Raw genomic sequence first — 449,281 nt, 5'->3', positions numbered from 1 at the left:
TCCAGCGCCGCCTCGTCAAGACCGGCCGTGATCAGGTAATCATCCAGGGCCTTTTCGTCCTTCAGGTACTGGGCGGACTTTCCGCGCGAGACCTTGTAGAGCGGCGGCTGGGCGATATAGAGGTGGCCGCGTTCGATCAGGTCGGGCATCTGGCGGAAGAAGAAGGTCAACAGCAACGTGCGGATATGCGCACCGTCGACGTCGGCGTCCGTCATGATGATGATCTTGTGGTAGCGCAGTTTGTCGGCGTTGAACTCGTCCTTGCCGATGGACGTGCCCAGCGCTGTGATCAGCGTGCCGATTTCCTGGCTCGACAGCATCTTGTCGAACCGCGCCCGCTCGACGTTCAGGATCTTGCCGCGTAGCGGCAGGATCGCCTGGTTCTCGCGCGAGCGGCCCTGCTTGGCCGAACCGCCGGCGGAATCGCCCTCCACCAGGAAGAGCTCCGACTTCGCCGGATCGCGCTCAGAGCAGTCGGCGAGCTTGCCCGGCAGCGAGGAGATGTCGAGGGCACCCTTGCGGCGCGTCAGTTCGCGCGCCTTGCGGGCCGCTTCGCGCGCCGCTGCCGCCTCGACCACCTTGCCGACCAGCACCTTTGCGTCGCTGGGGTGTTCCTCCAGCCAGTGGCTGAGCGCTTCGTTGACGAGGCTTTCCACGACCGGGCGTACCTCCGACGACACGAGCTTGTCCTTCGTCTGCGAGGAGAACTTGGGATCCGGCACCTTCACCGACAGAACGGCGGTCAGACCCTCGCGGCAGTCGTCACCGGTCAGCGAGACCTTCTCCTTCTTCAGGATGCCGGAGGTCTCGGCATAGGAGACGACCTGGCGCGTCAGAGCGCCGCGGAACCCGGCGAGATGGGTGCCGCCGTCGCGCTGCGGGATGTTGTTGGTGAAGCACAGCACGTTCTCGTGGTAGCTGTCATTCCACCACATCGCCACCTCGACGGTAATGCCGTCGCGCTCGCCGCGGATGGACACGGGCTTGGCGACCAGCGGCTTCTTGGCGCGGTCGAGATAGGAGACGAAGGCCTCGAGGCCGCCGTCATACATCATCTCGTCGAACTTGATGTCGGAGTGACGGCGGTCGGTCAGAAGGATGCGCACGCCCGAATTGAGGAAGGCGAGTTCGCGCAGCCGATGCTCGAGCGTCGAATAGTCGAATTCGGTGTTGGAGAAGGTCTGCTCGCTGGGAAGGAAGGTCACTTCCGTGCCGGTGTCGCTGCCGCAGTCCCCGGTAACGGTCAGCGGACCATCGGCAACGCCATGGGTAAAGCTCATTTCATGAATCTTGCCGCCACGGCGGATCTTCAGCCTCAGCGACACCGACAGCGCGTTCACCACCGAAACGCCGACACCGTGCAGTCCGCCCGAAACCTTGTAGGAGTTCTGGTCGAACTTACCGCCGGCATGCAACTGGGTCATGATGACCTCGGCCGCCGACACCCCCTCCTCCTTGTGGATGTCGGTGGGAATCCCGCGACCGTTGTCGGTCACCGTGACCGAGCCGTCGGCGTTCAGCGTCACCGTGACGATGTCGGCATGCCCGGCCAGCGCCTCGTCGATCGCGTTGTCGACCACCTCGTAGACCATGTGATGCAGGCCGGAGCCGTCGTCCGTGTCGCCGATATACATGCCGGGCCGCTTGCGCACGGCATCAAGGCCCTTCAGCACCTTGATGGAATCTGCGCCATACTCTGCCGGGCCGCCGGTTTCGGTCTCGGGTGTATCAGTCATGCGGGGTGTCTTTCCAGGGTTCCTGAGGAGGCCGGAAACGGCGAATCACCGCTCTTCCAACCTCGCGAATATAGGGATTTTGGCCCGGTTTTCCAAACCATGTCGCCGCCAATAGCGGCAGAATTCGGGGGATCACGTCGATTTGCCGGGTGAATTGCAGGCCTTTTCGAGAATGCCGGCCAGCCGCCTGATCGTTTCCGGCGGCAGATTGCGGATTTCGGCCGAGAGACGGTTGGCAAAGGCGGTGTATTCCGGTGGCAGGCCGGCCGTGTCGACGGTGATCCGCGGGTCGGAAATGCCGGCGATCCGGAACAGTTCCTCGGCCTCGTCCCAGATGATGTTGAAATACCCGGCGACACGCTGGAGAAAATCGAAGCTCGGCGTGCCGCGGCGGCCATGCTCCAGCGCGGACAGATAGGCCGGCGACACGTTCAGCGCCTTGGCCATCTCCTTCTGCGACACGCCCTTCCTGGCCCGCAGGTGCCGGACCGCCATGCCGAACGGGGTCGTCATCCGCGCTCCCCCTTCGCCCGGGCCAGCCTCACGTAAAGCGCGCCTTCGCCGCCGTGGTTGCGGGCCGCAGGCTCGTAGGAGGAGATCAACGGCCGGAACTCGGGCAGCGCGAACCAGAGCGGCACGGCCCGCTTCAGTGCACCGTCGCTGCCGAGCGAGGTGCCCTTGCCGGTAATGACGAGTACGTGCCGCAGGCCGCGGGCGTGAGCGTGCATCAGAAAACTCAGGAGGAAGCCGTGCGCTTCGCTCTGGATCATGCCGTGCAGGTCGATGCGCGCCTCCAGCGCCAGCCGCCCCTTCGCGATCTTGCGCTTGACGGGGCGCTCCAGCGGATGGTGTCGACCCTCGGCCGGCTCGGCCTTCGTTATCCGGATTCCTCCGCCATCGGACGAATGTTCGGCACGCCCGACCTGCTGCGAAGCCGGCGAAGCGATACTCACGTCCGGCATCAGGTCGGCCTCCTGCAGCTCCAGTTCTTGGAGGCGACCCGGCAACGCCCGCGCGCTGCGCGCGACCTTGCCCCACAGAATCCGGTCCTCGGCGCTGAGCGGCTTATCCCTGGCCATGCTGCATTCTCCGCGCCGCCGTCTTCGGCACGAAGACATGGAAGTCGGCCGCGTGGCGCACGTGGCCGGCCAGCGCGCCGGCGGCATCGCCCGATCCGGTGAAGATGTCGCCGCGGTTCGGACCGACGATCGCCGAGCCGGTGTCCAGCGCCAGCATCGTTCGGGCGAAGGGCCTGCCGCCGTCCAGATGCGTCAGGCGCTCGCCGCGGATGAAGAACGGCGTTGCGAAAGTGTGGATCAACCGGTCGACAGCCAGCGATCGCCCGGCGAGGATCGGCACCTTCGCGGCGGCGACCGGACCCAGGCGCACATCGTCGACCGGGCCGTCACGGAAGAAGATGTAGGACCGGTTGTGCCACAAGACCTCATCGACCTGGTCGTGGTGGCGCGCCAGCCAGTCCCGGATCGCCGCCATCGAGATCGCCGCCGCATCGATCTCGCCGCGCTCGATCAAAAGCCGGCCGATCGGCGAGAACCGGTGCCCGGTCTTGGCGGCGTAGGTGATGCGCCGGACGCTGCCGTCGGGATAGCGCAGGCGCGCGGCGCCCTGGACGTGGACAAAGAAGACATCCACCTTGGAGCGGGCATAGGCAATCTCGAGCCCGCGCCCGGTGAGCAGCCCTCCGTCGATTGCCGCGCGGTCGGGATACGCCTCGATCGTGCCGCCGCGCAGGCGGCCGAAGGCGAAATAGGGGTCGAAGCCGGACGGCCGGTTCGAATCGTCGACGTCGACCAGATCATCCGGCCTCCGGTAGAACGGAAAGCGGTAGGCCGCATCCGGCACGGCGCGCACCTCGACTTCCGGTTCGTAGTAGGCCGTGACAAACCCCTGCTCGTCGTCCGGCCTTTCGATCAGAAACGGCTGGAACCAGTGTTCGAAAAACTCCCGCGCCTGTGCGGCCGTGCCCGGCGACCAGCCCGCCGCCGCGGTAAGCGCCGGCAGGAGTTCGTTTGCCGTGATGCCCAGAGAACCGGTGCGATAGGGCTTCACCGCCTGGATTTGGTCGCGGCAGCGCCCCATCGCCTCAAACAGGGGTGTTGGATCGTCCTCGGTCCATCCGGGCAGGTTCGCGAAGGCAACCGGTTTCAGACGGACATCCATGGCGATCCGGGTCAGCCTTCCGACTCGGTGGCGATCAGCTTCCAGTTGGGGTCGCGGGAGCGCGCGTCGCGGGCGAAGGTCCACAGGTCGTTGACCTCGGCTACCGTTTCGGCATCGCCGTCGATGAGCTGGCCCGCCTTGTCGTAGGTCGCCGAAATCAGCTGGCTGATAATGCGGACAGTGATGTTGATCTCTTGATTCTTGACCTCGGCCGAGACGATGTCGGCCTTCTCGATGCCGACGAAGTTCGACTTCACCACCTCACCCTTGGTCTCCCGCTCGGCGATCGCGGCGTCGAAGCCCTCATAGACCTCGCGAGAGAGCAAGTTCTTCAGGGCCTTGCGGTCGCCGTCGGCAAAAGCCACGACGATCATCTCATAGGCGAGCCGGGCGCCGTTGACGAATTCCTTCGGATTGAACGACGGGTCGACATCGACGACGCGGCGAAGGGAGGCATTGAGGGCGCCGGCCGGAGCGAAGGCATCGACCTCGCTGTAGGGGCCCTCTTCGCCATCCGCCCCATCCCGCCGCGGCAAGGTCACGACCTTGCCGCGATCGGCGCCTGGAATTTCGGTCGATTCGCGCCGGGAGTACGGATCGAAGGGCGGCTTCTCGTTCCCCGTCCGGCGGCCAAGCACGTTGCGGAGCTGCAGAAAAATCACCACCGCCGCCACGAGGAATAAAATCGTCACAAAGTCGAATGAGCCCATATCGATCAGGAACCACCGTTCATCGCCTACTCTCTTGCTCCCCATATAGTCCGCAAAAGCGCATACTTCAAATGTCGTTGGGCCCGTTCACTCGATTGTGCCATGGGAACGGCTTGACCCACCAGCGCGAACGCAGGACAAGGACCACCAAATCCGGATCGCAACAGGTCTGCAATCGATATGACGAGACTGATCATCGCCCTCTTCGTCCTGACGCTTCCGCTGCTCGAGATCGCCGGCTTCATCGTGGTCGGGCGCTGGATCGGGGTCTGGCCGACGCTCCTGCTGGTGATGGCATCCGTCGTCGTCGGCCTTGCCATTCTGCGTCGGCAGGGAATGCAGACCGTGTCACGCCTCAGGCAAAGACGCCTTCCGCAGGACATGCCTGCGGAACGCTTTCTCAGCGCCGCGATGGTCCTGCTGGCCGGCCTTCTCCTGATCGTTCCCGGATTTGTCTCCGATGTTGTCGCGCTCGTGCTGCTGGCGCCGTTCGTGCGTAGTATACTGGCGCGCCACCTCGCCAGCCGCCTGGTCGTGGTCAACTTCGAAACCGGTGTGGATCCGGCCGCCAGCAGACCCGCCGCGCCGCGTACGATCGACCTCGAGAAGGACGACTTCAGCCGCGAAGACCGCCCCTGACGGGCGGCGGCGGCCCGGCCGGCAGGGTTGTAAGCCCACCGGTGAAGTGCTAGATCGCAGGCCAACTGAATACGTCCTGAGGAAAGACCAATGGCAACAGACAACGCATCCGCCAACACCGCGGCCAGCCCTTCCATAAGCATCCTGGCCCAGTATGTAAAAGACCTTTCCTTTGAGAACCCGGGCGCCCCGCGCTCGCTGCAGGCACGCGAGAAGGCCCCGTCGATCAACATCAACGTCAACGTCAACGCTAACCCGCTGTCGGAAAGCGAGTTCGACGTCGTGCTGTCGCTCAACGCCGAAGCCAAGGACGACACCAAGGTGCTGTTCAATGCGGAGCTGACCTATGGCGGCGTTTTCCGTGTCTCGGGCTTTCCGCAGGAGCACATGCTGCCGGTTCTCTTCATCGAGTGCCCGCGCCTGCTGTTCCCCTTTGCCCGCCAGATCATCGCCGACGCCACCCGCAACGGCGGCTTCCCGCCGCTGATGATCGATCCGATCGATTTCGCCCACATGTTCCAGCAGCGCATGGCCGAGGAACAGCTGAAGGCAAAGGTCGCCACCCCGACCAACTGATCGGCCTGATCGATACGTCCTGGAAAACGCCCGGCGCCGCCGGGCGTTTCGCATTTCTAGCCTTGGTCTTGCCGCTGGTATTTCAGCCAGATGGCCTTGGCGCCGATCCTCTCGACCATCGCCGCGTGCGCGGCGATCTCTGCAGCGTCGATGCGCGGCGGCAGCGGGCTTGCGCGTTCCGCGATCGGCAAGACGATCTCCTCGCCATCGGCCGCCTCGAAGGTATCGCGGCGTTCGGCGACGCCCAGGCCTAGCGCGGCCTGGCGCCCGCCGGTCATCTCGATATAGACCTCGGCCAGCAGTTCAGAGTCGAGCAACGCGCCATGCTTGGTGCGGTGGGAGTTGTCGATGCCGTAACGGCGGCAGAGGGCATCGAGCGAATTCGGCCCCATCGGATGCTTTCGCCGCGCCAGCGCCAGCGTGTCCGTGACCCGCTCGGCCGGCACCGGCGCTTGGCCGAGGCGTTCGAACTCGGCATTGATGAAGCCCATGTCGAAGGTGGCGTTGTGCGCGACCCAGCGGGCGTCGCCGAAGAAGGCCAGGAGGTCCTCGACGACATCGGCAAAGACCGGCTTGTCCTTGAGGAAGTCGTCGGAAATGCCGTGCACCGCCAGCGCGTCCGGATGGACCTTGCGGTCGCCCGGATTGATATAGACGTGGAAGGTGCGCCCGGTCGGAAAATGATTGTCGAGCTCTATGCCGCCGATCTCGATGATGCGGTCGAGTCGGTTGTCGAGGCCGGTCGTTTCCGTGTCGAAGATGATTTCACGCATCCGCGCCGCTTTCCTCTCTCAGGCTCTTGATCACTTGTTCCACCTGTTTGCGCGCCTCTTCAAGCCCGTTGTCGGTGTTGACCACAAAATCCGCGCGGACCCGCTTCTCGGCGTCCGGCACTTGCCGCGACAGGAGCAGCGCAAACTTCTCCTCCGTCATCCCGGGCCGGGCCAGCACGCGCTGGCGCTGCGTCTGCGGCGTACAGGTCACGACGACGGTCTTGTCGACCCGGGTCTCGCCTCCGGTCTCGAACAGCAGCGGGATGTCCAGCACCACGATCGCCGCGCCGGCCGCGCGCTGGGCATCGAGGAATTCGGCTTCCTTGCCCCGGACCAGAGGATGAATGATGGATTCGAGCCGCTTGAAACCCTCGGGGTGCAGCGCCAGCTCGGCCGCCAGCGCCTTGCGGTCGATCACGCCGGAAACGACCGCGCCCGGAAACGCCTTTCCGACCGGACCGACGGCCTCGTGCCGGTAGAGTTCGTGCACGGTGGCATCGGCGTCGTGCACCGGGATCCCGAGGTCGCGAAACATGCCGGCGGTGGTCGACTTGCCGGTGCCGATCGAGCCAGTGAGACCGACAACGATCATCCATGCTGCTCCATGTCATCGATGACGCGCTGGCGCAACTCGGCATCTACGACCGGCCGCCGGCCGAACCAATGCTCAAAGCCAGGCACGGCCTGGTGCAGCAGCATGCCGAGCCCGTCCACTGTCCGGACGCCCTGCCGCCCGGCCTGGCGCAGGAACGGCGTCGTCAGCGGCACATAGACGATGTCGGTCACGAGCGCGCCGCCGGCAAGCCCGCCGAAATCGATCTCCGGGGCCGGTTCGCCGTCCATGCCGAGCGAGGTCGTATTGACGAAAAGGCCTGCACCCTTGGTCACCTCCACAAGCGCCGCAAGCGGATGGGCATGGAGCTTCGGCCCGAACCGATCGGCCAATTCCTGCGCCCGGGCCAGCGTCCGGTTCACCACATGGATCTCCCCGACGCCGCGATCCCGCAGCGCCTGCACGACCGAACGACTGGCACCGCCGGCGCCGAGCACGACGGCGCTGTCGATGCGATCCCAGCCAGGTGCCTGTTCATCGAGATTGGCGAGAAACCCACGACCGTCGGTGTTCGTCGCATGTACCTTGCCGTCCTCGACCCAGATCGTGTTGGCTGCCCCGAGTTCCTCGCTGAGAACATCCGGGCGATCGGCCAGAGCAAAGGCCGCCTCCTTGTGAGGAATGGTGACGTTGCCGCCGACGAAACGGGCATCCTTTTCCTTCAAACCCGCGATGAAGGCGGGAAAGGCCTCCGGGGCCACATCCTGACGGGTGTAGCTGCCCGAAATGCCGAGGCGCTCGAGCCAGTAGCCGTGAATCAGCGGCGAGCGCGAGTGCCTGATCGGGTGCCCGACCACGAAGGCATGGTTAACAAATGTTTCACGTGAATCACGCATCGATCGCCTCCATCGCTCTCAGCTGGGCCAGCAACGGCAGCAGCGGCAAGCCGATGATGGTGAAATAGTCGCCCTCGATCTTGTCGAACAGTTGGATGCCTTCGCCCTCGAGCTGGTAGGCGCCGACGCTGCCGAGTGCCCGTTCGCCGACGCGAGCGAGGTGGCGATCGATGAAGGCATCGGACAGCGGCCGCATCGTCAACCGCGCCGTCGAGACGTGGCGCCACCGGGTAACGCCGTAGTGACAGATGGCAATCGCGCTGTTGAGCGCGTGCGTCCGTCCGGAAAGGGCGCGCAGGTGCTGCCTCGCGTCGCCAAGGTCACGCGGCTTGTGAAACACCCGCTCTTCGAGCGAGAGCGTCTGATCGGAGCCGATGACGAGATGACCGGGGTAACGGCTCGCCACGTCACGCGCCTTGGCCTCGGCCAGATGCAGCGCCACCTCCGCCGGCGACGGCGCCTGCCGCTCCAGTTCCGCCTCGATGGCGCGCTCGTCGATTGCAGCGGCAACCGCCTGGAAGGACAAGCCGGCATTTTCCATCAGCATGCGCCGGAACGGGCTTTGGGAGGCAAGGATCAGGGGCAGGGACAAAGTCATGGGGCGCTCGCGAAAATCCGTTGGCCCGGCTTAGCGAAGCTTTGGCCGCAGGGCAACAATTGCCGCCGCCGTCTCCTCGATCGAACGCCGCGTGACGTCGATCACCGGCCAGTTGTGGCGGGCGCAGATGGTTCGCGCATATTTCAGCTCTTCGGCAATCTGGGCCCGGTCGGTATAGTCCTCGCCCTTGAAGTCTCGGGCCAAACCGAGCACGCGGTTCTGGCGGATTTGCGCAATCCGGTCGGTGGTGGCGATCAGGCCCACGACCAGCGGACGCGTCGCCTGCGAGAGGCGCTCGGGCATCGGCACGCCGAGCACGATCGGAATGTTGGCGGTCTTGATGCCGCGATTGGCGAGATAGATGCTGGTCGGGGTCTTGGAGGTGCGGCTGATGCCGACCAGAATGACATCCGCTTCCTCGAGGTCCGTTGGCAGTTGCCCGTCGTCATGCTCCATGGTGAAGTTGAGCGCGTCGATGCGGGCAAAATACTCGGCGTCCATCACGTGCTGGGCACCGACGCGACGCCGCGACGCCGCGCCGAGATAGGACTGAAACACGTCGAGGATCGGCTCCAGCACCGACACGCAGGGAAGACCCATCTCGCGGCAGCGCCGATCGATGATCGCCGATAGTTCACGGTCAACGATCGTATAGAGCACGATCCCCGGCGCCCCGTCGATGGCATCCAGCACGGGGGCGAGCTGCTTGCGATTGCGGATGAGCGGATAGACGTGCTCCAGCGCGTGCGAAGCCTGAAACTGCGCGGCGGCGGCGCGGCCGGCGGCGATCAGCGTCTCTCCGGTCGAGTCCGATATCAGATGCAGGTGGAAGTAGTTTTTCGGGTTCTCCACACTATCCTCCGCGCACTGTTGACAACCCGGGACAGCACGGGCGCGTTTCTCCCCCCGTGGCAGACCCTTTGGGAAAACTGCCGACTTGTCCACAAATCGGATTTCGCTGGACGAGCGTTCGGATCGATTGTGGAAAACCGGAGGCCAGCGACATTGTGTCACGCAAATTCGACTGCTGTCCACAGGCACGACAGGGCATCGGCATCAGTAACTGAATGATTCTCCATCGATATTTTACTTATCCCCACTGCTGTAATTTTGGCGGTCCAAGTTTTGCTCCGTCGCTGCCTCTGTGAAAGGTAGCCCGCATCGTGTGGACGGAATTTAATCCTTGATAGTCACCGACTCTAAGAAATAGAAACCTCTTCAATATAGATTTTCTTTGTTAGAGGGAGCACCGCCAAGGTGGCCATCGAAACGCGAAAGATCGTCGAAGTCCTGGAAGGCAAGACCGTCTCCCCTCCCCCGATCTGGCTCATGCGGCAGGCCGGGCGCTATCTGCCGGAGTACCGGGAAACCCGGTCCAGGGCCGGTAGCTTTCTCGACCTCTGCTATTCCCCCGAGCTTGCCGTGGAGGTGACGCTGCAGCCGATCCGGCGTTACGGCTTCGACGCGGCGATCCTCTTTTCCGACATTCTCGTGATCCCCGATGCGCTGAACCGGCAGGTTCGCTTCGACGAAGGCCACGGGCCCCGACTCGCGCCGCTGGCGCTGGAGGAAATTGCCGGTCTCGCGAAGTTGCCGGTGCTCGATCACCTCCGACCGGTCATCGAAACCGTCCGGCGATTGCGGAAGGCGCTGCCGTCGGACACGGCACTGCTCGGCTTCTGCGGCGCGCCCTGGACCGTTGCCACCTACATGATCGCCGGCCACGGCACGCCGGACCAGGCGCCGACCCGGCTCTTTGCCTACAAGGAACCGAAAGCCTTCGCCGTCCTGCTCGACATACTCGCGGAAAAGTCGGCCGACTACCTTGTGGCGCAGCTCGATGCGGGTGCTGACGCGGTGCAGATCTTCGATTCCTGGGCCGGGGTGCTCGGCGAAACCGAGTTTCTCGACTATGCCGTCAAGCCGGTTCGACGCATCGTTGACCTCGTCCGGGCCCAGCGACCGCGGGCGAAGATCATCGCGTTTGCCAAAGGTGCCGGGTATTTCCTGAAGGACTATCGCCAGAAGACCCTGGCCGACGCGATCGGTCTCGACTGGACCGTGCCGCTGTCGCTGGCGGCGGAACTGCAGAAGGACGGCCCGATCCAGGGCAACCTCGACCCGCAACGCGTCGTCGCCGGTGGCGCGGCGCTGCGCGACGGCGTGGACGCGATCCTGCAGGCGCTCGGCCATGGCCCATTGATCTTCAATCTCGGCCACGGGATCACGCCGCAGGCGGATCCGGACCATGTCGCCGAATTGGTGACCCGTGTCCGGGGTCACGCATCGTGAACGAGCGGCAGGCCGGGCGGGCGGCCGGGCGGCGCGCGGCAAGGCGCGCGGCTGCCGCGCTGATGCTGTTTTCCGGGGTCCTCGCCGTTTTTCTCGCCTATGCGCCGGCCGAACTCTATCTTTGGATCAAGGCGCTGCACATCATCGCGGTGATCTCGTGGATGGCGGGGTTGCTCTACCTGCCGCGCCTGTTCATCTATCACACCGACGCCGCCACCGGATCGGCGCAGTCGGAGACCTTCAAGACGATGGAGCGGCGGCTCTATCGCCTAATCATGAACCCGGCGATGATGCTGAGCTGGGCGCTAGGGCTTTATCTTGCCTGGCAGGCCTACGGATTCCGGGGTGGATGGCTGCATGGCAAGCTCGTCTTGGTCGTGGTGCTGACGGCCACGCATGTCTTCTATGGGCGAGCGGTCGAGGCGTTCGCCCGGGACGACAACCGCATCTCGGCGCGCCATTGGCGCCTTCTCAACGAGGTACCGGCCGTGTTGATGGTGGCGATCGTCGTCCTGGTCGTGGTCAAGCCGTTCTGACGGCACTTGACGCCCCTCGCCGTCCGTGTACGGAAATTTCGCAAGGCCCTTGCGGGGCCTGCCGTGAATCGCTATTTTCCGTCCATCTCATCTTCGTGGCATGCGTCTCCGCTTCGTGAACTGCACTCCCCCCGCAGTCCTGTCTTGAACCGCACGCCAGTTTTCCATCCAGAAATCATGCATGGTCCCCCTTCATGGCTGAAATGAAGCTACAAGAACTCAAGAACAAGACGCCAACCGATCTGCTCGCCTTTGCCGAATCGCTGGAAGTCGAGAATGCCAGCACGATGCGCAAGCAGGAACTGATGTTTGCGATCCTGAAGATGCTGGCCACGCAGGACACGGAAATCATCGGCGAGGGCGTCGTCGAGGTGCTGCAGGATGGCTTCGGCTTCCTGCGCTCGGCAAACGCCAACTATCTGCCGGGACCGGACGACATCTACATTTCTCCCTCGCAGATCCGGCGCTTCTCGCTGAAGACCGGCGACACCGTCGAGGGGCCGATCCGCGGGCCGAAGGAAGGCGAGCGCTACTTCGCGCTGCTCAAGGTCAACACCATCAATTTCGACGACCCGGAGAAGATCCGCCACAAGGTCCACTTCGATAACCTGACACCGCTCTATCCGAACGAGCGGTTCAAGATGGAGCTCGAGGTCCCGACGTCGAAGGATCTGTCCCCGCGCGTCATCGACCTGGTGGCCCCGCTCGGCAAGGGTCAGCGTGGCCTGATCGTGGCGCCACCGCGAACCGGCAAGACCGTCCTGCTGCAGAACATTGCCCATTCGATCACCGCCAACCATCCGGAATGCTACCTGATCGTCCTGCTGATCGACGAGCGCCCCGAGGAAGTCACCGACATGCAGCGTTCGGTGAAGGGCGAAGTGGTTTCCTCCACCTTCGACGAGCCGGCGACCCGGCACGTACAGGTGGCGGAGATGGTGATCGAGAAAGCCAAGCGCCTCGTCGAGCATGGTCGCGACGTCGTCATCCTGCTCGACTCCATCACCCGTCTCGGACGCGCCTACAACACCGTCGTTCCGTCCTCGGGCAAGGTCCTGACCGGCGGCGTCGACGCCAATGCGCTGCAGCGGCCGAAGCGCTTCTTCGGCGCGGCGCGCAATATCGAGGAAGGCGGCTCGCTGACGATCATCGCCACCGCACTGATCGACACCGGCAGCCGCATGGACGAGGTCATCTTCGAGGAGTTCAAGGGAACCGGCAACTCGGAGATCGTGCTGGACCGCAAGGTCGCCGACAAGCGCATCTTCCCGGCGATGGATATCCTTAAGTCCGGGACCCGCAAGGAGGACCTGCTGGTGCCGCGCCAGGACCTGCAGAAGATCTTCGTGCTGCGGCGTATCCTTGCGCCGATGGGCACCACCGACGCGATCGAGTTCCTGATCGACAAGCTGAAGCAGACGAAGAACAACGGCGATTTCTTCGATTCCATGAATACATAAGCCGGATTCATAGCCGGATTCCTTGTAGCGGCGGGTCGTCCATTGACGGCCCGCCGTCGCTACTTCCAAAACGGGCGAACCGAGCCCGGCACCGGCAGGCTGGACCTTTGCCGCCGTCTGTTGTATCGAAGCCGCTCGAAGACGGCGCCAGGTGCGGCATCTGGCGGCCGCGGTGCGCAAAGCAAACTCTTCCGGCACTTCCGATGACACTGGCTGGCAACGACACCATATTCGCGCTTTCAAGTGGCGCGCTTCCCTCCGGCGTGGCGATCATTCGCATCAGCGGGTCGGCGTGCGTCGGCGCGCTCAACATTCTGAGTGGTCAGGCGCCGGAGCCACGTCGCGCAGTGCTGCGGTCGATCCGTAACCGAAACGGCGATCTACTCGATCAGGGCTTGGTGCTGTTCTTTCCTGGACCGGCTTCCTTTACCGGCGACGATTGCGCCGAACTGCACATCCATGGAGGGCGAGCCACGGTGCGGGCGGTTCTCGACGCGTTGTCGGAGATTTCGGGCCTGCGTCCGGCGGAGGCCGGCGAGTTCAGTCGCCGGGCCTTTCACAACGGCCGCCTCGACCTCGTCGAGATCGAGGGGCTGGCCGACATCGTCGCGGCCCAGACGGAGATGCAGCGCCGGCTGGCGCTGGAGCACGCCAAGGGCGGTGTCTCGCGGCTCTATGACGACTGGACCCGGCGCCTGACCCACGCCCGCGCGATGATCGAGGCCGAACTCGACTTTGCCGACGAAGAGGACGTTCCCGGCGCTGTCGGTCAGACGGTGCGGAGCGATCTGGCCGCGATGGTGGAGGAACTGCGCGAGCATCTGCAGGCGGCCCGTGCCGGCGAGATCATCCGGGACGGGCTGACGGTCGTCATCACCGGTCCGCCCAACGTCGGAAAATCCAGCCTGATCAACTATTTGGCCCGTAGAGACGTGGCGATCGTCACCGATGTTCCCGGCACCACGCGCGACATCGTCGCGGTCGACCTGGACCTTTCCGGCTTTGCCGTGCGGCTGATCGATACCGCCGGGATTCGCGACACCACCGAGATCGTCGAGCAGGAGGGGATCCGGAGGGCGAAATCTGCGGTGGCCGAGGCCGACCTGGTGTTGCGGCTGCTGGATGAGCACGAATCGGCCGGCGACGTCTCTTCCGACTACGGCAAGCCAACGCTCTATCTGGCCAGCAAGAGCGACGTGCGCTCCCGGACGAAATCGGACGCGGGCGAGATTGCCATCTCGACCCGCACCGGCGCGGGTATCGGCACGCTGCTCGACTGCATCGGTCGGCACCTGCCGCAACTTTCCGGCAGTTCGGCGTTGGCGATCCCGTCTCGGGCGCGACACAATGATGCTCTGCGGCAGGCGTTGCGCGCGATCGAGGCCGCGCTTGCATTGGAGCGACAGCAACTCGAGCTGCAGGCCGAGGCTCTGCGGCAGGCCGGCCTGGCGATCGGGCGCATAACGGGCCGGGTCGACGTCGAGGACCTGCTCGACGTGATCTTCTCGGAATTCTGCATCGGAAAATGATTCACGTGAAACAGCCGATGCAACGCAGGCGAGTCTCCTGTAGTGTTTCACGTGAAACGATTCCCGCCGACGCACGGCGAGAAAGGAAAGACGCATGACTTACGACGTTGTTGTCATTGGCGGCGGCCATGCCGGCTGCGAGGCGGCGGCGGCGGCGGCACGGGCCGGCGCGCGCACGGCACTGCTGACGCACGCACGGCGGACGATCGGCGTCATGTCCTGCAACCCGGCGATCGGCGGGCTGGGCAAGGGCCATCTCGTGCGTGAGGTGGACGCGCTCGGAGGACTGATGGGAATTGTCGCCGACCGGGCCGGCATCCAGTTTCGCTTGCTCAACCGGCGCAAGGGCCCGGCCGTGCGCGGACCTCGCACCCAGGCCGACCGACGTCTTTACCGCGAGGCCATGCAGGCCGAGATCGCGGCCACCGGCGGGCTGGACGTGATCGAGGGCGACGCGTTCGACCTCGAAAGTGACGGCGGCGCGATCCAGGCGGTGCTGACCGGCGATGGCCGCCGTCTCCCGTGCCGCGCCGTCGTGCTGACCACCGGCACCTTCCTGCGTGGGCTGATCCATATCGGCGCTGAGACGACGCCGGCGGGGCGGGTCGGCGAAAAGCCGTCGCTCGGGCTCTCTGACACGCTCGCCCGGCTTGGCCTGCGACTCGGTCGGCTCAAGACCGGCACGCCGGCACGCCTCGCGGGCAGGACGATCGCTTGGGATCGGATCGGCAGCCAGGCTGCGGATGAGGATCCGGTGCCGTTCTCGTTCATGACCGACCGCATCACCAATTTACAGATCGCCTGCGGCGTCACCCGGACCACCGCTGCGACCCATCGGATCATCGAGGAGAACATCGGCCATTCGGCGATGTATTCCGGGCAGATCCAGGGGGTCGGCCCGCGCTATTGCCCGTCGATCGAGGACAAGATCGTCCGCTTCGGCGAGCGCGACGGCCACCAGATCTTTCTCGAGCCGGAGGGGCTCGACGACGACACCGTCTATCCCAACGGCATCTCGACGTCGCTGCCGGCTGCGGTGCAGGCGGCGTTCATTCGTACGATCCCGGGACTCGAGCGGGTGGAAATCCTGCAGCCGGGCTACGCCATCGAATATGATCATGTTGATCCGCGCGAGCTTTCCCCGGCGCTGGAGGTCCGCAAGATGCCGGGCCTGTTCCTGGCCGGCCAGATCAACGGCACGACCGGCTACGAGGAGGCGGCGGCGCAGGGGCTGGTCGCTGGCCTGAACGCGGCGCGGCTGGCCGGTGGAGAAGCCCCCTGCCATTTCAGCCGCACCCAGAGCTATATCGGCGTGATGATCGATGACCTGACCAGCCGCGGCGTCAGCGAGCCCTATCGAATGTTCACCTCGCGGGCGGAATATCGCCTGTCGCTGCGGGCGGACAATGCCGACCTGCGGCTGACGCCGATGGCGATCGACCTCGGGATCGCCGGCCGGGATCGCCGGGAGCGGTTCGAGCGCTGGCAGTCGGAACTTGAGCGCTACCGCGACCTCGCCCGGGTGCTGTCCATCACCCCGGGGCAGGCGACGCAGTACGGGCTTAAGCTGAACCAGGACGGGCAACGCCGCAGCGCCTATGAGCTGTTGTCCTATGCCGAGCACACGGTGGATTCGCTCACGCGGATCTGGCCGGAACTGGGCGCGGCGTCGGCGCGAACGCGTCAGGCGCTGGAGATCGAGGCAAGTTACGCGGTCTATATGGAGCGGCAGGCGGCCGACATCGCCGACGTGCGCCGCGAGGAGGAGCGAAGCATCCCGGCCGATTTCGACTTTGCCGGCCTGCCGGGTCTGTCGATCGAGCTGCGGCAGAAGTTGACGCGCGACCGGCCGGTCAATGTGGCGCAGGCCGCCCGCATCGACGGCATGACGCCGGCAGCGATCTCGTTGCTGCTGACGGCGCTGCGACGGAGCGAACCGGCAGCAGACAGAATTGCTGCCGGGAGCGTGGCCGGATGAGTGTCTCGAGCCTCTCGTTCGACTACCTTGCTGTTTCACGTGAAACGAAGGACCGCCTGCGCGCCTTCGTGGTGCTGTTCGACAAGTGGGCACGGGCGATCAACCTAGTGGCGCCGTCGACGCTGAGCGATTTCGGAGACCGCCATATTCGCGACAGCGCCCAGATTTTCCAGTTGCACCCCCTTCCCGTCCGTTGGGTGGACCTTGGCAGCGGCGGCGGCTTTCCCGGCGTGATCACCGCGATCCTGCTGCACGAGACGCCCGGTGGCTGGGTGCACCTGATCGAGAGCAACAACAAGAAGGCCGCATTCCTGCGGACGGCGATTGCCGAAACCGGTGCCCGCGCCAGTGTCCATCCGATCCGGATCGAGACGGCGGCGATGACCGTGCCGGCCTGCGACGCGATCTCGGCCCGCGCCCTGGCCGACCTGCCGCAACTGCTCGAATTCAGCGAACCGTGGATGAGAAGCAATCCCGACTGCCGCGCCTTCTTTCACAAAGGCCGGGATTATCAGGTGGAAGTGGACAAAGCATTTGGCCGTTGGACTCTGGATCTGGTAAAACACCAGAGCGTTGTCGAGCGCGACTCTGTCGTGCTGGAGGTGACGAATCTTTCGCGGCTCATTCAGTGACGGCGGAGCACATGGCAAGCTTGTCGAACCGGATCATTACCATAGCGAACCAAAAGGGCGGCGTCGGCAAGACGACGACGGCCATCAACCTGGCAACAGCGCTGGCGGCGATCGGAGAGCGGGTGCTGATCGTCGACCTCGATCCGCAGGGCAACGCCAGCACCGGACTCGGGATCGACCGGCGCGACCGCAAGCTTTCCTCCTATGACCTGTTGGTCGGAACCCACGGCATCGCCGAGATCGCCCAGCAGACGGCCGTGCCGAACCTCTCCATTCTGCCGTCGACCATGGATCTGCTCGGGATCGAGATGGAGATTGCTGGCGAGAGCGATCGCGTGTTCCGCCTGCGCCGCGCCTTGTTCGGCGATGATGCGGCGGAGTATTCCTACATCCTCGTGGACTGCCCGCCGTCGTTCAATCTTCTGACGATGAATGCGATGACCGCGGCCCACTCCGTTCTGGTGCCGCTGCAATGCGAGTTTTTCGCCCTGGAGGGTCTGAGCCAGTTGCTGGAAACGGTCGACCAGATCCGCCGCACGGTGAACCCGTCGCTGGACATCCAGGGCATCGTTCTGACGATGTACGATTCGCGCAACAACCTGGCCCTGCAGGTCGTCAACGACGTGCGAACGCATCTGGGCGAGAAGGTCTATCACACGTTGATCCCGCGCAATGTGCGCGTGTCGGAGGCGCCGTCCTACGGCAAGCCGGCGATCCTCTACGACCTGAAATGCGCGGGTAGTCAGGCCTATCTGCAACTTGCCTCGGAAGTGATCCAGCGCGAGCGGCAGCGCAAGGCCGCCTAGCATCAATCGAGAGTGGATTTCATGACGGACGACAACTCAAAGAGGCGACTGGGTCGGGGACTGGCGGCCCTGATCGGCGAGATGGATCAGCCGGTGGCGATGGGTACGCCGCAACCGGCGACGGTTAATCCCGACCGCATGGTGCCGATCGAGTTCGTCGGTCGCAACCCGCGCAACCCGCGCCGCTATTTTGACGAGGCGGAATTGCAGGATTTGGCCGCCTCGATCCGCCAGCACGGCATCGTCCAGCCGGTTGTTGTGCGGACGATCGCGCCGGAGCGTTTCGAGATCATCGCTGGTGAGCGCCGCTGGCGCGCCGCCCAGCTGGCCGGTTTCACCGACATCCCGGTGATCGTTCGCGATGTCGACGATCGTACGGCGCTGGAGATCGCGATCGTCGAGAATGTTCAGCGCTCAGATCTCAATCCGCTCGAAGAGGCGCTCGGCTACGATCAGCTGATCGCCGAGCACGGCTACACCCAGAACGATCTTGGCGAGATCATCGGCAAGAGCCGGAGCCACGTCGCCAACAGCCTGCGGCTGCTGAAGCTGCCGGATCCGGTGCGTGAGATGCTGGCGTCGGGCGCGCTTTCGGCCGGGCATGCGCGCGCCCTGGTGCCGACGTCCGATCCCGTTTCGCTTGCCAAGACGATCGTTGCCAAGGGGATGTCGGTGCGCGACGCCGAACGCCTGGCCCAGAACGACATCAAGGCGCAGGCCGATCCCGAACACGGGCGCAAGCCGGCTCAGCGTGACGAGAAGGATGCCGATACGCTGGCGCTGGAGCGCACCCTGTCGGATAGCCTCGGCCTCGACGTGACGGTGAGCCACAAGGCCGGCGGCGGCTATCTCCGCATCAATTACAAGACGCTCGAGCAACTGGAAGAGATCTGCCGGCTGCTGGAACGGCGCTAGGCTTCGAATTTGGCCGCCTCAGCCGCGAGCGGACTTGAGTACGGTCGCGAGCAGCGTCTGCAGGGCGATGCTGCCCTCCAACGTCGCGCGCTGCCGTCCTTGCAGAATGGCGGCCTGAAGCCGCGCCATCTCCCGTTGCAGCGACTGCAGATCCCATTTCCGCAAAGCCTGCTCGACGGCGGGCTTGCGGCGGAAATGAAGGTGACGACCGAACGTCGCCATCACCTGCGCGGCGTTGGTGCGCCGTTCATCTATTTCTGCCCGCATCAACTCAAGCAACTGGAACTGCCGCAGGGTCGCCTGCAGAACGAGAAAGACCGGGGTCTTGGAGGCCATGATCTTCTGCATGGCAGCGACAAAGCCGGCCTGGTCGCCCTTCAGGATCGAGTCGACCGCGTCGTCCACGGAGATGGCGCTGGCGTCGCCGATGGCCGCGAGCACGTCCTCCTCCTCGACCATCGCACGGCCGTGACAATAAAGGGCGAGCTTGCGGATCTCGTTGCGCGAGGCGATGCGGTCACCGCCAATGGCCTCCAGCAGGCGCTGGCGGGCAGCCGGGACAATACGCAAGCCCGCCGCTTCCAGTTCGCTGTCGACCAGGGCACCGAGCGCACGGGCGTCGTCGGCGTAGCAAGGAATGGCGACGGCCGTGCGCGCGCCCTCGACGGCCTTGCGCAGCGCGGCGCCCTTCTTCAGGTCACCCGCCTCGATGATGAGCGAGCAGCCCTGCGGCGGATCTTTGTCGAGCACCGCCACCGCATCCGGGAGTGCACGCTCGTTGCCGGCATCCTTGACCCAGACCAGACGATCACCGCCAAAAAGCCCGATCGCGTTGACCTCGTCGAGCAGGCGTCCAGGTTGGCCCGCGAGCTCGCCGGCCGGGATGCGGAAGGTGGAAAAGGCGTCGTCCAGCGGCACGCCGGTCATATGCGCCAACGCCGCCGCCCGTTCCGACACCAGGCCACGATCGGGACCATAGACCAGGAAGATGCCGCCCGAGCGCGGTGCCCTTTTCAGGAACCCGTCAAACTCGTGTGACTTGATCTCGGTCATATCCGGCTAATTTTTTGCCAGTGTGGCGGCCAGATCAGCGCGGATGAGTTCGGCGAGCTCGCGTGCTGCGCGGTTCTCGGCGTCGCGGATCGCACGGATCTTGGCAAACTCCTGAACAGGGAAGTCAACAAGGGCAACGACCTGGCGCTGTCCCGACCGAATCGTTTCGCCGGATTCCGCCTTGGCAAGGTTGTAGTCGGCGGTCATGACGATGCGTCCTGCCCGGGCGACGTCGTCGGAAGACGACACGAGGACGTCGAAATCGCGCGCCTTGACCACGAGTTGGAGGTTGTACAGCGACTGGACCGGCTCGCCCTTGCCGCCGCCAAAGAGGAACACCAGCTCGTTGCGCACCCGCTGCTCGACGCGGTCCTCGGCCGGCGAAATCGAGATCGATGCGGTCTCTCGGGCGACCGACGACCCCGTTGCGTAGAGCGGCTGCACCTGGCAGCCGGTGACAAGGGCAAGTGCGGCGAGCAGGCAGGCCGAAGCCGCCAGCCTCTTCATGCGCGAACCGTCAGACAACAACATTCACGATCCTCTGCGGAACGACGATGATCTTCTTCGGCGTCTTGCCTGCCAGGGCGGCCTGGACCGCCTCCAGCGCCAGAACCGCCGATTCGACGGTCATCTGATCCGCATCGCGGGCGATTGTCAAATCGCCGCGCTTCTTGCCGTTGACCTGCACCGGCAGGGTTATTTCGTTGTCGGCTACCAGCGCTTCGTCATAGTGTGGCCAGCCGGCAGTGGCGACGAGACCACGCCCGCCGATGGCGGCCCAGCATTCCTCGGCCAGATGCGGCATCATCGGCGCAATGATCGCGACCAGAATCTCGACAGCGTTCCGGCTGGCCGACACCAGCTCCGCGCTCGCCTTGCCGCCTGACACCGCCGTCAGCGGCGCAACCAGCGCATTCACCAGTTCGTAGATGCGGGCGACGGCCTTGTTGAAGGCGAGTTTGTCGAAGTCGGCCTGGACCGCCTTCAGGGTGCGGTGGGCGGCACGCGACACGGCCAGCGCTTCGCCGTCGCTGCCGAGCGCCGGCTGGGCCGATCTCAGCACGTCGGCAGCCTCGGAAACGAGCCGCCAGACTCGCTGGACGAAGCGGTGCGCACCCTCCACGCCGGCCTCGGACCAGATCACGTCGCGGTCGGGCGGCGAATCGGACAGCACGAAGAAGCGGGCCGTGTCGGCGCCGTAGGAGGCGATGATGTCATCCGGGTCGACGACGTTCTTCTTCGACTTCGACATTTTCTCGATCGAACCGATGGCGACTTCTTCGCCGGATTCGACGTGGACGGCACGGCGTTTGCCATCGACCTCCTCGATATGGACTTCAGCCGGCGTCACCCACTCGCGCTTGCCGCCCTCGCTGCGGCTGTAGGTCTCATGCACCACCATGCCCTGGGTGAACAGGCCCTTGAACGGTTCCTTCAGGTCGAGGTGCCCGGCGACCTGCATGGCCCGGGTAAAGAAGCGGGAATAGAGCAGGTGCAGGATCGCATGCTCGATGCCGCCGATGTATTGGTCAACCGGGAGCCAGCCATTGGCTGCGGAGGGATCGGTCGGCCGGTTCTCCCATGGCGCCGTGAAGCGGGCGAAGTACCACGACGAATCGACAAAGGTGTCCATCGTATCGGTCTCGCGCCGGGCATCCCTGCCGCATTGCGGGCAGCCGACGTGGCGCCAGGTCGGATGGCGGTCGAGCGGGTTGCCGGGGCTGTCGAAGGAAACGTCGTCCGGCAGCTTGACCGGCAGGTCCTTCTTCGGCACCGGGACGACGCCGCAGGCCTCGCAATGGATGATCGGGATCGGGCAGCCCCAGTAACGCTGGCGGGAAATGCCCCAGTCGCGCAGGCGGAAATTGACCTTGCGCTCGCCCTGCGGCCCGCCCTCGAGCAGGGTCTGTTCCAACCGGGTCGCCACCGCGTCGAAGGCAGCCTGTGTCGTCAGGCCGTCGAGAAAGCGCGAGTTGATCATCACGCCGTCGCCAACATAGGCCTCGTCGGCGATCGCGAAGGTGGCTGGATCGCCGCCTTCGGGCATGACCACCGGCACCACCGGCAGGTCGTACTTGCGGGCGAAGTCGAGGTCGCGCTGATCGCCGGAGGGGCAGCCGAAGATGGCGCCGGTGCCATAGTCCATCAGCACGAAGTTGGCGACGTAGACCGGCAGCTCCCAGTCGGGATCAAGCGGATGACGAACGCGGACGCCGGTGTCGATGCCCCTCTTCTCGGCCGTCTCCAGCGCTGCCAGCGACGTGCCGGCGCGGCGGCACTCCTCGCAGAACGCCTCGATGGCGGCGTTGTTGCCGGCCGCGTCCCTGGCCAGCGGATGGTCGGCGGAGATCGCCAGGAACGAGGCGCCGAACAGGGTGTCGGGGCGCGTCGTGTAGACGCTGACCTCGGGCGCTTCGGTCAGGCCGGCGCCGTCGGCGATCTCCCAGCGGATCAGCATCCCTTCCGACCGCCCGATCCAGTTCTTCTGCATCAGCCGCACCTTCTCGGGCCACTGGTCGAGCGTATCCAGCGACTGCAGTAGCTCGTCGGAGAAGTCGGTGATCTTGAAGAACCACTGCGTCAGCTCGCGCTGTTCGACCAGCGCACCGGAGCGCCAGCCGCGTCCGTCGATCACCTGCTCGTTGGCAAGCACGGTGTTGTCGACCGGGTCCCAGTTCACCTTGGACTGCTTGCGATAGACCAGGCCTTTCTCCAGAAAATCGAGGAACAGGTGCTGCTGGTGCTGGTAGTACTCCACATCACAGGTCGCGAACTCGCGCGACCAGTCGAGCGAGAGGCCCATGGCCTTCAACTGCGCCTTCATCGAGCCGATATTCTGGTAGGTCCAGGACGCCGGGTGCACACCGCGCTCCATCGCCGCGTTCTCGGCGGGCATGCCGAAGGCGTCCCAGCCCATCGGATGGAGCACGTTGTAGCCGCGTGCGCGCTTGTAGCGGGCGACGACGTCACCCATGGCGTAATTGCGCACATGGCCCATGTGGATGCGCCCGGAAGGATAGGGGAACATCTCGAGGACGTAGTACTTTTCCCGCGGGTCGTCGTTTCTGGTCAGGAAGACATTGTCTTCGTTCCATTTTGCCTGCCAGCGGGGCTCGGCATCGCGCGGGTTGTAACGTTCGGTGGCCATGTCGTCGATGTTTCCGGAAAAGCTGGAGGGGCAAGGCCCCAAGTCAATACGTGGCGAGACCTTCACCATGAAACCGCGGTAGCGTCAAGGTTTTGACGGTGTTCCGGGACGCGAGCCGGCCTTGGCAAGCCGGCGCGTTTTCGCTAGTGCGGGCGTGATGGAGCGATCGGAGGCCGGCATGGAACTGGAAGACCGTCTGAACGAGGTTCGCGCGCGCATGCGCAAGGCCGCCCTGGCCGCCGGCCGTGCGGGCGACGCGGCCACGCTCGTCGCCGTGTCGAAAACATTCGATGCGGATGCGATCCGTCCGGCCATCGCGGCCGGCCATCGCGCCTTCGGCGAGAACCGCGTGCAAGAGGCGCAGGGCAAGTGGCCCGGGCTTCGCGGCGATTGTCCGGGTCTCGAACTGCACCTGATCGGCCCATTGCAGTCCAACAAGGCGGCGGATGCGGTCGCGCTGTTCGATGTCATCGAGACCATTGACCGCGAGAAGATTGCACGCGCCATCGCGGCGGAGATGGCGCAGCAAGGGCGCCGGCCGCGGCTCTATGTTCAGGTCAACACCGGCCTCGAGCCGCAAAAGGCGGGAATCGCTCCGGACGACACGGCCGCCTTCGTCACACTTTGCCGCGACGAGCTCGGGCTGGTGATCGAGGGGCTGATGTGCATTCCGCCGGCGGAGGAAAATCCCGGTCCGCATTTTGCGCTGCTGGCGAAACTCGCCAAGGCATCCGGTCTCGATCGCCTTTCGATGGGCATGTCCGGCGACTACGAGACCGCCATCGCCTTCGGCGCCACCAGCGTCCGGGTGGGATCGGCCATCTTCGGCAGCCGCTGAACGCGAGCGGCCGCCCCTTCCCGCCGGTCCTTGCGGTTTGGCAATTGCGGCGTGCCCAGATCTAGCCCTTTGGTCTGGCTTCCGGCGACGACGGCCGTCTCTTATTCTCGATCCCGGAGGTCGCCGTCACCGACGGCCGTGTGCATACGGGAGGAGAACGATATGGCGAGCAGCTATGCAGCCACCTACGCCGAGTGGCGGTCAGACCCGTCAGGATTTTGGGCGCAAGCGGCGCAAGCGATCGACTGGATGAAGGCGCCGACGACTGCCTTCGACGGCGGGCGCGGGGTCTACGGACACTGGTTTCCCGACGGCGAGACCAACACCTGCTACAATTGCCTCGACCGTCACGTTGAGGCCGGCCGTGGCGAGCAGACGGCGCTGATCTACGACAGTCCGGTCACCGGCCGGCAGGACCGCTTTTCTTATCGCGACATGCTGGTCGAGGTCGAAGCCGTCGCCGCAGTATTGTCCGGGCTGGGCGTCGGGAGGGGCGATCGCGTCGTCATCTATATGCCGATGGTCCCTGAAGCCGTCTTCACCATGCTGGCCTGCGCCCGGCTCGGCGCTATCCACTCCGTGGTGTTCGGCGGTTTCGCTGCGAGCGAACTGGCGAGCCGCATCGACGATTGCGGGGCGAAGCTGGTGGTCTCCGCCAGCTGCGGCATCGAGCCCGGGCGGCTGGTGGCCTACAAGCCGCTGCTCGACGCGGCGATCGACGCGGCCGCCTGCAAGCCCGAGCGCTGCCTTGTGCTGCAGCGGCCGGAACTGGCAGCCGGGATGGTCGAGGGCCGCGACGTCGATTTCGCCACTGCGGTGGCTGCGGCACGCCGTGCCGGCACGCGCGTGCCATGCGCACGGCTGGCCGCGACCGATCCACTCTATATTCTTTACACATCGGGCACGACCGGCCAGCCCAAGGGCGTGCTGCGCGACAACGGCGGGTACATGGTGGCGCTGGCCTGGAGCATGCGCCACTTCTTCGGTGTCGCGCCGGGGGAGGTATTCTGGGCCGCCTCGGACATTGGCTGGGTGGTCGGCCATTCCTACATCGTCTACGGGCCGCTGCTGAATGGCAATGCCACGGTGCTTTACGAGGGCAAGCCGGTGGGAACGCCGGACGCCGGTGCCTACTGGCGCGTGGTCCAGGAACACCGCGTCTGTACCCTTTTCACCGCGCCGACGGCATTCCGGGCGATCCGCAAGGAAGATCCCTCCGGGGCGCTCGTTCCGGGCTACGACCTGTCCGCGCTGCGGGCGCTGTTTCTGGCCGGCGAGCGCGCCGACCCCGACACGCTGCAGTGGGCCGAGCAGGTCCTGGGCGTCCCGGTGATCGACCACTGGTGGCAGACGGAGACGGGCTGGCCGATGGCCGGCAATCCGGTCGGGCTCGGCCTGCTGCCGGTGAAGCACGGCTCGCCCACGGTCCCCCTGCCCGGCTACGAGATCCATGTGCTGGACGACGGCGGACACCCGGTCGCGCCCGGCACGCTCGGCAACATCGCCGTCAAGCTGCCGCTGCCGCCGGGATGCCTGTCGACGTTCTGGAACGCTGACGACCGGTTCCGCAAGGCGTGCCTGGCCGAGTTCCCCGGCTACTACAAGACGGCCGATGCCGGTTACGTCGATGCGGACGGCTATGTCTTCATCATGGCGCGCACCGACGATATCATCAACGTCGCCGGCCATCGGCTTTCGACCGGGGCAATGGAGGAGGTCTGCGCCAGCCATCCGGACGTGGCGGAATGCGCCGTCATCGGCATCGCCGACGCGTTGAAGGGGCAGATCCCCGCCGGTTTCCTCGTGCTCAACAGCGGTGTTTCACGTGAATCATCGGTGATCGAAAGGGAAGTGGTGGCGCTGGTGCGCGAGCGGATCGGCCCGGTCGCGGCCTTCAAGACCGCCGTCTGCGTCAAGCGGCTGCCGAAGACGCGCTCCGGCAAGATCCTGCGGGGAACGATGCAGAAGATTGCCGACCGGCAGGAATGGAAGATGCCGGCCACTATCGACGATCCGGTCATCCTCGACGAAATTCGCGATGCGCTACAGGCGCGCGGGATCGGGCTCTGAGCGCCGACCGGTAGATAGGAGCGCGAAACAAAAAAGCCCGGCCAGCTGGCCGGGCTTTTCCCGCAATGGCAAGGGATGCTTAGAGATCGTCCTCGTCGTCGGTGTGCGTGGATTTCAGCGACTTCAGCTTGGCGAACACGGCCTCGGCGTCGATTTCCTTCTCCTCCTCGCGCTCGTTGCCATAGGGCAACCGTTCCGTCTCCTGCGCGGATTCGAGCGTGGCTCCGAGTTCGGCGGCGGTCGGCAGAGGCCGGCCCTTCGAGGCGCGTTCGACCTCAAGGTCGAGGTCGATCTGCGAGCAGAGGCCGAGCGTGACCGGGTCCATCGGCGTCAGATTGGCCGAGTTCCAGTGGGTGCGCTCGCGGATCTGCTCGATCGTCGCCTTGGTCGTGCCGACCAGGCGCGAGATCTGCGCATCCTTCAGCTCGGGATGGTTGCGCACCAGCCAGAGAATGGCGTTCGGACGGTCCTGGCGCTTGGAGACCGGCGTGTAACGCGGCCCCTTGCGCTTGGACTCGGGCACGCGCACCTTCGGCTCGGAAAGCTTCAGCTTGTGATTCGGGTTGGCCTCGGCGCGGGCGATCTCCTCGCGCGAGAGCTGGCCGGTAGCGATCGGGTCGAGACCCTTGATGCCCTGGGCCGATTCGCCATCGGCGATCGCCTTGACCTCAAGCGGATGCAGCTTGCAGAACTGCGCGATCTGGTCGAACGACAGCGCCGTGTTGTCGACCAGCCAGACCGCCGTCGCCTTGGGCATGAGCAATTGTTGAGCCATGGATACAATCCTTCTGTCCGTCCGCGCCGGTGTCGCGGGCCGTGGGTGCAAACCACTGATTTCCGGGAATTGGGCACCTCTATAGCGCTACTGTCGCGGAAATGCAATTCTACAAGCGACAAATGACCTTTGTCTAATTGCCGTAAGGCTTTGACCTGATATGAATGGCGAAGATCGAGCGGGCCGGAGGAGCAAGGCCCGGCCAAGCGCATGAGGAGGAGTTCATGTCTGCCAAGACCTATCCGGTCCTGAAATCCGCGAAAAACCGCGCCCTGATCGACAACGATACCTATCAGAAGTGGTATCGCGAGAGCGTGGAGGACCCGGAGCGCTTCTGGGACAAGCACGGCATGCGGATCGACTGGTTCAAGCCCTATACGAAGGTCAAGAATACGTCGTTTTCCGGCAAGGTCTCGATCCGCTGGTTCGAGGACGGCATCACCAATGTCTCCTACAACTGCATCGACCGGCACCTGAAGGCGCATGGCGACCAGGTGGCCATCATCTGGGAGGGTGACAACCCCTATCTCGACAAGAAGATCACCTACAACGAGCTGCACGAGCATGTCTGCCGGCTCGCGAACGTGATGAAGAAGCACGGCGTGAAGAAGGGCAACCGCGTCACCATCTACATGCCGATGATCCCGGAGGCCGCCTATGCAATGCTGGCCTGCGCGCGCATCGGCGCGATCCATTCGGTCGTGTTCGGCGGGTTTTCGCCGGACGCGCTGGCGGGGCGCATCGTCGACTGCCAGTCGACCTTCGTCATCACCTGCGACGAAGGTGTGCGCGGCGGCAAGCCGGTCCCGCTCAAGGAGAACACCGACACGGCGATCGACATCGCCGCCAAGCAGCATGTCCTGGTCAACAAGGTTCTGGTGGTGCGGCGCACCGGCGGCAAGATTGCCTGGGCTCCCGGCCGCGACCTCTGGTACCACGCCGAGGTGGCGAGCGTGCCGCGCGATTGTCCGCCGGCCAAGATGAAGGCCGAGGACCCACTGTTCATCCTCTACACCTCGGGCTCGACCGGCAAGCCGAAGGGCGTGCTGCACACCACGGGCGGCTATCTCGTCTACGCGTCGATGACGCACAAGTACGTCTTCGACTACCATGACGGTGATGTCTACTGGTGCACCGCGGATGTGGGCTGGGTCACCGGACACTCCTACATCGTCTACGGCCCGCTTGCCAACCGCGCCACGACGCTGATGTTCGAGGGCGTGCCGAACTTTCCGGATCCGGGCCGGTTCTGGGAGGTGGTGGACAAGCACAAGGTCAATATCTTCTACACCGCGCCGACGGCGATCCGGGCGCTGATGGGCGCCGGCGACGGCTTCGTCAAGCGCTCGTCGCGCTCGTCGTTGCGGCTGCTCGGCTCGGTCGGCGAGCCGATCAACCCCGAGGCCTGGGAGTGGTACTACCACACCGTCGGCGAAGACCGGTGCCCGATCGTCGACACGTGGTGGCAGACCGAGACCGGCGGCATCCTGATCACCCCCCTGCCCGGCGCGACGGATCTGAAGCCCGGTTCGGCGACGCGGCCGTTCTTCGGCGTGCAACCGCAACTGGTCGATAACGAGGGCAAGGTGATCGAGGGCGCGGCCGACGGTAATCTCTGCATCACCGACAGCTGGCCGGGGCAGATGCGCACGGTCTACGGCGACCACGAGCGTTTCGTCCAGACCTATTTCTCCACCTACAAGGGCAAGTACTTCACCGGCGATGGCTGCCGGCGCGACGAGGACGGCTATTTCTGGATTACCGGCCGGGTCGACGACGTGCTGAACGTTTCCGGCCACCGGCTCGGTACGGCCGAGGTCGAATCGGCGCTGGTGTCGCACCACATGGTCTCAGAAGCTGCGGTCGTCGGCTATCCGCACAACCTGAAGGGACAGGGCATCTACTGCTACGTCTCGCTGATGGCCGGCCAGGAGGGCACGGACGAGCTGCGGCAGGACCTGATCAAGCACGTGCGCAAGGAAATCGGACCGATCGCCACGCCCGACAAGATCCAGTTCGCGCCGGGGCTGCCGAAGACCCGCTCCGGCAAGATCATGCGCCGGATTCTGCGCAAAATCGCCGAGGATGATTTCGGCGCGCTGGGCGATACCTCGACGCTGGCCGATCCGGCGGTGGTCGACGACCTGATCGAGAACCGGCAAAACCGCGCCGCCGGCTAGGGCGTGGGAGCCAAAGAATCGTGGCGGCCGGGCGGCCGCCACCGGATGTGCGTGCCTGGCGACCGCTGGAATACCTGCCGAGCGAGGCAACGCGCTCCGTTGAGACGGTCGTCCGACAGTCTTGCCGAATTTCTTACTTAGCCGGATTCCCCGCGAGGATGCCTACCAGGTGCCTGCGGCTCCGCGGTGGCACAACGCAGCCACAGCTTGCGCTGCAGGCAATCGGACCTAGAAGTCGATCGCCCGGCCGTTGATCTCCCAGTCTCCGAACCGCGACGGGTCGAGACCGCCGCGGCCGCCGATCTCGCGCGGCTGCTCCTCCGGCACTTTCGCGGCACGCCGCTCCTCGGCCTCCTTAAGGGCGCGAAGAGCCGCCGGGGGAAGAATGCGACCACTGCCGCTGCTGTTGTCGTTGTCGCCTTGCATTGCCAGTCCGGTTCCGAGCCGTATTGAAGAAATCACCGCCGCTCCCAACATATAGGCGCAACGACAACGGCGGCAAAGCGTTGATTCACGTGAAACATCGCATTGTCGCCCCTGACCCTGGAGACGCCCGATGAATCTCGTCCGAACGGCAATGCTGCTGGCCTTCCTGACGGCGCTGTTCATGGCCGTCGGCTTTCTGATCGGCGGTCGCGGCGGCATGATGATCGCGCTTCTGGTCGCGGCGGCCACGAACCTGTTCTCCTACTGGAACGCCGACAAGATGGTGCTGTCGATGTATGGCGCCAAGGAGGTCGACGAGCGCAGCGCCCCGGAATATTACGGCATCGTCCGTGACCTCGCCGCCCGGGCCGGCCTGCCGATGCCGCGCGTCTACGTCATCAACAACGCCCAGCCAAATGCCTTTGCCACCGGCCGTAATCCCGAGAACGCGGCGGTCGCCGCCTCGACCGGCCTGCTGCAGGCGCTTTCCTACGAGGAGGTGGCGGGCGTGATGGCGCACGAACTCGCCCATGTGCAGAATCGTGACACGCTGACGATGACGATCACGGCGACCATCGCCGGCGCGATCTCGATGCTGGCGAATTTCGCCCTGTTCTTCGGCGGCAACCGCGACAACAACAACAATCCGCTCGGTTTCGTCGGCATCCTGATCGCGATGATCGTCGCCCCCTTCGCCGCGATGCTGGTGCAGATGGCGATCAGCCGCACGCGCGAATACTCAGCCGACCGGCGCGGCGCCGAGATCGCCGGCAATCCGCTGTGGCTGGCGTCGGCGCTGCGGAAGATCGCGGTGGCGGCCGGGCGAATCCCGAACGACGAGGCCGAGCACAACCCGGCCACGGCGCACATGTTCATTATCAATCCCCTGTCCGGCGCGCGCATGGACAACCTGTTCTCCACCCATCCCGACACCGGCAACCGCATCGCCGCGCTGGAGCGGATGGCGGCGGAAATGGGGCAGGCCTCGACGCGGCCGACGCAGGCTGATAAGCCCGGGCGCAAATCGCGTTCCGTTCCGCCGACCGGCTGGGGGCGCGGTGGTTCCGAGCCACCCAAGGGTCCCTGGTCGTGACATCCGATCGCAGAAACGAAACGCATCCGAAACAAACGCAACGACACGCCGGCAAGGGTCCGTCGCTGCCCGATAAGCCCGGCCTCGCCGCGCGCCAGGTCGCCGCCAGGCTGCTGGCGGCGGTGATCGACCGTCAGACGTCGCTGGACGGCATGCTTGACGCGGAGAACGGCAACCCCGGTTATCGCGCGCTGAACGAGGCGGATCGCGCATTGGTCCGCGCCATCCTCCATACGGCACTTCGGCACCTGCCGCGCATCCAGGCCATCCTCGATTCGCTCGTGGAAACGCCGCTGCCGCAGGGCGCCCGCGCGCTCTATCATGTGCTGACGGTGGCATCGGCGCAGATACTCTATCTGGATGTGCCCGACCACGCCGTCGTCGACCTCGCCGTCGAGCAGGCGCGTTCGGATCCCCGCAGCCGCCGCTTTGCCAGCCTGGTCAACGCCGTGCTCCGCCGCCTCGCTCGCGAAAAGGGACCGCATCTCGCGGCGACGCAGTCGCTGCCGGTCCTTTCGCCCTGGCTCTTCGACCGGCTGGAACAGGCCTACGGGGCGGATACGGCGCGGCGCATTGCGGAATCGACGCTTCAGCCCGCCGCCCTCGACCTTACCGTCAAAGGCGATCCGGCGACCTGGGCGGCGCGGCTCGGCGGCCATCTCCTGCCGACCGGTTCGGTGCGTCTTTCCGGCTATTCCGGCCGGATTCCCGATCTCGAGGGGTTCGACGAGGGCGAATGGTGGGTGCAGGACGCTGCCGCGGCGATTCCGGCGCGGCTCTTCCCTGCCCTCGCCGGGCTGAAGGTCGCCGACCTTTGTGCTGCGCCGGGCGGCAAGACGGCGCAACTGGCGCAGGCCGGTGCCGCGGTGACGGCGCTGGACCAGTCGGCGAACCGGCTGAAGCGGCTCAGGGCCAACCTCGACCGTCTGGGTCTGACGGCCGACACTGTCGGGACCAACCTGTTGGATTTCCGGCCGCAAACGCTCTTCGACGCGGTGTTGCTCGACGCGCCGTGCTCCTCGACCGGGACGATCCGGCGCCATCCCGACGTCCCCTTTACCAAGGGGCCGAAGGATATCGAGAAACTTGCGCTGTTGCAGGAACGCCTGCTGCGCCACGCGCTCGGCCTGGTCAGGCTCGGCGGTCATCTGGTGTTCTCGAACTGCTCGCTCGATCCGCTGGAGGGCGAGGACGTGACCGCCCGCGTTCTGGGCGACACACCCGAGTGGTCGCGGGTGCCGATCGATCCGGCCGCCTGGCCCGGGCTGGAGGCCGCCATCACGCCGCTCGGCGAGGTGCGGACGACGCCGGACATGCTGTCGGGCGCCGTCGGTCCGGGCGGCGGGCTCGACGGCTTCTATGCTGTGTTGCTGCGGCGCGACGGGTGACCGCCGCCGCGGTGCGGCGTCGGCGGCTGCATCGACAACCCTCATCAACAGTCGGGTCGCCGCCGCGAATTGACGTAACGGAGTCCGGCGCCTACCAATGGGGCGCAGGAAAGAGTTTGTTAAGTATGCGGCTTTCGGACCGGCAGAGGCTCATCTACCTCTACGCGCATGAGACCTGGCGCCGCTTCTCGCGGCGGCTGGCGGTCGGACGCGTGTCCGCGCTCAGATTCACCGGCCGCACGCCGGACCGTCTTCTGGTTGCGCCGACGGACCTGCGCCCGACCGATTCCTTTACCGCGGAAGAAATCGTTGCCGGCCGTTTTCCGCTGGCCGGGCGAATGCTCGAATGCGAGGGCGAATCCCCTTTCGATCTCGATCTGCCCTCGGAAGAATTCGCGTGCCGGTTGCATGCCTTCGGCTGGCTCCGGCACATGCGCGCCGCGGACAAGGATACCGCAGCCCCCGTCGTGCGCACGGTGATCGGCGATTGGATCGAGACGCACGGGCGGGTCATTGCCGGCATCGCCTGGCGCCCGGACGTGATGGCGCAGCGGATCATGGCCTGGCTCTCGCACTCGCCGGTCGTGTTGCGCGACGCCGACTATCATTTTTACCGCAGGTTTCTGAAGAGCCTCGCCTTCCAGGTCCGCTACCTTCGCCACATTGCCGATACGACCCGCGACGGCGAGACCCGCCTGCGCGCGCGGATCGCGCTCGCCGCCGCCTCGATCTCCATGCCGAATTCGGCCACGGCCATCCGCCGCGCCGCCAAGCACCTGGACCGCGAACTGGACCGGCAGATCCTCGCCGACGGCGGCCACGTCTCGCGCAATCCCCGGGTCGGCCTGGACCTGCTGTTCGACCTGCTGCCGCTACGGCAGACCTACGTCAATCTCGGTCATGACGTGCCGCAGCGGCTGATTCCCTGCATCGACCGGATCTACCCGGCGCTGCGCTTCTTCCGCCACCAGGGCGGCGAACTCGCACTGTTCAACGGCGCCACCTATACGCTTGCCAACGAGCTCCTGTCGGTGCTGCGCTACGACGAGACCTCCGGCGAGCCGTTTCGCGCCCTGCCGCAGACGGGCTACGACCGGATTTCGACGGGCGAGACCACCCTGATCGTCGACACTGGCAAGCCTCTTGCGGTGGCTCTGTCGGCAACGGCGACGGCCGGCTGTCTGTCGCTGGAGATGTCGTCGGGCCGGCACCGCTACTTCGTCAATTCCGGCCTGCCCCGATTCGCCGGCGAGGCGATCCGGCAGATGTCGCGGGCGACGGCCGCCCATTCCGTCGCCACCCTCAACGATACCTCGTCGGCCCGGATCTCCAACTCGCGCTATCTCGGCCCGATTGTCTTCGGCGGCGTGGCCAATGTGGATGTCGTCCGCTACGACCGGCAGGACGGATGCGACGGGCTGACCGCGAGCCACGACGGCTATCTCGACAACTTCGGACTGATCTACGAGCGCGACCTCTACATCAATGCGGCCGGTACCGAGATCCGCGGGCGCGAACGGTTCAGCAAAGCCGATGGGACCGCGCCCGACGCCGGCAAGGATGTGGCCGTCGTGCGCTTCCATATCCACCCGGCGATCCGCATTGCCGCGGCCGGCGAGAACGAGATCCAACTGATCGCGCACGACGGCGAGCGCTGGGCCTTCTCGTGCCTGGACGTGGCGGTGGTCGAGGAGGATGACGTCTTCTTTGCCGATCCGTCCGGCATTCGCCCGGCCCGCCAACTGACGCTGACCATGCCGCTGGGGAGCCTGCCCGAGGTGCAGTGGCTGATGCGCCGGCACGGTCGCTAGCCGACAGCGCCAATGAGGCGGAAATTGCCGGTTTCCTCGCCACCGCTCGTGTGTTAACGGGGCGCATGTTTCCACCGGCGGCTGCTCGGGCGCCGGCCCCACCTCCCGGAGATCCGCCATGGCCGTTGCGTCCAAGAAAATTCCCACCCCCGACCGCGTTCCGGTCCGAACCGCGCTGCTGTCGGTATCCGACAAGTCCGGTATCGTCGAGCTTGCCGCCGCGCTGGTGCAAAAGGGGGTCAGGCTCCTGTCCACCGGCGGCACCCACAAGGCACTCAGCGACGCCGGCCTTCCCGTCACCGACGTCTCCGAGATCACCGGATTTCCCGAGATCATGGACGGCCGCGTCAAGACGCTGCATCCGAACGTCCACGGCGGCCTGCTCGCGATCCGCGACGACGCCGACCATGTCGCGGCGATGACGGCGCACGGCATCGAGGCCATCGACCTCGCCGTGATCAACCTCTACCCGTTCGAGGAGGTGCGCGCCAAGGGAGGCGACTACCCGACGACGGTCGAGAACATCGACATCGGCGGGCCGGCGATGATCCGGGCATCGGCCAAGAACCACGCCTATGTGGCGATCGTCACCGACCCGTCGGACTACCCCGCCCTCGTCGAGGAGCTGTCCGAGGGCAACACCACCTACGCCTTCCGCCAGAAGCTGGCGGCGAAGGCGTTTGCACGCACCGCCGCCTACGACACGGCGATCTCCAACTGGTTCGCCGAGGCGCTCGACATCGCAACGCCCGCCTTCCGCACCATCGGCGGCGTGTTGAAGGAAGCGATGCGCTACGGCGAGAACCCGCACCAGGGGGCGGCGTTCTACGTCACCGGTGAAACCCGGCCCGGCGTCGCCACGGCGACGCTGCTGCAGGGCAAGCAACTGTCCTACAACAACATCAACGACACCGATGCCGCGTTCGAACTGGTGGCGGAATTTCTGCCGGAGAACGGTCCGGCTTGCGCGATCATTAAGCACGCCAATCCGTGCGGCGTGGCCACCGGTCCGACGCTGAAGACGGCCTACCAGCGGGCGCTCGCCTGCGACCCGGTCTCCGCCTTCGGCGGCATCATTGCCCTCAACAGCGTGCTGGACGCCGAGACGGCGGAAGAGATCGTCAAGCTCTTCACCGAGGTCATCATCGCGCCGGACGCCGACGCTTCGGCGCGCGCGGTCATTGCCGGCAAGCCGAACCTGCGCCTGCTGGTGACCGGCGGGCTGCCGGACCCGCGCACGCCCGGCCTCGCCGCCAAGACCGTTTCGGGCGGTCTGCTCGTGCAAAGCCGCGACAACGGCGTGGTCGAGGACCTGGAACTGAAGGTCGTCACCAAACGGGCGCCGACGGTGCAGGAACTCGCGGACATGAAGTTCGCGTTCAAGGTCGCCAAGCACGTCAAGTCGAACGCCGTCGTCTATGCCAAGGACGGGCAGACCGCGGGCATCGGCGCGGGCCAGATGAGCCGCGTCGACTCGGCCCGGATCGCCGCTCTCAAGGCCGAGGAGGCGGCCAAGGCGATGGGGCTTTCCGAGCCGCTGACGCGCGGCTCCGCGGTCGCCTCCGAGGCGTTCCTGCCATTCGCCGACGGGCTCTTGTCGGCGATCGCGGCCGGCGCCACCGCGGTGATCCAGCCGGGCGGGTCGATGCGCGACGCCGAGGTGATAGCGGCCGCGGACGAGGCCGGTGTCGCCATGGTGTTCACCGGCATGCGCCATTTCCGCCACTAGCGGACTGACGTCAGAGGGCACCGCGCCGTCCTGCACGACGCGGCGCCGGTGGGCCAAAAGCGCCGCTACCGCCCGGTAACGGCAATCCCGGTGGCGGTCGCGCCGCGGTTGTGGCATGAACCATGGTGATGGCAACTGGCACAATGCGCGCAAGAAGCGACCCATGGACATCCACCAGGTCCGGTACTTCCTCAATCTGGCCGAGACGCTGAACTTCACCGAAGCGGCGCGGCGAAGTGGCGTGTCACAACCGAGCCTGACGCGGGCGATCCAGCGCCTCGAGGAGGAGCTCGGCAGCCCGCTGATCTATCGCGACGGCAAGAACAGCCGCATGACGGCGCTCGGCCGTGCGGTCGAGGCCGAGTTCATGCGCATCGAGGCGGCGCTGCGGAACGTGCGCCAGCAGTCCGAGAGCACGATGCTCGGCCGGCGCCGTGTTCTCGACATCGCCGTCGCCCCGACCATCGGGCCGGCCGCCTTTGCGGCCTTCCTCGACGTCGCGCTTGGCCAGCTTCCGTCGGTGACCATCAACCTGCACCAACTGCTGAGCGGCGAAGGCGCGGATGAAGTGCTGGCCGGCAAGTACCACGCCTGCATCCTGCCGCGGGCGCCGCGCCCCAATCCCAAGCTCGAGATCGTGCCGCTGTTTCGCGAGCGCTTCCTGCTCGCCTGCGCGAGCGCCCATCCGTTGGCGAACCGGGACGTCGTGGGCGCCGACGCGATCGCGGCCTACCCCTACGTCGACCGGCTGGCCTGCGAATTCCACTCGGAGATCACCGCGCATCTGATGGACCGGGATGCGGTGATGCAGCCGCGCTTCAGCTCGGAGCGCGAGGACTGGGTCCAGCAGATGGTCGCCGAAGGTCGGGCGATCTGCATCATGCCCGAGCGCTCGGCCGTGGTGGGAGGCATCGTGACCCGCCAGATCCAGGGCGTGTCGCTGGAACGCGAGGTGGTGCTGGTGACAATTTCCGGCTCTGGCACCCCGCCCGAGGTCCGCAAGATCGCGCAACTCGCCGCCCGGCACGACTGGGGCTGACCGTCGGGCACGTACGGCTATGAAAACTATGCACGGCCTTTATTGGGAAATCCGAACGTCCAGAGCCATATACAGACGGCAATCCAAGAACGGAGACAGGGCAATGACCTATGCCAAGACCGAGGAAGCGGTCAGCAAGCTGTCACCCGAGCAGTATCGGGTAACCCAGCAAAACGGTACCGAGCGCCCCTTCACGGGCGAGCATTACGACAACAAGCAGCCGGGGATCTACGTCGACATCGTGTCCGGCGAACCGCTGTTCGCCTCGTCGGACAAGTACGATTCCGGCTGCGGCTGGCCGAGCTTTACCAAGCCGATCATACCGGCCCACATCAAGGAGCTGCGGGATACGACCCATGGCATGATCCGCACCGAGGTGCGCTCCACCCACGGCGACAGCCACCTTGGGCACGTGTTTCCCGACGGACCACGCGACCGGGGCGGCCTGCGCTATTGCATCAATTCCGCCTCGCTGCGCTTCATTCCGCGCGAGGAGATGGAGGCTGCCGGCTATGGCGCGTTCATCAGCCAGGTGGAGGACATCTGAATGACCGACAGAGCCGTACTGGCCGGTGGCTGCTTCTGGGGGATGCAGGACTTGATCCGCAAGCTTCCCGGCGTCATCGATACGCGGGTGGGCTACACCGGTGGCGACGTCCCGAACGCGACCTACCGCAATCACGGCACCCATGCCGAGGGCATCGAGATCGTCTTCGATCCGGAAAAGACCAGCTACCGGCGTCTGCTGGAGTTCTTTTTTCAGATCCACGATCCCACCACGAAGAACCGGCAGGGCAACGACATCGGCCTGTCCTACCGCTCGGCGATCTACTATGTCGACGATGAGCAGAGGCGCGTCGCAGAGGACACCATCGCCGACGTCGAGGCCTCGGGCCTATGGCCCGGCAAGGTGGTGACCGCGGTCGAGCCGGTGGGCGACTTCTGGGAGGCGGAGCCGGAGCATCAGGACTACCTGGAGCGTTATCCGAACGGCTATACCTGCCATTTCGCGCGCCCCGGCTGGGTGCTGCCGCGCAGGGCCGGATAGCCGGCTGCATTTTCGCTTCAAGGCGCTCGGCGAACCCGCCGGGCGCCTGTCGCTCGTGCCAGGGGATATGATCGTAGGTTCGGCTCGACTGCCCGGATGGTCAAACATGCTCCTGCGCCAGAATGTACACATCCTGCCAGCGAAGGAGCGTCACCATGGCTTTCCAAACCCAACGGCTCCAGTTTGCCGGTCATTCCGGCGCGACCCTGTCGGCCCGCCTCGACCTGCCGAACGGGCCGCTACGCGCCTATGCCCTGTTTGCCCATTGCTTCACCTGTTCCAAGGACCTTGCGGGTGCGCGCCGGCTGGCGGCGGAGCTTGCACGCGAGGGCATAGCGGTGCTGCGCTTCGACTTCACTGGCCTGGGCTCGAGCGAGGGCGAATTCGCCTCGACCAACTTCTCCTCCAACGTCGCCGACTTGCTGTCGGCGGCGGATTATCTGCGCCGCCACCATCGGGCTCCGAGCCTGTTGATCGGCCACTCGCTCGGCGGGGCGGCCGTGCTGGCCGTGGCGGCGGATATTGCCGAGGTGCGCGCCGTTGCCACGATCGGTGCGCCGGCCGATGTGGGCCATGTACTGAAGAATTTTGGTGCGCATCTCGAGGAGATCGAAAGCCGCGGTGCCGCCGAGGTCGAACTCGCCGGGCGCAAGTTTCGCATCGAGAAGCAGTTCGTCGAGGATGCGCGTACCCAGCGCATCAAGGACGCGGTGGCCCGCCTGAAAAAGCCGCTGCTCGTGCTTCACGCCCCGCTCGACCAGACGGTCGGCATAGAGAACGCCACTGAGATCTTCGCCGCGGCCAAGCATCCAAAGAGCTTCGTGTCGCTCGACCAGGCCGACCACCTGCTCACGAATCCCGAGGACGCCGCCTTCGCCGGCCGGATCATATCCGGGTGGCTTTCGCGCTATGTTGCCGCCGACGTGCCGCAGGGCGCCGGACCGGTCGACCACGTCCGCGTCACGGAGACCGGCGAGGGCAAGTTCCAGACCATGGTGCAGGCCGGTCGCCATCGCTTGTTCGCCGACGAGCCGGAAGGCGTGGGCGGTCTCGACTCCGGTCCGTCACCCTATGACTTCCTGTCGATCGCGCTCGGCGCCTGCACCGCGATGACGCTGCGCCTCTATGCCGACCACAAGAAGCTGGCGCTCGGGCGCATCGGCGTCGACGTCCACCATGCCAAGATCCATGCCCGGGATTGCGAGGAGTGCAGTGAAGACGAGCGCGGCAGCGATGGCAGGATCGACCGATTCGAGCGCATCATTTCCGTGGAGGGCACGCTGTCGCCGGAGTTGCGCGCCAAGATCGCCGAGATTGCCGGCAAGTGCCCGGTCCATCGCACGCTGGAGGCGGCGGCGAAGGTCCGAACCGTCGTGAAATGAGGTTGCCGAGACCCGGGCGCACGCGTTGACGGCGACCTCTGGTCGACGCTCGCATTTCCCGGCGATTTCCACCACGGACAGGGCTGCCCCGCGATCTCGGCGGGCGCGGGATCATCCGTCCTGCCGCGGGGTCCGGATCGCCCGGCCGCCTGCAGCTCAAGCCGCCATCCAACCGCTCGATGGCGTGACAGGAATCCGCCGAAGATGGCACTAGCAAAGAGAGCGATCTGCATGGCGGCTTCCGCTTCCATGCAGGGCCGAAGGTCGCCATGATAGAGGTCGGCGACCTTGAATGACGGCAGCCGAACAGAACGCAACATTGCATTCGCTCGCGGAGGGCATATGAGCATCGAACTCTTCGACCTGACGGGCAGGCGCGCCCTGGTCACCGGTTCTTCACAGGGCATCGGTTTCGCGCTGGCCGCGGGTCTGGCCGGCGCCGGCGCGGACGTCGTCCTGAACGGCCGCGACCCGGACCGGCTTTCCGATGCCGCCAAACGCCTCGGCGCCAGGCATACCCTTGCCTTCGACGCCACCGAACACGAGGCCGTACGGACGGCGGTCGATGCCTTCGAGGCGGAAATCGGCGCCATCGACATCCTTGTCAACAATGCCGGCATGCAGCACCGTACGCCGCTGGAGGATTTTCCGGCCGATGCCTTCGAACGGCTGTTGAAGACCAACATATCCAGCGTCTTCAATGTCGGCCAAGCCGTCGCGCGGCACATGATCGCGCGCGGCGCCGGCAAGATCATCAACATCGCCAGCGTGCAGACTGCCCTTGCCCGCCCCGGCATCGCGCCCTACACCGCCACCAAGGGCGCCGTCGGTAACCTCACCAAGGGTATGGCCACCGACTGGGCCAGGTACGGCCTGCAATGCAATGCCATCGCACCGGGCTATTTCGACACGCCGCTGAACGCCGCGCTCGTCGCCGATCCGGCGTTCTCCGCCTGGCTCGAAAAGCGCACGCCAGCCGGCCGCTGGGGCACGGTCGAGGAACTGGTCGGCGCCTGCATCTTCCTCTCCTCCGCGGCCTCCACCTTCGTCAACGGGCACGTGCTCTATGTCGACGGCGGCATCACGGCCTCGCTCTGACGGCCTGCTGGCATTCTCCGCACCGACAGGCGCGGCGCGCCGCCGCCCGCCGTTCCAGGACCACAGCCGCCGCCATCCCGCGCTTTGCCGGGCAGCCTCTCGGTAGGGACCTCGGATAGGTCTGGGCGCGTCGGCCGGACAGGCGAAGGCGACCGCATGCGGCGGTCGGCCTCGACCGACCTGGTAGCAGCCGCGGGACCTACTTTGCGTCGGCCGGGCCCTCGCCCTTTCCGTCCAGCAACCAGCCGATGCTGACTTGAAGGATGCGCGCCAGCATGTCGAGCCGGTTGGCGCGCGGTTCGGCCCGGTCGTTCTCCCAGCTGGTCCAGGTCTCCGTCGTCACGCCGGCGACGGCGGAAATCTGCTCGACCGAGAGGCCGACCGCGTCGCGCGCGAGCGAGATGCGTCCGCCGATGGTATCGGAGTCGACCGCAGGGTGGGCTGCAAGGGCTGTGTCTTGGTTCATGGCAAGGGTTCCTTTTCTGGTCTGTCTGAAGGGCGGCGCCTGCCCCGCGCCCATGTCGCGGGGCAGGCATGTGGTTTCGGGCGCTATCAGCCCTCTTCCTTGGCGAGCCAGGCCTTGATCTGGTCGGGATGGTCCGCGATGTACCTGTCGATGGCTTCCGCGTAGGAGGTCTCCTGGGCGTTGAACATCGCCGCCTCGAGGTCGCCGATCGGCAGCTTCATGCGCGACAGGAAGCCGGCAACCTCCGGATTGTCCTTCTCGAAGCCCTTACGGGCAAGCACGTCGACGTGCTCGGCCTTGCCGAGTGAACCCTTCGGGTCGTCGACGTAGCGCAGCTCATACTTGCCGAACATCCAGTGCGGGCTCCAGGCGGTGGCGACGAACCACTCCTTCTTGCGGATCGCGCGATCGACCGACGTGAGCATGCCGGCCTCGCTGGAGATCTGCAGCTTGTAGCCGTCGAGCCGATAGTCCTTGATCGCCTGTTCGGACAGGCGCGTAAGGCCGGCACCCGGGTCGATGCCTTCGACACGGCCGTTGAGCTTGTCCTTCACCTCGTCCTTCTTCAGGTCGTCGATCGAGGCAATCGCGTCGTCGGGCACGTACCGGGGCACGACCCAGCCAAGCCTGGCGCCGTCATAGACCGTGCCGAGCGTCGTCACCTTGTCCTTGACCTTGGCGAAGTAGTCGGCGTGGGTCTGCGGCAGCCAGGCCATCATCATCGCGTCGAGATCGCCGCGGCTCACGCCCTGATAAAGCGGTGCGACGTCGGTCTGTACCAGCTCCACCTCCTGGCCGAGCTCGTCCTTGATGAGCTTCGCCGCCAGCTTGGTGACGAACTCGGCGTCGGACCAGGCAGCCCAGCCGATCTTCACAGGTGCCTTGTCCTCGGCCAGTGCCGGGCCGCAGGCGCCGGCAAGCACGCCGGCCGCGAGGCTCATGGTAACGAGTGTCTTGATCATTGTTGCTCCTTTGCAAAGGTTCGCATGCGGCGTCACGGATGCCGCCGTTACAGGGCGTCAGGCGGCGGCCTGGGAGGCCGTCGGCCGTTGCGCCCGGGGCCGGAGAAGGGCGCGCCACAGACCGGGGCGTTCCTTTCCGAGGCTCTGGGTGATCCGGTCGAGGATCACCGCGAGGATGACGACGGCGATGCCGCCCTCGAAGCCGGTGCCGACATCGAGTCGCTGGATTCCGGTCAGCACCGTGTTGCCGATACCGCCGGCGCCGATCATCGAGGCGATGACCACCATCGACAGCGACAGCATGATCGTCTGGTTGATGCCGGCCATGATCGAGGGCATGGCGTTCGGAAGCTGGACCTTGAAAAGCAGTTGCGCGGCGGTGCAGCCGAAGGCGTTGCCGGCCTCGACGAACTCGGCATGGACCTGCCGGATGCCGAGATTGGTCAGGCGCACGACCGGCGGCATGGAGAAGATAACGGTCGCGATCGTGCCGGGCACGGCGCCGAGCCCGAAGAACATCGCCGCCGGGATCAGGTAGACGAACGCCGGCATGGTTTGCATCAGGTCGAGCACCGGCCGCAGGAGCGCTGCCGCCCGGTCGCTGCGCGCCATGCCGATGCCGAGCGGCAGGCCGATGATCATGGCGATCAGCGTCGAGGCGAGCACCAGCGACAGCGTCTCCATCATGGCGGACCACAGGCCCATGTGCTCGACCAGCCAGAGCGAAAGGGCGGAGAACGCGGCGAAGCCGACGCCGACGCGCCAGAGCGACAGCAGGACGAGGACCGCAAGGCCGAACGGCATCGGCGTGGCCAGCAGCAGCGCCTGAATGCTGTCCGTCACCGTGCCGATCGCGGCCGCAATCAGGTCCAGCAGCGGGGCAAAGTTGTCGAGGACGTAGTTCACGGCGCTGTCGACGCCGTTTCCGATATCGAAGGTCATGTGGTTCTCCGGACGGGTCGTTCAGGCGGTACGGTCGAGGGTCTCGAGCAGCGCGGATTTGCTGATGGAGCCGAGGTAGCGGTTGGCCTCGTCCACCACCGGTACCGGGAAGGCGCTGGCTGCCACCCTGCCGAGGACGTTTGCCAGGCTTTCGGAGGCGGAAATCGGCTCGATGTCCGGCAGGATGGCCCGCCGGTAGGGGGTGCCCGCGCCGTCGCCGCAGGTCGCGCTCAGCGAGCCGCGGCTGACCACGCCTTGATAGGTGCTGTCGCGGCCGAGGACGATGGCGACGTCTTGATCGAGATGCTGCATCCGATCGAGCGCCGCGGCGGCGGAGACGCCCGGCCGTTCGACAACCGTCAGCTGGGTGTCGCGCGCCACATCGCCGGCGCGGAACACCTGCGAGACGTCGACATTGCGGAAGAACGACCGAACATAATCGTTGGCCGGCTTGAGCACGATCTCGTCCGGAGTGCCGACCTGAACCACCTCACCGTTCTGCATGATGCAGATGCGGTCGCCGATGCGCATGGCCTCGTCGAGGTCGTGGCTGACGAAAACAATGGTGCGGCTGTGCTCGGCCTGAAGGCGCAGCAATTCGTCCTGCATCTCCGTGCGGATGAGCGGGTCGAGCGCAGAAAAGGCCTCGTCCATCAACAGCACCGTCGGCTCGCTGGCCAATGCCCGGGCGAGGCCGACGCGCTGCTTCATGCCGCCGGACAGTTGATCGGTCCGGCTGCCGTCGTAGCCCTCCAGGCCGACGGCGCGAAGCGCGTCGTGCGCGCGCCGCTTGCGCTCGGCCTCGCCAATGCCGGCAACCTCCAGGCCGAAGGCGGCGTTGTCGAGGACGGTGCGGTTCGGCAGAAGCGCGAAGGATTGAAACACCATGCTGACCTCGCGGCGGCGGAGTGCGATCAGGTCGCCGCGCGACATGCGCGCCACGTCGCGCCCCCCGATCTCGATCGCGCCGGAGGTCGGTTCGATCAGCCGGTTGATGAGGCGCAGCATGGTCGACTTGCCGGAGCCCGAAAGGCCCATGATGACGAAGATCTCGCCGGCGCGGATGTCGAAGCTGGCATCGTTGACGCCGATCGTACAGCCGGTCGCGGCGTGGATCTCGGCCTTGCTCCGGCCGGTTGCGAGAAGGTCGAGGGCCCGCTCCGGGCGCCTGCCGAAAACCTTGAAGACGTTCCTGATACTGATCTTGACCGGCCCGTCGCTGGCCGGAAGGTCGCTCTCAGTTGCAAATGCCATGGCATGTCGGACCCGGCTCCGGAAGCGGGGCACTCTCCTTTGTCAGTTCTGGCTGATCAACAGCAGGGGTGAAAGACGCGCAAGCGGGGACATGCGCAAAGACGATAGCGTGTCGCAATGCGAACATTGTTTGGCACGTTCGTGCTGCAATGTCCATCCCTCAAGAAAAAAATTCTACAACACGCAGGGCATAATCGCTTTAATTGGAATGGTTTGGCGAACGATGTCGCCGGCAGGTTTCGCCATGGCCGCGCAGGGAACGCTTGCCACCGTCGCCAATCGCGGGGCGTTCGCGGCCTGCATTGTGGCGCACGCGGAACGAGCCGACGGCCGGCGGGTCGTCGGCTGCTGCCGAATATGTCGCTTACTGAGGGCTGAGGGGCGCCCGCGAAAGGGCAGATCTCGGCTGGATTGCCGGCAGGGGCGACCGGTCAGGCCGGATGAAAAGCTCGCAGCGGCGATCGTCAGCCGCGCAGGCCCGGCGCCTCCTTGCCGGTGCGCTCGACGTATTCGCCGTACCCGCCGCCGTACTGATGGATGCCCTCCGGCGTGAGCTCCAGCACGCGATTGGAAAGGGCCGACAGGAAACGACGATCGTGAGAGACGAACAGCATGGTGCCCTCGTAGGCCGACAGCGCCCTGATCAGCATTTCCTTGGTGTCGAGATCGAGGTGGTTGGTGGGCTCGTCGAGGACGAGGAAGTTCGGCGGGTCGAACAGCATTGCCGCCATCACCAGCCGTGCCTTCTCGCCGCCGGAAAGCACCCGGCACCGCTTCTCCACGTCATCGCCGGAAAAGCCGAAGCATCCGGCCAGTGCGCGAAGCGGCGCCTGCCCGGCCTTGGGAAAGCGCTGCTCCAGCCATTGCAGGATCGTGGCCTCGCCGTCGAGCAGATCCATCGAGTGCTGGGCGAAGTAGCCGAGCCTGACGCTGGCGCCGAGCGAAACGCTGCCCTGATCCGGCGCGGCGGTGCCGGTGACCAGCTTGAGCAGGGTCGACTTGCCGGCGCCGTTGATGCCCATGATGCACCAGCGCTCGCGTCGGCGTACCATGAAGTCGAGACCGGCATAAATCGTCCGGCTGCCATAGGCCTTGTGGACGCTCTTCAGACTGACGACGTCTTCCCCGGAGCGCGGCGCCGGCGCGAAATCGAAGGCGACGGTCTGGCGCCGGCGCGGCGGCTCGACGCGGTCGATCTTTTCGAGCTTCTTCACCCGGCTTTGCACCTGCGAGGCGTGCGAGGCGCGCGCCTTGAAGCGTTCGATGAACTTGATCTCCTTGGCGAGCATCGCCTGCTGGCGCTCGAACTGGGCCTGCTGTTGACGCTCGTTCTGGGCCCGCTGCTGCTCGTAGAAGCCGTAGTCGCCTGAATAGGTGGTCAGCGCCCCCGCGTCGATCTCGATGATCTTGCCGACGATCCTGTTCATGAACTCGCGGTCGTGCGACGTCATCAGCAGCGCGCCGTCATAGCCCTTCAGGAACTGCTCCAGCCAGATCAGGCTTTCGAGATCGAGATGGTTGCTCGGCTCGTCGAGCAGCATCACGTCGGGGCGCATCAGCAGGATGCGGGCGAGCGCCACTCGCATCTTCCAGCCGCCCGACAGCTTGGCGACATCGCCGTCCATCATCTCCTGGCTGAAGCTCAGCCCGGCGAGAACCTCGCGGGCGCGGCCCTCCAGGGCATAGCCGTCGAGTTCCTCGTAACGGGCCTGCGCCTCGCCATAGCGCTCGATGATTGCGTCCATCTCGTCCATGCGGCCGGGATCGGACATCGCCGCCTCGAGCCTGCGCAACTCCGCCGCCACGGCGCTGACCGGCCCTGCCCCCTCCATTACCTCGGCGACGGCCGAACGCCCGGCCATCTCGCCGACGTCCTGGTCGAAATAGCCGATCGTCACGCCCTTCTCGACCGAGACCTGTCCCTCGTCCGGCAGGTCCGCGCCGGTGATCAGCCGGAAGAGCGTCGTCTTTCCCGCCCCGTTCGGACCGACGAGACCGATCTTCTCGCCGCGATTCAGCGCGGCGGAGGCCTCGATATAGAGGATGCGATGACTGTTGGACTTGCTGACGTTGTCGATGCGGATCATGGAAGCACGGCCTGATTGATTGCGGCCCCCTATGCCACGGCCCGGAGCAACTGTCACGCCGCCGTCTTCGGCTCCGGCTGCCATAACGGCCGGGCCGGCCGCTGCGCCGACGCCCATGCCGCAAGGCCGCAGACATCGTTGCTGTTCGCGGTGGCGTCGACCTTGGGGCCCTGATTCCGCAGTTTCAGGCCGGGTATGGCGGCAATATCAGCCCTGCATATGAGCCCGGCGATCGGGAAGTCAGCGGGGCTGATCCGTTCGACGGTCGACTGTGTTGGAGGTCGCCGGTCTAGCGCGATAGGGCAGACAAGGGGAACCTGCTGGCGGAGAGGGGGGATTCGAACCCCCGATAGAGTTGCCCCTATGCCGCATTTCGAGTGCGGTGCATTCAACCGCTCTGCCACCTCTCCGCATCCGGTTGGCGCTGGTTCAGCGCGGGGGGTTCATAGCGGCTGTCGGGCGGCTGCTGGAACGGTTCGCCGGCGCAGAGGGTGTGGCCAGAATGTGCCGCCGTGCCGGTCAGAGACAGCTTTTGATAAAAACCCTAGCTTCCCAGTGGCCAAGCCTTCCGCGTCCGCAAAAAGTTGTCATCCACGAGAAAGGTATCGAAGAATTCCCAGCTTCCGAAGAAGGCATCGTGGCCCTTTTCGTAAACCGCCTTATGGGCCATTTCTTTGTAAACATCAGAGAGCCAACGAATGAGCGTCAGAGTGTAATAGCGCGCCCATTTTTGGACGATCGCGGTCTGTCCGGTTCTCCTTGATGCCGTTTCAACGTCCGTCATCATCTCTCGAGTCTCACTGGTATGGTAGACTAGCGTAAAGTCGCCGATTAGCTGATCAATCAGTTGCGCGTTTGATTCCACACGAGCTTGGGTTTTTGTTCCCTGGTAATGCTGATCAAGTATCGGCTCAGCCACCTCCTTCCACCACTTGCTGATCGGCTCGTGCGACGTCAAGTTGGGGTCTCCCAGAGCTTCGAAATTCGCGTATCTCCCCCTTCGGGCATCAGCAAACGCGTCAAGATTGGCAACGATTGCCGATACGATTGCGTCGACGGGACGATGGTGGTCTTGACCAATTGACTGACGAGTGGCTGCAGCAGCTACCGCGTCGGTAAGCATTTCCAACTGATGCCCGTATCGTCGCACAATGTTTTGAGATGGCATCTGTCCGCCGTTCTCCAGCGCGTAGTCGATAACCAGGATGAGTTTGCACAGGCGCTCAAGACCCACAGACAAGGCGAAGAATGCCGTATAATACTCCCCCTTCTTGTCAGCGTAATTCGCTCGGCCAAGCGCAGTTGCACCCGACCCCAACAAGTGGCGCACCAGTTGTGCTTCCTGCTTTACAAAATGCCATTCGGGGATGTCCCAGGGATTATTCCTCGTCATTCAAACTCCGGTTTAGTCTGGAGGGCCGCTAGGTGGAGAAAGCCGCGAAAACGGCACCACTAAGAGGGGAAATTGAAAGTTCTATTCGCCTGTGCGGCGTTGTCCAGATAAATTGCCAGCGCGCGCCGATCTGTTAGGATCGGCCGCAAATCAAAACGGGGATTGCATAAAGTGACGAAACTGACCTTGTCGCAGCTGGAGACCCATCTCTGGTGGGCGGCGGATACCTTATCTGCCTAAACCAGCAGTCGATTACGTATTCACATGCTACCAACGTCCTTTACGTAGTTTTTCCAGGTCAAAGCCAGCGATTTATATGACCAACTTTGAAGAAATAAAGCCAGGTTCGCGTATTAAAGGATTAGCATCCGAAGGCATTGCCGAGATCGTCTCGGTCTCACGCTTCGGTCAGGACGCGATGAACCTGGTTTTTCGGGTCGGCGGCAAAGTCGGCGAAAGACTCCTCTACAGAGGCGAAGAATCAGGATTCGAGTTCGTAGATGCCGGCCGATTATATGCCTTTGATGCTGATGGAGCGCTGCTCCGCTTGGCGTCAGAAGCATATCGAATACGGCTAGCTCATCTCTTCGATCCCTATCTTGCTGTGAGCGCCTTGCAGATCGAGGCCCTCCCGCATCAGATCACCGCCGTCTATGGCGAGATGTTGCCCTTTGACCACTTTTGGTGGACGTTCTTCCATGAGGCCTCACACATCACATTGCACAAGGGACGCGCGTTCGCGGACGATAAGGGCGGCGAAGGGGATTGGCCGGAACACGAAGCGGACGCTTGGGCGGAAGAGCTACTTGTAGGGCGAAATAGGTTTTCAGCCTTCAAGCTAACTCGGCCAAGATCGGAGTTGGCTGTTAAGGCCTTCGCCACGCAAGTAGATTTACATCCCGGCATCGTCGTTGGAATGCTTCAACATAGCGGCGTTGTCCCTTTTCGTAACCTTAACGGCTTGAATGAACGTTTTGAATGGGCTGATTAATGGGGAGGGCTCTCCTGCAAGGTTGAATGACCGAACAAACTCATCGTTTTGCAACGGGGCAGCAGAATGGCGAAAACGAAGATAAGTAAATCACGCGCACAACTTCTCGCGACGCTTGAACATATAGTTGGTAACAATTGCTACAATGGCAACATACAGAATTACGGCCCAGGTGGCTTCTATGAAGGTCCGGTCGAGATTTTCGCTATCCGCTAACAATGATTGGTAAGAACGGCGAGAAGACTAAGAGCTATTCAGCTGCGACGGACATTTCACCGCAAATTCTATCATCCGGATATTATGCGTTCGGCGCCAACCGTCTTCATATTATTCATGCATTGAATGAAGTCATCGAGTATTTGGAAGAACACAAAGGGCTAAAGCTTTAACTGCGGAAGAACACTGATGGCTTTTTCAGAGTTACAGCATCTCATTCTCGAAAAGGAGCCTCCGGAAAAGAGACTGTCCAAAGCCGACGGCGGCATTGAGCGGCATATGAGCGAAGCCGCCGTTATGCTTGCCTTTGCTATGCACTTATTCTCGCGCGGCGCTCAGGAGGTAGCCGTTCACCCAGACGGTGAGCACGGCAAGCGGTTCGAGATCCAGGCTTGGCTGGCAGCGCACGGCTTCACCTGGCAGCAAGGGTGGGGCACGACAAGCTATGCCGGCCGTTATATGAACGGGGGCTTGATTCTTGAGGTTCATGTAAAGCCCGGACGGGGTGACGTCGTTGCAACGATCAGAGGATGTCAGGTTGTTGCAGAATGCAAGGGCGGCATCATCAACAGTCGGCACGCAGGGCAGATCTCTCGTCTACGGAAAGGACTGCACGAGGCGGCCGGTCAGCTTCTCACACGGTCAAGAGAGGGTGAGATCAACGTTGCCGTGGTTCCAAGCACGACTACGACGCGCGATCTCGGAAACAAGATGACACTACGAGCGAATCAGGCAGGCATCGCAATTGCGCTCGTCTCGGCGACCGGAGCCGTAGAATATTGCGGCGCGGATCCGTTCAGTGCCTAGAACGTGGCCCTGCGATAGAAAAGCCTGGGGAGTCACAGTGCGTCAGATCAGCCGAGGCCGGCTTATGCCCAGGAAGGCATTGATCTGAAAGGATTAACTGGCGGAGAGGGGGGGACACTCTCTTCCATAACCATAGACCACCTGAAGCTCTTGACATTGCGCCGTTCTACCCTCCAGTTTGGGGGAGCATCGTGGGGGATCGGCGTGGCAAATCCGCAGCAATATCTTGAATGGCACGGCCAGCAATGGCGGGTGGTGGTCACCATCCCCCGCAAACTCCAGGACGTTCTTGGCCGTACGCGCTTCAAGCACTCCCTAAACACTGCCGACCTCAAGGCCGCGAATGAACTCAAGTGGCCGGTGGTTGCCCGCTTCAAGTCTCTCATCGCTCAAGCTCGACATGCCGCCGCGTCTAACAATCCCGACGAGGCCGACGCCCTTAAGGCCCGTCTCCATGCTGATAACGAGGGCGTCAAATACTGGATACATCATCGGGCACAGCGTATCGAAGCGGAAGAAGGATACGACGCGGCTAAGAGCTTCTATGATTTGGCCAGTGGTGAAACCACGCCGCTAACGCTCCACCAAGAAGCATTCCTGGCGTTCAAGGCAGACTACCGCCTTAAGACTCAAGGGGACTTCAAGCGCGTCTTGTCGTGGCTAGAAACGTGGCTCCAGCAGGCGCGGCAGACAGCAACCATAGAGGCCGTGACGCGGAAAGCCGCAGGGCAGTTCATAGAGCAACACCTTTGTATAGGGCGCAGCCGCGACAAGGCCTCCGCGTATTTGGGTTTCCTCCGAGAGTACTGGAAATGGCTAGTTCGGCGGGGGTACTGCGAAGACAACCCTTGGGCAGGCCAGCCAGTTCCGGCAGCGCCGCGAGCACCCCGCAATGCAGAGCCGGACGCCGGTAAGCGGCCCTACAGGGACGATGAGGTTGCTACCCTCCTGTATGGTCCGGTGACCGACCTAATGCGCCCTCCTCCAAGTCTCTACCTAGGCGACCTTATGCGCATCGCAGCGCTCAGTGGTATGCGACTTGAGGAAATCTGCCAGCTACGCGTGGCGGACTGCGCTGACGGCAGCTTCTCTGTGCGAGACGGCAAGACGGAGAACGCCCGCCGCCTCGTGCCGGTTCACAATGGGCTCAAGGAGATCGTGAATCGCCTATCGGACAGCCGCCCTCAAGATGCTTACCTTTTGACCGGCCTACCAGACATTCCGACTTCCAGGGACAGCCGCTCAGACCCCGCGTCGAAGGCCTTCTCTCGATACCGGCGCAAGCTGAAAATTGATGAAAGGCCGAACGGAAAGGCGAAGTCGAACATCGATTTCCACTCATTCCGCCGCTGGTTCATCCGGAAGGCAAGAGATGCCATGCAGGAACCCAACGCGGGCTTCGACGCTTGGACCATCGCGGATGTAGTCGGCCATGACGATGAAGGAATCAAAGACCTTCTGAAGCTGACCATGCGCCACTACCCAGGACCATCCGGGGACAAGGCCAAGAGAGCCTTGGTGGACGCCGTAATACTCCCCCCTCAACCATAACAGAGCAAACTAGGAGACCTATCCATGACCAATGCCGACCACGCATTCGCCACCGTTGCAGCAGCACAGACCGATGCCGAACTCCTGGAAATGTTCAATAACCTGGAGCTTGCCGTTGGGTGGGCACTGGAGCACCTCGACCCACTAGAAGGACATGCCTTCCTCAAGGCCTGGAAAGATGGCGACGACCTTATGCCCTTCATCAAGGCATACCGCCAGGACGTAGACCTTGCCGCAGCCATGACCGCACACTGACCCATGAAGGGGGAGCGGCTGGACCGGCCCTCCTCCACCCCTCCTCCCACGGAGTACTGCGCATGAGAGACACCAGGATACTACAGGCGTACCTTGAGGCCTGCCTCCTGATGGACAAACAGTCAGACACGCTAGAATTGCCGGTCAGGGTATTGGTGACGTTCCTCGCCATAGCCATCCACGGGACACACAACGCCCGCCCCGGAGACCACTACATGTCTCTTGAAGAACTCGCCGACCTTGTGGGGCGCCACCCAAGCTCCATTAGCCAGCACACTAGGTACTTAGGAAGCCGATACCGGGAAGGCAAAGCGGGGATGGGGCTGGTCTTCACCAGTGAGCATCCAGACAACGGTCGGAAGAAGATTTTTAGTCTCACTCACAAAGGCCGTGCCGTGTCGGATCAACTTGAAGCGATTCTGAAACAAGGAATATGATGGTATGCCGCAATAACCTACCACTAGATAAGGCTGGAGCGGACTGATGCAGGATCCGGCTACCAAGGAAGACTTGAAGAAGGCCCTGGATGCCTTCACCCTCAACGTCACCATTATCGCGGGCATCCAAATGTCCGCATTCGTGCTTGCGGCATTGTTCATTTTGAACTGGCACTGAGGCCGCGAAGCTGTCTGAAGTTCGGGGGCGAAATTTATAGCCACCCATTAGATAAGCGAGGCAGCGCCGGGATCGAAATTCCTGCCGCCAGAAGGCAAACCAACCGCCCCGCGAAATTAATAGCCGTCTACTAGATAAACGGCAGCCCACCACCGTCCGAAAACAATAGGCTATCTAATAGATAGAGGGTGGTCGAGTTTGGCAGCGCCAGGACCCAGTTTCCAGCCACTACAAGGCAAACCATCCGCGCCGCGAAATTAATAGCCACCTACTAGATAAGCGCATCCGTTCCGGGGCTCGATACCTCGTCAGAACAATAGCCGCCCACTAGATAAGGCCAGCCCGCCCACTCCAGCTTTTTAAAGCCTGTACTTGATAGAACAGGCGCAGGACAGCCCACTGGGGCAGAGTCAGCCCAACCGAACCGCTTTTTGAGCCGCTATAGCTAAGGCGGGCTCCCTGCTCATCGCACCGCAACACCGACCCGTCGCGCCGCCTCACCACCGGCACCGCGAACGGCATTCCCGTGTCAAATCAAAGGAGACCAAGCGCATGACCGAAGAAGAACTTATTCAAAGGGCGATGGCTGAACTGCTAGCCGAGACCCCGGCAGAGCCGCAGCAGCAACAGCAGCAGACCTCCCAGGCCCCCCAGAAGTCGCTCCTGGAGAAGGGCGTCGATGTCTGGAAGTCGGTCGGAGCGGGTGTCGCCAAGGCAGGCCTGGAGACCAAGGACTTCATCTTCGGGGAGCCCGCCGAGGCCGACAAGTCGGGCCTCCGTAGGGACCTGGAGGCCCGCTCCAAGGAACTCCAGGGCGAGAGCGCCGTCAACTCCGCAGCCATGGGCATCTCCCAGATGGTCACCGGCCTCGTGGGCGCTGGCAAGCTCATGGCCCCCTTCAAGGTATTCCAGAAGCTCCGCGCCGGGGGCAAGGCAGCACGGGCCACCTACGAGGTCACCAAGGCCGCGACCGCCTCCACCATCGTTCTCGATCCCCACGAGGAGCGCCTATCGAACCTCATCGAGGAGTTCCCCGCCCTCCAGAACCCCGTCACGGACTACCTCGCCGCCGATCCGGATGACAGCACCGCCGAGGGTCGCTTCAAGAACGCCCTGGAGTCCATCGGCGTGGACTTCGCCCTCCTGGGGGCCGTCAAGGTGGTGAAGCTCCTCAAGGCGGGCAAGCAGGCCGAGGCCGTCAAAGAGATCAAGAAGCTGGAGAAAGCCAAGGATGCTGACGAAGCTCTACAGTCACCAGCAGTGGCGGATGGTGGACCACGCCCTGCACTGGAAGAAGGCGATGCGGCGGCACATCCGGGGGGCGCGGTTCCAGCCGCTGATAACCCTCCGGGGGCGGCTCAAGGATCGGCCTCCGGGGTCGAACCCCAAGCTATCGCCAAGGATACTGGCCGGAAAGCCACCAGTGCCCAAGGCGCGGCTGAAGAAGTACCGACTCCCAAGGAGGACGTGACCGAGCAGATCGGCGTCTCTCAGCCCATCGGCAAGGACGGCCAGCGTGAACTCCCGACCGCCGTCAAGGAGCCGGGGGTCTTCCGCACCCAGGAGGTCACCGACAAGGAACTGGACGACATCCTCCGGGGCAGCGCAGCGGACACCAGAGCCATCAAGAAGTACGGCTCCTACGAGGACGCCGTGGCGGCTGGCTACAAGTTCGGGGCCAACACAAGGCTCCCGTGGCAGAAGCTCCGGGGCACCACCGAGACCATGCACTTCATCCGGCAGACCGCGAAGGTACTCAAGGGTCGATACGACATGGCCAAGGGTGGAGCCCGCATGGGAGACGCCCGCGTCCGCGACATCACCAAGGAACTGGCCGATGCCTTCAACGAGGACCCGGCGGTACTCCTGGGGCAGATCACGGAGATGGGCGAGAAGGCTACCCAGGTGGTGCCCTTCATGGAAGCCTCGCTCCGGATCGGCAACAAGATGTTCCATGACGCCGACCGCCTCGCCAACGACATCCGCATGGGCAACCTCGACGCCTTCGCTGGCAACGCGGACGCCGCCAACGCAGAACTGAAGGCCAGACTTGCCGCAGCCGTGGACGTGATGGCCTCCGCGAACTCCCTCCTGGCCAACTCCGGTCGGGCGCTTCGCCGTGCCCGTAAGCAGTTTCGCATCCGGGATGCTGACCTCCAGTCCATCAAGAACCTGGACCCAGCGAAGCTCGCCATCATCATGGAGAAGGCCGGGGGGGACCCCAAGAAGATAATGATGCTGGCCAACCGTACCTGGGCCGACAGGGTGATGGATGAGGCAACCTTCCATCTCACCAACGGCCTCCTGTGGATGTGGCCCACCCATCTGGTCAACACCACCACGAACGCCCTCATGCTCTTTGGCCGTCCGACCGAGAAACTATTCGGCTCCGCCTCCCTGAAGCTCCTGGCCAAGGACCCAGCGCGGCGGGCGGAACTCTCAACGGTCTCCCGACAGGCGCTCCGGGAGTACGCCTACACGGTGTCCTCCCTGACAGACGGGTGGTTCGCAGCCGTGGAGGCCTTCCGCCGTGGGGACTCCATCCTGTCTCCGCACAATACGGAGTACTTCCAGGGTGGCACCCAGACGCTTGGACCCGAGGCTCTTCAGTGGAAGCCGGTCAAGAGCGTGTGGGACCTCGCCCAGAACGCATGGGTCTCTGCCAACTACCGCACCATCGTCGGCCTCCCGACGCGCACCCTTGGAGCCGTGGACGAAATGTTCAAGACCCTGAGGTACCGCGCCGTGGTCCAGTCGAAGGCGGCTGTGGAGGCGGCAGACCGTGGCCTCAACGCAGCAGACACGAAGGCGTACATCCAGCGGGCACTCAACGAGGCACTCGACCCGGATACCGGGAGGGCGCTCGACGCGAAGGCCCTGAGGGAGGCACAGATGGTGGGCTTCCAGCAAGACCTGGACTACGAGACCACCATCGGCGGCAGCTTCGGGAGGGCCTTGGTGTCCGCCCGCCGCACGGCCCCGGCACTGTCCATCGTGCTCCCCTTCGTGAAGACCCCCGTCAACGTCATCCGGTATGGCATGAAGCTGACTCCGGGCCTCAACGTGGCCCAGAAAGAGTTCCGAGACGCGATGAGGGGGCTTGCCGGTCCCGAGGCCCAGGCACACGCCTACGGCCAGTTCATCATGGGCTCCATGTTCGCAGGCATCGCCGCGTCCCTTGTCCTGGGTGGGCGCTTTACGGGCTCCGGGCCGTCCGACTTCAAGTACAAGCAGGAGCTTATGGCGACGGGCTGGAAGCCTTACGCCTTTGTCTGGGAGGACGAGGACGGAAAGAAGAAGTACTTCCAGGTGGGACGCTTCGACCCTGTGGCTATGCCTATGGGACTGGTGGCCGATGTGGTTCACCAGATGCAGGTCAACCCGGAGCGTGATTACACGGAAGTCGTGGGTGCCATTGTCGTGGCGCTCGCCAAGAACCTTGGGGAGAAGACGTTTCTCCTCAACCTCAACAGCGCCATCCAGGCGGCACTGGAGCCAGACGAGCAGCTTTCCAAGTGGGTGGGCCGCACGGCGGGCTCTATGCTCCCGGCCAGTTCGCTCATGCGAGGCCACAATCCGGACCCCTACCTCCGGGAGGCCCGTGGCTTCGTGGACAACTTCATCCGTGGAGTTCCCGGCCTGAGTGAGACCCTGCCCAAGAGCTATGACGTGTTCGGTGACCCCATCGAGCGCACCGTGGGCCTGGCAGGCACCCAGGACGAGGACATCGTGGAGGCCGAGCACAACCGCATCATGCTCCAGACCGACAAGGGACTCGGAAAGCCCGACCCGAAGTTTGAGGGCGTGGACCTCCGGGACATCACCCTGAAGGACGGGCGCAATGCCTACGAGGCGTTCCAGGAACTCAGCGGACACCTCCCCGGCAAGAAGTCGCTCCGAGAGGTGCTCGCACGGGAGATCAAGAAGCCCGGATACCAGGACCTCCCCGATGGTGAGGCCGGGGTGAAGGGGACGCGGCTCAACGTCATCGGCTCGATCACTCAGCAGTACCGTCAGGCCGCTCGCAAGGAGTTGGTACGCAGGTACCCCGAACTCAAGCCGTACATCAAGCAGCGCCAGAAGGAGGCTCGTGGAGCCTTCATCCAGAACCGCCAGAAGCGGCTTGAAGGGCAACCAGGAGCAGCAGAGCTTCTGAAGGCGTTGGGGCACTAGGACCACAAATCGCAACATCAGCAATGAGAAGGGCGAGGATCGTTCCTCGCCTTTTCGTATCTACCCAGGAGAACAGCATGGACATCGAGCGTCTAAAGGAGACGATTTCCTACGATCCCAGCACTGGCGACCTGACGTGGAGGGAACGCCCGCGAGGCCATTTCACTTCCGATGCAGGCTGGAAACGGTGGAACTCCCAGAATGCAGGCAAGAAGGCAGGTAGCCTGAATTCCAGCGGCTACGTCCAAATCTGGATAACCCTTGATGGGACCACATATCGCCCAACGGGACAACAGGTCGCTTGGGCTATCCAGACGGGAATGTTGCCCGCCAACGAAATCGACCACCTCGACCATGACCGCGCTAATAACAGTTGGGCCAATCTTCGAGAGGCCAGCAAAGAACAAAACATGAGAAATCTTGGAAGGCGGTCGAACAATAAGTCTGGCGCGTCAGGCGTGTACCTCGACAAGCGCAGCGGAAAATGGCGGGCTCAGATAAGGGAGGATGGCCGTGTCCGCGATCTGGGACTGTTCGCCTCGAAAGAGGACGCAATCCGTAGAAGGAAGGCCGCAGAAATCGCGCTTGGTTACCACCGCAACCACGGCACTGATACCGCAAATGGTGAAGAGCCGATGTTCGGCAACGTAATCTCGGTGGACAGCGATGACCTCTCGTAACCGCCGCATCACCTCCGCACGTTCCGTCAAGGAGAGGGCCAAGGCACCTCCCCCGCATCAACGGCAGCACTGCATCGTCTTTGGTTGTGCCAAATACACCCAGAGGTCTGCCGGGAAGGGATTCTCCGAGACCTATTGCAGTAGCCACATTGAGCACCTTCGCCGCCATGGACATCCTTCGAGGCGAAGCTACCGGGGCTGGGAGTTGGCACCGTACCGAGCCGCCACCAAGGTATGGATGAAGCAGAACCATGACCATCCAGGCGTTAGGCTTGCCGTCGCTCACCTGGAGGCCTTGATGTGGGCTCAAGGACGAGCCAAGGGGGCATACCACCAACGAAACATGGTGCCGAAGGACAAAGCTCGGAATGTGCTGGCAAGACTGCGAGACGCACAGAAGTCCGGGGAGCAACTCCTAGAAATTGTCATCGTCATTGGGGCGGCGCATCTCGATCTAGGTCCCCAAGGATTCCCCGACTGGGGGGCGGTCCAGATAGGGAAACTGGCGAAGAGACTGAATGGAGCAAGTGGGACCATCATGAGGGACCGAGATGGGAGACGTATGGCCGATGTCTATCCCCATGCGACATCCTCTTGGAGGCGCGGATGGGAGAAGTGGCCGAGGTCGGAGGGGCGCTACATCCGCATCTTGGGGGAAATGATCAGAGACAAGGTGCCCGAGGACCTTGTTCTGAGGGCCGTTGAGGAGGTCACAAGACAGATGAGGGAGGGAGGGGTGGCATGACCCATACCATCGAGCGATCCAGCAGGGGGGACTTCGCCAGAGAGGACCAGCAATCCTCTCCGCCAGCCATCTTCCTAGACCCGTGGTTGACGGCGAAAGGTGACGCCCTGAAGTCCCTCTCCGAGACCATCGTGGAGGAGGTGGAGCGGAAGATTTCCACAGCCACGACTCGGCAAGTCAGGCGAGACGCCATCGCCAGGAGGAGGCTTGTCGTTGAAAACATCGCCGCAAACAGTGTGGCCTTGGCTTTGAGCCCGCACCTCGAAGCGACGCCTCATCTGGCGATTGCTACAGCCAAGAGTAAGCCGACCCGATACGACCGGCAGGATTACCCCAGAAATCTCCTTTCAGCCGTCCTTCAGACGATGGAGGCTTCGGGCCTCATCACTCGTCATCCTTATGTCTTCAAGCAGCGGACTACCACTGTCGGGCTTGCGGCGGGCCTCGTGTCCTCGATAAGCCACCATGGGGTCCGACTTGCCGATATTGGCCGGGTCTACGGGGCAGAGACCATCTGGCTCAATGCGAGAACTGGGGAGCTGGACTTCAAGGGCCATACACCCCTGAAGTGTCGCATCCACTACACGGACACCCTGGAGACCGCCGCTCTAAGGGCCGACATGGAGCGAATAAACAGCGCCATCAATCAGGCCGACTTTCGCCTTGGCGGAGAACCGCAGGTTCCAGTCTCCCTGCGCCGAATGTTCCTCCTCCGATCCCAAGCCGATCCGCATAGATTTAATCTGAGTGGCCGACTGTTCGGAGCGTGGTGGCAGAGCCTGAAGTCCGATCAGCGGCACCGCATCACCATCGACGGCCAACCCATCGCGGACCTGGACTACTCCGCCGCTTTCATTCAGCTTCTCTATGTCCGTCAGACTGGGAAGCTCTTCGCGGGGGACCCTTACGCGATACCCGGACTAGAGGAGCATAGGGATGGCGCAAAGGGGGCAATGCTTTCCCTCCTGTCTCGATCAGACCAGATGAAGCGTTTGACGCCCGAACTCCGAGAGTTGCTGCCTGAAGGGTGGAACGCACGGCGGCTTGTCGAGAGTTTCTCTATGCATCACCCGACCATCGCGGAGCACTTCGCCACAGACATCGGCGTGGAACTCATGGCCATGGAAAGCAAGCTCCTAGTGGCGTTGCTCCTGAAGCTTGAGAGCCTAGGCATTCCGTCCCAGTGTCTCCATGATGGGATACAGGTGGCCGTCTCCGACAGGGACAGAGCGATGGAGGCCATGGAGGAGGTGGCGGAGGGGCTGCTAGGCGTGGCTCTTCCCGTTAGAGAGAAGCCGATTAGAAGGTCGGCTGAAGCGCTGGCAGCGGCGGCTTAGCGTTAGACCCAAATAACTTGCCACTAATAGGGGGGGACTCCTGGGGTCTCCTCTAAGCTTTGTATTCGGCCTCTCTTCTCATCACCGGCCTCTAGGCCTTGGGGAGGGCTTAGCATTGGTGCTTAAAGTGACCGGCATCATGCCGTATAATCTTCAGGGATAAGGGAGGGGGATGAGGGAACCTTCATCTCCCAAGATGTCCAGCCACCTTAAGCACCCCCTCCACGACATGAACTGCACCCCATTTCGACCGGACAGTCGGCATAAGCAGAGAGGCTCAAGCACAGGCTTGAGGACAGGCTTATGTCTAACGAGTATCGACATGTTGAATTGCTGACGGGAGATGTCCGCCGCAGGCGGTGGACAACCGAGCAGAAGCTGACGATCATTGAGCAGAGTTTCGAACCAGGCGAGACGGTATCTTCGACCGCTCGCCGCCATGGCGTTGCGCCCAATCTGCTTTACCGGTGGCGCAGGCTCTTGAGTGAGGGAGGCGCTGCCGCCGTGGATTCAGACGAGCCGGTTGTCGGCAATTCGGAAGTGAAGAAGCTTGAAGACCGCGTCCGCGAGCTGGAGCGCATGCTCGGCCGCAAGACGATGGAGGTCGAGATACTCCGCGAAGCACTTTCGAAAGCAGACTCAAAAAAACGGATATCGCGGCCGATCTTGTTGCCGAAGGACGGTTCCCGATGAAAGCCGTCGCAGAGACGCTGGGCGTCTCCCGTTCCAACCTCGTGGAGCGGTTGAAAGGAAGATCAAAGCCGCGCGGGCCCTATCGGAAGGCCGAGGATGCAGAGCTTTTGCCCGCCATTCGCAGACTGGTGGATCAGAGGCCAACCTATGGCTATCGGCGGATCGCCGCGCTCCTTAATCGCGAAAGGCGAGCCGCCGATAAGCCTGTCGTCAACGCCAAGCGGGTTCACCGCATCATGGGCAACCACGCCATGTTGCTGGAGAAGCATACGGCCGTTCGCAAGGGCCGCATCCATGACGGCAAGGTCATGGTCATGCGCTCCAATCTGCGCTGGTGCTCCGACGGTCTGGAGTTCACCTGCTGGAACGGCGAGGTCATCCGTCTCGCCTTCATCATCGACGCATTCGACCGCGAGATCATCGCATGGACGGCTGTTGCCAATGCAGGCATCTCCGGCTCGGACGTGCGCGACATGATGCTGGAGGCAGTCGAGAAGCGGTTCGCAGCAACCAGAGCCCCACATGCTATCGAGCATCTCTCGGACAATGGCTCGGCTTATACGGCAAGGGAGACCAGACTGTTTGCCCAGGCGCTCAATCTGACACCCTGCTTCACCCCAGTCGCCAGCCCCCAGTCGAACGGCATGTCCGAGGCATTCGTGAAAACTCTGAAACGGGATTACATCCGCATCTCCGCCCTACCGGACGTCGCAACGGTGCTCCGACTTATCGACGGATGGATCGAGGATTACAACGAAATCCATCCCCATTCCGCCCTCAAGATGGCTTCCCCTCGGCAGTTCATCAGGGCTAAATCAAACTAGCCGATCTGTCCGCTGAAACGGGGAGCACTCCACGACACCGCGAAGCCCTGACGAGCCCTCCAGGTACCCCACGCCTCCCCTCCACGGATGCCTCTATGCCGTCCATACCGTAACTCCTTTGGGTTCCCCCAGGGTGGCGGAGAAGATGGTCTAGCGAGAGATGTGGGGAAGCTACTTCTTGCTGATGAGGTCCAACAGTCCCGAGGGCGGCCCGTCATCCTGGGGACTCGTCGGGGAGGGACGGAAGAGGGCGTTGAGGATGAGAGCTCGATCCTGCTCGGAAATGCCTACGGCCTTCCTCTTGGCGAGACCCAAGAACGTGATTGCCATTACCCTCCGGTGCTCCGCATCGGCGTTCACCATCAAGTTCTGGGTAAAGATGCGGCTGATGTGCTTTAGCAGCCACCCATAAGCCAACACAGGCACAGTGAACACCACAAGCGAGGCCAGCGAGAGGCTGCCTTTAGTCACATCCAGGGTGTGATCGATGTATGCAGAGACGGCTGACCAGTTACACCAGATGACCACAGTAGGAAGGACTAGCATCGCTATGAATGCGCACAGGGACCAAGACGCATACTTGAAGGCGGTCTTTGAAACCTTCCCCCAGTGGCGGGAAGGTCCCTGGAGGATCAAGTGTCTTTCATACATCTCATGCAGATGCTTTAGCTCATCCCCCGTCTGCTGAACGTAGGCATTGAGGTTATCCTCAAGCTGTTTCAACGCTTTGATTTGTTCGGCATGGGCGGCTTCCATCTCGGTGGCGGTTTGGTTCGCCTCCTTGAGGGCATCTGAGGCCGAGATTATGTCAGCCGTCGTGATCTGGTATGGGTTAAATTTTAAGGCGACTTTAAGTGGCGCAACATCGGCTTTAATCTCTACCCTGGGGTTCAGATTGTCCGAAAATGTCAGAATGAGCCGCTGGGCCGTAACTGCATCACCAGCAATAATAAGCTTTCTTATCTCAGTACCAATCGTTCCATGAGCGAGAACGACCCGCAACTCTTCGGCCAGCTTCAGAAAATTCTCGATACCGCTGTAGTCGCCGCGCTCAAGAAGATTTCGAATGTTTCGAAACTGCCCCTTGTACCCGTTGACGATGCCGGGAGAGCCGTAGTTTTGGTTTGCGACCATATAATGGCGGTCAATGTCCGGAAGTTCATTCCAGAAGTTCTCTTCCTCCTGGAGCCACGTCATTAGCTCCTTATGGCTGAGCTTTTCTTTGCGGATTCCTTGACTCCGGCACTCAATGTTCACTGCTTTCTCGGCCATAATCTTGTCCCACTAGCCAACGGGGCCCCAGAAGTAGCGTTGCTTGCGGGGGGCTTCAATCTGGGAGCTGTGCGCAATAGTTGCTATCCCCAACAAAGCCCGGAGCGCTGTAGGGGGCCGCTCACGCGACATCTCAAATCTACGCGACAACGCGTCAACTTCCCCCCTGATAGGGGCAGGCACCCAGCCAAACCTCTTCCTGCAGGGCGGCCTAGCCTGAAGGCGATACCGGGAGGTGCCTCCAGGCTCACCTCCACTCCCCTCCCCTCGTGCGCAACGCGGTCCGCCAAGCTCCGCCATCACCACTTCGAAAAAGGTACACCTGAAGCGAATCCCTCCTGGCCCCATCAAATCGCACTTCGATAAATCAACTTGACAACCTATAGCGAAGCATTATTATCGAAGCTATCCAAAGCGAAGCATGGAGCTATTCCGCATGTTTGTCCGCGCCTACCTCCGCGCCTCCACCAAGGAGCAAGACGCCAACCGCGCCAAAGCAGACCTTAAGCGCTTCGTTGATGAGCGAGGATTGAGGATTGCCGCCTCGTACGTTGAGAACGAAAGCGGGGCGTCCCTTCAGCGGCCAGAACTCTTCCGCCTCCTTTCCGACTGCCAGCCGGGGGACGTGCTCCTAGTGGAGCAGGTGGACCGCCTAAGCCGCCTCAATGCCGCTGACTGGGAGAAGCTCAAAGCGGAGATCGCCGCCAAGAGGGTTCGCGTGGTGGCCCTGGACCTGCCGACCTCTCACCAATTGATCCAGGAAGGAGGCGACGAGTTCGCTGCCCGGATGCTGGACGCAATCAACGGCATGATGCTGGACATGTTGGCCGCTATCGCCCGCAAAGACTACGAGGACCGCCGCAGAAGGCAGACCCAGGGCATTGAAAAAGCCAAGGCGGCAGGGACCTACAAGGGCAGGCCTGAGGACACCGAGCGCAATGCCGCGCTTATGGATATGCTGAGGAAGGGGCAGACCTGGGCCAGCATCGTGGCCGCTACCGGGGTCTCTACCTCCACGCTGGCAAGGCTGGCCAAGAGGATCAAGGAGAGGGCTTAGTGTGCCCACTTGTGCCGTGCGTCCCAGAGACACGAAGGCAGCCAGAGCCTCAGCCAGCCAGATCAGTCTTTGCAGCCTTTTCCGGTGAAGGACTGTCCGTCTTCACTCTCGTCACCAAGTTTGATGCAACGCTGGTGATGTTCTTGATGAATGACGATTCGGCAAACTCATGGGCCGGACTACCGTGCGTCGTCATTTCAACCAATCTCAGCGGAGCCTCATCAAGTCGCTTAAGTGCCGATGCAAAGAGCGCCCTCTCAAACGCTGGATCGATATTTTTCGCTTCACGTCGGTAGCCCTCATAGGCCTTTGATACCGCCCCTTTGAAGGCGTAGTCCTCGGCTAGTCGGAAGCGCTGGCTAATCTGCTTTGTGGCCAACCATGCAAACCACAACGGCGCCCCCACGCTAAGGACCGAAAGAAGAATTTGGATCCAGACGCGAGATGGCTCAAAAGGGGTAATGGCAAGCGTGTCTTTTAGCGCAGTTAGTCTAAAGTGACCGACGACCATCAGGGCGCCGAGTGCTCCGGCCAGCCCAAGTACCCAGAAGGCCATGCTACGCCGCAGCTTTGTTGCCTGAGCTTCAAAAGCGGAGGCGAGACCTACCGTCGTAGTAATTCGATGGGCTTCAGCTGCAAGATGTGCAAGGTTTTCTGCTTCGGCCGTTCTCGCTTTGATGTCACTGAGCCTGCCTTCGGCCTGCTCGGTGTTGGCTGTAATTTTGCCAATCATCTCAGAGGCGGTTTCAGATATCCTGGTTATGGTTCGTTGGGTGTCCTTAAGCTCCTGCATTGTGGTGGGCAAGGCACTCGCCGCCTCGTGCGCCTCCCGTATCGTCTGAATTCGTTCCTCCATTTCGGCCTTGTCAGGCATTAGATTGGATAGGTCCCGTTCAGTCTTGTTGAGCTTGCGGACAAGCGCTCCGGGCAAGGCGTTGTTATTTGGCGTGACCCACCCCATCAACGGCGCGAGAGTGCAGGAAACGTAAGACATCGTACTGAGATAGGCTATGATGCCATGCGGGTGGTTGGAGTACATTTGGGGCATCAAGGAGCTCTGCATCGCCTTCAAGACTCCTAGAGCTTCTTCTGCATTCCATTCTTGATTCTCAGTGAGATCACTCAAGTTCGCCTCAGTTAGGGCGGACTTCATATCTATGGGTAGCATTGCAAGCCCGTGTGGAGTGATAGGTGGGATCTGCCAACTACCCCAAATATCGTTCGCGCGTTGTGCGTCACTGTTCTGCAAAGCGAGCATTTTCTCGCTGACGCCGTCCAGTTCCTTGCAAACATCCGAGAGTAACTTATGCAAACTCGCCCCCAATTCTTATCGCGACAGTACTGATTCAATTTGACGAGTTGACCTTGTAAGGCGCTCCCAGCCAATCCGAAAGAGCTAATTTTACCCCCAGCCTCAGGCGCATTCTCTATTTGTACGAAATGCTTGAGGACTGGCGAAGAGCAGGCTTGGACCGGGCTGTTCAACTTTCGTCCCTGGAGGAGAGGCCGCCGGGCGAGGTCCTTTGAACTCCTGCTTAATGCCTGTCGCCCTCTCGAGCCGCGACTTCCAATAATCGGGCTGAGGAAACACCGGGTTTGCACAATGTCATACCACTAGAGCTGTGGCTACATAACGCCACGGACCCGGTCCAGCGATCGTGGACTAATAGGGGCCAGCGCTCCACCCCCGTTGACTGAACATCATATCGGAAAGTCGCAGCGCCGATCAGGGCGGCACCGACAATTGCCCCAGGCACCAAAAGCCTCTCAATCAGCATTGCGCACCTCGTAATCAACACCGCCACAAAGTTGCAAATTTACCGACACGTTGTCTACGGTCTGCCGCACCCACCCTTCATGTCGAACGGCCCGCTAGACACGGCTCCTTGCAGGATGCTGATTCGGCTGACATGCCGTTCGTCTCTGATTAATGGCCCAGGTTTCCGCGCCCACCAACAGCGCCAGGGTCTCATCGATCAGCATTGCTCAACCTCTGGTGCTCAGTCATGAGGAAAACAACGTAGCTCCGAATGAGGTTGCAGTATAGGCGGGCCTCTTCGGCGCTAACGACCACCCCACTCTGTAGATCTACGCCATGACGAATGCCGCCGCCAGTTGGTGACGATAGATATCCATGCAACCTTTCAATCCAGGACAACACTTGCTCTAAGGTGGTACCCTTTAGGTGCCTCTTAAGCTCGCCAGCAATTTTGTTGAAGTACTTCTCTTCGATCTTTACGCCTCCAGTCGACAGACCCCGGAAGGCCGTTATTGCAGTTTCGAGCATCCACAAAATCTCTTGCACTGCCTGGCGCGGCTGCCCCTCGCGTAGCAACCTCTCCGCAATCTCAAGCGAGCCACTTATTATTGACTGGCCTTGCTCATCAAGTGAAGGAAGCCGCCCAGGTACAGGAATAGGCTGATGGTCGCCTACAGCTACCAAACGAGGCGGGTCGATCTTGTAGCCCGCCCCGTGTTCAGAGAGTATGCGATTGAGATGCTTAACATCAGGGACCTGCAATCCCCGGCGGCCCAGTTCCTGAGAACCTTCGTAGAAGGCCTCAATAAAAAGCGCTGCGTTCGTTCCGGACGCCGACATGCGTGCTCGTAAGTCACTCTCTGCCCAACGCTCGCTTGAACTCTCGCTCTGGGGCCATCCTGCCGCGCTCGCAAAATAGCGCTTGAAGTGTTCAAGAATTGCCCAACTGTTCCCCTGGCCAGAAATTCTGCTTATCAATGTTAGAAATTCGTCCTGGACTTCATCTGGGATCGATCCTGGTGATTCAAATCGCCAATTGCCTCCGAACTCCACCTCGACCTCCGTTTAGTCAACATGCTTTATCAACGTACGGGTTCGCATCATTGCATTTCAACATTTTTCGCGGACGAGTCTGTCGAAGTGGTTGGGTGCAACAGGACTGAGGTTGTAGGCTTGCCGCGCTGTAAGGCATCTCCTCTTCTGAGCACGCAATTGTCGAACAATACGAGCCTGATATCATGCAGGTATGAGCAAATGAAAGTAGAGGCCAAATGAATAAGAATGTATTCCGCGCATCGGCAGGCCAGCTGGCGCAGTACTCTGTGGGCCTCTCAAAAGCCTTGGACGGCATCCAGCATCAAGGTGTTAAAGGGCAATTGCGCGAGGCGATAATGAATCAACTATTCGCGCCGTTCTTGCCGCCCGACATACAAACGGTGACGGGTAATTTAATCGCCGTGAACGGCTCCCAGTCGCCCCAAGTTGACGCCATTCTGCATGCGCCGTCAATTCTCCCGGCATTCCTACTGGAGAGGAGTGGTCTGGTACCCATCGAAGCCTGCCTATATGCGATCGAGATTAAATCAAAACTGACCGCTGCCGAGCTAAGAAAATCGATTAGAAGTGCAGAGTTGATCGGGAAAATGCCTCTGCTGCCACCGTGGCATTTCACACCAAGTCCAAACAAGCGAAACGCAGTCGCGTCGTCTGCTGGTCCGGCATACCCTCCTATTCGAGCAATATTTGCATTTGGCAGCGACCTCAAAGGTGATCCAGATGACGAAATTGCCCGGTACCGAAAATATGACCCGATGAAGGGTACCCTCCCGGCGATCCAAGCAATATGTATTATCGGTCGCGGCTATTGGACGGCGGATGGTGATGGAAAATGGAGTCGCGTGCATACCGACGACGAGGCGCTCGGCTTTCTTGGTGGCGTGGTTAACACGATACCGCATCTGCGCGTCGCCAAAGGCCATCCGCAGTTCGGTCATTATTTGCTGGATAACATTCCACTAGGCGCTCCATTTTAGGCCCACACTGATGGCTGTCGCCACCAACATAGAGCGAAGCTGCAACTGCGGACAGAAGACTGCCGCTGATCATCGACCAGCCACGGGCAATACGAGAGTTGAACTCCAAGGGGAGCAAGTATTCAAACTGCGTAGGCATCAGCCCAATCAAATTGGGGGAGCGCTGTGGGGGAGCATCGCTTGGCGGTGATAGTGCTAACCCATTGTTCTTAAAACATTTTGGGGGAGCGTAATTCCGCTGGCGGAGAGGGGGGGATTCGAACCCCCGATAGAGTTGCCCCTATGCCGCATTTCGAGTGCGGTGCATTCAACCGCTCTGCCACCTCTCCGCATCCGGTTGGCGCTGGTTCAGCGCGGGGGGTTCATAGCGGCTGTCGGGCGGGGTTGCAAGCGCAGAATGACGGCCGGGATAACTAATTCGGCGCGGTGCGGCGAAACGGCCTTGACAGTTTCCCGAGCCTCGCCTATTGCGCACGGTGCGTGGCAATGGGGCAATCCCGTCGCCCGACATTGCTCTCTTGTGCCTGGACCGGGCGGGGGGCGATATTCACCGGCGGGCGCGGCTGCGCCCGACCCAAGCCGACTGACAAAAAGACGGCCTCGCCGCTTAGGCGAAGAGCCGGACCGAACATGAAAGGACAACAAATGTTCGCAGTCATCAAGACCGGCGGTAAGCAGTACCGCGTGGCGGCCAACGATGTCGTGACGGTTGAAAAGCTGACCGGCGCCGCTGGCGACAAGATCGAATTCACCGAAGTGCTGATGGTCGGCGAAGGCGCCGACGCCACGATCGGCGCCCCCTTCGTCGACGGCGCGGTGGTCACCGCCGAAGTCGTCGATCAGGGCCGCGCCAAGAAGGTCATCGCCTTCAAGAAGCGTCGCCGCCAGAACTCCAAGCGTTCGCGCGGCCATCGCCAGCACCAGACGACAGTCCGCATCGTCGAGATCGCGGCAGCCGGCGGCAAGGCTAAAAAGGCCAGCAAGAAGGCCGAGGCCGCTGCCGAAGCCGCAGCGAACTGACGACAACGGACAGGTAAAGGAGAACTCCAATGGCACACAAGAAAGCTGGCGGTTCCTCGCGCAACGGTCGCGATTCCGAGTCCAAGCGTCTCGGCGTGAAGAAGTTCGGCGGCGAAGCCGTGCTCGCGGGCAACATCATCGTGCGTCAGCGCGGCACGAAGTGGCATCCGGGCGCCAATGTCGGCCTCGGCAAGGATCACACCATTTTTGCGCTTACGGCCGGCAACGTGGACTTCCGTACGAAGGCCAATGGCCGCGTGTACGTGTCTGTAATGCCGAAAGCCGAAGCAGCGGAATAGCCGGTAGCGCTCTAAAACAGCCGGCGTCTCATCGACCCGGCTGATGCTACAGGTTTCAAGCCTGCAGAGAAAAAGGGGAGATGGGGCGATCCATCTCCCCTTTGCTCATCTGGAGGATTGAAGCATGGTCAGCGAAATGTTGCGGGAGGACCAACCCCGGTCCCCCGAAGAACGGCCAAGGCCGGAACGGTCAAGGACCGATTGTCCCATCTTGCTGTCGCAGCGGCTCGTTCTCAGAGCCCCGCACGAAGACGACATCGACGCCCTTGCCCATCTCGCCAACAACGCCAACATCGCCAACATGGTCGCCCGCATGCCGCATCCCTACACGATCGCGGACGCGGCCGACTTCGTGCGACGCACAAAAGCCGGCGCGATTGGCAAGTGCGTCTATGCGATCACGACGGCGGACACGGGCGCGTTCCTCGGTTGCTGCGGCATCGAGCCGACCGAGGACGAAAGGACGGTCGAACTGGGCTACTGGCTGGGCGAGCCTCACTGGAACAAGGGATACGCCACCGAGGCGGCGCAGAGCCTGACCGACATGGTGTTCCGCACCCGCGACGTCGAGCAGATCGACGCGCGCTGCCGGGTCATGAACATCGCCTCGCGCCGGGTCATCCAGAAGTGCGGGTTTCAGTTCCAGGCCACCGGCATGGTGCGCAGCCTCGCCGTCGGCGGCATGGTGCCGGTCGAGTGGTACCGGCTCGACCGCAAGACCTGGATGTCGCTGAAGAGCTGGGGGAACCTCGGATGAGCGCGCTGCGGCAGGAACGGGCAGCGGCCGTCCAAGCAAACCCCGGCCGCTGCCCGGTCGTCGAGACCGGGCGGCTGGTGCTGCGCCCGCACCGGCCGGGCGACGCGGCGGCGATCGCCCAGTCGCTCGGCGATTTCCGCGTGGCGCGCATGCTGGCGCGGGTGCCGGCGCCCTATGACCGCCAGGACGCCGAGGAGTGGCTGTCGGCCGTCACCAGCGGCCTGCTGCCCGGCTGGACGCTGGCGATCACCACCGGCGACGACGTGCACATCGGCGTCGTCGCGTTCGAGTGGCGGGGCGGGCAGTGGCATCTCGGCTACTGGCTGAACCGGTTCTATTGGGGCCGGGGCTACATGAGCGAGGCGGTGCATGCCGCGATCGCGCGCTGGCTGATGCGCATGCCGGGAGTCGAAATCCGCTCCGGCGTCTTCGCCGACAACCCCGCCTCGCTCCGGGTGCAGGACAAGCTCGGCTTTCGCATCCGGGGCCTGAGCGAGGTCTATTCGGCCGGCCGTAACGCCATGGTGCCGCATGTCGAAACCAGCCTTTCGCCGGGCGACTTCCGCGCCGCGCCGCCACGGCGATGAACGGGAAGGCGGCCTCTGCCGCCTTCCGTGCCTGCCAAAAACAGGGCTCTAGTAGCAGGTGGTGACCGCCTGGCCGTAGGCGTTGTAGTAGGTGCGGCAGGCGGTTCCGGCCGCGGCCGCGCCATAGGCGACGCTGCGGCGGGTCGTGCGCCGGGCGACTCCGGCATAGCTCAACGGCGTCGCGGGACGGCCGATCCGGGCCTCGGCGGCGGCGATCCACGTCCCCGCGACCGGCCACGGCAGGTGATCGCTGACGATCAACGCGGCAGCGCCGATCACGGCCGCGGCAAGCGCGGTGGCGTATCTCATGGTTTCGTCCCTCCCTCGGTGGCGGGCTCCGGCAGCTCGTCCAGGCCCGACAGTTCCTTCGGCTCAACCTTCTTCGGGTCGCCCTCGGCGACGAAGGCGAAGGTCGCGTCATCGATCGCCGCGCCCGCCGTCCAGTCGCGGACCTCGAGCGTGTATTGTGGCGCACCGGTCACCATCTTGCTGGTGATCACCAGCTTGCAGGGAACGGGGTCGGTGCCGGTCCTGACCCATAGCTGCCAGTCGGTCTCGGCATTGCGAAAGGCGAGATGCTCGCATTCGTGGCCGTCGATCACGCCCTGGCCGATATACTTGGCCTCAACCACGTCCGCGCTGAGTGCCGCATGGACGTCCGACAGCAGCAGGTCGGCGCCGGGTGCAATGATGCCGAGATCCCGGTGCATGTGGCTGACCAGTTCGTCGATCGAGCCGCTGATGCCGATTTGCGCATAGCGCTTGCGGTCGAGATCCTCGATCGTCAGCTGACTGCCGTCGAACAGGAGCCGGACGGCGGCGTAGCCGCCGGTGCGCTCGGCGCGGAGCTTGTCAGGCCGTTTCAACTGCAAGGTGGTGAAGCTGCCGAACTGGATCTTCTCCAAGTCCGGCGTGACGATCTCGATGCTGGAGTTGAGCGTGGCAGCGATCGTCGGCTGTCGGGCGAGATAGTCCGACATGGCCTTGAGCACGGCCTTCGGGTCTGTTTCGGCGGCGCCGGCCGTCGCCGGCATGCCGCAGGCGACAAGAAACGCGACGGGCAGGAGGCGGCGCGCCCCACCTCGCTGGCACTTGCGCTTTCGCTGATGCGCTCCATTGTCCATGCGATCTCTCCCCGGCGCGGTTGAAAGGCGGGCGGCCTTGGCCGTTCACGAGGGGGCGACGTCCAAGCCACGAAACAAATCTATGTCGGCCGGCCGACAAATCAATTCGTCGCGGTTCGCTGCGATCGGGCTGCCGCGCTCAGCCGAGCTCGAACCAGACCGGCAGATGGTCGGAGCCGCAGGCGGTGTCGTCGACCCAGCCATCCTTCAGCCGCCCGACCAGGCCGTGGCTGACGAAGCAGTAGTCGAGATACATTCGATTGCCGTGGTCTTTGGGATCGATCCAGCTGTAGCTGTCGGCCGACCGCTTGCCGAGGCCGGCATGCACGTCGAGCGGATTGGTGGCGCGGATCTGGCGACCGTACAGGGCGTCGACCTCGCCGGCGAGCGCACAGTATTCCGGTGATTCCGGCGTCATGTTGAAATCGCCCATCAGCACGTAGTCGTCGGGGACGGGCGGCTCGCGCAGGCCGAATTCCTCGGCGCCGGAGATCGCCCCGCCCTCCAGCGCAAAGGTCTGCACGCGCTCCTTCAGATGGCGGACCTGGGCGATGCGCTCGCCGCCCGAGAGATGGTCGAGGTGCACGGAGTAGACGCGCAGGGCGCCGCCGGGCGCGTCGATCACCGCCTCGGCCGCCCCGCGCTGCAGGTTCAGCTTGTCGAGCGTGCGGCTGCGCGGCAGCGGAATCAGGCGCGAGGCAAGGATCGGGTAGCGCGACAGCACCATGTTGCCGAACTGGAAGCGGCGGTTGACGGCGCGGCCGTTCCGGATCGCCGAGCCGGCGTCGACATCGCTGGCCGGCCAGAAGACGGAAAAGTGCGCCGGCAGCAAGGTCTGCAATTCGGCCACCATGTCGATGGCGCCGTTGCGGTGGAAGCCGCGGGTGACCTCCTGCAGGGCGATGACGTCGGCATTGTGGATCTCCGAGACGATTCGGGGCAGGTCCAGCCGGCCGTCAAGGCCGATGCCGTACTGGATGTTGTAGCTGACGAATTTCACGATAGTCTTTGACCTCCGCGGGAACCGGCGATATCGATGGCGGCGACTGGGCGTTCAGCCCGAAATCCAGGAATGGCGATCCGATGAAATTTCTCGACGAAGCAAAAGTCTATATCCGCTCCGGGGACGGCGGGGCAGGGGCTGTCTCGTTTCGTCGCGAGAAATTCATCGAATTTGGCGGCCCGGACGGCGGCGATGGCGGCCGCGGCGGCGACGTCTGGGTCGAGGCGGTCAACGGGCTGAACACGCTGATCGATTTCCGCTACCAGCAGCACTTCAAGGGCGCGACCGGCACGCACGGCATGGGGCGCAACCGCACCGGCCCCGGCGGCGCGTCGGTGACGCTGAAGGTCCCGGTCGGCACGCAGATTTTCGAAGAGGACAACGAGACGATGATCGTCGACCTGACGCAGGAGGGTCAGCGCTTCCGGCTGGCCGCCGGCGGCAACGGCGGCTTCGGCAACGCCCACTTCAAGTCCTCGACCAACCAGGCGCCGAATTGGGCCAATCCCGGGCTCGAGGGCGAGGAAAAGACGATCTGGCTGCGGCTGAAGCTGATCGCCGACGCCGGCCTGGTCGGCCTGCCGAACGCCGGCAAGTCCACCTTCCTCGCCGCCTGCACCCGCGCCAGGCCGAAGATCGCCAACTACCCCTTCACCACGCTCCATCCCAATCTCGGCGTGGCAACCGTCGACGGCCGCGAATTCGTCATCGCCGACATTCCCGGCCTGATCGAGGGCGCGCACGAGGGCACCGGGCTCGGCGACCGCTTCCTCGGCCATGTCGAGCGTACGCGCGTGCTGCTGCACCTCGTTTCGGCGCAGGAAGAAAAGGTCGGCGAGGCCTACCGCACCGTCAAGCACGAGCTCGAGGCCTATGGCGGCGGGCTGCTGGACAAGCCGGAGATCGTTGCGCTGTCGCAGGTCGACATCCTCGACGAGGACGAGCGGAAGAAGAAGGCGCGCGAGCTGGAGAAGGCTTCCGGCCAGGCGCCGCTGCTCCTGTCGGCGGCTACCGGGGCGGGCATGGTGGAGGCGCTGCGCGCGCTGCGCGACGAGATCGGGCGCTTCGGCACAGCGGAAGATGATGAGGGCTAGCATGGCGAAGACCCGCAAGCCGCTGTCGAAATACCGGCGGATCGTCGTCAAGATCGGCTCCGCCCTGCTCGTCGATCGCGCCAGCGGCCTGAAAAAGGCCTGGCTGGACGCGATCTGCGCCGACATTGCCGGCTTGCGCTCTGGCGGCACCGAGGTGCTCGTCGTTTCTTCCGGGGCGATCGCGCTCGGCCGCACCGTGCTCAACCTGCCCAAGGGGGCGTTGCGGCTGGAGGAGAGCCAGGCCGCCGCGGCTGTCGGCCAGATCGCGCTGGCGCGGGCCTGGTCGCAGAGCCTGTCAACCGGCGGCATCGTCGCCGGACAGGTGCTTTTGACGCTCGGCGACACCGAGGTGCGCCGCCGCTACCTCAACGCCCGGGCGACGCTGAACCAGTTGCTGAAGCTCGACGCCGTGCCGATCATCAACGAGAACGACACGGTGGCGACGACCGAGATCCGCTATGGCGACAACGACCGGCTTGCCGCGCGCGTCGCCACCATGGCCGGCGCCGACCTGCTCGTGCTCCTGTCCGACATCGACGGGCTGTACACCGCCCCGCCGCACCTCGACCCGCAGGCGCAGTTCCTCGAGACCGTCGCCGAAATCACCCCGGAGATCGAGGCGATGGCGGGTGGGGCGGCCTCCGAGCTTTCGCGCGGCGGCATGCGGACAAAGATCGACGCCGGCAAGATTGCCACCGGCGCCGGCTGCGCCATGATCATCGCCTCCGGGACGGCGGACCATCCGCTGCGCGCCATCGACGAAGGCGCGCGCTCGTCCTGGTTCGCTCCGTCAGGTTCGCCGGTGACGGCGCGCAAAACCTGGATCGCCGGGCAGTTGCAGCCCGCGGGGACGCTGGCGATCGACGCCGGCGCGGAGACGGCGCTGCGCTCGGGCAAGAGCCTGCTTCCCGCCGGCGTGCGCGCGGTCGCTGGTGCGTTTTCGCGCGGCGACACGATCGCCATCATCGGTACGGGCGGGCGGGAGATCGCCCGCGGGCTGGCCGGCTACGACGCCGACGAGGCGCGCCAGATCGCCGGCAAGAAATCGGCGGAAATCGCCGGGATCCTCGGCTATGCGGGACGGGCGGCGATGGTCCATCGCGACGACCTCGTCATGACCGGCGCCATCAGGGCCGAGGACGGAACGACCGCGGAAAAGGATGCCGCCCATGCTTGACCAGAGAAGCGCCAGCAGCGAGGTGGCCGAATTGATGGCCGCCATCGGCCGCAACGCCCGCGTCGCGTCCCGGCCGCTAGCGGTGGCTTCGGCGGCGGCGAAGAACACGGCGCTCGAAGCGATGGCGCGGGCGATCCTCGATGACCGCGACTCCATCCTGGCGGCCAATGCGACCGACCTTGCCGCCGCGCGCGCGAGCGGCCTGGCCGGCTCCTTCATCGACCGGCTGACGCTGACGCCGGAGCGAATCTCCGCGGTCGCCGCAGGTATCCGCGACATCGCCACGCTTACCGATCCGGTGGGCGCGGTGATGGCCGAATGGGACCGGCCGAACGGGCTGCACATCGAACGCGTCCGCACGCCGCTCGGAGTGATCGGCGTGATCTACGAAAGCCGGCCGAACGTGACGGCGGATGCGGGCGCGCTCTGCCTCAAGGCCGGCAATGCCGTGATCCTGCGCGGCGGCTCGGACAGCCTGCATTCGTCGCGGGCGATCCACGCCTGCCTCGTGCGCGGCCTGAAGGAAGCCGGCTTGCCGGAACATGCGATCCAGATGGTTCCGACCGCCGACCGCGCCGCCGTCGGGGCGATGCTGTCCGGCCTCGACGGCTGCATCGACGTGATCGTGCCGCGCGGCGGCAAGAGCCTTGTCGCCCGTGTCCAGAACGAGGCGCGGGTGCCGGTCTTCGCCCATCTCGAGGGCCTCTGCCATGTCTATGTCGACCGGTCGGCCGACCTCGACATGGCGCGCACGATCGTCGTCAACTCGAAGATGCGGCGTACCGGCATCTGCGGCGCTGCGGAGACGCTGCTGATCGATCGCGCGGCCGCGTCCACCCACCTCGTTCCGCTCGTTTCGGCGTTGCGGGAGGCGGGCTGCGAGGTCCGCGCCACCGACGAAATCCGGACCTTGGCGCCAGGGCTGGAGCCGGCGACGGAGAAGGACTGGTCGACCGAGTATCTCGACGCGATCATCGCGGTGGCGCTGGTGGACGGGGTCTCGGGGGCGATCGCGCACATCAACCGGTGGTCCTCGGCGCACACCGAGGCAGTGATCGCCGACGATCAGGCGGTGGCCGACCGCTTCTTCTCCGAGATCGATTCGGCAATCCTTTTGCACAACGCCTCGACCCAGTTCGCCGACGGCGGCGAATTCGGCATGGGCGGCGAGATCGGCATCGCCACCGGCAAGATGCATGCGCGCGGGCCGGTCGGCGTCGAGCAGCTCACCTCGTTCAAGTACAGGGTGCGCGGCACCGGACAGGTGCGGGCCTAGGTGCATCCGGACAAGATCGACCAGCGCTACCTTCGGATGCCGCATGTCGAGCGCGGGATGGTCGTCGGCCTGTTCGGCGGCTCGTTCAACCCGCCGCACGAGGGCCACGTGCTCGTGGCCGAGATCGCGCTGCGACGCCTGCGCCTCGACCAGCTCTGGTGGATGGTGACGCCGGGCAACCCGCTCAAGGACCACAGTCACCTGGCGCCGCTGCAGCAGCGGCTGCGGCAGTCGGAGGCGATCACGCCGGACCCGCGCGTCAAGGTCACCGCCTTCGAGAAGACGATTGGCCAGAACTACACCGCGCGCACGCTTGCGATCGTCCGCGCGCGCAATCCGGCTGTTCGCTTCGTATGGGTGATGGGCGCGGATAACCTGAAGGGCTTCCATCACTGGCAGAACTGGCGGCAAATCGCCCGCACCTTCCCGATCGCGGTCATCGACCGGCCGGGATCGACGCTGGCCTACCTGTCGTCGAAATTGGCGCGAACCTTCGACTTTGCGCGGGTCGACGAGGAGGACGCCGGGGCGCTCGCCTTCCACCGGCCGCCGGCCTGGACCTTCATCCACGGTCCACGCTCGCCGCTCAGTTCCAGTGCGCTCAGGCACCGCGCCGAGCTGGAGAACGGGCACCAGACGCACGTGACGTCTTGAAACCGATGCATATTGATGCCTAAATCTAGTGGTGCTTCGTCCCAGGGGGACGAATCGCCACCGTGCTCGTTAAATGGAAAGGATTTACTCTGACAACAGTGCACGCGAAGGGAAGCGCCTACGGCGTCCTTCCCACCAGCGCCGAACGCGGCGACGAAGCCGCCGAACGCGCTCTTCAAGCGGTCCTCGCGAGCCTCGAGGACTCGAAGGCAGAAGATATCGTCACGATCGACATCGTCGGGAAGTCTGCGCTGGGTGACTACATGGTGGTCGCGTCCGGGCGCTCGAACCGTCATGTCACGGCGATCTGCGACCACCTGATCAGCGACCTCAAGGACGAGGGCTTGGGTACCGCCCGCGTCGAAGGGCTGGAGGCCGGCGATTGGGTGCTGATCGATACGGGCGACATCATCGTCCACGTGTTCCGTCCCGAAGTCCGGGAGTTCTACAACCTCGAGAGGATGTGGGCGGCTCCGGACATGGAAGACGGCACGCTGCACTAGTCGCACCGCCCGGATCGCTCGGGCGCCGCATGCGGCCATGATTGTGTTGGCACCCCCCGCGGGTGTGCGTAGCCGCTGTGTGCGTTGGAGGAAGCGGGGTAATGCGGATCGGGCTTTTTGCGGTCGGACGGCTGAAGGCCGGGCCTGAGAAGGACCTTGCCGCGCGCTATTTCGACCGCTTTGCCAAGGCCGGCCCGGCGAACGGGCTTGAACTCGGCAAGCTTGTCGAGGTTGCCGAAAGCCGGGCCTCGAACGCCGACACGCGCAAGCGCGAGGAAGCCGCGCTCCTCGACAGGGCGCTGCCGCCCGACGCGGTGCTGGTCTTGCTGGACGAGCGCGGCAAGGCGCTGGGGTCGGAGGAATTCGCCGCGCTGCTCGGCCGCTGGCGGGATTCGGGCAAGCGCGAGGTGATGGTGGCGATCGGCGGTGCCGACGGGCTCGATCCTGCTCTGCATGCACGCGCCGACGCCGTGCTCTGCCTCGGCAAGATGACCTGGCCGCACCAGCTCGTCCGCATCCTGGTGGCAGAGCAGCTCTACCGCGCCACGACGATCCTTGCCGGCCACCCCTACCATCGCGCGTGACATCCCCGCGCAAGCCTGACGGCGCAGCCTGCAAGACACCCGTGCGCTGGCCGTAATTTTGGCGTTGTTTCTTGGCGAATTTCGCAAATCGGCTTAGACGGGCAGGAAACGGCAACAAACGAGCATGACGACGGCGGCACCCACCAGCATCCACAGACGCAAGGCAGTCGCCGCTGCCGCGCTTGCGCTTTGCCTGGCCGGACCGGCGGCGCCGGTTTCGGCCGAGCCGGTCCCCCCGCCCGCGACCGTGGATGCGACCACGGGACGGGTCGCGCCGCCGCAGGCCGAGCCGGTCGACCCGGCGGCGGCGATCGCGCTCCGGCGCGACGAGACGCGCCGCGAGCTGGAAGAGCTGTCGAAGTCGATCACGCTGTCGCAGGACAAGGCTGACGAGCTCCGGGCCAGCATCGAGAGGCTGGAGAAGGACCGGGCCACGCTGCGCGAGGCCATCGTCGGCTCCGCCACCGCCCGCCGCGAGATGGAGACCAAGATCCTGGCCGGCGAGAAGCGGCTGGCCGCCTTGCGCGGCGAGGAGGACGCCGCCCGCGGTGCCCTGTACGAGCGTCGCGGGCTGCTTGCCGAGGTGCTGGCCGCGCTGCAGCGCATGGGCCGCAACCCGCCGCCCGCCATTCTCGTCACCCCGGACGATGCGCTGGCCTCGGTCAGAAGCGCGATCCTGCTCGGCGCCGTCGTTCCCGGCATTCGCGCCGAGACCGACCGGCTGGTGGCCGACCTGCAGCGGCTGGCGAGGGTTCGCGCCGACATCGACCGCGAGAGGGCCGAGCTTGCCACGGCGATGGCGAGCCGGCTCGAGGAGGAGCGACGCTCCGAACTGCTGATCCGCCAGAACGAAACCCTCACCGCCGAGAACACCCGCACGCTCGAAGCCGAGCGGCGCCGTGCGGCGGAGCTCGCCGGCCGCTCGGGCAGCCTCGAGGCCCTGATCGGCAGCATGGAGCGCGAGATCGCCTCGGTGCGCGAGGCGGCGGCGCTGGCGCGGCTGCAGGAGGCGGAACGGGCGAAGCAGACCGAGGCCGAGCGGCAGCGTGCCCGCGACGAGGCACTGTCCCGCCCGCCCGACAAAAACCGCATTGCTCCGGCATATGCCTTCTCCGAACTGCACAGGCGGGTCGACTATCCGGTTGCCGGCGATCCGCTGCGGCAGTTCGGCGAAACGGATGGCACCGGCCATCCCTCGCAGGGGCTGGTTCTCGCGACAAACCCGGGCGCGCTGGTGACGGCGCCGGCGGACGGATGGGTCGTCTTTGCCGGCTCGTTCAGGAGCTACGGGCGCATGGTCATCCTCAACGCCGGCGACGACTACCACCTCGTGCTTTCCGGCATGGACCGGGTCAATGTCCGCGAGGGACAATTCGTCGTGGCGGGGGAACCTCTGGCCGTGATGGGCGAGAAAAGAGTCGCAAGTGTGAACGCATTGGCGCTGGAAACCGACAGGCCGACGCTTTACATTGAATTCCGAAAGAACGGCAAACCGGTCGATTCCCGACCGTGGTGGTCGGCTACTGTCTCTGGAAAGGCAAGCAATGATTCGTAGGGCTTCCCTTGTCATCGTTGGCGCACTGATGGGTGCGACGGCCATGAGCGCTATCTACTCGGTGACGATGCCCGCCGAAGCGGCGGGCGCGTCGACCTACCGCGAACTGTCGATTTTCGGCGACGTGTTCGAGCGCGTCCGCGCGCAGTATGTGACGCCGCCGAAGGAAGACCAGCTGATCGAGAACGCCATCAACGGCATGCTGACTTCGCTCGATCCGCACTCGTCCTACATGAATGCCAAGGACGCCGAAGACATGCGCACGCAGACGCGCGGGGAATTCGGCGGTCTCGGCATCGAAGTGACGATGGAGGACGAACTCGTCAAGGTCATCACCCCGATCGACGACACCCCGGCGGCGCGCGCGGGTGTGCTCGCCGGCGACCTGATCTCAAAGATCGATGGCCAGGAGGTTCGCGGCCTGAAGCTGGAGGAAGCCGTCGAGAAGATGCGCGGCAAGGTCAACACGCCGATCAAGCTGACCATCCTGCGCCAGGGCGCCGACAAGCCGATCGAGCTGACGATCATGCGCGACATCATCGCCGTGAAGGCGGTGAAGTTCCGCGTCGAGGGAGACGTCGGCTACCTGCGCGTCATCTCCTTCACCGAAAAGACCTTCGACGACCTGGAAAAGGGCATCGAGAAGATCAAGGCGGACGTGCCGGCCGACAAGCTGAAGGGCTTTGTGCTCGACCTGCGGCTCAATCCGGGCGGCTTGCTCGACCAGGCGATCAATGTCTCCGACGCCTTCCTCGAGCGCGGCGAGGTGGTGTCCACCCGCGGCCGCAACGAGGACGAGACCCGCCGCTTCAATGCCTCACCCGGCGACCTCACCGACGGCAAGCCGGTCATCGTGCTGATCAATGGCGGCTCGGCTTCGGCCTCCGAAATCGTCGCCGGGGCGCTGCAGGACCTGCGCCGGGCCACCGTGGTCGGGACGCGCTCCTTCGGCAAGGGCTCGGTGCAGACCATCATTCCGCTCGGCGACGCGGGCGCGCTGCGGCTGACGACGGCGCTCTATTACACCCCGTCCGGCAAGTCGATCCAGGGCACCGGCATCTCCCCGGACATCACGGTGGAGCAACCGCTGCCGCCCGAATTGCAGGGCAAGGTGGAGGCGGCGGGCGAATCCAGCCTGCGTGGCCATATCAAGGGTCAGAGCGAGAACGAGGAGGGCTCCGGTTCGTCGGCCTACGTGCCCCCGGAGGCCAAGGACGACATCCAGTTGCAGCATGCGCTCCAGCTTCTGCGCGGCGAGAAAAGCGACCCGTCCTTCCCCGCCAGTCCGGAAAAGGCCGAGCTGAAGCAATGATGGAACGGCCCGGGGCGCGGCGAGACCGCGCCCCGGGCCGCATCCTTTTCGGCCGCGACGGGGACCTGCCAGTTGGAAACGGACATCAACGCACCGCTTGGCCAGAACCGAAAGGCTGGGCGCGGTCGTTCGAAGGCGCCGCGCCTTGGCGCGGCGCGGCTCGCCGCCGCCGTCGGCGTGACGGCGGTGCTCGGCCTGTCGCTGTGGGCGGCGCTTGCCCCGAACGACAAGATGAAGGCGCCCGAACCTTCTGAAGCGGCTTCGGCTCCGCCGGGCGGGGAAACGGTCGCCAGCGGCGCGCCGGCGCCAACGGCGTTGCCGGAGCAGGCGGGCGTGCGGCGCGACAAGGGCCTGTCGGGCGCAAGCGTCGAAGTCACCCGCACCGACGACGGCGGCATCGTCCGCAAGTTCACCCCGAGGGACCGCGGCGACAGCGGACCGCTGATCATCGAGGCCGACCGCATCGGCCAGGATCCGCGCTTCGCCGACCGCCCCAATGAGGATCTGGTCGAGGACACCGCCTTCGGAAAGCTGCCCGTCATCGGCTCCGACGGCCTTCGTCCCGTCGATCAGTATGCGCGGCCCTGGTCGGGGGCCCGCGGAACCCGGGTTGCGATCGTCGTCGGTGGACTGGGCTTGAGCCAGACCGGAACGCAGCGGGCGATCCACGACCTGCCGGGCGGTGTAACGCTGGCCTTCGCCTCGGCCGGAAACAGCCTGTCGCGCTGGATGCAGGAGGCGCGTCGCGACGGCCATGAGATCCTGCTGCAGGTGCCGCTCGAGCCGTTCGACGATCTCGCGGACGATCCCGGCCCGCACACGCTGCGCACCGGAACCGACGCGAAGAAGAACCTCGACCTACTCCACCGCGCCATGGGACAGATCACCAACTACACCGGCATCATGAACTACATGGGTGGCCGCTTTCTGGCCGATGCGGACGCGCTTGAGCCGGTAATGCGCGATATCGGCGGGCGCGGGCTGCTGTTCCTCGACGATGGCTCGTCGGCACAGTCGCTGTCGGGCACCGTGGCCGGCGCACTGGAAATGCCGCACGCCTTTGCCGACCTGCAGCTCGACACCACGCTGTCGCGCGAGGCGATCCTGCGCAAGCTCGACGAGCTCGAGCGTGTCGCCCGCCGCAACGGCACGGCGATCGGGGTGGCCTCGGCCTTCGACGAAAGCGTGCAGGCAATCGCGCAGTGGTGCGACGAGGCCAGCCAGCGCGGCATCGAGATCGTCGGCGTCGCCGCGCTCGCCGGCCAACCCCAGCAGCAGGAACAGCGATGAGCAAGGAACAGAAGCGGGCCGTCCGGGCCGAGGACCTGCCCTACCGGCCCTGCGTCGGCATCATGGTGCTGAACCGCGACGGCCTTGTCTGGGCCGGGCGCCGCATCGCCGTCGGCAATTCGGAGTATGACGGTTCGCCGCAGCTGTGGCAGATGCCGCAGGGTGGTATCGATCGCGACGAGGATCCGCTCGCAGCGGCGCGCCGGGAACTTTTCGAGGAGACCGGCATGCGTTCGGTGTCGCTCGTGGCCGATGCCGGGCGCTGGATCAACTACGACCTGCCGCCGCACCTGATCGGCGTCGGCCTCAAGGGCAAGTATCGCGGCCAGACCCAGCGCTGGTTCGCCTTCCGCTTCGAGGGCGAGGAGAGCGAGATCGCGATCAACCCGCCGCCCGGCAACCACGCACCGGAGTTCGACGCCTGGGCGTGGAAACCGATGCGCAGCCTGCCAGACCTGATCGTGCCATTCAAGCGCAAGGTCTACGAGGAGGTGGTGGCGGCCTTCGCCCACCTCACTCCCTGAGCCCCCCTCTCTTTGGATCCCTGCGGCGATCGCCCCATCGGCAGCGGCGGTCTTGCGTCCGACATGACACGTTGCGGCGGCCGCTGAACTCCGACATGGTTTCGCGACCGGGCGATGGGGCCGCGTTGCCGCGTTGTGGTGTATCTGACGCTTTGGCGTCGAGTGCCTCGTGCGCAGCGTCGGCGCCTGCTCATTCTGGACGGATGTTTCCTAATGGCCATCTTGCAGACGAGGCGTCTGACCCTTAGCCCTTGCCGCCCGAAGGATCGCGCGGATTTCATCGCGCTTGAACGCGATCCGGAGGTCATGCGCTTTCTCAACGGCGGACACCCCGTTGACCACGGCCGGCCCGATCCGAACGCGACGTTCCTGATGCCCAGGGGAACAGAGCCCCATGTCTGGACGGCGCGCCGCACAAGCAATGGCGGCTTCGTGGGTTGGTTCTGCCTGTGGCCCGAGCGCGGGGGCTCGGCCGAACTCGGCTATCGCCTGCGCCGGGCGGCATGGGGGCAGGGGCTGGCCACGGAGGGGGCGTCGGCTTTGATCGATTGGGGTTTCGAGCGCGCGGGTTACGACAAGATCGTGGCGACCACGATGGCTCTGAACCAGGCCTCGCGCCGCGTGATGGCAAAGATCGGCATGGTCTACGACCGCACCGTGGCCGCCGATCTTCCCAATGCCATTGCGGGTAGCGAACACGGCGATGTTTGGTACGAGCTGTTGAGTCCCCACTGGCGCGGCCGATAGGCGCGACGGCTTCTCCTTGCGCGGCGCTCCCGGTTGCATTCGCCCGTCGCCCTTGCGCCGCCCTAGCACCCGCGGCGCTAGGGCGGCGGGCGCCGTGCGCCGGATGGCGCGTCTAGTCGGCCTCGTTGGCCGGGGCAGCGTTGAGCTGGCCGTATTTCGCGGCGCCGAGTTCTTTCAGCAGGTCGAGTTGCGTCTCGAGGAAGTCGATATGGCCTTCCTCGTCCGCCAGCAGTTCCTCGAACAGCTTCATGCTGACATAGTCGCCGGCGTCGTGACAGATGTCGCGGGACTTCTTGTAGGCGGCGCGCGCGTCCAGTTCGCCGGCGAGATCGGCCTCCAGCACTTCCTTGACGTTCTGGCCGATTCGCAGGGGAGCGACCGTCTGCAGGTTCGGATGGCCCTCGAGGAAGATGATGCGCGCGATGATCTTGTCGGCGTGGTGCATCTCCTCGATCGATTCCTCACGCTCCTTCTTGGCCAGCAGCGTGTAGCCCCAGTCTTCGCAGAGACGGTAGTGCAGCCAGTACTGGTTGACGGCGCCGAGTTCGAGAAAGAGCGCTTCGTTAAGCTGCTCGATGACCTTTTTGTCGCCTTTCAAGATCCGCCCTCCGGTTGTCCTCATGGAACTGTCTGAGGCGGATCATGAAATCAAATATCTCGGCATCCGTCGAGTCGCGCCGGGCATGATATTCCTCGGTGGTGCGGACGATGATGTCGACGACATTGGGGAAACAGCCGCAGCAGCGGCCGCGCTTTTCCAGGGCATGGTAGACCTTGGCCGGCACGATCAGCTGCCAGCAGTCTTGATCGAGAAGCTCGTTGATGACGTCGACGATCTCTTTGTCGCTAATGAAGTTGCAGCTGCAAACCAGCATTCCATCCTGCCTGCCATGTGCAATGCCCTGATTGGCGGGGATTAAGCAAAAGGCGATATTTGTTGTCAAGATAAAACGGGTCAGTATTGTTGCCCCTTTGTTTAGACGGGTTCTAAAGCTGACAAAACGCCTCGTCTTTTCAGAATGTTGCCTGCCCGCGCGGGCGGTGGCTAGCCACCGGCGGAGGTTTTCGGCGGCGATCACATTTTGTTGCGCTGGTGCCTGGAAGCGGGGCGGACCGGGACGCGGCCGGTTTCATGGGGCTGGCCGCGCCGACCGGTGGGCACGGACCGTCGCTTCACTGGAAGTTGCGGCCCTTCGGCATGACCTCGGCATCGCGACGCAGGTCGGCGCACCTGTCCCGCACCCGGGTCGCGTCGCTGCCGGCCAGCCGCAGGTGCCGGAGGGCACGCTTCTCCCGCCCCTCCTCGTTCACCGGATGCAGCACCTCGTCGGCCCGGCTCGTCGCCGCGAAGCTGGTCAGTTCGCTCCTGAGCAGGCCGAGCGCCGGTGTCATGTCCTCCATGTGCTCGGCGATGACGTGGATGACGCCGCTTTCCCGCTGCAGCCGCCCGTACACCTTGACCAGGCGGGCACCCATCACCACGCGGCGGAAGCGCTCCATCGTGCTCTTCCAGACGATGATGTTGGCGACCCCGGTCTCGTCCTCGATCGTCATGAAGACGACCCCCTTGGCCGAGCCCGGTTGCTGGCGGACGAGCACGAGCCCGGCGACGGCGACGCGGCGCCCCCCGACGGCCGTCTCCAGCCCGGCATTCGGCGTGATCTGCTGCCGGTCGAAGTCGGCGCGCATGAACGAGACCGGGTGGGCCTTCAGCGACAGGGTCAGGTAGCGATAGTCGTTGATCACCTGCTCGCCGTCCGGCATCGCCGGAAGCGCCACCGCCGGCTCCGGCCGCAACTCCGCCGTCCCGTCCCGGTCGAACAGCGGCAGCGTGTCGGCGCCGCGCCGGTCGTCGAGCGCCTTGACGGCCCAGAGGGCGGCGCGCCGGTCGAGCCTCATCGAGCGGAAGGCGTCGGCATCGGCCAGCCGCTCCAGCGTGCTGCGCGACAGGCCCGAGCGCAGCCACAGATCGCGCACCGAGCGATAGCCGTCCCCCCGGCTGGCGACGAGCGCCGCCATCTCCTTCTCGGCCAGGCCCTTGACCAGGCGAAAGCCGAGCCGGACCGCCTTCTGCGCGCGGATGACGGTGCGCATGGCCCGGTGCCGCGCGGCGATCGCGCCGCGGTCGAAGGCGTCCTCGCCCTCAAGCGTGCAATCCCAGCCGGAGTGGTTGACGTCGACGGGGAGCACGCGGACGCCGTGTTCGCGCGCGTCGCGCACCAGCTGCGCGGGGGCGTAGAAGCCCATCGGCTGGGAGTTGAGGATCGCCGCACAGAAGACGTCGGGGTAATAGGCCTTGAGCCAGGAGGAGGCGTAGACGAGCAGGGCGAAGGAGGCGGCGTGACTTTCGGGAAAGCCGTATTCGCCGAACCCCTCGATCTGGCGGAAGCAGCGCTCGGCGAAGCCGCGCTCGTAGCCGTTGCCGACCATGCCCTCGACCATCTTGTCGCGAAAGCTGCCGATCGTGCCGGTGCGCTTGAAGGTCGCCATCGCCCGCCGCAGCCGGTCGGCCTCGCTCGGGGAGAAGCCGGCGGCGGTGATGGCGATCTGCATCGCCTGCTCCTGGAACAGCGGCACGCCAAGGGTGCGCTCGAGCACCTGCTCCAGCGCCCTGCTCGGATAGCGGATCGTCCGACCCGCCCTCACGGCCTCGCGCCGCTTCAGATAGGGATGGACCATGTCGCCCTGGATCGGCCCGGGACGGACGATCGCCACCTCGATCACGAGGTCGTAGAACGCGCGCGGCTGCAGGCGCGGCAGCATGCTCATCTGCGCCCGGCTTTCGATCTGGAAGACGCCGAGCGTGTCGGCGCGGCAGATCATGTCATAGACCGCCTCGGTCTGGTCCGGATAGATTGCCGCCAGCGTCTTGCGCGTGCCGTAGTGGGTTTCCAATAGCGTGAAGGCCTTGGCGATGCAGGTCAGCATGCCGAGCGCGAGCACGTCGACCTTGAGCAGCTTGAGCGTGTCGAGGTCGTCCTTGTCCCATTCCACCATGTAGCGGCCGGGCATGGCCGTCGGCATGATCGGCACGACCTCGTCGAGCCGGTCGCGGGTGATGAGAAAGCCGCCGACATGCTGCGACAGGTGGCGGGGGAAGTCCATCAGCTGGCCGGCACAGGACAACACCTTCGCCGTCGTCGGGTCGCGCAGGTCGAGCCCGGCGGCGGCGACCTGCTCCTGGCTGAACGTCGACCGCCCCCAGCCCCAGATCGAGCCGGACAGGGCGGACTGGACGTCGTCCGACAGGCCGAAGGCCTTGGCGACCTCGCGGCCGGCCGAGCGGCCGCGATAGCTGATGACGGCGGCGGCGAGCCCGGCATGCTCCTTGCCATAGGTGGCGTAGATGTAGTCGATCACCTCCTGCCGCCGCGCGTGCTCGAAATCGACGTCGATGTCGGGCGGCTCGTCGCGGTCCTCGGAGATGAAGCGGTCGAACAGGAGCGTGAACCGGTTCGGGTCAACCTCGGTGATCCCGAGGCAGTAGCAGACCGAGGAATTGGCGGCCGAGCCGCGCCCCTGGCACAGGATGCCGCGGCTGCGGGCGAAGGTGACCAGCCTGTGGACGGTCAGGAAATAGGGCTCGTACTGCTTGCGCGCGATCAGCGCCAGCTCATAGGCGAGCCGCTCCTCGACCCCGGCGGGAATGCCGTCGGGATAGCGTCGGGCGCCGCCTTCGCGCACGAGCCGGCGGAGCGTCTCGGCCGGGGTCGCGCCGGCGTCGGACTCGTCCGGGTACTGGTGGCTCAGCTCCCCCAAGTCGAAGGCGAGGCCATGGAAGAAACGCGCGGTGTTGGCGACCGCCTCGGGATGGTCGCGCAGCAGCCGTGCCATCTCGGCCGGGCCCTTCAGCTGCCGCTCGGCATTGGCCTGGCGCTGAAAGCCAAGGTCCTGGATCGGCGTCTTGCGGCGGATCGCGGTGACGACGTCGGCGAGCGGCCGCTGCGCGCTCTCGGCATAGAGCGCGTCGCTGGAGGCGATCGGCCGGACGCGGGCACGCGCGGCAAGCTGCGCCAGCACGGCCAGGTCGTGCCGGTCGAAGCCGTCGCGGCGCGGCACCATCGCCAGAAACAGCCGGTCGCCGGCATGCTCCTGCAAACATGCCAGCAGCGGGCGCAGACGTTCCGGTGCGGGCCGGCCCGGCGCCGGCATGACGATGAGCTGCAGTTCCGCCTGCCAGTGCAGCAGGTCCGCCAGGAACAGGGTGCAGGCACCCTTCTTCGCGCGCAGGTTCCCGGTGCTGAGCAGGCGGCAGAGATGGGCCCAGCCGCGGCGGTTCCTGGGATAGGCGAGGATGTCGGGGGTATCGTCGGCAAAGACGAGCCGGGCGCCAGGCCGGAACGCGCCGTAGCCGTCGAACCGCGCCTTGTTGTGGGCGCGCACTACGCCGGCGACGGTGTTGCGGTCGGCGATGCCGAGCCCGCTCAGGCCGATCCGCCGGGCCGTCGCCACCATGTCCTCGGCCGAGGCGGCCCCCTCCAGGAAGGAGAAATTGGTGCGCGCGCCGAATTCGTGGAAGGCGGGGGCGGCGCTCACGCGAACACCCCGTGGATGAACCAGCGGGGCAGTGCGGCGTCGGCGCCGTAGGCGCCCTCGCGAAAGAGCCAGTAGCGCCGGCCGGCATCATCCTCGACGCGGAAATAGTCGCGGGCCGGCTGGTCCTCGCCGTCGATCCACCATTCGCCGGCGATGCGCTCGGGCCCTTCGGTGCGGGTGATCCGGTGGAAGCTGCGCCGCCAGCGGAAGGTCTTCGGCGCGTCCTCCGGCACGCCGGCGACGGTCTCGACCGGCTCGGGCGGGGCCAGGAGCCGCAAGGGGCGGTCGGACAGGGGCGGCGGCGGTGCGTCCCGGGCGGCGGCGCGCTCGTGCGCGCGGACCGCGGCGAAGGGCGCAAGGATCGCGGCGCGCTCGGGCACATGGCTTTCGGGCAGGGCGACGGCCAGCAGGCCGTCCGGGCCGAAGCGCGCCACCAGCCGGTCGGCGAAGGCAGCGAGCGAGCCGCCTTCGCCGACATCCCCGGAAAAGTCGGCCTGCGCCGCGTCGAAGGCCTCGCTGGCGAGCACGCAGAGCCGGACGATCTCGAAGCCATAGCCGGCATCGAGATCGTCATGCAGCGCCGCGAGGCGCTCGCGAAACAGCCCGGCGATGCGCTCGGGCGCGCGCAGCGGCGTCGATGCCGCAGCGTGGATGCGCAAGACCCGGCCGTCGACCCGGAACAGCAGGAGCGCAAACAGCCGCCCGCCCTCGCCGCGCCGCTCGAGCCCGTCCTTCAGCGTGCCGGCGAGATGATCGGCGAGCGCCAGGATATCGTCCTGCGCCTGCACGGGGTCGAACAGCCGGCGCTCCGCCGACAGCATCGGCACCGGCAGGCGCGGCGACACCGGTTCGTCCTCCAGCCCGAGCGCCTGGTCGAGCCGCAGCAGCGGCAGCTTGCCGAAGCGGCGGGCGAGCGTCGCGCGCGGCAGCGGCAGGAGGTCGCCGACCGTCTTCAGCCCGACCCGGCCGAGCGGCCCGAGCACTGTCTCCGGCAGACGCAGGGCGGCGACCGGCAGGGCGGCGAGCGCCGCCGGCGCCGCCTGCGGTGCGATCACGCCGCCGTCGCCGAAATGGGCGACCGCCCAGGACAGGCCAGGCGAGGACGCAATCGCCCCGCGCGCCTCGATGCCGAGCGCAAACAGCGCCGCGAGCACGCCGTCGAGCAGCGCCTTTTCGCCGCCATGCAGGTGGGCGCAGCCGGTGATGTCGAGATAGAGCCCGTCGTCGCCGTCCAGCGCCACCAGCGGCGTATAGCGGTCGCACCAGTCGGCCAGCGCCTCGAGCAGCGCCCGGTCCGCCGCCGGGTCTGCGCGCAGAACCTCGAGCGCCGGGCAGATGGCGCGCGCCTCCGTCACCCCCTGGCCCTTGCGCAGGCCGAGGCGTTCGGCTTCCCGGTCGAGAAAGGCAAGCCGCATGGCATTGCCGCTGCGGCCGGCGAAGACGACCGGCGGATGGTCAGGACGTTCCCGTGAAAGCCACGACCGCCCCCAGCGCCGTCGCGCCACGCGGTCGGCGGGAAGATAGGGAAACCAGAGGCAGAGGATCCGCTGCGCGCCGCTCGTCTTCGACAGCGGCAGGGCGGGATTGGAGGCGGCGAAAGCGGCGGTCATCGGGGTTCCACTCCAAAAAGACGGCGAGGGGGGCGGCGGTCTTGCTCTTCTCCGGCGTGACGCGGAAGACGACAGCGCCGATGCTGCCGGCCAGCGTCGTCGCGTCCGGCAGCGGGCGCTCGAGCGCCGGGGCCGGATCGACGCGCAGGCGGTGGAGCGCGCTGCTCGCTTCTTCCGCGCCGGCCTGGCGCAGCAGCAGCAGCAGGATGCCGCTGGCACGCGCCCGCACCTGCAGCCGGCGGCTCTCGGTCAGGGCGAATCCGGCGGGGTTGCCGCGGATTTCCAGGATCACGGTGGAAAGGGCCGGCACCGTGAGCGCCGCCTCCGCCGTCCAGAGCGCATCGGCTAGGGTACGCGGCCGGGCGAGCAGGAAACGGGCCGGGTCGAGGCCGTGCTGGCGCAGCCCCGGGCCATAGGGCGTGCCGGCCTCCGCAAGCGCCATCGCCTGGCCGATCCAGAGCGTCGCCCCGCCCCCTTCGGCCTGCGCCTGCCGCAGCGCGGCGAGGGCCAGCGCAAAGCCGCTGGCGGCGCCCATGTCCCGGGTCTGCGCATTGCGGATCTCGACGAGCCCACCCGCGGGAAGCCCGCCGTCAAAGACGGCCTCAAGGCCGGTCGACCCGGCCGGGGTGGCGGCCGGGGGCGGCGGGTCCTTCGGCGGCTCTTGCGCGTCCCATTGCCAGCGGCGCTTGCTGCGGGCGAGGCTGGGGCCGTCGCCGTCCTCGATGCGGGCGATGGCCTCGCGCAGGGCAAAAAGCCGCTCACGCGCCAGGGCAGGCGTTGCCATGACGTTCGTTCCTTTATTTGTTCCTGTTATGTTCTTATGAATTCCAGAACGCCGGAAAAGAGTCAACGGCAATCTGCTCAGGTCCGGTCACAAAGACGCGCGTCCGTGCAACCCTAGCCCTGCCCGCCTGCCCGCCCCGTTTCCGCTGGCCGCTTCTGCCGGATCGAACGGTTTGCGGGGCAGGATGTCCGCTGCCATTCCCGCCGGGAAGGGCGGCCGCGCGGCGGCTAGACCGGCAGCGCCGTCGTGTATTTCACGCTCTTCAGCGCGAAATGCGAGGACGAATTCGCGACCGCCTCGTGGGTGAGGATGCCATGCATGAGCAGACGCTCGTAGTCGCGCACGTCCGCCGCCACGACCCGCAGCAGATAGTCCCATTCGCCGGACATGGAGTAGCATTCGAGCACCTCGTCGTGGCTCTCGACGAAGCGTTCGAAGTCGCGTCGGGCGACGGGGTCGTGGCTCTTCATCCGCACCTGGCAGAAGACGTTCAGCCCGCGGCCGATCGCCTCCGGCTCCACCAGCCGCACGGTCCGGCCGAGCACGCCGGCCGCCTCCAGCGCCTTGATCCTGCGCCAGCACGAGGCGCTCGAGGCGCCGACCTTCTCCGCCAGCGCCGCGTGGCTGAGATCGGCCTGACGCTGCAGCACCTGCAGGATCTGCCGGTCGACGGCGTCAAGCTCGATATCCTTCATTCGCATATCCCCGATATTTGAACCACATGTTTCAATCATAAGGCCTTAAGCCGCCATTCTGAAACGAAATCACACTGTTTCTGTATTATCATTTCGCTTGCAATGCGAGGAGGGCGGCAGATGGCACAGGCAGCGCTGAAACGATTGGTCCGCAACGCGCCGGACGAGACGGTCGACTGGAAGCGCGTCGCCTATCTGGTGCAGCTGTCGCGCGCGCTCGACGAGATGGAAGAGACGCGGCTGGTGCCGGAGAAGAAGGTGCTCTACCAGTTCTCCGCCCGCGGCCACGACATGGCGCAGGTGCTGCTCGGCTGCAGGCTGACGGACCGGCATGACGCCGCCTGCGGCTATTACCGCTCCCGCCCGCTGCTGCTGGCGCTCGGGGTCGACCCGGCCGAGGCGCTGGGCTCGGCGATGGCCCGGGCCGGCGGCTATTCGGACGGGCGCGACATCGGCGTCGTGTTCAACTTCCCCAACCGCAACGGCGCCTCGGCGCTGCCGATGTGCGGCGGCGTCGGAACGCAGTACACGCCCACGGCCGGCTGGGCGCAGGCGATCGAATACCACCGCACGGTGTTGAAGGAGCCGGCCTACGACCGCGCCATCGGCGTCGTGCTCGGCGGTGACGGCTCGGTCGCCTCCAACGGCTTCTGGTCGGCCCTGACGATCGCCACCACGCAGACCCTGCCGATGCTGTTCTACGTCGAGGACAACGGCTACGGCATCTCGGTGCCGTCGACGGCGCAGACGCCGGGCGGCAACATTGCCGCCAACCTTTCGAGCTGGGGCAATCTTGCCGTGTTCGACGGCGACGGCACCGACCCGGCCGAGGCGGCGCGGCTGACGGCGGAGGCGGTCGAGTTCGTGCGCGAGAACCGCGCGCCGGCGCTCCTGCGCCTCACCGTCCCGCGGCTGGAAGGCCACAGCTTCCAGGACACCCAGGCCTACAAGAGCGAGACCGTCGTGCGGGCCGAATGGGCGCGCGACCCGCTGCCGCGGCTGAAGGACTATCTAGTCCCGGCCGTCATGAGCGCGGCCGAATGGCAGGCCTGCGCCGCCGAGGCGGCGTCCGCCGCCGAAACCGCCCGCGCGGCCGCCGAGGCGCGGCCGGTCGCCGATCCCGGCACCGTCGCGCGCCACGTCTTCTTCGACGGCGAGATGCAGGTGATGGGCGGGCAGCACAGCCTCGGCTATGCCGCGCCGGACACGACCGACACGCCCGGCGGCGACGGCCAGCGCATCAACATGGTCACGGCGATCCGCCGCACGCTCGACCACGAACTGTCCGTCAACGAACGCGTCGTCCTGTTTGGCGAGGACATCGGCCCGAAGGGCGGCGTGCATGCGGTCACGCTCGGCCTGCAGGAGAAGTTCGGCAGCGACCGCGTGTTCGACACCTCGCTGTCGGAGGAGGGCATCGTCGGCCGCGCCGTCGGCATGGCGCTGGCCGGCCTCGTGCCGGTGCCGGAGATCCAATTCCGCAAGTATGCCGAGCCGGCCAGCGAGCAGATCAACGACTGCGGCACCATCCGCTGGCGCACCAACAACCGCTTCGCCGCCCCGATCGTGCTGCGCATGCCCGGCGGCTTCTTCAAGTGCGGCGACCCCTGGCACAGCCAGACCAACGAGGTCGCGTTCGTCCACCAGCCGGGCTGGCGCGTGGCCGTGCCGTCCAATGCCGAGGACGCGGTCGGGCTGTTGCGCACCGCGCTGCGCGGCAACGACCCGGTGATCTTCTTCGAGCACCGCGCCATGCTCGACCACCCCTGGGCGCGCCGGGCCTATCCCGGCGACGGCTTCGCCCTGCCGTTCGGCAAGGCCCGCACCACCCGCAGCGGCGATGCCATCACCATCGTCACCTGGGGGGCGATGGTGCCGCGCTGCGAGGCGGCGGCCGAAGGCCTGTCCGCCGACGTGATCGACCTGCGCACGCTCGTGCCATGGGACCGGGCGGCGGTGCTGTCGTCGGTGCGGCGCACCCGCCGCTGCCTGATCGTGCACGAGGACCTCGGCACCGCCGGCTTCGGTGCGGAGATCGCGGCGGTCGTTGCCGACGAGGCCTTCATCGACCTCGACGCACCGGTCTCGCGGCTGACGATGCCGGACATCCCCAGCCCGCACAATCCGGTGCTGCTCGACTGGGCCGTGCCCTCGGTCGAGCGCATCCGCGACAAGATCGTCTCGCTGGTGGAGTTCTGAGCATGGCCGTGCTGATGGATGTTCTCGCCCCGCTCGAGCAGGAAGGAACGAAGGCGGTCGTGCGCGCCTGGCTGAAGAAGCCGGGCGAGGCGGTCGCCGCCGACGACCCGCTGGTGGAGCTGGAAACGGACAAGGTGACGCAGGAGGTGCCGGCGCCGGGCGCCGGCGTGCTGGCGGAGATTTTACTCGAGAGCGGCGAGAACGCCGGTCCCGGCGCGGTGCTGGGGCGCATCCGCACCGAGGCGAAGGTCCGTGACGCACCGCCGGCCGCACGTCCGGCCGCCGCGGTGACGCCGGCGGTGCCGGACATCATGCGCTATTCGCCGGCGGTGCGCCATGCCGCGCTGCAATACGGCATCGATCCGGCCACCGTTACCGGCTCCGGCAAGAACGGGCGGGTGACGCGCAGCGATATCGAGGCGGCGTTCGCCGACCGCGCGAAGACCGAGAAAGCCGAGGCCGCGACCAGCGCGACAGGGATCGCCGAGGCAGTGGCCGGACGGACCGAGGTCCCGTCCGCACCGTCCCGCCCGCTCCCCTTGACGCCGCCGGATCGGCCGGGCGAAGGCGGCAGCCGCGCGGTGCCGCACACGCCGATGCGGCTTGCAATCGCCGAGAACATGCTGAATTCGGTCACGGTCGCCCCGCATGTGACGGCGGTGTTCGAGGCCGACTTCAGCGCGATCATGCGACACCGCGAGCAGAACAGGGCCAGGCTCGCGGGCGAGGGCATCAGCCTTTCCTACACCGCCTACGTCGTTGCCGCCGCCGTTGCCGCCATGCGCGCCGTGCCGGAGATCAACAGCCGCTGGCATGCCGATCACCTGGAGATGTTCGGCGATGTCAACATCGGCGTCGGCACCGCGCTCGGCGACAAGGGGCTGGTCGTACCGGTCATCCGCCGCGTGCAGGACCTGTCGCTTGCCGGTATCGCCGCACGGCTGCAGGACATCACCGGCCGCGCCCGCAGCGGTGCGCTGAAGCCCGAGGACATGCGCGGCGGCACCTTCACCATCTCCAATCATGGCGTGTCGGGCTCGCTGTTCGCCTCGCCGATCATCATCAGCCAGCCGCAGACCGCCATCCTCGGCGTCGGCAAGCTCGAAAAGCGCGTCGTCGTGCGCGAGGTCGACGGCGCCGACGCGATCCAGGTGCGGCCGATGGCCTATGTGTCGCTGACGATCGACCACCGAGCGGTCGACGGCCACCAGACCAACCTGTGGCTGTCCCACTTCGTCGAGGCGCTGGAAACCTGGCCGGCGTGAGCGCTCCGGCGGCGAGCCGGCCGTCAACAAGGCATGGATTGCCTGCAGGACGCCAACTTGGCCGGAAATGCCAAACCGCGCCGCTTTCGCCTCGCTAGACTTGTGGCGTGCCCGGGCCGGTGTTCCCGAGCGTACCAACAAGTCCAGAGGGAAATCACCATGCCGAAATTGTTCAAGCATTGCGCGGGCCGGCTGCTGGCGGCCGCCGTGACCACCGCCGCGGGCAGCGGCGCGGCCCTGTCGCATCCGCTCGACGGTCTCTCCCCCGCCGAGATCACCGCCGTCGTCCAGATCCTCAAGGAGGACGGCAAGACCGACGCCGACAGCCGCTTTCCGCTGATCGAACTGAAGGAGCCGGCCAAGGAGGCCGTGCTGGCCTGGAAGGACGGCGATCCGGAGGACCGGCGCGCCGTGGTCAACGTCAAGACGGCCAAGGGCGTGTTCAAGGGCGAGGTCGATATCACCGGCAAGACGGTGGTCGCGTGGGAGCCGGTGACCGGCGAGCCGATGCTGCTTCTGGAAGAATTCCTCGGCGCGATGAACCTGGCGCTGGAGAACCCGGATTTCATCGCGGCGCTGGCCAAGCGCGAGCTGAAGCCGGAGCAGGTGTTCTGCCTGCCGCTGACGGCCGGAGCCTTCGGCACGCCGGAGGAAGCCGGCAAACGGCTGATGAAGGTTCCCTGCTACGTCAACCCGGACCAGAGCAACTTCTATGCAAGGCCGGTCGAAGGCCTGTTCGCCACCGTCGACCTTGCCGGCCAGAAGGTCGTCGAGGTGGTCGACACCGGCGTCGTGCCGGTGCCGAAAGACGGATGGGGTTACGTTCAGGACGAAATCAACGGGCGCACGGACATGAAACTTGCCGAGCCGATCAAGGCGGCATCGCTTTCCCAGCCTGACGGCGCGAACTTTTCCGTCACGGGCAGCCTGGTCAACTGGGACATGTGGAGCTTCCGCTGGCGCGTCGACAAGCGGCCGGGCGTCGTGCTTTCGCAAGTCACCGCCAACGACGGCAAGGGACCGCGTTCGGTGCTCTACCAGGCCCATCTTTCCGAGGTGTTCGTGCCCTACATGGATCCGACCGAGGGCTGGTACTGGCGTACCTACATGGACAGCGGGGAATACGGCTTCGGCATCTTCCTCAGCCCGCTGACGGCCGGCGTCGACTGCCCGGCCTATGCGACGTTCCTGCCGGCCACGGTCCACGCCGACGACGGCTCGCCGGTCGAGATCCCGAACGCGCTGTGCGTGTTCGAGCGCAACATCGGCGATCCGGCCTGGCGCCACTACGAGATCTTCGCGCAGACGCCCGAGGCGCCGGTGCCGGCCGAGGGACGCCCGGCGACAGAGCTGGTCGTGCGGTCGGTCTCGGAGGTCGGCAACTACGACTACCTGCTCGACTACGTGTTCCAGCAGAACGGCACGATCCGGGTGATGATCGGCGCGACCGGCCTCGACGCGGTCAAGGGCGTCGCCTCGACCTCGATGAAGGACGCGACGGCGGCCGAGGACACGAGATACGGCACGCTGATCGCGCCGAACCTCGTGGCGCCGAACCACGACCACTTCTTCAACTTCCGCTTCGACTTCGACATCGACGGGCAGCAGAACATGTTTGCCCGCACCGCACTCGTCGCCGCCACGGCGCCGGAAGGCACGCCGCGCCGGACCTTCTGGGAAACGAAGGACGAAATGCCGATGACGGAGCTGCAGGGGCGCTACAAGGTCAACCCGGCGACGCCTGCCATGTACCATGTGATGAACATGGGCAAGGAGGCCAAGCTCGGCCATCATCCGGGCTATATGATCATGCCGGAAAACAGCGTCGCCTATTCACCGCTCGACGTCGTCAACGACCCGCCGGCGCGCCGCAATGCCTATATCGAGTATACGTTGTGGAACACGCCCTATGATCCAGACCAGCGCTACGCTGGCGGCGAGTACGCCTTCCAGAGCGACGGCAAGGACAGCCTGCCGGAATGGGTGAAGCAGGACCGCAGCATCCACGACACCGACATCGTCACCTGGTACACGATGGGCTTCCACCATGTCCCGCACATGGAGGACTGGCCGGTGATGTCGACGATGTGGAGGGGCATCACGCTGATGCCGTACAACTTCTTCGACCATAATCCCGCGATCACGATCCGCAACCCTTCGTGACCGCTCAAGGCGGTTCCGGGCCGGGCGAACGCGCCGGCCCGGCCCGCTCGGCGATCGGGCAGGGCGGCCGAGACAGGTCGCGCCGGTCTCCCTGTTTACGCGCCTAGCGCTGTCGCAAGACGCTCGGTGGCACCCCCTCGGCCCGGCGAAATGCGCGGGTGAAGTCGGATTGCTGGCGATAGCCGAGCCGGCTTGCCAGTTCCATGAACGATAGGTTCGTCTGCACAATCATTTCGCGGGCGTATTCCATCCTGAGCCGCTCGATCTCGCCGCGGAACGACAGGCCCTGCTCCAGCAACCGTCGCCGCAGGGTGCGCGACGACAGCCCCACCATCGTCGCGATCGTCGCCTGGTCGATCTCGCCTTCGCCGATGCGCGACAGCACGGCGAGCCGCAACCGGCCGGCAAGGCACTCGGCCTGCTCCGGCGGCCCGACCGGTTCGTTCGCTTCCGTTCCGGCCGGCCAGTCCGCCCGCAACGGCAGCGACAGCATGGCGGCGGGAAAGGCAAGGATGTTGCTGGCATAGCCGTAGACGCAGGCCAGGCCGAAGGCCGCGTCGAAAGCGTGGCGGCGGCCGCCCGGCTCGTGCTCGAAGACGAGGCTTTCGGGCCGGAAGTCGGGCTCGAAGTAACGGCGGATGACGCCGTCGAAGAATCCGAAGGTGAACTCGACGTCAAAAACGCGCGGCCAGATCGACGGGTCGAGGATGCGGTACTCGATCAGCGCGAGCGAGTCGACGACCGAGAGGCGGATGAGGCTGCCGGACTGTACCTCGTTCATCGTCGCCACGAGCGCCGACAGCACCGTCCCCAGCCGGCTGCCGCGCTCGAAGTGCGGGAACAGCGCCGGCAGCCCCGACGGCACGAAGGCCCGGCCGCACCGCCAGATCCCGGTGGCGTCCGGCAGCGCCCGTCCGGCTTCCTCGAGAAAGCCGACGAACTGGCCCAGGCTGACGGTGGACCCACTGGGCTCGCCGTCGCTTACCGGGCAGCCGGCGCGCCGGCCGATCGGCTCGGGATCGACGCCCCGATGGCGCAGTTGTGCGCCGACGCCGGCAAGGACCCGGCGGTCGATGCGTCCGCTTGCTGCCGCATGCTCCATCGCCATTCCTCCACGCGGATCATGACACGATCTTTGGCATCTGGCGGCAAAGCCCGGATGGCGGGCATCGCCGGTCTCGCCCGAACATGGCGCGGGTTGCCCCGTTCACGCAAGGGCAAAGGCCCGCGCCCATGGCGGCGGTGCCGGCCCCTGCCGCCGTCAGGCGGCGTTGCGCGCGCTCATGGTCAGGAGATCGTAGCGCGCGACCGTTTCGTCGTCCTGGTTGAACACTTCGACGTCCCAGCGGATCTCGCCGTAGTCCGGGCTGCGCGCCGCCTTCTTGTCCTTCACCGTCAGCCGCACCCGGATCGCATCGCCGGGTGAGACCGGCTTGAGGAAGCGCAGGTTGTCGAGGCCGTAGTTGGCCAGCAGCGGGCCCGGCGCCGGATCGACGAACAGGCCGGCGGCAAATGACAGGATCAGGTAGCCGTGCGCCACGCGGCCGGGGAAGAACGGGTTGGCCGCCGCCGCCTGCTCGTCCATGTGAGCGTAGAACTCGTCGCCGGTGAAGCGGGCGAAGTGCTCGATGTCATCGAGGCCGATCGTGCGGGCGGGGGTGGCCACCGTCTCGCCGATCTTCAGGCTTTCGAAGTTCCGCCTGAACGGATGCTCGGGCGTCACCTCCTCGGCGGCGCCCTTGGTCCAGCGTCGGGTGAGCGCGGCGATGCGCTCGGGCGAGCCCTGCAGCGCGGTGCGCTGCATGTAGTGGTACACGCCGCGCAGGCCGCCCATCTCCTCGCCGCCGCCGGCGCGGCCGGGACCGCCATGGACGAGCCCGGGCAGCGGCGAGCCGTGGCCGGTCGATTCCTTGGCGCAGTCGCGGTCGAGCACCAGCACGCGGCCATGATAGGGGGCGATGCCGAAGATCAGCGCCTCGGCGATATCGGCGTCATAGGTGTAGGCGGAGGCGACCAGGCTGCCCTCGCCCTTGCTCACCAGCGTGACCGCCTCGTCCAGCGTGTCGTAGGGCATCAGCGTCGCCACCGGGCCGAAGGCCTCGACCGTGTGGACCGCCTTGGCCGCGAGCGGCTGGTCGCAGTGCAGGAGTACCGGGGCGAAGAAGGCGCCCTCGCCGTCCGGCACCTCGACCTGGCCAAAGGCGATCTCCGCCTCGCCGCGCAACTGGGCGATCGCCGCGACCACCGAGGCGCGCTGCTGCTTGGAGGCGAGCGCGCCCATACGCGTCTCGTCACGGCGCGGGTCGCCGGGAACGGCCTTGGCGAGCGCTTCCGCCAGCGCTTCGGTCACGGCCGTCGCCTGCGCCCGCGGCACCAGCACCCGTCGGATCGCGGTGCACTTCTGCCCCGCCTTGACCGTCATCTCGCGCGCCACCTCCTTGACGAAGATGTCGAACTCGGGGGTGCCGGTCACGGCATCCGGACCGAGGACGGCGGCATTCAGCGAATCCCGCTCGGCGATGAAGCGCACCGCGTTGCGGGAGATCGCCGGGTGGTTGCGCAGCTTCTCCGACGTGTCGGCCGAACCGGTGAAGGAGACGACGTCCTGGCCGGTCAGGTGGTCGAGCAGGTCTCCGGTGGAGCCGGCGATGAACTGCAGTGCTCCCTTCGGCAGGATGCCGCTGTCGACGATCATGCGCACGCAGGCCGCGGCCACATAGGCGGTTGCGGTGGCCGGCTTGGTGATGACCGGAACGCCGGCGAGGATGGTCGGCGCCAGCTTTTCCAGCATGCCCCAGCAGGGGAAGTTGAAGGCGTTGATGTGCACGGCGACGCCGGTCAGGGGCGTCAGGATGTGGCGGGCGACGAAGGTGCCGCCCTTGGACAGGCCCTCGGTCTCTCCCTCGATGACGAAGCGCTCGCTGGGCAGCTCCTTCCTGCCGCGCGAGGCATAGGCGAACAGCGTGCCGATGCCGCCGTCGATGTCGATCCAGTTGTCGCGGCGGGTGGCGCCGGTGTCGAAGGCAAGCTGGTAGAGCTCTTCCTTGTGCTCGTTCAAATGGAGCGCGATCGCCTTGAGCAGGCCGGCGCGCTCGTGGAAGGTGAGCGCGCGCAGCGCCGGGCCGCCAACCGTGCGGGCGTGGCACAGGGCGGCGGCAAAGTCGAGGCCCTCGGTCGAGGCGCGGGCGACGATGCGGCCGTCGATCGCGCTCGGGATGTCGACAAGGCCGCGCTCGGCGGCAAGCCAGCGGTCCTCGACGTAGCTGTTCAGGATGGTGGGCATGGCATGGTCTCCTGTTTGCGCCGCGCCTCAGCGGCGCCACGCGGCAAAGGTTCCGCCCGTGCGGGCCAGTTCGACGAGGAGCGGGGCCGGTTCCGAGCCGACTCCGCCGGCCCTGTGCGCCGCCTCGACCTCCGCGAGGAGGCGCGACAGCCCGGCCTGGTCGGCGGCCCACATCGGCCCGCCCTTGAGGCGCGGGAAGCCGTAGCCGTTGACGAAGGCGAGATCGATGTCCGAGGCGCGCTGTGCAATCCCCTCGGCCAGCACCTTGGCGCCCTCGTTGGCCAGCACGGCGAGGAGCCGGCGCTGGATCTCGTGCGGCGTGAAACGCCGTGCCGGCAGGCCCTTGGCGGCGCGGGCGGCCTCGATCGCCCGCGTGGTGGCGGGATCGACCGATCTCTTGCCTGCGGCGTCATAGGCGTACCAGCCCGCGCCGGTCTTGCGGCCGAGCCGGCCGGCTTCCACCAGCGTGTCGGCGATGGCGACGTAGCGCTCGTCCGGATCGCGCGTGGCGGCGCGGCGCTTCCGCATCGCATGGGCGATGTCGAGGCCGGACATGTCGGAGACGGCAAAGATGCCCATGGCAAAACCATAGGCCTCGAGCGCCGCATCCACCTGTTCCGGCAGGGCCCCGTCCTCGACCAGGTATTCGGCGTGGCGGCGATAGGCCGCGTAGATGCGGTTGCCGACGAAGCCGTCGCAATTGCCGGCAACGACCGGGATCTTGCGGATCGCCTTCGCCAGCGCCAGCGCGGTCGCCAGCGCCTCGGCGCTGGTCCTTTCGCCGCGCACGATCTCCAGCAGCTTCATGACGTTGGCCGGCGAGAAGAAGTGCAGGCCGACCACGTCCTGCGGCCGTTTCGTCACGGCGGCGATCGCGTCGAGGTCGAGATAGGAGGTGTTGGTGGCGAGGATCGTCCCCGCACGGCACAGCGCGTCCAGCCGCCGGAAGATGCCGGCCTTGACCGCCATGTCCTCGAACGCGGCCTCGATGACGAGGTCCTGCTGCGCAAGGACGGCCCAGTCGCAGCCGACCGCCAGCTGCTCAAGTCGCCCGGCCATCGTCTCGGCGCTGATGCGGCCGGCCTTGACCTGGCGGGCATAGAGGCCGCCGATGCGCTCCTGCCCGGCGGCCGCGGCCGCCTCGTCGCGCTCGAGCACGGTGACCGTCAGTCCGGCGTCGGCAAGCGCCACGGCGATGCCGGCGCCCATGGTGCCGGCGCCGATGACGGCGACCCTTGCATGCGGGCGGGCGGCCACGCCGTGCAGGCCCGGCACCTTCCAGGCCTCTCGCTCGGCAAGGAAGAGATGGCGCAGCGCCTTCGCCTCGGCGCTTTCGCGCAGTTGCAGGAAGGCCGCGCGTTCGGCGGCGAGACCTTCGGCAAAGGACGGGTCGCGGGCCGTGCGGATGATCGCGATCACCTCCGCCACCGCCGGCACGCCCTTGGCGCGGGCGATTGCCGCCGCGGTCGCCGCCTCCTCTTCGGCCGGGTCGCCCTCGGGCACCGGCCGTTCGCGCAGGGGCCGCTTTTCCGCCGCCTGCGCCAGCGTGATCGCCGCCGTCAGCAGGTCGCCGTCGACGACGCGGTCGACGATGCCGTGACCCTCGGCCTCGGCCGCCTTCAGGATCCTGCCCTCGCCGATCAGGGTGATCGCCGCCGCCATGCCGGTCAGGCGCGGCAGGCGCTGGGTGCCGCCGGCGCCGGGGATGATGCCGAGCCGCGTTTCCGTCAGGCCGACCATCGCCTCGGGGCTGGCAAGGCGGTGGTCGCAGGCGAGGGCGATCTCCAGCCCGCCGCCCAGCGCCGCCCCGCCGATCGCCGCGACCACGGGCTTGGCAAGCGCGTCGATCGCCGCCACCACGTCGGGCAGGTAGGGCTCGTCCGGCGGCAGCGCCATTTCCTTGAGATCCGCGCCGGCGATGAACCGGCCCGGGCCGCCGGTGATGACGGCGGCGGTGACGCTGTCGTCCGAGGCGATCTCGGTTGCGGCGAAGATCAGCCCTTCGCGCACCGCCTTGGACAGCGCGTTGACGGGTGGATGGTCGATGGCGACGACGGCGACAGCGCCGTGGCGGGTGATGGAAACGGGATGGGCGGGGCTGGTCATGTCACACCCTTTCGATCAGCCCGGCGATCCCCTGGCCGACGCCGATGCACATGGTCGCGATCGCGCGCCTTTGTCCGCGCACTTCCAGGGCGCTGACGGCGGTCATGGCGAGGCGCGCGCCCGACATGCCGAGCGGGTGACCGAGCGCGATCGCGCCGCCGTGCGGGTTGACGTGCTCGGCGTCATCGGCCAGGCCGAGCTGTCGCAGCACGGCGAGCGCCTGCGCGGCGAAGGCCTCGTTCAGCTCGATCACGTCGATGTCGGCAAGCGACAGCCCGGTCTTTTCCAGGAGTTTCCTCGTTGCCGGCACCGGGCCGACGCCCATGATGCGCGGGGCGACGCCGGCACAGACGACAGAGACGATGCGGGCGCGCGGCGTGAGACCGTAGCGCTTGACGGCGGCCTCGGAAGCGATGATCAGGGCGCCGGCGCCGTCATTGACGCCGGAGGCATTGCCGGCGGTGACCGAACCGCCGTCCTTGCGGAATGGGGCCTTCAGCTTGGCCAGTTGCTCGATCGTGGTGTCGGGGCGCGGATGTTCGTCGGCGCTGACGGTGGTGACCGCGCCCTTCCTGCCGGCGACCTCGATCGGTGCGATCTCGCGGTCGAAGAAGCCGGTCTCCTGCGCGACCTTGGTGCGCTGCTGCGAACGGTAGGCGAAGCGGTCCTGGTCCTCGCGCGGGATCGAAAAGTCGGCTGCGACGTTCTCGGCGGTTTCCGGCATCGAGTCGACGCCATACTGCGCCTTCAGCAGCGGGTTGACGAAACGCCAGCCGATGGTGGTGTCGAAGATCTCCGCCTGGCGCGAAAAGGCCGCGGTCGCCTTGCCCATGACGAAGGGCGCGCGTGTCATGCTCTCGACGCCGCCGGTGATCACCAGCTCGGCGTCGCCGGTCCTGACAGCGCGTGCCGCCATGCCGACGGCGTCGAGCCCCGAGCCGCACAGCCGGTTGATGGTGGTGCCCGGCACGGTTGCCGGCAGGCCGGCGAGCAGCACGGCCATGCGCGCCACGTCGCGGTTGTCTTCACCCGCCTGGTTGGCGCAGCCGAAGATGACGTCGTCCACCGCCTCCCAGTCGACTCGCGGGTTGCGCTCCTTCAGCACGCGCAGCGGATGGGCGGCGAGGTCGTCGGCGCGAACGTCCTTCAGCGCGCCGCCATAGCGGCCGATCGGCGTGCGGGTGAAATCGCAGATAAAGGCTTCCGGCATGAAATCCTCCTTGAAAATGCGGTTCAGTCCGCCGCCGGCCGGCGGACGCAGACGACACGGAAGCGCTCGGCGACATAGGCCGTGTCGGTCAGGCAGGCGCTGCCGGCGGGGTTGGCGCCGGTGACGTGGAAGTCGCTGAAGGCGGCACTCTGGTTGACATAGATGCCGCCGGTCAGGTTGACCGAGAGCGGAACGCCGGCCCGCGCATAGAGCCCGGCCGCCCGGTCGATCAGCGCGCCGTCGCGGCTGTAGAGGGCGGCGGTAATGCCGCCCCTGGTGCGGGCCGCGTGCGTGGCGCGGTCGATTGCGTCATGCGTGTCGCTGCAGGATACCACGAAGCTGATCGGCCCGAACTGCTCCTGAAGGTAGGCCGCCTCGCTGGCCGCCGCGACAGCAAGCAGCAGCGGCGTCGCCGTGCGCGCGCCCGGCAGTCCGGCGACCGGGTTGCTCGGGCGCACGACCCGGCCGAGGCCGGCGGCCCTCGCGACCCGCTCGAGCGTCTCCGGGTTCTGGATCGCGCCGCAGACGGCGGCGGCGCGCTGCGGATCGGCCAAAAGGGCGTCGATGGCTGCGCCGATGGCGGTGGCGACCTCGTCGAAGCTCTTGTGTCCCTCGTCGGTGTCGATCCCGCCTTGCGGAACGAAGATGCTCTGCGGCGTCGTGCACATCTGGCCGCTGTAGAGCGACAGCGAGAAGGCGATGTTCTCGCACATGGCCGAGAATTCGTCGGTGCCGTCGATGACGATGGTGTTGACGCCGGTCTCTTCGGTGAAGACCGGCTTGCGCTCGACATGCTCGCGCAGCCAGCGGCCGAACGTGGCCGAACCGGTGAAATCGACGAGCCCCACCGCCGGATGCACGGCGAGCGTCGGCGCAGCCGGCGCGTCGGCCGTGTCGACCGCGAGCTGGACGACGTCGGCGTCGAAGCCCGCCTCGGCCAGCACCTCGCGGGCGATCTTCACGGTGATGGCCAGCGGCAGGATCACCGCCGGATGCGGCTTTACGATCACCGGATTGCCGGTGACGAGGTCGGCAAACAGCGCCGGATAGCTGTTCCAGGTCGGGAAGGTGGCGCAGGCGATGACGAGGCCGATGCCGCGCGGGACGAGGCGGAACTCCTTCTGCAGCCGGATGACGCTGCGCCCGACCGGCTTGTCCCAGGCGACGGACCCTTGCGGGATCTTCGTCATTTCCCTGTACGCGTACGCGACCGCCTCCAGCGCCCGGTCCTGCGCATGCGGGCCGCCGGCCTGGAACGCCATGGCGAAGGTCTGGCCGGTCGTGTGCTCGACCGCGTGCGCGATCAAGAAGGAGGCGCGGTTGAGGCGGGTGATGATTTCCAGGGCCACGCCGCAACGGGCCTCGACGCCCGCCTGCGCCCAGCCGGCTGCGGCGCCGGAGCCGCGCGCGACCAGCCGGTCTATACCGGTGCGGGGATAGGTGATGCCGAGTGCGCGACCGAAGGGCGAGGTCTCGCCGCCGACCCAGCCGTCGTCGGCGTCCTGGCCGAGCGCGAACGGTTTGCCGCACAGCGCCTCGAACGCTGCCGTGCCCGCGGCCGGCGGGCCCTCGCCATAGCTGCGCGGGACCTCAGAGAACGCGCTCCAGAAGCCGCGCGCGTCGATGGCCTTTTCCGCATCGGCCAGGAGGCCGTGATGCTTCTCGAACAGTCCGGTCATGCTATCCTCCACCTTCGGCCCCGGCACTGTTCCGGCCAGTTGACACGGGGTCGAATTCGGCTAATTATTAACCGAACGATCGGTCAATTCAAGTGAAACTTGCCGGCCGGGCGAAGGGAGGAGAACGTGACGTCGACGATCAAGGTGGACCGGCGCGAGGGCTGGACCGCGATCGCGCTGAACCGGCCGGACCGGCTCAACGCCTTCAACGAGGACATGCACCGCGCGCTCGCCGCCGCGCTGGAGGAGACGGCCGACGCGCGCTGCCGCGCCGTGCTGCTCACCGGCGAGGGACGCGGCTTCTGCGCCGGGCAGGACCTGTCCGACCGCGTCGGCACCGACGGTCCGCCCGACCTCGGCCATACGATCGAGACCTTCTACAATCCGCTGGTGCGGCGGTTGCGCAGCCTGCGCAAACCGGTCGTCTGTGCCGTCAACGGCGTTGCCGCCGGCGCCGGCGCCAACATCGCCCTTGCCTGCGACATCGTGCTTGCCGCCCGCTCGGCCCGCTTCATCCAGTCCTTTGCCCGGATCGGTCTCGTGCCGGATTCGGGCGGGACCTTCTTCCTGCCGCGGCTGATCGGCGAGGCGCGCGCCAAGGCGATGGCGCTGACGGCCGAGCCGCTCTCGGCCGAACAGGCGGAAGCCTGGGGCCTGATCTGGAAGGTGTATGACGACGACCGGCTGATGGCGGAGGCCGAGGCGCTCGTCGCCCACCTCGCCAAGCAGCCGACCCAGGGGCTGGCCCTCATCAAGGAGGCGATGCAGGCTTCCAGCGCCAACGACCTCGACACCCAGCTCGACCTCGAGCGTGACCTCCAGCGTCGCGCCGGCCGCACGCCGGACTATGCCGAGGGCGTCAGGGCCTTCATGGAAAAGCGCCCGGCCGTTTTCACGGGGCAAGCGGAATGACCGGCGCCGAGCTTGCCCGGCTATCGGCGCAGACGATGTGGGAGAGCGACCGCGCCAGTCAGGGACTGGGCATGGAGGTCGTTTCGGTCGGGCCAGGTAAGGCCACGCTGACGATGACGGTTGGGGAGGCGATGACCAACGGCCACGGCACCGCCCATGGCGGCTTCATCTTCGCGCTCGCCGACAGCGCCTTCGCCTTTGCCTGCAACTCCTACGGCGAGACGACGGTCGCCGCCCATTGCAGCATCAGCTACATCCGCCCGGGGAAGTTGGGAGATTGCCTGGTGGCGGAGGCGCGGGAGGTGTCGCGGGCGGGACGGTCCGGGATCTACGACGTGCGCGTCAGCGCCGGCGGCGTGACGATTGCCGAATTCCGCGGCCACTCGCGCAGCCTCGGGCGCGCGTTTGTCGCAACGGACGGAGCGTAAGCCGGCGGGGACGCATGATCAGCCTGGAGGACAGGCCCGAGACGGAGGAGAACGTGACCATGAGATTCCCCAACATCCAGTCGAGCCCGGAACTGGCCGCCGGCCTGGACGAGAACGAGCGCGCCTCGCGCGACCGCATCCAGTCGCTGCAGCGCGAGCGCCTTGCCTGGTCGCTGCGCCACGCCTACGAGAACGTGCCGTTCTACAGGCAGAAGTTCGACGCCGCCGGCGTGCATCCCTCCGACTTTCGCGACCTCTCCGACCTCGCCCGCTTTCCCTTTACCGTCAAGCAGGATCTGCGCGACAACTATCCCTACGGCCTGTTCGCCGTGCCGAAGGAAAAGCTCGCCCGCGTCCACGGGTCTTCCGGCACCACCGGCAAGCCGATCGTCGTCGGCTATACCCGGTCCGACATCGACATGTGGGCGGACGTCATGGCCCGCTCGATCCGCGCCGCCGGCGCACGCCCGGGCATGATGGTGCATGTCGCCTATGGCTATGGCCTGTTCACCGGCGGCCTCGGCGCCCATTACGGCGCCGAGCGGCTCGGCTGCACCGTCGTGCCGATGTCGGGCGGCATGACCGAACGACAGGTACAACTGATCACCGACTTCAAGCCGGACGTGATCATGGTCACGCCGAGCTACATGCTGGCGCTGCTCGACGGCTTCCGCAAGGCCGGCATCGACCCGCGCGCCAGCTCGCTGAAATTCGGCATCTTCGGCGCCGAGCCCTGGACCAACGCCATGCGGCAGGAGATCGAACTGGCCTTCGACATGCAGGCCACCGACATTTACGGCCTGTCCGAGGTGATCGGCCCCGGCGTCGCCCAGGAATGCGTCGAGACCAAGGACGGGCTGCATGTCTGGGAGGATCATTTCCTGCCGGAGATCATCGACCCGGAGACCGGCGTGCCGGTTGCAGACGGCGAATATGGCGAGCTGGTATTCACCTCGCTCACCAAGGAGGCCTTCCCGATCATCCGCTACCGCACCCGCGACCTGACCCGCCTGCTGCCGGGCACCGCCCGCCCCGGCATGCGCCGCATGGAGAAGGTCACGGGCCGCTGCGACGACATGATCATCCTGCGCGGCGTCAATGTCTTTCCGAGCCAGATCGAGGAGGCGCTGCTCGCCACCGACTGGTGCGCCGGCCACTTCCAGATCGAGCTGTCTCGCGACGGCCGCATGGACAAGATGACGGTGCTGGCCGAGGCGCGGCAGGAGCACTGGGACGGCGAGGGCCTGCAGCAGCACGCGCAAAGGCTGGTCGAGCGCATCAAGGAGACCATCGGCATCTCGACCGCGGTGCTGATATCGGCGCCCAACACGGTCGCCCGTTCCGAGGGCAAGGCCAAGCGCGTCATCGACAAGCGTCCGAGGGAGTGACCGCCCGTCGGTCGAAGCCAACAAGGCCGGCTGGATCAGCCGGCCTTTTCGTTTGATGCCGGTTCGGTCCAGCTCATCCCCCTCGACCTGACCGGGTGGGCTGGCGCTCGCGCGGCGTATGATCGCTCTTTCCGCAAAGCGATGCGCGGGCTGGACGCCGGATCAAACCGGGTCGGGAGGCCTGGCAGCGGGTCCATGCGAAGGAGCGGTTCGCGGAAATAACGCCAATCCCGCGCATGGGCGCAGGGCGAAGGACAGGGCCGGTCGTCGACCGGCGCTACTCACATCTGGTCGAAATCGACGACGACGCGGGCGCTCTTCGGGTGAGCCTGGCAGGTCAGCACGAAGCCGGCCTCCAGTTCCCAGGGCTCGAGCGAATAGTTGACCTCCATCGGCGCCTCGCCCTCGACCAGCTTGGCGCGGCAGGTCGAGCACATGCCGCCCTTGCAGGCGAACGGCAGGTCCATGCCGGCGCGCAGCGCCGCATCGAGCACCGATTCGCCCTCGGCGACCGGCACCTCGCGCCGCTTGCCGTCGACCGTCAGCACCGCGGTATGAGCCGGCGGCGCGTCGGGCGCGACCTTGACCGGCGCGCGCGGCCGGCCGTTGAAGACGGAGACGAAGCGCTCGGTGTGGATCCGGTCTGCGGCGATGCCGACGTCCTTCACCGTCGCCTCGAGCTCGTCGATCATGCCGGTCGGGCCGCAGATGAAGACATGGTCGACCATCGCCGCCGGCACCATCGCCGACAGCAGCACCCGCGCCTTGGCGCCGTCGAGCCGGCCGTTGAGCACCGAGATGTCCTGCTCCTCCTTGCTCAGCACGTGGAACACCGCGAGCCGGTCGAGGAAGCGGTCTTTCAGCTCCTCCAGCGCGCCGCGGAACAGCATGTCGCCGGTCGAGCGGTTGCCGTAAAACAAGAAGAAGCGGCTGTCGGGCTCGGTCTCCAGCACGCCGCGCATGATCGACAGGATCGGCGTGATGCCGGAGCCGGCGGCAAAGCCGACATGGACTCGGCCGTTGCCGGGCGCATTGGCGAGACCGAAACGGCCGGTCGGGGTCATCACCTCCAGCTCGTCGCCGGCCTTGAGCGTGTCGTTGATCCAGTTGGAAAAGACGCCGTCGTCGAGCCGTTTGATCGCCACCCGCAACTCGCCGTCCCGCGGTCCGGAACAGATCGAGTAGGAGCGGCGCAGGTCCTCGCCGTCGACGCTGCCGCGCAGGGTCAGGTACTGGCCGGGCGCGAAGCGGTAATCGCCGGACAGGGCCGGCGGCACGTCGAAGGCGACGGAGACGGCGTGGTCGGTCTCGCGCGCCACGTCGGCGACGCGCAGTCGGTGGAAGCGCGGGGCGTGCTGCGGGGCCGAGGTGGGCGCGTGCGCCTGCGCGGCGGTGGTGGCTTGCTGGGAAACGGGCATCCGGATCACCTCGTCAGTGGCATTTGAAGTAGTCGAACGGCTCGCGGCAGTCCTCGCAGCGCCACAGCGCCTTGCAGGAGGTCGACCCGAACTCGGCGAGCCGCGCGGTATTCTTCGAGCCGCAAAGAGGACATTCGACCTCGTCGGTACCGAACAGGGCGCCGCGGCCGGCGCGCCTGTCCGCCGGCGGCGCGATGCCGTAGGCCTTCAGCTTGCGCCGGCCCGCAGCCGTCATCCAGTCCGTCGTCCAGGCCGGCGACAGCACCGTCGCCACCCGCACCCGGTCGAAGCCGGCGCGGGCCAGGGCCAGCTCCAGTTCCACCGCGATCATGTTCATCGCCGGGCAGCCGGAATAGGTCGGCGTGATCACCACCTCGAGCGCGCCGTCCGCGGCGATCCTGACGTCACGCAGCACGCCGAGGTCGTCGATCGACAGCACCGGGATCTCCGGGTCGGACACGGTCGCAGCCGCCGCGCGGGCACGGGCCAACAGCGCGTCCCGGCCCGCCGGCGAATGAGCCGCCGGCCGCGGCGAAGCCCCGCGCCCGGCCATCACCACACGGCCCCCGGGATGGTGTGCTGGATGTGCTGCAACTCGGTCAGAAGATGGCCGAGGTGCTCGCTGTGGCGACCGCTGCGGCCGCCCCGCTGCATCCAGCCGTCGTCGGGAATGGAAAGCGTGGCCGCGTCAAGCACCGCCTTGACGTCGGTGCGCCACTGGTCGCGCAGGCGCGAAAGATCGACGGCAATGCCCGCCTGCACCAGTTCCATCTCGGCGGCGTCCATCTCGAACAGTTCGCCGGTATAGGGCCAGAGTTCGTCGAGCGCGGCGGCGATGCGGGCATGGCTCTCTGCCGTGCCGTCACCGAGCCGGATCACCCACTCGGCACTGTGACGCACGTGATAGGCCATCTCCTTCTCGCTCTTGGCGGCGATCGCCGCCAGCGTCTCGTCCGTCGAGCCCATCATCGCCCGCCAGTAGAGATCGGCGAAGCTGGCATAGAGGAACTGGCGCAGGATGGTACGGGCGAAGTCGCCGTTCTCCTGTTCCACCAGCAGCAGGTTGCGATAGCCGCGCTCGTCGCGCCAGTAGGCGAAATCGTCCTCGCCGTGGCCCGCGCCCTCCGTCTCACCGGCGTAACCGTAGAGCGAGCGGGCCTGGCCGATCAGGTCCAGCGCCATGTTGGCGAGCGCCATATCTTCCTCCATCATCGGCGCGTGGCCGCACCATTCCGACAGGCGGTGGCCGAGGATGAGGGCGTCGTCTGCGCGGCGCAGCGTGTAGAGTACGAGCGGCGTCTCGTTGACGTGGATGGTCTTCGCCATGGGGTCCTCCAAGGGCGTGCGCACGGCGTCTTCCTCCGACGCAGCCGGATCGTCACATGCAGATGCGGTTCAGGTAAGCCCAGGCCTACATGTGTCCCACTTCGTCCGGCACGTCGTAGAACGTCGGATGGCGGTAGATCTTCGACGCCGTCGGCTCGAACATCATGCCCTTGTCAGCCGGGTCGGAGGCGGTGATCGCGTTCGATGGCACCACCCAGATCGACAGGCCCTCGCCGCGGCGGGTGTAGACGTCGCGCGCCGCCTGCAGCGCGAGCGTCGCGTCGGCCGCGTGCAGCGAGCCGACATGCTTGTGCGCCAGCCCGTTGCGTGAGCGGATGAAGACCTCCCAGAGCGGAAATACGTCCTTCATGTGCAAGTTCCTCCTCAAGCCGCCGCCTTGCGGGCGCGGCGTTTCTCGGCATGGGCAAGGGCGGCCTCGCGCACCCAGGCGCCCTCGGCATGGGCCTTGTTGCGGGCCGCCAACCGGTCGCGGTTGCAGGGGCCGTTGCCGGCGATCACCTGCTTGAACTCGTCCCAGTCGATCTCGCCGTATTCCCAGTGCCCGGATTCGTCGTTGAACCTCAGCGCCGGGTCGGGCAGCGTCAGTCCGAGGTACTGCGCCTGCGGAACGGTGGCGTCGACGAACTTCTGGCGCAGTTCGTCATTGGAGAAGCGCTTGATCTTCCAGCGGGTGGACTGGTCGGAGTGCTGGCTGGCCGCGTCTGGCGGGCCGAACATCATCAAGCACGGCCACCACCAGCGGTTCAGCGCGTCCTGCGCCATCTGCTTCTGCTCTGAATTGCCCTGGGCCAGCGTCACCATGATCTCGTATCCCTGGCGCTGGTGGAAGGACTCCTCCTTGCAGACGCGGATCATCGCCCGGGCATAGGGCCCGTAGGAGCAGCGACAGAGCGGGATCTGGTTCATGATCGCCGCACCGTCGACCAGCCAGCCGATCGCGCCGATGTCGGCCCATGTCAGCGTCGGGTAGTTGAAGATGGAGGAATACTTCGCCCGGCCGGTCAGGAGCTGGTCGACCAGTTCCTCGCGCGAGGTGCCAAGCGTCTCGGCGGCGGCGTAGAGATAGAGGCCGTGGCCGCACTCGTCCTGAACCTTGGCCAACAGCGCGGCCTTGCGCCGCAGGGAGGGGGCGCGGGTGATCCAGTTGCCCTCGGGCAACATGCCGACGATCTCGGAATGGGCGTGCTGGGAGATCTGCCGGGTCAGCGTCTTGCGATAGGCCGCCGGCATCCAGTCGTTCGGCTCGATCCGGTCCTCGGCATCGACGCGCGCCTGAAACGTTTCCATGCGGGCCGCGTCCTCGGCCTCGCGATCGCTGTCCGGATTGGCGTTGAGAGCTTGGGTGTACATCGCGTCCTCCCTCGATGAGAGGCATTATATGTAACAAAAAAGGAGTCATCAATCATTTTTTGTAACATGTTTTCGTTCGGGCGCGCGGCTGGAAATTTTGCGTTGAAATGAAAGGCTTTAGATGAAGCGGTCGGCGATCGAGATGCGGGGCGGCTTCAGTGGGCCATCCTCGTCCATGCCGTTCTGGTCCAGCCAGCGCTCGGAGGCCGGGGCGAGATGGCGGTAGAGCGCGGCGCAGAGCTGCCGCGCCGCCGCCCCCGGCCAGTCTTCCGGCAGGATCGCCGCCGGCAGGCCGGGGTCGCGCAGCACGATGCGGCGGTATTCGTAGATCATCAGCACGCGGGCCGTGATCGCGCCGAGGTCGGTCGGGTGCAGGCCCCGGTCGAGAACGGCCAGCAGCGGGCCGAAGTCGGCGATGAAGTGACGGTACTGCGCCGCGAGCGTCTCGAGCGGCCAGGCGCGGCTGGCGAGCGCGCGCATGTCGGCGGCGCTCCCCTGTGCCAGCAGCCGCGGCTCCTCGCCGGCGATCGCCGGCACCGGCCAGGTCGACGGCGCGATCCAGGTGCCCTGCGCCGGAGCGCCGTAGCCGGCCGCCTCCAGCGCCTTGCGCAACAGGTCGCGGTCGGGGCCGGGGCCGGGCGTCGGCATCAACACCGTGAACTGTCCGTCCCAGGCGGCAGCCTTCGGATTGTAGATGCGGTTGGCGGCCTCGAAGAAGGTGTCGCGGCCCTTGGCCCCGAGCCGGTAGAAGCTGTTGCGGCCGACCTTGCTGCGTTCGAGCCAGCCGTCGGCGGCCAGTCGCGACATCGCCGTGCGCACCACGCCGTCGCCGATGTCGAGGCCCTTGAAGAAGGCGTTGAGCGTGCCGAGCCAGACCGAATCGCCGCGCGGCAGCAGCGCATCACCATAAAAGGTGATGATGATCGACCAGGTGCGCGAGGGTTGCGACTGCAGCCGGTCCAGGACCTGCGACAGTGCCTGCCGCAGGGCCGAGGCATCGGCCGGTCGCTCCTCGGGGTGCGTCGTCATCGCGGCGCAGTCCGGCCGGCCTGGCCTTGCCCGGCCGTCGCCGCGGCGACCTGCGGCGCGCCGGCAAGGATCAGCGTCGTCACCATGTCGGCATACTGGTCGCGCGTCAGCCCCTTGCCCTCGCGGAACCAGAGATAGTGCCAGTTGAGCATGCCGAACATCGACATCGTCAGCGGCTTCAGCAAGGGCCCCTTGCCGATCTCCGGCAGGGCCTCGGCGAGCGCGTCGGACACGAACACCACCAGCTGCCGCTCCATCGCCAGAAGGAGCTCGCGCCGCTCGTCCGGCAACAGCTTGAGGTTGGCGATCTGCACCTGGTGCTCCGCGTCGGCGTCGCGATAGGCGTCCATCAGGGCCGCCGCGATCGCCTTCACCCGCGCCTTCGGCTCCCCGGTCGAGCCATAGGCCTGGCCGACCACCTCGACCAGTTCCTGCAGATGGTCGTTGAGGATGTCGAAGAGCAGCGCTTCCTTGTCCGGGTAGTAGTGATAGAGCAGCGCCTTCGACACGCCGCAGGCCTCGGCGATCATGTTGATCGAGGTGCCGGGAAAGCCGTAGCGGGCAAAGAGCTCGGCGGAGCGATGCAGGATCGCCAGCCGCTTGGTGTCGTAGTCCTGGGCGCGGGTGCGGGCCATGTGCACTCCCATTCGCTTGCGATCACCGTCGCCGGAGGCCGGCGCGGCGAATGATTGTCCGATCGCTCTATCAATCGTGCCCGCCCGCGTAAAGCCGCCGTCTCCTGCGTCGCGAACCGCGAGGGTCCCGGGCGTATTTATAGATTGACCAATCGGTCGGTTAATTATATCGTGCCTTCCGCAAATTGCAAACAGGCCCCGCCGCGTCCGCCTGGATGCCCGCCGATCACTGGATACTTTGGGAGGAGTACCGCCATGACCATCACGCCGACCCGCCGTGCGATTTTCGGCACCGCCGCCGCCGCCGCCCTTCTTGCCGCCGGCGTTACTCCCGTTGCCGCCGCCGACCCGATCAGGATCGGTTCGGTCGTCTCGGCCACCGGCTCCACCGCCTTCCTCGGCGACCCCGAGGCCAAGACGCTGAAGCTGGTCGCCGAGCAGATCAACGCCAGGGGCGGCCTGCTCGGCCGGCCGGTCGAGCTGATCCTCTACGACGACGGTGGCGACGCCAACAAGGCGCGCACCTTCGCCACCCGCCTGGTCGAGGATGACGGCGTCGTCGCCATGGTCGGCGGCACCTCGACCGGTGCGACGATGGCGATGGTCCCGGTGTTCGAAGACGCGGAGATCCCGTTCATCTCGCTCGCGGGCGCCATCGAGATCGTCGATCCGGTCAATCCGTGGGTGTTCAAGACGCCGCACACCGACAAGACCGCCTGCATGAAGATCTTCGAGGACATGAAGGCGCGCGGCCTGACGAAGATCGGCCTGATTTCCGGCACCGACGGCTTCGGCAAGTCGATGCGCAACCAGTGCATGAACGTCGTCGGCGACTACGGCATCGAGGTGGTGGCGGACGAGAGCTACGGCCCGACCGACGCCGACATGACCCCGCAGCTGAATACGATCAAGAACACCGAGGGCGTGCAGGCCGTCGTCAATCCCGGCTTCGGTCAGGGTCCGGCGATCGTCACGCGCAACTACGCCCAGCTCGGCATCGCGCTGCCGCTCTACCAGTCGCACGGCGTCGCCTCGAAGAGCTTCATCGAGCTCGCCGGCAAGGCGGCCGAGGGCGTGCGCCTGCCCGCGCCGGCGCTGTTGATCGCCGACAAGCTCGCCGACGACGACAAACAGAAGCCGGTCGTCGCCGCCTACAAGCAGGCCTACGAGGCCGCCACCGGCCAGCCGGTCTCGACCTTCGGCGGCTACGCCTATGACGGCCTGTCGCTCCTGGCGGCCGCCATCGAAAAGGCCGGCTCAGACGATCCAGCGGCGATCCGCGACGCGATCGAGGCGACCAGCGGCCATGTCGGCGTCACCGGCATCTACACCATGTCGGCCGAGGACCATCTCGGCCTCGGCACCGAATCGTTCCACCTGCTGCGGATCGAGAACGGGGACTGGGTGCCGGAGACGGCCGCGAACTGAACCGCGGCTGCAACCGCCCCTTCTGCCTTTCTGACGAGCGGGTGACCGAGCGATGAGCGAATTCCTGCAGCTTCTGATATCCGGGCTGACCGTCGGCGCCGTCTACGCGCTCGTCGCCCTCGGCTTCACGCTGATCTACAATGCCTCCGACGTGATCAACTTCGCCCAGGGCGACTTCGTCATGATCGGCGGCATGGGCACGGTGTTCCTGATGGCCGCAGGCCTGTCGCTGCCGGTCGCGGCCCTGATCGCCGTGGTCGGCGCCGTGCTCGTCGGCCTGCTGCTGCACCGACTCGCGATCGAGCCGGCGCGCGGTGCCTCGCCGGTCACGCTGATCATGATCACCATCGGGGCCTCGATCTTCATCAAGGGCGTGGCGCAGATGGTCTTCGACAAGCAGTTCCACACGCTGCCGGCCTTTTCCGGCGCCGACCCGATCCGCATCGGCGGGGCCGCGATCCTGCCGCAGAGTCTGTGGGTGCTGGCCGGCGCGGTGGTGCTGTTCTTCGGCCTCTATGTCTTCCTCACCCGCACGCTGACCGGCAAGGCGCTGATCGCCACCGCCGCCAACCGGCTCGCCGCCCGCCTTGTCGGCATTAATGTCCGGGTCATGCTCGGGCTTGCCTTCGGCCTGTCGGCGGCCATGGGCGCGCTCGCCGGCATCCTCGTCGCGCCGATCACGCTGACCCGCTACGACATCGGCACGATCTTCGCGCTGAAGGGCTTCGCCGCAGCCATGGTCGGCGGCATGGGCTCGCCCCAGGGCGCGCTCGTCGGTGGTCTTTTGATCGGCATCCTCGAGGCCTTCAGCGCCGGCTATATCAGCTCCGCCTACAAGGATGCGGTCGCCTTCCTCGCCATCCTCGTCGTGCTGTTCTTTATGCCGCGCGGCCTGTTCGGCTCGAAAAGCGTGGAGCGCGTCTGATGGCCAAGTCGTTTCTACCCAGCCGATTCCTACCGCTCCTGGTATTGGCAATCATCGTCGCGGTCGTGCCGCTAGTCGCTCCTTCCGGCTTCTATCTGCGCGTCGCCGCGCTGGTGTGGACCTTCTCGCTGGCCGCCATGGGGCTGACGATCCTGATGGGCTACGCCGGCCAGGTCAGCCTCGGCCATGCCGGCTTCCTCGGCATCGGCGCCTATTCGGTGGCGCTCGGCCCGGAATATTTCGGCCTGCATCCGCTCGCAGCCCTCGGCCTCGGTGCCGTCCTGTCCGGTCTGATCGCCTGGCTCGTCGGCCGGCCGATCCTGAAGCTGAAGGGCTACTACCTGGCGATCGCCACGCTCGGCTTCGGCATGATCGTCTCGCTCGTGATCACCGGCGAGAGCGACATCACCGGCGGCCCGGACGGCATGCAGGTCGCCCGCGCCACGGTCTTCGGCTTCCGCCTGTCGGGCTCGGCGACCTGGTACTGGGTTACCGCCGGCGTGATGCTGGTCGGTGCCGCGGTCGCGCTCAACATCGGCGCCAGCCCGACCGGCCGGGCGCTGCGGGCGCTGCACGACAGCGAGGTCGCCGCCGCCGCCACCGGCATCGACGTCGCGCAGAAGAAGCTCAACGCCTTCGTGCTCGCTGCCGTCTACGGCGCGGTCGCCGGCGGTCTGATCGCGCTGATGAACGGCCTGGTGACGCCCGACGTCGCCGGCTTCATGAACTCGATCGAGCTCGTCGCCATGGTCATCATCGGCGGGCTCGGCTCGGTGTTCGGCGCGGTCGTGGGGGCGGCCTTCCTCGTCGTGCTGCCGCAGGCGCTGACGGCGCTGCACGACTACGAGCAGATGGTGCTCGGGCTGCTGATCATGGTGTTCATGATCTTCCTGCCGGCCGGCATCGTTCCGGCGCTGCAGCGGATGTGGACGGAGCGCGCGGCATGACCCTGCTTCAGGTCGAAAATACCGGCATCTCGTTCGGCGGCCTGGTCGCGGTCGACGCCGTCTCCTTCTCCGTCGACCCCGGCGAGATCTTCGCCATCATCGGCCCGAACGGTGCCGGCAAGACGACGCTTTTCAACATCGTCACCGGCGTTTACCGCACCGACCGCGGCAGCGTCGTCCTCGACGGCGAGACCGTCGGCGGCATCGCCCCGCACCTGCTCGTCCGGCGCGGCATGGTGCGCACCTTCCAGAACCTGCAGGTCTTCTTCCGCATGACGGCGCTGGAAAACGTCATGGTCGGCTTCCACCTGACCGAGAAGACCTCGTTCCTGTCCGACCTGCTGGGCCTGCCCTCGGTCGCCCGGCAGGACCGGGCGACGCGCACGGCCGCGCGCGTGCTGCTCGACCGGGTCGGGCTGGCTCGCTACGCCGACATGCCGGCCGGCTCGCTGCCCTATGGCGCGCTGAAGCGGCTGGAGATCGCCCGCGCGCTCGCCGCCGCGCCGAAGGTGCTGCTGCTCGACGAGCCGGCCGCCGGCTGCAACGCGGTCGAGAGCGAGGCGATCGACAGGCTGATCAGCGAAATCGCCGCCGATGGCATCGCCGTCGTCCTGATCGAGCACGACATGAAGCTGGTGATGCGCATCTCGCACCGCATCCTCGTGCTCGCCGAGGGCCGGCGACTCGCCGAGGGCACGCCGGAGGCGGTGCGCAACGACCCGGCGGTGATCGCCGCCTATCTCGGCGAACACGGGGCGAGGGAGGCGGACCGTGCTCAAGGTTGAGAAACTCAATTCCGCCTACGGGCGCATCCAGGTGCTGCACGACGTCTCGCTGGAGATCGGCGAGCGCGAGGTGGTGGCGATCGTCGGCTCGAACGGCGCCGGCAAGACGACGCTGCTGCGGGCGCTATCCGGTGCGCAGCCGGTCCTGTCCGGCCGCATCTGGCTTGCGGGCACGGAGATCCAGAAGTTGCCGGCATTCGCCCGCGTCGCCCGCGGGCTGGTGCAGTCGCCGGAAGGGCGGCAGATCTTCGGGCCGCTCAGCGTCGAGGACAACCTGCGCCTCGGCGCTTATCGGCGCGGCCGCGACCGCACCGAGGAGAGCCTGGCGGACGTTTATGCCATGTTCCCGATTCTTGCCGAGAAGCGCGCGCTGCTGGCCTCGGGCCTGTCCGGCGGTCAGCAGCAGATGCTGGCGATCGGCCGGGCGCTGATGGCCGAACCGGCGCTGCTCCTGCTCGACGAGCCCTCGCTCGGCCTGTCGCCGCTGCTGATCGATCAGATTCTGGCGGCCGTCACCAGCCTCAAGGCGCGCGGCATGGCGATCCTGCTGGTCGAGCAGAACGCCTCGGCGGCGCTGGCGATCGCCGATCGCGGCTACGTGCTGGAAACCGGCGAGGTCGTCCATTCCGGCGCGGCGGGCGCGCTCCTGGCCGACCCGAAGGTCAAGGAAGCCTATCTCGGGCTGTAGGCGAGGGTACGGAGGCGGTGGCGCCGTCAGGACCGGCCGACGGCCTTCCGCTCCTGCGGCGTGTCCTCCTCGAGCAGGCCCGTGGCGCCGGGGGCGGCGACGAACTGCTCGAGGGTCATGGTGTCGAGGATGGCGGCGATGGCGTCGCGCACCTCGGTCATCGCGCGGCGAACCTGACAGTTCTCGGGGTCGGTGCAGTCCTCGCAGGCCTCGTAGGCGGTGCGGCTGGCGCAGCGGATCGGCGCCAGCGGCCCGTCGAGCACGCGGATGGCGTGGCCGATCCGGATGGCCGCCGCGGGCTGCGACAGCGCGTAGCCGCCGCCCGGCCCCTTCTTCGAGCGCAGGATGCCGGCGTTGCGCAGCTCCAGCAGGATGGTGTCGAGGAACTTTTTCGGGATGTTGTTGCGCAGCGCGATCTCGCTGACGAAGGCGGTCTCGCCGGGGGCGAGCCGCGCCAGGTCGAGCAGCGCCTTCAGCCCGTATTTGCCCTTCTTCGTCAGCATCTGCCTTCCACCATGTCGGCACCGGTCGGGAACACCCGCGGCGCGCCCGTCTCACGACTATTACCCGTCTGCTCGAATGCCGGCTAGCCATACGGATGATTCCGACGCATTTTGGGCGCGGAGTGCTAAAAACACATAAAAAATGTCTATTTTTCGTGAACGCGACGCGGTGCAATCATCGCCGCTGGAACCGAATCGGGGCGGCTCAGCTCCGCCCGGCCCCGCCGCTGGCCGGTTCGGCCAGGTGGCGGCGGCGTAGTTCGGCCTGAACCTCGTCCTGGAAGTCCAGCACCTGCAGGCGCATTTCCGCCTCGTCACAGCCGAGCGCCAGCAGTTCCGCGGCGAGCTTGCGGCATTCGGCGCGCCAGTAGCGCAGCGCCGGCTCGCCGTGCAGCGCCTCCAGTTCGGCGGCGCATCGCCGCACGATTCCCCGGCGCCTGGCCATCGGGAACGGAATTGCCGCCCCGTTCGTTGCCTGACCGTTGCCTGCCGTTGCCGTACCCATGAACGCTGCCCCCTCGTATGCTTCGGCCCTGCATACGGGGCGCATGGTTAACGCGAGGTTTCCGGACGGGCAGCGCCGTCCCGCGCCGGACCACCACGTGGGCGCTAGAGGAAGGCGGCAGTGATGCCGCTGGCGCTGGTGTCCTTGACCGCCTGCATCACCACGAAGGTCGAAGTGTTGGCAACGTTCGGCAGGCTGGAAATTTTTTCACCCAGCACCTCGCGGTACTTGTGGATGTCGGAGGTCCGCACCTTGAGGAGGTAGTCGAAGGAGCCGGCGATCATGTGGCATTCCTCGACCTCGGGGATCCGGCGTACGGCGTTGTTGAACGCCTGCAGCGCCCGCTCACGGGTATCCGACAGCTTCACCTCGGCAAAGGCGATATGGTCAAGGCCGAGCTTGTGCAGGTTGATCTCGGCGTGGAAGCCGAGGATGTACTCCTCTTCCAGCAACCGCTTCAGCCGCGCCTGGCAGGGAGTCTTTGACAATCCCACGCGCTTGGACAACTCTGTGACGGAGATCCGGCCATCCTGGCTAAGCACGTCGAGGATGCGAATGTCGAACTGATCCAATTCTTCGGTGTTTTGCGTCTTTGCCATTCGCTTTGCCTTTCGATTGGATCAAAAATAGATCATTCCGCCTGAGCATCGCAAGAATCAAGTCAACATGATTTTCGGGTGAATGGTAGGATTCGAGCCGCTGCCGGAGCCGGTGCAGGCGCCGGACCGCAGCCAGGCCGTAGGACGGCTGGAAACGCCCTTTCATTTTGCGAGCGCCCATCATGACACCGACCGCTTCCCCCCTGCCGAATGCCGGCGCCGCCGGCGATCCTCGCCCCTTCGCCGATTTCGCCCCGCCGGTCCGGCCGCAGGGGCCGCTGCGCCAGGCAATCACCGCGGCCTATCGATTGCCCGAGGCCGAGGCGCTGGCGCCGCTGCTGGCGGCGGCGACGGTCTCGCCCGAGCAGCGCCAGGCGATCGCCGCCACCGCGCGCAAACTGATCACGGCGCTGCGGGCCAAGCACAAGGGCACCGGCGTCGAGGGACTGGTGCATGAGTACTCGCTGTCGAGCCAGGAGGGCGTGGCGCTGATGTGCCTGGCGGAGGCGCTGCTGCGCATCCCCGACACCGCCACGCGCGACGCGCTGATCCGCGACAAGATCGCCGCCGGCGACTGGAAGTCGCATATCGGCGGCGGCCGATCGCTGTTCGTCAATGCTGCGACCTGGGGCCTGGTCGTCACCGGGCGGCTGACCGGAACCGTCAACGACCGCAGCCTCTCGGCCGCCCTTACCCGGCTCATTGCCCGCTGCGGCGAGCCGGTCATCCGCCGCGGCGTCGACATGGCGATGCGGATGATGGGCGAGCAGTTCGTCACCGGGGAGACGATCGACGAGGCGCTTACCCGCTCGCGCGCGCTGGAACAGAAGGGCTTCCGCTATTCCTACGACATGCTGGGCGAGGCGGCCACCACAGCCGCCGACGCCGAGCGCTACTACCGCGACTACGAGAACGCCATCCACGCCATCGGCAAGGCCGCCGCCGGCCGCGGCATCTACGAGGGTCCGGGCATCTCGATCAAGCTGTCGGCGCTGCACCCGCGCTATGTCCGCGCCCAGGCCGGGCGCGTCATGACGGAACTGCTGCCGAAGGTGGCCGCGCTGGCACTGCTGGCCAAGCGGTACGACATCGGCCTCAACATCGACGCCGAGGAGGCGGACCGGCTGGAGCTGTCGCTCGACCTGCTCGAAAGCCTGTGCACCGATCCCGACCTGGCCGGCTGGAACGGCATGGGCTTCGTGGTGCAGGCCTACGGCAAGCGGTGCCCGTTCGTGCTCGACTACATCATCGACCTCGCCCGCCGCTCCGGCCGGCGCATCATGGTGCGGCTCGTCAAGGGTGCCTATTGGGACGCCGAGATCAAGCGGGCCCAGGTCGATGGGCTCGAGGACTTCCCGGTCTACACCCGCAAGATCCACACCGATGTCTCGTACATCGCCTGCGCGCGCAGGCTGCTGGAGGCGACCGACGCGGTGTTCCCGCAGTTTGCCACCCACAATGCCCAGACGCTGGCGGCGATCTACCAACTCGCCGGCCCCGACTTCGCCGTCGGCAAGTACGAGTTCCAGTGCCTGCACGGCATGGGCGAACCGCTCTATGACGAGGTCGTCGGACGCGGCAAGCTCGACCGGCCGTGCCGCATCTACGCCCCGGTCGGCACGCACGAGACGCTCCTGGCCTATCTCGTCCGTCGCTTGCTCGAAAACGGCGCCAACTCCTCCTTCGTCAACCGCATCGCCGATCCTGCGGTGTCGATCGACGCGCTGGTCGCCGACCCGGCCGAGGTGGTCCGCGCGATGTCCGTCGTCGGCGCCCGCCACGACCAGATCGCCCTGCCGGCCAACCTCTACGGCGCGCGGCCGAACTCGACCGGTCTCGATCTTTCCAACGAAACCACGTTGGCCGCGGTCGCCACCGCGCTTGCGGACAGCGCCGCCATCGCCTGGACGGCCGAGCCGCGGCTCGCCACCGGCGTCGGCGACGGCGTCAGCCGCCCCGTGCTCAACCCCGGCGACCATCGCGACGTCGTCGGCCAGGTGACCGAGGCCTCCGGCGACACCGCGCGCCAGGCTGCCGCGCTGGCGGCCGATGCCGCCCCGCGCTGGGCCTCGGTCGCCCCGGCCGAGCGCGCCGCCTGCCTCGTGCGCGCCGCCGACGCCATGCAGGCGCGCATGCCGACCCTGCTCGGCTTGATCATGCGCGAGGCCGGCAAGTCGCTGCCCAATGCCATCGCCGAGGTACGCGAGGCGATCGACTTCCTGCGCTACTATGCCGACCAGGCGTGCCGCACCCTCGGCCCCGGCCATGCGCCGCTCGGCCCGGTGGTCTGCATCAGCCCGTGGAACTTCCCGCTGGCGATCTTCACCGGCCAGATCGCTGCGGCGCTGGTCACCGGCAATCCGGTGCTGGCCAAGCCCGCCGAGGAAACGCCGCTGATCGCCGCCGAAGGCGTGCGGCTGCTGCATGAGGCCGGCGTCCCGGCCGAGGTGCTGCAATTGCTGCCGGGCGACGGCCGCGTCGGTGCCGCGCTGGTCGCCGCGCGCGAGACAGAGGGCGTCATGTTCACCGGCTCGACCGAGGTCGCGCGGCTGATCCAGGCGCAACTGGCGCAGCGGCTTTCCGCCGACGGCCGGCCGATCCCGCTGATCGCCGAGACCGGCGGCCAGAATGCGATGATCGTCGATTCCTCGGCGCTGGCCGAGCAGGTCGTGTTCGACGTGATCGCCTCGGCCTTCGACAGCGCCGGCCAGCGCTGCTCGGCACTGCGCGTGCTCTGCCTACAGGAGGACGTCGCCGAAAGGACGCTCGCCATGCTCAAGGGGGCGCTGCACGAGCTGAAGATCGGCCGCACCGACAAGCTTGCGGTCGACATCGGCCCGGTCATCACCGCCGAGGCCAAGGGCATTATCGATGGCCATATCGATGCCATGCGCGCCAGGGGCCGCAAGGTCGAGCAACTGGAGCTGGACGGCGGGACGGCGCAGGGTACCTTCGTCGCGCCGACGATCGTCGAGCTCGCCAGCCTGTCGGATCTGACGCGCGAGGTGTTCGGTCCGGTGCTGCACGTCATCCGCTTCCGCCGCGACGAGCTCGACCGGCTGATCGACGACATCAACGCCACCGGCTACGGGCTGACCTTCGGCCTGCACACCCGCCTCGACGAGACGATCGCGCACGTGACCAGCCGGGTGAAGGCCGGCAACCTCTACATCAACCGCAACATCATCGGCGCCGTCGTCGGCGTGCAGCCCTTCGGCGGCCGCGGCCTGTCCGGCACCGGGCCGAAGGCCGGCGGCCCGCTGTATCTCGGCCGCCTGGTCAGGACCGCGCCGATCCCGCCGCAGCACAGCTCGGTTCACTCCGACCCGGCGCTGACCGACCTTGCCAGGTGGCTGGGCCTGCGCGGCATGAACGCGCAGGCCCAGGCGGCGCGCGAGACCGGCAGCAACGCGGCGCTCGGCCTCGACATCGAGCTGCCGGGCCCGGTCGGCGAGCGGAATCTTTACGCGCTGCATCCGCGCGGCCAGATCCTGCTCGTCCCGCAGACCGAGACCGGACTCTACGCCCAGCTCGTCGCCGCCATCGCCACCGGCAACCGCGCCGTGATCGACGCCGGCGCCGGGCTGCAGGCGGCGATGAAGGATCTGCCGCCGAGCGTCGCCGCGCGGATCGCCTGGACCAATGACTGGGAGGCCAGCGGCCCTTATGCCGGCGCGCTGGTGGAAGGCGACGGCGAGCGGATCCGCGCCGTCAACGCCAGGATCGCCGCCCTGCCCGGGCCGCTGGTGCTGGTCCAGGCCGCCTCGCTGGAGACGATCGCGGCCGGCTTTGCCGACGCCTACTGCCTCAACTGGCTGCTGGAAGAGGTCTCGACCTCGATCAACACCACCGCCGCCGGCGGCAATGCCAGCCTGATGGCGATCGGCTGAGGCCACACGGGACCGGGCGGCCGGCTTCGTCCGGCCTCCGCGCCATCCTGTTTCGCGGCGGCGACGGCGTCTTCCCGACGGCGTGGCCGCTGCGGTCCTTCCTTGTCGTCGGGAAATGGTGGAAGGAAGGCGAGGCGTCTCTCGCGCCGTCCATTTTGACCACCCAGGCCAAGAGCCGGCATTCACTCCCAAGTCTGCCGGAGACTGGGACGCGGTGGGCGGCGCGACCTAGCCCGCCGTCGCCTCGGCGCTGGCCTCGATCCGCTCCATGTCGTCGTCGGACAGGCCGAAGTGGTGGCCGATCTCGTGGATCAGCACGTGGGTGACGATGTCGCCTAGCGTCTCCTCGTTCTCGGCCCAGTAGTCGAGAATCGGCCGGCGGTAGAGGGTGATGCGGTTCGGCATCTCCCCGGTCTCCATCGTGAAGCGCTCGGAAATTCCGCGTCCCTCGAACAGCCCGAGCAGGTCGAACGGCGTCTCGAGCGCCATGTCCTCGAACACGTCGTCGCTGGGGAAGTCGGCGATCTCGATGATCAGGTTGCCGGTGAGCGCACGGAATTCCTCCGGCAGGTGGCCATAGGCTTCCAACGCGAGCGACTCGAACGTGCTGATCGTCGGGGCGTGGCGGTTGCGCCAATCTTCTGTCTGGTCGATACGGGCCATTTGCGCTCCTTATGTCTGTCATATAGCACTTCGCACCGGCTTTTCGAGTGACGAATTCGTCAGATCCGGATTGCGGCCCCAGACGGCAGGGTGGGGGAGACGCCAGCGGCAAGGGTCCGTCGTGGCGCCCACACCGGCCAATTGCCCGCAGCCCCTTGCTGTGGCCGGTAACGCATTGATTTTGGCGATGGTTCCGGCCGTCGACGCAACTCTTGCCTTGGCGACGGCAAGGTGCCGGTACATGTCTTCGATTGGGCCGCATTTCCGAAACGCGCAATCTCGACCTGGGCTTGCCGCGCGTGGGCGGGACGGTGCAGGAGGGGCCGCTCAGCGTTGGCGCAGCGCCGTGACCTCGACCTCTATCAGCATTTCGGGCCTGATCAGGCCGCAGACGACCATGGTGGCGGCCGGCCGGATCTCGCCGAAGACCCCGCCGAGGATCGGAAACACGCGGTCGGCAAAGGAGGCGTCAGTGATGTAGTAGTGGCAGCGCACGACGTCGGCGAGCGAGAAGCCGGCCTCCGTCAGCGCGGCGCGGATTGTCGCAAGGCAGTTGCGCGTCTGCGCTTCGACGCCCTCGGGCATCGTCATCGTGGCGTAGTCGTAGCCGGTCGTGCCCGCGACGAAACACCAGTCGCCCTGCACCACCGCCCGCGAATAGCCGGCGGTGCGCTCGAAGGGCGAGCCGGAGGAGATCAGCTGGCGCATGTCCCGGCGCTCCAGATGCGGCCCTTGATCAGGCCCAGGGACGGGTGGTGGCCTTGGCCTGCTCGTAGCTGTCGATCGAGGTCGACTTCTCCAGCGTCAAGCCGATGTCGTCGAGGCCATTCAGCAGGCAGTGGCGGCGGAAGGCGTCGACCTCGAAGCCGATGCGACCGCCGTCGGGACCGCTGATCTCCTGCGCCTCGAGGTCGACGGTCAGCACAGCGTTGGCGCCGCGGCTGGCGTCGTCCATCAGCTTCTCGAGGTCCTCGGGGCTGACGACGATCGGCAGGATGCCGTTCTTGAAACAGTTGTTGTAGAAGATGTCGGCGAATGAGGTCGAGATGACGCAACGGATGCCGAAATCGAGCAGCGCCCATGGCGCGTGCTCGCGCGAGGAGCCGCAGCCGAAGTTGTCGCCGGCAACGAGGATGGACGCGCCCTGGTAGGCCGCCTTGTTGAGCACGAAATCGGGGTTCGGCGTGCCGTCCTCGAGATAGCGAGCTTCCGCGAACAGACCCTTGCCGAGACCGGTGCGCTTGATGGTCTTCAGGTAGTCCTTCGGGATGATCATGTCCGTGTCGATGTTGACGACGGGCAGGGGCGCGGCGACGCCGGTCAGCTTGACGAACTTGTCCATGACGGAAACCTCGATTGCGATGCTTATCGTTCCGGGTCTGCGTTTAGATCAGTTTCGCCGGGAATTGAAGGAGAATCTTGCCCGTCCGCCGAAGACGCCAGAGGCGGCCAGTCGCCATGGCCGGCGGCCGGGCAAAGTCGCTCACAGGTCGATGATCGTTCCGCGGCCGTCGTTCCAGACGCGCGGCTCGCGCTGACCCGGCCTGCCGGTGCCGGCATGGACCTTGGCGCGCAGCGGCGTCGGCTGCAGCTTCGTGGAAATCCAGCTGCCGAGCATGACGACCGAAGCGATGCCAGCCAGCGCCAGTCCGATGGACGCGGCGAACACAAACACGGCACCGGCGACGACGACGGCAGCGGTGGCGACCAAGATGGAGCGAATGCTTTGCATGTTAAGCCCTTTCCTTGCGGGAAATGTGGGCAGCGAATGTGGTCATTGCAAGGCTCGCAAGGCCGCCGGTCGCATCCGCGCGTCGGCGGACCGCGCTTGCCCAATTTCGCGAAGCGAGGCAGAAAGGGACCATGACCGCGCCGTGCGACCACCACCCGCTCCGCCTGCGCCGCTCGCTGCTCAGCGTGCCGGCCTCCAATGCCCGCGCGCTCGAAAAGTCCGCAGCGCTCGCCTGCGACGGGGTGATCTTCGACCTTGAAGACTCGGTTGCGCCGGACAAGAAGGCGGAGGCGCGGGAGGCGCTGGTGCGCCATTTCGCCGCGCTCGACAGGACGCGCCCGCAGGAGCGCATCATCCGCATCAACGCGGTCTCGGATGGCGAGGGCGCGGCCGACCTGGAGGCGGCGCTGGCGTGCACGCCGGACGCGGTTCTGCTGCCGAAGGTATCGGAGCCGGACGACGTCCGCGCCGTCGCCGACTGGCTCGCCGATCAGGGAGCCGACGACGGCCCGCGGCTGTGGGCGATGGTCGAGACCCCGGCGGCGATCCTCAACCTCGCCGCGATCGCCGAGGTCGGCCGCACCCGTGGCGGCAGGCTCGACTGCCTGGTGCTCGGGCTCAACGACCTGCGCCTTGCGACCGGCATCGCCGACCTTGCCGGCCGGCCGTACCTCGTGCCGCTGCTGACGCAGGCAGTCGTCGCCGCGCGCGCCGGCGGCCTCGACGTGATCGACAGCGTCCACAACGGCTTCACCGAGCTCGACGCCTTCGCCGCCGAATGCGCGCAGGGTCGGCAGATGGGCTTCGACGGCAAGATGCTGATCCACCCCGCCCAGATCGCCCCGGCGAATGCGGCCTTCGGCGTCGCTGCGGCGGACGTGGCAGACGCCCGCGCCATCGTTGACGCCTTCGCCCTGCCGGAAAGCGCGGGCAAGGGCGCGATCAATCTCGGCGGACGCATGGTCGAGCGACTGCATCTCGACCAGGCGCGGCGGCTGCTCGCCAGGGCCGAACTCATCGCCAGCAGAGAGAATTCCGCATGAAGGTCTACCGCTTCCTTACCGGCTCCGACGATGCCGCCTTCTGCCACAAGGTGACGCAGGCCCTGAACAAGGGCTGGTCGCTGCACGGCTCACCGACCTATGCCTACAACCCCGAAACCGCGCAGATGCAGTGCGGTCAGGCGGTGGTGAAGGAGGTCGAGGGCAAGGACTATCACCCGGAAACGAAACTGTCCGAACAGTGACGGGCGCGGCCGCGGTGCCGCCGGCGGGGAGGAGGGATGCCATGTTCGATGTGCTGATCAGGAACGCCAATCTCCCTGACGGCCGCGAGGGCGTCGATATCGGCATCAAGGGCGCGCACATCGTCGAAGTCGCGCCGCATGTCGCCGCACAGGCGGGCGAGGTGATCGACGCGACCGGGCGGCTGGTGACGCCGCCCTTCGTCGATCCGCACTTTCACCTCGATGCCACGCTCTCGCTCGGCCTGCCACGGATGAACGTCTCCGGCACGCTGCTGGAAGGGATCGCGCTCTGGGGCGAACTGCGCCCGACGCTGACGCGCGAGGCCCTGGTCGAGCGGGCGCTGCGCTATTGCGATCTCGCCGTCAGCCAGGGCCTGCTCGCCATCCGCAGCCACGTCGACACCAGCGACCCGGCGCTGGTCACGGCCGAGGCGCTGATCGAGGTGCGCGAGCGTGTGGCGCCCTATCTCGACCTGCAGCTCGTCGCCTTTCCGCAGGACGGCTACTATCGCGCCAGGGGCGGCGTCGAAGCGCTCGAGCGGGCGCTCGACATGGGCCTCGACGTTGTCGGCGGCATCCCGCATTTCGAGCGCACCATGGCCGACGGCGCCGCCTCGGTGGCGGCGCTGTGCCGGATCGCGGCGGAGCGCGGCCTGCCGGTCGACATGCACTGCGACGAGACCGACGATCCGCTGTCGCGCCACGTCGAGACGCTGGCCGCCGAGGCGGTGCGCTTCGGGCTGCAGGGACGCGCCACCGGCTCGCACCTGACCTCGATGCACTCGATGGACGACTACTACGTCTCGAAGCTGATCCCGCTGATGGCGGAGGCCGAGATCAACGTCATTGCCAACCCGCTGATCAACATCATGCTGCAGGGCCGGCACGACGGCTATCCGCGCCGCCGCGGCATGACGCGGGTGCGCGAACTGATGGATGCCGGCCTCAACGTTTCCTTCGGCCACGACTGCGTGATGGATCCCTGGTACTCGCTGGGCTCCGGCGACATGCTCGAGGTCGGCCACATGGCGATCCATGTGGCGCAGATGGCGGGCATCGCGGACAGGAAAAGGGTGTTCGACGCACTTACCGTCAATTCTGCGAGGACGATGGGGCTGCAGGGCTACGGCATTGCGAAGGGCTGTCATGCCGACCTCGTCATCCTGCAGGCGCGCGACCCGCTCGAAGCGCTGCGGCTGAAGGCGAACCGGCTCCTCGTCATGCGACGCGGCAGGGTCGTCGCCCGCTCGGAACCGCGCGTCAGCGCGCTGATGCTCGCCGGCCGGCCGGCGGAAATCGACGCCGCCGCCTACGCGCCGCTGCGGCCAAAATCAGGCTGAGAGGCCGACTGCGGCCGCGGTCAGTTCTGGCCGGCATACTGCCCGTCGGAGACGTGCTCGAGCCAATCGACCGCCTTGCCGTCCAGCGCTTCCTGCAAAGCGATATGGGTCATGCCCGCCTCGGGGGCGGCGCCGTGCCAGTGCTTCTCGCCGGGCTCGAACCAGACCACGTCGCCGGCGCGGATCACCCGCAGCGGATACCCCCAGCTCTGCGCCAGCCCGCGTCCGGCAGTGACGATCAGGGTCTGACCGAGCGGATGGGTGTGCCAGGCGGTGCGGGCGCCCGGCTCGAAGGTGACGCTGACAGCCCGCAGCCGCGCCGGCGCCGGCGCCTCGATGATCGGGTCCTGCCGGACGCGGCCGGTGAAGTAGTCCGGCGAGGGGGTGACGGAGGGGCGGCTGCTGCAGGGTTCAATCATCATGGCGGCTGTCCTTCGCTTTCCGGAAACGGCGGGTCCATCCTGCACCGGAAAACGCGGGGCGGGAAGCTTTGCGCCCCTCGAAAAAAGGACCCGGATGCGGCGGCATCCGGGTCCGGCGAAGGGCAGGGGAAGAGGGGATGTCAACCCCAGCTCGGCGGCGGAGGGCGCCGGAAGAAAAGCGTATCGATCGCCGATCGGATCGCGGCAAGGACGGCGTGGATATGGTGACGCATTCGTGGTCCTCCAATCTGCTGGCGCCGCAGGAACCGCGGTGCCATGCCGCATTGATGGCACGCGACAACGGTCGGCCGTGTTCCTGCGGTGACAGGAAACTCCGGGCCGCGGCGCAAAAATCTTTCGTTGCGGCGATTTTCCTTGAATGGAAGTTGCGCTAAGAACCGCGCAAACCCGCATCCGACCCTTTGACAAGGACAGTTTCATGACAGTGCGCAACCTCCTCCTCCTGCCCGGCGACGGCATCGGCCCGGAAGCCATGGCGGAAGTCCGCAAGATCATCGCCTACATGAATGCCGAGGCGGGGGCGGGTTTCGTCACCGACGAGGGCCTGGTCGGCGGCTCGGCCTATGACGCCCATGGCGTGGCGATCTCGGAAGGCGACATGGAGAAGGCGCTCAACGCCGACGCGGTGCTGTTCGGTGCCGTCGGCGGCCCGAAATGGGACGCCGTTCCCTACGAGGTCCGCCCCGAGGCCGGGCTCTTGCGCCTGCGCAAGGATCTCCAGCTGTTTGCCAACCTGCGCCCGGCGATCTGCTATCCGGCGCTTGCCAATGCCTCCTCGCTCAAGCCGGAGCTGGTCGAGGGCCTGGATATCCTGATCGTGCGCGAACTGACCGGCGGCGTCTACTTCGGCGAGCCGAAAGAGATCATCGACCTCGGCAACGGCCAGAAGCGCGGCATCGACACGCAGGTCTACGACACCTACGAGATCGAGCGCATCGCCGGCGTCGCCTTCGAGCTGGCTCGCACCCGCAGGAACCACGTCTGCTCGATGGAAAAGCGCAACGTCATGAAGTCCGGCGTGCTGTGGAACCAGGTCGTGACCCAGACCCACAAGGATCGCTATTCCGACGTCGAGCTCGAGCACATGCTGGCGGATGCCGGCGGCATGCAGCTGGTGCGCGCGCCCAAGCAGTTCGACGTGATCGTTACCGACAACCTGTTCGGCGACATGCTCTCGGACGTCGCCGCGATGCTGACCGGCTCGCTCGGCATGCTGCCCTCGGCCTCGCTCGGCGCGCCCGATCCGAAATCCGGCAAGCGCAAGGCGCTCTACGAGCCGGTGCACGGCTCGGCCCCCGATATCGCCGGCAAGGGCATCGCCAACCCGATCGCCATGATCGCCTCGTTCGCCATGTGCCTGCGCTACTCCTTCAACATGGTGCAGGAGGCCGACAGCCTGGAGAAGGCGATCGCCAACGTGCTCGACCGCGGCACTCGCACCGGCGACATCATGGCCGAAGGCTGCACCAAGGTTGGCACCGCCGAAATGGGCGATGCGATCCTAGCCGAGTTCAAAGCGCTCTCGGCCTGAAACCATCCCGGGAGGGGCGCCGAGCCCTTCCCGCTCACCTTCCGCCGGATGAAGGCGGACGCCGGGCGGGGATCTTGAACCGTATCCGCCGGCAACCCAAGGTGATGGTTGTCGAAGCGGGGTCTCAATGAACCGTCCGGTTACCTCCTCCCTCTGGATTTTCGCGACCGCGGCCGTTCTCGTCGCGGGGCTCATCCCGTTCGACCCGTCGCTGTCGGCGCGCGCGCAGGGACTCCCGTCGGCGTTGGTCGAGCTCAACCGGCGGATCACCGACTTCGGCCGGTTCGGCTGGATGATCTACGGCTCCGCCCTGTTCGCAGCGATCGCCTACGTCGCCGTCAGGGTCAGCCAGAGCGGCGGTGCCGCCGGGCGCGCCCGCACGGCGATGCGGCTGTCCAGCTATTTCCTGGTGACGATCGCCAGCGCCAGCGCGCTCGTGCATCTGCTGAAGACGCTCATCGGACGGGCGCGACCGGAGCTTCTGGCCGAGGTCGGCGCCTACAGCCTGACGCCACTGACAGGGAGCACCGTGTTCGAGAGCTTTCCCTCCGGCCATTCGGCCGCGGTCGGATCGTTCTTCGGGGCCTTTGCCCTGCTTCTGCCGCGGTTGCGGCCGCTGTTCCTCGCCGGCGCGCTCCTGATCGGGGCGTCCCGGGTGATCGTGGGGGCGCACTATCCGAGCGACGTCGCCGCCGGGCTGCTGGTCGGTCTGTGGTGCGCGATGATGACCGCCTTCGTGTTCGCGCGCTGGAACGTCCTGTTCCGCCTCGACCCGGAAGGATGGCCGCGCCCCAAGACCTTGCTCGGCAGACCAACGCCGGGCTGAGGTGGCGCAATCGTGATCGGCCGTGGAAAGGTTGTTGCCCGGGCGTCCTTGACTCCGGTCGAAAATCGCTTAATAGCAGCCCCGGATAAAGGGACAGCGTCCATGCCTTGCCACGACTTCCACATTGCTGAAGGTCAGCCAGCGGTCAACGCCGGGCAGGGCTGGCGCATGCCCGCATCCTCCAAGTTCACGGCCAAAACGACGACGAAAACCGTCTGACGTCTCTGGCCCGCCGCTCTCTCCCCGGCAAGGCCGGGGACCAGAAGCCCGCGCCGTGGCCGCCGGGCTTCCCCTCAAGGAACCGTGGAGAGGCAGAGAAAGAGAGCAAGACAAATGGGTTTCAAGATTGCAGTCGCCGGCGCAACCGGCAATGTCGGGCGCGAGATGCTCAACATCCTCTCCGAACGCGGTTTCCCCGCGGACGAGGTTGTGGCGCTGGCCTCCAGCCGCTCGGTCGGCACGGAAGTGTCCTACGGCGACAAGACGCTGAAGGTACACAATCTCGAAACCTATGACTTCTCCGACACCGATATCTGCCTGATGTCGGCCGGCGGCGCCGTCTCGCTGAAGTATTCGCCGAAGATCGGTGCGCAGGGTTGCGTCGTCATCGACAACTCCTCGGCCTGGCGCTACGACGCCGAGGTGCCGCTGATCGTGCCGGAAGTGAATCCGGACGCGATCGCCGGCTTTACCAAGAAGAACATCATCGCCAACCCGAACTGCTCGACCGCGCAGCTCGTCGTCGCGCTGAAGCCGCTGCACGACCGCGCCACGATCAAGCGCGTGGTCGTCTCGACCTACCAGTCGGTCTCGGGCGCCGGCAAGGACGGCATGGACGAGCTGTTCAACCAGACCCGCGCGGTGTTCGTCGCCGATCCGATCGAAAGCAAGAAGTTCACCAAGCGCATCGCCTTCAACGTCATTCCGCACATCGACGTGTTCATGGAGGACGGCTACACCAAGGAAGAGTGGAAGGTGCTGGCCGAGACCAAGAAGATGCTCGACCCGAAGATCAAGCTGACCTGCACGGCCGTGCGCGTCCCGGTGTTCATCGGCCACTCGGAGTCGGTCAACATCGAGTTCGAGAACGAGATCACGGCCGACGAGGCGCGCGAGATCCTGCGCGAGGCCCCCGGTTGCCAGGTGATCGACAAGCGCGAGAACGGCGGCTACATCACCCCCTACGAGAGCGCCGGCGAGGATGCGACCTATATCTCGCGCATCCGCGAGGACGCCACGGTCGAAAACGGCCTCAACATGTGGGTGGTGTCGGACAACCTGCGCAAGGGCGCGGCGCTGAACGCAATCCAGATTGCCGAACTGCTCGTCAACCGCGGGCTGATCAAGGCAAAGAAGCAGGCCGCCTGAGCGGTCTGGCGAAATTCATCAAGATCATCGTCCCACACCCGCCGACAGGCGGGGTGGGACACCTGCCTTGACCGGGGACCGGTCAGCCGCCGGGAACAGGCAGGCATTGGCGCAACAAGGCATTTTGAAAGGAACGGGGTAGTTTCCATGAGCTTGACGAAGCGGATGTTCCAGGGGCTGGCCGTGCTTGTGCTGGCGGGTGCTCCCGCGGTCGCGACGGCCGCCCAGTGCGGCAACACCGCCGCCGGCTTTCCGGCCTGGACCGAACAGTTCAAGCGTGAGGCGGCTGCCAACGGCATCAGCCCGCGCACGCTCGACCGGGCCTTTGCCAATGTCGGTTACAGCAGGGCGACGATTCGCGCCGACCGCGGCCAGAAGAGCTTCAAGCTGTCGCTGGACCAGTTCATGCGCAAGCGCGGCGGCCAGACGATCATCAATCGCGGCAAGAGCCTGAAGCGCCAGAACGCGGCGCTGTTTGCCAGCCTCGAGAGCCGCTATGGCGTCCCGGCAGGGCCGCTGATCGCGATCTGGGGCATGGAGACCGGCTTCGGCGGCTTCCTCGGCAAGGAGCACACGCTCTCGGCCGTGGCCACGCTTGCCTATGACTGCCGCCGCCCCGACTACTTCACCAACCAGCTCTATGCGGCGTTGACCCTGGTGCAGAACGGCACGCTGAGCGTCAATGCGCGCGGGGCGGCCCATGGCGAGATCGGCCAGACGCAGTTCCTGCCGGCCAACGTGCTGCGCTACGGCGTGGACGGCGACGGCAACGGCCGCATCGACCTTGTCGGCTCGAAGTCGGACGCGCTGGCCTCGACCGCGAACTTCCTGCGCGGTCACGGCTGGCGCCCCGGTGCCGGCTACCAGCCTGGTCAGCCCAACTACGTTGCGATCCAGGGCTGGAACGCCGCCAGCGTCTACCAGCAGGCGATCGCCATCATCGCCGCCGAGATCGACGGCGACTGACAAAGGCCATCATGGCTGGAGATCGGAACCCGGTGCGGCAACGCGCCGGGTTCCTACGTTCCGGGCCGCAGAAAGTCGCCAGTCTTGGCGTCCATGATCCACAGCTCGCCGGTGGAGATGTCGAACCAGGCGCCGTGCAGGTTGAGCTTACCGCGCTGCTCCAGCACCTCGACGCAGGGGAAAGTCCTGAGATTGGCAATCGAATTGCGGATGGACACGCGCTCGAGCGCCCGCTGGCGTTCTGCGGCGGTCATGACGGCGTTGCTCTGGATCTGTTCGGCGGCCGGTTTCAGGAGATGCATCCAGCGGCCGATGAAGTCGCCCGGCGACAGTGGCTCGGCATCCAGATCCAGCGCCGCCTTGATGCCGCCGCAGCGACCGTGGCCCATCACGACGATGTCGCTGACCCGCAGCGACTGGACGGCGAATTCGAGGGCGGCGGAGGTAGAGTGGTAGTGGCTGTCCGGCTCGTAGGGCGGCATCAGGTTGGCGACGTTGCGCACGACGAACAACTCGCCGGGGCCGCAGTCGAATATCGTCTCCGGTGCCGCGCGCGAATCGCAGCAGGCAATTACCATGGTTCGCGGCTTCTGGCCGCTTTCGGCAAGCGCCTTGTAGCGCTGTTGCTGCTCGCTGAAGCGACCCTCCATGAAGTTCTTGTAACCGGCCAGGAGATGATCAGGAAAGCGATGCATGTGGTCGGGACCCCCGTGCAATGACGAACGAGCAGAAAGCGCCGGCACTGCTGTAACCGGCGCGGGGCGGGAGCGCAAGCCCGGGTCCCGGGCGCCGTGCGTGGCCACGGCGGCCCGGGAAAGGCCTCGCCGCCACGGTCACCGGTTGCGTTTCGCGCCGCCGGGGTGGACGAGACGGCGCACCTGCACCATGGCCATCGGTGTCGACAGGCTGGCCGCGTCCTGCTCGATGGTGAGTTCGTCCGCCCCGCGCTTGGCGCTGCGGGCCACGATCTCGAAGACGCTGGCAGTGGCGAGGTGAAGCGCCCGTTCCTCGGTCAGCCCCTCCAGCAGGCGCGACAGGAAGACGGCGGCGACGAGGTCGCCCGTCCCGTTCGGTGGATCGGGCACCTGGCGATGCTCGGCGAGCAGCGCGGTGCGGCCGGAAAGGTAGAGATTGCCGGTGCTCCCGGCCATCATCGGCACAGCCGAGGTGACCAGCACCCGCGGTGGCCCGAGCGCCAGGGCGGCGTCCATTACCGCAGCGTTGGTCTCCAGCGGCGCACCGGCGAGCCAGGCCAGCTCGAAGCGGTTCGGCGTCGCGATCGAGGCGAGCGGCAGCAGCCGGTCGCGAATGGCCTCGGCCGTCGAGATCGGCACGTAGAGGCCGCCGTCGTCGCCGCACACCGGGTCGCAGAGATAGACCAGCTCCGGGTTTTCCGCCCTAAGCGCGCCGATGAAGCGGGCAATGGACGCGGCCTGGGCGGCATCGCCGATGTAGCCGGTGATCACCGCCCTGATCTCGCCGCGCCAGGGCGCCCGCGACAGGTCGTCCATCAGGGCGTCGAAGTCGGCGATGGCGATGGCTATCCGGGTGGCCGGGCCGTGCCCCGGATGCCACGGCAGGACGACGGTGGGAACGGCCCAGACCGGATGGCCGAGCGTTTCCAGCGCGAAGACGACGGCGCGGTTGCCGACCGTGCCCCTGACCACGTGGCTCGAGATCACAAGGACCGCGCCCTTTTCGGTTTCACTCATCGATGCCTTCCCAGGTTGCCCCGATTGTCCATGAACCACCGTTCCGATGCCCGCAAGTATATGTTGCAACGCCGTCCGGGCGGGGGCAATTTGCCACAGGCTCGCCGCATTGTGGATCACGGGCACGGCGTCGCAATGCCCGCGGCGGAGTTCGCTGGCGTTTTTCGCGGTTTTTTTGCGGAAAGCTCGGCAAAATCGCGCGCGACAGCGTGATTTGTCGCCGGTTTTGGGGAGATTCGGACAAAATCGATTGAAATCGGCCGGACTTTTACAAAACCGTCGCGAAGAAAATTTCTTCTGGTAGGTTCCTGACATCCAGTTCGGGGGAGCATTTTTCATGGCAGGACGCAGCAACACAAAGCGCGACAAGCAGATCGAGGCGGCGACGGCTGCGGCGACGAAGGCGGGGGAGGCGTTCATCGATCCGGCGCTCCTATTCCGCCGGGCCAGCAGCGACGATCTCGACAACTACAGCGCCGAGATGCTGGCGGCGACCGCCGCGCACGCCCAGGCCGAGCTGTTCGCCTGGGACGGATGCGAGCCGCGGGTGACAGTGACGGAAGTGCCGGGCGTCGCGCCCCAGGGCACGCGGGTTTCGGTCCTGTCGGTGACAGACCGCAACCAGCCGTTCCTCTATGATTCCGTCATGGGCGAGGTGACGAGCACCCACCGCGACATCCAGCTCGCGATCCACCCGATCCTAGTGGTCGAGGCCGGCAAGGATCCGAAGCTGTTCTCCCCCGACGTCGAGAGCGATCCGGCCCAGCGCGTCAGCCATATCGAGATCCATCTCGCCGAACTCGGCCCCTCGGAAGCGGCCAACCTGATCGAGCGCATCCGCCAGGTCCTGGTCCAGGTGCACCTTGCGGTCGGCGACTGGAAGCCGATGATGGACACGCTGTCGCAGGCGGTGGCGGAGATGGCGGCGCACGGCCCGTCTCGCCGGCAGGGCGACAAGGACGAGGCGATTGCCTTCCTGGAATGGCTGCGCGACAACAATTTCACCTTCCTCGGAATGCGCGAGTACACCTATAGCGGCAAAGGCGGCAACGCTCTGGTCGAGCGCGGCACCAGCCAGGGCCTCGGCATTCTCTCCGACCCGGATGTGCGCGTATTGCGGCTCGGCAAGGACGCCGTGACGACGACGCCGGAAATCCTGGCCTTCCTCGAGGGCCCGGACTTCCTGATCGTCACCAAGGCAAACGTGCGCTCCGTGGTCCATCGCCGCGCCTATATGGACTATGTCGGGGTGAAGCGCTTCGATGCCGAGGGCAATGTCACCGGCGAGCTGCGGATCGTCGGCCTGTTCACCTCAACCGCCTACACCCATGCCGCTTCCGAGATCCCGTTGCTGCGCTCGAAGGTCGAGACGGTCGTCGACCATTTCGGCTACGATCCGCAGAGCCACTCCGGCAAGATGCTGATCAATACGCTCGAATCCTACCCGCGCGACGACCTGTTCCAGATCGACACCGGGCTGCTCGCCTCTTTCTGCGAGCAGATCAACGAACTGGCCGACCGACCGCGTATCCGCGTGCTGCCGCGCATCGATCATTTCGACCGTTTCGTTTCCGTTATCGTCTACGTCCCCCGCGAGCAGTACGACTCCGAGGTGCGCGAGAAGATTGGCAGCTACCTCAAAGGCGTCTATGACGGCCGCGTCTCGGCCTACTACCCCGCGTTCCCGGAAGGCGGTCTGGCACGGGTGCACTTCATCATCGGCCGCTCCGGCGGCAAGACGCCGCGCATCGCCCAGAAAAAGCTCGAGGGCGCGATCCGCGACATCGCCACCCGCTGGACCGACCGCTTCGAGGCCCTGGCCGGGCCGGACGCGACCAGGCTGATCGCGCCGCAGGGCTACCAACACGCCTTCACCCCGGCCGAGGCGCATGCCGACCTCGCCATGTTCGAAGCCGCCACCGCGGGCGACCCGATCCATATCGCCTTCTATCGCAAGCTGGGCAACACCGACGCGAAGACGGTCGAGCTGAAGATCTTCCACGCCGGCGACGCCGTCTCGCTCTCCAGCCGCGTGCCGCTGCTGGAGAACCTCGGCTTCAACGTGGTAAGCGAGCAGACCCACGATATCACCGTGGTGGCGGAGGACGGCGGCGAGCGCCTCGTCGTGCTGCACGACATGGAACTGCGTCACCACGATGGGCTCGACATCGACCTCGCCGGGCTCGCCGGGGTGTTGAAGGATGCATTCCTGTCGGCCTGGCACGGCCGCACCGACGACGACGCCTTCAACCGGTTGATCATGAGCGCCGGCCTCAACGTGCGTGAAACTATGGCGCTGCGCGCCTATGCCCGCTATCTGCGCCAGACCGGGATCGCCTATTCGCAGGACTATATCGCCGATACGCTGAACAAGTACCCGGCGATTGCCGCCGACCTGTTCCAGCTGTTTTCCGCCCGCTTCGACCCGGCGCTCGGCGAGCGCAAGCGGATCAAGCGCGGCGATGAACTGGCCGCAAGGATCGAGGAGGCGCTCACCGGCGTGCCGAGCCTCGACGAGGACCGGATCCTGCGGCGCTACGTCAACGCGATCGCCTCGACGCTGCGCACCAACTACTTCCGGCGCGACGCCGACGGCCGGCCGCTCGACACGCTCGCCTTCAAGCTCGACCCGCAGGCGCTGGAAGGCCTGCCGGAGCCGCGTCCGTTCCGCGAGATCTTCGTCTACGGCGCCGAGGTGGAAGGCGTGCACCTGCGCTTCGGCCGGGTCGCCCGCGGCGGGCTGCGCTGGTCCGACCGCGCCCAGGACTATCGCACCGAGGTGCTGGGGCTGGTGAAGGCGCAGCAGGTGAAGAACGCGGTGATCGTGCCGGTCGGCGCCAAGGGCGGTTTCTATCCGAAGCGGTTGCCGACGGGCGGCAGTCGCGATGCCGTCTTCAGCGCCGGCAAGGAGGCCTACAAGACCTTCATCCGCACCCTGCTCTCGGTGACCGATAACATCGAGGGACAGGAGGTCGTGCCGCCGCGCGACACCGTGCGGCTCGATGGCGACGACCCCTATTTCGTCGTTGCCGCCGACAAGGGCACGGCAACCTTCTCCGACACCGCCAACGCGCTGGCGCAGGAAGCCGGCTTCTGGCTCGACGACGCGTTTGCCTCGGGCGGATCGGCCGGCTACGACCACAAGAAGATGGGAATCACCGCGCGCGGCGCCTGGGAGACGGTGAGGCGGCACTTCCGCGAGATGGACACGGACATCCAGAAGACGCCGTTCACGGTCGTCGGCGTCGGCGACATGTCGGGAGACGTGTTCGGCAACGGCATGCTGCTGTCGCGCAAGATCCGGCTGGTGGCGGCCTTCGATCACCGCGATATCTTCATCGATCCGGCCCCGGATACCGAGCAGTCCTTCGCCGAGCGCAAGCGCATGTTCGCGCTGGCGCGCTCGAGCTGGCAGGATTACGACCGCGCCGCGCTGTCCAAGGGCGGGATGATCATCGCGCGCAGCGAGAAATCGGTGACGCTGACCAGCGAGGCGATGGCGGCGATCGGCATCGACAAGCCGAAGGCGACGCCGTTCGAGATCATGTCGGCGATCCTCAGGGCGCCGGTCGACCTGCTCTGGTTCGGCGGCATCGGCACCTATGTCCGCGCCGCGAGCGAGACGGATGCGGAGGTCGGCGACCGCGCCAACGACGCCATCCGCGTCACCGCCGAGGAACTGCGGGCGAAGGTGATCGGCGAGGGCGCCAACCTCGGCGTCACCCAGCGCGGCCGCATCGCCTTCGGCCTGAAGGGCGGCCGCTGCAACTCCGATGCGATCGACAACTCGGCCGGCGTCAACTCTTCCGACGTCGAGGTCAACATCAAGATCGCGCTGGCCTCGGCCATGCGCGATGAGCGGCTGACCCGCGAGAAGCGCAACAAGCTGCTCGCCTCGATGACCGACGAGGTCGCCCACCTCGTGCTGCGCAACAACTACCTACAGTCGCTGGCTATCTCGCTGTGCGAACGCCAGGGGCAGGCCAATCGCGCCGGACTGTCGCGGCTGATGACGCGGCTGGAGGCGGGCGGGCAGCTGAACTGCAAGGTCGAGATGCTGCCGAACGAGCAGGTGATGGATGAGCGCTATCGCGCCGGCAAGCCGTTGACGCGGGCCGAGATCGGCGTGCTGCTGTCCTATGCCAAGCTGGTGCTGTTCGACGAGATCCTCCAGAGCGAACTGCCGGATGACCCCTATTTCGAGCCGACCCTGGTCGGTTACTTCCCGGCGAAGATGCAGCGCGCCTATGCCGGCGACATCAGGTCGCACCGGCTGCGCCGCGAGATCATCGCGACGATCCTGGCCAACGGCGTGATCAACCGGGGCGGGCCGTCCTTCGTCAGCCAGCTGACCGACGGCACCGGCTATGCCAGCGCCGACGTGGTCAAGGCGGCGATGCTGGCTTTCGAGGGCTACGAGCTGTTCCCGCTCTATGCCGCCGCCGACGGGCTCGACAACCTGGTCAGCGGCGCGGCGCAGAACGAGGTCTACGAGGATCTTGGCCGGGTGTTCTCCAACGCCACGGCGCTGTTGCTGGCGACCGGAGCGATCAATGCGCCGATGGACGCGGCGGTGCACAAGCTGAAGCAGGCGCTGAAGCAGCTGCGGCCGCATCTCGCCGACCTGCTGCCGGAAACGGCCCGCGAGGAGCTGCGCCGCAAGTCGCTGTACTTCGAGGACAAGGGCGTCCCCGAGAGCCTGGCGCGCGAGATCACCGATCTTCTGGCAATGAGCTTCGTGCCGGAGATCATGCTGATTGCGATCGAGACCGGCGACAACCTCGTGCGCACCGCGCAGACCTTTGCCGGCGTCAGCGAGACGCTGAACATCGGCGGGCTGCTGGCCGCGGCCGGGCGCGTTCCGGCAACCGATCTCTACGAGTCGCTGGCGCTGGCGCGCAACCTGACGGACATCGCCAACGCGCGGCGCGAACTGACCAAGGCGGTGCTGGCCAGGCACAAGGGCGACAAGCAGCCGGTGTTCGCCTGGCGGCAGGCCGACTCCGAACGGCTCGGCATGGTCACCGGCCGCCTGAGCGCGCTGACCGAGGCGGGCGAGGCGACGCTCGCCAAGATCTCGGTCGCCGCCGGCGTGCTCAGCGATCTTGCGCACGGCCGGACAAGGTGACACAGTCGCCCGGCCGGACACGCGAACAGATAGCCGGCTAAGCTTAGCCGGCCCCATGTGCGGTGCGCCGGGTCGGCCGCGGCGGACAGGCCGCGGCGGTCGGAGGGAAAATGACGGATAGGCCGAAAGCTGCCGCCGGACGCCGGGCCGGCCGGCTCGGGATCTGGGGCTGGATGCTGTTCGACTGGGCGGCCCAGCCCTTTTTCACGGTGATCACCACCTTCATCTTCGGCCCCTACCTGGTCTCGCGCCTCGCCGTCGATCCGGTTTCCGGGCAGGCCGCCTGGAGCTACACGCTGACGATCTCCGGCGTTGTCATCGCGCTGCTGTCGCCGGTGCTCGGGGCCATCGCGGATGCGTCGGGGCGGCGCAAGCCGTGGATCGGCGTGTTTGCCATCATCCAGGTCGTGTCGCTGTGGATGCTCTGGCACGCGGCCCCGGGAACGGGCCTGCTGATGCCGCTGGCGATGATGGTTCTGGCGACGGTGGCCGCCGAATTCTCGATCGTCTTCAACGATTCAATGATGCCGAACCTCGTGTCACCGCAGGAGGCTGGGCGGATCTCCAATCTCGCCTGGGGGCTGGGCTACCTCGGCGGGATGGTCGTGCTGGTCGCGATCGTGCTGTTCCTCGCCGCCAATCCCGAGACCGGACTGACCGCGCTCGGCATCGCGCCGCTGTTCGGGCTGGACCCGGCCTTGGGCGAGGACGCGCGGATCACCGGGCCGGTCTCGGCCATCTGGTACGCCGTGTTCATCCTGCCGATGTTCCTGTTCACGCCGGACCTCGGCCGGGGGCAGCCGATCGCGCGGGCGGTCCGCTCAGGGCTCGCCTCGATCGGGGACACGCTCGGCGAGTTGAGGGTGCGGCGCGGCATCCTGCGCTTCCTCGTGGCGCGAATGATCTATCAGGACGGGGTCAACGGGCTGCTGGCGCTCGGCGGCACCTTCGCTGCCGGCATGTTCGCCTGGCAGACGATGGAACTCGGCGTCTACGGCATCATCCTCAACGTCGTCGCGATCGGCGGCTGCCTCTGGGCCAGCCGGCTCGACGGTCGCTTCGGCTCGAAGGCCGTCGTCCTCGCCAGCCTCGGCTGCCTGACGGTTGCGACCCTCGGCATTGTCTCCACCGCGCCGGGGCATACGCTGTTCGGGCTGCTGCCGCTGTCGACCGCCGATTCGGGCGGCCTGTTCGGCACCGCGGCGGAGAAGGCCTACATCGCCTTCGGCCTGCTGGTGGGGATCGCCTTCGGTCCGGTACAGGCCTCGGCCCGCTCCTACCTGGCGCGCAGCGTGGCGACCGACGAGGCCGGCCGCTACTTCGGACTCTACGCGCTGACCGGCCGGGCGACCTCCTTCGCGGCCCCGCTGTCCGTCGGCCTCGTCACCACCGCCACCGGATCGGCCGCGCTGGGGATGGGCGCACTCGTCGTGTTCCTGCTCGTCGGCCTAGTGCTGTTGCTGCCTACGCCCTATCCGGCGGACATGCCGCGGCTCCGCGCGGCAGGGGGCGCCTGAGCCTGGCGCAGCGGCCCTTCCGCAGCGTCGATGCGGCCGTCCGGCATGGCCGCCCTGTCGACCGATACGCGCCTTCCGGCGGCATCGATGCGACCTGCTTCACCGCCACGTGCCGCCGATGGACAATGCTGCAACCGTGCCATGCCGGCTTGACGAAAACGCCTTGACGTATTACGACTGACGAAAATGAAAAACCGTCAGTCGTAATACGGAGTGATCGAATGCCGGAACTGATCGATGCCGCCACCGATCCTGCGAGGCAGGAAAGCGTCACCCGCATCCTTGATGCGGCGGAGCGGCTGTTCCGGCACTACGGCTACGCCAAGACCAACGTCGCCGACATCGCCCGCGAACTCGGCATGTCGCCGGCCAACATCTACCGCTTCTTCGCCTCGAAGACCGAAATCCACCAGGCGATCTGCGGGCGCATGCTGGCGGCCAGCTACCAGCAGGCCAGGGATGTCGCGCGGCTGCCGCTGAGCGCGGAGGAACGGCTGCGTCGCTACGCCGAGGGCCAACACAAGATGACGGTCGAGGCCATGCTCGACGAGGAGAAGGTGCACGAGATGGTCATCGTCGCGATCGAGCGCGACTGGCACGTGATCGAGAAGCACATCGACCGCATGCACGACGTTGTCGCCGACATCATCCGCGACGGCATCGCCGTGGGCGAATTTGCCGAACAGGATGCCGTCATTGCCGCCCGCTGCTTCGGCGCGGCGACCGTCATCCTCTGCCACCCGCAGATGGTGGCGCAGTGTCTCGCGAAGGACAACCGCGCGACACCGTCCGAACTGATCGACTTCGCGATCAGGGCGTTGAAGCGATGAGCGTCCGGACCCGTGCCGCGGCCGGCTGAACACAACCAGGAGCGAACAATGTCTGCGCAGTTGAAGAGGTCCGGCAGGACCTTCCGGTCCCTTGCGGGCCTTGCAATGCTGGCGACCGTCGGCCTCGCCCTGTCCGGATGTTCGCAAGAGCAGGCCGAGACGACGGACGTCGTCCGCCCGGTCAAGGTCGTGGAAATCGTCCGGGCCGAGGAGACCCGCAAGCTGGACTACTCCGGCTCGGTCAAGGCGCGCACCGAAATGAACCTCGGCTTCCGCGTCGCCGGCAAGATCACCGAGCGGCTCGTCAACGTCGGCGACCGCGTTCGGCCGGGCGATGTTCTCGCCCGCATCGACCCCACCGACTACCAACTCGCGGTGAAGGCGGCGGAGGCCAATCTGGCCGCCGCCGAAAAGCAGGTCGAGACGGCCGCACTCGCCAGGACGCGCGCCGAGCGGCTGTTCGCCAAGAACGTCACCTCGCAGTCCCGGCTCGAGGAGGCGACGCTTGCCCATGACCAGTCGGTCTCGGCCCGGGACGCCGCCCGCTCCGCGCTGGACCAGGCGCGCAACCAGGTCGCCTATGGCGACCTCAAGTCCGATCAGGACGGCATCGTCACGGCGGTCAACGCCGACATCGGCCAGGTGATCGGAGCCGGTGCTCCGGTGTTGTCGGTGGCCGTGGCCGGCGAAAAGGAAGCCGAGATCGCGGTGCCGGAAATGGACATCGCCAAGTTCCGGCCGGGCAAGGCGGTCAAGGCGCGGTTCTGGTCCGACGACGGTCTGGTGCTGGATGGCCGCGTGCGCGAGGTCGCCGGCAGCGCCGATCGCCTGTCCAGGACCTTCACCGTGCGCGTCAGCCTGCCGAACGACCCGCGCGTGCTGCTCGGCATGACCGCGACGATCGAAACCGCCGACGGTAGCGCGCCCGCGGCCGTGTCGGTTCCCTTGAGCGCGCTGTCCGAGCGGGACGGCCGGAAGGTGGTCTGGCTGGTCGCACGCGACACCTCGACCGTGCATGCGCGCGACATCGCCGTCGGCGGCTTCGGCGCCGACGCCGTCACCGTCACGGACGGGTTGCAGCCCGGCGACCTCGTCGTCGCCGCCGGCACCCAGTTCATGCAGGAGAACCTGAAGGTGAAGCTGCCGGCGGACGAGGAATTGTCCGCCTTGGCGGAAACCGACCAACTCGTTCGCTGACCGCGACATCGACAGAACGGAACGACGCCATGAGTGCCGCGAACTCCGACCGCAAGCCGTTCAACCTCTCGCGCTGGGCGATCGCCCACCCGAGCATCGCCAGGTTCCTGTTCGGCCTGATCATCATCACCGGCGTGCTCGGACTGATGCGGATGGGCCAGAAGGAGGACCCCGACTTCACCTTCCGCGTGATGGTGGTGCAGGCCGTCTGGCCGGGCGCGTCGATCGAGGAGATGCAGGACCAGGTGGTCAACAAGATCGAGCGCAAGCTGCAGGAGACGCCGCATCTCGACTGGGTCAAGTCCTACACGCGAGCCGGCAGCGCCATCATCACCCTGCAGGTCCAGGGCGATACCGACGCCGGCGACGTCGCCGACGCCTTCTATCAGGTGCGCAAGAAGGTCGGCGACATCGCCGACGAACTGCCGGACGGCGTGCTTGGCCCCTATTTCAACGACGAGTTCGGCGACACCTTCATCACCCTGCACTCGCTCAGCGGCGAGGGCTACAGCTATCCCGAGCTGAAGCGGTTCGCGATCGCCGCCCGCGACATGCTTCTGACCACGCCCGGCGTCGAAAAGGCCGTCATCATCGGCGACCAGCCGGAGAAGGTCTATGTCGACGTCTCCTCCAAGGCGCTGGCCGAGCGCGGCCTGAGCATCCTCGATCTGCAGAGCGCCATCAAGGGCCAGAACAATGTCGATCCGGCGGGAACCGTCGATACCGGCACGCGTTCGGTGCGCATCTCGGTCGAGGGCGGCGTCGACCGGCTGGCCGATATCCGCGAGCTGCGCCTGCGCGCCGGCGGCCAGGTCATCAGACTCGGCGACATCGCCACGGTCAGCGCCGGCCTCGAGGATCCCTACCAGCGCAAGTACCGCTTCAACGGCCAGGAGAGCGTCCAGGTCGGCGTGGTGATGGCCAAGGGTTTCAACGTGACCGACGTCGGCAAGGCCGTAGCGGAAACCTATGCGCGGTTCCAGAGCGCGCTACCCTATGGCGTCGCCGTCGACCAGATCGCCGACCAGCCTGCGGTCGTCACCGAGGCGATCGGCGAGTTCATGAAGGCGCTGGGCGAGGCCCTCGTCATCGTGCTGGTGGTGTCGTTCCTGTCGATCGGCTGGCGCTCCGGCCTGGTGATCGCCATCGCCATCCCGCTGGTGCTCGCCGCGACCTTCGCCATCATGTACGAACTCGGCATCGACCTGCAGCGGATCTCGCTCGGCGCGCTGATCATCGCCCTCGGCCTGCTCGTCGACGATGCCATGATCGTGGTCGAGATGATGGAGCGCAAGCTCGAGGAGGGGCTGGAGAAGGTCGAGGCGGCGAGCTTCGCCTATTCCTCGACCGCCTTCCCGATGCTGACCGGCACGCTGATCACCACCGCCGGCTTCATCCCCGTCGGCTTCGCGGAATCGACGGCCGGCGAGTATGTCCGCTCGCTGTTCTTCGTGGTCGGCATCGCGCTGGTGGTCTCCTGGTTCGTCGCCGTCTACTTCACCCCGTGGCTCGGCCACATGATCCTGAAACAACGGGTGCATGCGGGCGCGCACCACGACGTGTTCGATACCCGCTTCTACCGCCGGCTGCGCGGCGCGGTCGGCTGGGCCGTGCGCCACCGCGCCGCCGTGCTGCTGCTGACGCTCGCCACCTTCGCCGGCAGCCTCTGGGCGTTCCAGTTCATCCCGAAAAACTTCTTCCCGCAGTCCTCGCGCCCGGAAATCCTGGTCGACCTGTGGCTGCCCGAGGGTACCAGCATCAATGAAGTCGAGCGCCAGGCCAAGGCGCTGGAGGCGCGGATGATGGACGATCCGGACAAGCGCTTCATCGCCACCTATATCGGCGAGGGCGCGCCACGCTTCTTCCTGCCGCTCGACCAGCAGCTGCGCAACCCGAACTTCGCCCAGCTGCTCGTCATGGCCAAGGACGAACCGGCGCGCGAGCGGCTGATCGACAGGCTCAGGACCATCCTGGCCGAGGACTTCCCCTCGGTCCGCGCCAAGGTCGACCGGCTGTTCCTCGGCCCGCCGACCGGCTGGCCGGTGCAGCTGCGGGTGGTGGGGCCCGATCGCGCGGAGGTGCGGCGCATCGCCGACGCGGTGAAGGCGAGGTTTGCGGAAAACCCGCTGCTTGGCGCCGTCCATGACGACTGGCTGGAGCCGGTGCCGGCGATGAAGCTGGTCATCGACCAGGATCGCGCCCGCGCGCTCGGCGTCACCTCGCAGCGGATTCGCCAGATGCTGCAGGCGGCCATGTCCGGCGTGCCGCTCGACGATTTCCGCGACGGCGAGGAGACCGTGGCGATCGTCGCCCGCGAGCCGGAGGGCACCCGCCACCTGCTGTCGGCCGTCAATTCGATCTACCTGCCGACCGATTTCGGCGGCTTCGTGCCGGTATCGCAGGTCGCCAAGGTCGTGCCGGTGCTGGAGCAGGGGATCGAATGGCGTCGCGACCGGTTGCCGACGATTACCGTGCGCGCCACCCTGCCCGACGGCGTGCAGTCCAACGACGTCACGCTGAAGATGTCCGAGGCGGTGCAGAGCCTGCGCGACGGACTTGCCCCGGGCTACAAGATCGAGATCCAGGGCGGGGCCGAAGACAGCGCCACAAGCCAGGCCTCGATCGCCGCCAAGGCACCGGTGATGCTGCTCGTCATCGTCGTGCTGCTGATGATCCAGCTGCAGCACTTCGGCAAAGCGATGCTGGTGCTCGCCACCGGTCCGCTCGGGATCATCGGCGCGGCGGCGGCGCTTCTGATCAGCGGCGCGCCGTTCGGCTTCGTCGCCATCCTCGGCGTCATCGCCCTGCTCGGCATCATCATCCGCAACTCGATCATCCTCATCGACCAGATCGACCAGGACATCGCCGCCGGCATGGAGCGCACCGAGGCGATCGTGGGCGCGGCCGTGCGCCGCTTCCGGCCGATCGTACTGACCGCCCTGACGGCGGTGCTGGCGCTGATCCCGATCTCGCAGGGCGTGTTCTGGGGTCCGCTGGCCTATGCGATGATGGGCGGGATCCTCGTCGCCACCGTCCTGACGATCCTCGTGCTTCCGGCCGCCTATGCGCTGTTCTTCGGCCGCGGGAAGCCGGCCGAGGTTGCGTCCGGGGCCACGGCGGACGGCGACCGGGAGGCCTATCCCGGTCCGTTGGCGATCGCCGCCGAATAGCCTGACGCGCTCCCGGAGGCGTGACGCCGGGCGGCGGATCGCGCCGCCCGAACCGCACCGGCAAGGCCAGCGCAAGCCACGCGCCCTACCACGTCCCGATCAGCGATTTGCATTGCGGGGACGAAGACATGATGTCGATGGATGGTCGCCATGAGGGCGAGGTGAGCAACGAGGTCATTGCCATGCTGCTGGATGGCGGCGGTGGCGAGGCCCTGACCGATCTGCTGGTCAAGGCGCTGCAGGAGGCCTTCGGCTTTCTCGCCGACGACCTGCCGATCGATACCCGCCACTGACGACCGGCACCGCGGAACGAGCCATGCCGGGTCGGGGCCGCCGCGATGGCGGCGATGCGGGCGCCTCTGAGCCGCCGTGCTATTGGCCGCGGAAGACCGGCGGGCGCTTCTCGACAAAGGCGGCCATGCCTTCCTTCTGGTCGGCGGTGGCGAAGAGCGAGTGGAACAGGCGACGCTCGAACAGGATGCCCTCGCGCACGCCGACCTCCTGCGCGCGCTCCACCGCCTCACGCGCGGCCGTCGTCGCAGCCTTCCCATAGCCGGCGATCGTTTCGGCGGCCTTGAGCGTCTCTGCCATCAGCTGGTCGGCGGGGAAGACGCGCGCGACGAGACCGCTGCGCTCGGCCTCGGCCGCGTCCATCATCCGGCCGGTCAGGATCAGGTCCATCGCCTTGGCCTTGCCGACCAGCCTGGTCAGCCGCTGCGAACCCCCCATGCCGGGAATGACGCCCAGCTTGATCTCGGGCTGGCCGAACATCGCCGTATCGGCGGCGTAGATGATGTCGCACATCATCGCCATCTCGCAGCCGCCGCCGAGCGCATAGCCGGACACGGCGGCGATCTTCGGCGTGCGCAGCGCGGCAAAGCGATCCCAGCCGGCGAAGAAGTCGTCATTGTACATCTCCGCAAACGAGCGGTCGGCCATCTCCTTGATGTCGGCGCCGGCGGCGAAGGCCTTCTCCGAGCCGCGGATGACGAAGCAGCCGACACCCGGATCGCGGTCGAGCGGCGCCAGCTCGCGGCCCATCGCAAGCATGATCTCCGAGTTCAGCGCATTGCGCGCCGCCGGCCGGTTCAGCGTGACGATGACGACGCGGTCCTGACGTTCGACAATGATCGGCTTTTCCAATGGAACTCTCCCTGATTGCTGCTGCGGTTATTCGACGCCCGCGTCCGACTTATCGCGCAACATGTTGATGATGCCAGAGAAATCCTTCTCGCCGAAGCCTTCGTCGGCGAACATCTGGTAGAGGCGGGTCGCCTCCGCACCGAGCGGGGTGGTGGCGCCGGCCTCATCCGCCGCCGCCTGCGACAACTTCAGGTCCTTCAGCATCAGCGCGCCGGCGAAGCCGGGCTCGTAGCCGCGATTGGCCGGCGAGGCGGGAACCGGTCCGGGCACCGGGCAATAGGTCGTCAGCGACCAGCACTGGCCGGAAGAGACCGAGGCGACGTCGAACAACGCCTCGTGCGTCAGCCCCAGCCGCTCGCCGAGTACGAACGCCTCGCCGACGGCGATCATGCTGATGCCGAGGATCATGTTGTTGCAGATCTTGGCCGCCTGGCCGGCGGCGGCGCCGCCGCAATGGATGACCTTCTTGCCCATTGCCTCGAACAGCGGCCGTGCTTCTGCAAAATCCGATGCCTCGCCGCCGACCATGAAGGTCAGGGTGCCGGCCGCCGCCCCGCCGGTGCCGCCGGAAACGGGCGCGTCGAGCGCCGGGCAGCCATGTTGCCGGGCCAGCGCGTGCGCCTTGCGGGCACTGTCGATGTCGATCGTCGAGCAGTCGATCAGGCGCGTGCCGGACGGCACGGCGTCCACCAGGTCCCGCCAGACCGCCTGCACGTGCTGGCCGGCCGGCAGCATGGTGACAACGGTGCCCGCGCCTGCAACCGCCTCGGCGAGCGAGGTGCAGGCGACGACGCCGGCGTCCCTTGCGGCTTGCATCGATGATTCGGAGAGGTCGAAGCCCTGGACGCGGTGGCCGGCCTTGACCAGGTTGGCCGCCATCGGGCCGCCCATGTGGCCGAGGCCAACGAAAGCGATCGAGGTCATCTGCGTTCTCCTTTCCTGCCGGTGTCGGCAAAGAGGGGTTCGGCCGCCGGTGCGAAGAAGGGTTCGAGTTCGGCGGCGCCGATGTCGGCGAGGTGCGCCGGGCGCCATTGCGGATTGCGGTCCTTGTCGATAACGGCGGCCCGCACGCCCTCGTAGAAGTCGTGGCTGCGCAGCACGCCGGCCGTGGCGGCGAACTCCCGCTCCAGGCAGGCCTCGAGCGAGCGGCTGCTGCGCCCGAGCCGCAGCAGCCGCAGCGTGACCTTCAGGCTGAGCGGCGACTTGCTGCCCAGGATCGCGAGGGTCTTATCCGCAAATGGCGTGCCTTCACGCGAAAGCGCCTCGATAATCGCTTCGACCGTGTCGTAGGCAAAGAGGCGGTCGATGGCGTCGCGATGCGCAGCGACGCCCGCCGGCGGCGGAGCGCCGGCAAGGGCCGTGACAGCCGCCGTGACGTCACCGCCGGTGGCGGTGGCCGGCAGGGCGGAAAGCGCCGCGACGAGCGCCGGCAGGCGATCCGAGGGAACGCAGGCGTCGGCCAGGCCGAAGGCGATCGCGTCGCCGGCGGAAAGCTGCTCGCCGGTCAGGGCAGCATAGGTGCCGAGTTCGCCGTGCTGCCGGGTCAGGAACCACGAAGCGCCGATGTCGGGGAAGAAACCGATGCCGGTTTCCGGCATGGCGAGCCGGGTGCGCTCGGTGACGATGCGGTGGCTGCCATAGACCGAAACGCCGACCCCGCCGCCCATGACGATGCCGTCCATGAAGGCGACAAAGGGCTTTGCAGGTCGACCGAGCCGCGCATTCAGGCGATACTCCTCGCGCCAGAACGTCGTCGGCTCGTCCGAGCCGGCCCTGCCGCCCTCGTAGATCATGCGGATGTCGCCGCCGGCGCAAAGCCCGCGGTCGCCCTCGCCAGTGACGAGCACCGCGGCGACCTGCGGATCGGCCTCGAACGCATCCAGCGCAGCCTCGATGTCGCGTACCATGGTCAGCGTCAGGCTGTTCAGCGCCTTCGGCCGGTTGAGCCGGATCCGGCCAAGCGCGCCGCTGCGCCCGGCCAGCACCTGCGGCTCGGGCGCGGTGTCCTGCGGCGATGCGGGTTCAGATGTGGAGGGCATGGCCAAGCGCCTTCAATGCGGCCTCCTGCAGGCCTTCGCTGCGGGTCGGATGGGCATGGATGGTGCCGGCGATGTCTTCCAGCCGCGCGCCCATCTCCAGCGCCAGCGAGAAGGCGCTGGACAGCTCCGAGACGCCGGCGCCGACCGCCTGCAGGCCGAGCACCAGATTGGTGTCCGCCCGCGCCACGGCACGCACGAAGCCGTCCTCAGACTGGGTGGTCATGGCGCGGCCGTTGGCGGTGAAGGGAAACAGCCCGACGCGCACCTCGTAGCCCTGCGCGCGCGCCTCGTCGGGCGACAGTCCGGCCGTGACGATTTCCGGATCGGTGAAGCAGACGGCTGGGATCGAGCGCTTGTCCCAGGCGCGCGGGCGCCCGGCGACGATTTCCGCCACCATCTCGCCCTGCGCCATGGCGCGGTGGGCCAGCATCGGCTCGCCGGTCACGTCGCCGATCGCATAGACGCCGCGCATGGAGGTGCGGCAACGCTCGTCGATGCGGATGAAGCGCCCGGTGCGGTCGAGGTCGAGCTCCTCGAGGCCCCATCCTTCCATCCGCGGCCGGCGGCCGACTGTGACGAGCACCTTGTCCGCGGCCAGGCGCTTTTCTTCGCCGGACGCGGTTTCGACCGTCAGCGCGTCGCTGGCGTAGCCCTTGGCCTTGGCGCCCGTGAGCACGCGCACGCCAAGATCGTTCAGTCTCTTGGCGACCGGCTTGACCAGTTCGGCATCGTATTGCGAAAGAATCTGCGGCATCGCCTCGACCACAGTTACCTCGGCGCCCATCTTGGCAAAGGCGGTGCCGAGCTCGAGGCCGATATAGCCGCCGCCGACGACGACCAGCATCCGGGGAACGCTCGCCAGCGACAGCGCCTCGGTCGAGGAAATGATCGGCCCGCCGAAGGGCAGGGCGGGCAGCTCCACCGGCTCGGAGCCGGTGGCAATGACCACGGTTTCGGCCCGGATCACCTGGGCGCCGGTTTCCGTCTCGACCTCGACGGTCTTGCCGTCACGGAAACGCGCCGAACCGTGCACGATCTTGACCTTGGCCTTGCGCAACAGCCCGAGCACGCCGCTGTTGAGGCGGCCGACGATGCCGTCCTTCCAGCGCACTGTCTGGGCGAGGTCGAGCTTCGGCGCCTCGACGGTGATGCCGAGGGCGGGCGACGCGCCGCTCATGTGGCGGACCTTGTCGAACTCGTCGGCGGCGTGGATCAGCGCCTTGGAAGGCACGCAGCCGATGTTGAGGCAGGTGCCGCCGGCCTTGCCGGCCTCGACGATAACGGTATCGACGCCGAGCTGGCCGGCGCGGATGGCGCAGACATAGCCAGCCGGACCGGCGCCGATGACGAGGAGCTTGCAGACGATCTCTTTCATGTCATCAGCCTTCGATGAAGATCAGCGCGGGGGTCTCGAGCAGGGTCTTGATCCGCTGCACGAAGACGGCGGCATCCCAACCGTCGACGACGCGGTGGTCGAAACTCGAGGACAGGTTCATGATCTTGCGCGGCACGAATTGGGTCCCGTCCCAGACCGGCCGCGTCATGATCTTGTTGACGCCGATGATCGCCACTTCCGGGTGGTTGATGATCGGCGTCGTGACGATGCCGCCGAGCGCCCCGAGCGAGGTGATGGTGATGGTCGAGCCGGACAGTTCCTCGCGCGCGGCGGTGCCGTTGCGGGCGGCCTCCGCCAGCCGGTTGAGCTCGGCGGCGCTGTCCCAGATCGACCGCGCCTCGGCGTGGCGGACGACCGGGACGGTCAGCCCGGAGGGCGTCTGGGTGGCGATGCCGATATGGACGGCGCCGTGGCGGGTAATGATGCCGGCGTCGTCGTCGAAGGTGACGTTGATGCCTGGCTGCTCGCCGAGTGTCCTGACCATCGCCCGCATCAAAAACGGCAGCACCGTCAGCTTCGGCTGGTCGGGCTTGCGCCCGGCGTTCATGGTCGCGCGCAGCTCCTCGAGATCGGTGACGTCGACCTCCTCGACATAGGTGATGTGCGGGATGCGGGAGGCGGCGATCCGCATCTTCTCGGCGATGCGGCGACGCAGGCCGGTGACCTTGATCTCCTCGGTCGCCGTCTTGCGGGCAAGGCCGGCCGGTGCGATGGCCGGCTGGGCGCCGCGGGCGACGAACTGGTCAAGATCCTCGTGGGTGATCCGCCCGGCAGGACCGGTGCCCTGGACCTGGCGCAGGTCGACGCCGGCCTCCTGGGCGCGTAGCCGCACCGCCGGCGAGGCGAGCGGCTTTTCCGCCGGCTCGCGCATCGCGGTGCGCTGCGCCGGCTTGGGCTGCTCCGGCTTGCGCTGCTCGGCCACGGCCGGTGCCACGGCGGGCGGCGGCGCTGCCGGCCTTGCTGCGGCCGGCGGCTCGGATGGCGGTTCGACCGGGTGTTTCTCCGCGACCGCGGGCGGCGGCGCCTCGATCGTCGCCTCGCCCGCGCCGTCGACCTGGATACGCAGCAGCGGGGCCTTGACGGCGATGGTGTCGCCGACATCGGCGCCGAGCCAGAGCACGGTGCCGTCGACGGGAGAGGGGATCTCCACGGTCGCCTTGTCGGTCATCACCGCGGCGAGCACCATGTCCTCGCGCACCGGGTCGCCCGGCTTGACGTGCCATTCCACCAGTTCCGCCTCGGCGACGCCTTCGCCCACGTCTGGCATCTTGATGACGAGTTCGCCCATTGCTCAGGCCTCCATCACTTCTTGCAGGGCCCGGCCGACGCGGGCGGGTCCGGGGAAATAGTCCCATTCCTGCGCATGCGGGTAGGGCGTGTCCCAGCCGGTCACGCGCACCACGGGCGCCTCGAGATTGAAGAAACAATGCTCCTGCACCAGCGCCACCACCTCGCCGCCGAAGCCGGAGGTCAGCGTCGCCTCGTGCACGACGACGCAGCGGCCGGTCTTCTTGACCGACTGGACGATGGTGTCGAGGTCGAGCGGCAGCAGGCTGCGCAGGTCGATCACCTCGGCGTCGATCCCGGTCTCCTCGGCAGCGGCGAGCGCCACGTGTACCATGGTACCATAGGCGATCACGGTCACGGCCGCGCCGGGCCGGCGAATTTCGGCCTTGCCGATCGGGATCGTGTAGTGGCCGTCCGGCACCTCGCCGAGCTCGTGCTTAGACCAGGGGGTGACGGGGCGTTCGTGGTGACCGTCGAACGGGCCGTTGTAGAGCCGCTTCGGCTCCAGGAACATCACCGGGTCGGGATCCTCGATCGCGGCGATCAGAAGACCCTTGGCGTCGTAGGGATTGGACGGGACGATCACCTTCAGGCCGCAGACGTGGGTGAACAGCGCCTCGGGGCTCTGGCTGTGGGTCTGGCCGCCGAAGATGCCGCCGCCGGTCGGCATGCGCACGACGATCGGGCAGGTGAAATCGCCATTGGAGCGGTAGCGGATGCGGGCCGCCTCCTGGGTGATCTGGTCATAGGCCGGATACATGTAGTCGGCGAACTGGATCTCCACGCAGGGCTTCAGGCCGTAGGCCGCCATGCCGATGGCGGTGCCGAGGATGCCCGATTCGTTGATCGGGGTGTCGAAGCACCGGGTCTTGCCGTACTTGGCCTGCAGGCCCTGGGTGGCGCGGAAGACGCCGCCGAAATAGCCGACGTCCTCGCCGAACACGACGACGTCGTCGTCGCGTCCCATGGCCACGTCCATCGCGCTGCGCACGGCTTCGATCATTGTCATTCTTGCCATGTCAGTACCCTGCCTTCTGCCGCTGGCGGCGGATGTGGGCGGGCATTTCCGCATAGACGCCCTCGAAAATGTCACGCACCGAGGGCCGGCCGCCGGCGTGCAGCGTGCCGTGGCTCTCGGCCTCCTTCTGGGCCTGGATCACCTCGTCGAGGATCTCGGCCTCGGCCTGGGCGTGGCGCTCCTCCGACCATACGCCGCGCACGATCAGATGCTTCTTCAGCCGCAGCACCGGGTCGCCGAGCGGCCAGGCCTCGGATTCCGCCTTGGGCCGGTAGGCGCTGGGGTCGTCCGAGGTCGAGTGGGCGCCGACGCGATAGGTGACGTATTCGACCAGGGTCGGGCCGAGATTGCGACGTGCCCGTTCGGCCGCCCATTTGGCTACCGCGAAGACGGCGAGATAGTCGTTGCCGTCGACGCGCAGCGCCGGGATGCCGAAACCGAGTCCGCGCGCGGCGAAGGTGCCGGAGCCGCCGCGGGCAATCCCCTGGAAGGTGGAGATGGCCCACTGGTTGTTGACGATGTTGAGGATCACCGGCGCCTTGTAGGTGGAGGCGAAGACGAGCGCGGAATGGAAATCGGACTCGGCGGTCGAACCGTCGCCGATCCAGGCGGCGGCGATCCTGGTGTCGTTCTTCAGCGCCGAGGCCATCGCCCAGCCGACCGCCTGCACATATTGCGTGGCGAGGTTGCCGGAGATGGTGAAGAAGCCGTGCTCCTTCGACGAGTACATGATCGGCAGCTGCCGGCCGCGCAGAGGATCCGCCTCGTTCGAGTAGATTTGGTTCATCATCTCGACCATCGGGTAGTCGTCGGCGATCAGCAGCCCAGCCTGCCGATAGGTCGGGAAGTTCATGTCGCCGTTGTTCAGCGCCTTGCGGAAGGCGCAGCTGACGGCCTCCTCGCCGAGATGCTGCATGTAGAACGAGGTCTTGCCCTGCCGCTGTGCCATCAGCATGCGCGCGTCGAAGGCGCGCAGCTTCATCATGTCGCGCAGGCCGGTCAGCAGTTCCTCGTCCGACAGCAGCCCGCCCCAGGGGCCGACCGCCTCGCCGTCGCGGTTGAGCACGCGGATGATCGAGTAGGCGAGATCGCGGATCTCCTCCGGCGCCACGTCCACCGGCGGGCGCGGCACCGACCCCGCCTTGGCGATGTTGACGGTGGAAAAGTCCGGCAGGTCGCCGGGCCGGACGGCGGGCTCCGGCACATGCAGGCTCAGATGATGCGGGACATCGGTCATGCCGTGTCGTTCCTCCCTTGCTGGCCGCCCCTCCTGCTCCTCGGGGAAGGGCCGGCCCGGCTACTATCCTATAAATTGCGGGCGATGACGATGCGCTGCACGTCGCTGGTGCCCTCGTAGATCTGGCAGATGCGGACGTCGCGGTAGATCCGCTCGACCGGGTAGTCGGCCATATAGCCGTAGCCGCCATGGATCTGGATCGCGTCGGAACAGACCTTCTCGGCCATTTCGGAGGCGAACAGCTTCGCCATCGAGGCTTCGGTCAGGCAGGGCTGGCCCTGCTCCTTCAGTTCGGCCGCATGCAGCACCATCTGGCGGGCGACCTCGATCTGCGTCGCCATGTCGGCGAGCCGGAAGGCGACGGCCTGGTGCTCGATGATCGGCGTGCCGAAGGCGGAGCGCTCGCGGGCGTAGTCGCGGGCGGCCTCGAAGGCCGCGCGGGCCATACCGACCGACTGGGCGGCGATGCCGATGCGTCCGCCCTCAAGGTTCGACAAGGCGATCCGGTAGCCCTCGCCCTCCGCGCCGAGCCGAAGATCGGCGGGTATGCGCATGTCGGAAAAGGCGATCTGGCAGGTGTCCGACGAATGAAGCCCGAGCTTGTGCTCGACGCGCACGACCTCGTAGCCGGGGGTGTCGGTCGGGACGATGAAGGCGGAGATGCCCTTCTTGCCGGCGTCGGGGTCGGTGACGGCGAAGACGATGATGACGTTGCCGTTCTTGCCGGAGGTGATGAACTGCTTGGCGCCGTCGATGACGTAGTGGTCACCGTCGCGGCGGGCGCGGGTCTTGAGGTTCGAGGCGTCGGAGCCGGCCTGCGGCTCGGTGAGCGCAAACCCGCCGATCCATTCGCCGGTCGCGAGCTTCGGCAGGAAGCGCTGCTTTTGCTCCTCGGTGCCGTATTTCAGGATCGGCACGCAGCCGACGGAGCTGTGCACGCTCATGATGGTCGAGCAGGGGCCGTCGCCGGCGGCGATCTCCTCGAGCGCGACGGCATAGGCAACTGTGCCGGTCTCCGAGCCGCCATGGGCCTCCGGCACGAGCATGCCGAGGAAGCCGAGTTCCCCCATCTCCTGCAGTTCGGCGCGCGGGAAAAGGCTCTTGGCGTCGCGCTCCGCCGCACCCGGCGCCAGCCGTTCACGGGCGAAGTCGCGGGCGACATCGCGAATCTGGGTCTGCGATTCCGTCAGGATCATCGTTCGGCCTCCTTCCCGAAGCCCGTCAGTGCAACTCTACAGCGAGCGCGGTGGCTTCGCCGCCGCCGATGCAAAGGCTCGCCATGCCGCGCTTCATTCCGTAGCGCTCCAGCGCCGACAGCAGCGTCACCAGCACGCGGGCGCCGGAGGCGCCGATCGGATGGCCGAGCGCACAGGCGCCGCCATGGACATTGACCTTGTCGTGCGGCAGGTCGAGGTCGCGCATCGCCGCCATGGCGACGACGGCGAAGGCCTCGTTGATCTCGAACAGGTCGACCTCCTTGAGGTTCCAGCCGGTGCGCTCGCCCAGCTTGCGCAGCGCACCGATTGGCGCGGTGGCAAACAGATTGGGGGCCTGCGAATGGGTGGCGTGGCCGACGATGGTCGCGAGCGGATCGATGCCTTCGCGCTCGGCCTGCGACCGCCGCATCAGCACGAGCGCCGCCGCCCCGTCCGAGATCGAGGAGGAATTGGCGGCCGTCACGGTGCCGTTCTCGCGGAACGCCGGCTTCAGGGTCGGGATCTTGTCGAGCTTGGCCTTGCCGGGCTGTTCGTCGAGGCTGACCACGGCCTCGGCCCTGGCGCTACGGACCGTGACCGGGGCGATTTCCGCGGTAAAGGCGCCCGAGGCGATCGCCTTCTGTGCGCGCGTCAGCGAGGTGACCGCGTAGTCGTCCTGGGCCGGCCGGGTGAACTGGTAGGCCTCGGCGCAATCCTCGGCGAAGGTGCCCATCAGCCGCCCTCTATCATAGGCGTCCTCCAGCCCGTCGAGGAACATGTGGTCGATCGTCCGGCCGTGGCCGAGACGATAGCCACCACGGGCGCGGTCGAGCAGGTAGGGCGCGTTGGTCATGCTCTCCATGCCGCCGGCGACGGCGATGCCGGCGCTGCCGGCGGCGATCAGGTCATGGGCGAGCATCACCGCCTTCATGCCGGATCCGCACATCTTGTTCACGGTGGTGGCACCGGTGGAAAAGGGCAGGTCGGCGCCGATCGCCGCCTGCCGCGCCGGGGCCTGGCCCTGGCCGGCCGGCAGCACGCAGCCGAACACGACCTCGTCGACGAGGTCCGCGCGGACGCCGCTGCGGTCGAGCGCGGCGCGGATGGCGGCGGCGCCGAGCTGCGGCGCGGCAGCCTCCTTCAGGTCGCCCTGGAAGCCCCCTATCGGGGTGCGGGCCGAGCCGACGATGACGATCGGGTCCTGCTGCGTCATATCCATTCTCCCGAAATGATGGTTGTCAGCGTGCCGCCATGCGCAAGGCGCCGTCGAGGCGGATGGTCTCGCCGTTCAGCATGACGTTTTCGCAGATGTGGCGCACCAGTGCCGCGTATTCGGCCGGCTTGCCGAGGCGCGAGGGGAAGGGCACGCTCTTGCCGAGCGAATCCTGCACCTCCTGCGGCATGCCGGCCATCATCGGCGTCTCGAAGATGCCGGGCGCGATGGTGGCGACGCGGATGCCGTGGCGGGCGAGTTCGCGCGCGAGCGGCAGCGTCATCGCGGCGACGCCGCCCTTGGAGGCGGCATAGGCGGCCTGGCCGATCTGGCCGTCGAAGGCGGCGACCGAGGCGGTGTTGACGATCACCCCGCGCTCGCCGTCGGCGCCGGGCTCCTCCCTGGCGATCGCCACGGCCGCAAGCCGGGTCATGTTGAAGGTGCCGACCAGATTGATGCCGACCGTGCGGGCGAAGGTGTCGAGCCGGTGCGGCCCGTCGCGTCCGAGCACCTTCTCGCCAGGCGCGACGCCGGCGCAGTTGACCAGCCCGTGCAGGTGGCCGAAGCGCTCGAGCGCGGTGTCGACGGCGGCCTGGCCGTCCTTCTCCTGGGTGACGTCGGTGCGCATGAAGACGGCGCGGTCGCCGAGCTCGGCGACCATGGCCGCGCCCGCCTCGGCATTGACGTCGGCGATGGTGACGTTGCCGCCTTCGCCGACCAGCATACGTGCGACCGCGGCGCCGAGACCCGACCCGCCGCCGGTGACAAGAAAGCTCCGCTCCCGGATCAGCATCAGAACCCTCCCCCCGCGCACCCGCGCTCCGCCGGGTGAAGTCGATGCGTCATGCCGTCCTCCCGGTGCCGCCATCCCTTCGGCGGAACCGATCCGTCCCGCCCGTCTTGCCGGAGTCTATGCCGATGCGATATTGCAAGCGATGACCGAAGCGGCTCGATTTTTCGGCCAGTTTTACCATATCGCGCGAGGCATGACGATGACGGAAACCGGGCGGCGAATGATATCGCCCTCCTTTGTCGAGGAAGCCCTGGACTGCCTGCGGCGGCACGGCCGGCCGGTCGAGCCGGTGCTCGCGGCGGTGGGGCTGCCCGCCGTCATCGACGCGGCGATTTCGGCCGAGAGCTACGGCGCGCTGTGGCTGGCGATCGCCCGCGAGGTGGACGACGAATTCTTCGGCATGGGCGGGCGTCCGATGCGGAGGGGCAGCTTCACGCTGCTCTGTCACTGCGTGTTGCACGCCCGGACGCTGGATCAGGCGCTTCGCCGCGCACTCCGGTTTCTCGACGTGGTGCTGGAGGACCCCAGCGGCCGGCTGGAGATCGCCGACGGGCTGGTGCAGATCGTGCTGTCGGACCGCGGCGCGGCGCGGTCCGCCTTTGCCTATCGCATGTACTGGATCCTATTGCACGGCATCACCTGCTGGCTGGTCGGCCGCCGTATTCCGATCCGCAGCGTCGACTTCCGCTGCGCCGAGCCGGCCCAGGGCGCCGATTACCGCCTGTTCTTCGGGGCGCCGGTGCGCTTTTCCCAGCCGGTGAGCCGGCTCGCTTTCGACGCGGCCGTGCTGAAGCTGCCGGTCGCGCGCGGCGAGCAGGCGCTGAAGCAGTTCCTGCGCGGCGCCCCGGCCAACATCCTCGTGCGCTACCGCTACGACGCCGGGCTGGCGGCCAGCGTCCGCACGCGGCTGCGGCAGGGGCCTCCGCCGTCCTGGTGCGGTTTCGAGGAGCTGGCGACGCAGATGCGCATGTCGCCCTCGACCCTGCGCCACCGGTTGCAAGCCGAGGGCCAGAGCTATGCCGCGATCAAGGACGAGATCCGCCGCGACCTCGCCATCGAGATGCTGCAGACGAGCGACCTCGGGGTCGGCGAGATCGCGGTGCGGCTCGGCTTTTCCGAGCCGAGCGCCTTCCACCGCGCCTTTCGCAAGTGGACGGCCAAGAGTCCGGCGGCGTTCCGGCGCGAGACGGCGACGGCGGCGCAAGGCGCCAGCCGGCGACCGGCAAGGCGCTGAGGGCGCCGCGTCAGCTCGGAAACGCGATCGTCGCGCGCCCTGCGGTCAGGTCGACGACCATCCGGCCGATTGCCTCGGCCTCGGCCTCCGGAACGGCGACGACGAGTTCGGCCCCGGTCGGAAGGAAGGTCTCCTCCTCGATGCGGACGCCGTCGAGGGCCGCGAGCCGCGCCTTGACCAGCGCCAGGTCGGCGAACACGCAGGTCATGCGCACGGGAAGGCGGGCGACCAGTTCCACCCGCTCCATCGCCCGCAGGCACGCGGCCGCGGTGCCGCCATAGGCGCGGATCAGTCCGCCGCTGCCGAGCAGGACGCCGCCGAACCAGCGGGTGACGACAACCGCGACCCCGTCCAGCGCCTGGCCGTCGATCGCCTGCAGGATCGGCTTGCCGCCGGTGCCGCCCGGTTCGCCGTCGTCGCTGAAGCGGTAGATCTGGCCGAGACGCCAAGCGTAGCAGTTGTGGCTGGCGCCGGCCACGGCCTGCTCGGCGACAAAGTCCCTGGCGGCCTGCTCGCTGGCGACCGGGCCGGCGGCGGCGCGGAAGCGGCTCTTCTTGATGTCCTGTTCGAAGGTGCCGATGGAGTGCAGGGTGAACATGGCTCAATGATTGGTGGCGGCGCTGGGCCGGTCGCGACGGGAGTTGACGGCGCGGGGGCGCCGCCAGCCCCCGGTTTGTCGCAGAAGATCGCCGTTGCCGCCAGCCCTTGCCTTTTTCCTGTCATTGGATGTCGCGAACGAATGCGCCCATTTGCGCCGCTCGGCATAGCTTTCGCTCATTCGCGGTGGCTTGCAACGGCGGCGGACGGATGGGATATCCACCCTCCGCCAACGCGCGGGCCCCCGGTGCCGGACCGGGCGAGGGCCACGGCCGTTGCACAACACAATCGACAGCGAGAGTGGAACCGATGAAGAGCTATGTACTGACCGTCACCTGCAAGTCGACCCGCGGCATCGTCGCGGCGATCACCGGCTACCTCGCCGACAAGGAATGCAACATCATCGACAGCTCGCAGTTCGACGACCTGGAGACCGGCCTGTTCTTCATGCGCCTGACCTTCAACAGCGAGGGCGGCGTCAAGGAACAGGAGCTGAAGGACGATTTCGCCGCCGTGGCGAAACCCTTCGACATGGCCTTTGAGTTCCACGGCAGCGAGGCGCGCATGAAGGTGCTGCTGATGGTCTCGCGTTTCGGCCACTGCCTCAACGACCTGCTCTACCGCTGGAAGATCGGCGCGCTGCCGATCGACATCGTCGGCGTCGTCTCCAACCACTTCGACTACCAGAAGGTGATCGTCAACCACGACATCCCCTTCCACCACATCAAGGTGACGAAGGAGAACAAGCCGCAGGCCGAGGCGCGGCTGATGGAGATCGTCGAGCAGTCCGAGGCCGACCTGATCGTCCTCGCCCGCTACATGCAGGTGCTGTCCGACGCGGTCTGCAAGAAGATGTCGGGCCGGATCATCAATATCCACCACTCGTTCCTGCCCTCGTTCAAGGGCGCCAACCCCTACAAGCAGGCCTACGAGCGCGGCGTGAAGCTGATCGGCGCCACCGCCCACTACGTCACCGAGGACCTCGACGAGGGCCCGATCATCGAGCAGGACGTCGCTCGCATCACCCACAATCAGAGCGCGGAGGACTATGTCTCGATCGGCCGCGACGTCGAAAGCCAGGTGCTGGCGCGCGCCGTGCACGCGCACATCCACCACCGTGTGTTCATGAACGGCAACAAGACAATCGTCTTCCCGGCCAGCCCCGGCTCCTACAAGTCCGAGCGGATGGGCTGAGCCCCACAAGACTTCTCCCAAGAAAAAAGGGCCGGCGGAAAGTCCGCCGGCCCCCTTTTTGATGCTTTCGGCGTCAGAGGCCGAATGCGTCCTTGAACTGGTACCACCAGGAGCCGATGGTCGAGTACTGGGCGCGGAACATGCGCCCCCCGGGGAAGGGGATCCAGGGCAGCTTCTCGAACTGGCCGAAGCGGCTGGCGTCGCCGTGGATCGCCTCGCTCAGGATCTTGCCGAACAGATGCGAGCCGGTGACGCCGTGGCCGCTGTAGCCGTGGGCGAAATAGGTGTTCTTGCCGATCTTGCCCATTTGCGGCACGCGCGAGAACGAGAGGGCGAAGTTGCCGCTCCAGGCGTAGTCGATCTTGACCCCCCGCAGCGAGGGGAACACCTTTTCCAGGTTCGGCTTCAGCTTGGCGCGGACGTCGGCCGGGTCGGTGCCGCCATAGACCGTGCCGCCGCCGAAGATCATGCGCTTGTCGGCCGAGAGCCGGAAGTAGTCGAGGATGTAGCGTACGTCCTCGACGCACATGTCGCTCGGGACCAGTGCGTCGGCGCGCTCCCCGAGCGGCTCGGTGGCGATCATCTGGGTCGAGACCGGCATGACACGCGAGACCAGTCTCGGCACGACATGGCCGAGATAGGCATTGCCGCACAGCACGGCGATGTCGGCCGTCACGCGCCCCCGTGCCGTGTGCAGCACGGGCCGGTCGGCCTCGTGCTCGACCTTCGTCACCGGCGACTGCTCGTAGATCACGCCGCCGAGCGACTCCAGCGCCTTGGCCTCGCCGAGGACAAGGTTGAGCGGGTGCATGTGGCCGCCGGTGGTGTCGAGCATGCCGCCGACATAGGCCTCGGTGTTGACCAGCTTGCGGATGGCCTCCCTGTCGAGGAGCTGGTGGTCATCCATGCCGTAGCTCTTCCACAGCTCCTTCTTGTGCTCGAGCTCGCGCATGTGGGCCGGCGTGTAGGCGGCGTAGATGTTGCCCTGCTTGAGGTCGCAGGCGATGCCGTACTGGTCGACGATGCGGCGGATGATGCGGCCACCCTCCTGGACGAGCGAGCCGACGAAGGCGCCGGCGGCCTCGCCGTAGCGCTTCCTGATGGTGTCGAGGCTGGCGTTGAGACCGTTGACGATCTGGCCGCCATTGCGGCCCGAGGCGCCCCAGCCGACGCCGGCGCCCTCGACGACGACCACCTTGTAGCCCTTCTCGGCCAGGTGGATCGCCGTCGACAGGCCGGAATAGCCGGCCCCGAGCACCGCCACGTCGGCCTGTACTTCGCCCTCGAGGATCCTCGGCGTGCGGATGATGTTGCGCGAGGCGGCATAGTAGCTGCCGGGATAGCCGCCGTCGCCGGCATAGGAGGTTGTGCTGCTTGCCATCAGACGATTTCCAGATAGGCGCTGAACTCGAAGTCGGTGACCTGCTCGGCGAAGCCGGCGATCTCCTGCCGCTTGCAGGCGATCAGCATGGAGCGCAGGTCGGGATCGAAGATCTCCGACACGATCGGGCCGTTCTCGAAGGCGGTGACGGCCGAGCCCCATTCGCTGGGAATGCGCGGCGCCTTGGTCTGGTAGGCGCGGCCGGCGACGGGCGGCGGCGGCTCCCACCGGTTGCGGATGCCCATCAGCGCGGCGCCGAGGATGCCCGCCATGACCAGATACGGGTTGGCGTCGGCGCCGGCGACGCGGTGCTCGATGCGCCGCGCCGAGGGTTTGCCGCCGGGGATGCGGATCGCCGCGGTGCGGTTCTCGTAGCCCCAGGTGACGGCGGTCGGCGCGTGGGTGTCGGGACGCAGGCGGCGGTAGGAGTTGAAATGCGGGGCGAACAACAGCGTCGTCTCGGCCATGCCGCGGGTCAGCCCGGCGACCGCGTGGCGCATGACGTCGGAGCCCTGCTCGGTGCCGTCGTCGAAGACGTTGCGGCCGTCCTCGTCGATCACGCTGAAGTGGACGTGCATGCCGCTGCCCGAGCGCAGGCCGTAGGGCTTGGCCATGAAGGTGGCGGCAAAACCGTGCTTGCGGGCGACACCCTTGATGATGCGCTTGAAGAACAGCGCGTCGTCGGCCGCCTTCAGCGGATCGTCGGAATGCACGAGGTTGATCTCGAACTGGCCGATGCCGTTCTCGGCGACGGCGGAGTCGGCCGGCACGTTCTGGCGCTCGCACTCGGCATAGACGTCGGAGAAGAACTGGCCGAAGTCGTCGAGCTCGTCGATCGACAGGATCGCGTCGGAGTCGAGCCGCTTGCCGGTATAGGGCGAGATCGGCGGCTCGGCGTGGTCCGGCTCGGAATCGATCAGGTAGAACTCCATCTCGGAGGCGACGACGGGCCTGAGGCCCAATTCATGATACTGGCGCAGGATATGGGCCAGCGCCTGGCGCGGATCGGCCAAGAACGGCTCGCCGGTCTCCTTGAACAGCCACAGCGGCGCGACGGCGCTCGGCTTCAGTGTCCAGTTGACCGGCAGCGTGCCGCGCCCGGTCGGGCTGCAGATGCCGTCCGTGTCGCCGCTGGCGAAGACGTGCGAGGAGCCGACGATGTCCTCGCCCCAGACGTCGACGCCGACGATCGACAGTGGCATGCGGATGCCGCCCTCCAGCACCTTTTCTGCCTGGCTGACCGGCACGCGCTTGCCGCGCAGGATGCCGTTCAGGTCGCAGACGACCGCCTGTATGCTCTCAACCGACTCCGATCTGGTGAGCCAGTCGTTCCCCTTCGATTTAGACATTGATTTTTCCATATCACATATTTATTTTTGTGATCACATTTTGAAAATATGCACAGTTTCTTGCCGACGGTCAAGCTGGTAAGAGCGAAGCGGGGCGCCAACCGGCCGCGCCCCTTTGGGTCAGGAGGGGAATGGTGGCAGCATTGAAACTGGAGCCGATGGCGCGGCCGGACGGGATGACGACCCATGAATACGCCCATCGCCGGCTGCGCCAGGCGATTATGGTCGGGTCGATCCGGCCCGGCGAATCGCTGACCATCCGCGGCATCGCCGAAGCGATGGAAAGCAGCCCCACGCCGGTGCGCGAGGCATTGCGCCGGCTTTCCTCCGAAGGGGCGCTGAAGGTGCTCGACAACCGGCGCATCATGGTGCCGAAGATGACCGCCGACCGCTTCGGCGAGTTGATCGCGCTGCGCGCCGTGCTGGAGCAGCACGCCGCCCGCCGCGCCGTCGACCACATTACCGAACGACAGATCGACCGGCTGGTGGAGATCGACAAGGCGCAGGACGAGGCGATCGCGCGCAAGGACAATGCCACCGCGCTGCTGCTCAACCAGGAATTCCATCGCACGCTATATACCGCCAATCCCGACCAGATCATCATGCCGATGGTGGAGAGCGTCTGGCTGCAGCTCGGCCCGTTCCTCGGCATCGCCATGGAGCACGTCGCCCAGCTCTATTTCGTCGACCGGCACCAGGAGGCGATCGCGGCACTGCGCAAGCGCGACACCGACGCCGTCGCCGCTGCGATCGATGCTGACATCCGCGAGGGAATCGGCGGCTTCGGGCGCGCGGCGCTCGAGAACCTGTTGCGGCTGGCGGGGCAGTAGGTCCGGATGGAACAAGCGCGGGGGCCATCGCAAAGTGCGGGCGAGGGGTTTAATTTCCCGCTCCGATCGTGCTCCGCTGTGCCGTGCCGGCTTGCCTCCGCCCCGCGAGCGGTGCATTGATCGAAGCAACGATATCGGGATCTTGAGGCGGTTTGCATGAAAACGGATGTCATCGTTCTGGGCGCGGGCGTCGTCGGCATTTCGACGGCGATTCATCTGGCACGCCGGGGAAAATCCGTGGTGCTGGTTGACCGGCGCGGTCCGGCCGAAGAGACTTCCTACGGCAATGCCGGGCTGATCCAGCGCGAGGGTGTCTACCCCTACGGCTTTCCGCACGACTTCGGTTCACTGTTCCGCTACGCGCTGAACAACACCATCGACGCCCACTACCATCTCTCCGCGCTGCCCGGCCTGGTGCCGTTCCTGGCGCGCTACTGGTGGCACTCCGGCTTCCGCCAGCACCAGAGCATCGCGCATATGTACGCGCCCCTGATCGAGCACTCGATCAGCGAACACGCCGACCTGATCGCCGCCTCGGGGGCGGGCGATCTGATCCGCAAGGACGGATGGATGAAGGTGTTCCGCAGCGAAAAGGCGCGCGATGCGGCCTATGCCGAGGCCGAGCAGCTGTCGGCCAAGTTCGGCGTCCGCCACCAGAAGCTCACCGCCGGCGAAATGAAGCAGATCGAGCCCGACATCCGGGCCGACCTGACCGGCGGCCTGCGCTGGACGGACCCGTGGTCGATCCTCGATCCCGGCGCCCTGCTCAAGGCTTATGTCACGTACTTCCAGTCGCTGGGGGGGAGGCTCGCCGCCGGCGACGCGGCGACCATCGAGCACGTGCTGGAGGGCGAGGGCTGGCGGGTGGCAACGCCGGAGGGGCCGCTGGAGGCGCGCGACGTCGTCGTCGCGCTCGGTCCATGGGCCGACACCGTCACGCGCAAGTTCGGCTACCATTTCCCGCTCGCGGTCAAGCGCGGCTACCACATGCACTACGGCGCGGCCGACGGCGCCAAGCTCAACAACTGGGTGCTCGATGCCGAGCGCGGCTATTTCCTCGCGCCGATGAACCGCGGTATCCGGCTGACGACCGGCGCGGAGTTCGCCCGGCGCGACACGCGCAAGACGCCGGTGCAGGTTCGCCGCGCCGAGAAGGTCGCGCGCGAGTTCTTCCCGCTGGCCGAGCGCCGCGACGAGGAGCCGTGGATGGGCGCGCGTCCCTGCACTCCGGACATGATGCCGATCATCGGCAAGGCGCCGCGCCACGCCGGGCTGTGGTTTGCCTTCGGCCACGCCCACCACGGCATGACGCTCGGGCCGATCACCGGCCGCGTGCTGGCGGAGAAGATGCTGGGTGAGCGCACCGTGCTGAATATCGGTCCCTACCGGCCCGAGCGCTTCCTGGCCTGATGCCCTAGCGGCTTATCCGGGTCGACAGGATGATCGAGGACAGCGTGCGCTCGACGCCCTCGATCTGACCGATCCGGTCGATCAGATGGTCGAGTTCGGCGATCGAGGCGGCGGCGACAATGGCGATCAGGTCGAAGGTGCCGGAGACCGAGTGCAGGGCCCGCACCTCGGTGATGGCGTGCAGCTCGGTGGTGATTCGCGCCAGCGTTTTCGGCGCGATCGTGATCAGCACGTGCGCCTTGACCATGCCGCCCTCGTAGGCGTCCGACAGCCTGACGCCATAGCCGGTGATCACCCCCTCGCGTTCCAGCCTCTCGATCTTGGCCTGCACCGTGGTGCGCGACAGGCCGAGCCTGCGGGCGATCGTCGCCGTCTGCTCGCGGGCGTTCTCGCTGAGGATGGCGAGGAGCTCGCGATCCTTTGCATTCAATGTCGTTGTGCTCATTGCGACCGTCGTTTCGCCGATGGGATAGGGCAATATGCCAGATCTGCAGCTGTGAATCGACAGGTTTCGGCGGCATAATTGTCATATTGATTTGTCGCCTTCAGGGGAAACATATGAAAGACATCGTCGTCATCGGCGCAGGCAAGATCGGCTCCACCATCGCGCGGCTGCTCGCGCACAGCGGGGACTACCGGGTCACCGTCGCTGACCGCTCGGACGAGCAACTTGCGGCCGTCGAACAGCACAAGGCCGTCACCACGGCCGTCGTCGACATTGCCGACGGCAAGGCCCTGGTCGAACTGCTGAAGGGCAAGTTCGCCGTGCTCAGCGCCGCCCCCTACCACCTCACCGTGGCGATCGCGGAGGCGGCTGCCGCCGCCGGCATCCACTATCTCGACCTGACCGAGGACGTCGAATCCACCCGCCAGGTCAAGCAGATCGCCGAAATGGCCGAGACCGCCTTCATCCCGCAGTGCGGCCTGGCGCCGGGCTTCATCTCGATCGTCGCCCATGACCTTGCCAGCCGCTTTGACACGCTCGAAAGCGTGCGCATGCGCGTGGGCGCCTTGCCGCAGTACCCGTCGAATGCGCTGAACTACAACCTTACCTGGAGCACGGACGGCGTCATCAATGAATACATCGAGCCATGCGAGGCGATCGTCGAGGGAGAGCTGATCGAGGTTCCGGCGCTGGAAGAGCGCGAGGAGTTTTCGCTCGACGGCGTCACCTACGAAGCCTTCAACACCTCCGGCGGGCTCGGCACGCTGTGCGAGACGCTGGAAGGCAAGGTACGCACGCTGAACTACAAGACGATCCGCTATCCCGGCCACGCGGCGATCATGAAGGCGCTCCTGAACGACCTCGGCCTGCGCCATCGCCGCGAGGTGCTGAAGGACATCTTCGAGAACGCGTTGCCGACCACGACCCAGGACGTCGTCATCATTTTCGTCACCGTCTCGGGCCGCAAGGACGGCCGGCTGATCCAGGAAACTTACGCCAACAAGGTCTACAGCGCCGTCATCGCCGGCCGCATGCATTCGGCGATCCAGATCACCACGGCCGGCTCGATCTGCGCCGTTCTCGACATGCTCGCCGACGGCACGCTGCGGGCCAAGGGCTTCGTCAAGCAGGAGGAGATCGACCTTGGCGCCTTCCTCGCCAACCGTTTCGGTCACTACTATGCGCAGGAACACCACGGCCACCGCGCCGCCTGAACCCTGCCAAGTCCTTGGCGTCCCGGCCAGCCCGGGGCGCCTTCGCATCTGTGGCGCAGCCGCGGGGACGAGAGAACGCCGGAAAGGCGCGGACGATAAAAATGGGGCCTCGAAAGAGGCCCCTTTCTTTGTTCCAACAGCCGTGGGGCCTCAGACCAGTCCGGCGCAGACCGCGGCGATGCGCTTCAAGGCTTCGGTCAGTTCCGCTTCCGAGGTGGCGTAGGAAATGCGGAAATAGGGCGACAGGCCGAAGGCCGAGCCGGGCACCACGGCGACGTGGCCCGTCTCCAGCAGGTGGTCGGTGAAGTCGGCGTCGGTCGCGATCACCTTGCCGTCCGGCGTCTTTCTGCCGATCAGGCCGGCACAGCCGGCGAAGGTGTAGAAGGCGCCCTCGGGGGTGCGGCAGACGATGCCGGGGATGTCGTTCAGGGCCGCGACGACGAGGTCGCGACGGCGCCTGAAGCTCGCCTGGCGCTCCTGCAGGAAGTCCTGGGGCCCGTTCAACGCCTCGACCGCGGCCGCCTGGCTGATGGATGAGGGGCAGGAGGTGGCCTGGCTCTGGATCACCGCCATCGCCTTGATCAGCGCCTTCGGTCCGCCGGCATAGCCGATGCGCCATCCCGTCATCGCATAGGCCTTGGACACGCCGTTGATGGTCAGCGCCCGCGCCTTCAGCTGCGGCTCCAGCGCAACCGGGGTCACGAACCGGAAGCCGTCATAGACGATGTGCTCGTACATGTCATCGACCATCAGCCAGACCTGCGGATGCTTCAGCAGCACGTCGAGCAGGGGACGGTAGTCGGCCTCGCCATAGGCGGCGCCGGAGGGGTTCGACGGCGAGTTCAGCAGCACCCAGCGGGTTCTTGGCGTGATCGCCTGTTCGAGCTGCTCGGCCTTGAGGCGAAAGCCGGCTTCCGCCTCGCACGGGATCAGCACCGGCACGCCGCCGCAGATCTCGACGATGTCGGAATAGGAGGTCCAGTAGGGCGTCGGGATGATCACCTCGTCGCCCGGGTTCACGCTCGCCATGAAGGCGTTGAACAGGATCTGCTTGGCGCCGGTCGCGACCGTGATCTCGTCGAGGGCGTAGTCGAGGCCGTTCTCGCGGCGGAACTTCGCCGCGATCGCCTTTTTCAGTTCAGGAGTGCCGTCAAGCGCGGTGTACTTGGTCTCGCCGCGATCGATCGCCGCCTTGGCCGCGGCCTTGACGTTGTCGGGGGTGTCGAAGTCCGGCTCGCCGGCGCCGAGGACGATCACCGGCAGGCCCTCCTTCTTCATCGCCGCGGCCCGCGCGCCGATCTGCAGGATCCTGGAGACGCCGATCGCGGCGATCCGCGAGGCGGGCACGAAGCCCGCCTCCTCGATTTTGCTCGGAGCGTTCATGTCGGCCTACTCGATGTCGAAGGACACGCCCTGGGCGAGCGGCAGCGCCTTGGAGTAGTTCACCGTGTTGGTGGCGCGGCGCATGTAGGCCTTCCAGGCGTCGGAACCGGATTCGCGGCCGCCGCCGGTCTCCTTCTCGCCGCCGAACGCGCCGCCGATCTCCGCACCCGAGGTGCCGATGTTGACATTGGCGATGCCGCAGTCGGAGCCGTCGGCGGCGAGGAAGCGCTCGGCCTCCTGCATGTTCAGCGTGAAGATCGAAGACGACAGGCCGGCGGCGACCGCATTGTGGTCCTCCAGCGCCCGGTCGAAGTCGGAATACCTCATGACGTAGAGGATCGGCGCGAAGGTTTCTTCGAGCACCGGGCCGGCCTGCTTCGGCATTTCGACGATCGCCGGCTTGACGTAGTAGGCGCTGTCCTTGCCGGCGTCGACGACGCGGTTGCCACCGACGACCTTGCCGCCCTCGGCCCTGGCCGCGTCCAGCGCCTTCTGCATGGCGTCAAAGGACTGCTTGTCGACCAGCGGGCCGACAAGGGCGGACGTCTCCAGCGGGTTGCCGACCGAGACGCTTTCGTAGGCCTTCTTCAGGCGCGGCACCAACTGGTCATAGACGCTCTCGTGCACGAACAGACGGCGCAGCGTCGTGCAACGCTGGCCGGCCGTGCCCATGGCGCCGAAGGCGATGGCCCGCAGCGCCATGTCGAGATCGGCCGAGGGGCAGACGATGCCGGCGTTGTTGCCGCCGAGCTCCAGGATCGAGCGCGCGAAGCGCTTGGCAAGGCGCGGCCCGACTTCGCGGCCCATGCGGGTGGAGCCGGTGGCCGAGACGAGCGCGACCTTCGGGTGATCGACGAGAGCCTCGCCGATGGCGCGGTCGCCGATCAGCACCTGCGACAGGTTCTTCGGCGCCTCGCCGAAGCGGGCGAGGGCGCGCTCGAGGATCGCCTGGCAGGCGAGCGCGGTGAGCGGGGTCTTTTCCGACGGCTTCCAGACGACCGCGTTGCCGCAGACGAGCGCCAGCGCCGCGTTCCACGACCAGACGGCGACAGGGAAGTTGAAGGCGGAGATGATGCCGACAACGCCGAGCGGGTGCCAGGTCTCCATCATGCGGTGGCCGGGACGTTCGGTGGCGATCGTCAGGCCGTAGAGCTGGCGCGACAGGCCGACGGCGAAGTCGCAGATGTCGATCATCTCCTGGACCTCGCCCAGACCCTCGGAGGTGATCTTGCCGGCCTCGATCGAGACCAGCCGGCCGAGGTCGGCCTTGGCCGCGCGCAGTTCCTCGCCGAGCAGGCGGACCAGCTCGCCGCGCTTCGGCGCCGGCACCAGGCGCCAGGCCCCGAAGGCCTCGTGGGCGGCCTCGATCGCCTTTCCGGCGTCGGCGGCCGAAACCGTCTTCAGCCGAGCGACTTCCTCGCCGCTGACCGGGCTGAACGAGGCCATGTCTCCGCCCTGCCAGGCGGCGGCCGGGACGCCGAGCTTGTCGAGCAGCTTGGCGGTTTCCTGTTTCACATCGACGTTGGTCATGATCCTGTTCTCCATGCTGACTTTGATATTCTCCGGGCGGCCCTTCGCCGCCGCATTTTTCAAAAGGCCACGCTGCCGAGCGGGCCGGGCGAGGTGGCCGCCTTCAGATCACCCGCAAGCCTGCGGACCGCCTCGGGCGTATAGCGATCGTAGAACGCCTGGTTCTTGCGGCCGATCGCGTGCTCGGCGCTGAAGCTGCCGCCGAACGCCTCCACCGCCACCGCGAACACCCACTCGCGCAAGGCCGGCTCGAAGGCGGCATCGGCGAGGCGCGGGTCGTCCGCAGCCACCACCAGATTGAAATGCACGCCGCCGTCGCCGATGTGGCCGAAGTCGCAGATCGTCACATCGGCAAAGTGTCTCGGCATCTCCGCCTTCATATGGGCGAGGAAGCGCATGATGTCACCGCGGCGGAAGGAAAGATCGAAGGCGATCAGTCGTCCGCTATGCTTTACCCCCTCCGACAGTCCGTGGCGCAGCGCCCACATCTCGTGAGCCGGGCCGACAAAGGCGTCGGCGAGCGGCGCGTCGTCGTGCTCCCAGATCGCGGCCAGCACGTCCGTCAGCACGGCGTCGAGCGGCTGCTCGCCCTCGCGCGGCGGCGAGGTGCGCGAGACCTCCGCGAGAATGACGTAATCCGGCACGCCGCCGCCCTGGAACGGGTTGCGCAGCGCGGGGATGTGGGACAGTGCGGCGGCCACCGCGTTCTTCGACATGCCCTCGAAGGCCGAAAGGTAGCTGCCGAGCGCCTCTTCCATCGCCACCAAAAGGTCCGGCACGCGCTCCGGCGCGGACGGGACGAGAAAGGCGGTCGCCGTCTGGCGCGGCAGCGGCTCGAGGCTGAGGACGCATTCGGTGACGATGCCGAAGGCGCCGGACGTGCCGATGAAGAGCTGCTTCCAGTCGACGCCGGTGTTGTTCTTGCGCAGGCCCGAGCCGAGATCCAGCACCGTTCCCTGCGCGTCGGCAAGGACCACCTTCAGTGCGAGCGTGTTGCGGCGCACGTCGCCGTAACGCAGGAAGCGCGAGCCGCCGGTGTTGGTGGCGACCATGCCGCCGAGCCGCGGGTCGGCGCCGAGATCGATGGGGAAGAACAGGCCGGCTGGCTCCAGCCGCTGGTTGAGGTCGGAAAGCCTGAGCCCGGCGCCGGCCGCCACCGTCCGGTTGATCCGGTCGAGTTCGAAGGGCGCGGTGAGGCGGTCGAGGCTGAGGACGCCCTGTGTGCCCGAGCCGTCCGGCGTCGAGCCGGAAACGAGGCCGGTGTTGCCGGACTGCGGAATCAGGGCGATCGCGTTGTTCACGCAGTAGGCGACCACGGCGGAGACCTCTTCGGTCGAGGCCGGGCGCGCGACGAAGGCGGCGCGGCCACGGTCGTAGCGCGCGCCGGTCTCGTAGGACGCCAGGTCGGCCGGGGCGGTGAGCAGTCCCTTGTCGCCGAGCAGCGAGCCGAGCGCCTCGATGTGAGTCCGGTCGATCATGGCCCGTCCGTCATTCCGCGGCAGCGGCCATGCCGGCCGCGCCCAAGCATAGCTCAATAGAGGCCTTTTCGATGCCGGCATAGTGGGCGAATTCGTCCAGCACGCTGGCGCCGAGGTCGTGCTCGAACATCAGCTGGTTCGGGCTGGCGACAAACTCCTGGGTCGCCTCGTCGCCGAGGTTGGACTGGAAGATGCCGGCGGCGGAGACGGGCAGGAAATCCTCGTAGACGATCGGGTCGAAGCGGACGAGTCCGCTCTCGACCAGCGCCTCGATGTCGGCGTCGGGCGAAATCGCTGCGCTTTGGCCCTTTTCGGTCAGCGAATAGGCGAAGTAGCCGAGGCCCTGGCGCCGGATCTCCTGCCAGTCGTCGGGGAAGGCCTCGAACACCCCGGCGAGGGCGGCCTCGTATTCGACGGCGTTGGAGCCGTCGGCGGCGGGGCGGACGATCGCGCGCGTGTCGGCGAGAAGCTTGTCGTAGAGCGCGCGGCCCTTCGGCGTCAGGGCGACGCCGCGCTGCTCGATCTCGCCGAAGCGGGCAGTGTGCGAGCCGGCCTTCCAGGCGCCGTTTCCGCCGGCGAAGGACACCGGCTCCTCCAGCGCCTTGAACGAGGTCTGGCGCAGCAGGATCGGGCATTGGCGGGTCGGCGGGCCCTCGACGACGGCCTTGGGGGCAATGCCCGCGGCCGGCATGCGCGCCTGCACCTTGTCGATGTCGAGCGTGCGCGGGGTCAGGTGGTTGATGTGCGGCCCCTTGAAGGAGACGACGTCGGCAATCAGGCGATGGGCCTCGTGCAGGCGCTCGTACATGTCGGCGCTGACGATCGCCCGATCGTGCCATCGGAACGTCTCGAGCACCTCGCGCACGAATGCGGCGGCGTCGGCGGCGGCTAGCCCACCCTCGGCCTCCGCCTTTTCGACCAGGGCGACGGCCCGGTCGGTGAAGATGCGGCGCGCGGCGAGCACGGCGGCCGCCTCGTTGCGCAGGGTCTCGTCGGCGATCAGGTCAAGGCGCAGCAGCGAGGTGAAGACGCGGAAGGGATTGCGCTTCAGCGCCGTCTCGCCAACCGGGCGGAAGGCGGTGGAATGGACCGGCACGCCGGCGGTCGAAAGGTCGTAGTAGCCGACCGGATACATGCCCATCACCGCGAAGACGCGGCGCATCATCGCCAGTTCCGCCGGCGTGCCGAGGCGAATCGCGCCGTGGCGCTCCTCGGAGATGCGCTCCAGCGAGTCGGTCGCCTCCAGGCGCTCCCTGAGCTGCGGCTCGGCGGCCAGGGTCTCCCTGTTCGCCTTTGCGACGAGCGCCATCAGCGTGCCGTAGGCCGGCACCTCGTCGCGATACATGGCCGACATGGCGGCGGAGAAGTCGGCGCGAATCGTGTCCGGGGAAACGTGCGAATGTTCGTTCATGGCGGTCGGTCTCGTCTCGCTGGCGCAATCGGGCGGAAAACAGCTTCACAGTTCTCGCGAAATTGCTCTAGAAGGGGTGGGAGTGCCCCGTTCATTCTGAAAACAGATCATAACGGATCAGGCCGGCGAGTGATCGCGCATGTTTTGACTAGGTTGATGCGAGAGCCGAATGAAGTTGACCCGCAGGCTGATACCCGACGTGACCACCCTGCAGGCCTTCGAATGCGCCGCGCGCCACGGCAGCTTCACCCAGGCCGCCAATGAGCTGAACCTTACCCAGAGCGCCGTCAGTCGCCAGATCAAGGATCTCGAGGAGCAACTGGGCGTGCTGCTGTTCGAGCGGGTGCGCCAGCGCGTCGTGCTGTCGGAGGACGGCCGCCGCTTCCTGCCGGAGGTGCGCAAGCTGCTGCACCAGACGGAAGAGACAATGCTGCGGGCGATGTCGGCCGCGCGCTCCGAGCACAGCCTTGCCATCGCGACGCTGCCGACCTTCGGCAGCCGCTGGCTGACGCCGCGCCTTCCGGCCTTCCTGAAGCAGTTCCCCGGGACGATCCTCAACATCGCCTCGCGCTCGGCGCCGTTCGATTTCGACGAGGAGAGCTTCGATCTTGCGATCCACTACGGCCAGCCGGTGTGGGCGCGCGCCACCTGCTCCTATCTCTGCAGCGAGGTGATCCTGCCCGCGGCGAGCCCGGAATTGCTGCGGCGATGGGAGCCGGCCGAGCCGAAGGATCTGGAGGCCGCGCCGCTGCTGCATCTCGCCACCCGGCCGAAGCTCTGGGCGCAATGGTTCGAGATCAACGGCGGCGTGGCGGAGACCGCCTATCGCGGCCACCGCTTCGACCAGTTCTCGATGGTGATCGAGGCGGCGGTGGCGGGCCTCGGCTTCGCGCTGCTGCCACGCTATCTGATCGAGCAGGAGCTGGCCGGCGGGCGGCTGGCGGTGGTGTTCGACCGGCCGATGCAGACCGACAACAGCTACTATCTTGTGGTGCCGGAGGGCAAGCTGGAGAATTCGCTGAGCCAGGCCTTCCGCGCCTGGATTGCCACCCAGGTCAGCTGACGCTCGCGGTCGATTCATTCGCGCGCTGAATGATCCGGTGCCGAAACAGCACTTTCCTCCTTGCCGGGGATCGGGGAATGTGGCGCCATCGCAGAGCCGCCAACCCACTCGAGAAGATACGACCATGCAGAACGACCCCCGTTCCCACGGCCTTTGGGAGATGACCGCCCCGCCTGTCCCCGAAACGCAGACCCTTTCCGGCATCGTCGCGGCCGACGTGGTGATCGTCGGCGGCGGCTTCACCGGCTTCTCCGCCGCGCTTCATCTCGCTGAACAGGGATCAAGGGTGGTGCTGCTCGAGGGCAAGGAGATCGGCTTCGGCGGCTCGGGGCGCAATGTCGGCCTCGTCAATGCCGGCATGTGGGTGATGCCGGACGACCTGCCCGGCGTGCTCGGTCCGCTGTATGGCGACCGGCTGCTCGAGCTTCTCGGCAATGCGCCGAAGCTGGTCTTCGACCTGGTGAAGACGCACGCGATCGACTGCGAGATCAATCCGGTCGGCACGCTGCACTGCGCCCTCGGCGCCGCGGGGCTTGCGGAATTGCAGGCACGGGCGGAGCAATGGGCCCGGCGCGGGGCGCCGGTAACGCTGCTCGACGCGACCGAGACGGCGCGGCGGGTCGGCACCTCCGCCTATGCCGGCGCGCTGCTCGACCGGCGCGCCGGCACGATCCAGCCGCTCGCCTATGTGCGCGGGCTGGCGAGGGCGGCGATGGCGGCCGGCGCGATCGTCCATACCGGCAGCCCGGTGATTGGCGCCGAACGCGCGGGCGCGCGCTGGACGGTAAAGACGGACCGCGGCGCGGTCACGGCCGACTGGGTGATCGTCGCCACCAATGCCTACACGGTCGCGCCCTGGCGCGAGGTGCGAAGCGAACTCGTCCACCTCCCCTATTTCAACTTCGCCACAGGGCCGCTGTCGCCGGAGCTGCAGAAAAGGATCCTGCCCGGGCGCGAGGGCGTGTGGGACACGGCGGAAATCCTCTCCTCCTACCGCTACGACCGGCAGGGTCGTCTCGTCTTCGGCAGCGTCGGGGCGCTGCGCGGCACAGGCACGGGGATCCACAAGGCCTGGGCGCGGCGCGCACTCAGAAAGCTCTTTCCCGAGATCGGCGAGATCGCGTTCGAGGCCGAGTGGTACGGCCAGATCGGCATGACCGTCGACGCCCTGCCGCGCTTCCACCGGCTGGCCGACAACGTCATCGGCTTTTCCGGCTACAATGGCCGCGGCATCGCGCCCGGCACGGTGTTCGGCAAGGTGCTGGCACGACATGTCGCCGGTGAGATCGGCGAGCGCGACCTGCCGCTGCCGGTGACCGAGCCGGTGGCGCAGTCGTTCCGGCCGGTGCGCGAGGGCTACTACGAGGTCGGCGCCCAGCTGGCGCATCTGGTGCAGGCGCGGATCTGAGCGCTCGCACCCGACCGCGCCTTTCCCGCCGCGGGTTTGGGCGTTCGCGGCAAAGTCAGAGGCCGACCGGCGTGAAGCCGCTGAATCTGCCGGCGGCGTCGTAGTCGACCCTGTAGAGGCCGCGGCAGGCCGGCGCGGCTTGCGCCGTCGCCGGGCGGGCGAGCGCTGCCCTGGCGTCAAACCCGGTCTTGAGCAGGGTCGCCAGGGCCGTCAGGTTGTCGGCCGTCTTGCTGTCGGCTTCGGCGTCCAGGCTCGTCAGGTTCCAGCCGTCATCGAGGGTCGGGGTCGCCTTGACCGAGCCGAGGCCGGCATTGATCGTGATGGCGTACTCCTCGGTCTTGTCGGGCAGCATGAACGGCTTGGCTTCGCAGATCACAGCCTTGTCCGTGCGCGTTTCGACGAGCGCCAGATAGGGTGCCGGGCGCCAGTAGCGAATTCCCGGCTGGTTGGGCGAGGTGACGCGCTGGACCTGCACGCCGGCGCAGGATGCCACAAAGCCCGATAGCAGAACGGCAACGACTTGCAGCCGCATGGCAAGACTCCTGAAGTTGTTGTGACGCAATCGCTGCCATTAAAGGTAGCATGATTTACGTAAAATACAACCCAAGGTTTGAAGTTGCCGAGACTGCAGCCGAAGCCGGAGAGATCCGAGCAACGGTCAGGCCCTTCCGGACCGGATCGTCAGCGCGCAGGCAGGCGCGGCAGGAAAATGGTGAGAATGCCGAGCAGCGGCAGGTACGAGCAGACGCGGTAGACGAAGTCGATGCCATGACTGTCGGCCAGAACGCCGAGGGCGGCCGCACCGAGCCCGCCGGCGCCGAAGGCGAAGCCGAAAAAGACGCCGGCGATCAGGCCAACGCGGCCGGGCACCAGTTCCTGGGCAAAGACGACGATGGCCGAGAAGGCGGAGGAAAAGATCAGGCCGATCAGGATGCTGAGCACGCCGGTCCAGAACAGATTAGCATAAGGCAGTAGTAGGGCGAACGGGACGACGCCGAGGATCGAGAACCAGATGACGAAGCGCGCGCCGAAGCGGTCGCCGATCGGCCCGCCAAGGAACACGCCGGCGGCGGATGCGCCGAGAAAGAGGAACAGCATCAGCTGCGCGTCCTGCACCGACAGGCCGAAGCGGCCGATGGTGTAGAAGGTGAAGTAGCTGCCGATCGACGACATGTAGACATTCTTCGTTGCGGTCAACAGCACCAGCACGGCAATGGCCCAGGCGACGCGGCCGCGCGGCAACGGCAGTGCGCGGCTGACCACGGGGCGGCTTGCCATCCGGATTCGTTCGCCGGCATACCAGCGGCTGACCCAGGTCAGGATCATCATGCCGAGCAGGGCGACGGCGGAGAACCAGGCGACACTGGTTTGGCCGAAGGGCAGGACGATGAAGGCCGCGAGCAGCGGCCCGATCGCCGTGCCGGCGTTGCCGCCGACCTGGAACATCGACTGCGCGAGGCCGTAGCGGCCGCCCGAGGCGGCACGCGCGACGCGCGAGGATTCTGGATGGAACACGGCCGAACCGAAGCCGATCAGGCAGGCGCCGAGCACGAGCACCGGGAAGGAATGGGCATAGGCGAGGAAGAACAGGCCGAAGAAGGTGCTGCCCATGCCGAGCGGCAGCGAGAAGCGCACCGGCCAGCGATCGGTCACCAGGCCGACCAGCGGCTGCAGCAGCGAGGCGGTGACCTGGAAGGCCATGGTCAGCAGGCCGATCTGCACGAAGTCGAGCGCGTAATTCGCTTTGAGCAGCGGATAGAGCGAGGTCAGCAGCGACTGCATGATGTCGTTCAGCATGTGGCAGAGGCTGACCGCGAGGATGATGGAGAAGCTGGTTCGCGCGGCATGAGCCGGCGCGACGGAAACGGCCGTCGACATTGAGAACCTCGAAATGCATCCTGGCCCGCACGGGCACTGACGTCCCGCTCAATAGCGCGTTTGCTTTCGGCCTGCCTTTGTGCTGAGGTCCACTTCTTTCTAGAGTGGGCCAAAATGCAGAAGCTCGATCCGTCCCTGCTGTCGACGCTGAACCACGACCACGTCCGCAGCCTCTCCTGGATGGAGCAGTCGAACGCGGACGTGCTCGTGCACAGCAACGAGATCCCGCAGGGCTATATCGTGCCGCCGCACAGCCACCGGCGCGCCCAGGTGCTCTGCGTCTTTGCCGGCGTCGTGCTGGTGGCGACGGCGCGCGGGCGCTGGATGATCCCGCCGGGTCACGGCCTTCTGATCCCGCGCGGGCTGGAGCATTCGGTGGAGATGTGCAGCGACGTCAGCATGCGCTCGGTCTACATGCTCGCGCCAACCGGGCGTGCGGCGGCAGAGGCTCCGATGGTGCTGGAGGTCACCGACCTTGCCCATCACCTTCTGGCGGAAGCGGTTCGGCTGCAGGGGGCGGACGAGGAGCATCGCCGCGCCGAACTGGTGATGGCGCTGCTTCTCGACGAAATCGAACGCCTCGTCGAGCAGCCGCTCGGCCTGCCGTTCCCGACGAACGCCCGGCTCGCCGCACTGTGCCGAGCCTTCCTCGACCGGCCGTTGCCGGGCGCCAAGATCGACGACTGGGCCGACAGCCTGAACATGAGCCGGCGGTCTTTCACCCGCCTCTTCCGCGAGGAAACCGGCGTCAGCTTCGCCACGTGGCGCCAGCAGGCCTGCATCTTCGCCTGCCTGCCGCGGCTTGCGGGCGGGGCGCCTGTGACGACGGTGGCGCTGGAGGCCGGTTACGAGAGCGTCCCGGCCTTCACCACCATGTTCAAGCGCATGCTCGGCACGGCGCCGCGCCACTACCTGCGGGCGCGGCAGGCGATCGCCTGAGGCCGGCGTCTCAAAAAGACCGGCGGACGCCGCTAATCGGGCACTGTTCCTCGGCCGACTTTGGGATTAGGAAGAGATCGCGGGACCCAATCCGGGCCGCATCCGGGAGCGCTGGCCGCACGGGGGAGTGGGCGTGAGAACGATACTGATCATCGGGATAGGTGCCGGCAATCCCGAGCACATGACCATCCAGGCGATCAATGCCCTGAACCGCTGCGACCTGTTGCTGATCCCGACCAAGGGCGAGGAGAAGGCCTTTCTCGCCGACATGCGCCGCGACATCTGCGAGCGCTACCTCACCAATCCGGGCACCCGCATCCGCGACTATGCCGTGCCGAAGCGCCGCAGCGACGGCGGCTATGACGGCGGCGTGCAGGAATGGCACCAGGCGATCGCGAAGGTCTACGAGGACCTGCTGGTCGAAAGCTCCGGCAACGACGACACGATCGGTCTGCTCGTCTGGGGCGACCCAATGCTCTACGACAGCACCATCCGCATCGTCGAGCATGTGCGCGCCAACGGGCGCATCGCCTTCGCGCTCGAGGTCGTTCCCGGCATCACCAGCATCCAGGCGCTGTGCGCCAGCCAGCAGGTCGCGCTGAACCGGATCGGCCTGCCGGTGGAGATCACCACCGGACGCCGGCTTGCCGAGGGCTGGCCGCAGGGGGTGGACGACATCGTCGTCATGCTCGACGGCGTCGAGGCCTTCCGCACGGTCGAGGACCGCGATGCGCAGATCCACTGGGGCGCCTATCTCGGCACCGAGCTGGAGATCACGCTCTCCGGCCGTCTCGGCGACATCGCCGAGACGATCTCGCAGACACGCGACCGCGCGCGCAAGGAGAACGGCTGGATCATGGATACCTACCTGATCCGCCGCGCACCGAACCGTGGTGACGGAGGCGCAACGTGACGGCGGTCCACCCTTCGCCCGCGGACGGCCACGGGGCCGGCGTCTCTGTCCAGGCGGCGCCGACGGCGCGGCGCGGCGCCTGCCCGTCACTGGCGGCGCCGATGCTGACCGGCGACGGGCTGCTGGTCCGGCTGCGGCCGGTGCGGGCCGGCCTGACACCGCTCGACTGTCTCGCGCTGGCGGAGCTCGCGGAGACCTGCGGCAACGGTCTCGTGGAGGTCACCGCGCGCGGCAACCTGCAGCTGCGGGGCCTGCGCGAGGAGACCGTGCCCCTGCTCGCGGCCGGCCTGGCCCGGGCCGGAATCGACAGCCACACCGGCGTGGCGGTGGAGACGCCGCCGCTTGCCGGCCTTGATCCGGACGAGGTCGCCGATGCCGGCCCGCTGGCCTTGGCAATCCGCAGCGCCATCGCCGGCCACCGGCCTTCGCTCCGGCTTGCGCCGAAGCTGTCGATCGTGGTCGACGGCGGCGGCCGGCTGGATCTTGCCGCCATGATCGCCGACATCCGGCTCGACGCAGCCGGCGGTGCGAACGGGCGGCGCTGGCGCCTCTCGGTCGGGGGCGATGCGCATTCGGCGCAGCCGGTGGCGGAGATGGCCGATGGCACTGCCGCCGCCGCCGTGCTTTCGATCCTGCGCGTCCTGCACGGGCGCGGCCCGGCGGCGCGCGGGCGCGACCTCGACCCGGCTGAACTGCGAGCACGGCTCGGCATCGCCGAGGGGGCCGGAGAAACGTCAACCGCGCGATCGCCCCGGACGCCGCCCTCGCCGGTCGGCCGGCATCGGATCGGCACCGGCAGGGTGCTTGGCCTCGGCCTTGCCTATGGCCAGACGCCGGCGGCGGCGCTGCGCAGGCTGATGCTAGAGCTGGACGTGCTGGGCGCGACCGAGGTGCGGCTGGCGCCACATCGGGCGCTGCTGGTGCTCGGCCTTGGAGAGGAGGCCGTCGAGGCGGCGAGCGCGCTGGCGCAGCGCGAAGGATTCTGGACCAGGGCCGACGAACCCGGCAACGCCGTTGCCGTCTGCGCCGGCAGGGCCGGCTGCGCGTCGGGCCGGCTCGACACGAAGGCGGCGGCCGATGCGCTGGTGGCGCGGGCGGCGGAGCTGCTCGACGGCTCGATGACGGTGCACGTGTCCGGCTGCGCCAAGGGCTGCGCCCATCCGCGGGCCGCCCCGCTTTCGCTGTGCGGCCGCACGGACGGCGTGGCGCTCGTCGTCGACGGAAGGGCCGGTGACGCGGCCACCGCAATCATCCCGGCGGACGGGGTCGACCCCGCACTTGCGCGCGTTGCCGCGCTGCTTCGCCGACAAAGACAACCGGGGGAGACCCCGCAGCATGCGCTCGAACGGATCGGGCCGGCCGCCCTGGCCGCGGCATTTCAGCAGGACCCGCAATGACAGACTATGACTACATCAAGGATGGCAACGCCATCTACGAGAAATCCTTCGCGATCATCCGCGCCGAGGCCGACCTGTCCGGCTTTTCGCAGGACGAGGCCGATGTCGCCGTCCGCATGATTCATGCCTGCGGACTGGTCGAAGCCGCAGGCGAGATCGCGTTTTCGCCGGGCTTCGTCGCCGCCGGCCGGACGGCGCTGCGGAACGGCGCGCCGATCTTCTGCGACGCCGAGATGGTCGCGCGCGGCGTGACCGCGGCGCGGCTGCCGGCGCAGAACGAGGTGATCTGCACGCTGCGCGACCCGCGCACGCCGGACCTTGCCGCCACGATCGGCAATTCGCGCTCGGCCGCGGCGATCCGGCTCTGGCTCGAGCGGCTGGGCGGCTCCGTCGTCGCCATCGGCAATGCGCCGACGGCGCTGTTCTACCTGCTCGAGCTCCTGCGCGACGGCGCGCCGAAGCCCGCGGCGATCCTCGGCATGCCGGTCGGCTTCGTCGGTGCGGCGGAATCGAAGGAGGCGCTGGCCGAAAACTCCTACGGCGTGCCGTTTGCCACCGTCCGCGGCCGCATGGGCGGCAGCGCGATGACGGCGGCAGCGCTGAACTCGCTGGCGAGGGCGGGCCTGTGAGCGCGGCGGGACGCCTCTACGGCGTGGGCACCGGGCCGGGCGATCCGGAACTGCTGACGCTCAAGGCGGTGCGCAGGATCGAAGAGGCCGACGTGCTCGCCTTCTTCGCCAAGGCCGGGCGCTCCGGCAACGGCCGGGCGATCGTCGAGGGCCTGCTGAAGCCCGGCATGGTCGAGCTGCCGCTCTACTATCCGGTCACGACCGAGATCGACAAGGAACACGCCGAGTACAAGCGCCAGATCACCGCCTTCTACGACGACTCGGCGGCGGCGATCGCCGAGCATCTGGCCGCGGGCCGCACCGTCGCGATCCTGTCCGAGGGCGATCCGATGTTCTACGGCTCCTACATGCACCTGCACGTGCGGCTCGCGCATCGCTTCCCCACCGAGGTCGTCCCCGGCATCACCGCCATGTCCGGCTGCTGGTCGCTGTCCGGCCTGCCGATCGTGCAGGGCGACGACGTGCTGTCGGTGCTGCCCGGCACGATGATGGAGGAAGAGCTGTCGCGCCGGCTCGGCGACACCGAAGCGGCCGTGATCATGAAGGTCGGGCGCAACCTGCCGAAGATCCGCCGGGCGCTGTCGGCCGCTGGCCGGCTTGCCGAGGCAATCTATGTCGAGCGCGGCACGATGGCCGAGAGCCGGTCGATCCGCCTGTCCGAGAAGCTGGACGACAAGGCGCCCTATTTCTCGCTCGTGCTCGTGCCCGGCTGGAGTGGCAGGCCATGAGCGACACGCGCCCTGGTACGCTGTACGTGATCGGCACCGGGCCGGGCAGCCCGGACCAGATGACGCCCGAGGCCCTGCGGGCGGTCGAGGCGGCGACCGAGTTCTTCGGCTACTTCCCCTATGTCGACCGGCTGGCGCTGCGAGCGGACCAGATCAAGGTCGCGTCCGACAACCGCGAGGAACTGAGCCGGGCGCAGGCGGCCCTGACGCGGGCGGCCGCCGGCGTCCATGTCTGCGTCGTCTCCGGCGGCGATCCGGGGGTCTTCGCCATGGCGGCCGCGGTCTGCGAGGCGATCGATGCCGGTCCCGCCGCATGGCGCGGCATCGACCTCGTCGTCGTGCCCGGCGTCACCGCCATGCTGGCCGTGGCTGCCCGGATCGGCGCGCCGCTCGGCCATGACTTCTGCGCGATCTCGCTCTCCGACAACCTCAAGCCCTGGCCGGTGATCGAGAGGCGGCTGCGGATGGTGGCCGAGGCCGGGCTGGTGATCGCGCTCTACAATCCGATCAGCAAGGCACGACCGTGGCAGCTCGGCCAGGCGTTCGAGATCCTGCGCGGCGTCCTTCCGGTCGAGACGCCGGTGATCTTCGGACGCGCCGCGGGACGCCCGGACGAGCGCATGCTGGTGATGCCGCTCGGCGAGGCGGATGCGGCGCGCGCCGACATGGCCACCTGCGTCATCATTGGCTCGCCGCAGACGCGCGTGATCGCGCGCGCCGACCGGCCGGACCTCGTCTATACGCCGCGCTTCCTGCCGCCGGAGGCGACATGATCGATCAGCCGCAGCGCCTCGTCCACGGTCTCGGCGACGACGGCCCGGCCGCCGGTGCCGCGGTCGACCATGATCACCGGCAGCTGCAACGCGCGGGCCGCGGCGATCTTGCCGTAGGTCGCCGTGCCGCCGCTGTTCTTCGCCACCACCAGGTCGATACGGTGGTCGCGGAGCAGCGCCATCTCGTCTTCGACGGCAAAGGGGCCGCGGGCCAGAACATAGTCGACCGAGGGCACGCGCAGCGGCGGGTCGAGCGGATCGACGCTGCGCACGAGATAGTGGTGCTGCGGCGCTGCGTTGAAATGGAAGGCCTCCTGCCGCCCGATCGCGAGGAAGACGCGGCGCGGCGGGCCGCCAAGCGCAGCCACGGCCTTCTGCAGGGTGGCCACGCGTGTCCAGCGGTCGCCGACCTCTGCCTGCCAGCCGGCGCGCTCGAGGCGGATGAGCGGCGTGGCCGCAAGTTCGCACGCCCGCTCGGCATTGGCGCTGATCCGCCGGGCGAACGGATGGGTGGCGTCGACCAGAAGGTCGATTTGGTTGTCGGCGAGGTAGGCGGCAAGTCCGTCCGCGCCGCCGAAGCCACCCGTGCGTACCGGAACCGGCTGCGGCGCGGGATCGACGGTGCGGCCGGCAAGCGACAGCGTCGCCTCGACGCCGCCGCGCGGCGCCAGCCGGCCGGCCAGCGCGCGCGCCTCGGCCGTGCCGCCCAGAATGAGGATTCGTTTCTTGTCCACGCGTGATCCGTCCATCTCTTCCGTCGCCGCGCCCTGGCTGACGATCGTCGGCATCGGCGAGGACGGTTTAGCCGGTCTCGGCGACGCGGCCAAGGCGGCGATCGCGCGCGCCGAGGCCGTTTTCGGCGGAGCGCGGCACCTGGAACTGGCGGCGGCGGCGATGACCGGCGAGCGCCGGACGTGGCTGAGCCCGTTCGAGCGGTCCGTGGCCGCGGTGCTGGCGGAGCGCGGCCGGCCGGTGGTGGTGCTTGCCTCCGGTGACCCGTTCTACCATGGCGTCGGCGTCACGCTGTCGCGGCATGTGCCGCGGGCGGAAATGACGGTGCTGCCGTCGCCGTCCGCCTTCAGCCTCGCCGCCTCGCGGCTGGGCTGGGCGCTGCAGGACACGGCCTGCGTCTCGCTGCACGGTCGTCCGCTCGACCTGGTCCGGCCGCACCTGCATCCCCGTAGCCGGATTCTCGCACTCACCTCCGACAGCGACGGGCCGGACAAGCTCGCCGCGCTGCTCACCGAAGCCGGCTTCGGCGCGTCGATGCTGACGGTGCTGGAGGCGCTCGGCGGGCCGCGCGAGCGCGTCGGCACGCAGCGGGCGGACCGGTTTTCGATGGACGCCGTCGACATGCTGAACGTCTGCGCGGTCGAGGTCGCTGCCGGCGTCGCGGCGCGGGTGCTGCCCTGCGCGCCGGGGCTCGACGACGCGCTGTTCGAACACGACGGCCAGATCACCAAGCGCGAGGTGCGGGCGCTGACGCTGTCGGCGCTGGCGCCGCGGCGGGGCGAGTTGCTGTGGGACATCGGCGCCGGCTCCGGCTCGATCGGAATCGAGTGGATGCTGGCCGATCCCTCGCTGCGGGCGATCGCGGTCGAGGCGAACGGTGAGCGGGCGGCGCGGATCCGGCGCAACGCCCCCCGGTTCGGCGTGCCGGGGCTTGCCGTCGTCGAGGGCGAGGCGCCGGCGGCGCTGGCCGGACTGCCGGTGCCCGATGCCATCTTCATCGGTGGCGGCGGCAGCGAGGCGGGCGTGTTCGACGCGGCACTTGCCGCGCTGGTACCCGGCGGCCGGCTGGTTGCCAATGCGGTGACGACCGAGATGGAAGCGGTGCTGCTTGCCGCGCAGGCGCGGCTCGGCGGAGCGCTGACCCGCATCGACATCGCCCGCGCGGCGCCCGTCGGACGGATGACGGGCTGGCGACCGGCAATGCCGGTGACGCAATGGAGCTGGACGAAGCCGGCCGACAATCGCAAGGAGACAGCATGACCGTCCACTTCATCGGCGCCGGACCGGGCGCCGCCGACCTGATCACCGTGCGCGGCCGCGACCTGATCGGCCGCTGCCCCGTCTGCCTCTATGCCGGCTCGATCGTGTCGCCGGAGCTGTTGCAGTACTGCCCGCCCGGCGCCCGCATCATCGACACCGCGCCGATGTCGCTCGACGAGATCGAGGCGGAGTTCCTGCGCGCGGCCGCGGCGGGCGAGGAGGTGGCGCGGCTGCACTCCGGCGACCTGTCGGTCTGGAGCGCTGTCGCCGAGCAGATCCGCCGGCTGGAGCGGCACGGCATCGCCTATACGCTGACGCCGGGCGTGCCCTCCTTTGCCGCGGCCGCGGCGGCGCTGAAGCGCGAGCTGACGATCCCGGCGGTGGCGCAGAGCCTCGTGCTGACCCGCGTCTCCGGGCGCGCCTCGCCGATGCCGAGCCGGGAAACGCTCAAGGGTTTCGGCGAGACCGGCGCGACGCTGGCGATCCATCTCGCCATCCACGCGCTCGGACAGGTCGTGGCCGAGCTGACACCGCTTTACGGTGCCGACTGCCCGGTCGCGATCGTCGTCAAGGCGTCCTGGCCGGACGAGCGGGTCGTGCGCGGCACGCTCGCCGACATCGCCGCCAAGGTGGCGGCCGAACCGATCGAACGCACCGCGCTGATCTTCGTCGGGCCGACGCTGACGGCCGGCGACTTTCGCGAGAGCTCGCTTTACGATCCGGCCTATCAGCGACGGTTCCGCGGGCGCGGCGCGTAGCGCCGTACCGCGGGGGCCGATTGGCCTGCGTTCCGGAGGCTGCTATTCGGCGGCGGTCGCCGCCGGTCCGGGCACGTAGTTGAGGATCGGGCCGAGCCAGCGCTCGACCGCGGCGAGCGGCATGGCCTTGCGTCGCGCGTAGTCCTCGACCTGGTCGCGCTCGACCTTGGCGACGCCGAAATAGTAGCTCTCGGGCGAGGCGATGTAGAGGCCGGAGACCGACGAACCTGGCCACATCGCCATGCTCTCGGTCAGGCTGACGCCGATCTGGCGTTCGGCGTCGAGAAGCCGGAACAGCGTCGTCTTCTCGGAGTGGTCCGGCTGGGCGGGATAGCCGGGAGCGGGCCGGATGCCGGCATAGGGCTCGCCGATCAGGTCCTGCGGGGAGAAGCGCTCGTCCGGCGCGTAGCCCCAGAGCTCCTTGCGCACATGCTCGTGCATGCGCTCGGCGAAGGCCTCGGCGAAACGGTCGGCCAACGCCTTCACCAGAATGGAGGAATAGTCATCGTTGGCGCGCTCGAAGCGTTCGGCGATGGCGATCTCGCCGATGCCGGCGGTGACGACGAACCCGCCGACATAGTCGGAAATGCCTGTTGCCTGCGGCGCGACGAAATCCGACAGGGCGACGTTCGGGCGGCCGTCGCGCTTGGACAATTGCTGGCGCAGGGTGAAAAACGTGGCAAGCTCGTCCGTGCGGCTGTCGTCGGCGTACAGCCGGATGTCGTCGCCGACCGCATTGGCCGGCCAGAAGCCGACGACCGCCTGCGGCGTGAACCAGCGCTCGGTGATGATCTTGTCCAGCATCGCCTGCGCGTCGGCGAAGAGCTGGCGGGCGGCGGCCCCCTGCTTCTCGTCGTCGAGGATCCTGGGATAGACGCCCTTCAGCTCCCAGGTCTGGAAGAACGGCGTCCAGTCGATGTAGCGGGCCAGTTCGGCCAGGTCCCAGTCCTGCCAGACGCGGGTGCCGAGGAAGGACGGCGTCTTCGGCCGGTAGGCCGGCCAGTCCGGCCTGAAGGCGTTCGCGCGCGCCCGTGCCAGCGGCAGGCGCTGCTTTTCGGCCTCCGCCCGCAGATGGGCGTCGGCGACCTTGCGGTACTCGGCCCGCAGGGTCTCGACGTAGCCCGCCCTGGCCTCGGGCGACAGCAGGCTGGAGACCACGCCGACGGCGCGGCTGGCGTCGGTGACGTAGACGGTCTGGCCGCGGTCGTAGCGGGGATGGATCTTCACGGCGGTGTGGACGCGGCTGGTCGTCGCCCCGCCGATGAGGAGGGGGATGTCGAGGCCCTCGCGCTCCATCTCGCCGGCCACGTGCACCATCTCGTCGAGCGAGGGGGTGATGAGGCCGGAAAGACCGATGATATCGACGTTCTCCGATTTGGCCGTCTCGAGAATTTTCGCCGCCGGCACCATCACGCCGAGGTCGATGATCTCGTAGTTGTTGCAGGCGAGCACGACGCCGACGATGTTCTTGCCGATGTCGTGCACGTCGCCCTTGACGGTGGCCATCAGGATCTTGCCGGCGCTCTCGCGGGCCGCACCGCCGTTCGCCTGCTTCTCCGCCTCCATAAAGGGCAGCAGCACGGCGACCGCCTGCTTCATCACGCGGGCGGACTTGACCACCTGCGGCAGGAACATCTTGCCCGCACCGAAGAGGTCACCGACGACGTTCATGCCGGCCATCAACGGCCCCTCGATGACGTGCAGAGGCCGCTCGGCGGCGCGGCGGGCCTCCTCGGTGTCGGCCTCGATGAACTCGGTGATGCCGTTGACAAGCGCGTGCTCCAACCGCTTTTCCACCGGCCAGTCGCGCCAGGCGAGGTCCTTTTCCCGGGCCTCCATCCCGCCGACGCCCTTGAAGCGCTCGGCGATCTCCAGCAGCCGTTCGGTCGCGGTGCCGCCGGCTTTCGGCGCGCGGTTGAGGACGACGTCCTCGCAGGCTTCGCGCAGCCCGGCCTCGATCGTGTCGTAGACGGCGAGCTGGCCGGCATTGACGATGCCCATGTCCATGCCGGCCTGGATCGCATGATAGAGAAAGACGGCGTGCATCGCCTCGCGCACCGGCTCGTTGCCGCGAAAGGAGAAGGAGAGGTTGGAGACGCCGCCGGAGACGTGCACGTGCGGCAGTGTCGCGACGATCGCGCGGGTCGCCTCGACGAAGTCGACGCCGTAGTTGTCGTGCTCCTCGATGCCGGTGGCCACGGCAAAGATGTTGGGATCGAAGATGACATCCTCGGGCGGCAGGCCGGCCACGTCCGTCAGCAGCCGGTAGGCGCGGGTGCAGATCTCGACCTTGCGGGCCCGGGTGTCGGCCTGGCCCTTCTCGTCGAAGGCCATGACGACGACGGCGGCGCCGTAGGCGCGTACGAGTTTCGCATGGTGCAGGAAGGCTTCCTCGCCCTCCTTCAGCGAGATCGAGTTGACCAGCGGCTTGCCCTGCACGCATTTCAGGCCGGCCTCGATCACCTCCCACTTGGACGAGTCGATCATCACCGGCACGCGGGCGATGTCGGGCTCGGCGGCGACGAGGTTGAGGAACTCCGTCATCGCCTTCTGCGAATCGATCAGGCCCTCGTCCATGTTGACGTCGATCACCTGGGCGCCGTTGGCCACCTGGTCGCGCGCGACCTCGAGCGCGGCCGCATAGTCGCCGGCGGTAATCAGCTTGCGGAACTTCGCCGAGCCGGTGACGTTGGTGCGCTCGCCGACGTTGACGAAGGGAATGTCGCCGGTCAGCGTGAACGGCTCGAGCCCGGCCAGGCGCATGTGGCGGGGAATGTCCGGGATCGGCCGAGGCTTGTGGCGGGCGGCGGCCGCGGCGATCGCGGCGATATGGGCCGGCGTCGAGCCGCAACAGCCGCCGACGATGTTGACGAGACCGTCGCGCATGAAGCCTTCGATCTGCCCGGCCATCTGTTCGGGCGTCTCGTCGTAGGCGCCGAAGGCGTTCGGCAGCCCGGCGTTCGGATAGGCGCAGACGAACGTGTCGGCGACCGTCGCGAGTTCGTCGAGATGCGCGCGCATGGCGTTGGCGCCGAGCGCACAGTTCAGGCCGATCGAAAAGGGCGCGGCATGGCGGACCGAGTTCCAGAACGCCTCCGGCGTCTGGCCCGACAGCGTGCGGCCGGACAGGTCGGTGATCGTGCCGGAGATCATGATCGGCAGTTCGATGCCCTTCTCGGCGAACACCTCCCGGGCTGCGAAGATCGCCGCCTTGGCGTTCAGCGTGTCGAAGACGGTCTCGATCAGGATGATGTCGGCGCCGCCGTCGAGAAGGCCGCGCACCTGCTCGGCATAGGCGATGCGCAGGTCGTCGAAGGTGACGGCGCGATAGCCGGGATTATTGACGTCGGGCGAGATCGAGGCGGTGCGGTTGGTCGGGCCGAGCGCGCCGGCAACGAAGCGATGCCGACCGTCCTTCTGTTGCGCGCGCAGGCCGGCGCGGCGCGCCAGCCTCGCCCCGTCGCGGTTCAGCTCGTAGACCATGTCCTCCATGCCGTAGTCGGCCTGCGCGATCGTGGTCGAGGAGAAGGTGTTGGTCTCGAGGATGTCCGCACCGGCGAGGGCGTAGCGATAGTGGATGTCCTCGATCGCAGCCGGCTGGGTGAGCGTCAGAAGATCGTTGTTGCCCTGCTGGTGGCAGGCGCAGTCGCCGAAGCGGGCGCCGCGGAAGTCGGCCTCGACCAGACCCAACGCCTGGATCTCGGTGCCCATCGCGCCGTCGAGCACGAGAATCCGCTCGCTGGCGGCGGCTTTCAATGCGGCGGCGATGTCCTTGCCGTTGCGGGGTGGAAGTTCGGGACCGAACAGGTCCGCTAGGTCGGCCGATGCCATGGCAAAGCCCCTCCGATGCAGAATTTCTGCATCGGAGATCACATAAAGGCATCTTTATGTCAATATGTCTTTATGTCGTTGGCGCTCAATGCGGCCTGCCGGAGCGGCCGGCCAGGGCCGCAAACAGATCGCGCAGCCGGACGATGTCGGGGTCGCGATCGGCGAAGCGCGCGAGCTTGCCCAGTTCCTTCATGGCCTCGCGCTGCAGGTCGGCCCCGCGGGGCTGCCAGAGCAGCCAGGATATGAAGACGGATTCCGGCCGCCCGGACGGCGATGGCGCGGTTTCGATGGTGGCAAACATTGACTTCCCCAATCTGCAATTGGGGGATGACCGGACGCACGCGAGCTGGAGTCCCGCGATTGACGCGGAGCAAGCGCACCCTTGGGACACCCCGCCCATGGACGTTACGAGTTCATCAGGGCAGGTCTCCTGGCTCGCGGGTCGTTGCGGCTGTCCGGCCTTCCCGGCACCTTGTCGTGCCAGTGGCATGGGCGACAGCCACTCGTCGCTTACAGTTGCGGGGGCAGCGCCGGCCTGGATGCCCGTCGGGGCATTGCACCGGCTTCCCTCTTAGCCTCCGGGTCGGAACCGACTCGGAAGAACCCTGATGGCGTCACCTGAGCCGATGGCCGCGGTCCTGTCAACGCCGGCGACGCCCTCCTCGACAGAAATCGCGCGGTTGCGGGAACCGGCGCGCGCCGATTGCGTTCAGCCTCCGTTCACCGCCGGTCGCCTAGTGCTGGCCGGATGTCCGCCGACCGGTCCGTTCTTGCCCCTGTTCCTGCCATGGAGCCGTCCCATCGCCCTGCCGCCTTGTTGCAACTGCTTTCCAGAGCGGCTAAAACGTGCCGTTTTCATGCACCACGCGGCCACGATGCACATTTGCGTGTCGCCTGAGCCATTGCGCGCCTCCGTCGGAGTGCGCGGCCTTAGCGATGCCCGGCCGGAGGAGCGGCGGCGGCACCAGAGGAGACGCGTGAAGTCGTCATGGCCTGCAGCGGCACACGGGTGACGCTCGCCCGCTGAATGCGTTCCGCAGTCCGAGGATTGCCGGATATCCCAATATTGCTCGAAACCAGAAAAACAAGCTGATGCTGCACAACAGACCACAGTCGTCGCCGCGCGAGGCGGAACCCAGGCAGGTCGACTACAACGATTCGATCCGGGGTACCTATTTCACCCTGGAGGAGCTTAGCGCCTGCGGCGAGGATCTGGCGCGCAACGGTGCCGGCGCCCTGCCGGCCTTCGTGCCCTTCGACTTCCGCGCCCGGCATCGGGAGAACGAGCGGGAGATCTTCCGCGTCTACCGCACCGTCGCGCGCGATGTCGAAGCGGGAGCGACCATCACGCCGGCCGCCGAGTGGCTGCTCGACAACTACTACGTGGTCGAGGAGGCGGTCCAGGAAGTGCGCCGCGATTTCCCGCGCCGCTTCTACCGCCAGCTGCCGACAATGCAGGTCGGCGCGGCCGAGATTCCGCGGACGATGGCGCTCGGATGGCTCTACGTGGCCCACACCCACAGCAGCGTTTCGCGCGAGAGCCTGACGGCCATCGTCGAGGGCTTCCAGAAGGTGGAGGCGCTGAAGATCGGCGAACTGTGGGCGCTGCCGTCGATCATCCGCTTCATCCTGATCGAGAACCTGCGTCGCATCTCGATTCGCGTCGAACGGTCGCGCGGCATGCGCCGCAAGGCGAACGAGATCGCCGACGAACTGATCCGGCTGAACGATCCCGAGCGCAGCGTGGTGATCCTGCGCGAGATCGAGGAACTGGTCGCCGACAACACGTTCGTCGCCCAGCTGCTCTATCGCCTGCGCGACGGACTGCAGGCTTCCGGCGCGGCGATCCAGTGGCTCGAGCAACAGATCGAGGCGCGCGGCAGCGATCTGGAAGAAGTGCTCGTCGCCGAGCAGAACCGGCTGTCGCATGGCAACGCCACGATGAGCAATCTCATCAAGGGCCTGCGCGCCATCGACGACACGGAATGGCCGGTCTGGGTGGAAAGCGTCAGCCGGCTGGACGCGGCGCTGCGCGAAGGGTCGGATTACAACGACCTCGACTTCGGCTCGCGAAACGCCTATCGCGACACGATCGAAAAGCTCGCCCGCCGGTCCGGCCGGAGCGAACTCGAGGTAACCCGGACGGCGCTCGAAATGACGGCCGAGGACATGGCCGCGGGCCACGTCGCCGGCGCGGGCGAGGCCAATGTCGGCACCTATCTGGTTGGCGCGAAGCGCCGGCTGCTGGAAGAGCGCATCGGCTACCGCCCGTCGCTGCTGCAGCACCTCATCCGCATTACCCGCGCCCTCAACTGGTTCGCGATCGCCGGCCCGGTGACGGTCCTGACACTGCTGGCGATGATCGGCGTCTATTTCTTCCTCGACCAGATGGACATCCCCGACGGCGCCTGGCTGATCATGCTGGTGCTGTTCGCCTTGCCGGCCTCGGAGGGCGCGGTCGGGCTGTTCAACACACTCGTGACCCTCGTGGTGAAGCCGTCGCGGCTGGTGGGCTACGAGTTCCGCGAGGGCATCCCCGAGGAGGCCCGCACGCTGGTGGCGGTGCCGTGCCTGATTGCCAAGCGCGACCATGTCGACGAACTGGTGCGCAACCTGGAGGTCCACTACCTCGCCAATCCGCGCGGGGAGATCTACTTCGCGCTGGTCAGCGACTGGACCGACAGCAAGGTCGAGGAGACGCCGGAAGACCTCGACGTGCTGGAATATGCCAAGCGCGAGATCGCGCTGCTGTCGGCGCGCTATGCCTATGACGGCCGCACCCGCTTCTACCTGCTGCACCGCCGGCGGCTGTTCAATCCGCAGGAAGGGGTGTGGATGGGCTGGGAGCGCAAGCGCGGCAAGCTGCACGAGCTCAACCTGCTCCTGCGCGGTGACGGCGACACCAGCTTCCTGCCGGGCGCCAACGTCGTGCCGGGGAACGTCCAGTACGTGCTCACGCTCGATTCCGACACGCGGCTGATGCGTGACGCGGCGACCAAGCTCGTCGGCAAGCTGTTCCACCCCATCAACCGCCCGCAGATCGACCCTCAGACGCAACAGGTCGTCGCCGGCTACAGCATCCTGCAGCCGCGCGTCACGCCGTCGCTGACGACCGGCGACGAGGCCTCGACCTTCCAGCGCATCTTTTCCGCCAACCGCGGCGTCGACCCTTACGTGTTCACCGTGTCCGACGTCTATCAGGACCTCGCCGGCGAGGGGACCTTCACCGGCAAGGGCCTCTATCACGTCGATGCCTTCGAGGCGGCCCTGAAGGGCCGGATCGAGGAGAACACCGTCCTTTCGCACGATTTGCTCGAGGGGTCCTACGCCCGCTGCGCGCTGGTGACGGACGTCGAGTTCATCGAGGACTTCCCGATCCGCTACGAGGTCGAGACCTCGCGCCAGCACCGTTGGGCGCGCGGCGACTGGCAGCTGCTGAGCTACATCTTCCGGCCGTCGAGTGCGGTGTCGATGCTCGGGCGCTGGAAGATGTACGACAACCTGCGTCGCTGCCTGATCCCGGTCGGCTGGCTGGTGGCCTCGGTGATGGGCTGGTACTACATGGAGCCGCGCCAGGCGCTGATCTGGCAGCTGGTGCTGATCTTCCTGCTGTTCGTGGCGCCGACGCTCTCGCTGATCACCGGCGCGATCCCGCGCCGCAGCGACATCGTCGCGCGCGCCCACGTGCAGACCATCCTGTCCGATATCCGGGCGGCGAACGCCCAGGTCGCCCTTCGCATCGTCTTCATCGCCCACCAGGCCGCGCTGATGGCCGATGCCACGGTGCGCTCGCTGTATCGCATGGCGGTCAGCCGCAGGCACATGCTGGAGTGGCGCACGGCGGCCCAGGTGCACAGCGCGTCCGGCGGCGGCATCGGGTCCTACTACCAGGATATGTGGCAGGCGCCGCTGCTGGCGGCGATCTCGGTCGCGCTCGCTCTGTTTTCCGACACCGGCCTGCCCCTGATCGCAATCCCCTTCGCCGCCATCTGGGCGCTGTCGCCGGCGATTGCCTGGTATGTCAGCCAGACCGCGGAAACCGAGGACCAGTTGCTGGTATCGGACGACGTCGTTGGCGAACTGCGCAAGATCGCCCGGCGGACGTGGCGCTATTTCGAGGAGTTCGTCACCGCCGAACAGCATTTCCTGCCGCCGGACAACTTCCAGGAAACGCCGCAGCCGGTGCTGGCGGAGCGCACCTCGCCGACCAACATCGGCGTCTACCTGCTGTCGGTGATCGCGGCGCGCGACTTCGGCTGGATCGGCTTCGAGGAGACCGTCCGCCGCCTGGAGGAGACCGTTTCGACGATCGACAGCATGCCGAAGTTCCGCGGCCATCTCTACAACTGGTACCGTACCAACACCCTGGAAACCCTCGGGCCGCGCTACGTTTCCGCCGTCGACAGCGGCAATCTCGCCGGCCATCTGATCGCCGTCTCCTCACTTTGCCGGGAATGGGCGGAGGCGCCGTCGGCGCACCTCCACGGCAGTCTCGACGGCATCGGCGATACCGCCTCGATCCTGTCGGAGACGTTCGCCGAGCTGCCGGACGATCGCAAGACGGTGCGACCGCTGCGCCGGCTGATCGCGGAGCGCATCTCCGGTTTCCACAATGCGCTGGCTGCGGTGAAGCGCGAGCACGAGTTCGCCTCGATCCGCATCATCAATCTCGCGGTGCTGGCGCGGGACGTCAACAAGCTGATCGCCAACCTCGACCACGAGATCAAGAACACCAAGAGCGAGGCGGTGGTGAAATGGGCCAATGCCCTGGTCGCCACCTGCGAGGCGCATATCGCCGACAGCGTCTTCGACCTCGGCAGCATCGAGGCCTTGCGCCAACGCCTGATTGTTCTGCGTGACCGTACCCGCGACATCGCCTTCTCGATGGATTTCGGCTTCCTGTTCCGACCCGAGCGCCGGCTGCTGTCGATCGGCTATCGCGTCGAGACGAACGAGCTCGACGAGGCCTGCTACGACCTGCTCGCGTCGGAAGCGCGCCTGACCAGCCTGTTCGCGATCGCCAAGGGGGACCTGCCGACCGAACACTGGTACAAGCTCGGCCGGCCGATCGTGCCGGTCGGCGCGCGCGGCGCGTTGGTGTCGTGGTCGGGATCGATGTTCGAGTACCTGATGCCGCCGCTGGTGATGCGCGAGCCGCAGGGCGGCATCCTCGACCAGACGAACAACCTCATCGTCAGGGAACAGCAGAACCACGGCAAGCGGCTCGGTACCCCCTGGGGCATCTCGGAAGCTGCCTTCAATGCCCGCGACCACGAGTTGAACTACCAGTACACCAACTTCGGCGTGCCGACCCTCGGGCTGAAGCGGGGCCTGGGCCAGAACGCGGTGATCGCACCCTACGCCTCGCTGCTGGCCGCCCAGTACGCGCCGAAGGCGGCGCTCGACAACCTCGACGCGCTGCGACGGCTCGGTGCGCTCGGCGTCTACGGTTACCACGACGCCGTCGATTTCACCCCGACGCGCGTGCCGGAGGGCAAGCGTTGCGCCGTCGTTCACAACTATTACGCGCACCACCACGGCATGTCGATTGCCGCGGTGGCCAATGTCGCCTTCAATGGCCGCCTGCGCGCGCTCTTCCACTCCGATCCCGTTGTCGAGGCGGCGGAGCTTCTGTTGCAGGAGAAGGCGCCGCGCGACATCCCGATCATCAACACCAAGCGCGAACCGGAAACGGTCGGCAGCACCCAGGCCGATCTGCTTCGTCCAGAGGTGCGCGTGATCGAGGACCCGGCACGTGAGGACCGCGAGGCGGCGTTCCTCTCCAACGGCCATTACTCGGTGATGGTGACGGCGACCGGTTCGGGCTATTCGCACTGGAACGGCCAGTCGGTCACCCGCTTCCGGCCGGACCCGGTCGAGGATCGCTGGGGCACGTTCCTCTTCCTGCGCGACACGGCCACGAACGAGTGGTGGTCGGCCACCGCCGAGCCCAAGCGGGCGGACGGCGAGGTTGCGAAGGCCCAGTTCAGCGACGACAAGGCGGAGTTCTTCAAGACGGTCGGGACGCTCACGAGCGAAGTGGAGTGCATCGTCGCCACCGAGCACGACGCGGAGGGTCGCCGGCTGACGCTGCTCAACACCGGGCCCGAAGACCGCTTCATCGAGGTCACCTCCTATCTCGAACCGGTGGTCACGACCGACGACACCGACAGTGCTCACCCGCTGTTTGCGCGCATGTTCCTCAAGACCGAGATCGGCCGCCGCGGCGACCTCGTCCGCGTCCAGCGCAACAAGCGCGATCCGAACGAGCCCGACATGTGCATGGCGCACCTGATCGTCGACAGTGCCGGCTCGCGCCGCACCGAGATCGAGACCGACCGCCGCAACTTCATCGGCCGCGGCCGCAGCCTCGCCACCGCGGCCGCCTTCGACCCGGGTGCGCAGCTTTCCGGCCGCGACGGCTTCACCCTCGATCCGGTCGTGGCGCTGCGCCGCGTGGTGCGGGTCCCGGCCGGCAAGAAGGTCAAGGTCATCTTCTGGACCGTCGCCGCGCCCAATCGCGGCGACCTCGACACGGCGATCGACCGCTATCGCCACCCCGATGCGTTCGAACACGAGCTCATCCACGCCTGGACGCGCTCGCAGGTGCATCTGCGCCATATCGGCGTCACCTCGCAGGAGGCGGCATCCTTCCAGGCGCTCGGCCGCTATCTCGTCTATCCTGACATGCACTTGCGCGCGGATGCCGCCACCGTGCAGGCGGGGCTCACCGCGCAGTCGGCGCTCTGGCCGCTGGCGATCTCCGGGGACTTCCCGATCTATGTGCTGCGCATCAACGACGAAGCCGACCTCGGAATTGCCCGCGAAGCCCTGCGGGCGCAGGAGTACCTGCGCCACCGCGGCGTGCCGGCCGACCTCGTCATCCTGAACGAGAAGGCGTCCTCCTACGCCCAGGACATGCAGCACACGCTCGAGCAGATGTGCGAGAACCTGCGCATGCGCGGTCAGCACGATGCCATGCGCCAGCACGTTTTCGCGGTGCGGCGGGACCTGATGGAGGCTTCGACCTGGCAGGCGCTGCTGGCGACGGCGCGAGCGGTCTTCCATGCCCGCAACGGCACGCTGTCCGACCAGATCGAGCGCGCGGTCTCGCTGTTTGCGACGCCGCTTTCCGCCGAACCCCCACAACCGCGGCATGCCGCCCCGGTTCCGGCGACGCGTCCCCCGGAGCCGGTGGAGATCGAAGGTGGCGATCTGGCCTTCTGGAACGGCTACGGCGGCTTCAACGTCGAACGGCGCGAATATGCCATCCGGCTGAGGGGCGGCGAGGGAACGCCGCACCCCTGGATCAACGTCATCGCCAACGAAGGCTTCGGCTTCCATGTCGCCGCCGAGGGCGGGGCCTATAGCTGGAGCCGCAACTCGCGCGACTACCAGCTCACGCACTGGACCAACGATCCAGTGGTCAACCGGCCAGGCGAGGCTTTCTATGTCAAGGACCGCGACAGCGGCGCCGTGGTCGTGCCCTTTGCCGGCCTGTCGCGCGATCCGTCGGTGCTGTTCGAGGCCTGGCACGGCCTCGGCTACTCCGCCTTCCGCAGCAAGGCCGGCGGGCTCGAACTCGACCTTGTGCAGACGGTGGACAGCAAGGAACCAGTCAAGTACTCGCGGCTGATTGTCCGCAACACCGGCAGCTCGGCCCGCCGCCTGTCGGCCTACGGCTATGTCGAATGGGTGCTCGGCAACAACCCGGCCCGGACCGCGCCGTTCGTGCTGTGCAGCCAGGACGAGGCGACCGGGGCCATTTTCGCCACCAATCCCTACAGCCTGGACTATTCCGGCCGCGTTGCCTTCTTTGCGACCGATGCGGCTCTCGCCGGCGCGACCGCAAGCCGCCGCGAGTTCATTGGCGGCACGGGCGACATCGTGCTGCCCGCGGCGCTGGCGAGCGGCGCCGTCTTGTCGGGCACGATGGAAAGCCTGGGGGCGCCCTGCGCCGCGCTGATGGCCGATTTCGAGCTGGCGCCCGGTGCCCAGCGCGAGATCCTGTTCGTGCTCGGCGACGGCGATGACGCCGCGGCTGCCGCCGAACGTGCCGGTCGAGCTGTCGCCGCACGGTTCGACGGCGTGCTCGAGCAGGTCCGCAGCTTCTGGGGCGATTTCACCGGTGCCCTGCAGGTCGAAACGCCCGACCCGGCGCTGAACCTGATGGTCAACACCTGGCTGCCGTACCAGAGCCTCGGTTGCCGGGTGATGGCGCGTGCTGCCTTCTACCAGGCCAGCGGGGCCTACGGATTCCGCGACCAGTTGCAGGATACGCTGGCCTTTCTGGCGCACCGCCCCGACCTTGCCCGCAGCCAGATCCTGAACGCGGCCGCCCGGCAGTTCCACGAGGGCGACGTTCAGCACTGGTGGCTGCCGCAGAGCGGGGCCGGGGTGCGCACGATCATCTCCGACGACGTCGTCTGGCTCGCCTATGCGGTGACGCAGTACATCCGCTCGACCGGGCGCCGGGACATCCTGGACGAAAGGCTGTCCTTCATCGAAGGGCCGGCGCTTGCCGAGGGCCAGCACGACGCCTTCTTCAGGCCAGAGCGGTCGACTGAAACGGCGGATCTCTTCGAGCATTGCGCCCGGGCGCTCGACCTTGCGATCCGGAGGACCGGCGAAAACGGTCTGCCGTTGATTCTCGGCGGCGACTGGAACGACGGCATGAACCGGGTCGGCCAGCAGGGCAGCGGCACAAGTGTCTGGCTCGGCTGGTTCCTCGCCGGCGCGTTGCGCGCCTTCGCCCCGATCGCGCGGGAGCGTGGCGATGCGACCCGCGCCCGGCAGTGGCTGGCCCATCTCGAGCCGTTGAAGGCGGCATTGGAGACGGCCGGCTGGGACGGGGAGTACTATCGGCGCGGCTATTTCGACGACGGCACGCCGCTTGGCGCGAGCGACAGCGAGGAGTGCCGGATCGATTCGATCGCCCAGTCCTGGAGCGTCCTGTCCGGCGAAGGCAGCCCGGAGCGCACCGGACCGGCAATGGACGCCGTGCTGGCGGAGCTGGTGGACGAGCAGGCCGGCATCATCAAGCTGTTCACGCCGCCCTTCGCGGGTGGTTCGACCGATCCCGGCTATATCAAGGCCTACCCGCCGGGGGTCCGCGAGAACGGCGGGCAATACACCCACGCCGCCGCCTGGGTGGTGATGGCGCTGGCCGTGCAGGGCCGGGCCGACGACGCCTGGAACTGCCTCTCCATGCTGATGCCAACCAGCCGTTCCTCCTCACGCACGGCCATCGAGACCTATCGCGTGGAGCCCTATGTCGTCGCTGCCGACGTGTATGGTGAAGGCGACCGCAAGGGCAGAGGCGGCTGGACCTGGTACACCGGTTCGGCCGGCTGGCTCTACCGCTCCGCCGTCGAAGGCATCCTCGGCATCCGCCGGGAGGAGGGCCGCCTGGTCGTCAACCCGGCGCTGCCGTCCGGCTGGCCGGGCTATTCTGCCGTGGTCCGGTCCGATGACGGCGAGACCCGTATCCAGGTGGAGCGCGCCGCGGACGGTAAGGTGGAGGTCAGGATCGACGCGCTGCCGCTGGCCGACACGGAGGTCGAGGTCACGGCCTGACGGATGAGCAAACCTGTCGGCGCGCCGGCTCCAGTCGGCGCCCCGGTCAAGCAACGCCGCCCGCAGACGGACCCTTGCGGGCGGATCTTGCGGCAGGTGACGCGGCGTGTGTGGTTCCTCGTCGCCGGACCGCTGTGATGAAATCACCGTGAAGTCGGCAAACTGTCACAAAAACCTCCGAACAACCCAGATATTCGATTTCGCTTGGGTATTGGGGCATGTCGGCTTCAGCTTGGCGCTGGCGCCGTCGTGCTCCTTTTCGCGTCTGGCGTAGGAAAGGCATGGACTGGTGACTGGTAACGCGGAAGGGGCTGGCGTCACGGCCACGACGTCGGCGAAGCCGAGCCGGGATACCCGGATCGACGTGTTCCGTGCGCTGGCGTTGCTCACCATCTTCGTCAACCATGTCCCGGGCCAGTTCCTCGAGCACCTGACCCACAAGAACTTCGGATTCTCCGACTCGGCCGAAGCGTTCGTGCTGATCTCGGGACTGTCCGTGGGGCTTGCCTATGGGCGGCAGTTCTCCGGCCCGCACCGGCTCGCCGTCACCGTCCGGATCCTGCGGCGTGCCTTCAGCCTGTATGTCGCTCACATCATGACGAGCGTCGTCACCTTCGCGATCTTTGCGGGCGGCGCGCTTTGGTTTGCGCGACCGGACCTGCTGTCGGAGATCAACCTCCGCGCGGTCGTCGACCATACCGAACAGGGCTTGCTCGGGATGGTGCTGCTCGGTCACCAGTTCGGCTACAACAACATCCTGTCCATGTATGCCGTCCTGTTCCTCATGCTACCCGCCCTGCTCTGGGTGCATGCGCTGAGCCCTCGGCTGCTATTGTTGCTTTCGGGCCTGCTCTGGCTCGTCGCCGGCCTCTGGCGCCTTGCGCCGTCCAACTTCCTGGACGACGGCTACTGGTTCCTCAATCCGTTGTCCTGGCAGTTCCTGTTTGCCATCGGGATTGTCGTCGCGCTTCAGAGCAACCGCGACCGCCGCCTGCCGCGGAAGGCCGCCTTGATGGCCCTATGCCTTGCCTACGTCGTGCTCTCCTTCCTGTGGGTGGTACTCTCCTGGTGGGCGTTTGACGTCTCGTTCGGGCTCGCACCGGTCCTGACGGGCTTCGACAAGACGTTCCTGTCTGCGTTCAGGCTGCTGCACGCGCTGGCGCTCGCCTATCTGATCGCCACGGTTTCCGTGTTTTCTCGCTGGAGCAGCCTGTCGCTGTCCCACCCGCTGACGGCTATCGGGCGCCATTCGATGGCAATGTTCATCTTCGGAACCATCCTGGCGATGATCGGCCAGGTGCTGATGGTCGCCACCGGCAGGAACCCCTGGTTCGGTACGCTCTATGTGGCCGCCGGGCTGTGGCTGCATGTCGCCTATGCGCGCTATCTGGATTGGCTTGCCGCCCTCGGCCGGAGCGAGGGCGCGAAGCCCGCGCATCGGGCCGGTTGATGCGACCGCGCCGCGGCCGATGCAGGCCAATCGCCGCGCTCCGGATCCGAAGCGCGGCCTTCAGCACGATCGAAAGAACGCGTGCGCTCAGGCGGCGGTGTGGCTCCGGCGGACATCCTCGTCGGTAAGGATGCCGCTGGCCCGCAGCAGGGCGGCGAAGCGGCCGTTGCTCTGGCTCAGGTCGTTGAAGCTTCCCATCTCGGCGATACGGCCGTGATCGAGGAAGAGCACGATGTCGGCCTCGCGGACCGTGGAGAGCCGGTGCGCGATGATGAAGGTGGTGCGGTTCTGGCGCAGATTGTCGATCGCCGCCTTGACGCGCGCCTCGGTCTCGACGTCGAGCGCGCTGGTGGCCTCGTCGAGCACGAGGATCGGCGCGTCCTTGAGAATCGCGCGGGCGATGGCGATGCGCTGGCGCTCGCCGCCCGACAGCCGGTTGCCGCGCTCGCCGACATGGGTGTCGAATCCGTTCTGGCGCGTGCGGATGAAGTCGCCGGCGGCGGCGGCCTCGGCCGCCTCCATGACCTCCTCCAGCGTCGCGCCTTCGCGGCCGAGGCGGATGTTCTCGGAAATCGAGCGGTTGAGCAGCCCGGCGTCCTGGAAGACCGTCGCGATCGAGCGGCGCAGGGACCGCCGCGTCACCTGCGCGATGTCGACGCCGTCGATCAGGATCTGGCCCTGCTGCGGGTCGTAGACGCGCTGCAGCAGATTGACGAGCGTGGTCTTGCCGGCGCCGGTCGGGCCGACGATTGCCACCGTCTGCCCGGCTTCGGCGGTGAAGGAGACATCACGCACGCCCTGGGTGGCGTTGGCGAAGTCGAAGCTGACGTTGCGGAACTCGACGCGACCGCGGACCTCGGCCAGCTCGGTGGCGTCGTCCGGCTCCTCGCGTTCCTTGACCGCGTCCTCGAGCTTGAAGAAGTCCTCGAGCTTGGCGCGCGCCTCGAAGATCTGCGTGGCAAAGGCCTTCATCTGGTCGAGACGTCCGATCAGCAGGCCGGCAAAGCCGATGAAGGCGATCACGTCGCCGACGCGCAACTCGCCGCGCTGCACGAGGATGGTGCCGATCACGAGAATCGTCATCATCGAGATGGTCGAGGCGATGCGGTTGAGCGCGCTGGCGAGCGCCCACCAGTCGAGCACCGGATACTGCGCGTTGATCAGCTGTTGGGCGAACTGCTTCAGCTGCCGGGTCTCGGCCTCGATGCGGTTGTAGCTGTGCACGACCGAAACGTTGCTGATCGCATCGGACACGTGGGAGAATACGGTGTGATAGTGCCCTTCCACCGAGGCCTGGCCGTCGCGGGTACGGTGCATCACGACCTTGCCGATGATCACATAGGCGATGCCCAGCACCAGCAGAACCAGCGACAGGCGATAGTCCATGGCAAAGGCGGTCGGGACCAGCAGTGCGAGCGCCACCGCGGTCGCCAGATGCGTGCGCATGAATTCGAGCCATAGGCCGAACAGCGTCTCGCAGGCGCGCAGCAGCGTGTGCAAGGCGTTGGAAGTGCCACGCTGGCTGTGCCAGGACAGCGGCATGGAGATGATCCGACCGAAGGCTTCGGTGATGAGGCTGGCGCGGCGGCCATGCGCCAGGCGGTCCGCCTCGCGCGCCACCAGCACGAAGGCAACGGTGTTGAACACGCCGAAGCCGGCCCACATCAGCAGCATCGGCGTGACGGCATCCTTGTCCGAGATGGCGTCGATGATCTTGCCGAACAGGATCGGCTCGGCGATGGCAATGACCGCCAGCACGACGTTTGCGACGACGATAGAGGACACGCGGACCTTATAGACGGACAGGTAGCTGAGCGCCCGCGCGTAGACCTGGAACAACGACACTTCGAAACCCTTTCGTGGTCCTTCATTCTGTGCCGCGCCATTCCGACATCAGGCGCGGGCAACCCGGTAAAGCCCCGGACCCCCGTTTGGTTGCATGCCGCAAGCTTTTCCGGCGATGTGAGATGCTATCTGCCCGCCGATGAATGGACGCTGAACGATCCGTTGCCAATTCGGATCAACTTGCTAAACGATTAGCTGCGGATGTTTTTGTTTGCCGCAGTTTGCCATAACGGCGCCGATATTGTGACGAAATACGTATTGGAGGGGCCGCATGCGCGGCCAACCTGGGAATGAATATAAATCTGCTTTTGCAGTTTGTCGGATTGCTCGATGAACTCTCGCACCGTCAAGAAATCGTGTCCGAATTCGAACGGCTGATCGATCTCTACGGCTTCGACTACTACGGCGTGATCCTGCAGCCGCGACCGCACGACAACCCGATGTCGCTTGTACTTTGCGGACGCTGGCCGGACCGGTGGCCGGAGATCTATCTCCGCAAGAAATACCTCGTCGTCGATCCGACCATCCGCTACCTCGGCCAGGCCCAGACCGGCTTTCGCTGGCGCGACACCGTCGCCGCCTTCCGCTCCAGCCCGCTGCGCAAGCGGATGGAGCGGATGATGGTCGACGCGCGCAACAACGGGCTGGAGGACGGCTACATCTTTCCGGTGCACGGGCGGCGCGGACTGCTCGGCAACATCACGCTCGGCGGCAAGGCGGTGGACCTGCATCCGGCCGAGATGGCCGTTTTCGACAGCGTGGCGCGCAAGTTGTTCTGGAAGCTGCTCGATGCTTCCGATCCGGGCAAACATGCCGAATTCTCCGCCGACGCCGACCTCAAGCTGACGCGGCGGGAAATGGAAGTGCTGAGCTACCTCGCCGACGGCCTCACCTCGAACGAGATCGCACGCGCGCTTTCGATCTCCAACCATACTGTCGACTGGTACATGGGGGGCATCCAGGAGAAGCTGAAGGCGAAGAACCGGCACCACGCGGTCGCGCTGTCGTTCCGCCTGGGCCTGATCTCCTGAGGTCGCAAATCGTCGGCTGCGCGGCGACTGTGAAATTGTGCTTCCGTTTCCCGCGGGATAATGTTTTCTTCGCGGGTGCAGCATTCACGTTTTCAAGTCCATGAGGAGTCCGACTTGTCCATTTCGAAGATCCTTGTCGCCAACCGGTCCGAGATTGCCATCCGCGTGTTTCGCGCGGCCAACGAACTGGGGCTCAAAACGGTGGCGATATGGGCGGAGGAGGACAAGCTGGCGCTGCACCGCTTCAAAGCGGACGAGAGCTATCAGGTCGGGCGCGGGCCGCACCTGTCCCGCGACCTCGGGCCGATCGAGAGCTACCTTTCGATCGACGAGGTGATCCGGGTGGCAAAGCTGTCCGGCGCGGATGCGATCCATCCGGGCTACGGGCTTCTGTCCGAGAGTCCGGAATTCGCCGAGGCCTGCGCTTCGAACGGCATCACCTTCATCGGGCCGACGCCGGAGACGATGCGCCAGCTCGGCAACAAGGTCGCCGCCCGCAACCTGGCGATCTCGATCGGCGTTCCGGTGGTGCCGGCCACCGACCCGTTGCCGGACGACATGGCGGAAGTCGAACGCATGGCCGAGGAGATCGGCTATCCGGTGATGCTGAAGGCCTCCTGGGGCGGCGGCGGGCGCGGCATGCGCGCGATCCGCAGTGCGAAGGACCTCGCGCGCGAGGTGACTGAGGCCAAGCGCGAGGCAAAGGCCGCCTTCGGCAAAGACGAGGTCTATCTCGAGAAGCTGGTGGAACGGGCCCGGCACGTCGAAAGCCAGGTTCTCGGCGACACCCACGGCAACGTCGTGCACCTGTTCGAGCGTGACTGCTCGATCCAGCGGCGCAACCAGAAGGTCGTCGAACGGGCGCCGGCCCCCTATCTGACCGTGGCCCAGCGGCAGGAACTTGCCGACTATTCGTTGAAGATCGCCAAGGCAACCAGCTACGTCGGCGCCGGCACGGTCGAGTACCTGATGGATGCCGACACCGGCAAGTTCTACTTCATCGAGGTCAATCCGCGCATCCAGGTCGAGCACACCGTGACCGAGGAGGTCACCGGCATCGACATCGTCAAGGCGCAGATCCATATCCTCGACGGCTTTGCGATCGGCACGCCGGACTCGGGCGTTCCGGCCCAGGCCGACATCCGCCTGAACGGCCACGCGCTACAGTGCCGGATCACGACCGAAGACCCGGAGCAGAACTTCATCCCGGACTATGGCCGCATCACCGCCTATCGCGGCGCCACCGGCTTCGGCATCCGCCTCGACGGCGGCACGGCCTATTCGGGCGCGGTGATCACCCGCTACTACGACCCGCTGCTGGAAAAGGTGACCGCCTGGGCGCCGACGCCGGAAGAAGCCATCCGCCGCATGGACCGGGCGCTGCGCGAGTTCCGCATCCGCGGCGTCGCCACGAACCTCACCTTCCTCGAGGCGATCATCGGCCACGAGCGCTTCCGCGACAACAGCTACACCACCCGCTTCATCGACACGACGCCCGAACTCTTTGCCCAGGTCAAGCGCCAGGACCGTGCGACGAAGCTCCTGACCTACCTCGCCGACGTCACCGTCAACGGTCATCCCGAGGCCAAGGGGCGACCGAAGCCGTCGGACGAGGTCGCCCGTCCCGTCGTACCTTATTCGGAGGGGCCGATCGCCCCGGGCACCAAGCAGCGGCTGGACGAACTCGGGCCGCAGAAGTTCGCCGAATGGGTGCGCGCGCAGCCGCAGGTGCTGATGACCGACACGACCATGCGTGACGCGCACCAGTCGCTGCTGGCGACGCGCATGCGCACCTACGACATCGCCCGAATCGCCGAGACCTATTCCCGCACGCTGCCGCAGCTGTTCTCGCTGGAGTGCTGGGGCGGGGCCACCTTCGACGTCGCCATGCGGTTCCTGACCGAGGATCCCTGGGAGCGCCTCGCCATGGTCCGCGAGGGCGCGCCGAACCTTCTCCTGCAGATGCTGCTGCGCGGCGCCAACGGCGTCGGCTATACCAACTACCCGGACAACGTGGTGAAGTACTTCGTGCGCCAGGCCGCCAGGGGCGGTATCGACGTCTTCCGTGTCTTCGACTGCCTGAACTGGGTCGAGAACATGCGCGTGTCGATGGACGCGGTGGTCGAGGAGAACAAGATCTGCGAGGCCGCGATCTGCTACACCGGCGATATCCTCAATTCGGCCCGGCCGAAATACGACCTGAAGTACTACACTGCGCTTGCCGCCGATCTGGAGAAGGCCGGCGCGCACATGATCGCGGTGAAGGACATGGCGGGGCTGCTGAAGCCGGCCGCGGCGCGCGTGTTGTTCAAGGCGCTGCGGGAGGCCACCGACCTGCCGATCCATTTCCACACCCATGACACGTCCGGCATCGCCGCGGCGACCGTTCTGGCGGCCGTGGAAGCCGGCGTCGACGTCGTCGACGCGGCGATGGACGCCTTCTCCGGCAATACCTCGCAGCCCTGCCTCGGCTCGATCGTCGAGGCGCTGTCCGGCTCCGAGCGCAATCCGGGCCTCGATCCGGAGTGGATCCGGCGGATCTCGTTCTACTGGGAGGCGGTGCGCCACCAGTATGCGGCCTTCGAGAGCGACCTGAAGGGACCGGCGTCGGAGGTGTACCTGCACGAGATGCCGGGCGGGCAGTTCACCAACCTCAAGGAGCAGGCGCGCTCGCTGGGGCTCGAGACCCGCTGGCACGAGGTGGCGCAGGCCTATGCCGACGCCAACCGCATGTTCGGCGACATCGTCAAGGTGACGCCGTCGTCCAAGGTCGTGGGCGACATGGCGCTGATGATGGTCAGCCAGGACCTGACGGTGGCCGACGTCGAGGACCCGGCCAAGGACGTCTCGTTCCCGGAGTCGGTCGTGTCGATGCTCAAGGGCGACCTCGGCCAACCGCCGGGCGGCTGGCCGCAAGCGCTGCAGAAGAAGGTGCTGAAGGGTGAGGCGGCCTACAGCGTGCGCCCGGGCTCGCTGCTGCCGGATGCCGACCTGGACGCCGAGCGCAAGGCAATCGAGAGCAAGCTTGAGCGAGAAGTCAGCGATTTCGAGTTCGCCTCTTACCTGATGTACCCGAAGGTGTTCACCGACTACGCACAGGCGCAGGAGACCTACGGACCGGTCAGCGTGCTGCCGACGCCGGCCTATTTCTACGGCATGGCCACGGGCGAGGAACTGTTCGCCGACATCGAGAAGGGCAAGACGCTGGTGATCCTCAACCAGGCGCAGGCCGACGTCGACGAGAAGGGCATGGTCAAGGTGTTCTTCGAACTGAACGGTCAGCCACGCCCGATCAAGGTTCCCGACCGCAATCGCGGCACCTCGGCGGCGGTGCGCCGCAAGGCCGAGGCGGGCAACCCTGCGCAGTTGGGCGCGCCGATGCCCGGGGTCGTCTCGACCGTGGCGGTTACGGCCAACCAACCGGTCAAGGCCGGCGACGTGCTCCTGTCGATTGAGGCGATGAAAATGGAGACGGCGCTGCACGCCGAAAAGGACGGCGTCGTTGCCGAAGTGCTCGTGCGTGCCGGCGACCAGATCGACGCGAAAGACCTGCTGATCGTTTTCAGCTAGGCCGCGCTTTGCGCAGCTGATCGAAACGGGGTGGGGGACGTTGCCCGCACCCCCTTGGATCCATCGGTGCCGACCCGCCATGAACCCTTTCTCCATCCGGACCGCCGGTCATGACGATGTTCCCGCCATTGCCGAGATCTATGGCGACGCCGTGTTGAATGGCGTCGCTTCGTACGAGATCGAGCCGCCGTCACCGGAGGAGATGCGCGCGCGCTTCGCCGCGATCACGGCGGCCAGTTATCCCTACATTGTCGCCGCGGACGGGGCGGGCCGGGTGCTCGGCTATGCCTATGCTGCCGCGTTCCGGACGCGCCCGGCCTACAGATGGCTGGTCGAGGACTCGATCTATCTTGCGCCGGACGCGCGCGGGAAAGGTGTCGGACGGGCACTGCTGGCCGAGCTGGTCGAGCGTTGCACGGCGCTCGGCTTCCGGCAGATGGTTGCGGTGATCGGCGGCGCGCATCCGGCCTCGGTCGCCGTGCACCGGGCGGCAGGCTTCGAGCATGGCGGGCTGATGAAGGCGACTGGCTTCAAGCACGGGCGCTGGCTCGACACGGTGATCATGCAGCTTGCGCTCGGTGAGGGCGCCACCACGGTCCCGGCGGGTTTTGAAGCTCCGCCGCAAGGCTGACCGAGGGCGGCTAGGTCTTGATGAGCTTCAGGGCCTTGTCGAACACCCTCAGCACCTGCGCCAGATCGTGGCCGCGTTTCAGGATCGTCCCGTGCGTGTTGAGCACGCTGTAGGCGCCTTGTCTGGCGGCCAGCCTTGGGTTTTTCTCCACCCGATAGAGCGGCATCTCGCCAGAGCGCTTGAAGATGGAAAAGACCGCCTTTTCGCGCATGTGATCGATCGCATAGTCGCGCCACTCGCCTTCTCCGACCATGCGGCCGTAGATCTTGAGGATCAAGTCGAGTTCCTTGCGGTGGAAGGTTACCGGCGGCGGGTCTTTGCTGTTGCGGTACTCCCGGAGGTCGACGACCACGCGCGACCCCTGGGTTTCGTCCTCTCCCGGCGACAAATCCGGCTGATCAGTCATCGAGTCTCCGCTTCTGACTGTGACAGGGCCGTGACAGTGTGCCCTACCTGCGCGGAATTGCAAGGGCAGGCCGGGCTGGGGGTGGGCGCCGGGTGTGGCAATGACGAGCAAGGGGTGGCTGCGAATCGCGATCGTGGCGCTGATTCCGGGCCGAACGCATCCACGACCGCGGCCGACGGCCGCCACACGGCTCCGGCCGCGGATTTTGCGATCCTGGATCGAAGCCTCTTTGCAAATGCAATCACGCCGCGAAAGAGGTGCGCGCCATTAACCACTAGGGCAAAGCAAAATTGCAGCTTGCCGCATTTCAGACAAAACCGCGCCCAATTTTTCGTTGAAAGTCACCACGCTGCCCAAACAGCCGAACCGCTTTGCATGTGCGGGAAATCGGTCGGCCACCAGGGCGCGCCGAAGCTGATCCTGTATTCCGTTGCCGGAAGCTTCGTCAAGGTCCGGTCCGGCGTATCTTCGAACCCTCAAGCCCCAGCCCCTCGAAGAGCCCGGTCCGGACCACACTCCCCATCAAGACAAGCGGCGGTCCTCAGGACGAGCAGCGGTCAGTTTCGCCTCGCGGTTTGCGGCGGCGCCTCGTCCGCGGTCACGACGGTGGCGCCGATGATCGCGCCCGGCGTGTCCGGCGCCTTCATCCGTTGCAGCAGCACGGCGCAACCGCCGTCGCCCTTCTGCTTCAGCATGCCGGCCGGCAGCACGAGGCTCGTTTCTTTGCCTTCCCAGACGCCGATCGTCTCGAGGTCGGTCACGGCATGCCAGTAGGCGATCCGGCGGCCGCTATTCTCGCCATCCGTGATGTCTACCGCCTGCTCGCCGTCGAAGTAGGCCACGACGACGTTGGCCTTGCCCTGGCCGCGGCCGATGTTGATCCGGATCTCGTCCTGGATGATTTCGGCCGAGACGTCGACCGACAGCCCGCGTCCCTGGTCCTCCAGGGTCGACAACTGGCTGCGGATCTTGGCGATGTCGCCGCCGTTGACGTGCTCGCGGCCGTTTATGACCGCCTGCGGCGTGTAGACGCTGCCGCGACCGAACATGCGGGCGTAGCCATATTGCCGCTCGGTGTTCTCCTTGGATGACAGGGTGTCGGCCCAGCCGAGATAGTTCCAGTAGTCGACATGATAGGCCAGTGCCACCACCTCGCCCTCACGGATCAGCGTCTCCAGCGCCCTGTCGGCCTTCGGGCAGGAGGAACAGCCCTGGCTGGTGAACAGCTCCACCACGCCCTTGTGCGGCTTGCCGTCGTCGGCGCTGGCGTCAAGGGCTCCCGCGGTTGCCGCGAGGACGCTCAGGAGACCACCAAGTACGAGCAGTTTGGGCATGATTTCGTCCGGTGAATGCCGGTAAGGCTTTTCGTCTGGCACTTCTCATACGCGCTCCCCACCTCAACAGGAAGTCACGATGGAGTGAAGCCCGCATGATCGGCCGATCATGCCCGAAAAGAAATGCCGGGGTCGAAGCCCCGGCACATATTGATTGAACATTCAACAGAAATCAGGCGGCGAGGTCGCGCAGAACCGTCTGCAGGATGCCGCCATTGTTCATGTAGGTGACCTCGTCGAGCGTGTCGATGCGGCACAGGAGCGGCACCTCCTTCACCGTTCCGTCGGCGTAGGTGATCTTGGCGATCTTCTTCTCGCGCGGCTTGATCTCGCCCTCGAGGCCGTCGATCTCGACGAGTTCGTCGCCCTTGAGGTCGAGGCTCTGCCAGGTCGTGCCTTCCTCGAAGACGAAGGGGACGACGCCCATGCCGACGAGGTTGGAGCGGTGGATGCGCTCGAAGGACTGTGCGACCACGGCCTTGACGCCGAGCAGGTTGGTGCCCTTCGCCGCCCAGTCGCGCGACGAGCCGTTGCCGTATTCGACGCCGGCGAAGATGACGAGCGGGACGCCCTCTTCCTTGTATCGCATGGCGGCGTCGTAGATCGACATCTCTTCCTTGGACGGATAGTGGACGGTGTAGCCGCCTTCCTTGCCGTTCGGGCCGAGCATGTGGTTGCGGATGCGGATGTTGGCGAAGGTGCCGCGCATCATCACTTCGTGGTTGCCGCGGCGGGTGCCGTACTGATTGAAGTCGGCGACGCCGACGCCATGGCCGATCAGGTAGGCGCCCGCGGGCGAGGCGGCCTTGATCGAGCCGGCCGGCGAGATGTGGTCGGTGGTGATCTTGTCGCCGAACAGACCGAGCACGCGCGCGCTCCGGATGTTCTTCAGGCCGGCGCCCTTCTTGCCCATGCCGACGAAGTAGGGCGGGTTCTGCACGTAGGTCGACTGGTCGTCCCAGGCATAGGTCTGGCCGGCCGGAATCTGAACCGCCTGCCAGTTGGTGTCGCCCTTGAACACATCGGCGTACTTCGTCGCATAGAGCTCGCGGGTGACGTACTTCATGATGAAGTCCTGGATCTCCTTCGAGGACGGCCAGATGTCCTTCAGGTAGACCGGCTTGCCGTCCTTGTCCTCGCCGATCGGCTCCTTGGTCAGGTCCTTCTGGACCGTACCGGCGAGCGCATAGGCGACGACCAGCGGCGGCGAAGCCAGGTAGTTGGCCTGGACGTCCGGCGAGATGCGGCCCTCGAAGTTGCGGTTGCCCGAGAGCACACCGGCGGCGATCAGGCCCTTGTCGTTGATCGTCTTGGAGATCGGGCCCGGCAGCGGGCCGGAATTGCCGATGCAGGTGGTGCAGCCAAAGCCGACGAGGTTGAAGCCGAGCTTGTCCAAATCAGCCTGCAGCCCGGACTTGGCGAGGTACTCGCCGACGACCTGCGACCCGGGCGCCAGCGAGGTCTTCACCCACGGCTTCGTCTTCAGCCCCTTGGCGACCGCGTTGCGGGCCAGCAGGCCGGCGGCGATCAGCACCGACGGGTTGGAGGTGTTGGTGCACGACGTGATGGCGGCGATTGCCACGTCGCCATGGCCAAGATCGAAATCGGTGCCTTCAACCGGGTAGCGGTTGGCGAGTTGGCCGGGCTTCTTGTAGTCGGCATCCATCGAGCTTGCGAAGCCCGAGGCGATGTTTTCCAGCGCGATGCGGCCTTCCGGACGCTTCGGGCCGGCCATCGAGGGGACGACGTCGCCGAGGTCAAGTTCCAGCGTGTCGGTGAAGACAAGGTCGGAGCCGTCGCCCTCTCGCCACATGCCCTGCGCCTTGGAATAGGCCTCGACAAGGGCGATGCGCTGCGTCTCGCGGCCCGACATCGTCAGATAGTTGATCGTTTCGGCGTCAACCGGGAAGAAGCCGCAGGTCGCACCGTATTCGGGGCCCATGTTGCCGATGGTGGCGCGGTCGGCGAGCGTCATGTTGTCGAGGCCGGGACCGAAGAACTCGACGAACTTGGAAACTACGCCCTTCTTGCGCAGCATCTGCACCACGGTCAGCACCAGATCGGTGGCGGTCACGCCTTCCTTGAGCCTGCCGGTCAGCTTGAAGCCGACGACTTCCGGCAGCAGCATGGAGACCGGCTGGCCGAGCATGGCGGCTTCGGCCTCGATGCCGCCCACGCCCCAGCCGAGAACGCCGAGACCGTTGATCATGGTCGTGTGGCTGTCGGTGCCGACACAGGTATCCGGATAGGCGATCGTCTCGCCGTCCTCTTCCTTGGTCCAGACGGTCTGGCCGAGATATTCGAGGTTGACCTGGTGACAGATGCCGGTGCCAGGCGGAACGACCCGGAAATTCTTGAACGCCTGCTGACCCCACTTCAGGAAGCGGTAGCGCTCGCCGTTGCGCTCGTATTCCAGCTCGACGTTGCGGGCGAAGGCGGTGGCGGTGCCGAACTCGTCGACGATAACGGAATGGTCGATGACGAGGTCGACCGGTACCAGCGGGTTGATCTTCTCCGGATCGCCGCCGAGCGCCTTGATGCCGTCGCGCATGGCCGCGAGGTCGACGACCGCGGGAACGCCGGTGAAGTCCTGCATCAGCACGCGGGCCGGACGATAGGCGATCTCGCTCTCGACCAGGCCCTTGTTGGACAGCCAGGCGGCGACGCTTTCAATGTCCTTCTTGGTGACCGAGCGGCCGTCCTCGTTGCGCAGCAGGTTTTCCAGCAGCACCTTCATCGAGAAGGGAAGCTTGGAAACGCCGGCAAGGCCGTTGGCCTCGGCCTTCGGCAGGCTGTAGTAAACATAGTCGACGCCGTCGACTGTGAGGGTCGAGCGACAGTTGAAGCTGTCTAGGGATTTGGACACTGGATACCCCGTTCCGTCTGATCGCCAAAAGCTGACGTACGAACGCCCGTGCGCCTTGGAGGCGCGTAGTGGGATGCGGGTGCGGCCATTTCCGCTGTCCGTACGCGGAAGTCATTCCGGGTTCGGCGCTAGGATGAAAATCACGCCGACCGCTGGCGTGTTGCCGGCCTTATAGATAATTTCTAAGAGACGTTCCAGAGTGCCGATCCCCGGATCGGGAGATTTTTTTGCAGTGCGACCAAAGTCGTAGAGGGAAAGTGATTGCGATGCGCCTCGTTGCCGAGGGCCTGAGCGCGAAGCGGGGCGAAGATCTGATCTTTCGGGATATTGCCTTCGAGATCGAGGGTGGGACGGCGCTGGTGATAAAGGGGCCGAACGGTTCCGGCAAGTCGACGCTGCTGCGCGTCGTCGCCGGCCTGCTGCCGCGCGAGTCGGGCAAGGTCCGTCTCACCGGCGAGGGCGCGCAGGCACACGAGACGGTGCCCGGCGCCTGCCACTATCTCGGCCACCGCAACGCCATGAAGCGCGAACTGACGGTCGCGGAAAACCTTGGCTTCTGGAAGGCGCTGCTTGGCGATGGCCCCGGTCACTCCGGCATGGGGATCGAGGCGGCCGCCGAGGCGGTCGGCCTCGGCGGCCTTACCCACCTGCCGTTCGGCTATCTCTCGGCGGGCCAGCAGCGCCGGATGGCGATGGCGAAGCTGCTGGTCGCCTGGCGGCCGGTCTGGCTCCTCGACGAGCCGACCGCAGCGCTCGACACGGGCGCGGAGATGATGTTCGCCGACCTGGTGAGGGAACACCTGAGGCTCGGCGGGCTCGCGCTGGCGGCAACGCACCAGCCGCTCGGCCTGGCCGGTGCCGGAGAACTGCTGATGACAGGCTTTGCCGGAGTGGCCGGGGGGATGGACGCATGAGTGCGCTGCTGCTTCGCGACCTCAGGCTGTCGGTGCGCGCCGGCGGCGGCGCGATGATTGGCGTGCTGTTCTTCATGACGGTCGTTGCCGTCATTCCCTTCGGCGTCGGGCCGGACCTGAGCCTTCTGTCGCGCATCGGCCCGGCCATCCTCTGGATCGGCGCGCTGCTGGCCTCGCTGCTCGGTCTCGACCGGCTGTTCCAGGCCGAGCGTGACGACGGCTCGCTCGATCTGCTGCTAATGCAGGACACCCCCCTGGTGCTGGCGGTGCTGGTCAAATGCGTGGCCCACTGGATCGCGACCGGGCTGCCGCTCGTGCTGGCCTCGCCGCTGCTGGCACTGTTCATGAACATGGACGTGGCGGCGATCGGGGCGACGATGCTGACATTGCTGGTCGGCACGCCGGCGATCACCTTCATCGGCGCAGCCGGAGCGGCGATCGCGGTCGCCCTGCCGCGCGGCGGCCTGCTTGTGTCGATCCTGGTGCTGCCGCTCGCCATCCCGGTGCTGATCTTCGGCGTCAGTGCCGTTTATGCCGCCGTGCAGGACCCGGCGCCGTTCCTGCCGCCGTTCCTGCTCCTGGCGGCGCTGACGCTCGCCTTTGCGGTCATCGGCCCGGTCGCGGCCGCCGCGGCACTTCGCGCCTCGACGGATTGACGCAAATGTGATTGAAGCCGCTCAATTGAAGCTGAGGGGCGAAAGCGCTAAACAGTCGGCATGAGCGATGACAGCCTGGCCATCCGGAAATTTTCCGACCTTGCCAACCCGACCCGGTTCCTGGCGCTGAGCGACCGGCTGTGGCCGTGGATGGCGGCTGCGACCGCGCTGCTGCTGGCCGCCGGCCTGTACCTGGCGTTCGCGACGGTGGGCGACTACCAGCAGGGCGAGACGGTGCGGATCATGTATGTTCACGTGCCGGCCGCATGGCTCAGCATGATGTGCTACACCGTGATGGCGCTCGCGGCGCTCGGCACACTGGTCTGGCGCCACCCGCTGGCCGATGTCTCTGCCAGGACCGCAGCGCCGATCGGCGCCTGTTTCACCTTCATCGCGCTCGTCACCGGCTCGCTCTGGGGCAAGCCGATGTGGGGCACGTGGTGGGTGTGGGATGCGCGGCTGACCTCGGTGTTCGTCTTGTTTCTGATGTATCTCGGCCTGATCGCGCTGAACCGCGCCATGGACGACCCGGCGCGGGCGGCCCGGGTCAGTGCCATCCTGATCCTGGTCGGCTTCGTCAACATCCCGATCATCAAGTTTTCGGTCGAGTGGTGGAACACCCTGCACCAGCCGGCCAGCGTCGTCCGGCTCGACGGTCCGACGATCGACCCGGAATTTTTGCGTCCGCTGCTGGTGATGGCGATCGCATTCACGCTGCTGTTCTTCACGCTGCATGTCCTTGCGATGCGCAACGAGATCCTGCGGCGGCGGGTGGCGACGTTGCGGCGGCTGGCGGCCCGAACGGCCGGGGAGGGCCGATGACCCATCTCGGCTATGTCGCCGCGGCCTATGCCGCCGCTTTCGCGACGATTTCCGGCCTGGTGCTGTGGGTCTGGCTCGACGGCCGTGCCCGCCGGCGCGAACTGGCGGCGCTCGAGGCGGCCGGCGTCCGCCGCCGCTCCGCAGGGGAGGGGCAATGACGCAGCGGACGGACGAAACGGCCGGCGGATCGCGGACGCGAATCCTGCTCGCGGCGCTGCCGCTGGTGATCTTCGCCACGCTCGCGGCGATCTTATTCTTCCAGTTGCGCTCCGGGCGCAATGTCGCGGAGATCCCCTCCGCCCTGATCGGCACCAGCGCGCCGTATCGCGACCTCGCCCCGCTCGAAGGGGCGATGCGCGACGGCGTCGCCGTGCCGGCGCTGACGGCGGAGACGGCAAGGGGCAGGCTGACCCTGGTCAATTTCTGGGCCTCGTGGTGCGTCCCCTGCCGGCAGGAGCACCCGATCATCATGGACCTGGCCCGCGACCCACGCCTGACCGTCGTCGGGGTGAACTACAAGGACGGCAACGAGAACGCGCTGCGATTCCTCGGCGAACTCGGCAACCCGTTTACCGCGATTGGTCTCGACCCGGACGGCAAGATGGCGATCGACTGGGGTGTCTACGGCATCCCCGAATCCTACCTCGTCGGTCCGGACGGAACGATCGTCTACAAGAAGGTCGGGCCATTCGACGCCGACAGTGTGCGCAACGGGCTGATGCCCGCGATCGAGAGGGCGCTGGCCGCGCCCGCCGGCTGAGCCTTCCCGGTCAGGGCGAGGCGCCGCCCTCCGGCTCGCTCGAATACCTCATGATCAGCGGCATCTGGGCGAGCGTGAAGAGGATGGTGATCGGCATCGTCCCCCAAACCTTGAAGGCGACCCAGAAATCGGTCGAGAAGTGGCGCCAGATCACTTCGTTGAGGACGGCCAGGACCAGAAAGAACAGGCCCCAGCGCAGCGTCAGCTTGCGCCAGCCCTCCTCCGTCAGCTTGAAGGCGGCGTTGAAGACGTAGCCCAGCAGCGGCTTGCCGAAAGCAAGTCCGCCGAGCAGGATCGCCCCGAACAGCGTATTGACGATCGTCGGCTTCATCTTGATGAAGGTGTCGTTCTGCAGATACAGCGTGAGCGCGCCGAAGACGAAGACGACGATGCCCGAGACGAGCGGCATCATCGGCAGCGTCCGCGTCAGCACCCAGGACACGGCGAGCGCGATCGCGGTTGCGGCCATGAACAGGCCGGTGGCGATGAAGATCGGGCCGCCGAGATCGGCCAGCGCCGGAAACCGCTCCGCCAGCCATTCGCCGCGCGAATTGGCGAAGAAGAACACGACGAGCGGACCGAGTTCCAATGTCAGCTTCAGCAGCGGGCTGATCTTGGGCTTGCCCGCGTCTTCCAGCGTCTCGATGATCCTGTCGTTCATTCTGCAACCCCTGCGATCGCTTGCGCGAAATCCTTGGCTTCGAAGGGCTCGAGGTCGTCGACGCCCTCGCCCACGCCGATGAAATAGACCGGCAGCTTGTGCTTGGCGGCGATCGCCACCAGGATGCCGCCGCGAGCGGTACCGTCCAATTTTGTCATGATCAGGCCGCTGACGCCGGCGACGTTGCGAAAGATCTCCACCTGGCTCATCGCGTTCTGACCGGTGGTGGCGTCGAGCGTCTGCAGCACCGTGTGCGGCGCGTCCGGATCGAGCTTGCCGAGCACGCGCACGATCTTCTCCAGTTCGGCCATCAGCTCGGCCTTGTTCTGCAGCCGGCCGGCCGTGTCGATGATCAGCACGTCGCTCTGCCTGGCCCTGGCCTGCTCGTAGGCCTCATAGGCGAGACCGGCGGCGTCGGCGCCAAGTTTGGAGGAGACGATGTCGGCCCCGGTCCGCTCGGCCCAGATGTGGAGCTGCTCGATCGCGGCGGCGCGGAAGGTGTCGCCGGCCGCCATCATCACCTTCAGCCCGGCGCCGGAGAGTTTCGCGGCGAGCTTGCCGATCGTGGTGGTCTTGCCGGTGCCGTTGACGCCGACGACGAGAATGACGTGCGGCTTGTGCGACAGGTCGAGTTCGAGCGGCCGCGCCACCGGCTCGAGCACCTTGGTGATCTCGCCGGCCATGATGCGCGAGACGTCCTCGCCGGTCACGTCCTTGCCGTAGCGCTCGGACGACAGCGTGTCGGTGATGCGCAGCGCCGTCTCGACGCCGAGGTCGGCCTGGATCAAGAGGTCCTCGAGATCCTGCAGGGTTTCGTCATCGAGCTTGCGCTTGGTGAACAGGCTGGTGATCTGGCCGCTGAGATGGGCGGAGGTGCGCGCCAGGCCAGCGCGCAGGCGCTGGAACCAGTTCTGCCGCGGCGCGACCTTCACCGCCGGCTGCTCCTCCGGCACCGGGCCGGCGGACGAGAAGCCCTTCGGCAGCGCCGGCGCGAGGCCGGGCTCTTTCGTCTCCTCCGGCTCCGCAGCCTTCGCCTTGGCCTTCTTCTTCTTCTTGGGTTTCGCCTGCGGTGCGGCCTCGCCGTCGGCTGACGGCGTTTCCGCTACCTCGTCGGGAAACGAAGGGGCCGCGGCGTCCGGGGCCAAGGCGGCGGCTTGTTCCTCGACATGCGCCGCCTCGTTGGCGATGATCTCCTCGTGGGCGTGCTCGACCGCCCCCATGCCGATGTTGATCAGTTCTGCCGCGCGCGTCGTCTCGGCTTCCGGCGACAGCACGGCGTCGCGATTGCCGGACAGATCCGCGGCGGGGCCGGCTGGATGGTCGACCGGAGGCAGCGGATAAATGTCGGCCGGCGGCTCGGTGCGGTGCAGGTCCGCCTCGGGATTGGCGGCCTCGGCCTCCTCCAGTAGCAGGTCGCGTTCGGGGGGCGGTTCCTCCGCGGCAGGCGGAACCTCGTGGAGCCTGGCGGGTACGTCTGTCGCCGCCGCCTTGGGTGTCGCTTCGGGCCCGGGAACGGTGTCCTTGCCGAATGAGAAGATCTTCTTGATGAAGCCCAGCGCCATGAATGAGTTCCGCTAGTTGCGACGCGCCGCGGGATTCTCCCGCGCGGTCAGGTACTTGCCATTGTGGCCGGTGACGGTCACCGACACAAGATCGCGCGGGGCGAGACCGGCCGCATCGACCAGCGTGAAGTCCTCGGTGTGCGCGAGCCCGTTATTTTCGACCAGGATCGTCTGCCGGCTGCCCGCCATGGAGTCGAGATGGGCGAGGCGAAGGCGCTCGCCGGTCGCGCGCAGCCGCGCGGCGCGCTCCTTGACGAGCACCCGGTCAAGCTGCGGCATGCGCGCCGCCGGCGTACCGGGACGCGGGCTGTAGGGAAACACATGCAGGTTCGCAATGGCGCATTCCTCGGCCAGCCTGGCGCTGCGTTCGGCCATGGCCTCGGTCTCGGTGGGGAAGCCGGCGATCAGGTCGGCGCCGAAGCTGATCTGTGGTCGCAACTCGCGTGCCCTGCGACAGAAGCCGATGGCATCGTCGCGGCTGTGCCGGCGCTTCATCCGCTTCAGGATCAGGTCGTCGCCATGCTGCAGCGACAGGTGCAGGTGCGGCATGAAGCGCGGCTCGTCGGCTATCAGGTCCCACAGATGCCGGTCGGCCTCGATGCCGTCGATCGAGGACAATCGAAGCCGCAGGATGTCCGGCACCTGTTTCAGAAGGGTCTTTGCCAGAGCCCCGAGGCTCGGCCGGCCGGGCAGATCCCCGCCGTAGCTGGTCGCGTCGACGCCGGTCAGCACGACCTCCCGATAGCCGCTTTCGACGAGGCGGCGCGCCTGGTCGACGATCGCGCCCATCGGCACCGAGCGGGAGTTGCCGCGGCCGAAGGGGATGATGCAGAAGGTGCAGCGGTGGTCGCACCCGTTCTGCACCTGGATGAAGGCGCGCACATGACCCTCGATCGCCTTGACCATCTGCGGTGCGGTCCGCCTGACGCTCATGATGTCGTTGACCCGGACCTTCTCTTCCGCGGATACGCCGAAATCCGGCAGAGAGCGGTAGGAACCGGTGTCAAGCTTCTCCTCGTTGCCGAGCACGGCATCCACCTCCGGCATGTCGGCAAAGGTGTCCGCCTCGGTCTGCGCTGCGCAACCGGTTACGATGATCCGCGCCTGAGGATTGGCGCGACGGGCGCGACGGATCGCCTGGCGTGCCTGGCGCACCGCCTCGCCGGTCACCGCGCAGGTGTTGACGAGTACGGCGTTGTTCAGCCCCGCCTTCTCCGCCGCGCTGCGCATGACTTCCGATTCATAGGTGTTGAGGCGGCAGCCGAAGGTTATGACCTCGACGCCGCTCAAAGTGCCGCTCCGTCGGTCTGCGTGCCCGGGTCGCGCGCCCAGGCCCCGGTGGCCGGGTCGAGCCGGCCGGACCACTCCCACGCCGCCGGACCCGTCATGACGACGTGGTCGTCGCTCTCGCGCCATTCGATGTCGAGCGTGCCGCGATCCGGGCTGCTGGCCACGGTCACCGCGACCTTGCGGCCGGTGCGGCCGGTGCGGGCGGCGCTGACGGCGGCGGCACAGGCGGCCGAACCGCAGGCGAGCGTCAACCCCGCGCCGCGCTCCCAGGTGCGCGTCGTCATGGCGGTGCGTGCAGTGACCTGCGCCAGCGTGATGTTGGCGCGTTCGGGAAAGATCGGGTGGTTCTCGAGCAACGGGCCGAAGCGCTCGAGATCGAAGGACATGACGTCGCGGTCGACCCAGAAGATCGCGTGCGGATTGCCCATCGACATGGCCGACGGCGAATGCAGGACCGGATCGTCGATCGGGCCGATCTGCAGCTCGATGCGGCGGGTGTCGTGGAATTCTTCGGCGAGCGGGATCCGGTCCCAGGCGAATTGCGGGCGGCCCATGTCGACGGAAATGCTCCCGTCCGCGTGCTCGACGGCGTTGAGGATGCCGGCGACCGTCTGGAAGGTGAAGGCCTTCTGGCCCGTTTCGGCGGCGAGCGCCTGGACGACGCAGCGCGTGCCGTTGCCGCAGGCCTGCGCCTTGGAGCCGTCGCAGTTGAGAATGTCGATGTAGGCGTCGGTGCCATGCGTTTTGGGATCGTGGATCGCCATGATCTGGTCGTAGGCGGTTGCCGGGTCGGCCGCGAGCGCGATCGCCGCCGTTGCGGCCACACGGTCTGCGCGGCCGCGCATGTCGACGACGAGAATCTTGTTTCCCAGCCCGTTCATGCGGGCGAATGGAGCGTTGGCGGTCATGTCGGGCTTCCGGCCAAGCCCGGGCCGGCCCGGGCATTGCGTCAATTTCGCTGTATATGGCGGAAAAGCCGCACGATTACCAGTGGCGCGCCCGGGCGGCGCCACGCCGCCGGCCTGCCTCATCGGCCATAGGCGCGCTCCAGGGCGGCGATGTCGATCTTGACCATCCCCAGCATCGCCTCGTAGACCCGCCCCGCCCGCGCCCGGTCGGGATCGGCGATCATCGCGGTCAGCGTCTGCGGCAGGATCTGCCATGACAGGCCCCAGCGATCCTTCAGCCAGCCGCATTGCTCGGGAACGCCGCCTTGGGCCAGAAATCCGTCCCAGATCCGGTCAAGCTCCTCCTGGCTGCCGCACCCGACCTGAATGGAGAAGGAATGATTGAAGGAGTCGAGCGGGCGGGCCTGCAACGCCGTGAATCTCTGGCCGCCGAGCTCGAACACGATGATTCTGACGCTGCCGGGCGGGCCGCTCGGGGTCTCGGCCGGCAGGTCCGTCTCGGCGACGATCCTGGAATTGGGAATGAGCGATACATAGAACGCCACCGGATCGCCTGCGTCCGTGGCAAACCAGAGGTGGGAAGTGACGCCGGACATCGGGTTCCTCCTTTGTGATGTTGCGTCTTATCATCGAAGGACGTTTCGGCCGGGCCGGGGCCGACATGGCCCCGACGCGGCCGGGAGCATGCGGCATGGCGCAGCGCAAAATCGCCGCGGGCCGCCTCGTTCCTTGACTTTCCGCCGGCTTTGCTATTAAAGCCACGCCATCTGCGACAAGTCACGACACTTGAAGCCGCCGACCGGGACCCGAAATGGTGTAAACAGATCCCGGAGGTCAACACCCGACAGCGCGATGCGCCCTCGGGTGGTTTTTGGCTTTGCGTCTTGTTTTTGCCCGCCGATGCACCGACGTTTCCGTCCCGGACGGAAACCAGAAGGACGAAACGATGTTTGAAACACTCCAGGACCGCCTTGGCGCCATCTTGAATGGGCTGACAGGCCGCGGCGCGCTCTCCGAGGCCGACGTCTCGGCGGCGCTGCGCGAGGTTCGCCGCGCGCTGCTGGAAGCGGACGTGGCACTGGAAGTGGTGCGCTCGTTCACCGATGCGGTGCGCGAAAAGGCGGTCGGCGCGGAGATCCTGAAGTCGATCAAGCCCGGCCAGATGGTCGTCAAGATCGTCCATGACGAGCTCATCGCCATGCTCGGATCCGAGGGCGTTGCGATCGACCTCAACGCCCCCGCCCCGGTCGTCATCATGATGGTCGGCCTGCAGGGCTCGGGCAAGACGACCACCTCCGGCAAGATCGCCAACCGGCTGAAGACGCGCGACAAGAAGAAGGTCCTGATGGCCTCGCTCGACACGCGCCGCCCGGCCGCCCAGGAGCAGTTGCGCCAGCTCGGGGTCCAGGCCGGAATCGACACGCTGCCGATCATCGCCGGCCAGTCGCCCACCGACATCGCCGCCCGCGCCGTGCAGGCGGCCAGGCTCGGCGGCCATGACGTCGTCATCCTCGACACGGCCGGCCGCACTCACATCGACGAGCCGCTGATGATCGAGATGGCGGAGATCAAGCGGAAGTCCGATCCGCACGAGATCCTGCTCGTCGCCGACGCGCTCACCGGCCAGGACGCTGTCAACCTGGCCCGCAACTTCGACGACCGCGTCGGCATCACCGGTCTCGTGCTGACCCGCATGGACGGCGACGGCCGCGGTGGCGCGGCCCTGTCGATGCGCGCCGTGACCGGCAAGCCGATCAAGCTGATCGGCGTCGGCGAGAAGATGGGCGAGCTCGAGGAGTTCCATCCGCGCCGCGTCGCCGACCGCATCCTCGGCATGGGCGACATCGTTTCGCTCGTCGAGAAAGCGGCCGAGAACATCGACGCCGAAAAGGCGGCCGCGATGGCCGCCAAGATGGCGAAGGGCAAATTCGACCTGAACGACCTTGCCGACCAGCTGCGCCAGATGCAGAAGATGGGCGGCATGGGCGGCATCATGGGGCTGATGCCCGGCATGGCCGGCATGAAGGACAAGATGGCGGCCGCAGGCCTCGACGACAAAATGTTCGGGCGCCAGATCGCCATCATCTCGTCGATGACCAAAGCCGAGCGCGCCAATCCGGATCTCCTCAAGCATTCGCGCAAGAAGCGCATCGCCGCCGGCTCCGGCACCGATGCCGCCGACATCAACAAGCTTCTGAAGATGCATCGCCAGATGGCGGACATGATGAAGATGATGGGCGGCAAGAAGGGCGGCGGCCTGATGAAGCAGATGATGGGCGGTCTTGCCGGCAAGATGGGCCTCGGCGGCGGTATGGGCATGCCCGACCTGTCGAAGATGGATCCCCAGCAGCTCGAGGCGCTGGCCAAGCAGGCCGAGGCCGCCGGCATCAAGCCGGGCGGCCTGCCCGGGCTCGGCGGCGGCCTGCCCGGCCTGCCCGGCAAGCTGCCCGGCCTTGGCGGCGGTTTTCCGGGTCTTCCCGGCCTGCCGAAGAAGAAGTGAGGTGGACCGGACGATGATCGATCCGAACGTCAAGCAGCAGCTGGCCGAATACCGCCAGTCGATCGACAATATCGATGCGGCCCTCGTCCACATCCTCGCCGAGCGCTTCCGCTGCACGAAGGCGGTCGGCGTGCTGAAGGCCACCCACGATTTGCCGCCGGCCGACCCGGCGCGCGAGGAATACCAGATCGAACGCCTTCGCCGGCTGGCGAAGGACGCCAATCTGGATCCGGATTTCGCGGAGAAGTTCCTGAACTTCATCATCCGCGAGGTGATCCGGCACCATGAAGCCATCGCCGCCGACTATGGCGGCACCAGCAACCAGCATACCGCTTGAACGAAGCGGCCCGTCATACCCCGAAGGAGAAATGAAATGTCCCTGAAGATCCGTCTCGCCCGTGGTGGCTCCAAGAAGCGCCCGTATTACCAGATCGTCGTTGCCGACGCCCGCTCGCCGCGCGACGGCCGCTTCCTCGAGAAGGTCGGCGCCTGGAACCCGATGCTCGCCAAGGACGACGCCAAGCGTATCGAACTGAACGAAGAGCGCATCAAGGAATGGCTCGGCAAGGGCGCCCAGCCGACCGACCGCGTTCTGCGCTTCCTGAACGAGGCCGGCATTGCCAAGCGCGACGCCCGCAACAACCCGGAGAAGGCCAAGCCGGGCAAGAAGGCGCTCGAGCGCATCGCCGAGAAGAAGCAGAAGGCCGAAGACGCCGCTGCTGCCGCTGCCGCCGAGTAATTCCGGCCGGATCGGTCTACCGCGGGCGGCGTGCCTCATGCCGCCCGTTTTCGTTTGAAGCCCCGCGGCGTGGCGGCTAGGTTCGCGACGCCGAGGGCACCTGTTGTACCTGCGGGCGATCCCGCGGGATCGTCCACCACTGGACCGGACCGATGAGCAAACTGCAAAACCCCGTGCTGATGGGCACGATCGGCGCAGCCCAGGGCCTGCGCGGAGAGGTCCGCGTCAAGGCCTTCACGCTCGACCCGACCGCGCTCGGCGACTACGGCAACCTTCACAGCGAGGACGGCCGAGTGTTCGAGGTGCTGGAGATCCGGGAAGCCAAGAATGTGGTCGTGGTCCGCTTCCGCGGCGTCAACGACCGCAACGCGGCCGAGGCGCTGAAGGGGCTGGACCTCTATATCGAGCGCGACCGGCTGCCGGACGAGGAGCTCGACGACGACGAATTCTTCTACGCCGACCTCGAGGGGCTGGAGGCATTCGACGAGAACGGCCGCAGCCACGGCACGGTCACCGGCATCTTCGACTTCGGAGCGGGGGACCTGCTGGAGCTGAAAGGGCCCGGCAAGCGGCCCGTGCTGATACCCTTTTCCGAGGCGGCCGTGATCGAGGTCGACTTTGAGAATGGCCGGCTGCTGATCGATCCGGTCGCCGCCGGAATCGAGGGCGACGATGATGGTCCCGGCAGCCGGCGCCGCCGGCCGCCGCAGGAGGGGAACTGACGTGGCTTTCCGCGCCACCATTCTCACGCTCTATCCGGAGATGTTCCCGGGCTTTCTCGGCCAATCGCTGTCGGGCAAGGCGCTGGCGCGCGGCGACTGGTCGCTCGAGGCCGTGCAGATCCGCGACTTTGCCACCGATCGCCACCGCACGGTCGACGACACGCCGGCCGGTGGTGGCGCCGGGATGGTGCTGAAGCCCGACGTGCTCGCTGCGGCGATCGATCATGCGGCCCCGGCCGGGGACGTGCGGCCGCGGCTGCTGATGAGCCCGCGCGGCCGGCCGCTGCAGCAGCAGCGGGTGCGCGAACTGGCGCAAGGCGAGGGCGCGGTCATCGTCTGCGGCCGCTTCGAGGGGGTGGACCAACGCGTCATCGATGGCCGCGGCCTCGAGGAGGTCTCGATCGGCGACTACATCCTGTCGGGCGGGGAGCCGGCGGCAATGGTGCTGCTCGACGCGATCGTGCGCGTCTTGCCGGGGGTGATGGGGAACGTGCTGTCGGGGGTCCACGAGAGCTTCGAGGACGGCCTGCTCGAGCATCCGCACTATACAAGACCGCAGGTCTGGGAGGGGCGCGAGATCCCGGCCGTGCTGAGTTCCGGCCATCACGGCGAGATCGAGAAGTGGCGGCTGGCCGAAGCGCGCCGGCTGACCGCGGCGCGGCGCCCGGACCTGCTCGCGGCTCAGCCGGTGACGAAGTAGTAGAGCGTCAGCAGGCCGCCGACGGAGACGACCAGCGCGCGGATCACCTGTTGCGGCACGCGGCGGGCGACCCAGACACCGGAATAGCCGCCGATCGCGCCTGCGGGCACCATGACGGCGGCCTGCGGCCAGCCGACCACGTCGCCCCCGGTGAAGATGATGATGGCCACCGCGGCGATCAGCATCGCCAGGAAGTTCTTCAGCGCGTTGAGCTTGTGATAGTCCCCGCCCTTGGAAAGACCGAGCACCGCAAGCGTCATGATGCCCATGCCCGCGCCGAAGAACCCGCCGTAGATCGAGGTGACGAACTGCCCGAGCAGGCCGATCGGGCCGATCGGCTGCTCGGCGTGCAGGTGCTTGGGGCGCAAGAGCGGCCCGGCCGCGAAAATCGCGGTCGCCGCCAGCAGCAGCCATGGCACCAGCGCGCGGAAGCCCGGATTCGACATCGACAGCAGCAGCAGCGCGCCGCCGAGGCCGCCGATGGTGGAGAGCACGCCGACCTTCACCGCTTCCCTCCAGTCGGCGCGAATCTCGCGCCAGTAGGCGAGCGCCGAGGTGACGTAGCCGGGGAACTGGGTGATCGAGGAGGTCGCGTTGGCGACGATCGGCGGAACGCCGGTCAGCGTCATGGCGCCGAAGGTGAGGAAGGTGCCGCCGCCGGCGATCGCGTTGACGACCCCGGACAGGAGCCCGGCGACAAACAGCAGCGCGGCATCGGCGATCGACATGGCTTCCCTCCGGCAGCGCGTGGCGGCCACCTGCTTCTCCTGGAATGCCGCTGATATCGTCCGCCAATTCGGCCGGCAATCCCAAAAAACCGCGATGCCGGTCGATTTATCGGCGCCAAGGGATGACAACCGGTGCCGGATGGTGTATTGGCCCGCACGGTTTTGGGATCGTCCCGAAAGCCGCAAGCAAAGAATGGCGTACCCGCTCCTGTCCGGCACGGACATATCCCCGAGGCCCCGCCCACGGGACAAGGTCGAGCGCTCTGGCTGTTTCAGAAGAACGCAAAGGTTAGACCGATGAACATCATCCAGCAGCTCGAGGCCGAACAGGCCGCCAAGATCGCCGCCAAGCGCACCCTCCCCGAGTTTTCCCCGGGCGACACCGTTCGCGTCAACGTCCGCGTGACGGAAGGCAGCCGTACCCGTGTGCAGGCCTATGAGGGCGTCTGCATCGCCCGTTCCGGCGGCGGCCTCAACGAGAGCTTCACCGTCCGCAAGATTTCCTACGGTGAAGGCGTCGAGCGCGTATTCCCCGTCTACTCGCCGCTGGTCGAGGGCGTCGAAGTCGTCCGCCGCGGCAAGGTGCGCCGCGCCAAGCTCTACTACCTGCGCGACCGTCGCGGCAAGTCGGCTCGTATCGTCGAGAACACCGGCACGCGCGCCCGCAAGCTGAACGACGCCGAGCGCGCAGCCATCGCCGAGGAAAAGGCACGTCTGGAAGCCGAAAAGATCGCCGCCGCCCAGGCTCTGGCCGCCGAGAAGGCAGCCGCCGAAGCCGCCGAGGCAGCTAAGGCCGCGGAAACCGCAGCCGAATAAGTTACAGCACATGCAGCATTGAGCGGCCGCCGGGAGCGATCCCGGCGGCCGTCGTGTTTTCGGGGCTTTGGCGCGGCCCGGTATCGCTGGCGCGATTCTGGCGTGCCCCTGCTTGCCAGCGGCGATTGATCTGTGACAGGTTTGCTCGCCACAATTCAGGAGATGTCCGATGCCTTGCCGCCGCACCGTCCTTGCCGGACTCGCAGCCCTCGCCCTCATGCCGCTCGCCGCCGCTGCCGCCGACCTGCCCGATCTCGGCGGCCGTACGGTCGTGGTCGTCACGGAGAACGCCTACCCCCCGCTGCAGTTCGTCGATCCGAAGAGCGGCGAGCAGATCGGCTGGGAATATGACGCGATGAACGAGATCGCCAAGCGGCTGAACTTCCAGGTCGAGTACCAGAACACCAGCTGGGACGCGATGATCCAGGCGGTCCATGACGGCCAGTACCAGATCGGCATGACCGGCATCACCATCAAGGACGACCGCAAGGAGAAGGTGGATTTCTCCGACCCCTACATGCGCTCGCAACAGTTCATGCTGGTGCGCGCCGACGAGGACCGCTTCACCGACGCCAAGAGTTTCGGGGCCCTTGCCGACGGGCTGGTCGGCGCGCAGCCGGGCACCTCGCCGTTCTACACCGCCGTCTACGAGATCCTCGACGGCGATGAGCAGAATCCGCGCGTCAAGCTGTTCGAAACCTTCGGGGCCACGGTGCAGGCGCTGAAGGCCGGCGACGTCGATCTCGTGCTGACCGACAGCGTCGCCGCCAAGGGCTATGTCGACGCGTCCGAGGGCCAGTTGAAGGTGATCGGCGAGCCGCTCGGCACCGAGGACTTCGGCTTCATCTTCCCGAAGGGATCGGACCTCGTCGCTCCCGTCAACGCGGCGATCGCCGCGCTGCAGGCGGACGGCACGCTGGACGCGCTCAACAAGAAGTGGTTCCTCGACTACAAGATGGGCCAGTAAGCCCTTCATGGTCCCCGCATCCCCAAGCCCGGCGTCGGTCCGCGGCGACTATCCCTGGTGGCTGGTCGCCCTCGCCGCCGCCGGCCTTGCCATCGCCGTCGTGATCGCCGCGAACGACGTCTATGCCCAGGTCTTCGGCGTCATCCTGAAGGGGCTGTGGGTCACGGTCTTCGTCACGATCGTCGGCTTCGCGCTGGCCACACTGCTCGGCCTCGGCGTGGCCCTGCTCGGCCTTTCCGACCATGCCGCGCTGCGCCAGGTCGCCCGCTTTTACACCGAGGTGATCCGTGGCGTGCCGATCCTGGTGCTGCTGTTCTACATCGCCTTCGTCGGTGCGCCGGCGCTCGTCGCCGCGGCGAATTTCGCCATCGCGCCGCTGGTGGCGGCCGGCTACGCCGAGCCGCTGCTCGTCCGTGACGTCTCCTTGATGTGGCGCGCCATCATCGCCCTGACGATTGGCTATTCCGCCTTCATCGCCGAGGTGTTCCGCGCCGGCATCCAGTCGGTGGACAAGGGCCAGATCGAGGCGGCCAAGGCGCTCGGGCTGTCGCGCTACCAGCGCTTCCGGCTGGTCGTGTTCCCGCAGGCGATCCGGGTGATCCTGCCGCCGCTCGGCAACGACTTCGTGGCGATGGTGAAGGACTCCTCGCTGGTGTCGGTGCTGGGCGTCTCCGACATCACCCAGATGGCGAAGATCTATGCCTCCGGCTCGTTCCGCTTCTTCGAGACCTATTCGATCGTGGCCTATGTGTACCTGATCCTGACGATCGGGCTATCCTTGGCGCTTCGCGGCCTGGAGCGCAGGCTGCGCCGCGGGAGCGAACGATGAGCGACAGGGAAAGTGACGGGCTGGGCCGGGTCTACGCCGCCCGTACCGACGACGAACTGGCGGCCGCCTATTCCGACTGGTCGGGCGCCTACGACCGCGAAACCGCCACCGCCGGCTACTGCCTGCCCTTCATCATCGCCGGCTGGGTGGCGCGCTACGTATCCGTCGATGCCGGGCCGGTGCTCGACGCCGGCTGCGGCACCGGCCTGTCCGGCCCGTACCTGCGGGCGCTGGGCTATCGGGTTGTCGAGGGCCTCGACATGTCCGAGCAGATGCTCGCCCTTGCCGACGGCCGCCGCGCCTATGCCCGGCTGAAGAGCGGCCGGCTCGGCGAGCCCTTGCCCTGGCCGGACGCCCACTTCGCCGCGTTCTTCTCGACGGGCGTGTTCACCGCGGGTCACGCGCCGGCGTCCGGCCTGCACGAACTGGTGCGGATCACCCGCGCCGGCGGGCACGCGATCTTCACCGTTCGCGATGCCGTGCTCGAGACCGGCGGCTTCCGCGCCACGTTCGAAGAGCTGGCGCGCGATGGCCGCTGGCGCCCGGTGGAGGAGAGCCCGCCGTTTCGCGCCTTCGCTGTGACCGAGCCCGATGTGCTCGTGCAGGCGTTCGTGTTCGAGGTGCTGTGAGCGCCATGGCAGGCGAATCTGGCCGATTGCCGCGCGGGCAAAAAATTGGTATGTGCGGCCCCATGGAATCCAAGTTCGCATGCATTGGCGCGCATATCGTCGTACTGCAGGACCGCAAGCGTCTGCCGGTGCGCTTCTTCGCGCGTGTATGCGGGGCGCCGAGCAGTCGCCCAGCCTGATCCGTCGCGGATCCTCGCGGCCCGGCGCCGCACACATCTCCATGTCCAATCGCACTGCCACGGATGAAGAGCCATGAGCGCACCCCGTACCCTCTACGACAAGATCTGGGACGACCACGTCGTCAGCACCCAGGACGACGGCACCTGTCTTCTCTACATCGACCGCCACCTCGTGCATGAGGTGACGAGCCCGCAGGCCTTCGAGGGGCTGCGCATGACCGGCCGCACGGTCCGCCATCCGCAAAAGACCCTCGCCGTGGTCGACCACAACGTGCCGACCTCGCCGGACCGCAAGCACGGCATCAAGAACGAGGAAAGCCGCATCCAGGTCGAGGCGCTGGCGAAGAATGCGGCCGACTTCGGCGTCGAATACTACTCGGAAAACGACGTCCGCCAGGGCATCGTCCATATCGTCGGGCCCGAGCAGGGCTTCACGCTGCCGGGCATGACCATCGTCTGCGGTGACAGCCACACCTCGACGCATGGCGCCTTCGGCGCGCTGGCGCACGGCATCGGTACGTCCGAGGTCGAGCACGTGCTCGCCACCCAGACCCTGATCCAGAAGAAGGCGAAGAACATGCTGGTGCGGGTCGACGGCCAGTTGCCGCCGGGCGTCACCGCCAAGGACATCATTCTCGCCATCATCGGCGAGATCGGGACCGCCGGCGGCACCGGCTACGTCATCGAGTTTGCCGGCGAGGCGATCCGCTCGCTGTCGATGGAAGGCCGCATGACGGTCTGCAACATGACGATCGAAGGCGGCGCCCGCGCCGGCCTGATCGCGCCGGACGAGACGACGTTTGCCTATGTCAAGGACAAGCCGCGTGCGCCCAAGGGCAAGGCCTGGGACATGGCGCTCGAGCACTGGAAGTCGCTGCACACCGACGAGGGCGCGCACTACGACCGCGTCGTCGTGCTCGACGCCGCCAACCTGCCGCCGATCGTTTCCTGGGGCTCATCGCCCGAGGACGTCGTTTCGGTCCAGGGCGTCGTGCCGAACCCGGACGATATCAAGGACGAGGTCAAGCGCGCCTCCAAGTGGCGCGCGCTCGACTACATGGGCCTGAAGCCGGGAACGAAGATCACCGACATCGCCGTCGACCGCGTCTTCATCGGCTCCTGCACCAACGGACGGATCGAGGACCTGCGGGCCGTCGCAAAGGTGGTCGAGGGCAAGAAGGTGGCACCGACCGTCAACGCGATGATCGTGCCGGGTTCCGGCCTGGTGAAGGAGCAGGCCGAGGCCGAGGGCCTCGACAAGATCTTCAAGGCGGCCGGCTTCGACTGGCGCGAGCCCGGCTGTTCGATGTGCCTTGCGATGAACGACGACCGGCTGAAGCCCGGGGAGCGCTGTGCCTCCACCTCGAATCGCAACTTCGAGGGCCGCCAGGGCTTCAAGGGGCGGACCCACCTCGTTTCGCCGGCCATGGCCGCCGCCGCCGCGGTGGCGGGCCACTTCGTCGATATCCGCGAGTACAACTGACGCTGGCCGGTCAAAAGCCAGGGTCTGTCGAACATGACCTGACAACAAAGGGCCGCCCGTCGAGGCGGCCCTTGCTTTTGGGCCGTTATGAATGTCGAATCCGACGGGTGGGAGGAACCGTAATGATCAGTCGCCGTCTCATCCTGTTCCGTCACGCCAAGTCCGCCTGGCCGGATGGTGTCGCCGATGAGAAGCGTCCGCTCGCCCCGCGCGGGCAGAAGGCGGCGCCGCGCATGGGCGTCTATCTGGCGGACTGCGGATTGATCCCCGATCTTGCGCTCGTCTCCAAGGCGCACCGGACGCAGGAGACCTGGGACCTCATTGTCCCGAGCCTGCCCAAGGGCGTCGTCAAGCGAAACAGCGCCGCGATCTACGAGGCACCACCAAACCAGTTGCTGGAGGCCGTGCGCGCCGCCAGCACCGACGTCCGCTGTCTGATGCTGGTCGGTCACAACCCCGGACTGCAACAACTCGCCCTGGCGCTGATCGGCGCAGGCGACCCGGAGGCGATCCATCGGATCGGCGAGAAGTTCCCGACCGCGGCCGTGGCGGTGATCGACTTCTCACTGGAACGCTGGCCCGACCTGCATGCGGGAACGGGCACGCTGGAGCGCTTTGTTACCCCCAAGTCGCTGGCATGAGACAGATGGCCGGAGCATTGAACGCCCCGGCCGCGCCCGTCGCCTGCCGGTCGATCAGAAGTCGGCTGTCTCCGGATTCGGGCCGATGCGGCCGTCCGGGTTGTCGAGCGCCCCGATCGCTTCGAGGTCCGCGGCGTCGAGCCGAAAATCGAACACGTCGAAGTTCTCCTCGATGCGCGACGGTGTCACCGACTTCGGAATGACGACCAGGCCATTGTCGACATGCCAGCGCACGATCGTCTGCGCCGGCGTGCGCCCGTGCTTGCGGGCAATGGCGCCGAGAACCGGATCGCCAAGCAGCCCGCCCTGACCGAGCGGGCTCCACGACTGGGTGGCGATCCCCAGCTTTGCATGCACGGCGCGCAGGGTGCGCTGCTGGAAGTCCGGGTGCAGTTCGATCTGGTTCAAGGCGGGCGTCACGCCGGTCTCGCCAATGATCCGCTCGAGGTGGTCGGCGTTGAAGTTGGAAACGCCGATCGAGCGTGCGCGGCCCTCCTCCTTTAGCCGGATAAGGGCCCTCCAGGTGTCGAGATAGCGGTTGCGGGCGGGGGCCGGCCAGTGGATCAGGTAGAGATCGACATAGTCGGTGCCGAGGCGTTCCAGGCTCTCGTCGAACGCCCTCAGGGTCGCATCGAAGCCCTGACGGTCATTCCACAGCTTGGTGGTCAGGAAGATATCGGCACGGTCGACGTCGGAGGTGCGGATGCCGTCGCCGACGCCGGCCTCGTTCTCGTAAATGGCCGCGGTGTCGATATGGCGATAGCCGGCGGCAAGGGCCGCGCGCACGGTTGGCGCTGCGACGTTGTCGGGCGTGCGCCAGACGCCGAGCCCGACCTGGGGAATGCTGTTGCCGTCGTTGAGGGTGATGGCCGTGCTGTGGGTCACGAAGCGCCTCCTGAGAAATCCATGTCGTTTCCATCGCGGTTTCGGGCCCGATGCGCCGAAGCGGCGACCGGCTGGATATAGGCGCTCAGTACTACGATTCCACCACCGCCGGACGACCCGGCCGTCTCACACCACCCGCAGCGTCGTCCCGCGCCTGAGAAAGGGTAGCAGCCGTCGCATGTCAGGCGGGCGAATCGCCACGCATCCCGCGGTCGGCTCGAAACCGGGCCTGATGAGGTGGAAGAAGATCGCCGAGCCGCAACCCCGACGCCGGGCGGTGACGTTCCAGTCGAGCACCAGGCAAACGTCATAGAGCCCGTCGGCACGGTGCAGGTCCTCATGGCTCGCCTTGAAAGGGGCGCGCACCAGCCGATTGTAGGACGGGTCGCCGGGCGCATCGCACCAGAGCATGTCGGCGCGGATCCGCCGCATCGGCAGTGTCGTCGACAGTCCGCGCATGCGGTCCCCGCGGGAAAAGCCCCCGAGGATGCGCACCGGGCCGAGCGGTGTGGCACCGTCACCCTCACGCTTGAAGGCCGTCACGCCGGTGCGACCGATTGCCGCCGGCAGGCGCAATGGCCCGAATTGCAGGATGGCGCGGCTCTTTTTCGCAGGCGCGCGCCGGATCACGATTGTGCCGTGTTTTTCTGCTGCTGTCTCTGCTATCCGTCTCATGCCCGGTGCCCGTGGATGCTCACGCCGTCTTGCCTTTCGTCAAATCCAGGACAAGCAAGAAGTGCGGCGGCAGGTCCTCCGGTCCTGCTTACAGCCTATGTGGGGTTGTCAAAAGTGCAATTTTGCCTAGGTTCAACTCAGTTGACGGAAGGAAACCGATGACATCGCGAACGATCCTCATTGTCGATGACGATAGCGACCTGCGCGAGACGCTGGCGGAGCAGCTTGCGCTCTACGAGGAGTTCACGATTCTCGAGGAGGCCACGGCCGCCAAGGGCATGCAGGCGGCGCGCGCCAGCCAGGTTGACCTGCTGATCATGGATGTCGGCCTGCCGGACATGGACGGCCGCGAGGCGGTCAAGCTGTTGCGCAAGGGCGGCTTCAAGGCGCCGATCATCATGCTGACCGGCCACGACACCGATTCCGACACCATTCTCGGGCTCGAGGCCGGCGCCAACGACTATGTCACCAAGCCGTTCCGCTTCGCCGTGCTGCTCGCGCGCATCCGCGCGCAACTGCGCCAGCACGAGAGCAGCGAGGACGCCACCTTCACCGTCGGCCCCTACACCTTCAAGCCGGGCCAGAAGCTGCTGACGATGGACAACGGGCAGAAGATCCGCCTGACCGAAAAGGAGGCCGCGATCATCCGCTACCTCTACCGGGCCGACCAGAAGGTGGTGACGCGCGACGTGCTGCTCGAGGAGGTCTGGGGCTACAATTCCGGCGTCACCACCCACACGCTCGAGACCCACGTCTACCGGCTGCGCCAGAAGATCGAGCGGGATCCGTCCAATGCCGAGATCCTCGTGACCGAGAACGGCGGCTACAAGATCGTTCCGTGATGGGCGGGGTGCCGCTGGACGGCGCCTGCCCTTGTCGGCTATTGGAAATCGCCAGTGAGTACGACGTCGAGCGCCCCCGGTCCGCGGGGCTCGACAGCATGCCGGAGGCGCCGATTGGCTCTCAGTGACGACATCAAGCTGTTTGCGCAGGTTGCGCTGTTTTCCGGCCTGTCGGAGGATAAACTGCGGTTGATCGCCTTCGGGGCCGAACGGCGGCGCATCGTCGAGGGCCAAACCCTGTTTCGCGAGGGGACTTCCGCCGACTGCGGCTTCGTCGTCGCTTCCGGCGGCTTTCGCTTGTTTTCCACGATGCGCGACGGTTCCGTGCGCGACGAGGGCACCGCCGGCCCCGGCGTGCTTTTGTCGGAACTGGCGATGATCTCGGTGGTGGAGCGCAAGTTCACCGCCACGGCGACCGAGGACAGCGAGGTGATCCGCATCAACCGGCCGCTGTTTCGCCGGATGCTGGAGGAATATCCGGACGTGGCGATGCTGGTGCAGGACCGCATCCGCGCCAACCTGGAGGCGATGATTGCCGGCGCCGCCGGCATGGCCGGCCGTTTCGCCTAGCGCATCGCTGCACTTGTCCTAGAGATCGAAGGTCGCAATCACCGGGACGTGGTCGGACGGACGCTCCCAGCCGCGCGCTTCCCTGAGCACGGTGATGTCGGCGAGATGGGCGTCAAGGTCCGCGGAGGACCAGATGTGGTCCAGCCGGCGGCCGCGGTCGGCGGCGCTCCAGTCCTGGGCGCGATAGCTCCACCACGTATAGAGCTTCTGGTCGGCCGGGACCTTGCGGCGCATTAGGTCGACCCAGGCGCCCTTCGTCATGACTTCGGTCAGGCCCTCGACCTCGACCGGGGTGTGGCTGACGATCCTCAGCAGCTGTTTGTGCGACCACACGTCATGTTCGAGCGGGGCGATGTTCAGGTCGCCGACGAGAATCGAGGAAACGCCGGCCTCCGCCTCGGCGTGCAGCAGCTTCATCTCCTCGATGAAGTCGAGCTTGTGGCCGAACTTCGGATTGATCGCGCGGTCCGGTTCGTCGCCTCCGGCCGGGACATAGAAATTGTGCAGCCGGATCGACTTGCCACCATGGCGGAAGACGACGGAGACATGGCGGGCGTCGCCGACGCCGCAGTAATCTCGCCGCTCGACCAGTTCGGCCAGCGGGATCCGCGAGACCGTCGCCACGCCGTGATAGCCTTTCTGGCCGTGCATGGCGATGTGCTCGTAGCCGAGCGCCCGCAGCGGCTTCGAGGGGAACTGATCGTTGGGGCACTTGGTCTCCTGCAGGCACAGGATGTCGGGGGCATGCGTCTTGAGGAACTGTTCGACAAGCCCGATGCGCAGCCGGACGGAGTTGATGTTCCAGGTCGCGATCGAAAGGGCCATGCGTCAACGTCCTCGTAGCTCTCGGGTTTGCGAGCTACTTAGACCGGGCCGGTGCGGAAGAAAACTGCCGCGGCAAAGAATCTGCCGCGGTCTGTCGGCCGATGGCTAGCGGCGGATCTCGTCATAGGGAACGGCGAAGATCTTCGGGTCGAGCTTCACGCCCGTGCGCACGTTGAAGATCATCACGGAAGTGTCCTTGCCCTGGGCGTCCCGGATCGTCCACTGACGCAGGTCGAAGGTCTTCGGGTCGAACATCATGGTGATGGTCGAACTGCCGAAGACGCTCTGGTCCCCGAGCACGATGGTCGTGAGGTCCGGATCCTCCCGCACACCACGCACCATCCGGGCCGAGAGGTCGATCCGGTTGCCCAGAAGCAGCTTCAGCGGCGTCTTGGAGAGCGGGTAGACGCTCCAGGTCTTGAGCTTGCGGTTGCCGACGACGACCGTGTTGCCGTCGGAAATGACGCGCATCGGCGAGGGTTCCTCGTAATTGAACCGGATCTTGCCCGGCCGGCTGATGAAGAACTTGCCGCCGGTCTGCTCGCCGCGCGGTCCGAACTGGACGAACTCGCCTGTCATCGTCCGCACCGAGGAAAAGTGGTTGGCGATCCTCTGGGCGGCGGCGGAGGCCTGGGCCGCCGCCGGTCGCGCGGCGAGGATCGACGGTCCCGCGACCAGTCCCAGCGCCACCAGGCCGACGAAGCCGCGCCGGGTGATGTCCGTTTCGAACGAGGTCGTTTCCTTGGTGTTCATCGTCTTCTCCTTCATGCCGCTCTCTTGGGAGCCAAGTGCGGCGCCTTCAAGGCGCCCCTCCGGCCACCGGGCGCAGATGCGCGGCGGTCACCGGCTCGTGATGTCGTCTTCCGTTGGAACGAGGATCTCGCGCTTGCCGGCATGGTTGGCCGGCCCGATGATCCCTTCCTGTTCCATGCGCTCGATCAGCGAGGCGGCGCGATTATAACCGATCCCGAGCCTGCGTTGGATATAGGACGTCGAGGCCTTGCCGTCACGCAGGACGACCGCCAAAGCCTGGTCGTAGGGATCCTCGGAATCATCGAGGTTCGAGGTCCCGGCCGGGCCGCCGCCCTCCGCGTCCTCCTCGTCGTCCTCGGTGACGGCGTCGAGATATTGCGGGGCGCCCTGCGTCTTGAGGTGGGCGACCACCGCCTCGACCTCGTTGTCGGAGACAAACGGGCCGTGGACGCGCTGGATACGCCCGCCGCCGGCCATGTACAGCATGTCGCCCATGCCGAGCAGTTGTTCCGCCCCCTGCTCGCCGAGGATCGTGCGGCTGTCGATCTTGGAGGTGACCTGGAACGAGATACGGGTCGGGAAGTTCGCCTTGATCGTGCCGGTGATGACGTCGACCGACGGGCGCTGGGTCGCCATGATAACGTGGATGCCGGCGGCGCGGGCCATCTGCGCCAGGCGTTGGACGGCGCCTTCGATGTCCTTGCCGGCGACCATCATCAGGTCGGCCATCTCATCGATGATGACGACGATATAGGGCATCGGCTGGAGGTCGAACTCTTCCGTCTCGTAAATCGCCTCGCCGGTCTGGCGGTCGAAGCCGGTCTGCACGGTGCGGGTGATCGCCTCGCCCTTGGCTAGCGCCTGCTCGACGCGGCTGTTGAAGCCGTCGATGTTGCGCACGCCGATCTTCGACATCTTCTTGTAGCGCTCCTCCATCTCGCGGACGGTCCACTTGAGCGCCACCACCGCCTTTTTCGGGTCGGTGACGACCGGCGACAGGAGGTGCGGGATGCCGTCATAGACCGACAGCTCGAGCATCTTCGGGTCGATCATGATCAGCCGGCACTGTTCCGGCTTCAGGCGGTAGAGCAGCGACAGGATCATGGTGTTGATCGCCACCGACTTGCCCGAGCCGGTGGTGCCGGCGACGAGCAGATGCGGCATCTTGGCGATGTCGGAGATGACCGGCTCGCCGCCGATGGTCTTGCCAAGCGCCATGGCGAGCTTGGCCTTGCTCGTCTCGAAGTCGCGGCTGGCCAACAGCTCGCGCAGGTAGACGGTCTCGCGGCTCTGGTTCGGCAGCTCTATGCCGATGGCGTTGCGGCCCGGAACGACGGCGACGCGGGCGGCAATTGCGCTCATCGAGCGGGCGATGTCGTCGGCAAGACCGATTACGCGCGACGACTTGATGCCCGGCGCCGGTTCGAGCTCGTAAAGGGTCACGACCGGCCCGGGGCGCACGTGGATAATCTCGCCCTTGACGCCGAAGTCCTCCAGCACGCCCTCGAGCATGCGCGCGTTCTGTTCCAGCGCGTCGGCGGAAAGCGACGCGTCACGGGCGACGTTCCGCGGTTCGGCGAGCAGGTGCAGGGACGGCAGCTGGAACCCGCCGGTGGCGACGAAGGAGGATTGCGCCTCGCGCTCGATGCGTTGTCCGGCCTTCGGCTTCGGTGCGGCGGCGGCAATGCGCGAGCGCAGGCCCGCAGGCGCGGCCGGCGCCGGGCGCGGCGCCCAATCGTCGTCGTCGGGAAGAATCCCGGCGGGGCGGGGAAGGTCGTCGTCGCCGTCGAGGTCCAGGTCTTCGGCGGGGCGTGGCGCCGCGGGCCGACGGGCGCCCCCGTCCAGCGATGGCTCGACGCGCTCCGCCGCCCGCGGCGCCGACTTGGCGCGGCTGGGCTCGTTCAGCGTCCCGAACTCGTCGTCGTTGAAGTCGTAGGGCTGCTCGACGGCACGCGCGCGGGTCTTGCCGCGCCCGGACAGGCCGATCAGGCGCCGGATGCGGGCCTGGCTGGTGTACCATGCGTGGGTCAGGGCCCCGGCCACGAGCATCAACGGCCCTTCCGCCTCGTCCTCCTCCTCGGCGTCGCTGATCGTGCGTGTCCGCTCGACCGGCACCGGAGCGTTGTCCTCTTCCACGGGGTCGTTGGCGATCAGCCCCGCGCTGAACACGAGCAGCCAGCCGGACGGCAGTGCCAGGATGGCGCCGAGAATGCTGGCGAGCGGGCCGGCGGGGTAGGCGCCGGTGAACAGCGCCGGAAACCGCAGGATCATGTCGCCGAACACGCCGCCCAGCCCGTTCGGCAGCGGCCAGGTGATCGGGGCGGGAATGCAGGCGAGTGCCGCGGAGGCCAGCACCGCCCCGCCGAACCAGGCGCCGATGCGCTTGAGCAAGCGGGTGATCCGGCGGTTCTTGATGAGCGCCAGTGACCAGGCGACCACGGGAAGCAGGGCGATGACGCTGGCAAGGCCGAAGAACTGCATGAAGATGTCGGCGAAGGCGGCGCCGCCATAGCCCAACGCATTGGTCGGTTCGCCGCCGGAGGCATAGGAGAAGCTCGGGTCGGACACGTTCCAGGTCGAAAGCGCGGCGACGGCGAGCGCCAGCGCTATGAATAGGCCGAAGCCCGCCAGGGCCCGTAGCTGTCGCCAGAGAAAGGCGGACAGGACAAACCGCTCGGGGCGGTCGTCCAGCGTTGCCGATGTGCTTCTCGCCATGTGTTTCAGCCTGTCGCGCGGGTCGGTCCGGCCCCGGCGGGTCGGGGTCGATGATTTACGACCCTAACGGGTCAAGCCTTAATGGCGTGTTAACCATGGTGCACCGGCGCGTCGTTAGATGGCGGATGGAGCCCGCCGGGACGAAAAAAGCCCGGGCCGGGGCCCGGGCAGATGCGGCACGGGCGATGCCCTGCCGCAACGGGAGGAAGGACGGCGGCAGGACCGCCGCCGCAAGCCGTCAGGCGTGGTACGCGGCCTCGCCGTGAGCGGAGAGGTCGAGCCCTTCGCGCTCGCTCTCGACCGTGACGCGCAGGCCGATGAGCACGTCCACCACCTTGTAGAGGATGATCGAGACGATGCCGCACCAGGCGATGGTGATGACGACGGCGGTCAACTGCGTCATGAACTGCGAGGCGATCGAGAAGTCCTCGCCGCCCGCGCCACCAAGCCCCGGCGCGGTGAAGATGCCGGTGCCGAGCGCGCCGATGATGCCGCCCACGCCATGGACGCCGAAGACGTCGGCCGTGTCGTCGTAGCCGAACTTGTTCTTCACCACCGAGACGAAGAAGAAGCAGACCGGGGAGACGATCAGGCCGAGCACGATCGCGCCCATCGGCCCGACCGAGCCGGCCGCCGGGGTGACAGCGACGAGGCCGGCGATCATGCCCGACGCGGCGCCAAGCAGCGAGGCCTTGCCGCGGACAAAGGTCTCCGCGAGCGACCACGCGAGGATGGCGGCGGCCGTTGCGACAAAGGTGTTGACGGTGGCAAGCACGGCACCGGACGAGGCCTCGAGGTTGGAGCCGGCGTTGAAGCCGAACCAGCCGAACCACAGCATGGCGGCACCGACGAGCGTCAGCGTCATGGAGTGCGGTGCCATCATGTCCTTGCCGAAGCCGGTGCGCTTGCCGACCATGATGGCGCCGATGAGGCCCGCCACGCCGGCGTTGATGTGAACGACGGTGCCGCCGGCGAAGTCAAGCGCGCCCATGTTGAAGATCAGGCCGTTGGCGTCCCAGACCATGTGGGCGACCGGGAAGTAGACGAAGGTGGCCCAGAGCAGCGTGAAGAGGACGACGGCGGCGAACTTGATGCGCTCGGCGAAGGCGCCGATGATCAGGGCCGGGGTGAGGGCGGCGAAAGTCATCTGGAACAGCATGAACAGGTATTCCGGGATGACCACGCCCTCGGAGAATGTATCCGACATGCTCTCCAGCGACACGCCGGCCAGCATGACCTTGCCGAAGCCACCGAAATAAGGGCTGGTCGAACCGCCAAAGGCGAACGAGTAGCCGTAGAACACCCAGACGATCATCATCATGGCGCCGATGACGGTGCACTGCATCAGCACCGACAGCATGTTCTTGGCGCGGACAAGGCCGCCGTAAAACAAGGCGAGGCCGGGGATCAGCATGAAGAAGACGAGCAAGGTGGAGAGGAACATGAAAACGGTGTCGGCCTTGTCCGGCACAGGGGCTGCTGCTGCGGCCTCCGCTGCCGCCGGCGCGGCCTCCTGCGCAAAGGCCACGACGGGGGCAAGAATGGCTGCCGTGGCAGCGCCCGCGCGGGCAAACATGTTGGAAATGCTGAGTGATGACATAGGTTATGCTCCCTGGTCTGCCGTTTCTTAAAGCGCTTCGGAATCGGTTTCGCCGGTACGGATGCGCACGGCATGGTCAATCGAGTAGACGAAGATCTTGCCGTCGCCGATCTGCCCGGTCTTCGCAGCGACCGCGATTGCCTCGACGGCCTTGTCGACCGTCTCGGTCGGTACGGCGATTTCGATCTTCAGTTTCGGCAGGAAACTCACGGCATATTCGGTGCCGCGGTAGATTTCCGTGTGCCCCTTCTGGCGCCCATAACCCTTGACTTCGGTCACGGTCAGGCCCTGGATTCCCACTGCGGTGAGGGCTTCCCGCACCTCATCGAGCTTGAACGGCTTGATTATGGCCATCACTATTTTCATCTGGTTCCCATCCTTCGTGCTTGTCCACGCTGCCGCAGACAAACAGGCTGCAGCCGCCGGACCCTACACATTCAAGGGGCGTGCCAGATTCGAGGTCTCGTCATAACTTGTTGTAATAAAAGGACGTTATTCGCTTCGCACGGTGGGCTCAGTGCGGGCGCCACTGAAAATGAACAAAAAATAAGCTGAAAAAGATTTTTGCACTAATTTTAATCAGTTGCCTTTTTACGGATCAACCCTTCCTGCGCCACGGAGGCGACAAGCTCGCCCGTGCGGCTGAAGAGGCTGCCGCGGGTCAGCCCGCGCGCGCCCGAGGCGGACGGGCTGTCCTGGGCATAGAGCAGCCAGTCGTCCATGCGCACGGGGCGGTGGAACCACATGGCGTGATCGAGACTGGCCACCTGCAGCGCGCGGTCGAAGACGGAGGTGCCGTGGGCGAACAGCGCGGTATCGAGCGGCGTCATGTCGGAGACGTAGGCGAGGATGGCTGCCTGTAGATGGCGGTCGTCGGGAACCGGAGCGATCGTGCGTACCCAGATGTTCTGGCGCGGCAACAGCTTTTCCGGCGACAGATAGTGGGTCAGTTCCACCGGGCGCAGTTCGATCGGCCGCGGCCGCTCCCAGTAGTCGCGGACGACCTTGGGCGCTCCGGCCAGAAGCCGTTCGCGAATCGCCTCGACGGCCAGTTGTTCGGGCGGCGGCACGTCCGGCATCGGGATCTGGTGGTCGAAGCCGTCCTCGTCGAAGTGGAACGACGCGGTCATGAAAAAGATCGGCTTGCCGTGCTGGATGGCGATGACGCGCCGGGTGGTGAAGGAGGCGCCGTCGCGGACGCGGTCGACGTCGTAGAGGATCGGTATGGCCGGGTCGCCCGGCCGGACGAAATAGGCATGGAGCGAATGGGCGAAGCGGTCTTGGCCGACCGTACGGCTCGCCGCCACCAGCGCCTGCGCGATCACCTGGCCGCCGAACACCCGCTGCCAGCCGACCTGCGGGCTGCGGCCGCGGAAAAGGTTGATCTCGAGCGGCTCGAGGTCGAGCGTCGACAACAGTGCGTCCATGGGCGTGGGTGTCTCGGCCGGTCGCGACATTTGGACATTCTCCCGCGGTAGGAAACTTGTTTGCTGTCATCTATATAGACTGACTGTGTAGCTCAAGGTGCGGGAGAAGCGCGATGACCGACATGCTTGTGGCCGGCGGCGGATACGTCGGGTTGTCGCTGGCCGTGGCGGTGAAGAAGGCGGCGCCGCACCTTCGCGTCGAGCTGGTGGACGGCGCGCCCGCCGAGGCGTGGAGGCGCGATGAGCGGGCGTCGGCCCTCGTCGCGGCCGCCCGCAACCTTCTCGACGTGCTCGGCGTCTGGGACCAGATCGCGCCGGAAGCGGAGCCGATAAGGCGGATGGTGATCACCGATTCGCGTGCCGCCGACCCCGTGCGTCCCGTCTTCCTGACCTTCGAGGGCGCCGGCGCGGCCGACGCCGGCACCCCATTCGCGCACATGGTGCCGAACCGGGCCGTGACCGGCAGCCTGCTGGCGGCGGCCGAACGGCTCGGTATTCCCATCCACTGGCAAACCGCGGCGGAGGGGTTCTCGACCGACCAGTTCGCCACCGAGGTCAAGCTGTCGAACGGCGAGAGCCGCCGGGCGCGCCTGCTCGTCGCCTGCGACGGCGTGCGCTCGAGATTGCGCGACGCCGCCAATATCAAGACCGTGCGCTTCGACTACGGCCAGTCCGGCATCGTGGCGACCGTCGAGCACGAACGCCCGCATGAGGGGACGGCCGAGGAGCATTTCCTGCCCGCCGGCCCGTTCGCCACGCTGCCGATGAAGGGCAACCGCTCCTCGCTGGTCTGGACCGAGCGGACCGAGGACGCAAACCGCCTGCTCGAGGCCGACGATCTGGTGTTCGAAGAGGAGCTGGAACGGCGCTTCGGGCACAAGCTCGGCGCGCTGAAAGTGGTCGGCGGCCGCAAGGCGTTCCCGCTCGGCCTGACGCTTGCCCGCGCCTTCGTCGCGCCGCGTTTCGCGCTGGCGGGCGATGCCGCGCACGGCATCCACCCGATTTCCGGCCAGGGCCTCAATCTCGGCTTCAAGGATGTCGCCGCGCTGGCGGAGACCATTGTCGAGGCCGATCGCCTCGGCCAGGACATCGGTTCGCTGGCGGTGCTGGAGCGCTACGAGACGTGGCGGCGGTTCGACACGTTCCGCATGGGGGTGACGACGGACGTCCTCAACCGGCTGTTCTCGAACGACATCACGCCGGTCCGCGTCGTCCGCGACCTGGGGCTCGGCATCGTCGATCGGCTGCCGGCGCTGAAATCCTTCTTCATCCGCCAGGCCGAGGGGCTGGCGGGCCGCGATCAGCCGCGCATGCTGGTCGGCGAGCCGATCTGAAGCCGGGCGGTCAGTCCTGCAGTTCGCGCGCTTCCGACACCAGCATGATCGGTATGCCGTCGCGGACCGGATAGGCGAGCTTGGCGCGCTCGGACACCAGTTCCTGGGTGTCCGCCTTCCAGCTCAGCCTGCCCTTGGTCAGCGGACAGACCAGCAATTCGAGCAGTTTCGGGTCGACCTTGTGCATCTCCTTGTCCATGGGCGTCCTATTGCAGCCGGCTGTCGACGTCGCCGAAGTCGCGCGCCAGCACGATCTCTGTGATCGCGATCAGCGTTTCGGCGCGGGTCTTCAGGTCCGGGGCCTCGAGCAGCGCCTGCTTCTCGGCAGGACCGTAGGGCGACATCATCGACATGGAGTTGACAAGGGTGGTGTTGCTGGCGCGTTCGACGCTGTCCCAGTCGGCCTCCAGCTTGTTGGCGTCGAGATAGGCGCGGAACGCCGACAGCAGCGCCTCACGGTCGACGCCGCGCTCGTCGTCGGCGCCGGACAGGTCGCTGATGAAGGGCGCGATCTTGAAGGAGCGGTAGGCGTCGCCGGTGCGGACCTCGTGGATCAGCCGATAGCGGCAGACCCCGGTGAGCGAGGTGATGTAGCGCCCGTCACCGGTCTCCGCGAAGGAGGTGATGCGGCCGAGGCAGCCGACCTGGCACAGCGCCGGCGCCTCCGAGCACGGATCGGATACGACATGGTCGCCGAAGACCGGCTGGACCATGCCGATCAGCCGGCCGCCGGCGAGCGCGTCGTCGAACATGGCCAGATATCGTGGCTCGAAGATGTTGAGCGGAAGCTGTCCCCCCGGCAGGAGCAGGGCGCCCGTGAGCGGAAACACCGGAATGACCCCAGGCAGGTCCTCCGGCTTCAGATAACGCGCATTCCCGACATGCATTTCATCGCCTTCCCCGTTTTGTCCAGCGGCGCCCGGGTGCTGGCGCGCGGCGCCGCAATCCACCTTCAAATGGGGTTTGGCGCACGATTCTCAAGATGCGCCGGCGAGGTGATCAGGAAAACAGGATCGACGAAAGCTTGCGCCGCGCCTCGACCGTGGCGGGATCCTTGGGGCCCCAGACCTCGAAGAACTGCACCAGTTCCCGCCGCGCCGCATCGTCCTCGAAACCACGGTCGCGCCGCATGATCGTGAGCAGGTGGTCGGCGGCCGCCTGACGATCGCCTTCGACGTTGCGGATCTTGGCGAGCTTGAGGCGGGCGGCGTGGTCGTCGGGATCGGCGGCGAGCGCCTGCTCCAGCGCCGTCGGATCGCCGAGCTTGCGGGCTTCCGCGATCTGGTCGAGCTGCTTCCGGACCGCCATGATCGCAGGATCCTTGGCCAGCTCCTCGCCGATCGAGGCGAGCGCCTGACGGGCGCGGTCTTCCTCGCCGGCGGCGATCATGCACTGGGCCATGCCGGCCAGCGCCGCGGCATTTTCCGGATCCGCCTGCAGGATCGCGCCAAAGAGATCGGCCGCGCCGGCGATGTCCTTCTGCTCCAGCATCGCCTTCGCCTCGGCGAGGGCGGCCTCGATCTCGGCCTTGCGGTCGGCGCCGGCCGGGCCGGCGATCTTGTCGATGAATGCGCGCACCTGGCTTTCGGGCAGCGCCCCCATGAAGCCGTCGGCGGGCCGGCCGTCGACGAAGGCGACCACGGCCGGGATCGACTGGATGCCGAGCTGGCCGGCGATCGAGGGATGGTCGTCGATGTTCATCTTGACGAGCTTCACCCGGCCGGCGGCTTCCTTCACCACCTTCTCGATCACCGGGGTGAGCTGCTTGCAGGGGCCGCACCAGGGCGCCCAGAAATCGACGAGCACCGGCTGCTGGCGCGACGCCTCGATCACGTCCTTGGAAAAGCCCGCCGTCGTGGTGTCCTTGACCAGGTTGGCCTCCGGCGTGTCCCCAAAGTTGATGGAGGCGTTCATCTGCCCGCCAAACGAGGTCGCATAGGGATTGTCGCTCATCGTCGTCTCCAGCGGGCCCGGCCCGGCATCAGTGGATTTCGCCAGAAGATCGTATGTCAGGAGGTTACTTTCAAGACAAGCGGTTCGTGCCCGGTTGCCTCGATGAAGCGCAGCAGGTCCTTGGCGGCGATCGACGTGGTGGCGTCGTTGCGCAGCGGATGGGCGTTGACGATGTCGTGGCGCATCAGGTCCGCGTCGAGGATCACCCTGACGTTCAGCCCGGTGTCGTTGATGGCGCCGAAGGCGGTGACCGCGCCGGGAATGACGCCGAGATATTCCATCAGCTTCTCCGGCTTGCCGAAGGAGACCCGGCCGGCCGCACCGATCACGCCGTGCACCATCTTCAGGTCGACGGTGGCGTTTTCCTCGACGGTCAGCAGGAAGTATTTGTCCTTCTTGTCCTTCACGAACAGGTTCTTCGTGTGGCCGCCTGGGATCTCGTCGCGCAGCGCCACCGATTCGGCGACGGTGAAGACGGGCTGGTGGTCCTTCGTCTGGTGCCTGATGCCGAGGCTGTCGAGGAAGGCGAAGAGTTCCGTGTCGGTCTTCGGCTGCTGTTGATCCTGCTGCATGTCCATGTCCGTTCCCGCTTCTTGAAGTGCACCCCGTCCGCCGTCGCGGATCGCTGCAGGGTTGCTTAAGGCCTGTCGGGCCGGGAGGCAACCGGCGACATGCCGAGGTCAGGACGCGCCATCGCCCGGCTTTTCAGGCTTTCCCCGACGGCGGGGAAAATTTCTCGACAAACTCGTCATTTCCCTGTTGCATTTGAAAATCGCTTAGGCCATATAGCGCCCGTCGCCGCGACGCAGCGACCTTCGGCCACCGACTACCCCAGGCCGTCGACGATGAGCGGGTGTAGCTCAGGGGTAGAGCACAACCTTGCCAAGGTTGGGGTCGAGCGTTCGAATCGCTTCACCCGCTCCATTCTTCCTTAGATGCCGCAAGCCTCGGTTCGCCGGGGCTTTTGTGTTTCTGGCGCGGTTACCGCATGGCTGCAGGCTCGCTTGGGCGATGTGAGGTCGTGGCGCCATGGTAACGTTCAGCTCTCGGACCGTTTTTGGCTCTGCATAGCCGGTAGTTTTTCGAAGCCAGAATAAAGCACTGTCGGCCCGTTATCCGATGCTTAACGTGATTATTCTATCAAAAATGGATGGCCGTTACCTTCGATCAACCAGGAACACCGCAGAAATCCATTAACTGGACCGCGATCTTCTCGGAGGTCAACTCTTGGCGCGGTGCCTGCCTGCACCATTTCTCCACGGTCGAAGCGGCCGTGACAGAAACACTGCTTACGTTGAGCGCCACGACACCGGGCGAACCCTCTATCCGCCTGTGTCATCTCATAGGGCAACGATTCGAAGACTTGGCTGTGGCGATCGGTCTTGACGGCCCGTTTGAGGACGCTGGCAGACATGCCCTCCCGGAACTTTCACAGTACCGCGAAAATTATGAGGCGTTTCGAACCTTGTTATGCCACGGGATCGTCAAGGTAACGGTCGAGCAGAACGGGCAATGGATTCTGCTCATTCGAACATTGTCTATCCGTTCGCGCCAGGCCGACCGAACCATGCTGGCGCTCGAGCAATCCGAGGCCGAAACCAAGTTGGCGGCGCTGAAACGCGACGGGAACAAGCTGGTGTCGATCCTTGGCCAGCTTCGCAAGATGGTGACCACGGCTTAGGTCGCTTCAACCCGAAACGGGGTTGAGCGATTGATCGCTGCACCCGTTCCATTCTTCCAAGATGTCGCAAGCCTTGGCTTCTGTGTTTCGGCAAGGAAATGGTCGTATTCGCCCGGTGCGGAACAGGAGGCAAGGCACCGCAAGGTCACCGTCATTCAGCCACCGCAGCGAACCCTGCTAGACTTGACCTGGCTGTCCTGGCTCACCCTCGAGAAAATGGACGCCCGCATGACTGTAATGGCGGACGGCTCAAGCTTGAGCGAAGCCACCTTTCAAGGGGCACCCCCAGCAATGCCAAGCCGGATCAGCGGACCAGACCGTCTACGGGAAGGATCGATGAGGATTTTCCGCCGAGACGTCGGGGCCCGTCGCCCTACTTGAGCCCATTCGCCTCCGCCACGAAATCTGACAACATCGGCACGTAGTCCTCGCCGCGACCGGCGCCGACCGCGAGCGCGAAACTGTTGCGCACGGCCGCGCCCATCAGGTTCGCCGCGCCTTCCGCATTGGCGAAGGCCGACAGGTAGCTCATGTCCTTGAAGCCGTTGCGGATCGCGAACTTGTGGGCGTTCGGATCGCGCTCCAGCACCCAGCGGAAGAAGGTCTGGTAGAAGCCGCAATCCATCCGACCGCCGCGGATCACGCTGTCGAAGGTCTGCGGCGTCAGCCCCGCCTTGCGGCCGAGCATCAGGGCTTCCGAATAGAGCGCCGCATAACCCATCGACAGGAAATTGTTGAGCAGCTTCATCGTGTGCCCGGTGCCGGTCGGACCGGTGTGGATCACGCGGCCGGCAAAGCAGTCGAGGATCGGGCGGATGCGTTCGACGTCAGCGTCGGCGCCACCGACCATGACGTCGAGGGTGCCGGCGGCGGCGTCGGCCGGCGTGCGCCCGAGCGGCGCGTCGAGCAGGGTGATGCCCTTCTCCGCCAGTCGCCCCGCCAGCGCGGTCGTGACGGAGGGGTCGGAGGTCGAGCAGTCGATGATGGTCAGCGGCCGACCCGCGGAGGCGATGCCGTCACCGCCCTCGACGACGTCGAGCACCTGGGGCGAGCCGGTGACGCACAGCACGATCACGTCACAGCCCGCCGCCATCGCGCGCGGCGACTTCGCCTCGGTCGCACCCCTGGAAAGCAGTGCTTCGAGCGGGGCGCGGTTACGATGCGCCATGCCGACCAGCGGGTAGTCCTTGGCCAAGATGTTCGCCGCCATGCCCTGGCCCATGAGGCCGAGGCCGATGAAACCCACTGTCTGCTTGGTCATGATCGTCTCCCTTCGATGCGTTGGCGGCAGCCGGCGATGCCGCTCAGTCCCTGCTGAACACGTAGTCGGTCTCCTGCCGCAGCGTTTCGCCCGGGCGCAGCACGGCCGCGGGGAACTGCGGGTGGTTGACCGCGTCCGGCCATGCCTGGGTCTCCAGGCAGAAGCCGGAATAGGGGCGGTACCGTCGCCCCTCGAGCCCGGGTACTGGCACGGCGATCTTGGCGCCGGTATAGAGCTGGACCCCCGGCTCGGTCGTGCGCACCTCCATCGAAAGGCCGGAGGCGGCGCTACGGGCACGGGCAACCGCCGTCTTGCCGCGGCGCGCGGCGGACAGGCAGAAATTGTGGTCGAAGGGAACCCCCGTTGGCTCGGTCTGCCTGCGCATCGGCGTGAACTTGCGCAGGTCGAAGGGCGTGCCATCGACGGCGCGGACCTCGCCGGTCGGGATCAGGTCCTCGTCCACCGGCAGGTAGTGGTCGGCGGCGACCATGATGTCGTGCCCGAGCGCGTCGCCGGTGCCGTCGAGGTTGAAATAGCTGTGCTGGCAGACATTGGCGATCGTCGGCGCATCGGTGATCGTCTCATAGACCACCGACAGGGTGCCGTCGTCGCAAAGCCGGTAGCAGCAGGTGATGGTGCAGGTGCCGGGATAGCCGGCGCGACCGGCCGGATCGACGATGCGCAGCATCACGCGGTCGAAAGACTGTTCGACGACCTCCCAGTTGCGCCGGCCCGTGCCGTCGCTGCCGCCGTGGAGATGGGTCCGGTCGCGCTCGTTCCGTTCGAGCTGGTAGGTCGTGCCATCGAGGGCGAAGCGCCCGCCGCCGATGCGGTTGGCGTTGCGGCCGGGCGTGGCGCCGAAATAGGGCGAGTGGGCGAGGTAGTCCGCCAGTTGCTCGAAGCCCAGCACGAGCGGCGGCCGATGACCGTCGAGGCGCAGGTCCTGGATCACGGCGCCCCAGGTAATGACCCTGGCCGTCAGCCCGCCGCCCGAAAGCGCGACCCGATAGACCGGCTCTCCCGTTGCAAGCCGGCCGAACAGTTCATTTTCCGCATTCACCGATTGACCCTCCCGGCCTCCCTGCGGCCGCTCCGCAACCTGCGGCAAAACCCGGCCCGGGGCAATCCGAAAGATCATACTTTTTCAGGGCGGCGTCCCGGCGCCTTCAGCGTGACAGTTCCCTGGTCGCCGCCTGCAGGCCCGACAGCGTCAGCGGGAACATGCGCCCGTCCATCAGCCGGTGGATCAGCGCGATCGACTGGGTGTGGCGCCAATGGCCCTGGCTGACCGGATTGAGCCACGCCGCGCGGGGAAAATGCGTGGTGAGGCGGGACAGCCAGACGGCGCCGGCCTCCCTGTTCCAGTGCTCGACGGAGCCGCCGGCATGGGTGATCTCATAGGGGCTCATGGCCGCGTCGCCGACGAAGATCACGCGGTAGTCGCTGCCGTAGGTGCGGATCAGCTCCGGCGTCGGCGTGACGTCGGCGCGCCGGCGGCGATTGTCCCGCCACACGCCCTCGTAGATGCAGTTGTGGAAGTAGAAGTGCTCCATCAGGCCGAATTCGGCGCGGGCCGCCGAGAACAGTTCCTCGACCGTACGGACATGGGATTCCATCGAGCCGCCGGCATCGAAGAACATCAGGAGCTTGACGGCGTTGCGGCGCTCGGGCCGGGTCACGACGTCGATATAGCCGTGCTGCGCGGTAGAGCGGACGGTGCCGGGCAGGTCGACCTCCTCGGCCGCGCCCTCGCGGACCCAGCGCCGCAACCGCTTCAGCGCGACCTTGATGTTGCGGGTGCCGAGTTCGACGTTGTCGTCGTAGTCGCTGAATTCGCGCCGGTCCCAGACCTTGGCGGCGCGTCGGTGGCGGGAAACGTCCTGGCCGATGCGCACCCCTTCAGGATTGTAGCCGAAGGCGCCGAACGGCGACGTTCCTGCGGTGCCGATCCATTTGGACCCGCCCTGGTGCCGGCCGTTCTGCTCGGCCAGGCGCTGGCGTAGCGTCTCCATCAGCCGGTCGAAGCCACCAAGGTCTTCCACCAGCCGCTTTTCTTCGTCCGTCAGGTATCTTTCCGCAAGCTTCTCCAGCCATTCGGCCGGGATCCGGCCCTCGATCGCGGCGGTCCCGGTCCCGGACACGGCCTCGACGCCCCCGAAGCTTTGCGCGAAGACACGGTCGAAGCGGTCGATGAAGCGCTCGTCCTTCACCAGCGTGCTGCGGGCGAGGTAGTAGAAGGCCTCGACGTCGAAACCGGCGCCTCCCGCCTCCAGGCCGGCAAGCAGCATCAGGAACTCCCGGAGCGTCACGGGAACCTGCGCCGCCCGGAGCGCGAGGAAGAAGGAAACGAACATGGGGTCAGACGTTCTTCTGGTAGACGATGAAGGGCGTCTTGACGGCGATCCGGTCATAGAGCCGGCGAGCGGTGGCGTTGAACTCCTGCGTCATCCAGTAGACCTCCGGCGCGCCGGCCGCCGCGGCCCTGGTATAGACCGCCTCGATCAAAGCCCGGCCGACGCCCGTGCCGCGCACCGCAGGATCGGCATAGAGATCCTGCAGGTAGCAGACATTGCCGATCGTCCAGCAGGACCGGTGGGAACAGGTAGTGGGCGAGGCCGACCGGCCTTCCGTCGAGGACGGCGAGGAGGCCCGCACTCTCATTGCTGCCCTCGCCGGTGAGGCGGGCGAAGGTGGAGCGGAAGATCGCCTCGGGCAGGACGGTCTCGTAGAAGGCGAGATAGGCGGTCCACAGCCGGCGCCAATCGTCCGCGTCGTCCGACGCCAGCGGTCTGACTACGAGGCCGTGCATCCGCTCATCCCTCCGAACCGATCCTCTCCAGGTCGTATGGCGTCGTCTGGTACATTTCGTTGATCCAGTTGCCGAACAGAAGATGGGCATGGCTGCGCCAGCGGTTCAAGGGGGCGATCGACGGATCGTTGTGGGGGAAGTAGTTGCTCGGCATCTTGATCGGGACACCGGCATCGACATCGCGGAAGTATTCCTCGGCCAGCGAGGTCGAGTCGTATTCGACATGATTGAAGACATAGAGCCGCTTTCCCGCCTTCTCCTGCACGAAGCAGACGCCGGTCTCGTCCGATTCCATCAGGATCTCCAGGCCGGGGCGCTTGCGGATGTCCTCGGCCCGCACTTCCGTCCAGCGCGAGACCGGAATCTGGAAATCGTCGGAGAAGCCGCTGAGGAAGACCGACGACGGATTGCGGTTGTGGTGGCGGAAGACGCCGAACGCCTTCTCGTCAAGGGTGTACTTGGGAACGCCGTGGAAGTGGTAGATCGCGGCCATCGCGCCCCAGCAGACGTTCAGCGTCGAATGGACGTGGGTATCGGTCCAGTCGAAGATCCGCTTCATCTCGTCCCAGTAGGTGACGTCCTCGTAGGCAAGCGTCTCGATCGGGGCGCCGGTGATGATGAAGCCGTCGAACTTGCGGTGGCTGATCTCCTCCCAGGTGTCGTAGAAGGCGAGCAGATGGTCCTCCGAGGTGTTCTTTGCCCGGTGGGCGCCGATGCGCACCAGAGACAGCTCCACCTGCAGCGGCGAGGCGCCGACGAGGCGGGCCATCTGGATTTCGGTCCTGATCTTGTTCGGCATGAGATTGAGCAGCCCGATCTGCAACGGGCGGATGTCCTGCCGGACCGCCACCGTCTCGGTCATCACCCGCACGCCCTCGTGCACGAGGGTCTCGAAGGCGGGCAGCGTATCTGGGATCTTGATGGGCATGGCTCACTCGACAAAAACAAAAGACCGGCGGCGACTTTGTCGCGACCGGTCCACGGAAGGTTCTTCTCGCGGCCCTTTAGCGACTTGTTTTACGTGGCTGCAAGCCGGCCGGCCAAATCACCACGAAGGCATCCTAGATAGCGCCTGCGCGCGCGAAAATCAATTCCGGCGCGCCGTCGCCGCCTCATCCCTCGCGCCGCGCCATGAACGCCAGCCGCTCGAACAGGTGCACGTCCTGTTCGTTCTTCAGAAGGGCGCCGTGGAGCCTGGGCAGCATGGTCTTCGGATCGCTGCGCAGGTCGGCCGGCTCGACCTCGTCGGCAACGAGCAGCCGGATCCAGTCGAGGGCTTCGGAGGTCGACGGCCGCTTTTTCAGACCCGGGGTCTCGCGAAGGTCGAAGAACACGGACAGGGCGGCCGACAGCAGCGCCTTGCGGATGCCCGGATAGTGCACCTCGACGATGCGCGACAGAGTCTCGGCGTCGGGGAAGCGGATGTAGTGGAAGAAGCAGCGGCGGAGGAAGGCGTCCGGCAGTTCCTTCTCGTTGTTGGAGGTGATGATGACGATCGGCCGGTTGACCGCCGAAACCGTCTCGCCCGTCTCGTAGACGTGGAACTCCATCCGGTCGAGTTCCTGCAGCAGGTCGTTCGGGAACTCGATGTCGGCCTTGTCGATCTCGTCGATGAGCAGCACCGTCTTTCGCGGCGCGGCGAAGGCCTGCCAGAGCTTGCCCCTGCGGATGTAGTTGCGAACGTCGTTGACCTTCCCGTCGCCGAGCTGGCTGTCACGCAGGCGCGAGACGACGTCGTATTCGTAGAGGCCCTGCTGGGCCTTGGTGGTCGACTTGACGCTCCACTCGATTAGATCGAGGCCGAGGGCGGCCGCGACCTGCCGCGCCAGTTCGGTCTTGCCGGTGCCGGGCTCGCCCTTCACCAGCAGCGGGCGCTCGAGCCGGATCGCCGCGTTTACGGCAACCATCAGGTCCTTGTCGGCGACGTAGTCGGCTGTTCCGGAAAACTGCATGCTCTTGCCCTGCGCTGGCGTTGCGGAGCCCCATATAGGATGGCCAGGCCTTCCGTAAAGGGCACGGCCGCGATCAACCGATCGCGGCCGTGCCGATGATTTCGCCTCGACGCGTGGCGCGGTCAGGCGAAGAACTGGCCACCGTTGGCCGAGATGGTCGAGCCGGTGACGAAACCGGCGTCGTCGGCCGCGAGGAACACGACGCAGCGGGCGATTTCCTCCGGTTCGCCAAGGCGGCCGACCGGGATCTGCGGGATGATGCGCTCGTTCAGCACCTTTTCCGGGACGGCACGCACCATTTCGGTTCCGATATAGCCCGGGCAGATCGCGTTGACGGTGATCCCCTTGGCGGCGCCCTCCTGGGCAAGCGCCTTGGTGAAGCCGAGGTCGCCGGCCTTGGCGGCGGAATAGTTCGCCTGGCCCATCTGCCCCTTCTGGCCGTTGATCGAGGAGATGTTGATCACCCGTCCGAAGCTGCGGTCACGCATGCCGCCCCAGACCGAATGGGTCATGTTGAACAGGCCGGTGAGGTTGGTACCGATCACTTCGCCCCACTGCTGCGGTGTCATCTTGTGAAACATGGCATCGCGCGTGATGCCGGCATTGTTGACGAGCACCTCAACCGGCCCGAGATCGGCCTCAACCTTCGCGACACCCTCGACGCAGGCCTCGTAGTTGGAGACGTCCCACTTGTAGACGGCGATGCCGGTCTCTGCCTTGAAGGCACTGGCGGCCTCGTCGTTGCCGGCGTAGTTGGCGGCGACCTTGTAGCCCTTCTGCTTGAGCGCGATCGAAATGGCCGCGCCGATGCCGCGCGTGCCGCCCGTGACCAATGCTACCCTGCTCATGTGTGCACCTCCCCTTGGACAATCTTTTCTTTGGGTCGGGGGCCGCGCGAACGCGGCGCTCCCGGAATGCGCGTGCCGGCAGGAGCCGGCCCTGTAAGTGGAGGCCTACAGGCGCTCGACGCACATGGCCACGCCCATACCGCCGCCGATGCAAAGCGTCGCCAGACCCTTGGATACGCCGCGGCGCTTCATCTCGAACAGGAGCGTGTTGAGCACGCGCGCGCCGGAGGCGCCGATGGGATGGCCGATCGCGATCGCGCCGCCGTTGACGTTGACGATGGCCGGGTCCCAGCCGAGGTCCTTGTTGACGGCGCAGGCCTGCGCCGCGAAGGCTTCGTTCGCCTCGACGAGGTCGATGTCGGCGATCTTCCAGCCGGCCTTGTCCAGCGCCTTGCGCGAGGCCGGGATCGGGCCGGTACCCATGACCTGCGGGTCGACGCCGGCGGTGGCCCAGGAGACGATGCGGGCGAGCGGCTGGATGCCGCGGCGGGCCGCTTCCGCCTCGCTCATCAGCAGGGCGGCGGCGGCGCCGTCATTGAGGCCGGATGCGTTCGCGGCGGTCACCGTGCCGTCCTTGTCGAAGGCGGGCCGCAGTTTGGTCATGGCGTCAAGGGTGGCGCCGTGGCGGATGTACTCGTCGTTGTCGACGACGATGTCGCCCTTGCGGGTCTTGACGGTGAAGGGAACGATCTCGTCCCTGAACCGGCCCTCCTTCTGCGCAGCCTCGGCCTTGTTCTGCGAGGCGACGGCAAAGACGTCCTGCTCCTCGCGCGACAGCTGCCACTTCCTGGCGATGTTCTCGGCGGTGACGCCCATGTGATAGCCGTAGAAGGCGTCGGTCAGGCCATCCTTGATCATCGTGTCGATCATCTTCATGTCGCCCATCTTCACGCCACCGCGCAGGTGGGCGCAATGGGGCGCCATCGACATCGACTCCATGCCGCCGGCGACGATGATATTGGCATCGCCGGTGGCGATCTGCTGCATGCCGAGCGCCACGGCGCGCAGGCCCGAGCCGCAGAGCTGGTTCATGCCCCAGGCGGTCTTCTCCTGCGGGACGCCGGCCTTCATCGCCGCCTGGCGGGCCGGGTTCTGGCCCTCGCCGGCCGGCAGCACCTGGCCGAGGATCACCTCGTCCACCTCGGCGGCGGACACGCCGGACCGCTCGAGGACGCCGGCGATCGCCGCCGCGCCGAGCTCGTGCGCCGGGGTGTTGGCAAAGGCGCCGTTGAAGGAGCCGACGGCGGTGCGGGCCGCGCTGGCGATGACGATCGACGGGGTGCTCATGGGATGTTCCTCGCTCCTCTGTTCCCGGAGGAGCGCTGCCGGCCCGTCCAGGATCCCGATGGGGGGTGCCGCAGGCGACCGGGGCGGTCCTGCGACAACCGTCTCAAGGCCAAACTGGCAAAGCTTCGGGGGAGAGTCAAACGCCTTGTCGCTCCGCCCAGAGGCGCCTGCCCCGGGTGGTCGCGGTGCGGCGGATTTATTGCGCAGCAATTTCCGCCGCAATGCACAATTCATTTGAAACGGCAGCGTTTTTGCGGATACTCGCTTCACCAGGGAGCGGTTGGAAATGAGGGGATGAGGAGACCCAGATGGCCAAGAACGACGGTCAGATCACGATCAAGAAGTACGCCAATCGGCGGCTCTACAATACCGGGACCAGCACCTATGTAACTCTCGACGATCTTGCGGTGATGGTGAAGAAGGGGGAGAACTTCGTCGTCCAGGACGCCAAGACCGGCGAGGATATCACCCACTCGGTGCTGACGCAGATCATCTTCGAGCAGGAGTCGAAGACGGGCAACACGCTGCTGCCGATTTCGTTCCTGCGACAGCTGATCAGCTTCTACGGCGACCAGATGCAGATGGTCGTTCCAAGCTATCTCGAGCACTCGATGCAGGCCTTCACCGACCAGCAGGCGCAGATGCGCGAGCAGATCAACAAGGCCTTCGGCGACACGCCGCTTGGCAAGAACCTGCAGGTGCCGATGCAGATGGTGGAGGAGCAGGTGCGGCGCAACACCGAGATGTTCCACAAGGCGATGCAGATGTTCTCGCCGTTCATGAGCGCGCCGCAGCCGAAAGAGACGAAGAAGGCCGAGGCAAAGGACATCGACGATCTGAAGGAGCAGCTTCGCGCGCTGCAGTCGAAGCTCGACAATCTGGGCTGAGGGCCGGCAAAGGGTCCAGGCGCAGAAGCGTCAAAAGAAATGGGCCGGTCGATGCCGGCCCATTCTCAATTCGCGCGCACCGAAAGAGGTTATGCGCCTTCCTTTGGCGTCAGCACCTGGCGACCGCGGTACATGCCGGTCTTCAGGTCGACATGGTGCGGGCGGCGCAGCTCGCCGGAGTTTTTGTCTTCGATGTAGGTCGGAGCCTTCAGGGCGTCGGCGGAGCGGCGCATGCCGCGCTTGGACGGGCTCGTTTTTCTTTTCGGTACAGCCATTTCACTACTCCACTGAACGGGCAAACACATCCATGGCCAGTGACAGTGGCCGAAAGAGACGTGTATCTATCTCGGAAATTTCGCGGGCTTATACATGGCAACGCCCCGCTTGACCAGTCCCCCGCCGCATTTTTTCCGCGGCAGCGATGGAGGCGGTCCGCCGGCGGGAACTGGTCCGCCCAGACCTTCAGCCATCCGGCCCCGCGGTGCCGTCGAGCGCGTTCTCCATGAAAAGCATGTAGGGCATCAGCGGCTCGGGATAAAGGTGGTAGGGCGGGCAGGGGCGGAAGCCCAGCGCGCGGTACAGCGCGATCGCCTCTGCCATCCGGTTCGCCGTATCGAGGCGCATGATCTTGTAGCCCTCACCGCGTGCCGCCGCCATGGCGGCCTGCGCCAGTCTCCGTCCGAGGCCCTGTCCCTGGAAACGGACCCGGACGAACAGGCGCTTCATCTCGCAGGCATCCTCGGACAGCCGCCGAAAGGCGCAGGCGCCGCAGATCGCCTCGCCGGACGTTGCCAGCAGCGTCCGGCCGTTCGGCGGACCGTAGATGGCGGGAAGCATCTCGAGCTCGGCACCCAGCGACTGATGGCCGAAGGCGGCCTCGACGAACCAGCCGTCCGCCGCATAGCGGCTACGGCACCAGTCGGTGTACTCGCCGATCAGTTCGAGGAAGGCCCGGTAGTCGGCCTCGGACTGCGCCAGGCGGATCGTCGTCTCGGCCATCATCGGTCCTCCTCTGGCGGACTATAACGGCTTGCGAACTGGGCTGCGAGCCCGCCTCAGGCCTCGTCTTCCGGCACGATCCAGGGCTCGGCCAGCGCCGCCGCCTCCCACTTCTTCCAGGCCGGGTGGGCCATGACGCGGTCCATGTAGGCAAGCGAGCCATGATCGAAGGTGAGCCGGTAGGTGTGGAACCGGTTGACGACCGGCGCAAACATCGCGTCCGCGGCGGAGAAGGCGCCGAAGAGGAAGGGGCCGCCCCAGCGCCGCAGCGCTTCTCGCCAGATCGTCTCGATGCGCGCGACGTCGGCCATCACGCCCTCCGGCAGGTCGATGGCGCGCTGCGGCCGGCGGATGTTCATCGGGCAGGCGTTGCGCAGCGCCCGGAAGCCGGAAAGCATCTCCATGGATACAGAGCGGGCCTCGGCGCGCGCCGCGCGGTCGCCCGGCCAGATGCCGGCCTCGGGACGAAGCTCGGCGACATACTCGATGATGGCGAGCGATTCCCACACCCGCACCGCTCCGTGGTGCAGCACCGGCACGCGCCCGGTCGGCGAAAGCTCCCTGAAGGTGGGATTGCCCGCGGCGAAGTCGAAGGGAATGACCCGGTCGGTGAAGGGGATCCCGGCTGCCTCCATGGCGATCCAGGGGCGGAAGGACCATGACGAATAGTTCTTGTTGCCGATGTAGAGGACGAGGTCGGACATGGAGGTTCCCTTGAGGCCGGAAGCGGCGGCGACCCTATCGGCCCGCCCGCCCGTCGCCAAATGAAAAGGCCTGAACTCAATCATAAAGGCATTTGATGTATTCGCCGGAGCGGCTGGCGCGTCGCTCGATCACGCCGGCGAGGCGCTTCAGGCCGCGCCCGGGCTTGCCGGCGTTGCGCTCGATCGGATTGGGCAGGGAGACGGCGAGCAGCGCCGACTGCCGACGGGACAGCTTCTTGGCGGGCACGCCGAAATGATGCCGGGCTGCGGCCTCGATGCCGTAGATCCCGGGGCCCCATTCGGCGACGTTGAGATAGATCTCCATCAGCCGCTTCTTGCTCCAGACAAAGTCGGCGGTGACGGCCAGAGGCAGCTCGAGCGCCTTGCGGACGAAGGAGCGCCCGTTCCAGAGATAGAGGTTCTTGACGGTCTGCATCGGGATGGTGCTGGCGCCGCGCGTGGGCTCGCCCTCGAGCGCGTCGTTGACCACGCCGCGCATCTCGCCCCAGTCGACGCCGCCGTGCCGGCAGAACTGGCCGTCTTCCGACATCATCACGGACTGCACGAGAACGGGGGCGATGTCGTCGAAGGAAACCCACTGCCGGTCGTAGCCCTTCAGCAGGGCGAGATCGCGCAGCATCAGCGTGGAGACCGGATGGACGGAGCCGACGGCATAGACCGGGATGAGCAGGTAGGGGGCCGCCAGCAGCGTGAGCACTGCGATCGCCGCGTTGCGCCAGCCGCGCCGCAGACGCCCGATCACGCCGCCGTCCCCGCCGGCTTTCCCTGGCGTGGCATCCATATGGCTGGCATCGGGTCTTGCCTCAACGCGTGTTTCCGGTGCTATTTCCAAGGGGCCGGTGTCCTGGTGTCGCCGTTCCGCGCCTTCTTACCGTCCTGAAGCCCGGTTTGCCAATGGTTGCGTCGAACTTTGCCGGCGTTTGATGGTCCGAAGACCTGCTTCGCCGTTGCCTATCGCCACGGCGCGTGCCAAAGAGCGGGCATGACGACCCTGTCTGATCCCTTTTTGCAGCGTCTGAAGACGAATGCGCTCATGGTCGAGGCGGCACTTGCTGAGCTTCTGTCTGCGGACGCGGGCGACGGTGAGATTGCGCGGCCCGAGCGCCTGCTGGCGGCCATGCGCCATGGGGTGTTGAACGGTGGCAAGCGGTTGCGCCCCTTTTTGGTGATCGAAGCGGCCGCGTTGTTCGGCGACGGATTTGCTCCCGCGGCCCTGCGCGTCGGGGCGGCGCTTGAATGCGTGCATTGCTATTCGCTGGTGCACGACGACCTGCCCGCGATGGACGACGACGCGCTGCGGCGCGGCCAGCCGACGGTGCACGTGGCCTATGACGAGGCGACGGCGATCCTGGCCGGCGACAGCCTGCTGACACTCGCCTTCGACATCCTTGCCGCGCCGGATACCGCGCTTGCCGACCGAACCAAGACGGAGCTGGTGCTGGCGCTGGCGCGCGCTGCCGGGCTGGGTGGCATGGCCGGCGGCCAGGCGCTGGATCTGGCGGCGGAGAAGACCGCCCCGGGCGAGGCGGCCATTGTGACGCTGCAGGCGATGAAGACCGGTGCCCTCATCCGCTTCGCCTGCGAAGCCGGGGCGATCATCGCCGGTGCCGACCAGCCGGAACGCGGCCTGCTGCGCCGCTACGGCGAGACCATCGGCCTGGCGTTTCAACTGGCCGACGACCTTCTCGACCTGACCGCGGACGCGCAGACGCTGGGCAAGGCCACCGGCAAGGACGCGGCGCGCGGCAAGGGAACCCTGGTCGCGCGCAGGGGGCAGGCCTGGGCCGAAACCCGGCTGAACGAGCTGGTCGGCCAGGCCGAGGACCTGCTGGCGCCCTTCGGCGAGCGGGCCGGCATCCTGGTCGAAGCCGCGCGCTTCGTCGCCAACCGCAGGAACTGATCGATGAGCAAATACTGGTCGCCCGTCGTCTCGACGCTGAAACCCTATGTCGCCGGCGAGCAGCCGCGCATCTCCAATCTCGTCAAGCTCAACACCAATGAAAACCCCTACGGCCCATCGCCAAAGGCGGTCGCCGCGATGCAGGCGGCAGTGGCGGAAAGCCTTCGGCTCTATCCCGACCCGAGCGCGCTTGTGCTGCGCCAGGCAATTGCCACAGCCCATGGCGTCACCGCGGACGAGGTGTTTGTTGGCAACGGATCGGACGAGGTGCTGGCGCATGTCTTTTGCGCACTGCTCAAGCACGACCAGCCGCTGCTCTACCCCGACATCACCTACAGCTTCTACCCGACCTATTGCGGGCTCTACGGCGTCGATGCGGTCGAGGTGCCGCTGAAGGACGACTTCACCATCGACGTCGCCGACTATCGCCGCCCCTGCGGCGCGATCATCCTGCCGAACCCGAACGCCCCGACCGGTATCGGCCTGTCGTTGGCGCAGATCGAGCAACTGGTGTCGGAGCACCCGGACCAACCGGTGGTGATCGACGAGGCCTATGTCGATTTCGGCGGCGAAAGTGCGCTGCCGCTCACCCGCAGGTATGAGAACGTCCTCGTCGTCCATACGCTGTCGAAGTCGCGGTCGCTCGCGGGGCTGCGCGTCGGCTACGCGATCGGCCAGCGGCCACTGGTAGAGGCGCTGGAGCGGGTAAAGGACAGCTTCAACTCCTATCCGCTCGACCGCATCGCCCAGGCCGGTGCCACGGCCGCGATCGAGGATGTCGACTGGTTCGATGCGACGCGGCAGAAGGTGATGGATTCGCGCGCCCGCGTCACCGGCGCGCTGCGCCAGCGCGGGTTCGAGGTGCTGCCGTCGCAGGCGAACTTCGTCTTCGCCCGCCATCCGGGCCACAGCGGTGCGGACCTCGCCCGGGGACTGCGCGATCGCGCCGTGCTCGTGCGCCACTTCGCCAGGCCGCGGATCTCGGACTTCCTGCGGATCACCATCGGCACGCCGGAAGAATGCGACCGGCTGATCGCGGCGCTGGAAGAGATCCTCTGAGGCGCCCGGGACGGGTGACATCGCCGGCTGCGGGAGGGCCTTCCCTGTTGCCGGCCCGTTGTTCTATGGTGTCGACGCGTACTTGCAGCCGCGCACTCAGCCCGGGACCGCCCCATGCATGACATCCTGCCCTATCTGCCACAGCTTGCCGTCGGCTGGACGGCCTACCTGATCGCAACCGCCTCGCCGGGGCCGGCGATCCTGGCCATCATCGGCACGTCGGTCAGCCAGGGGCGCAAGGCCGGCCTGTCGCTGGCGCTCGGCGTCCTCACCGGCTCGTATTTCTGGGCGCTGATGACAACCTCGGGCCTGACGGCGCTGATCCGCGCCTACGGGCACGCCATCGTCGTGCTGAAGATCGCCGGCGGCCTCTATCTGCTTTGGCTGGCCTGGAATGCGCTGCGCTCGGCAATGCGCAAGGGCGAGAGCTACGCGGCCGGCCAGCCGCAGCCGGTGCTTTCTCCGCGGCGGCAGTATCTCAAGGGCGTCGGCATCCACCTGACCAATCCGAAGGCGATCTTCGCCTGGATGATGATGACGTCGCTCGGCATGCCGGCCGGCGCACCCACAGGTACGATGGCGGTCTTCATTGCGGGCTGCATGGCGATCGGGCTTACGACCTTCGTCGGCTTCGCGCTGGTATTCTCGCTCGCCCCGGTTCACCGGGCATACCTGCGCTCCCGGCGCATCATCGAGGGGGCGATGGCGGTTTTCTTCTCTCTGGCCGGTTTCAAACTGCTGACGGCGCGGATCTGACTGTTCGCCCGGAACATGTTGCTGGGGCCGTCCGCGCGACGAGGTCGCGCGGACGGCTCTGCTCTCACCGGCGGCGGCGCTCTGGTTGCCGCCGTCAACCGTAAGTGGCCAGCGACGAATAGTGTCGGACGCCGTCCTCGGGGTTCCCCGTGTCCATGTCCATGACGGAGAAATAGGCCGCGCATTCCGGCGAGCGGGAGGCCTTCGCCATCATCGCATCGGCGTCTGCTCTGGAGCGCCAGTGCACGACATCCAGATATTCGCTTTCGTTCAGCCGCAGCAGTTCCCTGCGCAGGAATCCGTCTACGTTCTTCAGGAAGCCTTCCTGAAAGGTGTCGGAAGCCGCGATGAGCGCCGTCTGGTCGACGCCCGGCTTCAGCTTGATGGCGGCCATTTCGATGATCGTGTGGGCCATGGTGTGCTCCTTATGTCGCATGGGTTGCGGCCACATTGATAGGGTTTAATAAGTCATTTTGTGTCATATTAAACGCATGACACGTGCCTCGACCTATCGTCGCCTCGACCGTCTTGACCTGCTCGCCAGCCGCCTCACCGCCGGGGAGGCGATGACCGTCGGCGCACTGGCGGCCGAGTTCGCCGTGAGCGCGCGGACGCTGGCGCGCGACATCGCACTGTTGCGCGACCGCGGCCTGATGGTCGAGGCCGACAGGGGACGCGGCGGCGGAATCCGACTGCAGCGGAACTGGGGCGTTGGCCGGCTCAACCTCAACTACCGCGAGGCGGTGGACCTTCTGGTCAGCCTCGCCATCGCCGAGCAGCTTCGCTCGCCCTGGCTGATCGCCAACCTCTCGTCGATCCGGCGCAAGCTCGCGGCTTCTTTCTCCGTCGCGCTTCGAGACCGGATCGACGGCTTGCGCAGCCGAATCCTGGTGGGCCGGCATGCCTCGGCCGCCGTGCTGCAGGGATTCGAGACGCGGGTGGAGGGGGACGGCATTGACGGCCTGTTCGAGGCGTTCCTCGAACTGCGGTGTCTGCAGATCGACTATATGGATGGCGAAGGCAGGCGCTCCGCGCGCACGATCGAGCCACAATTGCTGCTGCTGAACTATCCGATCTGGTACGTGATCGGCTGGGACCATGCGCGGGACGCGGTCCGGAGCTTTCGCTGCGACCGCATTGTTGCGGCGAGAGTTGAAGATGCGCCCTTCCGGCTGCGCCCGTTCCGCGAGTTCGAGCACGCCATCGAGGGCGCCGACGCGCTGCGTCCTTAGGTTTCGCCAGGCGATCGCGGCCGTGGCTACTCCGCCGCCGCCTGGCCCTGGCCGAAGCGCTGCTCGATATAGTCGGCGACGAGCGCCTCGAACTCGCCGGCAATATTGCTGCCGCGCAGGGTCATCGCCTTCTTGCCGTCGATATAAACGGGGGCGGCGGGAAGTTCGCCGGTGCCGGGCAGCGAAATGCCAATGTCGGCGTGCTTGCTCTCACCCGGTCCGTTGACGATGCAGCCCATCACGGCGACCTTCAGCGCCTCCACGCCCGGATACTTCTCGCGCCAGGCCGGCATGTTCTTGCGGATGTCGTCCTGGATCTTCTGCGCCAGTTCCTGGAACACCGTCGAGGTGGTGCGGCCGCAGCCGGGGCAGGCGGCAACGACCGGCACGAACTGGCGGAAGCCCATGACCTGCAGCAGTTCCTGCGCCACCTGCACCTCGCGGGTGCGGTCGCCGCCGGGCTCTGGCGTCAGCGAGATGCGGATCGTGTCGCCGATCCCCTGCTGCATCAGGATGCCGAGCGAGGCGGACGAGGCGACAATGCCCTTGGTGCCCATGCCCGCCTCGGTGAGGCCGAGGTGCAGGGCGTGGTCGGAGCGTGCGGACAGCATCGCGTAGACGGCGATCAGATCCTGCACGTTGCTGACCTTGGCCGAGAGGATGATCTTGTTGCGCGGCAGGCCGATCTCCTCGGCCAGTTCCGCCGAAAGCAGCGCCGACTGGCAGATTGCCTCGCGCATGACCTGCTGGGCCGCGAGCGGAAAGCCCTTCTCCTGGTTCTCGTCCATCAACCGTGTCAGCAGCTCCTGGTCGAGCGAGCCCCAGTTGACGCCGATCCGCACCGGCTTGTCGTGGCGGATCGCCGTCTCGATGATGGCGCCGAACTGCCTGTCCTTCTTGGCCTTGAAGCCGACATTGCCCGGGTTGATGCGGTACTTCGCCAGTGCCTCGGCGCAGGCCGGATGGTCGGCGAGCAGCTTGTGGCCGATATAGTGAAAGTCGCCGACGAGCGGCACGTCCATCCCGAGCCGCAGCAGCCGCTCGCGGATCCTCGGCACGGCTGCGGCGCTCTCGTCGCGGTCGACGGTGATGCGGACGATCTCGGAGCCGGCGCGGAAGAGCGCGGCCACCTGCGCCACCGTGGCGTCGACGTCGGCCGTGTCGGTGTTGGTCATCGATTGCACCACCACGGGCGCGCCGCCGCCAACGATGACGCCGCCGACGTCGACGCCGACGGACTGGCGGCGCGGCTTGGGTTCGAAATCGAAGGAGAAGGACATGGTAGCCTCTTTGGCCCGATCTGCAGGCGGCGTCTTACCGGCAGATTGTGACAGTTCTACCGGGATGTTCCGCCCTTCAGGTGGAGCAGGACGCGCGGCTTGTCAACTGCCGTACCGACCGAGAAGCCGCCTGCGCTCCCCGGCGGCTATCGACCGACGGCGGCCGCGACCAGCCGGACGAGGTTCTCGACCGAACGCTCGGCTGCGTCGAGCGAAGTCATGCGCATCTTGATGCCTTCCATCGCCTCGATCACGAGTGCGGCGAGGCCGGCCGGATCGAGGCCGCTGCCGGAGAAATCGAGGCGGCCCGCTTCCTGCTCGGCGTTAAAGACCGCCCGGAACGCCGTTTCCGCGCCGTCCATCCAGTCGAGGAACAGATCGCCGGCGATCTCGTTGTTGACGCCCAGCAGTTCTTCGCCGTGCGGCGAGGCGCTGATCAGCCGGTGCGGGGCAAGGAAGGCGCCGTCGAGGGCTGACGCGAGCTTTTCCGGGAAGGCATCGTCGCGGGCGAAGGCTGCGTCGATGGCCTTCAGGGTCGAGCCCTTCATCAGCGCCACATAGGCGCGGAAGATGTCGGCCTTGTTGCGGAAATGCTGGTAGAGTGCGGGACGCGAAAGGCCGGCAGCGTTCGCGATGTCGCTCATGGTGGCGCGGCGAAAGCCGTAGCTGGCGAAGACCGTGTAGGCGGCTTGCAGGATGATGTCGCGGCGCGTGTCTTCGCTGTTCCTGTCCATGTTTTGACATTATGACATTTCTCGTTATTTTGTCAAAATGCGACATTGCCGGCCCGACTTGGCCTCCGGCGAGGCCGGGAAGCGGTGCCGAGACGGCTGCAGGATCGACGGGCACCCAGGGAGGCTGGCATGAAGCTCATCGTCAACGGCAGGGAGCACGAGCTCGCGGTCGAGCCGGAAATGCCGCTCCTGTGGGCGCTGCGCGACGAACTCGACATTCTCGGCCCGAAGTTCGGCTGCGGCATTGCCCAGTGCGGCGCCTGCACCGTCTTCGTCGACGGCGAGCCGGTGCGCTCCTGTTCTTTGGCAGTCGGCGAGGTTGCCGACGCGGTGACCACCATCGAAGGACTTGCGCCCGAGGGCGAACTGCATCCGGTGCAGCAGGCCTGGATCGACGAGCAGGTCGCTCAGTGCGGCTACTGTCAGGCCGGGCAGATCATGACCGCGGTCGCCCTGCTCCGGGCTATCCCCAACCCCACGGACGATGACATCGACAACGCCATGGCCGGCAACCTCTGCCGCTGCGGCACCTATCCGCGCATCCGGGCGGCGATCAAGCGCGCCGCCAGCGCGATCACGGGGGCTTGAGCATGGGCACCGCCGGAAAGATCGCACGCCGCACCTTGCTGATCGGCACCGGGCTCGTCGCCGGCGGCCTCGCCGTCGGCTACTACGCCTACCGCAAGCCCTATCCGAACCCGCTCGAGGCCGACCTCGCGGAGGGCGAGGCAACGTTCAATCCCTACGTCAAGATCGCGCCGGACAACTCGATCACGCTGATCGCGCCTCGCGCCGAGATGGGGCAGGGCGTGGCGACGACGCTCGCCGCCCTCATCGCCGAGGAACTCGATGTCCGGCTTGACCAGGTGATCGTCGAGCACGGGCCGGCGGCCCATGCCTACGCCAACACGACATTGCTGAAGGAGGGTGCGCCCTTCCCCCACTTCGACGAATCGATGCTGGCCGAGCTGACGCGGTCCGGCATGGGCGTGATCGGCAAGTTGCTCGGCCTTCAGGGAACCGGCGGGTCGACCTCCGTCGTCGACGGCTTCCATCCGATGCGTCAGGCGGGGGCGGCGGCCCGCGAGGTGCTGAAGCGCGCCGCCGCCACGCGGCTCGGTGTCGAGCCCGCCTCGCTTCGGACCTCGGACGGGATGATCACCGACCCGGTCTCCGGTCAGACCTTCAGCTACGGCGAACTGGCGCGCGAGGCCGCGGCCCTGTCGCCGCCCTCCGACATCAGGCTGCGCGACAAATCCGAGTGGCGGATCCTCGGCAAGCCGCAGCAGCGCATCGACATGCGCGCCAAGGCCACCGGCGCGCCGATCTTCGGCATCGACGTGCGGCTGCCGGACATGCTGTTCGCGACGCTGCGCATGAACCCCTACCGCGGCGGCGCACTCACCGCGCTCGACGCGAGCGCGGCCGACCAGATGCGCGGCGTCGTAAAGATCGTCAGGCTGCAGACCGGTATCGCCAACGGCTTTGCCGTGATCGCCGACAACAGCTGGCGGGCCTTCCAGGCCGCCGATGCCGTCAAGGCGGAATGGGGTGCGGGCAGCTACCCGCCGGACGACGCCGGCATCCGTGAAGCGCTGGAACGGGCCCTGGACGGCGGCGATGCCAGCCGCGACCGGGATGACGGCGACGTCGAGACCGCCTTTGCCGACGCGCCGCGCGAGCGCATCCTCGCAGTGGACTACGCCGTGCCCTACCTTGCGCATGCGACGATGGAGCCGATGAATGCCACGGCACAGCTGAAGGACGGCCGGCTCGACATCTGGGCGCCGAACCAGATGCCGACGCTGGTTCGCCAGCTGGCCGCCGCCGCGGTGGGGATCGAGAGCGAGCGCTGCTTCATCCACACCACCTATCTCGGCGGCGGCTTCGGCCGGCGCGGCGACATCGACTATGCGATCTATGCGGCCCTCGTGGCCAAGGAGGCCGGCGGCCGGCCGGTGCAGCTTCTATGGACACGCGAGGAAGACCTGCGGCAGGACATGTATCGTCCCGCCGCGCGCGGGCGCTTCCGCGCCCGGCTCGGCGACGACGGCCTTCCGGTGGCCGTCGACATGCGTGTTGCCGCCCCGTCGATCATGGCGAGCATCCTGCCGCGCTACTTCCCCAGCCTGTCGCCGATCGGGCCGGACAAGACGATCACCGAGGGCGCAGCGAACCAGCCCTATGCGATCGCGAACTACCGCGTCGGCGGCATCAAGGCGCCGGTCTCGGTGCCGGTCGGCTTCTGGCGCTCGGTCGGCAATTCCTTCAACGGCTTCTTCCACGAGAGCTTCATGGACGAGATCGCCGTCGCCGGCGGGCTCGATCCGCTGGAGTTGCGACGCAGGCTGATGGTCGCGCACCCGACCGCGGTCAATGTCGTCGACAAGGTAGGGGCGATGTCGCGCTGGGGTGAGACGCTGCCGCCAGGCAGGGCGAAAGGCTTCGCCTTCACGCTGTCGTTCGGCACCTGGGTGGCGCAGGTGATCCAGATCGCCGACGTCGGCGGCCGGATCCGTATCGAGAAGGTCTGGTGTGCGGCCGACCCCGGGCAGGTCATCGACCCGGCGATCTTCGCGGCGCAGATGATGTCGGGCATCGTCTACGGCCTGTCCTCGGCGATCGGCGAGGAGATCACCTTTGCCGACGGCGCGGTGCAGCAGGCGAACTTCCACGACTATGGGCCGATGCGCATGCACCAGTGTCCGCAGATCGAGGTCAGCCTGCTCGAGACCGCAAGCCGCATGGGCGGCGCCGGCGAGCCCGGCACGCCGCCGGCAATTCCGGCGCTGGCCAACGCGGTCCATGCGCTGACGGGCAAGCGCATCCGCGCCCTTCCGCTGTCGAAGGAAGTGGAGTTCGCCTGATGGCATTGCGGACGGTTGGAAAGGGTCTTGCCGGGCTTGCAGCAGCGACGCTCGTGGCTTTCGCCCTGCCCGTGCGGGGGCAGGATCCCGGCCTTGCCGCCTGGGAGCGTATCTACCTCGTGTTCTCCCATCCGCGCTGCGCCAACTGCCATGTCGAGGACGAGCGACCGCGCTGGTCCGGGCCGCACTACGGCGCGGCGCGGGTGCACGGCATGAACGTCCAGCGCGGCAGCGACGGATTCGGCCAGCCCGGCCTGCGCTGCGCGACCTGCCACCAGGCCCACAACGCGCCGCAGCCGCATGGCCCGCCCGGGGCGCCTGCCTGGCACCTCGCGCCGGCCGGGATGGCGTGGTGGCGGAGGTCGTCGAAGGCCGTCTGCGAGCAGGTGAAGGATCCGGCGCGCAACGGCGGCCGCACGCTCGACGAGGTCGCCCGGCATGTGCGCGACGACGGCCTCGTCGCCTGGGGCTGGGCGCCCGGGGCAGGGCGCGAGCCGGCACCGGGATCGGCGGAGCAGACCTACGACCTGCTGCGGCAGTGGAGTGCCGCCGGCGCGCCCTGCCCGGAGGCGTAGCCCGCCTCGCGGCAAGCCGATCTCAGTGCCGGCTTCCCACGTCCGCGTGCACCGCGTGCTTCGACAGCAGCAGCACGACCAGAAGCAGGATCGGCAGGACCGAGAACACCCAGGCAAAGCCGGTGTGCTCGGCGATGAAGCCGATCGAGGAGGGGGCGAACAAGGCGCCGGAATAGCCCATGACCGTCGTCACCGACAGCGCCACGCCGGGCGCGAAGCCCGGCAGGTTGCCGGCCGCGGAGAAGGCGATCGGCACCATGTTGGAAATGCCGACACCGCAGATGGCGAAACCGACCATGGCAACAAGCGCATTCGGGGCGAACCCGGCGAGCACCATGCCGACAATCGCAAGAAGGGTGGAGACGCGCAGCGTCCTCACCGCGCCGAAGCGGTCGCGGACATGGTCGCCGGCAAAACGCATCACCGCCATGGTCGCCGAGAAGGCGCCGAAGGCGAACCCGGACAACGCCAGCGATGCGCCCAGTTCGTCGCGCATGTAGAGCGCGCTCCAGTCGAGGATCGCCCCTTCCGGGATCATCGTGAACAGCGCCATGATGCCGATCAGCCACGGCAACGGCGATAGCGGCAGGCGCACCTTGTGGCGCACCTCGGCCGGGTGCTTCCTGTCGGGCAGCACCAGGGTCCAGAGGGCGGCAAGGCCGGCCAGCGCAAGGCCCGTCAGAAGCGCGGCATGGCCGACGACGCCGATCGTCGCGATCAGGTAGCCACCGGTGGTGGCTCCAAGGAAGGCGCCGAGGCTCCAGAAGGCGTGGCAGGAGGACATGATCGCCCTGCGCATGGATTTCTCCACCTCCACCGCGTTGGCGTTCATGGCGATGTCCATTGCCCCGGTCAGTCCGCCGAACAGGAAAATGGCGACCGCGCCGGACCAGACATTCGGGGCGAGCGACAGCAGAAGCATGGTCGGAATGAAGGCAAGCGTTGCCGACTTGGCCGTGCGCGCCGTTCCGAAATGGGCGACGAGGACGCCGGCAATGGGCATCAGCACGAGCGAGCCGATGCCGAAACAGACGATCATCAGGCCGAGCTGCGATTCGCTCAACGCCAGGCGGCTGGCAAACTCCGGGATCTTCGGCGCCCAGGCGCCCATGAAGGTGCCGTTCAGCAGGAACAGGCCGGACACGGCCAGCCGAGCGGGAGGGAACAAGGGCGATCGGATGGGGGCGGCGGTCGCTGCGCCGTCTTGCGTGCTCATCGGGGGTCCTGTCCGGTTGCATGTTTGGGCCGCCCGGCCGGGGGTGAGGACTGCCCGGCGCGCGTGACGCGGACACCGCTGGCGGCGCATTCGGCGACGTCCTGCTCGTCTGCGTCCGCCTCGAAGACGGCATGGTCCAGCCGGGCGAGCGGCATGATGGCGTAAGGGGCCGCCAGCGACAGCTTGTCGTTCGTGACGGCGGCCAGAACGGTGCGGCTGCGTTCGGCCAGCAGGCGCTTGAACTCCGCCTCTTCGAAATTGAAGGCGGTGACGCCGGCATCCGGATGAAGTCCGCAGACGCCGAGGATGCACAGGTCGGGCCGCAGTGCCTCGGCGTCGCGCAGCGCCTTCGCGCCGATGGCGGCGCCGGTCTTCTTGTCGACCTGGCCGCCAATGAGGATGATCTCGATCCCGGGGCGATCGATCAGCGCCGCCGCAATCGCTGGCGCATTGGTGGCAACGGTGAGATCCTTGCCGCCCGGCAGAGCACGGGCAATCGCAAGGTTGGTGCTGCCGGCGTCGAGAAAGACGACGGCACCGGATTCGATCAGGGGAACGATCGCGCGCGCCAGCGCCTCCTTGCGGTCGATATCGACGCCGACGCGGTCGCTGAACGAGGGGATGGGGGTGGCGCTCAGCGCGCCGCCATAGACGCGCCGGCACAGCCCGGCGGCCGCCATCTCACGCAGGTCGCGGCGGATCGTGTCCTCGGACACGCCGAGTTCTTCGGCCAGTTCCGCGGCGATGACGCGCCCGTGGCGGTCGATACGGTCCTGAATGAGGCTCTGGCGCTCGCCGAGGAGCAGTTCGCTGGTCGACATTACGAATTCCAAAATGTGCAATAACGTGCGTAAATACGCACAACCAGGCATGAAATGCAAGAGCCACGTTGTGCCGGCGGGACGGATCGGTGCGCGCAAACAAAAACCCCGCCGTTTGCGGCGGGGTTCTTTTGGCGTTACAGCCGGCCCATGCTACTCGTTGCGGTTCCCGAGGAAGCGCAGCAGGAACAGGAACAGGTTGATGAAGTCGAGATAGAGGGTCAGCGCACCCATGATCGCCTTGCGGCCGGCCACGGCGGCCTCGTCGGCCTCGAAGTACATCTCCTTGATCTTCTGCGTGTCCCATGCAGTCAGTCCCGCAAAGACCAGAACGCCGATCGCGGAAATCGCGAAGTCGAGCGCGGAAGACTGCAGGAACAGATTCACGAGCATGGCGATGATCAGGCCGAACAGACCCATGACCATGAACGAGCCCATGGCGGAAAGATCACGCTTGGTCGTGTAGCCGTAGAGCGACAGGGCGCCGAAGGCCGCAGCCGACACGAAAAAGGTCTGCGTGATGCTCGCGCCGGTGTAGATCAGGAAGATCGACGACAGCGACAGGCCCATCAGTCCGGCATAGATCCAGAAGGTCGTCTGCGCCGCGGCGACGCTCATCGTATGGATGCGGAAGCTCAGGAAGAACACCAGCGCCAACGGAGCGAGGATCACCACCCACTTCAGGGGGCTGACGTAGATCGCCTGACCGAAGGCGGTCAACTGCCCGCCCGAGAAGGCCGCCTGCGAGGCGAAGAACGCGACAAGACCGGTAATCGCCAGACCCATCGCCATCAGGTTGTAAACCTTCAGCATATAGGCGCGAAGGCCCTCGTCGACGACGGCGCCGGCCTGTGCGCCGGTCGTCGCCCGGGTCTGATAGTTGCGGAAATCAGCCATTTTATCCTCTCAAAGCCCCGTATGTTTCTACGGTGTCGGGTATTCGGACCGAGGTGTCTTTCGGACCCTCCCGGATTGTTTCCAAACCGGTTTTGGCCCGACAACCCAGGCGCCGCTGCGGGGCTCCAGCATGCCTGACGCAAATATGATGACGAAGCGGCCCGAGCACAAGTGCCGCAGCCGATTCACCGATCAACTTCGCGCGAGACTTTGCCCGCCAGGCGTGCAGGCCGGACCGATTCCGCGGGTCACAGCTCGCGGAGGACGGGTGCCGCCTTCTGCCCCAGCACGCGCCAGGTCCCGGCAAGCCCGATGCCGACGGTCATGACCAGCGCGACCACCACGGTCATGACGGCGACATCCGGCAGGAAGCTCGACGGCAGCGTCATGATGCGGCTGACCACGAACCAGGCCGCGACCCCGCCCGACAACAGCGCAAACACCGCCGTCGCCAGGCCGAGCATCATGTATTCGTAGCTGAAGGCGCGGATCAGCGTGCGGCGGGTGGCGCCCAGCGTCTTCAGGACCACGGCGTCGTGCGTGCGGGCACGATTGCCGGCGGCGAGCGCGCCGGCGAGCACCAGGACGGAGGCGATCAGGGCGACCGCGGCAGCGGCGCGCACGGCCGTCGCCAGTTGGCCGAGCAGTTCGTTGACAATGTCGAGCGCGTCCTTGACGCGCACGCTGGTGATGGTCGGATAGGCGTTGGTGATGGCCCTCAGTGTCTGGGCTTCCTGCGCCGTGGTCGCGTCGGGGTCGATCATCGTCGCGAGCCAGGCATGCGGCGCGCCGGCAAACGTGTTGGGCGAGAACACCATGACGAAGTTGATCGACAGGGATTCCCATTCGACGTTGCGCAGGTTGGCGATCCGGGCGGTGATGTTGCGCCCGAGCACGTTGACGGTCACGGTGTCGCCGATCTTCAGTCCGAGCTCGCTTGCCTCCTCCGCCGAGAAGGAGACGAGCGGCTCGCCGGCATAGTCGGCCGGCCACCACTCGCCCCCGGCCAGCGTCGAGTTTTCCGGCGCGTTCCTGGCATAGGTGATCCCGCGGTCGCCCTGCAGCACCCACCGGCCCGAAGGCGGGACGTTGCGGCGCGAAACATCCTCGCCGTTGAAGGCGATGATGCGGCCGCGCAGCATCGGCACCTCGACGATCTTTGCGGCCGGCATGTTCTCCTTCAGAACGGCGCGAAAGCCGTCCAGGTCGGCGCGCTGGATGTCGACGAAGAAGAAGTTGGGCGCACGTCCCGGCATGCTGCCGGTCAGTTCGCGGCGGAGATTGCCGTCGATCAGCGCCAGCGTGACGAGCAGCGCCAGGCCGAGCCCGAGCGAAAGCACGACCGACGGCGTGAGCGCGCCGGGGCGGTGGATGTTGCCGATCGCAAGGCGCAGCGCCGGTGAGTGCACGCGCGGCGCCCGCCGCGCCAGCGCGGTGACGGCATAGGCCACAAGCCGAAGCACGATGAAGGCCGAGGCGATCGAGCCGAGGAAAACGAAGGCGATGTAGCGGTCGTAGGCGGTCCAGATCGCAAGCCCGGCAAGGGCGGCGAGGAAGAGCCCCGCGCCGGCGATGTAGGGCCAGGCTGGCAGGCGGCTGCGCTCGAAGCCCTGTTCGCGGAAAAGGGCCGTCGCCGGTACCTCGCGGGCATGGCCGAGCGGGATCACGGCGAAGGCCAGCGCGGTGATCAGCCCGAAGCCGGCCGCCAGCGCCAGCGCGCCGGGATATAGCGCGATCGCGGAGGGAACCGGCAGTACGCCTTCGAGATAGCGCACGGCGATGACGGGTATCAGCGCCCCGAGCAGGAGGCCGGCGAGGATTCCGATCGCGGCGATCAGCGCGATCTGGGACAGGTAGATCGCCGAAACCAGCCGCGCCGGGGCGCCGAGGCACTTGAAGGTGGCGATCACCCCGCGCTTGGAATCGAGGTAGGCGCGCACCGCGTTGGCCACGCCGACACCGCCGACGATCAGCGCCGTGAGTCCGACCAGCGTCAGGAACTGCGAGAAACGGGTGATGTTGGCGGTCAGTGCCGGCGTGGCGTTGCTGCTCGTGCGCACGGACCAGCCGGCCGACGGGAAGGTCTTCTCCGATTGCCGGCGGATGCTGGCAAGCGCCTGTTCGGTCGGATCGGCAAGGCGGATCTTGTATTCGTGCTCGACCAGGCTGCCGGTCCGCACCAGGCCGGTCGCCGCCAGCGCCGCGTCGGACAGCATCAGCCTCGGGGCAAGGCCGAATCCGTCCGACAGCGCATCCGGCTCGCGGTCGAGCGTTGCCGCGATCCGGATCCTGGCATTGCCGAGCAGGAGCTCGTCTCCGAGCTCGAGGTCGAGCCGCTCGAGCAGGAGCGGCGCCGCGATCGCGCCGAAGGCCTCGCCCTGCCTTGCAAACAGCGCGGCAAGCGGGCGCGGCGGCGTCGTCTCCACCGCACCGTAGAGCGGATAGGCGCCGTCGACGGCCTTCAGTTCCACGAGTGCCTGGTTGGAGCCATCGGGCAGGCGCGCCATCGAGCGCAGCCCGGAGGAGACGGCCACCTGCCCCAGCCGGTCGAAGAAGGCGCGCTCGTCGTCGTTGGCGATGCGGTTTCTCAGCCGGAAGCGCAGGTCTCCGGCCAGCAGCGACTGGCCCTGCGTAGCGATGGAGGAGCTGATGGCGCTCGAAACCGAATTGACGCCGGCGATCGCCGCCGTGCCCAGCGCGATACAGGCGAGGAAGATGTAGAAACCGCGCAGGCCTCCGCGCATCTCGCGCAAGGCCAGCCGGAAGGCCAGCGGAAGCCAGCTTGCGGCGCCGGCTGCGCCGGTCATGCCGTCACCCGCTTGCCGGCGGCTGCCGCCGGCTCGCCTTCGCCGACGATCTCGCCGGAGCGCATGCGCACCTGGCGCCGGCAACGGCTGGCGAGCGCCAGGTCGTGGGTGACGAGCAGCAGCGTCATGCCGCGGCGGTCGTGTTCGGCAAACAGAAGGTCGGAGATCTGCCGGCCGGTTTCGGCGTCGAGGTTGCCGGTCGGCTCGTCGGCAATCAGCAGGCGTGGCTGGGGCGCCAGCGCTCGGGCAATGGCGACGCGCTGCTGCTCGCCGCCGGAGAGCTGGCCAGGGTAATGCGACAGGCGCGCGCCAAGGCCGACGGCCTCCAGCTCGCGCCGGGCGATGGCGAAGGCGTCCGCGACATTCGCCAGCTCCAGCGGCACGGCCACATTCTCGAGCGCCGTCATGTTGGGAATGAGGTGGAAGGACTGGAAGACGATGCCGATGTTGCGGCCGCGGAAATCGGCGAGTTGGTCCTCGTTCATCGTGTGCAGGGCCGCGCCGCCGATATGCAGTTCGCCCCGGTCGAGCCGCTCCAGCCCGGCCAGCACCATCAGCAGCGTCGACTTGCCGGAACCGGAGGGGCCGACGATGCCGATCGATTCGCCCGCCCCGATCGAGAGGTCGATCTGCTTCAGCACATGCACCGCCGCCGCGTCCTGCCCGAGCGTCAGGTCGGCCTTTTTGAGATCGATGATGGTTTCGCTCACGAAATTCCGTCCTATATCTTCTCTATTGCAGTCTTGCAGGAAGCGGGCCGACCGTAGCGCAGGCCAATGCCTTGAAAACGAATACGTCCCGCCGATGGACCCGCGCGCCGTCGGGATCGTGCAGCAACTTAGGATCGCCGTCATGCCGTTTAAAGCCGCTCACGGAATTTTCATCGCTTTGGCGCTGTTGGTCGCACGGCCGGCCGTTGCGGATCCGATCCAGCTGGTCGGCTTCGGCGACAGCCTGATGGCGGGCTACGAGCTGCCGCCCGAAGAGGCCTTCCCGGCGCAACTGGAGAAGGCGCTGCGGACCAAGGGGCTGGATGTCGCGATCGTCAATGCCGGCGTGTCGGGCGACACGACGTCGGCTGGGCTGGCGCGGATGGACTGGTCGGTGCCGGAGGGGACACAGGGCGTGATCCTCGAACTCGGCGCCAACGACGCGCTCCGCGGGATCGCGCCGGAAGAAACGGAGCGGAACCTCGACCGGATGGTCGCGGGGCTCAAGGACCGCGGCATCGCGGTGCTGCTCGCCGGCATGCTGGCACCGCCGAACATGGGCGAGGACTACGGCACCCGATTCAACGGCATCTATGAGCGGATCGCGACCAAGCACGGCGTGCCTCTTTATCCGTTCTTCCTCGACGGGGTGGTAGCCAACGCCAACCTCCAGCTGAACGACGGTATGCACCCCAACGGCAGGGGTGTCGCGGTCATGGTCGAGCGGATACTGCCGACGGCGGAGGCTTTCGTCAAAAGGCTGGGGGTAAGCGACTGAGCCTTTTCGCGTCTGCGAAATTAAGGTTGCACGGGAAGGCAAGGCGTGATTCGCTGCTGTAACGATCACAGATTCGGGGAGCTCGCCATGCCGAGACTATTTGTTGCCCTCGAAGTGCCGCGTAATGCCGCAATGAGCCTGTCACTGCTCCGTGGCGGTCTCCCGGGAGCGCGTTGGATCGACGTCGAGAACTTCCACATCACCCTGCGCTTCATCGGCGACGTCGACGGCCGCACCGCCGACGAGGTGGTGGACAAGCTCGATCGGATCGAACGGCCGGAGTTTCAGCTCTCGCTCTCCGGCGTCGGCTCGTTCGGCTCGAAGAAGCCGCACTCGATCTACGCCGCCGTTTCGCCCGCGCCTGAAATGTACGCGCTGCAGGCCGAGATCGAGCGGATCTGCCAGCGTCTCGGGCTGCCGGCGGATCCGCGCAAGTTTACCCCGCATGTGACGCTCGCCCGACTGCGCAATGCGCGCCTGGACGACGTGGTCGCCTATCTCTCGGGCCGCGGCAATTTCGTCTCCACACCCTTCATGGTCAATCGCTTCGTGCTGATGTCCTCGAAGGAATCGGTCGGCGGCGGGCCCTACGTTACCGAAGAGGTGTTCCCCTTGTTCGAGGCCGGCCCTTCGATCGGGGCGTCGAGGATCGACGTGCACCCGCGGTAGAGCAGATCGAAGACCGCTTCGAAGTCGTCTCCGTCCCCGAAATAGGGGTCGGGAACATCGGCGGCGGCGCCGAACGCCCGGGTCGCGAACAGTTCGATGCGGGCGCGGCAGCCATGCGGTGCGGCACCCTCCAGGCTCCGCAGGTTGCTGCGATCCAGTGCCAGAATCAGGTCGAAGCGGTCAAAGTCGGCGGCCGAGACCTGGCGCGCCCGCAAATGCGCAATGTCGATGCCGCGCCCGGCGGCGGTCGCGATCGCGCGGGCGTCCGGCGGATCGCCGACATGCCAATTGCCGGTTCCGGCGGAATCGATGAAAATTTCCGCCTTGCACCCATCCCTTGAGGCGAGGTCGCGCAGAATTCCCTCCGCCAGCGGTGAGCGACAGATGTTGCCGAGGCAGACGAACAGGACCGACAGCGCAGCCATGCGGTTCTCCTTGACGATCAAGGATGGCAAACTATCTGCTAAGGCATTGGCCCGCAACGGAGGATACGGTCGATGAAGCACGAGAGACTCGGCAAGGAGGTGATCACCTCCAGCCTTGCCATGCTCGAGGGCTGGAATCTCGAGGAAGACGGCCTGGCGATCGCGAAGTCGTTCAAGTTCAAGACGTTTGCCGGCGCCTTCGGCTTCATGACGGACGTGGCGCAGGCGGCGGAGCGGCTCAATCATCACCCGGAGTGGTTCAACGTCTACAATCGCGTCGATGTCCGCCTGACCACCCATTCGGCCGGCGGCGTGACGGCGCTCGACTTGCGGTTGGCCGAAGCGATGGAGAAGGCGGCGCGCGAGCACTGATCTGTCTTGCTCCCGGGCTTGCGGCTTCCCATATTCGACCTTGGGCCGATGGGTCCGAAGGGCGAGGAGTGTGGTGGAATGGATGAAGTGAAGATCGGCGAAATCCTGCTGCCAGGTGACGAGGATGAGCAGGAGGGCCAGAGCGAGCGCGTCCGCAGCCGGTTCTGGCCGGTGCTGAGGCGAGCCCTCCGGCAGATCCCGTTCAGCCGCGAACTCGTCGCCGCCTATTTCTGCGCCTTCGATCCGAGTACCCCGGCGCGTGTGCGCGGAATCCTGCTCGCCGCGCTGGCCTATTTCGTGCTGCCGCTCGACGGCATACCCGACATTCTCGCGGTGATCGGCTTTTCCGACGACGTCGCGGTCCTGACGGTCGCCTTTGCCGCCATCCGCGGCCATATCCGCGAGGATCACTACCGCCAGGCCGACCGGGCCATGGCGGACGGCGCGCCGGAGGCTGGTTGACATAATTTCCGGCGTGCGGTGGAGGGGTCCCTCCGTGCGAACCGCAGGGCAATGGTCGCTTCGGGTCTCGCCGCGAGCGTCAAATTCTTGCCCAAATCATTGCCGACTAAGGCACGCTGACGGGATGGGCTTCTTCTTGGTCCGCCAGCGGCCATGCCATGAGTTTCGGCGCGCAATTTGCATTGCGGTGTAATTCATAGTAACCGCCGCATTTCGATGAAATGAGCGTCTGTTGACGATTTGGTAACCAGAATTAAGTCAAATTAAATCAAATCGTGACCATGCGTGCCGTCACGTCCGCGTCCGGGCGGGGCAGCAAGACAACCGGCAGGGAATCATGTTTGTAAAAAGACTCGCAACCGCACTCACCCTCGTTCTCGCAACGGCCGGCGTTGCCTCGGCACAGTCTCCGAGCCGGATCCAGCAGTTCAACGCCTGGGGTGCCTACTCCTACCAGTCGAGCGGCGGCAAGGTCTGCTACGTTCTGTCGGTTCCTAAGGAAAAGGCGCCGGCGGGCGTCGACCACGGCGACATCTTCTTCCTGGTGTCGCAGCGTCCGGGCCAGAACATCTCCTACGAACCGCAGGCGATGATGGGCTACCCGCTGAAGGAGAACTCCAAGGTCAACGTCACCATCGACGGCCGCACCTTCGTCATGTTCACCAAGGGCAATTCCGCCTGGGTCGAGAACGCCGCCGAGGAACCGGCGATGGTCGCCGCCATGAAATCAGGCCGGGACATGTCGGTCCAGGCGACCTCGCGCCGCGGCACGGGCACGTCCTACAACTATTCTCTGTCCGGCATATCGGCGGCATTGAAGCAGATCGAGTCCTGCCAGTAGGGCCCGGCGCAAGAGGCTATGGATCAGGCCGGTCGATCGACCGGCCTTTTTTGCATTCGGGTCCTGCGGCGGCTGCACGTGACTCTTCGGCGAGAGAATGCTAAAGGCGCGGCAAACAAGGAGCCGCGCGCTGGCGCAAGCGCCGCCGGGCTCCGAAGACTTCACATTCGAGAAGCGGCAGACCTGGCGGAGTTCGGACCGGCGGGCGACGGACCGTAACGGGATTGCACAGATGGCGACCTTGGACTTCCTGAACGGGGCGGAGCCTGCGGCCGCCAAACCCATGCGCAAGGCGATGCCGGCCGAGAAGCCCTCGCTGATCGGCCTTTCGCGCGCGCAGCTGGGCGAGGCCCTGGTCGACAAGGGCGTGCCGGAGCGGCAGGTGAAAATGCGCGTCAGCCAGCTCTGGCACTGGTTCTATGTGCGCGGCGTCTCCGATTTCGACCACATGCTGAACGTGTCGAAGGACATGCGCGAGATGCTGAAGCAGCATTTCACCATCGCCCGGCCGGAAATCGTCGAGGAACAGGTCTCTAACGACGGCACGCGCAAGTGGCTGCTGCGCTTCCCGCCGCGCGGCGCCGGCCGTCCGGTCGAGGTGGAGACCGTCTACATTCCGGAGGAGGGGCGGGGCACGCTCTGCATTTCCAGCCAGGTCGGCTGCACGCTCACCTGTTCCTTCTGTCACACTGGCACGCAGAAGCTGGTGCGCAACCTGACGGCCGAGGAGATCCTGGCGCAATTGCTGCTGGCGCGTGACCGGCTCGGCGACTTTCCCGACCGCGAGACGCCGGCCGGTGCGATCGTGCCGGGCGAGGGACGCAAGGTCTCCAACATCGTGATGATGGGGATGGGCGAGCCGCTCTACAATTTCGACAATGTCAAGCAGGCGCTGTTGATCGCCACCGACGGCGATGGCCTGTCGCTGTCCAAGCGCCGCGTGACGCTGTCGACCTCCGGCGTCGTGCCGGAAATCTACCGCACCGGCGAGGAGATCGGCGTGATGCTGGCGATCTCGCTGCACGCCGTGCGCGACGAACTGCGCGACATGCTGGTGCCGATCAACAAGAAGTATCCGCTGAAGGACCTGCTCGAGGCCTGCCGCGCCTATCCGAGCCTGTCGAACGCCCGCCGCATCACCTTCGAATACGTGATGTTGAAGGACGTCAACGACAGTCTCGAGGACGCCAAGCTGCTGGTGCAGCTCCTGAAGGGCATCCCGGCCAAGATCAACCTGATCCCGTTCAATCCCTGGCCGGGCACGAACTACCAGTGTTCGGACTGGGAGCAGATCGAAAAGTTCGCCGACTTCATCAACCAGGCGGGCTATGCCTCACCGATCCGCACCCCGCGCGGCCGCGACATCCTTGCCGCTTGCGGCCAGCTGAAGTCTGAGTCGGAGCGGATGCGCAAGGTCGACCGCATGGCCTACGAGGCGATGATGATCGCCGGTCACGGCGAGGACGACTGAGGCAGAGGCCAGCGCCTCAGCGCGCCTGCGTCATGATGATCTTGGCGGCAAAGACCGAGAACACCCCGGCGAAGGTGTAGTCGAGCCCGCGCAGCACCTTCTTGTTGGCACGCAGCCAGTTCGACAGCCTGTCGGCGGCGAGCACGACGATGGCGTTGACCGGCATGCCGATCGTGATGAACAGCAGCCCGAGCACGATCAGCTTGCCGGTGACGTTCGGGTCGCCGGCGGAGACGAACTGCGGCAGGAAGGTCATGAAGAAGATGATGACCTTCGGGTTCAAAAGATTGACCCAGAAGCCGGTCGAGACGTTTGCCAGCGCGGACGCCTTCGGCAGGGCAGCGGCGTCGGGGCTGCCGGAGAAGCTGGAGCCGACGCGGACGGCCTGGATCGCCAGCCAGAGCAGGTAGCCGGCGCCGCCGGTCTTCAGGATCGTGAAGGCCGTGGGCGAGGCGGTGATCAGCGCCGAGATGCCGAAAGCGACGAGCATGGTGTGCATGACGATGCCCATGCTGGTGCCCAGTACCACCCACAGCGCCGGTCCGCGCCCCTGCGACAGCGCCCGGCTGATCGACAGCGTCATGTCCGGGCCGGGGGTTGCGGCCAGAAGCAGGCTCGCGGCGGTGAAGGCGAGAAGTGTGGGCAACGACGGCAGGTATTCCATGGCGAGAGGTCCTGTTTTCCGGTTAGCGCCACTCGATACTCCGCTGCCCGCCGCTTGAAAAGTCAAATTGTCATGCACCGCCGCCGTGGCGCTTGTATCCTTGCTGTTTCTGGCTAAAAGTGCCGCGAACTCGTGCGGCCCGGCCGCTTTCCCGACACCAGACGGATGGACAACCATGGCATCTCCGAAGCAAGTCAAGAAGGTCGTTCTCGCCTATTCGGGCGGGCTCGACACGTCGATCATCCTGAAGTGGCTGCAGACCGAACTCGGGGCGGAGGTCGTCACCTTCACCGCCGACCTCGGCCAGGGCGAGGAACTGGAGCCGGCGCGCAAGAAGGCCGAGATGCTCGGCATCAAGGAGATCTTCATCGAGGACGTGCGCGAGGAATTCGTCCGCGACTTCGTCTTCCCGATGTTCCGTGCCAATGCCGTCTACGAGGGCGTCTACCTGCTCGGCACCTCGATCGCGCGTCCGCTGATTTCCAAGCACCTGATCGAGATCGCCCGCAAGACCGGCGCCGACGCGATCGCGCACGGCGCCACCGGCAAGGGCAACGACCAGGTCCGCTTCGAGCTGTCGGCCTATGCGCTGAACCCCGACATCAAGATCATCGCCCCGTGGCGCGACTGGTCGTTCAAGAGCCGCACGCAATTGCTCGAGTTCGCCGAGCAGCACCAGATCCCGGTCGCCAAGGACAAGAAGGGCGAGGCGCCGTTCTCGGTCGACGCCAACCTGCTGCACTCCTCCTCGGAGGGCAAGGTTCTGGAGGATCCGGCGGTCGAGGCGCCGGAATACGTGCACATGCGCACGATCTCCCCGGAAACCGCGCCGGACAAGCCGACCACCATCACCGTCGGCTTCGAGCGCGGCGATGCGGTGTCGGTCAACGGCGTGCGCATGTCGCCCGCGACCCTGTTGTCGACGCTCAACACCTACGGCCGCGACAATGGCATCGGTCGCCTCGATCTCGTCGAGAACCGCTTTGTCGGCATGAAGTCGCGCGGCGTCTACGAGACCCCCGGCGGCACGATCCTGCTCGCCGCCCACCGAGCCATCGAGAGCATCACGCTCGACCGCGGCGCCGCCCATCTCAAGGACGAGCTGATGCCGCGCTATGCCGAGCTGATCTATTACGGCTTCTGGTTCTCGCCGGAGCGCGAGATGCTGCAGGCGGCGATCGACAAGAGCCAGGAGCATGTCGAGGGCGAAGTGACGCTCAAGCTCTACAAGGGCAATGTCATGGTCGTCGGCCGCAAGAGCGACAAGTCGCTCTATTCCGACAAGCTGGTCACCTTCGAGGACGACCAGGGCGCCTACGACCAGAAGGATGCTGCCGGCTTCATCAAGCTGAACGCGCTGCGCCTGCGCACGCTCGCCGCCCGCGACCGTCGCGGCTGAACCGCCTCGCATCATCAGCCATGAGCCCGCCGGAACGGTTCCGGTGGGCTTTTTCCTGCCTGGCAGCGCGCCGCCACCCGACTTGACGAATGCGCGATTGCGCGTTCGGATGGCGCTTCGATTGCGCGAGGTTCCCCTATGACCGGTTCGATGTTGCTCGGCGCGTTTCTGGCGGCGCTCTTCTACGTTCTCATTCCAGGGCCGGCGTTCCTGGCACTGCTCGGCATCGGCGCGGGCCAGGGGCGCAGGGCGGGCGCCCTGTTCATGGGCGGCCATCTGGCGGGCGACCTCGTCTGGTCGACGTTGGCGCTGGTCGCCATTGTCGGCGCCAAGACGGTCGGCACGCTCGTTTTCGACGTGCTCGGGTTGCTGTGCGGCGGCTACCTAGCCTGGATCGGCTGGACTGCGCTTCGCGCCCGGCCACGCGGAGCCGATCAGCCGCTGCTTGCGGTCGAACGTCCGTTGCGGCGCGGCCTGATCTTCGGGCTCACCAATCCCAAGGGCTACCCGGTCGCGCTCGCCACCTTCACCGCGCTTCTGGCGGGCTCTTCGAACGCGCTCGATTTCGCGGCGCTGCCGATGCTGCTTGCCGTCTCATTGCTCGGCTTCTTGATCGCCGACCTGATCCTGATCGCGGTCATCGGTGCCTCGTTCGTGCGCCGCTTCTATCGCCGGCACGAACTCGCGATCGTACGCATGTCTGGGCTGCTGTTCCTGGGCTTCGCGGTTCAGGCGGTCTGGCATGCGGCGCCCGGCCTTGCGACCTGGCGCCGGGCCTGAACCGCGTCAGGCCGAGCCGGTCGTCCGCGGGAAGCGGATGACGGCGCGCAGTCCCCTGCCGCCCGTGCCGTCTTCGAGGCTGAGCGCCGCGCCGAACAGGCCGGCGATGTCTTCGACGATCGGCAGTCCCAGGCCCATGCCCGGGGCGCTGCCGTGCCCGCCGCGGGCGAAGCGTTGCCGCACGTCGGCGCGCCGGTTGCTTGGTATGCCCGGGCCGTTGTCCTCGACGACGAGCCGGATCGCGCCGCCCTCGCGGCGGACGGCGACGGTAACCTCGGCGCCCGATCCCGCATAGGCGATGGCGTTTTCGATCAGGTTGCGCAGCATCTCGCCGAAGAGCAGCCGTTCGGCGCGCACGAGGGCCGGGCCGTCGCCCTCGTAGCCGAGATCGATCCCGGCCTGCGCCGCGACCGGAACGTAATCGGCCGTCATCGCCTGGGCGAGGGCGGCGATGTCGATCTCGGCTGCCGGGTGCGGCTCGGCCGACCCGGCCGCGTCGATTTTCGCCATCAACAGCAGTTGCGCCAGAATGCGCTCGGCATGGGCGACCGCGTCGTCGCCCCTGCGCGCGGCCTGCTGTGCCGCCGCGAGCGAGCCCGCCCGCCCGGCCAGTGCCAGCTGGGTCCGGATGATGGCGAGCGGCGTGCGCAACTGGTGGCTGGCATTGCCGGAGAAATGGCGCAGCGAGTTCAGCGCCGACTGCAGCCGAACCATGAAAGAATTGACGGTGTCGACAAGACCCTGCACCTCGCTCGGCACGGCCTGGTCGATCGGGTGCAGGTCGCTGGGGTTTCGCTCGGCGATCGCCTCGCTCAGCCGGTAGAGCGGCCGCAGCGCCACCGTCACGGCAATCCAGACGATCGTGGCGGCGCCGGCAATCATCAGCCCGAGACGGAAGGCGGAGCGCAGCAGGATCGCCTGCGCCAGCTGGCGCCGCGCGATGGTCGTCTCCGCCACCGTGACCACGAACGGGACCGAATTGACGCCGGTCGAGGCGGAGCGCCGCAGCACGGCGAGCCGGATGGGCTCGCCGCGGAAGGTGGCGTCGGCATAGGCAGTCGGCTGGCCGCTCGTGCCGCTGATCGTCGGCAGGGCCTGGTAGCCGGTGATGAACCGGCCCGGTGGCCCCTCGACGCGGTAGAACACGCGATCCTGGGCGGCGGAGGTCAGCATCTCGAGTGCGACATAGGGAATGTCGACCTCAAGCGCGCCGTTCTCGTTGACGACCACCCGTTCGGCAATCGCAAGGGCGGAGCCGGCGAGCACGCGGTCGGACACGGCATCCGCCGTCTTGACCGCCTCGCGGTAGGTGTCGATCAGGGCCAGGATGCCGAACACGGCGGTCGCGACGAGCAGCCACACAAGCAATTGGCGGCGGACCGAGGAAGCCGGGTGGCGGGTCAAGCGGGCGCCGCCTTGTCGAGGTAGTAGCCGATGCCGCGGGCGGTTCGCACGGTCAGCCCATGCGGAGCGATCCGCTTCCGCAAGCGGCTGACATACTGCTCGATCGCGTTGGCGCTGAGGTCGTCGTCAAAGGCGGCGAGCGACTGCATGATCGCCTCCTTGGACACCACCTTGCCGGCGCGCATGAACAGGATTTCGAGCAGCCCGAGCTCGCGCGCCGGGATGTCGAGCGGCGCACCGTTGGCGGAGAAGGTGCGGGAGGTCAGGTCGAGTTCGACGCCGCCGAAGCTCATGGCGGAGGAGCGCAGTCCTGCCTGGCGCCGCAGCAGCATGCGCACCCGCGCCTCGAACTCGGATATGTCGAAGGGCTTGCTCATGTAGTCGTCGGCGCCGAGGTCGAGCCCCTTGACCTTGTCCTCCGCCGCCCCGCGCGCCGTCAGGATCAGCACGGCGGCCCGGTTCTGCCGCGCCCGCATTGCCCGCAGCACCTCAAGACCGTCCATTTCGGGCAGGGTCAGGTCGAGGACCACCAAGTCGAAGGCCTCCGCCGATATCGCGGCGTCGGCCGAGGCGCCATCGCTGACCGCATCGACCGCATGCCCGGTGCCGCGCAGGATCGCGCAAAGGCCGTCCGACAGGGCCTGGTTGTCTTCGACGAGAAGTATGCGCACGTTCGTCCTCCCAGACAAGCTTAGCCGGCGCCCGGCCGCTTGTGAACGGCTTCCGTGTAGGGCAAATTCGCCTGCATGTGCATTCCTCTTTTCTGCCTGTGTCTGCTTGCTGCTTCCTTGTCGGCGGTGCCGCCGGCCGGAGCCGCCGAGACCTTTTATCCGGCGCCGGACGGGCGTGGGAACGCCAGGGTGCTTGTCGTCTATTCCTCGCTCGACGAACCGCTGGCGCGGCCGATGATCAAGGGCTTCCAGCAGGCCAATCCGGACGTGGCGGTACGCTACGACGAGATGCTGACCGGAGAGGTCTACGACCGCGTCATCCGCGAGACTGATGCCGGCGAGAAAACGGCCGACTTCGCCTTTTCCTCGGCCATGGACCTGCAGGTGAAGCTCAGCAACGACGGCTACGCGCAACGCAGCGACCTGCCGATGAGCGACCGCTGGCCGCGCTGGGCCAACTGGCGCAACACCGCCTATGCGCTGACCTTCGAGCCGGCTGTCTTCGTCTATCACAAGCCAAGCTTCGCCGACGAGAAACCGCCGGCCTCGCGGGCCGAGTTCCTGGCCTACCTCGAGCGCCACGGCGACGGCATCTATGGCCGGATCGGCACCTACGACATCGAGCGCTCCGGCGTCGGCTTCCTGTTCATGGCCCGCGATCAGGAGCAGTTCGGCGATATCTGGACCCTGATCCGGGCGATGGGGGCGGCGGGCGTGAAGCTTTACTCGACGAGCTCGGCGATCCTCGAGCGCGTCGCCGACGGACGGTTCGCCATCGGCTACAACATTCTCGGGTCCTATGCGGCGGACTGGGCGGCGAAACACCCGGACCTCGGCCTCGTGCTGCCGAAGGACTATACCGTCGTGATGTCTCGCATCGGCCTGGTGCCGCAGGCCGCGGCCTCGCCCGAGCTCGGACGGCGCTACCTGTCGTTCTTCATGTCGCAGGAGGGGCAGACGATCATGGCCCGCGAGCTCCACATCGCCGCCGTTTCGCCGGAGGTGGCGGGCGACAACACCGCAACCACCTTGCAGCAGCTGCTCGGCGCGCAACTGAAGCCGGTGCCGGTCAGCCCCGGGCTGATGGTCTATCTCGACCAGGTCAAGCGCGCGCGGCTGATCGCGCGCTGGAACGAAGTGCTGAGGGCGCAATAGCCGTCGCCAGGATCATTGTGGCGGCAATGTGCTATCATGTCAGTTGGATGTCAGGTTTCTGTGATGCTCTGGGGGTCTCAATCGTCCGTGGAGGCGGGCATTGGGGTGATGTGGGAGGAGACGATCAGGTGAGCGCGCCACAGGCGTCGGCTTCGCCAAGGCCTCTTCTCCCGCAAGAATCGTGCAACGACGCGCTGCCGAAGAAGCCGCGCCTGACGGAGGATCCGCCTTGAAACAGTTTTTCCTTGCTTCCATTCTCGCCGGCGCGATGGCGCTGCCGGCCCTGGCTGCCGACTACAAGATCATCGCGCCGGCCAATCCCGGCGGCGGCTGGGACCAGACGGCCCGCACGCTGCAGTCCGTGATGCAGTCCGAAGGCATTTCCGGCAACGTCCAGGTCGTCAACGTCCCGGGTGCCGGCGGCACCATCGGCCTTGCCCAGTTTGCGAGCCAGGACAAGGGCAACCCCGGCAGCCTGATCGTCGGCGGCTACGTGATGGTGGGCGCGATCCTGACCAACAAGGCGCCGGTCACGCTCAAGGACGTCACCCCGATCGCACGCCTCACCGGCGAGTACGAGGCGATCGTCGTGCCGGCCTCCTCGCCGTTCCAGACCTTTGGCGACCTCGTCGAGGCGCTGAAGAAGGATCCCGGCGCGGTTTCCTGGGCCGGCGGCTCGGCCGGCGGCACCGATCACATCACGGTCGGGCTGATCGCCAAGGCGGCTGGCGTCGATCCGAAGAAGATCAACTATATCGCCTACTCGGGCGGCGGCGAGGCACTGGCGGCGATCCTCGGCGCACAGGTCAGCGCCGGCATTTCCGGCTATGGCGAGTTCGAATCCCAGATCAAGTCCGGCACGCTGCGCCTGCTTGCCATGTCCAGCGACGAGCGGATCGAGGGCATCGACGCCCCGACGATCAAGGAGAACGGGCTCGACGTGGTGGTGCAGAACTGGCGCATGATCGCTGCCGCACCGGGCCTGAGCGAGGAGCAGAAGGCCGCGGTGACCGCCGACATCGAAAAGGTCGCGCAGTCGGCAGCCTGGCAGGAACAGCTGAAGACCAAGGGCTGGCAGGACACCTACCTTGCCGGCGGTGCCTTCGACGAGCAGCTGACGAAGGACATCGCCTCGACCGAGAGCATCCTCAAGGAAATCGGGCTGGTCGAATGACGGACGGGACCGAACCCGCAAAGGCAACGCGTCGCCCCGATGGGGCGGCGCTCGCCATCGCGGTCGTGCTGGCCGCCATCGCCGCCCTGATCTTCTGGGACGTATCGCGTCTCGCCGGCACCGCGGGCTATTCGCAGGTCGGGCCGACATCGGTGCCCTATGCCATCGCCTGCTGTCTGATCGGGCTTGCGCTCTGGACGGCGATCGAGGCTTGGCGCGGCGATTTCCCCGAACGCGCGCCGCAGAAGGTCGGCCCGGTCGTCTGGATCGTCGGCGGGCTTGCGGCGCAGATGCTGCTCTTGAACGTCGCCGGTTTCTCGGTCGCCACCGGTCTTCTCTTCGCCCTGACCGCCGCCGGATTCGGCAGGCGCAAGCTCTGGGCGACGATCCCCGTCGGAATTGTCTTCGCCTTCGCCGTCTGGGTGGTCTTTGCCAAGCTGCTGCAGCTCTCGCTGCCTGCCGGGCCGCTCGAGCGCCTGTTGTTCTAAAGGGGGCGGCAAACCATGAACACGTTCGAATTCCTTATGCAGGGCCTGCTGGTCGCGGCCCAGCCGATCAACCTGCTCTACGCGCTGATCGGCGTGACGCTCGGAACCGCCGTCGGCGTGCTGCCGGGCATCGGCCCCGCGCTCACGGTGGCGCTGCTTCTGCCGGTCACCTACAAGCTCGACCCGGCCGGCTCGCTGATCATGTTCGCCGGCATCTATTACGGCGGCATGTACGGCGGTTCGACCACGTCGATCCTGCTCAACACCCCAGGCGAAAGCGCGTCGATCGTCACGGCGCTCGAGGGCAACAAGATGGCGCGCGCCGGCCGGGGCGGGCCGGCGCTCGCGACGGCGGCCATCGGTTCGTTCGTGGCGGGCCTGATCGCCACGCTTGCGCTCGCCTTTGTCGCTCCCTTCATCGTCAAGGTTGCGCTGGTCTTCGGACCGCGCGAGTACTTCGCGCTGATGGTGCTGGCCTTCGTCACCGTCTCGTCGGCTTTCGGCGATTCCACGCTGCGCGGGCTGACGTCGCTGTTCGTCGGGCTGACGCTCGCGATCGTCGGCATCGACCAGCTCACCGGCCAGACCCGTCTGTCCTTCGGCGTCCCCGACCTGCTCGACGGCATCGAGGTGACGACGCTCGCGGTTGCGATGTTCGCCATCGGCGAATCGCTCTTCATCGCCGCCCAGGGCGACAAGGGGCCGGACACGGTGGAGGCGGTGAAGGGATCTGTCTGGATGAACGCCGCCGACTGGGCGCGGTCGTGGAAGCCCTGGCTCCGGGGGACGGCGATCGGCTTTCCGATCGGCGCCATGCCGGCCGGCGGCGCGGAAATAGGCACCTTCCTGTCCTATGCGGCCGAAAAGCGCCTGAGCACGCATCCCGAGGAGTTCGGCAACGGCGCCATCGAGGGGGTCGCCGGACCGGAGGCCGCCAACAATGCCTCGGCCGCCGGCACGCTTGTACCGCTTCTGACGCTCGGACTGCCGACAACGGCGACGGCGGCGATCATGCTGGCCGGCTTCCAGCAGTACGGGCTGCAACCCGGCCCGCTGCTGTTCGCGACCAATCCGCAGCTCGTCTGGGGCCTGATCGCCAGCCTGCTGATTGCCAACCTGATGCTGCTGGTGCTGAACCTGCCGATGATCGGCCTGTGGGTGAAGCTGCTGACCATCCCCAAGCCGTGGCTCTATGCGGGCATCCTTCTGTTCGCCACGCTCGGCACGATCGGCGCCAACCCGTCGGTGTTCGAGCTCGGCATGCTGCTCGCGTTCGGCCTGCTCGGTTACGCCATGCGCGTGTTCGGCTATCCGATCGCGCCGGTGGTGGTCGGCCTGATCCTGGGGCCGCTGGCCGAACAGCAACTGCGCCGGGCGCTGTCGATCAGCCAGGGCGACCTGACGACGCTGGTGGCTTCGCCGGTGTCGGTCGCGTTGTTGCTGATCGCCGCGGCGGCGTTGATCATCCCGCTCATCCTGCGCGCCCGCGGACGCGGCCAGATGCTCTCGCAACTCGCCGCCAACGAGGACTGAGCGCGGCTTGTACCGGGCCGGAACCTGCAGCCCGCGCAGCAATGCGCGGGCTGCGTCATTTGCATGGCAGCCCTGCCGTTGCCTTCCTTGTCCTGAGGCCACGCCGGCATCATCTTTGTTCCCGTAACGAGAAGAAGAGAGCAAGACGATGAGCCAGATCCGCAACGCAATCCGCCACGGCTTTTTGGGCCGCGCCTTCGCGGTGCTGGGCGCCGCGAGTGCGGCCGCCGCCGCAGTCGAAGGCGGCCGCCGCCCGAAAGATCGCGACCTTAAGGTCCTCGGCATCGACCCGGCGTCGTTCCCGAACTAGGCCGCCGCAGTTTTAGGAATGAAGAAGGGCCCGCCGACCGATGGTCGGCGGGCCCTTTCGCTTGGGCGGCGCGTCCGCGCCGCCGCCTTCGATGTCAGACGTGCTCGACCACCCGTGCGCCGTGCTCTTCTTCCTGTTCTCGGCGGTTGTAGCGGATCGACGACCAGAGCGAGATGCCGATCAGGCCGGCGCCGCCGAGGCCGGTAAGCACTTCGGGGATGTGCACCAGCGTCTGGCAATACATGATCACCGACAGGATCAGGATGGCGTAGAAGGCGCCGTGCTCGAGGTAGCGATATTCGGCGAGCGTGCCCTTGTCGACCAGCATGATCGTCATCGAGCGCACGTACATGGCACCGATGCCGAGGCCGATGGCGATGATGAAGAGGTTCTGGGTCAGCGCGAAGGCGCCGATCACGCCGTCGAACGAGAAGCTGGCGTCCAGCACCTCCAGGTACAGGAAGGCACCGAGCCCGCCCTTCGCGGCGGCGCTCATGGTCTGCTGCGACGCGTCGAGAAGGCCGCCGATCACCTCGACCGCGAGGAAGGTCAGGAGCCCGTAGATCGCCGAATAGACGAAGGTGTCGGCGTTTTCGCCCTCGAGCAGATTGGAGAACAGCAGCACCAGGATCAGCACGAAGGCAATCTCGATGCCCTTGATGGTGGCGTAGCGCGCCATGTACTTCTCGATGACGCCGATCCAGTGCACGTCCTTCTCGTGGTCGAAGAAGTAGGTCAGCCCGACCATCATCAGGAACGTGCCACCAAAGGCGGCGATCGGCAGATGCGCCTCATTCATGATGCGCGCATATTCCTGCGGCTGCTTGGCCGCCAGGATGATCGCCTCGATCGGGCCGATATTGGCGGCGATCACGACGATCAGGAGCGGGAACACGATGCGCATGCCGAAAACGGCGATGACGATGCCCCAGGTCAGGAACCGGTGCTGCCAGACCGGCGTCATGTCCTTGAGCTTGTTGGCGTTGACGATGGCGTTGTCGAAGGACAGCGAAATCTCCAGCACCGCAAGAACGGTGCAGATGAAGAAGACGGTGGCCATCCCCCCGAGCGTGCCGGTCGACTGCCAGCCAAGCCAGGCGCCGAGGAGAAGCCCGAGGGCGGTGAAGGCGAACGCCCACTTGAAGTAGCCGAGGGCGCTTTGCGGTTGGGTATAGGATTTCATGCCCGCACCTCGCTTTCGCGCGCGGTCATGACGTCTTGGAAACGGATCAGGGAATCGCGCGTGCCGGAACGGGCATGCGCAAAAGGCATGGTCAGGATTTTCATGGTTCTTGAATCCGCCGGCTCAATTGCTGGCGGTACCGACATCACGAGAGCGCCGTAAAACTCTCGCCAGAGGGGCCCGGCACCAAAGTTCTCGCTGCGACGGGATGACCGGGATCGCAGCACCTTCGTTTTCTCCGAAGTCGCCCGGTTCGTCAAGGAATTTCAGCCTCCGCGGGTGCCGGTCGCAGCGAAAAGAAATCGCATGGGCGCGTACACAAGCCGGTCTTCTCCTCCTATATTCCGGTCGAACAGTTCGCGATTTGGCCGTACGAGGAAAAAATCCAGCATGAGCGAGACGAAGAGTATCAGCCCCGCCCTGATCGAATGGAGCGGGCCCAACGGCCTGCCGCGCTTCGACCTGGTGTCCGACGACAGCTTTGCCGCTGCCTTCGACGCGGCACTGGCCCTGCACGAGACGGAAATCGACGTGATCGCCGGCAACCCGAGCGGCCCCACCTTCGACAACACCGTTGTTGCGCTCGAGCTGGCGGGCGACGAGCTGTCGCGCGTGTCGGCGCTGTTCTGGAGCCGTGCGGGCGCCAACACCAACGATACCATCCAGGCGCTGGAGCGCGCGATCGCGCCCAAGATGGCGCGCCACTACTCGAAGATCGGCAACAACGAAAGGCTGTTTGCGCGCATCGACGCGCTGTGGGAGGGACGCGAGGGGCACGGCCTGACGCTCGAGCAGACCCGGGTGCTGGAGCGCCACTGGAAGGGCTTCGTCAAGTCCGGCGCCCGGCTCGCAAAACCGCAGCAGGACCGGCTTGCCGCGATCAACGAGCGGCTGGCCGCGCTCGGGGCGCAGTTCGGCCAGAATGTGCTGGCGGACGAGAAGGAATGGTCGCTCCTGCTTGCGGACGACGACGCTCTCGAAGGCGTGCCGGACTTCCTCAGGGATGCGATGGCTGCCGCCGCACGCGAGCGCGGCACGGACGGCGGCCACGCGGTAACGCTGTCGCGTTCGATCATCGAGCCGTTTTTGACCTTCTCCCGCCGCCGTGACCTGCGCGAGCAGGCGTTCCGCGCCTGGACCGCACGCGGCCTCGGCGGCGGGACGACGGACAACCGCGAGATCGTGCGCGAGACGCTGGCGCTGCGGGCGGAAAAGGCCGCGCTTCTCGGTTACGAAAATTATGCCGAACTCAAGCTCGACAACACGATGGCCAAGACGCCGGCGGCGGTGAGCGGCCTGCTGATGCAGGTCTGGGACAAGGCGGTCACCCGCGCCGCGGAGGAGGAGCGGGAATTGTCGCGCCTGATCGCGGCGGAAGGGCGCAACCACCCGGTCCTGCCCTGGGACTGGCGCTACTACGCCGAAAAGCTGCGCGCGGAGAAATTCGCCTTCTCGGAGGCGGAGCTGAAGCCCTACCTGCAACTGGAGAACATCATCGACGCCTGCTTCGACGTGGCGCAGCGGCTGTTCGGCATCCGCGCCGTGCCGCTCGAGGGCGTGCCGGTCTACCATCCGGACGTGCGCGTGTTCGAGATCCGCGATGCCAGCGACAGGCTCGTGGCGATGTTTCTCGGCGACTATTTCGCGCGCGCCTCGAAGCGTTCCGGTGCCTGGATGAGCGCCTACCAGAGCCAGCACAAGCTGCCGCTGAAGAACGGCTCGCACGGCGAGATCCCGATCATCTACAATGTCTGCAACTTCGCCAAGCCGGCCGAAGGCCGGCCGGCCTTGCTGTCGCTTGATGACGCGCGTACGCTGTTCCACGAGTTCGGCCACGCGCTGCACGGCATGCTCTCCGACGTGACCTACCCGTCGGTTTCGGGCACCGGCGTAGCGCGGGATTTCGTCGAACTGCCCTCGCAACTCTACGAGCACTGGCTAACCGTGCCCGAGATCCTGCGGACCTATGCCGTGCATTACCAGACCGGCGAACCGATGCCGCAGGCGCTTGTCGACAAGGTGCTGGCGGCGCGCACCTTCAATGCCGGCTTTTCGACGGTGGAGTTCACCGCTTCGGCGCTGGTCGACATGGCGTTCCACACGCAGGGCCCGGTCGAGGACCCGATCGCAATGCAGGACGCGGTGCTGGAGCGGATCGGCATGCCGGTGTCGATCGTCATGCGCCATGCCACACCGCACTTCCAGCACGTGTTCTCCGGCGACGGCTACTCCGCCGGCTACTACTCCTACATGTGGTCGGAAGTTCTGGATGCCGATGCCTTTGCCGCCTTCACCGAGACCGGCGACGCCTTCGACCCCGGCACGGCGGCAAAGCTGAAGGACCATATCTATTCCGTCGGCGGCGCCATCGATCCCGAGGACGCCTACAAGGCCTTCCGCGGCAAGCTGCCGACAATCGACGCCATGCTGGAAAAGAAGGGCCTTGCCGCCTGAGAGGCCGGGGCCGGCAACCGTCCGGCCCCGGCAGTCGGATGCCGCCGTCATCGGGCCGTCACCGAACTGTCTCTGCCACGTCATCGTTCCTTTACCGCGCTGACACGTGATCCCCCGATGGTCGGCGACGCGGATCGGACGGCGATTCGCGATGTTTCGACGGGGGATCCATGGCAATGGCAGCCGATGTCCTGAAACGGCGCTCGTTCCTGCTGACGGCCGGCGCGGCGGGGCTGGCGGCGTCCTCGGCGCTTGCGGTCCCCCACTATGCGCGCCGGCACGGCAGCCCGGTCTTCACCCATGGGGTCCAGTCCGGCGATGTCGACACCGCCTCGGGCGTGATCTGGGCGCGAGCGGACCGGCCGGTCGAGGTTTCCGTCGAGTATTCCACGACCGAGAGCTTCATCAACGCCACACGCGGCCCGCTGCTGAAGGCCGGGCGCCAGAGCGACTTCGCCGCCAAGCACCTGCTGACCGGGTTGCTGCCGGACCAGGACATCTTCTATCGTCTGACGGCCACCGATCCCTATTCCAGCCACCTGGTTTCAGAGCCGGTGGTCGGAAGGTTCCGGACCGCGCCGCTGCGGCGGCGGTCGGTACGCTTCGCCTGGTCGGGCGACACCGCCGGGCAGGGCTGGGGCATCGACGACGTCGGCATGAAGACCTATTCGACCATGCTGCTGCACGAGCCGGACTTCCTGATCCATTCCGGCGACACCATCTACGCCGACGGTCCGATCCCCGACGAGATCAGGCTTCGCGACGGGTCCGTGTGGAAGAACCGCATCGTCACCGATGAAAAACGCCACGTGGCGCGGACGCTGGACGAGTATCGCGGCCAGTGGAAGTACAACATGCTCGATCGGCATGTGCTGGGCTTCAACGCGCAGGTGCCGACCTTCTTCCAGTGGGACGACCACGAGGTGCTGAACAACTGGTCGGCCTCGACCGACCTGCGCGACGACCCGCGCTATCCCGAGAAGGACATCGCCGTCTATGCCGACCGCGCCAGACGCGCCTTCCTGGAAATGACGCCGATCCGCTACATCCCGACCGAGCCGGGCCGGATCTTCCGCAAGATCGGCTACGGCCCGTTGCTCGACGTCTTCTTCGTCGACCTGCGCTCCTATCGCACGGCGAACCGTGGCAGCACTGACAATGGCCTGTTCGGATGGCGCCAGGCAGACTGGCTCAGGCGCGAGCTGCTGGCCTCGCGGGCCACGTGGAAGGTGATCGCCTGCGACATGCCGCTCGGCGTCGTCGTTTGGGACGATTATGGCAGGAAGCTCGGCTATGAGGGCGTTGCCGACGGGCTGAACGGACCTCCGGCGGCACGCGAGCGCGAGATCGCCGAGTTGCTCAGCTTCATGCGCGACAACGCCATCCGCAACGTCGTCTGGCTGACCGCCGACGTTCACTACACCGCCGCCCATCACTACGATCCGGGACGCGCCAGGTTCCAGGAATTCGAGCCGTTCTGGGAGTTCGTCTCCGGTCCGCTGCATTCGGGGACCTACGGGCCGCATCCGCTCGACATGACCTTCGGGCCGGAGGTGCGCTTCATCAAGGCCTCCGGCGGCGGTGCCGACAGCAACCTGCCGCCATCGGCGGGGCTGCAGTTCTTCGGCCTCGTCGACATCGACGGCGCGAGCGAGCAGATGACCGTGCGGCTGATGGACCGCGACGACCGCGAACTCTGGAGCGTTACGATCGATCCGGCGGTGACGGCATGAGCCCGCCTGCCGGCGCCCGCGCCGCCCGGTACAAACAGAGTTTCTGCCTGCCTCTTTCGCGTTTGCGTAAAACCATGTATGGAGCGCGCCAATTGCAGATGGCGCCGCCTGTGCCGTGCGCGCCCCGAACCTCAGAGATCGAAACATGTCCATTCGCAATATCGCGATCATCGCGCACGTCGACCATGGCAAGACCACGCTCGTCGACGAACTCCTGAAGCAGTCCGGCTCGTTCCGCGAGAACCAGCGCGTCGCCGAGCGCGTGATGGACTCCAACGACCTGGAAAAGGAACGCGGCATCACCATCCTCGCCAAGGCCACCTCGGTCGAGTGGAAGGGCCACCGCATCAACATCGTCGACACGCCCGGCCACGCCGACTTCGGCGGCGAAGTCGAACGTATCCTGTCGATGGTGGATGGTGCCATCGTTCTCGTCGATTCCTCGGAAGGACCGATGCCGCAGACGAAGTTCGTTGTCGGCAAGGCGCTGAAGGTTGGCCTGAAGCCGATCGTCGCGATCAACAAGATCGACCGACCGGACGGCCGGCATGAGGAAGTGCTGAACGAGGTGTTCGACCTGTTCGCCAATCTCGACGCCACCGACGAGCAGCTCGACTTCCCGATCCTCTACGGTTCGGGCCGCAATGGCTGGATGAACGTCAATCCCGAAGGTCCGCAGGACGAGGGCATGGCGCCGCTGCTCGATCTCGTGCTGAAGCACGTGCCGGAGCCGACGGTTGCCGATGGTCCGTTCCGCATGATCGGTACGATCCTCGAAGCCAACCCCTTCCTCGGCCGTATCATCACCGGCCGCATCCATTCCGGCTCGATCAAGCCGAACCAGACGGTCAAGGTTCTCGGCCAGGACGGCCAGTTGATCGAAAACGGCCGTATCTCGAAGATCCTCGCTTTCCGTGGCATCGAGCGCCAGCCGATCGAAGAAGCGCAGGCAGGCGACATTGTCGCGATCGCCGGCCTCACCAAGGGCACGGTTGCCGACACGTTCTGCGACCCGGCGGTCACGGAAGCGCTGAAGGCGCAGCCGATCGATCCGCCGACCGTCACCATGTCCTTCATCGTCAACGACAGCCCGCTCGCCGGCACCGAGGGCGACAAGGTCACGAGCCGCGTCATCCGCGACCGCCTGTTCAAGGAAGCCGAAGGCAACGTCGCGCTGAAGATCGAAGAGTCGGGCGACAAGGACTCGTTCTTCGTGTCCGGTCGCGGCGAACTGCAACTCGCCGTCCTGATCGAAACCATGCGTCGCGAGGGCTTCGAGCTCGCCGTGTCGCGCCCGCGCGTCGTCATGCACAAGGACGAGGCGACCGGCCAGATGCTCGAGCCGATCGAGGAGGTGGTCATCGACGTCGACGAGGAGCATTCCGGCGTCGTCGTGCAGAAGATGTCCGAACGCAAGGCCGAGATGGTCGAGCTGCGCCCCTCGGGCGGCAACCGCGTCCGCCTCGTGTTCTTCGCCCCGACCCGCGGCCTGATCGGCTACCAGTCGGAACTCCTGACGGACACCCGCGGCACGGCGATCATGAACCGCCTGTTCCACGACTACCAGCCCTACAAGGGCGAGATCGGTGGCCGCGTCAACGGCGTGCTGCTGGCCAACGAGGCGGGCGAGGCCGTCGCCTATGCGCTGTTCAACCTGGAGGACCGCGGTCCGATGGTGATCGACGCGGGCGAGAAGGTCTACATGGGCATGATCGTCGGCATCCACTCGCGCGACAATGACCTCGAGGTCAACGTGCTCAAGGGCAAGAAGCTCACCAACATCCGCGCGGCCGGCAAGGACGAGGCGGTCCGCCTGACGCCGCCGATCAAGATGACGCTGGAACGGGCGCTGTCGTGGATCCAGGACGACGAACTCGTCGAGGTGACGCCCAAGTCGATCCGCCTCCGCAAGCTCCATCTCGACCCGAACGACCGCAAGCGGTTCGAAAAGCAGCGGGCGGCCGGTGCTGCCTGATTCGCGTCGAAAGTAGGCGCAAACATCACAAAACGTTGAAGGGCCCCGGCAGAAATGTCGGGGCTTTTTCATGTGTGCGCCGGCGCGATACGCCTTGTGGGCAATCTTAAAAAAGCGTTAACCTTGCGGGACGCCGTGAATGAAACTTGCCTGTGGGCAAGGAGAGCCGCGCGGGCGGCTCGGGATTCCGGTGGAGTCAGTGCCGGTTTAGAGTCATTTCGATGAAAACAATATCGATTGATGTGCGGCGCGCCGAGCCGCAGGATGCTCGGGCCATCTCCGAGACCCACCGGGCGTCCTGGCTGCAGGCCTATGGCGGCCTCATTCCGCACACGCCGCTGGTGCAGATGGTCCAGCGCCGCGACGAGACCTGGTGGCGCAAGGCGACGCGCGGTCCGGCAACCTTGCTCGTGCTCGATGTCGCCGGCGTGATCGCCGGCTACGCCACGCTCGGTCTGAACAGGGCGCGGGCGCTGCCCCAGGACGGCGAGATCTACGAGATCTACCTGCGCCCGGAGTACCAGGGGGTCGGGCTCGGACGGCTGCTGTTCGGCGAGGCGCGGCGCCTGCTCAAGTCGCTCGGCTGCAACGGCTTCGTCACATGGTGCCTTGAGGACAGCGAACTGGCGGAGCGTTTCTTCCGCTCGGCCGGCGGGATCGACATCGCCGAGGGCATGGAGGATTTCGGCGGCAAGGAGTTGAAGAAGATCGGCTTCATCTTCCGATAACGGCGCGCTTTTCTCGAACCGGCGCAGATTGACTTCTGGCGCCCCAGGCATACCTTTTCCTGATCGGGGACGCGGCATTCCATTTTGAGGGTGGCGGGTGAACCGATCCGGCGCCGCCGGATCGCTCGACGCTCTTTCGGCCGACGTCACTGACACCTTGTTGGAGAGGGAGTGCCATGCGAATCTGTGAACCATTGATCGGCCTGTGTCTGGGATTGGCGTTCGCCGGCGCCGCCTTTGCCCAGGAGGGCGATGCGGCGGCCGGTGAGACCGTCTTCAAGAAATGCGCCATCTGCCATGTGATCGACAGCGATACGAACAAGGTCGGTCCGTCCCTCCAGGGGGTCTTCGGCCGGACCGCCGGCACGCTCGAGGGGTTCAAGTTTTCGAATGCGATGGTGGAGGCTGGCGCGGCCGGACTGGTGTGGGACGACGCGTCGATGCGCGACTATCTGCATAGCCCGAAGGCCAAGGTTAAGGGCACCAAGATGGTCTTTCCCGGCCTGAAGGACGAGCAGGACATTACCAACCTGCTGGCCTACATGAAGCAGTACTCATCCCAGTGATACACGCCCAGGCGGTGGAGATCTGCGCCCTCTGTCGGGTTGCTGCGCATGTCTTTGCTGTAATTGCTTGTCTTTTTCGTTCGTGAGATAATCCGGCGCGCGACACTACTGATTGCATGTTCAACCCATGGCCGATCACGGCGGGAGGGGCGGAAATGGCAGTCGTGCTGATACTGGTTGCGATCGCGGTGGGCTCGGTCCTGTTCCACGTCTTCAGTCCCTGGTGGTGGACGCCGATCGCCTCGAACTGGAGCTACATCGACCACACGCTCGTGATCACCTTCTGGATCACCGGTGTCGTCTTTGTCGCCGTGGTCCTGTTCATGGCCTATTGCGTCTGGCGGTTCCGCCATGACCCCGGCCGGCGGGCGCACTACGAGCCGGAGAACAGCCGGCTGGAAAGCGGGCTTGCGATCGGTACGGCGATCGGCGTGTTCGCGATGCTGGCGCCGGGCCTGTTCGTCTGGCACCAGTTTGTCACCGTGCCCGACGACGCGACCGAGATAGAGGTCGTCGGCCAGCAATGGCTCTGGAGCTATCGGCTTCCGGGCGCGGACGGCAAGCTCGGGCGGGCGGAGACCCGCGATGTCGCCCCCGACAACACGCTGGGCATCGACACGTCCGATGCCAGCGGGCTCGACGACGTCGTCATCGAGGGCGGGGAGCTCCACATCCCGGTCGGAAAGCCGGTGCGGGTGCTGCTGCGCTCGGTCGACGTGCTGCACGACTTCTACGTGCCGGAATTCCGCGCCAAGATGGACATGATCCCCGGCATGGTCACCTATTTCTGGCTGACGCCGACCCGCACCGGTACCTTCGACATTCTCTGCGCCGAACTTTGCGGCGTCGGACATTCGGTCATGCGCGGGACGGTCGTGGTCGACAGCGAGGAGGACTACCAGGCCTGGCTGGCCGAGCAGCCGACATTCTCGCAATTGCAGGCATCGGTGGGGCAGGCGCCGGCGGAAACGGCGGAGGCGACCGTCGGCAAGTAACACGGCCTCGGAGGAGGCCGACGAGGAGGAGTGACGATGGTAGATGCAAGCCACGGGGCAAGCGACGTTGCCCCGCCCGCGGCCGTAGAGGACGTCGAACTCTACCACCCCCACAGCTGGTGGACGCGCTACGTCTTCAGCCAGGACGCCAAGATCATCGCCATCCAGTACGCCTCGACGGCGCTAGCGATCGGGTTGGTGGCGCTGGTGCTGTCGTGGCTGATGCGCATCCAGCTCGCCTATCCCGGCGCGCTGCCGTTCATCGACACCGACCGCTACTACCAGTACATCACCATGCACGGGATGATCATGGTGATCTACCTGCTCACCGCGCTGTTCCTCGGCGGCTTCGGCAACTACCTGATCCCGCTGATGGTCGGCGCCCGGGACATGGTCTTTCCCTATGCCAACATGCTGAGCTACTGGCTCTATCTCGTGGCCGTGCTGGTGCTCGTCGCCGGCTTCTTCGTGCCGGGCGGACCGACGGGGGCCGGCTGGACGCTCTACCCGCCCCAGGCGATCATGGCCAACACGCCCGGCGGTCAGGACTGGGGCATCCTGCTGATGCTTCTCTCCCTGGTCCTGTTCATCATCGGCTTTACGATGGGCGGGCTCAACTACGTCGTCACCGTGCTGCAAGGGCGCACGCGCGGCATGACGCTGATGCGCATGCCGCTGACGGTCTGGGGCATCTTCACCGCCACCGTGATGGCGCTGCTGGCCTTCCCCGCGCTGTTCGTCGCCTGCGTGATGATGCTGTTCGACCGACTGCTGGGAACGAGCTTCTTCATGCCGGCGATCGTCGAGATGGGCGAGCAGCTCCAGCATGGCGGCGGCAGCCCGATCCTGTTCCAGCACCTGTTCTGGTTCTTCGGGCACCCGGAGGTCTATATCGTCGCGCTTCCCGCCTTCGGCATCGTCTCCGACCTGATCAGCACGCACGCGCGCAAGAACATCTTCGGCTACCGGATGATGGTCTGGGCGATCGTCATCATCGGCGCGCTCTCCTTCGTCGTCTGGGCGCACCACATGTATGTCAGCGGCATGAACCCGTATTTCGGTTTCTTCTTCGCCACCACCACGCTGATCATCGCGGTACCGACCGCGATCAAGGTCTACAACTGGGTGCTGACGCTCTGGCGCGGCAACATTCACCTGACGCTGCCGATGCTGTTCTCGCTGGCCTTCATCGTCACCTTCGTCAATGGCGGCCTGACCGGGCTGTTCCTCGGCAACGTCGTGGTCGACGTGCCGCTGTCGGACACGATGTTCGTCGTCGCGCACTTCCACATGGTCATGGGCGTCGCACCGATCCTCGTGATCTTCGGGGCGATCTACCACTGGTATCCGAAGATCACCGGCCGGATGCTGAACGAGGCGATGGGACAGATCCACTTCTGGGTGACATTCATCGGTGCCTACCTGATCTTCTTTCCGATGCACTATGTCGGCCTCGTCGGCGTCCCGCGGCGCTACTACGAGATCGGCGAGACCAGCTTCGTCCCGCCCTCCGTGCATGACCTGAACGTGTTCATCACGATCATGGCGCTCGTCGTCGGCGCGGCGCAGATGCTGTTCTTGTTCAATCTCGTCTGGAGCCTCCGGCATGGGCGCGAGGCCGGCGGCAATCCGTGGCGGGCCACCACCCTCGAATGGCAGACGCCGCAGACGCCGCCGGCGCACGGCAACTGGGGCAAGGAGCTGCCGGTCGTCTATCGCTGGGCCTATGACTACAGCGTCCCCGGCGCGCCCGAGGACTTCATCCCGCAGAACCAGCCCGGGTCGCCGGGTCCGGCGCGGGAGGTTCGCGCATGAGCGTCGTCCTCCTCTTCCTCGCCGTCCTCGCCGTCATCATCGGCTGGTGGCTGTCCGGGCAGGGACTGATGTCCAAGCCTTGGCTGGAGGTGGGCACGGCGACGGGCGGCCATGGACGCCCCCTGCCGGAGGAGGACAGGACGCCGATCAAGAAGGTCGGCCTCGCCGTCTTTCTCGCCGTGGTCGGCGCGCTGTTCGCCCTGTTCGTCAGCGCCTATCTGATGCGGGTCGAGGCGCGGGACTGGTGGGCGATGCCGGTGCCGAAGCTGCTTTTCCTCAACACGGCCGTGCTCCTCGCCAGTAGCCTGTCGCTGCATTGGGCAAAGGTGGAGGCCGACCGCGGACGGCGGGAGGCGCTGCGCACGGCCTTGCTGGCGGCGCTCGCGACCGCGCTCGCCTTCGTCACCGGGCAGGTGTTCGCCTGGCGGCTCCTGGTGGCGACCGGCTACACGCTGACCGACGATGCGGCCAGCAGCTTCTTCTATCTGATCACCGGCATGCATGGGCTGCACGTTCTCGGCGGCATGGTCGCCCTCGGCCTCACCGTGCGCCTGGCCCGTGAGGAGGGGGCGGTGACCGCAAGGCTGCGCCTCAACGTCGAACTCTGCGCCATCTACTGGCATTTCATGCTGGCCGTCTGGCTCGTGCTGCTTGCCCTCTTCGCCGGCTGGGCAAGCAACGTCTTCGATCTTTGCCGGCAGTTGCTCACCTAGGGGGACCCCGATGGCCGAGACCGTGCAGACGCATTCCCCGCAGTCATCGCCATCGCCGGACGGCATGCGCGGCTTCGTGTCCGACTGGGCCTCCGATCAGCAGGCGTTCAAGCACGTCTCCTGGGGCAAGGCGATGATGTGGATCTTCCTGCTGAGCGACACGTTCATCTTCGGCTGCTTCCTGCTCGCCTACATGACCGCGCGCATGTCCACGGTGGTGCCGTGGCCCAACCCGAGCGAGGTCTTCGCGCTGACGATCGGCGGGCAGGAGATCCCGCTGATCCTGATCGCGATCATGACCTTCGTCCTGATCACCAGCAGCGGCACGATGGCGATGGCGGTCAACTGCGGCTACCGCCGCGATCGCCGCAAGACGGCGCTCCTGCTTCTGCTGACCGCGGTCCTGGGCGCCACCTTCGTCGGGATGCAGGCCTTCGAGTGGAGCAAGCTGATCCACGAGGGGGTCCGGCCCTGGGGCAACCCCTGGGGGGCCGCCCAGTTCGGTGCGTCCTTCTTCATGATCACCGGCTTCCACGGAACCCATGTCACCATCGGCGTCATCTTTCTGCTGATCGTGGCGCGCAAGGTCTGGCGCGGCGACTACGACACCGGCCGGCGCGGCTTTTTCACCAGCCGCAGCGGCCGCTACGAGCTGGTCGAGATCACCGGTCTCTACTGGCACTTCGTCGACCTCGTCTGGGTGTTCATTTTTGCGTTCTTCTATTTGTGGTGAGGCAAGGCCATGGCGCAGGCAAGCGTAGAATCATCCGTCAAAACCTCTGCTCCGGCAGCGGCGCAGGCCGAACATCAACAGCACCCGATCAAGCTCTATCTGCTGGTCTGGGGATTGCTGTTCGTGCTCAGCGTCTGTTCCTACCTCGTCGACTATTACCAGGTGCAGGGTTTGCTGCGCTGGTCGCTGATCCTGATCTTCATGGCGCTGAAGGCCGGGCTGATCGTCGCCGTGTTCATGCACATGATGTGGGAACGACTCGCGCTCGTCTATGCCATCCTGCTGCCACCGGTGGCCGTGCTCGTCTTCGTCGCGCTGATGATCCCGGAGGCGCATTACACCCTCTTGACGCGGCTGACCTTCTTCGGCACCGGCCCCGGCAACTGAGCGCGGCGGCCGGAGGCGGCTGCAACCCGGCGCTGCGCGGCGGCTACCAATGGCTTGTTGCGTTGCAGCGGAATTCGCATTACGAAACCGGCGAATTTCCACGGCACATCAGGGAGCCCCCATGCGCATCGATGCAATCTCCATTGGCGAGAATCCGCCGAACGACGTCAACGTCATCGTCGAGGTTCCCGTCGGCGGTCATCCGATCAAGTACGAGATGGACAAGGCAGCAGGCACGCTCGTCGTCGACCGCTTCCTCTACACGCCGATGACCTATCCGGGGAACTACGGCTTCGTGCCGCATACGCTGTCGGAAGACGGTGACCCGATCGACGTTCTGATCGCCTCGACCCGTCCCCTCGTGCCCGGCTGCGTCATCAACGTCCGCCCGATCGGCGTGCTGATGATGGAAGACAATTCCGGCAAGGACGAAAAGATCATCGCCGTTCCGTCGCCGCACCTGACGCTGCGCTATGAAAAGGTGATGGAGTACACCGATCTGCCGGAGATCACCCTGAAGCAGATCGAGCACTTCTTCGAGCACTACAAGGACCTGGAACCCGGCAAGTGGGTCAAGATCTTCGGCTGGAAGGACGCGGCCGCCGCACGGACGCTGATCGAAGAGGCGGTCGAGCGCGCCAAGGCGACCAAGTAGACTCCGGCCACCGGGCTGGCCGTCAGAGGCCGAGCCTGTTGATGATGTCCTCCGGGTCGCCGTCGATCCGGAGGATTTTCTTTCTCTGCGTGTCGCCAGCGACCAGCGTGACGGCGGACTTCGGCACCGCCGCCGTCTTTGCGATCAGCGCAATCAATGCCTTGTTCGCCAGACCCTTTTCCGGCACCGCGCGGACACGGACCTTCAGGTGACGCAGGCCGTCGGACCCGATCTCGACGCCGTCAATGGCGTCGCGTCTGCCGTTCGGGATCAGGCGCACGGCGAGTCTGAGATGGCCCTCTCGCCGCTGGAACGGCACGTCGCGTCACATGCCGAGGAGCGCCGGCGCCAGAATGCTGCGAATGACCTGCTCGATGAAGAAGAGAATGACCAACACGACGATCGGTGACAGGTCGATGCCGCCGAAGTCCGGCAGGATACGGCGGATCGGCCGATAGAGCGGCTCGGTCAGGTTGTAGAGGGCGCGACCGATCGATGCGATCACCTGGTTGTTGGTGTTGATCACGTTGAAGGCGTAGAGCCAGGAAAATATGGCCGAAGCGATGATGATGAACCACGCAATGCTGATGATGAACAGCAGTGTGTTGATGATCGCGATCATGATTGTTCCGTTGTCTTGAGTTACTCGCGCCCACATGTAGCCATTGACTGGCCTGCCAGCAAGTATCCAGCGTCGATGCAGCCGCATTCATGCTTAATGCGCACGGCCGGATCACCGGCTCGACTGCCCACCCGCTCGCGGCGCTCAGTTTTCGTGGAAGACGCGGTCGAGGAAGCCCGTCATCCACTGGCGCAGCGCGGCATCGTGCACGAGCCTGCCGTCGAGATGGGCGCGGCCGATCTGTGCGCCGGGCAGCTCGAACCGATGTGCCCCGTGTACGACCCAGCGATGCATCATCGCAAGCGTCAGCTCGCCATGGAACTGGATGCCCCAGGCGTTGTCGCCGTAGCGAAAGGCCTGGTTCTCATAGTGCTCGCCGGTGGCCAGCAAGGTGGCGCCCGGCGGCAGGGCGAACCCCTCGCGATGGAACTGGTAGACCATGGATGGCCAGGTCATCAGTTCGCGCCCCTCTTCCGTCGGCCGCAGCGAGTACCAGCCGATTTCGGTCAGGCCGTCGACGTGGGGACCGACTTCGCCGCCGAGATTGCGCACCAGCATCTGCGCGCCGAGGCAGATGCCGAGATAGGGGCGATTTTCCCGCAATGGCACCGACAACCAGTCGATCTCGCGGCGGACGAAGTCGAGATCGTCGTTCGCGCTCATGGGGCCGCCGAAGACGACGGCGCCGGCGTGGCCGTCGAGCGTCTCCGGCAGCGGCTCGTCCATCGCCGGCCGGCGAATGTCGAGGTCATAGCCCATCTGCAGCAGCAGCTGGCCGACGCGGCCGGGACTGGAGCGTTCCTGATGCAGGACAATGAGGATGGGGCGCTTCGGGCCGGGCTTGCGGGGTGTCTGGAGCATGTTCTCGGCTATCCTGACGCCTTGCCTTTCCCGCGGTCCACCAGGTTCCGGCCGCTGCGTCTTGCAATCCAAAATGTCAGAGCCGGTCGCTTCTGTCCACCCGATTGCAGGACGCCGCCGGACGGCCGCTCATTCATCGTCGCCAGCTGGTTCGCGCCGTCCGGCCACTTCCTGGCGCTTCATGATCCGTTCGCGGCCGGAGACGCCGAGCAGGTCGGCGATGCGCCAGATCGCGTGGTCTTCCAGTTCGCTGCGTTCGCCGTCGGCATAGACGATCTCCCAGAGCAGGCCGATGAGATCGACCTTCTGCTCGTCGGACAGCTGCCGTTTCAGTTCCGAGGTGAATTGGAAGAAGTCGATCGCCTCGCTTGCCGATTGTGTCCCGGTCGCGATCAGGGCGTCGAGTTCCGCCTGGTCGAGACCATAGAGCGCGCGAAAGCGCTCGCGCAGGGTCGAGCGCTCCGCGGCAAGGACCTTGCCGTCGGCCTCCATCACCTGGACGCAGAGCGCCATCACGGCCACGCGCGGATCGCCGGCCTCGAAAGTCTGCCGGTCGTTTGGCGACAGGCCGGAAAGAAATCGCTGCAAACGTTCAAACATCGTGCTTCCCGGTCGGCATCGGTTCAGAACAGGCGAAAGCCGCCGTCGTGGCTTCCGGCGCTTTGGGCTTCCTTCTTGACACCCGGATCATCCGGCCGGCCGCCGAAGAACGGCCTGTCTTCATCGTCGACGTCCGTTGCCGTCGGTGCCGGTGCCGGTGCCGGTGGCGGTGGCGGTGCGCTGACCTTGGCCGGACTTTCCGGTACCGGTGCCGTTGCCTTTGCTGCTGAAGGCTGCCTGAGCTCGATCGTCTCGGGCGCGGCGTCCTGCTGTGGCGGCGGTGCGGCCGCGGCCGGCGGACGCGCGTGCGTGATGGCAACCGGAGGCAGGGTGCGGATGGCTTCCTCGGCGCTGTTGGCCGAGCCCTCCTCGACCGGCCCCTGCCATTCGCTGACCGGCGTCTTCCATTCGAACGCGTCGAGCTTGCCGGTCACCGGCGAGACCGGCAGCCATTCCACCGAGGTCACCCCGTCGGCCGTCCAGGCCGGGTCGCGGGCGGCCTTCAGCGCCTGGTTCATCCAGTGGCGGATGCGCCCCTGGTCGCCGGTGTCGGCGTCCTCGATGTCGGCCAGAAGCAGGAACATGCGCTCGCTCGGGGCGAGCCGAGCCGCAGCCTCGGCCTTTCCGCGGGCGAGGCTGAAGTCGCGGGCATCGAGCGCGGCCTGAGCAAGGGCGAACAGCGCCTCGGCATTGTTGGGCCGCAGTGTTTCCAGCTTTTCGGCGCGCTTCAGCCGGTCGAGCGGGGAGTCGCCGGCGCGCGCATGGATGAAGACGCGGGCGACATCCGGATGCGGATTGGCTTTCCACAGGCGCTCGAGGATGGCCGCTGCCTTGCGCAGGTTGCCCTCGCGCAGGTAGGCCTTCGCCGCGATCAGGCCGGCGGGAATGAAGCCGTCCTCGATCTTCAGCGCCGCAAGCGCGTCGTCGCGCGCGCCCTTGGGGTCGGTCTCGCTGTCCAGCTTCGCTTGGGCGCGGGCCGTCAACAGCACGGCCTTGCGGCGGTCTGCCTGCTTGCGCTCGTCGGCCGAGGACGGCCTGCCCTGCTCGAGCAGGCGCAGCGCGTGGTCCCATTCCCCGGTCTGGGCGCGTTCCTCCAGCACCGCGTCGGCTGCCCACGGAAGCTGGGGTGCACTCTCGGCCGCCCGCTCGGCATATTGGCGCGCGGCTTCCGAGGCTCCAAGGCGACGGGCCTCGAGATAGAGTCCGCGCAGACCCAGCGCCCGGGTCTCCGGGTCGTCCGCCATCTGCTCGAACTTGCGGCGGGCCTCGTCGTGCTGGCCCTCGATCAGGGCGGCCTGGGCGTCGAGCAGGTGGACGAGGGGCTCCTGATCCGCGCTGAGCAGTCCCCTGGTGCGCGCCAGCATCCGCCGGGCGCCCGCCGCATCGCCGGCGCCGGCGGCGATCAGCCCGGTCGACAGCGCCTGATAGCCGCGATCGCGCTTGCGGGCCCTGAAATGACGGCGCAGCGCGTGGGGCGAGCCCAGCACGGCATGGACCAGCCACCAAGCAAAGATCACGATCGCCATCGTCGCGACCGCAATCGTGGCGGCGACCATCAAGCTCATTGCGATGCGCTGACCCTGCCAGATGATCGAGAGTTCGCCGGGTCGGTCGGCGAGCCAGGCAAAGCCGACGCCGAGCGCGAGAACGAGGAGGACGAAGAATAACAGTCGCGTCATGTCCGTTCCGCCCCTCAGCCCTGGTTGCCCATTGGTGCCATGGCGCCGGAAACGATGGCGTTGACACCGTCCTCAACCGCGATGCGGTCGTCCAGCTTGCCCTTGAAGCCTGCGCCTGCGCTGCGGGCGGGCTCCGGCAACGACTGCCACTCGATCTGTGCGCCCCTCAGGTCGCCGTTCTGCAGCTTGTTTTCGATGCGCGCGACGATGGCTTCAGGCGTATCCCCCTCGACACTGCCGACCGGCCGGATCTTGATGGCCGACGTGGCGCTGGAGAGCAGCCGGTCGACGATGCCCTGGTCGCCCGTCGGCTGGTATACGGCGTCGATCATGTCGTCGGCGACCGGCTCGAACGCACGCACCAGATCCGAGCGCGACGGCACCCCGGCCGCCGCATGCGGCCTGAGCGCCGCAAGCGCTGGGTCGTCCGGCGAAAGGCTGGCGAAGGCCTCGAGTTCGGCAAGGTATGGTCCGCCGCGATCGATCGTCGTCTTCAACGCGGTCGCGGCCACCGCGCGCGCCATGGTCACGTCGTTCTGCGGCTCGGCAAGCTTCACCTCGGCGGCATCGAGACGCTCGGTCAGCCTCGCCGCCTGGTCCGCGGCGCCGCGCGCCGCGCTGGCTGCCTGCTCGCGCAGTTCGGCGATCTCGGCGGTCAGCTGGGCGAGGCCGGCCTCCAGCGCGGACACCGACTGCTCCACCTGCCCGCCGAGCGCGGCTGCCTCGGGGGGGGCGGCAACGCTGTTTTCAAGCGCGGCCAGGCGAGTCTCGATCGGCTCCAGATCGACCGCCTCGGCGGGAGCCGCATTCTGCAGCGTAGCCAGTTGGGACTTGAGGGCGTCGATGTCCGCGGTGACGGGCGCGAGGTCGACTGCGGCGTCGCGCCCGGGGCCCAGCGCGGGCAGGTACCCGCCGTACTGCAGCGCCCCGGCGCCGGCAAGCGCAACGAGGCCGCCGAGGATGGCGGCGGCGAGGGCGCCGGACTTGCTGGCAGCGGGTTGCGGCCGGGGCTCGAAGGTCTGCTCGGGCGCGGCGGAGGTCGTCTTTGCCGGCTCGTCGGCCTGCGGGTCCGTTACGATCGGCTCCTGTAGCGTTACGGCGTCAGCCGCCGGCGCATCGCCCGCTTCTGCGCCCGGCGCGCCTGTCTCGCTTGCGCCTGTCGCCGCCGTCGCCTCGACGTCCGACTTCAACACCTTGTCGTCTGCGGCGGCTGGTGCCGGCTCGTGTTCGATCGTCACGGGCGTCTCGCCGGATTTCTTGCGGTGGGGCGGTTTTTCCGGATCCATGACGCTCTCCTTGTATCCCTTTGCTTTGTAACAAGCCTAGTCAGGGAAGCAGGGCAGGGAAAGCCCCCAGTTCGATTTAAGCGGCGACGGCCGAAGCAGCGAGGCGGATGCGGCTACAGCAGGTCCAGCAGCCCGTCTTCCGTCGGCGCGATCGATACGACGGCGTTGGCCGCGTAGCGCGCCGGCACGGCCGCGGCGACCTGGCGGCTGATGCAGAGGAACAGTGCGTGGTCGAGACATTCGGGCTGCTCGGTCACCAGCGGCAGCTCGAAGAAGCGGACCGCGGACTCGCGCGAATAGAGCAGGACGACGTCCGGCGGCGTCTCGACGATGACAGGGCGTTGCTGGGCGCGTTTTGGCAGGGTCGGCTTCATCCGATAACACTCGACGGTGTCATAGGCGATGCCGGCCGCATCGAGCCCGGCCTCGAGCTGGTTCGATCGCGGCTGGCCGGCGAGATAGAGCAGGGGGTCGGGGGGGATTCCGTAGTCGAGTCGATGGGCCGCGATCAACTCGGCCAGGCTGGCGCCGTCGCCGCCTTCGGGCACGAGCACGGTACGGAAGCCGGCGCCCGTCGCCGAACGGGCGGTTCCGCGACCGACCGCGAACACGGTGGTCAGCAGGTGGCGGTCCAGTGCATCGCCGATCGAGCGAAGCGCCCTGACCGCTTCGCCGCTCGTGATCGCGAGCGCCGAATGGGGTCGCGACAGGGCCGATACCGTCGCGCCAGGGTCATGCACCGCCACGGCCAGCGGCAGCAGGACGGGGGTGTGGCCGAGTTCGGAAAGCCGCGCCGAGGTGCGCTGCGCCGAGGCTTGCGGCCGGGTGACGAGCACGCGCATCAGGCCCATCCGTCGAAAAAGCTGGTCCCTGCCGCCTCCCGCACGACTTGACCCGCGCGCGCGCCGAGCGCCGCCGCTTCCGACGCCGCGCCCTCGATCTCGGTCTCGTGGACCCTGGCGCCGTCCGGCGTCAGGATCATGCCGCGGAAGCGGATCCGGCCGGCCTGCGTGATCGCATAGCCGGCGATCGGCGTTCGGCAGGAGCCGTCGAGCACGGCGAGGAAGCCGCGCTCGCACGCCACTGCTTCGTGCGTGGCCTGGTCGTCGATCGCCGCAAGCAGATCGGCGATACGTCGGTCGCCGATGCGGGCCTCGACGCAGATGGCGCCCTGCGCCGGTGCCGGCAGGAACACCTCGGGATCGAGCACCTGCGTTGCCACCTGTTGCTTGGCGATGCGCTTCAGCCCGGCATAGGCGAGCAGCGTGGCATCGGCCTGGCCCTCGGCGAGCTTGCGCAGACGGGTGTCGACCTGGCCGCGAAAGGTGATCACGTTGATGTCCGGGCGCAGCCTGCGGATCAGCGCCTGGCGCCGCAGCGAGGCGGAACCGACCGTGGCGCCGTGGGGCAACCCGTCGAGCGTCGGCGCGGTGCGGCCGACGACGGCGTCGCGGGGATCCTCGCGCGGCAGGAAGGCGGCCAGCTCGAGACCGTCCGGCAGGCGGGTCGGCATGTCCTTCGACGAATGCACGGCGAGGTCAAGATCGCCCGAAAACAGCTGCGCCTCGATCTCCTCGGTGAACAGGCCCTTGCCGCCGATCTCGGACAGCGGGCGGTCGGTCACGCGGTCGCCCTTGGTGGAGAGCACGACGATTTCGAACATCTCCTCGGGCAGGCCGTGGGCGGCCATCAGCCGCACCCTGGTTTCGTGCGCCTGCGCCAGCGCCAGTGGGCTGCCGCGCGTCCCGATCCTGAAAGGTTTTGTTTGCATCCGCCTTGATCCGTTGTTACCGGGAGTTCTCGTAACCGGCTTTTTGGGCCATCGCAATCGAACAGCGTGCTTCATGTCGTCCCAACTGACCATCCTCGGCATCGAGACGAGCTGCGACGAGACCGCAGCGGCGGTCGTGACGCGTGACGGCGACGGTCAGGGCGCCATTCTCGGCGACGTCGTGCTGAGTCAGCTCGAGGAACATAGCGCTTATGGCGGCGTGGTGCCGGAAATTGCGGCGCGCGCCCATGTCGAGGCGCTCGACGCCCTGATCGAGCAGGCGCTGGCGCGGGCCGGCAAGCGCCTGTCTGACATCGACGCCATCGCCGCGACCAGCGGTCCGGGGCTGATCGGCGGCCTGATCGTCGGGCTGATGACCGGAAAGGCGATCGCCCGGGCGACCGGCAAGCCGCTTTATGCCGTCAACCATCTGGAGGGGCACGCGCTGACGGCGCGGCTGACGGACGGGTTGGCGTTTCCCTACCTGATGCTGCTCGTTTCCGGCGGGCACACCCAACTGGTGCTGGTGCGCGGGGTCGGCGAGTACGAGCGCTGGGGCACGACCATCGATGACGCGCTCGGCGAGGCGTTCGACAAGACGGCGAAGCTGCTCGGCCTGCCCTATCCGGGCGGTCCGGCGGTGGAGAAGGCGGCACAGACAGGCGACCCGGACCGGTTCGCCTTCCCCCGGCCGCTGGTCGGCGAGAAGCGGCTCGACTTCTCCTTTTCCGGCCTCAAGACGGCCGTCCGGCAGGCGGCCCAGTCGATCGAGCCGGTGACCGATCAGGACATTTGCGACATCTGCGCCTCCTTCCAGACGGCCGTCGCACGCACCTTGAAGGACCGCATCGGCCGCGGCCTCGAGCGCTTCCGGCAGGTCTTTCCCTCGGTCGCGGACCCGGCGCTGGTGGTCGCCGGCGGCGTCGCGGCAAACAGGGTGCTGCGCTCGACCCTGCAGGCGCTGTGCGACCGCGACGGTTTCCGCTTTGTCGCGCCGCCGCTGGCGCTGTGCACCGACAATGCGGCGATGATCGCCTGGGCCGGCCTGGAGCGCATGGCGGCCGGTCTGTCCCCGGATGAGCTGTCGGTGGCGCCGCGCTCGCGCTGGCCGTTGGACGGCGAGGCGGCCGCGGTCCTCGGCTCGGGGAAGCGGGGAGCCAAGGCATGAGCACGCGCCCGCATGTCGTCGTCGTCGGTGCCGGGGCTTTCGGCACCGCGCTCGCCACGGTGATCGCCGAGACCGGCGACAACCGCGTTTCTCTGCTGGCCCGCCGCGCCGAGGCCGCGGCCGAGATCGTCGCCACGCGCCAGAACGCCGCCGCGCTGCCGGGCATCACGCTCTCGAGCGTGCTTGAGGTCTCAGCGGAGCACGCGGTCCTCCAGGATGCGGGGATCGTGCTGTTTGCGATGCCCTCGCAGGCGCAGCGCGTGGCCGCGCGCGACCTGGCGTCCCATCTGGCGGACCGGGCGGCGGTGATCGTCTGCGCCAAGGGCATGGAGAAGGCAAGCGGTCGGTTGCTGACCGACGTGCTGGAGGAGGAGTTGCCGCGGCAGGCCGTTGCGGTCCTTTCCGGCCCCGGCTTTGCCGCCGACATCGCGCGCGGGCTGCCGACGGCCATGGTGATCGCGGCGGGAACTGCGGACCGGGCGTCCGACCTGGCGCGGAGCCTGTCCGGGCCGACCTTCCGGCTCTATCCGTCGGCGGATCGCATCGGCGTGCAGCTCGGCGGGGCGCTGAAGAACGTGCTGGCAATCGCCTGCGGCATGGTCGAAGGCGCGGGCCTCGGGGATTCCGCCCGCGCGGCGCTGATCTCGCGCGGCCTTGCGGAAATGTCGCGCTTCGTCGCCGCGCATGGCGGTGCGGCGGCAACGGTCACGGGGCTTTCCGGCCTCGGCGACCTGGTGTTGACCGGCACCAGCCATCAGTCGCGCAATCTGCGCTTCGGCATCGAACTCGGCCGGCACGGCAATGCGCAGGGATGGCCTGGCGAACTCGTCGAGGGGGCGTTCGCCGCCGGCGTCGCCGCAAGGGTCGCCGCCGAGCGCGGTATCGACATGCCGATCACCGATGCGGTCGCCGCGATCGTCGACGGCACGCTCGACCTCGGCACGGCGATCGGCCGGCTGATGACCCGACCGATTACGCAGGAATTCTGACAAAGGAGAGATCATGCTTTTCGCCCTTTTGTGCACCGACAAGCCCGACGCCCTGCAGATCCGGCTCGACACCCGCCCCGACCACGTCGCCTATCTCAACCGGCTGAATGACGAGGGGCGGCTCGCCTTCGCCGGTCCGTTTGTCGGTCAGGACGGCAAGCCGACCGGCAGCCTTGTTGTCGTGAAGGCGGAAACCATCGAGGCGGCTCGGGCGCTTGCCGAGGCCGACCCCTATGCCAAGGCCGGCCTGTTCTCCAATGTCGAGATCAAGGCCTGGAACTGGGTCTTCAACAACCCGGAGGCCTGAGGCAATGGCGTACTGGCTGTACAAGTCCGAACCGTTCAAATGGTCCTGGCAGATGCAGAAGGACGCGGGCGCGCAGGGCACCGAGTGGAACGGGGTGCGCAATTATCTGGCCCGCAACAACATGCGGGCGATGAAGGTCGGCGAGAAGGGCTTCTTCTACCACTCCAACGAGGGACTGGAGATCGTCGGCATCACCGAGGTCTGTGCGCTGTCCCATCCCGATTCGACCGCCGGCGACGATCCGCGCTGGGACTGTGTCGACATCCGCGCCGTCTGCGACATGCCCCGGCCGGTGTCGCTGAAGGAGATCAAGGCAAACCCGAAGCTCGAGACCATGGCACTCGTCACCTCCATGCGCCTGTCCGTACAGCCGGTGACGGAAGACGAGTGGCTCGAGGTCTGCCGCATGGGCGGTCTCGACCATCCGCCACGCTGATCCGGCCGTGAAGACCGACCCCGAGCACTTCATTCTCGCCAACACTGCGGTGCTGACGCCGCCGCACGTGCCCGAGATCAGGCTGCGGCTCGCCTCGGAGGCACACGATCTCTGGCAGAAGACGGAAGAGGAGCTCGAGGCGATCGGCCTGCCGCCGCCGTTCTGGGCGTTTGCCTGGGCGGGCGGGCAGGGCTTGGCCCGGCATGTGCTCGATCATCCCGAAACGGTGCGCGGTCGCACCGTTCTGGATTTTGCCAGCGGATCCGGTCTGGTTGCGATCGCGGCGATGCGCGCAGGCGCCGAGGGCGTGCTGGCGGCCGACATCGACCCCTGGAGCGAAACCGCGATCCGGCTGAACGCGGCGCTGAACGGCGTCGCGATTGCGCATTGCGGCGCGGACGTTGTCGGTCATGATGGCGGCTGGGACGTCGTGCTCGCCGGCGACGTGTTTTATGACAAGGCCTTTGCCGCGGCGCTCGTTCCGTGGTTCTCGGACCTCGCCCGAAGGGGGGCGCTCGTTCTCGTCGGCGATCCCGGCCGGTCCTATTGCCCGAGGGAACAGATGGACCCGGTTGCAGTCTACGAGGTCCCCGTCACCCGAGTGCTGGAGGACAGCGAGGTCAAGCGCACGACGGTTTGGCGGTTCGCGTCCGGCACCTGCCCCGCGGTGCCTGCAACAGGCGGCTGAGCGGCGGATCTCCGCCTCCGAGGTGCGATTTCTTATCACCTATCGAAGAAAGGGCTTTACAGGCCTTTCCGGGTCCGGTTGTGCGCCAGGGCGCCGACTCGTCCTGCTGGCGGCCGGGATTCAACATGTCGTGGGCCAGGGTGCCGCGATGCCAACATGTTGTGGAGAACAAACCCGGAATCGACGGGAGTCTTCGTTTCGTCGCCGATTCGTTCGCACGGCGTTCCGATTCGGCGCTCAAGCGTCTGGGGAACCGGCAATTCGCGGCCGGTAGATGCCGGAAAAATGCGGGAGAAGCGCCGTCCGGCCGGGCATCACCCTTGTCTTTGCCGGCCGTGATGGGCATTTGTGTTGCCGGCGTTCGGCACAACCGGCGCCGGATGATTGATGCTCTCCGAGGCAAGCCTTGACTGCTGCACCGATGATATTGAGCGGCCGCGGTGTGACCGCGGTGCTCGGGCCGACCAACACCGGCAAGACCCATTACGCAATCGAACGCATGGTGGCGCATGAAACCGGCGTGATCGGCCTGCCGCTCCGGCTGCTTGCGCGCGAGGTCTATACCCGGCTGGTGGAGAGGGTCGGCCACCACAACGTGGCCCTGATCACCGGCGAGGAAAAGATCACCCCGCACATGGCGCGCTACTCGGTCTGCACGGTCGAGGCGATGCCGCGCGAAACCCGGGCCGCCTTCGTCGCGATCGACGAGGTCCAGCTTGCCGGCGATCTCGAGCGCGGCCACATCTTTACCGACCGGATCCTGCACCTGCGCGGTCGCGACGAGACGCTGCTTCTCGGTGCCGCCACCATGAAGCCGATCCTCGAGCACCTTTTGCCCGGCATCACCGTGGTCGAGCGACCACGCCTGTCGCAGCTGTTCTATGCGGGCTCGAAGAAGATCACCCGCCTGCCGCAGCGGGCCGCGATCGTCGCCTTCTCGGCCGACGAGGTCTACGCGATCGCCGAGCTGATCCGCCGCCAGCGCGGCGGCGCGGCGGTCGTGCTCGGGGCGCTGTCGCCGCGCACGCGCAATGCCCAGGTCGGCCTCTACCAGGCGGGCGACGTCGAGTACCTCGTCGCGACCGACGCCATCGGCATGGGGCTCAACCTGGACGTCGACCACGTCGCCTTTGCGCAGAACCGCAAGTTCGACGGATACCAGTTCCGCAATCTCAATCCGGCCGAGATCGGCCAGATCGCCGGTCGCGCGGGGCGGCACCTGCGCGATGGCACCTTCGGGGTCACGGGCCGTGTCGACCCGTTCGACGACGAGCTGGTCGAGCGCATCGAGGCGCACGTGTTCGACCCCGTCCGCGTGCTGCAGTGGCGTTCCAAGCGGCTGGACTTTACGTCGATCGCCAACCTCAAGGCGAGCCTGGACGTGCCGCCGGCCATTGCCGGCCTCACCCGGGCGCTGCCGGCGGTCGACCAGCAGGCGCTGGAGCATCTGTCGCGCTACCCAGACGTCAGGGACATGGCGACGACGCCGGAGCGGGTCGAGATGCTCTGGGAGGCCTGCGCGCTGCCGGACTATCGCCGCATCGCGCCAGCGCAACATGCGGACTTGATATCTACCCTCTATGCCGATCTGGTCAGGCAGGGTACGGTGAACGAGGACTTCCTGGCCGAGCAGGTGCGTCGAGCCGATCGCACCGATGGCGAGATCGACACGCTTTCGGCACGAATCGCTCAGATAAGGACATGGACCTATGTGTCGAATCGTCCGGACTGGCTTGCCGATCCGACACACTGGCAGGAAAAGACGCGGGAAATCGAGGACCGACTGTCTGACGCGTTACATGAAAGGTTGACGAAACGCTTTGTTGATCGCAGGACATCTGTGCTCATGAAGCGCCTGAGAGAGAATGCGATGCTGGAAGCCGAGATCAGTGTAAATGGCGATGTCTTCGTCGAAGGACATCATGTGGGGCAGTTGGCCGGTTTCCGGTTCGCCCTCGCGGCGGGCACCGAGGGCCCGGATGCGAAGGCCGTGCAGGGTGCCGCGCAGAAGGCGCTTGCGCTCGAGTTCGAGGCACGGGCGGCCCGTCTTCACGCCGCCGGCAACAGCGATCTCGCGGTCGGCTCCGACGGGACCGTGCGCTGGCTCGGCGAGCCGGTCGCGCGTCTGGCCGCGAGCGACCACATCATGCGCCCGCGCGTCATCCTGCTCGCCGACGAGCAGCTCACCGGCAACGCGCGCGACCACGTCGCCGCCCGCGTCGAGCGCTTCGTCAACCATCACATCGCCACCGTGCTGAAGCCGCTGGACGACCTGTCGCGGGCGGAAGACCTGCAGGGTCTCGCCAAGGGGCTCGCCTTCCAGGTGGTGGAGAGCCTCGGCGTGCTGTTTCGGCGCGACGTGGCCGAGGAGGTGAAGTCGCTCGATCAGGAGGCGCGCGCCTCGATCCGCAAGCATGGCATCCGCTTCGGCGCCTACCACATCTTCATGCCTGCGCTGCTCAAGCCTGCGCCGGCGGAGCTCATTACCCTGCTCTGGGCGCTGAAGAACGACGGACTGGACAAGCCCGGCTACGGTGAATTGATCCCGGCGCTGGCCGCCGGCCGCACCTCGGTCGTGGCCGATCCGAGCTTCGAGCGCACCTTCTACAAGCTCGCCGGTTTCCGCTTTCTCGGCAAGCGCGCCGTGCGCATCGACATCCTCGAGCGCCTGGCAGACCTGATCCGCCCGCTCCTGCAGTGGAAGCCCGGCTCAGCGCCGCGTCCAGACGGCGCTTATGACGGGCGCCGCTTCACCGCCACCACCTCCATGTTGTCGATCCTCGGGGCCACCCCCGACGACATGGAGGAAATCCTGAAGGGCCTCGGCTATCGCGCCGAAGCGGTCAAGGCGGAGGAAGCCGCCGCGTTCCTCGCCGCTGAGGATGCCAAGACGGCGCCCGTCAAGGGCGAAGCCGATGCCGCAACCGCGGCGTCCGAGGATACGGTCGCGCAGGACGATCCGGATGCGAAGGCGGTCGGCGAAGCGACCACCGCCAACGGCGACGTGGGCGACGAGGCGAGCACCGAAGCGAACGGGACGACCGAGCCGGTCACCGAGACGGCCGAGCAGGTCGCCGAGACCGTTGGCACGGTCGAGATCGCGAAAGCTGCGGCAAATGATGACGGCGCGATCGCTGCCGCGGAGTCGGACGCGCCGGTCGAGGTCCGTCCAGTGCTGCTGTGGCGACCGGGAGGCCGAAACGACAACCAGCGCCAGGGCCAGCGAGGCCACGGGGAGGGGCAGGGCGACCGCCGCGGCGACCGCGGACAGAAGCCGGGCGGACGTCGGGACCGTGACCGGCGCGACGGCCGGCCACAGGGCGGGCGCCCGGACCTTGCCAAGGACCGCGACGGAAAGCCGCAGGGCGGCCGCCCGGATTTTGGTGATCGCAACGGCCGTCCGCAGCGCGACGAGAGGTCGGGCAAGCCGAGCAAATTCGAGGCGCGCCCGCCGCGCAAGGAAAAGCCGGTCGACCCGGATTCGCCCTTTGCCAAGCTGGCTGCTCTCAAGGAGCAGATGAAGAAGTAACGACATGGCGGACGATGGGGAACAGTCACAGGGTCAGGCGCGCCAGCGCATCGACAAGTGGCTGTTCTTCGCTCGGCTGCGCAAGTCACGCTCGCTGGCGGCGAAGTCGGTCGAGCAGGGCGACGTTGCGGTCAACGGTCAGCCGGTGCGCCAGCCTGCCTTTGCCGTCAAGCCCGGCGACACGGTCGTTCTGTCGCTCGATCGCCACGACCTTGTCGTCAAGGTGGTTTCTCCCGGCAGTCGCCGAGGCCCCTACGAAGAAGCCCGTACACTCTATCAGGACCTCACCCCGCCGCTGCCGCCTCGGTCGGAGCGAAGCCTGTTCGAGCAGGCCACGCGCGAGCGCGGGGCGGGGCGCCCCACCAAACGCGAGCGGCGGGAAACCGACGCGCTGCATGGCCGCTTCGATCCGCCCGAAGAATAGAAATCCGTGCCTCTTGGCCCTGATTTTGCGCAAGGTTTTGTCCTTGCAATGGCAGGGCAAAGCCTTTACCTCCAGACCCTGGATGAGGTGCGCCGGCATGCGCATGACCGGCGCTGCAAGGCGCCGATCGATCTGGCCGAAGGCCGGCATGCAGGCCATGGAATGGATTTTCGCTGGAGTTCATCATGACGTATGTCGTGACCGACAACTGCATTCGCTGCAAGTATACGGACTGCGTTGAAGTCTGCCCGGTGGACTGCTTCTACGAGGGCGAGAACTTCCTGGTTATCCACCCGGACGAATGCATCGACTGCGGCGTCTGCGAGCCCGAATGTCCTGCCGAGGCGATCAAGCCCGATACCGAGCCGGGGCTCGACAAGTGGCTGAAGATCAACACCGAGTTCGCGCAGATCTGGCCGAACATCACGGTCAAGAAGGAGCCTTTGCCCGATGCCAAGGCCTTCGACGGCGAAGAGGGGAAGTACGAGAAGTATTTCTCGGCCGAGCCCGGGCAGGGCGACTGATCCGGCCCAGGCTGCGTGCCGGACAGCGTCTGAATTGGGGAAAACCGGGCAGGCCTGCGCGCAAGCGGATAGGGCAGGCTTGATGACCCATGCGAAGCAAATTATTGATTTCGGCACTTTTTTGTGATAGGGTCATCAAACTGATCCAATCGAGGCACTTGGTGTGCCCGAACACCATCACGAAAGCAAACGATCCCTACGGCGCCGCTCACCTCCCATAAGCAACGTCAGCGTTGCTGTTTTGTGATCGTGCTGTCTTATCCGTTTGTGCCTTGTTGGACGGACCAGGAGTGGTGTCACCCGACGGTGTCCCCGTCTTTCCCGGGCCATCTTGACCCGGCCCCGGCCCATGCGCCGGGAGCGTACCAGGGAGTATTTGAATAGAATGACGACCCAGCAGAAGAAATCTTCCACGCGTCAGGGCTTCAAGACCGGTGAATCCATCGTCTATCCCGCTCACGGCGTTGGCCAGATTGTCGCCATCGAAGAGCAGGAAGTCGCGGGCATGAAGCTCGAGCTCTTTGTCATCGATTTCGAGAAGGACAAGATGCGCCTCAAGGTTCCGGTCGCAAAGGCCGTATCCATCGGCATGCGCAAACTGTCCGAAACCGATTTCGTCGAGCGCGCGCTGAAGGTTGTCCAGGGCAAGGCCCGCGTCAAGCGCACCATGTGGTCGCGTCGGGCACAGGAATACGATGCCAAGATCAATTCCGGCGACCTGATCTCGATCGCCGAGGTGGTTCGCGATCTCTATCGCGCCGAAAACCAGCCGGAGCAGTCCTACTCCGAGCGCCAGCTTTACGAGGCCGCTCTCGACCGGATGGCGCGCGAAATCGCCGCCGTCAACAAGATGTCGGAAACCGAGGCGGTGCGCCTTGTCGAGACCAATCTCAACAAGGGCCCGAAGCGTGGCAAGGTCATCGAGGAAGACGACGCCCAAGACGAAGCAGCCTGATCGACGCTGCCCGTCCCGATCTGTTCGACCCGGCTGGACCTCCAGCCGGGTTTTTCTTTGGAACCTTTTGCCGCTGCCGGGATTTGGGGTGGATGGGCGCGACCTTGCGTCTCATTTTCGTTGCCCACCCTGACGACCGCCGCGGTGGACCCGCAAAGCGGCGACGGTCGCCGCAAGTGGGCACAGCTCGAGCGACGGCAGTTTGGAAGTAGCGACAGAGCCGTCGAACCGCTTGATGCGGACCGACAAGAAATAGGCACTCGCTCAATGGCTCCGAGCAGTATAGCATGGCCCCTGCAGTGACGGCCTGGGGCGCCGTTGCAGGGCCAAAGTCTTCGCAGCCGCAATTGTGGCCGGCCACCGCGAAGGTCTCGCAGACGCATGCATTGTCAGGTGAATACCTTGGCCACGTTGGTCTCGGATCCTTTCAATCCCGGCTCAGGGAGATGCCAATGGCTACCAGCACCGCAGACCGACGCATGATCAAGATTGCGATGTCCGCGCCCTATCTCGAGCGGGACGAGGAGCAGGCTCTTGCCCTCGCCTGGCGTCGGGATCACGATCAGGAAGCGCGCAACCGGATCGCGATGGCGCATATGCGCCTTGTGATCGCGCTCGCTTCGCGCTTCCGAAACTTCGGATTGCCGTTCAACGATCTGCTCCAGGAAGGCTATATCGGCCTGCTGGAAGCGGCGGCGCGGTTCGAGCCTGAACGGGAGGTCCGTTTCTCCACCTATGCCACCTGGTGGATCCGGGCCTCGGTCCAGGACTACGTGCTGCGGAACTGGTCGATCGTCCGCGGCGGCACCAGTTCGGCCCAGAAGGCGCTGTTCTTCAACCTGCGCCGGCTGCGCGCACGCATCGCCCGCGACGATGCGCACCTGACCTCGGAGACGGTCTACCGCGAGATCGCCAGCGCCTTGAAGGTCAGCACGGCCGACGTGCGCAACATGGATGCGCGGCTGGCGTCGTCCGACGTCTCGCTGCAGGCGCCGGTTTCCGGCGGGGGCGAGTCCGGCGCCAGCCATATCGACTTTCTCGCCAGCGACGCCCCGCTTCCGGATGAACAGGTGACGGAGATGATCGACGGCGAGCGGCGACGCGAGTGGCTGCGGCGGGCGCTTGCGGGACTCAACGAGCGGGAAATGAAGATCATCCGCGCCCGGCGGCTGGCCGACAGCAGCTCGACGCTCGAGGAACTCGGCACCGATCTCGGAATATCCAAGGAGCGAGTCCGCCAGATTGAGAATAGGGCGATGGAGAAACTGAGAATCGCGCTCTGCCAGGCCTCGCCGGCGCTGGCCTGAGCCCGAGAGCGCTCAAGGCGTCGCCTTGGCGCGCCGCGATTCCAGACGAAGTTGGTCACCCGCTATCTGGCGCAGCATGCTGCGTCCGGCCAGTGCCATCTCGAACAGGAACGCCAAGAACGACCCCACCAGGGTGGCCACGGCGAGGCCGAAGAAAACCAGAAGGATCAGCTCGCGGAAGTCCTGCCTGATCGCCCCGACCATGAAGCCCAGCGTCGCGAGGCAGGTGCTGACCCCCGATGCGGTGGCGAGAACGACTGCGGTCTCGAGTGCGAGCGTCCGCTTGCGCAGGAACAGCATGTGCAGCAGCCGCTCCTCATCGGGGTCGGAGTCGGCGGTGCCGGATTCGAACAGCGCGTTGACTCGGTCGGAAATCCTCGCAAGCCGTGCCGCGAAGACGTTCAGGCACCCGGCCGTGGCGGTGAGAAGGAAGACTGGCGTCAGCGCCGTCTGGATGATGATCGCCGCTTCCGAGGCCAGAACTTCATTCACGGTCGATCTCCTGCGGCGCTTGGGCCGGCTTGCGGGTTCATTGACAAGACTCCGAACTGCAGGAGGCGGTCGCCCGCGGTGCCCCGGGCTAGCCCTCCTTCCCGCCGGCCGCCGCCTGTTGCGCGGCGAGGTCGGTCTGCCGCTTGTACATCGCCGCGGCGGCGGCTGCCTCCTTTTCCTCGCCCCCCACCTGGAACGTTGGCTGGGCGAAGGCGATGTCGTTCTCCGCAAAGGCCTGGGTGATCATCGTGTATGCGCGCCGCCGGATTGCGGCCTGCTCGCCGGTCGGCCGGGCGGTGAAGCCGAAGCTGACCTCGATGCCGAACTCGCCGATCTGCTCCACGCCCTTCATCTTCAGCGGCTTGATGAAGTTCGGGCCGAGTTCCGGATCCTCCAGCAATTGCTTGCCGATTTCCTTGGCGATCTTGCCGACCTTGCTGATGTCGGTCTTGAACGGCACGCGGATCCTGAACTTGTCGACCGTCCAGTCGCGGCTGCCGTTGCGGATTGCGCCGAGCGAGCCGAAGGGAACGGTGAAGACGGCGCCGCGGTGATGGCGTAAGCGAATGGAGCGCAGGCTGAAGGACTCGACCACGCCGTTATAGCTGCCGCTTTCGATCCATTCCCCCACGCGGAAGGCGTCGTCCATCAGGTAGAAGATGCCGCTGACGATGTCCTTGACCAGTGTCTGCGAGCCGAAGCCGATCGCCACGCCGAAGATGCCGGCGCCGGCGATCAGCGGGCCGACCTGTACGCCCATTTCGGCGAGGATCATCATCACCACGACGCAAAGAACCACCACCGCAAGCGCATTGCGGAAGATCGGCAGCAGCGTGCGCATGCGGGCGCGCCTCGCCTTCTCGTCCGGCGTCTGCGCCGCCTCGCCTTCCGCGGGCGCCAGCTTGCCGTCGATATAGGTCTTGGCCAGCTGCCAGGCGAGATCGGCCAGAAGCAGGATGATCACACTCTTGAACAGGCCATTAACGATAAACTGGATGACAGCGTTCTCCCGCGTCACAATGTTAGGATTGTAGTTCCAGACCAGCGCCAGCCAGCCGACCGCGAGCAGGATGACGATTGCACGCACACCCCGGACGAGCAGGACCATTCGCAGCGTGCTGGTGTTCTCCTCGCTCCAGCGAGCAAGCGCGAAGGCCTTGGTCAGCCGGTCCGTCGCTGCGAGGATCTTCGGCAGGACGATCGCGTAGATGCCAAGCCACAGTAGTCCGGCAAGGTTCATGCACCACAGCAGCCATAGTCCGGTCAGATACGCGGTTGCCAAGGCATTCGTCGCCCGGCTCGGCGGATTGCCCGACCGGTCCAAGGGCCGGTGCCAGACGGTCTCGACGGCAATGAGCAAGAGCAGCAAGGAAAAGGCGTAGGTGATCGCCGCGCGCACGTCGGCATCGACGCCGAGCGGCCGGGCCATGGCCCAGATGGCGAAGCCGAAGGCGAGCACCGCCCCGAAGATGCGGATGCGGTTGTAGTGGAAATGGGTTGTCCCGCCTACGTCCATCGCCAGGCGGCAGAGCCCGAGTGCCAGGCGATAGCCGATCACGGCCAGCAGGGAGTAGAGCACCACGGCGCGCAACAGCGGCGGCCAATGAAAGATCAGGAAAACCAGTCCCGACACCGCCGTGAACACCAGAAGAGGGCCGAACTCGGCGTAGGCGCGCGTCAGGATGGGGCTCTCGAATTCGGCCTTGCGCACCTTCGTCCGGAAGAGCCATTCGGCAGCAACGCCGACGGCGATGATGCCGAGCAGAATCACGATGGCGGGTGCAAATCCGTTAGACCGCACCTCGGCCTTCGCTCGGCCTGCCGCCGCCGCGATTTCGGATGGAACCTTCGGAATGGCCGCGCCGATCGCCTGGACGCGCCGGCGGGCCTGCGCCTCGATGTCCTCCACGGCGAGGGTCGCCTCCTTCTCGACTTCCGCGGGGGCAATAGAACGGCTCTGGAGCCAGGTCCTGATCTCCGGGTCGTCGAGCAGTTTCATCAACTCGGCGAGCTTGTCGGGGGGAGGCGCCGCCGTCGTGACCGGGGGCGATGCGGCCCCGGCCGGAGACTGGGCCATTGCCGCCGGCGCAGCGAAAGTCGACAGGGCGCCGACGAACAGCAGAAAAAGGAATGCGGGAAATTTCGACATCTTACCCCAGCGTGTATGTCTTGCGGAACCCACGGAATGTCATCCCGCCTGCAGATGCATGCTAACGGTAGTGTTTAACTAGCATTTTCGCGCGCGCGCCGGAAGATGGCCCGCACGGCTCGTGGCGGGCGGGCGGGCGCCGCGGTCTTCGCCGCGCCGTCTGCTACTCGGTAATGATCTTGACCTTGTCGCCGGCCTTGATCGTGCTGGTCGGTGTCAGCGCATTGATCAGGCGGAAGAGGTCGAGCTTGCGATCGGTGCCCATCATGCGCCCGGCGAGCGAAGCCACGGTGTCGCCGGCGCGCGCCGTCACGACACGCACACGCAGCGGCTTGAGCGAGGCGACTTCCTGCGACGTCAGCTGCCGGAACGAGGCCTTGAGCGTGTCGGCGGTCGGTTCCAGGGCCGCCGAGCCCTGCGGCACGGCAGTCAGGAAGCGATAGATCTGGTCGCCGTTGCGCACGACGGTGACATCGAACTCCCAGCGGTCGGCGGCGGCCCGGGCCGTCGCGGCCTCGAGCCCGTTGACCGTGATCGGACGGATCGTTTCCGTCTTCAGGCCGGTGACCCAGCCGCTCGAGATATAGTTGACCAGGCTCTGGCGCTGCTTGTCGGCGACGCCATCGAACCGGATGGCGATGTCGCCGGGGCCGGTCGCGAGAACGGCATCCGCCTTGTTGTCGATCTGGAAGCCTGCTGGCACGTCGAAGCGGATGCCGAGCTTGCCGTGCAGGAAGGTCTGGCCGCGGACATAGCCCTCCTCCGGGCTGTCGCCGTAGAGCAGACCGTCGATGCCGGCGAGATAGTAGCTGCGACCGCGATCGCCGACCGTGCCCTCGGCGCCGAAGGCGCGGGCGTGGCGCCGGGCCAGTTCGACGCGCTGCGGCGCGTTCGGGTGGCTCGACAGAAAGTCGAGGCTCTGGTCTGCTTCCGGATCGACCGCGCTGAACTGACCGTAGGCGGCCATGGAGTCGAGGAAGCGCGCCGCGGCATAGGGGTCGTAGCCGGCCTCGCCGAGCATCCGCACGCCGATCACGTCGGCCTGCAGTTCCTGGTTGCGCGAGAAGGCGGCGAGCCGCAGCTTGCCGCGGGCGAGCGCCTGCTTGCCGGCGATGTTGCTGGACAGCACCTCGGCGACGACGCGGCTGGCAATCACCTCCGCCTCTTCCTTCTTCTGGCGCTCGATGCCGTGGTTCGCCGTGACGTGCGCCATCTCATGCGACAGGACGGCGGCAACCTCGGAGGCGTCGTTGGCAAGGGCCAGCAGGCCGCGGGTGACATACAGATAGCCGCCGGGCAGGGCGAAGGCGTTGATCGCCGGCGAGTTGAGGATGGTGATCCGGTAGGACTGGTTCGGGTTCTCCGACACGGCCGTCAGGGCGCCGGCGATGCGCGCAACCAGACGCTCGGTCTTGGCGTCCTTGTATTCGCCGCCGTAGCTGGCGACGATGCGCGGATGCTCGCGCGCACCGACGGCGGCACGCGGATCGTTCTTCTGGACCTCGGCGACGATCTGCGGATTGGAGGAGGGAGCTACGGTCGGCTCGTAGGTCTGCTCCAGAGCCTGGCAGGAGACCAGCAAGCCGGCGAGCGCGAGCGTCGCTGCGATGCGCGCGCCAACCGACTCACGTTTCCTGCCGCCATCCGCATGCCGACCCTTGCCCAGCATTCGCAACATGCCCTTCGCAGTCCCCATACACCCGCCCGGAATTGACCCGAAGCGTCGACGTTCGAACGGTGATCGATCGACGACGACGAGCCCCCATTTGTTCCGATTGCGCGTGCGGCCATTCGATACATCGCGCCTAACCCGATCAGTTCGGCCCGGCCACTTTGCCGAGAGATAGACGCACCGCCCCCTGCCGACAACTCCCGATTCCAGAATCGGTTTTAGATGTGGCTCCGGTGACACAGCGTAACGTCCAAAATATGGCAGTGCGGGATAAATGCCATTATCTATCAATGCCAAGGAAGTCGTCCAGCGCGGGGATGCCGCGTTGGTCGAGAAAATCCCTGAGCGGCGCCATCACGGCGATCCTGCCCTCGTCGAGGAACATCGCCTGGTCGGCGAGCCGACGCACGTCTTCGAGCTGGTGGCTGATGAAAAGCAGGGTGATGCCCGTGTCGGCGCGCAGGCCCGCCAGCAGGTCCGCCATCTCGGCGCGCATGGCCGGATCGAGTGCGGCGAAGGGCTCATCGAGCAAAAGGATCGGCCGCCGGCGAACAAGCGCGCGGGCCAGGGCTACCCTCTGGCGTTCCCCGCCCGAAAGGGGCGCGGGCATGCGCGGCCCGTAGCCGCCGAGACCGACGCGGTCTAGTGCCTGGTCGACTTGCCGATGCTGGGCCGGGCCGAGCCGGAGCGACGGGTCGATCCCGAGACCCACGTTCTGCGCCACGGTCAGGTGGACAAAGAGATTGTTCTCCTGGAACACGATCGAGACCGGGCGCGCCGCCGGCTCGCGCCCCTGCATGTCCTTTCCGAAGATCTCCACCGTTCCGGAGCGAACCGGCTGGAAGCCGGCGATGACGTTGAACAGGGTCGACTTTCCCGCCCCTGACGGCCCGGTCACGGCGAGGCTTGCGCCCTGCGGGATGCGGCAGTCGAAGACGATCCGCTTTTGCGCGAACTGCACGGTGGCCGCGACGAGGCGAATGGCCGCAACATCCGCGCTCGGGCCGGACGGCTCAGACATGGTCTTCCCTTGCGTTCTTCTCCGCTGCGGTTGCGGGCAGCGTCAGCAACAGGCAGACGAGACCCAGCAGCAGCGCGATACCGGCCGCATCGGCGGTGCGATAGCTTCCCATGCGGCTGAACAGCAGCCAGGGCAGTGTAACAAATCCTTCCGCGCCGAAGATGGCGATGGCGCTGAGATCGCCGAGCGAGAGCGCCATGGCGAAGGCGAAGCCCGTCAGCAGCGGTCGTTTCAATGCCGGCCCGTCGACCCACCGCAGCCGGCGCCATCCGGTGACGCCGAGGCTGACCGAGAGCCGGCCGGTTCGGGCGAGATGCGTTCGATAGGCCGGCGCCAGCACGCGCACGACGAAGGGCAGTGCCATCAGGGCATTGATGACGACGACGACATAGGGGGCGAGACGTCCGGTGGCCCCGATCGGGCGCAGCATCAAGAACCAGCCGGTCGCGACCACGACCGGCGGGACAAGCAGGATCAGCGAACTGGCCGCCTGCAGGCCGGTCGCCAGGTATCGGGTCGGCGCCCCCGTTGCTCCGGACTGCACCAGTCTCGGCACGGCAATGGCCGGCATCGCCACTGCAAGGCAGAGCATGGCCGAGCTTGCGGCGATCGCAAGGCTGGTCAAAAGGGCCCGGTGCAGCAGCGGGTCGCCGGCGAGACGGACGAGATCGGCGGATAGTCCCGCGGTCAGGACGGCGGCAAGCGGCGCGGCCGTGAACAGCGTGAAGGCGGCGATCACCAGCGTGTCTGCCACCCGCCCCTGCCGTGTGTCGAAGCGTCGGACGGCGCGACCGGTCGTCGGGGCCTCGTCGGCGGGCGTTCCCAGCATCTGCAACAACGCCAGCAGCGTGCCGGTGACGATGATCTGCAGCGCCGACAGGATGACGGCGCGCGCCGGGTCGAAGTCGAAGCGGAGCGCCTGGTAGATCGCGACCTCGATCGTCGAGGCGCCGGGTCCGCCCCCCAGCGTGAGCACGACGGTGAAGCTGGTGGCACAAAGCATGAAGACGAGGCCGGCGATCCCCGGCAGGATGCCGCGGATGGCCGGCCATTCGAGCAGGCGGAACACCGCGCGCGGACGCATGCCGAGATTGGCGGCGGTGAGCCAGTACTCGGCCGGGATGCGCTCCAGGCCGGCAAGCAGCAGACGCGCGGCGAGCGGCAGGTTGAAGAAGACATGGGCGATGAGAATGCCTGCAAGCCCATACACGCTGACCGGATTGTCGAGTCCGGTCAGGGCCAACATCTCGTTGACAATGCCACGCCGGCCCCAGACCTCGATGATGCCGAGCGCGGCCACCAGCGCCGGCAGCCCGAGGGGCAGCACCGACAGTCGGATGATCCAGGCCCGGCCGGGAAACTCTCGGCGGCGGGCCAGTGCCCGGGCGACCGGGACCGCGAGCGCCACTGCCAGCAGCGTCGACAGGCCCGCCTGCAGCAGCGTGAACCTGGCGACCCGGAACAGATAGGCGTCGAACAGGGCGCCGCCGGCGCCGGCCTCGGCGTTCAGCAGCAGCACAGCGGTCGCAAGTCCGGCGAACAGCACGATGAAGCCGAAGGCCAGAGCTCCGGCGCCCCTGATCGCTGTGCTTTCGCTCGCGGTGTACATGCCGGGAGCCGCCTCCGTTGTTGCGCTTCCCGCCGCTCCGGAGCCGGGGGTCAGGCCCCGACCTGCGCAGGCGGGGACAATGCCTAGTTGGCGCTCATCGCCGCCAGCCACTCGTCGATCCAGGCCTTGCGCTTGGCCGCCACCTCGCCCGAGGGGAGCAGGAACGTGTTCCCGGGCTTGACCAGCCTGTCGAAGGCGGCCGGCAGCGGTTCTTTGGTGGCGCCGACCGGCATCATCCAGTTGGTCTCCGGAATGATCGACTGGAAGTCGGGTCCGGTCATGAAGGTGAGGAACCGCCGGGCCAGTTCCGGATCATCCGACGTTTTGGTCATGCCGGCGACCTCGATCTGGACGTAGTGCCCCTCGGAGAACGCTGCCGCCTGGTAGCGATCGGTGTCCTCCGCCACCATGTGGTAGGCCGGCGAGGTCGTGTAGGAGAGCACCATCGGCGCCTCGCCCTTGGTGAAGAGACCGTAGGCCTCGGACCAGCCGGGGGTAACGGTGAGCACGCGGTCCTTCAGCTTCGCCCAGGCCTCGCCGGCCTTGTCGCCGTAGACGGCCTTGACCCAGAGCAGGAGGCCGAGGCCCGGCGTCGAGGTGCGGGGATCCTGGACAACGATCTTCTCGTCGGGATCGCCCTCGACCAGATCCTTCAGGCTGCCCGGCGGAACCTTCAGCGCCGCTGTGTCGTAGACCACGGCGAAGTGGCCGTAGTCGTAAGGCAGGAAGGTGTCGTCGGAAAAGCCGCCGGGAACGGTGAGCCCCTGCGGCGAAAGCTGATGCGGCACGAACAGACCGGTCGCCTTGGCCTCGGCGACGAGATTGGTGTCGAGGCCGAGGACGACATCGGCGCTGGTGCCTTCGCCTTCCAGCTTCAGCCGGGTCAGCAACTCGACGCCGTCGGCGACGCCGATCCATTCGACCTTGCAGCCGCAGGTCTCCTCGAAGGCGGCCGCCACCTTGGCGCCGGGCCCCCATTCGGTGACGAAGCTCTCGTAGGTGTAGACGGTCAGCGTCTTGTCCGCAGCAGCCGCGGGGGTGGCGATGAACGCCGCGGCGAGCAGCGACAGGGTGGAAAGCCTTGTGTTGCGCATCTGCGCCTCCTTAATCGATCCATGAAGGGGAATAGGGCGCTGGATGTGCCGTCTAATCCCTCCGCCGGTACAAACCGGATCAGGTTCCGCGGGTTGGCATAGCCTCTCAGCCTTCGGCGGATCGCGCGATCCAAGGCACCCCGTTAGAGCAGGGCAAGCATTAATCCGGCAGCGCGATGCTTGCAAGCGTCTTGCGCCACCGGCCGTTCGCAGCGAAAGCCGTTTCCATTCCCCCAAGACATGCGTTAGACGGTGCACCCATGACCAACACCGGCGCCGACCATTCCTTTCTTGTCCTGCTCGGGGGAACCCTCGAACCGACGCCACGGTTCCTGGCGGCGATCGCCGGTGCCCGCTGCATCGCCGCCGACGGCGGAATACGCCACGCGGCGATGCTCGGCCTGACGCCCGAGGTCTGGGTCGGCGACTTCGACTCCAGTTCGGCGGAAGAGTTCGAGACCTGGGCGCATGTCCCGCGCGAACCCTATCCGGCCGCCAAGAACGCCACCGATGGCGAGATCGCCGTTTCGGCCGCTCTGCAACGTGGTGCGCGCAGGCTCATCCTCGCCGGGGGGCTGGGCGGCGAGCGCAGCGACCACGCGCTCATGCACCTGTTGCATGCCATGGCGCTGAAGGAGAACGGCCTGGACGTCGTCCTCACCTCGGGAGCGGAGGAGGCCTGGCCGCTGCAGGCCGGGAGCGCCACCATCGACCTGCCGCCGGGCAGTCTCTTTTCCGTCCTCGGGCTGACCGCACTTTCCGGCCTGTCGATCGCGAATGTGCGCTATCCGCTTGAAGGGTTCGAGGTGCCGTTCGGCTCCTCGCGCACCGTCTCCAACGTGGCCCTCGGCCCCGTCACCCTCACCCTCGCCTCCGGCCGCGCCGTCATGCTGGCCCGGCCCTATGATCATTCAGGAGCCTGACCGTTGGCACCGCCCATCCTCAAACTCGACGACACGTTCCTGAGCTTCGGCGGCACGCCGCTGCTCGCCGGCGCGAACCTCCAGGTGGAGCCGGGCGACCGCATCTGCCTTGTCGGCCGCAACGGCTCGGGCAAGTCGACGCTGCTCAAGATCGCTGCCGGCATGGTCGAGCCGCAGTCCGGGGCGATTTTCCGCCATCCGTCCGCCACCATCCGCTATCTCGAGCAGGCGCCCGACTTCGAGGGCTATGCCACGGTGTCCGCCTATACCGAAGCCGGGCTCGGCCCGGGTGACGACCCCTATCGCGTCGCCTACCTTCTTTCCCATCTCGGGCTGACCGGCGAAGAGGATCCGACGACGCTGTCGGGGGGCGAGGCTCGCCGCGCGGCGCTCGCCCGCGTGCTGGCGCCGGAGCCCGACATCCTGCTTCTCGACGAGCCGACCAACCATCTCGACCTGCCGACGATCGAATGGCTGGAGGAGGAACTGGTCAAGAGCCGATCGGCGCTGGTCGTCATCTCGCACGACCGCCGCTTCCTCGAGAAGGTCTCCAATGCCACCGTCTGGCTCGACCGCGGCGCTTCGCGTCGGCTCGACCGCGGATTTGCCCATTTCGAGGCCTGGCGCGACCAGGTGCTGGAAGCGGAGGAACTGGAGCAGCACAAGCTCGGCAAGGCGATCGAGCGCGAGGAACACTGGCTGCGCTATGGCGTGACGGCCCGGCGCAAGCGCAACATGCGCCGGCTCGGCGAGTTGCAGGACATGCGGGCGCGCCATCGCGGTCACAAGGGGCCGCAGGGCACGGTGCAAGCGACGGCATCCGATGCCCAGGAATCGGGCAAGCTGGTGATCGAAGCCGACAAGGTCAGCAAGCGCTATGGCGAGCGCACCATCGTCGCTCCGTTCTCGCTGCGGGTCCATCGCGGCGACTGCATCGGCCTTGTCGGGCCGAACGGCGCGGGCAAGACGACGCTGCTGAAGATCCTGACCGGCCAGCTCGCGCCCGACGCCGGCGCCGTCCGGCTCGGCACGAACCTTGAAATCGCCACCCTCGACCAGCGCCGCGAGGACCTCAACCCGGACGACACGCTGGCGCATTACCTCACCGACGGCCGCGGCGAGACCCTGCTCGTCAACGGCGAGCAGCGCCATGTCACCGGCTACATGAAGGAGTTCCTGTTCCAGCCCGAGCAGGCGCGCACGCCGATCCGCAATCTCTCGGGCGGCGAGCGGGCGCGGCTGATGCTGGCACGCATCCTCTCGCGTCCGACCAACCTGCTGATCCTCGACGAGCCGACCAACGACCTCGACATCGAGACGCTCGACCTGCTGCAGGAGATCGTCGCCGGCTTTCCCGGCACGGTGATCCTCGTCAGCCACGACCGCGACTTCCTCGACCGCACGGTCACCTCGACGATCGCCCCCGCCGACCCCGCGGCGCCGGACGGCCGCTGGATCGAATATGCCGGCGGCTATACCGACATGATGGCGCAGCGTCGCGGCGCGGCCGAAGAGCGCCGCCGCGTGGAGAAGGCGGAACGGACGAAGGCGGCCGACAGCGCGCCCGCCGAGAAGCCGGCCGACAAGGGCCGGGGCAAGCTCTCCTACAAGCAGAAGTTCGCGCTCGAGACCTTGCCCGGGGAGATCGACAAGGTTCAGGCCGAACTCGCCAAACGCGAGGAAAGGATGGCCGACCCGACGCTGTTTGCCAAGGATCCGGCCAGCTTCAACCGGCTGGCGGGAGAACTGGAAGCGCTTCGCGCCGACCTTCACCGCATGGAGGAGGAGTGGCTCGAACTGGAAATGCTGCGCGAGGAGTTCGAACGGTAGCCGCGACCGCGACCGCCCGGACTTTCCTGCTCAGGAACGGTCCGGGCGTGCCATGCCGGTTGCGCGCGTCACGCTAGGGTCGGATGACGCAGACGCCCTGCTCCCAACTGCAGGCGGCGTTTTCGGTCTGTGGCGATATGGAGATCACCTTGGCCTGGGGCGCCGGCTGCGCGGCGAAGGACGGGGACCGTCCGCCGCCGTCGCCGTATTCGTCGTAGTAGAAGTAGACGCCGTTGCCGGGATCGTCATAGGCGGAGATGGCACCGCCGTAGAAGTTGTTGTAGATGTTGTCGCGCGCCTCGGACTGGCCGCGATAGTAGGGATAGGCCGGTCCGGCATAGTAGGGGCGCGAAGGCCCGGCGTAGTACGGGCGCCCGCGATAGTTCCAGTCCGGTCCCAGCGAGTTCGCGCCCCAGTTGCGCACGGGCCCGTTCCAGTCGCGCCCCCAGTCGTTGCGGTCGGCGCGCCAGTTCCTGTCGAACCGCCAGTCGTTGCGCCAGCCATTGTTGCGCCGCCAGCGGCGGTCGTTGATGTTGCCGCCGGTGATGTCGCCACTGGTGAAGTTGAAGTCGTTGCCGCGCTGACCGCCGCGGTTGCGATCACGGTCGCCGTCGTGGCGCGCGGAGTTGTGCTGGCCTCGGCGCAAGTTGGTCCGCCAGGGCATGTTGCCGCCGGTGATGTCGCTCCTGGTGGAATTGAAGTTGCGGTCGCGGTTGCGGCTGCCGCCCTCATGGCGGTCACGCGCTTCCACTTGCGGCGCCGATGCAAGCGGCAGGGCGATGGCGGCGAGCGCGATTGCGATCATGCAGGCTCTGGAAAACAGACTCATTCTGTTTCGCCTCCGGGTTACGCTTAACGAGTCCTTACAATCTCGCTCATTCCGGCGGCGGAGTCACGGATTTGGTTAACGATTCGGTAACATTCGTTAAGATTGGTTAACGGCTGCGGAGGGGCCTCAGTATCGTCCTTTCGGATTAATCGATTAAATCGATTTTGAGACTTAAGGATACTTGTGGTTCCGCATTTCGGTGATTAAACGTCGCAATCATTGCATTGCGCAGCAACAAAGTGCAATTCCGGAGTAAAATCGTCCAGTTATCGGGGCCGTTCTCCGGGATTTCCGTGAGGGTTCTGATGACGAATGTCACAAAAAGCCGGCCACTCTCGCCGCATCTCCAAATCTACAAGCCGATCCCGACGATGGTGATGTCGATTGTACACCGCATCACGGGCGGCGCGCTTTATTTCGGCACGGTGCTCGTCGCATGGTGGCTGATTGCCGCGGCCACCGGCGAGGCCCAGTTCAACTGGGCCAGCTGGTTTTTCGGGACCTGGATCGGCACGCTGATCCTGCTCGGCTACACCTGGGCGCTGTTCCATCACATGCTCGGCGGGCTTCGTCACTTCATGTGGGACCTGGGTCACGGCTATGAGAAGCATTTCGCCACCAAGATCGCCAAGGCCACCCTGGTCGCGTCGCTGACGCTGACGGTGCTGGTCTGGGCCATCGCCCTGCTCGTGCGCTGAGGGAGACAGACAATGGACATGCGTACACCCCTCGGCCGCGTCCGCGGTCTCGGTTCGGCCCGCGACGGGACGGAGCACTTCTGGCGCCAGCGGCTGACGGCGGTCGCCAACGTGCCGCTGCTGCTGTTCTTCGTCGGATTCCTGCTCTGCTACGCCGGCGCCCCCTATGCCGAAGTCCGGGCCGCGCTGTCGCACCCGGTGGTGGCGGTGGTGATGGGGCTGGTGGTGGTCTCCGGCATCTTCCACATGAAGCTCGGCATGCAGGTCATCATCGAGGACTACGTCCACGCCGAGGGCATCAAGATCGTCCTTCTGATCCTCAATACCTTCTTTGCGGCTCTTGTCGGCGGCCTCTGTCTGTTCGCCGTCCTGAAGATCGCTTTCGCGGGATAATTCACCATGGCACCGAACTCCTCGCCGGCGATGAACGGCAAAGCGTACCAGTATGTCGATCATGCCTTTGACGTGGTCGTCGTTGGCGCCGGTGGCGCCGGTCTGCGCGCAACCCTCGGAATGGCCGAACAGGGCCTGAAGACCGCGTGCATCACCAAGGTCTTCCCGACGCGCTCGCATACGGTGGCCGCCCAGGGCGGCATCGCCGCTTCGCTGCAGAACATGACGCCCGATAGCTGGCAGTGGCATCTCTACGACACGGTCAAGGGCTCGGACTGGCTCGGCGACGTCGACGCCATGCAGTACCTGGCGATGGAGGCGCCGAAGGCGGTCTACGAGCTGGAGCATTACGGCGTGCCGTTCTCGCGCAACGAGGAAGGCAAGATCTACCAGCGCCCGTTCGGGGGACACATGCAGAACTACGGCGAGGGGCCGCCGGTGCAGCGTACCTGTGCGGTTGCCGACCGCACCGGTCACGCCATCCTGCACACGCTCTATGGCCAGTCACTGCGCAACAACGCCGAGTTCTTCGTCGAATACTTCGCCATCGACCTGATCATGTCGGCCGACGGCCGCTGCACCGGCGTCGTCGCCTGGAACCTCGACGACGGCACGATCCACCGCTTCTCCGCCAAAATGGTGGTGCTGGCAACCGGCGGCTACGGCCGCGCCTACTTCTCCGCGACCTCGGCCCACACCTGCACCGGCGACGGCGGCGGCATGATCGCCCGCGCCGGCCTGCCGCTGCAGGACATGGAGTTCGTCCAGTTCCATCCGACCGGCATCTACGGCTCGGGCTGCCTGATCACCGAAGGGGCGCGTGGCGAGGGCGGTTATCTCGTCAATTCCCAGGGCGAGCGCTTCATGGAGCGCTATGCGCCGTCGGCCAAGGATCTCGCCTCGCGCGACGTGGTGTCGCGCTGCATGACGCTGGAAATCCGCGAGGGGCGCGGCGTCGGCAAGAACGGCGACCACATCTACCTGCATCTCGACCATCTTGATCCGGCCGTGCTGCAGGAGCGCCTGCCGGGCATCTCCGAGAGCGCCAAGATCTTTGCCGGCGTCGACGTCACGCGCGAGCCGATCCCGGTCCTGCCGACCGTGCACTACAACATGGGTGGCATTCCGACCAACTACTGGGGTGAGGTGCTCAATGCCGACGCTGCCAATCCGGAGCGGCTTGCGCCCGGCCTCATGGCCGTCGGCGAAGCCGGTTGCGCCTCCGTCCACGGCGCCAACCGCCTCGGCTCCAACTCGCTGATCGACCTCGTGGTGTTCGGCCGGGCCGCTGCGATCCGCGCGGGCGAGGTGATCGATCGCGCCGAGCCGATCCCGGCACTCGACACGGCGGCCTGCGACCGGATCATGGCGCGCTTCGACAAGCTGCGCCACGCCAATGGCGGCACGCCGACGGCGGTCCTGCGCGACCGGATGCAGCGCACCATGCAGGAGGACGCGGCCGTGTTCCGCACGCAGGAATCGCTGGAAAGCGGTTGCGCCCGCATGAAGCAGATCTGGGGCGAGATGGCCGACATCAAGGTCACCGACCGCTCGTTGATCTGGAATTCGGATCTGGTCGAGACGCTGGAACTGGAAAACCTGATGGCCAACGCCATCACCACGGTCGTCGGGGCCGAGGCCCGCAAGGAAAGCCGTGGTGCCCATGCCCGCGAGGACTACAAGGACGGGCCGCTCGGCGGCCGCGACGACGTCAACTGGCGCAAGCACACGCTTGCCTGGGTGAACGACGCCGGCGACGTGAAGCTCGACTATCGCCCGGTCCATACCGACCTCATCGCCGACGGCATCGATCCCAAGAAGATCGCGCCGAAGGCCCGCGTCTACTGATCCCGAGGAACGCTGGACATGGTTGAACTCGCTCTCCCCAAGAACTCGCAGGTTACCGAAGGCAAGGTCTGGCCGAAGCCGGACGGCGCCACCAATACCCGCGAGTTCCGCGTCTACCGCTGGAGCCCGGACGACGGCAGGAACCCGTCGATCGACACCTTCTACATCGACGTCGACGACTGCGGCCCGATGGTGCTCGATGCACTGCTCTACATCAAGAACAAGATCGACCCGACCCTGACGCTCCGGCGCTCCTGCCGCGAGGGCATCTGCGGCTCGTGCGCGATGAACATCGACGGCACCAATACCCTCGCCTGCACCAAGGGCATGGACGAGGTGAGCGGCACGATCAAGGTCTATCCGCTGCCGCACATGCCGGTGGTCAAGGACCTGGTGCCGGACCTGACGCATTTCTACGCCCAGCACCGCTCGATCGAGCCGTGGCTGAAGACGGTTTCGCCGACGCCGGCGAAGGAATGGCTGCAGAGCCATGAGGACCGCCAGAAGCTCGACGGGCTCTACGAGTGCATCCTGTGCGCCTGCTGCTCGACCTCCTGTCCGAGCTACTGGTGGAACGGCGACCGCTATCTCGGCCCGGCCGTGCTGCTGCAGGCCTACCGCTGGCTGATCGACAGCCGCGATGAGGCGACCGGCGAACGGTTGGACAACCTGGAGGATCCGTTCCGCCTCTATCGTTGCCATACGATCATGAACTGCGCCCAGGCCTGCCCGAAGGGACTCAACCCGGCCAAGGCGATCGGCGAGATCAAGAAGATGCTGGTCGAGCGGCGAGTCTGAGGGCAGCAACCGCGCGACCACCGATGCCGGGCCGAGGCCTGGCGTCGTCATGTCCGGCAAAGGCCGCAGCGCTCGCGAGACGGCGCGCGGGCGGGCATGGCGGGCGGCGGATCCGGTCGAACCGCTGCGGCAACTCTTGATTTGGATTGGCGTTTCACGCTAATGCGGCCATGATTGCTACGTATTCATGGCATCCGGCGAACGGCAGGAGTTACGACATGCGGACTATTCATGTGGCTGGCGGATTGATGATGGCGCTCGCGCTGGCCGGGTGCCAGCGGACCTCGATGAGCGGCGTCGACACGCGGCCCGTCCTGGCGCCGCTGCAGGCCCAGCCGGTCGGTACGGTCCAGGCCGGCCAACTGCCGGACCCGACGACCAGCACCTCGCAGTTTCCCGCCGCTCCGACCACCGACACGGCAATGGCAATGCCCGATGCCGGCGCGGGCGCGGGCGCCCCTGCGACCGGCGGCCTCGAGGTGAAGAAGGAGGCCATGGTCGGCAACTGGAAGGTCTCCAACGGCCCGACCTCCTGCGACATGTTCCTGACGCTGACCAATCTGGGCTCCGGCTCGCGCGGCGGCACGCGCGGCTGCGCCGGCGAGTTGACGCAGATGGGCTCCTGGGAAGTGGCCGGGAACCAGGTGATCCTGAAGGACCGCAGCGGCAATGCGATCGCCCGGCTCAACCGGACCGGCGATTCCCGCTTCGACGGCTCGACCTCCGGTGGTCAACCGCTCAGCCTGTCGCGCTGACGCTCAACGCAAAATTCACCACGGAGAACGGTTGCGGTGCCCATGAAGCAGGATTGGGACAACGTTTCCGCCTACCCCGAGCACGGCGTCACCGACAGGCTGAAGGCAATGGTGGCGGCGGGCGAACTGCAGCCCGATCCATTGCAAGCGGCGATGGCGCTGCGCTTCGACGCCCTACTGGAAGCAATCCAGGTGCAGCGGCCGGCGCGCAAGTCCAGTGCGCTCGGATGGCTGTTTGCGGCGCGCAAGCCGGAGATGTCCGCCGTGCCGCGCGGGCTCTACATCCATGGCGGCGTCGGGCGTGGCAAGACCATGCTGATGGACCTGTTTTTCTCCCTGGTCCCGATCAAGCGCAAGCGCAGGGCGCATTTCCATGAATTCATGGCCGATGTGCACGACCGCATCCACAAGCACCGCCAGAAACTGAAGAACGGAGAAACGAAGCAGGCCGATCCGGTGCCGCCGGTGGCCGAAAGCCTGATCGAGGAGGCGCGGCTGCTCTGCTTCGACGAGTTCTCGGTGACCGACATCGCCGATGCGATGATCCTGTCGCGGCTGTTCGGCGAGCTGTTCGCGCGCGGCTGCATTCTGGTGGCGACCTCGAACGTCGAGCCGGACAACCTCTACATGGACGGGCTGAACCGGGGGCTGTTCCTGCCCTTCGTCTCGCTCCTGAAGCGTCACGTCGACGTCGTCGCGCTGGAATCGGAGACCGACTATCGGCTGGAAAAGGACGAGGGGCTGCCGGTCTTCCGCTTTCCCTTCGGCGCGGAGGCGGATGAGGCGATGGACCGCGCCTGGCAGCGCGAGACCGCAGGTCGCATGACTGGGCCCGACACGATCGGTTTTCGCGGCCGCGAGATCGTCGTTCCGGCGGCGGCGGGCCGGGCGGCGCGCTTCAGCTTCGCGGACCTGTGCGAACGGCCGCTTGGCGCCGCCGACTTTCTGGCAATCCTCGAACGCTACGACACGATTTTCGTCGACCACATCCCGCAACTCGGCCCGGACAAGCGCAACGAGACCAAGCGCTTCATCAACCTTGTCGACACGATCTACGACCACGGTGCGCGCCTGTTCGCCTCCGCCGCGGCCGCGCCCGAACGGTTGCTGGTCGCGCGCAAGGGCACGGAAGGCTTCGAGTTCGACCGCACGGTTTCGCGCCTGATCGAGATCCGAAGCAAGGAATATGCCGAGAACCACCGTGTGCGGACCGCCGGATTGTGACGGTTTCACAACGATAATTCTTACCTTTACGTAAGATATTTTTGATCTAACCGATTGAAATACCTCGCACCAAAAGTATGGGTTGATATTTCAGCGATTGGGCGTTAATGCCTTTCGCCGGACGGTTGGGCGTAGTGGCGCCAGCCTTTCTAAGTTGGATCGCAAAGGAAGCACTTTCATGGCGCGCAAGAAGATCGCACTTATTGGTTCTGGGATGATCGGTGGCACGCTGGCGCATCTCGCCGGCCTGAAGGAACTGGGCGACATCGTTCTGTTCGACATTGCCGACGGCATTCCGCAGGGCAAGGGTCTCGACATCGCCCAGTCCTCGCCGGTCGAAGGCTTCAACGCCTCGCTCACCGGCGCCAGCGACTATGCGGCGATCGAGGGCGCCGACGTCTGCATCGTGACGGCCGGCGTCGCCCGCAAGCCGGGCATGAGCCGCGACGATCTTCTCGGCATCAACCTGAAGGTGATGGAGCAGGTCGGCGCCGGTATCAAGAAATATGCGCCCAACGCCTTCGTCATCTGCATCACCAATCCGCTCGACGCGATGGTCTGGGCGCTGCAGAAGTTCTCCGGTCTGCCGAAGAACATGGTCGTCGGCATGGCCGGCGTCCTCGACAGCGCCCGCTTCCGCCTGTTCCTGTCCGAGGAGTTCAGCGTTTCGGTCCAGGACGTCACCGCCTTCGTGCTCGGCGGCCACGGCGACACGATGGTGCCGCTCGCCCGCTACTCCACCATTGCCGGCATCCCGCTGACCGACCTCGTCAAGATGGGCTGGTGCACGCAGGAGCGCCTCGAACAGATCATCCAGCGCACCCGCGATGGCGGCGCGGAGATCGTCAGCCTGCTCAAGACCGGCTCGGCCTACTATGCCCCGGCGGCCTCGGCGATCGAAATGGCCGAGTCCTACCTCAAGGACAAGAAGCGCGTCCTGCCCTGCGCCTCCTATCTTTCGGGCCAGTACGGCGTGAAGGACATGTATGTCGGCGTGCCGGTCGTCATCGGCGCCGGCGGCGTCGAGCGCGTCATCGAGATCGACCTGAACAAGAGCGAGAAGGAAGCCTTCGATAAGTCGGTCGGCGCGGTCGCCGGCCTTTGCGAGGCCTGCATCAACATCGCTCCGGCGCTGAAGTAATCCACTTGCGCCATCTGAGAGGAACTTTCCATGAATATTCATGAGTATCAGGCCAAGGCCCTGCTGAAGAGCTATGGCGCGCCGGTCGCCGAGGGTGTGGCCATCTTCTCCGCCGACGAGGCGGAGGCCGCCGCCAAGCAGCTGCCGGGCCCGCTCTACGTGGTCAAGAGCCAGATCCATGCGGGCGGCCGCGGCAAGGGCAAGTTCAAGGAACTCGGCCCCGACGCCAAGGGCGGCGTGCGGCTGGCCAGGTCGATCGACGAGGTTGTCGCCAACGCCAGGGAAATGCTCGGCAACACGCTGGTGACGAAGCAGACCGGCGAGGGCGGCAAGCAGGTCAACCGGCTCTACATCGAGGACGGCGCCGACATCGACCGCGAACTCTATCTGTCGATCCTCGTCGACCGCACGGTCGGCCAGGTGGCCTTCGTCGTCTCGACCGAGGGCGGCATGGACATCGAGACCGTCGCCCACGACACGCCGGAAAAGATCGTCACCGTCGCGATCGACCCGGAGACGGGCGTCACCGCCGACAACATTGCTACGCTCGCCGCGGCGCTGAAGCTCGAGGGCGAGGCCAAGGCCGACGCCGAGAAGCTGTTCCCGGTCCTCTTCACGGCCTTTGTCGAGAAGGACATGAGCCTGCTCGAGGTCAACCCGCTGATCGTCATGACGAATGGCCGCATGCGCGTCCTCGACGCCAAGGTCTCCTTTGACGGCAACGCTTTGTTCCGCCACGAGGACGTCGTCGCCCTGCGCGACACGACCGAGGAGGACGAGAAGGAAATCGAGGCCTCCAAGTACGACCTCGCCTATGTCGCGCTCGACGGCAACATCGGCTGCATGGTCAACGGCGCCGGCCTGGCCATGGCGACGATGGATATCATCAAGCTCTACGGCGCCGAGCCCGCCAACTTCCTCGACGTCGGCGGCGGCGCCTCGAAGGAGAAGGTGACGCACGCCTTCAAGATCATCACCGCCGACCCGGCCGTGAAGGGTATTTTGGTCAACATCTTCGGCGGCATCATGAAGTGCGACGTCATCGCCGAAGGCGTTATTGCGGCCGTCAAGGAAGTCGGCCTGAAGGTTCCGCTGGTCGTCCGCCTCGAGGGCACCAATGTCGAGCTCGGCAAGAAGATCATTAATGAATCGGGCCTCAACGTCATCTCCGCCGATGATCTGGACGATGCCGCCCAGAAAATCGTTGCAGCCGTGAAGGGAGCCTGAGATCCATGTCGATCCTCGTCAACAAGAACACCAAGGTTCTGGTCCAGGGCCTGACCGGCAAGACCGGCACCTTCCACACCGAGCAGGCGCTCGCCTACTACGGCACGCAGATGGTCGGCGGCATTCATCCGAAGAAGGGCGGCGAGACCTGGACCGGCGCCAAGGGCGAGAGTCTGCCGATCTTCGCGACGGTGGCCGAGGGCAAGGAAGTGACCGGCGCCGATGCCTCGGTCATCTACGTCCCGCCGGCGGGCGCCGCGGCGGCGATCATCGAGGCGATCGACGCCGAGATCCCGCTGATCGTCTGCATCACCGAAGGCATCCCGGTCGAGGACATGGTCAAGGTCAAGGCCCGGCTGATCAAGTCCAAGTCGCGCCTGATCGGCCCCAACTGCCCGGGCGTGCTGACGCCGGAAGAATGCAAGATCGGCATCATGCCGGGCAACATCTTCAAGAAGGGCTCGGTCGGCGTCCTGTCGCGCTCCGGCACGCTCACCTATGAAGCCGTGTTCCAGACCACGAACGAGGGCCTCGGCCAGACCACCGCCGTCGGCATCGGCGGCGACCCGGTCAAGGGCACCGAGTTCATTGACGTGCTCGAGCTGTTCCTGGCCGACGAGGCCACCAAGTCGATCATCATGATCGGCGAGATCGGCGGTTCGGCCGAGGAGGACGCCGCCCAGTTCCTCAAGGACGAGGCCAAGCGCGGCCGCAAGAAGCCGATGGTAGGCTTCATCGCCGGACGTACCGCACCTCCCGGCCGCACCATGGGGCATGCCGGCGCCGTCATTTCCGGCGGCAAGGGCGGGGCGGAAGACAAGATCGCCGCGATGGAATCGGCCGGCATCCGCGTCTCGCCGTCGCCGGCACGTCTCGGCAAGACGCTCGTCGAGGTCCTGAAGGGCTGAGGCGGCACACGACGTGCGGCCGGTCGCGGACCGGCCGCACCACCGTCTTCGCCCGGACCGCGTCCCGCGGGTACCGGGCGGGCGTTTCTCCCGAACGCTTCATCGGGGGACGGATTCTAAGTCAGGAGGCGGGCGCCGCCCGCGAGCGACCATGGCAAGACAAGAGGCCAACGAACAGTTTCTGGTGACGTCGTTCCTCGACGGCGCCAACGCCAGCTACATCGAGCAGCTCTACGCCCGTTTCGAGCAGGACCCCTCGTCGGTGTCGCCGGAATGGCAGGGCTTCTTCAAGGAGTTGGGCGACAAGCCCGCGGACATCCAGAAGGCTGCCAAGGGCGCCTCGTGGAAAAAGCCGAACTGGCCGATCGCCGCCAACGGCGAGCTTGTCTCGGCGCTCGACGGCGACTGGAGCACGGTCGAGAAGGTCGTCGAAAAGAAGATCAAGGCCAAGGCCGAGGCGGCCGCGGCACAGACCGGCGCGGCTGTCAGCGCCAGCGAGGTCGAGCAGGCGACGCGCGATTCCGTCCGCGCTATCATGATGATCCGCGCCTACCGCATGCGCGGCCATCTGCACGCCACGCTCGATCCGCTGGGCCTTGCCGATCCGGTCGAGGACTACGACGAGCTGTCGCCGAAATCCTACGGCTTCGAGGAGACGGACTACGATCGCCGGATCTTCCTCGACAACGTGCTGGGGCTGGAATACGCGACCATCCCCGAGATGCTCGAGATCCTCAAGCGCACCTATTGCTCGACCCTCGGCGTCGAGTTCATGCACATCTCCGATCCCGAGGTGAAGGCCTGGATCCAGGCGCGCATCGAAGGGCCGGACAAGGGCGTCGAGTTCACGCCGGAGGGCAAGCGGGCGATCCTGCAGAAGCTCATCGAGTCGGAAGGCTTCGAGCAGTTCATCGACGTCAAATACAAGGGCACGAAGCGTTTTGGCATCGACGGCGGTGAATCGCTGATCCCGGCGCTGGAGCAGATCATCAAGCGCGGCGGCCAGCTCGGCCTGAAGGAAATCGTCCTTGGCATGGCTCACCGCGGCCGCCTGAACGTGCTGTCGCAGGTGATGGCCAAGCCGCACCGGGCGATCTTCCACGAGTTCAAGGGCGGCTCCTACGCTCCGGACGACGTCGAAGGCTCGGGCGACGTGAAGTACCACCTCGGCGCGTCCTCGGACCGCGAATTCGACAACAACAAGGTGCACCTGTCGCTGACGGCGAACCCCTCGCATCTCGAGATCGTCAATCCGGTGGTGATGGGCAAGGCCCGCGCCAAGCAGGACCAGATCGCGGCGGTGCACGAGGGCGACATCGTGCCGCTGCGCGAACGCGTCAAGGTCATGCCGCTGCTGATCCACGGCGACGCCGCGTTCGCGGGTCAGGGCGTGGTGGCCGAGATCCTCGGACTGTCCGGCCTGCGCGGCTACCGCGTCGGCGGCACCGTCCACTTTATCATCAACAACCAGATCGGCTTCACCACCAACCCGGCCTTCTCGCGCTCGTCGCCCTATCCGTCCGACGTGGCCAAGATGATCGAGGCGCCGATCTTCCACGTCAACGGCGACGACCCGGAGGCGGTCGTCTACGCCGCCAAGATCGCGACCGAATACCGGATGAAGTTCCACAAGCCGGTCGTGATCGACATGTTCTGCTACCGCCGCTTCGGCCACAACGAAGGCGACGAGCCGGCGTTCACGCAGCCGAAGATGTACAAGGCGATCCGCACCCACAAGACGGTCGTGCAGCTCTATTCGGAGCGGCTGATCGCCGAGGGCCTGATGACCGAGGGCGAAGTCGAGAAGCTGCGGGCCGATTGGCGCGCCAACCTCGAGCAGGAGTTCGAGGCGGGGCACTCCTACAAACCCAACAAGGCGGACTGGCTCGACGGCGTCTGGTCGGGGCTGCGGACGGCGGACAATGCCGACGAGCAGCGCCGCGGCCGCACCTCGGTGCCGATGAAGCAGCTGAAGGAGATCGGGCGCAAGCTGTCCACGGTTCCGGAAGGCTTCCACGCGCACCGTACCATCCAGCGCTTCATGGATAACCGCGCCCAGATGATCGAGAGCGGCGAGGGGCTCGACTGGGCCATGGGCGAGGCGCTCGCGTTCGGCACGCTCTGCGTCGAGGGAACGAAGGTCCGCCTGTCCGGTCAGGACAGCGAGCGCGGCACCTTCTCCCAGCGCCATTCGGTGCTCTACGACCAGGAGACCGAGGCTCGCTACATCCCGCTCACCAACCTGTCGCCGAACCAGGGCCGCTACGAGGTGATCAACTCCATGCTGTCGGAAGAGGCTGTGCTCGGCTTCGAATACGGCTACTCGTTGGCGCGGCCGAACGCTCTGACGCTGTGGGAGGCGCAGTTCGGCGACTTCGCCAACGGCGCCCAGGTGGTGTTCGACCAGTTCGTCTCGTCGGGCGAGCGCAAATGGCTGCGCATGTCCGGCCTCGTCTGCCTGTTGCCGCACGGCTACGAGGGACAGGGGCCGGAGCACTCCTCCGCTAGACTGGAGCGCTTCCTGCAGCTGTGCGCCGAAGACAACATGCAGGTCGCCAACGTCACCACGCCGGCGAACTACTTCCATATCCTGCGCCGCCAGATCAAGCGCGACTTCCGCAAGCCGCTGATCCTGATGACGCCGAAGTCGCTGCTGCGCCACAAGCGGGCCGTCTCGAGCCTGTCGGAACTCGCCGGCGAGAGCTCGTTCCACCGCTTGCTGTGGGACGACGCCGAGGTCATCAAGGACGGTCCGATCAAGCTGCAGAAGGATGCGAAGATCCGCCGCGTCGTCATGTGCTCGGGCAAGGTCTACTACGACCTGCTCGAGGAGCGCGAGAAGCGCGGCATCGACGACGTCTATCTGCTGCGCCTCGAACAGCTCTATCCGTTCCCGGCCAAGGCGCTGATCAACGAGCTGTCGCGATTCCGTAACGCGGAGATGGTCTGGTGTCAGGAAGAGCCGAAGAACATGGGCGCCTGGTCCTTCATCGACCCGTATCTGGAGTGGGTGCTGGCCCATATCGACGCCAAGCACCAGCGGGTGCGCTACACCGGCCGCCCGGCTGCGGCCTCGCCGGCCACGGGCCTGATGTCCAAGCATCTTGCGCAACTGGCCGCGTTCCTCGAGGATGCGCTCGGCGGTTGAGGGAGGAGGGCGCGATGGCATATTTCCACATGAGGCTAGTGCCGCCGCGCCCGAGCTTTCCGCATGATGCGACGCCGTCGGAAATGGAGGCCATGAACCGCCATGCCGACTACTGGCGCAGCCTGGCCGCGGCCGGAACGGCAATCGCCGCCGGTCCGGTCTTCGAAGGCGAGGGCGCCTGGGGCATGGCCGTGGTCGAGGTCGAGGACGAGCAAAGCGCCGTGGCCATCACCGCGGCGGATCCGGTCATCCTCGCCGACATCGGCTTCCTGTTCCAGGTCGCGCCGATGCCATCCCTGATCCTCCGGCCGTGACGGCCGGAGACCGCAAGAATTCAACCTTTCAACATTTCAGGACTAGAACAATGGCTACTGAAATCCGCGTCCCGACCCTCGGCGAATCCGTCAGCGAAGCCACCGTCGGCACCTGGTTCAAGAAGGTCGGCGACGCCGTCAAGGCCGATGAACCGATCGTCGAGCTCGAAACGGACAAGGTCACGGTCGAGGTGCCGGCGCCGGCATCCGGCGTCCTTTCGGAGATCGTCGCCCCCAACGGCGAGACCGTCGGCCTCGGCGCGCTGCTCGGCCAGATTTCCGAAGGTGCGGCGGCTGCCGCTGCGGCACCCGCGGCCAAGGCCGCCGAGCCGGTGGCCGCTGCTGCCGCGGCACCGGCCACAGCCGCCTCGTCCATGCCGCCGGCTCCGGCCGCCGCCAAGATGCTCGCCGAGAACAACCTCTCGGCCGCCCAGGTCGACGGCTCCGGCAAGCGCGGGCAGGTGCTGAAGGGCGATGTCATTGCCGCCGTCGCCAAGAGCAGCGCACCGGCCGCCTCGGCGGAGGTGATCAACATCCAGACCCGCGCGCCGTCGTCGGATGCCGACGCGCCGCGCGAGGAGCGGGTGAAGATGACGCGCCTGCGCCAGACGATCGCCAAGCGCCTGAAGGACGCGCAGAACACCGCCGCCATGCTGACCACCTACAACGAGGTGGACATGAAGTCGGTGATGGACCTGCGCGCCCGCTACAAGGACCTGTTCGAGAAGAAGCACGGCGTGAAGCTCGGCTTCATGGGCTTCTTCACCAAGGCGGTCACCCACGCGCTGAAGGAGCTTCCGGCGGTCAACGCCGAAATCGACGGCACCGACATCATCTACAAGAACTACTGCCACATCGGCGTTGCCGTCGGCACCGACAAGGGCCTGGTCGTGCCGGTGGTACGGGACGCCGACCGCATGTCGATCGCCGAGATCGAGAAGGAAATCGGCCGGCTCGGCAAGGCGGCGCGTGACGGCGAACTGTCGATGGCCGACATGCAGGGTGGCACTTTCACCATCTCCAACGGTGGCGTCTACGGTTCGCTGATGTCCTCGCCGATCCTGAACGCGCCGCAGTCGGGCATCCTTGGCATGCACAAGATCCAGGAGCGCCCGGTCGTGGTCGGCGGCCAGATCGTCATCCGCCCGATGATGTACCTGGCGCTGTCCTACGACCACCGTATTGTCGACGGCAAGGAAGCCGTGACCTTCCTGGTGCGGGTCAAGGAAGCGCTGGAAGATCCGGAGCGTCTGGTTCTCGACCTTTAAGGAGCGGCGCAATGGAGGCAGCTGTCCCCGCATCGTCCCTCGTCCACCTCGTGGCGTGGAGCGCGGCGCTGCTCGCCTTCCAAATCGCCCTCCAGGGCTTGCTGTCCACGCGGGACGTCGGTGCCGCGTGGAATGCCGGGCCGCGCGACGGCACGCGCAAGCCGGTCGGTATCGTCACCGGCCGGGCCGAGCGTGCGCTTGCCAATCTGCTTGAAACCTACCCCGCCTTCGTCGGCCTGGCGCTCGGCCTCGCCATCGCCGGCGACCCGACCGGTTGGGGATATCGCGGCGCGCTGCTCTGGCTCGGCTGCCGCATCGTCTATCTTCCACTCTATCTCGCGGGCATCGCCTACGTCCGGTCGCTGGTATGGCTGGGCGCGCTCGCGGGGCTCTTCTTCATGTTCGCCGCCCTCGTGCTATAACCGACGCGCCCTGCTCGTTCGACGCGCACCGGAGACCTGAGATGCATACCTATCTGATCGAGCTTGCCTCCCTGATGGCGATCTTTTCCTTCGCCATCGTCTCTCCGGGCGCGGACCTTGCCATGGTCATGCGCCAGTCGATCGTGCATGGCCGCCGCGCGGCGATCATCACCGCACTCGGCATCGGCACCTCGCTGACGTTCCACGTCAGCTATACCACCCTGGGGCTCGGACTGATCATTTCCCAGTCGATCTATCTCTTCAACATCGTCAAGTGGTGCGGCGTCGCCTATCTCGTCTATATCGGCGTCAAGGCGCTGCGGGCCAGCCCGACGGAGATCGGCGCCGTGACCGCCACGGCCGGAACGAAGCGCCAGACGGCCTTTCGCGCCTTCGGCCTCGGCTTCATGGCGAACGCGCTCAACCCCAAGGCGGTGTTCTTCTTCCTGTCGATCTTCTCGACCGTCGTCGACGCTCATACGCCGATGCTGGTCAAGTTCGGCTACGGCCTTGTCATGGCGACCTGCCTCATCGCCTGGTTCGTCGGGGTGTCGCTGTTCATGACGACGCCGAGGATGCGGGCGGCCTTCTCGCGCGCCAGCCAGTGGATCGACCGCGCCAGCGGGGTGGTGTTCATTGCCCTCGGCATCAGGCTGGCGACGGAGCGGGCCGGCTGATCCCATGAACCTCCGCGCCCTCCCGACAGCCTCGGTCCTTTCGGCCCTTGCGGCGAACCCCGTGCCTGCCGCGGTCTGCACGCAGGAGCACGCGATCTATGCCGACCGGGATGGCGCCTATGAACTTGCCTTCTCGCCCGTCGGTTCCGAAGCGGCGGCGGTCACCCACCGCTTCCGCATGCGGGCGGTCAAGGGCGATCTCGTGCTCGACGGTCACATCATGATGGGCGAGGAGGTCACCCGCTCGATCGGCATGGTCATGCACAACTGCCCCGAGGGCGATGTGACCGGCGCCGAGATCGCCGCCTGCACCGTCTGGCAGGGCGTGGCCTATCCGATCGACGCAACCGGCACGCCGGGTGAGGTGATCCCGGCCGAAGGGGACGCCGCCGCAGACCGGCTGCTTTTCGCGGGCATCGGCCCGAGCTTGCGCTTTTCCAGCGCCTGGGAAGCAGGAAAGCTTTCCGTCGCCCCGTGGGACGTGCTGGACTTCAAGGAGTGTGGCCAATGACGGAACATCCGGTCCTTCTGGTGACGGGGGGCAGCCGCGGCATCGGCGCCAGCGTCTGCCGGCTGGCTGCCCGATCGGGCTGGCAGGTCGCGGTGAACTACGCGTCGAACGGTGACGCCGCCCAGGCGGTCGTGGACGACATCCGAGCCGCCGGCGGCTCGGCGGTGGCCATCGAGGGCGACGTCGGCACCGAGCTCGGCCTCGCCTCGATCTTTTCCGCACTGGATGCGACCTATTCGCGCCTGGACGGGCTCGTCAACAATGCCGGCATCATTGGCCAGCCCGCGCGCCTCGACGAGGTCAGTACCGAACGTCTCGACCGCATGTTCGCCGTCAACGTGATCGGGTCGATCCGCTGCGCGCAGGAGGCGGTGCGGCGCATGTCGACGCGCCACGGCGGCCGCGGCGGGGCGATCGTCAACCTCTCCTCGATGGCCGCCCTGATCGGCGCCGCCGGCCAATATGTCGACTATGCCGCCACCAAGGGCGCGATCGAGAGCTTCACGACCGGACTGGCCCGCGAGGTCGCGGCCGAGGGCATCCGCGTCAACCTGGTGCGGCCGGGCATCATTGACACCGACATCCACGCCTCCGGCGGATTGCCGGACCGGGCGCGCGAGATGGCGCCGTATATCCCGATGCAGCGGCCCGGAACGCCCGACGAGGTGGCGCAATCGATTCTCTATCTACTCTCCGACGCGGCCTCCTATGTGACCGGGGCCGCCCTCAACGTAAGCGGCGGCAGATAGCCCCGCGCCCAGGAAGGACAATCATGGCTTACGATCTCGTTGTTATCGGTTCCGGACCCGGCGGCTACGTCTGCGCCGTCAAGGCGGCGCAACTCGGCCTGAAGGTCGCGGTCGTCGAGAAGCGCGCGACCTACGGCGGCACCTGCCTCAACATCGGCTGCATCCCGTCCAAGGCGCTGCTGCACGCCTCCGAGATGTACCACCACGCCGCCCATGGCATGGACGCGCTCGGGATCGAGGGGGTGGCGCCGAAACTCAACCTTGAAAAGATGATGGGCCACAAGGACGCGACCGTTAAGTCGAATGTCGACGGCGTCGCCTTCCTGTTCAAGAAGAACAAGATCGACGCCTTCCAGGGCAGCGGTACGGTGCTCGGAGAGGGCAAGGTCGCCGTCATCGGCGACAAGGGCGAGGAACAGACCCTCGAGGCGAAGGCGATCGTCATCGCCACCGGATCGGACGTCGCCGGCATTCCGGGCGTATCGGTCGACATCGACGAGAAGGTGATCGTTTCCTCGACCGGCGCGCTCGCGCTCGACAAGGTGCCGCAGAGCCTCGTCGTTGTCGGCGGCGGCGTGATCGGGCTCGAGCTTGGTTCGGTGTGGCTGCGGCTCGGCGCGAAGGTCACGGTGGTCGAGTATCTCGACACGATCCTCGGCGGCATGGACGGCGATGTCTCCAAGCAGTTCCAGCGCATGCTCGCCAAGCAGGGCATGGACATCAAGGTCGGCGCCAAGGTTACCGGCGTGGAGAAGACCGGCAAGGGGGCAAAGGTTACGTTCGAACCGGTGAATGGCGGCGACGCGGAAACGATCGAGGCCGACGTGGTGCTGATCGCCACCGGCCGCAGGCCCTATACCGAAGGCCTCGGTCTGGCCAAGGCGGGCGTGGTTATGGACAAGCGCGGGTTCATCGAGATCGACGGCCATTTCCAGACCAGCATCACCGGCGTCTATGCCATCGGCGACGTCGTGCGCGGCCCGATGCTGGCGCACAAGGCCGAGGACGAAGGCGTGGCCGTGGCCGAAATCATCGCCGGCCAGGCCGGGCACGTGAACTACGAGGTGATCCCCAGCGTGGTCTACACCCAGCCGGAGGTCGCCTCCGTCGGCCGGACCGAGGAGGAACTGAAGGCCGCCGGCGTTGCCTACAAGGTTGGCAAGTTCCCGTTTACGGCAAACGGCCGCGCCCGCGCGATGCTGGCGACCGACGGGTTTGTGAAGATCCTGTCGGACAAGGAGACGGACCGCGTGCTCGGCGGCCACATCGTCGGCTTCGGCGCCGGGGAAATGATCCACGAGATCGCGGTGCTGATGGAGTTCGGCGGCTCCGCGGAAGATCTCGGCCGCACCTGCCACGCGCACCCGACGATGTCCGAAGCCGTCAAGGAAGCGGCGCTGGCGACCTTCTTCAAGCCGATCCACATGTGAGCGGCCGGCGCGCGCCTGGACGGTCGAGAGGCGCGACAGAGCAAGGGTGGCTTTTCAGCTGGCCCGGGTGCCTGGCTCGAAGGTGACGGGAACGGCCGCGCTGCTGCGCGGCCTTCAGTGGACGCGGCTCACCGCGTAGCCGGCGTTGCGCAGCAGTTCGACGAGACCCTCTCGGCCGGGCAGGTGAAGCGCGCCGACGGCGACGAAGGCATTGCCGCCGTCCAGGATCGGTGCGACGCGCTCGGCCATGCGATGGTTGCGGTCGGTGATGATCCGCCGTTCGAAGTCGGCATAGCCGTCGTCGCCCTCCCCTTCGGGCACGGCCGCCCGCATCATGGGCATGATCATGCCGGTCTCGCCGGCGAGATACAGCTGGCTCATCGTCTCGATCACGTCCTCGATGGCATCGCCGAGCTGGACCGTCTGAATGAGACCCGCCAGTTGCGGCTCGATCGGCAGAGCGTCCATCGCCGTGATTTGTTCGAGCAGCGTTTCCAGCCCCTTGAGGGCCTTGCCGTCGGCGAGCGCGTCCTTGGCCAGGCGCTGGTCGAGGAAGGCGGCGCCGGCCTGCTTGCGCGCCATCTCGCACGCCGGCAGCGCGACGAAGCTTGCAATCATCCACGGCTTCATGCGTGAAACCGCCGACAGCGACAGGCCGCGCGCCTTCAGACCCTCGGCAAGGATGGCAGCGTCCTCGTCCCCAAGCAGCCCGGGGATGGTGCGGCCGTCGGTGAACATGGTCAGGTCCGGGCGCGCGAGCAGGGCGGCGCTGGCCTTGCGCTCGTCGGCGATCTCGTCGGATTCGACCACCACGGTGCCAGCATGCGCGTAGGCGGCGCGCGCGCCAACGGGCATGGCCAGCACGCGCGGGTCGGTGACGTGCATGGTGCCGAGCAGGAAGGACGGCGGCACGCCCGCCTTCTCGATCCTCCAGAAGATACCCTCGCCATTCGGCGTCGCCCGTGCGGTCTCTACCAGCCGATCGAAGGCGTCCGGGTCGCTCGCCTGCATCTGCAACAGCAGGTTTTCGCCGCCGCAGACAGGCTCCCGGGCTGCGGCCGGTGACAGCGCCAGCAGGACGAGGAGGAACGTGACGGCGGCGATCGCGTGGACGGCGGCCGCGACCCACAGCGCCGAGTCCGCGATGCGGTCGGCAAGGCTGATCCGGTCTTGGTAGGGCAAATGGTCCATGGCGCTTACATCCTCGAGTTTGCCTGACCCTAACGGGCGGCCTCCTCACAATCCTTTAACGCGCAGCGACAAGCCTGGAATGCGCAGCGGCGAGGGCTCGGCACGATCACCTTGCCTCCTCCTGCCACGACGGGGCGGCAAATGCGTGGCGGCGTCAGGCGCGCGGGTGGGCCCGGTCGTAGATTTCCAGGAGCCGCGCCGCATCGACGCCGGTATAGACCTGGGTGGTCGAGAGGCTGGCGTGCCCCAAAAGTTCCTGGATCGTGCGCAGGTCGCCGCCGCCGGCCAGCAGATGGGTGGCGAAGGAATGACGCAGCGCATGCGGCGTGGCGCTGTCCGGCAGGCCAAGCGCGCCGCGCAGCTTTTGCATCTCGCGCTGGATGATCGCCGGCTGGAGCGGGCCGCCGCGGGCACCGCGAAAGAGCGGTTTGTCGCTGGCGAGCGGGTAGGGGCAGAGGCCGATATAGTCGGCGACACCCTGCCGGGCGGCGTCGAGCAGCGGCACGATCCTGGTCTTCCCGCCCTTGCCGGTGATCCGCAATGCAGGCGCGCCATCGGCGAAATCGCCGGGCGTCAGCGACAGCGCCTCGGAGATGCGCAGGCCGCAGCCGTAGAGCAGCGTCAGCACCGCGGCGTTGCGAAGGCTGACCCATGGCTCCTCGGCGAGCTGTGCGCCGGCGTCGACGACGGAGAGGGCCTGCTGGTCGCTCAGCGGCTTCGGCAGCGATTTCGGCTGCTTCGGCGAGCGGATCGCCGCCGCGCCGGCGGCATTGGCCAGGCCCTTGCGCTCGAGGTGGCGCAAAAAGGATCGCAGGCCGGCGAGGCCGCGCCCGAGCGTGCGGGCGCCGGCGCCGTCGCGTCGGCGCGCGGCCAAGAAGCCGCGCAGGTCGGCAGGGCGCAGATTGTCGATGTCCTTGAGCCGGGCCGGGCTGGCGAGATGGCCGGTCAGAAAGGCGAGGAACTGACGGGTGTCGCGCTCATAGGCCTCCAGCGTGTTGGTGGAAAGACGGCGTTCCCCGTCGAGGGCGGCAAGCCAGGCCGCGCGCTCGTCGAGCAGCTCCTGGTCGGCGATGATAAGCAATTGGTCCATCGTCGTTCCGAACTGGTGTCGCGCCATCCTTGCGCCATCGCGGTTAGGGATTCGCTAACATTGACTTCGCAACTGTCACGCTTAGATCATAAGGAACTGCGATACGGGGCTGAACTCGACAGGCGGACCCATGACCAGGCGTGATTCGGCAACGACACTCGCACACTTCGCTGAGACTCTGGCGCTCGTCTCGCAAGGACAGCCGGGACACATCGTCGATACGCTGATTGCCGAGCGCGGCACCCGTATCGTCCGCCACCCGCTCTGGCCGGCGCTGCGGCCTGTGCTCTACACCCTGCTCAACTACCGGCGCGCGATCGAATTCGCCGATGCCGTGGCCAACATGCCTGGTTTTCAGGCGTTCGAGTTCCTGAGCGATGTGCTGAAGCTGGACGTGGCCGTGCGCAAGCCCGAGCGCATACCGGGTGGCGGCGGGTTCCTGCTGGTCAGCAATCATCCGACCGGCATTGCCGACGGCGTCGCCGTCTTCGACCTGCTGAAGCATCGCCGGCCGGACATGATGTTCTTTGCCAATCGCGACGCCATCCGCGTCAACCCGCGCCTGGTCGAGATGGTCATCCCGGTGGAGTGGCGCGAGGAGCACAAGAGCAAGCTCAAGACGCGCGAGACGCTGCAGATCACCAATCGCGCGATTGCCGAGGGCAAGGCCGCGATCCTGTTTCCCTCCGGCCGCATCGCCTACTGGGCGGACGGCCGGTTGAACGAACGGCCATGGAAGATCTCGGCGGTGTCGCTCGCGCGCAAGTACGACCTGCCGGTCCTGCCGGTACACATGAAGGCGCGCAACTCGGGCCTGTTCTATTGGCTGGCCAGGTGGTCGACGGAACTGCGCGACATGACCGTGTTCCACGAGCTGCTGAACAAGCGGACCAACCGGTTCGAATTCACCATCGGCAAGCTGATACAACCGGACAAGCTGGCGGGCGATCCGGTCGAGGTCACCAGGGCGCTGGAGCATCACTGCGTGACGGCGCTTGCCGACGATCCGGACGCGCCATTCCTGCACCACTGAGCGCAAGGCGCATTTCCCCTTTTCTCCGACCGGCGGAATCGCTTAGGTGAAGCGATGATGCTGCGCTCCATGCTTGCCGAAAACTATCGTTCGCTGCGGTCGATCCGCATGGATCTCGGCCGGGTGAACCTGTTCGTCGGCGAGAACGGCACCGGCAAGTCCAACCTATACCGCTCGCTTCAGCTCGTGCAGGCCGCGGCGAACGGATCGCTGGCGCAGGAGATCGCGGCCGAGGGCGGGATGGCCTCGGCGCTGTGGACCGGCCGCCGCCGCCCAAGCGAGCCCGTGCGCATCCGGCTCGCGGCGGAACTGCTCGACGAGCAACGCGCCATCACCTTCCGCTACGCCATCGAGGCCGGGCTGCGGCCGCCGGCCGCGGCCGGCTTTGCCTTCGAGCCCCAGGTCAAGGCGGAGGAACTGACGGTCGAGACCGGGCGGCGGCCGGTGACGATGCTGAAACGGGCCGGCCCGGCGATCATGGTGCGCAACGAAGCCGGGCGCATGGAGGACCATCCGGACCAAGCTTTGGCCTCCGAAACTGCGCTCGCCCTTCTCGGGGACGCCGGCCACTATCCGGAGATCGGCACCTTTCGCCGCGCGCTCCTGCAGTGGCGGTTCTTCCACGGCTTTCGCACCGACCGCCAGTCGCCGCTGCGCCAGCCCTGCCTCGCCGTGACCGCGCCGCTGCTGGACGAGGACGGCGGCAACCTTGCCGCGGTGTTCGCAACGCTTGCCCACATTCGCCAGGACACCACCGAACTCGACCGGGCGATCGCCGATGCCTTCGAGGGCGCCGTCCTGTCGGTGCCGGCGCCGGGGGAGGTTGCCTGCTTCGGTCTGCGCTTCCCGCAGTTCCCGCAGCGCCTGTTCCAGCCGTGCGAACTGTCGGACGGGCAGATCCGCTTCCTGGCGCTGGCGGCGGCGCTGCTCTCCTACCGCAGTCCGCCGCTGGTCGCGCTCAACGAGCCGGAGGCGAGCCTGCATCCCTCCATGCTGCCCTCGCTGGCCGCCATGATTGCACGTGCGGCCGGTGACAGCCAGGTCTGGCTCGTGACCCACTCGGAGCTTCTGGCGCGCGAAGTGGAGCAGCGCTGCGGCGTGCGGGCGCGGCGGGTGATCCGCAGTGACGGCGCCACCTGGATCGACGGCATGCGGCTGACCGGCGAGATCGCGGAGGCGGACGATTGAGCCCGCGGCCTGGGGAGGCGATCCGTCCGCTGCGGTGCGGGGCCGGTGCGCGATGAACCGATTGTCCGATGATCTCTTCGGCGGGCCGCCGAAGCCGCGCACGGTGCCGGTGCTGGTGCCGATGCCCGCGCCGCGGCCCTATTCCTATTCCGTGCCGGACGGGATCAGCGTGGAACCGGGCTCGATCGTCCAGGTGCCGCTCGGATCGCGCCTCGTCGCCGGCGTCGTCTGGGACCGCCACGGCGCGGACGATGTCGACCCGAAGAAGCTGCGGCCGATCGAGAAGGTGTTCGACTGCCCGCCGCTGACGCGGGAAATGCGTGCCTTCGTCGACTGGGTCGCGGCCTATACGCTGACGCCGCCGGGCCTGGTGGCGCGGATGGCGTTGCGCGCGCCGGCCGCGTTCGACCCCGAGCCGATGGTGGAGGCCCTGCGTTTCACCGGCATTTTCCCGGAGCGCATGACGCCCGCGCGCGAGCGCGTGCTGGCGCTGGCCGGGGAAGGGGCGGCCTGGACACGATCCGGCCTCGCCCATGCGGCCGGCGCGTCCTCGAGCGTCATCGACGGCCTCGCCGCGCAGGGCAGTTTCGAGACGGTGTTCCTGCCGCCGCCGCCGGTGGTGGCGCGGCCCGACCCGGACTACGCCGCGCCGCGGCTCGAAGGGCCGCAGACCGATGCCGCCGCGGATCTGGTCGAGCAGCTGCGCGCCGGCGGCTTCGGCGTGGCGCTGATCGACGGCATCACCGGTTCGGGCAAGACCGAGGTCTATTTCGAGGCGATCGCGGAAACGCTGCGGCGGGGGCAGCAGGTGCTGATCCTGCTGCCCGAGATCGCCTTGACGGCGAGCTTTCTCGAGCGCTTCCAGGATCGCTTCGGCGCCAAGCCCGCGGAGTGGCATTCGGACCTGCCGCCGCGCATGCGCGAACGGGTCTGGCGGCAGGTGGCGACCGGCGAGGTGCGTGTCGTCGCCGGTGCACGCTCGGCGCTGTTCCTGCCGTTCGAGGACCTGGGTCTCGCCGTCGTCGACGAGGAGCACGATCCCGCCTACAAGCAGGAAGACCGGGTGTTCTACAACGCGCGCGACATGGCGGTGGTGCGCGCCCGCATCGGCGACTTTCCGACCGTGCTGGTGTCGGCGACGCCATCGGTGGAAAGCCGGGTCAATGCCGACAGCGGACGCTACCGGCCGCTGCACCTGCCGGTGCGCTTCGGCGCGGCGGCGCTGCCGGACCTGCATCTCGTCGACCTGCGCCGGCATCCGCCCCAGCGCGGCGGCTTTCTCTCGCCGGTCATGCTTCGGGCAATCGGCAAGACGGTCGAGCGCGGCGAACAGGCGCTGCTGTTCCTGAACCGCCGCGGCTATGCGCCGTTGACGCTCTGCCGCGTCTGCGGCCACCGCTTCCAGTGCCCGCAATGCTCGAGCTGGCTGGTCGAGCACCGCTTCCGCGGCCAGATCCAGTGCCATCATTGCGGCCATGCGGAACGCACGCCGGAGGCCTGCCCCGAGTGCGGAACTTTCGATCACCTGGCCGCCTGCGGTCCCGGCGTAGAGCGCATCGCCGAGGAGGTGGAGAAGCACTTCCCCGACGCGCGCACGATCGTGCTGTCCTCGGATCTGATGGGGGTCAAGCGGCTGCGCCTGGAGCTGGAGGCGATCGCCAGGGGCGAGGCCGACATCGTCATCGGCACCCAGCTGGTGGCGAAGGGCCACAATTTCCCGCTGATGACGCTGGTCGGCATCGTCGACGCCGACCTCGGGCTGTCGAACGGCGACCCGCGCGCAGCCGAACGCACGTTCCAGCTGCTGTCGCAGGTCACCGGCCGCGCCGGACGCACCGGGCTGAAGAGCCACGGCCTGATCCAGACTTACCAGCCGCTGCATCCGGTCATGCAGGCGATCGTCTCGGGCGACGCCCGCGACTTCTACGCACGCGAGATCGGCGAGCGGGAGAAGGCGCTGCTGCCGCCGTTCGGCCGGCTCGCCTCCGTGATCGTCTCGGCCGACGGCCGGGCCGAGGCGGAGGGCCACGCCCGCGGCCTGCGCCAGGCCGCGCCCGGGGTTTCCGGCATCGCCATTCTCGGCCCCGCCGAGGCGCCGCTGGCGCTGATCCGCGGCCGGCACCGCTTCCGTCTGCTCGTCCACGGCCAGCGCACCAGCGACATGCAGGCCTACCTGCGGGCGATGCTGGCGAACGGACCGAAGGAACGAGGGTCGATCCTTGTGCAGGTCGACATCGATCCGCAGAGCTTTCTCTAGGAGTCCGACAAGGGCCGGTGGCACGGTGTCACATTGTCGCATGCCGGCCCGCTTCTGGTGCGCGCCGCGCCGCCAAACTCGTGCAAAACCGCCACCAGCCGATTCCGTGCGACGTATGATTGTGCGATAAGGCCAGCGGATCAGGGCTGCACCGGGGAGCGCTCATGGAATTCTACATCCCGACCGATACGGGGGAACTCCTTGCCTTCTGCGGGGCAATCGCGGCGCTGCTGTTAGGCCTGGTCGGGCTGTTCGCCCCGCGCACGTCCCTGCGGCTCAACGGCCTGCAACTGCGTGACGGCAGCGCCGAGGGGTATGCTGCGGCACGCTCGCTCGGCGGGTTCCACGCGGGTCTGGCGCTGTGCGCCGTCATGGTGGCGCAGGACTGGACCTACCTTGCGGTCGGGTCCGCCTTCGCGCTGGCCGCCTTCGGGCGCATCCTGTCCATGATGTCGGACGCTTCTTTCAGCGCCAAGAGCCTTGTCCTTCTCGCGGTGCAGCTGGTGCTGTCGGGGCTGCCGCTCGCCCATGTTTTCGGGCTCGTGTGAACGGATCCGTCTCGCGCGGGGCCATTTTCGCCAGGGCGGATTCATTTTCGCCAGAATTCGCGTCAAGGCTGTTCGACTTATCACGGATTCCTGTGCCTGCGCGTGTTGCGAGTCCGAAGTTCCTATGCTAGACGAACCGCGAATTTCAGAAATAGCGGGCGTCCAGCCTTGCGAGAACTGAAAATAATCGCAACGAATTCAGGGTGTTGGGTTTCCGGTCCGGCCGCAAGCTGCCGCTCTGAATGAAAATAAGAGAAGCTTGTGCCCGTGGCAGACACATCCCAGCTTATTTCCGGTGTTGCAGAAAGGTATGCGTCCTCGCTGTTAGAGCTCGCGCTCGAGGCCGGCAACGTCGATGTGGTGGGTTCGGACCTGAGCCGCTTCCAGGCGATGATCGATGACAGCGACGACCTGAAGCGGCTGATCCGGAGCCCGGTGTTTTCCGCCGAGGATCAGACGAAGGCCATCGCGGCGATCGTCGAAAAGGCCGCCGTCCTGCCGCTGGTTGCAAACTTTCTGAAGGTTGTGGCATCCAATCGCCGGCTGTTCGCCGTGCCGGGCATGATCAAGGCCTATCGCGCCCTGGTGGCGCGCCATCGCGGTGAAATCGCCGCTGAAGTAACCTCCGCGCATGCCCTCACGAGCGCGCAGGAGACCGAATTGAAGGCGGCGCTGAAGAGCGTCACCGGCAAAGACGTGGCGATCGCCGTCACCGTCGACCCGTCTATCCTCGGTGGTCTGATCGTCAAGGTCGGGTCCCGTCAGATCGACACTTCCCTTCGCACCAAACTCTCTACCCTTAAGCTTGCACTGAAAGAGGTCGGCTGATGGATATCCGCGCCGCGGAAATTTCCGCAATTCTCAAAGATCAGATCAAAAACTTCGGCAAAGAGGCGGAAGTCTCGGAAGTCGGCCAGGTGCTTTCCGTCGGTGACGGTATCGCCCGCGTCTATGGCCTCGACAACGTGCAGGCCGGCGAAATGGTCGAATTCCCGGGCGGAATTCGCGGCATGGCGCTGAACCTCGAAAGCGACAATGTCGGTGTCGTTATCTTCGGCTCGGACCGTGACATCAAGGAAGGCGACACCGTCAAGCGGACCGGCGCCATCGTTGACGTTCCGGTCGGTCCGGAACTGCTCGGCCGCGTCGTCGACGCGCTCGGCAACCCGATCGACGGCAAGGGTCCGATCAACGCCAAGAAGCGCGCCCGCGTCGACGTCAAGGCGCCCGGCATCATTCCGCGCAAGTCGGTGCATGAGCCGATGTCGACGGGCCTGAAGGCCATCGACGCGCTGATCCCGGTCGGCCGCGGCCAGCGCGAGCTCGTCATCGGCGACCGCCAGACCGGCAAGACCGCGATCATCCTCGACACCTTCCTCAACCAGAAGCCGATCCACGACAACGGCCCCGACCAGGACAAGCTCTACTGCGTCTACGTCGCCATCGGCCAGAAGCGCTCGACCGTGGCCCAGTTCGTCAAGGTGCTCGAAGAACGCGGCGCGCTGCCGTACTCGATCATCATCGCGGCAACGGCGTCCGACCCGGCGCCGATGCAGTACCTGGCGCCGTTCGCCGGCTGCGCGATGGGCGAATACTTCCGCGACAACGGCCAGCACGCCCTGATCGGCTACGACGACCTGTCGAAGCAGGCCGTCGCCTACCGCCAGATGTCGCTGCTGCTGCGCCGTCCGCCGGGCCGCGAAGCCTATCCGGGCGACGTCTTCTACCTGCACTCCCGCCTGCTGGAGCGCGCGGCAAAGCTGAACGACGACAACGGCGCCGGCTCGCTCACCGCACTGCCGGTCATCGAGACCCAGGGCAACGACGTTTCGGCGTTCATTCCGACCAACGTGATCTCGATCACCGACGGCCAGATCTTCCTTGAGACCGACCTGTTCTACCAGGGTATCCGCCCGGCCGTGAACGTCGGCCTGTCGGTGTCCCGCGTCGGCTCGTCCGCGCAGATCAAGGCGATGAAGCAGGTTGCCGGCTCGATCAAGGGCGAGCTTGCGCAGTACCGCGAGATGGCGGCCTTCGCCCAGTTCGGCTCGGACCTCGACGCTGCGACGCAGCGCCTGCTGAACCGCGGCGCCCGCCTGACCGAACTCCTGAAGCAGCCGCAGTTCTCGCCGCTGAAGACGGAAGAGCAGGTCGTGGTGATCTTCGCCGGCGTCAACGGCTACCTCGACAAGCTGCCGGTCAGCCAGGTCGGCAAGTTCGAGCAGGGCCTGCTGGCCTACATGCGTACCGAGGGCAAGGCGATCCTCGACACGATCCGTACGGAGAAGGCCATCAGCGACGACACCAAGGGCAAGCTCAAGGCTGCTCTTGAAGCCTTCGCCAAATCCTTCGCCTGATCGGCTCCATTCGAGGACGGACAACGGATGCCTTCACTTAAGGATCTGAAAAACCGGATCGCCTCCGTCAAGGCGACGCAGAAGATCACCAAGGCGATGAAAATGGTCGCCGCGGCGAAGCTTCGGCGTGCGCAGGAGGCGGCCGAGGCCGCGCGGCCCTATTCACAGCGCATGAGCGCAGTTCTGGCCAATATCGCCCAGGCGGTCGGCCAGGACGAGAGCGCGCCGCGCCTGATGACGGGCACCGGCCGCGACGACGTGCACCTGCTCGTCGTCTGCACGGCCGAGCGCGGCCTGTGCGGCGGTTTCAACTCGCAGATCGCCCGTCTCGCCCGCGATCACACGCGCAAGCTTCTCGCCAACGGGAAGACCGTCAAGATCATCTGCGTCGGCAAGAAGGGCTTCGATATCCTTCGCCGCGAGTACGCCTCGCTGATTGTCGACCGTGTCGATCTTCGCGAGGTCAAGCGCATCGGTTTTGCCAATGCCGACGAGATCGGCCGCAAGGTGATCGGACTGTTCGACAAGGGCGAGTTCGACGTCTGCACGCTGTTCTACTCCGAGTTCAAGTCGGTTATCGCGCAGATCCCGACCGCCCAGCAGCTGATCCCGGCCACCGCCGGCGAGGCGGCGGAGCAGTCCGACGCGATCTACGACTACGAGCCCGATGCGGCTGCGATCCTCGGTGATCTCATCCCGCGCAACATTTCCGTCCAGATCTTCCGGGCCCTGCTCGAGAACGTCGCCGGCGAAATGGGCGCCAAGATGAGCGCCATGGACAATGCGACGCGCAACGCCGGTGAGATGATCAACAAGCTGACGCTGAACTACAACCGCCAGCGCCAGGCTCAGATCACCAAGGAACTCATCGAAATCATCTCGGGCGCTGAAGCGCTCTAAGGACCAGGACCAAGAGGGTAAGAATCATGGCTAAGGCAGCTACCCCGAAAGAAACCGCAGCGGAAAAGAAGCCCGCTGCCCCGCGCAAGACGGCAACTGCTAAGGCCGCATCGACGTCCGTTTCAACCGCTGGCGCAAAAGGTCGGGTGACCCAGGTCATCGGTGCTGTCGTCGACGTCGCCTTCGACGGCGATCTTCCGCTCATCCTGAACGCGCTGGAAACCGACAACAACGGCAACCGCCTCGTTCTCGAGGTCGCGCAGCACCTCGGTGAAAACACCGTGCGCACGATCGCCATGGATGCGACCGAGGGTCTCGTTCGCGGCCAGCCGGTCGTCGACACGGGCGGCCCGATTTCGGTACCGGTCGGCGACGAGACGCTCGGCCGCATCATGAACGTCATCGGCGAACCGGTCGACGAAGCCGGCCCGCTGAAGACCAAGGCCAAGCGCGCGATCCACCAGGAGGCGCCGGCCTATGTCGAACAGTCGACCGAAGCCCAGATCCTCGTCACCGGCATCAAGGTCGTCGACCTGCTCGCGCCTTACGCCAAGGGCGGCAAGATCGGCCTGTTCGGCGGCGCCGGCGTCGGCAAGACCGTTCTGATCATGGAACTGATCAACAACGTCGCCAAGGCGCATGGTGGCTACTCGGTGTTCGCCGGTGTCGGCGAGCGCACCCGCGAGGGCAACGACCTCTATCACGAGATGATCGAGTCGGGCGTGAACAAGCTCGGCGGTGGCGAAGGCTCCAAGGCAGCGCTCGTCTATGGGCAGATGAACGAGCCGCCGGGTGCACGCGCACGCGTCGCCCTGACCGGCCTGACGATTGCGGAAGACTTCCGCGACAAGGGCCAGGACGTGCTGTTCTTCGTCGACAACATCTTCCGCTTCACCCAGGCCGGCTCGGAAGTGTCGGCGCTGCTCGGCCGCATCCCGTCGGCCGTGGGCTACCAGCCGACACTGGCGACCGACATGGGCCAGATGCAGGAGCGCATCACCACCACGACCAAGGGCTCGATCACGTCGGTCCAGGCCATCTACGTTCCGGCCGACGACTTGACCGACCCGGCACCGGCAACCTCGTTCGCCCACCTCGACGCCACGACCGTTCTGTCGCGTTCGATCGCGGAAAAGGGCATCTACCCGGCCGTGGATCCGCTCGACTCGACCTCGCGCATGCTCGACCCGATGATCGTCGGCGAAGAGCACTACGAAGTCGCCCGCAAGGTGCAGGGTACGCTGCAGCGCTACAAGGCCCTGCAGGACATCATCGCCATCCTGGGCATGGACGAACTGTCGGAGGACGACAAGCTGGCCGTTGCGCGGGCGCGCAAGATCGAGCGCTTCCTGTCGCAGCCGTTCTTCGTCGCTGAAGTCTTCACCGGCTCGCCGGGCAAGCTCGTTCCGCTCGAGGACACGATCAAGGGCTTCAAGGGCCTCGTCGAGGGTGAGTTCGACCACCTGCCGGAAGCCGCCTTCTACATGGTTGGCTCCATCGAGGAAGCCGTCGAGAAGGCCAAGAAGCTGGCCGCCGAGGCTGCCTGATAACGCAAGCTTCGGGCGCCCGTATGCGGGCGCCCGGCTTGACCTTGAAATCTGAAGAAGTGAATGGTCATGGCCGAATTCAACTTTGAACTCGTTTCTCCCGAGCGCCTGTTGCTTTCCGGACGGGTGAACGCTGTCGTCATCCCGGCGACGGAGGGCGAGATGACCGTCATGGCCAATCACGCGCCGACCATGACGACCATCCAGCCGGGCGTCGTGACGGTGAAGTTTGCCGACGGCAAGACGGACCGTTTCGTCGTCTTCGGCGGTTTCGCCGACATCCTGCCGTCCGGCTGCACGCTTCTGGCAGAGTCCGCAGTTCACGTGGACGAAATCAGCCGCGACGATATCCTGAAGCGTGTTGAGGTTGCCCGGGCGGAGCTCGAGGCGGCATTGAACGACGAGCACCGCGCCTCGATCGAACGCTACATCGCCCAGCTCGGCACCGTGCAGGGGACGATCCTGCCGGCCTGATGGCGGGTGGACAGCTCTGCGAACCAGCCCCGCTTCGGCGGGGCTTTTTTGTTCGCAGCTGTCGACGTGGCGGCGGCAAGCCGCTTAACTACATCCCCAGTTCGGCACTACGCGGCGGACTAATTGCTTTGAAACCGGTCGGAATGCTGCTTCTATGCGCCGACCGCGGCCGGCGTGGCGGTCACGACATGCAACGTGGGACCGAGGATCGATGTCCGAGAAAATCATTCCGATCATCATGGCAGGCGGCAAGGGGACACGGCTCTGGCCGCTGTCGCGGGCGGCGGCGCCGAAGCAGTTTCTCGAGCTTCTGGGCGGCAAGACGCTGTTCCAGCGTACCCTCGAGCGGGTCGCGGACGGTGAGCGCTACGAGACGCCGATCGTCCTGACCAACGCCGAATTCCGCTTCGTGGTGGCCGAACAGGCGCGTGCGATTGACAGCACGCTGGCGCGGATCCTGCTGGAGCCGGTCGCCCGCAACACCGCACCGGCGCTGGCGGTGGCGGCGATCGTGGTCGCGCGCGAGCATGGCGAGGACGCGGTCATGCAGGTGCTGGCCTCCGACCACGAGATCAAGGCCGACGAAACCTACTTCGGCTGTGTCGACCGTGCCACGGCGGCCGCGAAGGCGGGCCGGCTGGTGACCTTCGGCATCACGCCGACCGAGCCGGCCACCGGCTACGGCTATATCGAGACCGGTGAGGCGCTGGACGGCGGCGCCTTCGCGGTCAAGCGGTTCATCGAGAAGCCGAGCCAGGACCGGGCGGCAGAACTGCTTGCCGCCGGCAACCATCTCTGGAACTCGGGCATGTTCATGCTGCCGGTGGGGCCGTTCCTGCGCGAACTGCAGCGGCTTGCGCCCGAGGTGTTCGAAGCCGCATCCAAGGCGGTTGCCGCGGCCCAGCATGACCTCGACTTCGAACGGCTCGACCCGGAAGCCTTTGCCGAGGCCCCGGACATCTCCATCGACTATGCCGTCTTCGAGAAAACGCCGATCGCGGCGGTCATTCCTTCGCCGATCGAATGGTCCGACCTCGGCAGCTGGGACTCGGTCTGGAAACTCGGGCCGCGCGACGAGCATGGAAACCTCGCCGAGGGCAGCACGACGCTGCTCGATACGCGCAACTCGCTCGTGCTGTCCAAGGAAATTCACGTGGCGGTCCAGGGCCTCTCGGACGTGGCGGTCATCGCCAGCGAGGATGCGATCTATGTCGGCCGCATGGAGGACAGCCAGAGTGTCGGCAAGCTGGTCAAGCAACTGGCCGCCACGGCCAGGACCGAACCGCTGACGAAGTCCCACCGCACCTCGTACCGCCCTTGGGGCGGCTACACGTCGGTGCTCAACGGCGACCGCTTCCAGGTCAAGCGGCTGTTTGTCACGCCTGGCAAGCGGCTGTCGCTGCAAAAGCACCATCATCGTTCCGAGCACTGGGTCGTCGTGCGCGGTACTGCCGAGGTCACGCTCGGCGAGCGGACCTTTCCGCTGCGCGAGAACGAGTCGGTCTATATCCCACAGGGCGAGGTGCATCGGCTGGCGAATCCCGGGAAGATCCTGCTGGAGCTGATCGAGGTCCAGACCGGGTCCTATCTCGGCGAGGATGACATCATCCGCATCGAAGACGAGTTCGGCCGCAACTAACCGGGAGCGGCCTCACAGCACGCGGGCGCCGGCCGCATCCACCTTCAGCACCGTCAGTCGACCGGTGAAGACGCAACCGGTGTCGATGCCGATGCGGCCCGGCGCGAATTCCGGCAGGGTGCACGGCGTGTGGCCATGCACGACGATCAGCGGCAGGCCCGGCCCGGCGCTGAGGAAGGGCTCGCGGATCCACAGAAGGTCTTCGTCCTCCTGATCCTCCAGCGCGATCCCGGGCCGCAGACCGGCATGGACGAAGACATAGTGCCCGGCCCGCAGCAGGATCGGCAGGCCGTCAAGGAAGGCGACATGCGGGGCGGGGATCGCCCGTTGCACGCGGGAAAGCAGACCCGCGTCGGCGCCGCCCGGTGTGTCGGCGACGTCGATCCCGTAGGAGGCGAGCGTCGGCGCGCCGCCAAAGTTCGGTCCGAGCCAGTACATCCACTCGGCCGGCTCGCGCAGGAAGCGCAGGAATGTGTCGTCGTGGTTGCCGCACAGCGCGATCCGGTCCAGCCCGTCGTCGTGTTCGCGGCTGAGATGGTCGAGCACCGCCGCAGCATCGGTGCCGCGGTCGACGTAGTCGCCGAGATAGACGACGAGTGCCTCGTGGCCGGAACGGGCGATGTCCTGCCTTATGCGGGCCTCGATCTCCTGCATGGCGCGGAAGCAGCCGTGGATGTCGCCGACCGCGTAGATCGCCGGCAGCGGCCCCCGAAGCGCCAGCCGCCTCCTGCCCTGGCGCCGTCCGGGCGACGGCTTCAGTTCGACCAGCCGGTCGCTAAGCTTACCCATGTCTCAGTCTAGCGCAGGACTCCTGCCGGGCAAATGTGCAGCCGGGGTTTCAATGCGGTGGCATCGGCGGGTCGGGCAGCGGCAGCCACTGGTCCCGCTTGAAATAGTCGGGCAGGTAGGTGTGCTCGGGTGGACTGCGGTCGGGCGTGACGAGGAAATTGTAGCGCGGCGTTTCGCCGAATTCACGCTTCAGCTGGATCCGGTTGCCGAACACGACGCGGTCGAACTCCCGCAGGTTGCGGATGTTGTCCACCACCTCCGGCGCCTCCTTCCAGCGCACTTCGTCGAGGAAGACCTCCACCGCGGCAATCGCCGCTTCGGTCAACTCATGGGCGTTGCCACCATCCTCGAGGTTCAGCTTGATGCGAAACGAGGTGAGGCGGCTTTCTTCCGTGCCGCGGATGGAAAGGTAGGCGGAGGAGGCAGGGCCGTTGCCGTCCGTCCCGGAGGAAAACTCCCGGAAGGAGGTACACTCCCAGCCGCCCTTCGTAAGCCCCTCGTTCCAGCCGGCATTGACGAAACCGGCCGCGGCCAGAGCGGCGCACAAGGCCTTCGGGTCGCGGCGGATCGGCCGGGTGAACTTCGTCTCCATCGGGACGATGGGCGTGACGAGGCGGTCGGGGATCTCCACCTCCGGGCGCGGGATGCGGTTGCCGCGGATCTCGTGGGAGCGGGGCTCGCGGATTTCGCGCCGGGCCTGGACCGGCGGGTAGCCGAATTGCGCCAGCAGACGGTTCAGGTTTCGGTAGTCGTTGGCGACAAGAACGGTGGCAGTCATGGCGCCGAGAATGCACAGCGTCAGCAGTGCAAACAGGATCTTGCCGGATCTACCTTTCCGCTGGTCCGCCATGCCGTATCGATGCTGCCGCTGCCCCGAACACTGCGAAACCCATCAGGCCGGCTCGGGCGCACCGGCCGGTGGCTCCGATCCGCCGGTCGTTTCGGTGATAGGGCACAAACCGGGCGGCGGCAAGGGAGAGGAGCGGTGACGGAAGGGCGTCGGAGAAAGCGGCAGGGCAAGAACACGGCCGCCCGGGGGTTCCCCCCGGGCGGCGTGCTGGAGGCCCAGGCCCGGTTGGACCTGGGGTGACCCGATCAGTTCGTCTGCCAGCTCTTGACGAGCTCGTCGTAGTTGATGGTGATCGGCTGTTCCTTTTCGTTCTCGACCTTGAGCTGCGGTGCGAGGTTGCCCTTCTCGACGGCATCCTTGTTCCAGTACTCGAGATCATGCTCCTCGGCGAGCTTCGGGCCGATGTCACCCTGGATGCCGGCGCGCTCCAGACGGCTCAGGACCTGCTCCTGCTCGGCGCAGAGCGAGTCCATGGCTTCCTGGGCGGTCTTGGCGCCGGAGGAGGCGTCGCCGATCGCCTGCCACCAGAGCTGGGCCAGCTTCGGGTAGTCCGGTACGTTCGTGCCGGTCGGCGACCACTGCAGGCGGGCCGGCGAGCGGTAGAACTCGATCAGGCCGCCGAGCTTGGGCGCACGGTCGGTGAAGCTCGGATGATCGAGCGTCGACTGACGGATGAAGGTCAGGCCGACATGGCTCTTCTTCACGTCGATGGTCTTCGAGGTGACGAACTGGGCGTAGAGCCAGGCCGCCTTGGCGCGATCGTCGGGCGTCGACTTCATCAGCGTCCAGGAACCGGCGTCCTGATAGCCGAGCTTCATGCCGTCCTTCCAGTAGACGCCATGCGGGCTCGGCGCGAACCGCCACTTCGGCGTGCCGTCCTCGTTCACGACCGGCAGCCCTTCCTTGACGAAGTCGGCGGTGAAGGCCGTGTAGGTGAACATCTGCTGGGCGATCTCGCCCTGCGACGGAACCGGACCGGACTCCGAGAAGGTCATGCCCTGGGCGGCAGCCGGCGCATAGGCCTTCAGCCAGTCCAGATATTTCTGGATCGCATAGACCGAGGCCGGACCGTTGGTGTCGCCGCCACGGGCGACGCAGGAACCGACCGGGCGCGAGTTCTCGTCGACCTTGATGCCCCACTCGTCGACCGGCTTGCCGTTCGGGATGCCGCGGTCGCCGTTGCCGGCCATGGACAGCCAGGCATCGGTGAAGCGCCAGCCGAGCGACGGGTCCTTCTTGCCGTAGTCCATGTGGCCGTAGACCTTCTTGCCGTCCACCTCGCGGCCGGTGAAGAACTCGGCGATGTCCTCATAGGCCGACCAGTTGACCGGCACGCCGAGATCGTAGCCGTACTTCTCCTTGAAGTCGGCCTTGTTCTTCTCGTCGTTGAACCAGTCGTAGCGGAACCAGTAGAGGTTCGCGAACTGCTGGTCGGGCAGCTGGTAGAGCTTGCCGTCCGGCGCGGTGGTGAACGACTTGCCGATGAAGTCGTCGATGTCGAGGTTGGGGTTGGTGACGTCCTTGCCCTCGTTGGCCATGAAGTCGGTCAGGCTGCGCGCCTGCAGGTAGCGCCAATGGGTGCCGATCAGGTCGGAGTCGTTGATGTAGGCGTCGTAGATGTTCTCGCCCGACTGCATCTGCGTCTGCAGCTTTTCGACCACGTCGCCTTCGCCGATCAGGTCGTGGGTCACCTTGATGCCGGTGATGGCGGTGAACGCCGGCGCCAGCACCTTGGATTCGTACTCATGGGTGGTGATCGTCTCGGAAACGACCTTGATGTCCATGCCGGCAAAGGGCTGGGCGGCGTCGACGAACCACTGCATCTCCGCCTCCTGGGCGGCGCGGTCGAGCGTCGACATGTCGCCGATCTCGCTGTCGAGGAAGCGCTTTGCTGCTTCCATGTCGGCGTAGGCGGTGCCGGTCAGAGCCAGCAGCGCGGCGGCCGTCGTCGTCAAAAGGTGCCTTCGCATCATTATCCTCCCTTGGGTTTGTGCGACTGCAGTATGAAAGGCCGGTGCGTGCCCGGCCCCCCGTTCTCATTGCCTCATGCGTAGCGGAACACGCCGATGGCGTAGACCACGCACAGGGCAAGTGCCCACCACAGGTTGGAGCCGATCAGCCCCAGCCATGCGAGATTGATGAAGGCCGAGCCGAGCAGCGACACGAACAGGCGGTCGCCGCGCGTCGTCTCGAAGCGCAGGATGCCGACTCGGGGATGGCCGCCGGGGCGCGCATATTCCCAGACCGCCATCAGCGCCAGCAGCGCGAAGATGGTCAGAAAGAACATTGCCGTCGGAAAGGTCCAGGCCATCCATCCACCGGGGATGAGCGGTGCGAACCAGTCACGCACGCCGTCCTTGACCGGCAGCGACATGACCAGCAGGCTCGCGGCCAGGCCGTAGATCACGAAGACGGCGGCGAGCGGCAGCTGCCAGCGGGTATTGCGGTTGGCGTTGGCGGCCATCAGACCCTCCCCAGGGCGAAGCCCTTGGCGATGTAGTTGCGGACGAAGTAGATGACGAGGGCACCGGGGATGATGGTCAGCACGCCGGCCGCGGCCAGCACGCCCCAGTCCATGCCCGAGGCCGAGACCGTGCGCGTCATCGTCGCGGCGATCGGCTTGGCATCGGTCGTCGTCAGGGTGCGGGCGATCAGTAGCTCGACCCAGGAGAACATGAAGCAGAAGAAGGCGGCGACGCCGATACCCGAGGCGATCAGCGGCACGAAGATCTTGCCGAAGAACCGCGGGAACGAATAGCCGTCGATATAGGCCGTCTCGTCGATCTCCTTCGGCACGCCGGACATGAAACCCTCGAGGATCCAGACGGCGAGCGGCACGTTGAACAGGCAGTGGGCCAGCGCCACGGCGATATGGGTGTCGATCAGGCCGAAGGCGGAATAGAGCTGGAAGAAGGGCAGCGCGAACACGGCCGGCGGCGCCATTCGGTTGGTCAGCAGCCAGAAGAACATGTGCTTGTCGCCGAGGAAGCGGTAGCGCGAGAAGGCATAGGCCGCCGGCAACGCCACCGCCACCGAGATCGCCGTGTTCAGCACGACGTAGATGATCGAGTTGATATAGCCCGAGTACCAGGCGGGATCGGTGAAGATGACGATGTAGTTCCGGAGCGTCGGGTTCTGCGGCCAGAGCGAGAAGGTCCCGGTAATCTCCGTGTTCGTCTTGAAGCTCATGTTGACGAGCCAGTAGATCGGCAGCATCAGGAAGACGATGTAGAGCGTCGGGATGAGCCAGGACAGGTTGCGGCCCGGCACCTTGGCGGCGACGAAGGACTTGTCCTGGGCCGGCGCCTTGGCCCCGGCGGACGACGGTGCGGGGGTCTGTGTTTCAACGCGTGCAGTCATTTCGTCCTCCCTCACGCCTGTTCGTCATGGCTGGTCATGACCGTGTAGAACACCCATGACAGCAGAAGGATGATCAGGAAGTATATGATCGACATGGCGGCTGCGGGTCCGAGGTCGAACTGGCCGATCGCCATCTTGACGAGATCGATCGACAGGAACGTCGTCGAGTTGCCGGGGCCGCCGCCGGTGACGACGAAGGGCTCGGTGTAGATCATGAAGCTGTCCATGAAGCGCAGCAGGAAGGCAATCAGCAGCACGCGCTTCATCTTGGGCAGCTGGATGTAGCGGAACACGGCCCAGCGCGAGGCGCCGTCGATCTTGGCGGCCTGGTAGTAGGCCTCGGGGATCGACACAAGACCGGCATAGCACAGCAGTACGACGAGGCTGGTCCAGTGCCAGACGTCCATGACGATCAGCGTCACCCAGGCGTCGAACACGTCGTTGACGTAGTTGTAGTCGACGCCGACCGCCTTCAGGGCAAAGCCGAGCAGGCCGATGTCGACGCGTCCGAAGACCTGCCAGATCGTGCCGACCACGTTCCACGGAATCAGCAGCGGCAGCGCCATCAGCACCAGGCAGACCGGCACGCCGAGCCCCTTCTTCGGCATGTTCAGCGCGATCAGGATGCCGAGCGGGATCTCGATCGTCAGAATGATGGCGGAGAAGAGCAGGTTGCGGCCGAGCGCCTCCCAGAAGCGGTCGGAGTGCAGGATCTCGACGAACCAGTCGGTGCCGGCCCAGAAGAACTGGTTGTTGCCGAAGGTGTCCTGGACCGAGTAGTTCACCACCGTCATCAGCGGGATGACGGCGGAGAACGCCACCAGCAGCAGAACCGGCAGCACCATCAGCCAGGCCTTGTTGTTCCAGGGCTTTTCCATGGATCAGGCCTCCCTGCCGACGCGCCAGGAATTGGCGTAGATGTTGATTGCGGATGGATCGAAGGTGACGCGCGGCTCGGCCGGGATCTCGCCGTCCTCGGACAGGACGATGGCGATCGGCTGACCGGCGAATTCGGCACGCACGATCTTCTGCCGGCCGATGTCCTCGACCTTGTCGATGCGGACATCCATGCCCTCGCGGCCGAGGCGGATGAATTCGGGGCGGATGCCGAGCTCGGTCTTCGCGCCGGCGGCAACCTTGGGCTGGAAGTCGAGGGCGATGCTGTTGCCGCCGAGCGTGACGCTGCTGCCGTCGACCGCCGCCGGCAGCACGTTCATGCCGGGCGAGCCGATGAAGTAGCCGACGAAGGTGTGGCTCGGACGCTCGAACAGTTCGGCCGGCGTGCCGATCTGGACGATCTGGCCGTCGTACATGACGACGACCTTGTCGGCGAAGGTCAAAGCCTCGGTCTGGTCGTGCGTGACATAGACCATGGTAAAGCCGAACTGGCGGTGCAGCTTCTTCAGTTGCGAGCGCAGCACCCACTTCATGTGCGGATCGATGACGGTCAGCGGTTCGTCGAACAGGATGGCGTTGACGTCGCTACGCACCAGGCCGCGACCGAGCGAGATTTTCTGCTTCTGGTCGGCGGTCAGCCCGCGCGCCGTCTTCTTCGCCCAGTCGGCAAGGCCGATCATGTCGATGATCTCGCGCACGCGCCGGTCGACTTCCACTTCGGGAACGCGGCGGTTGCGCAGCGGAAAGGCGAGATTGTCGTAGACCGTCATCGTGTCGTAGATGACCGGGAACTGGAACACCTGGGCGATGTTGCGCTGCTGCGTCGACAGGTTCGTTACGTCGTGGCCGTCGAACAGGATCCGGCCTTCCGACGGATGCAGGAGGCCGGAGATGATGTTGAGCAGCGTGGTCTTGCCGCAGCCGGAGGGGCCGAGCAGGGCGTAGGCGCCGCCGTCGTGCCACTCGTGATGGACCTCCTTCAGCGCGTAGTCGGATTCCGATTTCGGCTGCGCGCCATAGGCGTGGCGGATGTGCTCGAGATTGATGCGTGCCATGGCTTCCTCCTCAGGCCGCCGCGCCGACGATGGCCTTGCCGTCGGGGGCGAACGCCATCAGGTGGCGCGTGTCGACATAGACGGTGATGTTGGCATCGGGTTCGATGTCGTGGATGCCGGGCGCCAGCATGACCCAGCGGGTGTCGGCGAACTCGACGTGCACGAAGCTCTCCGAGCCGGCGATCTCCGAGATTGCGGTGCGGACCGTGACCGGGGCCGCGCCCGGCGTCTGCGGCCGGAGCGCCAGATGATGCGGCTGGAACGCGACCGTGCAGGGGCCGTCCGGGATGCCGGCCAGATGCGGCGGCACCGAAAGCACCGGCTCGCCCTCGAGCACGAAGTGGCCGTTCGCCTTGGTCAGCGCAAAGGTGTTCAGCGGCGGATCGGCAAAGGTCTCGGCGGTGACGAGGTCGATCGGGCGGCGATAGACGTCGATGGTCGGCGCGAACTGGGTGATGCGCCCCTTCGACAGCGTCGCCGTGTTGCCGCCGAGCAGCAGCGCCTCCGACGGTTCGGTGGTGGCATAGACGAAGATCGCCCCGGAGGCCGCGAAGATCTTCGGCAGCTCCTCGCGCAGTTCCTCGCGCAGCTTGTAGTCAAGGTTGGCAAGCGGCTCGTCGAGCAGCACCAGGCTGGCGTTCTTGACGATCGCGCGGGCGAGCGCGGTGCGCTGCTGCTGGCCGCCGGAGAGGTTGAGCGGCGTGCGGCCGAGATAGGGCGTCAGCTTGAGCAGGTCGGCGGCCTTGCGCACCTCGCGGTCGATGGTGGCGGCGTCGGCGCCCTTGATGCGCATCGGCGAGGCAATGTTCTCGTAGACCGTCATCGCCGGGTAGTTGATGAACTGCTGGTAGACCATGGCGACGCTGCGGTCCTGCACGCGCACGCCGGTCACATCCTTGCCGTCGAACCAGACCGAGCCGAACGTCGGCTTGTCGAGCCCCGCCATTAGGCGCATCAGCGAGGTCTTGCCCGACAGCGTCGGGCCGAGCAGCACGTTGAGCGTCCCGCGCTCGAGCACGAGGTTGGTGGGGTGGATGTGTATCTCCCCGCCCACGACCTTCGCGGTGTCTTTGAGTTCAAGCATTCATGTCTCCAATGTTCCTCCCAGCCATCGGAATGCCCGTCAGTGCGGTGCTGGCGCTGCCTTCACCATATAACTTTCGAGCGCGTCCGCTTCCTCGGCGGTAAGATTCAGTCCACGTTTGGTGCGGCGCCACAGCACATCCTCGGCGTGCCGCGCCCATTCTTCTGCCATCAGCCAGCGAACCTCAAGCTCGTAGAGGTCGCTGCCGAAATGTCGGCCCAGGTCCGTGATCGAGCCCGCGTCGCCCAGCAGCTTCGCAGCGCGCGTTCCGTAAAGGCGCACGAGGCGATGGGCGTGCGCCTCGGCGAGAAAGGGATACTTGCGGGCCAGCCTTGCCACCTCGGCGTCGAAGTCGCCGACGGCGAAGTCGCCGCCGGGCAGCCTGGACTGCGCCGTCCATCGCTCGCCCTTCTGGCCGATCGCCTCGCCGATCTTGTCGAGGGCGGCTTCGGCGAGGCGGCGATAGGTGGTGAGCTTGCCGCCGAAGACGTTCAGGAGCGGTGCCTGCCGGTCGCTGCCCTCGAGCTTCAGCACGTAGTCGCGCGTCGCCTCCTGCGCCTTGGTGGCGCCGTCGTCGAACAGCGGGCGTACGCCGGCATAGGTCCAGACGATATCGGCCCGGCCCACCGGCTCGACGAAGTACTCGCTCGCCGAGCGGCAGAGATAGTCGATCTCCTCGTCGCTGATGTGGACGTCGCGCGGATCGGCGTCGTAGTCGCGGTCCGTCGTGCCGATCAGGGTGAAGTCGTCCTGATAGGGAATGGCGAAGATGATGCGGCCGTCGGGGTTCTGGAAAAAATAGGCGCGCGGATCGGCGAACTTCTTCCGCACGACGATATGGCTCCCCTGCACCAGCCGCACGTTGTGGACGTCGTTCTGTCCCAGCGCGCCGGAGAGCACCTTGTCGACCCAGGGGCCGCCGGCATTGACCAGCATGCGCGCCTTGATGGTCGCGCGATCGCCGGAGGCGACATCCTCGGTCTCCACGTCCCAGTGCCCGTTCTCTCGCCGGGCCGCGACGACGCGGGTGCCGACGCGGATGTCGGCGCCACGCTCGGCGGCGTCGCGGGCGTTAAGCACGACCAGTCGCGCATCGTCGACCCAGCCGTCGGAATACTCGAAGGCCTTGGTGAAGAGCTTCTTGAGCGGCTTTCCCGAGGAGTCGACGCGCATGTCGAGCGTGCGTGTCGGCGGCAGCAGCCTGCGCCCGCCGATGTGGTCGTAAAGGAACAGGCCGAGACGGATCAGCCAGGCCGGGCGAATGCCACCCTTCTGGAAGGGCAGCACGAAACGCATCGGCCAGATCACGTGCGGCGCCATCGCCCACAGCACCTCGCGCTCCATCAGGGCCTCGCGCACCAGCCGGAACTCGTAGTGCTCCAGATAGCGCAGGCCGCCGTGGATCAGCTTGGTGGAGGCCGAGGAGGTGCCGGAGGCAAGATCCTTCATCTCGGCCAGCACGACCGAATAGCCGCGGCCAGCGGCGTCGCGGGCGATGCCGCAGCCATTGATGCCGCCGCCGATGACAAAGATGTCCCTGACCACGTCGTCCGTCAAAGCGCTTTCCCTTCCTGTTTCGCACTGCACAATTTTGCGCGTGTGCGAAAGTAGGAAGAGTAGAAACGAAAATTTTTCGAATGTCAAACGAATGTCGAAGGAAAGTCGCGTCAGCCGTCGGCAGCGACGGCCGAGGTCTCGATCAGGCGCACGTCCTGGTCGCGACAGATGGTGCGGATGTTGTCGAACGGACACTGGTCGGTGATGAAGGTGTGCATCTGCGAAAGGTGCCCGATGCGGACCGGCGCGGTGCGTTCGAACTTGGTCGAATCGGAGACGAGGATGACGTGGCGGGCGTTGGCGATGATGGCCTGGGCAACCTTTACCTCGCGATAGTCGAAGTCCAGCAGGGCGCCGTCATGATCGATCGCCGAGACGCCGATGACGGCGTAGTCGACCTTGAACTGGCGGATGAAATCGACCGCCGCCTCGCCGACGATACCGCCATCCGCACCGCGCACGACGCCGCCGGTGATGACCACCTCGATCGAGGGGAAGCCGCGCAATCTGTTGGCGACGTTGATGTTGTTGGTGATGACCATCAGTTCCTTGTGCTCCATCAGGGCGTCGCCGACCGCTTCGGTGGTGGTGCCGATATTGATGAAGAGCGAGGAATTGTTCGGGATCATCTCGGCCGCCGCCTGGCCGATCGCCTGCTTTTCCGGGGCTGCGATCGAGCGCCGGGCCTCGTACTTGACGTTCTCGTTGCCGCTCGGGAAGAGGGCGCCGCCGTGGATGCGGGTGAGGACCTTGTTGTCGCACAGGTCGTTCAGGTCCTTGCGGATGGTCTGGGGGGTGACGGAAAAGCGCGTGGCCAGGTCCTCAACCAGCACGCGGCCCTCCGCCTTGGCGAGGTCCAGGATTTCGGCCTGCCGGCCTGTCAGAAACATGCACTCCTCCTGCGCTTTCGTTTTGGTTCATCATATGCAAAAACGAAAGTACCGCAATTCTCTCGCCGCGCGACAGTTGGAGCGAGGGGCAATTTTTGTGATACTGGCGTCCGGTCGCACTTCGCCGCGCGCCTCGAATGGGAGATCGTCATGTTTCATCCGGCCTTGTTCAGGGGGGCGAATGTGGTCATCACCGGCGCCGGGCGCGGCATCGGCCTGGAGGTGGCGCGGCAGTTCCTGGATTGCGGTGCGCATGTGCTGCTGCACGGCGGCCGTAAGCCGATGGACGTCGTGCCGGACTTTCTCCAGGAGGCGGTCGAGGAGGCGCGGGCGCACATCGTCTGCGCCGATTTCCTGGCGCCGGCGGGGGTTGCCGAGGTGGCGCGCTACGCCGAGGACCTGTTCACGCAGGTCGACGTCCTCGTCAACAATGCCGGCACCATGGTCGGACGCTTCCCGGCCGACACGCTGACCGACGAGCAGTATGCGACCGTCGTGCGGCTCAACCAGACCTCGGTGGTGGAGATGACGCGGGCGATGCTGCCGGCGCTGCGCCGCGCCGGGGGGGCGTCGATCGTCAACACCGTCTCCATTTCGGCCCTGACCGGCGGCAGCCCGGGCTCGGCGATCTATTCGGCGACGAAGGCGTTCGTCGCCACCTATTCCAAGGCGCTGGCGCGCGAGCTCGCGCCCGACGGGATCCGGGTCAATTGTGTCTCGCCGGGCACCATCGCCACCGACTTTCATGAACGCTACTCTTCCCCGGAAAAGCTCGAGGCGACCCGCAAGGCGATCCCCTTGCAGCGGCTGGGGACCGCCCAGGATTGCGCGCCCGCCTACCTGTTCCTGTCCTCCGCCACCCTTTCGGGCTATGTCACCGGGCAGGTGCTCGAGGTGAACGGCGGCCAGTTGATCTGCTGACGCCGAACGGCAAGCCCGCGGTGATTGTGGCGGCCTCGTCCGTCCGGACAAGGCCGCGGCGCGCCGGGTGCCGGGGCGGGAGCGCTCGGCTCAGCGCCGCACGTCGATCACCACCCGGCCTCTGATCTTGCCTTCGAGGATGGACGGGCCCAGCTGCGGCAGGTCGGCAAGGCCGTGCTCGGTGACCATGTCGTTGAGCTTGCCGAGCGGCAGGTCGGTGGCAATGCGGCTCCAGGCGTCGAGCCGCTCGTCGCGCGGGCGCATGACCGAGTCGATGCCGAGCAGGCTGACGCCGCGCAGGATGAACGGGATCACCGTGAAGGAGGGAACCGTGGCGCTGCCGGCAAGCCCGATCGCGGCGACGGCGCCGTTGTATCTGACCTGCTTGAGGACGCGCATCAGCAGGTCGCCGCCGACGCTGTCGATCGCCCCGGCCCAGCGCTCCGATTCCAGCGGCTTGGCCGTCGCCCCGGCCAGTTCGGCGCGGTCGACGATCGTCTCCGCGCCCAGCTCGCGCAGATAGGTTGCCGCCTCCGGGCGGCCGGTCAGCGCCGCGACGCGGTAGCCGAGGCGGGCGAGGATCGCCACCGCAACCGAGCCGACGCCGCCCGCCGCCCCGGTGACGAGGACCTCGCCCTTGGTCGGCGACACGCCGGCCTTTTCCAGCGCCATCACCGCCAGCATCGCGGTCAGGCCGGCGGTGCCGATCGCCATCGCCTCGCGGGTGGAGAGGTTATCCGGCAACGGCACGAGCCAGTCGCCGCTGACCCGCGCGCGGCTGGCGTAGCCGCCCCACCGGACCTCGCCGACGCGCCAGCCGGTCAGCGCCACCTTGTCGCCGGGGCGGTAGCGCGGGTCGCTCGATGTCTCCACGGTGCCGGCGAAATCGACGCCCGGCACGTGCGGGAATGTGCGCACCAGCCCGCCCTTGCCGGTGATGCAGAGCCCGTCCTTGTAGTTCAGCGTCGAGTATTCGACCGCGACGGTCACGTCGCCGTCCGGCAGGCGCTCGTCCTCGAGATCGCGGACCGATGCCGTAACCACGCCGTCGTCGGCCCTTTCCACCAGAAGCGCCCTGAATGTCATCGCCGGTCTCCTCCCGTTTTGCCTGCCTGCTGCCTGTGTAAAGCATCGCCCGTTTGTCGCGCCACCGTTCTTTTGTATGAAGGGAGCGCGACAACTGGGTCCGGGTGCGATGATCGACAAGCTGGAATACTTCATTGCGCTGGCGCGCGAGCGGCATTTCGCCCGGGCGGCCGAGGAGCTCGGCATTTCGCAGCCGACGCTGTCGGCGGCCATCCGCCAGCTCGAGGACCAGCTCGGCGTGGTGCTGGTTGTGCGCGGCTCGCGCTTCCAGGGGTTGACGCCGGAGGGGCAGCGCGTGCTGGAATGGGCCCGGCGCATCGTCGGCGACGCCCGTACCATGCGTGAGGAGATGCGGGCCGCGCGCAAGGGTCTGTCCGGGCATATCCGGCTCGCCGCCATCCCCACGGCGCTCGCCATGGTGCCGCGCATCACCGCGCCGTTCCAGGAGAAGCATCCCGACGTCACCTTCTCGGTGCAGTCGACCAATTCGCTGCAGATCCTGAGCCTGCTCGAGAACCTCGAGATCGACGCCGGGCTCACCTATCTGGAAAACGAGCCGCTCGGGCGGGTCACCAGCGTACCGCTCCAGGCCGAACATTATCACCTCATCACCGCCCGGAGCGGGCCGATTGCGGATCGCGAAAGCGTGACCTGGCGGGAGGTGGCCGATCTTAGGCTTTGCCTATTGACCGCCGACATGCAGAACCGGCGCATCATCAACCGGCATTTTGCCGAGGCCGGCGTCGCCGCGGTCCGCCCGACGCTCGAGTCGAACTCGATGATCGTGTTGTTGTCGCATGTGCGCACCGGCCGTTGGGCCAGCATCATGCCGCGCAACGTCGCGCTTTCCTTCGGTTTTCATGATGAAATCAGTATGATTTCAATCGTCGATCCGGCGCCGCATCACATCGTTGGCCTGGTTGCGACACATCGTGAGCCGTTCACGCCGCTGGTATCCGCCCTGTTGCACGAGGCGCGGATCCTGGCCGAGCGCGGCCTGGATTGATAGGTTTTTTCTATCAACTGACGGTACAGCCTTATTGACCCCTCGGTGCTTCCCTGAGAAGCTTGCAAGAAGCAGGGCGGAGGTCGACAGGGTTCCAATCTTTGCCCGCAGTTTGATGGCACCGGGCCCGACATTGCGCGCCGCGCGGCGCGGCAGGCCTGTGCCGTTCGGGAGGTCTGCGCATGAATCAGCACGTTTCCGGTGACGTCGGAACGAGAACTCGGGCCATCGTTGCGGCGCTGAAGGGGATGGAAGGTCCGCTTCTGCCGATCCTGCACGAGGTCCAGGACGAGTTCGGCTTCGTCCCGCAGGAAAGCCTGCCGGTCATCGCCCAGGAGTTGAACCTGTCGCGCGCCGAGGTGCATGGCGTCGTCACGTTCTATCATGACTTCCGCGAGCATCCCGCCGGCCGCCACGTCCTGAAGCTCTGTCGCGCCGAGGCGTGCCAGTCGATGGGCGGCGAGGCGCTGGCGGAGCGGGTGCAGGCCCTGCTGGGCATCGGGTTCCACCAGACCACGCTCGACGGCGCGGTGACGCTGGAGCCGGTCTACTGTCTCGGGCTCTGTTCGTGCGCGCCGTCGGCCATGCTGGACGGCGAGGTCCATGGCCGCCTCGATGCAGACGCGGTTACCGATCTCGTCAAGGAGGCGCGCCGATGACCGTCACGATCTATGTCCCGCGCGATTCCGCGGCACTCGCGCTCGGCGCCAACAAGGTGGCGGCGGCGATCGAGGCGCAGGCCCGCGAACGCGGTCTCGACATCGCGGTCGTGCGCAACGGCTCGCGCGGCATGCACTGGCTCGAGCCGCTGGTCGAGGTCGCAACCGGCGGCGAGCGCATCGCCTACGGGCCGGTGACGGCGGCCGACGTCGGCCCGTTGTTCGAGGCCGGCTTCCTCACCGGTGGCCCGCATCCGCTCTGTCACGGTCCGACCGAGGACATCGCCTTTCTGAAACGGCAGACGCGGCTGACCTTCGTGCGCTGCGGCGTCACCGACCCGCTCTCGCTCGCGGACTATCGCCGCCTCCGCGGCCTGGCCGGGCTCGAGAAGGCGGCCGCGATGGCGCCGGCGGAGATCGTCAAGGAGGTCACCGACAGCGGCCTGCGCGGGCGCGGCGGTGCCGGCTTCCCGACCGGCGTCAAGTGGAACACCGTGCTGGAAGCGCCGGGCGAGCAGAAATACATCGTCTGCAACGCCGACGAGGGTGACAGCGGCACTTTCGCCGACCGGATGATCATGGAGGGCGACCCCTTCGTGCTGATCGAGGGCATGGCGATCGCCGGCCTGGCGACCGGGGCGACAAAGGGCTATGTCTACACCCGCTCCGAATACCCCAACGCCATCGCCATCATGAACGAGGCGATCGAGGTGGCCCGCGCGGCGGGCGTGCTCGGCCCCTCGGTGCTCGGCTCGGGCCGGGCCTTCGACATGGAGGTGCGCGTCGGCGCCGGCTCCTACGTCTGCGGCGAGGAGACCGCGCTGCTGAACAGCCTTGAGGGCAAGCGCGGCGTGGTGCGTGCCAAGCCGCCGCTGCCGGCTCACAGGGGCCTGTTCGACCGGCCGACGGTGATCAACAACGTCATCTCGCTGGCCTCGGTCCCGGTCATCCTCGACCAGGGCGCGAGCTACTACCGCGACTTCGGCATGGGCCGCTCGCGCGGCACCATTCCGCTCCAGATCGCCGGCAACATCAAGCATGGCGGCCTGTACGAGACCGCCTTCGGCCTCTCGCTCGGCGAGATCGTCGATCACATCGGCGGCGGCACTGCCTCCGGACGGCCGGTCAAGGCGGTGCAGGTCGGCGGCCCGCTCGGCGCCTACTTCCCGCGCGCGCTGTTCGACACCCCGTTCGACTACGAGGCCTTCGCCGCCAAGGACGGGCTGATCGGCCATGCCGGCATCGTCGTCTTCGACGACACCGTCGACATGCTGCATCAGGCCCGCTTCGCCATGGAGTTCTGCGCGGTCGAAAGCTGCGGCAAGTGCACGCCGTGCCGGATCGGCGCTGTGCGCGGCGTCGAGGTGGTGGACAACATCGCCGGCGGCGTCGAGCCGGACAAGAACCGCAAGCTGCTCGCCGACCTCTGCGACACCATGAAGTTCGGCTCGCTCTGCGCGATGGGCGGCTTCACGCCCTATCCGGTGATGAGCGCCATGACCCATTTCCCGGAGGATTTTTCACCCGCTCCTGCCGCGCAGGCGGCCGAGTGAGGGAGGAGAACAAATGACTTTGATCAAGGAAATCGACTTCGGCACGCCCGCCTCCAAGGCGGAGAAGATGGTGACGCTGACCATCGACGGTCGCGAGGTCACCGTGCCGGAGGGCACCTCGATCATGCGCGCCTCCATGGAGGCCGGCATCGAGATCCCGAAGCTCTGCGCCACCGACATGATGGACGCCTTCGGCTCCTGCCGGCTCTGTCTCGTCGAGATCAAGGGCCGATCCGGCATGCCGGCCTCGTGCACCACGCCGGTGGCGCCCGGGCTGGTCGTGTCGACGCAGACGCCGCGGCTGAAGGACGTCCGCCGCGGCGTGATGGAGCTCTACATCTCCGACCACCCGCTCGACTGCCTCACCTGCGCGGCCAACGGCGACTGCGAACTGCAGGACATGGCCGGCGCGGTCGGCCTGCGCGACGTGCGCTACGGCTATGACGGCGAGAACCACGTGCGCGCCCGCAACGACGGCGTCATCAACATCAAGTGGCAGCCGAAGGACGAGTCGAACCCCTACTTCACCTTCGACGCCTCCAAGTGCATCGTCTGCTCGCGCTGCGTGCGCGCCTGCGAGGAAGTGCAGGGCACCTTCGCGCTGACGATCGAGGGCCGCGGCTTCGACAGCCGCGTCTCCGCCGGCATGCACGAGGACTTCGTGTCGTCGGAATGCGTCTCCTGCGGCGCCTGCGTGCAGGCCTGCCCGACGGCGACGCTGATCGAAAAGTCGGTGATCGAGATCGGCCAGCCGGAGCACTCGGCCGTCACCACCTGCGCCTATTGCGGCGTCGGCTGCCAGTTCAAGGCGGAGATGCGCGGCGAGGAGCTGGTGCGCATGGTGCCGTGGAAGGACGGGCAGGCCAACCGCGGCCATTCCTGCGTCAAGGGCCGCTTCGCCTACGGCTACTCCACCCACCGGGACCGCATCGTCAACCCGATGATCCGCGAGAAGATCAGCGATCCCTGGCGCGAGGTCAGCTGGGAGGAGGCCTTCGCCCATGTGGCCAGCGAGTTCCGCCGCATCCAGTACCAGTACGGCCGCGATTCGATCGGCGGCATCACCTCCTCGCGCTGCACCAACGAGGAGACCTACCTGGTGCAGAAGCTGGTGCGCGCCGGCTTCGGCAACAACAACGTCGACACCTGCGCCCGCGTCTGCCATTCGCCGACCGGCTACGGTCTCGGCCAGACCTTCGGCACCTCGGCCGGCACGCAGAACTTCGATTCGGTCGAGCAGACCGACGTCGTCATCGTCATCGGCGCCAATCCGACCGACGGCCATCCGGTCTTTGCCTCGCGGCTGAAGAAGCGCCTGCGCGAAGGCGCCAGGCTGATCGTCATCGACCCGCGCCGCATCGACCTGGTCCGCAGCGCCCATGTCGAGGCGAGCTTCCACCTGCCGCTGAAGCCGGGCACGAACGTCGCCGTGGTCACGGCGCTGGCGCATGTCATCGTTACCGAAGGGCTCTATGACGAGGCGTTCATCCGCGAGCGCTGCGACTGGTCGGAGTTCGAGGACTGGGCGTCCTTCGTCGCCGATCCGCGCCACAGCCCGGAGGAAGTGGAGAAGCTGTCCGGCGTTCCGGCCGATCTGCTCCGCGGGGCGGCGCGGCTGTTCGCCACCGGCGGCAACGGCGCGATCTACTACGGCCTCGGCGTGACCGAGCACAGCCAGGGCTCGACCACCGTCATGGCGATCGCCAATCTGGCGATGGCGACCGGCAACATCGGCCGCCCGGGCGTCGGCGTGAACCCGCTGCGCGGCCAGAACAACGTGCAGGGCTCCTGCGACATGGGCTCGTTCCCGCACGAGCTGCCCGGCTACCGCCACATCTCGGACGACGCCACCCGCGCCACCTTCGAGAAGCTCTGGGGCGTGGCGCTCAACAACGAGCCGGGCCTGCGCATTCCCAACATGCTCGATGCCGCCGTCGACGGCACGTTCAAGGGCATCTACATCCAGGGCGAGGACATCCTGCAGTCCGACCCCGACACCAAGCACGTTTCGGCCGGCCTCGCGGCGATGGAATGCGTGGTCGTGCAGGACCTGTTCCTGAACGAGACGGCGAACTACGCGCACGTCTTCCTGCCCGGCTCGACCTTCCTGGAGAAGGACGGCACCTTTACCAATGCCGAGCGCCGCATCAACCGGGTGCGCAAGGTGATGACCCCGCGCAACGGCCTCGGCGACTGGGAGGTCACGCAGAAGCTCGCCCAGGCCATGGGGCTTGCCTGGACCTACCGCCACCCGTCCGAGATCATGGACGAGATCGCCGCAACGACGCCGAGCTTCGCGCTGGTCTCCTACGACTATCTCGACCGGATGGGTTCGGTGCAGTGGCCCTGCAACGAGAAGCACCCGCAGGGCTCGCCGATCATGCATGTCGACGGATTCGTGCGCGGCAAGGGCAAGTTCATCCGCACCGAATATGTCGCAACCGACGAGAAGACCGGCCCGCGCTTCCCGCTGCTGCTCACCACCGGCCGCATCCTCAGCCAGTACAATGTCGGGGCCCAGACGCGGCGCACCGACAACGTCGTCTGGCACGAGGAGGACCGGCTGGAGATCCATCCGCACGACGCGGAGAACCGCGGTATCCGCGATGGCGACTGGGTACGGCTCGCGAGCCGCTCGGGCGAGACGACGCTGCGGGCGGAGATCACCGATCGCGTGGCGCCGGGCGTGGTCTACACCACCTTCCATCACCCCAACACACAGGCGAACGTCATCACCACCGACTTCTCCGACTGGGCGACGAATTGCCCCGAATACAAGGTGACGGCGGTGCAGGTCGCGCCCTCGAACGGCCCGTCAGACTGGCAGGTCGAGTATGACGAGCAGGCCCGCCAGTCGCGCCGCATCGCCGGCAAGCTGGAGGCGGCGGAGTAGCGCCGCGATGGTCCGATGACGACGCCCAAGACCACAGTCGCGGTCCCCGAGCTCGCCCGGCGCGGCGGGCGGCTCACCGAAGGCCGGCGCATCGTGCCGGAGGAGACGCCGGTCGCCTTTACCTATCATGGCTCGACCCATGCGGTGATGATGGCGACGCCGGCTGACCTTCAGGACTTCGCCGTCGGCTTCAGCCTGACCGAGGGGATCGTAGCCAGCGTCCGGGAGATCGAGCAGGTCGAGGTGGTTGCCGAGGACAAGGGCATCGACCTGCAGATCCGGCTTGCCGACGCCCAGAGCGCGGCGCTGACGGCACGCCGCCGTCACATGGCGGGACCTGTCGGCTGCGGGCTCTGCGGCATCGAGTCGATCGAGCAGGCGGTGCGGGTGACGCCGTCGGTCGCCGCCGCGACGCTGACGCTGTCGCAGGACCAGGTGGCCGAGGCGGTGCGGCTCCTGAACGGCCAGCAGCCGCTGCACCTGCAGACCCGCGCCGTGCACGGCGCGGCCTTCTACGTCCCCGGCAAGGGCCTGATCGCCGTGCGCGAGGACGTCGGCCGGCACAATGCGCTCGACAAGCTCGCCGGCGCCGCTGCCCGGGCCGGTTACCGCGGCGGCGACGGCGCGGTGGTCGTCACCAGCCGAGTCTCGGTCGAGATGGTGCAGAAGACCGCGGTGATCGGCAGCCCGTTCATCGTCGCCATCTCCGCGCCGACGGCGCTCGCCATCCGTACCGCCGAGGAGGCCGGCATGACGCTGGTGGCGCTGGTGCGCGGCGACGAGTTCGAAATCTTTACGAAGCCCGGGCGCATCCTGTCGGTTGACGACGCCGCGCGCCGGGCCGGAAACGGATAGGAAACGCCCGCATGTCGAATGATGCAAAGCTGGTCCGCATGGCCAACCAGATCGCCACCTTCTTCCATTCCCAGCCGGCGGAGGACGCGCCGAAGGGCGTTGCCAACCATATCAACCGCTACTGGGAGCCGCGCATGCGCCGCCAGTTCTTCGCGATCGTCGACGATCGCGGCGGCGAGGGCCTCGATCCACTGGTGATCCAGGCGGCCGGGCTGGTGCGTCGCCCGCCGCCCGCCGGCAGCGACATGCCGGGCTGACCTACGCCCCGGCGAGCTTGGGGATCAGGAAGCCGGTGCGGCGGCGATAGGCCTCGTATTCGGCGGCCAGCGGGGTAGCGGCAAACTTGCCCTCCTCGCCCTTCGCGGCGACGATGTAGATGACGATGAAGGCGACCACGGGCAGGGCGGCCCAGGCGCTCCAGGTCGCGATCGCCCATCCCGACCAGAAGACGATGTAGGAGGTGTAGAACGGGTGCCGGACATATCGGTACGGACCGATGGTGACGAGGCTGTCCGGCTTGTCCGGGTCGAAGGCGAAGCGCAGCTTGGCCCGCCGCGAGGCGGAAATGGCCCACCAGAACAGCGCCGTCGCTCCCAGCTGCAGCGCCAGGCCGAGCAATTGCGCCGCCGCCGGCTGCGGGCGGCTCCAGGTCAGGTAGAGGAACAGAAGCGTGGTCAGCGTGACCGCCGCGGAAACGAGCTTCATGCCGGAGGGCATGCGCGGCGAAGAAAAATGCCCGCGTAGCGACCAGGTGTAAAGGCCGACGACGACAACGCTCAAACAGGTGACGGCAATGTCCAGTGCTACGTTCATTCTTTCGCCGGCCGCGCCGCCCCCTCGATTACACGCTTTTCCCAGACCATAGCGATGGCCGTGGCGTGCTGCAATGCGCGACGCGTGCGTTTCCGCAGCTTGTGATTGCGACGTCGCAAGGTGCCCCCCTGAAGGGTGGGGCCGCTCTTAGGGTCTCGTTTATGATCTAGGCGTAATATTCAGGGGCGATTCGGCCCCCCTCCGCTTTCGTCGATCGGAATCGAGCATGACTTTCAACAATCGGACTATCGAAACCCGCCACGGTGCGGTGTGTCTCAGCGACACCGGCGGAACGGGCTTTCCAGTGATGCTGATCCATGGCTCGAGCTTCTCCCGACGCGTCTTCGAAAAGCAGTTTGACAGCGCCCTTGCCAGGCGCTGGCGCCTGATTGCCGTCGACCTGCCGGGCCACGGCGATTCGGAAGATGCGCGTGAGCCGCAACGTACCTACACCGTATCCGGGCTGGCCGACTGCCTCGACGCGGTCGCCGACGCCTTGGATCTCAAGCGTCTGGCGGTGTTCGGATGGTCGCTCGGCGGTCATGTGGCGATCGAATGGATGAGCCGCAGCAGCCGGATTCGCGGTCTGATGGCAACCGGCGCCCCGCCCACCCCGCGCGGCCTGCTCGGCATGCTGCGCGCCTTCCACCCCTCGTTCGACCTGTTGCTGGCATCGAAACAGCACTTCAACGACCGCGACTGCGCCCGCTTCGTCTCCCTGTGCTTCGGCGCGGACGCCCCGGCGCAGTTCCGGGAACTGGCGATGCGGGCCGACGGGCTGATGCGGTCGATCTTCGCGCAGAGCCTGGCGCGTGGCGATGGGGCGGACCAGCGGCGCAGCTTCGAGACGGCGATGGTACCGGTCGCCCTCGTCAACGGCGTCGACGATCCCTTCGTGCGCCTCGGCTACCTCTCCGGGATCCACGCGCCCGACTTGTTCGACGAGGCGGCGATCATCGTCGACGGCGCCGGCCACGCGCCGTTCTGGGCAAGGCCGGAGATTTTCAACCCGCTGCTCGACCGGTTCCTCGACCGTGTCGCCGCCGACACCGCCTCGGCCTGGCAGGCGCATGTGCGCCGGGTCACGGCAAATGCCCGCAGGTAGGGTCCGCAACGGTCTCGCCCGGCAGGGCGAGGGCCAAACTGCGGTTCTGCTGCCTTCAGAACTCTTCCCATTGGGCCACGACGGCCGCGGTGGCCCCGCGCGCCGCGCGACGGGCCGGGTGCGCCCGCGGTGAAGCCTGCTGCGGGTGCTCTGGCTGCTGGCGTGGACGCTGCGTCGTTCCGAGCTGGAACTCGAGCAACAGACTGCGCAGCGCCTCCGCCTCGCGAGCCATGGCATGACTTGCCGCCGTGCTCTCCTCGACCATGGCGGCGTTCTCCTGCGTCGCCTGGTCCATGGCGTTGACCGACTGGTTGATCTCGCGCAACCCTGTCGACTGTTCGCGGCTCGCCTCGACGATCGCATTGACGTTGGTGTTGATCTGCAAGACCTGCCCGAGCATCGCCTTCAGGGCCTCGCCGGTCTGGTCGACCAGCGCCACGCCGTTCTTGACGTGCTCGTTCGAGGCGCTGATCAGGGCCTTGATGTCCTTTGCCGCGCTCGCCGAGCGCTGCGCCAGCTCGCGCACCTCCTGGGCCACGACGGCAAATCCCTTGCCCGCCTCGCCGGCGCGCGCGGCCTCGACGCCGGCGTTCAGCGCGAGCAGGTTGGTCTGGAAGGCGATGTCGTCGATCACTCCGATGATACTGGAAATCTCGCGGGAGGACTGTTCGATCTGGTCCATCGCGCCGATCGCGCTCGTGACCACGCCGCCGGATCGCTCGGCCTCCTCCTTGGTCCGGGCGACGAGCGCGCCCGCCTCGTCCGCCCTGCGGCTCGAGTCGGACACCGTGGTGGTAATCTGGTCGAGCGCTGCCGCCGTCTCCTCGACGGAGGCGGCCTGCTGCTCGGTGCGTTTGGACAGGGCGTCGGCCGCCTCGCGGATCTGCTCTGCACCCGAGGCGATCATCTCGGCATTCTCGCCCACGGACCGCATCGCCTGCTGTAGTCTTGCCACCGATTCGTTGAAGTCCTGGCGTACCCGCTCCATCGAGGGGACGAAGGGGGTGGGAAGGCTCTGGGTCAGGTCTCCGCCGGCAAGCGCCTTGAGACCCCGGCCGAGGGCGTTGATCGCCGCCATGCGCTCGGTGACGTCGGTGGCGAACTTGACCACCTTGTAGACGTTGCCGGCAAGATCGCGAATGGGGTTGTAGGCCGCCTGGATCCAGATCTCCTTGCCACCCTTGCCGTATCGCACGAATTCGTTCGAGTTGAACTCTCCGGCGGCAAGACGCTTCCAGAAGTCGGCATATTCGGCGGTGCGCGTGTAGGGTCGCAGAACATGCTGTGATGCTTGCCCTGGATCTCCGCCAGGTCGTAGCCGAGCGTGGCGCAGAAATTCTCGTTTGCGGTCAGAATGTCACCGGTCGGCGTGAACTCGATCACGGCCTGGGAGCGCGAGATCGCCTCGATCTTGCTGTAGTCCTCTTGCGCCCGGCGCTTGGCCTCAGTGATGTCGGTGGCGAATTTCACCACCTTGACCGGCTTGCCGCCCCTGAATACCGGGTTGTAGGACGCCTGGATCCAGATCTCCCTTCCATCGCTGGCGATGCGCTTGTAGGCACCGGAATCGTATTCACCACGGCCGAGGCGCGCCCAGAAGTCGCGATATTCCTGTGTGGCCGCAAGGGCCGGCTCGCAGAAGATGCGGTGGTGCTGGCCGACGATCTGCCGCAGCTCATACCCAAGTGTCCGGCAAAAATTCTCGTTGGCGGTAAGGATGTTGCCCGACAAGTCGAACTGGATCACGGCCTGCGACTTGGAGATCGCCTGCAATATGTGCCTGGAATCTGCGGATTTCCCTAATGAAAGCATCGTCCCCTCGCGTCTGTCGCGGCGTCCCTCAAGGCAGAGCCCTGGCACCGCCGGTGCCATTGTTCTTGTCGGCTCCCGGCCCTGTCGGTCCGGGGCTTGGCGATAGCTGAACGAGATCTCGGGGTTTCTCGGCGTCATGCCGGAAGGCTGTCACTCAGCCTGCATTCAAGAATGCCGACGGTGCAATTAAAAAGACGTGAACACCGGCAGGCCATATCATGGTATATATTATTGACGTGCTAATATTACTCGCGACCGGGTATATAATACTAAAGTTATACTTTGTTCTCGCCGGAACGCGCCGGCAGGGCGTCGGGCAAAACATAACGCCGCCCGAAGGCGGCGGGCGGCGTTGCGGCTGTGTTGGGACTGGCGCGATCAGGCCGCCAATTCGTCGATGTCGCGTTCCTTGAACATGCGGGCGAGGTTGAGGAAGCAGATCATGCCGTTCTCGTGGGCGATGATGCCCTCGGCGTAGACCTTGTCGAAGGAGGTCGACACCTCCGGCACCGGCTGGATCTGGTCGGCGCGGATGGTGAGGATGTCGGACACCCGGTCGACGACCAGGCCGATGACCATGTTGTGCACCTCGGCGACGACGATGGCGCTGCGCTCGTTGGCCTCGGTGGTCTTCATGCCGAGCTTGTGGGCGAGATCGATGATCGGGATCACCGTGCCGCGCAGGTTCATCACCCCGATCACGTCGGGCGGCGAGTGCGGAATCGGCGTCGAGGGCGCCCAGCCGCGGATCTCGCGGATGGTGGTGGTCCTGACGCAGAATTCCTGGTCGTGCAGGCGGAAGGCAATGATTTCGAGGGTGTCGCCGGTGAAACCGGCTGTCTTGATCATGCTCATGGTGGTTTAGCCCCGATTGACCCGTTCTTGCTTGGCCTTGTGCCGCGCACGATAGCCGCGCCAGGGTTAAGGATTGCTCAACCGGGCAATGCCGGCCCACTTCCGCGGGCCGGCGTTGAGGCGATCCGGCACGGTGCGGATCAGTCGCGCAGCACGGCCGCGAACTGCTCCGTCGCCCAGTCCACCTGGTCGGCGGTGATCACCAGCGGCGGCGCGATGCGGATCGTGTCGCCGTGCGTGTCCTTGGCAAGGATGCCCCGCTCCTTCAGCGCCTCGCAATATTTGCGCGCGCCGCCGGCGGCGGGGTCGAGTTCGACGGCCAGCATCAGGCCGCGGCCGCGCACTTCCTTGATGATGTTCGAGCGGATTTCGGTCAGGCCCTTCTGGAAGCGCTCGCCCATGCGGGCGGAATTCTCGACCATGCCCTCTTCGATGAGGACGCGCAGCGCCGCGCGGGCAATGGCGCAGGCGAGCGGATTGCCGCCGAAGGTGGAGCCGTGCTGGCCGGGCTTGAGCACCCCCAGGACCTCGGAGTTGGAGAGCACGGCCGAAACCGGATAGAAGCCGCCGGACAGCGCCTTGCCGACGAGGGTGACGTCGGCCTCGATGCCTTCGTGTTCCTCGGCCAGCAGCTTGCCGGTGCGGCCCAGCCCGGTCTGGATCTCGTCGAGGATCAGCGTGATGCCGTGCCGTGTGCAGAGCTCGCGCACGGCGGCGAAATAGCCGGCCGGCGGGATGACGACGCCGGCTTCGCCCTGGATCGGCTCGACCAGGAAGGCGACGGTGTTGTCGGTGATCGCCGCGCGGAAGGCGTCGATGTCGCCGAACGGCACGTGCCTGAAGCCGGGGGCGAACGGGCCGAAGCCCTCGCGCGCGTCGGGATCGGTGGAGAAGCCGACGATCCCCATGGTGCGGCCATGGAAGTTGTTGCTGCAGACGATGATCTCGGCCCTGTCGCGTTCGACGCCCTTGACCTCATAGCCCCACTTGCGGACCGCCTTGACGGCGGTTTCGACCGCCTCGGCGCCGGAGTTCATCGGCAGCACCTTGTGCGAACCGGTGAGCGCTGCGATCTCCTCGTAGAAGTGGGCAAGCTGGTCGTTGCGGAAGGCGCGCGAGGTCAGCGCCAGCTTCCTGGCCTGCCCGATCATCGCCTCCAGGATCTTCGGGTGGCAATGGCCCTGGTTGACGGCCGAGTAGGCCGAGAGGCAGTCGAGATAGCGGTTGCCGTCCGCATCCCAGACATGCACGCCTTCGCCCCGCGACAGCACGACGTCGAGCGGCTTGTAGTTGTGGGCGCCGAGGCGGTATTCGGTTTCGATCAGGCTTGCGGTTGTCGGGGTCATCATTTCCTCCACGGCATCAGGCGCTGCGCGTCGGGCGGTCGAGGATGCGACGGCCGAACAGGCTTGCGGTCAGTTCCACGAGGATGCGGGCGCTCTTGCCGCGGTCGTCGAGGAACGGGTTCAGTTCGACCAGATCGAGCGAGGCGACGAGGTTGCTGTCGCACAGCATCTCCATGATCAGGTGGGCTTCACGGAAGGTGGCGCCGCCGGGAACGGTGGTGCCGACGCCCGGTGCGATTTCCGGATCGAGAAAGTCGACGTCGAGGCTCACGTGCAGCAGGCCGCCCGCCTGGCGGACCGTGTCGATGATCTCGTGCATGATCCGCGCGATCCCGGTCTCGTCGATGGCGCGCATGTCGAAGACGTTGACGCCATGCTCGGCGATCTCCTCGCGTTCGCGGGCGTCGACCGACCGGATGCCGACCTGGAACACGTTCTTCGGGTCGACCAGCGGCCGGTCCGCGTTCAGGATCGGCGCGAACTCGGCCTCGCCGCAGAAGAAGGCGACCGGCATGCCGTGCATGTTGCCGGAAGGCGAGGTCTCGGGCGAGTTGAAGTCGGCGTGCGCGTCGAGCCACAGCACGAAAAGGGGCCTGCCAACCTCGGCGGCATGGCGCGCCATGCCGGAAACGGTTCCCATCGACAGCGCATGGTCGCCACCGAGGATCAACGGGAACCGGCCGGCGCGGGCGGCCTCGTGCACGGCCGCATCGAGGGTGCGGGTGAAGGCGGCGACGGTCTGCAGGTTGTTGGCGCGCGGATGGCTGGCAAGGTCACGCGCCGGCAGCGGCCGGACGTCGCCCTCGTCGTGCACGCTGTGGCCGAGCTCGGCCAGCGTGGTGTCGATGCCGGCGATCCTCAGGGCCGCCGGCCCCATGGCGGCGCCGCGGCGCCCCGAGCCTTCCTCGAGCGGTGCGCCGATCAGCGCGATCGATTTTTTCTGTGCCGTCATTGTCGTTGTCCCCGCAGCTACGCGTTGCTTCTGTGCGCTGGTCCGGGAGGACCAGAATTGCAGGCGATTATTGTCGCTCAGGGCGTTGGCAAAAAGAGGGAAAACTGACAAATGGAAGGCTACGATAAGCAAGATGCCAAGCGGGAAATGACAAAATGATCAGCCTGGACGAACTTGATCATGCCCTCATCAGTGCGCTTCGGCACAATGCGCGCACCCCCGTCTCCTCGCTCGCGGCGATGACGGGTGCCTCGCGCGCGACCGTGTCGGCGAGGATCGACCGGCTCGTGCAGTCCGGCACGATCGCAGCCTTTACGATCCGTACGGGTGCCGAACTCAGCGGCAGCGGCGTACGCGCGATCGTCATGATCGAGGTCCTGGGCAAGATGGCCGATCGGGTGGCGACGCAACTCCGCGGCTTGCCGCAGGTCCGCGCGCTCCACTCGACCAACGGCCGCTGGGACCTCATCGCCGAGCTGGAGGACAAGGATCTCGGCACTTTCGACGAGACGCTGCATCGCATTCGCCTGATCGACGGCATCAATTCGACGGAAACGAATATCCTGCTGAAGACGACCAAGAACGCGCTGGCGTGACAGCTGCCGGGGTGGCCGAGGGGTTGCCGGCGTCAGTATTCCTTCTCGTAGAAGATGCCCGCTGCACCGTCGCCGCTGCTGCCGGCCTCGCCGCGCAGCTTCAGGCCGCGGCCGATGTCGAGGTTGATCGCCGCCTTGCCGCCGCCGGTCTCCGGATCCTGCTTCAGCTCGATATAGGTCCGCTCGTTCAGGTACTTTCCGGCTGTAACCTGGGCCCGACCCTCGGCATCCGTGGTGATGTCGAGGTCGTCGATGCCGAGCTTGCTGCGCAGGCCGCTGAGCAGCGAGCCGCCGCCGCTGCCGCCGGCGAGCTCGGCCACCGCTCCGGCCAGCTGGGCGATCTGGAAGGCCGACAGGTTGGTCATCGACCGGCCGAAGATCAGCCGCGCCAGGATCTCGTCCTGCGGCAGGTCCGGGGATGAGGTGAAGGTGACCGTCGGGTTGTCGGCCGGACCGGCGATGTTGATGTTCACCGTGGTGCCGCTGGCGGTGGTGGTTGCAACGAAGTCGATCGTGGGGATCAGCCCGCCGGTGAAGCCGATCTGGCCCTTGGAGAAGTTGAGCCGCTTGGCCAGGATGTCCAGCCGCCCGCGCAGGAGGTTGAAGGCGCCGGCGACCACCGGATCCCGGCCCGTGCCGCGCAGGGTCAGCCTGCCGCCGAGTTCGGCATTGATGCCGCGGCCACGGACGAAGATGCGCCCCGGCGCATTGATCTGCAGGTCGAGACCGATGTCGCCGCCCTCGCTGCCATCTCCGCCCTGGTCGGTCCGGAGCGCTGCTGCCATCGCCCGGACGTCCGCCGGCGCGTTGCGGTGCTTGATGTCGATCTCCGACAACGAGGCCGGCAGCTTCTGCGGAACGGTGATGTTGGCGCTGCGGATGTCGATCCGCCCGGCGAGCACGGGGCCGGCGAGCAGCGGTCCCCGGATGGTCAGCTCTCCGGCCAGATTGGCCGTCACCAGCCGGCCGTCGACATAGGTGACGTCGTTCAGCCGGATAACGAGATCGGCCGGGAAGTCCGATCCCGGGACGATGCCGACCGAGCCGGAGGCGGATATCTGGCCGCCGGTGGCGACGCGACCCGTCAGTTGTTCGATCACCGCGCGGTTGCCGTCCAGCACGACCCGCGCCGAGAGGTCCTCGACCGCGATGTTGCGCCGTACATCGACGAGACGGCCGCCGCTGGTGGTGACCGTTCCGGTGATGACCGGGCTTCGGGCGGCCCCCTTCACGGTCAGCTCGATTCCGGCGTTGCCGTTGAGGACCAGGCCTTGCTGGCCGAGCGGTCCCTGCAGCAACGCGAACGGCAGGGTGCCGGAGACGGAAAGGTCGAGCGGCATGGTTCCGCTCACTCCGGCGGTGCCGCGGCCTGCGAAGGAGAGCCCGTCTGGGCCGGAGAGCTGCAGCTGCAGGCGGACAGCATTGTCCGCGAACTGGCCCTCCGCCCTGATCGTCAGTGCCCCGACCGCCGCGGCGCGGGTGTGGCTCGTCGCCGCGTCGCTCCAGGTGAGATTGTAGGCTGCCCTCGGCGAATCGGCGGTGCCGCTGACGTCCACCGTGCCGCTGATCGTTCCCTCGGCGCCGAGGCCGGCGGAAAAGACGTTCGCCAGGCTGGCCGGGACCGCATTGACCTTGATGTTCAGGCCGAGCGCCGGGCCGGCGGTGCCGCTGACGGCGACATTGCCGCTGCCGGTTTGGATGGTAAATTCGCTCACCGAAACGGCGCCGTCGCGCACGCTCAGGACAGCCGGCCGGGCAAGCCGGATGGCGATGCCGCGTGGCGCTGCCTCGAACGCGTCGAGGCCGACGGTCATGCCGCCCTGCACCTGCTGGACCGCGCCATTGGCGGCGAGCGGCGCGCTGTCGTAACGGGCGGTGAGATCGAAGCGGGTCCTGGAACCCTGCTGGTCGAAGGTCAGCGCCAGTCCGTCGATCCGGTTGGTGCCGGAGGCGAAGGTCGCGGCCCGGACGCTGCCGGTGAGGGCGAACGCGCGCAGGTCTGCGGCCTTGAGGTCGATCCGGGGCTGTTCGATCCGGAGCTGGTCGCGCGTGATGCCCGATCCGGACGCCTGCAGCGAGACGGCGGTCTTGCCGTCTGCGGTGGCGATGACCGCCGAACCGGAAAGGTCACCCTTTGCCTGCTGGCCGGCGATCGCGGCGATGAGGCCGATGTCCGGCAGGTCGAAGTCGACCGTGCCCTCCGGCAGGAAGCCGGCGTCGAGCCGCAGGCTGCCGGTCAATACGTTCCCGCCGATGCGGGCGTCGATCGACGGGATGGCGATCCTGCCGTTCTCGGAGACGACGCTGGAGCGGACGTTGATCGCCTGGCCGCCGATGGCGCCGGTGGCGGTGAAGCTGCCGGACGGCGCGTTGCGGTCCGCCGTTCCATCGAGCGAGACGACGAGATCGCTGAGCGTCTGGCCGGCCAGCCTGGCGCCGCTCGACTGCAACTCGGCCTTGACGCCGAGCGCCGACAGCGGGCCGATGGCGGTGGCCTCGAAGGTCGCCTTACCGCTCGCGTCGGTCAGGATCTTGCCGAGATCGGGCAGGCTGCCGGAGACGGTGGCATCGAGGGTCTGGCCGGCCAGCCTTGCCTTGCCTTCGGCCGTGACCGTGCCCGAGGCAACGTCGAACGACTGCACGGTGACGGCGCCGTCGGCGCCGCGCAGAATGTCGGCCGTCAGCCGCACCGGCGTGTCGAAGCGCGGCGAAACCGAGGCCGGAAGCGCCGCTGCGGCGACCGTCGCCTCGACCTGAACGGCGGCCGAGGCGTCCTCCGGCACGAAATGGCCGCTGGCACGGGCATCGAGGCCGGCGCCGTCGAGGGCGACGTCGCCGAAATCGATGCGCTGCGGCGTCACCGACAGCGTTGCTGTCGCGTTCAGCGGCCCCTGCGCCAGACGGTTGGCGTCGGCGCTGCCCAGGTCGAGCAGGCCGAGCGAAGCGCGCAGCTTGAGATTGCCGCGACGGTCGATCAGGTCAAAGGCGTCGCTGCTGACGACGATGTCCGCATTCGATGCCGATCCCTGCGGTGCCGCGACGGAGGCGACCTTGGCCGTGAGCGAAAGCGCTGCCGCCTTCAGTTCGCCCGACAGCGTCAACTGCGCCATGTCGATGCGCGCCGTCGCCGTGCCGTCCTCCATCGGCAGCGTGACTTCGGCCGGGCCGTCGACGCCGCTGACGTTGACCGCCAGGCTGCTGCTGCCGGCCGGATTGGCCGATCCCGAGACCGAAACGACGGCATCGCCGGCGCGGATGGCCAGATCGTCGAAGGTAATGTCGCCGTCGAGAATGGTGATCGAGGCTGCCTCCCGCAGCGCCAGCGGAAAGCCGGCGACGACGGCGTCGAGCGTCTGCAGCGCGATCACGGTCGCCGCGTCATGGCGCGCGACGTCGCCCTCGACCACGAGCGGGGCGCCCTCGTAGCGCCCGTTGACGCTGAAATCGGTGAGACTGCCGGAATGGTTGACCGTCACGATCGGTGATTCCAGGTCGTTTTCCCCGAGTCGGGCGAGGTCGGCGCGCAGCGTGGCGGATACCGCCGCCGCAGCCAGATCCGCGACGGTCGCGCTGAGGACGGGCTTGAAGATGGCCGCATTGTCCCGTCGGATCTCCGCCCCTTCCGCAGCAACGGTCAGCGACCCCTTGCCGCCGGCGTTGGTGAAGGTCAGCGTGCCGGCGAGGTCGCCGGTGGCGCTCTCGCCGGCAAGCGTGGCCAGCGTTGCGAGGTCGGGGAAGTCGAACCGGACGGTGCCGTCCGGCATGTACCCTTCGCCAAGCACCAGCGCTCCTTCGAGCCGGTTGCTGCCGACGGTCGCTTCGAGCGTCGGCACGGAAATGCCGCCGGCCGCGGAGACGACGCTCGAGCGTAGCGCGATCGCCTGGCCGTTCATCGAGGCGGTAAGGGCGAGGTCGCCGGCGGGGGCGGTCGCGGAGGCGCGGCCGTTGAGGTTGAGCGCGATGTCGTCGAGGGTGCGGCCGGCAAGCGCCAGGCGGTCGGAATTGATCGTTGCCTGCACGGCCGGCGCCGCCACGGGGCCGCTCGCGGTGGCGTCGAAGACGATCGTGCCGTTGCCGCCGTCGACAAAGGCGCCCGCGTCGATCAGCCGGCCGCTGAGTTTCGCCGCCAGCGTGCCGTCGGCGACGTCGGCGCTGCCGGTCGCCTCGGCCACGTTGGACCGGAGCCGCAGGCCCGACAGCGCCAGCGCGCCGTCGTTGCCGAGGGTCGCCTCGCCGTCGAGCGCGATCGTCCCCTGCACCTTGGCGGCCATTGCCTCGGGCAGCACGCCGGGCAGGGCGAACAGCTTGAACGCGGCGGTGCCGGCAGCGGTCCCGATCTGATAGCTGCCGGTGATCTCCCCGCCGATGCTGGTACTCTCGATCGTCACCGGCTCGACGGCGAGATGCTGCGGCGAGAAGGAGAGGGCGGCGTTGATCTTCAGCGGCGTTCCGACAAGACGCTCGAGCGCGGGATCGGCCATGGACGAGCGGCCGGCGGTCAGTGCGAGGCTTGCGTGTCCCGTTCTCGCCGATACGTTCAGGTCGGCGCTCGACAACGTCAGCAGCACGCTTTCCAGCCGGCCCTGCGGCAGGCTGACATTGGCGGCGTTGAGGTTGATGTTGACCGAGGTCGTCTCGGCCGGACCGGAGGCGACCGCGTGCAGCCCGTGCAGGTCCGCGGCGAACTCGCCGTCCGCGAGCGGCCAGCGCAGCGGGATCGGCGTGCTGCCGTCGGCGCCGGCCAGCCGAATGGTGAGGTCGTTGTCGCCCTCCGCCTGCAGCGTCCCCGAGGCATGCAGGGCCAGGGCGCCGGTCGTCACCAGACCGCGCTCGACCCGCAGGAGATCGGCGCCGTTGGTCGCCACGGCGAGATCGATCGCCGTGGCTCCCGCAAACAGCGGCCGCAGCGGCGGCGGCAGCAGCGCCTCGAACGTGCCGCCGCCCTTCAGGGCGACGGTGTGCAGTCCGGCCGTGGAAAGCTCGTGCCGGGCCTCGAGGGTCAGGACCTCGCGGGCATCGAGCGCGGCCGTCAGCCGCCCGCTCCAGGCCGACAGAGGCCCGTCTCCGGCAAGGTGAAACCCGATCGCCGGCTCGCCCGGGATCCGCAGCGCCTGGGCCAGCATGCCGCCCGGCGGCTCGGTGACGTCGGCCTTCAGCGTCAGCTGGTCCTCGCCGGGATTGAAGACGAGGTCGGCCAGCACCGACACGCCGCCGCGGTCCTGCTCGGTCAGCGCGAGGTTCAGGGCGACGCCGCTGCCATCGAGGCCGCCGCTGCCGGACAGGCGCAGCCGCTGCTCGCGCCCGGCCACGGCCTCGGCCAGGGTGAGGCTCGGGACGTCGAGGCTGTCGACCCGGACCGTGACCGGCAGCCGGAACGGCTCGCCGGAACCGGGCTCGTCGCCATCCCCGGCAACCGGCCGCCGCGACACATCGATCTCTTGGGCCGCGACCCGCTCGGCATTGAACTGGAGCAGCAACAGGTCGAGCGGCGCCCAGTCGATGGCAAGGTCGCGGACCTCCGCATAGACGCCGTCGCGGTCGCCGAGCGTGACCGCACCGGCGCGCAGCCTGCCCGTCAGCAGGCCGGAGGGCTCGGAAATCGTGATGCGGGTGGCGGAATTGGCGGTGACGTCCTCGATCGCGGCGGCGGCGAGGCGTGCGCCGATGTCGGTGAACCCGACGAAGCCGACCAGACCCAGCAGCACGACGACCAGCACGGCCACGAGGTAGCCGAGGTAACGAAGCGTCTGCCGCAGGATCTGAAGAAACCGGCTCATGTTCTAAGTCCTAAAGCAATTTGATTCGCAGGGGAATCGCTGCCGCACATTTCCCGCGGCGCGGCCGTCCGGCGACAAGGAGAGCCGATAGACCGCGCGCGCTCAGAACGCCTGTCCGATGCCGGCATAGATGCCGAACGAATCTCCCTTGGGATAGGGGTTGAGCGGTACGGCGACATCGAGCCGGACCGGGCCGAAAGGGGTGGCGTAGCGCAGGCCGACGCCGGCGCCGACGCGTATGTCGCTGAAGTCCGGCAATTCGTCGCGCGACACCGTGCCGGCGTCGACGAACGGCACGACGCCGATCTTTTCGGTGATGCCGACGCGCACCTCTCCCGAGGCAAGCACGTAGGACCGGCCGCCCAACAGCTCGTTTTCGCTGTTGCGCGGGGAAATGTCCTGGAAGGCGTAACCGCGCACCGTGCCGCCGCCACCGAGGTAGAAGCGCCGCGGCGCCGGGATGTCGGACAGCGTCGAGGCGCCGAGGATCGTGCCGCCGCCGAGCCGTCCGGCGAGCACGATCCGCTCCTCGGCGCCGAGCGCCTTGTAGACCGCGCCGGAGGCCTCGAAGCTGGAGAAGAAGGAGCCGCGATCGAACTCGTAGGTCGGCGTGGCGCTGACCGCCGCGCGGTAGCCGGAGGTCGGGTTGAACTTGTCGTTGCGCCGGTCGCGGACATACTCGATCGGCACGGCCGCGGTCAGGTAGAAATTGTCGCCGAAGGCGTCGTCCACCTTCATCGCCGCGACCTCGGCACTGGCTGAGAACGTGTCGGTATCGTTCAGTTCGAACGTCGCCCCGGCGGCGAGGGTTGCGGTGGTGGCGTAGAAGGCGTCGGTGTCGTCGATCGCCGCCTTGAAGCTGGCGGTGAAGGTCGAGGCCGGGCCGAAGGCGCCGGGCTTGGCAAACAGGAAACCGAGCGCGTAGCCGATGTCCTCGTAGCCGTTGCCCTCGCCGATGCCGTTGACCGAACCCTCGATCCGCAGCGATTCGGCGTGACCGAAGAGGTTGCGGTGACCCCAGTAGCCCTGCAGGCCGAAGCCGTCGATCGTCGAGAACTGCGCGCCGACGCCGAAGTAGCGCTGCTTGCCCTCGGAGACCTCGATCGTCATCGGCAGCGAGCCGTCGGGGGCGAGCTTGTCGGCCTGGTGGATCGTCACGCTGGAGAACACGCCGAGCTGGCGCAGCCGGTCGGACGCCTTGGCCAGTCGCTCGGGGGAGTAGGGCTGACCGGCATTGATGCGCGAATAGTACTTGATGAAGCCCGGATCGACGCCCTTCGCCCCGGTCACGGTGACGTCACCGACGGGCGCCACCGGCCCGCCGTCGGCGGCAATCACGACATCGACGGTGTTGGTCTTGTGGTCGGCGATCGCCTGGCGATCGGTCAGCCGCGCCAGCGGCCGGCTCTCGGCCTTCAGGTCCGCGACCACCTTCTCGCCGGCCTTGATGATCGTGGTGGAATCGGCGCGGGCGCCGCGGGCCATGCCGTAGTCGGCGGGATTGCGGCCGGCCGCATCACCGGCAAAGGTGACCGAATCGAAGGTGAAGGCCGGCCCGGGGGCGACCGACACGGCGACCGGGACCGGGCCCGGGCCGAAATCTGGGATCGGCGGCAGCGAATCGAGCGGCGTTCCGGCAATGCGCACGTCGACGACGCCGCCGTAGCGCGCCTGCTCGTACAGCGCGGCAAGGATGCGGTCGCGATCGTCGCGCGCCTTGATGACGAGGCCGAGGTCGCCGGAAACGGCATCGCCCTCGTTCTCCTTCAGAAGGGAACTCGATTCGATCGCCTCCCTCAGGTCGCCGTCGTCGGTGCCGGCGTCGAAGGTCAGCTGGTAATGTACCGGGTCGATGGTCTCGGGCTCTTCCTTGTCGCTTTCGAAGAACCGAAGGCCGAAGATCTCGAAGGCAAGGGCCGGCCCGGCGAGGGGGGCGACGGCGAGCAGAGACGCGACCGCGAGGCTTGTCCCAGCCCGCAAGAACGCACTACTCCATCTCGGCCGGTCGATACGTTGCCGCATCCGTTGTTGTTGCCTCTCCCGTTCCGATGAAGGGGCGCGAACACCGTCCCTCCTCAGATTGTGCGGCACACTCAGTCCGAACGACGGTCTGGCAGGCCACGCAGGCTGGAATTGATCCTAGCCTGTTAGCATTTCCCTAAGATTAATGGCGGTTCCAGCCGGATGGGAAGAAAAATCGCGGCGGCGGCGGATTTCCGCCGCGACCGTTGCACGGATGCATAGGACCCCGAACCGGGTCGGGGTCGGCTGCACCGTGCCGGCGATCCGTTTCGGGTCAGCAGGCGTCGATGTAGCGGCGGCCGTAGCGGTCGCGGTAGTAGCACTGGCCGGGCTGGTCGGCGACGTGGCCGATCAGTGCGCCGCCGACGCCGCCGATGGCGGCCCCGACGGCCGCACCCCGGACGTTGCCGGTGACGGCGCCGCCGATGATCGCACCGGTCGCCGCGCCGATGCCGGCACCCTTTTCCGTGTTCGAGCAGCTCGCGAGCGACAGGCCGATCAGCACGAGCGCGATGGCTTTCTTCATGAAAATCTCTCCATGGTTGAGCGGGTCATGGGAGCCCGCTGTCCTGCCGTTTGGCAATTCGGTTGCAACCGACTCGCGAAATCGGCGTTGTCACAAATCCGGACAATACGGCGGAATGAGGGGAAGTCTATAAGTATTCAGTATTTTTTGGGTTGCTGAAGCGGCTGCCGCATCGCCGCGTTACGCGCTCCTGCGGCCCAGAATTTTCGCCTGCCGCCGAAAGTAACGGTTGATCACAGATTGAAAAGGTCGAATGATGCGAGGGCTGCGCGGCGGCGATGTCGAGGGGCGTCGGGCGCCATGGCCATCGTGCCGGCAGCAAGAGTTTCTGCAGGTGTTTCGGGTTCTCGAAATTGCCGACTGGACCGCTTTCGAATCCGGAATGCCTCGCGAGCGCTAGGTCACGAGGGAGGAACGAATGACCAAGGTTACAATGACGGTCAATGGCCGGCAGGTCAGCGGGGACGTGGAGGACCGCACGCTGCTCGTCCATTTCATCCGCGAGAATCTCGGCCTGACCGGCACGCATGTGGGCTGCGACACCTCGCAATGCGGCGCCTGCGTCGTGCACATGGACGGAAAGGCGATCAAGAGCTGTTCCATCCTGGCGGTCCAGGCCGCCGACGCTTCGATCACCACGATCGAAGGCCTCGCCCAGGGCGGAGAGCTGCATCCGGTGCAGGCGGCCTTCAAGGCCCATCACGGCCTGCAGTGCGGCTTCTGCACGCCCGGCATGGTGATGTCCGCGCTCGACATGATCAACCGCTATGGCGGCCAGCTCGACGAGAAGACGGTGCGGGAGAACCTCGAAGGCAACATCTGTCGCTGCACGGGCTACCACAACATCGTCAAGGCGATCCTTGCCGCTGCCGAGGACATGAACGCCGGCCGCCAGGCGGCCGAGTAATGTGACGGCGACGGGGAAGCGCGGGTCGCGACCGAGCCGTCCGCTTTCCGCAGGCGTCCGAAGCGCTCGCTTTCCCTGTTTCGCCGGAACCAACGCGCAATTTCTCTGGGAGGAGATGACTGATGGGTGTGGAAGGTATTGGCGCACGGGTCGCGCGGAAGGAAGACCGGCGGTTCTTGACCGGCCGCGGGCGCTACACGGACGACATGGTCGTGCCGGGCATGAAGCATGCCGTTTTCGTGCGCTCGCCGCACGCGCATGCGCGGATCAAGAGCATCGACACGGCGGCCGCCGAGACGATGCCGGGCGTGATCGGCATTCTCGATGGCCAACAGCTTCTGGCCGACGGGATCGGCAACCTGATCTGCGGCTGGATGATCAAGTCCAAGGACGGCACGCCGATGAAGATGGGGGCATGGCGGCCGATCGCGCATGAGAACGTGCGCTATGTCGGCGACATCGTCGCCATGGTCGTGGCCGACAGCATCGGCGCGGCGCGCGACGCCGCCGAGCAGGTGGTGGTCGACTACGACGTGCTGCCGGCCGTTACCGATGCGGTGACGGCGCTTGAGGCCGGTCAGCCGCAGATCCATCCGGAGGCCCCTGGCAATCTGATCTACGACTGGGCGCTCGGCACCAGCGAGGCCGACACCGACGCGGCCATCGCCGCGGCGGCGCACGTGACCGAGATGAAGATCGTCAACAACCGGCTGTCGCCGAATGCGATGGAGCCGCGTGCCGCCCTCGGCGTCTACGATCACGCCGATGACCACTACACCTGCTACACAACCAGCCAGAACCCGCACGTCGCGCGGCTGGTGATGAGCGCCTTCTACAACGTCGCCCCGGAGCACAAGCTGCGGGTGATCGCGCCCGACGTCGGCGGTGGCTTCGGCTCGAAGATCTACATCTATCCGGAAGAGATCGTCTGCCTGTGGGCGTCCAAGCGCACCGGCGTGCCGGTCAAGTGGGTCGCGGACCGCACCGAGTCGTTTCTGACCGACGCGCACGGCCGCGACCACGTCTCGACGGTGAAGATGGCTTTCGACAAGGACAACCGCATCACGGCGCTCAAGGTCGACACCATCGCCAACTTCGGCGCCTACATGTCGCTGTTCTCCTCGGCGGTGCCGACCTATCTCTATGCGACCCTGCTGTCGGGGCAGTACGAAATCCCGGCGATCCACGCCAATGTCCGCGCCGTCTACACCAACACCGCGCCCGTCGACGCCTATCGCGGCGCCGGGCGGCCGGAGGCGACCTATCTGCTCGAGCGCACGATCGAGACGGCGGCGCGCGAACTCGGCGTCTCGCCGGCGGAGTTGCGGCGCAAGAACTTCATCCGCAGCTTCCCCTACCAGACGCCGGTGATCATGAACTACGACGCCGGCGACTACGAGGCTTCGCTCGAGGCGGCGATGAAGCAGGCCGACTGGGCCGGCTTCCCGGCGCGCAAGGCGGAGGCCGAAAAGCGCGGCAAGAAGCGCGGCATCGGCATGAGCTGCTACATCGAGGCCTGCGGCATCGCGCCGTCGGCGGCGGTCGGCTCGCTCGGCGCCGGCGTCGGCCTGTGGGAATCGGCCGAGGTGCGGGTCAATGCCGTCGGCACGATCGAGATCCTGACCGGATCGCACAGCCACGGCCAGGGCCACGAGACGACCTTCGCCCAGCTTGTCGCCGACCGCTTCGGCGTGCCGATCGACAACGTCTCGGTCGTCCATGGCGACACCGACAAGGTGCAGATGGGCATGGGCACTTACGGCTCGCGCTCCGGCGCGGTCGGCATGTCGGCGGTCGTCAGGGCGCTCGACAAGGTCGAGGCCAAGGCGAAGAAGATCGCCGCCCACCTGATGGAGGCCGACGAGAGCGACATCGTCATCGAGAACGGCGAGCTGAAGGTCGCCGGCACCGACAAGGCGGTGCCCTGGTTCCAGATGGCGCTCGCCGCCTATACCGGCCACAGCCTGCCGGCCGGCATGGAGCCGGGGCTGAAGGAGGGCGCGTTCTACGATCCGTCGAACTTTACCTTCCCGGCCGGCTGCTACATCTGCGAGGTCGAGATCGATCCGGAGACGGGCAAGACCGAGGTCGTCCAGTTCGTCGCCGCCGACGATTTCGGCAACATCATCAACCCGATGATCGTTGAAGGACAGGTCCACGGCGGCATCGCGCAGGGGATCGGCCAGGCACTGCTCGAGGGCGTATACTACGAACCGCAGACGGGCCAGCTCCTGACGGCCAGCTACATGGACTACGCCATGCCGCGCGCCGACGACCTGCCGTCCTTCAGCGTCTCGCACCAGAACACGCCCTGCCCGAACAACCCGCTCGGCATCAAGGGCTGCGGCGAGGCCGGCGCCATCGGCTCGCCGCCGGCGCTGATCAACGCCATCACCGACGCAATCGGCAACAACGATCTCACCATGCCCGCCACGCCGCAGAAGGTGTGGGCGGCGGCGCATGCGGCCCATTGAGGGGAGTGCACCAGCATGTATGCAACGAACTACCATCGCGCATCCTCGGTCGCCGATGCCGCCCGCCTGCAGGGCGCCGCGGATGACGGCAAGTATGTCGCCGGCGGGATGACGCTGATTCCCACGATGAAGCAGCGTCTCGCCGCGCCTTCGGACCTGATTGACCTGCGCCACGTGCCGGAAATGAAGGGCATTGCAGTCTCGGGCGGCACCGTCCGCATCGGCGCGGCCACCACCCACGCCGAGGTGGCCGCGTCGGCCGAGCTCAAGGCGGCCTGCGCGGCGCTTGCCGAACTGGCCTCGCTGATCGGCGACCCGCACGTGCGCCACATGGGCACGATCGGCGGGTCGATCGCCAACAACGATCCGGCGGCCGACTACCCCTCGGCCATGCTGGCGCTGGGGGCGACGGTCATCACCGACAAGCGCGAGATCGCGGCCGACGACTTCTTCACCGGCCTGTTCGAGACCGCGCTGGAGGACGGCGAGATCATCGTCGCGGTCAGCTTCAAGGCGCCGGCCAGGGCGGGCTATGCCAAGTTCCCGAACCCGGCCTCGCGCTATGCCATGACCGGCGTCTTCGTGGCCCAGGGCGCGGACGGCGTGCGTGTCGGGGTGACCGGCGCGGGAGCCGACGGCGTCTTCCGCCAGGCGGCGATGGAAGCGGCATTGTCGGCCAATTTCAGCCCGGACGCGATCGCCGGCGTCAAGACCGATCCCTCCGGCCTCCTGTCCGACATTCACGGCAGCGCCGAGTATCGCGCCAACCTCGTCAACGTGATGGCGCGCCGCGCGGTCGCGGCGGCCTGAGGGGATCGTTCGCCTTCGCGCGAAACTGAATCAGGGGGCGGCGCGGGCCGCCCCCCGTCATTCGGGCTTGACATGCATCAAGCCGCAGTGGTTTCTGGCCGGGTAAGGCTAGCTTGGAACGGCTCAAAGGTCGGCGCGGATTTGCCGCAGCGTCCTGTCGTTGCAGCAACGGCTCCCGCGGTGTAGTCGAGGGGCAAAATTGGGCGGCCGCGACCGCTCGTGGGCACCGGGCATGCCGGTCTGGAGACAGTGATGGACTTTGAGGCTTTCTTCAAGAACGAGTTGGATGGGCTGCACCGGGAAGGCCGCTATCGCGTCTTCGCCGATCTGGCGCGCCACCGGGGCGGGTTCCCCAAGGCGACGCGGCACACCGATGCGGGCACACAGGAAGTCACGGTCTGGTGTTCCAACGACTATCTCGGCATGGGCCAGCACCCCAAGGTCACCGAGGCGATGAAGCTCGCGATCGACCAGTGTGGCGCCGGTGCTGGCGGCACCCGCAACATCTCCGGCACCAACCACTACCACGTCCTGCTGGAGCGCGAGCTCGCCGACCTGCACGGCAAGGAGTCGGCGCTGCTGTTCACCTCCGGCTACGTCTCCAACTGGGCCGCGCTCGGCACGCTCTGTTCGAAGATCCCCGGCATCATCATGTTCTCGGATGCCGGCAACCACGCCTCCATGATCGAGGGCATCCGCCACTCCAAATGCGAGCGGGTGATCTGGAAGCACAACGACCTGAAGGACCTCGAGGCGAAGCTGGCCGCCGCGGACCCGAAGGCGCCGAAGATCATCGCCTTCGAATCGGTGTACTCGATGGATGGCGATGTCGCGCCGATCAAGGAGATCTGCGATCTCGCCGACCGCTATGGCGCGATGACCTATCTCGACGAGGTCCACGCCGTCGGCATGTACGGGCCGCGCGGCGGCGGCGTCGCCGAGCGCGAAGGGCTGATGCACCGCCTGACGGTGATCGAGGGCACGCTCGGCAAGGCGTTCGGCGTGATGGGCGGCTATATCGCCGCGTCCGCCGCCCTTTGCGACTTCATCCGTTCGTTTGCCTCGGGCTTCATCTTCACCACCGCGCTGCCGCCGACGCTTGCCGCCGGCGCGCTGGCCTCGATCCGCCACCTGAAGGAAAGCCAGCTGGAGCGCTTCGCCCACCAGGAGCGGGTGCGCCGTCTGCGCTCGTTGCTCGACAAGAACGGCATCCCGCACATGCCCAATCCGAGCCACATCGTGCCGGTGATGGTCGGCGACGCGGCCAAGTGCAAGTGGATCTCCGACCTGCTGCTCGACAATTTCGGCATCTACGTGCAGCCGATCAACTACCCGACGGTGCCGAAGAAAACCGAGCGGCTGCGCATCACGCCGACGCCGATGCATTCGGACGCGGATATCGATCATCTGGTCGGCGCCCTGCATTCGCTCTGGTCGCGCTGCGCGCTCGCCCGCGCCGTGGCCTGACGCGCCCGCAGGCCCGAGGAAGGATGATGGTGGCGGCCTAGGCCGCCATTTCCATTTTGTCGACGACGGCGGCGGCGCGCCGGCGCGCCTCGGCATCGGCGGCGTAGACGTCGTCCATCGTCGAAGCGGCGCCCCATCCTGCCATCGCGTCCATCACCGCTTCGGCGACGTCGGCCATGTGCAGGAAGCCGATGCGGCCGTCGACGAAGGCCTGGAAGGCGACCTCCTCGCCCGCGTTCATGGCCGCCCCTTGGAGGCCGCCGCGCTCGAGCGCGGTGCGTGCGAGCCGCAGCGCCGGGAAGCGTTGCTCGTCCGGGGCCTCGAAGTCGAGCCGCGACAGCCTGGCGAAATCGAGCCGCTCGACATTGAGCTTCGGCCGCCGCGGATAGGTCAGCGCATAGCCGATTGCCGTGCGCATGTCCGGGCAGCCGAGTTGGGCCAGCACCGAGCCGTCGCTGTAGCCGACCATCGAATGGATCACCGACTGCGGGTGCACCACCACCTCGATCTGCTCGGCGCGCACGTCGAACAGGTGCTTTGCCTCGATCATCTCCAGCGCCTTGTTGAACATCGAGGCGCTGCCGATCGAGATCTTCAGGCCCATCGACCAGTTGGGGTGGGCACGGGCCGTGGCCGCGGTGACATTCGCCATCTGCTCGCGCGACCAGGTGCGGAACGGGCCGCCGGAGGCCGTCAGCACGATCCGCTCGACCGCATGGCGCTGGTCGTCCTCCAGCGCCTGGAAGATGGCGCTGTGCTCGCTGTCGACGGGGATGAGCCGGCCGCCGCCGGCGGCAACCGCGTCGACGAACAGGCTGCCGGCGGACACCAGGCACTCCTTGTTGGCGAGGGCGATATCGGCGCCGCGCTCGGCCGCGGCCAGCGTCGGCGCCAGCCCGGCGGTGCCGACGATCGCGGCCATCACCCAGTCGGACGGTGCCGCGGCGGCCTCGAGCAGGGCGTTGCGGCCGGCGCCGACGGCGATGCCCGTGCCGGCCAGCGCCTGTCTCAGGTCGTCGAGGCGGCCTTCGTCGGCGGTGACGGCGCGTTGCGCGCCGCAGGCGATGGCCTGCCGGGCCAGCCGCTCGATGTTGCCGTTGCCGGTAACGGCCACCACGTCGAAGGCGTCGCGGCCGCCGAGCTGCCCGATCACGTCCAGCGTGCTGGTGCCGATCGAGCCGGTCGAGCCGAGGATCGTGACGCGGCGCCTGTTGGCTTCGCTGGGTGCCATGTTTGTCTTCCGTGATCTTTTTATTGTCTTGATGAGGCTCTACAGCCGATTGCCGCGCGCAACAAGGTTTTGATGCGGGCGGGCTGGACACCGGCCCGTGCACGGGCTTGACGTTTTCGATGGAGCGGCCATAACGTCGCCGCTGGCGACCGGCTGGTCGCCGAAGTGATCTTGGAGGATACCCGTGCGGTTATCGGTGAATGCGCTGGCGGCCTTGCTGCTGTTTCTCGGCTCTGCGTCGAATGTGTTCGCCGCGGACACGCTGCCGGCGGGACTCAGCGCCACCTGGGTGATCGAGGACCTGAACGGCAAGGGCGTCATCGACAATGTCCGGACGACCCTGGAAATCCGCACGGACGGCTCGTACGGCGGCAACGGCGGCTGCAACACCTATCGCGGCAACCTCAAGTTCGGCAGCGACGGTGAGGTGACCTTTGCTCCGGCGGCGGCCACGCGCCGGATGTGCGCGCCGGCGGTGATGGACCAGGAGCAACGGTTCTTCGACGCGCTCGGCACGGTTCGGTCGTGGAAACTCGAGAACGAGATGCTGCATCTCGCCGACAAGGATGGCGGCCATGCGATGCGGCTGGCGATGCTGAAGAACACGACCGACATCACGCTGCAGGTGCCGAACACGATCACCGTCGATCGACAGACGGTCGTCTATGACTGCGACGACGGGCTGAAGGTCAAGGCGGACTACATCAATGCCGACACGGTCTCGCTCGCGGTTCTCTCGTTCGGCGAACAGTTCGTGATCGCAAGCAACGTCATCGCCGGCTCCGGCGCGCGTTACGCCGGCGGCCAGTTCGAATGGTGGACCAAGGGCGACGACGCCACGCTCCGCGACCTGACCCGGGGCGAGGAGACCCCGGCCGTCTCCTGTCGCAAGGCCACCTGACGTTTGGCATCGGGCCGGCGGTGCCGGCACTATCCTTCGGAGAGAAACATGGTCAGCTTCCAGGTCGGACAAAAGGTGGTCTGCATCAATGACACCTTCAAGAACGTCTCGATCGACCAGGGGATCCGCAAGGGTCAGATCTATACCGTCCGCTGGGTCGGGCACTACCGGCACTACGTCGACGGCGACTTCTACGGCGTCAAGCTGATGGAGCTCTACCGCGGCAACGACGACGGCCCGGAAGGCTATGGTGCCGTCGACATGCCCTTCCGCGCCAGCCGCTTCCGGCCGCTCGTCTCCGACCGCATCAGGCACATGCTCGGCATCAAGGCGCCGGCGCCGAAGGTCGAGGCGCGCCCCTCCATCGTGCCGGCCATCAGGCCGAAGCCGCGGGTGACGACGCCGGAGAAGGAAGACGAGACGGTGTGACGCGGAGCGGGCGCGCCCGGATCTGCGGCCGGCGCGCCGGGACCCCGATCACCATGCCCTGGCTATGGCGGCTCGTATCGAAAGGCCACGACGCTCGTCGCGAAGTCGGCCACGTTGATGGATTTCCGCGATCGCAGCACGCCTTCGTCGAGCGGGACATAGCCGATATTGCCGGCGACGAACCTCGCACGGTTCCCGGACCGTTCCCAGGCACGCTGCAGCATCCGCTTCTGCAGGTACCAGGCGGCCCCATCGTTGGCGCCCAATGACGCGCCGGCCAGGTAGTAGGTGTGCGGGCCGAATTCGTAGCCGACGAAGCAGGCCAGCGGCTGCTTCCCGTCCGTGCAGATCGCCGCAAGGCGATAGTCGGGGGCGAAGAGGTGGCCGCCGACATAGTGGGCCAGCGCATACAGGCGATCGAACTCGATCCCCTTGCGCGCGCACATTGTCGCCCGCAAGCGCGTGATGGCCAGAGTGTCGGCGAGACAGCCGAGGCCGGTTCGGACCGATATGCTGAGGCCGTTCTTTTCACCGCGCTTCGCATTGCGGCGGGTATTGCTGCTGGTGCTTGCCCAGTAGGCCTCCCAGCTGGGCCAGCCACTGAAGTCAACGGCCTGGACGACGATCGGGCGAACGCCCTCGACGCTCGCTCCGGGCAGGCTCGCCAACTCTTGCGCGCGGCTTTGCTCCAGCGCCAGCCGCCAGCCATAGCGATATCGTCCCGGTCCGAGGTGGGCCAGGGCCGCGGCCATGCAGTCGCGCCAATGCTGCTCGAACCCGGGCCGCAGGGCCAAAGGGTCGACGAAGACGCGCCGTCCCGCCGAGACGCTGACGGCACACTGCCCGATCTTGCGGCCGGACCGATGGAAGTCGAAGGTCGTGAGGTGCCGCCGCGGTTGCAGGGACCAGCGCCAGAGCCGGGCATAGGATGATTGAAAGGAGCCGCCGCACTCTTGCGCGAGGCTGTCCCAATCCTCCGACCGACGGTCCTGGAGCCGAAGCGGCACCGCTTCGATCGGCCCCCTCCCTGGCAGGCGCACCGTTCCCGGAACGCCCTTGTCGCTGGCGACATGCTTGAGGAGGCCGATTGCGCCCTGAACTTTCGCCAAGCCCATGTATGCCTCCTATCCAGGCTGGAGGATTGGATTGCATGGATCTTTCGAGACTGCTCCGACCTGCAGGCGGGCCGTCCGTCGATCGATCTCAGCGCGGATAGGACCTACTGGGGGTCGACAGATCCGTTACCTAGAATTGCGAAAGGTTGAAAGCTAGCACATTTTGCCAGCCTTGGCTTCCGGCTTTCGTCGGGATCGGCCGGCTTTTGGGGGATGAGGTCGTCCTCGTCTTCCGGGCTGTCGGCTGGGAACGGAGAGGCGACATGGATTGCATGATTGCCCCCCATTCATCGCATCGGCCCAACCCGCATTGGCTTTTCGGCCTCAAACAGGGTCAGGGCGCCGGATTTGCGCCGCCAGTGCGACCATGGATAACGCTGTGTCTCAACAAGAAAGCCAGTCCCGCCCGTGACAAGTACTCGGCTCATCATGTTTCTCGGACCTGTGTCAAAAGCTCCAGTCCCGAAAGCGGGCCGCCGAGTTCCATGAGCCGGCCGGCTTCGGCAAGGGAGCCAAGCGGTACGGGATGAAGTCCAAGCTCGGTAATGAGGCCCGTCACCTTCGTGACGGCCGACGCATCGTCACCGGCGACAAAAAGAACACGTTTCACACCTGCCGGCAGAGGCGCGAACATTGTCGAGAATGGCAGCGTGTTCAGTGCCTTCACCACGCGGGCCTCCGGCGCCAGCCGAGCGACGATCTCACTGCCTGTGTCACCCTTCAAATCGTCGATGAGCGTTTCGGGCGGATAGCGCAGGAAGATGTTCGTGACATCGACTAGAATCCGGCCATCTTTGGGGCCACCGTTGCCCAGCACATCCGCGACCTTCGTCCACGGCACCGTGAGAAAGATGAGATCGCAGACAAGAGCTTGGGAGGTCGAACCGGGCGTTACCCCGTTGGTGGATGCCCCCAGGATTTCGGCCACGCTTTCCGGTCCCCGGCTGTTTGCGAGCAGAACGTGATGCCCGCTTGCCGCGAGCCTTGTGGCAAGGGTCATTCCCACCGTGCCGGTGCCGATGATTCCGATTTTCATCTCTTTCTCCCGTGCTCATGGAGCCTTCAAAAGCCGGCAGGATGCGGCTTGTCCGCAGCAAGTGGCGCAGGCCGGTCGTCTCAACGGCCTGCGCTCGTTCAGGCGTCAAACTTGCGCATAGCCACCATCGGCAAACACTTCGCTGCCGGTCATGAAGCTGCTGTCGGCACCGGCGAGAAACACGGCAACCGCGGCGATTTCTGCCGGATCGCCGATTTTTCCGAGCGGGGTTTGGTGCCGAAAGCCGGCGACGATTTCATCGCCTGCGCCGGTGCCGTCGAGAATCGACATGAGCTTTTCGGTCTCCGTCGCGCCAGGGGACAGGACATTGATCCGAATGCCCGTGCCTTTGAGATCAAGTGCCCAGGTTCTCGCAAGGTTCCGAATGGCCGCTTTCGAGGCGCTATAGACGCTCATGGCCGCCGTTCCCATCGATCCCGTGGTTGAGCCGGTCAGGATAATGGACGTGCCGGCACCCATCAGTGGTAGCGCCTTTTGCACTGTGAAGATCGTGCCTTTGACATTGATGCCGAAGGTCCAGTCGACCTGGTCTGAAGTGATCTGTCCCAGAGGCGCGAAGTCGCCAACCCCTGCGTTGGCAAAGACGATATCGATGCTTCCACGCTCTGCGCGCACCGCCTCGATCAGCCGGTCAAGATCCTCTGGCTTCGTGGTATCGCCTTGCACGGCACGTGCGGTTGAGCCCAACTGGGACAGGGCAGCGTCGAGTGCATCTTTCCGACGCCCAAAGATGTAGACGAACGCGCCTTCGTCGACAAACCGCTTGGCCGTGGCGAGGCCAATGCCGCTCGCACCACCGGTGATGATCGCTGTCTTGCCGTCAAGCTTGGTCATGGTCAGACCTCCTTTGTTCGAAAGTGAACAGGAGATAAGTCGTGATTTCGTTTTGCTAAGTATGCACCTTTTGGTAAGTATCAAAAATGGATCAAAAAAATGAAGTTCACCCGCCTTTCATCTGTGGTCTGGACGCGGCGCTTCGGGTTGTCGGCGGGAAATGGAAGCCGCTCATCCTCTTCTTTCTGGCCAAGGAAACGCTGCGCTACGGCGCGTTGAGGCGCGCTGTGAAGGGCGTCAGCGACAAGGTGTTGATTCAGCAGCTTAAAGAACTGGAGGCGCATGGGATCATCACGCGCACGGACTACAAGGAGGTCCCGCCGAGAGTGGACTATGACCTGACATCGCTTGGACGAACGCTTGCCGAAGCGCTCCGGCCCCTATGTGCTTGGGGAGATGAAAACACCACGGCGATCGCGGCCGTTGTCAAACCCCGGCACGGCGCGAGATAGCCGCGCCCGGTGGGCGAATAGCCCGCTGGCGCCAGAAAGGCCCTGGAAAGGCCGGCCATTCCGGTAAGCGCATGGCGCACAACGGCCAACAACGGCGATGCGGAAAAAAGGGCAATCCATCTGGAAACTTTGGTGATCCCGGCGCGATTCGAACGCGCGACCCTCAGATTAGGAATGTGCGATTGAGGCTTGAAATACCAGGCGTTGGATCCTGTCATGTGCCATTTATGCGCCATTGCCGAAAATCGAGCTGGCGATTCCGTCCATAGCCGACTTGTGGTTATCGCTCGGAAACAGGTGGCCGTAGCGGTCCATGGTGACGGCCAGCGTCGAGTGGCCGGCGAAGGTCTGGACGGTCTTTGGCGACAATCCGGCCTCGATCCAGGTCGAGATGGCAAAGTGGCGCAACGCATGCCAGCCAAATTGCTTCATTGCCTGGCCGTCCTCGGCCATTGCGTCCGATGCCCGTGACCGCGCCGGGGCAAATTTGCGCTTGCTCATGTTGCGGTGGCTCTCGAATTCGCCAAGCGAGTTCGGAAAGACGAGATCGTTGTCCTTCTTGAACGCGCTCTTCAGCCGCCATTGCTTCAGCATGGTGACAATGGTGGCGCCGAGCGGCACCTCGCGCAGGCCGGCCTCGCTCTTCGTTGTGTCCTCGTTGCGCTTGGAATCGACACGGGTCTCGATGGTCAGCTTGCCTTCCCTCAGATCGAGATGACGCCAGCGCAGCGCATGCAGCTCGGAGGCGCGAATGCCCGACGCGGCGGCGAACGCCACCTTCACCCTGAAGTCGGCATCGCAGGCATTCAGCAGCGCCGCCATGGCAGGTTTTGACGGCGGGACGATCTTCTTTGCCCCCTCATTGCGCTTGCCGAACACGCGCACGCCCCTGGCGACATTGGCGGCCAGCAGGTCGTCATGGATGGCATTCTGCAGCACCCGCGACAGGGTTCCGAGGATCTGCCGCGTCGTCACGACGCCGACGCCGGCCTCGCGCACCCTGTCGCGAAACTCCCCGACCGCCTTGGCGCTGAGCTGGGCTAGCTTGGTGTCGCCGATGCCGTACGGGAACCGGACGAGCTGGTCGCTCTTGCCCTCGGCGGTCGCGGGCTTGTCCGTCGGGGCGATGTAGTTCCACAGGTGGCCGGTGACGTTGTTGAAGTATTCCGGCGTGACCTTCTCGCCGCGCTTCTTGCGGCCCTCAAGCGCTTTCTCATAGTTCTCGCAGGCCGTCCGGATTGTGGTCGTGGTGGCGTCAGCGCGGTAGGTTCCCTTGCCGATCTGCCCCTCGACTTCCTTGCGCCGTCCTTCCGCGTCGCGCTTCTTCTCAAACTGCTCGCGATGGCGCCTGCCATTCGCGTCCATGTAGTTCAGCACCCAGGCTTCGTGGGTACCGCTCTTGTTGGTCCAACTGCGCTTGCGGATGGTAGCCATGGCGTGACCTTCAGATTGACGGGCGCATAGCGGTGTGTCGCTCCCAACAATATGGACGCCACAAATTACTCAGAATTGTTGAAACGGCGCAAGGCGGCTGCCACCGCTGAAGAGACTGCGATCTTTGAAAGGTCCCGGGAAATGAAACGCATCACATCTTCGGGAATTGGATCGTTACTGTTGGGCTCGGTCTTACCTGCGGCAACAGCCTCCTCAATGCCTTTGTCGCGCTTCTCCGTTTCGATGACGTTGACTTCCCAAGCTTTCTTGAACGTCTGATAGGATGCAGGCGGCGCGGGAGGGACGTCAGTTGGCCTCAGCGGCAGAGCTGGGAGGTCGATATTTTCGTGCTCCATGAACTCCCGAAGGAAGTCTCCGAGCGCGACCGCCGATGTCGGCTGCTCGTTCGTGACCATGCGTTCCCTCTCGCGCAGGCGGCGCTTCAGGGGGTCGCGCTCCGATCCGATCGAAACTACGGGGTATGGCTGGTCTCGATTGACACCTTTGAACCGTTCTCTCCCATGATACTCAAACGTGCCTGAGAACATATTGTGATGTGCTGCTTCGCAGAGCAGGTACGCCAAACCAACGGACGCAGTAAAGCGATCAGCCGTTGCGTTCTTTGAAACGCGAAAGCCCGTATCGATCCCCGGCCCCAGGAAGTCATACTTGTTGGGGTTAGCATCCGCTTGAGCCTCGAACTCTTCGCTGAGCACGTCTTGTTGCGTACCTACAGCTCCGCTGTCGCCGTTGAAGATTTCGATACTGATATTTTCGGCCGGAAAGGCGGCCAGCCACCCTGCGCCCTTAACGTCCAGGGGAAGTTCATTCGATTCTAGTTCTTTTCCAAAGGTTTCCAATGCTTGGAGAAATGCTGAAACAGAGCAAGCGAGGTGCTGAACGTCGTGGACACGGCAACAGAACAGTATTTCGTCTCCGACAGTCTTCCAGACACGGGGCATGGGCGGGGCCTTATCCCCTTCAATGCTCCCCGATGCGGTCGTCTTGTACTTTGCGTAAAAGGCTTCCGGAAATTGCTGATAAAATTGCCGAAATCGAATCACCCACTGTGGGTGTGGTTCGCTGGATTTTGCGGACCTCCTCGAAGCAAATTTAAATGCCGTCGACCCGATTAGGTCGACTGTCATGAATAGCCGCACGCGATAATTGGGGATGGTCAAGCGGGCAGGCCCAAAGATCGGGCGCGAACTTCAGCAGCTTTCAAGCTGACGCCCAGGCGGTCGGCAGCTTCTCTGGAGCCGCCTTTTTCATGGAGTTCCCTAAACAGACCTTCCGGCATGACAAAGGACGCAGCAAACCAGTTTGCTTCCCACTCGCACCGCTTGAGATCCTCTGTCGTGTCTTCATCTAGCCAGCGGTAGGCGCGCATGCCATCCCCTGGATGCTCGGACTGAACAATCGGGAAATGCAAAAAGAAATGGCCCAACTCATGAGCTATCGTGAACTTGTCTCGGCTCATCGTTGTCAACGTCGGCAAATAGATATTGAACGACTCGTCTGGCTGCACCTTTATCGACTCCGGTCTGTCTCCGACCGGGTTGCGATATTGAATGGAGCCTCCAACCATTGAAACAACGTGTTCGATCGGCCCTTCTGGATCGTAGCCCAGTTCCGCGGCCAGCTCTTCCGCGAATTCAGAGACATTCCTTTTTGAGGCTCTCGTTGGAATCGGGTCGTGGTAGTCTACCGGCATAGTTGTTTCCTTGCGCAGGGGTTCTGCAGCCCGAATCATTTACGCACTATGCGCCTCAAGATAGTGCTTCACTTTTTGTTCTGCCACAAGCGGTATTGACAAACGATGAAATCCTTAGATGCCAGTCACCTGATTCCCCTCCATGCCGTCGGTGACGCGGCCTGTAGCAAGGCAACACCGAAGTTTCAACGCGTCATTTAGCTCCAACTTCTTCGAGCTCCGCCATCCAGCGCGTCAGTGACGATTTGCGGGCGGCGACCGTCCCGCCGAGCTTGAAGGACGGGACGATCTTGTCATGGACCAGCCGGTAGACTTGGCGTCGGGAGACTCCGAGGAAATCCGCGATCGCGTCGGCTCCCATAAGCAGGTCGCGTTCGACGACGACGGGGCCGTCGCTGTTGTGGGCGGCGACGCTCATCGGGTCTTCCTCCAGTTGTGGAACTCGGCCTTCAGCGACTGCCAGCGCTGCCTTGCGTTGTCGTCGGTGTTAAGCTCGGCCATCGACTGGATGGAGAGGATGTTGCGCACGCGTGTCTTGATGCGCTCCAGATCGGTGGCCTCCAGCTGATGCATCTGCTGCAGGAACCGGTGGAACAGGTGATCGTTGGCGCACTTCATTGCGCACTCGGCGGCATAGTCCTTTGCCCTCTCAGGCTTCGGGCTCAGACGCTCGATCTCGGCGAGGGCGGCGCGGTGGCGCTCGCAAAGCCGGTCATACTTGTCGAGCAGCCAGCGGTGATCGTCGGGCAGGTGCATGAGGTAGTCGCGGTCAAACACCGGCGCCTCGTCGCGGATGGTCGCGACAATCGCCATGTCGGCGCCCGATCCCGTCGTCAGGCACAGGCTGCCGTCCGACATCACGCTCCAGTCGGTCGCGGCAAGGCCGGCGCGGTTGCGGATCGCCTCGAGGCGCTTTTGGGCGGGGCTTGCGGCGGGCTCTGCCGGCCTGGTCACAGCAGCGATCCTCTCTGTTGGCTCGGCTTGCAGTCGGCGCAGAAGTGCAGCCATTTCAGGCCGCGCTTCGTCACCAGCCAGCCGGCGGCCTTGGCGTCGGCGACCATCACGTCGAAGTCGTCGACGTCGTAGGTGTTGGGATAGGAGGCCGGGCAGCCGTCGCAGATGACTTCGCGCTGGCGGCCGAGGGCTTCGATCGTCATGGCGCCTGCTCCACCGGAGCCATCTGCAAAAGGCCATTCTGGCCCATGGCGACGAGCATCAGGATCTGGTCGCCGATCGCATCAGCCACCAGCAGCGCATCAGCGCGGTCGGCGGCGGCGTGATTGATGGTGGCGGCGATGATGCTGACCATCGCTGCGTAGGCGTCGGCATGCTCGCAGCCGTGCAGCACGGCCATGATTGCCTTTGCGACGTCGTGCTGGTGGTCGCTGAGGACGCGGTGCTTGCACGTTGCATCAGCCACGGGTTTTCTCCCGCAGGAACATGACCTTGCTGACGTATTTTCCCGGACTACGCTTCTTCGCCTGTGCTTCGGCAATACGCGCTTCTGCGGCCTGAATTTCGAGACTGGTGCCGTCGTGGAAATGGACGCGAAAGGTCGGGAGCCTGTCCGTCATGCCCAGAACTCCAGCGTGTGGACGATGTCGCCATAGATCGACGAGTGTTCGGCGCCAGCCTCGCCCATTGCCTCGATCGTCATTTTGGCGGCGTCGAGCAGTTGCTCGACGACGTCGGTCTCGAAGGGGCCGGACAGTCCTTCGCCCTCGCGGGCAAAGCGGATCAGCTCGGCAACGGCCTCGGCTGCCTGATGGACGGCTGCGAGGGCGAGCGATTTCGGGTCGTGTGCGTTCGCGTCAGCCACGGCAGGGCTCCTGCCTCTGCCTGACGAACATCGTGACGGGCGGAAGCGAGATCTCGCCGCGGCGCTGGTAGCCGCCGACGACGCCGATGAACGGCACGATGACCTTGCCGGGGGCGGGGCGCAGGAAATGCGGCGGGCGACGGCGCCAGCCCGCGCGCTTGTACTCGATGCGGCTGGACAGCATCTTCTCGTCGCAGGCGTAGCGGTCGGCGATCTCCTCGATCGTCGCGCCGTTCTGCAGCTCGCGGAAGATGATGCCGTCGACCGGCAGGATGCAGTCCTCGGACATGGGGATGTTGCTCGTCGTCATGCGTGCAACTCCGAGGGCTGGAGCAGCACGTGCAGCACGGGCATGCCGCGGGCCGGATCGTCGGCGCGGCCTGCGAAATATGCGCCCGATGCCTCGGCGAGCGCGAGCAGGGCGAGCTCCTCGATGCGGTGGCCGGTCTCGTCCGCGGCCTGGCGCATGCGCGCCTCGGTGGCGGGGTCGAGGTGAACAGTGATCGTGGTCATGGGGTCGGGCTCCCGGCGATGGTGAGGAAGGTCAGGGCGCAGAGCAGCGTCGGCAGGGCGAGATAGACCAGCCGGCGGCAGGTTCGGTCGGCGCAGTCGCGGGCGGCGCAGCGCTCCTCGATCCGGGACCAGTCAAGTGCGGGGCGGTCGATGGCATAGCGGGGCAGGCGGGCGTGGCGCATGGCGAGCCTCAGAGGTAGATGCAGAGCAGGGCGGAAATGGCCAGGAGGTACCCCGCGAGGCCGGCGAGCATGATGCACTGCCATTTGCGGCGTGTGGTGCGCAGGGCGGCGAGATCGCGCGCGGTGCTGCGCGGTCGGACGGCGAAGTCGCGGGGTGCCTGGTTCATGGCTCGGCCCTTGCTCTTTACGCCGCGCGGGCGAAGGTGGCGTTGGCTTCCTCGGTCGCCGCCGGGCCGAGCGTATCGATCTCGGCGCGGGTGAATCCCCTCAGGAGCAGGTGACCGGCATTGGCGCCATCGCCGATCTCGCGCAGGGCGCGGGCCATCTCGGCAATGCGGCGTTTCTGGGCGGGGGTGTGCATGTTGCTTTCTCCATCGTTCGGGTGAAACGAGCCGGGAAAGGTGGGCCGCCGCCTGGGAGGAGGAGCGACGGCGGCCCTGTTCGCGGCCTGAACGATGCAGACATCGCATATAATGCGATGTAGCGTCAATTGTTGTATCGCAAAATATGCGATTTATAGGGCTTGGCTCTGCTAAATTTTGCGATATATGTCGCAAAATGTCGGCAAAAACAACGTTGGTAGATGCAAAAATGCCACCCGTTCAGGGTGGCATTAGTGCATTTCATGTCGACTGGGGTGGTCCGTCAATCGTCTATTCGCGCCGAACGGAATATTGCACGCGGCCCACGACGCGAACGGTATCGCCGTTGGTGCCATTGACGGGGACGGCAGTCCATCGCGGATCAGACGACTCTGGTACAAGCCAGTACTCTCCATCGGCGTCCTGTTGAAGCGTCTTCACTGTCGCCTCCCTCAGTCCGTCGGCGCGCTCGCGTTCCACAATGTATCTCTTGCCTACTTGTATCGGCTCTTCCATCTCGTAGAGGCTGGTGTAAACGAGAACCGTACCTTCTGGGTACACCTTGTTCATTGAGGGGCCGCGAACCTCGGCCCCGTAAAGCTTTAGATTTCCGAAGTTTTCATCGACCGGCACTACTACGTCATACCCTTCGTCGTCCGGCCAGAGGTTGGATTCCGCATATGCTCCAGCCTGGACATGTTGTTGGACCCGAACTGTGCGGAGGCCGGCCATAGGATCTCGAGCATACAAGTCGTCGGGGGCGATCCCGAATACCTCAGAGAGCGCGCGTTCACGCTTCCCCAAGATGCGGGTTTTGGCGTTCTCGATCCGCGAGATCGTTTGCCAATGCACCTCGATTTTTTCCGCAAGATCACTCTGGGACCAGCCCCGAGCTTCCCGTAATTCTCGAATCCTATTGCGCATAAACATGGCTTAACAGCCTGCCTTACTCCGCAACATCGCACAAAACACGAAAGCGAATGTTGACGCTATCGCAAAAACTGCGATATTGTCGAGCGGCACATAAGAGGTAGGCCGATGCTCCTTAGGGACTGGAGAGAAGCGAATGGGTGGACGCTAGCGCGCTTGGCGGCGGAGCTAGGACTGCCCGGCGATCGTTCAGTTGGGACTGTCCAACGGTGGGAAACCGGCAAGAGCCGTCCGGAGGCGGACGTAATCGATCGTATCGAGAAGATCTCTGGCGGAGCGGTCACCGCAACCGACATGCACGAAACGCGGCTGGCCTGGCTGAAGCGCCCCACCATCAAGCCAACTCCGAAAATCCCGGAGGCGGCCGAATGAGGGCTGCCTTCCTGCCTCCTTCCTCCCGAAACCGCGCAGCCCGTCTGGCCGCGCGGCACCTCGCGCCAGGGCCTCGGACCTCCGGGCTCCGGCGCGCTTTCTCTTCAAGCGTTCCGGCCATGACGGCCGGTGCGGTCGACCCGCGGCTTTCACCGTGCGCCGAGGGCCGCGGGTCGTCTGATGTTCGTCTGTCGTTTGCATGCGGGCCTCCGTGATCTGAGGCCCTGAGTTTTCACCATTTCTGCTCGTTCCCGCCACGGGAAAGCCTCGCCGGAATTCCCGGCGCGGGAACGTGTTTTTTCGCGCGTAAGCGCCAAGCCCTGGAGGCAGTCATGTCTGATGCATTTCTCTACCGGATGAAGGCGGCGCAGCGCGACCTGATCGAGCGCTGCGGCGGCATCCTCCGCGTCGAACAGATCACCGGGTTCTCGAAAAGCCAGGTCGGTCGCTGGAACAACCCGAACGATCCCGACCTGATGCCGGTCGGCGCGATCCGTGCGCTGGAAGGCGACTGCGGCCGGGCGCTTGTCACGGCGGTCCTCGCTGAATCCAACGGCCGACGCCTCAGCGATCCCGATGCGGAGCGTGCGGCGGATGTCTCGGTCCTTCTCGCCCATTCGGAGCTGATGCGTCACGCGGCCGAGCTTGCGAACGCGATGGCTCTGGCGATCGCCGACGGCAAGGTGACGGCGGCCGAGGCGACCACGGTCGACCGGGTCGCCAGCGGGCTGGAGCGGGCGGCGAGCGACCTCCGTTCATCGCTGGCGCAGGTCAAGGCGCTCGGCGGTTCCCGTGCCGAACTGCGGCTGGTCTCGGAGGGCGAGTGATGGGTTTCACCACGATCATTCCCGTCGAGAAGCCGAAGACCGGCGCCTTCCGGATCTCCACCGTGCAGATGCGCAAGGATGCGCCCTACCGTCTCCAGATCAGCATGCCGGCGGCGCAATACACCGTCCATTTCGGCAAGGCCGACGCGCTGACGGTTCAGATCGGCGACGGCGCCGACCAGGGCAAGATGCTGATCTTCCCCGCCGCAGACGGCGCGTTCAAGCCGCGCTTCATGAAACATACTGTGCTGCTCCGCTTTCCCGATCTCGATTTCGTGCCGCAGTTCCAGATGGTCTCCGAGAATCCGGAGCGCCGCAAGTCGCCGGACGGCCATGGGCTTCTGCTCGATCTGCCGGAGTGGGTCTGGAGCGAGGGGCGTCAGAAGGCGATCCAGAAGGCGCGCGAACAGGTGGCGCGGGAGCGCGCGCAACGATGATCTCGGCGCGCTTCCAGAAGATCGGCTATGCCGGGCAGGAACCGCGCGGGGCGCTGACCTTGCGCGAGGGCGGGCCGATTGGGCTGCGCGGCGTGGCGCTGTTGCGCCGGGTCGGGCTTGCCGATGGGCCCTATCGCTGCGAGTGCAACGCCGACCACGCCATCGCCTGGCGCTGCCTCGAGGCGGGCATGCTGCGGCTCGATAGTCGCGATGACGATGTCCTGCACCTGACCGAGAAGGGCCGCGCCTATCTCGACCGGCTGGCGAGGGTCAGCTGATGCTAGTGCAACCGAATAAGGACGCCCGCTTCCTCGGCGGCGGCGGCGAACGCAAGTCGCATGGCCTCGTTGTCGGCTTCACCCGAAAAGACGGCGCAGGAAATGGTCAATGCCCGGACAAAGGCGGGACCGGACGTCTCCGGCCAATGGCTGGTGAGCAGCACCGTCGCCTCGAAGCTGTTCGAGACTGCGGTGAAGCCTCCGGTTCCATAGAGGTCAACCGGGACCGGTCTGGACCAATCCGCCACGGCCGACATGACGTCACACCTCCCTTTGTGCGCATCAGAAAACTGGCGAGCGTGCTGTTGGTTCCCGGGAGGGCGAAGTGATGGCGCTATCACTGAGCACGGGACAGCGACGCCTTCTCGCCGAAGCGGTGGAGACGGGCTGCTATCGCTGCAGCGGCGAGCCTGAACAGGCAAAGGCGCGCAAGCTAAACAGCAAGGGCTTGCTCTCGCGCGACCGGCAAGACGGCTTTCTCTGGCGGCCGACCGAGGCGGGCATGCAGGTCGCGGTCGCGATCGCTGCAGCGGGTGAGGGGGATGGTGCGGCGGCGGCGCAAATGCCGTCCCTGGCGGATGCCGCGCCAGCCCCCGCACCTCGAATCCTGCCACGACTGCCGCACCATCCGCTGGCCGGGCTCTTTCCGATGCTGGGCGAAGACGAACTGCGCCGACTTGCCGACGACATCGAGACGCGTGGGCAGGAAGAGCCGGTCTGGCTTCTCGACGGGCAGATCCTCGACGGGCGCAACCGCGAAGCGGCGTGTGCGCTGCTCGGTATTGACGCCTGGACCAAAGAATACGGGGGCAATGATCCGCTCGGTTTCGTTCTCTCTCTCAATCTGCATCGCCGGCACCTGACCGAAAGTCAGCGGGCGATGGTGGCGGCGCGTATCGTCGACTGGGAGCGGGGCATCAATCAGGCGACAGCCGGGGATGCAAATTTGCACGCCCGCGAGGCGGGGCGGCGACTCTCGATCTCGGAGCGCGCCGTGAAGGCGGCCAAGCGGGTGCGCGACCATGGCGTGGAGGCACTGTCAGACGCGATCCGCGACGGGCGAGTCTCGGTTCATGCCGGCGAGGCGATCAGCCATCTGGAGCGTGAGGCGCAGGAGGAGGTCCTGCGCCGAGAAGAAAAGGAAATCATCCAGCGCGCCAAGCAGATCCGAGAGGCGCGGGCAAAGATGCGCCACGAGGGGCGGATTCGCCACATGGCGCTGGTGGCATCTGCCGGCCAGGCAAAGACTGGTGAGGTCATCCAGAAATATCCCGTCATTTATGCCGATCCGCCGTGGCAGTTTGCCGTGCGATCGGAGGTGACGGGACGCGATAAGAGCGCTGAAAACCATTATCCGACGCTCCCGACCGACGAGATCTGCGCGCTGTTCGAAAAGATCGGTTCACCGGCCGGGCGCGACGCGGTGCTGTTTCTTTGGGCCACGAACCCGATGCTGCAGGACGCGATGCGCGTCATGGCCGCCTGGGGCTTTTCCTATGTCCATCACTGGATCTGGGACAAGGAAATTGCTGGCACCGGATATTGGGGCCGCGATCGGCACGAGCTGCTTCTGATCGGTCGGCGCGGCGATGTGCCCGCGCCACTGCCTGGCTCGCAGCCGGAGACGGTGCATCGCGAGGCCAAAGGGCGGCATTCGGCAAAGCCTGACTTCTACGCAGAAACGATCGAGCGGCTCTATCCGGGCATCCCTCGGCTGGAGCTGTTCTGCCGTGCGCCCCGGCCGGGCTGGGACGCATGGGGATACGAGGCGGGAACGCCGGAAAGCGAGGCGGATTGAGCGACCTACTGCCCATTATCGAGGAACTGGCCAATGCGCGCACCGATGCCGAGCGCGCGCAATGGCTGCTGCGCTGCCCGACGGGCTATCTCGGCAAATACGAGGTGACGATCCGCAACCGACTGCGGCTCGCCGGGTTCCTTGCCGGCGTCGACTACCTCGAGGCCGAGCGCCTCGTCGTGTGGATGCCGCGAAAGGATGACGGAAGCCGGAGCGACAAGGCGCAGGAACTGCTCGCCCGTGCGCGGGCGGCGATGGTGGCGATTGCGGCGGGGGAGGGCGGCGATGTTTCGTGAGACCCTCTTTTCCGGTTCGGCGCTGGACCAGGCTTCAGTTCGTTGCCGTAGCGAGCGCCCGATGATCGTCGACAGCTTCGCCGGCGGCGGCGGGGCTTCGACCGGTATCGAGATGGCGCTCGGGCGTTCACCCGACATCGCCATCAACCACAATCCGGCGGCGCTCGCCCTGCATGCGGCCAACCATCCCGAAACGATCCACCTGTCGGAGAACGTCTATCGGGTCGATCCGCTCGACCATCTCGCCGGCCGGCATATTGGGCTGATGCACTTCTCGCCCGACTGCAAGCACTTCTCCAAGGCGAAGGGCGGCAAGCCGGTGGAGCGAAACATCCGCGACCTAGCCTGGATCATTCCTGGCTGGATCGAGCGGATCCAGAAGAGCGGCGGCCGCGTCGACGTCGTCACCATGGAGAACGTCGAGGAGTTCAAGGACTATGGCCCGCTGATCCAGACCGAGCGCGGCCTGATGCCGGATCCCGAGCGCAAGGGCGAGAATTACCAGAAATGGGTGAAGGCGTTGAAGCGGCTCGGCGGCAGGCTTGACGCGCGCGAGCTGCGCGCCTGCGACTTTGGCGCGCCGACGATCCGCAAGCGCCTGTTCGTGATCATTCGTTTCGACGGCAAGCCGATCGTCTGGCCGGAGCCGACGCACGGGCGGCCTGACGATCCGGACGTGATCGCCGGCAGGAAACTGCCCTGGCGCACGGCGGCGGAGTGCATCGACTGGTCGCTGCCTTGCCCGTCCATCTTCGATACCGCTAGCGAGGTCATGGCCAAGCACGGGCTTCGGGCGGTGCGGCCGCTGGCCGGCAATACCATGGCGCGGGTGGCGCGCGGGATGAAGCGCTACGTGCTCGATGCGGAGCGGCCGTTCCTTGTCAGCATCGCCCATGGCGACAGCGGTGGCCGGCGGGAATATCCGCTCGACGAGCCGCACGGCGTCGTAACGGCGGGCGGGATCAGTCATGCGGTCGTCACGCCGCACCTGATGACGATGCGAAACGCCGGCAAGCCGTTCAACGGCGCGGACGAGCCGACGCATACGATCACCGCCGGCGGCGCAGGGCTAGCGATTGTTGCCCCGGTGCTGACGCATGCGCAGCAGGGCGGAGCGGTTCGATCAGTCGAGGCCCCGCACCATACGATCACGGCCAGCACGAAGGATCAGAACGCCGTCATCGTGCCGACGTTGGTGCAAACCGGTTACGGCGAACGGAAGGGGCAGGAGCCGCGCGCGCTCGATATTGGCAAGCCGCTCGGCACGGTCGTGGCGGGCGGCGTCAAGCACGCCGCTGCGGTTGCGTTCATCGCCCAGCACAATAACGACAGCCGTCGCGACGGTGGCGTCAATCCGGGGCGCTCGGCAGATGAGCCGGTGTCGACGGTGACTGCGACGGGCGCGCAGCAGGGGGTGATTTCCGCCTTCATCTCCCGGCAGTTCGGGGCGAGTGTCGGGCATGGTGTCGATGATCCAAATGGCTCGATAACAGCCGGCGGTGGCGGCAAGTCTGCCCTCGTCGCACCCTACCTCTCTCACCTCTACACGTCCAATACTGCTGGGGGGCGGGGAAGCCCAGAAGCACCGCTGAAAACGGTGACCGCCGGCGGCGGCCATGCAGCGCTGGTCGCGCCGTACCTGCAAGCCTACTACGGCAATGGCGACGGCGGCGAGATGGATCAGCCCTGCCGCACGGTGACGACGAAGGATCGGCACGGCCATGTCGAGGCGAGCCTGTCGGTTCCGCCTTTCACCGAGGCGCAGGCCGATCGGGCGCGCCAGGTGGCTGCGTTCCTGCGGGCGCATGGCTTCTGGGACGAGCGCGAGTTCGTGACGCTGTCGATCGGCGGCGAGACCTTCGTCATCGTCGACATCGGCATGCGCATGCTGACGCCGCGCGAGCTCTACAACGCGCAGGGCTTCCCGGCCGACTACGTCATCGACGGCGGCTGGAGCGCGCCTGAGGACGGCGGCGAGCCGGTCTGGGTCGAGTTTCCGAAATCGGTTCAGGTCTCCTGCGTCGGCAACTCCGTCTCTCCGCCTGTCGAGGCGGCGATCGTCGCAGCCAACTGCCCGGACCTGGCGGTCTGGCGGGAGGCCGCCGAATGAGCCACGACGCGACCAATTGGGCGATCAAGCAGCGCGGTCTGAAGCCGGCGCTCAAGGTCGTGCTTTGGAACCTGTGCGACCGCTATCATCCGGACAACGGCTGCTTTCCCAGCCAGGACACGCTGGCGGCCGACTGCGAGGTGCCGCGCTCGACGCTGAACGTCTACCTGAAGGAACTGGAAGATGCCGGTCTGATCGCCCGCGAGCAGCGCCGCGAGAAGGGTTCGAACCGTCAGGAGAGGACGCGTTACCGCTTTCCTTTCGAGGCCGATTTTCCGGCGCAACCGGCCGAAAAACCGAGTCCAGAAACTGGACACGGGACCGGCGAGGCCGTGTCCAGAAACCGGGCCGAGCCGAGTCCAGAAAATGGCGAAAGCCGAGTCCAGAATCTGGACAGTAACCCTGTAAGGGAACCAGTAAGAGAACCCGTAATCGGGAGAGAGAGCGCGAGCGAGCGCGAAGGTGGGCAGGATCGGCCGGCCGACGAGCCGGCAGAAAGCCCGGCGGCGATCGAGCGGGCCTTCCGCCGGTTCTTCCCGACCTGGCCAACCTATGTCGGCGACAGCGAGGATGCGGCGCGCAAGGCATGGAACGATCTGACCGCATCGGAGCGCGAGCAGGCTGCGGCGCGGGCCGGTGAGTATCTCGAGGCGGCGAAGGCTGGCGGGCGCAAGATGATCTGCTCGGTCGGTGTCTACCTCCGGGAAAAGCGCTGGGAGAAGCTGCCGGCGCGGCAGGCGGTTTCCGATCTGCAGGCGCCGGAAGGTCCATTCGGCAAGGGTTGGGGTGCGCTACGCTTCGCCGAGCTGCTGAAACCGGCCCGCACTTTGCCGGCTCCACCGCGCCTCATCCAGCAGATGATCCTCGACGGAAAGATCGACCGGAACGCCGAAGAGCGCGAGCGGTTGGCGAAGTTCGGCTGGCCGGAAGTGGTGGCGATGCACGAGCGGGCGGCCAACTTCCGCGGGGCGATGGTGCCGGCGGCGATCAAGGCGCTGGGCGCGTCGTTCGTGCAGGTGCGGGTCGGAAGTGAGATCTGGGAGGCATGGAAGCGGCTGCACCATGCGCGGCGCTGGCCCTGGCTTCCCGATACCGGCAACCAGCAGTTCGTCTATTTTCCCGCACTGCCGGAAGCGGTGATCGAAGCGGATCTGGATGCGCTGGTGCGCGAAGCGATGGATGAGTTTGCAGCAAGGCTGAGAGAGGTGCGGGGCAATGAACATGCAGCATAAGGGTTTCCTTGGGGCACCGATCGGCATCGTAGGGGAGCGGTTCGAGGATCGGATGAGGCTTATCCGGTCGGATGCGCTGTCTGCCGCGAGCCTGCGCGCTGCGCCTGATTCGCCGTGGTTCGCACTTCGGGTGTGGTCTGGCCACGAGCAATCTGTGGAAAAGGCGCTAGTCGAAGCGAAAATCGAAGCGCTAGTCCCAATGCGTAGGGGGCGAGAATATCGTCGTCGCGGCAGGGTGATCCCTGCTCAGATGATCCCGGTCCTAAATGGCTATGTGCTGGTTCGGTGCCTCGAATCTGATGAGGCGTTCTTCGGTTTGCTCGGCGTTGAGCACGTCATTGCTATGCTCGGCGGGTGCATCACACCGCATCGAATCCGCGACCAGGAGGTGCAACGATTCAAGGTCATGGCAGACGAGGGCGCCTATGACTGGGATGTGCCGTCTGGACTGTTCAAGGCCGGGATGAGGGTGCGGATCAAGCATGGACCCTTTGTCGGGTTCGCTGGTCCGATCCTCAGTCGTAGGTCGGATGGTCGAGGCGATGCGGTTGTTGAGGTGAACGTTTTTGGCGGTATGACACCGGTGCTTGTGCCCCTTGCAATCCTCGAAAGGGTGTGACTACAAATTGCTCCACGGATGATCCGATGATCCTGCAGTGAGCCCCTGAGAACGGCCGAAAGGTCGGGAACTAAATGTTCCGGGGTCGGTACACCGGTCGGACCCCGCCCTGACTGTCTCGATGATGAGACACCGATTCAGGGCCAGTGCGACAGCCATGACCAGATGAGAGACGAGGCGGCCAAACGGTCGCCTTTGTTGCATCAAGGGGTATGGGAAGGCTTTCGACCATCAAGCCAAGGATAGGGACGCTGGCGCCACGGATCGGTCGGGCAGCCGGTGACGAGCAGGCGAGACTACGCGAGCGTGATCAGACGGTGGCGTCGCGCAGCTGGTACAAGTCGGCGCGCTGGCAGAAGCTGCGGCAGAAGATCCTGATCCGAGACCAGTACACATGCCAGGCGACGGGCGTCCTCTGCGTCGGCAAGCACCCGGCTGGCAACAGTCCGGTGATCGACCACAAGACCCCGCATCGCGGCGATGAGCGGTTGTTCTGGGATGAGAACAACCTGCAGGTCGTGAGCAAGGCCTACCACGACAGCGAGAAGCAGAAGCAGGAACGGGCGCAGGCTCGGTGGTAATCCGTGACTGGCGGCACCAGTCGACCAAGAAGGAGAAGACGCATGAGCGTACAGGCAATGTTCTATGTGAAGGAGATCAACCACCGTTCGACCGGTTCGGCCGATGCGGTGAACGTCGAAGTCAAGATGGCCGCAGCTTTCGGCTCCTACCTGCAGGGTTTGCCGGAAGGGAATGGTGACTGGTCGAAGTGGACGCCGCAGGGCGAGTTGGCGATGACGATCACCAACCCCGACGCCATTGATCAGTTCGAGATCGGCGGGGTCTACCGCCTCACCTTCGAGAAGGCCTGACCGAGCCGCAGAGGGGGGGTGGTCGAAAGTCTGGAGGCCCTCCCCCGCCCGGACCCGCGCCCCCCTCACGTAGAGATTTTTTTCTGATGGAACCGATTTTCGACCTGTTCGGGCATCCCGTTCCGGAGTGGAAAGGAAAGCGCGGACGCCCACCGTACGAGGCGACGGAAAAAGACCGCAACAAAATCAAGCTGTTGTTGGCGCTTGGTTGGTCGATCGAGCGAATGGCAAACGGTATCGGCGTCTCGCCGGCAACGTTGAAGCGGTATTTTAGAGCCGAGCTGAAGCAGCGCTCGGCCATGCGCGACCGGCTCGATGCCCGGCGCTTCGAGCTGGCGATGGAGCAGGCCAACGCCGGCAACGTCGCTGCCCTAAAGGAACTCGGCAAGATGATCGAGCGCTCGGACCTGATGGACGCCGACCGGCGGCTGCGGGATGCGCAGAAGGATCACGACACCGAGCAGAAGGACAAGCTCGGCAAGAAGGAAGCGGCAAAGGCTGCTGCCAAGACGGCCGGCGCCGGCAGCGAGTGGGGCAGTGACCTGCTGCCGGGCGTCCAGAAGGGTGTGCACTGATGGATACCGCCTGGATGCCGGCCGCGGCCTGGTCGACGGCGGTCCCGGACTGGAAGGAGCGGATTCGCGCCAGGCGCTCGCTGATCCCGGATCTGCCGCTTTACGACGCCGTCGCCGAAAAGGCGCTGCGGATCTTCAGGCGTCTGCGGGTGCCGGACATCATCGGCAACCCGACTTACGGCGAAGTCTGCGGCGAGTGGGTGCTCGACTTCGTGCGGGTGATCTTCGGCAGCTACGATCCGGAGACGAAACGGAGGGCACTGCGGGAATTCTTCCTGCTGGTGCCGAAGAAAAACGGCAAGTCGTCGATCGCCGCCGCCATCATCGTCACAGCCGCCATCCTCAACGAGCGACCGGAAGCGGAGCTGCTGCTGATCGCGCCGACGAAGCAGATCGCCGACATCTCGTTCAAGCAGGCGGCCGGGATTGTCCGCCTCGACGAGGAACTGGCGAAGCTCTTCCACATTCAGGACCACCTGAAGAAGATCACGCACCTGAACACGTTCGCCGTCATCCAGGTGAAGGCCGCGGCCGCCGACGTCATCACCGGGTCGAAGGCGACCTACATCCTGATCGACGAGACGCACGTCTTCGCGGCGATCGCCAAGGCAGCCGACATCTTCGTCGAGATCCGCGGTTCGCTCGCAGCAAGGCCGGACGGCTTCCTGCTGCAGATAACGACCCAGTCGAAGTCGCCGCCGGCCGGCGTGTTCAAGGCGGAGTTGCAGAAGGCGCGCGACGTGCGCGACGGCGCTTTCGCCTTTCCGATGCTCGCGGTGCTCTACGAGCTGCCGCCTGAAGATGCGGTCGATGGGGGCTGGAAGCGGCGCGAGACCTGGGGGCTTGTCAATCCGAACCTGAACCGGTCGGTCGACGAGGGCTACCTCGACGGCGAAATTTCCACGGCGGAGCGCGAGGGCCCGGAGAAGCTGGCGCTCATCGCCTCGCAACACTTCAACGTAGAGGTCGGCCTTGGCCTGCATGCCGATCGATGGGCCGGCGCCACCTACTGGGAAGGTGCCGCCAGTGCGGGGCTGACGCTCGATCGGGTCATCGTCGAATGCGACGTCTGCGTCGTCGGCATCGATGGTGGTGGCCTCGACGACCTGATGGCGATTTCCGTCATCGGTCGCCAGCGGGAGACGCGAACCTGGCTGCAATGGGGCCGTGCCTGGGCGCACGCGGACGTGTTCGAGCGGCGCAAGGAGATCGCGCCCCGGCTTCGCGACTTCGGGCGTGATGGCGACCTGGTTGTCTGCGACGAAGTCGACCAGGACATCGTCGATATCGCCGATATCTGCGAGCGGCTGTTTCTGGCCGGCAAGCTGCCCGAGAGGGCCGGCATCGGCCTTGACGCGTTCGGCGTTGCCAGCCTCCTCGATGCTCTTGCAGAGCGGGGCATGGCCGGTGACCTGACCATGGCAGTCGGGCAGGGCTGGAAGCTGCAGTCGGCGGTGACGACATTGCCGCGCAAGCTGAAGGACAAGACGATGCAGCACTGCGGCCAACCGTTGATGGCCTGGGCCGTGGGCAACGCCAAGACCGAACTGAAGGGCTCCAACTACATCGTCACCAAGCAGGCGGCCGGTGCGTCGAAGATCGACCCGCTGATGGCGCTGTTCAACGCGGCGATGCTGATGTTCCTCAACCCGGAAGCCAAGACAACCAAGAAACCGGCATTGGAGTTGCTATGAGCTGGCGTGCCCGAATAGGGGAGTTCATTGCTGGTCGCCGTTTCGGGGAGGAGGCGACGTTGCCGGTGGCCGCTCCGCAGGCCTCGGGCGCTCAGGTGCCTCTGACTGCGATTACTCGGAACTCGTCTTCATGGTCCGATCTGGTCGAGATGGGGGGGAAGCTGCCTGCTCCGACCGAGAGAACCGCTCTGACGGTCTCGGCCATCTATGCTTCCGTGAACCTGATCACGGGGGCGATCTCGCCGCTACCGGTCAACATTTATCGGGTCAACTCGGCAGATGGCGAGCGCGACCGGATCTACAATGACGACCTGCACTGGGTTCTCAACGAGCAGATGACCCCGCGCTGGTCAGCTGCGAGCGGCTGGGAGTTTCTTTGCCGGTCTCTGCTTCTGCACGGGGATGCGTTTGCCGTCATCGAGCGCAACCGCCAGGGTGCGCCGATCGGATTGACGCCAGTTCATCCCGAGCGTGTCACAGTTGCCGTGTGGCCGGACGGATCGCGGCTGGCCTATGCGATCGAGCCAGAAATGATCGCCGGCAAGCGCAATGCCGGCGAGGTCGCGGTCTACGACCAGGACGACATCCTGCATGTAGCAGGCTTCGGGTTCGACGGGCTGCGGGGTCTGTCGCCGCTCCGATACGCGCTTCGCATGGCCGGAGCATCGTCGATCGCCATGCAGGACTTCTCGGCGAACTTCTTCGCCAATTCCGCCAGGCCGGACTATGCGCTTGTGACGGAACAGGTGCTGGGCCCGGAAAGCGTAGAGGAGCTGCGGCAGGAGATCGAGAAGAAGCACCAGGGCGTCGGCAATGCCCATCGCCCGATGCTTTTGCACGGCGGCCTCGATATCAAGAACATCACCATGCCGATGAAGGACATGGAACTGGTGGCGATGCGGCAGTTCCAGATTGAAGAGATTGCGCGGATCTACGGAGTGCCGCCCTTCATGATCGGCCACAACGAGAAAACGACCTCGTGGGGGTCTGGTGTGGAATCGATGGGCATCGGCTTTGTCCGCTACACGCTTCGCCAGCACCTCAATAAGTTCGAGAACGAGATCAACCGCAAGCTATTCCGCACGGCTGCCCGGGTGGTCGAGTTCGACACCACCGATCTCGAGCGGGCGGATACGAAGTCGCTCTACGAATCCCTTCGCATCGCCGTCGGTCGCGCCGGTGAGCCAAAGATCATGTCGCTCAACGAGGCCCGGGCCCACCTGCGCCTGAAGAAGGACAAAGTACCGGACAGCGACAGCCTCGCTCCCAGCGCTCCGGTCCCGTCCCAGAAACCGCAAGAGAAGGATGCTGTCGAATGAGGAACAGGCTGCGTGCGCTGTTGTCTGCCAACGCCAAGCGTGGCTCGTTCCGGGCCGAAGGCAACACGATCTACATCTACGACATGATCGTCGCCGACGACTTCGAGGCGGAGTGGTGGGGCGGCGTCTCCCCGAGTGCCTTTATCAAGGCGCTCTCGGCCATCAAGGGCGACGTTGCCATCCGGGTGAACTCGCCCGGCGGTGACGTGTTCGGGGCAGTGGCAATCTGCCAGGCCATGCGCGAGCACGACGGCGCGATCACGGTACACGTCGATGGATATGCGGCCTCGGCGGCCTCGGTGATTGCCGCAGCCTCACCGAAGGTCATCATGGCGCCGGGCTCGTTCATGATGATCCACAACGCCTGGACGATGGAAATGGGCAACGCCGAGGACTTTCTGGCGACGGCGGCGCTGCTCGACAAGGTTGATGGTTCCATCGCCGATTCCTACGCCACAAAGAGCGGCGGGGACGTGAGTGCGTTTCGCGACTACATGGCGAAGGAAACCTGGTTCACCGCGACCGAGGCGGTCGAGATCGGCCTTGCCGACGCCGTGGCCGAGGACAAGTCGAAGGCCACGGCCAAATGGGACATGAGCGCCTTCGCTGCAGCACCAAAGATCGAGGATCAGGCGCCCGCCCCGTCCGAGCCGGAGAACGATCCGATTGACCAGCGCGTCCGGCAGCATGCCGCACGGATGCTGGAACGAACTGCCTAAGCGCGCTGCGCCGAGCAGATAGCCGGTCGCCGAAGCGGCCATTTACCACACTGTCGAAAGGAACAGAGCATGTCTATTCAGGCATTGCGTGAGCAGCGCGCGGCCAAAGCCAAGGCGCTGAAGGAACTGGTCGAGAAGAAGGATTGGAGCGCCGAGAAGGACCAGCCGGTCTATGATGCCGGTATGTCCGAGATTGACGCCATTGACGCGCAGATCTCGCGCATCTCGGCGGTCAACGAGAAGGTCGCCGACGAGGCGCTCAAGCACAATGTGATCGAGGCTTCCGAGCGGGCTGGCAAGGACAAGCAGTCGGATGGCGCGCGGCTCTACGCCAAGTGGCTCCGCGGCGGTGACAATTCGCTGTCGGCCGAGGACTGGGCGACCCTTCGCAACGCCATGTCCACCACCACGCCCAGCGAAGGCGGTTATACCGTCGCAACCGAAGTGGCGACCTCCGTTCTCGACGCTCTCAAGGCCTACGGCGGCATGCGCAGTGTGGCCACTGTCCTGCAGACCTCGCAGGGCAACCCGATGTCGTTTCCGACTTCGGACGGCACGGCGGAAGAGGGCGAGATCATCGCGGAAAACACGACCGCAACGGGCGCCGACATCTCCTTCGGCACCAAGTCCCTGCCGGCCTACAAGTATTCCTCGAAGGTCGTCGCCGTTCCCTTTGAGCTGCTGCAGGACAGCAGCGTCGACATCGAGGCTTTCGTTCGCCAGCGTCTCGTCACCCGCCTTGGCCGCGTGACCAACAAGCATTTCACCATCGGTACCGGCGCGGGCCAGCCGACGGGCGTGATCGTCGGAGCTACCGTCGGCGTCACCGCCGGTAACGGCACTTCGCAGGTCACCGGGATCATCTACGACTCGGTCATCGACCTGATCCACTCAGTCGACCCGGCCTACCGGGATGGTGGCAAATGCCGCTTCATGATGAACGACGGGTCGGTGAAGGTCATCCGAAAGATCAAGGACGGCCAGGGCCGCCCGATCTTCGTTCCCGGCTACGAGACGAACGTTCCGGGTGGCGCGCCGGATACGCTGTGCGGCTATCCGATCACCGTCAATCAGGACGTCGCTGTGATGGCAGCCAATGCCAAGTCGATCGCCTTCGGCGACTTCCGCCACTACAACGTCCGCGACGTCATGGCGATCGAGATGTTCCGCTTCACCGACTCCGCCTACACCAAGCTCGGCCAGGTCGGCTTCCTCGCCTGGATGCGCTCGGGCGGCAACCTGATCGACGTCGGCGGCGCCGTGAAGGTGTTCGTCAACGCCGCGTCCTAAGATCGGCGCCGGCCTTGGCGCCGGCTCCGGGGTCTCGCGCCGGGTCGCCATTTGCGATCCGGCCCCTCATCTCCTCAAAGCAAGGATCAGGAACAATGGCTGAGAAAGTCAAAGTCAAGATGACGTCCTACATGACCCTCAAGGGCGGGGTCGCATACAAACCCGGCGACATCGTCGAGTTCGATGCGAAGGAAGCGGCTCGGGTCGTCAGCGTCGGCGGCGCCGTGCCGCACGAAGAAGAATCGGAGAGCGAGCAGAAGGGCGAGAATTAAGCCATGCTCGCACCCGTCCGCACCGAGGAACCTGACGAGAAGCCGGTGTCTGTCGCCGATGCGAAGGCGCATCTGCGGGTCGACCACGCGGATGATGACGCCTTGATCGAAGGCCTCGTCGCAGCAGCGACCGAGTACCTCGATGGCCGGACAGGTATCCTCGGGCGGGCGATCGTCACGCAGACATGGCAGCAGCAGTTCGGGGCGCTCGGTTCGTGCCTGCGTCTGGCGTTGGGTCCGGTCGCATCGATCTCTTCCATCACCTATCGCGACACCAGCAACGTAGAGCAGACGCTGCCAGGTTCCGACTACGTCAGGCTCGTCGATGCTGGCGGTTCCTATCTCGTTCCGGCAATCGGCGCCGTTTGGCCTTCGACCTATGTGCGGCCGGATGCCGTCACCGTGACCTATGTCGCCGGCGCCGATGTGGACGAGGTACCCGCGCCGATCCGCACGGCCATCCTGCTGATGGTGGCGAACTGGTACGAGAACCGAGAGGCTGCCACGGGCGCTGGCCTTGCCGAACTCCCATTCGGAGTCCGTGCGCTGCTCGCGCCCTACCGCCGCGTCGACCTTTGAGTTCGATCCTCCGCAACGTCGGCGATGACCTGGCTCTCGGGTCGGCGAGGATGTGAACAAATTGCCAATCAAAAACCGGATCGTCACTGCAGGCGGCCGGACGATGGACCAGAGCGTGAAGCTCAAGATCAAGGGGAAATGACATGGCAGACATTACGATCACAGCGGCGAACGTCGTCGCCGGCAGCAATTCCTCGCAGATCCACGGCGTTGCTGGCGAAACCATCGCGGCCGGCAAGGCGGTCTACAAGAGCAGCACGACGAACAAGTGGATGCTGGCAGACAGCAATTCGGCGACGGCAGAGGCGCGGCAGGCGCATGGCATCGCGCTGACCGGTTCCTCGTTGAACCAGCCGATCACCGTTCATCGCAGCGGCGACATCACGATCGGCGGCACGATTGTTGCAGGGACGGCCTATTATCTGTCGGATACCGCGGGCGGCATCTGCCCGATCGCGGACGTTGGCGCCGGCGAATATGTGTGCCTTCTCGGCCTGGCGAAGTCGACGAGCGTTCTTGCCGTCAGCATCCAGTTTCCGAACGTATCGCTCTGATGCCGTGGGTCCGCTTTACGGCGGACTTTGACTTCAAGCCAAAGCCGCCGGTCACGATCGCCTTCAAGGCCGGGATGGTGCGTCTCGTCACGCGCTCATGCTCGGCCGCAGCGATTGCGGCCGGCAAGGCGGAGCCAACGAAAAGGCCCGAAAATGCCGGCAGGAAAACTACGGTCAAGACTGCACTTCCAGCAGCGCGCAGCGGGTGATGACGGTTACGGCAACACCGTGACTGGCGAGTTTGCAACGGTCTTTACCGATGCGGCCGAAGTTATTCCGCGCATGGGGTCCGAAGCCGTCATGGGGGCGCGGTTGCAGGGGCTCCAGCCGGTAACGATCCGGGTGCGTTCGCATTCTGCGACCCGCACGATCAACGCCACCTGGCGGGCGGTCGATGCCCGCTCCGGGGTCGTCTATGCCATCACCTCGCCGCCGGTCAACGTCGATCAGAAGAATCACTACATCGACATGCTGGCGACGATTGGCGGGCAGGCGGACTGATGGCCGTCAAGATCGAGGGGCTAGACCGCCTGAATCGCAAGCTTGCGGCTCTTCCAAAGGTTGCGAAAAAGCACATTCGCGAAGCGATGACGCAAGGGGCTGACGAGATCGTCGCGACGATGAAGGCGCTTGTGCCGAAAGCGAGCCACGACCTTGCAAATAGTATCGACTGGACATGGGGTAGCGCGCCCAAAGGAGCACTTTCAATCGCAACCGTTCGCGCCCGTGGTCTCGGCAGTACTGGTAGCGAGAACACGATCACGATCTACGCCGGCGATGCCAAAGCCTACTATGCCCGATTTGTAGAGTTTGGAACGGCGGCACACACGGCGGGCGGCAAGTTTGCCGGGGCGACCATCCCAGCTATTCCGGCTTCGCCGTTCTTCTTCGTGAGCTTCCGTGCCAACCGGCGCCGCGTCAAAGGACGCATCACGCGCGCCATCAACAAGTCCGCCAAGGAAGTGGCGGCCGGGGGGCGTTGATGGATGCAACCTACGAGCTTTCGGCGGCAATCATCGGTCGGCTGAAAGCAGACACCAGCGTGGCCGGGTTCGTTTCCGGGCGTGTGTTCGACCGTCCCGCCAGCGGGGCAGTCGCCTCGCCGTACATCTCGCTCGGGCCTTCCGATGCTGTCACAGACGATGCGGAGTGCATCGACGGGGTCGAAATCACCCTGCAGATCGACTGCTGGTCCTGGGGTGCAGATGAGGCTTTCGGCAGTGCGGAGGTGCGCAAGCTGTCTGGTGCAGTGCGTGTTGCTTTGCATGAGGCCGAATTCACCCTCGCAACCAATGCGCTGGCGACGTTGCGCCACCGTATAACCCGCTACCAGCGCGAAAGCGACGGGGCGACCAACAGGGCGATCGTCAGCATAACCGCCTTTGTCGAACTAACCTGAACCAACCCCTTTTTGACTGGAGACCACGGACATGGCTCAGCCTGTAACGGCCCGCTTTGGCAAATTCCGCGTGCTGCTCGATCTCGCCGGCACCGGCACCTATACCGCGCCCTGCGGCTTCACCTCGAAGTCGCTGACGCTGAACAAGTCGCTGTCGGAAGTCTCACTTCCCGACTGTGACGATCCGGATGCACCGATCACCCTCGGCCGCGATGTTGAAAGCATCTCTGCCTCGATCTCGGGCGAGGGCGTGCTTGCAGCCTCGGCAGTCGAAACCTGGCTCGATGCCTACGAGAGCACGGATTCGGTTGCGGTCAAGGTCGAAATCGAGTTTTCGACCGGCACCGTCACCTGGACCGGCGCGATGCACGTGGAAACGCTCGAGCTCGGTGCAGAGCAGGGCGGTCGTGTGACGCTGAACGTCTCGATGCAGTCTGACGGCGCGCTGGTCCGCACGGATACCTTTTAATGAGCCGTGATGCGAGGATAGACCTCGACTTTGCGGACGGAAGCTATTCGTTCCGGCTTGGCTGGGGCGAACTTGCGGAGCTGCAGGAAAAGACCGACGCGGGGCCGTATGTGGTCCTGCATCGGCTGCATTCGCATCAGTGGCGCATCGAGGACATCTCGAACGTCATCCGCCTCGGCCTGATCGGGGGCGGGATGGAGCCGACGGCAGCGCTGAAGAAGGTCCGCACCTACGTCGAGGCGCGGCCACCGCTTGAAAGCCACCCCTTCGCTGTCGCCATCCTTTCCGCTGGTCTGCTCGGGGCTCCGGATGAACCTGTGGGGGAGCCGGAAGCGCCAGCGCCAAAAGCCGAATAGACGATCTGCCGAACGGCAAGATCCGGTTTGCTTCGGTCTACGGCGTTGGCGCGGCAATGGGCTTTTCGCCGCAGCAGGTGAACGCCATGTCGATGTGGCAATTCCTGGCGACGGTAGACGGCCACATCAGGGCGAACGGCGGCGATGACGGCAAGATGTCGAGCGCCGAGGCGGACGATCTTTGGCAATGGCTGCAGGAGAAGGATGGCAGTGCTTAGCTCTGCCGGGATGCGGTATCGGCCATCTTTGTCATGGCATAGGCCTGCCGTTCAGAAGCGGCGCGGATTGCAATAATGTTCTCCAGGATCGCTCCAAGCGCGTAGACGGCCGCGCCTCCGATCATTGCCGGCAGGGCATAGATGATCAGCGCAACCCCGGCGCCCTTCGTTGTCGCTCCGATCAGCAAGACTGCGCCGATCGAGACGACGAAGATGGCCATACCTATAAGTTTCAGAAATCCGTCCATCCCGTAGAAATAGCAAGGAACAGTGATGGCTGCAACGGATCTTGAGCGGCTTGTGGTTCAACTGTCCGCCGACATCAAGAAATACGAGAATGCGCTCAACCGGGCGCAGGGCGTCACCAGCCGCCGCCTTGCTTCGATGCAGCGCCAGGCCACGACCTCCAGCAGGGCGATCGAGGCGTCCTTCATCGCAACCGGGGCGAAGATCGCCGGCGCGTTTGCCGGCGCGGCGACGGTCAGGTCGGCCATTAAGCTTTCAGAGGCGGCCACCCGTATCGACAACTCCCTGAAGGTCGCCGGCCTCGCGGGGCAGGAACTAGAGGACGTTTTCGACGGTCTGTCCAAAGCCGCTCTCGCCAACGGCGCGCCGATCGAGTCCCTTGCCAACCTGTACGGCAAGGCAGCGTTGGCACAGCGTGAGCTTGGTGTTTCGAGCGGCGAACTCCTCAACTTCACCAACAATGTGGCGCTTGCCCTTCGAGTCGCCGGTACGGATGCGCAGTCGGCAAGCGGCGCTCTGCTTCAGTTGGGGCAGGCGCTCGGCAGCGGGCGGGTCTATGCCGAAGAATTCAACTCGATCCTGGAAGGTGCGCCGACAATCGCGCGCGCTGTCGCGGCTGGGCTTGAGGAGGCGGGCGGTTCCGTCTCGAAACTGAAGCAGCTCATTGCGGACGGCGAGGTCTCCTCGGAGGCGTTCTTCCGTGCGTTCGAGGCAGGCGCCCCGATCCTCCGCGACCAGGTCGCGAATGCGAGGTTCACTATCGCGCAGGCGATGACGAACATCGAGACTGCCCTGATCAATGTCGCCAAGGAATTCAACGAATCCACCGGGGCAAGTGAAAGGTTTGCGGAAGGCATCAACGCTACGGCTCGTGTAATCGACGGGTTCGACGTTGCCGGGTTTATCGAGAAGATCCGCAGCATGCGGTCGGAGCTTGATGGGTTCCTAGCGGACCTCGGCAACGCCCAGATTTTCAAGGATCTGAACGAACTCCTCGGCGTCACGGACTCCGAGGGCAACGTCATCAATCTGGACGCGTCCGAGGCGAAGGAAGAAACGGCGAGCCTTGAGAAGGAGGTCAAGACCCTTCAGGACCGGATCGCGCTCAACACGGAACTGGGCTTCGACAATACCGAAGCAATCGCCCGTCTGAACGAGGTTCAGGCGAAGCTCGCCGAAGTCAGGGCCGCTGCGGCAAACCTGCCGGAGACAATACCAGGATACCAGATCGGTCCGAACGGACTGGAGCCGATTGGCTCGGGGAGCCTTAGCGGCGGTCCGCCCTCTCGCAACGGGCCGCGCCGCCCTTCCAGCGTGACGCCGGTCTCTCTCGGGAGCTACACGCCGCCGCCAAGCCGAGGCGGTGGGAGCGGAGGCGGCCGCCGCTCGGGTGGTGGGGGAGGCGGAGGCGGAGGCGCCAACGATCTCCAGCGCGAGATCGAGCAGATCAAAGAACGGACGGCGGCGATCCAGGCGGAGACCGCGGCGATGGAGGGGCTTAACCCTCTCCTCGACGACTACGGCTTCTCACTTGAGGCCGCACGGGCAAAGTCGGATCTGCTGACTGCGGCACAGCGCGCCGGCATTGCTGTCACGCCGGAACTGAAGGCCCAGATCGACACCCTTGCCACCGGATATGCTGCGGCAAGCGCAGAGGCTGAAAAGCTTGCGGAGCAACAGGAAAACGCTCGCCGCATGGCCGAGGATTTCCGTGGTGTCGCGCAGGACGCGCTCGGCGGGTTCATCTCCGACCTTCGCGAAGGGAAGTCTGCAACAGAGGCGCTGTCGAACGCACTGGACCGCGTCACCGACCGGCTCCTCGACCTGGCGCTGAACTCCGTATTCGACAACCTCTTCGGAGGGTTCGGCGGACTGTTCGGTGGCGGGGGCGGAGGGGGCGGTCTCCTGCCGGGTCTGTTCTCCAAGGGCGGCCCAGTTCATGCGGCAACGGGCGGGCGCATTTCCGGCCGTGGCACGGGCACCAGCGACAGCATCCCCGCGATGCTTTCGGACGGGGAATACGTCGTCAACGCGGCGGCCACCAAAAAGAACCTGGCGCTTCTGGAGGCGATCAACAGCGGCAAGGGGCTTCGTCTCGCAACGGGCGGGCTTGTCGGGCATCGGTCCTCGTCCTCTGCTGGCGGCGGCAGTGGCCCTGTCGTCAAAGTGAACATCGTCAACAACGCGCCCGATACCACGGTTTCCAAGCGTGAACGCGAGACCGCCGGCGGCAAGACGATCGACGTCCTCGTCGACGAGACGGTGGCGAAGAAGATCAACACGCCTGGCTCGGGGACACGCTCGGCCCTGCAAGGGCAATACTCGCTTAAGGGAGGCTTGTCGCGTCGATGACCGCTTGGCCCTCTACTCTGCCCTGCAGTTTCATCTCGACCTCGCAGGAAGAGGAAGCCGCCGACAATTTGCTGCGAAGCCAGGCGTCGATCGGGCCGGCGAAAGTGCGCCGCCGGTCTACGGCTGGTGTGTCGCGGCTCAGTGGCGACATGCGCATGACTGGGGCGCAGGTCGTTGCCTTCAAGAGCTTCATCAGCACCGACATTGCGGACGGAGCCGGCACGTTCACGTTCAAGGATCCGTATGGGGGCGCCGACATCCTCGTCCGCTACGTGCCCTCGTACCGTGTGCGGAGGCTCAGCACGGATCGGTGGCTGGTCTCTCTTTCGCTTGAGGTGCTACCGTGAGCCGCAGCGTCTCTGCGACCTTCCTTGGCGCCATCAATGCGCAGGAGACGGACGAGGTCGTCATCTGCCTGCTGACGGTCACGCATGAAGACCTGGCCGAGCCGATCTACCTCTCGTCCGACCCGACGACGCGGATCTCGTCCTCGCCACTTGTCTACGCGACCGTGAGCCGTGGTGAGGAATACCTGTTCCTGCCGTTCGAGTTCACGCTTCCGGATGACAAGAGCGACAGCCCGCCGCGGGTGCAGCTCTCGATCGACAATACCGAACGCTCGCTGGTGGCGCTGCTGCGCTCGATCGCAACCCCGGCCAGCATCAAGGTCGAAATCGTTCTGGCATCCAGCCCGGATGACGTGGAAATCGAACTGCCGGCGCTGCAACTTGCGAACGTGACTATCGGCGAGCAGATCACCGCGGACCTCGTGGCCGATGCGCTGATCAATGAACCCTATCCGGCCGGCCAGTTCACGCCGGGGTCGTTCCCGGGCCTGTTCTGATGGATCGTTTCGTCGGCATTCCCTACGTGGCCCACGGCCGCGGTTATGACGGCGCGGACTGCTGGGGGCTGGTCTATCTCTACTACCGCGACGTGCTCGGCCGTCCTGTCCCGTCCTACGTGGCGGAAATGCAGGAACGGGAGTTCCGGCCGCGCGGGATTGGCCCGCTGGTCGACGAGGAGCGGGAAGCCCACTGGATCAAGGCCACAGAGCCACAGGAAGGCGATGTCGTGCTGATGCGCAACGGCCGCCACCACAACCATGTCGGCATCCGCCTTTCCGGCGGGCGCCTGCTGCATTCCGATGGACCCGGACCCTCGGCCATCGAACGTCTCGACGCCCTGCATCTCCGCAACCGCATCGTTGGTTTCTACAGGCTGGCCTAATGCACCTTGAACGTGTTCATGCCGGCGAACTCCTCGGACCAGGGGAGGGCGTCGATGTCTTCCTGCGCCCGTCGCCTCTGAAGCAGGAGCGCCATCACCTGCGCCTGCCTGCAGGGCTGTCTCTGGCGGAGATGGTCGAGGAATGCCACGCCGCGTTCCCGACGTTCGACCGCCGCCGGGTGTATGTCGAGATCGCCGGCCATGCCGTGCCGGCCGAGCGCTGGGCGCGCGTGCGCGTCAAGCCGGGTGTTTCGGTCAGCGTCGTGGCCGTGCCGGGCAAGAATGCCTTCCGGGCCATCCTCGGGCTGGTGATCGCCATCGGCGCGCTGTTCCTCGCCCCGGTTCTTGCGGCCGCCATTGGCTTTGCAGGCTCGGCCACGGTCACGGGCCTGATTGCATCGGGCATCACCGTTATCGGCTCGCTGGTGGTCAATGCGCTGTTCCCGGTCGCGCAGCCACAGCAGCAGGAAGCGGAGAAGACCAAGACGCTCTATTCGATCGGCGGTGGGCAGAACTCGGCGGTCCAGTATGGCGCCATCCCGCACGTCTTCGGGCGTCATCGCATCTCGCCGCCCTATGCTGCGGGCGCCTACACCGAGATCCGTGCAGATGACCAGTACCTGCGGCAGTTGTTCTGCCTCGGCTACGGCCCGATGGACGTGTCGGACATCCGCATCGGTGAAACCCCGATCTCGCGCTTCGACGACGTCGAGATCGAGGTGATCGAAAACCACCTGACGGAATCCCCGACGCTCTACACCCGCCCGGTGTTCGAGGAGGCGGTGCAGATCCTGCTGGACTATGACAGTTCGTGGGTCACCCGCACGACGGCGGACGATGTCAACTACATCTCGGTCGACTACAGCTTTCCGAACGGCATCATAAAGACCAAGAAGAAGGACGGCGATGACGACAAGTACGAGGTCATCATCGAGGCGCAGTATCGTCTGACGGGATCCGGTGATCCGTGGTCCGAACTCGGAGCCGATCGCCAGTACATCAAGACCCGCCAGGCTATTCGCCGTTGGCTCGGCAAGAGCGTCCCGGCCGGCCAGTATGACATCCGTATGCGCAAGGCGACCGTGGACTATACCGGTGATGCCGCCTTCGTGACTGAAACCTGCTATTGGACCGCGCTTCGCGGCCGGCGCAATGCGACGGTGATCAACTTCGACAAGCCGCTGACGCTGATCGCCATGCGCATCCGTGCGACGGGGGAACTGTCCGGCACGGTCGACCGGCTGAACTGCATCGTGCAGCCGCGCATCAAGGCGTGGAACGGATCAAGCTGGGTCAACGACCAGACCAGCCGCAACCCGGCCGACCATTTCCGGCATGTGTTGCAGGGCAGCGCAAATGCGCGTCCGGTGCCTGACAGCATGATCGACCTGGAGAGCCTGCAGGACTGGCACGCCTACTGCGACTCCAATGTCTTCCGGTTCGAGTATGTGGCGACGGAACAGCGCTCGGTCTACGAGACCCTGTCCATGATTGCTGCGGCCGGCCGTGCCGCCGTGTCCCTTCGCGATGGCAAGTGGGGCGTGGTCTGGGACGTGGCGAATTCGCCGATCGTGCAGCACTTCACGCCGCGGAACTCCTGGGACTTCTCGTCTCAGCGCGGCTATGCCGAACTGCCGCACGCCTTCCGCGTCTCGTTCATCAACCGCAACAACGGTTATCTAAACGACGAGCGCGTGGTCTACGATGACGGCTACAACGCCGGCAATGCCACCAAGTTCGAGGGCATCGACTTCCCCGGCGTCACCGGTCCGGAGATTATCTGGAAGCACGCGCGCTATCACATCGCCCAGAACCGGCTGCAGCGCGAGGTCTACACGCTCTCGACCGATTTCGAGCATCTGGTCTGCACCCGCGGCGATCGGGTTCGGGTGAACCACGACACGGTGCTCTGGGGGCTCGGGGCAGGGCGGGTGAAATCCGTCTCCTCCTCGCCGGATACGGTGACGATCGACGACACCTTCACGATGGAGTCGGGCAAGACCTACTCCATGCGCTTCCGAAAAAGCGACGGCACCACGCTCGTCCGTACCGTTGCCGGCGCGGATGGAGAGTTCACGACGTTCACGCTCAATGGTTCCGGAAGCCTTCCCACGGCTGGCGATCTCGTCATGTTCGGCGAGAACGGGCTCGAGAGCGTTGTGCTGCGGGTCAAGAGCATCACGCCGCAGGCCGACCTGACGGCACAGCTTGAACTGGTCGACGACGCGCCTGAGATCCTGGACGCGGACACAGGAGAGATCCCGGAGTTCGAGACGGGCATTGCCGTGCCGATCGACTACCGGGCCTATAAGCCGACCGCCCTGTCATCGATAGAGCGGATCTGGACGACCTCGCCGGCCACCTCCCTGATCGCCCTGTCCTGGCTCGCGCCGGACATTGGCAAGGTCAGCGGCTATGTGGTCCAGTATGCAGAGAAGGGGACCGGCGAGTGGTCTCCGGTCCAGAACTCGGCTGAACCGCGGATCGACCTGATTGAAATCGCCGCCGGCGCCTATGACGTCCGTATTCGCGCCGTGTTCGAGAACGGGCAACTGTCGGACTGGCTGCTGGGCGTGTTCAGCGCGAAGATATTCGCGACCGTTCCTGCCACTGTCACCGGCTTCTCGATCGCGGTGGCAGGGGACAATGCAACGCTGCGTTGGAACGCGCCGACAACCCGGCCTGGTGCAATCTCGCACTACGAGATCCGCTATACCGGTGTCGTTTCCGGAGCTACCTGGCAGACCTCCACCATTTTGCGCTCGGTCTCGGGCCTGCAGGTTCAGGTCCCGGCCCTGCTCGGCACATACCTGATCAAGGCCGTCTCGTACTCCGGGATGCAGTCGACAAACCCGGCCGTCATCATCAGCACGATCGATCCGCTGACGACGTTCAACGCGGTGGAGTTGGCGGAAGAGGAAGCGCCGTTCCCGGGCGACAAGGATGGGACCTATTTCGATGGCAACGCGCTGCGCCTTGAGGGGGCGACGGATTTCTTCTCCATGTCGGATGTGTTCGAGCAGGGGGACTTCTTCCTCGGGACGGACGGATATCTGGAGGCGGGCTATTACGACTTCGTCGAGGTGGTCGATCTCGGCGCGGTCTACACTTCGCGCGTGTCCGCACAGATCGAAGCCGGCGGCGAGTGGTCGAGCGACGACTTCTTCGGCCTGTCCGACTATTTCGAGCGGGACGACTACTTCGGCGACATCGGCGGGCTGTGGGATGTGTCGATCGAGATCTCGACGACAGAGGATGATCCGGGCGGTTCTCCGGTCTGGTCGGACTGGACCCCGCTCGTCACCGGTGACTGGGCCGCACGCGCCTACCGGTTCCGGGCATTGCTCGAAAGCTTCCAGCAGGACGTGACGCCGCTAGTCACGGGGATGTCCGTCACGGTCGACATGCCGGATCGCGTCGTCGCCGGGGATGACATCGTCGTTTCCGGCTCTGGCCTGACCATCAACTTCTCGCCCGCCTTCCGCCAGCTTCAGGGTCTTTCGATCGCTGCCCAGGGGCTGGCAACCGGCGACTACTACGAGATCACCAGCAAAGACGAGACCGGCTTTCACATCGCCTTCAAGAATGCGGGCGGGTCGGCAATTACCCGAACAGTCGATTATGTCGCGAAAGGATACGGGGTTCTGCAATGAGCCAAGCAACAGATTGGAGTGTTCCGCTTGCGGGACCGGCAACGCCGACCGTCATGGCGACGAGGATGGACGACAGCCTCGATGCGCTGTTGAGTGCCCATTCGGGCTCAATCCGTCCGGCCTATGCCGTAGCCGGCACGATCTGGCTGGATACGGCCACAGCCGGCCTGCATAAGTTCTACGAATACGACGGCGCCAACGACCGGTTGCTGATGACGGTGAACACCTCGACCGGTGCGATCAGTTTCGGCAGTGGAACGGATGTGCAAGCCTACGACGAGCAACTGGCCGCTGTCGCTGGCCTCACGGGTGCGGCCGGTTCCTTCATTCGCTGGACCGGAACGGCGGCAGCCGCCATGCAGGCGATCGTAGGAACGGTGTCGCAGTCGGGAGGCACACCGACCGGCGCGATCGTAGAGCGAGGCAGCAACGCTAACGGTCGCTATGTCCGGTTCGCGGATGGCACGCAGATTTGCACCGCGACTGTGGCGGCGAGCGGCGGCGTGAATACGCTCTGGACCTACCCCGCGACATTCGTTTCCCAGGCGGACGCCTTCATCGGCTCAGCCCTGACGGCAGTGGGTGATGCGATAACGATCACAAGCGCGGGCGCGGGTTCGGGAGCATCAATCTCGCTTCAGGCGAGGACTCAGGCGGGCGGTGCCGCCTCAAGTTCCTCAAACGTGTTCGCAATGGCTATCGGAAGGTGGTTCTGATGCACATCAATCTTTCTCCGCAGCGCTCGGACCCTGCGCTGACCGTAACGAAAGCCGGTGATGTCCTGACCATCAACGGCAAGGCGTTCGACTTCACCGATCTGCCCGATGGCGCCACGGTCGAAAACGTTCCGTGCGATTTCATCGTCGGGCCGGTCGATCGGGTCGATGGGGTGCTTAAGATCACGCTGCTTCTTCCATGCCCCCATGGCGCGCAACAGGAGCGCCTATTCCCCGCGCCGCTTGCCAATCCGGCAGACGGCCCAATCCTCTTCCCCGGAGACGCAGCATGACGTGGACAGTTGACCAGGGCACAGTCATCACGGCCGAGCAGAAGCAGGCGGCGGCTCGGGCTGAAATGGTTCGGCAAGTGGATGCCGAGCGCGATCATCGTATAGCCGCAGGCTTCACCTTCGGCGGAGTAGAGTATCAGTCCCGACCGGAAGACCGCGAAAACATGGCGGGCGCGGCGACGGCCGCGCTGGCGGCTATCACGGGTGGGTCGCAACCGGGTGACCTTCGCTGGCACGGCGGCGGTAGCGATTTCACCTGGATCGCTGCCGACAACAGCACGCACCCGATGGATGCGCGGACGATGTTCGCCCTCGGCAAGGCGGCGATGGCCCACAAGCAGGCGCTGATCTTCGCCGCGCGCGCCATCAAGGACATGGACCCGATCCCGGCAGACTATGCGACAAACCCTGACTACTGGCCGGAGTGACCGCGGCCGTTAGTACATCAGGATTGCAACGGTGATGGAGGATCGATCAAGTCCAGGACCTTGCGAACTGCTCTAATCGTGCTCGTGATCTCGTCCCTGACGCTTACGACGACTTCGCCGGAGTCAACGATTGGCTCTGCTGGCTCTGGCGGTTGGTACGCATAGTCCCTCATGATCTTTAGGATCTCGATCGCCTCTTCAATTTCGATCGGGCGTTTCATCGATAGGTCGAGATATTTGGGGTACAAGATGAAGGCGACCGCGAACAGCTGTTCGATTGTTAGCTTTCTACCACGTCTTGGGTTCGCTTGTCGGTCATCGGTGAGGCCCCATCCTGAGTAAAATGGGCAGCCGAATGTGGTGACCGGGAGTCCCCTCATGAGAGCTTCGAAGCCCGACAGAGAGGTTATCGTATAAACGTGATCGATTGTCTGGAATGCGTCAGCGAGACTGATGTCGTTCTCCAGTACTAAAGCCGCACCTTTCACATGGTTGGGATTGGAAACGGATTCTGCTGTCCCCTGCAGCACCTCTGGATGCGGCTTGTAAATGATCTGGGCATCAGGATTCTCACGCTTTGCGAGCCAGACAAGATCGTTATTTGTCACCGATCGATCGCACCCAAATTGGATGGAGGCATCGCGCTCGACCTGTCCAATGACTAGTACGCGCTTTCTGTCCTTTGGGCCGTAGACTGCATCAATGTCTACGGTGGCGCTGGAATTATACTTGCTTAGTCCTAGAGAAAGTAAGGTTCTCATGACGGATCGAGCTCGGTCGATAAGCTCGGGGTTGGCGTCAAAGTCGTAAGTGGCGAGGGTCGTCTCCAGGTCCGTAGGGGCCTGGGCATTGAAGAACATGTCCTGAGTGTCAAAGGTAAGGGAGATCGGGGGAGTCCGATGGGCGCCAAGAGAAACTGACCGAAGGAATCCATCCTCGACGTAGTGGAATTCTATACCATGTTTTGCACAGAATGACTTGAGAGTTTCGATTGACTTGTATTGCCAGGCCAGGACACGGGAGCGCTTATCGGCAAGAACGCGCCACTTCCAGTCAGCGTTGAATTCGGCGACGCTTATCTTCATCGGAACGAAAACAACCTCGCAATCCGGAAACCAGTCGCGCATGAAGGTCTTCCACGAATTGAACCCGAACAGAAACAGTGGTGGCTTGCCAGCAGTGGACGTATGTCGTTTGATGAATGCGGACGCCTGCCGTACTACACGCCACTCGGTCCATTTTGCAGGGGTCGCCTCGGTTGCCAATTTGCACCTCAAATCTCGTTCGCGCCAAAATCGCGATGCGCGTATCGCTATGCCTAATACAGCCTAAAATGTGACAGTTGTTATGCCAGACGATTTCCGGGCTTTGCAAATGCCGCCATAGCGGCTTTAAGTCGCGCACCTAGAGAGGGAACAATCTCACTCTCGGTGGTTGGTCTACTGCTTGTCGCTTCGCTGTGCGCCACGTACTTTTCGAATACCTGTCGCCTTATCTCTGGGTCGTAGACCGCAGATGTCGCCGTCTGGGTGAGGCTTGCCATGTCTGCATCTATCGGCGTCAGAAGGCCACGATCAGCCATGTGTGTGACGGTTGTTATGGCTAGCTCGACGTCGTCAAAGGGAACTTTGGATAATGAAGTCGCGGTGTAGTTCCACCATCTAAGGTTGAGAAGTTCGTCAATTATCGACTGAGGGAAGCGATATCTTAGAACCCTCGCGGGGGCCCCAACAACAATGGCGTAAGGCGGAACGCTTTTTGTAACGATCGCTCCGGCGCCAATCACGGCGCCGTCACCAACCGTAATGCCAGTCATGATGATCGCGTTGGCGCCGATCCAAACATCGTTGCCAATCAGCGTTCTGGTTTTTCGCTCGCGAGCCGGGACCTCAACTTGACACTCGGGGTCCACCCAGAATCGTTCGCCTAGTTGGAAGGGATGGGTAGACATCCAATCTACGGGGTGCTGTCCGTCACCGATCGCGACGCCAGGTGCGATGGAGCAATAGCGCCCGATGGAAGACACGCCGATTCCTAGACGAGACCCGTAGCGAATATAGGTGTAAGCGCCGATAAAGCCCTTCATTCCGATCGTTCCGTCGATTCGAACCGGGGCTTCCACATAGAGGGATGCTTTGGCATTCATCGATACCGTTTTAGCGATCTTAATCTTCGGGTTGTGCTTGGCCGACATATCAATCCTCAGTACCTCTGCCGGGTCTCCTTATTCCAAAGACGTCGCCCGCTGGCAAGTCAGTATGGAGCCAACCCACTTCAACTGCTGAAGCTGTGAATCTGTGTTGCAATGCTCATAGATCCCATTCAATGGTTCGCTCGTGCAATTGCGAGGTTAAATATGTGGATTTGGGCTAAGCTCACTAGAGGTATCAAAGAGAGAAAAACGGACCACTCGCCGAGTAAACTGCAGAATGAGCTATCCGCAGAAAACCATTTCCTGGACCATGGCGCTGCAGATGTTCAAGGCCGCTTTTACGGGAGGCCCGACAGCAGCGGGAACATAATCTCGATTGGCGCCGGAACGAAGTTCTCAGGATCAATCCTGATCATGGGGCACAACAATCTCATCGAAATCGGAGAAAACTGTACATTCAAAGGGCGGATTGTGGTGAAGGGCAACGGCCAGACTGTGAGGTTTGGTGATCACTCGACGACGGTGAACGTGTATGTCCTCTGCAGCGAGGGGTGCGACGTCACCATAGGTAGGTGGTGCATGCTCTCGCGCCAAATCGAGATTAGGACAACCGATGCGCATTCCGTCATCGATCGATCCTCCAGAAAACGCCTGAATCTTTCTGAAAGCATCGTTATCGGTGATCATGTCTGGGTCGGGGTGGGAAGCATAATCAACAAGGGGTCGCGCGTCCCCTCGGATTCGATCGTGGGCGCGATGTCTTTCGTCAACGACAAATTTGAACAAGAAGGAATCATTCTCGCGGGCACCCCGGCCCGAGTTGTGCGAGAAGGGATTACCTGGCACCACGCCACTAGGCGTTCGTACTCGCTGCAAGACGTGAATTACTGGAAGAATATCGAGTAGCTCGCCAGGATCGATGCCCTTGTAATAGCGGACTCGTACGATCTTGCGCTCTTGGGTCTTACAAGCTTGCTACTGGTCAACGCGATGAGTTTTGGGGGGGAGGGGCAAGGGCGAAGCAACAGGTTAGGGAGCTTCGCCCTCCGAGAATGCCGCCTGGGCAGGCGGCCCTCTGGTATCAACGATTGGCGTGCAACCGCTGATGACGGTCGGGCTACTAGCGCCGCTTTAAGCCGATTACAATAGCCTTCATCGAAGTCGGGATGCACTTCAATTAAAATATTGAAAAGAATGGTAATAGGCCAGCGCTAGCAGCTGCAATCGAAATTGTAGTCGCCCTCAAGCCGTGACTGTTAACAGCAGTGCGAACAGCAAAGCTATTGCCAGAAGCGAAAGCGCAAGAAATCCGTCGTTCATCACGGACCCTCCTGTCAGGACTATCTCGTGAGGCGAGCCCAGTAGGTGCTCGGTATAGGCGAGCCTGGTTACTCGGATAAGTTCTGACAACTCATTCTACCACCTAACAAATACAAGGAAAATCGTCCATGACGACGCTTGGAAAGGGTCGGGCGACGGCGATCGCCTATGCCGATATCGCACGCTTGGCTGACACGCTCGGCTGCCACCCAGCCGATCTCGAGGCCATCGCCGAAGTCGAGAGTGCCGGCTTCGGCTGGTTCCCGGACGGCCGCATCAAGATCTTGTTCGAGAAGCACAAGTTCTACCAGTACCTGCCGGAGGAGAAGCGGGCATGGGCGGTGAAAGCCGGGCTTGCCCGCAAGTCCTGGATCAGCCCGAAGAAGGGCGGTTACACGGACCAGCCGGACGCCGATGCACGCTATCGGATTCTATCTCGCGCGATCGCCGCCGACGAGGATGCAGCCTTCATGGCGATCAGCGTCGGCAAGTTCCAGATCATGGGCTTCAATCACATGCTCTGCGGCCACCAGACGGCGAAGCAGATGTTCGAGGCCTTCTGTGACAGCGAGGTCTACCAGCTTTCCGCCTTCGCCGGATTTCTGCGCGGCAAGGGCCTGGTGCCGGCGCTGCAGCTGCGTGCCTTCGAGAAGATCGAGGAGGTCTACAACGGTGGCGGCCTTAACGGCGCCTATGCGACGAAGATGCGGACGGCCTCTGAGAAGCTGCGCGCCGGGAAATGGAAGGGCTACCAGCCGGGCGCCCTGACCGCGCCGGCACCGAAGCCAGTCTCCGATCTCCCGACACCGTCGTTCGATCTCAATCCCAAGCCCGCCACCTCGCCGAAGCAGACGACCGATTGGGTGGCCGCAGTTGGACGCCTGCTTTCCACTCTTCTCATGAGCCTCGGATGGATCCGCAAATGAAGATCAACACCAATGCCGTACACAACCTGATTAACATCGCCGTCGCGCTGGTGCCGGCCCTGCACGCCTTCGACTGGACCCAGTTCTTCGATGCCGACACCTCGCTCAAGATCGTCGGCACGCTCGGGCTCGCGAAGATCTTTATCAATGTCCTGCGTGATGGTCCGGCTGGGCTCGTCAAATATCAGCCGCCGGTGCAGTGATGCTGGCGCGTCTCAAATTGTTCGGCATCGCCGCGATCGCGGCCGTGCTGATCATCACCGCTGCCTACTGGGTCGGCCGGCGCGAGGGGCGGCAGCAGGTCGCCGTCGAGGCGCTGGAATCCACGCTGCGCGATTTCGTGAGGAAGGGAAAGATCAATGGGCAGGTTTCTGCTGCTGATGCTGCTGCTCTGTGCCGCGATATCGGGCTGCCAGTCGACCAGCAAGACGAGTGCGTGCGCCGGGTTCGAGAAGCTTCGGCCAAACCTTGAGACGTCCGTCTCGATCCTGACAACAGATCGGCCGTTCGCCAACCAGGTGGCGGCGCATAACCGCTTCGGGGCGGAAAAGGGGTGCTGGTAGTGTCCGACAAGTTTCAATCCTTCACCGAGATGCTGAACGCATGGGTCGGCGGGGCTGGCGCCACGCTGGTCGGCGCTTTTCTCGGGCGGTTCATGTGGCACGTCACGGAGGCAAGGAAAATGCGCCGGAAGTTCCTCGGTATCGAATTGTTCTGGGAGCTGCCCATCGCTCTTGGCATGGCACTGATCGGCGAGGGGCTGGCAGCCTGGTTGGCGCTTGGCCAGGTGGCGAGCACGGGAATGATCGCGGCGCTCGCCTACCTCGGCCCTCGTGGCGCCGAGGCGCTGTTCACGCGTTGGTTCGGGGCGAAGGTGGGGTAGCTCCTCGACCCTGTTGGTTCTCGTCCTGGTTTGAACTGCCTTTCCAGCCCTCCAGGCTGGGCGCATCAACGAGATAGAGAAGCTGTCGAAACCCCGCACTGCATCGCTCCTGCCTCGCCCGCATCCGCGGGCAATCGGCGGCGAGGATCCTCCGCAACTGCAGGAAGGTCATGTCCGCGCCGTGGCGTGCAATTAGAGCGGAAAGCCGGTAGCGGCCAGCACGCTTGCAATCCATGCATTCGATTTCGAGGTGTTCGGCCTTCAGGTCGGAAAGGACTGGCAGACGGGGCTCTGAGGGCGTGTGCATTCCATTGTTTCCCTGTCCCCCATGGTGGTGATGAACGGCGCCGCCCTGCCGGTTTCTGTTCCCGGCATGTTCTCCATTGGCGAGCCCCTGTCAAGTCAGCGGCGGAGGGACGGCTGGCGCTCCCATTCCGTTGTCAAAGAATGTACTACAAAATGCATTACAGAAACGCATGTGAAATGAAATAAGTGATTGATTTTTAAAGAGCGATATGACGGGTCGAAACCACCCAACCGTACCGCTTTCCAAACAAGTGGCGTAAACCGCTAGTGGCCTTGGCTCTGTGAAATTTGCCGGGAAACTGGCTAGGCTCGTTATGTTCGATGTTGGCACCACCGTTTGGATGTCCAAGCTCTCTTGCAAGGAGGTCTCGATGTCCCTCCGCTACAAACTCGGGGGGCGGGGGAAAAGCTTGCTGATGGCTGTTGAACACGCAAATGCGATCAGCGCGAATGCCACGATGAACCAGAGACGCAATCCAATGAAGCTTGCTTTCCAAGCTTCCCCATGGAATAGCGCTTCGGCATGTTCCTCGCGCTCGTCTAGGATCATCTGCAACACAAGACGCTCGTATGCCTTTTTGGTGAGTACGAACTGAAGGAATCGGGCCAAGCGGTGCCCAGGTGGTTTCTCCAGCTGCGACCCGCGCTGCCTTCCCGCACTGAAGAAGATGGCGCTCAGGACGCGCCACAGGGCGTCACCCACTCCGAATGTCAATCTCATTAGCCGCTCTGGGCCCAAGAAGGCTGCGATTCCAAAACCGGCAACGGCTCCGGCGAGAAATGCGTTACGAAACCCCGTAGGTGCAGCCAGCGCTCCGAGCGTCACTGCGAAAAGGATTCCTGAAAACGCACAAAAGAAAAGCCATCCGGTACGTCGGTACACCAAGAAAATTACAAGATGC

Annotated in this window: 423 protein-coding genes, 3 tRNA genes, 2 pseudogenes and 3 riboswitches (2 of these 431 only partly in view); of the genes and pseudogenes, 240 read left to right on the top strand and 188 right to left on the bottom strand. The window is 66.2% G+C overall.

Going from position 1 to position 449,281, the window contains the following annotated elements:
* The 5 genes from gyrB to ACXAGF_RS19785 form a co-directional block, all read right to left on the bottom strand.
* Positions 1–1,736, bottom strand: partial view of a DNA topoisomerase (ATP-hydrolyzing) subunit B gene (gyrB, locus tag ACXAGF_RS19805; protein ID WP_475019077.1) — the 5' portion only. 700 nt of this gene lie to the left of the window's left edge; the window shows 1,736 of its 2,436 coding nt (coding positions 1–1,736); it begins with the start codon at positions 1,734–1,736; the stop codon falls past the left edge of the window.
* A gap of 132 nt (positions 1,737–1,868) precedes the next feature.
* Positions 1,869–2,249, bottom strand: a complete 381-nt coding sequence (locus tag ACXAGF_RS19800; RefSeq protein ID WP_475019076.1) for a helix-turn-helix domain-containing protein — start codon at positions 2,247–2,249, stop codon at positions 1,869–1,871.
* Entirely contained in the window at positions 2,246–2,815 is a 570-nt protein-coding gene (locus ACXAGF_RS19795) for a Smr/MutS family protein (RefSeq protein ID WP_475019075.1), read from the bottom strand. Before ACXAGF_RS19795 ends, ACXAGF_RS19800 begins: the two co-directional genes overlap by 4 nt.
* A complete protein-coding gene (mltA, locus tag ACXAGF_RS19790) occupies positions 2,802–3,917 on the bottom strand; it encodes a murein transglycosylase A (RefSeq protein WP_475019074.1) in 1,116 nt (371 codons plus the stop codon). The genes ACXAGF_RS19795 and mltA overlap by 14 nt, the downstream gene beginning before the upstream one ends.
* An 11-nt stretch (positions 3,918–3,928) precedes the next feature.
* The gene (locus ACXAGF_RS19785; RefSeq protein WP_475019357.1) at positions 3,929–4,627 is read right to left on the bottom strand and encodes a Tim44/TimA family putative adaptor protein; all 699 of its coding nucleotides are present in this window, start codon (positions 4,625–4,627) and stop codon (positions 3,929–3,931) included.
* A gap of 180 nt (positions 4,628–4,807) precedes the next feature.
* Between ACXAGF_RS19785 and ACXAGF_RS19780 the strand changes: the two genes are divergently transcribed.
* Positions 4,808–5,266: an FxsA family protein gene (locus ACXAGF_RS19780; RefSeq protein WP_475019073.1), complete on the top strand. Its 459-nt coding sequence runs from the start codon at positions 4,808–4,810 to the stop codon at positions 5,264–5,266.
* A gap of 90 nt (positions 5,267–5,356) precedes the next feature.
* Positions 5,357–5,842, top strand: a complete 486-nt coding sequence (gene secB / locus ACXAGF_RS19775; protein ID WP_475019072.1) for a protein-export chaperone SecB — start codon at positions 5,357–5,359, stop codon at positions 5,840–5,842.
* 56 nt (positions 5,843–5,898) lie between these two features.
* Here the strand turns inward: secB and dnaQ are convergent, their stop codons facing one another.
* The 5 genes from dnaQ to ACXAGF_RS19750 are packed head-to-tail and all read right to left on the bottom strand — an operon-like array spanning position 5,899 to position 9,514.
* Complete coding sequence (gene dnaQ / locus ACXAGF_RS19770) at positions 5,899–6,615, bottom strand: DNA polymerase III subunit epsilon (protein WP_475019071.1); 717 nt, start codon at positions 6,613–6,615, stop codon at positions 5,899–5,901.
* Complete coding sequence (gene coaE / locus ACXAGF_RS19765; RefSeq protein ID WP_475019070.1) at positions 6,608–7,207, bottom strand: dephospho-CoA kinase; 600 nt, start codon at positions 7,205–7,207, stop codon at positions 6,608–6,610. Before coaE ends, dnaQ begins: the two co-directional genes overlap by 8 nt.
* Positions 7,204–8,064, bottom strand: coding sequence for a shikimate dehydrogenase (locus ACXAGF_RS19760; RefSeq protein ID WP_475019069.1), 861 nt, complete (start codon positions 8,062–8,064; stop codon positions 7,204–7,206). The genes coaE and ACXAGF_RS19760 overlap by 4 nt, the downstream gene beginning before the upstream one ends.
* Positions 8,057–8,656, bottom strand: coding sequence for a Maf-like protein (locus ACXAGF_RS19755; protein WP_475019356.1), 600 nt, complete (start codon positions 8,654–8,656; stop codon positions 8,057–8,059). The genes ACXAGF_RS19760 and ACXAGF_RS19755 overlap by 8 nt, the downstream gene beginning before the upstream one ends.
* Positions 8,657–8,692: 36 nt before the next feature.
* A complete protein-coding gene (locus ACXAGF_RS19750) occupies positions 8,693–9,514 on the bottom strand; it encodes a pyruvate, water dikinase regulatory protein (RefSeq protein ID WP_475019068.1) in 822 nt (273 codons plus the stop codon).
* Positions 9,515–9,919: 405 nt separating this feature from the next.
* Here ACXAGF_RS19750 and hemE point away from each other — a divergent pair, with 405 nt between their 5' ends.
* The 8 genes from hemE (at position 9,920) to ACXAGF_RS19710 (ending at position 18,810) form a co-directional block, all read left to right on the top strand.
* Positions 9,920–10,954 carry a uroporphyrinogen decarboxylase gene (hemE, locus tag ACXAGF_RS19745; protein ID WP_475019067.1) on the top strand — a complete coding sequence of 345 codons (1,035 nt, stop codon included), beginning with the start codon at positions 9,920–9,922 and terminating at the stop codon, positions 10,952–10,954.
* Positions 10,948–11,490 (top strand): protoporphyrinogen oxidase HemJ, encoded by a 543-nt coding sequence (gene hemJ / locus ACXAGF_RS19740; RefSeq protein WP_475019355.1) that lies wholly within the window; start codon positions 10,948–10,950, stop codon positions 11,488–11,490. Before hemE ends, hemJ begins: the two co-directional genes overlap by 7 nt.
* Positions 11,491–11,684: 194 nt before the next feature.
* The gene (gene rho, locus ACXAGF_RS19735) at positions 11,685–12,950 is read left to right on the top strand and encodes a transcription termination factor Rho (RefSeq protein ID WP_310414073.1); all 1,266 of its coding nucleotides are present in this window, start codon (positions 11,685–11,687) and stop codon (positions 12,948–12,950) included.
* 209 nt (positions 12,951–13,159) lie between these two features.
* Positions 13,160–14,479, top strand: a complete 1,320-nt coding sequence (mnmE, locus tag ACXAGF_RS19730; protein ID WP_475019354.1) for a tRNA uridine-5-carboxymethylaminomethyl(34) synthesis GTPase MnmE — start codon at positions 13,160–13,162, stop codon at positions 14,477–14,479.
* Positions 14,480–14,573: 94 nt separating this feature from the next.
* Entirely contained in the window at positions 14,574–16,457 is a 1,884-nt protein-coding gene (mnmG, locus tag ACXAGF_RS19725; RefSeq protein WP_475019066.1) for a tRNA uridine-5-carboxymethylaminomethyl(34) synthesis enzyme MnmG, read from the top strand.
* Complete coding sequence (locus ACXAGF_RS19720; RefSeq protein WP_475019065.1) at positions 16,454–17,089, top strand: 16S rRNA (guanine(527)-N(7))-methyltransferase RsmG; 636 nt, start codon at positions 16,454–16,456, stop codon at positions 17,087–17,089. The genes mnmG and ACXAGF_RS19720 overlap by 4 nt, the downstream gene beginning before the upstream one ends.
* A gap of 11 nt (positions 17,090–17,100) precedes the next feature.
* Positions 17,101–17,895 (top strand): ParA family protein, encoded by a 795-nt coding sequence (locus tag ACXAGF_RS19715; protein ID WP_475019064.1) that lies wholly within the window; start codon positions 17,101–17,103, stop codon positions 17,893–17,895.
* A gap of 21 nt (positions 17,896–17,916) precedes the next feature.
* Positions 17,917–18,810, top strand: coding sequence for a ParB/RepB/Spo0J family partition protein (locus tag ACXAGF_RS19710; RefSeq protein WP_475019063.1), 894 nt, complete (start codon positions 17,917–17,919; stop codon positions 18,808–18,810).
* A gap of 18 nt (positions 18,811–18,828) precedes the next feature.
* Here ACXAGF_RS19710 and holA read toward each other — a convergent pair whose 3' ends face one another.
* From holA to leuS, 3 genes are read right to left on the bottom strand one after another with little or no spacing between them, the layout of a single operon-like run.
* Entirely contained in the window at positions 18,829–19,863 is a 1,035-nt protein-coding gene (gene holA, locus ACXAGF_RS19705) for a DNA polymerase III subunit delta (RefSeq protein WP_475019062.1), read from the bottom strand.
* 6 nt (positions 19,864–19,869) lie between these two features.
* Positions 19,870–20,394, bottom strand: a complete 525-nt coding sequence (gene lptE / locus ACXAGF_RS19700; RefSeq protein WP_475019061.1) for an LPS assembly lipoprotein LptE — start codon at positions 20,392–20,394, stop codon at positions 19,870–19,872.
* Entirely contained in the window at positions 20,381–23,011 is a 2,631-nt protein-coding gene (gene leuS, locus ACXAGF_RS19695; RefSeq protein ID WP_475019060.1) for a leucine--tRNA ligase, read from the bottom strand. Before leuS ends, lptE begins: the two co-directional genes overlap by 14 nt.
* 178 nt (positions 23,012–23,189) lie before the next feature.
* Here leuS and ACXAGF_RS19690 point away from each other — a divergent pair, with 178 nt between their 5' ends.
* Together ACXAGF_RS19690 and ACXAGF_RS19685 are read left to right on the top strand one after the other, a co-directional pair.
* Positions 23,190–23,849 (top strand): YggS family pyridoxal phosphate-dependent enzyme, encoded by a 660-nt coding sequence (locus ACXAGF_RS19690; protein ID WP_475019059.1) that lies wholly within the window; start codon positions 23,190–23,192, stop codon positions 23,847–23,849.
* A gap of 162 nt (positions 23,850–24,011) precedes the next feature.
* Positions 24,012–25,919, top strand: a complete 1,908-nt coding sequence (locus ACXAGF_RS19685; protein ID WP_475019058.1) for an AMP-binding protein — start codon at positions 24,012–24,014, stop codon at positions 25,917–25,919.
* A 79-nt stretch (positions 25,920–25,998) separates the two neighbouring features.
* Here the strand turns inward: ACXAGF_RS19685 and ACXAGF_RS19680 are convergent, their stop codons facing one another.
* Complete coding sequence (locus tag ACXAGF_RS19680; protein ID WP_475019057.1) at positions 25,999–26,694, bottom strand: DUF1013 domain-containing protein; 696 nt, start codon at positions 26,692–26,694, stop codon at positions 25,999–26,001.
* A gap of 224 nt (positions 26,695–26,918) precedes the next feature.
* On the opposite strand from ACXAGF_RS19680, the gene acs reads away from it, so the two are divergent.
* Positions 26,919–28,874 (top strand): acetate--CoA ligase, encoded by a 1,956-nt coding sequence (gene acs / locus ACXAGF_RS19675; protein ID WP_475019056.1) that lies wholly within the window; start codon positions 26,919–26,921, stop codon positions 28,872–28,874.
* Positions 28,875–29,102: 228 nt separating this feature from the next.
* On the opposite strand, the gene ACXAGF_RS19670 is transcribed toward acs, so the two are convergent.
* Entirely contained in the window at positions 29,103–29,300 is a 198-nt protein-coding gene (locus ACXAGF_RS19670; RefSeq protein WP_475019055.1) for a DUF1674 domain-containing protein, read from the bottom strand.
* A 130-nt stretch (positions 29,301–29,430) separates the two neighbouring features.
* Here ACXAGF_RS19670 and htpX point away from each other — a divergent pair, with 130 nt between their 5' ends.
* From htpX to ACXAGF_RS19625, 9 genes are all read left to right on the top strand, one after another.
* Positions 29,431–30,393, top strand: a complete 963-nt coding sequence (gene htpX / locus ACXAGF_RS19665; protein ID WP_475019054.1) for a zinc metalloprotease HtpX — start codon at positions 29,431–29,433, stop codon at positions 30,391–30,393.
* On the top strand, positions 30,390–31,781 hold the full coding sequence (locus tag ACXAGF_RS19660) for an RsmB/NOP family class I SAM-dependent RNA methyltransferase (protein ID WP_475019053.1): 1,392 nt from the start codon (positions 30,390–30,392) through the stop codon (positions 31,779–31,781). Before htpX ends, ACXAGF_RS19660 begins: the two co-directional genes overlap by 4 nt.
* 125 nt (positions 31,782–31,906) lie before the next feature.
* Complete coding sequence (locus ACXAGF_RS19655) at positions 31,907–33,592, top strand: heparinase II/III family protein (RefSeq protein ID WP_475019052.1); 1,686 nt, start codon at positions 31,907–31,909, stop codon at positions 33,590–33,592.
* A gap of 118 nt (positions 33,593–33,710) precedes the next feature.
* Positions 33,711–35,321: a bifunctional phosphoribosylaminoimidazolecarboxamide formyltransferase/IMP cyclohydrolase gene (gene purH, locus ACXAGF_RS19650; protein WP_475019051.1), complete on the top strand. Its 1,611-nt coding sequence runs from the start codon at positions 33,711–33,713 to the stop codon at positions 35,319–35,321.
* Positions 35,322–35,484: 163 nt separating this feature from the next.
* Positions 35,485–36,360 carry a LysR family transcriptional regulator gene (locus ACXAGF_RS19645; RefSeq protein ID WP_475019353.1) on the top strand — a complete coding sequence of 292 codons (876 nt, stop codon included), beginning with the start codon at positions 35,485–35,487 and terminating at the stop codon, positions 36,358–36,360.
* 103 nt (positions 36,361–36,463) lie between these two features.
* A complete protein-coding gene (gene msrB / locus ACXAGF_RS19640; RefSeq protein WP_475019050.1) occupies positions 36,464–36,907 on the top strand; it encodes a peptide-methionine (R)-S-oxide reductase MsrB in 444 nt (147 codons plus the stop codon).
* Entirely contained in the window at positions 36,908–37,408 is a 501-nt protein-coding gene (gene msrA / locus ACXAGF_RS19635) for a peptide-methionine (S)-S-oxide reductase MsrA (protein ID WP_475019049.1), read from the top strand. It abuts the gene before it with no gap.
* A 155-nt stretch (positions 37,409–37,563) separates the two neighbouring features.
* Complete coding sequence (locus ACXAGF_RS19630) at positions 37,564–38,790, top strand: bifunctional alpha/beta hydrolase/OsmC family protein (RefSeq protein ID WP_475019048.1); 1,227 nt, start codon at positions 37,564–37,566, stop codon at positions 38,788–38,790.
* 342 nt (positions 38,791–39,132) lie between these two features.
* Positions 39,133–39,888, top strand: coding sequence for an SDR family oxidoreductase (locus tag ACXAGF_RS19625; protein WP_475019047.1), 756 nt, complete (start codon positions 39,133–39,135; stop codon positions 39,886–39,888).
* Positions 39,889–40,087: 199 nt separating this feature from the next.
* Here ACXAGF_RS19625 and ACXAGF_RS19620 read toward each other — a convergent pair whose 3' ends face one another.
* From ACXAGF_RS19620 to ACXAGF_RS19590, 7 genes are all read right to left on the bottom strand, one after another.
* Positions 40,088–40,354 (bottom strand): helix-turn-helix domain-containing protein, encoded by a 267-nt coding sequence (locus tag ACXAGF_RS19620; protein WP_475019046.1) that lies wholly within the window; start codon positions 40,352–40,354, stop codon positions 40,088–40,090.
* 86 nt (positions 40,355–40,440) lie between these two features.
* Positions 40,441–41,316 (bottom strand): glycine betaine ABC transporter substrate-binding protein, encoded by an 876-nt coding sequence (locus tag ACXAGF_RS19615; protein WP_475019045.1) that lies wholly within the window; start codon positions 41,314–41,316, stop codon positions 40,441–40,443.
* Between the two features lie 57 nt (positions 41,317–41,373).
* Entirely contained in the window at positions 41,374–42,258 is an 885-nt protein-coding gene (locus ACXAGF_RS19610; protein WP_475019044.1) for an ABC transporter permease, read from the bottom strand.
* Between the two features lie 21 nt (positions 42,259–42,279).
* Positions 42,280–43,512 carry a glycine betaine/L-proline ABC transporter ATP-binding protein ProV gene (gene proV, locus ACXAGF_RS19605; protein WP_475019043.1) on the bottom strand — a complete coding sequence of 411 codons (1,233 nt, stop codon included), beginning with the start codon at positions 43,510–43,512 and terminating at the stop codon, positions 42,280–42,282.
* Between the two features lie 464 nt (positions 43,513–43,976).
* Positions 43,977–45,599, bottom strand: coding sequence for a ribosomal protection-like ABC-F family protein (gene abc-f / locus ACXAGF_RS19600; RefSeq protein ID WP_475019042.1), 1,623 nt, complete (start codon positions 45,597–45,599; stop codon positions 43,977–43,979).
* A 321-nt stretch (positions 45,600–45,920) separates the two neighbouring features.
* Positions 45,921–46,009 (bottom strand) — tRNA-Ser (locus ACXAGF_RS19595).
* A gap of 134 nt (positions 46,010–46,143) precedes the next feature.
* The gene (locus ACXAGF_RS19590; RefSeq protein ID WP_475019041.1) at positions 46,144–46,992 is read right to left on the bottom strand and encodes a hypothetical protein; all 849 of its coding nucleotides are present in this window, start codon (positions 46,990–46,992) and stop codon (positions 46,144–46,146) included.
* Between the two features lie 316 nt (positions 46,993–47,308).
* Here ACXAGF_RS19590 and ACXAGF_RS19585 point away from each other — a divergent pair, with 316 nt between their 5' ends.
* From ACXAGF_RS19585 to ACXAGF_RS19540, 10 genes are all read left to right on the top strand, one after another.
* Positions 47,309–47,983, top strand: coding sequence for an ImmA/IrrE family metallo-endopeptidase (locus ACXAGF_RS19585; RefSeq protein ID WP_475019040.1), 675 nt, complete (start codon positions 47,309–47,311; stop codon positions 47,981–47,983).
* Positions 47,984–48,388: 405 nt separating this feature from the next.
* Positions 48,389–49,006: a hypothetical protein gene (locus ACXAGF_RS19580; protein WP_475019039.1), complete on the top strand. Its 618-nt coding sequence runs from the start codon at positions 48,389–48,391 to the stop codon at positions 49,004–49,006.
* A gap of 204 nt (positions 49,007–49,210) precedes the next feature.
* The gene (locus ACXAGF_RS19575; protein ID WP_475019038.1) at positions 49,211–50,557 is read left to right on the top strand and encodes a DUF6538 domain-containing protein; all 1,347 of its coding nucleotides are present in this window, start codon (positions 49,211–49,213) and stop codon (positions 50,555–50,557) included.
* Positions 50,558–50,581: 24 nt separating this feature from the next.
* Positions 50,582–50,812, top strand: coding sequence for a hypothetical protein (locus ACXAGF_RS19570; protein WP_475019037.1), 231 nt, complete (start codon positions 50,582–50,584; stop codon positions 50,810–50,812).
* Positions 50,813–50,874: 62 nt separating this feature from the next.
* Positions 50,875–51,249, top strand: coding sequence for a hypothetical protein (locus ACXAGF_RS19565; RefSeq protein WP_475019036.1), 375 nt, complete (start codon positions 50,875–50,877; stop codon positions 51,247–51,249).
* Positions 51,250–51,295: 46 nt separating this feature from the next.
* Positions 51,296–51,427: a hypothetical protein gene (locus tag ACXAGF_RS19560; protein ID WP_475019035.1), complete on the top strand. Its 132-nt coding sequence runs from the start codon at positions 51,296–51,298 to the stop codon at positions 51,425–51,427.
* A 552-nt stretch (positions 51,428–51,979) separates the two neighbouring features.
* Complete coding sequence (locus ACXAGF_RS19555) at positions 51,980–55,600, top strand: hypothetical protein (protein WP_475019034.1); 3,621 nt, start codon at positions 51,980–51,982, stop codon at positions 55,598–55,600.
* Positions 55,601–55,677: 77 nt separating this feature from the next.
* Positions 55,678–56,280, top strand: coding sequence for an HNH endonuclease (locus tag ACXAGF_RS19550; protein WP_475019033.1), 603 nt, complete (start codon positions 55,678–55,680; stop codon positions 56,278–56,280).
* Positions 56,281–57,021: 741 nt separating this feature from the next.
* The gene (locus tag ACXAGF_RS19545; RefSeq protein WP_475019032.1) at positions 57,022–58,362 is read left to right on the top strand and encodes a hypothetical protein; all 1,341 of its coding nucleotides are present in this window, start codon (positions 57,022–57,024) and stop codon (positions 58,360–58,362) included.
* A gap of 303 nt (positions 58,363–58,665) precedes the next feature.
* Positions 58,666–59,879 (top strand): IS3 family transposase gene (locus tag ACXAGF_RS19540; RefSeq protein WP_475019031.1). Its coding sequence is split into 2 segments (ribosomal slippage): positions 58,666–59,002 and positions 59,002–59,879, totalling 1,215 coding nucleotides; the frame shifts between segments, so codons are not numbered across the junction.
* A gap of 171 nt (positions 59,880–60,050) precedes the next feature.
* Here ACXAGF_RS19540 and ACXAGF_RS19535 read toward each other — a convergent pair.
* Positions 60,051–61,151, bottom strand: coding sequence for a DUF6161 domain-containing protein (locus tag ACXAGF_RS19535; protein ID WP_475019030.1), 1,101 nt, complete (start codon positions 61,149–61,151; stop codon positions 60,051–60,053).
* A gap of 436 nt (positions 61,152–61,587) precedes the next feature.
* On the opposite strand from ACXAGF_RS19535, the gene ACXAGF_RS19530 reads away from it, so the two are divergent.
* A complete protein-coding gene (locus ACXAGF_RS19530) occupies positions 61,588–62,208 on the top strand; it encodes a recombinase family protein (protein WP_475019029.1) in 621 nt (206 codons plus the stop codon).
* A 49-nt stretch (positions 62,209–62,257) separates the two neighbouring features.
* Here ACXAGF_RS19530 and ACXAGF_RS19525 read toward each other — a convergent pair whose 3' ends face one another.
* Together ACXAGF_RS19525 and ACXAGF_RS19520 are read right to left on the bottom strand one after the other, a co-directional pair.
* Positions 62,258–63,520 (bottom strand): hypothetical protein, encoded by a 1,263-nt coding sequence (locus ACXAGF_RS19525; RefSeq protein ID WP_475019028.1) that lies wholly within the window; start codon positions 63,518–63,520, stop codon positions 62,258–62,260.
* A 657-nt stretch (positions 63,521–64,177) separates the two neighbouring features.
* Positions 64,178–65,020: a hypothetical protein gene (locus ACXAGF_RS19520; RefSeq protein ID WP_475019027.1), complete on the bottom strand. Its 843-nt coding sequence runs from the start codon at positions 65,018–65,020 to the stop codon at positions 64,178–64,180.
* A 218-nt stretch (positions 65,021–65,238) separates the two neighbouring features.
* Between ACXAGF_RS19520 and ACXAGF_RS19515 the strand changes: the two genes are divergently transcribed.
* The gene (locus ACXAGF_RS19515) at positions 65,239–66,000 is read left to right on the top strand and encodes a DUF6602 domain-containing protein (RefSeq protein WP_475019026.1); all 762 of its coding nucleotides are present in this window, start codon (positions 65,239–65,241) and stop codon (positions 65,998–66,000) included.
* 239 nt (positions 66,001–66,239) lie between these two features.
* Here ACXAGF_RS19515 and ACXAGF_RS19510 read toward each other — a convergent pair.
* A tRNA-Ser gene (locus ACXAGF_RS19510) sits at positions 66,240–66,329 on the bottom strand.
* A gap of 316 nt (positions 66,330–66,645) precedes the next feature.
* On the opposite strand from ACXAGF_RS19510, the gene rplU reads away from it, so the two are divergent.
* From rplU to ACXAGF_RS19490, 4 genes are all read left to right on the top strand, one after another.
* Complete coding sequence (gene rplU, locus ACXAGF_RS19505; RefSeq protein ID WP_475019025.1) at positions 66,646–67,020, top strand: 50S ribosomal protein L21; 375 nt, start codon at positions 66,646–66,648, stop codon at positions 67,018–67,020.
* Between the two features lie 29 nt (positions 67,021–67,049).
* Positions 67,050–67,319: a 50S ribosomal protein L27 gene (gene rpmA / locus ACXAGF_RS19500; RefSeq protein ID WP_108002200.1), complete on the top strand. Its 270-nt coding sequence runs from the start codon at positions 67,050–67,052 to the stop codon at positions 67,317–67,319.
* A gap of 124 nt (positions 67,320–67,443) precedes the next feature.
* Positions 67,444–68,076: a GNAT family N-acetyltransferase gene (locus ACXAGF_RS19495; protein WP_475019024.1), complete on the top strand. Its 633-nt coding sequence runs from the start codon at positions 67,444–67,446 to the stop codon at positions 68,074–68,076.
* The gene (locus tag ACXAGF_RS19490) at positions 68,073–68,663 is read left to right on the top strand and encodes a GNAT family N-acetyltransferase (protein WP_475019023.1); all 591 of its coding nucleotides are present in this window, start codon (positions 68,073–68,075) and stop codon (positions 68,661–68,663) included. Before ACXAGF_RS19495 ends, ACXAGF_RS19490 begins: the two co-directional genes overlap by 4 nt.
* A 48-nt stretch (positions 68,664–68,711) precedes the next feature.
* On the opposite strand, the gene ACXAGF_RS19485 is transcribed toward ACXAGF_RS19490, so the two are convergent.
* The 3 genes from ACXAGF_RS19485 to ACXAGF_RS19475 form a co-directional block, all read right to left on the bottom strand.
* Complete coding sequence (locus ACXAGF_RS19485; RefSeq protein ID WP_475019022.1) at positions 68,712–68,972, bottom strand: hypothetical protein; 261 nt, start codon at positions 68,970–68,972, stop codon at positions 68,712–68,714.
* Positions 68,969–69,787 carry a DUF2092 domain-containing protein gene (locus ACXAGF_RS19480; RefSeq protein ID WP_475019021.1) on the bottom strand — a complete coding sequence of 273 codons (819 nt, stop codon included), beginning with the start codon at positions 69,785–69,787 and terminating at the stop codon, positions 68,969–68,971. The genes ACXAGF_RS19485 and ACXAGF_RS19480 overlap by 4 nt, the downstream gene beginning before the upstream one ends.
* 139 nt (positions 69,788–69,926) lie before the next feature.
* Positions 69,927–70,787, bottom strand: coding sequence for an endonuclease/exonuclease/phosphatase family protein (locus tag ACXAGF_RS19475; RefSeq protein WP_475019020.1), 861 nt, complete (start codon positions 70,785–70,787; stop codon positions 69,927–69,929).
* A gap of 83 nt (positions 70,788–70,870) precedes the next feature.
* On the opposite strand from ACXAGF_RS19475, the gene obgE reads away from it, so the two are divergent.
* The 11 genes from obgE (at position 70,871) to ACXAGF_RS19420 (ending at position 81,506) form a co-directional block, all read left to right on the top strand.
* Positions 70,871–71,884 carry a GTPase ObgE gene (obgE, locus tag ACXAGF_RS19470; RefSeq protein WP_475019019.1) on the top strand — a complete coding sequence of 338 codons (1,014 nt, stop codon included), beginning with the start codon at positions 70,871–70,873 and terminating at the stop codon, positions 71,882–71,884.
* A gap of 1 nt (position 71,885) precedes the next feature.
* Positions 71,886–73,061, top strand: a complete 1,176-nt coding sequence (gene proB, locus ACXAGF_RS19465) for a glutamate 5-kinase (RefSeq protein WP_475019018.1) — start codon at positions 71,886–71,888, stop codon at positions 73,059–73,061.
* Positions 73,054–74,337, top strand: coding sequence for a glutamate-5-semialdehyde dehydrogenase (locus tag ACXAGF_RS19460; protein ID WP_475019017.1), 1,284 nt, complete (start codon positions 73,054–73,056; stop codon positions 74,335–74,337). Before proB ends, ACXAGF_RS19460 begins: the two co-directional genes overlap by 8 nt.
* 15 nt (positions 74,338–74,352) lie before the next feature.
* Positions 74,353–74,991 (top strand): nicotinate-nucleotide adenylyltransferase, encoded by a 639-nt coding sequence (locus tag ACXAGF_RS19455; protein ID WP_475019352.1) that lies wholly within the window; start codon positions 74,353–74,355, stop codon positions 74,989–74,991.
* Between the two features lie 53 nt (positions 74,992–75,044).
* A complete protein-coding gene (gene rsfS, locus ACXAGF_RS19450; protein ID WP_475019351.1) occupies positions 75,045–75,494 on the top strand; it encodes a ribosome silencing factor in 450 nt (149 codons plus the stop codon).
* A 101-nt stretch (positions 75,495–75,595) separates the two neighbouring features.
* Positions 75,596–76,078: a 23S rRNA (pseudouridine(1915)-N(3))-methyltransferase RlmH gene (rlmH, locus tag ACXAGF_RS19445; RefSeq protein WP_475019016.1), complete on the top strand. Its 483-nt coding sequence runs from the start codon at positions 75,596–75,598 to the stop codon at positions 76,076–76,078.
* A gap of 124 nt (positions 76,079–76,202) precedes the next feature.
* Positions 76,203–77,633 carry a murein hydrolase activator EnvC family protein gene (locus tag ACXAGF_RS19440; RefSeq protein ID WP_475019015.1) on the top strand — a complete coding sequence of 477 codons (1,431 nt, stop codon included), beginning with the start codon at positions 76,203–76,205 and terminating at the stop codon, positions 77,631–77,633.
* Positions 77,623–78,945, top strand: coding sequence for a S41 family peptidase (locus tag ACXAGF_RS19435; RefSeq protein WP_475019014.1), 1,323 nt, complete (start codon positions 77,623–77,625; stop codon positions 78,943–78,945). Before ACXAGF_RS19440 ends, ACXAGF_RS19435 begins: the two co-directional genes overlap by 11 nt.
* Before the next feature lie 72 nt (positions 78,946–79,017).
* Positions 79,018–80,235, top strand: coding sequence for a divergent polysaccharide deacetylase family protein (locus ACXAGF_RS19430; RefSeq protein ID WP_475019013.1), 1,218 nt, complete (start codon positions 79,018–79,020; stop codon positions 80,233–80,235).
* The gene (locus ACXAGF_RS19425) at positions 80,232–80,759 is read left to right on the top strand and encodes an RNA pyrophosphohydrolase (RefSeq protein WP_475019012.1); all 528 of its coding nucleotides are present in this window, start codon (positions 80,232–80,234) and stop codon (positions 80,757–80,759) included. The genes ACXAGF_RS19430 and ACXAGF_RS19425 overlap by 4 nt, the downstream gene beginning before the upstream one ends.
* A gap of 213 nt (positions 80,760–80,972) precedes the next feature.
* Positions 80,973–81,506, top strand: coding sequence for a GNAT family N-acetyltransferase (locus ACXAGF_RS19420; RefSeq protein ID WP_475019011.1), 534 nt, complete (start codon positions 80,973–80,975; stop codon positions 81,504–81,506).
* A 112-nt stretch (positions 81,507–81,618) separates the two neighbouring features.
* Here ACXAGF_RS19420 and bfr read toward each other — a convergent pair whose 3' ends face one another.
* From bfr to ACXAGF_RS19390, 6 genes are all read right to left on the bottom strand, one after another.
* Positions 81,619–82,104 carry a bacterioferritin gene (gene bfr / locus ACXAGF_RS19415; RefSeq protein WP_475019010.1) on the bottom strand — a complete coding sequence of 162 codons (486 nt, stop codon included), beginning with the start codon at positions 82,102–82,104 and terminating at the stop codon, positions 81,619–81,621.
* Positions 82,070–82,381 (bottom strand): (2Fe-2S)-binding protein, encoded by a 312-nt coding sequence (locus ACXAGF_RS19410; RefSeq protein WP_475019350.1) that lies wholly within the window; start codon positions 82,379–82,381, stop codon positions 82,070–82,072. Before ACXAGF_RS19410 ends, bfr begins: the two co-directional genes overlap by 35 nt.
* A gap of 298 nt (positions 82,382–82,679) precedes the next feature.
* Positions 82,680–86,042: an error-prone DNA polymerase gene (locus ACXAGF_RS19405; protein WP_475019009.1), complete on the bottom strand. Its 3,363-nt coding sequence runs from the start codon at positions 86,040–86,042 to the stop codon at positions 82,680–82,682.
* Entirely contained in the window at positions 86,039–87,547 is a 1,509-nt protein-coding gene (locus ACXAGF_RS19400) for a Y-family DNA polymerase (RefSeq protein WP_475019349.1), read from the bottom strand. Before ACXAGF_RS19400 ends, ACXAGF_RS19405 begins: the two co-directional genes overlap by 4 nt.
* Positions 87,498–88,436, bottom strand: a complete 939-nt coding sequence (locus tag ACXAGF_RS19395; RefSeq protein WP_475019008.1) for an ImuA family protein — start codon at positions 88,434–88,436, stop codon at positions 87,498–87,500. The genes ACXAGF_RS19400 and ACXAGF_RS19395 overlap by 50 nt, the downstream gene beginning before the upstream one ends.
* A 227-nt stretch (positions 88,437–88,663) precedes the next feature.
* Complete coding sequence (locus tag ACXAGF_RS19390; RefSeq protein WP_475019007.1) at positions 88,664–89,131, bottom strand: Lrp/AsnC family transcriptional regulator; 468 nt, start codon at positions 89,129–89,131, stop codon at positions 88,664–88,666.
* 120 nt (positions 89,132–89,251) lie between these two features.
* Here ACXAGF_RS19390 and ACXAGF_RS19385 point away from each other — a divergent pair, with 120 nt between their 5' ends.
* The 3 genes from ACXAGF_RS19385 to ACXAGF_RS19375 all read left to right on the top strand — a co-directional run bounded on the left by ACXAGF_RS19385 (position 89,252) and on the right by ACXAGF_RS19375 (position 94,758).
* Complete coding sequence (locus ACXAGF_RS19385; protein WP_475019006.1) at positions 89,252–91,330, top strand: transketolase C-terminal domain-containing protein; 2,079 nt, start codon at positions 89,252–89,254, stop codon at positions 91,328–91,330.
* Positions 91,331–91,332: 2 nt separating this feature from the next.
* Entirely contained in the window at positions 91,333–92,595 is a 1,263-nt protein-coding gene (locus ACXAGF_RS19380) for a dihydrolipoamide acetyltransferase family protein (protein WP_475019005.1), read from the top strand.
* A gap of 159 nt (positions 92,596–92,754) precedes the next feature.
* Entirely contained in the window at positions 92,755–94,758 is a 2,004-nt protein-coding gene (locus tag ACXAGF_RS19375) for a copper amine oxidase (protein WP_475019004.1), read from the top strand.
* Between the two features lie 103 nt (positions 94,759–94,861).
* On the opposite strand, the gene qhpR is transcribed toward ACXAGF_RS19375, so the two are convergent.
* The 5 genes from qhpR to paaN all read right to left on the bottom strand — a co-directional run bounded on the left by qhpR (position 94,862) and on the right by paaN (position 103,036).
* Positions 94,862–95,860, bottom strand: a complete 999-nt coding sequence (qhpR, locus tag ACXAGF_RS19370) for an AraC-like transcriptional regulator QhpR (RefSeq protein ID WP_475019003.1) — start codon at positions 95,858–95,860, stop codon at positions 94,862–94,864.
* A gap of 159 nt (positions 95,861–96,019) precedes the next feature.
* Positions 96,020–98,041, bottom strand: coding sequence for a phenylacetic acid degradation bifunctional protein PaaZ (gene paaZ / locus ACXAGF_RS19365; RefSeq protein ID WP_475019002.1), 2,022 nt, complete (start codon positions 98,039–98,041; stop codon positions 96,020–96,022).
* Between the two features lie 27 nt (positions 98,042–98,068).
* The gene (locus tag ACXAGF_RS19360) at positions 98,069–100,147 is read right to left on the bottom strand and encodes an FAD-dependent oxidoreductase (RefSeq protein WP_475019001.1); all 2,079 of its coding nucleotides are present in this window, start codon (positions 100,145–100,147) and stop codon (positions 98,069–98,071) included.
* 1 nt (position 100,148) lies between these two features.
* Positions 100,149–101,357 carry a 3-oxoadipyl-CoA thiolase gene (gene pcaF / locus ACXAGF_RS19355; protein ID WP_475019000.1) on the bottom strand — a complete coding sequence of 403 codons (1,209 nt, stop codon included), beginning with the start codon at positions 101,355–101,357 and terminating at the stop codon, positions 100,149–100,151.
* 23 nt (positions 101,358–101,380) lie between these two features.
* Positions 101,381–103,036 (bottom strand): phenylacetic acid degradation protein PaaN, encoded by a 1,656-nt coding sequence (gene paaN / locus ACXAGF_RS19350; protein ID WP_475018999.1) that lies wholly within the window; start codon positions 103,034–103,036, stop codon positions 101,381–101,383.
* Positions 103,037–103,162: 126 nt separating this feature from the next.
* Here paaN and paaG point away from each other — a divergent pair, with 126 nt between their 5' ends.
* The 3 genes from paaG to paaK are packed head-to-tail and all read left to right on the top strand — an operon-like array spanning position 103,163 to position 105,764.
* Complete coding sequence (paaG, locus tag ACXAGF_RS19345) at positions 103,163–103,948, top strand: 2-(1,2-epoxy-1,2-dihydrophenyl)acetyl-CoA isomerase PaaG (RefSeq protein ID WP_475018998.1); 786 nt, start codon at positions 103,163–103,165, stop codon at positions 103,946–103,948.
* On the top strand, positions 103,945–104,376 hold the full coding sequence (paaI, locus tag ACXAGF_RS19340) for a hydroxyphenylacetyl-CoA thioesterase PaaI (protein WP_475018997.1): 432 nt from the start codon (positions 103,945–103,947) through the stop codon (positions 104,374–104,376). Before paaG ends, paaI begins: the two co-directional genes overlap by 4 nt.
* Before the next feature lie 59 nt (positions 104,377–104,435).
* Positions 104,436–105,764, top strand: coding sequence for a phenylacetate--CoA ligase PaaK (gene paaK / locus ACXAGF_RS19335; RefSeq protein WP_475018996.1), 1,329 nt, complete (start codon positions 104,436–104,438; stop codon positions 105,762–105,764).
* Between the two features lie 281 nt (positions 105,765–106,045).
* Here the strand turns inward: paaK and paaE are convergent, their stop codons facing one another.
* From paaE to ACXAGF_RS19300, 7 genes are all read right to left on the bottom strand, one after another.
* Positions 106,046–107,182 (bottom strand): 1,2-phenylacetyl-CoA epoxidase subunit PaaE, encoded by a 1,137-nt coding sequence (paaE, locus tag ACXAGF_RS19330; RefSeq protein ID WP_475018995.1) that lies wholly within the window; start codon positions 107,180–107,182, stop codon positions 106,046–106,048.
* Positions 107,183–107,195: 13 nt separating this feature from the next.
* A complete protein-coding gene (gene paaD / locus ACXAGF_RS19325) occupies positions 107,196–107,735 on the bottom strand; it encodes a 1,2-phenylacetyl-CoA epoxidase subunit PaaD (protein WP_475018994.1) in 540 nt (179 codons plus the stop codon).
* Positions 107,735–108,508, bottom strand: coding sequence for a 1,2-phenylacetyl-CoA epoxidase subunit PaaC (paaC, locus tag ACXAGF_RS19320; protein ID WP_475018993.1), 774 nt, complete (start codon positions 108,506–108,508; stop codon positions 107,735–107,737). The genes paaD and paaC overlap by 1 nt, the downstream gene beginning before the upstream one ends.
* 85 nt (positions 108,509–108,593) lie before the next feature.
* Complete coding sequence (paaB, locus tag ACXAGF_RS19315; protein WP_475018992.1) at positions 108,594–108,878, bottom strand: 1,2-phenylacetyl-CoA epoxidase subunit PaaB; 285 nt, start codon at positions 108,876–108,878, stop codon at positions 108,594–108,596.
* 14 nt (positions 108,879–108,892) lie between these two features.
* The gene (gene paaA / locus ACXAGF_RS19310; protein WP_475018991.1) at positions 108,893–109,879 is read right to left on the bottom strand and encodes a 1,2-phenylacetyl-CoA epoxidase subunit PaaA; all 987 of its coding nucleotides are present in this window, start codon (positions 109,877–109,879) and stop codon (positions 108,893–108,895) included.
* 117 nt (positions 109,880–109,996) lie between these two features.
* A complete protein-coding gene (gene paaX / locus ACXAGF_RS19305; RefSeq protein ID WP_475018990.1) occupies positions 109,997–110,908 on the bottom strand; it encodes a phenylacetic acid degradation operon negative regulatory protein PaaX in 912 nt (303 codons plus the stop codon).
* Positions 110,905–111,543 (bottom strand): TetR/AcrR family transcriptional regulator, encoded by a 639-nt coding sequence (locus ACXAGF_RS19300; RefSeq protein WP_475018989.1) that lies wholly within the window; start codon positions 111,541–111,543, stop codon positions 110,905–110,907. The genes paaX and ACXAGF_RS19300 overlap by 4 nt, the downstream gene beginning before the upstream one ends.
* Before the next feature lie 255 nt (positions 111,544–111,798).
* Between ACXAGF_RS19300 and ACXAGF_RS19295 the strand changes: the two genes are divergently transcribed.
* Genes ACXAGF_RS19295 through ACXAGF_RS19275 form a run of 5 tightly spaced genes read left to right on the top strand, consistent with a single transcriptional unit; the run spans position 111,799 to position 116,316 of the window.
* Positions 111,799–112,971, top strand: a complete 1,173-nt coding sequence (locus ACXAGF_RS19295; RefSeq protein WP_475018988.1) for an ABC transporter substrate-binding protein — start codon at positions 111,799–111,801, stop codon at positions 112,969–112,971.
* Between the two features lie 52 nt (positions 112,972–113,023).
* Positions 113,024–113,896 carry a branched-chain amino acid ABC transporter permease gene (locus ACXAGF_RS19290; protein WP_475018987.1) on the top strand — a complete coding sequence of 291 codons (873 nt, stop codon included), beginning with the start codon at positions 113,024–113,026 and terminating at the stop codon, positions 113,894–113,896.
* Positions 113,896–114,843 carry a branched-chain amino acid ABC transporter permease gene (locus tag ACXAGF_RS19285; protein ID WP_475018986.1) on the top strand — a complete coding sequence of 316 codons (948 nt, stop codon included), beginning with the start codon at positions 113,896–113,898 and terminating at the stop codon, positions 114,841–114,843. Before ACXAGF_RS19290 ends, ACXAGF_RS19285 begins: the two co-directional genes overlap by 1 nt.
* Entirely contained in the window at positions 114,840–115,628 is a 789-nt protein-coding gene (locus ACXAGF_RS19280; protein ID WP_475018985.1) for an ABC transporter ATP-binding protein, read from the top strand. The genes ACXAGF_RS19285 and ACXAGF_RS19280 overlap by 4 nt, the downstream gene beginning before the upstream one ends.
* Complete coding sequence (locus ACXAGF_RS19275; RefSeq protein ID WP_475018984.1) at positions 115,615–116,316, top strand: ABC transporter ATP-binding protein; 702 nt, start codon at positions 115,615–115,617, stop codon at positions 116,314–116,316. Before ACXAGF_RS19280 ends, ACXAGF_RS19275 begins: the two co-directional genes overlap by 14 nt.
* A gap of 26 nt (positions 116,317–116,342) precedes the next feature.
* Here ACXAGF_RS19275 and ACXAGF_RS19270 read toward each other — a convergent pair whose 3' ends face one another.
* From ACXAGF_RS19270 to ACXAGF_RS19260, 3 genes are all read right to left on the bottom strand, one after another.
* Complete coding sequence (locus ACXAGF_RS19270) at positions 116,343–116,819, bottom strand: RrF2 family transcriptional regulator (RefSeq protein ID WP_475018983.1); 477 nt, start codon at positions 116,817–116,819, stop codon at positions 116,343–116,345.
* A gap of 205 nt (positions 116,820–117,024) precedes the next feature.
* Positions 117,025–117,324 (bottom strand): DUF6074 family protein, encoded by a 300-nt coding sequence (locus ACXAGF_RS19265; RefSeq protein ID WP_475018982.1) that lies wholly within the window; start codon positions 117,322–117,324, stop codon positions 117,025–117,027.
* Between the two features lie 104 nt (positions 117,325–117,428).
* Positions 117,429–117,923, bottom strand: a complete 495-nt coding sequence (locus tag ACXAGF_RS19260) for an Lrp/AsnC family transcriptional regulator (protein WP_475018981.1) — start codon at positions 117,921–117,923, stop codon at positions 117,429–117,431.
* A 182-nt stretch (positions 117,924–118,105) separates the two neighbouring features.
* On the opposite strand from ACXAGF_RS19260, the gene putA reads away from it, so the two are divergent.
* Positions 118,106–121,813, top strand: coding sequence for a trifunctional transcriptional regulator/proline dehydrogenase/L-glutamate gamma-semialdehyde dehydrogenase (gene putA / locus ACXAGF_RS19255; RefSeq protein ID WP_475018980.1), 3,708 nt, complete (start codon positions 118,106–118,108; stop codon positions 121,811–121,813).
* A gap of 228 nt (positions 121,814–122,041) precedes the next feature.
* Here putA and ACXAGF_RS19250 read toward each other — a convergent pair whose 3' ends face one another.
* From ACXAGF_RS19250 to ACXAGF_RS19235, 4 genes are all read right to left on the bottom strand, one after another.
* Positions 122,042–122,476 carry a metallopeptidase family protein gene (locus tag ACXAGF_RS19250; RefSeq protein ID WP_475018979.1) on the bottom strand — a complete coding sequence of 145 codons (435 nt, stop codon included), beginning with the start codon at positions 122,474–122,476 and terminating at the stop codon, positions 122,042–122,044.
* A gap of 327 nt (positions 122,477–122,803) precedes the next feature.
* On the bottom strand, positions 122,804–123,184 hold the full coding sequence (locus ACXAGF_RS19245) for a RidA family protein (protein WP_475018978.1): 381 nt from the start codon (positions 123,182–123,184) through the stop codon (positions 122,804–122,806).
* A 28-nt stretch (positions 123,185–123,212) separates the two neighbouring features.
* Complete coding sequence (gene leuD / locus ACXAGF_RS19240) at positions 123,213–123,818, bottom strand: 3-isopropylmalate dehydratase small subunit (protein ID WP_475018977.1); 606 nt, start codon at positions 123,816–123,818, stop codon at positions 123,213–123,215.
* Positions 123,819–123,959: 141 nt separating this feature from the next.
* Positions 123,960–124,208, bottom strand: coding sequence for a hypothetical protein (locus ACXAGF_RS19235; protein ID WP_475018976.1), 249 nt, complete (start codon positions 124,206–124,208; stop codon positions 123,960–123,962).
* Positions 124,209–124,339: 131 nt separating this feature from the next.
* On the opposite strand from ACXAGF_RS19235, the gene ACXAGF_RS19230 reads away from it, so the two are divergent.
* From ACXAGF_RS19230 to ACXAGF_RS19220, 3 genes are read left to right on the top strand one after another with little or no spacing between them, the layout of a single operon-like run.
* The gene (locus tag ACXAGF_RS19230) at positions 124,340–125,251 is read left to right on the top strand and encodes an HpcH/HpaI aldolase/citrate lyase family protein (RefSeq protein WP_475018975.1); all 912 of its coding nucleotides are present in this window, start codon (positions 124,340–124,342) and stop codon (positions 125,249–125,251) included.
* Positions 125,248–125,454 (top strand): DUF1737 domain-containing protein, encoded by a 207-nt coding sequence (locus ACXAGF_RS19225; RefSeq protein ID WP_475018974.1) that lies wholly within the window; start codon positions 125,248–125,250, stop codon positions 125,452–125,454. Before ACXAGF_RS19230 ends, ACXAGF_RS19225 begins: the two co-directional genes overlap by 4 nt.
* 41 nt (positions 125,455–125,495) lie before the next feature.
* Positions 125,496–126,794 carry an amidohydrolase family protein gene (locus tag ACXAGF_RS19220; protein ID WP_475018973.1) on the top strand — a complete coding sequence of 433 codons (1,299 nt, stop codon included), beginning with the start codon at positions 125,496–125,498 and terminating at the stop codon, positions 126,792–126,794.
* A gap of 20 nt (positions 126,795–126,814) precedes the next feature.
* Here the strand turns inward: ACXAGF_RS19220 and ACXAGF_RS19215 are convergent, their stop codons facing one another.
* On the bottom strand, positions 126,815–127,216 hold the full coding sequence (locus tag ACXAGF_RS19215; protein ID WP_475018972.1) for a (R)-mandelonitrile lyase: 402 nt from the start codon (positions 127,214–127,216) through the stop codon (positions 126,815–126,817).
* Positions 127,217–127,655: 439 nt separating this feature from the next.
* On the opposite strand from ACXAGF_RS19215, the gene leuB reads away from it, so the two are divergent.
* The 4 genes from leuB (at position 127,656) to ACXAGF_RS19195 (ending at position 131,928) form a co-directional block, all read left to right on the top strand.
* Positions 127,656–128,768: a 3-isopropylmalate dehydrogenase gene (gene leuB / locus ACXAGF_RS19210; RefSeq protein WP_475018971.1), complete on the top strand. Its 1,113-nt coding sequence runs from the start codon at positions 127,656–127,658 to the stop codon at positions 128,766–128,768.
* Between the two features lie 127 nt (positions 128,769–128,895).
* Positions 128,896–129,594 carry a phosphatase PAP2 family protein gene (locus ACXAGF_RS19205; protein ID WP_475018970.1) on the top strand — a complete coding sequence of 233 codons (699 nt, stop codon included), beginning with the start codon at positions 128,896–128,898 and terminating at the stop codon, positions 129,592–129,594.
* 333 nt (positions 129,595–129,927) lie between these two features.
* Positions 129,928–130,962: an aspartate-semialdehyde dehydrogenase gene (locus tag ACXAGF_RS19200; protein WP_475018969.1), complete on the top strand. Its 1,035-nt coding sequence runs from the start codon at positions 129,928–129,930 to the stop codon at positions 130,960–130,962.
* Positions 130,963–131,109: 147 nt separating this feature from the next.
* Positions 131,110–131,928, top strand: coding sequence for a lytic murein transglycosylase (locus ACXAGF_RS19195; protein WP_475018968.1), 819 nt, complete (start codon positions 131,110–131,112; stop codon positions 131,926–131,928).
* A 53-nt stretch (positions 131,929–131,981) separates the two neighbouring features.
* On the opposite strand, the gene ACXAGF_RS19190 is transcribed toward ACXAGF_RS19195, so the two are convergent.
* Entirely contained in the window at positions 131,982–132,623 is a 642-nt protein-coding gene (locus tag ACXAGF_RS19190; RefSeq protein WP_475018967.1) for a carbonic anhydrase, read from the bottom strand.
* Between the two features lie 138 nt (positions 132,624–132,761).
* A complete protein-coding gene (gene pdxY / locus ACXAGF_RS19185) occupies positions 132,762–133,640 on the bottom strand; it encodes a pyridoxal kinase PdxY (protein WP_475018966.1) in 879 nt (292 codons plus the stop codon).
* Positions 133,641–133,977: 337 nt separating this feature from the next.
* On the opposite strand from pdxY, the gene ACXAGF_RS19180 reads away from it, so the two are divergent.
* The 6 genes from ACXAGF_RS19180 to ACXAGF_RS19155 all read left to right on the top strand — a co-directional run bounded on the left by ACXAGF_RS19180 (position 133,978) and on the right by ACXAGF_RS19155 (position 145,775).
* A complete protein-coding gene (locus ACXAGF_RS19180; RefSeq protein ID WP_475018965.1) occupies positions 133,978–138,768 on the top strand; it encodes an NAD-glutamate dehydrogenase in 4,791 nt (1,596 codons plus the stop codon).
* A gap of 110 nt (positions 138,769–138,878) precedes the next feature.
* On the top strand, positions 138,879–140,285 hold the full coding sequence (locus tag ACXAGF_RS19175) for an MFS transporter (protein ID WP_475018964.1): 1,407 nt from the start codon (positions 138,879–138,881) through the stop codon (positions 140,283–140,285).
* A 221-nt stretch (positions 140,286–140,506) separates the two neighbouring features.
* Entirely contained in the window at positions 140,507–141,115 is a 609-nt protein-coding gene (locus ACXAGF_RS19170; RefSeq protein ID WP_475018963.1) for a TetR/AcrR family transcriptional regulator, read from the top strand.
* A 105-nt stretch (positions 141,116–141,220) separates the two neighbouring features.
* Positions 141,221–142,312 carry an efflux RND transporter periplasmic adaptor subunit gene (locus tag ACXAGF_RS19165; RefSeq protein WP_475019348.1) on the top strand — a complete coding sequence of 364 codons (1,092 nt, stop codon included), beginning with the start codon at positions 141,221–141,223 and terminating at the stop codon, positions 142,310–142,312.
* A 29-nt stretch (positions 142,313–142,341) separates the two neighbouring features.
* Positions 142,342–145,482, top strand: coding sequence for an efflux RND transporter permease subunit (locus ACXAGF_RS19160; protein ID WP_475018962.1), 3,141 nt, complete (start codon positions 142,342–142,344; stop codon positions 145,480–145,482).
* Positions 145,483–145,610: 128 nt separating this feature from the next.
* Positions 145,611–145,775: a hypothetical protein gene (locus ACXAGF_RS19155; protein WP_475018961.1), complete on the top strand. Its 165-nt coding sequence runs from the start codon at positions 145,611–145,613 to the stop codon at positions 145,773–145,775.
* 79 nt (positions 145,776–145,854) lie between these two features.
* Here the strand turns inward: ACXAGF_RS19155 and ACXAGF_RS19150 are convergent, their stop codons facing one another.
* The 10 genes from ACXAGF_RS19150 to ACXAGF_RS19105 all read right to left on the bottom strand — a co-directional run bounded on the left by ACXAGF_RS19150 (position 145,855) and on the right by ACXAGF_RS19105 (position 156,804).
* Positions 145,855–146,625 carry an enoyl-CoA hydratase gene (locus ACXAGF_RS19150; protein ID WP_475018960.1) on the bottom strand — a complete coding sequence of 257 codons (771 nt, stop codon included), beginning with the start codon at positions 146,623–146,625 and terminating at the stop codon, positions 145,855–145,857.
* A gap of 27 nt (positions 146,626–146,652) precedes the next feature.
* On the bottom strand, positions 146,653–147,549 hold the full coding sequence (gene mmsB, locus ACXAGF_RS19145) for a 3-hydroxyisobutyrate dehydrogenase (RefSeq protein WP_475018959.1): 897 nt from the start codon (positions 147,547–147,549) through the stop codon (positions 146,653–146,655).
* Entirely contained in the window at positions 147,546–148,664 is a 1,119-nt protein-coding gene (locus ACXAGF_RS19140) for an enoyl-CoA hydratase/isomerase family protein (RefSeq protein ID WP_475018958.1), read from the bottom strand. Before ACXAGF_RS19140 ends, mmsB begins: the two co-directional genes overlap by 4 nt.
* Positions 148,648–150,039, bottom strand: a complete 1,392-nt coding sequence (lpdA, locus tag ACXAGF_RS19135) for a dihydrolipoyl dehydrogenase (protein ID WP_475018957.1) — start codon at positions 150,037–150,039, stop codon at positions 148,648–148,650. The genes ACXAGF_RS19140 and lpdA (ACXAGF_RS19135) overlap by 17 nt, the downstream gene beginning before the upstream one ends.
* A 4-nt stretch (positions 150,040–150,043) precedes the next feature.
* Positions 150,044–151,348, bottom strand: a complete 1,305-nt coding sequence (locus tag ACXAGF_RS19130; protein WP_475018956.1) for a dihydrolipoamide acetyltransferase family protein — start codon at positions 151,346–151,348, stop codon at positions 150,044–150,046.
* Positions 151,349–151,351: 3 nt separating this feature from the next.
* The gene (locus ACXAGF_RS19125) at positions 151,352–152,365 is read right to left on the bottom strand and encodes an alpha-ketoacid dehydrogenase subunit beta (protein WP_475018955.1); all 1,014 of its coding nucleotides are present in this window, start codon (positions 152,363–152,365) and stop codon (positions 151,352–151,354) included.
* 1 nt (position 152,366) lies between these two features.
* Positions 152,367–153,602 carry a thiamine pyrophosphate-dependent enzyme gene (locus tag ACXAGF_RS19120; RefSeq protein WP_475018954.1) on the bottom strand — a complete coding sequence of 412 codons (1,236 nt, stop codon included), beginning with the start codon at positions 153,600–153,602 and terminating at the stop codon, positions 152,367–152,369.
* 68 nt (positions 153,603–153,670) lie between these two features.
* Complete coding sequence (locus ACXAGF_RS19115) at positions 153,671–154,798, bottom strand: acyl-CoA dehydrogenase family protein (protein WP_475018953.1); 1,128 nt, start codon at positions 154,796–154,798, stop codon at positions 153,671–153,673.
* 25 nt (positions 154,799–154,823) lie between these two features.
* Entirely contained in the window at positions 154,824–156,011 is a 1,188-nt protein-coding gene (locus ACXAGF_RS19110; protein WP_475018952.1) for an acetyl-CoA C-acyltransferase, read from the bottom strand.
* Positions 156,012–156,036: 25 nt separating this feature from the next.
* Positions 156,037–156,804, bottom strand: a complete 768-nt coding sequence (locus ACXAGF_RS19105) for a 3-hydroxyacyl-CoA dehydrogenase (protein WP_475018951.1) — start codon at positions 156,802–156,804, stop codon at positions 156,037–156,039.
* Positions 156,805–157,003: 199 nt separating this feature from the next.
* Between ACXAGF_RS19105 and ACXAGF_RS19100 the strand changes: the two genes are divergently transcribed.
* The gene (locus tag ACXAGF_RS19100) at positions 157,004–158,038 is read left to right on the top strand and encodes an AraC family transcriptional regulator (protein WP_475019347.1); all 1,035 of its coding nucleotides are present in this window, start codon (positions 157,004–157,006) and stop codon (positions 158,036–158,038) included.
* A gap of 10 nt (positions 158,039–158,048) precedes the next feature.
* On the opposite strand, the gene ACXAGF_RS19095 is transcribed toward ACXAGF_RS19100, so the two are convergent.
* Positions 158,049–158,636, bottom strand: coding sequence for an IMPACT family protein (locus tag ACXAGF_RS19095; RefSeq protein WP_475018950.1), 588 nt, complete (start codon positions 158,634–158,636; stop codon positions 158,049–158,051).
* A gap of 3 nt (positions 158,637–158,639) precedes the next feature.
* Positions 158,640–158,816, bottom strand: a complete 177-nt coding sequence (locus ACXAGF_RS19090) for a hypothetical protein (protein WP_475018949.1) — start codon at positions 158,814–158,816, stop codon at positions 158,640–158,642.
* Positions 158,817–158,944: 128 nt separating this feature from the next.
* On the opposite strand from ACXAGF_RS19090, the gene purU reads away from it, so the two are divergent.
* On the top strand, positions 158,945–159,829 hold the full coding sequence (purU, locus tag ACXAGF_RS19085; protein WP_475018948.1) for a formyltetrahydrofolate deformylase: 885 nt from the start codon (positions 158,945–158,947) through the stop codon (positions 159,827–159,829).
* Positions 159,830–159,902: 73 nt separating this feature from the next.
* Here the strand turns inward: purU and ACXAGF_RS19080 are convergent, their stop codons facing one another.
* Both ACXAGF_RS19080 and ACXAGF_RS19075 read right to left on the bottom strand, forming a co-directional pair.
* Positions 159,903–161,210, bottom strand: a complete 1,308-nt coding sequence (locus tag ACXAGF_RS19080) for an NAD(P)/FAD-dependent oxidoreductase (protein ID WP_475018947.1) — start codon at positions 161,208–161,210, stop codon at positions 159,903–159,905.
* Positions 161,210–162,559: a glutamine synthetase family protein gene (locus ACXAGF_RS19075; RefSeq protein WP_475018946.1), complete on the bottom strand. Its 1,350-nt coding sequence runs from the start codon at positions 162,557–162,559 to the stop codon at positions 161,210–161,212. The genes ACXAGF_RS19080 and ACXAGF_RS19075 overlap by 1 nt, the downstream gene beginning before the upstream one ends.
* Before the next feature lie 134 nt (positions 162,560–162,693).
* Between ACXAGF_RS19075 and ACXAGF_RS19070 the strand changes: the two genes are divergently transcribed.
* Positions 162,694–163,389: a GntR family transcriptional regulator gene (locus tag ACXAGF_RS19070; RefSeq protein ID WP_475018945.1), complete on the top strand. Its 696-nt coding sequence runs from the start codon at positions 162,694–162,696 to the stop codon at positions 163,387–163,389.
* A gap of 156 nt (positions 163,390–163,545) precedes the next feature.
* Positions 163,546–164,799 carry an NAD(P)/FAD-dependent oxidoreductase gene (locus ACXAGF_RS19065; RefSeq protein WP_475018944.1) on the top strand — a complete coding sequence of 418 codons (1,254 nt, stop codon included), beginning with the start codon at positions 163,546–163,548 and terminating at the stop codon, positions 164,797–164,799.
* Positions 164,800–164,803: 4 nt separating this feature from the next.
* On the opposite strand, the gene ACXAGF_RS19060 is transcribed toward ACXAGF_RS19065, so the two are convergent.
* The gene (locus tag ACXAGF_RS19060; RefSeq protein ID WP_475018943.1) at positions 164,804–165,244 is read right to left on the bottom strand and encodes an Lrp/AsnC family transcriptional regulator; all 441 of its coding nucleotides are present in this window, start codon (positions 165,242–165,244) and stop codon (positions 164,804–164,806) included.
* Between the two features lie 113 nt (positions 165,245–165,357).
* On the opposite strand from ACXAGF_RS19060, the gene ACXAGF_RS19055 reads away from it, so the two are divergent.
* A complete protein-coding gene (locus ACXAGF_RS19055; RefSeq protein WP_475018942.1) occupies positions 165,358–166,458 on the top strand; it encodes a saccharopine dehydrogenase family protein in 1,101 nt (366 codons plus the stop codon).
* Between the two features lie 150 nt (positions 166,459–166,608).
* Here ACXAGF_RS19055 and ACXAGF_RS19050 read toward each other — a convergent pair whose 3' ends face one another.
* Genes ACXAGF_RS19050 through hglS form a run of 4 tightly spaced genes read right to left on the bottom strand, consistent with a single transcriptional unit; the run spans position 166,609 to position 172,260 of the window.
* On the bottom strand, positions 166,609–167,841 hold the full coding sequence (locus ACXAGF_RS19050; protein ID WP_475018941.1) for a pyridoxal phosphate-dependent aminotransferase: 1,233 nt from the start codon (positions 167,839–167,841) through the stop codon (positions 166,609–166,611).
* A 6-nt stretch (positions 167,842–167,847) separates the two neighbouring features.
* The gene (amaB, locus tag ACXAGF_RS19045; RefSeq protein ID WP_475018940.1) at positions 167,848–169,371 is read right to left on the bottom strand and encodes an L-piperidine-6-carboxylate dehydrogenase; all 1,524 of its coding nucleotides are present in this window, start codon (positions 169,369–169,371) and stop codon (positions 167,848–167,850) included.
* Positions 169,372–169,430: 59 nt separating this feature from the next.
* The gene (locus ACXAGF_RS19040; RefSeq protein ID WP_475018939.1) at positions 169,431–170,849 is read right to left on the bottom strand and encodes an FAD-binding oxidoreductase; all 1,419 of its coding nucleotides are present in this window, start codon (positions 170,847–170,849) and stop codon (positions 169,431–169,433) included.
* Positions 170,850–170,859: 10 nt separating this feature from the next.
* Positions 170,860–172,260, bottom strand: coding sequence for a 2-oxoadipate dioxygenase/decarboxylase HglS (gene hglS / locus ACXAGF_RS19035; protein ID WP_475018938.1), 1,401 nt, complete (start codon positions 172,258–172,260; stop codon positions 170,860–170,862).
* Positions 172,261–172,429: 169 nt separating this feature from the next.
* Here hglS and ACXAGF_RS19030 point away from each other — a divergent pair, with 169 nt between their 5' ends.
* Positions 172,430–173,323: a LysR substrate-binding domain-containing protein gene (locus ACXAGF_RS19030; protein WP_475018937.1), complete on the top strand. Its 894-nt coding sequence runs from the start codon at positions 172,430–172,432 to the stop codon at positions 173,321–173,323.
* A 124-nt stretch (positions 173,324–173,447) separates the two neighbouring features.
* Positions 173,448–174,731 (top strand): NAD(P)/FAD-dependent oxidoreductase, encoded by a 1,284-nt coding sequence (locus ACXAGF_RS19025; protein WP_475018936.1) that lies wholly within the window; start codon positions 173,448–173,450, stop codon positions 174,729–174,731.
* Positions 174,732–174,786: 55 nt separating this feature from the next.
* Here the strand turns inward: ACXAGF_RS19025 and ACXAGF_RS19020 are convergent, their stop codons facing one another.
* On the bottom strand, positions 174,787–175,263 hold the full coding sequence (locus ACXAGF_RS19020) for a hypothetical protein (RefSeq protein ID WP_475018935.1): 477 nt from the start codon (positions 175,261–175,263) through the stop codon (positions 174,787–174,789).
* A 149-nt stretch (positions 175,264–175,412) separates the two neighbouring features.
* Positions 175,413–176,609 carry an MFS transporter gene (locus tag ACXAGF_RS19015; RefSeq protein WP_475018934.1) on the bottom strand — a complete coding sequence of 399 codons (1,197 nt, stop codon included), beginning with the start codon at positions 176,607–176,609 and terminating at the stop codon, positions 175,413–175,415.
* A gap of 114 nt (positions 176,610–176,723) precedes the next feature.
* Between ACXAGF_RS19015 and ACXAGF_RS19010 the strand changes: the two genes are divergently transcribed.
* From ACXAGF_RS19010 to ACXAGF_RS18985, 6 genes are all read left to right on the top strand, one after another.
* A complete protein-coding gene (locus ACXAGF_RS19010; protein ID WP_475018933.1) occupies positions 176,724–177,548 on the top strand; it encodes an AraC family transcriptional regulator in 825 nt (274 codons plus the stop codon).
* Between the two features lie 133 nt (positions 177,549–177,681).
* Positions 177,682–178,461, top strand: coding sequence for a precorrin-6A synthase (deacetylating) (gene cobF, locus ACXAGF_RS19005; RefSeq protein WP_475018932.1), 780 nt, complete (start codon positions 177,682–177,684; stop codon positions 178,459–178,461).
* Positions 178,458–179,858 carry a precorrin-3B synthase gene (gene cobG / locus ACXAGF_RS19000; protein WP_475018931.1) on the top strand — a complete coding sequence of 467 codons (1,401 nt, stop codon included), beginning with the start codon at positions 178,458–178,460 and terminating at the stop codon, positions 179,856–179,858. The genes cobF and cobG overlap by 4 nt, the downstream gene beginning before the upstream one ends.
* Positions 179,855–180,487: a precorrin-8X methylmutase gene (locus ACXAGF_RS18995; RefSeq protein WP_475018930.1), complete on the top strand. Its 633-nt coding sequence runs from the start codon at positions 179,855–179,857 to the stop codon at positions 180,485–180,487. The genes cobG and ACXAGF_RS18995 overlap by 4 nt, the downstream gene beginning before the upstream one ends.
* Positions 180,484–181,215, top strand: coding sequence for a precorrin-2 C(20)-methyltransferase (locus ACXAGF_RS18990; protein WP_475018929.1), 732 nt, complete (start codon positions 180,484–180,486; stop codon positions 181,213–181,215). The genes ACXAGF_RS18995 and ACXAGF_RS18990 overlap by 4 nt, the downstream gene beginning before the upstream one ends.
* Complete coding sequence (locus tag ACXAGF_RS18985) at positions 181,212–181,988, top strand: precorrin-3B C(17)-methyltransferase (protein ID WP_475018928.1); 777 nt, start codon at positions 181,212–181,214, stop codon at positions 181,986–181,988. Before ACXAGF_RS18990 ends, ACXAGF_RS18985 begins: the two co-directional genes overlap by 4 nt.
* Here the strand turns inward: ACXAGF_RS18985 and ACXAGF_RS18980 are convergent.
* Positions 181,952–182,722, bottom strand: coding sequence for a cobalt-precorrin-6A reductase (locus ACXAGF_RS18980; RefSeq protein WP_475018927.1), 771 nt, complete (start codon positions 182,720–182,722; stop codon positions 181,952–181,954). The two genes, ACXAGF_RS18985 and ACXAGF_RS18980, sit on opposite strands and share 37 nt — an antisense overlap.
* Here ACXAGF_RS18980 and cbiE point away from each other — a divergent pair.
* Positions 182,700–183,980 (top strand): precorrin-6y C5,15-methyltransferase (decarboxylating) subunit CbiE, encoded by a 1,281-nt coding sequence (cbiE, locus tag ACXAGF_RS18975; protein ID WP_475018926.1) that lies wholly within the window; start codon positions 182,700–182,702, stop codon positions 183,978–183,980. The genes ACXAGF_RS18980 and cbiE overlap by 23 nt on opposite strands.
* The gene (gene cobM / locus ACXAGF_RS18970; protein ID WP_475018925.1) at positions 183,977–184,738 is read left to right on the top strand and encodes a precorrin-4 C(11)-methyltransferase; all 762 of its coding nucleotides are present in this window, start codon (positions 183,977–183,979) and stop codon (positions 184,736–184,738) included. The genes cbiE and cobM overlap by 4 nt, the downstream gene beginning before the upstream one ends.
* A 42-nt stretch (positions 184,739–184,780) precedes the next feature.
* On the opposite strand, the gene metH is transcribed toward cobM, so the two are convergent.
* On the bottom strand, positions 184,781–188,569 hold the full coding sequence (gene metH / locus ACXAGF_RS18965) for a methionine synthase (RefSeq protein WP_475018924.1): 3,789 nt from the start codon (positions 188,567–188,569) through the stop codon (positions 184,781–184,783).
* An 85-nt stretch (positions 188,570–188,654) separates the two neighbouring features.
* Positions 188,655–188,870 (bottom strand): hypothetical protein, encoded by a 216-nt coding sequence (locus ACXAGF_RS18960; RefSeq protein WP_475018923.1) that lies wholly within the window; start codon positions 188,868–188,870, stop codon positions 188,655–188,657.
* Positions 188,871–188,972: 102 nt separating this feature from the next.
* Positions 188,973–189,192, bottom strand: a riboswitch (cobalamin riboswitch).
* Between the two features lie 469 nt (positions 189,193–189,661).
* Between ACXAGF_RS18960 and ACXAGF_RS18955 the strand changes: the two genes are divergently transcribed.
* Complete coding sequence (locus ACXAGF_RS18955) at positions 189,662–198,145, top strand: glycoside hydrolase family 94 protein (protein WP_475018922.1); 8,484 nt, start codon at positions 189,662–189,664, stop codon at positions 198,143–198,145.
* Between the two features lie 289 nt (positions 198,146–198,434).
* Entirely contained in the window at positions 198,435–199,595 is a 1,161-nt protein-coding gene (locus ACXAGF_RS18950) for an OpgC family protein (RefSeq protein WP_475018921.1), read from the top strand.
* A gap of 87 nt (positions 199,596–199,682) precedes the next feature.
* Here ACXAGF_RS18950 and ACXAGF_RS18945 read toward each other — a convergent pair whose 3' ends face one another.
* Positions 199,683–201,440: a glucan ABC transporter ATP-binding protein/ permease gene (locus tag ACXAGF_RS18945; protein ID WP_475018920.1), complete on the bottom strand. Its 1,758-nt coding sequence runs from the start codon at positions 201,438–201,440 to the stop codon at positions 199,683–199,685.
* Between the two features lie 290 nt (positions 201,441–201,730).
* Between ACXAGF_RS18945 and ACXAGF_RS18940 the strand changes: the two genes are divergently transcribed.
* From ACXAGF_RS18940 to ACXAGF_RS18930, 3 genes are all read left to right on the top strand, one after another.
* Positions 201,731–202,471: a LuxR family transcriptional regulator gene (locus ACXAGF_RS18940; RefSeq protein ID WP_475018919.1), complete on the top strand. Its 741-nt coding sequence runs from the start codon at positions 201,731–201,733 to the stop codon at positions 202,469–202,471.
* 114 nt (positions 202,472–202,585) lie between these two features.
* Complete coding sequence (pyc, locus tag ACXAGF_RS18935) at positions 202,586–206,041, top strand: pyruvate carboxylase (protein ID WP_475018918.1); 3,456 nt, start codon at positions 202,586–202,588, stop codon at positions 206,039–206,041.
* A gap of 79 nt (positions 206,042–206,120) precedes the next feature.
* On the top strand, positions 206,121–206,672 hold the full coding sequence (locus ACXAGF_RS18930) for an N-acetyltransferase family protein (RefSeq protein ID WP_475018917.1): 552 nt from the start codon (positions 206,121–206,123) through the stop codon (positions 206,670–206,672).
* A gap of 10 nt (positions 206,673–206,682) precedes the next feature.
* Here ACXAGF_RS18930 and ACXAGF_RS18925 read toward each other — a convergent pair whose 3' ends face one another.
* The 3 genes from ACXAGF_RS18925 to acnA all read right to left on the bottom strand — a co-directional run bounded on the left by ACXAGF_RS18925 (position 206,683) and on the right by acnA (position 211,278).
* The gene (locus ACXAGF_RS18925) at positions 206,683–207,078 is read right to left on the bottom strand and encodes a DUF2794 domain-containing protein (protein WP_475018916.1); all 396 of its coding nucleotides are present in this window, start codon (positions 207,076–207,078) and stop codon (positions 206,683–206,685) included.
* Positions 207,079–207,635: 557 nt separating this feature from the next.
* On the bottom strand, positions 207,636–208,412 hold the full coding sequence (locus tag ACXAGF_RS18920; protein WP_475018915.1) for a DUF1223 domain-containing protein: 777 nt from the start codon (positions 208,410–208,412) through the stop codon (positions 207,636–207,638).
* Between the two features lie 172 nt (positions 208,413–208,584).
* Positions 208,585–211,278 (bottom strand): aconitate hydratase AcnA, encoded by a 2,694-nt coding sequence (gene acnA, locus ACXAGF_RS18915; RefSeq protein WP_475018914.1) that lies wholly within the window; start codon positions 211,276–211,278, stop codon positions 208,585–208,587.
* A 266-nt stretch (positions 211,279–211,544) separates the two neighbouring features.
* Here acnA and ccmA point away from each other — a divergent pair, with 266 nt between their 5' ends.
* The 5 genes from ccmA to ACXAGF_RS18890 are packed head-to-tail and all read left to right on the top strand — an operon-like array spanning position 211,545 to position 214,430.
* Positions 211,545–212,192 (top strand): heme ABC exporter ATP-binding protein CcmA, encoded by a 648-nt coding sequence (gene ccmA / locus ACXAGF_RS18910; RefSeq protein ID WP_475018913.1) that lies wholly within the window; start codon positions 211,545–211,547, stop codon positions 212,190–212,192.
* Complete coding sequence (ccmB, locus tag ACXAGF_RS18905) at positions 212,189–212,848, top strand: heme exporter protein CcmB (protein ID WP_475018912.1); 660 nt, start codon at positions 212,189–212,191, stop codon at positions 212,846–212,848. The genes ccmA and ccmB overlap by 4 nt, the downstream gene beginning before the upstream one ends.
* 60 nt (positions 212,849–212,908) lie before the next feature.
* Positions 212,909–213,670 (top strand): heme ABC transporter permease, encoded by a 762-nt coding sequence (locus tag ACXAGF_RS18900; RefSeq protein WP_475018911.1) that lies wholly within the window; start codon positions 212,909–212,911, stop codon positions 213,668–213,670.
* Positions 213,667–213,828, top strand: a complete 162-nt coding sequence (gene ccmD / locus ACXAGF_RS18895; RefSeq protein WP_475018910.1) for a heme exporter protein CcmD — start codon at positions 213,667–213,669, stop codon at positions 213,826–213,828. Before ACXAGF_RS18900 ends, ccmD begins: the two co-directional genes overlap by 4 nt.
* Entirely contained in the window at positions 213,825–214,430 is a 606-nt protein-coding gene (locus ACXAGF_RS18890) for a DsbE family thiol:disulfide interchange protein (protein ID WP_475018909.1), read from the top strand. The genes ccmD and ACXAGF_RS18890 overlap by 4 nt, the downstream gene beginning before the upstream one ends.
* Positions 214,431–214,440: 10 nt before the next feature.
* Here ACXAGF_RS18890 and ACXAGF_RS18885 read toward each other — a convergent pair whose 3' ends face one another.
* From ACXAGF_RS18885 to ACXAGF_RS18865, 5 genes are all read right to left on the bottom strand, one after another.
* Positions 214,441–215,076, bottom strand: a complete 636-nt coding sequence (locus tag ACXAGF_RS18885; RefSeq protein WP_475019346.1) for a septation protein A — start codon at positions 215,074–215,076, stop codon at positions 214,441–214,443.
* An 11-nt stretch (positions 215,077–215,087) separates the two neighbouring features.
* On the bottom strand, positions 215,088–216,653 hold the full coding sequence (gene ftsY / locus ACXAGF_RS18880; protein WP_475018908.1) for a signal recognition particle-docking protein FtsY: 1,566 nt from the start codon (positions 216,651–216,653) through the stop codon (positions 215,088–215,090).
* 12 nt (positions 216,654–216,665) lie between these two features.
* A complete protein-coding gene (gene mtaB / locus ACXAGF_RS18875) occupies positions 216,666–217,943 on the bottom strand; it encodes a tRNA (N(6)-L-threonylcarbamoyladenosine(37)-C(2))-methylthiotransferase MtaB (protein WP_475018907.1) in 1,278 nt (425 codons plus the stop codon).
* Positions 217,940–218,851 carry a diaminopimelate epimerase gene (dapF, locus tag ACXAGF_RS18870; protein WP_475018906.1) on the bottom strand — a complete coding sequence of 304 codons (912 nt, stop codon included), beginning with the start codon at positions 218,849–218,851 and terminating at the stop codon, positions 217,940–217,942. Before dapF ends, mtaB begins: the two co-directional genes overlap by 4 nt.
* Before the next feature lie 119 nt (positions 218,852–218,970).
* Complete coding sequence (locus ACXAGF_RS18865; protein ID WP_475018905.1) at positions 218,971–219,447, bottom strand: VOC family protein; 477 nt, start codon at positions 219,445–219,447, stop codon at positions 218,971–218,973.
* Between the two features lie 350 nt (positions 219,448–219,797).
* Between ACXAGF_RS18865 and ffh the strand changes: the two genes are divergently transcribed.
* The 5 genes from ffh to trmD all read left to right on the top strand — a co-directional run bounded on the left by ffh (position 219,798) and on the right by trmD (position 223,512).
* Positions 219,798–221,351 (top strand): signal recognition particle protein, encoded by a 1,554-nt coding sequence (ffh, locus tag ACXAGF_RS18860; RefSeq protein WP_475018904.1) that lies wholly within the window; start codon positions 219,798–219,800, stop codon positions 221,349–221,351.
* A 13-nt stretch (positions 221,352–221,364) separates the two neighbouring features.
* Positions 221,365–221,688, top strand: a complete 324-nt coding sequence (locus tag ACXAGF_RS18855) for a chorismate mutase (protein WP_475018903.1) — start codon at positions 221,365–221,367, stop codon at positions 221,686–221,688.
* Positions 221,689–221,724: 36 nt separating this feature from the next.
* A complete protein-coding gene (gene rpsP, locus ACXAGF_RS18850; protein ID WP_475018902.1) occupies positions 221,725–222,090 on the top strand; it encodes a 30S ribosomal protein S16 in 366 nt (121 codons plus the stop codon).
* A 152-nt stretch (positions 222,091–222,242) separates the two neighbouring features.
* A complete protein-coding gene (gene rimM / locus ACXAGF_RS18845; protein ID WP_475018901.1) occupies positions 222,243–222,812 on the top strand; it encodes a ribosome maturation factor RimM in 570 nt (189 codons plus the stop codon).
* 1 nt (position 222,813) lies between these two features.
* On the top strand, positions 222,814–223,512 hold the full coding sequence (gene trmD / locus ACXAGF_RS18840) for a tRNA (guanosine(37)-N1)-methyltransferase TrmD (protein WP_475018900.1): 699 nt from the start codon (positions 222,814–222,816) through the stop codon (positions 223,510–223,512).
* Here trmD and ACXAGF_RS18835 read toward each other — a convergent pair.
* On the bottom strand, positions 223,494–224,240 hold the full coding sequence (locus ACXAGF_RS18835; RefSeq protein WP_475018899.1) for a sulfite exporter TauE/SafE family protein: 747 nt from the start codon (positions 224,238–224,240) through the stop codon (positions 223,494–223,496). The two genes, trmD and ACXAGF_RS18835, sit on opposite strands and share 19 nt — an antisense overlap.
* Before the next feature lie 297 nt (positions 224,241–224,537).
* Between ACXAGF_RS18835 and rplS the strand changes: the two genes are divergently transcribed.
* The 6 genes from rplS (at position 224,538) to ACXAGF_RS18805 (ending at position 229,784) form a co-directional block, all read left to right on the top strand.
* Positions 224,538–225,056, top strand: a complete 519-nt coding sequence (rplS, locus tag ACXAGF_RS18830; RefSeq protein WP_475018898.1) for a 50S ribosomal protein L19 — start codon at positions 224,538–224,540, stop codon at positions 225,054–225,056.
* Positions 225,057–225,225: 169 nt separating this feature from the next.
* On the top strand, positions 225,226–226,023 hold the full coding sequence (locus ACXAGF_RS18825; RefSeq protein WP_475018897.1) for a basic amino acid ABC transporter substrate-binding protein: 798 nt from the start codon (positions 225,226–225,228) through the stop codon (positions 226,021–226,023).
* Between the two features lie 7 nt (positions 226,024–226,030).
* A complete protein-coding gene (locus tag ACXAGF_RS18820) occupies positions 226,031–226,852 on the top strand; it encodes an amino acid ABC transporter permease (protein WP_475018896.1) in 822 nt (273 codons plus the stop codon).
* On the top strand, positions 226,849–227,481 hold the full coding sequence (locus ACXAGF_RS18815) for a class I SAM-dependent DNA methyltransferase (RefSeq protein WP_475018895.1): 633 nt from the start codon (positions 226,849–226,851) through the stop codon (positions 227,479–227,481). Before ACXAGF_RS18820 ends, ACXAGF_RS18815 begins: the two co-directional genes overlap by 4 nt.
* A gap of 252 nt (positions 227,482–227,733) precedes the next feature.
* Positions 227,734–229,143 (top strand): 3-isopropylmalate dehydratase large subunit, encoded by a 1,410-nt coding sequence (leuC, locus tag ACXAGF_RS18810; RefSeq protein WP_475018894.1) that lies wholly within the window; start codon positions 227,734–227,736, stop codon positions 229,141–229,143.
* A gap of 122 nt (positions 229,144–229,265) precedes the next feature.
* The gene (locus tag ACXAGF_RS18805; protein ID WP_475018893.1) at positions 229,266–229,784 is read left to right on the top strand and encodes a SixA phosphatase family protein; all 519 of its coding nucleotides are present in this window, start codon (positions 229,266–229,268) and stop codon (positions 229,782–229,784) included.
* Positions 229,785–229,838: 54 nt separating this feature from the next.
* On the opposite strand, the gene ACXAGF_RS18800 is transcribed toward ACXAGF_RS18805, so the two are convergent.
* Positions 229,839–230,669: an aldo/keto reductase gene (locus ACXAGF_RS18800; RefSeq protein ID WP_475018892.1), complete on the bottom strand. Its 831-nt coding sequence runs from the start codon at positions 230,667–230,669 to the stop codon at positions 229,839–229,841.
* 126 nt (positions 230,670–230,795) lie between these two features.
* On the bottom strand, positions 230,796–231,344 hold the full coding sequence (locus ACXAGF_RS18795) for a L,D-transpeptidase family protein (RefSeq protein WP_475018891.1): 549 nt from the start codon (positions 231,342–231,344) through the stop codon (positions 230,796–230,798).
* A 158-nt stretch (positions 231,345–231,502) separates the two neighbouring features.
* Here ACXAGF_RS18795 and ACXAGF_RS18790 point away from each other — a divergent pair, with 158 nt between their 5' ends.
* Both ACXAGF_RS18790 and ACXAGF_RS18785 read left to right on the top strand, forming a co-directional pair.
* Positions 231,503–232,186 (top strand): response regulator transcription factor, encoded by a 684-nt coding sequence (locus ACXAGF_RS18790; protein WP_475018890.1) that lies wholly within the window; start codon positions 231,503–231,505, stop codon positions 232,184–232,186.
* A 114-nt stretch (positions 232,187–232,300) separates the two neighbouring features.
* Positions 232,301–232,756 (top strand): cyclic nucleotide-binding domain-containing protein, encoded by a 456-nt coding sequence (locus ACXAGF_RS18785; protein WP_475018889.1) that lies wholly within the window; start codon positions 232,301–232,303, stop codon positions 232,754–232,756.
* An 18-nt stretch (positions 232,757–232,774) separates the two neighbouring features.
* On the opposite strand, the gene ACXAGF_RS18780 is transcribed toward ACXAGF_RS18785, so the two are convergent.
* From ACXAGF_RS18780 to tesB, 6 genes are all read right to left on the bottom strand, one after another.
* Positions 232,775–233,581, bottom strand: a complete 807-nt coding sequence (locus ACXAGF_RS18780) for an exodeoxyribonuclease III (RefSeq protein WP_475018888.1) — start codon at positions 233,579–233,581, stop codon at positions 232,775–232,777.
* 105 nt (positions 233,582–233,686) lie between these two features.
* Positions 233,687–234,349 carry an outer membrane lipoprotein carrier protein LolA gene (locus ACXAGF_RS18775; protein WP_475018887.1) on the bottom strand — a complete coding sequence of 221 codons (663 nt, stop codon included), beginning with the start codon at positions 234,347–234,349 and terminating at the stop codon, positions 233,687–233,689.
* Positions 234,350–234,421: 72 nt separating this feature from the next.
* Positions 234,422–237,049 (bottom strand): FtsK/SpoIIIE family DNA translocase, encoded by a 2,628-nt coding sequence (locus tag ACXAGF_RS18770; protein WP_475018886.1) that lies wholly within the window; start codon positions 237,047–237,049, stop codon positions 234,422–234,424.
* A gap of 238 nt (positions 237,050–237,287) precedes the next feature.
* The gene (locus tag ACXAGF_RS18765) at positions 237,288–238,649 is read right to left on the bottom strand and encodes an ammonium transporter (RefSeq protein WP_475018885.1); all 1,362 of its coding nucleotides are present in this window, start codon (positions 238,647–238,649) and stop codon (positions 237,288–237,290) included.
* A 27-nt stretch (positions 238,650–238,676) separates the two neighbouring features.
* Positions 238,677–239,015 carry a P-II family nitrogen regulator gene (locus tag ACXAGF_RS18760; RefSeq protein ID WP_475018884.1) on the bottom strand — a complete coding sequence of 113 codons (339 nt, stop codon included), beginning with the start codon at positions 239,013–239,015 and terminating at the stop codon, positions 238,677–238,679.
* Between the two features lie 209 nt (positions 239,016–239,224).
* A complete protein-coding gene (tesB, locus tag ACXAGF_RS18755) occupies positions 239,225–240,106 on the bottom strand; it encodes an acyl-CoA thioesterase II (protein WP_475018883.1) in 882 nt (293 codons plus the stop codon).
* 83 nt (positions 240,107–240,189) lie between these two features.
* On the opposite strand from tesB, the gene ACXAGF_RS18750 reads away from it, so the two are divergent.
* Positions 240,190–241,410 (top strand): ubiquinone biosynthesis hydroxylase, encoded by a 1,221-nt coding sequence (locus tag ACXAGF_RS18750; protein ID WP_475018882.1) that lies wholly within the window; start codon positions 240,190–240,192, stop codon positions 241,408–241,410.
* A 10-nt stretch (positions 241,411–241,420) separates the two neighbouring features.
* Here the strand turns inward: ACXAGF_RS18750 and ACXAGF_RS18745 are convergent, their stop codons facing one another.
* From ACXAGF_RS18745 to ACXAGF_RS18730, 4 genes are all read right to left on the bottom strand, one after another.
* On the bottom strand, positions 241,421–241,609 hold the full coding sequence (locus ACXAGF_RS18745) for a Trm112 family protein (RefSeq protein WP_475018881.1): 189 nt from the start codon (positions 241,607–241,609) through the stop codon (positions 241,421–241,423).
* 7 nt (positions 241,610–241,616) lie between these two features.
* Positions 241,617–242,297, bottom strand: a complete 681-nt coding sequence (locus tag ACXAGF_RS18740; protein ID WP_475018880.1) for an LON peptidase substrate-binding domain-containing protein — start codon at positions 242,295–242,297, stop codon at positions 241,617–241,619.
* Positions 242,298–242,409: 112 nt separating this feature from the next.
* Positions 242,410–243,363: a thioredoxin gene (gene trxA / locus ACXAGF_RS18735; protein WP_475018879.1), complete on the bottom strand. Its 954-nt coding sequence runs from the start codon at positions 243,361–243,363 to the stop codon at positions 242,410–242,412.
* 56 nt (positions 243,364–243,419) lie between these two features.
* A complete protein-coding gene (locus ACXAGF_RS18730; RefSeq protein ID WP_475018878.1) occupies positions 243,420–243,935 on the bottom strand; it encodes a prolyl-tRNA synthetase associated domain-containing protein in 516 nt (171 codons plus the stop codon).
* Positions 243,936–244,212: 277 nt separating this feature from the next.
* Between ACXAGF_RS18730 and ACXAGF_RS18725 the strand changes: the two genes are divergently transcribed.
* Positions 244,213–244,287 (top strand) — tRNA-Gly (locus ACXAGF_RS18725).
* Between the two features lie 226 nt (positions 244,288–244,513).
* A complete protein-coding gene (locus ACXAGF_RS18720; protein ID WP_475018877.1) occupies positions 244,514–245,044 on the top strand; it encodes a hypothetical protein in 531 nt (176 codons plus the stop codon).
* A 373-nt stretch (positions 245,045–245,417) separates the two neighbouring features.
* Here the strand turns inward: ACXAGF_RS18720 and ACXAGF_RS18715 are convergent, their stop codons facing one another.
* The 8 genes and pseudogenes from ACXAGF_RS18715 to ACXAGF_RS18680 form a co-directional block, all read right to left on the bottom strand.
* Entirely contained in the window at positions 245,418–246,305 is an 888-nt protein-coding gene (locus tag ACXAGF_RS18715) for an NAD(P)-dependent oxidoreductase (RefSeq protein WP_475018876.1), read from the bottom strand.
* Positions 246,306–246,348: 43 nt separating this feature from the next.
* Complete coding sequence (locus ACXAGF_RS18710; protein WP_475018875.1) at positions 246,349–247,365, bottom strand: aldose epimerase family protein; 1,017 nt, start codon at positions 247,363–247,365, stop codon at positions 246,349–246,351.
* 106 nt (positions 247,366–247,471) lie between these two features.
* On the bottom strand, positions 247,472–248,659 hold the full coding sequence (locus tag ACXAGF_RS18705; protein WP_475018874.1) for a vWA domain-containing protein: 1,188 nt from the start codon (positions 248,657–248,659) through the stop codon (positions 247,472–247,474).
* Between the two features lie 4 nt (positions 248,660–248,663).
* Positions 248,664–249,114, bottom strand: a pseudogene (locus ACXAGF_RS18700) (N-acetyltransferase family protein).
* A 4-nt stretch (positions 249,115–249,118) separates the two neighbouring features.
* Positions 249,119–250,042: a homoserine O-acetyltransferase MetA gene (gene metA, locus ACXAGF_RS18695; protein ID WP_475018873.1), complete on the bottom strand. Its 924-nt coding sequence runs from the start codon at positions 250,040–250,042 to the stop codon at positions 249,119–249,121.
* 56 nt (positions 250,043–250,098) lie between these two features.
* A riboswitch (SAM riboswitch) is annotated at positions 250,099–250,176 on the bottom strand.
* 50 nt (positions 250,177–250,226) lie between these two features.
* The gene (locus tag ACXAGF_RS18690; protein ID WP_475018872.1) at positions 250,227–251,066 is read right to left on the bottom strand and encodes an AAA family ATPase; all 840 of its coding nucleotides are present in this window, start codon (positions 251,064–251,066) and stop codon (positions 250,227–250,229) included.
* 122 nt (positions 251,067–251,188) lie between these two features.
* Positions 251,189–251,914, bottom strand: coding sequence for an acetoacetyl-CoA reductase (gene phbB, locus ACXAGF_RS18685; protein WP_475018871.1), 726 nt, complete (start codon positions 251,912–251,914; stop codon positions 251,189–251,191).
* 105 nt (positions 251,915–252,019) lie between these two features.
* On the bottom strand, positions 252,020–253,201 hold the full coding sequence (locus ACXAGF_RS18680) for an acetyl-CoA C-acetyltransferase (RefSeq protein ID WP_475018870.1): 1,182 nt from the start codon (positions 253,199–253,201) through the stop codon (positions 252,020–252,022).
* A gap of 308 nt (positions 253,202–253,509) precedes the next feature.
* Between ACXAGF_RS18680 and phaR the strand changes: the two genes are divergently transcribed.
* A complete protein-coding gene (gene phaR / locus ACXAGF_RS18675; RefSeq protein ID WP_475018869.1) occupies positions 253,510–254,088 on the top strand; it encodes a polyhydroxyalkanoate synthesis repressor PhaR in 579 nt (192 codons plus the stop codon).
* Positions 254,089–254,177: 89 nt separating this feature from the next.
* Here the strand turns inward: phaR and rpmF are convergent, their stop codons facing one another.
* From rpmF to mtgA, 4 genes are all read right to left on the bottom strand, one after another.
* Positions 254,178–254,363 carry a 50S ribosomal protein L32 gene (rpmF, locus tag ACXAGF_RS18670; protein WP_475018868.1) on the bottom strand — a complete coding sequence of 62 codons (186 nt, stop codon included), beginning with the start codon at positions 254,361–254,363 and terminating at the stop codon, positions 254,178–254,180.
* Positions 254,364–254,550: 187 nt separating this feature from the next.
* Positions 254,551–255,087 (bottom strand): GNAT family N-acetyltransferase, encoded by a 537-nt coding sequence (locus ACXAGF_RS18665; protein WP_475018867.1) that lies wholly within the window; start codon positions 255,085–255,087, stop codon positions 254,551–254,553.
* A gap of 56 nt (positions 255,088–255,143) precedes the next feature.
* Complete coding sequence (locus ACXAGF_RS18660) at positions 255,144–255,791, bottom strand: glutathione S-transferase family protein (RefSeq protein WP_475018866.1); 648 nt, start codon at positions 255,789–255,791, stop codon at positions 255,144–255,146.
* Between the two features lie 76 nt (positions 255,792–255,867).
* Positions 255,868–256,593 (bottom strand): monofunctional biosynthetic peptidoglycan transglycosylase, encoded by a 726-nt coding sequence (gene mtgA, locus ACXAGF_RS18655; protein ID WP_475019345.1) that lies wholly within the window; start codon positions 256,591–256,593, stop codon positions 255,868–255,870.
* 201 nt (positions 256,594–256,794) lie between these two features.
* Here mtgA and ACXAGF_RS18650 point away from each other — a divergent pair, with 201 nt between their 5' ends.
* From ACXAGF_RS18650 to ACXAGF_RS18640, 3 genes are all read left to right on the top strand, one after another.
* A complete protein-coding gene (locus tag ACXAGF_RS18650) occupies positions 256,795–257,712 on the top strand; it encodes a polyprenyl synthetase family protein (protein WP_475018865.1) in 918 nt (305 codons plus the stop codon).
* Between the two features lie 3 nt (positions 257,713–257,715).
* Entirely contained in the window at positions 257,716–258,771 is a 1,056-nt protein-coding gene (gene hisC / locus ACXAGF_RS18645) for a histidinol-phosphate transaminase (RefSeq protein WP_475018864.1), read from the top strand.
* A gap of 114 nt (positions 258,772–258,885) precedes the next feature.
* On the top strand, positions 258,886–259,527 hold the full coding sequence (locus tag ACXAGF_RS18640; protein WP_475018863.1) for a LysE family translocator: 642 nt from the start codon (positions 258,886–258,888) through the stop codon (positions 259,525–259,527).
* A 94-nt stretch (positions 259,528–259,621) separates the two neighbouring features.
* Here the strand turns inward: ACXAGF_RS18640 and ACXAGF_RS18635 are convergent, their stop codons facing one another.
* Complete coding sequence (locus ACXAGF_RS18635; RefSeq protein WP_475018862.1) at positions 259,622–259,942, bottom strand: antibiotic biosynthesis monooxygenase family protein; 321 nt, start codon at positions 259,940–259,942, stop codon at positions 259,622–259,624.
* 76 nt (positions 259,943–260,018) lie between these two features.
* Between ACXAGF_RS18635 and ACXAGF_RS18630 the strand changes: the two genes are divergently transcribed.
* Positions 260,019–260,759 (top strand): helix-turn-helix transcriptional regulator, encoded by a 741-nt coding sequence (locus ACXAGF_RS18630; RefSeq protein WP_475018861.1) that lies wholly within the window; start codon positions 260,019–260,021, stop codon positions 260,757–260,759.
* A gap of 26 nt (positions 260,760–260,785) precedes the next feature.
* Here ACXAGF_RS18630 and ispG read toward each other — a convergent pair whose 3' ends face one another.
* Together ispG and ACXAGF_RS18620 are read right to left on the bottom strand one after the other, a co-directional pair.
* Entirely contained in the window at positions 260,786–262,039 is a 1,254-nt protein-coding gene (ispG, locus tag ACXAGF_RS18625; protein ID WP_475018860.1) for a flavodoxin-dependent (E)-4-hydroxy-3-methylbut-2-enyl-diphosphate synthase, read from the bottom strand.
* Between the two features lie 146 nt (positions 262,040–262,185).
* Positions 262,186–262,773 carry a TetR/AcrR family transcriptional regulator gene (locus ACXAGF_RS18620; protein WP_475018859.1) on the bottom strand — a complete coding sequence of 196 codons (588 nt, stop codon included), beginning with the start codon at positions 262,771–262,773 and terminating at the stop codon, positions 262,186–262,188.
* Positions 262,774–262,902: 129 nt separating this feature from the next.
* Between ACXAGF_RS18620 and ACXAGF_RS18615 the strand changes: the two genes are divergently transcribed.
* From ACXAGF_RS18615 to ACXAGF_RS18605, 3 genes are read left to right on the top strand one after another with little or no spacing between them, the layout of a single operon-like run.
* On the top strand, positions 262,903–263,361 hold the full coding sequence (locus ACXAGF_RS18615; protein WP_475018858.1) for a (2Fe-2S)-binding protein: 459 nt from the start codon (positions 262,903–262,905) through the stop codon (positions 263,359–263,361).
* Positions 263,362–263,363: 2 nt separating this feature from the next.
* On the top strand, positions 263,364–265,640 hold the full coding sequence (locus tag ACXAGF_RS18610) for a xanthine dehydrogenase family protein molybdopterin-binding subunit (protein WP_475018857.1): 2,277 nt from the start codon (positions 263,364–263,366) through the stop codon (positions 265,638–265,640).
* Positions 265,640–266,215 carry a hypothetical protein gene (locus ACXAGF_RS18605; protein WP_475018856.1) on the top strand — a complete coding sequence of 192 codons (576 nt, stop codon included), beginning with the start codon at positions 265,640–265,642 and terminating at the stop codon, positions 266,213–266,215. The genes ACXAGF_RS18610 and ACXAGF_RS18605 overlap by 1 nt, the downstream gene beginning before the upstream one ends.
* 22 nt (positions 266,216–266,237) lie before the next feature.
* On the opposite strand, the gene ACXAGF_RS18600 is transcribed toward ACXAGF_RS18605, so the two are convergent.
* The 5 genes from ACXAGF_RS18600 to ACXAGF_RS18580 all read right to left on the bottom strand — a co-directional run bounded on the left by ACXAGF_RS18600 (position 266,238) and on the right by ACXAGF_RS18580 (position 272,666).
* Positions 266,238–267,431, bottom strand: a complete 1,194-nt coding sequence (locus ACXAGF_RS18600) for an MFS transporter (RefSeq protein ID WP_475018855.1) — start codon at positions 267,429–267,431, stop codon at positions 266,238–266,240.
* On the bottom strand, positions 267,428–268,252 hold the full coding sequence (locus tag ACXAGF_RS18595; protein WP_475018854.1) for a DeoR/GlpR family DNA-binding transcription regulator: 825 nt from the start codon (positions 268,250–268,252) through the stop codon (positions 267,428–267,430). Before ACXAGF_RS18595 ends, ACXAGF_RS18600 begins: the two co-directional genes overlap by 4 nt.
* Before the next feature lie 153 nt (positions 268,253–268,405).
* On the bottom strand, positions 268,406–269,149 hold the full coding sequence (locus ACXAGF_RS18590) for a Bax inhibitor-1/YccA family protein (protein ID WP_475018853.1): 744 nt from the start codon (positions 269,147–269,149) through the stop codon (positions 268,406–268,408).
* Between the two features lie 248 nt (positions 269,150–269,397).
* Positions 269,398–271,956, bottom strand: coding sequence for an ABC transporter permease (locus tag ACXAGF_RS18585; RefSeq protein WP_475018852.1), 2,559 nt, complete (start codon positions 271,954–271,956; stop codon positions 269,398–269,400).
* Positions 271,953–272,666, bottom strand: a complete 714-nt coding sequence (locus tag ACXAGF_RS18580; RefSeq protein WP_475018851.1) for an ABC transporter ATP-binding protein — start codon at positions 272,664–272,666, stop codon at positions 271,953–271,955. Before ACXAGF_RS18580 ends, ACXAGF_RS18585 begins: the two co-directional genes overlap by 4 nt.
* A gap of 142 nt (positions 272,667–272,808) precedes the next feature.
* Between ACXAGF_RS18580 and ACXAGF_RS18575 the strand changes: the two genes are divergently transcribed.
* Complete coding sequence (locus ACXAGF_RS18575) at positions 272,809–273,444, top strand: arylesterase (protein ID WP_475019344.1); 636 nt, start codon at positions 272,809–272,811, stop codon at positions 273,442–273,444.
* 87 nt (positions 273,445–273,531) lie between these two features.
* Positions 273,532–274,113 (top strand): RNA 2',3'-cyclic phosphodiesterase, encoded by a 582-nt coding sequence (thpR, locus tag ACXAGF_RS18570; RefSeq protein ID WP_475018850.1) that lies wholly within the window; start codon positions 273,532–273,534, stop codon positions 274,111–274,113.
* Here thpR and ACXAGF_RS18565 read toward each other — a convergent pair.
* Positions 274,032–274,538, bottom strand: a complete 507-nt coding sequence (locus ACXAGF_RS18565) for a low molecular weight protein-tyrosine-phosphatase (protein WP_475019343.1) — start codon at positions 274,536–274,538, stop codon at positions 274,032–274,034. The two genes, thpR and ACXAGF_RS18565, sit on opposite strands and share 82 nt — an antisense overlap.
* A gap of 72 nt (positions 274,539–274,610) precedes the next feature.
* Here ACXAGF_RS18565 and ACXAGF_RS18560 point away from each other — a divergent pair, with 72 nt between their 5' ends.
* The 4 genes from ACXAGF_RS18560 (at position 274,611) to rlmN (ending at position 277,684) form a co-directional block, all read left to right on the top strand.
* Positions 274,611–274,910: a 4a-hydroxytetrahydrobiopterin dehydratase gene (locus tag ACXAGF_RS18560; RefSeq protein ID WP_475018849.1), complete on the top strand. Its 300-nt coding sequence runs from the start codon at positions 274,611–274,613 to the stop codon at positions 274,908–274,910.
* 78 nt (positions 274,911–274,988) lie between these two features.
* Entirely contained in the window at positions 274,989–275,372 is a 384-nt protein-coding gene (locus ACXAGF_RS18555) for a YkvA family protein (protein ID WP_475018848.1), read from the top strand.
* A 337-nt stretch (positions 275,373–275,709) separates the two neighbouring features.
* A complete protein-coding gene (locus tag ACXAGF_RS18550) occupies positions 275,710–276,213 on the top strand; it encodes an invasion associated locus B family protein (protein ID WP_475018847.1) in 504 nt (167 codons plus the stop codon).
* A gap of 283 nt (positions 276,214–276,496) precedes the next feature.
* Positions 276,497–277,684 carry a dual-specificity RNA methyltransferase RlmN gene (gene rlmN / locus ACXAGF_RS18545; protein ID WP_475019342.1) on the top strand — a complete coding sequence of 396 codons (1,188 nt, stop codon included), beginning with the start codon at positions 276,497–276,499 and terminating at the stop codon, positions 277,682–277,684.
* A 16-nt stretch (positions 277,685–277,700) separates the two neighbouring features.
* On the opposite strand, the gene ACXAGF_RS18540 is transcribed toward rlmN, so the two are convergent.
* Positions 277,701–278,348 (bottom strand): LysE family translocator, encoded by a 648-nt coding sequence (locus tag ACXAGF_RS18540; protein ID WP_475018846.1) that lies wholly within the window; start codon positions 278,346–278,348, stop codon positions 277,701–277,703.
* Between the two features lie 175 nt (positions 278,349–278,523).
* Between ACXAGF_RS18540 and ACXAGF_RS18535 the strand changes: the two genes are divergently transcribed.
* Positions 278,524–279,747, top strand: coding sequence for an argininosuccinate synthase (locus ACXAGF_RS18535; protein ID WP_475018845.1), 1,224 nt, complete (start codon positions 278,524–278,526; stop codon positions 279,745–279,747).
* Between the two features lie 138 nt (positions 279,748–279,885).
* Complete coding sequence (locus ACXAGF_RS18530) at positions 279,886–280,527, top strand: LysE family translocator (RefSeq protein ID WP_475018844.1); 642 nt, start codon at positions 279,886–279,888, stop codon at positions 280,525–280,527.
* A 6-nt stretch (positions 280,528–280,533) separates the two neighbouring features.
* Here ACXAGF_RS18530 and ACXAGF_RS18525 read toward each other — a convergent pair whose 3' ends face one another.
* On the bottom strand, positions 280,534–281,931 hold the full coding sequence (locus ACXAGF_RS18525) for a sensor histidine kinase (protein WP_475018843.1): 1,398 nt from the start codon (positions 281,929–281,931) through the stop codon (positions 280,534–280,536).
* Positions 281,928–282,602: a response regulator transcription factor gene (locus tag ACXAGF_RS18520; protein WP_475018842.1), complete on the bottom strand. Its 675-nt coding sequence runs from the start codon at positions 282,600–282,602 to the stop codon at positions 281,928–281,930. Before ACXAGF_RS18520 ends, ACXAGF_RS18525 begins: the two co-directional genes overlap by 4 nt.
* 75 nt (positions 282,603–282,677) lie before the next feature.
* On the opposite strand from ACXAGF_RS18520, the gene ACXAGF_RS18515 reads away from it, so the two are divergent.
* The 5 genes from ACXAGF_RS18515 to ACXAGF_RS18495 all read left to right on the top strand — a co-directional run bounded on the left by ACXAGF_RS18515 (position 282,678) and on the right by ACXAGF_RS18495 (position 287,262).
* Positions 282,678–283,757, top strand: a complete 1,080-nt coding sequence (locus ACXAGF_RS18515) for an ABC transporter substrate-binding protein (protein WP_475018841.1) — start codon at positions 282,678–282,680, stop codon at positions 283,755–283,757.
* A gap of 229 nt (positions 283,758–283,986) precedes the next feature.
* Positions 283,987–284,931 carry a Bug family tripartite tricarboxylate transporter substrate binding protein gene (locus ACXAGF_RS18510; protein WP_475018840.1) on the top strand — a complete coding sequence of 315 codons (945 nt, stop codon included), beginning with the start codon at positions 283,987–283,989 and terminating at the stop codon, positions 284,929–284,931.
* Entirely contained in the window at positions 284,928–285,419 is a 492-nt protein-coding gene (locus ACXAGF_RS18505) for a tripartite tricarboxylate transporter TctB family protein (RefSeq protein ID WP_475018839.1), read from the top strand. Before ACXAGF_RS18510 ends, ACXAGF_RS18505 begins: the two co-directional genes overlap by 4 nt.
* Positions 285,420–285,434: 15 nt before the next feature.
* Positions 285,435–286,952, top strand: a complete 1,518-nt coding sequence (locus ACXAGF_RS18500; protein ID WP_475018838.1) for a tripartite tricarboxylate transporter permease — start codon at positions 285,435–285,437, stop codon at positions 286,950–286,952.
* A gap of 148 nt (positions 286,953–287,100) precedes the next feature.
* On the top strand, positions 287,101–287,262 hold the full coding sequence (locus ACXAGF_RS18495) for a hypothetical protein (protein WP_475018837.1): 162 nt from the start codon (positions 287,101–287,103) through the stop codon (positions 287,260–287,262).
* A gap of 94 nt (positions 287,263–287,356) precedes the next feature.
* On the opposite strand, the gene ACXAGF_RS18490 is transcribed toward ACXAGF_RS18495, so the two are convergent.
* The gene (locus ACXAGF_RS18490) at positions 287,357–288,445 is read right to left on the bottom strand and encodes a DUF475 domain-containing protein (protein WP_475018836.1); all 1,089 of its coding nucleotides are present in this window, start codon (positions 288,443–288,445) and stop codon (positions 287,357–287,359) included.
* A gap of 390 nt (positions 288,446–288,835) precedes the next feature.
* Here ACXAGF_RS18490 and ACXAGF_RS18485 point away from each other — a divergent pair, with 390 nt between their 5' ends.
* From ACXAGF_RS18485 to ppa, 11 genes are all read left to right on the top strand, one after another.
* The gene (locus tag ACXAGF_RS18485) at positions 288,836–290,899 is read left to right on the top strand and encodes a M3 family metallopeptidase (protein WP_475018835.1); all 2,064 of its coding nucleotides are present in this window, start codon (positions 288,836–288,838) and stop codon (positions 290,897–290,899) included.
* Between the two features lie 170 nt (positions 290,900–291,069).
* Complete coding sequence (locus ACXAGF_RS18480) at positions 291,070–292,632, top strand: alkaline phosphatase D family protein (RefSeq protein WP_475018834.1); 1,563 nt, start codon at positions 291,070–291,072, stop codon at positions 292,630–292,632.
* Between the two features lie 145 nt (positions 292,633–292,777).
* The gene (gene typA, locus ACXAGF_RS18475; protein WP_475018833.1) at positions 292,778–294,607 is read left to right on the top strand and encodes a translational GTPase TypA; all 1,830 of its coding nucleotides are present in this window, start codon (positions 292,778–292,780) and stop codon (positions 294,605–294,607) included.
* Positions 294,608–294,828: 221 nt separating this feature from the next.
* Positions 294,829–295,335: an N-acetyltransferase family protein gene (locus tag ACXAGF_RS18470; protein ID WP_475018832.1), complete on the top strand. Its 507-nt coding sequence runs from the start codon at positions 294,829–294,831 to the stop codon at positions 295,333–295,335.
* A 176-nt stretch (positions 295,336–295,511) separates the two neighbouring features.
* Positions 295,512–295,901: a c-type cytochrome gene (locus tag ACXAGF_RS18465; protein ID WP_475018831.1), complete on the top strand. Its 390-nt coding sequence runs from the start codon at positions 295,512–295,514 to the stop codon at positions 295,899–295,901.
* A gap of 155 nt (positions 295,902–296,056) precedes the next feature.
* Positions 296,057–296,896, top strand: a complete 840-nt coding sequence (gene coxB, locus ACXAGF_RS18460) for a cytochrome c oxidase subunit II (protein ID WP_475018830.1) — start codon at positions 296,057–296,059, stop codon at positions 296,894–296,896.
* 36 nt (positions 296,897–296,932) lie between these two features.
* Complete coding sequence (gene ctaD / locus ACXAGF_RS18455) at positions 296,933–298,711, top strand: cytochrome c oxidase subunit I (protein WP_475018829.1); 1,779 nt, start codon at positions 296,933–296,935, stop codon at positions 298,709–298,711.
* Positions 298,708–299,424, top strand: a complete 717-nt coding sequence (locus tag ACXAGF_RS18450; RefSeq protein WP_475018828.1) for a cytochrome c oxidase subunit 3 — start codon at positions 298,708–298,710, stop codon at positions 299,422–299,424. Before ctaD ends, ACXAGF_RS18450 begins: the two co-directional genes overlap by 4 nt.
* A gap of 10 nt (positions 299,425–299,434) precedes the next feature.
* The gene (locus ACXAGF_RS18445; protein WP_475018827.1) at positions 299,435–300,157 is read left to right on the top strand and encodes a heme-copper oxidase subunit III family protein; all 723 of its coding nucleotides are present in this window, start codon (positions 299,435–299,437) and stop codon (positions 300,155–300,157) included.
* Positions 300,158–300,166: 9 nt separating this feature from the next.
* On the top strand, positions 300,167–300,544 hold the full coding sequence (locus tag ACXAGF_RS18440; RefSeq protein ID WP_475018826.1) for a cytochrome C oxidase subunit IV family protein: 378 nt from the start codon (positions 300,167–300,169) through the stop codon (positions 300,542–300,544).
* 121 nt (positions 300,545–300,665) lie between these two features.
* Positions 300,666–301,199 (top strand): inorganic diphosphatase, encoded by a 534-nt coding sequence (gene ppa, locus ACXAGF_RS18435; RefSeq protein ID WP_475018825.1) that lies wholly within the window; start codon positions 300,666–300,668, stop codon positions 301,197–301,199.
* A gap of 22 nt (positions 301,200–301,221) precedes the next feature.
* On the opposite strand, the gene ACXAGF_RS18430 is transcribed toward ppa, so the two are convergent.
* The 8 genes from ACXAGF_RS18430 to hemC form a co-directional block, all read right to left on the bottom strand.
* Positions 301,222–301,518, bottom strand: coding sequence for a DUF167 domain-containing protein (locus ACXAGF_RS18430; RefSeq protein WP_475018824.1), 297 nt, complete (start codon positions 301,516–301,518; stop codon positions 301,222–301,224).
* 6 nt (positions 301,519–301,524) lie between these two features.
* The gene (locus ACXAGF_RS18425; RefSeq protein WP_475018823.1) at positions 301,525–301,821 is read right to left on the bottom strand and encodes a YggT family protein; all 297 of its coding nucleotides are present in this window, start codon (positions 301,819–301,821) and stop codon (positions 301,525–301,527) included.
* 144 nt (positions 301,822–301,965) lie between these two features.
* Positions 301,966–302,682: a glutamine amidotransferase gene (locus ACXAGF_RS18420; RefSeq protein ID WP_475018822.1), complete on the bottom strand. Its 717-nt coding sequence runs from the start codon at positions 302,680–302,682 to the stop codon at positions 301,966–301,968.
* A gap of 129 nt (positions 302,683–302,811) precedes the next feature.
* Entirely contained in the window at positions 302,812–303,282 is a 471-nt protein-coding gene (locus ACXAGF_RS18415) for a tellurite resistance TerB family protein (RefSeq protein ID WP_475018821.1), read from the bottom strand.
* Between the two features lie 23 nt (positions 303,283–303,305).
* The gene (locus ACXAGF_RS18410; protein WP_475018820.1) at positions 303,306–304,961 is read right to left on the bottom strand and encodes a heme biosynthesis HemY N-terminal domain-containing protein; all 1,656 of its coding nucleotides are present in this window, start codon (positions 304,959–304,961) and stop codon (positions 303,306–303,308) included.
* 14 nt (positions 304,962–304,975) lie between these two features.
* The gene (locus tag ACXAGF_RS18405; protein WP_475018819.1) at positions 304,976–306,247 is read right to left on the bottom strand and encodes a COG4223 family protein; all 1,272 of its coding nucleotides are present in this window, start codon (positions 306,245–306,247) and stop codon (positions 304,976–304,978) included.
* Between the two features lie 113 nt (positions 306,248–306,360).
* Positions 306,361–307,089, bottom strand: a complete 729-nt coding sequence (locus tag ACXAGF_RS18400) for a uroporphyrinogen-III synthase (protein ID WP_475018818.1) — start codon at positions 307,087–307,089, stop codon at positions 306,361–306,363.
* Positions 307,089–308,018, bottom strand: coding sequence for a hydroxymethylbilane synthase (hemC, locus tag ACXAGF_RS18395; protein ID WP_475018817.1), 930 nt, complete (start codon positions 308,016–308,018; stop codon positions 307,089–307,091). Before hemC ends, ACXAGF_RS18400 begins: the two co-directional genes overlap by 1 nt.
* A gap of 73 nt (positions 308,019–308,091) precedes the next feature.
* Here hemC and tsaD point away from each other — a divergent pair, with 73 nt between their 5' ends.
* From tsaD to ACXAGF_RS18345, 10 genes are all read left to right on the top strand, one after another.
* Positions 308,092–309,186 carry a tRNA (adenosine(37)-N6)-threonylcarbamoyltransferase complex transferase subunit TsaD gene (gene tsaD, locus ACXAGF_RS18390; RefSeq protein ID WP_475018816.1) on the top strand — a complete coding sequence of 365 codons (1,095 nt, stop codon included), beginning with the start codon at positions 308,092–308,094 and terminating at the stop codon, positions 309,184–309,186.
* Positions 309,183–310,175, top strand: coding sequence for an NAD(P)H-dependent glycerol-3-phosphate dehydrogenase (locus ACXAGF_RS18385; RefSeq protein WP_475018815.1), 993 nt, complete (start codon positions 309,183–309,185; stop codon positions 310,173–310,175). The genes tsaD and ACXAGF_RS18385 overlap by 4 nt, the downstream gene beginning before the upstream one ends.
* Before the next feature lie 13 nt (positions 310,176–310,188).
* A complete protein-coding gene (locus tag ACXAGF_RS18380) occupies positions 310,189–310,482 on the top strand; it encodes a YciI-like protein (protein WP_475018814.1) in 294 nt (97 codons plus the stop codon).
* 4 nt (positions 310,483–310,486) lie between these two features.
* Entirely contained in the window at positions 310,487–310,918 is a 432-nt protein-coding gene (locus ACXAGF_RS18375) for an EVE domain-containing protein (protein WP_475018813.1), read from the top strand.
* 7 nt (positions 310,919–310,925) lie between these two features.
* Positions 310,926–311,606 carry a class I SAM-dependent methyltransferase gene (locus ACXAGF_RS18370; RefSeq protein WP_475018812.1) on the top strand — a complete coding sequence of 227 codons (681 nt, stop codon included), beginning with the start codon at positions 310,926–310,928 and terminating at the stop codon, positions 311,604–311,606.
* Between the two features lie 421 nt (positions 311,607–312,027).
* Positions 312,028–315,135, top strand: coding sequence for a helicase-related protein (locus ACXAGF_RS18365; protein ID WP_475019341.1), 3,108 nt, complete (start codon positions 312,028–312,030; stop codon positions 315,133–315,135).
* Positions 315,136–315,139: 4 nt separating this feature from the next.
* The gene (locus tag ACXAGF_RS18360; protein WP_475018811.1) at positions 315,140–315,559 is read left to right on the top strand and encodes an RNA-binding S4 domain-containing protein; all 420 of its coding nucleotides are present in this window, start codon (positions 315,140–315,142) and stop codon (positions 315,557–315,559) included.
* Between the two features lie 185 nt (positions 315,560–315,744).
* Positions 315,745–316,083: a ferredoxin FdxA gene (gene fdxA, locus ACXAGF_RS18355; protein ID WP_475018810.1), complete on the top strand. Its 339-nt coding sequence runs from the start codon at positions 315,745–315,747 to the stop codon at positions 316,081–316,083.
* Between the two features lie 385 nt (positions 316,084–316,468).
* Entirely contained in the window at positions 316,469–317,038 is a 570-nt protein-coding gene (locus ACXAGF_RS18350) for a CarD family transcriptional regulator (protein WP_192250792.1), read from the top strand.
* Between the two features lie 452 nt (positions 317,039–317,490).
* The gene (locus ACXAGF_RS18345) at positions 317,491–318,345 is read left to right on the top strand and encodes an RNA polymerase factor sigma-32 (RefSeq protein ID WP_475018809.1); all 855 of its coding nucleotides are present in this window, start codon (positions 317,491–317,493) and stop codon (positions 318,343–318,345) included.
* Between the two features lie 12 nt (positions 318,346–318,357).
* On the opposite strand, the gene ACXAGF_RS18340 is transcribed toward ACXAGF_RS18345, so the two are convergent.
* The 6 genes from ACXAGF_RS18340 to thiB form a co-directional block, all read right to left on the bottom strand.
* Positions 318,358–318,837, bottom strand: a complete 480-nt coding sequence (locus ACXAGF_RS18340; protein WP_475018808.1) for a DUF2721 domain-containing protein — start codon at positions 318,835–318,837, stop codon at positions 318,358–318,360.
* A gap of 88 nt (positions 318,838–318,925) precedes the next feature.
* Positions 318,926–320,986 (bottom strand): mechanosensitive ion channel family protein, encoded by a 2,061-nt coding sequence (locus ACXAGF_RS18335; protein WP_475018807.1) that lies wholly within the window; start codon positions 320,984–320,986, stop codon positions 318,926–318,928.
* A 163-nt stretch (positions 320,987–321,149) separates the two neighbouring features.
* Positions 321,150–322,655 carry a M48 family metalloprotease gene (locus tag ACXAGF_RS18330; protein WP_475019340.1) on the bottom strand — a complete coding sequence of 502 codons (1,506 nt, stop codon included), beginning with the start codon at positions 322,653–322,655 and terminating at the stop codon, positions 321,150–321,152.
* A 283-nt stretch (positions 322,656–322,938) separates the two neighbouring features.
* Positions 322,939–323,679: a thiamine ABC transporter ATP-binding protein gene (locus ACXAGF_RS18325; protein ID WP_475018806.1), complete on the bottom strand. Its 741-nt coding sequence runs from the start codon at positions 323,677–323,679 to the stop codon at positions 322,939–322,941.
* Entirely contained in the window at positions 323,672–325,288 is a 1,617-nt protein-coding gene (gene thiP, locus ACXAGF_RS18320; protein ID WP_475018805.1) for a thiamine/thiamine pyrophosphate ABC transporter permease, read from the bottom strand. Before thiP ends, ACXAGF_RS18325 begins: the two co-directional genes overlap by 8 nt.
* Before the next feature lie 83 nt (positions 325,289–325,371).
* Positions 325,372–326,382 carry a thiamine ABC transporter substrate binding subunit gene (thiB, locus tag ACXAGF_RS18315; protein WP_475018804.1) on the bottom strand — a complete coding sequence of 337 codons (1,011 nt, stop codon included), beginning with the start codon at positions 326,380–326,382 and terminating at the stop codon, positions 325,372–325,374.
* A gap of 39 nt (positions 326,383–326,421) precedes the next feature.
* A riboswitch (TPP riboswitch) is annotated at positions 326,422–326,535 on the bottom strand.
* A gap of 107 nt (positions 326,536–326,642) precedes the next feature.
* Between thiB and ACXAGF_RS18310 the strand changes: the two genes are divergently transcribed.
* Positions 326,643–327,305 carry a thiamine diphosphokinase gene (locus tag ACXAGF_RS18310; protein WP_475018803.1) on the top strand — a complete coding sequence of 221 codons (663 nt, stop codon included), beginning with the start codon at positions 326,643–326,645 and terminating at the stop codon, positions 327,303–327,305.
* A gap of 3 nt (positions 327,306–327,308) precedes the next feature.
* Positions 327,309–329,135 (top strand): ABC-F family ATP-binding cassette domain-containing protein, encoded by a 1,827-nt coding sequence (locus ACXAGF_RS18305; protein WP_475018802.1) that lies wholly within the window; start codon positions 327,309–327,311, stop codon positions 329,133–329,135.
* A 73-nt stretch (positions 329,136–329,208) separates the two neighbouring features.
* On the opposite strand, the gene ACXAGF_RS18300 is transcribed toward ACXAGF_RS18305, so the two are convergent.
* Positions 329,209–329,964, bottom strand: a complete 756-nt coding sequence (locus tag ACXAGF_RS18300; RefSeq protein ID WP_475018801.1) for a hypothetical protein — start codon at positions 329,962–329,964, stop codon at positions 329,209–329,211.
* A gap of 305 nt (positions 329,965–330,269) precedes the next feature.
* Between ACXAGF_RS18300 and sdhC the strand changes: the two genes are divergently transcribed.
* The 17 genes from sdhC (at position 330,270) to lpdA (ACXAGF_RS18215) (ending at position 347,475) form a co-directional block, all read left to right on the top strand.
* Positions 330,270–330,662: a succinate dehydrogenase, cytochrome b556 subunit gene (gene sdhC, locus ACXAGF_RS18295; protein ID WP_475018800.1), complete on the top strand. Its 393-nt coding sequence runs from the start codon at positions 330,270–330,272 to the stop codon at positions 330,660–330,662.
* Between the two features lie 12 nt (positions 330,663–330,674).
* Positions 330,675–331,055 (top strand): succinate dehydrogenase, hydrophobic membrane anchor protein, encoded by a 381-nt coding sequence (gene sdhD, locus ACXAGF_RS18290; protein ID WP_475018799.1) that lies wholly within the window; start codon positions 330,675–330,677, stop codon positions 331,053–331,055.
* Positions 331,056–331,061: 6 nt separating this feature from the next.
* Positions 331,062–332,903, top strand: a complete 1,842-nt coding sequence (gene sdhA / locus ACXAGF_RS18285) for a succinate dehydrogenase flavoprotein subunit (RefSeq protein WP_475018798.1) — start codon at positions 331,062–331,064, stop codon at positions 332,901–332,903.
* 18 nt (positions 332,904–332,921) lie between these two features.
* Positions 332,922–333,701 (top strand): succinate dehydrogenase iron-sulfur subunit, encoded by a 780-nt coding sequence (locus tag ACXAGF_RS18280; RefSeq protein WP_475018797.1) that lies wholly within the window; start codon positions 332,922–332,924, stop codon positions 333,699–333,701.
* Positions 333,702–333,919: 218 nt separating this feature from the next.
* A complete protein-coding gene (locus ACXAGF_RS18275; protein WP_475018796.1) occupies positions 333,920–334,456 on the top strand; it encodes a protease inhibitor Inh/omp19 family protein in 537 nt (178 codons plus the stop codon).
* A 42-nt stretch (positions 334,457–334,498) separates the two neighbouring features.
* Positions 334,499–335,680, top strand: coding sequence for a cell division protein ZapE (gene zapE / locus ACXAGF_RS18270; protein ID WP_475019339.1), 1,182 nt, complete (start codon positions 334,499–334,501; stop codon positions 335,678–335,680).
* 178 nt (positions 335,681–335,858) lie between these two features.
* Complete coding sequence (mdh, locus tag ACXAGF_RS18265) at positions 335,859–336,821, top strand: malate dehydrogenase (protein ID WP_475018795.1); 963 nt, start codon at positions 335,859–335,861, stop codon at positions 336,819–336,821.
* A gap of 30 nt (positions 336,822–336,851) precedes the next feature.
* Complete coding sequence (sucC, locus tag ACXAGF_RS18260; protein WP_475018794.1) at positions 336,852–338,048, top strand: ADP-forming succinate--CoA ligase subunit beta; 1,197 nt, start codon at positions 336,852–336,854, stop codon at positions 338,046–338,048.
* 5 nt (positions 338,049–338,053) lie between these two features.
* Positions 338,054–338,956 (top strand): succinate--CoA ligase subunit alpha, encoded by a 903-nt coding sequence (gene sucD / locus ACXAGF_RS18255; RefSeq protein WP_475018793.1) that lies wholly within the window; start codon positions 338,054–338,056, stop codon positions 338,954–338,956.
* A 151-nt stretch (positions 338,957–339,107) separates the two neighbouring features.
* Positions 339,108–342,104, top strand: coding sequence for a 2-oxoglutarate dehydrogenase E1 component (locus ACXAGF_RS18250; RefSeq protein ID WP_475018792.1), 2,997 nt, complete (start codon positions 339,108–339,110; stop codon positions 342,102–342,104).
* Positions 342,105–342,118: 14 nt separating this feature from the next.
* Entirely contained in the window at positions 342,119–342,418 is a 300-nt protein-coding gene (locus ACXAGF_RS18245; protein ID WP_475018791.1) for a YciI family protein, read from the top strand.
* Positions 342,419–342,468: 50 nt separating this feature from the next.
* Positions 342,469–343,686, top strand: a complete 1,218-nt coding sequence (gene odhB / locus ACXAGF_RS18240; protein ID WP_475018790.1) for a 2-oxoglutarate dehydrogenase complex dihydrolipoyllysine-residue succinyltransferase — start codon at positions 342,469–342,471, stop codon at positions 343,684–343,686.
* An 11-nt stretch (positions 343,687–343,697) separates the two neighbouring features.
* On the top strand, positions 343,698–344,108 hold the full coding sequence (locus ACXAGF_RS18235) for an MAPEG family protein (RefSeq protein WP_475018789.1): 411 nt from the start codon (positions 343,698–343,700) through the stop codon (positions 344,106–344,108).
* Positions 344,109–344,149: 41 nt separating this feature from the next.
* Positions 344,150–344,785 carry a LysE family transporter gene (locus tag ACXAGF_RS18230; protein WP_475018788.1) on the top strand — a complete coding sequence of 212 codons (636 nt, stop codon included), beginning with the start codon at positions 344,150–344,152 and terminating at the stop codon, positions 344,783–344,785.
* Between the two features lie 4 nt (positions 344,786–344,789).
* Positions 344,790–345,296: a hypothetical protein gene (locus tag ACXAGF_RS18225; RefSeq protein WP_475018787.1), complete on the top strand. Its 507-nt coding sequence runs from the start codon at positions 344,790–344,792 to the stop codon at positions 345,294–345,296.
* Positions 345,293–346,045: an SDR family oxidoreductase gene (locus ACXAGF_RS18220; protein ID WP_475018786.1), complete on the top strand. Its 753-nt coding sequence runs from the start codon at positions 345,293–345,295 to the stop codon at positions 346,043–346,045. Before ACXAGF_RS18225 ends, ACXAGF_RS18220 begins: the two co-directional genes overlap by 4 nt.
* A gap of 23 nt (positions 346,046–346,068) precedes the next feature.
* Positions 346,069–347,475 carry a dihydrolipoyl dehydrogenase gene (gene lpdA, locus ACXAGF_RS18215; protein ID WP_475018785.1) on the top strand — a complete coding sequence of 469 codons (1,407 nt, stop codon included), beginning with the start codon at positions 346,069–346,071 and terminating at the stop codon, positions 347,473–347,475.
* Positions 347,476–347,589: 114 nt separating this feature from the next.
* Here the strand turns inward: lpdA (ACXAGF_RS18215) and ACXAGF_RS18210 are convergent, their stop codons facing one another.
* Both ACXAGF_RS18210 and ACXAGF_RS18205 read right to left on the bottom strand, forming a co-directional pair.
* Complete coding sequence (locus tag ACXAGF_RS18210) at positions 347,590–348,666, bottom strand: TraB/GumN family protein (protein WP_475018784.1); 1,077 nt, start codon at positions 348,664–348,666, stop codon at positions 347,590–347,592.
* 154 nt (positions 348,667–348,820) lie between these two features.
* Positions 348,821–349,756 carry a tyrosine recombinase XerC gene (locus ACXAGF_RS18205; protein ID WP_475018783.1) on the bottom strand — a complete coding sequence of 312 codons (936 nt, stop codon included), beginning with the start codon at positions 349,754–349,756 and terminating at the stop codon, positions 348,821–348,823.
* Positions 349,757–349,886: 130 nt separating this feature from the next.
* On the opposite strand from ACXAGF_RS18205, the gene ACXAGF_RS18200 reads away from it, so the two are divergent.
* The 10 genes from ACXAGF_RS18200 to ACXAGF_RS18155 all read left to right on the top strand — a co-directional run bounded on the left by ACXAGF_RS18200 (position 349,887) and on the right by ACXAGF_RS18155 (position 361,699).
* A complete protein-coding gene (locus ACXAGF_RS18200; protein WP_475018782.1) occupies positions 349,887–350,789 on the top strand; it encodes a GNAT family N-acetyltransferase in 903 nt (300 codons plus the stop codon).
* 54 nt (positions 350,790–350,843) lie between these two features.
* Positions 350,844–351,977, top strand: a complete 1,134-nt coding sequence (locus ACXAGF_RS18195) for an AAA family ATPase (RefSeq protein ID WP_475018781.1) — start codon at positions 350,844–350,846, stop codon at positions 351,975–351,977.
* A 52-nt stretch (positions 351,978–352,029) separates the two neighbouring features.
* Positions 352,030–354,234, top strand: coding sequence for a primosomal protein N' (locus ACXAGF_RS18190; RefSeq protein ID WP_475018780.1), 2,205 nt, complete (start codon positions 352,030–352,032; stop codon positions 354,232–354,234).
* Positions 354,235–354,398: 164 nt separating this feature from the next.
* Positions 354,399–354,782, top strand: a complete 384-nt coding sequence (locus ACXAGF_RS18185) for an AGROH133_08824 family phage infection protein (RefSeq protein ID WP_475018779.1) — start codon at positions 354,399–354,401, stop codon at positions 354,780–354,782.
* Between the two features lie 261 nt (positions 354,783–355,043).
* Complete coding sequence (locus tag ACXAGF_RS18180) at positions 355,044–355,610, top strand: F0F1 ATP synthase subunit delta (RefSeq protein WP_475018778.1); 567 nt, start codon at positions 355,044–355,046, stop codon at positions 355,608–355,610.
* Entirely contained in the window at positions 355,610–357,139 is a 1,530-nt protein-coding gene (gene atpA, locus ACXAGF_RS18175; RefSeq protein WP_475018777.1) for a F0F1 ATP synthase subunit alpha, read from the top strand. Before ACXAGF_RS18180 ends, atpA begins: the two co-directional genes overlap by 1 nt.
* 27 nt (positions 357,140–357,166) lie before the next feature.
* Positions 357,167–358,039 (top strand): F0F1 ATP synthase subunit gamma, encoded by an 873-nt coding sequence (locus tag ACXAGF_RS18170; RefSeq protein WP_475018776.1) that lies wholly within the window; start codon positions 357,167–357,169, stop codon positions 358,037–358,039.
* Positions 358,040–358,065: 26 nt separating this feature from the next.
* Positions 358,066–359,586, top strand: coding sequence for a F0F1 ATP synthase subunit beta (gene atpD / locus ACXAGF_RS18165; protein WP_475018775.1), 1,521 nt, complete (start codon positions 358,066–358,068; stop codon positions 359,584–359,586).
* A gap of 69 nt (positions 359,587–359,655) precedes the next feature.
* On the top strand, positions 359,656–360,060 hold the full coding sequence (locus tag ACXAGF_RS18160; protein ID WP_475018774.1) for a F0F1 ATP synthase subunit epsilon: 405 nt from the start codon (positions 359,656–359,658) through the stop codon (positions 360,058–360,060).
* Positions 360,061–360,271: 211 nt separating this feature from the next.
* Positions 360,272–361,699: a mannose-1-phosphate guanylyltransferase/mannose-6-phosphate isomerase gene (locus tag ACXAGF_RS18155; RefSeq protein ID WP_475018773.1), complete on the top strand. Its 1,428-nt coding sequence runs from the start codon at positions 360,272–360,274 to the stop codon at positions 361,697–361,699.
* A gap of 12 nt (positions 361,700–361,711) precedes the next feature.
* Here ACXAGF_RS18155 and ACXAGF_RS18150 read toward each other — a convergent pair whose 3' ends face one another.
* From ACXAGF_RS18150 to ACXAGF_RS18105, 10 genes are all read right to left on the bottom strand, one after another.
* The gene (locus tag ACXAGF_RS18150; RefSeq protein WP_475018772.1) at positions 361,712–362,488 is read right to left on the bottom strand and encodes a metallophosphoesterase family protein; all 777 of its coding nucleotides are present in this window, start codon (positions 362,486–362,488) and stop codon (positions 361,712–361,714) included.
* Between the two features lie 49 nt (positions 362,489–362,537).
* Positions 362,538–363,338 carry a DUF6030 family protein gene (locus ACXAGF_RS18145; RefSeq protein ID WP_475018771.1) on the bottom strand — a complete coding sequence of 267 codons (801 nt, stop codon included), beginning with the start codon at positions 363,336–363,338 and terminating at the stop codon, positions 362,538–362,540.
* Positions 363,339–363,583: 245 nt separating this feature from the next.
* The gene (locus tag ACXAGF_RS18140) at positions 363,584–365,308 is read right to left on the bottom strand and encodes an ABC transporter substrate-binding protein (protein WP_475018770.1); all 1,725 of its coding nucleotides are present in this window, start codon (positions 365,306–365,308) and stop codon (positions 363,584–363,586) included.
* A 74-nt stretch (positions 365,309–365,382) separates the two neighbouring features.
* Positions 365,383–365,802 (bottom strand): DUF2160 domain-containing protein, encoded by a 420-nt coding sequence (locus ACXAGF_RS18135; protein WP_475018769.1) that lies wholly within the window; start codon positions 365,800–365,802, stop codon positions 365,383–365,385.
* On the bottom strand, positions 365,802–366,698 hold the full coding sequence (locus ACXAGF_RS18130) for a carbohydrate ABC transporter permease (protein ID WP_475018768.1): 897 nt from the start codon (positions 366,696–366,698) through the stop codon (positions 365,802–365,804). Before ACXAGF_RS18130 ends, ACXAGF_RS18135 begins: the two co-directional genes overlap by 1 nt.
* A gap of 11 nt (positions 366,699–366,709) precedes the next feature.
* The gene (locus ACXAGF_RS18125; protein ID WP_475018767.1) at positions 366,710–367,576 is read right to left on the bottom strand and encodes a carbohydrate ABC transporter permease; all 867 of its coding nucleotides are present in this window, start codon (positions 367,574–367,576) and stop codon (positions 366,710–366,712) included.
* A 3-nt stretch (positions 367,577–367,579) separates the two neighbouring features.
* A complete protein-coding gene (locus ACXAGF_RS18120) occupies positions 367,580–368,650 on the bottom strand; it encodes an ABC transporter ATP-binding protein (RefSeq protein WP_475018766.1) in 1,071 nt (356 codons plus the stop codon).
* Between the two features lie 10 nt (positions 368,651–368,660).
* On the bottom strand, positions 368,661–369,734 hold the full coding sequence (locus ACXAGF_RS18115; protein WP_475018765.1) for an ABC transporter ATP-binding protein: 1,074 nt from the start codon (positions 369,732–369,734) through the stop codon (positions 368,661–368,663).
* A gap of 39 nt (positions 369,735–369,773) precedes the next feature.
* A complete protein-coding gene (glpD, locus tag ACXAGF_RS18110; RefSeq protein ID WP_475018764.1) occupies positions 369,774–371,291 on the bottom strand; it encodes a glycerol-3-phosphate dehydrogenase in 1,518 nt (505 codons plus the stop codon).
* Positions 371,292–371,401: 110 nt separating this feature from the next.
* Positions 371,402–372,181, bottom strand: coding sequence for a DeoR/GlpR family DNA-binding transcription regulator (locus ACXAGF_RS18105; protein ID WP_475018763.1), 780 nt, complete (start codon positions 372,179–372,181; stop codon positions 371,402–371,404).
* Positions 372,182–372,331: 150 nt separating this feature from the next.
* Here ACXAGF_RS18105 and ACXAGF_RS18100 point away from each other — a divergent pair, with 150 nt between their 5' ends.
* Entirely contained in the window at positions 372,332–373,102 is a 771-nt protein-coding gene (locus ACXAGF_RS18100) for an SDR family NAD(P)-dependent oxidoreductase (RefSeq protein WP_475018762.1), read from the top strand.
* A gap of 90 nt (positions 373,103–373,192) precedes the next feature.
* Here ACXAGF_RS18100 and acuI read toward each other — a convergent pair whose 3' ends face one another.
* Positions 373,193–374,188: an acrylyl-CoA reductase (NADPH) gene (gene acuI, locus ACXAGF_RS18095; RefSeq protein ID WP_475018761.1), complete on the bottom strand. Its 996-nt coding sequence runs from the start codon at positions 374,186–374,188 to the stop codon at positions 373,193–373,195.
* 109 nt (positions 374,189–374,297) lie between these two features.
* Between acuI and ACXAGF_RS18090 the strand changes: the two genes are divergently transcribed.
* From ACXAGF_RS18090 to ACXAGF_RS18065, 6 genes are all read left to right on the top strand, one after another.
* A complete protein-coding gene (locus ACXAGF_RS18090; RefSeq protein ID WP_475018760.1) occupies positions 374,298–375,194 on the top strand; it encodes a LysR family transcriptional regulator in 897 nt (298 codons plus the stop codon).
* A 182-nt stretch (positions 375,195–375,376) separates the two neighbouring features.
* Positions 375,377–375,853, top strand: a complete 477-nt coding sequence (locus ACXAGF_RS18085; protein ID WP_475018759.1) for a formate dehydrogenase subunit gamma — start codon at positions 375,377–375,379, stop codon at positions 375,851–375,853.
* Positions 375,850–377,406 (top strand): formate dehydrogenase beta subunit, encoded by a 1,557-nt coding sequence (locus ACXAGF_RS18080; protein WP_475018758.1) that lies wholly within the window; start codon positions 375,850–375,852, stop codon positions 377,404–377,406. Before ACXAGF_RS18085 ends, ACXAGF_RS18080 begins: the two co-directional genes overlap by 4 nt.
* A 13-nt stretch (positions 377,407–377,419) precedes the next feature.
* Positions 377,420–380,299, top strand: a complete 2,880-nt coding sequence (gene fdhF / locus ACXAGF_RS18075; protein WP_475018757.1) for a formate dehydrogenase subunit alpha — start codon at positions 377,420–377,422, stop codon at positions 380,297–380,299.
* Positions 380,300–380,314: 15 nt separating this feature from the next.
* Positions 380,315–381,154, top strand: a complete 840-nt coding sequence (gene fdhD, locus ACXAGF_RS18070) for a formate dehydrogenase accessory sulfurtransferase FdhD (RefSeq protein ID WP_475018756.1) — start codon at positions 380,315–380,317, stop codon at positions 381,152–381,154.
* 11 nt (positions 381,155–381,165) lie between these two features.
* Positions 381,166–381,411: a formate dehydrogenase subunit delta gene (locus ACXAGF_RS18065; protein ID WP_475018755.1), complete on the top strand. Its 246-nt coding sequence runs from the start codon at positions 381,166–381,168 to the stop codon at positions 381,409–381,411.
* A 1-nt stretch (position 381,412) separates the two neighbouring features.
* On the opposite strand, the gene ACXAGF_RS18060 is transcribed toward ACXAGF_RS18065, so the two are convergent.
* A complete protein-coding gene (locus ACXAGF_RS18060) occupies positions 381,413–381,967 on the bottom strand; it encodes a methyltransferase family protein (protein ID WP_475018754.1) in 555 nt (184 codons plus the stop codon).
* Between the two features lie 226 nt (positions 381,968–382,193).
* Here ACXAGF_RS18060 and ACXAGF_RS18055 point away from each other — a divergent pair, with 226 nt between their 5' ends.
* Complete coding sequence (locus ACXAGF_RS18055) at positions 382,194–383,072, top strand: alpha/beta fold hydrolase (protein WP_475018753.1); 879 nt, start codon at positions 382,194–382,196, stop codon at positions 383,070–383,072.
* Positions 383,073–383,127: 55 nt separating this feature from the next.
* On the opposite strand, the pseudogene ACXAGF_RS18050 reads toward ACXAGF_RS18055, so the two are convergent.
* The 4 genes and pseudogenes from ACXAGF_RS18050 to rocF all read right to left on the bottom strand — a co-directional run bounded on the left by ACXAGF_RS18050 (position 383,128) and on the right by rocF (position 388,037).
* Positions 383,128–384,884 (bottom strand): annotated as a pseudogene (locus tag ACXAGF_RS18050) (methyl-accepting chemotaxis protein).
* 378 nt (positions 384,885–385,262) lie between these two features.
* Positions 385,263–385,739: a chemotaxis protein CheW gene (locus ACXAGF_RS18045; protein ID WP_475018752.1), complete on the bottom strand. Its 477-nt coding sequence runs from the start codon at positions 385,737–385,739 to the stop codon at positions 385,263–385,265.
* Positions 385,740–385,879: 140 nt separating this feature from the next.
* Complete coding sequence (rocD, locus tag ACXAGF_RS18040; RefSeq protein WP_475018751.1) at positions 385,880–387,085, bottom strand: ornithine--oxo-acid transaminase; 1,206 nt, start codon at positions 387,083–387,085, stop codon at positions 385,880–385,882.
* A 16-nt stretch (positions 387,086–387,101) separates the two neighbouring features.
* Positions 387,102–388,037, bottom strand: coding sequence for an arginase (gene rocF, locus ACXAGF_RS18035; RefSeq protein ID WP_475018750.1), 936 nt, complete (start codon positions 388,035–388,037; stop codon positions 387,102–387,104).
* 155 nt (positions 388,038–388,192) lie between these two features.
* On the opposite strand from rocF, the gene ACXAGF_RS18030 reads away from it, so the two are divergent.
* The gene (locus tag ACXAGF_RS18030; RefSeq protein WP_475018749.1) at positions 388,193–388,633 is read left to right on the top strand and encodes an Lrp/AsnC family transcriptional regulator; all 441 of its coding nucleotides are present in this window, start codon (positions 388,193–388,195) and stop codon (positions 388,631–388,633) included.
* A 32-nt stretch (positions 388,634–388,665) separates the two neighbouring features.
* Here the strand turns inward: ACXAGF_RS18030 and ACXAGF_RS18025 are convergent, their stop codons facing one another.
* The 3 genes from ACXAGF_RS18025 to ACXAGF_RS18015 all read right to left on the bottom strand — a co-directional run bounded on the left by ACXAGF_RS18025 (position 388,666) and on the right by ACXAGF_RS18015 (position 396,958).
* Positions 388,666–394,410: a translocation/assembly module TamB domain-containing protein gene (locus ACXAGF_RS18025; protein ID WP_475018748.1), complete on the bottom strand. Its 5,745-nt coding sequence runs from the start codon at positions 394,408–394,410 to the stop codon at positions 388,666–388,668.
* 102 nt (positions 394,411–394,512) lie between these two features.
* On the bottom strand, positions 394,513–396,432 hold the full coding sequence (locus tag ACXAGF_RS18020) for an autotransporter assembly complex protein TamA (protein ID WP_475018747.1): 1,920 nt from the start codon (positions 396,430–396,432) through the stop codon (positions 394,513–394,515).
* A gap of 274 nt (positions 396,433–396,706) precedes the next feature.
* Complete coding sequence (locus tag ACXAGF_RS18015) at positions 396,707–396,958, bottom strand: glycine zipper domain-containing protein (RefSeq protein ID WP_475018746.1); 252 nt, start codon at positions 396,956–396,958, stop codon at positions 396,707–396,709.
* A gap of 418 nt (positions 396,959–397,376) precedes the next feature.
* Here ACXAGF_RS18015 and ACXAGF_RS18010 point away from each other — a divergent pair, with 418 nt between their 5' ends.
* The 4 genes from ACXAGF_RS18010 to hemA all read left to right on the top strand — a co-directional run bounded on the left by ACXAGF_RS18010 (position 397,377) and on the right by hemA (position 402,616).
* Entirely contained in the window at positions 397,377–397,865 is a 489-nt protein-coding gene (locus ACXAGF_RS18010) for a (2Fe-2S)-binding protein (RefSeq protein ID WP_475018745.1), read from the top strand.
* Positions 397,866–397,987: 122 nt separating this feature from the next.
* A complete protein-coding gene (locus ACXAGF_RS18005; protein WP_475018744.1) occupies positions 397,988–400,339 on the top strand; it encodes a xanthine dehydrogenase family protein molybdopterin-binding subunit in 2,352 nt (783 codons plus the stop codon).
* Positions 400,340–400,354: 15 nt separating this feature from the next.
* Positions 400,355–401,149, top strand: coding sequence for an FAD binding domain-containing protein (locus ACXAGF_RS18000; RefSeq protein ID WP_475018743.1), 795 nt, complete (start codon positions 400,355–400,357; stop codon positions 401,147–401,149).
* A gap of 252 nt (positions 401,150–401,401) precedes the next feature.
* A complete protein-coding gene (hemA, locus tag ACXAGF_RS17995; protein ID WP_475018742.1) occupies positions 401,402–402,616 on the top strand; it encodes a 5-aminolevulinate synthase in 1,215 nt (404 codons plus the stop codon).
* Between the two features lie 37 nt (positions 402,617–402,653).
* On the opposite strand, the gene dxr is transcribed toward hemA, so the two are convergent.
* Positions 402,654–403,847, bottom strand: coding sequence for a 1-deoxy-D-xylulose-5-phosphate reductoisomerase (gene dxr / locus ACXAGF_RS17990; RefSeq protein ID WP_475018741.1), 1,194 nt, complete (start codon positions 403,845–403,847; stop codon positions 402,654–402,656).
* A gap of 184 nt (positions 403,848–404,031) precedes the next feature.
* Between dxr and ACXAGF_RS17985 the strand changes: the two genes are divergently transcribed.
* Together ACXAGF_RS17985 and ACXAGF_RS17980 are read left to right on the top strand one after the other, a co-directional pair.
* Complete coding sequence (locus tag ACXAGF_RS17985) at positions 404,032–404,748, top strand: META domain-containing protein (protein ID WP_475018740.1); 717 nt, start codon at positions 404,032–404,034, stop codon at positions 404,746–404,748.
* Between the two features lie 48 nt (positions 404,749–404,796).
* On the top strand, positions 404,797–405,177 hold the full coding sequence (locus tag ACXAGF_RS17980) for a CAP-Gly domain protein (RefSeq protein WP_475018739.1): 381 nt from the start codon (positions 404,797–404,799) through the stop codon (positions 405,175–405,177).
* 62 nt (positions 405,178–405,239) lie between these two features.
* Here the strand turns inward: ACXAGF_RS17980 and ACXAGF_RS17975 are convergent, their stop codons facing one another.
* The 3 genes from ACXAGF_RS17975 to ACXAGF_RS17965 form a co-directional block, all read right to left on the bottom strand.
* Positions 405,240–406,292, bottom strand: a complete 1,053-nt coding sequence (locus tag ACXAGF_RS17975; protein ID WP_475018738.1) for a hypothetical protein — start codon at positions 406,290–406,292, stop codon at positions 405,240–405,242.
* Positions 406,293–406,719: 427 nt separating this feature from the next.
* The gene (locus tag ACXAGF_RS17970) at positions 406,720–407,328 is read right to left on the bottom strand and encodes an NADPH-dependent F420 reductase (protein WP_475018737.1); all 609 of its coding nucleotides are present in this window, start codon (positions 407,326–407,328) and stop codon (positions 406,720–406,722) included.
* Between the two features lie 105 nt (positions 407,329–407,433).
* On the bottom strand, positions 407,434–408,183 hold the full coding sequence (locus ACXAGF_RS17965) for an SDR family NAD(P)-dependent oxidoreductase (protein WP_475018736.1): 750 nt from the start codon (positions 408,181–408,183) through the stop codon (positions 407,434–407,436).
* 86 nt (positions 408,184–408,269) lie between these two features.
* On the opposite strand from ACXAGF_RS17965, the gene ACXAGF_RS17960 reads away from it, so the two are divergent.
* Positions 408,270–408,635 carry a winged helix-turn-helix transcriptional regulator gene (locus ACXAGF_RS17960; RefSeq protein ID WP_475018735.1) on the top strand — a complete coding sequence of 122 codons (366 nt, stop codon included), beginning with the start codon at positions 408,270–408,272 and terminating at the stop codon, positions 408,633–408,635.
* A 225-nt stretch (positions 408,636–408,860) separates the two neighbouring features.
* Here ACXAGF_RS17960 and ACXAGF_RS17955 read toward each other — a convergent pair whose 3' ends face one another.
* The 15 genes from ACXAGF_RS17955 to ACXAGF_RS17885 all read right to left on the bottom strand — a co-directional run bounded on the left by ACXAGF_RS17955 (position 408,861) and on the right by ACXAGF_RS17885 (position 415,589).
* Complete coding sequence (locus ACXAGF_RS17955) at positions 408,861–410,069, bottom strand: tyrosine-type recombinase/integrase (RefSeq protein ID WP_475018734.1); 1,209 nt, start codon at positions 410,067–410,069, stop codon at positions 408,861–408,863.
* A gap of 65 nt (positions 410,070–410,134) precedes the next feature.
* Complete coding sequence (locus ACXAGF_RS17950) at positions 410,135–411,250, bottom strand: hypothetical protein (RefSeq protein ID WP_475018733.1); 1,116 nt, start codon at positions 411,248–411,250, stop codon at positions 410,135–410,137.
* Positions 411,247–411,783, bottom strand: a complete 537-nt coding sequence (locus ACXAGF_RS17945) for an ImmA/IrrE family metallo-endopeptidase (protein ID WP_475018732.1) — start codon at positions 411,781–411,783, stop codon at positions 411,247–411,249. The genes ACXAGF_RS17950 and ACXAGF_RS17945 overlap by 4 nt, the downstream gene beginning before the upstream one ends.
* 193 nt (positions 411,784–411,976) lie before the next feature.
* Complete coding sequence (locus ACXAGF_RS17940) at positions 411,977–412,201, bottom strand: helix-turn-helix domain-containing protein (protein ID WP_475018731.1); 225 nt, start codon at positions 412,199–412,201, stop codon at positions 411,977–411,979.
* Positions 412,198–412,737, bottom strand: coding sequence for a hypothetical protein (locus ACXAGF_RS17935; protein ID WP_475018730.1), 540 nt, complete (start codon positions 412,735–412,737; stop codon positions 412,198–412,200). Before ACXAGF_RS17935 ends, ACXAGF_RS17940 begins: the two co-directional genes overlap by 4 nt.
* Positions 412,734–412,940, bottom strand: coding sequence for a hypothetical protein (locus tag ACXAGF_RS17930; RefSeq protein ID WP_475018729.1), 207 nt, complete (start codon positions 412,938–412,940; stop codon positions 412,734–412,736). The genes ACXAGF_RS17935 and ACXAGF_RS17930 overlap by 4 nt, the downstream gene beginning before the upstream one ends.
* Positions 412,937–413,203, bottom strand: a complete 267-nt coding sequence (locus ACXAGF_RS17925; protein WP_475018728.1) for a hypothetical protein — start codon at positions 413,201–413,203, stop codon at positions 412,937–412,939. The genes ACXAGF_RS17930 and ACXAGF_RS17925 overlap by 4 nt, the downstream gene beginning before the upstream one ends.
* Entirely contained in the window at positions 413,196–413,357 is a 162-nt protein-coding gene (locus tag ACXAGF_RS17920) for a hypothetical protein (RefSeq protein WP_475018727.1), read from the bottom strand. The genes ACXAGF_RS17925 and ACXAGF_RS17920 overlap by 8 nt, the downstream gene beginning before the upstream one ends.
* Complete coding sequence (locus tag ACXAGF_RS17915) at positions 413,354–413,602, bottom strand: hypothetical protein (RefSeq protein WP_475018726.1); 249 nt, start codon at positions 413,600–413,602, stop codon at positions 413,354–413,356. The genes ACXAGF_RS17920 and ACXAGF_RS17915 overlap by 4 nt, the downstream gene beginning before the upstream one ends.
* A complete protein-coding gene (locus ACXAGF_RS17910; RefSeq protein WP_475018725.1) occupies positions 413,595–413,912 on the bottom strand; it encodes a hypothetical protein in 318 nt (105 codons plus the stop codon). The genes ACXAGF_RS17915 and ACXAGF_RS17910 overlap by 8 nt, the downstream gene beginning before the upstream one ends.
* Complete coding sequence (locus ACXAGF_RS17905) at positions 413,909–414,115, bottom strand: hypothetical protein (RefSeq protein ID WP_475018724.1); 207 nt, start codon at positions 414,113–414,115, stop codon at positions 413,909–413,911. The genes ACXAGF_RS17910 and ACXAGF_RS17905 overlap by 4 nt, the downstream gene beginning before the upstream one ends.
* The gene (locus tag ACXAGF_RS17900; RefSeq protein WP_475018723.1) at positions 414,112–414,297 is read right to left on the bottom strand and encodes a hypothetical protein; all 186 of its coding nucleotides are present in this window, start codon (positions 414,295–414,297) and stop codon (positions 414,112–414,114) included. Before ACXAGF_RS17900 ends, ACXAGF_RS17905 begins: the two co-directional genes overlap by 4 nt.
* Before the next feature lie 8 nt (positions 414,298–414,305).
* Positions 414,306–414,464, bottom strand: coding sequence for a hypothetical protein (locus tag ACXAGF_RS17895; protein WP_475018722.1), 159 nt, complete (start codon positions 414,462–414,464; stop codon positions 414,306–414,308).
* 17 nt (positions 414,465–414,481) lie between these two features.
* Complete coding sequence (locus ACXAGF_RS17890) at positions 414,482–414,658, bottom strand: hypothetical protein (protein WP_475018721.1); 177 nt, start codon at positions 414,656–414,658, stop codon at positions 414,482–414,484.
* 292 nt (positions 414,659–414,950) lie between these two features.
* A complete protein-coding gene (locus ACXAGF_RS17885) occupies positions 414,951–415,589 on the bottom strand; it encodes a helix-turn-helix domain-containing protein (RefSeq protein WP_475018720.1) in 639 nt (212 codons plus the stop codon).
* Between the two features lie 108 nt (positions 415,590–415,697).
* On the opposite strand from ACXAGF_RS17885, the gene ACXAGF_RS17880 reads away from it, so the two are divergent.
* The 4 genes from ACXAGF_RS17880 to ACXAGF_RS17865 all read left to right on the top strand — a co-directional run bounded on the left by ACXAGF_RS17880 (position 415,698) and on the right by ACXAGF_RS17865 (position 417,503).
* A complete protein-coding gene (locus ACXAGF_RS17880) occupies positions 415,698–415,961 on the top strand; it encodes a helix-turn-helix domain-containing protein (protein ID WP_475018719.1) in 264 nt (87 codons plus the stop codon).
* Between the two features lie 332 nt (positions 415,962–416,293).
* A complete protein-coding gene (locus tag ACXAGF_RS17875; protein WP_475018718.1) occupies positions 416,294–416,788 on the top strand; it encodes a hypothetical protein in 495 nt (164 codons plus the stop codon).
* Positions 416,788–417,225: a hypothetical protein gene (locus tag ACXAGF_RS17870; protein WP_475018717.1), complete on the top strand. Its 438-nt coding sequence runs from the start codon at positions 416,788–416,790 to the stop codon at positions 417,223–417,225. The genes ACXAGF_RS17875 and ACXAGF_RS17870 overlap by 1 nt, the downstream gene beginning before the upstream one ends.
* The gene (locus tag ACXAGF_RS17865) at positions 417,222–417,503 is read left to right on the top strand and encodes a hypothetical protein (protein WP_475018716.1); all 282 of its coding nucleotides are present in this window, start codon (positions 417,222–417,224) and stop codon (positions 417,501–417,503) included. Before ACXAGF_RS17870 ends, ACXAGF_RS17865 begins: the two co-directional genes overlap by 4 nt.
* Before the next feature lie 2 nt (positions 417,504–417,505).
* Here the strand turns inward: ACXAGF_RS17865 and ACXAGF_RS17860 are convergent, their stop codons facing one another.
* Positions 417,506–417,760, bottom strand: a complete 255-nt coding sequence (locus ACXAGF_RS17860) for a DUF982 domain-containing protein (RefSeq protein WP_475018715.1) — start codon at positions 417,758–417,760, stop codon at positions 417,506–417,508.
* A 71-nt stretch (positions 417,761–417,831) separates the two neighbouring features.
* Between ACXAGF_RS17860 and ACXAGF_RS17855 the strand changes: the two genes are divergently transcribed.
* From ACXAGF_RS17855 to ACXAGF_RS17755, 21 genes are all read left to right on the top strand, one after another.
* A complete protein-coding gene (locus tag ACXAGF_RS17855) occupies positions 417,832–419,301 on the top strand; it encodes an MT-A70 family methyltransferase (protein ID WP_475018714.1) in 1,470 nt (489 codons plus the stop codon).
* Complete coding sequence (locus tag ACXAGF_RS17850; protein WP_475018713.1) at positions 419,298–419,597, top strand: hypothetical protein; 300 nt, start codon at positions 419,298–419,300, stop codon at positions 419,595–419,597. The genes ACXAGF_RS17855 and ACXAGF_RS17850 overlap by 4 nt, the downstream gene beginning before the upstream one ends.
* The gene (locus ACXAGF_RS17845; RefSeq protein WP_475018712.1) at positions 419,587–421,707 is read left to right on the top strand and encodes a DNA cytosine methyltransferase; all 2,121 of its coding nucleotides are present in this window, start codon (positions 419,587–419,589) and stop codon (positions 421,705–421,707) included. Before ACXAGF_RS17850 ends, ACXAGF_RS17845 begins: the two co-directional genes overlap by 11 nt.
* The gene (locus tag ACXAGF_RS17840) at positions 421,704–422,939 is read left to right on the top strand and encodes a helix-turn-helix domain-containing protein (RefSeq protein WP_475018711.1); all 1,236 of its coding nucleotides are present in this window, start codon (positions 421,704–421,706) and stop codon (positions 422,937–422,939) included. Before ACXAGF_RS17845 ends, ACXAGF_RS17840 begins: the two co-directional genes overlap by 4 nt.
* A complete protein-coding gene (gene nusG, locus ACXAGF_RS17835; protein ID WP_475018710.1) occupies positions 422,923–423,558 on the top strand; it encodes a transcription termination/antitermination protein NusG in 636 nt (211 codons plus the stop codon). Before ACXAGF_RS17840 ends, nusG begins: the two co-directional genes overlap by 17 nt.
* 212 nt (positions 423,559–423,770) lie before the next feature.
* Positions 423,771–424,139 carry an HNH endonuclease gene (locus ACXAGF_RS17830; RefSeq protein WP_475018709.1) on the top strand — a complete coding sequence of 123 codons (369 nt, stop codon included), beginning with the start codon at positions 423,771–423,773 and terminating at the stop codon, positions 424,137–424,139.
* A gap of 42 nt (positions 424,140–424,181) precedes the next feature.
* The gene (locus ACXAGF_RS17825; RefSeq protein ID WP_475018708.1) at positions 424,182–424,430 is read left to right on the top strand and encodes a hypothetical protein; all 249 of its coding nucleotides are present in this window, start codon (positions 424,182–424,184) and stop codon (positions 424,428–424,430) included.
* An 86-nt stretch (positions 424,431–424,516) separates the two neighbouring features.
* A complete protein-coding gene (locus ACXAGF_RS17820) occupies positions 424,517–425,005 on the top strand; it encodes an AraC family transcriptional regulator (protein WP_475018707.1) in 489 nt (162 codons plus the stop codon).
* A complete protein-coding gene (locus ACXAGF_RS17815; protein WP_475018706.1) occupies positions 425,005–426,699 on the top strand; it encodes a terminase large subunit in 1,695 nt (564 codons plus the stop codon). The genes ACXAGF_RS17820 and ACXAGF_RS17815 overlap by 1 nt, the downstream gene beginning before the upstream one ends.
* Complete coding sequence (locus ACXAGF_RS17810) at positions 426,696–428,018, top strand: phage portal protein (protein ID WP_475018705.1); 1,323 nt, start codon at positions 426,696–426,698, stop codon at positions 428,016–428,018. Before ACXAGF_RS17815 ends, ACXAGF_RS17810 begins: the two co-directional genes overlap by 4 nt.
* Positions 428,015–428,737, top strand: a complete 723-nt coding sequence (locus tag ACXAGF_RS17805) for a head maturation protease, ClpP-related (protein ID WP_475018704.1) — start codon at positions 428,015–428,017, stop codon at positions 428,735–428,737. The genes ACXAGF_RS17810 and ACXAGF_RS17805 overlap by 4 nt, the downstream gene beginning before the upstream one ends.
* A gap of 69 nt (positions 428,738–428,806) precedes the next feature.
* Entirely contained in the window at positions 428,807–430,027 is a 1,221-nt protein-coding gene (locus ACXAGF_RS17800; protein ID WP_475018703.1) for a phage major capsid protein, read from the top strand.
* A gap of 95 nt (positions 430,028–430,122) precedes the next feature.
* Positions 430,123–430,299, top strand: coding sequence for a hypothetical protein (locus tag ACXAGF_RS17795; protein ID WP_475018702.1), 177 nt, complete (start codon positions 430,123–430,125; stop codon positions 430,297–430,299).
* A gap of 3 nt (positions 430,300–430,302) precedes the next feature.
* Complete coding sequence (locus ACXAGF_RS17790; RefSeq protein WP_475018701.1) at positions 430,303–430,878, top strand: head-tail connector protein; 576 nt, start codon at positions 430,303–430,305, stop codon at positions 430,876–430,878.
* A gap of 143 nt (positions 430,879–431,021) precedes the next feature.
* Positions 431,022–431,432, top strand: coding sequence for a hypothetical protein (locus ACXAGF_RS17785; RefSeq protein ID WP_475018700.1), 411 nt, complete (start codon positions 431,022–431,024; stop codon positions 431,430–431,432).
* A 153-nt stretch (positions 431,433–431,585) separates the two neighbouring features.
* The gene (locus ACXAGF_RS17780; RefSeq protein WP_475018699.1) at positions 431,586–431,933 is read left to right on the top strand and encodes a head-tail adaptor protein; all 348 of its coding nucleotides are present in this window, start codon (positions 431,586–431,588) and stop codon (positions 431,931–431,933) included.
* The gene (locus ACXAGF_RS17775; protein WP_475018698.1) at positions 431,933–432,415 is read left to right on the top strand and encodes an HK97-gp10 family putative phage morphogenesis protein; all 483 of its coding nucleotides are present in this window, start codon (positions 431,933–431,935) and stop codon (positions 432,413–432,415) included. Before ACXAGF_RS17780 ends, ACXAGF_RS17775 begins: the two co-directional genes overlap by 1 nt.
* Positions 432,415–432,831, top strand: a complete 417-nt coding sequence (locus ACXAGF_RS17770; protein ID WP_475018697.1) for a DUF3168 domain-containing protein — start codon at positions 432,415–432,417, stop codon at positions 432,829–432,831. The genes ACXAGF_RS17775 and ACXAGF_RS17770 overlap by 1 nt, the downstream gene beginning before the upstream one ends.
* 31 nt (positions 432,832–432,862) lie before the next feature.
* Positions 432,863–433,300: a phage tail tube protein gene (locus ACXAGF_RS17765; RefSeq protein WP_475018696.1), complete on the top strand. Its 438-nt coding sequence runs from the start codon at positions 432,863–432,865 to the stop codon at positions 433,298–433,300.
* Positions 433,300–433,656 carry a gene transfer agent family protein gene (locus ACXAGF_RS17760; RefSeq protein WP_475018695.1) on the top strand — a complete coding sequence of 119 codons (357 nt, stop codon included), beginning with the start codon at positions 433,300–433,302 and terminating at the stop codon, positions 433,654–433,656. The genes ACXAGF_RS17765 and ACXAGF_RS17760 overlap by 1 nt, the downstream gene beginning before the upstream one ends.
* A gap of 86 nt (positions 433,657–433,742) precedes the next feature.
* Positions 433,743–433,874, top strand: coding sequence for a hypothetical protein (locus tag ACXAGF_RS17755; RefSeq protein ID WP_475018694.1), 132 nt, complete (start codon positions 433,743–433,745; stop codon positions 433,872–433,874).
* Here ACXAGF_RS17755 and ACXAGF_RS17750 read toward each other — a convergent pair.
* Complete coding sequence (locus ACXAGF_RS17750; protein WP_475018693.1) at positions 433,871–434,095, bottom strand: hypothetical protein; 225 nt, start codon at positions 434,093–434,095, stop codon at positions 433,871–433,873. The two genes, ACXAGF_RS17755 and ACXAGF_RS17750, sit on opposite strands and share 4 nt — an antisense overlap.
* Before the next feature lie 163 nt (positions 434,096–434,258).
* Between ACXAGF_RS17750 and ACXAGF_RS17745 the strand changes: the two genes are divergently transcribed.
* The 8 genes from ACXAGF_RS17745 (at position 434,259) to ACXAGF_RS17710 (ending at position 442,792) form a co-directional block, all read left to right on the top strand.
* Entirely contained in the window at positions 434,259–436,472 is a 2,214-nt protein-coding gene (locus ACXAGF_RS17745) for a tape measure protein (RefSeq protein ID WP_475018692.1), read from the top strand.
* Positions 436,469–436,819 carry a hypothetical protein gene (locus tag ACXAGF_RS17740; RefSeq protein ID WP_475018691.1) on the top strand — a complete coding sequence of 117 codons (351 nt, stop codon included), beginning with the start codon at positions 436,469–436,471 and terminating at the stop codon, positions 436,817–436,819. The genes ACXAGF_RS17745 and ACXAGF_RS17740 overlap by 4 nt, the downstream gene beginning before the upstream one ends.
* The gene (locus ACXAGF_RS17735) at positions 436,816–437,316 is read left to right on the top strand and encodes a DUF1833 family protein (protein WP_475018690.1); all 501 of its coding nucleotides are present in this window, start codon (positions 436,816–436,818) and stop codon (positions 437,314–437,316) included. The genes ACXAGF_RS17740 and ACXAGF_RS17735 overlap by 4 nt, the downstream gene beginning before the upstream one ends.
* Complete coding sequence (locus tag ACXAGF_RS17730; protein WP_475018689.1) at positions 437,316–437,702, top strand: C40 family peptidase; 387 nt, start codon at positions 437,316–437,318, stop codon at positions 437,700–437,702. Before ACXAGF_RS17735 ends, ACXAGF_RS17730 begins: the two co-directional genes overlap by 1 nt.
* Positions 437,702–441,355 (top strand): host specificity factor TipJ family phage tail protein, encoded by a 3,654-nt coding sequence (locus tag ACXAGF_RS17725; protein ID WP_475018688.1) that lies wholly within the window; start codon positions 437,702–437,704, stop codon positions 441,353–441,355. Before ACXAGF_RS17730 ends, ACXAGF_RS17725 begins: the two co-directional genes overlap by 1 nt.
* 65 nt (positions 441,356–441,420) lie before the next feature.
* Entirely contained in the window at positions 441,421–442,071 is a 651-nt protein-coding gene (locus tag ACXAGF_RS17720) for a hypothetical protein (protein ID WP_475018687.1), read from the top strand.
* The gene (locus tag ACXAGF_RS17715; protein ID WP_475018686.1) at positions 442,071–442,364 is read left to right on the top strand and encodes a hypothetical protein; all 294 of its coding nucleotides are present in this window, start codon (positions 442,071–442,073) and stop codon (positions 442,362–442,364) included. The genes ACXAGF_RS17720 and ACXAGF_RS17715 overlap by 1 nt, the downstream gene beginning before the upstream one ends.
* Positions 442,361–442,792: a DUF4376 domain-containing protein gene (locus ACXAGF_RS17710; protein ID WP_475018685.1), complete on the top strand. Its 432-nt coding sequence runs from the start codon at positions 442,361–442,363 to the stop codon at positions 442,790–442,792. Before ACXAGF_RS17715 ends, ACXAGF_RS17710 begins: the two co-directional genes overlap by 4 nt.
* 17 nt (positions 442,793–442,809) lie before the next feature.
* Here the strand turns inward: ACXAGF_RS17710 and ACXAGF_RS17705 are convergent, their stop codons facing one another.
* Complete coding sequence (locus tag ACXAGF_RS17705; RefSeq protein ID WP_475018684.1) at positions 442,810–443,919, bottom strand: capsular polysaccharide export protein, LipB/KpsS family; 1,110 nt, start codon at positions 443,917–443,919, stop codon at positions 442,810–442,812.
* 218 nt (positions 443,920–444,137) lie between these two features.
* Complete coding sequence (locus ACXAGF_RS17700; protein ID WP_475018683.1) at positions 444,138–444,986, bottom strand: CatB-related O-acetyltransferase; 849 nt, start codon at positions 444,984–444,986, stop codon at positions 444,138–444,140.
* 162 nt (positions 444,987–445,148) lie between these two features.
* Between ACXAGF_RS17700 and ACXAGF_RS17695 the strand changes: the two genes are divergently transcribed.
* The 5 genes from ACXAGF_RS17695 to ACXAGF_RS17675 all read left to right on the top strand — a co-directional run bounded on the left by ACXAGF_RS17695 (position 445,149) and on the right by ACXAGF_RS17675 (position 448,073).
* Complete coding sequence (locus ACXAGF_RS17695) at positions 445,149–445,850, top strand: acyltransferase (RefSeq protein WP_475018682.1); 702 nt, start codon at positions 445,149–445,151, stop codon at positions 445,848–445,850.
* A 542-nt stretch (positions 445,851–446,392) separates the two neighbouring features.
* Positions 446,393–447,190, top strand: coding sequence for an N-acetylmuramidase domain-containing protein (locus ACXAGF_RS17690; RefSeq protein ID WP_475018681.1), 798 nt, complete (start codon positions 446,393–446,395; stop codon positions 447,188–447,190).
* Complete coding sequence (locus ACXAGF_RS17685) at positions 447,187–447,393, top strand: hypothetical protein (protein ID WP_475018680.1); 207 nt, start codon at positions 447,187–447,189, stop codon at positions 447,391–447,393. Before ACXAGF_RS17690 ends, ACXAGF_RS17685 begins: the two co-directional genes overlap by 4 nt.
* On the top strand, positions 447,393–447,662 hold the full coding sequence (locus tag ACXAGF_RS17680) for a hypothetical protein (protein ID WP_475018679.1): 270 nt from the start codon (positions 447,393–447,395) through the stop codon (positions 447,660–447,662). The genes ACXAGF_RS17685 and ACXAGF_RS17680 overlap by 1 nt, the downstream gene beginning before the upstream one ends.
* Positions 447,663–447,752: 90 nt before the next feature.
* Complete coding sequence (locus ACXAGF_RS17675; RefSeq protein WP_475018678.1) at positions 447,753–448,073, top strand: phage holin family protein; 321 nt, start codon at positions 447,753–447,755, stop codon at positions 448,071–448,073.
* A gap of 688 nt (positions 448,074–448,761) precedes the next feature.
* On the opposite strand, the gene ACXAGF_RS17670 is transcribed toward ACXAGF_RS17675, so the two are convergent.
* A protein-coding gene (locus ACXAGF_RS17670; protein WP_475018677.1) for a hypothetical protein crosses the window boundary here: on the bottom strand, positions 448,762–449,281 show its 3' portion. The gene runs 8 nt beyond the window's last position; the window shows 520 of its 528 coding nt (coding positions 9–528); the start codon falls outside the window, past its right edge; it ends in the stop codon at positions 448,762–448,764.

Source organism: Mycoplana sp. ABR4_002, assembly GCF_056159645.1.
This window is presented reverse-complemented; position numbering and strand designations above follow the sequence as displayed.

Excerpts from the sequence above, each read along its gene's own strand:
- ACXAGF_RS19800 (WP_475019076.1), bottom strand. The coding sequence starts at position 2,249 with ATGACGACCCCGTTCGGCATGGCGGTCCGGCACCTGCGGGCCAGGAAG.
- ACXAGF_RS19795 (WP_475019075.1), bottom strand. The coding sequence starts at position 2,815 with ATGGCCAGGGATAAGCCGCTCAGCGCCGAGGACCGGATTCTGTGGGGC.
- mltA (WP_475019074.1), bottom strand. The coding sequence starts at position 3,917 with ATGGATGTCCGTCTGAAACCGGTTGCCTTCGCGAACCTGCCCGGATGG.
- ACXAGF_RS19785 (WP_475019357.1), bottom strand. The coding sequence starts at position 4,627 with ATGGGCTCATTCGACTTTGTGACGATTTTATTCCTCGTGGCGGCGGTG.
- ACXAGF_RS19780 (WP_475019073.1), top strand. The coding sequence starts at position 4,808 with ATGACGAGACTGATCATCGCCCTCTTCGTCCTGACGCTTCCGCTGCTC.
- secB (WP_475019072.1), top strand. The coding sequence starts at position 5,357 with ATGGCAACAGACAACGCATCCGCCAACACCGCGGCCAGCCCTTCCATA.
- dnaQ (WP_475019071.1), bottom strand. The coding sequence starts at position 6,615 with ATGCGTGAAATCATCTTCGACACGGAAACGACCGGCCTCGACAACCGA.
- coaE (WP_475019070.1), bottom strand. The coding sequence starts at position 7,207 with ATGATCGTTGTCGGTCTCACTGGCTCGATCGGCACCGGCAAGTCGACC.
- ACXAGF_RS19760 (WP_475019069.1), bottom strand. The coding sequence starts at position 8,064 with ATGCGTGATTCACGTGAAACATTTGTTAACCATGCCTTCGTGGTCGGG.
- rho (WP_310414073.1), top strand. The coding sequence starts at position 11,685 with ATGGCTGAAATGAAGCTACAAGAACTCAAGAACAAGACGCCAACCGAT.
- mnmG (WP_475019066.1), top strand. The coding sequence starts at position 14,574 with ATGACTTACGACGTTGTTGTCATTGGCGGCGGCCATGCCGGCTGCGAG.
- ACXAGF_RS19720 (WP_475019065.1), top strand. The coding sequence starts at position 16,454 with ATGAGTGTCTCGAGCCTCTCGTTCGACTACCTTGCTGTTTCACGTGAA.
- ACXAGF_RS19715 (WP_475019064.1), top strand. The coding sequence starts at position 17,101 with ATGGCAAGCTTGTCGAACCGGATCATTACCATAGCGAACCAAAAGGGC.
- ACXAGF_RS19710 (WP_475019063.1), top strand. The coding sequence starts at position 17,917 with ATGACGGACGACAACTCAAAGAGGCGACTGGGTCGGGGACTGGCGGCC.
- holA (WP_475019062.1), bottom strand. The coding sequence starts at position 19,863 with ATGACCGAGATCAAGTCACACGAGTTTGACGGGTTCCTGAAAAGGGCA.
- lptE (WP_475019061.1), bottom strand. The coding sequence starts at position 20,394 with ATGTTGTTGTCTGACGGTTCGCGCATGAAGAGGCTGGCGGCTTCGGCC.
- leuS (WP_475019060.1), bottom strand. The coding sequence starts at position 23,011 with ATGGCCACCGAACGTTACAACCCGCGCGATGCCGAGCCCCGCTGGCAG.
- ACXAGF_RS19690 (WP_475019059.1), top strand. The coding sequence starts at position 23,190 with ATGGAACTGGAAGACCGTCTGAACGAGGTTCGCGCGCGCATGCGCAAG.
- ACXAGF_RS19685 (WP_475019058.1), top strand. The coding sequence starts at position 24,012 with ATGGCGAGCAGCTATGCAGCCACCTACGCCGAGTGGCGGTCAGACCCG.
- ACXAGF_RS19680 (WP_475019057.1), bottom strand. The coding sequence starts at position 26,694 with ATGGCTCAACAATTGCTCATGCCCAAGGCGACGGCGGTCTGGCTGGTC.
- acs (WP_475019056.1), top strand. The coding sequence starts at position 26,919 with ATGTCTGCCAAGACCTATCCGGTCCTGAAATCCGCGAAAAACCGCGCC.
- ACXAGF_RS19670 (WP_475019055.1), bottom strand. The coding sequence starts at position 29,300 with ATGCAAGGCGACAACGACAACAGCAGCGGCAGTGGTCGCATTCTTCCC.
- htpX (WP_475019054.1), top strand. The coding sequence starts at position 29,431 with ATGAATCTCGTCCGAACGGCAATGCTGCTGGCCTTCCTGACGGCGCTG.
- ACXAGF_RS19655 (WP_475019052.1), top strand. The coding sequence starts at position 31,907 with ATGCGGCTTTCGGACCGGCAGAGGCTCATCTACCTCTACGCGCATGAG.
- purH (WP_475019051.1), top strand. The coding sequence starts at position 33,711 with ATGGCCGTTGCGTCCAAGAAAATTCCCACCCCCGACCGCGTTCCGGTC.
- ACXAGF_RS19645 (WP_475019353.1), top strand. The coding sequence starts at position 35,485 with ATGGACATCCACCAGGTCCGGTACTTCCTCAATCTGGCCGAGACGCTG.
- msrB (WP_475019050.1), top strand. The coding sequence starts at position 36,464 with ATGACCTATGCCAAGACCGAGGAAGCGGTCAGCAAGCTGTCACCCGAG.
- msrA (WP_475019049.1), top strand. The coding sequence starts at position 36,908 with ATGACCGACAGAGCCGTACTGGCCGGTGGCTGCTTCTGGGGGATGCAG.
- ACXAGF_RS19630 (WP_475019048.1), top strand. The coding sequence starts at position 37,564 with ATGGCTTTCCAAACCCAACGGCTCCAGTTTGCCGGTCATTCCGGCGCG.
- ACXAGF_RS19625 (WP_475019047.1), top strand. The coding sequence starts at position 39,133 with ATGAGCATCGAACTCTTCGACCTGACGGGCAGGCGCGCCCTGGTCACC.
- ACXAGF_RS19620 (WP_475019046.1), bottom strand. The coding sequence starts at position 40,354 with ATGAACCAAGACACAGCCCTTGCAGCCCACCCTGCGGTCGACTCCGAT.
- ACXAGF_RS19615 (WP_475019045.1), bottom strand. The coding sequence starts at position 41,316 with ATGATCAAGACACTCGTTACCATGAGCCTCGCGGCCGGCGTGCTTGCC.
- ACXAGF_RS19610 (WP_475019044.1), bottom strand. The coding sequence starts at position 42,258 with ATGACCTTCGATATCGGAAACGGCGTCGACAGCGCCGTGAACTACGTC.
- proV (WP_475019043.1), bottom strand. The coding sequence starts at position 43,512 with ATGGCATTTGCAACTGAGAGCGACCTTCCGGCCAGCGACGGGCCGGTC.
- abc-f (WP_475019042.1), bottom strand. The coding sequence starts at position 45,599 with ATGATCCGCATCGACAACGTCAGCAAGTCCAACAGTCATCGCATCCTC.
- ACXAGF_RS19590 (WP_475019041.1), bottom strand. The coding sequence starts at position 46,992 with ATGACGAGGAATAATCCCTGGGACATCCCCGAATGGCATTTTGTAAAG.
- ACXAGF_RS19585 (WP_475019040.1), top strand. The coding sequence starts at position 47,309 with ATGACCAACTTTGAAGAAATAAAGCCAGGTTCGCGTATTAAAGGATTA.
- ACXAGF_RS19580 (WP_475019039.1), top strand. The coding sequence starts at position 48,389 with ATGGCTTTTTCAGAGTTACAGCATCTCATTCTCGAAAAGGAGCCTCCG.
- ACXAGF_RS19570 (WP_475019037.1), top strand. The coding sequence starts at position 50,582 with ATGACCAATGCCGACCACGCATTCGCCACCGTTGCAGCAGCACAGACC.
- ACXAGF_RS19565 (WP_475019036.1), top strand. The coding sequence starts at position 50,875 with ATGAGAGACACCAGGATACTACAGGCGTACCTTGAGGCCTGCCTCCTG.
- ACXAGF_RS19560 (WP_475019035.1), top strand. The coding sequence starts at position 51,296 with ATGCAGGATCCGGCTACCAAGGAAGACTTGAAGAAGGCCCTGGATGCC.
- ACXAGF_RS19555 (WP_475019034.1), top strand. The coding sequence starts at position 51,980 with ATGACCGAAGAAGAACTTATTCAAAGGGCGATGGCTGAACTGCTAGCC.
- ACXAGF_RS19550 (WP_475019033.1), top strand. The coding sequence starts at position 55,678 with ATGGACATCGAGCGTCTAAAGGAGACGATTTCCTACGATCCCAGCACT.
- ACXAGF_RS19545 (WP_475019032.1), top strand. The coding sequence starts at position 57,022 with ATGACCCATACCATCGAGCGATCCAGCAGGGGGGACTTCGCCAGAGAG.
- ACXAGF_RS19535 (WP_475019030.1), bottom strand. The coding sequence starts at position 61,151 with ATGGCCGAGAAAGCAGTGAACATTGAGTGCCGGAGTCAAGGAATCCGC.
- ACXAGF_RS19530 (WP_475019029.1), top strand. The coding sequence starts at position 61,588 with ATGTTTGTCCGCGCCTACCTCCGCGCCTCCACCAAGGAGCAAGACGCC.
- ACXAGF_RS19515 (WP_475019026.1), top strand. The coding sequence starts at position 65,239 with ATGAATAAGAATGTATTCCGCGCATCGGCAGGCCAGCTGGCGCAGTAC.
- rplU (WP_475019025.1), top strand. The coding sequence starts at position 66,646 with ATGTTCGCAGTCATCAAGACCGGCGGTAAGCAGTACCGCGTGGCGGCC.
- rpmA (WP_108002200.1), top strand. The coding sequence starts at position 67,050 with ATGGCACACAAGAAAGCTGGCGGTTCCTCGCGCAACGGTCGCGATTCC.
- ACXAGF_RS19495 (WP_475019024.1), top strand. The coding sequence starts at position 67,444 with ATGGTCAGCGAAATGTTGCGGGAGGACCAACCCCGGTCCCCCGAAGAA.
- ACXAGF_RS19490 (WP_475019023.1), top strand. The coding sequence starts at position 68,073 with ATGAGCGCGCTGCGGCAGGAACGGGCAGCGGCCGTCCAAGCAAACCCC.
- ACXAGF_RS19485 (WP_475019022.1), bottom strand. The coding sequence starts at position 68,972 with ATGAGATACGCCACCGCGCTTGCCGCGGCCGTGATCGGCGCTGCCGCG.
- ACXAGF_RS19480 (WP_475019021.1), bottom strand. The coding sequence starts at position 69,787 with ATGGACAATGGAGCGCATCAGCGAAAGCGCAAGTGCCAGCGAGGTGGG.
- obgE (WP_475019019.1), top strand. The coding sequence starts at position 70,871 with ATGAAATTTCTCGACGAAGCAAAAGTCTATATCCGCTCCGGGGACGGC.
- proB (WP_475019018.1), top strand. The coding sequence starts at position 71,886 with ATGGCGAAGACCCGCAAGCCGCTGTCGAAATACCGGCGGATCGTCGTC.
- ACXAGF_RS19460 (WP_475019017.1), top strand. The coding sequence starts at position 73,054 with ATGCTTGACCAGAGAAGCGCCAGCAGCGAGGTGGCCGAATTGATGGCC.
- rlmH (WP_475019016.1), top strand. The coding sequence starts at position 75,596 with ATGCGGATCGGGCTTTTTGCGGTCGGACGGCTGAAGGCCGGGCCTGAG.
- ACXAGF_RS19440 (WP_475019015.1), top strand. The coding sequence starts at position 76,203 with ATGACGACGGCGGCACCCACCAGCATCCACAGACGCAAGGCAGTCGCC.
- ACXAGF_RS19435 (WP_475019014.1), top strand. The coding sequence starts at position 77,623 with ATGATTCGTAGGGCTTCCCTTGTCATCGTTGGCGCACTGATGGGTGCG.
- ACXAGF_RS19425 (WP_475019012.1), top strand. The coding sequence starts at position 80,232 with ATGAGCAAGGAACAGAAGCGGGCCGTCCGGGCCGAGGACCTGCCCTAC.
- ACXAGF_RS19420 (WP_475019011.1), top strand. The coding sequence starts at position 80,973 with ATGGCCATCTTGCAGACGAGGCGTCTGACCCTTAGCCCTTGCCGCCCG.
- ACXAGF_RS19410 (WP_475019350.1), bottom strand. The coding sequence starts at position 82,381 with ATGCTGGTTTGCAGCTGCAACTTCATTAGCGACAAAGAGATCGTCGAC.
- ACXAGF_RS19395 (WP_475019008.1), bottom strand. The coding sequence starts at position 88,436 with ATGGCAACGCCTGCCCTGGCGCGTGAGCGGCTTTTTGCCCTGCGCGAG.
- ACXAGF_RS19390 (WP_475019007.1), bottom strand. The coding sequence starts at position 89,131 with ATGAAGGATATCGAGCTTGACGCCGTCGACCGGCAGATCCTGCAGGTG.
- ACXAGF_RS19385 (WP_475019006.1), top strand. The coding sequence starts at position 89,252 with ATGGCACAGGCAGCGCTGAAACGATTGGTCCGCAACGCGCCGGACGAG.
- ACXAGF_RS19380 (WP_475019005.1), top strand. The coding sequence starts at position 91,333 with ATGGCCGTGCTGATGGATGTTCTCGCCCCGCTCGAGCAGGAAGGAACG.
- ACXAGF_RS19375 (WP_475019004.1), top strand. The coding sequence starts at position 92,755 with ATGCCGAAATTGTTCAAGCATTGCGCGGGCCGGCTGCTGGCGGCCGCC.
- qhpR (WP_475019003.1), bottom strand. The coding sequence starts at position 95,860 with ATGGAGCATGCGGCAGCAAGCGGACGCATCGACCGCCGGGTCCTTGCC.
- paaZ (WP_475019002.1), bottom strand. The coding sequence starts at position 98,041 with ATGCCCACCATCCTGAACAGCTACGTCGAGGACCGCTGGCTTGCCGCC.
- ACXAGF_RS19360 (WP_475019001.1), bottom strand. The coding sequence starts at position 100,147 with ATGACCAGCCCCGCCCATCCCGTTTCCATCACCCGCCACGGCGCTGTC.
- pcaF (WP_475019000.1), bottom strand. The coding sequence starts at position 101,357 with ATGCCGGAAGCCTTTATCTGCGATTTCACCCGCACGCCGATCGGCCGC.
- paaN (WP_475018999.1), bottom strand. The coding sequence starts at position 103,036 with ATGACCGGACTGTTCGAGAAGCATCACGGCCTCCTGGCCGATGCGGAA.
- paaI (WP_475018997.1), top strand. The coding sequence starts at position 103,945 with ATGACCGGCGCCGAGCTTGCCCGGCTATCGGCGCAGACGATGTGGGAG.
- paaK (WP_475018996.1), top strand. The coding sequence starts at position 104,436 with ATGAGATTCCCCAACATCCAGTCGAGCCCGGAACTGGCCGCCGGCCTG.
- paaE (WP_475018995.1), bottom strand. The coding sequence starts at position 107,182 with ATGCCCGTTTCCCAGCAAGCCACCACCGCCGCGCAGGCGCACGCGCCC.
- paaD (WP_475018994.1), bottom strand. The coding sequence starts at position 107,735 with ATGGCCGGGCGCGGGGCTTCGCCGCGGCCGGCGGCTCATTCGCCGGCG.
- paaC (WP_475018993.1), bottom strand. The coding sequence starts at position 108,508 with ATGGCGAAGACCATCCACGTCAACGAGACGCCGCTCGTACTCTACACG.
- paaB (WP_475018992.1), bottom strand. The coding sequence starts at position 108,878 with ATGAAGGACGTATTTCCGCTCTGGGAGGTCTTCATCCGCTCACGCAAC.
- paaA (WP_475018991.1), bottom strand. The coding sequence starts at position 109,879 with ATGTACACCCAAGCTCTCAACGCCAATCCGGACAGCGATCGCGAGGCC.
- paaX (WP_475018990.1), bottom strand. The coding sequence starts at position 110,908 with ATGACGACGCACCCCGAGGAGCGACCGGCCGATGCCTCGGCCCTGCGG.
- ACXAGF_RS19300 (WP_475018989.1), bottom strand. The coding sequence starts at position 111,543 with ATGGCCCGCACCCGCGCCCAGGACTACGACACCAAGCGGCTGGCGATC.
- ACXAGF_RS19295 (WP_475018988.1), top strand. The coding sequence starts at position 111,799 with ATGACCATCACGCCGACCCGCCGTGCGATTTTCGGCACCGCCGCCGCC.
- ACXAGF_RS19290 (WP_475018987.1), top strand. The coding sequence starts at position 113,024 with ATGAGCGAATTCCTGCAGCTTCTGATATCCGGGCTGACCGTCGGCGCC.
- ACXAGF_RS19285 (WP_475018986.1), top strand. The coding sequence starts at position 113,896 with ATGGCCAAGTCGTTTCTACCCAGCCGATTCCTACCGCTCCTGGTATTG.
- ACXAGF_RS19280 (WP_475018985.1), top strand. The coding sequence starts at position 114,840 with ATGACCCTGCTTCAGGTCGAAAATACCGGCATCTCGTTCGGCGGCCTG.
- ACXAGF_RS19270 (WP_475018983.1), bottom strand. The coding sequence starts at position 116,819 with ATGCTGACGAAGAAGGGCAAATACGGGCTGAAGGCGCTGCTCGACCTG.
- ACXAGF_RS19265 (WP_475018982.1), bottom strand. The coding sequence starts at position 117,324 with ATGGGTACGGCAACGGCAGGCAACGGTCAGGCAACGAACGGGGCGGCA.
- ACXAGF_RS19260 (WP_475018981.1), bottom strand. The coding sequence starts at position 117,923 with ATGGCAAAGACGCAAAACACCGAAGAATTGGATCAGTTCGACATTCGC.
- putA (WP_475018980.1), top strand. The coding sequence starts at position 118,106 with ATGACACCGACCGCTTCCCCCCTGCCGAATGCCGGCGCCGCCGGCGAT.
- ACXAGF_RS19250 (WP_475018979.1), bottom strand. The coding sequence starts at position 122,476 with ATGGCCCGTATCGACCAGACAGAAGATTGGCGCAACCGCCACGCCCCG.
- ACXAGF_RS19245 (WP_475018978.1), bottom strand. The coding sequence starts at position 123,184 with ATGCGCCAGCTGATCTCCTCCGGCTCGCCCTTCGAGCGCACCGCCGGC.
- leuD (WP_475018977.1), bottom strand. The coding sequence starts at position 123,818 with ATGGACAAGTTCGTCAAGCTGACCGGCGTCGCCGCGCCCCTGCCCGTC.
- ACXAGF_RS19235 (WP_475018976.1), bottom strand. The coding sequence starts at position 124,208 with ATGCAAAGCATTCGCTCCATCTTGGTCGCCACCGCTGCCGTCGTCGTC.
- ACXAGF_RS19230 (WP_475018975.1), top strand. The coding sequence starts at position 124,340 with ATGACCGCGCCGTGCGACCACCACCCGCTCCGCCTGCGCCGCTCGCTG.
- ACXAGF_RS19225 (WP_475018974.1), top strand. The coding sequence starts at position 125,248 with ATGAAGGTCTACCGCTTCCTTACCGGCTCCGACGATGCCGCCTTCTGC.
- ACXAGF_RS19220 (WP_475018973.1), top strand. The coding sequence starts at position 125,496 with ATGTTCGATGTGCTGATCAGGAACGCCAATCTCCCTGACGGCCGCGAG.
- ACXAGF_RS19215 (WP_475018972.1), bottom strand. The coding sequence starts at position 127,216 with ATGATGATTGAACCCTGCAGCAGCCGCCCCTCCGTCACCCCCTCGCCG.
- leuB (WP_475018971.1), top strand. The coding sequence starts at position 127,656 with ATGACAGTGCGCAACCTCCTCCTCCTGCCCGGCGACGGCATCGGCCCG.
- ACXAGF_RS19205 (WP_475018970.1), top strand. The coding sequence starts at position 128,896 with ATGAACCGTCCGGTTACCTCCTCCCTCTGGATTTTCGCGACCGCGGCC.
- ACXAGF_RS19200 (WP_475018969.1), top strand. The coding sequence starts at position 129,928 with ATGGGTTTCAAGATTGCAGTCGCCGGCGCAACCGGCAATGTCGGGCGC.
- ACXAGF_RS19195 (WP_475018968.1), top strand. The coding sequence starts at position 131,110 with ATGAGCTTGACGAAGCGGATGTTCCAGGGGCTGGCCGTGCTTGTGCTG.
- ACXAGF_RS19190 (WP_475018967.1), bottom strand. The coding sequence starts at position 132,623 with ATGCATCGCTTTCCTGATCATCTCCTGGCCGGTTACAAGAACTTCATG.
- pdxY (WP_475018966.1), bottom strand. The coding sequence starts at position 133,640 with ATGAGTGAAACCGAAAAGGGCGCGGTCCTTGTGATCTCGAGCCACGTG.
- ACXAGF_RS19180 (WP_475018965.1), top strand. The coding sequence starts at position 133,978 with ATGGCAGGACGCAGCAACACAAAGCGCGACAAGCAGATCGAGGCGGCG.
- ACXAGF_RS19175 (WP_475018964.1), top strand. The coding sequence starts at position 138,879 with ATGACGGATAGGCCGAAAGCTGCCGCCGGACGCCGGGCCGGCCGGCTC.
- ACXAGF_RS19170 (WP_475018963.1), top strand. The coding sequence starts at position 140,507 with ATGCCGGAACTGATCGATGCCGCCACCGATCCTGCGAGGCAGGAAAGC.
- ACXAGF_RS19165 (WP_475019348.1), top strand. The coding sequence starts at position 141,221 with ATGCTGGCGACCGTCGGCCTCGCCCTGTCCGGATGTTCGCAAGAGCAG.
- ACXAGF_RS19160 (WP_475018962.1), top strand. The coding sequence starts at position 142,342 with ATGAGTGCCGCGAACTCCGACCGCAAGCCGTTCAACCTCTCGCGCTGG.
- ACXAGF_RS19155 (WP_475018961.1), top strand. The coding sequence starts at position 145,611 with ATGATGTCGATGGATGGTCGCCATGAGGGCGAGGTGAGCAACGAGGTC.
- mmsB (WP_475018959.1), bottom strand. The coding sequence starts at position 147,549 with ATGACCTCGATCGCTTTCGTTGGCCTCGGCCACATGGGCGGCCCGATG.
- ACXAGF_RS19140 (WP_475018958.1), bottom strand. The coding sequence starts at position 148,664 with ATGCCCTCCACATCTGAACCCGCATCGCCGCAGGACACCGCGCCCGAG.
- lpdA (WP_475018957.1), bottom strand. The coding sequence starts at position 150,039 with ATGAAAGAGATCGTCTGCAAGCTCCTCGTCATCGGCGCCGGTCCGGCT.
- ACXAGF_RS19130 (WP_475018956.1), bottom strand. The coding sequence starts at position 151,348 with ATGGGCGAACTCGTCATCAAGATGCCAGACGTGGGCGAAGGCGTCGCC.
- ACXAGF_RS19125 (WP_475018955.1), bottom strand. The coding sequence starts at position 152,365 with ATGGCAAGAATGACAATGATCGAAGCCGTGCGCAGCGCGATGGACGTG.
- ACXAGF_RS19120 (WP_475018954.1), bottom strand. The coding sequence starts at position 153,602 with ATGACCGATGTCCCGCATCATCTGAGCCTGCATGTGCCGGAGCCCGCC.
- ACXAGF_RS19115 (WP_475018953.1), bottom strand. The coding sequence starts at position 154,798 with ATGATCCTGACGGAATCGCAGACCCAGATTCGCGATGTCGCCCGCGAC.
- ACXAGF_RS19110 (WP_475018952.1), bottom strand. The coding sequence starts at position 156,011 with ATGACGCAGCAGGACCCGATCGTCATCGTCGGCTCGGCCCGCACCCCG.
- ACXAGF_RS19105 (WP_475018951.1), bottom strand. The coding sequence starts at position 156,804 with ATGCTGATCCGGGAGCGGAGCTTTCTTGTCACCGGCGGCGGGTCGGGT.
- ACXAGF_RS19100 (WP_475019347.1), top strand. The coding sequence starts at position 157,004 with ATGACGGAAACCGGGCGGCGAATGATATCGCCCTCCTTTGTCGAGGAA.
- ACXAGF_RS19095 (WP_475018950.1), bottom strand. The coding sequence starts at position 158,636 with ATGTTCACCCTGCACTCCATCGGCACCTTCGAACAGGACATCAAGAAG.
- ACXAGF_RS19090 (WP_475018949.1), bottom strand. The coding sequence starts at position 158,816 with ATGAGCGAAAGCTATGCCGAGCGGCGCAAATGGGCGCATTCGTTCGCG.
- purU (WP_475018948.1), top strand. The coding sequence starts at position 158,945 with ATGAAGAGCTATGTACTGACCGTCACCTGCAAGTCGACCCGCGGCATC.
- ACXAGF_RS19080 (WP_475018947.1), bottom strand. The coding sequence starts at position 161,210 with ATGGCAAGCAGCACAACCTCCTATGCCGGCGACGGCGGCTATCCCGGC.
- ACXAGF_RS19075 (WP_475018946.1), bottom strand. The coding sequence starts at position 162,559 with ATGTCTAAATCGAAGGGGAACGACTGGCTCACCAGATCGGAGTCGGTT.
- ACXAGF_RS19065 (WP_475018944.1), top strand. The coding sequence starts at position 163,546 with ATGAAAACGGATGTCATCGTTCTGGGCGCGGGCGTCGTCGGCATTTCG.
- ACXAGF_RS19060 (WP_475018943.1), bottom strand. The coding sequence starts at position 165,244 with ATGAGCACAACGACATTGAATGCAAAGGATCGCGAGCTCCTCGCCATC.
- ACXAGF_RS19055 (WP_475018942.1), top strand. The coding sequence starts at position 165,358 with ATGAAAGACATCGTCGTCATCGGCGCAGGCAAGATCGGCTCCACCATC.
- ACXAGF_RS19050 (WP_475018941.1), bottom strand. The coding sequence starts at position 167,841 with ATGAACGCTCCGAGCAAAATCGAGGAGGCGGGCTTCGTGCCCGCCTCG.
- amaB (WP_475018940.1), bottom strand. The coding sequence starts at position 169,371 with ATGACCAACGTCGATGTGAAACAGGAAACCGCCAAGCTGCTCGACAAG.
- ACXAGF_RS19040 (WP_475018939.1), bottom strand. The coding sequence starts at position 170,849 with ATGATCGACCGGACTCACATCGAGGCGCTCGGCTCGCTGCTCGGCGAC.
- hglS (WP_475018938.1), bottom strand. The coding sequence starts at position 172,260 with ATGAACGAACATTCGCACGTTTCCCCGGACACGATTCGCGCCGACTTC.
- ACXAGF_RS19030 (WP_475018937.1), top strand. The coding sequence starts at position 172,430 with ATGAAGTTGACCCGCAGGCTGATACCCGACGTGACCACCCTGCAGGCC.
- ACXAGF_RS19025 (WP_475018936.1), top strand. The coding sequence starts at position 173,448 with ATGCAGAACGACCCCCGTTCCCACGGCCTTTGGGAGATGACCGCCCCG.
- ACXAGF_RS19020 (WP_475018935.1), bottom strand. The coding sequence starts at position 175,263 with ATGCGGCTGCAAGTCGTTGCCGTTCTGCTATCGGGCTTTGTGGCATCC.
- ACXAGF_RS19015 (WP_475018934.1), bottom strand. The coding sequence starts at position 176,609 with ATGTCGACGGCCGTTTCCGTCGCGCCGGCTCATGCCGCGCGAACCAGC.
- ACXAGF_RS19010 (WP_475018933.1), top strand. The coding sequence starts at position 176,724 with ATGCAGAAGCTCGATCCGTCCCTGCTGTCGACGCTGAACCACGACCAC.
- ACXAGF_RS18995 (WP_475018930.1), top strand. The coding sequence starts at position 179,855 with ATGACAGACTATGACTACATCAAGGATGGCAACGCCATCTACGAGAAA.
- ACXAGF_RS18985 (WP_475018928.1), top strand. The coding sequence starts at position 181,212 with ATGAGCGACACGCGCCCTGGTACGCTGTACGTGATCGGCACCGGGCCG.
- cbiE (WP_475018926.1), top strand. The coding sequence starts at position 182,700 with ATGAGGATTCGTTTCTTGTCCACGCGTGATCCGTCCATCTCTTCCGTC.
- cobM (WP_475018925.1), top strand. The coding sequence starts at position 183,977 with ATGACCGTCCACTTCATCGGCGCCGGACCGGGCGCCGCCGACCTGATC.
- metH (WP_475018924.1), bottom strand. The coding sequence starts at position 188,569 with ATGGCATCGGCCGACCTAGCGGACCTGTTCGGTCCCGAACTTCCACCC.
- ACXAGF_RS18960 (WP_475018923.1), bottom strand. The coding sequence starts at position 188,870 with ATGTTTGCCACCATCGAAACCGCGCCATCGCCGTCCGGGCGGCCGGAA.
- ACXAGF_RS18955 (WP_475018922.1), top strand. The coding sequence starts at position 189,662 with ATGCTGCACAACAGACCACAGTCGTCGCCGCGCGAGGCGGAACCCAGG.
- ACXAGF_RS18940 (WP_475018919.1), top strand. The coding sequence starts at position 201,731 with ATGAATATAAATCTGCTTTTGCAGTTTGTCGGATTGCTCGATGAACTC.
- ACXAGF_RS18930 (WP_475018917.1), top strand. The coding sequence starts at position 206,121 with ATGAACCCTTTCTCCATCCGGACCGCCGGTCATGACGATGTTCCCGCC.
- ACXAGF_RS18925 (WP_475018916.1), bottom strand. The coding sequence starts at position 207,078 with ATGACTGATCAGCCGGATTTGTCGCCGGGAGAGGACGAAACCCAGGGG.
- ACXAGF_RS18920 (WP_475018915.1), bottom strand. The coding sequence starts at position 208,412 with ATGCCCAAACTGCTCGTACTTGGTGGTCTCCTGAGCGTCCTCGCGGCA.
- ccmA (WP_475018913.1), top strand. The coding sequence starts at position 211,545 with ATGCGCCTCGTTGCCGAGGGCCTGAGCGCGAAGCGGGGCGAAGATCTG.
- ccmB (WP_475018912.1), top strand. The coding sequence starts at position 212,189 with ATGAGTGCGCTGCTGCTTCGCGACCTCAGGCTGTCGGTGCGCGCCGGC.
- ACXAGF_RS18900 (WP_475018911.1), top strand. The coding sequence starts at position 212,909 with ATGAGCGATGACAGCCTGGCCATCCGGAAATTTTCCGACCTTGCCAAC.
- ccmD (WP_475018910.1), top strand. The coding sequence starts at position 213,667 with ATGACCCATCTCGGCTATGTCGCCGCGGCCTATGCCGCCGCTTTCGCG.
- ACXAGF_RS18890 (WP_475018909.1), top strand. The coding sequence starts at position 213,825 with ATGACGCAGCGGACGGACGAAACGGCCGGCGGATCGCGGACGCGAATC.
- ftsY (WP_475018908.1), bottom strand. The coding sequence starts at position 216,653 with ATGGCGCTGGGCTTCATCAAGAAGATCTTCTCATTCGGCAAGGACACC.
- dapF (WP_475018906.1), bottom strand. The coding sequence starts at position 218,851 with ATGACCGCCAACGCTCCATTCGCCCGCATGAACGGGCTGGGAAACAAG.
- ACXAGF_RS18865 (WP_475018905.1), bottom strand. The coding sequence starts at position 219,447 with ATGTCCGGCGTCACTTCCCACCTCTGGTTTGCCACGGACGCAGGCGAT.
- ffh (WP_475018904.1), top strand. The coding sequence starts at position 219,798 with ATGTTTGAAACACTCCAGGACCGCCTTGGCGCCATCTTGAATGGGCTG.
- ACXAGF_RS18855 (WP_475018903.1), top strand. The coding sequence starts at position 221,365 with ATGATCGATCCGAACGTCAAGCAGCAGCTGGCCGAATACCGCCAGTCG.
- rpsP (WP_475018902.1), top strand. The coding sequence starts at position 221,725 with ATGTCCCTGAAGATCCGTCTCGCCCGTGGTGGCTCCAAGAAGCGCCCG.
- rimM (WP_475018901.1), top strand. The coding sequence starts at position 222,243 with ATGAGCAAACTGCAAAACCCCGTGCTGATGGGCACGATCGGCGCAGCC.
- ACXAGF_RS18835 (WP_475018899.1), bottom strand. The coding sequence starts at position 224,240 with ATGTCGATCGCCGATGCCGCGCTGCTGTTTGTCGCCGGGCTCCTGTCC.
- rplS (WP_475018898.1), top strand. The coding sequence starts at position 224,538 with ATGAACATCATCCAGCAGCTCGAGGCCGAACAGGCCGCCAAGATCGCC.
- ACXAGF_RS18825 (WP_475018897.1), top strand. The coding sequence starts at position 225,226 with ATGCCTTGCCGCCGCACCGTCCTTGCCGGACTCGCAGCCCTCGCCCTC.
- ACXAGF_RS18820 (WP_475018896.1), top strand. The coding sequence starts at position 226,031 with ATGGTCCCCGCATCCCCAAGCCCGGCGTCGGTCCGCGGCGACTATCCC.
- ACXAGF_RS18815 (WP_475018895.1), top strand. The coding sequence starts at position 226,849 with ATGAGCGACAGGGAAAGTGACGGGCTGGGCCGGGTCTACGCCGCCCGT.
- leuC (WP_475018894.1), top strand. The coding sequence starts at position 227,734 with ATGAGCGCACCCCGTACCCTCTACGACAAGATCTGGGACGACCACGTC.
- ACXAGF_RS18805 (WP_475018893.1), top strand. The coding sequence starts at position 229,266 with ATGATCAGTCGCCGTCTCATCCTGTTCCGTCACGCCAAGTCCGCCTGG.
- ACXAGF_RS18795 (WP_475018891.1), bottom strand. The coding sequence starts at position 231,344 with ATGAGACGGATAGCAGAGACAGCAGCAGAAAAACACGGCACAATCGTG.
- ACXAGF_RS18790 (WP_475018890.1), top strand. The coding sequence starts at position 231,503 with ATGACATCGCGAACGATCCTCATTGTCGATGACGATAGCGACCTGCGC.
- ACXAGF_RS18780 (WP_475018888.1), bottom strand. The coding sequence starts at position 233,581 with ATGGCCCTTTCGATCGCGACCTGGAACATCAACTCCGTCCGGCTGCGC.
- ACXAGF_RS18775 (WP_475018887.1), bottom strand. The coding sequence starts at position 234,349 with ATGAAGGAGAAGACGATGAACACCAAGGAAACGACCTCGTTCGAAACG.
- ACXAGF_RS18770 (WP_475018886.1), bottom strand. The coding sequence starts at position 237,049 with ATGGCGAGAAGCACATCGGCAACGCTGGACGACCGCCCCGAGCGGTTT.
- ACXAGF_RS18765 (WP_475018885.1), bottom strand. The coding sequence starts at position 238,649 with ATGTCATCACTCAGCATTTCCAACATGTTTGCCCGCGCGGGCGCTGCC.
- ACXAGF_RS18760 (WP_475018884.1), bottom strand. The coding sequence starts at position 239,015 with ATGAAAATAGTGATGGCCATAATCAAGCCGTTCAAGCTCGATGAGGTG.
- tesB (WP_475018883.1), bottom strand. The coding sequence starts at position 240,106 with ATGTCGCGACCGGCCGAGACACCCACGCCCATGGACGCACTGTTGTCG.
- ACXAGF_RS18750 (WP_475018882.1), top strand. The coding sequence starts at position 240,190 with ATGACCGACATGCTTGTGGCCGGCGGCGGATACGTCGGGTTGTCGCTG.
- ACXAGF_RS18745 (WP_475018881.1), bottom strand. The coding sequence starts at position 241,609 with ATGGACAAGGAGATGCACAAGGTCGACCCGAAACTGCTCGAATTGCTG.
- ACXAGF_RS18740 (WP_475018880.1), bottom strand. The coding sequence starts at position 242,297 with ATGCATGTCGGGAATGCGCGTTATCTGAAGCCGGAGGACCTGCCTGGG.
- trxA (WP_475018879.1), bottom strand. The coding sequence starts at position 243,363 with ATGAGCGACAATCCCTATGCGACCTCGTTTGGCGGGCAGATGAACGCC.
- ACXAGF_RS18730 (WP_475018878.1), bottom strand. The coding sequence starts at position 243,935 with ATGCAGCAGGATCAACAGCAGCCGAAGACCGACACGGAACTCTTCGCC.
- ACXAGF_RS18720 (WP_475018877.1), top strand. The coding sequence starts at position 244,514 with ATGGCCGTTACCTTCGATCAACCAGGAACACCGCAGAAATCCATTAAC.
- ACXAGF_RS18715 (WP_475018876.1), bottom strand. The coding sequence starts at position 246,305 with ATGACCAAGCAGACAGTGGGTTTCATCGGCCTCGGCCTCATGGGCCAG.
- ACXAGF_RS18705 (WP_475018874.1), bottom strand. The coding sequence starts at position 248,659 with ATGTTCGTTTCCTTCTTCCTCGCGCTCCGGGCGGCGCAGGTTCCCGTG.
- metA (WP_475018873.1), bottom strand. The coding sequence starts at position 250,042 with ATGCCCATCAAGATCCCAGATACGCTGCCCGCCTTCGAGACCCTCGTG.
- ACXAGF_RS18690 (WP_475018872.1), bottom strand. The coding sequence starts at position 251,066 with ATGCAGTTTTCCGGAACAGCCGACTACGTCGCCGACAAGGACCTGATG.
- phbB (WP_475018871.1), bottom strand. The coding sequence starts at position 251,914 with ATGAGCAGGGTAGCATTGGTCACGGGCGGCACGCGCGGCATCGGCGCG.
- ACXAGF_RS18680 (WP_475018870.1), bottom strand. The coding sequence starts at position 253,201 with ATGAGCACCCCGTCGATCGTCATCGCCAGCGCGGCCCGCACCGCCGTC.
- phaR (WP_475018869.1), top strand. The coding sequence starts at position 253,510 with ATGGCCAAGAACGACGGTCAGATCACGATCAAGAAGTACGCCAATCGG.
- rpmF (WP_475018868.1), bottom strand. The coding sequence starts at position 254,363 with ATGGCTGTACCGAAAAGAAAAACGAGCCCGTCCAAGCGCGGCATGCGC.
- ACXAGF_RS18665 (WP_475018867.1), bottom strand. The coding sequence starts at position 255,087 with ATGGCCGAGACGACGATCCGCCTGGCGCAGTCCGAGGCCGACTACCGG.
- ACXAGF_RS18660 (WP_475018866.1), bottom strand. The coding sequence starts at position 255,791 with ATGTCCGACCTCGTCCTCTACATCGGCAACAAGAACTATTCGTCATGG.
- mtgA (WP_475019345.1), bottom strand. The coding sequence starts at position 256,593 with ATGGATGCCACGCCAGGGAAAGCCGGCGGGGACGGCGGCGTGATCGGG.
- ACXAGF_RS18650 (WP_475018865.1), top strand. The coding sequence starts at position 256,795 with ATGACGACCCTGTCTGATCCCTTTTTGCAGCGTCTGAAGACGAATGCG.
- hisC (WP_475018864.1), top strand. The coding sequence starts at position 257,716 with ATGAGCAAATACTGGTCGCCCGTCGTCTCGACGCTGAAACCCTATGTC.
- ACXAGF_RS18640 (WP_475018863.1), top strand. The coding sequence starts at position 258,886 with ATGCATGACATCCTGCCCTATCTGCCACAGCTTGCCGTCGGCTGGACG.
- ACXAGF_RS18635 (WP_475018862.1), bottom strand. The coding sequence starts at position 259,942 with ATGGCCCACACGATCATCGAAATGGCCGCCATCAAGCTGAAGCCGGGC.
- ACXAGF_RS18630 (WP_475018861.1), top strand. The coding sequence starts at position 260,019 with ATGACACGTGCCTCGACCTATCGTCGCCTCGACCGTCTTGACCTGCTC.
- ispG (WP_475018860.1), bottom strand. The coding sequence starts at position 262,039 with ATGTCCTTCTCCTTCGATTTCGAACCCAAGCCGCGCCGCCAGTCCGTC.
- ACXAGF_RS18620 (WP_475018859.1), bottom strand. The coding sequence starts at position 262,773 with ATGGACAGGAACAGCGAAGACACGCGCCGCGACATCATCCTGCAAGCC.
- ACXAGF_RS18615 (WP_475018858.1), top strand. The coding sequence starts at position 262,903 with ATGAAGCTCATCGTCAACGGCAGGGAGCACGAGCTCGCGGTCGAGCCG.
- ACXAGF_RS18610 (WP_475018857.1), top strand. The coding sequence starts at position 263,364 with ATGGGCACCGCCGGAAAGATCGCACGCCGCACCTTGCTGATCGGCACC.
- ACXAGF_RS18605 (WP_475018856.1), top strand. The coding sequence starts at position 265,640 with ATGGCATTGCGGACGGTTGGAAAGGGTCTTGCCGGGCTTGCAGCAGCG.
- ACXAGF_RS18600 (WP_475018855.1), bottom strand. The coding sequence starts at position 267,431 with ATGAGCACGCAAGACGGCGCAGCGACCGCCGCCCCCATCCGATCGCCC.
- ACXAGF_RS18595 (WP_475018854.1), bottom strand. The coding sequence starts at position 268,252 with ATGTCGACCAGCGAACTGCTCCTCGGCGAGCGCCAGAGCCTCATTCAG.
- ACXAGF_RS18590 (WP_475018853.1), bottom strand. The coding sequence starts at position 269,149 with ATGGCTGATTTCCGCAACTATCAGACCCGGGCGACGACCGGCGCACAG.
- ACXAGF_RS18585 (WP_475018852.1), bottom strand. The coding sequence starts at position 271,956 with ATGACCGGCGCAGCCGGCGCCGCAAGCTGGCTTCCGCTGGCCTTCCGG.
- ACXAGF_RS18575 (WP_475019344.1), top strand. The coding sequence starts at position 272,809 with ATGCCGTTTAAAGCCGCTCACGGAATTTTCATCGCTTTGGCGCTGTTG.
- thpR (WP_475018850.1), top strand. The coding sequence starts at position 273,532 with ATGCCGAGACTATTTGTTGCCCTCGAAGTGCCGCGTAATGCCGCAATG.
- ACXAGF_RS18565 (WP_475019343.1), bottom strand. The coding sequence starts at position 274,538 with ATGGCTGCGCTGTCGGTCCTGTTCGTCTGCCTCGGCAACATCTGTCGC.
- ACXAGF_RS18560 (WP_475018849.1), top strand. The coding sequence starts at position 274,611 with ATGAAGCACGAGAGACTCGGCAAGGAGGTGATCACCTCCAGCCTTGCC.
- ACXAGF_RS18555 (WP_475018848.1), top strand. The coding sequence starts at position 274,989 with ATGGATGAAGTGAAGATCGGCGAAATCCTGCTGCCAGGTGACGAGGAT.
- ACXAGF_RS18550 (WP_475018847.1), top strand. The coding sequence starts at position 275,710 with ATGTTTGTAAAAAGACTCGCAACCGCACTCACCCTCGTTCTCGCAACG.
- rlmN (WP_475019342.1), top strand. The coding sequence starts at position 276,497 with ATGCGCAAGGCGATGCCGGCCGAGAAGCCCTCGCTGATCGGCCTTTCG.
- ACXAGF_RS18540 (WP_475018846.1), bottom strand. The coding sequence starts at position 278,348 with ATGGAATACCTGCCGTCGTTGCCCACACTTCTCGCCTTCACCGCCGCG.
- ACXAGF_RS18535 (WP_475018845.1), top strand. The coding sequence starts at position 278,524 with ATGGCATCTCCGAAGCAAGTCAAGAAGGTCGTTCTCGCCTATTCGGGC.
- ACXAGF_RS18530 (WP_475018844.1), top strand. The coding sequence starts at position 279,886 with ATGACCGGTTCGATGTTGCTCGGCGCGTTTCTGGCGGCGCTCTTCTAC.
- ACXAGF_RS18515 (WP_475018841.1), top strand. The coding sequence starts at position 282,678 with ATGTGCATTCCTCTTTTCTGCCTGTGTCTGCTTGCTGCTTCCTTGTCG.
- ACXAGF_RS18505 (WP_475018839.1), top strand. The coding sequence starts at position 284,928 with ATGACGGACGGGACCGAACCCGCAAAGGCAACGCGTCGCCCCGATGGG.
- ACXAGF_RS18500 (WP_475018838.1), top strand. The coding sequence starts at position 285,435 with ATGAACACGTTCGAATTCCTTATGCAGGGCCTGCTGGTCGCGGCCCAG.
- ACXAGF_RS18495 (WP_475018837.1), top strand. The coding sequence starts at position 287,101 with ATGAGCCAGATCCGCAACGCAATCCGCCACGGCTTTTTGGGCCGCGCC.
- ACXAGF_RS18490 (WP_475018836.1), bottom strand. The coding sequence starts at position 288,445 with ATGAAATCCTATACCCAACCGCAAAGCGCCCTCGGCTACTTCAAGTGG.
- ACXAGF_RS18485 (WP_475018835.1), top strand. The coding sequence starts at position 288,836 with ATGAGCGAGACGAAGAGTATCAGCCCCGCCCTGATCGAATGGAGCGGG.
- ACXAGF_RS18480 (WP_475018834.1), top strand. The coding sequence starts at position 291,070 with ATGGCAATGGCAGCCGATGTCCTGAAACGGCGCTCGTTCCTGCTGACG.
- typA (WP_475018833.1), top strand. The coding sequence starts at position 292,778 with ATGTCCATTCGCAATATCGCGATCATCGCGCACGTCGACCATGGCAAG.
- ACXAGF_RS18470 (WP_475018832.1), top strand. The coding sequence starts at position 294,829 with ATGAAAACAATATCGATTGATGTGCGGCGCGCCGAGCCGCAGGATGCT.
- ACXAGF_RS18465 (WP_475018831.1), top strand. The coding sequence starts at position 295,512 with ATGCGAATCTGTGAACCATTGATCGGCCTGTGTCTGGGATTGGCGTTC.
- coxB (WP_475018830.1), top strand. The coding sequence starts at position 296,057 with ATGGCAGTCGTGCTGATACTGGTTGCGATCGCGGTGGGCTCGGTCCTG.
- ctaD (WP_475018829.1), top strand. The coding sequence starts at position 296,933 with ATGGTAGATGCAAGCCACGGGGCAAGCGACGTTGCCCCGCCCGCGGCC.
- ACXAGF_RS18450 (WP_475018828.1), top strand. The coding sequence starts at position 298,708 with ATGAGCGTCGTCCTCCTCTTCCTCGCCGTCCTCGCCGTCATCATCGGC.
- ACXAGF_RS18445 (WP_475018827.1), top strand. The coding sequence starts at position 299,435 with ATGGCCGAGACCGTGCAGACGCATTCCCCGCAGTCATCGCCATCGCCG.
- ACXAGF_RS18440 (WP_475018826.1), top strand. The coding sequence starts at position 300,167 with ATGGCGCAGGCAAGCGTAGAATCATCCGTCAAAACCTCTGCTCCGGCA.
- ppa (WP_475018825.1), top strand. The coding sequence starts at position 300,666 with ATGCGCATCGATGCAATCTCCATTGGCGAGAATCCGCCGAACGACGTC.
- ACXAGF_RS18425 (WP_475018823.1), bottom strand. The coding sequence starts at position 301,821 with ATGATCGCGATCATCAACACACTGCTGTTCATCATCAGCATTGCGTGG.
- ACXAGF_RS18420 (WP_475018822.1), bottom strand. The coding sequence starts at position 302,682 with ATGCTCCAGACACCCCGCAAGCCCGGCCCGAAGCGCCCCATCCTCATT.
- ACXAGF_RS18415 (WP_475018821.1), bottom strand. The coding sequence starts at position 303,282 with ATGTTTGAACGTTTGCAGCGATTTCTTTCCGGCCTGTCGCCAAACGAC.
- ACXAGF_RS18410 (WP_475018820.1), bottom strand. The coding sequence starts at position 304,961 with ATGACGCGACTGTTATTCTTCGTCCTCCTCGTTCTCGCGCTCGGCGTC.
- ACXAGF_RS18405 (WP_475018819.1), bottom strand. The coding sequence starts at position 306,247 with ATGGATCCGGAAAAACCGCCCCACCGCAAGAAATCCGGCGAGACGCCC.
- ACXAGF_RS18400 (WP_475018818.1), bottom strand. The coding sequence starts at position 307,089 with ATGCGCGTGCTCGTCACCCGGCCGCAAGCCTCGGCGCAGCGCACCTCG.
- hemC (WP_475018817.1), bottom strand. The coding sequence starts at position 308,018 with ATGCAAACAAAACCTTTCAGGATCGGGACGCGCGGCAGCCCACTGGCG.
- tsaD (WP_475018816.1), top strand. The coding sequence starts at position 308,092 with ATGTCGTCCCAACTGACCATCCTCGGCATCGAGACGAGCTGCGACGAG.
- ACXAGF_RS18385 (WP_475018815.1), top strand. The coding sequence starts at position 309,183 with ATGAGCACGCGCCCGCATGTCGTCGTCGTCGGTGCCGGGGCTTTCGGC.
- ACXAGF_RS18380 (WP_475018814.1), top strand. The coding sequence starts at position 310,189 with ATGCTTTTCGCCCTTTTGTGCACCGACAAGCCCGACGCCCTGCAGATC.
- ACXAGF_RS18375 (WP_475018813.1), top strand. The coding sequence starts at position 310,487 with ATGGCGTACTGGCTGTACAAGTCCGAACCGTTCAAATGGTCCTGGCAG.
- ACXAGF_RS18365 (WP_475019341.1), top strand. The coding sequence starts at position 312,028 with ATGATATTGAGCGGCCGCGGTGTGACCGCGGTGCTCGGGCCGACCAAC.
- ACXAGF_RS18360 (WP_475018811.1), top strand. The coding sequence starts at position 315,140 with ATGGCGGACGATGGGGAACAGTCACAGGGTCAGGCGCGCCAGCGCATC.
- fdxA (WP_475018810.1), top strand. The coding sequence starts at position 315,745 with ATGACGTATGTCGTGACCGACAACTGCATTCGCTGCAAGTATACGGAC.
- ACXAGF_RS18350 (WP_192250792.1), top strand. The coding sequence starts at position 316,469 with ATGACGACCCAGCAGAAGAAATCTTCCACGCGTCAGGGCTTCAAGACC.
- ACXAGF_RS18345 (WP_475018809.1), top strand. The coding sequence starts at position 317,491 with ATGGCTACCAGCACCGCAGACCGACGCATGATCAAGATTGCGATGTCC.
- ACXAGF_RS18335 (WP_475018807.1), bottom strand. The coding sequence starts at position 320,986 with ATGTCGAAATTTCCCGCATTCCTTTTTCTGCTGTTCGTCGGCGCCCTG.
- ACXAGF_RS18330 (WP_475019340.1), bottom strand. The coding sequence starts at position 322,655 with ATGCTGGGCAAGGGTCGGCATGCGGATGGCGGCAGGAAACGTGAGTCG.
- ACXAGF_RS18325 (WP_475018806.1), bottom strand. The coding sequence starts at position 323,679 with ATGTCTGAGCCGTCCGGCCCGAGCGCGGATGTTGCGGCCATTCGCCTC.
- thiP (WP_475018805.1), bottom strand. The coding sequence starts at position 325,288 with ATGTACACCGCGAGCGAAAGCACAGCGATCAGGGGCGCCGGAGCTCTG.
- thiB (WP_475018804.1), bottom strand. The coding sequence starts at position 326,382 with ATGCGCAACACAAGGCTTTCCACCCTGTCGCTGCTCGCCGCGGCGTTC.
- ACXAGF_RS18310 (WP_475018803.1), top strand. The coding sequence starts at position 326,643 with ATGACCAACACCGGCGCCGACCATTCCTTTCTTGTCCTGCTCGGGGGA.
- ACXAGF_RS18300 (WP_475018801.1), bottom strand. The coding sequence starts at position 329,964 with ATGAGTCTGTTTTCCAGAGCCTGCATGATCGCAATCGCGCTCGCCGCC.
- sdhC (WP_475018800.1), top strand. The coding sequence starts at position 330,270 with ATGACGAATGTCACAAAAAGCCGGCCACTCTCGCCGCATCTCCAAATC.
- sdhD (WP_475018799.1), top strand. The coding sequence starts at position 330,675 with ATGGACATGCGTACACCCCTCGGCCGCGTCCGCGGTCTCGGTTCGGCC.
- sdhA (WP_475018798.1), top strand. The coding sequence starts at position 331,062 with ATGGCACCGAACTCCTCGCCGGCGATGAACGGCAAAGCGTACCAGTAT.
- ACXAGF_RS18280 (WP_475018797.1), top strand. The coding sequence starts at position 332,922 with ATGGTTGAACTCGCTCTCCCCAAGAACTCGCAGGTTACCGAAGGCAAG.
- ACXAGF_RS18275 (WP_475018796.1), top strand. The coding sequence starts at position 333,920 with ATGCGGACTATTCATGTGGCTGGCGGATTGATGATGGCGCTCGCGCTG.
- zapE (WP_475019339.1), top strand. The coding sequence starts at position 334,499 with ATGAAGCAGGATTGGGACAACGTTTCCGCCTACCCCGAGCACGGCGTC.
- mdh (WP_475018795.1), top strand. The coding sequence starts at position 335,859 with ATGGCGCGCAAGAAGATCGCACTTATTGGTTCTGGGATGATCGGTGGC.
- sucC (WP_475018794.1), top strand. The coding sequence starts at position 336,852 with ATGAATATTCATGAGTATCAGGCCAAGGCCCTGCTGAAGAGCTATGGC.
- sucD (WP_475018793.1), top strand. The coding sequence starts at position 338,054 with ATGTCGATCCTCGTCAACAAGAACACCAAGGTTCTGGTCCAGGGCCTG.
- ACXAGF_RS18250 (WP_475018792.1), top strand. The coding sequence starts at position 339,108 with ATGGCAAGACAAGAGGCCAACGAACAGTTTCTGGTGACGTCGTTCCTC.
- ACXAGF_RS18245 (WP_475018791.1), top strand. The coding sequence starts at position 342,119 with ATGGCATATTTCCACATGAGGCTAGTGCCGCCGCGCCCGAGCTTTCCG.
- odhB (WP_475018790.1), top strand. The coding sequence starts at position 342,469 with ATGGCTACTGAAATCCGCGTCCCGACCCTCGGCGAATCCGTCAGCGAA.
- ACXAGF_RS18235 (WP_475018789.1), top strand. The coding sequence starts at position 343,698 with ATGGAGGCAGCTGTCCCCGCATCGTCCCTCGTCCACCTCGTGGCGTGG.
- ACXAGF_RS18230 (WP_475018788.1), top strand. The coding sequence starts at position 344,150 with ATGCATACCTATCTGATCGAGCTTGCCTCCCTGATGGCGATCTTTTCC.
- ACXAGF_RS18225 (WP_475018787.1), top strand. The coding sequence starts at position 344,790 with ATGAACCTCCGCGCCCTCCCGACAGCCTCGGTCCTTTCGGCCCTTGCG.
- ACXAGF_RS18220 (WP_475018786.1), top strand. The coding sequence starts at position 345,293 with ATGACGGAACATCCGGTCCTTCTGGTGACGGGGGGCAGCCGCGGCATC.
- lpdA (WP_475018785.1), top strand. The coding sequence starts at position 346,069 with ATGGCTTACGATCTCGTTGTTATCGGTTCCGGACCCGGCGGCTACGTC.
- ACXAGF_RS18210 (WP_475018784.1), bottom strand. The coding sequence starts at position 348,666 with ATGGACCATTTGCCCTACCAAGACCGGATCAGCCTTGCCGACCGCATC.
- ACXAGF_RS18205 (WP_475018783.1), bottom strand. The coding sequence starts at position 349,756 with ATGGACCAATTGCTTATCATCGCCGACCAGGAGCTGCTCGACGAGCGC.
- ACXAGF_RS18200 (WP_475018782.1), top strand. The coding sequence starts at position 349,887 with ATGACCAGGCGTGATTCGGCAACGACACTCGCACACTTCGCTGAGACT.
- ACXAGF_RS18195 (WP_475018781.1), top strand. The coding sequence starts at position 350,844 with ATGATGCTGCGCTCCATGCTTGCCGAAAACTATCGTTCGCTGCGGTCG.
- ACXAGF_RS18190 (WP_475018780.1), top strand. The coding sequence starts at position 352,030 with ATGAACCGATTGTCCGATGATCTCTTCGGCGGGCCGCCGAAGCCGCGC.
- ACXAGF_RS18185 (WP_475018779.1), top strand. The coding sequence starts at position 354,399 with ATGGAATTCTACATCCCGACCGATACGGGGGAACTCCTTGCCTTCTGC.
- atpA (WP_475018777.1), top strand. The coding sequence starts at position 355,610 with ATGGATATCCGCGCCGCGGAAATTTCCGCAATTCTCAAAGATCAGATC.
- ACXAGF_RS18170 (WP_475018776.1), top strand. The coding sequence starts at position 357,167 with ATGCCTTCACTTAAGGATCTGAAAAACCGGATCGCCTCCGTCAAGGCG.
- atpD (WP_475018775.1), top strand. The coding sequence starts at position 358,066 with ATGGCTAAGGCAGCTACCCCGAAAGAAACCGCAGCGGAAAAGAAGCCC.
- ACXAGF_RS18160 (WP_475018774.1), top strand. The coding sequence starts at position 359,656 with ATGGCCGAATTCAACTTTGAACTCGTTTCTCCCGAGCGCCTGTTGCTT.
- ACXAGF_RS18155 (WP_475018773.1), top strand. The coding sequence starts at position 360,272 with ATGTCCGAGAAAATCATTCCGATCATCATGGCAGGCGGCAAGGGGACA.
- ACXAGF_RS18150 (WP_475018772.1), bottom strand. The coding sequence starts at position 362,488 with ATGGGTAAGCTTAGCGACCGGCTGGTCGAACTGAAGCCGTCGCCCGGA.
- ACXAGF_RS18145 (WP_475018771.1), bottom strand. The coding sequence starts at position 363,338 with ATGGCGGACCAGCGGAAAGGTAGATCCGGCAAGATCCTGTTTGCACTG.
- ACXAGF_RS18140 (WP_475018770.1), bottom strand. The coding sequence starts at position 365,308 with ATGCGAAGGCACCTTTTGACGACGACGGCCGCCGCGCTGCTGGCTCTG.
- ACXAGF_RS18135 (WP_475018769.1), bottom strand. The coding sequence starts at position 365,802 with ATGGCCGCCAACGCCAACCGCAATACCCGCTGGCAGCTGCCGCTCGCC.
- ACXAGF_RS18130 (WP_475018768.1), bottom strand. The coding sequence starts at position 366,698 with ATGACTGCACGCGTTGAAACACAGACCCCCGCACCGTCGTCCGCCGGG.
- ACXAGF_RS18125 (WP_475018767.1), bottom strand. The coding sequence starts at position 367,576 with ATGGAAAAGCCCTGGAACAACAAGGCCTGGCTGATGGTGCTGCCGGTT.
- ACXAGF_RS18120 (WP_475018766.1), bottom strand. The coding sequence starts at position 368,650 with ATGGCACGCATCAATCTCGAGCACATCCGCCACGCCTATGGCGCGCAG.
- ACXAGF_RS18115 (WP_475018765.1), bottom strand. The coding sequence starts at position 369,734 with ATGCTTGAACTCAAAGACACCGCGAAGGTCGTGGGCGGGGAGATACAC.
- ACXAGF_RS18105 (WP_475018763.1), bottom strand. The coding sequence starts at position 372,181 with ATGTTTCTGACAGGCCGGCAGGCCGAAATCCTGGACCTCGCCAAGGCG.
- ACXAGF_RS18100 (WP_475018762.1), top strand. The coding sequence starts at position 372,332 with ATGTTTCATCCGGCCTTGTTCAGGGGGGCGAATGTGGTCATCACCGGC.
- acuI (WP_475018761.1), bottom strand. The coding sequence starts at position 374,188 with ATGACATTCAGGGCGCTTCTGGTGGAAAGGGCCGACGACGGCGTGGTT.
- ACXAGF_RS18090 (WP_475018760.1), top strand. The coding sequence starts at position 374,298 with ATGATCGACAAGCTGGAATACTTCATTGCGCTGGCGCGCGAGCGGCAT.
- ACXAGF_RS18085 (WP_475018759.1), top strand. The coding sequence starts at position 375,377 with ATGAATCAGCACGTTTCCGGTGACGTCGGAACGAGAACTCGGGCCATC.
- ACXAGF_RS18080 (WP_475018758.1), top strand. The coding sequence starts at position 375,850 with ATGACCGTCACGATCTATGTCCCGCGCGATTCCGCGGCACTCGCGCTC.
- fdhF (WP_475018757.1), top strand. The coding sequence starts at position 377,420 with ATGACTTTGATCAAGGAAATCGACTTCGGCACGCCCGCCTCCAAGGCG.
- fdhD (WP_475018756.1), top strand. The coding sequence starts at position 380,315 with ATGACGACGCCCAAGACCACAGTCGCGGTCCCCGAGCTCGCCCGGCGC.
- ACXAGF_RS18065 (WP_475018755.1), top strand. The coding sequence starts at position 381,166 with ATGTCGAATGATGCAAAGCTGGTCCGCATGGCCAACCAGATCGCCACC.
- ACXAGF_RS18060 (WP_475018754.1), bottom strand. The coding sequence starts at position 381,967 with ATGAACGTAGCACTGGACATTGCCGTCACCTGTTTGAGCGTTGTCGTC.
- ACXAGF_RS18055 (WP_475018753.1), top strand. The coding sequence starts at position 382,194 with ATGACTTTCAACAATCGGACTATCGAAACCCGCCACGGTGCGGTGTGT.
- ACXAGF_RS18045 (WP_475018752.1), bottom strand. The coding sequence starts at position 385,739 with ATGAGCATGATCAAGACAGCCGGTTTCACCGGCGACACCCTCGAAATC.
- rocD (WP_475018751.1), bottom strand. The coding sequence starts at position 387,085 with ATGACCCCGACAACCGCAAGCCTGATCGAAACCGAATACCGCCTCGGC.
- rocF (WP_475018750.1), bottom strand. The coding sequence starts at position 388,037 with ATGACGGCACAGAAAAAATCGATCGCGCTGATCGGCGCACCGCTCGAG.
- ACXAGF_RS18030 (WP_475018749.1), top strand. The coding sequence starts at position 388,193 with ATGATCAGCCTGGACGAACTTGATCATGCCCTCATCAGTGCGCTTCGG.
- ACXAGF_RS18025 (WP_475018748.1), bottom strand. The coding sequence starts at position 394,410 with ATGAGCCGGTTTCTTCAGATCCTGCGGCAGACGCTTCGTTACCTCGGC.
- ACXAGF_RS18020 (WP_475018747.1), bottom strand. The coding sequence starts at position 396,432 with ATGCGGCAACGTATCGACCGGCCGAGATGGAGTAGTGCGTTCTTGCGG.
- ACXAGF_RS18015 (WP_475018746.1), bottom strand. The coding sequence starts at position 396,958 with ATGAAGAAAGCCATCGCGCTCGTGCTGATCGGCCTGTCGCTCGCGAGC.
- ACXAGF_RS18010 (WP_475018745.1), top strand. The coding sequence starts at position 397,377 with ATGACCAAGGTTACAATGACGGTCAATGGCCGGCAGGTCAGCGGGGAC.
- ACXAGF_RS18005 (WP_475018744.1), top strand. The coding sequence starts at position 397,988 with ATGGGTGTGGAAGGTATTGGCGCACGGGTCGCGCGGAAGGAAGACCGG.
- ACXAGF_RS18000 (WP_475018743.1), top strand. The coding sequence starts at position 400,355 with ATGTATGCAACGAACTACCATCGCGCATCCTCGGTCGCCGATGCCGCC.
- hemA (WP_475018742.1), top strand. The coding sequence starts at position 401,402 with ATGGACTTTGAGGCTTTCTTCAAGAACGAGTTGGATGGGCTGCACCGG.
- dxr (WP_475018741.1), bottom strand. The coding sequence starts at position 403,847 with ATGGCACCCAGCGAAGCCAACAGGCGCCGCGTCACGATCCTCGGCTCG.
- ACXAGF_RS17980 (WP_475018739.1), top strand. The coding sequence starts at position 404,797 with ATGGTCAGCTTCCAGGTCGGACAAAAGGTGGTCTGCATCAATGACACC.
- ACXAGF_RS17975 (WP_475018738.1), bottom strand. The coding sequence starts at position 406,292 with ATGGGCTTGGCGAAAGTTCAGGGCGCAATCGGCCTCCTCAAGCATGTC.
- ACXAGF_RS17970 (WP_475018737.1), bottom strand. The coding sequence starts at position 407,328 with ATGAAAATCGGAATCATCGGCACCGGCACGGTGGGAATGACCCTTGCC.
- ACXAGF_RS17965 (WP_475018736.1), bottom strand. The coding sequence starts at position 408,183 with ATGACCAAGCTTGACGGCAAGACAGCGATCATCACCGGTGGTGCGAGC.
- ACXAGF_RS17960 (WP_475018735.1), top strand. The coding sequence starts at position 408,270 with ATGGATCAAAAAAATGAAGTTCACCCGCCTTTCATCTGTGGTCTGGAC.
- ACXAGF_RS17955 (WP_475018734.1), bottom strand. The coding sequence starts at position 410,069 with ATGGCTACCATCCGCAAGCGCAGTTGGACCAACAAGAGCGGTACCCAC.
- ACXAGF_RS17945 (WP_475018732.1), bottom strand. The coding sequence starts at position 411,783 with ATGCCGGTAGACTACCACGACCCGATTCCAACGAGAGCCTCAAAAAGG.
- ACXAGF_RS17940 (WP_475018731.1), bottom strand. The coding sequence starts at position 412,201 with ATGAGCGTCGCCGCCCACAACAGCGACGGCCCCGTCGTCGTCGAACGC.
- ACXAGF_RS17930 (WP_475018729.1), bottom strand. The coding sequence starts at position 412,940 with ATGACGATCGAAGCCCTCGGCCGCCAGCGCGAAGTCATCTGCGACGGC.
- ACXAGF_RS17920 (WP_475018727.1), bottom strand. The coding sequence starts at position 413,357 with ATGACGGACAGGCTCCCGACCTTTCGCGTCCATTTCCACGACGGCACC.
- ACXAGF_RS17910 (WP_475018725.1), bottom strand. The coding sequence starts at position 413,912 with ATGACGACGAGCAACATCCCCATGTCCGAGGACTGCATCCTGCCGGTC.
- ACXAGF_RS17905 (WP_475018724.1), bottom strand. The coding sequence starts at position 414,115 with ATGACCACGATCACTGTTCACCTCGACCCCGCCACCGAGGCGCGCATG.
- ACXAGF_RS17900 (WP_475018723.1), bottom strand. The coding sequence starts at position 414,297 with ATGCGCCACGCCCGCCTGCCCCGCTATGCCATCGACCGCCCCGCACTT.
- ACXAGF_RS17895 (WP_475018722.1), bottom strand. The coding sequence starts at position 414,464 with ATGAACCAGGCACCCCGCGACTTCGCCGTCCGACCGCGCAGCACCGCG.
- ACXAGF_RS17890 (WP_475018721.1), bottom strand. The coding sequence starts at position 414,658 with ATGCACACCCCCGCCCAGAAACGCCGCATTGCCGAGATGGCCCGCGCC.
- ACXAGF_RS17885 (WP_475018720.1), bottom strand. The coding sequence starts at position 415,589 with ATGTTTATGCGCAATAGGATTCGAGAATTACGGGAAGCTCGGGGCTGG.
- ACXAGF_RS17880 (WP_475018719.1), top strand. The coding sequence starts at position 415,698 with ATGCTCCTTAGGGACTGGAGAGAAGCGAATGGGTGGACGCTAGCGCGC.
- ACXAGF_RS17875 (WP_475018718.1), top strand. The coding sequence starts at position 416,294 with ATGTCTGATGCATTTCTCTACCGGATGAAGGCGGCGCAGCGCGACCTG.
- ACXAGF_RS17870 (WP_475018717.1), top strand. The coding sequence starts at position 416,788 with ATGGGTTTCACCACGATCATTCCCGTCGAGAAGCCGAAGACCGGCGCC.
- ACXAGF_RS17865 (WP_475018716.1), top strand. The coding sequence starts at position 417,222 with ATGATCTCGGCGCGCTTCCAGAAGATCGGCTATGCCGGGCAGGAACCG.
- ACXAGF_RS17860 (WP_475018715.1), bottom strand. The coding sequence starts at position 417,760 with ATGTCGGCCGTGGCGGATTGGTCCAGACCGGTCCCGGTTGACCTCTAT.
- ACXAGF_RS17855 (WP_475018714.1), top strand. The coding sequence starts at position 417,832 with ATGGCGCTATCACTGAGCACGGGACAGCGACGCCTTCTCGCCGAAGCG.
- ACXAGF_RS17845 (WP_475018712.1), top strand. The coding sequence starts at position 419,587 with ATGTTTCGTGAGACCCTCTTTTCCGGTTCGGCGCTGGACCAGGCTTCA.
- ACXAGF_RS17840 (WP_475018711.1), top strand. The coding sequence starts at position 421,704 with ATGAGCCACGACGCGACCAATTGGGCGATCAAGCAGCGCGGTCTGAAG.
- nusG (WP_475018710.1), top strand. The coding sequence starts at position 422,923 with ATGAACATGCAGCATAAGGGTTTCCTTGGGGCACCGATCGGCATCGTA.
- ACXAGF_RS17830 (WP_475018709.1), top strand. The coding sequence starts at position 423,771 with ATGGGAAGGCTTTCGACCATCAAGCCAAGGATAGGGACGCTGGCGCCA.
- ACXAGF_RS17825 (WP_475018708.1), top strand. The coding sequence starts at position 424,182 with ATGAGCGTACAGGCAATGTTCTATGTGAAGGAGATCAACCACCGTTCG.
- ACXAGF_RS17820 (WP_475018707.1), top strand. The coding sequence starts at position 424,517 with ATGGAACCGATTTTCGACCTGTTCGGGCATCCCGTTCCGGAGTGGAAA.
- ACXAGF_RS17815 (WP_475018706.1), top strand. The coding sequence starts at position 425,005 with ATGGATACCGCCTGGATGCCGGCCGCGGCCTGGTCGACGGCGGTCCCG.
- ACXAGF_RS17810 (WP_475018705.1), top strand. The coding sequence starts at position 426,696 with ATGAGCTGGCGTGCCCGAATAGGGGAGTTCATTGCTGGTCGCCGTTTC.
- ACXAGF_RS17805 (WP_475018704.1), top strand. The coding sequence starts at position 428,015 with ATGAGGAACAGGCTGCGTGCGCTGTTGTCTGCCAACGCCAAGCGTGGC.
- ACXAGF_RS17800 (WP_475018703.1), top strand. The coding sequence starts at position 428,807 with ATGTCTATTCAGGCATTGCGTGAGCAGCGCGCGGCCAAAGCCAAGGCG.
- ACXAGF_RS17795 (WP_475018702.1), top strand. The coding sequence starts at position 430,123 with ATGGCTGAGAAAGTCAAAGTCAAGATGACGTCCTACATGACCCTCAAG.
- ACXAGF_RS17790 (WP_475018701.1), top strand. The coding sequence starts at position 430,303 with ATGCTCGCACCCGTCCGCACCGAGGAACCTGACGAGAAGCCGGTGTCT.
- ACXAGF_RS17785 (WP_475018700.1), top strand. The coding sequence starts at position 431,022 with ATGGCAGACATTACGATCACAGCGGCGAACGTCGTCGCCGGCAGCAAT.
- ACXAGF_RS17780 (WP_475018699.1), top strand. The coding sequence starts at position 431,586 with ATGCCGGCAGGAAAACTACGGTCAAGACTGCACTTCCAGCAGCGCGCA.
- ACXAGF_RS17775 (WP_475018698.1), top strand. The coding sequence starts at position 431,933 with ATGGCCGTCAAGATCGAGGGGCTAGACCGCCTGAATCGCAAGCTTGCG.
- ACXAGF_RS17770 (WP_475018697.1), top strand. The coding sequence starts at position 432,415 with ATGGATGCAACCTACGAGCTTTCGGCGGCAATCATCGGTCGGCTGAAA.
- ACXAGF_RS17765 (WP_475018696.1), top strand. The coding sequence starts at position 432,863 with ATGGCTCAGCCTGTAACGGCCCGCTTTGGCAAATTCCGCGTGCTGCTC.
- ACXAGF_RS17760 (WP_475018695.1), top strand. The coding sequence starts at position 433,300 with ATGAGCCGTGATGCGAGGATAGACCTCGACTTTGCGGACGGAAGCTAT.
- ACXAGF_RS17755 (WP_475018694.1), top strand. The coding sequence starts at position 433,743 with ATGTCGATGTGGCAATTCCTGGCGACGGTAGACGGCCACATCAGGGCG.
- ACXAGF_RS17750 (WP_475018693.1), bottom strand. The coding sequence starts at position 434,095 with ATGGCCATCTTCGTCGTCTCGATCGGCGCAGTCTTGCTGATCGGAGCG.
- ACXAGF_RS17745 (WP_475018692.1), top strand. The coding sequence starts at position 434,259 with ATGCAGCGCCAGGCCACGACCTCCAGCAGGGCGATCGAGGCGTCCTTC.
- ACXAGF_RS17740 (WP_475018691.1), top strand. The coding sequence starts at position 436,469 with ATGACCGCTTGGCCCTCTACTCTGCCCTGCAGTTTCATCTCGACCTCG.
- ACXAGF_RS17730 (WP_475018689.1), top strand. The coding sequence starts at position 437,316 with ATGGATCGTTTCGTCGGCATTCCCTACGTGGCCCACGGCCGCGGTTAT.
- ACXAGF_RS17725 (WP_475018688.1), top strand. The coding sequence starts at position 437,702 with ATGCACCTTGAACGTGTTCATGCCGGCGAACTCCTCGGACCAGGGGAG.
- ACXAGF_RS17720 (WP_475018687.1), top strand. The coding sequence starts at position 441,421 with ATGGACGACAGCCTCGATGCGCTGTTGAGTGCCCATTCGGGCTCAATC.
- ACXAGF_RS17715 (WP_475018686.1), top strand. The coding sequence starts at position 442,071 with ATGCACATCAATCTTTCTCCGCAGCGCTCGGACCCTGCGCTGACCGTA.
- ACXAGF_RS17710 (WP_475018685.1), top strand. The coding sequence starts at position 442,361 with ATGACGTGGACAGTTGACCAGGGCACAGTCATCACGGCCGAGCAGAAG.
- ACXAGF_RS17705 (WP_475018684.1), bottom strand. The coding sequence starts at position 443,919 with ATGCGCGACTGGTTTCCGGATTGCGAGGTTGTTTTCGTTCCGATGAAG.
- ACXAGF_RS17700 (WP_475018683.1), bottom strand. The coding sequence starts at position 444,986 with ATGTCGGCCAAGCACAACCCGAAGATTAAGATCGCTAAAACGGTATCG.
- ACXAGF_RS17695 (WP_475018682.1), top strand. The coding sequence starts at position 445,149 with ATGTGGATTTGGGCTAAGCTCACTAGAGGTATCAAAGAGAGAAAAACG.
- ACXAGF_RS17690 (WP_475018681.1), top strand. The coding sequence starts at position 446,393 with ATGACGACGCTTGGAAAGGGTCGGGCGACGGCGATCGCCTATGCCGAT.
- ACXAGF_RS17685 (WP_475018680.1), top strand. The coding sequence starts at position 447,187 with ATGAAGATCAACACCAATGCCGTACACAACCTGATTAACATCGCCGTC.
- ACXAGF_RS17680 (WP_475018679.1), top strand. The coding sequence starts at position 447,393 with ATGCTGGCGCGTCTCAAATTGTTCGGCATCGCCGCGATCGCGGCCGTG.